Source organism: Pseudomonas sp. 4CAES_32.4 (assembly GCF_058136335.1).
Window position 1 is genome coordinate 3,711,392 of record NZ_CM176882.1, and the last position, 453,761, is coordinate 4,165,152.

The window sequence follows — 453,761 nt, forward strand, 5'->3', positions numbered from 1 at the left end:
GACGCAATGACCCAGGCCGATGCAACCACCGCCCGCATGGTGCAACTCATGGACACCCTTGCGCCAGTGGAGGGCTACAACCTCAGCGCGCTCGATGACGTGCGTTTTCTGCGTTCGAACCGGCCGCTGAATCGCACCCCGGTGCTGTATGACCCCGGCATCGTCATCCTCTGCCAAGGTCGCAAGCGCGGTTATCTGGGTGAGGACACTTACGTCTATGACGCCCAGCACTACCTTGTCGTCTCCGTGCCGATTCCCTTCACCATGGAGACAGACGCCACGGCCGTCGAGCCGATGCTCGCGATTTACATGCACTTGGATTTCCACCTGGCCAGCGAGTTGATGCTGCAAGTCGATGAGGTGCATGGCGCCAGCGATGCCCAACCCAAAGGCATGTACGCCTCGCCGATGGACGACGCGCTGCGCGCCACGACCTTGCGTTTTCTCGAGGCGATGAGCGTTGCCGGTGAAGCGCAGATTCTCGGGCCTGCGCTGGTGCGGGAGATCTATTACCGCATTCTCACGGGCGAGCAAGGTGGCTCAATGCGCGCCGCGCTGCAGCGTCAGGGGCATTTCGGCAAGGTCAGCCGGGCCATCCGCAAAATCCACAGCTGTTATCAGCAACGCCTCGACGTCGAGCAACTGGCCCACGAAGCGAGCATGAGCGTGCCGAGTTTTCACCTGCACTTTCGCAGCGTGACCGATACCTCGCCGATGCAGTACCTGAAGTCGACACGCTTGCATCAGGCTCGGTTGCTGATGCTGCGCCAAGCCATGAGCGCATCGGCCGCAGCATTCGACGTAGGCTACGAAAGTGCCTCGCAATTCAGCCGCGAGTTCAAACGCTTTTTCGGGCGAACGCCGCAGGCCGAGATTGAATGGATGAAGGCGACGTATGCGTTGCCGGCACCGACAACGCCTTCAGAATATGTTTCGTCGCATTAGATCGATCACTTCGCGGGATGAAGCGCGGCCGCGTGGTGCATCGCCAGATGCCCGGTCTTGTCACTTTTGACTTCGTATTGCGGCGCTTCCTTCGAAGCAGGACGATGGCGCCCCATGAACTCGACATCCCGGGTGTGCACTTTGACAACCTTGCCGCGAATCTCGCCGGCCTCGCTGTTCCAGTGAACCGCGTCGCCGACCTTGAATGACGTGCTCATGGGCTGCCCCTCAACCGTTGTTCAATCGAGTCATTTCGACTCGGGATGCTCACTCGACACCGAGTTGTTGGCCGCCACATCGGTCATGTCTTCATCGAGTGGCGCCTCGTCATCGGCGGGCAATGGAACCTCGGGCTGATCGCGTTTCGGATCATGACCCGTCTCATTGTCGGTGGTGCGGGTCACGTCTTGCTGTGACCGGTTGCCCGGTGCATTTTCATCGATGTCCATGCCTGGCTCTCCGTACTAATACACGGGAAATCCGTGCCTAAACGTGAGAGACAACAGCGCAGCGCAAGTGCCGGGCACTGGACGAACGGCGCGCCAACGAAAAAAGCCTGCTTTTCAGGGCAGGCTTTTCGCTGGGTGAGTTGGGACTTATTTCTGCTGCGCGGTCAGCGCCGAGTAGCTGTTCATCAGGTTGCGGTAGTTGGGAATCCGCTGCGACAGCAGATTACCCAGGCCTTCAATGTCGTTGCGCCAGTCGCGGTGCAACTCACACGCCACCGAGAACCAGTTCATCATCTGCGCGCCGGCCTGGGTCATGCGACTCCATGCTGCCTGCTGCACGGTGGTGTTGAAGGTGCCGGACGCATCGGTCACCACAAACACATCAAACCCTTCCGCCAGTGCCGACAAAGTCGGGAACGCTACGCACACATCGGTGACCACACCGGCAATGATGATCTGCTTGCGCCCAGTGGCTTTGATCGCCTTAACAAAGTCTTCGTTGTCCCAAGCGTTGATCTGGCCAGGGCGAGCAATGTACGGCGCATCCGGGAACATTTCTTTCAACTCTGGCACCAGCGGGCCATTCGGGCCTTGTTCAAAACTGGTGGTGAGGATAGTCGGCAGGTCGAAGAACTTGGCCAGATCAGCCAGAGCCAGCACGTTGTTCTTGAACTCGTTCGGCGAGAAGTCCTGCACCAGCGAAATCAGCCCGGTCTGGTGGTCGACCAGCAGCACGATTGCGTCGTCTTTGTTCAGGCGGTTGTAAGTTGGAGTGGTCATGGTGTGCGTCCCTTTTCGAAGTTGGAGTTTGTTGTTGCGTTCAAGTTGGGTACAGATTACTGACGCATCGAAAAGGGATAAATCGGCTGGAATGTGTTTCACCGTCAACCTGAACCGGACAATCGCTTAATTAGCCAGCGACCACTCGATACACCACTGCACAAATGAAGTACCTCAAGGCGCATTTATCAATTGCCGACAACTTCCTAAAGTCCTCTCCAACAGCAGCCCCTCACCCCGACGGGCCTGCGATTGGAGACAGACCATGCCTTTCATCAGCGTACGCATTACCCGCGACGGCGTTAGCCGGGAGCAGAAAGCCCAAGTGATCAAGGAAATCACCGAGACCATGCAACGAGTGCTCAACAAGGATCCGCAGCTCACGCACATCGTGATCGAGGAAGTCGACACGGATAACTGGGGCTACGCGGGCATGACCACCACCGAATACCGCCAATCGTTGTCGGGCAATTAATCTCGTATCCCTGAGGAATTCATCATGAGCACATCCAGCAAAGTTGTCGTCATCACGGGCGCCTCGCAAGGCATTGGAGCGGGCCTGGTCAACGGTTTTCGCGAGCGCGGCTATCAGGTCGTGGCGACCTCACGCTCGATCAAGGAATCCGCTGATCCGCAGGTATTGACCATCGCTGGCGACATTGCCGATCCGCAAACTGCCGAGCGGGTGATCCGTGCCGCCGTCGAACGTTTCGGTCGCGTCGATACGCTGGTCAACAATGCCGGCATCTTTGTCGCCAAGCCGTTCACCGCGTACAGCCGGGAAGATTACGCCCAGGTCGTGGCCACCAACATGAGCGGCTTCTTCCATATTTCGCAACTGGCCATCGCCGAAATGGAAAAGCATGGCAGCGGACACGTGGTCAGCGTCACTACCAGTCTGGTCGATCATGCGATTGACGGCGTGCCGTCGGTGCTGGCCTCGCTGACCAAAGGTGGCATCAATGCTGCGACCAAATCCCTGGCCATCGAATACGCCAAGCGCGGGATTCGAGTCAACGCGGTGTCGCCGGGCATCATCAAGACGCCCATGCACGCCGAAGAAACCCACGCAGCCCTGGGCAATCTGCATCCGCTTGGCCACATGGGTGAGATCGACGACATCGTGCAGGCAATCCTTTATCTGGACGGCGCGAAGTTCGTGACCGGTGAGATTCTGCATGTCGACGGTGGCCAGAGCGCGGGGCATTGATCACGACGCCACTTCAGCGCGGGTGGCGATTCATGTGGTAAACATCTGGATGAATGATCCTCGGTGCCAGCCATGATGAAACGTCACTTTGAAGATTTGCAGTTGGGCAGTATCGAACTCTTCTGTCTCGCCGCCGAGGCCGGCAGCTTCACCGCTGCCGCGCTGCTCGCGGGGGTGACACCGGCGGCGGTGAGCCGCTCGATTCTGCGTCTGGAAAAACGCCTCGGCTCGCGGCTGTTTACGCGAACCACGCGCAGCATTCGCCTGACCGACGCGGGCAGGAAATTCTTCGAACAATGCAGTCAGGCACTGACCCAACTGGTCGAAGCCCAGCAAGAAGTCATGGGCACGCAGACCACGCCGTCGGGGCGCTTGCGCATCAGCTTGCCCACCACTTACGGCCACCATCGCATCCTGCCGCTGCTGCCGAAATTCCGCGCGCTATACCCGCAGGTCACGGTCGATATCCATTTGGGCAATCGCAACATAGACTTTGTCGGCGAAGGTTACGATCTGGCAATTCGCGTGCGTGCACAACCGGACTCGACCCTGATTGCACGTTTGCTGGAAGACGCGAAACTGGTGGTGGTCGCCTCGCCGCACTACCTGCACGCGGCGGGTACGCCGCAGACACTTGAAGATCTGCTCGAGCATGAATGCATTCAGTTCGAACTGCCGAGCAGCGGCCGGCAAATTTCCTGGCTATTCCGGGACAATGGCAAGGATCGGGAAGTGCTCTCGGCCGGAGGTTATTCCTGCTCCGATGACGTGCTCGGTGGCGTCACCCTGGCCAAACACGGTGCGGGGCTGTTCCAGACCTATCGGTTCATCGTCGAGCAGGAGTTGGCCGATGGCAGTCTGATTGAGGTCCTTCAACCTTTCAGCGGTCGCTCAAGACCGTACACGTTGCTGTATCCCCACGGTCGCTATGTGCCTCAGCACGTGCGGGTCTTTGTGGATTTTCTGCTGCAATTTCGCGAGCAATGGGTGAACGGCTGAAGCACCGGGCATGCCTGCCTCAGACGCGCAACAGCTGCTTGGTCATCGCCATCGAGGTGTTCAGCGATTGCCCGGTCCGCTGCAGTTTGTTCAGCAAACTCGCACCCAGCCACAGCTGATACAACGTCTCCGCCAGATGCCGCGCGTCGCCAGCGGGCAGGCTCTTTTGCGCTTGGCCTTCTTCGATGCACACGGTGATGCGCGCCACCACGCGCTCGGCACCGTCGCGCAAGGTCAGGCGCATCGACTCGGACAAATCGGCGACCTCGGCGCTGAGCTTCACCACCAGACACTCATCGCCGTGTCCTTCGAGGGTGCAGCGATTTTGCCAGCCCTGCCAGTAGTCCATCAGCCGCTCAAACGCCGTCAGCCCCGGCAGCGTCAGGCGTCGCTCCATGTCGGCGAGGTAGCCGACGAAGTAATCCTCGAGCAAGGCCTGGCCATACAGCTCTTTGGATTTGAAGTAGTGATAGAACGAACCTTTGGGCACGCCGGCGGTTTGCAGGATTTCATTCAGACCGACACTGGTGAAGCCCTTCTCGGCCATCATTCGGTGGCCGGTGTCGAGCAAGTGTTGGCGTGTATCGTCGTAAGTCGGTTTCATGGGGCGCAAAGTCCAGACAATAGACCAGTCGTATATTTCATAGGCTGCGGAGTTTGCCACAGCCAAGCGGGAAAAACCTCCGTCGAAAAAAATTACTAGACGACTGGTCTAATAGGAAACTATGCTGCGCTCCGTCAACCTAATTCAACGGGTGTCGATGCGACACGAATGCCTCGTGCAGCGCTACCACCTGACCAACCCAGGGTGCTCTATGAAAATCTTGATGGTTCTGACTTCCCACGATCAGCTCGGCGGCACCGGCAAAAAAACCGGTTTCTGGCTGGAAGAGTTCGCCGCCCCGTACTACGCCTTCAAGGACGCGGGCGCCGACGTCACGCTGGTGTCGCCAGCCGGTGGCCAGCCTCCGCTCGATCCGAAAAGCGATGAGCCGGATGCGCAAACCGCCGAGACCGACCGCTTTCGCAAAGATCCGGCTGCCCAGCAGGCATTGGCCAACACCGGTCTGCTGGCCGATGTGAGTGCCGACGATTTCGATGCCGTGTTCTACCCAGGTGGTCACGGCCCGCTCTGGGATCTGGCTGAAGACAAACACTCGATCGCCCTGATCGAAGCGTTCGACCGCAGCAACAAACCGCACGGTTTTGTCTGCCATGCGCCCGGCGTACTGCGTCATGTACTCGCCGCTGACGGCAAACCGCTGATCCAGCATCGCGAAGTCACCGGTTTCACCAACGCCGAAGAAGCCGCCGTCGGCCTGACTGACGTGGTGCCGTTCCTCATCGAAGACGAGTTCCAGCGCCTCGGCGGCTACTATTCGAAAGTCGCTGACTGGCAGGTTCATGTGGTCGTCGATGGCAAACTGGTGACCGGTCAAAACCCCGCCAGCTCTGCCGCCGTCGCTGAAAAGCTGCTGAAGATCTTGGGCTGAGCCCAGCGTCTACATCCTCTGAACGCCGTGCGTGTTGCACGGCTTTTTTTTCACTTGCTCAATAGTTGACTGGTCTAATAAACATGAATAGCGCCTACTTCACGCCCGCCACGCTGGGCCTGCACACCCTGAAAAACCGCATCGTCCTGCCACCGCTGACACGTCAGCGCAGCACGCAACCGGGCAACGTCGCCAATGAGCTGATGGCCGAGTATTACCAGCAGCGTGCCGGCGCCGGTCTGCTGGTGACCGAGGGCACGCAGATCGAACCGCGAGGCCAGGGCTACGCCTGGACACCCGGGATTCACAGCCCTGAGCAGATCGCCGGCTGGCGCAAAGTCACCGAAGCGGTGCATGCCGTAGACGGCGTGATCTTCGCCCAGCTCTGGCACGTGGGCCGCGTCTCTCACACGGCGTTGCAGCCGGGTGGCGCCGCTCCCGTGTCCGCCTCCGCCGTGGCCACTGACCGTGTCAGCGTGTTCATCGAAACCGCGCCAGGGGCCGGCGAACTGGTGCCGCCGTCCGCACCGCGCGCGCTGAGCACCGACGAAGTCCAGGAACTGGTTCAGCTGTACATTCAAGCGGCGCGCAATGCGATGGAAGCCGGGTTCGACGGCATCGAGCTGCACTGCGCCAATGGTTATCTGGTCAACCAGTTCATCTCCGCCCACAGCAACCTGCGCACCGATCAATACGGTGGCTCGCTGCACAATCGCCTGCGCTTTCTGAAGGAAGTGGTGGCTGGCGTCGCCGAGTGCATTGGCAAGGAAAAAGTCGGCGTTCGTTTTGCGCCGCTGTTCACCACCACCGATGAAGCGCGGACCTATCTGGGCATGGTCGAGGAAGATCCTCACACCACCTACATCGAGGCGATCAAGGTGCTGGAAGACGTGGGCATTGCCTACCTGTCCATCGCCGAAGCCGACTGGGACAACGCCCCGGCGATGCCGCAGACATTTCGTCAGGCGGTGCGCGACACCTTCAGCGGCGCGATCATTTACGCCGGGCGCTACAACGCCGAATCAGGTGCGCGTCTGCTCGACTCCGGGCTGGCGGATTTTGTCGCGTTCGGTCGCCCGTTCATGGCCAACCCGGACCTGCCGGTGCGTATTGCCAATGACTGGCCGTTGAATGCGCTGAATCCCGCCACGGTGTATGGCGGGACTGGCGAAGGCTATGTCGATTACCCGGTTTATAGCGCCTAGTCAGCGCTAGTCATAAAACGCCTCGACTGACACTCGGCTGCCGACAAAAAAACTGTCGGCCACCAGACGCAGCGGCTGCAAATCCAGATCGCTGAGCTTGTCAGCGATCAACTGCTGGAAATGCCGATACACCGCCGGGTACTCACCCTCCTCCGACACCGTTTGGCGCACCCCGTCGATGCTCAACAGTGCGCCACCGTTGTCCAGACGCAGTGTGCCTTCGGCGCAGCGAATCTCGATGCTCCAGAGTTCGTCGTGGCCATGGTCAAAATCGAACTCTGCACGCACATCCAAATGGCGCGCGTCAGACATCTTGATCGACGCGGCAATCGGCGATTGGCAGTTGCTCGGCACGCGCAGTTCTGCGGATTCGACAAACAGCGGCAGTTCGAGCAAATGGGTAACGATCGACAAGGCATTGATGCCCGGATCAAAGACGCCGAGGCCACCCGGTTGCCAGATCCATGTCTGGCCGGGATGCCATTTGCGCACGTCTTCTTTCCAGTCGATCTGCACGCTTTGCAAGGTGCGCGAGGCGAGCCAGTCACGCGCGACTTCGATCCCCGGCGCGTAACGCGAATGCCAGGCAAACAAGGCACTGACGCCCTGCTCCGCAGCCAGATCAACCAGCGCCTGCGCTTCCCCCAAGGTCGCGCACGGCGGCTTTTCTACCAGCACATGTTTGCCGGCAGCCAATGCCTGCTGCACTAAAGCGAAGCGCCCTTGCGGCGGGGTGCAGAACGCAATCGCGTCTACCGCCGGGCCGTTTTCCAGCAACTCTGCCAACGACTGAAAGTTTTCCACGTCGGCGCAAGGCTTGCCCTGGGTGGCGACAGACACCAGCGTAAACGCCGGATTGGCGAGGATCGCCGGCACATGTTGATCCTGGGCAATCTTGCCGTAGCCCACCAGACCGAGACGAATCGGTTGCATCAATGACTCCGTTATTTATCTTGTTTTAGTCAGCGAGTCGGCAGATTAACGGCAAACGCGTCGGACGTCTGTCAACGCAACGTCACAACGACTCACAGGATCAGGCAAGGATTGCACAGGAATGCACTAGTGCGCTGCCCGGTAGAACCGCAAGAATGGTCCCACGACCAAACGATTGAGGATGTTCCCATGCTTGTACAAGCCTACGGCGCCCACGCTGGCGACAAACCCCTTGAGCCGATGCAGATCAACCGTCGCGAACCTGCGGCCCACGATGTGCAGATCGACATTGCCTTCTGCGGCATCTGCCATTCGGACCTGCATCAGGTCCGCGCTGAATGGGCCGGGACGCAATTTCCCTGTGTGCCGGGACACGAAATTGTCGGTCGCGTCGCGGCCGTCGGCGCCCACGTCGCGGATTACAAAGTCGGTGATCTGGTCGGCGTCGGCTGCATCGTCGACAGCTGCAAACACTGCGACGATTGCGACAGCGGCCTGGAAAACTATTGCGACGGCATGATCGGCACCTATAACTTCCCGACCCCGGACGCACCGGGCTGGACGCTGGGCGGCTATTCGCAAAACATCGTCGTGCATGAACGCTACGTGTTGCGCATTGGCCATCCCGAGGCGCAATTGGCCGCCGTTGCGCCGCTACTGTGTGCCGGCATCACCACCTACTCGCCACTGCGTCACTGGAATGCCGGGCCCGGCAAGAAAGTTGGCGTGGTCGGTATCGGTGGCCTCGGTCACATGGGCATCAAACTGGCCCACGCCATGGGCGCGCACGTTGTCGCCTTCACCACCTCGGAATCCAAGCGCGAAGCGGCAAAAGCACTGGGCGCCGATGAAGTTGTGGTCTCGCGCAACCCGGAAGAAATGGCCGCGCATGCGAAAAGTTTCGACCTGATCCTCAACACCGTTGCCGCGCCGCACGACCTCGACGCCTTCCTCGTGTTGCTCAAGCGCGACGGTGCCTTGACCCTGGTCGGTGCGCCCGCCACCTCGCACCCGTCACCGAACGTGTTCAACCTGATCATGAAGCGCCGCACCATTGCCGGCTCGATGATCGGCGGCATTGCCGAGACTCAGGAGATGCTGGATTTCTGTGCCGAGCACGGCATCGTCTCTGACATCGAATTGATCCGCGCCGATCAAATCAACGATGCCTACGAGCGCATGCTCAAGGGCGACGTGAAATATCGCTTCGTGATCGATAACGCGACGTTGGCAGGCTAAAAAGCAGCATCACCGGGCGAAGCGTCGCAGTACGTCGAACAGGTTCTGGCGAAAGGCAACGTCAGGTATTGAGCGGCGATTGCGGCGTATCGGGGTGGAGTTGCCGGCGGCGAAATTGCCCCGGCGGCTGGCCGTGAATCTGGCGAAAACGTCGGGAGAAATACGCTTCGTCCGCGAAGCCGCACAGCCGCGCCACCTCGCCCACCGAGCGCGTGCTGTTGAGCAGGAAATTGCGCGCCGCGTGCATCCTGCGTTCGAGTACCAGTTCGGTGAAGGTCTTGCCGATTTCCTTGCGCAGCCAGTGCGTCAGGTAGGTCGGTGACAGGTACGTCGCCGCCGCCACTTTGATCAGATTGAGGTCGGGGTCGGCGATGTTCTTGCGCAAATATTCGAACATTCGGCTCAGCGCATCCCGGCGGCTGACCTCGGCCGCATTCTCTTCGGCCAGACGCTTGAGTGGTTCGGCATACAGAAAGCACACGCTGCCAATCAGTTGCAGCAACAAGCCCTTGAGCATTTCACGCGTACCAAACTGACGATTCTCGTCGAGGGTGCGCATCTGTTCGATCAAGGCACAGACCTTGTGGAAATCCTGATCGCCCAAAATGAAATCCAGATGTTCCTGAAAACGGAATGGCGACAACTCGGGTGCCAGTAGGATTGACACTTCTTCCAGATCCATCGGATCGCACTGCAAATGCGGCAAGAGAAAGGTCTGGGAGAAATTGATCACCATGAAATTGCTGTCCGCCGGATGCGGGATCACATGCATCCGGTGCGGCAGGATGAATGCCAGCGTGTTACGCGGGAATGGACGCACGACGTTGCCGATGTGCTGCACGGTGTCGCCACCGAGGTTGACCTGAATCTGGAAATACTCGTGCCGATGGGGGCTGGTCTCGGCCCGACGGCCCTTTTTGTCGCGGATATAGAAGTCCGTCAGTTCGCTGCGCTGCTGCATGACATAGGTGGGAATACGGCTGGGGGACGACATCGGCGCGGAATCCTCGACAGGTATTGGCAGTGAACAAGCGACCTTCATCTTGCCGACAAGCCAGCCAGGCACGCAAGCAGTCATACGATGACATCCGTCTGGATTGTTTTTTTGCCTTCACGGTGGCTTTTTGCCTGTCCAAAAACCCCCGTAACCACGCGTAATATTTTTCTGTTAATTATCAATGTCTTGAGAAATTAATCAGATGCAAACCTCGAACATTCACCGATTTTAATTCTTGGACACGTTTAACAACGCGATTCCCATAGAGAAAAAATGATCTAACCCATCGGTTGATTTACCGATGTTGTACGACCACTGTTGAACGACGCAGCCCAACCTCCTCCAAAAATAATCAAAGGTGTGCACGTCATGATGTTGCTATTTCCCCTCGCCGCCCCTCCCGACATTCCTCCGTTCACGCCGCCCGCAAGACGTCTCTGAACGTCCGACGCCGGCAGCCAGTTCCGTTCGATTGCTATGCCCCGACCCTTCGGGGGCAACGCCTTCGGCTGCTCGAAAACATCTCGATTCTTCTAACAATAACGAGGTCTCTTCATGTCCAACTCACATGCTTCCCAAGCCAGCGTGCCGCCAGTGATCGCCGGCCCCCGAGACGCCGTGGTGCCGCAACGCCTGCCCTCTCGACGTCGCTGGTTCATGCTCTCGCTGCTGCTGATTGCGACGATCATCAATTACATCGACCGGGTAAACATTTCGATTGCCGCACCCTTCATGGCCAAGGATCTGGGTCTGGACAAGATCGAGATGGGCCTGATTTTCTCGGCATTTGCCTGGACGTATGCCTTGGCCCTGGTGCCTGCCGGGTTTATCGCCGACCGCTTCGGTTCGCGCTTCACTTACGGCGTTTCACTGATCAGTTGGTCAACGGTGACCGTGTGCCAGGGTTTTGCCACGGGCTTCGCGTCCTTGTTCGGCTTGCGTCTGGCGGTCGGCGCCATGGAGGCCCCGGCATTTCCGGCCAACAGCCGCGCGGTTACGGTGTGGTTCCCGGCGCGAGAACGCGGGCTGGCGAGCAGCATTTACGTGTGCGGCCAATACCTGGGAACGGCGCTGTTTACCGGCGCCCTGCTTTGGCTGGCGACAACCTTCGACTGGCGTCACGTGTTCTACAGCACCGGCGTGCTTGGCATCGTATTCGGCGTGTTGTGGCTGTATCTGTATCGCGACCCGTTGAACTGCAAGAAAGTCAGCAAAGCCGAATTGCAATACATCGAAGCCGGTGGCGGCTTGGTCAAAAGCAGTCAGGAGCGCACAAAATTCAACTGGCGACAGATCGCTGAACTGTTCAGCTATCGGCAAATCTGGGCGATTTGCATCGGCAAGTTCGCCAGCACCTCGGCGCTGTATTTCTTCCTGACCTGGTTCCCCACCTACCTGATCGAAGAACGCAAATTGACCATGATCAAGGCCGGGATCTTCGCGGTCCTGCCATTCGTGGGCGCCACGGTCGGCATCCTTCTCGCCGGCATTGTCTCGGACTTGCTGATCCGCCGTGGCTACTCGATGTCATTTGCGCGCAAGTTGCCGCTGGTGATCGGTTCGATGCTGGGCATGTCCATCGTGCTGGTGAATTTCACCGACTCGAACCTGATCTGCATTGCCGTGCTGACCATCGCGTTCTTCGCGCAAGGCATCGCGTCATCTTCGTGGGCAGCGGTGTCAGAAGTGGCGCCCAAGGAACTGATCGGGCTCACTGGCGGGATCACCAGCCTGGCCGCCAACATTGGCGGCATCGTCACGCCCATCGTGATTGGCGCGATTGTTCACGCCACCGGTTCATTCGCCTGGGCCTTCTGGTTTATCGGCGGCGTGGCCCTGATTGGCACCCTCTCCTATTCGCTGTTGCTTGGCCGCTTGTACCGCATCGAATTGAAAGTGCGTTGAGCCCACGAACACCGTTTTCTCCAACAAGAGGCGGCATTCGTCCAACTTCGCCAACGATTGCCGCCGTACGCTGACTCTCCAGACAAGGACAACAACAGGATGAACATGACCGAATACGCCTTCACCCCGGACCTGCCCGTGACCTTGCCCATCGTCGGCACTGAACAACGGTTTCCCGTCGGTCGAGTGTTTTGTGTCGGCCGTAATTACCCATGGCCAGATACCCAGGGTCAGTCGCGCCAGCCGCCGGTGTTTTTCATGAAACCTTCGAGCAGCGTTGTCGATGCTATCGGTGAGGTGGCGTTCCCGTCGCTGACCGAAGACTTCGCCCACGAAATCGAACTGGTGGTGGCCATCGGTGAAGGCGGCGCCGATATCCCGGAGAGCGAGGCCTTGGCTTATGTCTGGGGCTACGCCGCCGGGCTCGACCTGACCCGTCGCGATGTTCAGCGCACCGCCAAGAGCAGCGGTTTGCCGTGGGAAGGTGCCAAGGTGTTCGACGGCGCCGCGCCGATGACGGCGATTGTGCCGGTGACCCGCGCCGGCCATCCCGAAGGTGAGTTGTGGCTGAACGTCAACGGCGAGGAGCGTCAGCGCGACAGCCTCGACAGCCAGATCTGGTCGGTCGCTGAAGTCATCAGCCGGATCTCCCGATCCGTGGCGCTCAGGGCCGGCGACTTGATCATGACCGGCAGCCCGGCCGGCGTCGATGGATTGCATCCGGGCGATGTGATCAACGCCGGAATCGACGGTATCGGCCAACTCGAAATGCGCGTCGGCCCACGGGCCTGAACCGCTCGCACGCCTTTGTGATTTGAAGACAGGAGAACAACAACATGTCCATCACTCAACCTTTGAAAGTCGCGCTGGTCACCGGCGCCGGTAGCGGTATCGGCCGCAGCGTAGCGCTGGGTTTGCTGGCCGACGGTTACACCCTGGTCCTCGCCGGGCGCCGGCCAGAACCTTTGCAGGCGCTGGTCGAACTGGCGGCGAGCGAAGGCCACGAAGCCTTGGCGGTGCCCACCGATGTGCGCGACCCGGCCAGTGTCGATGCGCTGTTCGCAACCATTGCCGAGGTTTACGGACGGCTGGATGTGGTCTTCAACAATGCCGGGGTCAATGCCCCCGCCGTGCCCCTGGACGAACTGACGTTCGAACAATGGCGAAACGTGATCGACACCAATCTCAACGGGGTCTTCCTGTGTGCCCGGGGCGCGTTCGGGCTCATGCGTCGCCAGCAGCCTCAGGGCGGCCGGATTATCAATAACGGTTCGATTTCGGCACACACACCGCGTCCGTTCAGCAGTGCTTATACCGCGAGCAAACATGCGGTGCTGGGGCTGACCAAATCCCTGGCGCTGGACGGTCGCGAGTTCAACATCGCGTGCAGCCAGATCGACATCGGCAACGCCTTGACCGAAATGTCGGTGCGCATGACCAAAGGCGTACGTCAGGCCAACGGCACTATCGCCGTCGAGCCGATGGTCGACGTCAAGCATGTCGCCGATGCCGTGCGCTATATCGCTGGCCTGCCGCTGTCGGCCAACGTTCTGAACATGACCGTCATGGCCACCGCCATGCCGTTTGCCGGCCGCGGTTGAGCCGGCCTTTTTATTCGGTAAGTGAGGTTCACATGAAGCCAGAAGTCTTGCAGCTCAGCCCGATTCTGATACCTGAAATCAATGCGCGTCTCGACGAACTGTTTACCGTCAGACGCTATTTCCAGCAGGCGGATAAACAGGCCTATTTGCAGGAACACGGCGCCAACATTCGCGGCGTGATTACCGGCGGCCACACCGGCATCACCCAGGCAGTCATGGCGCAACTGCCCAAACTCGAAGTGGTGGCGGTCAACGGCGTCGGCACCGATGCCGTTGACCTGGCCTACGCCCGTGATCGCGGAATCCGCGTGACGGCGACCATCGGCGCGTTGACCGAGGACGTCGCCGACCTCGCCATCGGCTTGCTGCTGTCGGTATGTCGCGGCCTGTGCACCAGCGATCGCTACGTGCGCTCGGGTCAATGGCCGCACAGCGCGACACCGCTGGCACCGTTGCCTCTGGCGCGTCAGGTGTCCGGCATGCGTATCGGCATCGTCGGCATGGGCCGCGTTGGCCGTGCAGTCGCCACTCGCGCCGCCGCATTTGGCTGTCCGATCAGCTACACCGATCTGCAACCGATGAGCGATGTGAACCACACCTTCGTTACCGACCTCAAGCAGTTGGCCCGCGACAGCGATGCGCTGATTCTCGCGGCCGCTGCCGACAAGGCTGAAGCCATCATCAACGCCGAAGTGCTGCAGGCACTGGGCAAGGATGGTTATCTGATCAACGTGGCACGCGGCAAACTGGTCAACGAGGCTGATTTGGTGGCGGCCCTGGCCGCGGGCGAAATTGCTGGTGCCGGGCTGGACGTGTTCGTCGATGAACCGAACGTGCCAGAAGCCTTGTTCGGCAACGACCACGTGGTATTGCAGCCACACCGCGCCAGCGCGACATTGCAGACGCGAACGCGAATGGGCGAGATGGTAGTGGCCAGTCTGCTGGACAGCTTTGCCGGCAAAACACCGCAAGGATGCGTCACCGGCTAAGCCCTGATCCCAGCGGGGGCCAACAGCCCCCGCTGCGACTCACAACGTGTAGGCAATCCCGACCTGCAGCGTTCTCGGCGCACCGGGATAGGCGTAAACGTTGCCGAACGCGCCTTCTTCGTAATCACGGTCAAACAGGTTCTTCACATCGAAGTTGAGCCGCACTTTGTCGTTGACCTTGTAGAAACCGAGCAGGTCGACGACGGTGTAGCTGCCCATCGAGAACGCGGTGTTGGCCGTCTGCCCGGCGCGCTCATCGACATACTTCAACCCTGTGCCCAGACCCAGGCCTTTGAAAGTGCCGTCCTGAAACTCGTAGACGTTGAGCAGGCTGAAGCTGTTCTGCGGGATGTTCATCAGGCGTGTGCCCGAACGAATCACGTTGTCCTTGGTGACCTCGGCATCCACATAAGCGTAACCGCCGATCACACGCCACTCAGGGGTGAGATTGCCGGCGACGTTCAAGTCAAAACCACGACTGCGCACTTCCCCCGCCGCCACACTGAACGTCGAGTCCACGGGATCAGTGGTCAGCACGTTACGCTTTTCGATCTGATAGATCGCGGCATCGACGCTCAACTGTTGATCCAGCGCCTCCCACTTCACCCCCATCTCCCAGGATTTGCCTTTCTCGGGTTCAAAGCCACCGCCCTGGCGACTGGCGCCGGTGTTGGGTTTGAACGAGCGTGCGGTGTCGGCGTACAGCGCAACCGTGTCGGTCAAGTCGTAAGACACGCCCAGGCGCGGCGTGACCGCGTTGTCACTGGCCTGCCAGTTTTTGCCGCCCGGCACATAGGTTTCATAATCGTGTTCGAAACGCTCGAAACGCGCCCCGGCGAGCACTTTCAAGCGCTCGGTCAGCGCCACTTGATCCTGCACGAACGCTGCGTAGGTCTTGAGGTTTTCTTTGTCGTGAGTCGGTGTCCGGGTCAATGCCGGGCGAGGCTGACCGTAGACCGGGTTGAAAATGTCGATCGGGTAGGCGCTGATCGCACCGCTGGAGCGCTGGATAATCGACTGGTAGTCGTAATCTTCGTATTCGACGCCGGTCAGCAACGTGTGCTGCAAGCCGCCCAGGGTGAAGTGGCCGGTCAGGTTGAGTTGGATGTCCTTGTCCGTCCACTCGAGCTTGCGGTAGTTGAAGTTACGCCCCAGGGTTCGACCATCAGCGCCGATGCCATTCGCTTCGATCGCATCGCCCTTGAGCGAGCCATCGAGCCACTGGAAACCGCCGCCCAATGTCCAGTCATCATTGAGCATGTGCTCGAAACGCAACTGCGCCATGTTGTTGTCGTTATGCAACTTGCCAACGTCTTTCTCGCCGAAGAACGTGTCACGCGAAGCGGTGCCGATCTGCTTGGGGTAACGCGTGACGCCACGGTCCAGCGGCGCGTTGTTGCGCATGAAGTCGCCCTCGAAGATCACGCGGGTAGCGTCGGTTGCCTGCCAGGTCACGACCGGCGCCACACCATAGCGCTCAGTCTCGACGTGATCACGGAAGGTATCCCCGCCCTCGCCGATGACATTGAGTCGGTAAGCCAGTCGACCGTCCTCGTCGATCGGACCGGAAGCGTCCAGCGTGCCGCGTTGCATGCCTTGGTCGTTGAGTTGGCTGCCCAATGTGACCTTGCTTTCTGGCAACGGCTGCTTGGAAACCACGTTGAAAGTGCCGCCCGGATCGCCCCGTCCGTACAGCATCGTGGCCGGGCCGCGCAGCACCTCAAGACGTTCAATGGTGTTGGCGTCGGGCATGTTCGGATAGCCGCGATTGATCGGGAAGCCATTGCGGTAAAACTCGCCGGTGGTGAAGCCGCGCACGGTAAACGTGGTCAGTCCCTGCCCGCCAAAATTGTTTGCCCGACCCACGCCACCGGCGTAATCCAGGGCGTCCTGCAGACGGGTGGCGCCGAGGTCTTCGACGGCATCCCTGGACACCACACTGATCGATTGAGGCGTTTCGTGAATCGAGGTATCGGTGCGCGTGGCGCTGGCAGAGCGCGTGGCGCGATAGCCTTGCACCGGCCCGTCGGCACGTTCGTAATCTGCGGCACCGATGACGTCAGTGGCTTCCAGCTCCAAAGCTGAAGTTTTTGCATCGGTCTCTTCAGCCCACGAAGAAGGCGACAAGGCTTGCAGCACGCAGATGGAAAGCAGAGTTCGACGCATGGGGGTGAGAACCTTACGAATAAGCCAAAACGGAGGGCGGAACTGCCAGCAAAACGCGGCGCATGGTATACCAGTTTCGTGTAATTGAAACTTATTCTTATTTGCCGCAAGAGTCAGGATTACCGAGCCGCGTTAGCTTCGTGGCGAATGCCGCAGTGTTGATCGAGCTTCCAAGGGCAGATTGCTGCTTTTCTCTAGATTCACCGACAAAAACCTATACACCAACTACAATCTGTACAACTATCCACCATTAACACTCAGCGTCCGCTCTGCGCCCTGCTGCCATTCATTACGCTGAATCCGTGCACATGAACAAAACCCATCGGCTGTGCCTGGTCCTCGGTGACCAACTGTCTTTTGATCTGGCTTCACTGACAGATCTGGATCGCGAGCACGACTGTGTGCTGATGGTCGAGGTCATGGAGGAAGCCACCCACGTTGCCCATCATCCGCAAAAGATCGCGCTGATTTTCAGCGCAATGCGTCACTTCGCTCAGGCGCTGGAGCAGCAGGGTCTGCGCGTGCAATACGTGACCCTCGACGACCCGCAGAACAGCGGCTCGGTGCCCGGCGAGTTAAGGCGCTGGCAGGCGCACCTGCAGGCGAGCGAATTGCACCTGACCGAATGCGGCGACTGGCGTCTGGAGCAGTCGCTCAAGGATTGTGGCTTGCCGATCCATTGGCATGCCGACAGCCGTTTCCTCTGCGGTCGCGACGAATTCCGCGCCTGGGCTGCTGGCAAAAAGCAGTTGCGCATGGAGTTCTTCTACCGCGAGATGCGCCGCAAAAGTCGCCTGTTGCTCAACGGTGACGGCACTCCGGTAGGTGGCGCGTGGAACTTTGATGAAGACAATCGCAAAACCTTGCCTAAGCACGTAAAGGCGCCCTACCCGGTTGGTTTTGCCAACGATGCAATCACCCTCGACGTGCTCGCACTGGTCAAAGAACGGTTCGCCAGTCACTACGGCAGCCTGGATACTTTCAACTACCCGGTGACCCACGCCGACGCCCAGGCCTTGTGGGCCTGGTTTCTCGACTACGGCCTGGCTGGGTTTGGCGATTATCAGGACGCCATGGCCAGCGACGAACCGTTTCTGTTCCATGCGCGCATCAGCGCTGCGCTGAATATCGGCTTGCTCGATCTGCGGCAGCTGTGCAGCGATGTCGAGTCTGCCTATTGGTCCGGCAGCATCACACTGAACGCGGCTGAGGGTTTCATCCGTCAACTGATTGGCTGGCGCGAATACGTGCGTGGCGTTTACTGGCTGACCATGCCTGAGTACGCCGAGGGCAATGCTTTCGGTAACACCCGGCCGTTGCCCGAGTTTTACTGGACCGGCGCCACGCAGATGAACTGCATGCGCCAGGCCATCGGCCAAAGCCTGAAACACGCCTACGCCCATCACATTCAGCGCCTGATGGTGACCGGCAATTTCGCCCTGCTCGCCGGCATCGCGCCAAGTCAGATCTGTGAGTGGTATCTGGCCATTTACATGGACGCGTTCGACTGGGTCGAGCTGCCCAATACCCTCGGCATGGTCATGCACGCCGATGGCGGTTACCTCGGCTCCAAGCCTTATTGCGCCAGCGGCCAGTACATCAATCGGATGTCCAACTACTGCCGCGACTGTGCTTACTCGGTGCGCGAAACCACGGCTGACAACGCTTGTCCGTTCAATGCGTTGTACTGGCACTTTCTGATGCGCCACGGCGACCTGCTGCGCGGCAATCAGCGCATGGGCATGATGTACAAAAACCTCGATCGCATGCCGCAAGAAAAACAGCAAGCACTGTGGCAACGCGGGCAGAGCCTGCTCGACCGACTGGATCGCGGCGAATCGTTATGAAAGCGCGCAAGCCTTGGACCTCGTGCAACTTAAACCAGCGGCCTCGGGTCAATGGCTGACAAAACTTGTGAAGCTCACGGCCGTTCGCTGATTGCACGCAAGGCAAACAATACACAACGCAAGAAAGGTGGACATCCTGAAACAGCTTACTCGCGAGGAGCTTGAGTCCGAGGTCACGCGCCTGCGTCTGGCCGTTAAAGCGACCAGCGATGCCGTCTGGGACTGGGATCTGACGACAGACAAGATCCTCTGGAGCGACGCGTTGCAGGAGGCCTATGGCTACGCGTCGGCGGCCATCGAACCCACCTGTGACTGGCGGTTTGCGCAGATCCATCCCCAGGATCGCGCACGGGTCGAGACCTCGATTCGCGCGGCGATTGATGGCGCAGGCACCCTCTGGAGCGCTGAGTATCGCTTCCGCTGTGAGGACGGCTCATACGCCGAAGTGCTGGATCGCGGCCATCTGATCCGCAATGTCGATGGCCAGGCCGAGCGCATGATCGGTGCGATGCTCGACCTGACCCGCTCGCGCAGCGCCGAATCTGCACTGCGCCGCAGCGAGGAACGCTTCAGCACCATTCTGGAAACCATCGAGGCCGCGTTTGCCATCGTCAAAGTCAAATTCGACGCCGACGACCGCCCCATCGACTATTGCTTCGTCGAAGCCAACCCGGCGTTCGAACGTCAGGCCGGCGTCAATCTGCGCGGCAAATGGGTGACCGAATTCGCGCCCAACCTGGAAAGCTTCTGGTTCGAGACTTACGGCCATGTCGCCAAGACCGGCGAGCCGGCGAACTTCGAGAATTACGCCAATACCTTTGAACGCTGGTTCGACGTGCGCGCCGTGCGTGTCGGCGACCCGGCCGAACGGCAGATTGCGATTTTCTTCAGCGACGTGACCGAACGCCGCGATGCGCAAGAACGCTTGCGCATCAGCGAAGCCGTCGCTCGGGAAAACGTCGAGCGCGTGCAACTGGCCCTCTCCGCAGGCGCCATTATCGGCACCTGGCACTGGCATTTGCCTTCTGATCGCTTCAGCGTCGATGAAGCCTTCGCTCGGGTGTTCAACCTTGATCCAGCGCTGGGCCGTGACGGTCTGAGCCTGGAGCAAGTGGTGAGGACCGTGCATCCCGATGACCGCGATGGACTCACAGCCGCGATCAATGAAGTCATCGCTCGCGGAGGCCCCTACTCTCACCAGTACCGGGTCTGCGGTGCCGATGGTCATTACACCTGGATCGAGGCGAACGGGCGCGTCGAATGCGCCGAAGACGGCACGCCGCTGCGCTTTCCCGGCGTGCTCATCGATGTCGAAGACCGGCGCAATGTCGAAGCCGAGCGCGACCGCGTCACCGCCGCTCTGAAAGCGCTCAACGACACACTGGAACAACGGGTTTTGGCGCGTACCGCAGACCTTATGCAGGCCGAAGAAAAGCTGCGCCAATCGCAAAAAATGGAAGCCGTCGGGCAACTCACCGGCGGCCTGGCCCATGACTTCAACAACCTGCTGGCGGGCATCTGCGCATCGCTCGAGCTGATGGAAAAACGCATCGCCCAAGGCCGTGTGAACGACATCGACAAATACATGCTGATCGCCCAGGACGCCGCCAAACGCGCGACCGCCCTGACCCATCGCCTGCTGGCTTTCTCCAGACGGCAGACCCTCGATCCGCGACCGACCGCAATCAATGCGCTGATCGCCGGTATGAGCGAACTGATCCAGCGCACGGTCGGCCCGAGTATTCGCCTGAAGACGGTAGCCGCCGCCGATCTCTGGCCTGCCCTCGTCGATGCCAGCCAACTGGAAAACGCCCTGCTCAACCTGTGCATCAACGCCCGCGACGCGATGCCCGATGGCGGCAGCATCACCGTCGAGACCGCCAATCGCGCCCTGGATGCCGAAGCGGCGCGGGCGCTGGACATGCCTGAAGGGCAATACCTGTGCCTGTCCGTTACGGACACCGGCACGGGCATGAGCGCTGAATTGATTGCCAAAGCCTTCGACCCTTTTTTCACCACCAAGCCGCTGGGCCAAGGCACCGGGCTGGGGCTTTCGATGATTTACGGTTTTACCAAGCAATCCGGCGGACAAGTCCGGGTGCAATCGACCGTGGGTCACGGCACCACGATGTTGATTTACTTGCCGCGTTATTGCGGCGAGGCACTGAACCATCACGATGATGCGCAAAGCACCACCTCCGCTCAGGTAAAAGCGGGTGAGACCATCCTGATTGTCGACGACGAACCCACCGTGCGCCTGTTGCTCAAGGATGTGCTGTTCGACCTCGGTTACAACCTGCTGGAAGCGAGCGACAGCGTTGAAGGACTTGAAACCCTGCGCTCCAACGCGCACATCGATTTGCTCATCACCGATGTCGGTTTGCCGGGCGGCATGAACGGCCGGCAGATGGCCGATGCAGGCAGGCAAATCAGGCCCAAGCTGAAGACTTTGTTCATTACCGGGTATGCGGAAAACTCGGTGATCGGTAACGGTCAACTCGGCCCCGGCATGCAGGTGCTGACCAAACCTTTTGCCGTCGACACCTTGGTTGCCCGAGTCAGTGGCCTGCTCGCCATCGACGACAAATGAGCGTTGTGCAGGGTCGTTAAAAAACTGAAGCCCGCTTTTCAGGGCAGGCTTCAGGTTGAATCGCGTCGGCTTATTTCTGCTGCGCAGTCAGCGCCGAGTAGCTGTTCATCAGGTTGCGGTAGTTGGGAATCCGCTGCGACAGCAGATTGCCCAGGCCTTCAATGTCGTTGCGCCAGTCGCGGTGCAACTCACACGCAACCGAGAACCAGTTCATCATCTGCGCGCCGGCCTGGGTCATGCGACTCCATGCTGCCTGCTGCACGGTGGTGTTGAAGGTGCCGGACGCATCGGTCACCACAAACACATCAAACCCTTCCGCCAGTGCCGACAAAGTCGGGAACGCTACGCACACATCGGTGACCACACCGGCAATGATGATCTGCTTGCGCCCAGTGGCTTTGATCGCCTTAACAAAGTCTTCGTTGTCCCAAGCGTTGATCTGGCCAGGGCGAGCAATGTACGGCGCATCCGGGAACATTTCTTTCAACTCTGGCACCAGCGGGCCATTCGGGCCTTGTTCAAAACTGGTGGTGAGGATGGTCGGCAGGTCGAAGAACTTGGCCAGGTCAGCCAGGGCCAGCACGTTGTTCTTGAACTCGTTTGGCGAGAAGTCCTGCACCAGCGAAATCAGACCGGTCTGGTGATCGACCAGCAGCACGATAGCGTCGTCTTTGTTCAGGCGGTTGTAAGTTGGAGTGGTCATGGTGTGCGTCCCTTTTCGAAGTTGGAGTTTGTTGTTGCGTTCAAGTTGGGTAAAGATTACTGACGCATCGAAAAGGGATAAATCGGCTGGAATGTGTTTCACCGTCAACTCGAACAGGACAATAGAACGCAGGAGCAATGGCGCGGTGCGTATGCACCGGAATTCTCGGCCGTGGGTCGATGAAAGCGAGTACTCGTCACTTTTTCTTACACCTTTTGTCGCTCTATCCCACGCCGTACGGCGATCCGAAGCCGGTCGTTGCCGTCAGTTTGGTATCATGCGCCGCTTTTACGGTTAACCCCCCGCCAGTCCTGCTGACTGACGGGCTGCAAAAGGCGGTATTAGATGACGGCTTTGTTGACTCGCCGCAAGGTGCTTGCGGGAATGGGCGTACTCGGGCTCGGCCTGCTCGCCGGCTGCGACACCCGTGGCCAACTGTCGTACAAGTACGGCAAGGATCTGAGCGACAAGATCCTCGGACGCACCTTCAAGCTGAAGAACACCGACGGCGAAACCATGTCGCTGTCGAGCTTTCGCGGCATGATGCCGATGATCTTCTTCGGCTTCACCCAGTGCCCGGCGGTGTGCCCGACCACCCTCGCCCGCGCGGCGAAAATCAAGAAACTGATGGGCAAGGACGGCGACCGTTTGCAGGTGATCTTCATCACCCTCGACCCCGAACGCGACACGCCGGAAATTCTCGACGCCTACATGAAAGCCTTCGACCCGAGCTTCGTCGCGCTGTACGGCACCGTTGAGGAAACCAAGGCCACCGCCAAGGAATTCGACGTGTTCTACGAGAAAGTCCCGGCCGGCGACACCTATACCATCTCGCACACATCCACGAGCTACGTCTACGATTCCCGTGGCGGCCTGCGCATGGGCCTGTCCACCTCGCTTTCGGCAGAAGAATGCACGGAAGATTTGCTTACTGTTATGGAGGTTTGCTGATGCACCCTGTTCTGAACCACATCAAACGCGCCGCGCTGGCTCTGTCGCTGATGGGCCTGGCCTTTCAGGCATCGGCACAGACCAAAATCGACGACGCCTGGGTCCGTGCCACCGTGCCAACCCAGACCGCCAGCGGCGCGTTCATGACGGTCACTGCCGACAGCGACAGCAAGCTGCTCAGCGTGGCCACGCCCGTGGCCAAAGACGTACAGATCCACGAAATGACCATGAAAAACGACGTCATGAGCATGGGCCCGGTGAAGTTCGTCGAATTGCCGGCCGGCAAAGCCGTCAAGCTTGATCCGAATGGCTACCACGTGATGCTGATGGGTCTGACCGCTCAGTTGAAAGAAGGCGACAGCGTGCCGCTGACCCTTACCGTCGAGAACGCCAAGGGCGAGAAAGAAACCATCGAAGTCAAAGCGCCGGTTCGCGCACTGACCAACATGGAAGGTCACGATCACAGCAAGATGCATTGATCTGACTGCTACAAAAAACGGGGCGGCCTGATCGATGATCAGACCGCCCCGTTTTTTATGCGCCGATGGAAAGCGTACTTTACATACGAGATCTCTTCGGTAAATATGTAAAGGGTCTTTTACATAGGAAGTGAAGAATGAATCGCTACTACCTCGAAATGGGCGCCGCATTGCTGCTCTATGTGCTGGTGTTGATCCTTTCCCTGATCGCCAGCCAACACTTGATGGATGCCAACATTATCTTGCGATTCTTGGTGGCGCTGACCCCGATCATTCCATCTGGCCTGATGTGCTGGGCCATCGTGCGCAACATGCGGCGAATGGACGAAATGCACCTGCGTATCCAGTTCGAAGCCCTGGGTTTTGCCTTCGCCGCCTCGGCCCTGCTGACCTTCAGTTATGGTTTTCTGGAGAACGTCGGGGCGCCGCACATTCCGTGGACGTGCGTGTGGCCGGTGATGGGACTCATGTGGATTGTCGGCTTGCAAATTGCGCGACGCCGTTACCAATGAAAAACCGCCTCAAGGAATTGCGCGCCGAGCGCAAATGGTCGCAGGTTGAGCTGGCGGAACGCTTGAACGTGTCACGCCAGACCATTAACGCCATCGAAAACGAACGCTACGACCCGAGTCTGCCATTGGCTTTTCAGATTGCCCGGGCATTCGAAATGCCATTGGAAGATATCTTCGACGACAGTAAAACCTGACCTGCACCCACAGGGAAAACATTTCCAATGCAAACGCAGCGACAGACCATTAACGGGCAACGCATGCCGAGATCGGCGAAATGCTAAGCCGTCGCCGTTTCAACGCCACGTGAGATAGACCTGGCAATCATTTGCCGGGCCGCATCCACTTTCCCCAGCGTTTCTATGTGCGTGTGGAGTGCAGGAATCACCCCTCAACCGTTACGCGACAGCGCTTTGCGCACACTGCTGCTGGTCATGCCTGCAGGTTCGGCGGTTGCCTGCGGTTGCGCCTGAGCCTGCGGTTGCTCAGGCATTTGCACCTGACCGGACCGCCCTGCGTGGTACTGGCTTTCGACCTGCTGGTTCAAGCGGGCGAGAAAGGCATCCAGTTCGCTGGTCAACAGCTTCTTGCGCTTGGAGCCTTTGACGCACTCATAGATGTAATAACCCGTGCCCACCAGAAAACCCAACACACCGGCGAGCAAACCGATGCCGACCCACATGGCGAAGGCAATCAGCAAGGGCTTCCAGCGAAACGGTGACAGGCCCAGATCGGTGTTCAGCGCTTTGGCGTCACGAATCAGGTAGGTCTTGGTCGAGGAATGGTTTTGCAGATGGGTGTGGAGCAACTTCTCGCCATCGTTGCTCACCGCGCTGATCAGCGAAATGTTCTGGCCGCTGCGCAGAGGAATATCGAGCCCACGAAAACTCACATCGTGTTCAATGCCATCCGCCGTTCTGATCCAGAACTCATGGTTGATCACCATCACCGAGTTGATGTGCACCGCAATGGGCTGACCATTACTGTCGAATTGACCGTTACCACCGGTGGAGGTGATGTGGGTTTCGCTCATTTTCTCGCTGCCCACAACTTCACCGCTCAACACGGTGAAATCAACGGTTACATCGCCATGGGTGAACTTGTGCATTGAGAGTCCTTGATGCGTCGGTCGACGTGCGGGGAAAGAAATCCTTAGGCCGCGAATGCTACTAAGTGGCCATCTCTCTGTCCAGAACGCCCCGCCGCATCATTCTTTTGCGCTAATCAACTCCCTGCGCCACCGTGAGCCTCTTCGAAGAAGTAATCCTTCCAGCTCCCAGCCTTGTTTTTCAGCACGCCCAGCTCCTGCAATTTCTCGGCATAGATGAAGGTGCGCTGCGGCACCACGGTGAAGTCGATTTCCGGGTCCTTGACGATTTGCTCGACCAGCGCCAGCGGCAACTTCGACTGCTCGACGCGAATGTAAGCCTGAGCGGCAGCGGGTTTGTCGGCCTTGATGATCTTCTCGGCCTCGGCCAGTGCGTCGTAGAACGCCTTGTAGGTTTTCGGGTTTTCGTCGTGGAATTTTTCTGTGGTGTAGAGCACGTTGAACGTGGCCTGACCGCCAAGGATGTCGTACGAACTCAGCACTTTGTGCACGTTGGGGTTTTGAAGCGCCTGATATTGAAATGGCGGGCTGGAGAAGTGCGAGTTGATTTCCGAACCGCCGGCAATCAACGCGGCGGTGGCGTCCGGATGCGGCAGGCTGACGGAGATGTTGTCGAACTTCTTGAACTGGTCGTCCCCGAACTCCTTGGCGGTTTCGATCTGCAAGGTACGCGACTGAAAGCCTACGCCGGCTGCGGGCACGGCAATGCGATCCTTGTCGCTGAAATCCTTGAGGGTCTTGATGTCCGGATTATTGGTCAGCAGGTAATTGGGCATCGAGCCCAGTGCGGCAATGGCTTTGACGTTCTGTTTGCCTTTGGTGCGATCCCACACGGTCAGCATCGGCGGCACACCGGCCGATACCACGTCGAGGGAGCCGGTCAGCAGCGCTTCGTTCATCGCTGTGGCACCGGAGATGCTGTTCCAGTCGACCTTGATATCAAGGCCCTGCTCTTTACCGTGCTTCTCGATGAGCTGTTGATCACGCACGACATCGAGAATCAGATAACCGATGCCGAATTGCTGGGCGATGCTGATCTTGCCTTCGGCCTGGGCGCCAGTGCTGAACAACGCACTCGCTGCCAGGGAAGTGGCCAACAGAGTCAGCGCGGAACGTTTGAACGGGGTGGGCATAACAACCTCGCAGCATGGAAGTGGTGTGCTGAAGGGCCCGACTTTATAGCTATAAAAAATAGAAATTAAATACCTTTATCGCATATCGATAGCACGGGGGATGTCGGGGCGGCAAAAAACGTTGGGCCTTAGCCGCGAACGGTGTCAGACCGATCCCTTGCAGAAGCTGTTGCCAACGCTGCAACAGCGAAGGTACGCCGGTTAAACAGCCTGAAACAATAAATCCACCTGCGGCCATCCACCTGATTGCCGTGCAATACATCAGCCCGTCAGGGCTGCAGACAATCCACCGGCTCTTCTACCAACCCGGACAGCGGATCATCCCAGCGTTTAAAAGGGCGATCAGACCGCCCACCCTTGGTATCATCGCCCACACTTTTTTGACGTTTTGATGACTGGAAGGTCTTTCTTTGTGAGCGCTCTTTTTCACCGGTTGCGGCAGCCCAATGCCCGCCTCTTTTCACTGATCGTATTGGTACTGATCGTGCCAGTAGTCCTGCGTGCAGCATTGGGCTGGTCGACGCCGGTGGGTTATTTGTCGGACCTGGCCATCGGCAGTCTGCTGGTGCTGTTGTTGCATCGTCGGGCTTGGTGGCTGGCCTTGCCGGTGCTGCTGTTCTGGGGCCTGCTGGCAGTGGCGACGGCTGAACTGGTCAGCGCCGTTGGCAGATTGCCAACGCCTGGCGACATTCATTACCTGATCGACCCGCAGTTCGTGGAAAACTCCACCGGTGGCGGGCTTGCCCACCCAGCGGTAGGCATCAGCCTGTTACTGGCGTTGGTGTTCTGGCTGCTGACCCGATTCACCACTCGCGGGATTTCCCGTCCGGCCCTGCCCCGCGCGCTCTGGAGCGTGCCACTGGTGCTGTTCGCGGCGCATTGGGGCGTACAAAACCAATGGCCTAACGAAGACGACCCATGGCGCCAGTACAACCTGCCGCATCAGTTGCTCGCCTCCGAGGTCGCCGACCTGCAGATTCAGGCCGAGGAATGGCTCGACGGCGATGTCGAAGAAGCCGCACCGGCCATGGCCGGACTCACCGACGTCGACCTCAACGGCCATCCATTGCTGGCCGCGCCCGGTCAGGCACGCAACGTACTGATCATCGCGCTGGAAGGCATTCCCGGCGCCTACATTCGCGCCAACCGTGAGGCCATTGGCAGCCACTATCAGGAAGACCTGATGCCCAATCTCAGCCGCTGGGCCGAGCGCGGCATGAACACCCCGGATTACGTCTTGCACACCCACCAGACCATTCGCGGCCTGTACGCGATGCTCTGCGGCGATTACGACAAACTCAACAACGGCACGCCCAAGGGCGTGGAAATGCTCACCCTCAACGAGCGCAATCACGCCTGCCTGCCCGCGCAATTACGCGAGCACGGCTTCAGTACCCACTACCTGCAAGGCGCCGGCCTGCGCTTCATGGCCAAAGACAAGATCATGCCGCACATCGGTTTTGATGCGACCCATGGCCTGGAATGGTTCACCAACAGCAACTACCTGGAGTTCCCGTGGGGCAAGGATGACAAGGCGTTCTTCGAAGGCGCGCTGGATTACGTCGGCCAACTGAAAAAACAGAAACAGCCGTGGATGCTCACACTCTTGACCGTGGGCACCCATCAGCCCTACTCCGCGCCCGAGGAATACCTGGAACGCTACGACACGCCCAAGCAGGCCGCTGTCGGCTACCTCGACGATGCCTTGGATCAGTTTCTCAGCGGTCTCGAACGCCAGGGTGTTTTGAAAGACACACTGGTCGTGATCACCTCGGACGAATCCCACGGCATCGACGGCGTGCGCCTGGCTTCTTCGTGGGGTTTCAACCTGACACTGGCGCCGGAGCACGCACAACTGCCGCGTCTGAACAAAGGTGTCTATGGCCACGTCGACCTGAGCACCTCGATCCTCGACTACTTCGATCTGCCAGTGCCATCGGCATTGAGCGGTCGCTCACTGTTCCGCGACTACGATTCCGGTCGCGAGATCATGTCGTTCACCAACGGCAAGCTGCGCTACCACAACGGCCAAGGGATCTTTTCCGAGTGCGACATGCCGCGTCGTTGCCGCTATTACGAAAGCGCGGGCTTCATCGCCGAAAGCGCCATTTACAAAGGCAACTACAGCGGTCATCCCGCCCGGCAGATTGCGGCGCGCGCCAACGCGCTGGACCTGTCGTTGCTGCGCACCCCGCTCAATCATCGTTATCAGTTCGGCAGCACCAACGTCATCCCGCTGCAGGCGCAGATCAAGGATGACTGGGCCGACAACCTGATCGGCGCGCAGTATCTGGAAATGCCCAAGGGCTCGCAGACCCGCGTACGCCTCACCGTGCGCTCGGTGGATCCGCAGCAAGCAGCCTACATTCAGCTCAAGGCCAAGGAGTTTGAGCAGGACGTGCAGCTGGGGCTGCCAGCGGAGATGGTCGCCACCGCGGATCAACCACTGGAAATGGATTTCAGCTTCGACAACCCGCAACCGCGCAAGGCGTTCTCGTTCCATTTGCTGGGTTATGGCCTGGGCGCGGTCGAGGTCACGGATTTCAGTGTGATCACCGAATTGCCGGGGCAGGAAGACATTCTTGATGACGTGCCGGCGGACGATGCCGCGCAGTCGAGTTGATCGTGACGCCTTCTAATGAGCAGACTTTTACATCGCTGACAGAATCGATATAGCGATAAGCCGGGGGCGTTAAACCGCCCCCGACTACAATCGCCTTAAATTATATTGATATTAAAATCCCCGGTTATCTTCCTGCCATCTGTCAGAACAAAATCAATCGTTCCGTATGCACCTCGACGTTGCCTGACAAAAGAGATGTTGGCCTTGCTGTTTTGATCTGCGTCGAAAAATTGCCCATTGATCTGTACTTGCCACTTAACGCCTTCTTTATAGAATTTCACCTCGTGGGGACCGTCACCTTGCAAAGAACTGGGAACGGAAAAAACAACCCTGTTGTTGTTTTCACTCCCGAAGAGGTAATAATCAAAATTCAAGTCCCGCATATCAGCGGTAGTAGCCCCCATAAAGCGGACCCCATCTACCGAAGCGGAAAAAGTACCAGCTCGAAGTTCTTTTTGGTCAGCGCTCATATCAATGCTTCCTTTCTTGTCGGTGAAACGGAAGTTATTTGTAACTCAGGGCAAACTAACGCCACGCCCGAATAGCGCCAACTGTCACTTCTGACAGTCCTTTAAATGATTTGGCAATAAAGTAAATATTGGTAATAACCAGACGTGATCGAGACCTGAAAGGCTTTGCCTATCAGCGCCCAATAGTCGGGCTATTAGCTGACTTGCCAAGTCGGGTCTAGCCTTACTAGTCCGAAGTCGGCACGAGCCGGCCGTAGAAGACCTGATAAGGACCCGAACATGGCAAACGAATCGAAATGCCCGTTCAACCACGCTGCCGGTGGTGGTACGACGAACCGTGACTGGTGGCCGGATCAACTCAATCTGAAAATCCTTAGTCAGCATTCGCCCAAGTCCGACCCGCTGGGCAAGGATTTCGACTACGCCAAAGCCTTCAAAAGCCTGGATTTCCAGGCCTTGAAACAAGACCTCAACGCATTGATGACCGACTCCCAGGACTGGTGGCCGGCCGACTTCGGGCACTACGGCCCTCTCTTCGTGCGCATGGCCTGGCACAGCGCCGGCACCTATCGCACCGCCGATGGTCGCGGGGGCGCAGGCTCCGGCCAGCAGCGGTTTGCACCGCTCAATAGTTGGCCGGACAACGTCAGCCTCGACAAGGCCCGGCGTCTGCTGTGGCCGATCAAGCAGAAATATGGCCGCAACATTTCCTGGGCGGACCTGATTGTCCTCACCGGCAACGTTGCGCTGGAATCCATGGGTTTCAAAACCTTCGGTTATTCCGGCGGTCGCGCGGATGTCTGGGAACCGGACGAAGACGTGTATTGGGGTTCGGAGCACGAATGGCTGGGCGGTGATAGTCGTTACGGTAAAGACAAAGAACCCATGCAGGAACCCGGGGACGGCACACTGGTCGCCGAGCCGGACCTGCACGGCAAAGAAGAAAGCCGCACCGATCAAGGCGAACGCAATCTGGAAAACCCGCTCGCGGCGGTGCAGATGGGTCTGATCTACGTCAACCCGGAAGGCCCTGAAGGCAATCCAGACCCCGTGGCCTCGGCGCTGGACATCCGCGAAACCTTTGGCCGCATGGCCATGAACGATGAAGAAACCGTGGCGCTGATCGCTGGCGGCCACGCCTTCGGCAAAACCCACGGTGCCGGCCCTGCAGACAATGTCGGGCCTGAACCGGAAGCGGCCGGTCTTGAAGAACAGGGCTTGGGCTGGCGCAACGCCTTCGGCACTGGTAAAGGCGCCGACACCATCACCAGCGGTCTGGAAGTGACCTGGACTACCACGCCAACCCGGTGGAGCAACAACTACCTGGAAAACCTCTTCGGTTTCGAATGGGAACTGACCAAGAGCCCCGCGGGCGCGCATCAGTGGATTCCGAAAAACGGCGCCGGTGCCGGCACCGTTCCCCATGCCCATGACCCGAGCAAGAAACTCTCGCCAACCATGCTCACGTCCGACTTGGCGCTGCGTTTCGACCCGGCCTACGAGCAGATCTCGCGGCGCTTCCTCGCTAATCCGGATCAACTGGCCGACGCCTTCGCCCGCGCCTGGTACAAACTGATTCACCGCGACATGGGCCCGCTGTCCCGCTACCTCGGGCCGGAACTGCCGAGCGAAGAATTGCTCTGGCAAGATCCGATTCCTGACGTCACGCACCCGCTGATCGACGACAGCGACGCCGCCGCACTGAAAAGCAAAATCCTCGCATCGGGTCTTTCGGTGTCGCAGTTGGTGTCGACCGCTTGGGCAGCACTTTCGACGTTCCGTGGTTCAGACAAACGCGGTGGCGCCAACGGTGGACGTCTGCGTCTGGCACCGCAGAAGTTCTGGCAAGCGAATCAGCCTGAGCAATTGGACAAAGTGCTGAACACCCTTGAAGGCATTCAGACTGAGTTCAACGGTGGCGCAGCCGGCAAGCAAGTCTCGCTGGCGGATCTGATCGTACTGGCGGGGAATGCCGGGATCGAACAAGCGGCGAAAAACGCCGGCCACTCGGTGACTGTGCCGTTCAATCCGGGGCGTACCGATGCAACACAGGAGCAAACCGACGTCGAGTCGTTTGGCTTCCTCGAACCGATCGCCGATGGCTTCCGTAACTACAGCAAACGCAAGTACACCGTTTCAGCCGAAGCGCTGCTGATCGACAAAGCGCAGCTGCTCACCCTCACCGCACCGGAAATGACTGTGTTGCTCGGTGGCCTGCGGGTGCTGAACACCAACGTCGGACAAACCCGGCATGGTGTTTTCACTTCGCAAACAGAGGCGCTGAGCAACGACTTCTTCACCAATCTGCTGGACATGGGCGTGGAGTGGAAGCCGACTTCAAGGGATGCGGACGAGTTCGAAGGACGCGACCGTAAAACCGGCAGCGTGAAGTGGACGGCGACGCGGGTTGATCTGGTGTTCGGTTCCAATGCGCAACTGCGCGCGTTGGCCGAGGTGTATGCCAGTGCGGATGCGAAGGAGCAGTTCGTCAAAGACTTCGTTGCGGCCTGGACGAAAGTCACCAATCTGGATCGTTTTGACCTGAAGTAACTGACTAAACGCAAAACCATTGTGGGAGCTGGCTTGCCAGCGATGACGGCAGCAGATTCAACATCAACGTTGACTGGTACACCGAAATCGCTGGCAAGCCAGCTCCCACAGGGACTGTATTCAGACCAGGTTAAGCCAGGCTTTTGCTGACGACTTCGTACACATCACTCGACAACTGCCCCGACGCCAGAATCCGCTCCAGCTCGCCTTTCATCAGCGCCTGACGCGCATCGTCATATTTGCGCCAGCGCGTCAGCGGCGCCAGTTGGCGCGAAGCGATCTGCGGGTTGAAGCCGTTCAGCTCGATAACCAGATCCGCAAGGAAGCGATAACCGGAACCGTCCGCCGCGTGGAAGTTGATCAGGTTCTGCCCGGCAAACGCGCCAACCAGCGCACGCACCTTGTTCGGGTTCTTGATGTTGAAGGCCGGGTGCTGCATCAACACCTTCACGCGCTCCAGACCGCCCGGCAACGTGCTGCCAGCCTGCACACTGAACCACTGATCCATGACCAGCGGGTTGTCCTTGAAGTGCTCGGCAAAACTGGCCAGCGCCAGGGCCTTTTGCTCTTCGAACGGCGAGTTGACCAACACCGCCAGCGCCGTCAGACGCTCAGTCATGTTGTCAGCTGCTTCGAATTGCTCCAGCGCCGCCGCCAGTACTTCCGGCTTGCCGCTGAGCATCAGGTACGACAGCGCAATGTTCTGCAGCGCGCGACGGGCGAAATGTTCGGCTTCGGCCACGTACGGAGTTTTCTTCGACAGGTCGCGGTTGGCCTGATAACGCAGCCACAGCGCTTCGAACAAACTGTCCGCGAGTTGCTTGCGGGCAAATTCACGAGCGGCGTGGATCGCATCGACATCCGCCACTTCGCTGATTTCAGTGAGGTACGCCTCACCCGGCAGTGAGAGCATTTCCGCGACCATCGCCTGATCCAGCGATTCATCGGACAGCACGGTTTTCAGCGCTGACACCAGTCGCGGGTCGAGCTTCAGGCTTTCACCCTTCTGATGTTGGCCAATCAGTTCTTGCAGCACCTGCACCGACAATTGCTGACCGGCATCCCAACGGTTGAAGCCGTCGCTGTCGTGCTGCATCAGGAACATCAGTTGATCGCGGTTGTACGGGAAGCTCAGTTTCACTGGCGCCGAGAAACCGCGCAGCAACGATGGCAGCGGCTGTTCAGCGATATCAACGAAGGTGAACGTCTGCTCGGCTTCGGTCACCGAGATCACACGGGTGGTGCCTTGTGCTGTCGCTTCACCGCTCAGACGCAGGGCAATCTCGTTGCCTTGGCTGTCGAGCAGGCCGAGTTCGACCGGGATCACGAAAGGCAATTTTTCAACTTTGTCCGGGGTTTCCGGGCAGCTCTGGCGGAAGGTCAGGCTGTAGGTTTTCGCGGTGCAGTCATAAGACTCGCTCACCGCCAGACGCGGCGTGCCGGCCTGGCTGTACCAGCGCTTGAACTGGGTCAGGTCGACGCCGTTGGCATCTTCCATGGCTTTGATGAAGTCATCGCAAGTCACTGCCTGACCATCGTGGCGTTCGAAGTACAGATCGCTGCCCTTACGGAAGCCTTCGGCGCCGAGCAAGGTGTGGATCATGCCGACCACTTCCGAACCCTTTTCGTACACGGTCAGGGTGTAGAAGTTGGAAATCTCGATGAAGCTGTCCGGACGCACGGCGTGGGCCATCGGACCGGCGTCTTCGGCAAACTGGTGGGTGCGCAGATACGCCACGTCCTGTATGCGCTTGACCGTGGCCGAGTTCATGTCAGCGGAGAAGCCGGAATCGCGGAACACGGTGAAGCCTTCCTTCAGCGACAACTGAAACCAGTCGCGGCAGGTCACGCGGTTGCCCGACCAGTTGTGGAAGTATTCGTGAGCGACGATCGCTTCTACGCGCTGGTGCGCAGCGTCGGTCGCGGTTTCGGCGCGGGCCAGCACGGCGCTGGAGTTGAAGATGTTGAGGCCCTTGTTCTCCATCGCGCCCATGTTGAAGTCATTCACGGCAACGATCATGAAGATGTCCAGATCGTACTCGCGACCGTAAACCTCTTCGTCCCAGCGCATCGACTTTTTCAGGCTGTTCATCGCGTGCTGGCACTTGTCGATGTTTTCCGGCTCGACGTAAATGCGCAGTGCGACGTTGCGGTTGGTCATGGTGGTGAAGCTGTCTTCGACGCACCACAAGTCACCGGCCACCAGCGCAAACAGATACGCCGGTTTCATGAACGGGTCTTCCCACGTCGCCCAGTGCCGGCCGTCTTCGCCCGGGCCCGAGGCGATCGGGTTGCCGTTGGAGAGCAGCACCGGATAGCTGTGCTGTTCGGCGACCACGGTGGTAGTGAACTTGCTCATCACGTCCGGGCGGTCGAGGTAATAGGTGATCTTGCGGAAACCTTCGGCCTCGCACTGGGTGCAGAACATCGTGCCGGACTTGTACAGGCCTTCCAGTGCAGTGTTGGTTTCCGGGTGGATCTTGACGCTGGTGTCGACCGTGAAGGTTTCGCTGGCCGGCTGCAGGGTCAAGTGGTTCTCGGACAATTGATAATCAGCGGCATCAAGCTCTTTATCGGCCAGGGTCACCGAGAGCAATTCCAGTTGCTGACCATCGAGCACCAGCGGCGGCAGGCCCGGGCCACGGGCCGGGTTGCGGCGCATCACCAACTGCGCGTGCACCAGGCTGTGATCCTCGAACAACTCGAAGGTCAGGTGTGTTTCGTCGATCAGGTACTCGGGCGCCTGATAGTCCTTCAGGTAAATCATCTTCGGTTGTTCGGTGCGCATGCTGGAGTCCTTATTGATGCACGGCGAGCTGATAAGCCGTGTACTTGCGAATGTTGATCACGCCGGTATCGAAGATCAGGTACTGGCCTTTGATACCCAATAACGTGCCTTCGGCAATCGGGTTCTTGTCCAGGTTGAAGCTGACGATTTTGGCCGGGTATTGCTCGACCGGATAGCGGATTTCGAGAGGTTCTACATCGGCAATCGTCTGAATAGCTTGTAGGCCGAATCGCTCCTGCAAACCTTGCAGACCTTCGGCGCAGCTTTCAAACAGCTGATCACGCACCTGCGCCAGATCAACCGCCACCGCATCGCCCTTGAGCAACGCGCGCCAGTTGGTCTTGTCCGCCACCTGGCTGCGGAACAGGTCTTCAACGAAGCCCGATTGCTGCCGTGTCGAAACGCGCATGATCGGCAACGCCTGACACGCACCCTGATCGATCCAGCGAGTCGGCAGTTGCGTAGCACGAGTGATGCCAACCTTGATGCCCGACGAATTGGACAGGTAAACCACGTGATCGGTCATGCAAAACTGCTCGCCCCACGCCGGATCGCGGCAGGTGCCGGCGTCATAGTGACAACGCTCCGGGCTCATGATGCACAGGTCGCACTGCGCCAGTTTGGTCATGCACGGGTAGCAATAGCCCTGACTGAAACTGGTTTTGGTCTTGCGCCCGCAATGGGTGCAGTGGATTGCCCCCAGGTACTCCAGACGCACCGTAGTGCCGATCAATGGGTTGACCGGCACCTCGACGTCATCCAGACGAAACGCGTATTGCACGTTCGGCCCGTCCAGGCGTGCCGACATTTTGCTGATTGCACCGCGGCCAATCTCGATCAATGGATAGCATCCGACTTGAACAGAATGTTCGGTACTTCGATCGACTTCGATGCACATTCCTGCGGGCCCATGTAACCGGTGCGCTGGTCTTCAGGCAGGTTCTGTATTTCCCAGGCGATCATCGCCTGCAACGACAGCTCGCGCTGTTCGGCGGTGAGCTTGCCACCGTCGGACCATTTGCCGATTTCCACGGCCAGTTTCAGGCTCTCGTAGATATCCGGGGTGATGTTCTTGATCATGTCGTTAAAAGAGGACATCAGGGTCTCCGTGCTCTTTATCTACTGAAAAATTTAGGCGGCCAGTTTACGGCGGTTATACAAACCACCCAACAAACCGGTGAAGCATCCGATGAGTAACCCGCCGACGTGGGCGGCATTGGCGATTTCGCCGAAGCCGATCATCGAGATCAGCCCGGACATGCACACCAGTAACCAGATCAGCATCATTGCCAGTACACCACGCGGCAGACGGTAGGCCGGGTTCGGCGACAGCAGCTGGAAGATCCAGCAATGCCCGAGCAGGCCGTAAAGCACCCCGGACAGGCCACCGAACAAGGTCGCGCCGCTCCAGACAAACTGCGCGTAGTTGGACACCAGGCTGAACAGCAGCGTCAGGCCGATCAGGTTGATGCTGCCCTGGCGCGACTCGATGCGCCGGCCCAGCTCCCAATACCACATGCCGTTCATGGCCAGGTGGAGGATGCCGAAGTGGATCAGCATCGGCGTGACCAGACGCCACCACTGCCCCGCTGCCAGACTGTCGGCCAACGGCACGAAATGGATGTACTCGCCGACCACCCGAAAATCGAGGAAGGTCAGCCAGCGCAGGGTCTGCAGGTTTTCGCCGAGGTAGGTCAGGCCGCCGACAATCAGGCACAGCAGCAGGATGAAACCGGTGGCCTTGGCGTACTTCAATTGTTCCGCAAAACTCGGACGCTTGACGGTTTGCGCGACGGGAATGTCCAGTTGCTGATCGGGGTCCCCGGCCGGGAAGCGTTCGTACAGCGAACGCACGTCTTCGCTGATCTCCGACGGCGCCCACAGCACTTGTTCGCCGGCCTCTTCGCTGACCCGATGCGGAACCTGCATGCGTTGCAGCAGCTTGACGAAACCACTCAAGTCCACCGCCAAGGGCAGACGCAATACCGCTACCGCACTCATTGCAGCACCTCCGGCCGCTCGACATCGACCCAGACAAATTTATGCGGATCCAGACGGGTTTCCTGATCCAGACGATAGGCGACCAGTTTGCCGTAAAGCACCGCGCTGTAATCCAGACACGCGAGGTTCGGGCGAATCGGTGCCGGTTTGCCGCTGCGCCAGTAATGACCGACGAACAGCAACGGCTCGTCAACGCCGTAGCGCAGCAGGTTGTTTTTTTCGCTGGAGGTCAGCGGCTTCTGCGCCACCGGTTCCGGCAGTGCATCTGGCTGGAAGACAATGTCGCCGTAGGTTTTCGGGTCGTCTTCCCAGAACTTGGTGCGGAAGAACGAACGCACCAGACCGTCACCGCTGGTCATGGTCAGACCATCCGGCAGGCGCATGTCGGTGCCGCGCAGCAACCGGTCGAATACGGTGCAGGCGAAGCTGTCCGGGACGGCCGAGGCCTGGAGGAAATGTTCGTCGATGCAGCCGTTGGGGAACAGCGCGCGCAATGGCTCGATCAACCCGGCGTCCCAGCACGCGTGAACCACGCGGAAGCGTCCGGCGTCGACAAACAGCGGCAGCTCATAGAACCAGCGCTGGAAGTCATGCCAGTCAGCGGGATGACCTTCGAATTGAGTCAGGGTCTCGTGCAGCAGGCGCGCGTGACGCGGCGTGTGTTCGCGCACGTACTGCTTGCCGCTGCCCGGTGGCGCCGGGGTGCTCCAGCCCAGCGCGTTGAATTCGTGGTTGCCCATGATGCACAAGGCCTGACCGGCCTCGACCATGTCGTGGACGATGTGCAGCGCCTCGCGAATGCGCGGGCCACGGTCGATGATGTCGCCGACGAACACGGCCATGCGCGATGGATGCCGCCAGACCCCGCCCTGCTTGTGGTAACCGAGTCGGTCCAACAAGTGTTCGAGGGTCAGGGCGCATCCGTGCACGTCACCAATCAGGTCATAACTGCGCGCGGGATCGAGCATCAGTCGCCTCCACCGCCCAGCTTGCTGCCCCAGCCGAGCTTGGTGCGGCAGACTTCGTAGTAGTTGTGGTCAAGCGGGTGAATCAGGCGCAGCTTCTGCGCTTTTTTGCTGACGGTGATGGTGTCGCCCGGCGCGCAGGTGAAGTGGTTCTGCCCGTCGCAGGAGACTTGCGGGTAAATCTGCATGTTTTTCGACACGACGATTTTCAGCTCACTGTTGCCATCGACCACAATTGGCCGGCTCGACAACATATGGGGATACATCGGCACAATCACAATGGCATCGAGCTTGGGATGCATGATTGGTCCGCCGGCAGACAGCGCGTACGCGGTGGAACCGGTCGGCGTGGCGACGATCAGGCCGTCGGCTTTCTGGCTGCAGACGAACTGGCCGTCGATGTACAACTCGAATTCGATCATTCGCGTCGATTTGCCGGGGTGCAGCACCACGTCGTTGAGCGCATCGCCCTGACCGATGGCTTCGGCGTGACGGCGTACTTCGGCTTGCAGCAGGAAGCGGTTTTCCACCAGATAGTGGCCGTCGAGCACCTTGGCGACTTCGACTTCCAGCTCGTCCGGGCGAATGTCTGTCAGAAAACCGAGGCTGCCACGGTTGATCCCCAGTACCGGAATGTTGTGTTTGGCCAGTGCACGGGCGGCACCGAGCAGGCTGCCATCACCGCCGACGACGATGACCATGTCGCAGACTTCGCCAAGCATCTTGCGCGACGAAGTTTGCAGGCCGTGGCCCGGCAGGACTTCGGCGATGGTGTCTTCGAGGATCACATGCAGGTGACGATCGAGCAGAAACCGTTTCAGTCGGCGGACGGTATCCAGCACCTGGGAACTGCCCAGGCGACCGATGATGCCGATATTACGAAATTGCTCCATGGGACCTCTGCGGACAATCGAAAACGCGAAAAACACGATTATGGGCGAAAGCGCCGGTTAGACAAAATCCTTTCAGCCTCAAGGGTGTGCTCGTGTTTACGGCTATGCTCGCAGGATGATCCTATTTCCCGATTTGCTTAAGTTGCCTCATCAATTACGCCACCCGGAAGTGCGGGATCTGGCGTGGGTGATCCTCGCCCCGCCGATGCTCGCCAGCACGCCATGGCCGCAGCGCCATCCGTTGGCCGGCAGCGATTGGGTGCATGATCCCGAACGTCTGGAGCACTGGTTGCGTCAGCTCGATCGTGACAGTTATGGCTTGTTGCATTGGTTGTCGCAGGCACGCACCCGGCGCCTGGGCCTTTATTACGAACGCCTGTGGCAGTTTGCCGTGATACATGCGCCTGGCATTGAACTGATTGCCGCCAACCTGCCGATCCGCCGCGAAGGCCATACACTTGGCGAGCTGGACATGCTGTTGCGTGACCGTGATGGCGTGCATCACCTGGAACTGGCGATCAAGCTTTACCTCGGCCCGCAAAATGGCGACGGCCATGATCCGGCCCAATGGCTAGGGCCGGGTTGTCATGATCGACTGGACCGTAAACTGGCGCATCTGGCGCAACATCAATTACCGATTTCGGCGCGCCCGGAAAGCCGCGAAGTGCTGGCGAAGCTGGACATCGAGGTGTTCAGCGCGCAGCTGTGGTTGGGCGGCTATCTGCTATATCCGTGGCCCGGCCAATCCGAATCGCCGAGCGGCGCGCACCCGCAGCATCTGCGCGGCAGTTGGCTGCATCAGAAGGACTGGCCGGCGTTCGTCGCGCAACGCCCGACCGGGCGCTGGCAACCCCTGCCCCGCCATGCCTGGCTGGCCCCGGCGCATTATCCGGCGGATCAGACTTGGGGGGCGGAGCATTTGCAGATGTGGCTGGAAGATCTCGAACCGCTGGCCCCGGCGCAGTTGCTGGTGCGTCTGACCGAGAATGCGCGGGGCGAATGGGAAGAGGCAGAACGGTTGTTCCTGGTCTCTGACCTTTGGCCGAATGTGCCCGGCCAAACCTGACGCCTCCCTTCAGTACCGGCCCCACCGCTAGCGGGGCTGGCTCGCACAGGGAGTTTATCCGGCCAATACTTATTTATCAGACTTGATGTTGGTCCAGACACGGGTGCGTACGCGTTCGAGTTTCTGCGGCAATGGCTGGACCACGTAGAGGTTTTTCAGCGCTTCCGGGGTCGGTGTCAGGTTCGGGTTGTCGGTGATCTCTTTGTTGATCAGAGGTATCGAATCCTTGTTCGCATTCGGGTAGCCGAGGAAATCGCTGATCGGTGCGATGACTTTCGGATCGAGCAAGGTGTTGAGGAATTCGTGGGCTTCTTCAACGTTCTTCGCACTCTTCGGAATGGCGAAGGTGTCGAACCAGATCGGCGCGCCTTCCTTCGGCAAACGCCAGTCGACCACCACGCCATTGTTCGCTTCTTTGGCACGGTTGCCGAACTGATAAAAACTGCCCGAATAACCGATGGCCACGCAGATGTCGCCGTTGGCGATGTCGGTCATGTATTTGGCCGAGTTGAAGTAGGTCACGTAAGGGCGAACCTTGAGCATCAGCTCCTTGGCTTTTTCATAGTCGGCAGGGTTCTGGCTGTTCGGGTCGAGGCCCAGATAATGGAGAGCCAGCGGCAGAATTTCCGTCGGCGAATCGAGCATCGCTACACCGCAGGATTTGAGCTTTTCCATGTTCTCGGGTTTGAACACCAGATCCCAGCTGTCCACCGGCGCGTTGTCACCCAATGCTGCCTTGACCTTGGCCGGGTTGAAGCCGATCAGCACCGTGCCGACCATGTAAGGCACCCCGTACTGGTTGCCGGGGTCGTTTTTGCCCAGCAGTTTCAGCAGTTCCGGATCCTGGTGGCTCCAGTTCGGCAGTTTCGACTTGTCGAGTTTCTGGAACACGCCCGCCTTGATCTGCGTTTCGAGGAACTGGTTGGACGGCACGACGAGGTCGTACCCGGAGTTGCCGGTGAGCAGTTTGGCTTCCAGGGATTCGTTGGTGTCGAAGGTGTCCCAGGTCACTTTGATGCCGCTTTTTGCCGCGAAGTCCTTGGGTACGGAGGGCAGGATGTAATCCGCCCAGTTGTACACGCGCAGTTCGCGCTGCTCGGCCTGGACGGCGCTGGCCAGCAGCGTCAGCCCACACACGGTGGCACCCAGAATGCGTTTCATCGTGACCATGGTTGTTTCCCCAAAATGCGGCGTGAGTTCGATGGTTTTTATGTTCTGTACACGGCAGCGGATTGAAAGGTAGCCAAGGGCAAAGAAAGTCCTGCGTTTTATTGTGGCTTTGATTCTTGCTGACAGCGTAGCCGGTTCACAGTGGGTGATCGGCCAAAAGGGGATCGATATGGCCAATTTGAGTGACCTCCCGAATGCGGAAAAAACAATGCCCGGCACCTGGCCGGGCATTGTTGTTTTACGCTGAATGCGTCAGTCGGTGTAGCCCAGCTTCGCCGACCTGCTCTGCTGAACCTGGCCCCGCGTCGCCAGGCAGTAATACAGCGGAACGGTGACCACCAGGCCGACCAGCCATGACAGGTCTGCGCCATCAACCAGATTGGCGTAAGGCCCGACGTACAGCGACGTATTGGCGAACGGCAATTGCACGATGATGCCGATGAAGTAGGCAATGATGGCGTGCAGGTTGAAGCGTCCGTAAATACCGCCATCGGCGCGGAAGATCGAAGTGATGTCGTAGCACCCGCGCTTGATCAGGTAGAAGTCGATCAGGTTGATCGAGGCCCACGGCACCAGTACCAAGAGCAGCGCCAGAATCAGGCCGATGAACTCGGAAATGAAATCCGCCGAGGCCCCGAGCGCCACCACACAGCAGCCCGCCAGCACCACGCTCGACAGCACCACACGCACCTTGATGCTCGGCGTCCATTGGCTGGCGAAAGTCTGGATCGAAGTGATGATCGACAGCACCGCACCGTACAGATTCAGCGCGTTGTGGCTGATGATATTGAGCAGGAACAACACCATCAGAATCGGCCCCAGCCAACCGGTGGATTGCTTGACTGCGACCATCGCTTCAGTGCCTTCCGGCGTCGCCAGCACGGCGACCGCGCCGAACGTGAACGACAGAATCGTGCCCAGCGTCGCGCCCAGATAGGTCGCCCAAAACGGCTTGGCGATGCCGATGTCGGCTGGCAGGTAACGTGAATAGTCAGAGACGTACGGCGAGAAGCTGATCTGCCAGATGATCCCCAGCGACACCGTCGCCAGCCAGCCGGACAGGTTGAAGCTGCCGCGAGTGAAAAAGTCCGCTGGCAAATCATGGGCGAAGATGTAGATGAACCCCGCCAGCAGCGCGCTGCCCATCACCCAGGTACCGATGCGGTTCAGGGTGTGAATGAAGTTGTAGCCGATTACACCGATGGCTGTGGCCGCCAACGCGCCGATCAGGATGCTCAGCGGCGCCGGCACCGACGGCGCAATGCCGACGATGGATTTGCCGGCAAGGACGATGTTGGAAATGAAGAAACCGATGTAGATGATCGCCGCGAAAAACACGATCAACAGCGCGCCGTAGCGCCCGAACTGGCCGCGACTCTGGACCATCTGCGGAATGCCCATGCGCGGACCTTGCGCTGAGGCCAGCGCAATCACCACGCCGCCGATCATGTGCCCGAGCGCAATCGCCAGAAGGCCCCAGAGCAGATCGAGATGGAACACCTGAACCACCATGGCGCCGGTGACGATGGGCAGTGGCGCGATGTTGGTGCTGAACCAAAGGGTGAACAGGTCGCGGGCCTTCCCGTGGCGTTCCGCGAGTGGGACATAGTCGACCGTATGGTTCTCGATCAACGGATCTTGCCGGGACATCTGGGACATATGCATGAACTCGAGTTTGTCTGTTCTTATCGTTGTATGAAGCCAAACCGGGGGGACTCTTTGGTCGCCCCTCAGATGCCGACCATATTATGGTATTCCAAACTTTGCACAAGACTGATCCGCTGATTTGCACGCGATCTGTTCCGCTATCCTCGCTGATCCTGCCCTTCACTGACTAGCCGAAAGCCCCGTAAACATTGACTTTCCGACGAAAGAAGGACGTTTATCGGTTCACCTGAAAATCCCTTGCAAAGAATGTATTACGGTATACCATCAGACCTACAAACACATAAAAACCGCGTTACAACACCCGAGGACTACCCAATGATCGATGCTGCCATCTACAAACAAGTCATGGGCTCGTTCCCGTCCGGCGTCACTGTTATCACCACGCTGGATGACGACGGCCAGATCGTCGGCCTGACCGCCAGCGCGTTCAGTTCGCTGTCGATGGACCCGGCGCTGGTGCTGTTCTGCCCCAACTACAGCTCCGATTCCTATCCGGTCTTGATCAAGAACAAACGCTTCGCCATTCACGTGCTGTCCGGCGGGCAGCAAAGCGAGGCCTACGCCTTCGCCCGTAAAGGCAAGGACAAGGCGCAAGGTATCGAGTGGACTCTGAGCGAGTTGGGCAACCCGATTCTGGCCAATGCCACGGCGGTGATCGAGTGCGAGTTGTGGCGCGAATACGAAGGTGGCGACCACGCGATCATGGTCGGTGCGGTGAAGAATCTGATCGTGCCTGAGCAGGTTGCCGGGCCTTTGGTGTATTGCCATGGGAAGATGGGTGCGTTGCCTGCGGTGGCTTGATTCCCTGTTCAATACATAACCCTGTGGGAGCTGGCTTGCCAGCTCCCACAGGTTTTTATGTAACCCGGTAATGAATATCAGGTCCGGAAACGACTCACCAACTGATTCAACGTCTGCGACAACGCCGTTAGATTTTGCGCATCCTGCCGGGTCGAATCGGCCAGACTCGCCACCAACTGCGCATCCCCGTGAATCTGGCTGATATGCCGATTGATGTCCTCGGCGACCTGATGCTGTTCTTCCGCCGCCGTAGCGATCTGCGTGTTCATGTCGCGGATTACGTCCACCGACTCACGTATCAAGCCAAAACTCGCTCGCGCTTCGTTGATCGACACCACGGTGTCCTGCGACACCTCAAGGCTGGCGTGCATCTGCTTGCCCATCTGATGGGTGCGTCGTGCCAGATTGCCGAGCAAAGCGTCGATTTCGCCAGTGGAGTCCGCCGTACGCTTGGCCAGTGCACGCACTTCATCAGCGACCACGGCAAAACCGCGTCCCTGCTCCCCTGCCCGCGCCGCTTCGATTGCCGCGTTCAACGCCAGTAGATTGGTCTGTTCGGCGATGGAGCGGATGGTGCCGAGGATCGACTGAATATCGTTGCTGTCCTGCTCCAATTGCTGCATCGACTCGGCGCTGTGGCCGATCTCCTGGCTCAGGCGCCCGACGTTGTTCACCGCCGCGTCGATCTGCTGTTGCCCGGCGTGAGCCTGACGCTGGCCGTTGTCGGCAGAGTCCGCCGCCTGGCTGCACGAACGCGCGACTTCGTTGGAGGTGGCGACCATTTCATGGAACGCCGTGGACACCATGTCCACGGCCTCGCGCTGCCGTGAGGCGACTTCAGCCATTTCCGCCGAAACCTCGGTGGCGCTGCCGGAACTGCTGTGAATCTGCCCGGCCGCCTGACCGATGCGTTGGATTAACGTGCGAATCGCCTCGAGAAACTGGTTGAACCAGCCCGCCAGTTGCGCGGTTTCATCCTGCCCGCGTACATCCAGTCTCGCGGTCAGATCGCCCTCACCCTGTGCAATGCCTTCCAGACCACTGGCCACGCCACGAATCGGCTTGACCATCAACCCGGCAAACCACGCACCGGCCATGGCGAACAGCAGCGCGCAGGCAACAGCGATGGCGCCGATGATCCACGTCAGCCGCGTGGCGCCGGCCATGACTTCACTGGCCTTGACCACACCGACGAAGCGCCAGCCCAGCGACTCCGACGGCCAGACCAGCGCCATGTAGTGCTCGCCGGCCAATTCCACTTCCACCAGCCCTTTGCCCGCCTCGGCGAGTTGTTTGTAGCCATCGCCCAGATCGGTGAGTTGCTTGAAGTTGTGCGCCGGGTCGCTCGGGTCAACCAACACTGTGTTGTTGGCCTCCATCAGCATCAGATAACCGCTGTCGCCAAGGCGGATCTGCTTGACCAGATCGGTGAGTTGCTTGAGCGACACATCGATATTCACCACCCCGGCATTGCTGCCCAACTGATTGTTGAAGCTGCGCACGGTGCTCACCAGCACCACGTCATCGGCCGCCCAGTAATAGGCGTCGGTGCGCAGGGTCTTGCCGGGATTGGCCATCGCGGTTTTGTACCAGGGCCGCGTGCGCGGATCGTAACTCGCCAGTTTCGGATCACCCGGCCAGAACAGATAACCGCCCTGCTCGGTGCCCAACGAGAGATAGGTGTAAGCCGGATGGGCCTTGGCCAGCCCGGCGAACAACGCGAACACCTGCTGATCCTGCGGCCCCATCGGGATCTGCGCGGCGTCACTGCTCAGGTAGCGTTTAAGGCTGCCATCAATGCCCTGCAACTGCGGATGCTCAGCCAGATACGCAACGTTCTGGCTGATGCCCTCGAAGAACAACTGCATGGCGTTCTCGACCTGGCGCACCTCCCTCCCGGTGCTGTCGATAAAGTTGTCCCGCGCCCCGTCGCGCACATTGAGGATAATCAGCACGGCCACCAACAACACCGGCAGGCTGGCGATCACCGCGAACGCCAGAGTCAATTTTTGTTTTATGTTCATGTTTACTGCGCCTTCCTTGTTCGAAGTGTCGGTCAGAAATATTTTGCGGATATTCCGTATTATGGTATACCAATATTCAATCAACCGACCAGCCGTCCTCGAGGGCGTGCTTGAATGGTGAGAAGACTTGCGAGCGTTCATCGCTCATGCCAGTGACACAGGCCCGCAAACGACCGGCCATCAACAAAAGATCCGAGGTAGCGTCATGAAATTTTCCCTGTTCGTACACATGGAACGCTGGGACGAAAGCGTCAGCCACCGCCAACTGTTCGAAGACCTGACCGAACTGACCCTGATGGCCGAAGCCGGCGGTTTCAGCACCGTGTGGATTGGCGAACACCACGCCATGGAATACACCATCTCGCCGAGTCCGATGCCGCTGCTGGCCTACCTCGCGGCGAAAACCACGACCATCCACCTCGGCGCCGGCACCATCATCGCGCCGTTCTGGCACCCGTTGCGGGTCGCCGGTGAATGCGCCTTGCTCGACGTCATCAGCAACGGCCGCATGGAAGTCGGCCTGGCCCGTGGCGCTTATCAGGTTGAATTCGACCGCATGGCCGGCGGCATGCCTGCCTCATCCGGCGGCCAGGCGCTGCGCGAAATGGTCCCGGTGGTCCGCGCCCTGTGGCAAGGCGACTACGCCCACGACGGCGACATCTGGAAATTCCCCACTTCGACCAGCGTGCCGAAGCCGATTCAAAAACCGAATCCGCCGATGTGGATCGCCGCCCGCGACCCGGACTCGCACAACTTCGCCGTGGCCAACGGCTGCAATGTGATGGTCACGCCGCTGATGAAAGGCGACGAAGAAGTCCTCGATCTGAAGAACAAATTCCAGACAGCGCTGGACAACAACCCAGACGTACCGCGCCCACAACTGATGGTCCTGCGCCACACCCACGTGCACACCGCTGATAACCCTGACGGCTGGAAAGTCGGCGCCAAAGCGATCTCGCGTTTCTACCGCACCTTCGATGCGTGGTTCGGCAACAAGGCAACGCCGGTCAACGGTTTCCTTGACCCAAGCCCGGAAGAGAAGTTTGCCGGGCGTCCGGAGTTTGAACTGGAAAGCCTGCACAAGACCGCAATGATCGGCACGCCGGAAGAAATCATTCCGCGCATCAAGTACTACCAGGAACTGGGGGTGGATGAGTTTAGTTTCTGGTGTGACAACAGCTTGCCGCATGAGGAGAAGAAGAAATCGTTGGAATTGTTTATCAAGCATGTGGTGCCGGCGTTTCGCTGATTACTCGGCGGACAGTCTCTGACCCACTAGAAAGCCCCGGACTCGTCCGGGGCTTTAGTTTTTAGAGATCACGGAATGCGTTGATCTGGCTGGATGAAATCATAAACGTGCTGTTCGCAACCCTGCCCGACAAACTGAAACTCCACCAGGCAGACCTTGCTTCGTTCCGGCGAAAAAGTACTGTTCAGCGGCCCGCAACTATAAATATTGCCGGTACCCATGCCGGTGGGTGTTGCAGCCTGAAAGTATGAAAACCAACATAAACAACGATAGCGTTTTGGCCAATTTTTTACACTCCGCTCCAGCGTTACAACGACCAAAATTCTCAATTGAGTCCACGAAGATTCATGCGCTGCCAACGGATAATTGAACGACTCGTTAACCCACGTCACCGGAACCCGGCCAACCAAATAGTTGAATCACCTTCACCAACGCTACCGCGAGAAGGTATTCCGGCACTCACAAACCCGTCATGTTTTAGGAGCACGGTTTTAAAATCGTCCAAGCTCAACTTTTCTGATGAGATGATCATTGCCGACAATGACATAATTAAAGCCCTCCTCTGCTGGCGCCATACAAAAAGAGCTGATCCAGAGTATTTATCACCTTGACACCTATTTCTTCGTACCCTTCAGCGACTGCAGAGCGCTCGCAATGTCTTCGTGGCGAGTGTGCCAATCCTCTCCCAGCAATCGGCTCAGAATATACGAACAATCCTTTGGCATCGAAAACCGAGCTGCAAAAACCAGGGCACATTCGACACTGCCAGCGTCCTTGGCTTCGAACGCGGACTCCAGCTCACGACTCATGTAATCCTCTGGCACAGCGGAGCCCGAAAAAACACCTCGATGACCTTCTCTCTCGACACCTTTCCACACGCGAGATCGATCACCAGATCCTGTGGCAGAGCGTTCATGGTTCGATCTCCAATACCAGGATGAACAGGCGGAAGGGGGATGGTTTATTCGAGCGGGCTCAGCCCACCCTTACCTTCGAAATAAACATGAAACGCGTCAATGATTTTATCCAAAGTTTCATCGCGACCTTTAAGGCCCTGAAATTCTTTGGAGTGGATCAAGTTACGCCCTACGCCCTCAGAAAACTTCAACTTGGCACTGGCCGTACTCAGAGCCAGCACACCAAACTCTTCGTAAGCGCTTTCAAACAATAGCCAATCGAAACCCAAATTACCCATGATCATCGGATAGTCCACAGCGCCCTTGAAAAAGTCCCGAAAGCCTGAACTCAAAGCCTCGACACCCTCTTCGACGTTATTCCCATCGAAGAGGTAGCACGAGCAATCAGGCGGTGTGCTGAACAAGGTGAATACGTCTGTTGAGAACATCTCATAGCTTAAGCAAACCAACTCACTAAGAACTTCAGTAGTACTCAGCAGTGGCCTTTCAAAAAAATAATACTCAAGCCCCGAATCAAGAAAGACCATACCGGGCAGATCTTTTTCCAGATCAAGGTGCTTCGATAACGCTGCCGTTATCCGATTCACTTCTTTAAATTCCACTTTTGACAGGCTCATTTACTCAACCTTGAATCGGATTTTGACAATCGATTTTTCGATGCCTTTGATCCGCAATTCTGTTGTAGGTTCTTTGGTCGACGTAGACAGTGGGTAGAACTTGTAAGTCCTGTCTCCCTTGGTCAGTATGAAGACCGTTCCGTCCCCTGAAAACGTTCTGTTGTAACCATTGGCTTCTAGCGTTTTTATTGCGTCTGAGGGTGAGGTGTAGGCATCGATTTGGCCCGGGCTTCTTCGCGTCCATTTAGGCTTGAACTCTATACCAGTTTGGTAAGGGGCGCTTTTGCCGATCAGTAACATACCTGCTGTCATCTGCAGCTCGGTCATCAACGTCGCCCGCTGGTGCAACGTTAGCGGCTGACCGGCTTGCTGATCCAGCCAACTGGTATCTTTTGCCCACTGGTCTGCGAGAGCCATCTCGTCGGGAGTCAACCAACCCTCCGCCAGATTTTTCGCAAAAGCCATTTGTTTATCGGAGGTAAATAAAGCCCCCCAACCGGCGATGGTCAGAGATGGCGGAGGCCGAGAAGCCGAACACATTAAAGCGGTCATCCTCAACGACACCGAGACGGGCAAAGGCGTCAGTGGATTGTTCGGCTACGGCATCGCATGTCCGGTTTGCGCTATGGTTTTAAACCCTCAACGCCTTCGCTGTTCGACCCCAACAATCTCGCTGAACTGCCAAGCCAGCTGACGCAGTACACGCCTGAGTCGGTGGTTGAAGTCGCGGTCGACCACACCGGTACGGCGGCAACCAACACCGGTCGCAATGCGGTCATCCAGGCCGGCGGCAATGTTTCGATTACCGCTGCCCAGCAACTGGAGAGTAAGGCCTGCTCCCGAATTACCTGCCAAACCAGCACCTGCATACAAGTGACACCCGCCCTTTGCGTGGATAGTGAGAACAGCCATTTCGGCCTTCACTGACGCCCCCCCTGACGCAAGGAGTTTGCATGAGCACGTTCACCACCCAAGACGGCACCGAGATCTATTTCAAGGACTGGGGCAGCGGCAAGCCCGTGCTGTTCAGCCATGGCTGGCCGCTGGATGCCGACATGTGGGAATACCAGATGGAATACCTGAGCAGCCGTGGCTATCGCACGATTGCCTTCGACCGCCGTGGTTTTGGTCGCTCCGATCAGCCGTGGACCGGTTATGACTACGACACCTTCGCTGACGACATCGCGCAACTGATCAACCATCTGGACCTGCGCGATGTGACGCTGGTGGGCTTTTCCATGGGCGGTGGCGATGTCAGCCGTTACATTGCCCGCCATGGCAGCGAGCGCGTTGCCGGGCTGGTGCTGCTGGGCGCGGTCACGCCGCTATTCGGCAAGAAAGCCGACTTCCCGCAAGGCGTCGACACCTCAGTGTTCGACGGCATCAAGGCTGGTTTGCTGAAGGATCGTGCGCAATTCATCGCGGATTTCGCTGCGCCGTTCTATGGCACCAATCAGGGCCAGACAGTCTCCGACGGCGTGCTCACGCAAACCCTCAACGTCGCGCTGCTGGCGTCGCTTAAAGGCACGGTGGATTGCGTTACCGCGTTCTCGGAAACCGACTTCCGCCCGGACATGGCCAAGATTGATGTGCCGACATTGGTGATCCACGGTGACGGCGATCAGATCGTGCCGTTCGAAACCACCGGCAAGCAGGCTGCGGCACAAATCAAAGGCGCCGAGCTGAAGGTTTACGCTGGCGCGCCCCACGGTTTTGCAGTGACCCATGCGCAGGCCTTGAACGAAGATTTGCTGGCGTTCCTCAAGCGATAATCTCGATCAATCCAGGCTCTCGTTGAACCTGTGGCAAGGGAGCCTGCTTCCTTGCCACAAAATGTTCATCCATCAATCATCCTCCGCACCCGAAGACTTTCGCCAAACCACCATATTTAAAGGCTCCCAGCCCTCTGCATCAGAATTTTATCTTCACATCCCAGCTTAATAATATTTTACCGATACCCCCCCTCTCCCTAGTCTGACCTCAAGCAAAACGGACAAGCCAACAGCGGCCCGAATCCCACTGCCTTGCTAGGAAGGATGTAGAGATGACCACTGCAATAATAAAAACAGACACGCTGATCGTGGGTGCCGGCCAAGCGGGCGTGGCGATGAGTGAGCACCTGAGCAAACTCGGTGTGCCGCACCTGGTGCTGGAGCGCAATCGCATCGCCGAGCGCTGGCGCACCGGGCGTTGGGACTCGCTGGTGGCCAACGGCCCGGCGTGGCACGACCGCTTCCCGGGTCTGGAATTCGATGACGTCGACCCTGACGGTTTCGCTCCGAAAGAGCGCGTGGCCGATTATTTCGAAGCCTATGCGAAGAAATTCAATGCGCCGGTCCGCACCGGCGTTGAAGTAAAAAGCGTGGTGCGCAATGTCGGCCGTCCGGGTTTCACCGTCGAGACCTCCGAAGGCGTGATCGAAGCCAACCGTGTGGTCGCCGCCACCGGCCCGTTCCAGAAACCGGTAATCCCGGCGATTGCCCCGCAAGACGAACGTCTGCTGCAAATCCACTCCGCAGATTACCGCAACCCGCAGCAGCTGCCGGAAGGCGCGGTGCTGGTCGTGGGCGCCGGTTCTTCCGGCGTACAGATTGCCGATGAACTGCAGCGCTCGGGCAAGCGGGTTTACCTGTCGGTCGGCGCCCACGACCGCCCGCCTCGCGCTTACCGCAACCGGGATTTCTGCTGGTGGCTGGGTGTGCTCGGCGAGTGGGATCAGGCGGCGATGAAACCTGGCCGCGAGCACGTGACCATTGCAGTCAGCGGCGCCCATGGCGGGCGCACTATCGATTTCCGGGGTCTGGCCCATCGTGGCATGACCCTGGTCGGCGTCACCGAGTCGTTCAATAACGGCGTGGTGACCTTCAAGCAGGACCTGGTCGGCAATCTCAATCGCGGCGATGAAAACTATCTGGCGCTGCTCGATGCCGCCGATGCCTACATCGAGCGCAACGGCCTCGACCTGCCAGAAGAACCGGAGGCCCGCGAAACGTATCCAGAGCCTGAGTGCGTGAAAAACCCATTGACCGATCTGGATCTGGCTAAGGCTGGCATCACCTCGATCATTTGGGCCACCGGGTTTGCCGTGGATTACTCCTGGCTGCAAGTCGCCGCGTTCGACGACAAGGGCAAGCCTGTGCACCAACGCGGCGTGTCGAGTGAGCCGGGCGTGTATTTCCTGGGTTTGCCGTGGCAGTCGCGTCGCGGCTCGTCGTTCATCTGGGGCGTCTGGCACGACGCCAAGCACGTCGCCGATCACATCGCCACCCAGCGCAAGTATCTGGATTACCGCGATGCCGAGCAGCGTGAAGCCGAGCTGCACGCGCCGACACCCAACAAAGTCGCCGACACCGTCGACGCCTGATTTCCCTCTTTCGCTCCGGCGCCGATTGCGCCGGGCAACCCTGATTCTGGAGCAGCACATGAGCAAGCCAACCCACACGCGCATCCGTATGTTCAACACCAAAGACACCTACCCGAACCAGACCCTGGACAATGACCTGTGCCAGGCCGTGCGTGCCGGCAATACCGTGTATGTCCGTGGTCAGGTCGGTACTGATTTCGACGGCAACCTGGTCGGTCTGGGTGATCCGCGTGCACAGGCTGAACAAGCCATGCGCAACGTCAAGCAACTGCTCGAAGAAGCCGGCAGCGACATGAGCCACATCGTCAAGACCACCACCTACCTGATCGACCCGCGTTATCGCGAGGCGGTGTATGGCGAAGTCGGCAAGTGGCTGAAAGGTGTGTTCCCGATTTCGACCGGACTGGTGGTGTCGGCGCTGGGGCAGCCGCAGTGGTTGATGGAGATTGATGTGATTGCGGTGATTCCTGAGTAAGCAGGTTTACCGCGTTATGGCCATCACCAGTTGGGCGGCTCCCACAGGTTTTGTGAACGACAAAACTCCACTGTGGGAGCTAGCCCTGCTAGCGATGAGGCCAGCCCAGACACCCAAGGAGTTCATTAGATGACCTTTTCAATCGCAGCCCGCTGCGCCGAAACCGGCCAGTTCGGTGTCGCCATCAGTTCCTCCAGCATCGCCGTCGGCGCGCGCTGCCCATGGCTGCTGCCGGGCGTTGGCGCAGTGTCGAGCCAGAACATCACCCTGCCGTCCCTCGGCCCGGAAGTGCTCGCACTGATGGAGCAAGGTCTGGCGCCTGACGATGCGCTGGACAAAGTCCTCACCCGCAACGGCTACAGCCAGTACCGCCAGATCACCGCGATCAACCACCTCGGCCAGACCGCGCACTTCAGCGGTTCCCAGACTCTTGGCGTGCACAACGCGGTCTCCGGTGAACAATGCGTCGCCGCCGGCAATATGCTCGCCGGGCGCTCCGTGATCGAGGCGATGGTCAGCGCCTTTGAAGACGGCGAAGGGCAACTCGCCGACCGTCTGCTCAAAGCTCTGCACGCCGCCCAGGCACTTGGCGGTGAAGCCGGCCCGGTGCATTCGGCTGCTGTCGTCGTGGTCGGCGAACAGACCTGGCCGATCGTCAATTTGCGCGTGGACTGGGCCGATGAAGACCCGATCGGTCAGTTGCAAAAGCTCTGGGATGCTTATCAGCCGCAGCTCCAGGACTACATCGACCGCGCCCTCGATCCGGCTAAGGCTCCGGGTTACGGCGTTGCCGGTGATGATCGATGAACAGCGTCGAGTTGCTCAGAGCGCTGGTGGGTTTCGACACCACCAGCCGTGAATCCAACTTGCAATTGATCGAATTCGTCCGCGATTACCTCGAAGGTTTCGACGTGCCGTGCGCGCTGATCTACAACGATGAGCGCAGCAAAGCCAACCTGTTCGCCACGATCGGCCCAGTAGATCAACCGGGGGTTGTGCTGTCCGGGCACACTGACGTGGTGCCGGTCGATGGCCAACCGTGGACGCTGCCAGCGTTCGAACTGACCGAGCGCGACGGCAAACTGTTTGGGCGTGGCACGGCGGACATGAAGGGCTACATCGCCTGCGTCCTCGCCTTGGTGCCATCGCTGGTGAAGGCGCCATTGCGCATGCCGGTACATATCGCCCTGTCTTATGACGAAGAAGTCGGCTGCCTCGGGGTGCGTTCGTTGCTCAAGGTACTGGAGCAGCGTCCGGTCAAACCACTGCTGTGCATCATCGGCGAACCGACCGAACTGAAACCGGTGCTCGGTCACAAAGGCAAACTGGCGATGCGCTGCGACGTGCATGGCCATCCGTGCCATTCGGCCTACGCGCCGCTCGGGGTCAACGCCATCGAATACGCCGCTGAACTGATCGGCGAACTGGGCCGCCTCGGCCAGCAACTGAAAGCGCCGGAGCATCACGACACGCGTTTCGACCCGCCCTACAGCACCGTGCAAACAGGGGTGATCAGCGGCGGCAAAGCCTTGAACATCGTGCCGGCCGACTGCCGTTTCGATTTCGAGATTCGCGCCCTGCCCTCGCAGGATCCGGCGTTGGTCGCGCAAGCACTGCAAGCCTATGCCGAGCGCGAAGTGCTGCCGCGCATGCGTGCGGTCAGTGCGCGAAGCGAGATCTGTTTCAGTGAGTTGTCAGCCTATCCGGGGCTGGTCACCGATGCGCAGAGCCAGGCCGCCGAGTTGATTGCGGCGTTCTGCGGCTCTACGGACTTCGGCACGGTGGCATTCGGCACCGAAGGCGGACTGTTTGATGCGGTGGGCATTGCCACCGTGGTCTGCGGCCCCGGCAGCATGGATCAGGGCCACAAACCCGATGAGTTTGTCAGCCTCGATCAGTTGCAGGCTTGCGATGACATGCTCCAGCGTGTGCTGACGTTTATCCGCGCTTGAAACCCGGTTCGACTGTACTCAAGCGTACAGTCGAGCCAACTCCTCTCGGCAATGGTCGACGAACAACTGCACCGGTTTGGTCAGTTGCACGCGCCGCAGCCACGCCGCCGACAATCCCGATCCAGTCACGCTTTCCGCCAGCGGTACACACACGACTTGCTGGCCGTCGTAGGTGTAGTCGCTGAACGGCTTGGTCACCAGAATCGAAAAGCCGAAACCATTGCCGACCATCCCGCGCACCATCTCGATCGACGGTGAGCTGAAGACGATGTTCGGCGTCAGTCCGCGTTCCTCGAAGATGCTCACGAAGTAGGTTCGACTCGGCACCACGTCGAGCAAAATCATCGGCTCCAGCACCAGATCATGCAGCGAGACTTTCGCCTGTTGCGCAAAGCGATGGTTGGCCGGGAGCAAGGCGTATGGCTGCTGCGGCGGCATCAGCGGCGTGGTTTCGATGGTGCTGTCGAGGTCGTGCTCGAACATCATCGCCATGTCAATGCTGCCGGCGGTCAGGGCCTGTACCAGTTCCTGTTGCTCGCCGTCGCGAATGCGGATTTCCACGCCGGGCCAGCGCTCTTTGAAGCCGGCGATCAGCCGTGGCAGGTACAACGGCGCGACGGTTTCGAAACAGCCGATATCGATTTGCCCGGTGACGACATCGTTGTCGGCCAGCGCGTTCTGTTCAAACTCATGAGCCACCCGCAGCAGCTCCAGCGCCTTGCGATAAAAGCGCGAGCCACTGGGCGTTAACGAAACGCCTTGAGCGTGATGGCGGATAAACAACTGCACACCGAAACTTTCTTCCAAGTGCTTGATCGCCGTGGAGACCGACGGCTGCGCGATGTAGAGCTTGCGCGACGCTTCGGCGACGCTGCCGCAGTCGGCGGTGGTAACGAAGTATTTGAGCTGGCGCAGGTTGTAGGCAGCCATGGGAATCTCCAGAAGATCAAAGGATCGCAGCCATCGGCAGCTCCTACAAAAAGCCGTGTGAATCCAGATAAGAGAGAAGCCTGAACATACCGGAGCTGCGCGTAACCCGGAGCATATTTTTTTTAAGGTCTGTAGCAACAAACTTACTAATTTATCTATCCCGACGCTTTGCACATGATCACTTCAACAAGAAATGCGCCGCCCGTGCCGGCGCTTGCCGAAGTACGTCCACGTACTCATCCTTGCCTTGGAGTTCGTCATGGCTACCCCTGCAGCATCCTCCGCTCCGCTGATTGAAAAACACACGATAGGATACGTGCCCCCCGAAGATCGCCACGGAAAGGTCAGGGATCTGTTCACGCTCTGGTTCGGCGGCAACATCGCGCCGTTACCCATCGTCACCGGTGCGCTGGGCGTGCAGTTGTTTCACTTGAATCTGGTCTGGGGCATCGTCGCAATTCTCGTCGGCCATCTGGTCGGCGGCGTGCTGATGGCGCTGCATTCGGCACAAGGCCCGCAGATGGGCATCCCGCAGATGATCCAGAGCCGCGCCCAGTTCGGCTCCCTCGGTGCGCTGCTGGTGGTGTTGATTGCCGGCGTCATGTACATCGGCTTCTTCGCCTCCAACATCGTGCTCGCCGGCAAGTCGTTGCATGGCGTGGTCGACAGCGTTCCGGTGCCGGTCGGCATTGTCATCGGCGCCGTCGGTTCGGGGATCATCGGCATCATCGGCTACCGCTTCATCCACGTGCTCAACCGCATCGGTACATGGGTGCTGGGGATCGGCATCGTCGTCGGTTTCGGCTACATCTTCACCCACATTCAAACCGATGACTTCCTCACCCGAGGCAGCTTCAACCTCTCCGGCTGGCTCGCCACTGTGTCGCTGGCGGCGTTGTGGCAGATCGCGTTTGCGCCTTACGTTTCCGACTATTCGCGGTACTTGCCGGCCGACGTGAAAGTCTCGTCGACCTTTTGGACGACGTATCTGGGTTCGGCGCTGGGCTCGAGTCTGGCGTTCATTTTCGGTGCCGTTGCCGTGCTCGCCACGCCCGTCGGCATGGACACCATGGACGCGGTGAAAATGGCCACTGGCTCCATCGGCCCGCTGATGCTGGTGCTGTTCCTGCTCAGCGTCATCAGCCACAACGCCCTCAACCTGTACGGCGCGGTACTCTCGCTGATCACCCTGGTGCAGACCTTCGCCTACCGCTGGATTCCGACCGCCAAGAGCCGCGCAGTCATCTCGACCATCGTTTTGCTGGCCTGCTGCTTCGCCGCCGTCGGCGCGTCGAAAGACTTCATCGGCCACTTCGTCGACATGGTCCTAGTGCTGCTGGTGGTGCTGGTGCCGTGGACAGCGATCAACCTGATCGACTTCTACGCGATCCACAAAGGCCAGTACGACATCCAGTCGATCTTCCAGGTCGACGGCGGCATCTACGGTCGCTACAACCCGCAAGCCTTGCTGGCCTACGCGATCGGCATCGCCGTGCAGATCCCGTTCATGAACACGCCGCTGTACGTCGGCCCGGTGTCGGCACACATCAACGGCGCGGATCTGTCATGGCTGGTGGGCTTGCTGGTGACGTCGCCGCTGTACTTCTGGCTGGCCAATCGGGACACGTCTTATCGTCGGCGGATGATGGGCGGGAAGTTGGCGAGCAGCGTGTAATCGTTATCGCCTGAACGTAAAAAGGGCCGGAACGCTGTGCAGCGATCCGGCCCTTTTTCGTTACCTTCAGATAAAGCGCTGGCGATGCTCCTCGATGAATTGCGCCGGTGTCTGCAATGGCTGACCGATGATGGCCGCCCCCGTATCGTCGAGGCCTTCAAGGCGTTTTTCACGCTGGTCGATTTTCACCGCGTTGAAGTGCACGGCAAATGCTGGATCGCCATCGACGCCGAGCAACCGTACAAACTCTTCGACTTCCACCTGCTCGAAACGCACTTCCTTGCCCAGCGTGCTGCCCAACAGGGCGGCGAGTTCGCGGTGACTGTATTCGATCGGGCCGTGCAGCGCATACGCTTGACCGCCATGGCCTTCGGGTTTGAGCAGAACGTTAGCCACGACCAGCGCGATGTCACTGGCCGCCATCGGCGCAAAACGGCTCTCGGCGTCGAACGGGGTCAGGTAGCGCCCTTCGCGAATAAAGTCTGCGATATAGAGCATCCATTGGGCGAAGAACGTCACGCGCAGGTGGGTGGATGGAATGCCCGACCAAGTGAAAATCTGTTCCGACATCCAATGGTTCAACGTCGCCTGACTGCGTGCATCCGGCCGCGATTGTTTGTGCGACATGTTGACGATGTGCTTGACCCCCTGCTCCTTCGCCGCTTGCGCAAACAACGCGGCTGCTTCGACCAGACCGTCGCTCAGCGGATAGCAAAAGTAGGCGCCGTCCACGCCTTCCATGGCCGGGCGCAACGACTTGAGGTCGCGCAAGTTACCGACGTGAATCTCGGCGCCCATGTCCTTGAGCTTTTGCGAGCGCTCATCTTCGCGACGCACCAGCGCTTTGACCCGGTGACCGCGCTCGAGCAGGGCTTTGACGGTTGGCGCGCCAGTGTCGCCGGTAGAACCTGTGACCAAAAACGTACTCATCGTATATCTCCAATTCATCGTTATAAAAACAGGGATTTGTTAAGGACGCAGGCGACTGGCCGCCACCACGGTCTCGACGAGCCCCGTGGCAACGTCGTAGACCAGACCGCTGACACTGAAACCGGCAGGCAGCTGCGGGTTGGCTTTCAGCGCTGCGACATCGATGGCCACAGCCTGACGCGGGTCGGCTATCGCCAGAGATGGCAGTTGTTCCGCAGCCACGCCCATGTACTGCGCGAGCAACGAGGGCGCGTGGTGCAGGCAACCGCGAATGCCGCAATCGGTGTGCTGCAGGATGATCAGGTGCCAGCCTTCACCGATGGCCGCGCCACCCGCCTGAGAAACGCTGCCCAGAATCGCCAGGGTTTCGAACAGTGCCGGAGTGACCCGGCCACCGACGTTGCGAATCACCGCTGCCTCGCCGGGCTGCAGGCCAAGCACATCGACCGGGTCAACGCGCGGATCGACACAACCGACGATCAGCGCTCGCTGGGAAGGAATGATCTTCAGCTCCGCCGAGAAGCCGTTGGCGGCAAACGCGGCATTGCGTTCGAGCAGGGTTTGCAGGAAGTCCATGGCACACCTCGATCAAGAATGGGCAATCAGCCGCGCTGTGGCAGACGCGTCGACATCAGCGCCTGAAGCTTTTGTGGATCAGCGGTAAAGGCTTGATGGATGTTGCGCGACTGGGCGCCGGCGATGACTTCATCGTTGATACCGGCTTCGATCGCATCCAGCGCATCCGTGACCACTTCGAGCGGGCTCAGGCGCGGTTCAGGGAGCTTCGCGCCCATCGCGGTTTCAGTCTGCACCGCCAGCACGCCGACCACCTGGGTGCCCTGCGCGCCGAGTTCGGCACGTAAGCTGCGGGTCAGCGACAGGCCGGCGGCTTTCGAGGCCGAGTACGTTGCTGCCATCGGCAGACTGACCAGCGAGAGCATCGACAACATGTTCAACACCGCGCCACCCGAGGCCGCCAGCACCGGCGCAAACGCCCGAGTCAGGGCCAATGGGCCGAAGTAATTCACTTCCATTTCCAGGCGGGCGTCCTGCATGTCCGGCGCGCTGATGGCGCCGTCGAATGCGGCATAGCCGGCGTTGTTGATCAGCAGCGTGACATCGGCGGCGACGCTGGCAGCGGCAGCGACTTGATCCGGATCCGTCACGTCCAGCGGCAGTGGCACCAGACGACGATCGCCACTTTTGAGCAGGTCGGCCAGCGAAGCGGTATCACGGACGGCGACGTAAACCTTGGCCGCGCCACGCTTGAGCAGTTCTTCAGCGAATGTGCGACCGATGCCGCGGTTGGCACCGGTAACCAGGGCAATGGATTGGGCGATCTGCATGATGGGTTCCTCGAAACTCGATAAGGGCAAGTTGCGGAGTTGGCGGCCGTGCCGCGTTTCCGATGTGGCCAATATCAACGCTTCGACTCATGCTCGGTAGCCCGTGAATTGGGCTAAGATTTATCTCGATCCAGCATTAATCCTCCGCGCGCACGGGAACCGGCATGCCACTCAAAGACCTTCACAGCCTGCGGCTCTACACCCGCGTCGCACGTCTGGGCAGCTTCTCCGCCGCCGCGCGCGAAGCGGGCCTGACGCAATCACAGGTGTCGCGAATGATTGCCGAGCTGGAAGCCAGCCTCGGCGCCCGGCTGTTGTCGCGCACCACCCGTGCAGTGGTGCCGACCGAAGCGGGCCTAGAGTTTCTGGCGCGGATGGAACCGATCCTCGCGGCTGTCGACGACGCCGAAAACAGCGTGCGCGAAACCGGTGAATTGCGCGGATTGCTGCGCATCGGCATGCCCTCGACGATGGCCATTCGAGTGGTCATTCCGCGCTTGTCGGCCTTCACCGAACGTCACCCGCAACTGCACCTCGAACTGATGCTCGAAGATCAATGGCAAGACATGGTCAAGGAAGCGGTCGATGTCGGGATTCGGGTCGGCAAGTTGCCGGATCTGGCCGGCACCGCGAAGCTGATTGGCAGCATGCAGCGGATCGTCGTGGCGTCTGCCGCTTATCTCGCGCAGTACAGCACGCCGTCGAGGCCCGAGGATCTTGAACAGCACCGAATCATCGGTGGGCCTGCGGCAGCACATGCATCATCGTGGCAATTCGAACGTGATGGCGAGAGCACATCCGTCAGTCTGACCGCGCAGATTTCGGTCAACGATACTACCGGGGCATTGGCGGCGGCCGTTGGCGGACTGGGCGTCACTTCGACCACGTCATGGGCCTGCGCGCAGGAGTTGCGCGATGGCACGCTGCAGCAATTATTGCCGGCGTGGAAAATGGCCGACCTGCCAGTTCACGCCTACTTTCCCATGGGCCGCGCGACACGTCTGGCGGCACGCGCGTTCGCTGATTTTCTCGCCAGTGCACTTGAACAACCACCCACCCTTTCAGAGCAATGACATGCTGCGAATACTCGGTAAGGCCTCATCGATCAACGTGCGTAAAGTGCTGTGGACATGCGCTGAGTTGCGGATTCCTTTTGAGCGTGAAGACTGGGGCTCGGGGTTTCAGCCAACGAATACGCCGGCGTTTCTCGCGCTGAACCCGTGCGCCATGGTGCCGGTGATTCAGGACGGCGATTTCACGTTGTGGGAATCGAATACGATCATTCGTTATCTGGCCTCGCGCTATGGCGGCGCGCAGCTTTATCCGACTGAGCCGATGGCCCGGGCGCGGGTCGATCAGTGGATTGACTGGCAGGCTGCGGAGTTGAATCGCTCGTGGTCGTATCCGCTGATGTCGCTGGTACGCAAGTCACCTGATTATCAGGACGGAGCTGCGCTGGCAGCGGGTTGCCGGGATTGGTCGAAGAACATGGAGATTCTCGATCGGCAACTGGAATCAACTGGCGCGTATGTCAGCGGCAACGCGTTTTCACTGGCGGACATCCCGATCGGACTCTCGGTAAACCGCTGGTTCGAAACACCGCTCAAGCATCCGCACCTGCCTGCCGTCAGCGCCTATTACGACCGCCTGAATCAACGCGATGGCTATCGCCTGTACGGCAGAAACGGTACGCCATAACGCAAAAAACCGCTGATCCCGGAATCAGCGTTTTTTATTTTGCCGTAAGAAACTATCAGGCCGGAACACCCAGAATGATGTGCGAAGCCTTGATCACTGCCGTCGCGCTGACGCCTTTGGCCAGGCCCAGTTCAGCCACGGCATCACGGGTCACGATCGAGTAGACCTTCGAGCCGCCGGCCAGCTCGATCACCACTTCAGCATTGACCGCGCCGTCCGTCACGCTCAGCACTTTGCCTTCCAGGCAGTTGCGCGCCGAAAGACGAATGTCGCTGGATTCGGTCATCAGCATCACCCATGGCGCCTTGACCAATGCAACGGCTTCTTTGCCGACAGCAATGCCGAGGTTCTTGATGCTTTCCATGGTCACGACGGCCACTAATTGCTCACCGCCCGCCAAGGTCAGAACCACTTCGGCGTTGACGGCGCCGGCCTGAACATTGCTGACTTTGCCTTTGAATACGTTGCGTGCACTGACTTTCATGCTGGACGTCCTGTTTTTTTGACTTTGGAGTTAGGAAACGGCGTGCATCATCGAAGCTGGCGCTATATAAAAACAACTACAGCGATGCGCTCTGTTGTCACACACCAATCGTGTGAACAGAGTATCGATCATCCTTCAGCCCGCACCACGCCACGCTCTTCAAGCAACCGCACAAACATGCTCAAACTGCGCGATACCGTACCGCGCCGCCACACCAGCCACGTGGTCAGATAGCGGAAATCCGCCGCCAGCGGCCAGACACTCACCGTTGCGCTGCCCGGCATGCTTTGCAGCATCTTGCGTGGCATCAATGCCAGCCCGGCGCCGGCACTGACGCACGCCAGCATGCCGTGGTAGGACTCCATTTCGAAGATCTTGCCGGGCACGGCGGCGTCGGTGCTGAACCATTTTTCAAAGTGATGGCGATAGGAACAGTTGGAGCGGAAGGCGTAGATGTTTTCGCCATTCACATCCGCGGCACGCTGCACCGGTGCGTGATTGAGCGGCGCGATGATGACCATTTCCTCTTCGAAGGCCGGCACGCCTTCCAGCGTCGGGTGCAGCACCGGGCCGTCGACAAACGCCGCTGCGAGACGCCCGGACAGCACGCCGTCGATCATCGTCCCCGAGGGTCCGGTGGACAGGTCGAGATCGACTTTCGGGTGCAACTGGTTATACGCCGCGAGCAACTCGGGAATGCGCACTGCCGCCGTGCTTTCCAGCGAACCCAAAGGAAATGCGCCCTGCGGTTCTTCACCTGCCACAGTCGCGCGAGCCTCCTGCACCAGATCGAGAATCCGTCGCGCGTATTCGAGAAAACTCCACCCCGCCGGCGATAGGCGCAAACGGCTTTTCTCGCGAATAAACAGATCGACGCCGAGATCCTGCTCCAGCTGCTTGATCCGCGTGGTCAGGTTCGACGGCACGCGATGGATCTGCGCGGCGGCGGCGCTGATGCTGCCGTGTTCGGCAACGGCTTTGAAGATTTCCAGCTGCACCAGATCCACAGTCATTCTCCAATCGTGAAAGAAACGATCTTTATTATTCAGTTTCAAGAAAACAAACACCACCCTACTCTAGGCTCATCCGACGAACATGCAGGACACAGCCATGAGCCAGATTTCCAGCCAGACCCACGCCATCTCGATCAACCCGACCTCCGGCGAACAGATCGGCCACTACGCCTTTGAATCCTCCGCTGCGCTTGACGCCGCGCTGACCCGCGCCGCTTATGGTTTCGGCAAGTGGAAGCGCAAGCCATTGCAGGATCGCTCGCGTCTGTTGACCGCTCTTGCTGGCGCGCTGCGTGAAACCGCTGAAGCCATGGCCACCATGATCACCCAAGAAATGGGCAAGCCAATTGCCCAGGCCCGAGGTGAAATCGAAAAATGCGCGAAGCTGTGCGAGTGGTACGCCGAACACGGCCCGACCATGCTCGACGCCGAAGCGACTCAGGTTGAAGGCGGCAAGGCGCGCATCGAATACCGCCCGCTCGGTCCAATCCTCGCCGTGATGCCGTGGAACTTCCCGATCTGGCAAGTGCTGCGTGGCGCCGTTCCTGCGCTGATCGCCGGCAACACCTACGTGCTCAAACATGCGCCGAACGTGATGGGCAGCGCCTACTTGCTGCGCGACGCATTCACCCGTGCCGGTTTCGCCGATGGTGTGTTTGAAGTGATCAACGTCACTCCGGAAGGCGTTTCCACTGCTATCGCTGACCCGCGCATCGCTGCAGTGACCCTGACCGGCAGCGTCCGTGCTGGTATGGCGATTGGCGCTCAGGCCGGTGCTGCACTGAAGAAATGCGTGCTGGAACTGGGCGGTTCCGACCCGTTCATCGTGCTCAACGACGCCGATATCGACGAAGCCGTGCAAGCAGCGGTGATCGGCCGTTATCAGAACTCCGGCCAGGTTTGCGCAGCGGCCAAGCGTCTGATCATCGAAGAAGGCGTGGTTGAAGAATTCACCCGCAAATTCGTCGAAGCCACGCGCAAACTGAAAGTGGGCGATCCACTGGCCGCCGACACTTACATCGGCCCGATGGCGCGTTTCGACCTGCGCGATGAACTCGACCAGCAAGTGCGCGACACCCTCAAGGAAGGCGCGACCCTGTTGCTTGGTGGCGGCAAAGCCGAAGGCGCTGGCAACTACTACGAACCGACTGTGCTGGCTGGCGTGACCGACCGCATGACCTCGTTCAAACAGGAATTGTTCGGCCCGGTTGCGTCGATCATCACCGCCCGCGATTGCGCGCATGCCGTGGCCTTGGCCAACGACAGCGAGTTCGGCCTGACCGCGACGATCTACACCGCCAACGTGCAACTGGCCCAGCAACTGACCAGCGAACTGGAAACCGGCGGCGTGTTCATCAACGGCTACTCTGCCAGCGACCCGCGCGTGACCTTCGGTGGCGTGAAGAAAAGCGGTTTCGGTCGCGAACTGTCGCACTTCGGCGTACGCGAATTCTGCAACGCGCAAACCGTGTGGCTGGATCGCAAGTAACCCAGACACAAGACACCCCTTGTAGGAGTGAGCCTGCTCGCGAAGGCGGCGTGTCAGCCAACACATCTGTTGCTGCCCCACCGCCATCGCTGGCAAGCCAGCTCCCACAGGTGTTGTGTAATGCCAACATTCTCAGCCACACCACAAATCCCTGTAGGAGCTGCCATCAATACCGGCCACACCGCAAATCCCCTGTGGGAGCTAGCCCTGCTAGCGATTGGGCCAGCACAGCCACATCTTCATCGACTGACCCACCGCCATCGCCAGCAGAGCTGGCTCCCACAGTGTTTTGCGGACTGCCATCAATCTCCAACACACCACAAATCCCTGTGGGAGCTGCCATCAATCCCGGCAACACCGCAAATTCCCTGTGGGAGCTAGCCCTGCTAGCGATTGGGCCAGCACAGCCACATCTTCATCGACTGACCCACCGCCATCGCCAGCAGGGCTGGCTCCCAAGGTTTTGCATCACATCAAAATGTGGACGCCTACAGGTATTTCAGCCAAGCGATGTCGCGGCGGCGGGCCTTCAAGGCCGAGAACCAGCGCACGGACGGATACAGGGCAACCGCTAGAACGATTGCGGCGAGCCAGATCGCGGCGACCGACGAGAAGCCGAAATAGCTGCCCTGATTCAGGCCAAACAGCGCCACGCCGATCAGGTACAACACTTTCAACGCATACAAGTGCAGCAGATAGAAAAACATCGGTGCCGATCCGAACACCGTCAGCCAGCGAATCCAGCGTCGATCCTGCACGCGCTCAAACGCCAACAACAGCAACAACCCGGTGCTTACCGTGAGTGCGATAAACAGCAATGACGGCGGGTACTTGGTGATGTTGAAAAAACTCATCACGGTGTGCAGCATCGAGTCGCCAACCGCCCACGGCTTCTCGCCGTAACCGTTGAGCAGCCGCAGCGCGACGAACCCCAGCAGCCCCGCAACACCGCCGATCAACAGACGCCGTTGCCGTACGCCTGCTTCAACGCTGCGAGCAAACCACGGCCCCAACGCATAACCCAGACCGATCACACCGATCCACGGCAGCAACGGATAAGACGTGCGCAGTCGCAGATTCTCGCTAACTTCAATCCAGCCACGATCATGCAAAATCGCCCACGGCACATGCAGCGCAGACTCGACCGGGAAGTGCAGGCCATCGAGCAAGTTGTGTCCGGCGATGATCAACAAACTCAACGTCAGCAATAGCCAGCGCGGCAGCCAGACCAGCAGCGACAGCGCGATCATGCTCAGGCCGATCGCCCAGATAACTTGCAGATAAATCACGCTCGGTGGCAGCTGGAAGGTCCAGGCGAAGTTGACCAAAGTGAATTCCAGCGCCACCAGAAACAGTCCGCGCTTGAACAGAAACGCACTGACGTCAGCCTTGCCTGCGTACTTTTCGCCAAACAGCCATGCCGACAACCCGGTCAGCAAGACAAACACCGGTGCACACAAATGCGCCAGGGTTCGGCTGAAAAACAGTGCCGGCTCGGTGCTGGCGATGTCCATCGGGTCGCTGACCTGACGGTGCAGCAGGAAAGTTTCGCGCACGTGGTCCAGCAGCATGAACAGGATGACCAGGCCCCTGAGTGCATCGATGGACAGTAGCCGGCCAGTCACCGGGGCAGAACGGGGAAGCACAATCGTCATAAGCGTTTCGCAATCGAAGGGATAACAGTGGGTGCCAGCAACGGCGACCCTGAAAATTCGCGTTACCTTATAACACTAAAAAGCAAAAACCCAAGCTCAATCGATAGTGATTCTCAGAAAACCGAAGCGGATTACACCATGCAAGTTGCCCTCTCGCTTCAGGCTTCTATAGTGATCAAGTCCCCCTGCCCTCCGCGGCCTGTTGTCGAGCGTTGTCCATGGTCAACACCGAACACCTGATCATCTGCGAGCACTGCGATTGCGTTTACGAGAAAGTCACGCTCGCCAAACACCAGAAAACCTCGTGCGTGCGCTGCGGTGGCGTGCTCCAGCGCTTCAATGGTTTGACCGTTGAGCAGCGTCTGGCGCTGACGTTCACGGCAGCGGTGCTGTGGCTGTTCGCCAATTTCTATCCGGTGATGAGCATCAGCATGAAAGGCCTGAAAAACAGCGCGACGCTGTGGGACTCAGTGCTGGCGCTGAGCCAGGGGCCGATTACTTTCATCGCCATGGTTGCGGCCATCGCGATCATCATTGCCCCGGCGTTCCAACTGGTTTTGTTGACCTGGGTGTTGAGCTTCGCCCTCGCCGGACAGCGCGCACCGGGCTTCAAACTGTGCATGCGCTGGCTGGAAACCCTGCGCCCGTGGAGCATGCTGGAAGTGTGTTTGCTCGGGGCCATGGTGGCGGTGTTCAAACTCGCCGGATTGCTCGACGTGTTGCCCGGCATCGGCCTGTTTGCCTTGGCCGCGCTGAGTTTGATGATGATCCGAATTGCCGGCCGCGATATCCGCGACCTCTGGGACATTCTATGAAGCGACCACCGACCGCCAGCGAGCTCAATCTATGCCTGTGCCACAGTTGCGGGCTGGCCTGCGACATGAGCGACGAGCCACACCAGTGCCCGCGTTGCGACGCGCCGCTGCATCGGCGCAAGACCAATTCGCTGACCCGCACCTGGGCCTACATGCTCGCTGCGCTGGCGTTTTACGTGCCGGCCAATCTGCTGCCGGTGATGAACACCACCATGCTCGGCAGCGGCGCCGACAGCACGATCATGAGCGGTGTGCTGGAGTTCTGGGAGGCCGGCGCGTGGGACATCGCCCTGATCATTTTCATCGCCAGTATCGCCGTGCCGGGGATCAAGTTCGTCGCCCTGACCCTGCTGCTGGTGACCGTGCAGCGTGACAGCGCCTGGGCGCGAAAAGAGCGCTCGAAGCTATACCGCTTTGTCGAACTGATCGGCTATTGGTCGATGCTCGACGTGCTGGTGGTCGCACTGGTTGCGGCGCTGGTGAAGTTTCAGGCGCTGGGCGATATCGAGCCACGACCGGGCATTCTGTTTTTCGGCCTGGTCGTGGTGTTCACCATGCTCGCGGCAATGAGCTTCGATTCACGGCTGATATGGGACAAGGACAGCGACAAATCCTTCAGCGACGCTGAACCTCCAGCAGCACCTGCAACGGATGGCGCAGCGCCTGATCCGATTGGCGCTTGACCTGACTGCGGCAGGAATAGCCTGTCGCCAGCGCTTCACCCTGCTCGGCCGGCGCGTCGACCTGACGCGCCCAGGACTGTTCGTAAATCACCGCTGACGTCTCGCGATTGCGCGCTTCATGGCCGTAGGTGCCGGACATGCCGCAGCAACCGGTGGCCTGCGTGGTGAGTTTCAAACCGGCGCGTTCGAAGACCTGCTCCCATTGGCGGGTCGCGGCCGGGGCGTTGGTCTTCTCGGTGCAATGCGCGAGCAAACGGAACGACGCGGTTGCATCTTGGGGCGCCTGCTCCGGCATCACCTTGAGCAACCACTCCTGCACCAGCGCCACTTCCGGGCATTGCTCCATCCCTGGCACTTTCAGGTATTCCTGGCGATACACCAGCGTCATCGCCGGATCGAGCCCCAGCAGCGGCACACCGACCTCGGCCAATTCGCGCAACTGCCGCGCATTGCGCAATGCCGCGCGGTTGAACGCCGAGAGGAAGCCCTGCACATGCAAAGGCTTGCCGTTGGCACTGAACGGCGCCAGATAAACCTGGTAGCCGAGACGGGAAATCAGCTCGGCGAAATCGGCCAACAGCGGCGCTTCAAAGTAACGCGTAAACGCGTCCTGAACGATCACCACACTGCGTTCTCGCTGCGCTGGGGTCAGCGCAGACAACGTCGAAACCGTGGCCGGTTGCACCTGCCAGCGACGCATCGCGGCGTGGAAATCGAAGCGGCTGAGCAACGGCACATCGACCATGCCGCCGACACGCTCTAGCAATCCACGCACAATCGAAGCGCCCATCAACCCGTTGTACAACGCTGGAATGCGCGCCATGTACGGAATGCTGTATTCCAGCGAGGCGATCAGATAGTCCCGCGCCGGACGCAGATAACGGCCGTGATACAGCTCGAGAAAGCGCGAACGGAATTCCGGCACATTGACCTTCACCGGACACTGCCCCGCGCAGGATTTGCACGCCAGGCAACCAGCCATGGCGTCGTAGACTTCGTGGGAAAAGTCGGCTGAAGCCGAGCGACTGTTACGCCAGCGCTGCCACAACGAGCTGAAAAACGCCGGTTTGCGGATCGCTTCGGACAACACATCGACACCCGCCTCACCCTGCAAACGCAGCCATTCGCGGATTAACGAAGCGCGGCCCTTGGGCGATTGCGAACGTTCGCGGGTGGCTTTCCACGACGGGCACATCGCGTCATCCGGGTCGAAGTTGTAACAGGCGCCGTTGCCATTGCAGTGCATGGCCGCGCCGTAGTTCTGCCAGACTTTTTCGTCGATCTGGCGGTCCAGTTCACCGCGCAGGGTGACTTCGTCGATCTTCAGCAAAGCCGCGCCGCTGTTGGCCGGGGTGGCGATCTTGCCCGGGTTGAACTGATTAAACGGGTCGAACGCGGCTTTCAACGCTTGCAGCGCGGGATACAACTCTCCGAAAAACGCCGGTGTGTATTCCGAGCGCAGGCCCTTACCGTGTTCGCCCCACAGCAAGCCGCCGTAACGTTGGGTCAGCGCCGCGACGCCATCGGACACTGGGCGCACCAGCGCGGCTTGTTGCGGATCTTTCATGTCGAGAATCGGCCGCACGTGCAGCACACCGGCATCAACGTGACCGAACATGCCGTACTGCAAGCCGTGGCTGTCGAGCAGGTCGCGCAACTCGGCGATGTACTCGGCCAGGTGCTGCGGCGGCACCGCCGTGTCTTCGACAAACGGTTGCGGTCGCGCTTCACCGGCGACATTGCCGAGCAAGCCCACTGCACGCTTGCGCATGCCGTAGACCTTGTTCACCGCCGCGTGCCCGACCGCCAGCGTGTGGCCCAAACGCTCGACCGTGCGGTCGCTGCTCAAATGCTCGACGAACGCCTCGACCCGGCGTTGCAGCTCTTCGGGATCGTCGCCACAGAATTCGACAAGGTTGATCCCCAACGTCGGCTGCTCGGCGCTTTGCGGGAAATATTCGGCGACGCCGTGCCAGACGATGTCCTGCATCGCCAGCAGCAAGACTTTCGAGTCGACGGTTTCAATCGATAACGGCTTGAGTGCCATCAAGGCGCGGGCATCGCGCAGCGCGTCCATGAACCCGGCGTAGCGGATGTTGACCAGCATCGTGTGCTTGGGAATCGGCAGCACGTTCAGGCGCGCCTCGACGACGAAACCCAGCGAGCCTTCGGCACCGCAGAGCACGCTGTTGAGGTTGAAACGCTGGTCGGCCTCACGCAGGTGCGCCAGGTCATAACCGGTCAGGCAACGGTTGAGATCAGGGAAGCGCTCCTTGATCAGCTCGCCCTGCTCATCAATGATCTGCCGCGCACAACGATAGACCTCACCGACTCGATCTTCGCGGGCACAGAGTGCGTCCAGCTCGCGCTCTTCCAGCGGCTGACCGTGCAGACGCTCGCCGCCGCGCAGGATCATCTCGAGTTCGAGTACATGGTTGCGGGTCTTGCCGTAGGTGCAACTGCCTTGGCCGCTGGCGTCGGTGTTGATCATGCCGCCAACGGTGGCGCGGTTGGAGGTCGACAGCTCTGGCGCAAAAAACAACCCGGCAGACTTCAGTGCGGCGTTGAGCTGATCCTTGACCACCCCGGCCTGCACGCGCACCCAGCGTTCTTCGACGTTGATTTCAAGAATGCGGTTCATGTGCCGCGACAGGTCGACGACGATGCCATCGGTCAGCGATTGGCCGTTGGTGCCGGTGCCGCCGCCGCGAGGAGTGATCACCACTTGCTGGTAGGCCGGCTCGGCAATCAGCCGCGCCACCCGCGCCACGTCCTCGGCATCCAGCGGAAACACCGCCGCTTGCGGCAGGCGCTGATAGATCGAGTTGTCGGTCGCCAGCACTACGCGGCTGGCGTAATCGGCGCTGATTTCACCGCGAAAGCCGCTGTTCTTCAGGGCGTTGAGGAATTGTTGGTAATCGCTGGTCAGGGCTTTGGCGGGGGACAGCTGGGCAATCATCGGTCAGGAATCTCGGTCAAAATCGGGCCGTGTGGCGGTGAACAGTTGTACGCAACGAATGATTGCGTCAGGCTCCGCCATCTAATGCCGCCCATGTTCATTGTTGCCGGGCATTGGGACAACCGTAAAATCCACCCACTATCCATGACTTTTACGAATGAATCCGCGCACGCTCACTCCCTCCATGTCGTTATTGCTGGCATTCGAGGCCGCTGCGCGCCACGAAAGCTATACCCGCGCCGCCCATGAACTGTCGCTGACGCAAAGCGCGGTCAGCCGTCAGGTGCAGATTCTCGAGAAAATGCTCGGCATGCGCTTGTTCAGCCGCGAAGGCCGGCAAGTGGTGCTGACCGATGTCGGGAGCATGTATCAGCGCGAACTGGCGGAGGCGCTGGGGCAGATTCGCAGTGCAACCTTGCAGGCCATGGCGTTTGGTTCCGGCATCCACAGTTTGCGTCTGGCGACGCTACCGACCTTTGGCTCGAAATGGCTGTTGCCGCGCCTCAAGGATTTCTACACCGCGCACCCGGGCATGACCGTGCACTTGCATTCGCGCATCGAAGCCATCGACTTCGATACCAGCGAAATCGATGCGGCCATTTGTGTGGGCGGCGGCGAATGGCCAGGGCTGAGCGCCCTGCCCTTGCACACCGAAGAACTGGTGGTCATCGCCAGTGCGCAGTTGTCAGCCGCCGAGCGCGATGACGCCCAAGCGCACATCGCCGGGCAACTGCTGCTCAATGTCAGCAGCAATGCGCAGGCGTGGGCGGAGTGGTTCAGCCATCACGGCCTGCCCCACCGCAGCATGCGCATCGGTCCGAGCTTTGAGATGACTTCGCACTTGATTCAGGCAGTGCGGGCGAATATTGGTGTGGGGTTGGTGCCGCGGATTCTGGTCGAGGATGAGTTGTTGAGCGGTGACTTGCTGCAACTGGGCGAGCCGATTACCAGCCGGCGCAGCTATTACCTGGTGTATCCGCCGCGCAATGAGACGTTGCCGTCGTTGAAAGCATTTCGGGATTGGTTGGTTCATTCACTCTGACCGGAAGGCCTCATCGCGGGCAAGCCCGCTCCCACAGGGACATCTGTTGAATACAAAGTTTGTGAACGACACGATTACCTGTGGGAGCGGGCTTGCCCGCGATGAGGCCAGTCCCGACACCATCAAAACCTCGGTTTGACCGCCCTCCAATCCGGCTTATACCGCTGCATCTGCCGAACATCATCACGCTGTCGAATCCCGCACGTCAGGTACTGATCATGCAGCTTGCCCAACTGGTCGTGATCCAGCTCCAGCCCAAGCCCCGGCGCCCGCGTGATCTTCACGCAGCCATCGACAATCGGTAGCTTGCCGCCCTTGATCACCTCTTCATCCGGCTCTTGCCACGGGTAATGCGTGTCGCAGGCGTAATCCAGATTCGGCACTGCTGCCGCCACATGCGCCATCGCCATCAGGCTGATGCCCAGGTGAGAGTTGGAATGCATCGACACCCCGACGCCGAACACATCGCACATCTTCGCCAGCGTCTGCGTGTCGCGCAGGCCGCCCCAGTAATGGTGGTCGGCGAGGACAATCTGCACGCTGTTCTGCGCGATGCTGCGGCGGAATTCGTCGAAATCGGTGACCACCATATTGGTCGCCAGCGGCAATCCGGTGCGTTTGTGCAGTTCGGCCATGCCGTCGAGGCCTGGGGTCGGGTCTTCGTAATACTGCAGATCATCGCCGAGCAATTCGGCCATGCGAATCGAAGTTTCCAGCGACCAGTTGCCGTTCGGATCGATACGCAGCGGGTAGCCGGGAAACGCCTTCTTCAGGGCCTTGATGCACGCCACTTCATGCTCCGGCGGCAACGTGCCGGCCTTGAGCTTGATGCTCTTGAACCCATAAGCCTCGATCATCCGCGCGGCCTGGGCAACGATCTGCTGCTCGTTGAGCGCCTCGCCCCAGTTGTCCGGTTTGTACGGCGAATCGACATGCTGCGCGTACTTGAAGAACAGATAGGCGCTGAACGGCACTTCATCGCGAATCGCACCGCCAAGAAGATCCACCAACGGCACATTCAGGTAATGCGCCTGCAAGTCGAGAAAGGCCACTTCGAACGCCGAATAGGCATTGCTTACCGCCTTGCTGGCATGGGATCCGGGCGCCAGTTCGGCACCGGCAATGCTTGCCGGTTTGTTGGCCGCAACGGTGGCCTGCACGATCGCGCGCAGTTGGTTGAGGTTGAACGGATCGAGGCCGATCAACTGTGACTGCAACTGTTGCTGGATCGCCAGCGCCGGGGCATCGCCATAGCTTTCGCCGAGGCCGATGTAGCCGTTGTCGCTTTCGATCTCGATGATCGAGCGCAGGGCGAAAGGTTCGTGGATACCGCTGGCGTTGAGCAACGGCGGATCACGGAAGGCAATCGGGGTCACGGTGACACGGGTGATTTTCAAGATAATGCTCCTGACAGATCAACAATCAATTCAATGGCTCGCGGCCGGGCTGGCCGTCGCAACAACGGCGGTTTCGTCATGGGGCTTTGCCGGGGTTTTACCTTTAGTGCCCGGCGCTGTGCGGGCGAAGAAAATCACCACTGCAGCGATCAGCGACGTCGCCGCCAAGCCATACAGGCCGCCCTCGATGGAGCCGGTGCTTTGTTCAAGAAAGCCGAATGCAGTCGGCGCAACGAAGCCGCCGAGGTTGCCGATGGAGTTGATCAGCGCAATCACCGCAGCGGCGATGCGCGCATCCAGATAGCTTTGCGGAATCGGCCAGAACAGCGCCGAGGCAGCCTTGAAACCGATCGCGGCGAAGCAAATGGCGACGAAGGCGAAGATCGGCCCGCCAGTGGTCGACATGAACATGCCGATGGCCGCGATCACCAACGTCAGCGCCACCCAGGCCTGCTGGAATTTCCACTTGCCGGCCATCGCCGCGAAGCCGTACATGGCGACAATCGAAATGATCCACGGGATCGAATTGAGCAGGCCGACCTGGAAGTCGCCGAGGTTGCCCATCTTCTTGATCATGCTCGGCAGCCAGAATGTTGCGCCGTAGATGGTCAGGGCAATGGAGAAATAGATGAAGCAGAACAGCGCGATCTGCCGATCGGCCAACAGCTTGAACATCGACGGCTTGGCCACTTGCACCGCTTCACGGGCACGCTGTTCTTCAGCAATCGCCGCCACCAGCGCTTCACGTTCCTCTTCAGTCAGCCACTTGGCCTGACGCGGATGCGATTGCAGCCAGAACCAGACGAACGCGCAGAGCACCACCGACGCCGCGCCTTCAATCAGGAACATCCATTGCCAGCCGTGCAGACCCATGCCGCTGATGTGCAGCAGCGCACCGGAGACCGGGCCAGAAATCACCGAGGCAATCGCCGAACCGCTAAGGAACACCGCCATGGTCTTGCCGCGCTCGGAGGCCGGCAGCCATTGGGTGAAGTAATAGATGATCCCCGGAAAGAACCCCGCCTCGGCCGCGCCGAGGATAAAGCGCAGCACGTAAAAACTGGTTTCGCCTTTGACGAAAGCCATGGCCATGGCCGCAGCGCCCCAAGTGAACATGATCCGCGTCAGCCAGACCCGCGCGCCGTAGCGCTGCAGGAGCATGTTGGACGGCACTTCGAACAGCGCGTAGCCAATGAAGAACAAGCCAGCGCCGAGCCCGTAGGCCGCAGCACCGATGCCCAGATCGGTTTCCAAATGGCTGCGCACAAAACCGATGTTGACCCGATCGATGTAGTTGACGATGAACATCACCACGAACAGCGGCAGCACGTGGCGCTTGACCTTGGCGGCGGCACGGGCGAGAACCGTGACGTCCAGTGGACTCTGGAGGGTTTTCAAGGGCGACTCCCGATCTTGTTTTTTTAGGGATGGCGTAAAGCGATGGACCGATCATGGACGGCGATCATTGATCCCGTCTAATCTAACTTGGCATTCGATTGATACCTGGATTAGATCAATGTTCGAACTGACCCAACTGCGCTGCTTTACCACCGTCGCCACCGAGCTCAATTTCCGTCGCGCCGCCGAACGGCTGAACATGACGCAGCCGCCGCTGAGCCGACAGATTCAGCTGCTCGAACATCACCTCGGCGTCGAGTTGTTCACCCGCACCACCCGCAGCGTCGCGCTCACCGCTGCCGGCCGGGCTTTCTTCATCGAAGCACAGAACCTGCTGGAGCGCGCCCAGCAAGCAGCCGTCACCGCCCGGCGGTTCGCCGAGGGCGATATCGGTTCGGTGAACATCAGTTTTGTCGGCAGCGCGGTGTATGAGTTTTTGCCCAAGGTCATCACCGAGGCACGCTTGAAACAGCCACAGGTGAAGATCGATCTGTCGGAGATGAACACTTACCAGCAACACGAAGCCCTGCGTGCTCGGCGCATTGACCTGGGCATCGCTCGCGCACCCTTACTGGAGCCGGGGTATGCCACTGAATGTTTGGTGCGCGAGCCGTTTGTGCTGGCGGTGCCTAGCGCTCATCCATTGGCGAGCGCTGCTGAAGTATCGGTCAGCGACCTGGATAAACAGCCATTTCTGATGTACTCCCACGCGGCTTATCCGCCGTTCAACGAACTGCTGACCGGCATGCTGCGCTCGGCCCGCGTCGCGCCGGATTATGTGCAGTGGCTGGGGTCGTCGTTGACGATTCTGGCCTTGGTCAACGCTGGCATGGGCCTGGCACTGGTGCCGCGCTGCGCCACCAGTGTGGTGTTCAAGAATGTGGTTTTTCGCGATATCGATCTGGGCGAAGGGGTGCAGAGCGAGCTGCATCTGATCTGGCGGGAGAACAACGACAACCCGGCGTTTGCGATGTTGCTGGAAGCGATTCGCCGGGCGGTGGCTGAGGGTTGGGGCTGAGGAAAATTCTAGTCCTTCAGCGGCGGTGGAGCGCTGGGTGCTCGGGGCTGAGCATTGGCCACTGGCTTGCCATCTTTCGTGTAACGACGCGCCACCCATTCTGGCATTGGTTGCGGTGCTCTGGCTGTCATAACGAAACCTCCGATTTCGGGCCGAACTCGACCCACTTGACCTTCCCGGAATCTATCAGCAAAAACTCAGCGCCAAAAGGCACTTCTACCCCTTCAGCATCCAGCCAACAGGGATTTTGCATCACGAACTGACCGCTGCTGGATTCCGGCGGCCATTCCACTGGCCAGCCAAAAACGCGCCTCTCGTCGTTCAAATGCAGCGTGACGAGACGATGGTGCTGCGCAAAAACGCTGAACCATTCGCTGGGGTAGGAAGATTGTTTCGTGACATTTCTTCTGCGTAACCAACCATGCAATTTGTCATTCGTGGCCAGATAACAAGAGAACAATCCGAGTGTCACCGACATAACGAACGCCCACATGGTTTCGGCCTTGGTATCCCAGCGCCCTACAGAAAATCCTTTCGAACCCACCCACAGACAAATTGCCCCAATCCCCAAAACCGCGCCCTGAATCACAAACGTAAAAATCAGCGCCTGCACAATCTGCCCAAACGTATCGGGCCGTTTGAACGCCGTCAGCGAGTAAAAAATCCACGCTGACAAGAATCCGGGAATCAGGTACTGCAACAACGGGATAACTTCTTTGACCAGATCATCCATGATCCGAGGCTCCTTGAACGCTTACTGACCTCGATTGAGCGCCAGCACCTGAAGCCTAGTGCACACAGAAAAAACGCCTGCGCCCAACTGTCACCACTCATTACGCAATGCTCTACGCGTCCCGGGATACCCACAGGGCGATGAGCCGGCCGGACAAAAAAATCCCGCTCAGTGAGCGGGATTTGTTCATCAAGGCGTTCTTACGCGACCACTGGAATCATCGGGTCAGCCGCTGCCAATGCGCTCACGCGATCAGCCGCCGGCGGGTAGATCCACTGGGTGTTGATCTGGGTCTTCAAGGTTTTGCCGTCTTGTTTAACCAGTTTCACCTGACGATCCCAGCCCTCGGTATACACCGCGCCCCAGGCACCGAGGTCCAGGCACGTCACGTATTTTGGCTGGCTGTAAGGCGTCGGATCGACCCCGAGAAGCTGCGCCGCGACGTTATTACCGGCATGACGGCCCAGCGAAATCGCATGCTGACAGGTCATCAACGCGTAGTTGCCGATGTCGTCGGTTGCAGCGTACGCCACGTCACCAGTGGCGAAAATATCGTTCTGCCCAATGACTTTCAGATTGGCGTCCACATGCAGGCGACCCTGTTTGTCGCGCTCGGCGGGGATCTGTTCAGTTAGTGAGCTGGCCCGCACGCCAGTGGTCCAGACCACGGTTTTCGCCTCGATGTGCTGACCGTCCGAGAGCGTCACGCCGTCAGCATCGACCGACTGCACCGATACACCCAAACGCCATTCAACACCCAACTCTTCGCTGGCTGCGGCGATGGATTTACTGATCTCTTCGCCCATCGAGGCACCGATTTTTTGCCCGCGATCGACGATAAGCACTTTGATGTCGGCATGTTCGCCAAGAATCTCGCGCAAGCGTCCGGGCATTTCAGTTGCCGTTTCAATTCCGGTAAAGCCACCGCCCGCCACCACGACGGTGTTGCGCGCCGGGCTGTCGGGAAGGTTTTTCAACGCTTTCAGATGGGTTTCCAGGCGGATCGCCGCTTCGATCTGGTCAACGTCAAACGCGTACTCAGTGACGCCCAACGTGTCGGATTGCGCCAGACCGCTGCCGGTGGCCAGCACCAGCTTGTCGTAGTTGAAGACTTGCTTTGTCCCGGCGGCGTCTGTGTAACCCACGGTTTTAGCCGCCACATCGATGGTCTCGGCAGCGCCCTTGATGAAATGAACGCCGACCGCTTCGAACAGTTCACCCAGCGGCGCTGCCAGTTGATGAGCATTCGGCTCATAGAAACGCGGGCGTACACGCAACTCGGCCTGAGGCGCCAAGACGGTCACATCGACATTGTCACGCCCATGAATATCCACCAGACGCGTGGCGCTCAACGCCGTCCACATGCCACCAAAGCCTGCGCCAATTACCAAAATGTGCTGTTTCATCATTGTCCCCATGCTTGTAGCCAAGTGCTGAAATAGAGAGTGAGAGGTACGCGATGCCCGCGAGTCGAAGCCTCTAGGTGCTGTATTTTTTCGAAAAGCCCAACGCGGTGCCAATCGAATACCGCCGACTTTATTGGTCGTATATATTAGCAACAAGTCAGTTTTATTGATGTTATTTATCTAAAATATAGATACTTTACAAACGCGTAAAAACAGCAAATCGCCATTAAACAGGCATATTTCGTCACTAAATCCGTAGATATCAGCAGTTTCATCGCATTGCCGACTGATGATCAGCCTGTTAATATTTACGACAAATCAAGTCGGACTTAGTTATGTCTTTATACAGCGCAGGCGTCGAATACGGCATTCATTGCCTGGCCTTTCTGGTCACCAGCACCGGCGATACCCGCGAGGCCAGCGTGCGCGACCTCGCTGAATTGCAAGGCGTGCCACTGGAATATCTGGCAAAGATCTTCACCAAACTGGCCAAAGGCAAACTGGTGGTTGCCAGCGAGGGGGTGCGCGGCGGTTTCAGCCTGGCCCGGCCCGCGGACGAGATCACCTTGCTCGACATCGTCAAAGCCATCGATGGCCGCAAGAATATTTTCGAATGCCGGGACATTCGTGGGCGTTGCGCTCTATTCGAAGGCAACCCGCCGCAATGGGCGATCGAAGACACCTGCTCGATCCACAGCGCCATGATGACCGCGCAAAAACGCATGGAAGAAGCCCTCGCCCAACAGACCATTCTCGACATCGCGAGAAAGGTCGGGCGCAAGGCACCCAAGGAATTCGGCCAGCAAGTGGAAGACTGGATTCAGGATCGTCGGGAGAAAAAGGGCAATGTCGGGACTATCCCGCTGACCACGCTTTCAGACTGATCTGCAGCTTGCGACAGGCAAAAAAAAGCAGAAACCGTTGATCCGGTTTCTGCTTTTTTAACGCAAGAGTGGTTACAGGCAATCGCGCACCGATTTGCGCAACGATCCGGACTTGGCCCATGGTGGCCCCTGATACAACGAAACCCGGCTGCCGTCCTTGTATTTGACGATGTCGAGAATTTCATCGGCAGTGATGATGCTTGGCGCGGTAATGCGATAGCCGTTGGAAATGGACGTCTGCGTCGTCTTGGCGACGTCCTGCTGCCACAACGGTAATACACACGCGGCATAGTCTTTGGGTGTCTTGTCACTAGTCTTGCTGACATTCGGCTCACCCGGCACCAACGACGCCGGCAACGAGCAACCTGCCAGCACGGCCAACGCCAGCCCCCCGATCCAAATCCGCATCTGTATTGCCCTGTCTAAAAAAAGCGAATGTAACCCGTAACCGGGTGGACATCCATCGTAGCAATCAGCCCTTGCTGGGGTTTGGACAATTTTTTACATCCGTTCACTCTGATGACGGACGCAACCTGCCCCAGCGACGAAAAATGCGACTACTCTTTTCTACCGAGAATGTTCTGGAGGTGATCATGCGGCTCAATGAATACGAACACGAACTTCAACGCGACCTGCAAAGTGTTGCATCGGATTTGAGATGGTCGGCGGTCGACCTCAAACGTATCGCCGAACAACTGCGCAAATCCGGCAACGAAGCCGACGCGCAAACGGTACTGAGATCCTGCGAGGTTCTGCAGAGCGATGAGGAACGCCTGCAACTGTATGCCAAGGAAGTGAAGGCACGCGCTATCAGCCGAACCAAAGTCCACTGAAACCTGCCCGTCCTTTTCCCGCAAACAAAAGCCCCGACAAATGCCGGGGCTCATTTATGACCACTCATCATGTAGCGGTGTGACTTTGTCCGCGTACGGAGCGTTTTTTGTAGCCGGGAAGCGTCGCGGCATAGGCCAACGCCTCTTCCCTGCTGCCAAACGAAGCCAGTCGATCGCCCTGGGTACAAACCCGCCACGGGCCGTTGTTTACGCTGAGTACGTCGTAGCCGTTCATGTGCATTTTGTTCATCACAGGAATGCTCATGGGTACCTCCTTTTCGCTAGCGGTGGGTACAGCCTCACGCTTTTACCTTACACCCGGTGTTGAACGAGGTGCCGACCGAGCGTCGCGACATCGGCAAGACCGGCACTTTTCATTCAGGCAAACGTTCAAACTCTAACGGAACCTCTGCTTGCTGGACCGGCTCGAATATTGCAGTTTCATTTCAGTTTTATGACAGGCAACACATAGGTAACAGATGAAAGAACGCGCCACCGTTATTTGCGAACAGGATCGCCACATCCTCCTGGTACGCAAGCCCCGCAGCCAATGGACATTGCCCGGCGGCAAGGTCGAGCCAGGCGAAACCCGGTCGGACGCTGCTGTGCGCGAGTTGCAGGAAGAGACCGGGCTGAACGCCGAAGAGGTGTTGTACTTGATGGAGTTGCAGAGCGGCACCACACGGCACCACGTCTACGAAGCCTCAGTGCTGAATATCGATGAGGTCAGACCGCAAAACGAGATCATCGATTGCATCTGGCATCCCCTCGATTCGGTGCAGAACCTGAGCATCAGTGCGGCGACGCTGCGCATTGTGAAGGCATTTCAACGGCGTTTATAAACGCTCAACCGGCGAATGCTCGGCGACCGGCACTCATCTCGGTGCGTAGCTCACCAATGAAGTTGGAGATGTCACGGATCGTGACGAGATGTTCCGGAGAAACACCATTGAGGAGCAAATCCACTCGCCCGCTTTCTGGCTCATACACCTTGATTTGCAGTAGTCCCTGCGCCGAAGGGGTGCAATCACATTTAAGCGCAGGGAAGCCGGACTCGACGATGCGGCAAATGTCGGTGATGGCAAGCATGGGCGAACGCCTCACAGGCGAATCGATTTGATCGGTAGAGCATAGATGAGCAGCTGGTGTCTTGCTCGACACCAATATGCCAACCCGATCACATTTCTTCTGCGACCGCTCAATGAGCGTCGCCATCCCAAATCCAGTTCCAGATCCCCGGCAAATTCACCGGTTCCGAGCTCTTTTCAACGGAGCGCGCCAGCGCAGCCTTCTGCAACGCGGCGTGATCATCATAAAACGGCTTGTCCGCCAGTTTCAAACCCGTGGCCGCTGCACTGTCGAGCAGGATTTGCAGGTATTCGCGCGTATGTCGTGCGGTGTAGCGATTGAGGTCATGAAACGTCACCACCAGCGGAATCACCCCATCCACAGTGGGAAATTCCCCCAAAGCGATGCGCTCACGGACTTCCGATAATTGCCGCAACATATTGGCCCGACGTCGAGGGCTGGCATTGAAGCCCCAGATTTTTCCGTCATTGGCACTCAAGTCCGTCAGCAAAACATGCAAGCCGTGCTGTTGATAGGCGGCGAATGTGCGTTTGTCGTAGTTCCAGAATGGCGGACGCAACAGTGTCGGTGGCGTGCCGGTAATGCTCGCGATATCAGCGGTGCCGTTGGTCAGCGACTCTTCGAGCTCCTGAGGATCAAGCGACCGGTGATTGGTGTGCCAATGGGTCGCAGTGTGGAACGCGAGAATATGTCCTTCGGCAAACTCGCGCCGCATGATGCCGCGACCGATCTCGCTATTGCCGGCGCGAGGTGCGCGGGTCTGGACGAAAAACACCGCTTTGATGCCGGGCTGCACTGGATTGTCTTTGAGGCTATCGAGGACTGTTGCCGACGGATTCCAGAAACTGGAGGCGCTGGGGCCGTCATCGAAGGTCAGCAGAAAGCGCACTGGCGCCTGAGCCTTGAGGCGAGTTTCGGTTTGCGCCGTCATTTCGATGGGCGCCGCGATGCAGCCGGCCAGCCCGAAAGCGATGGCCACCGCACCGATGAGTTTGAATACAGATGTCATGTTTTGCCTTGAGCCCGAGCGCGCCGGTCATGTTGTCGATAGGCAAAACTCCCTCGCCTTTATCCGTCCCTGCGCTCCGATCCGCGAGCCGGGGTTGGATAAGGTACACAGTGTTTGGTTCCGACGCTCGCTCAGTTCGCCAAGGCTTGCTGGAATGACGTGTCGATGATCCCGGCGGTGCTCAGCGCTGTCGGCAATGCCTTCACTTTAAAAAGGAAATCGGCGGTGCTTTGCAGATCTGCGGCGGCCTGCTGATCCACTGGCCCGATGCTCATGTGCGCCTGACGCAACCAGTGCCGCGACACCTGCTGATCAAGATTGGCCTTCTTCGCCCACAGGTCGGCGTACTCGTCGGTGTGACTGTCCACCCAGGCCCGCGCCTGCTTCAACCGCCCGAGAAAATCGGCGATGGCTTCGCGTTTGCTGTCGATCGACGGCGTTGAGGCGGCAATCGCGCTGAGCCCCGGCATAAGATTTTTCGCGGTCAGGATCGGTCGCGCACCCGAGAATACAATCTGCTGGGAAATGTACGGTTCCCACACCGGAAACGCGTCGATGCTGCCCTGCGGCAACGCGGCGGCCGCGTCGATCGGCATCAGTTTGACGAAGTCGACGTAGTTTTCCGGCAGACCGCCCTGCTCCAACGCGCGCAAGGTCAATTGCTGGCTCCAGGCACCCGGCCAGTAGGCGACTTTCTTGTCCTTCAAATCAGCGATGGTTTTTACCGGGGAATCCTTGGGCACCAGCAGCGCAATCGTGTCTGGATTCTGCCGCGACACGCCGATGAGTTTCACCGGTGCCTGCTTTGCGGCAAGAAACAGAAACCCGGAATCGCCGAGGAAGCCCAAGTCCAGCGCACCGGTTTGCAGCGCTTCGGCGAGCGGTGCTGCAGCCTGAAAATGTTTCCAGTCGACCGTATAAGGCGCGTCCTTCAATACACCCGAGGCTTCTATTGAAGCGCGGATGTTGTAGTAATTCTGATCGCCTATATGCAGGACCACAGGCTCGGCGGCGTAGGAAAGTGGCGATATAAACAGCGCGGCGGCGAGGGCCTTGCGAACAAAACGGGAGAGCTTCATGGCGAGTCCTGCAGAAGGGATTGCATAGACCATAACGCTCTTAATATTCAGTTTTGAAATTCCAATAATGCATAAACTCATTACCGCCTACGCGCACTGTTTGCCCCGCAACAGTGATTCGCCACACTGTTGCTCACGCAACAGCAAAAATCCCCTTCAACACACTTGAAGCCCCACAAACCGGTGCTTTGATCCACATGGCACAGAGCCTGCAATATTCCATTCCTGTAGGAAGCATTCGAAAAAAACTTCTTTTTGGACATAAAAAACCTGTGCCTTTGCCGGAGCGCCCCATGACCTCATTCTTCCCGTTAATTCGCCTGAAAACCCTGTTGGCCGCTGGCGCAATGGCTCTGAGCCTGCAACCACTCGCCCACGCTGCTGAAACCGCCCCGGCGGAAGTCCATCTCGATTACGCCTATTACTCGCCAGTGAGTCTGGTGCTCAAGCATTTCGGCTTCCTCGAAAAAGCCCTGCCACAAACCAAAGTCAGCTGGGTCTTGAGTCAGGGCAGTAACCGCTCGCTGGAATACCTCAACAGTGGCGGCGTCGATTTTGCCTCCAGCGCCAGCCTTGCTGCCGTGCTCAGCCGGGCCAATGGCAGTCCGATCAAGTCGGTTTACGTTTACAGCCGCGCCGAATGGACGGCGCTGGTTGTGCGCAAAGACTCGCCGTATCAATCGGTCGCCGACCTTAAAGGCAAGAAAATCGCCGCCACCAAAGGCACCGACCCGTACCTGTTCACCTTGCGCAGCCTGCAACAGGCCGGGCTGAAAAAGGACGATGTGGAACTGGTCCACTTGCAACACCCGGATGGCCGCACCGCATTGGAAAAGGGTGACGTCGACGCCTGGGCCGGGCTCGATCCGCACATGGCCGCCAGCCAGGTGCAGGCCGGCTCGCGTCTGCTGTATCGCAACCCGGCGTTCAATAGCTACGGCGTGGTCAGCGTCACCGAGCAATACGCCAAAGAGCATCCGCAGACCATCGACACCGTGGTCAAGGCCTACGAGCAGGCACGTGAATGGTCGTTGAAAAATCCTGAAGAGTTCGCCGCTCTGCTCGCCAAGGAATCCGGCCTGCCGCTGGATGTGGCCAAGCTGCAACTGTCGCGCACCGACCTGAGCAGCCCGCAATTGACACCCAACGACGTGCTGGCTTCGAAGGCTGCAGCACCGATTCTGGTCTCCGAAGAACTGGTGCGCCGTGGTGTCAATGTCGATCAAGTCATCGACCAATTGCTCGACGGCGGTGTTCAACAAGCGGTCGCCCGCCAGTAAATAATCAGCCTCACAACACATCCGCGCCGGTCGCGGATTTGTCGTGTGCGGAGCTCAACCATGACCACACACAGTAAAGATTTACCGGCGCAACTCGCCTTCTCGCAGCGGCGCCCAGCCTTTTTCAACACGGCATGGCTACGCCGTTGCAAAGGTCTGGCGTTGCCCCTGCTGATCGTCATCGTTCTGGAAATAATCGTACGCATCGGCTGGCTACCGTCCTACCAGATGCCGGCGCCAAGCGAAATCGCTTTGACCCTCACCGACCTTGCCGAAGGCGCGTTGTGGAAACACATCGGCGCCAGTCTGATTCGCGTGCTACTGGGATTCGCCATCGGCGCCGGTCTTGCGCTGGTATTTGCTGCCTGGGTCGGATTGAGTCGCGAAGCCGAAGCCTATCTGGAACCGATGTTTGCCGCGTTGCGGTCGATTCCGAGCCTCGCCTGGGTGCCGTTATTACTTCTGTGGCTGGGCATCGACGAGACCTCGAAAATCGTCTTGATCGCCATCGGCGCGTTCTTTCCGGTGTACGTCAACGTCGTCGCGGCGATCCGCAATATTGATCGCAAACTGGTGGAAGTCGGCCGCATTTACGGCTTCAGCCGCTGGCAACTGACCCGGCGCATTCTGCTGCCCGCCGCCCTGCCCGGCCTGTTCACCGGATTGCGCAGTGGCATGAGCCTGGCATGGATGTTTCTGGTCGCCGCCGAGTTGATCGCCGCCACCAAAGGGCTCGGCTATCTGCTCAGCGACGGTCGCGAAACTTCGCGGCCCGATATCGTGCTGGCCGCGATCATCGTGCTCGCCTTGCTGGGAAAACTCAGCGACGGGGTGCTGGCGATGATCGAGCGTCGCTGGCTGGCTTGGCGCGATACGTTTACCGGTGAGGACGCCAAGGATTGAATGGTCCCCAGCGACTAAGCTGAAATTTCCTACCGGAGATTCAGCCATGTGCGGAAGACTCACGCAGTACCGAGGCATCCACGACTTTGTGGCCGTGTTGAGCATCCCCGATGCACTGATCAACCACGTCGGCGATGCGCCACTCAATCGCTACAACGCGGCGCCGACCACTACGCTGGCCGTTCTTCATCAACATGAGCAACGCGTGTATGCCGATAACCTGCGCTGGGGCTGGCGTCCGCACTGGGCCAAGGATCGTCCGCCACCGATCAACGCGCGCGTGGAGAAAGTCGCCCATGGCCCGTTCTTCCGGGCGATCTGGCGCAACCGCCTCATCGTGCCCGTCGATAATTGGTTTGAATGGGTCGATGCCGGCGACAAAAACAAGCAACCCTGGCTGATCCGTCGCGCAGATCACGAACCGGTTTTCTGCGCGGCGATCGGACAATTTCCCACACCGGGAACCGAGGCTCGCGAGGACGATGGTTTCGTCATCATCACCGCCAACAGCGTTGGCGGGATGCTCGATATTCATGACCGCCGACCAGTGGTTTTGCGCCCGGATTTGGTGCGCGAATGGCTGGATCCGGCAACGCCGGTGGAACGCGCCGAGCAGATGCTGCTCTTTGAGGGTGAGCCCAGTGAGGTGTTCGAATGGTACAAAGTCGGCAAAGCTGTCGGTAACTCACGCAATCAGGGTGCGGAACTGATTGAAAAAATCGCTTAAATAATTCGAGTGTCGGCGCGTTATCAAAATACCGCCTCACAGGCTGAATCCGGGGCGTTACATCGACTGTTTCATTTGCGAAACAGTGATATTGAAACAGTCGTTCGTATGAACTAACCGCCTGTCAGACATTTCAACCGTCATACATACATTTACATGCACTACGGCTAGCATGCGCGCCGCCTTTCCGATTGGTATACCAGTTGACCAAAGAGTCAATAAATCAGGAATTCCCTATAACTTTACAAGCCCTTGCAGAGAAATAAGTTGCGCGACGATTTTGCAATCAAACAGGTCAGCGGCCTGGAGTGTATTTATCTGTCCATGACAGAACGCTTTGAACTCGACTGTTTTATCGGCCACTACATCAAGACCCGAAACCTGCGGACCGTTCCCGACATCGAGCGCATCCTGCGCACCACCCTCGACGGGTATCCCGGCCACCCGCCGGTGATGGTCAACGAGCTCAATGCGTGGATCGATCGAACGTTGGGATATCGGGCATCACACCCTGACTTCCCGCAGATGGAAGATCTTTGAAACCACAAAAAAGCCCCGCACGTGCGGGGCTTTTACGTCGAAATCACTCAAAACTTGCGATCAGGATCTGAAAGTTCTCTGCCATCATCGTGCTTCCAGGTCTGCTCCTTGTGCTTCTCACGCTCGATTTCTTCTTCAGTCGGCTCATCGGTCTCGTCGTCCGTTTCCGGATGCTTTTGCTCTGTCGCCATGTTCACCTCCCCTCACAAGTAGACGATCCGTTTTAAAGCGTAGAACAATTTCCATCAGGCAACTTACAACCACCAGCGCAGCAAAAAGAAGAACGCCATGCTCAACAACATGCTGAGCAACGTATTGCGTGTGGCGAGTACCAGGCCTATAGCCACCAGCGAACTAAGCAGATAGGGATTGTCCCACTGCAGATTCAGTTGTTTGTCCGGCATGAATACGATCGGCCCGCAGATTGCCGTGAGCATTCCCGGCACAGCAAAACCGAGAAACTGCCGGGCATTGCTGCTCAAGCGCACCGGCAAGCGCGGCTCAAGAAATACGTAGCGGTTGAGAAAGACCAGAATTCCCATGCCGAAAATCACCGCCCAGACCATCATGCGTGCTCCCGATACAGTTTGTTGCAGATAAACCCTGCGGTCATGCCCGCCAATCCCGACAGCACCAGCGCCGAGCCCCATTGCCAATAACTGAACAGCACCGAACAGAACAGCGACACGGCCACGCAGACCACCGTCGGCACATTGCGCACCACGGGTGTGATCAGTGCGATGAAGGTCGCGGCAATCGAGAAGTCAAGACCCAGATGTTCCAGCCCCGGAATACTGCTGCCGAGGACGATACCGGCGAGGGTGAACAGATTCCAGGCGATGTAGAAGGTCAAACCGACGCCCAATGCGTACCAGCGATTGAACTGTTGCCGGTCATGCTGACTGGTCAGCGCGAACAGTTCGTCAGTGAGCAAAAAGCCCAGGCCAAGCCGCCAACGGCCCGGCAACGGCGAGATCACCGAACGCATGCTCATGCCGTACAACAAATGCTGCGACGTCAGCAGCACCGTGGTCAGCAGAATCGAAAAAATTCCCGCGCCGCCCTTGAGCATGCCAATCGCGACCAATTGTGCGGCACCCGCAAACACAATGCTCGACAGGCCCTGTCCTTGCAGCGGTGTAAGGTTGGCTTCAATCGCCATGGAGCCGGCGAGCAGCCCCCACGGCGCAGTCGCCAGAGACAGCGGCATGATCGCCGCAGCACCGCGCAGGAACGCACTGCGGGGCAAAAGTGAATCAGACATAACGCTCCTCAATCAACGAAACGGCCAAAGACTGTGCCAGTAAAATCAGTTTTGTGGCTTGAACAATCTTGCGCACTTGTGGGAAATCGGCCTGATGCAACCGTTCATCGGCCAGCCGCTTGCAACGCCACGGTGCCAGCAACATGCTGGCGCAGCATTTCCTCCTCGAGACATTCCCGTTGAGACCCTGCCTGCCATGACCGCCATCGACAATGACGTGTACAAAACCCTACTGGAATCGACCAAAGCCATCCCGTGGCGAATCGACTGGAAAAGCATGACTTTCAGCTACATCGGCCCGCAGATCGAAACCTTGCTTGGCTGGAAGCAGGACAGCTGGGTCGGGGTCAACGACTGGGTCGAGCGCATGCACCCGGATGACCGCGATTACGTCGTCGAATTCTGTGTTTCGCAATCGCGTGCCGGGGTCGATCACGAAGCCGACTATCGCGCGCTGACCAGTGCCGGCGAATACGTGTGGATCCGCGACGTCGTGCACGTGGTGCGCAAGGACGGCGAAGTCGAGGCGCTGGTGGGGTTCATGTTCGATATCAGCGAGCGCAAGAAAACCGAAGAGCATCTGATCCGCCTGCAGAAGCAACTGGAAGAATATTCGTTTCAGGACGGCCTCACCGGCATCGCCAACCGGCGCATGTTCGACACCGTACTCGAACGCGAATGGACCCAGGCTCAGCGCAGTGGATTGCCGCTGTCGCTGCTGATTCTCGACATCGACTACTTCAAGCAATACAACGACCATTACGGCCACATAAAAGGCGACGAATGTCTGCGCCAAGTGGCCAGGACACTGTCACTGGCAGCCAACCGGCCACGGGATTTCATCGCCCGAATCGGCGGTGAAGAGTTCGTTTGGCTGCTGCCGGAAACCGATGCCGAGTCGGCGCGTCTGGTGGCGCGCAAATGCTTGCATCTGATCCGTCAGCAGCAGATCGCTCATGCACACTCGCCGGTATCGCCCTGGATCAGCCTGAGCCTTGGCGTCGGCACCACCAACGCAACGGTCGGCAGCGATCCGCTGGACTTCGTCGAACAGGTCGACAAATTGCTCTATCAAGCCAAGCACAACGGACGCATGCGCGCCGAATTTGCCGATTTTCGCCCTGAGCTTTAAACCCGTGACGGGCGTAACATAGCGCCATTCACAATCGCGTCAGGGAGACGACATGCTGTACCGAATCGCAGCCGATGGGCTGGTGCTGTTTCATTTGTCTTTTATTTTGTTCGTGCTGTTCGGCGGGCTGCTAGTGCTGAAATGGCCGCGAATCATGTGCCTGCATTTGCCGGCGGCGGCGTGGGGCGTCGCGGTCGAGGTGTTCCACCTGACCTGCCCACTGACCTACTGGGAAAACCTGATGCGTCACGCCGCCGGGCAAACCGAATACGCCGGCGGTTTCATCGAGCATTACGTCTGGCCAATCATCTATCCCGCGGGGCTCACTCCGCAGATTCAACTGGCGCTTGGCAGCGTAGTGCTGGCGGTCAATCTGCTGGTTTATGGGCGGTTGATTCGTTCATGGAAACTGCGCGGCAAGCAGGCGCTCTAGCGCGGTGCCTGCTTCAAGGCATCCAGCCAGGCCGGATCGAATCGGGTCTGTTCGGTATCGAGGCCCAGCGCCTGCATCCGTTCTTTGTGCGCTTCGACTTCCCGCCACAGTTGCCCATGATCGCTGGAGTTGCCGTCCAGTTCATGCATCTGCGTCAGGCCCAAATGATAAAAGCGCAGGACTTTCATCGCTGTTGAATCGTTCTTTTCCGCGGCGGCCGTCACCTGATGCATCACATTGGTGATGCTCATCAGGTTGCGTTTGAGCCGCCAGCTGTACACCGCCGGAGCCATCCAGCTCTGATTCCAGAAGCGCCCGCGCAACAACGCCGCTGTCAGCAGGAACGCCAGAAACACACCGCCCACATTAAACCGCAGGTTATCGCCGCCAGGTTCGCCGAACAGCGCCACCGCCGCGCTGGAAAACAGCATCGCCAACACCAGGAACAGCACGGCGATGATGATCGTGCTGCGCCGGGTCTGCTGGCGAAAGGTGGCGGCGTCCATCGGTTGAATCTCGAACATTGCGAATGACTTCCTTGAGCAGCAAAAAAGGGCAACGGAAAAAACCGGCCGGGGCATTATCGCATCGGGCGGCGATTTAGCTATGCTGGGGCTCCTTTTCATCTTTTCAGCGTCCAACGGGGGACATGGCGGTACAGCGCAGATCGTGCCATCTTCATTCATGGATACACACTATTCGGATGCCATCGCCTAGTATTGAGATGACATCGTTTTAAGGATCATTGCATGACCCAACGACACGTAATCAATGCCTCGGTCAGCCCGAAAGGCAGCCTGGAAACCCTTTCTCAACGTGAAGTTCAGCAACTGAGCGAAGCCGGATCCGGCAGCACCTATACCCTCTTCCGCCAGTGCGCCCTGGCCATCCTCAACACCGGCGCCCATGTCGATAACGCCAAGACCATCCTCGAAGCCTACAAGGACTTCGAAATCCGCATTCACCAACAGGATCGCGGCGTACGCCTCGAGCTGCTGAACGCTCCGGCCGACGCTTTCGTCGACGGCGAAATGATCGCCAGCACCCGCGAAATGCTCTTCAGCGCCCTGCGCGACATCGTCTACACCGAAAACGAACTCGACAGCCAGCGCATCGACCTGACCACCTCGCAAGGCATCAGCGACTACGTCTTCCATCTGTTGCGCAACGCGCGCACCCTGCGCCCGGGCGTCGAGCCGAAGATCGTCGTCTGCTGGGGCGGTCACTCGATCAACACCGAAGAATACAAATACACCAAGAAAGTCGGCCACGAACTGGGCCTGCGCAGCCTCGACATCTGCACCGGTTGCGGCCCTGGCGTAATGAAAGGCCCGATGAAGGGGGCGACCATCGCCCACGCCAAACAGCGTATTCATGGTGGCCGCTACCTTGGTTTGACCGAGCCCGGCATCATTGCCGCCGAAGCGCCGAACCCGATCGTCAACGAGCTAGTGATCCTGCCGGACATCGAAAAACGCCTGGAAGCCTTCGTCCGCGTTGGCCACGGCATCATCATTTTCCCAGGCGGCGCCGGTACGGCTGAAGAGTTCCTCTATCTGCTCGGCATCCTCATGCACCCGGACAACGCCGGCCTGCCGTTCCCGGTCATCCTCACCGGGCCGAAACATGCTGCACCGTATCTGGAGCAACTGGACGCGTTCGTTACCGCGACCCTCGGCGAAGCGGCCAAACAGCATTACGAAATCATCATTGATGACCCGGCCGAAGTAGCACGGCAGATGACTCAAGGGCTGAAAGCGGTGAAGCAGTTCCGCCGCGAGCGCAACGACGCGTTCCACTTCAACTGGCTGTTGAAAATCGACGAGGGCTTCCAGCGTCCGTTCGATCCGACCCACGAAAACATGGCCAACCTGAAACTGCACCGCGATCAACCGCCGCACGAACTGGCGGCGAACCTGCGTCGGGCGTTTTCCGGCATCGTCGCTGGCAACGTCAAGGACAAGGGCATTCGCCTGATTGAAGAACACGGGCCGTACCAGATCCGTGGTGACGCGGCGATCATGCAACCGCTCGATGCGCTGCTCAAAGCCTTCGTCGCCCAGCACCGGATGAAGCTGCCGGGCGGCGCGGCGTATGTGCCTTGCTATCGAGTGGTGGCGTAACTTTTAAGCATCAAACAATGCCAATGTGGGAGCTGGCTTGCCAGCGATAGCGGTAGATCAGACCTATTAATGTTGTCTGATACACCGCCATCGCTAGCAGGGCTAGCTCCTACAGGGATTTTTGGTTGCACACAGATTTTGCATTCACCCAAATCCAATGTGGTAGCCAGCCCTGCTGGCGATGGCGCCTGAAAGAACAACTTCAGCCCACCAACCGCGCCGCCAGTGCCTTGGCCTGCAACGCCACATCCGTCACCGCCGTACTCTCCCACCATATCCCCCGCAGTGGCGGCCCCATCGCAAATACCCGGCCAGCCGCATGCCCCTCGGCATCCAGTACCGCGCCATCCATTCCCGCCGCAATCCCCAATGCCAACGGCCCAGGCTGCACCAGACCACGCTCCAGCAACTGCTGCGGCAACGGTCGCGCCACGCGACGCCAGTCATATTCGATACCGCTGGAATTGATCAGCGCTGCGCCGTGCATCACGCAGGTTTCAGCCTCACCGCGACGTCTTATTCGAATGCGAACACCGCCATCCGAACTTGGCTCAAGCCCTTTAAACGACGCAGCATGGATGCTGAGCCGCCCTGCCAATTGCAGGCGCTCGACCAACGCCGCACTCAACGGTGGCGAACGATGATGATGACTTTCCCACCATGGCCGCACATGCCGTACGAATTGTCGCCGCTGCACGTCAGTCGCCTGGCTCCATAACCGAGCGATGTGCACGCGAACCGTATCCAGCGGTGCCTGCCAGTCGATGCCCTGCGCAATGGCGTCTCGACACTGCCGGCGTAATTCGCACAGCAACTGCCGTGGGGTGCGAATGCCATGATCCTCGCCCAGGAAATCGACCCAGGCCGGCGGTTGTCGGCGCACATGGGGCAACAGACCGTGCCGGGAAAACACCTCGATCGGCCCGCGATGCCCGGCCTGCTCCAGCGAAACCACGGCATCGACCATGGTCAGGCCGGAGCCGATGATCATCACGGTCGATAGCGGATCGAGCTGGCGCATGACCGCGACATCCCACGGATCCAGTGCGGCAGCGTTGAGGCCGCTGGAGTGTTTCTGTGCAGTTCGCGCAGCGGGGAACATACCGGTGGCGAGTACCGCAAGAGCCCCATTCAAGACCTGGCCGTCGTTCAAACGCAACTGCACCGAATCCGCTGCCGTTTGCAGATCTACTGCCTCGGCGCACACGTGCTCGACCGTCGAGCCATATTGCGCACCGACCCGCCGCGCTTCAGCCAAACGCTGCTGCACATAGACACCAAACAATCCGCGCGGTGGAAACAGCTCACTGATTGGCACATTCTGCTCTGCAGACTCCGGCCAGCCGCCGGCCGCAATATGCTCGGTCAGCCATTGCGTCAGGTCATTTGGATTATCTGGATCAACGCTCATTCGCGCCGCATTGCCGTTGAGCGTATGGCCCAACTCAACCGCACTGTAGGCCTCGCCTCGACCGAGTTCAGCACGCGGTTCGACGATGACGATTGTTCGCCGGCCCGGCTGACGCAGCAATTGCACCGCCAGCATCGTGCCGCTGAGGCCGCCGCCGATGATCAGGATATCCGTGTCATGTGCCATTCAAATCACCACATTGCGCACAAACCGAGCCGCAACCCCCCCATCATTGCGATAGGAATGCGGCTGATTACTGGCAAACATGAAGAACTCCCCTGTGTCGATCTTTTGCGGCTGATCGCCGAGCATCAGCGTCAGGCAGCCTTCGAACACGAAAATCTGCTCACTCCAGCCCTCGGCATCCGCCTGCGAGGGGTAAACCTCGCCCGGCTGCAGACACCATTCCCATTGCTCGACTTCGCGTGTGGCGGTGGCTTTCGACAGCAGCACCGCTTTACTCCCCGGGATCGTTCCCGCCCAGGCCACTTCGTTGATGCGGCTCGGGTCCCGGGCATCCGGCGCCTGGATCAGATCGCTGAACGCGACATCCAGCGCTTCAGCGACGCGATCGAGCGTGGTCAGGCTGACATTCTTCTCGCCCGCCTCGATCGCCACCAGCATGCGTCGGCTAACGCCGGATTTTTCCGCCAGCGCGGTCTGGCTCATATCGGCGGCATGGCGCAGACGTCGGACGTTTTGGCTGACGTGCTGAAGAACGGAGGTCCTTTGCGTGGAATCTTTGTGCACTATATTGCTCACTCGGTGAGGTTGGGCAGTATACTGCGCAACGTTGGCCGCATTGTGCGGCCTCCTTTTTATAGTGCGCAAGGTCATTGATGTCGCTGAACACTTCCCCTCCCCCCGTCCGCCTCTCCCGATTCAGCAAAGCCGAGTGCGTGCTGGTGCTGATCACCATGATCTGGGGCGGCACCTTCCTGCTGGTTCAGCATGCGATGACCGTCAGCGGGCCGATGTTTTTTGTCGGTCTGCGCTTTGCCGCTGCGGCGTGCATCGTCGCGCTGTTCTCGTGGCGTCATCTGCGTGAATTGACCCTGTTCGAACTCAAGGCCGGCGCGTTTATCGGCGTGGCAATCATGCTCGGTTATGGTTTGCAGACGGTCGGTCTGCAAACAATTCCGAGCAGTCAGTCGGCGTTCATCACCGCCCTCTACGTCCCGTTCGTGCCGTTGCTGCAATGGCTGGTACTCGGTCGGCGTCCGGGATTGATGCCGAGCATCGGGATCATGTTGGCGTTCACCGGTTTGATGCTGTTGTCGGGGCCATCGGGGGCGTCGCTGAACTTCAGCCCGGGTGAAATTGCCACGCTGATCAGTGCCATCGCGATTGCCGCCGAGATCATTTTGATTAGCACCTATGCCGGACAAGTCGATGTGCGCCGGGTCACCGTAGTGCAACTGGCAACCACCTCCGTGTTGTCGTTTCTACTGGTGGTGCCGACGGGTGAGGCGATTCCGGATTTTTCCACGACGCTGCTGGTGACTGCACTGGGCCTGGGGGCCGCGAGCGCGGCGATTCAGGTGGCGATGAACTGGGCGCAGAAAAGTGTTTCGCCAACTCGGGCAACGTTGATCTATGCCGGTGAGCCGGTGTGGGCAGGGATCGTCGGGCGGATTGCCGGCGAGCGCTTGCCAGCGATTGCGCTGGTGGGCGCGGGGCTGATTGTCGCAGCGGTGATTGTCAGTGAGTTGAAAACCAAGGGTAAGGTCGCAGAAACCGATGTTGAGTTGGAGCGGGAAACGCAGGGTTGATCAGCAATATCTTCAGCGCGCGAAAGGGCCATCTGCCACTCCATCCCTGCTTTGAAACAATGCCAAACAGAAATTTTCAGACTACTTTGTAGGATTCTGAGACATCCTGGCGTTTGGTGATCGGGGAGCTGGCACGTATGATGCTTCACAAACTTCCGCAGATTAGAAGCCTATGTCCCTGATAGTTCTACTGCTTCTGCCATTCATTGGCAGCTGTCTGGCAGCGGTGCTGCCACACAACGCGCGTAATACCGAATCCCTGCTGGCGGGGCTGGTCGCTCTGATCGGCACCGTTCAAGTCGCGATGTTGTACCCGCAAATCGCCCACGGCGGCGTGATCCGTGAAGAGTTCATGTGGCTGCCCAGCCTCGGCCTGAACTTCGTTTTGCGCATGGACGGCTTCGCCTGGCTGTTCTCGATGCTGGTACTCGGCATCGGCACACTCGTTTCTTTATATGCGCGTTATTACATGTCGCCGGATGATCCGGTGCCGCGTTTCTTCGCGTTTTTCCTGGCGTTCATGGGCGCCATGCTCGGTTTGGTCATCTCCGGCAACCTGATCCAGATCGTGTTTTTCTGGGAGCTGACCAGCCTCTTCTCGTTCCTGTTGATTGGCTATTGGCACCATCGCGCCGACGCCCGTCGCGGCGCTTACATGGCGCTGATGGTCACCGGTGCAGGCGGACTGTGTCTGCTGGCGGGGGTCATGCTGCTCGGCCATGTTGTCGGCAGCTACGACCTCGACAAGGTCTTGGCCGCCGGCGATCTGATTCGCGCACACGCCCTCTACCCTATTCTGTTACCTCTCATCCTCATTGGCGCACTCAGCAAAAGCGCGCAATTCCCGTTTCACTTCTGGCTGCCCCACGCCATGGCGGCGCCGACACCCGTCTCTGCTTATCTGCACTCGGCGACCATGGTCAAGGCCGGGGTGTTTCTGCTGGCGCGGTTGTGGCCGTCGCTGTCCGGCAGTGAAGAATGGTTCTACATCGTCAGCGGTGCCGGCGCCTGTACGCTGCTGCTCGGCGCTTATTGCGCGATGTTCCAGAACGATCTCAAAGGATTGCTGGCCTACTCGACCATCAGTCACCTCGGCCTGATCACCCTGCTGCTCGGCCTCAACAGCCCGTTAGCGGCAGTGGCGGCGGTGTTCCACATTCTCAACCACGCGACGTTCAAAGCCTCGCTGTTCATGGCCGCGGGGATCATCGACCATGAAAGTGGCACCCGCGACATCCGCAAACTCAGCGGTCTGATCAAACTGATTCCGTATACCGCGACCCTCGCGATGGTCGCCAGCGCCTCGATGGCCGGCGTGCCATTGCTCAACGGCTTCCTGTCGAAAGAAATGTTCTTCGCTGAAACCGTGTTCATCAATGCCACGGCGTGGGTAGAGATGTCGTTGCCGATCGTCGCGACCATCGCTGGCATGTTCAGCGTCGCTTACTCGCTGCGCTTCACCGTTGATGTGTTCTTCGGCCCCCCGGCCACCGACCTGCCGCACACCCCGCACGAACCGCCGCGCTGGATGCGCGCTCCGGTCGAACTGCTGGTATTTACTTGCTTGCTGGTGGGAATTTTCCCGGCACAGATCGTCGGCCCGTTGCTCGCAGCGGCGGCGCTGCCCGTGGTCGGTGGTGTGCTGCCGGAATACAGCCTGGCGATCTGGCACGGTCTGAATGCGCCAATGATCATGAGCCTGATCGCCATGTCCGGCGGTATCGTTCTGTATCTGTTGCTGCGTAACCAGTTCAAGCTCGGCCGCTTCAAGTACCCGCCACTGGTGGGCCGCTTCAACGGCAAGCGTCTGTTCGAGCGCAGCCTGGTGGTGATGATGCGCATGGCCCGTCGCGTCGAGCGGCGTCTGGGCACCAAGCGTCTGCAAATGCAGTTGTTCCTGATGGTATTGGCGGCTGTGCTCGCAGGCCTGATCCCGATGCTGCACAGCACGCTGAGCTGGGGCGACCGACCGAAGATTCCCGGTTCCATCGTCTTCGTGACCCTGTGGCTGCTGGCGATTGCCTGCGCCCTCGGCGCCGCTTGGCAAGCCAAGTATCACCGTCTCGCGGCCCTGACCATGGTCAGCGTCTGTGGCCTGATGACCTGCGTAACCTTCGTCTGGTTCTCGGCGCCGGATCTTGCGTTGACACAACTGGCGGTTGAAGTGGTAACCACCGTGCTGATCCTGCTCGGCCTGCGCTGGTTGCCACGCCGGATCGAAGAAGTCTCACCGCTGCCAAGCAGCCTGCGCAAAGCACGCATTCGCCGTCTGCGCGACTTGCTGCTGTCGATTGCCGTCGGTGGCGGCATGGCACTGCTGTCCTACGCAATGCTGACGCGGCAGACGCCGAACGATATTTCCTCGTTCTACCTCAGCCGTGCCCTGCCTGAGGGCGGCGGCAGCAATGTGGTCAACGTGATGCTGGTGGACTTCCGTGGTTTCGACACCCTCGGTGAGATCACTGTGCTGGTTGCCGTGGCGCTGACCGTGTTCGCCCTGCTACGACGCTTCCGCCCACCGAAAGAAAGCCTGCAACTGCCGGCTCAGCAACGCTTGCTCGCGCCGGACGTGGTCACCGACCTGGTCAACCCGCGTTCTGCCAGCGACACCGCGCTCGGCTTCATGATGGTGCCGGCGGTACTGGTGCGCCTGCTGCTGCCAATTGCGCTGGTGGTGTCGTTCTATCTGTTCATGCGTGGGCACAACCAGCCGGGTGGCGGTTTCGTCGCCGGTCTGGTGATGTCGGTGGCGTTCATCCTGCAATACATGGTCGCCGGTACGCAGTGGGTCGAGGCGCAAATGAGCCTGCGTCCATTGCGCTGGATGGGCACCGGATTGCTGTTCGCCACCGCCACGGGCCTCGGCGCGATGGTCGTCGGCTATCCGTTCCTGACCACGCACACCTGGCATTTCAGCCTGCCGGTACTGGGTGACATCCACGTCGCCAGCGCACTGTTCTTCGACATCGGCGTGTACGGCGTAGTGGTCGGTTCGACGTTGTTGATTCTGACCGCTCTCGCCCACCAATCGGTGCGGGGCCACAAGACCGCATCACTGCCCAAGTCCGTCGCCAGCAAAGGAGCCGTCTGATGGAAGAAGTCATCGCAATCGCCATCGGCATCCTCGCCGCATCCGGTGTCTGGTTGATCCTGCGGCCTCGGACCTTTCAGGTGGTCATGGGCCTGTGCCTGCTGTCGTACGCGGTCAACCTGTTCATTTTCAGCATGGGCAGTCTGTTCATCGGTAAAGAACCGGTGATCAAGGACGGCGTGACGCAGGACTTGCTGCACTACACCGATCCGCTGCCGCAGGCGCTGGTACTCACCGCGATCGTGATCAGTTTCGCCATGACCGCATTGTTCCTCGTCGTTCTGCTCGCCTCGCGCGGCCTGACCGGCACCGACCACGTCGACGGCCGGGAGCCTAAAGAATGATGGCGATGACTCACCTGATCGCCGCACCGATTCTACTGCCGCTGCTGACCGCCGCCATCATGTTGATGCTCGGCGAACGGCACCGGCCGCTGAAGGCGAAAATCAATCTGTTCTCCAGCCTTGTCGGTCTATTCATATCGGTGCTGCTGTTGCAATGGACGCAGACCACGGGCGTCCCAGGCTCGATTGGCGTGTATTTGCCGGGCAACTGGCAGGCACCGTTCGGCATTGTGCTGGTGGTCGATCGCCTGTCGGCATTGATGCTGGTACTGACCGGGATCATCGGCGTCAGCGCCCTGCTCTTCGCGATGGCGCGTTGGGACGGCGCTGGCTCAAGCTTCCACGCGTTGTTCCAGATTCAGTTGATGGGCCTGTACGGCGCGTTCCTGACGGCGGATCTGTTCAACCTGTTCGTGTTCTTCGAAGTCTTGCTGGCCGCTTCATACGGCTTGTTGCTGCACGGTTCGGGGCGGGCACGGGTGTCGTCGGGGCTGCATTACATTTCGATCAACCTGCTTGCTTCCTCGCTGTTCCTGATCGGTGCCGCGCTGATCTACGGCGTCACCGGTACGCTGAACATGGCCGATCTGGCGCTGAAGATTCCGCTGGTGCCGGAAGCCGACCGTGGCCTGCTGCACGCCGGTGCGGGGATTCTCGCGGTGGCATTTCTGGCCAAGGCCGGTATGTGGCCGCTGAACTTCTGGCTGGTGCCGGCCTACTCCTCGGCCAGTGCGCCGGTGGCGGCGATGTTCGCCATCATGACCAAAGTCGGCATCTACACTCTGCTGCGTCTGTGGACGCTGCTGTTCTCCGGGCAGGCCGGCGCTTCCGCGTTCTTCGGTGGCGAATGGCTGATCTACGGCGGCATGGCGACCATCGCCTGCGCGGCACTGGCGATTCTTGCGGCGCAACGTCTGGAGCGCATGGCCAGCCTGAGCATTCTGGTGTCAGCCGGCATTCTGTTGTCGGCGATCGGTTTCGCCCAGCCGAACCTGATCGGCGCTGCGCTGTTCTATGTGGTCAGCTCGACCCTGGCACTGAGTGCGTTGTTCCTGCTGGCGGAGCTGATTGAGCGCTCGCGCTCGGCCAATGAGATTCCGCTGGAAGACGAAAGCGAACTGCTGCCGCGACCACAGGAATCCCTGCAACCGCCAAAAGGCATCAACCTCGACGATGAGCAGAAAGCCGTGGTCGGTCAGGTCATCCCCTGGACCATGGCGTTTCTCGGTCTGAGCTTCATTGCTTGCGCGCTGTTGATCATCGGCATGCCACCGCTTTCAGGTTTTATCGGCAAGCTCAGTCTGATCGGCGCCTTGCTCAATCCTCTTGGTCTGGGCACCGCTGCGCCGATTTCCACGCCAGCGTGGATGTTCCTGGCGTTGCTGATTCTCTCTGGGGTCGCATCGTTGATGGCGTTCTCGCGCTTGGGTATCCAGCGTTTCTGGACGCCGGAAGAGCGCCCTTCGCCGCTGCTGCGAAAACTCGAATGCGCGCCGATTTTCCTCTTGCTGGGGCTGAGCATCGCCCTGACCTTCAAGGCTGAACCGCTGCTGCGTTATACCCAAGCCACCGCAGATGCACTGAACAATCCCCAGCAATACGTGATGGCCGTGCTCGGCACCCGCGCCGTACCCAGCCCCGAAGCCAGAGCGGCGATGCTGGAGGTGCAGCCATGAAGCGTGTGTTCCCTGCACCCTGGTTATCGCTGGCCCTGTGGGCGTTGTGGTTGACGCTGAATCTATCAGTCAGTCCGGGCAACTTGCTGCTCGGCGCGGCATTGGGTTTCGCGGCCCCGTTAATGATGCGTAAGTTGCGGCCAAAACGAGCGCACATTCGGCGCCCGGGGACCATTATCAAGTTGTTCTTCCTCGTCGGTCGGGACGTAGTGATGTCCAACCTGATCGTCGCTTGGGGCGTGCTCAACGCCGGTCGCCGCCCGCCGCGCTCGCGCTTCGTCAAAGTCCCACTGGACCTGCGCGACGCCCACGGTCTGGCGACGCTGGCAATGATCTGCACAGTGGTGCCCGGCACGGTGTGGTCGGAACTGGCACTGGATCGCAGCGTTCTTTTGCTGCACGTGTGGGATCTGGCTGACGAAGCGCAGTTTATCGAGCACTTCAAAAGCACCTACGAACGGCCGTTGATGGAGATTTTCGAATGAGCCCATTACTGTCGAACGCGATTCTGTTGACGCTGTTCCTGTTCTGCCTGGCGATGGTGCTGACCCTGATTCGCTTGTTCAAAGGGCCGTCGGCACAGGATCGGGTATTGGCGCTGGACTATCTGTACATCGTTGCGATGCTGATGATGCTGACGCTGGGCATTCGTTATTCCAGCGATACCTACTTCGAGGCAGCGCTGCTGATCGCGCTGTTCGGTTTCGTCGGCTCGTTTGCTTTGGCGAAGTTCCTGCTGCGTGGCGAGGTGATCGAATGAATGCTGAATTATCGTTGTGGGTCGAAATTCCGGTGGCAATTCTACTGGTGCTCAGCGGCGTTTTTGCGTTGATCGGGGCCGCAGGCTTGCTGCGCATGAAAGATTACTTTCAGCGCATGCACCCACCCGCACTAGCCTCGACGCTGGGGGCATGGTGTGTGGCGCTGGCCTCGATCATTTGCTTCTCGGCACTGAAATCCGGGCCGATCATACATGCCTGGCTCATCCCGATTTTGCTGGCAATCACGGTGCCGGTGACTACCTTGCTGCTGGCGCGGGCGGCGTTGTTCCGCAAGCGCATGGCCGGAGATGATGTGCCGGCCGAGGTCAGTAGCCGCCAAACCGAGAGTGGTAATTGAACCGTTAAAAGATCGCAGCCTTCGGCAGCTCCTACATTGGAATGCGCGTCTCCCTGTAGGAGCTGCCGAAGGCTGCGATTTTTTGATCTTGCTTTTCTAGACCCAAGCCACCGCCAACAACCCCGCCCCCAACACCGCACATAACGGCGAATACACCCAGGTGTCCAGCCGTGCAAACCGTGAATCCTTCACTTCCTTGAAAAAACCGACCAGATTGGAATCGCCGATCGCCCGGGCAAACATCAGCAACGCAATCGCGCTGATTACCCACTGCAACGCTTTGTGACTCACCGCCGGCATTCCCCAGCCAACCCGCATACACACCAGCACAGCAATCACCAGCAACGCCACCGCCACAATCAACGTCAGCCAGCCTGACGGCTTGAACGCCGGTCGCACCGTTGCGACAAAACCGCGCACGGGCACCTGCGGCACAACCGCCGCTGCAGCCCACTGCCCACCCAACGCCCAGTACACGTGCATCAAGGCAATCAGCGCAAAAGTTGTCACCAGCCATTGAGCCAACACAAAGGTCATGGTTGAAATCCTTGGAAAGGGATTTGAACAAATCATCCTAGTCGCATTTTTTTCAAGTGCACGACCGATCAGCGGTACGGTAAAGTGCCGCCCCATGAAATTTTCCCGTTCCGATCGCTCACTACTGGCCTGGATGCTCTATTGCTGCGTCCTGTTCAACGTGTTCGCCTGCAGCATCGGTCACGGACAAATGGTCGGCCTGCAGCTGAACGGTATCGGCGGCCAGTTCTGTACAGTCGATCCGGCCACTCAAGCGCCAATCGCCAGCAATCCCACCGAAGAAAAACTACCGACCCTGTCCAAGGCATTCGGCTGCCCGTTGTGCTCCGTGGGTGGCGGCATGGGGCCGGCGTTCAATTCCAGCCTGACCCTGGCGATCCTGCCGGAACAACACAGCCCACCGCTGGCGCCCATCGTCAGCGCCGACCTCCCTGCCCGCTTCACCTGGCCTTCAGCCAACCCTCGCGCCCCGCCGCTCGCCTGAGTGTCTCTGCCTTTTTGATTTGTCAGCCCACTGCGCCAACGCGCGGCGTTTGCCTGTGCGCTGACTCCTAGACAAGCATTCAGGATTCAATGATGAAACAACTCACTTTGCTGGCGAGCCTGTGCGGCTGCCTGTCCGTCAACGTCTGGGCGCAATCCACCGTGGATCTTGCGCCGATCACCATCGATGGCGAATCCGGCGCAGAGCCTGGCCTGAGCCTCGACCAATCCAGCGGCATGGCTTCGCGTCTCGGCTTGAGCGTGCGCGATACACCCGCCTCGGTGGCCATCGCCAATCGCAACGACATCGAACGCCACGGCGCGCAGAACTTCCAGGACGCCGCTAATACCTTGCCCGGGGTCAACGCCAGCGCGCCGCCGGGTTTTGGCGGTTTCGTTTCCTATCGCGGCTTCACCAGCAGCCAGATCACCCAAATGTTCAACGGCATCAACGTCTCCGGCGGACTCGCCCGGCCGGTTGATTCGTGGATCTACAACCGCGTGGAACTGGTCGGCGGCCCGTCATCGCTAATCAATGGCGCGGGCTCCGTCGGCGGTTCGCTGAACTACGTGACCAAACTGGCCACCCGCGATGAACAAGCGGTTGAAGGCCGGGTCAGTTACGGCACCTACGACACCACCGAAACGGCCTTCGGTCTCAACCACGCGTTGACCGATCCGTGCGCCGATATCCAGCAATACGCACGCCTCGACGTCAGCCACAACACCAGTAACGGTTACATCGACCGCCAGGAGCGCGATGCATGGAGCGTGGCGTTCTCGCTGCTTAGCGATCTCACGCCCAACCTGTCACACACCCTGGCCCTGGAATATCAGGACGAACACGAAGACAGTCCGTATTGGGGCACGCCCGTGTTGAATCCCAAAGCCGGTGAGCTGAAGATCGATAAACACAATCGCTTCAACAACTACAACGTCGAAGATGGTCGCTACGAACAGCGCACGATCTGGGTACGCTCGATCATCGATTACCGCATCAACGACAGCACCACCCTGCGCAACACGCTGTATCACCTCGACAGTCAGCGCGATTACCGCAACCTCGAAACTTACCAATACAACGCCGACAACAGCGCCGTGAATCGCTCAACCGCGTATCAAGTTCGTCATCAGGGCGAACAGAACGGCAACCAGTTCGAGCTGCGTCATGACAACTCGGTCTTCGGTCTCGATACGACCTGGTCAGGCGGTTTCGAATACAAGGTCAACCAGACCACCAATTCGCCACTCAACGTCAAAGGTGCGAGCACGGTTGAACCGAACCACTACCGGCCGGGCTACTTCTACGATATACCCGGCACCAATCCCAAGCTGATCAGCGACAAGACCAACGAAGTCACGACCAAGGCATTGTTCGTGGAAAACCGTCTGGCACTGACCGACAAACTGGCGCTGCTCACGGGTCTGCGTTACGACGACATTGACCTCGACGTCACCAACCATCGCACCGTGACCGCCGCCAACCCCAAGCATCTCAAGCGCAGCTGGGAACCGGTGACCGGTCGCGTCGGCCTGACCTACCAATTCATTCCCTCGGCCAACGTTTATGCGCAATACAGCACCGCCGCCGAACAACCGAATGGCACGCAAGATTTCGACGTATCGACCGGTAAACAATGGGAGATCGGCAGTAAATTCGATTATCTCAACGGGCGCGGCTCGGCCACCGTGGCCGCCTACACCATTGAGCGCAAGGATTTTGCCGTCACCGATCCACTGGACCCGACCAGCAGCATTCCGGTCGGCCAACAGACTTCGAAAGGCATCGAGATCGCCGGCTCGCTGCGGATCACCGACAAGTTGCTGGCCGAAGGCAACTTCGCTTGGGTCGATGCGCAGTACGACGACTTCACCGAGAAAAACGCCGCCGGCGTGGTGGTTTCACGCAAAGGCAATACGCCGACCAACGTCCCGGATCGAGTGGGTAATCTGTGGCTGACCTATGACTTTTCGCCGCAATGGCAAGGAGGAGTCGATGCCCGGTATGTGGCATCGGTGTATGCCGATACGGCCAATACCATGACCGTGCCGTCGTACACATTGTTCGGCAGTTTTCTTAGTTACAAGGTTGACTCACACACTACCGTCACCGGGAGAGTGCGCAATCTGACCAATGAGGTGTATGCCCAGTTTGCGCATGTTTCGCCGGCGTATTACCTAGGCACGCCGCGAACCTTCGAATTGGCGGTAGCAACTAAATTTTAAAGGCATCGCTAGCAGGCTAGCTCCCACAATTGGAATGCAATCCTTTTGTGGGAGCTAGCCTGCTACCGATTTGGCCAATCGCCTGGGCGATTATTTAAGATCAGCTGAAACCTTATCCGCCACATCCTTCGGCAACCACGCCTGCCACACATCGGGATGCGTCTTCATGAACGCCACCGCTGCTTCCCGTGGTGCGGTGTGTTTTTCGCTCATTTCCGCCAGCGCCTTGTTCAAAGGCTCGATCGGAAAATCGACCTTGCTGAAGAATTCGGCAATCTGCGGATACTGTTTCTGAAACGGCGTAGACACGCCAATCGACAGCTTGGAGGCCAGCGACCGGGTCGGTTTCGGGTTGGGATTGTCCGCATCGGTCAGCGTCTTCCACGCCTCGGCATCAAACGGTGGCTCTTCAAGCTGCACCAGTTTGAACTTGCCGAGTAGCGGCGTCGGCGACCAGTAGTAGAACAACACCGGCTTACCGCGACGAATCGAAGAACTGATCTCGGCGTCCAGCGCCGCCCCGGAGCCACTGCGGAAATTGGTGTAATCGTCCTGCAATCCATAAGCAGTCAGCTTCTGCTTGTTGACCACTTCCGAAGTCCAGCCGATCGGGCTGTTGAGGAACCGTCCTTTACCCGGACTCTCTGGATCCTTGAACACGTCCTTGTACTTTTTCAGATCAGTGACGCTACGCAAGTCCGGCGCCAACGGTTTGATGCCCTTGGCCGGGTCACCCTTGATCACGTACTCCGGCACCCACCAACCCTCGGTGGCACCTTTGACCGTATCGCCCAAGCTAACGACTTTACCTTCCGCTTCAGCCTTGACCCACACAGGACTGCGCCCGGCCCACTCTTCGCCAATGACCTGAATGTCGTTGTTGGCCAGTGCGGTTTCCAGGGTGATGGTGGTGCCCGGCAAGGTGTCGGTCGGCAACCCGTAGCCCTTCTCGACGATGATCCGCAGGACATCGGTGATCAGGCTGCCGCTTTCCCAGTTCAGGTCGGCAAAGTGGATCGGCGTTTGGGCCGCCATCACCGTTTGCGCTGACGTCAGCAAGCCGAAGGTGGCCACACTGGCAGCCAACAACCGTCGAAATCCGTTCATGCATTGCACCTCGTGCTGTTCACAGCAATAGCAGGATGGCCTGACAGAAGACCGCAAGCCTCTGAATACTCAGTCAACTGACTGTAGCCGAGGTTCCTGCTTTTTCCGGGCTCGAACCCGGACGGGGTTACGAATCAGACTTTTCCTGCAAGCTTTGCAGCTCGCGTCTGACCATGCTCGCGTATTCCGCGGGACGCAACGTGTAGATCTGCGCGGCAACCCAGTTCAGCCACGCGCCCTGTAGTTCGGCCTTGGCACCGTACAAACGCCGGGCCTCTATTCGCGCGGTTTCGAGGTTCTGCGAATGGAAATCGGCGCGGCTCACTCGCTGGCCTTGAAGGTCACCAGTTCGCCTTTGCGCCACTTGGCGGCCTTGGCAGTGACGGCTTTCAGGGTTTTGGTCAGGCCTTCCTGCAACTGCTCATTGGCGGCGAACACGGTTACTACGCTGTGGCCTTCCTTGAACAGGATGGCGTGACCGTCTGCTGTGTCGACAAAGGCGTAGTCGCCAAGGCCATAGACCGTCAGTTTGATTTCACGAAAACGGATATCCATTTTGCCGCCTTCACGGCTGGGCAGGACCGAAGCGCTGAAATGATCGCCCACTTTAAGCTTGAGGCCTGGCTTGTCATCCACCACCAAAGCGCTTTCGGTGTCGATCTCGGCAACGTAAATGCCTTCGGCGTTTTGCTCGGTGATGTAAACAAAACGCGACTGGAACAGCTTGACCAGCTTTGCACGCAAATCACCCAGCACGAACAAAGCATGCATATCGAGGTTACTGACTGCCAAAGAAACATCCCCACATCTGAAAAACCACACACGGAAAACGCGCACGGCAAAAAATAACGGCCTGGCCGATGGAACTGCAAACTACTCAAATAAGCCCGAAGCAAGCAGAAAGCCTGTTCGCGAGGTTAGTAAGACTACTGGATTGTCACTCGCAAAACTCATCCCGATGTCGCCGCAACTTGAAGGAAAAATCCTTAACGGCGGACAGAGAAAACTGACTACGAACTTTAGGGAAATTTCTCACGAAAAAAAGCACTTTTCCGACATATCGCTCGCGAAAAATTGCTTTAGATAAGCCCTGTCGTCAACAGGTGCTGACGATTCTAGAGCAGCGATGCTGCTTACGACTACCCGAAACGGTCCGTAATTCACGGCCAATTGATGAAAAGGACTTCATATGTGCACTCTGACTCACTTTGCCAGACCCGCTGACGACCTGTTGCCTTCGCCTTTGATCCTTCATGTCAGCCATGAGAATGATCAAACCCCACGCTTTCAAGTAGTGCCGGCGGGCAATGCCTTCTTTCATATCAAGGAAAAATCGACTGGTCGTGTAAGAGGTTTCCGCGAAAACCATAACGAAGCCTGCGCCCTCGCCCGCTCACTTGAATCGCAAATCGAACTCCGGGCCCACGGACACCTCAGATAAAGAGAGTGATCGACTGCGCCACACCGGCGCCAACCCAAGGAGTACATGATGGAATTGCCAGCATACGATCTGAAAACCCTGTTCGATCAACTGGGACTGCCTTCGGAAGGCAGCGCAATCGACGATTTTATTGAGGCGCATCCACTGGCCGCCGAGACCAAACTGATCGACGCCGAATTCTGGTCGCCGCAACAGGCGCAATTGCTCAAGGAATGGTTACGTGCAGACGGCGAAGAAGCCGTTATGGTCGATGAATTGAACGTGCGCCTGCACCGCGGCAAGTAAGCCTGATCAGTGAAGGCTGTCACCTGGCTCGGCCTGCAATTGCGCGAGCCACGCAGCTTTGCATTCCTCGGCTTCGTCGCGGCTGGCGAATGCCGTGCCGCGCCGCTCACCATTGAGCAAGACCACCCAGCAAACGCTCCGCCCCATCGCCCGCAGACCGGCGGGGACACCAGTGCCGATCATCACGGCAACATCAACTCGGCATTGCATACCGACCTCCCGAAATACTTAGCTACCTAACTAAGTAGTCAGGTTAATGCTTTCTTTCAGGAGGAAACAGCAAGCGTCTTGCACAGCTTCATTGCATCAGCGGTAACAATCAATGCGGGTTTTCCGGTTTGTAGCCCAGACGCAGACCGCCCCAGTGCCGGCCTTTGATCATGATTGGCACCGATAGATCATGCATCAGCTCGCCAGTATCGCGGGTGTAGGTCTGCAACAACACCGCTTGTTGGTGACTGCCGCAGCGGCTCCCGGTGCGATCGGCGAACTTGCGTTTGGTGCGATTGTTTACCGTGTCGACCTTCGCATCCCCCGTCAGCGGCTGGCTGAACGCCTGATTGTGCGTTGGCACATAGCCTTGCTGCGTGCAGGCAATCGCAAAGACCAATCCTTCATGACGCGCCAACAATGGCTCCTGAATCGCTGGCAGCACTTGATCGGTATAGCGGTCGAAACGGGTCTGGAACTTCGCCGGCTCCGTGCCAGGAATGGCCTGATAGCTGCGATCGAAGAGATCCTCCAGGCTGACGCGCCCCTGCTCGACATCCGCCTCGAAACGCGCGGCAATCTGACCAGCGCCTTCACGCGCCAAGTCATAGATGCGCTGGTGATAGTCATCGAGACCGACTTCGGCCAGTCGCTCGCTGATGGTTTCCGCCTGCCCTTCCATTTGCACCGCTGCCTCGGCGAGGCGGCGGGTTTGTTGATCACTGATCGCCAGATCGCTGCGCATCTGTTCGATGGCTTTGAACAGACTGTCGAGTTGCTCACGATTGGTTTCCGCACCCCGGGCGATCTCGCCGACCTGCCCCTCCACTCCGGCGGCCAATCGCGCAATGTTCTCCAGATGTTGACCGGTGTGCTCGACCTGCTCGACACCGGTGTGGAGATCGCTGGACAGCTCGCGAATCTGCTCCACCACCTGCGCGGTACGCTGTTGAATGTCGGCGACCATCTCACCGACTTCACCGGTCGCCGACGCTGTGCGCGCCGCCAAACCGCGCACTTCATCAGCCACCACCGCAAAGCCGCGACCATGTTCGCCCGCCCGCGCCGCTTCAATTGCCGCGTTCAAGGCCAGCAGATTGGTCTGGCTGGCGATGGACTGAATCACCAAGGTCACGCGCTGAATGTCATCACTGCGCACACTCAACGCCTCGATCAGTTCACGGCTGGCATTGGCGCGCTGACTGAGTTGATGCATGCGTGCGATCGAATCGACCAGTTCGGTGCGCCCCGCCGCGCTGCTGTGATGCGCTTCACTGGCAGCCGCCAATGCTTCACGGCTGAGCTGCGACGTCGCATGCTCGGTGGCGATCATCACCTCGGCATTGCTGACAATCTGCGCCGCCGCATCGAGTTGCGATTCGAGTTTGCTCGCCAGCGCTTTTACTGAAAACGCCACGCCCGCCGCCGACAACGCGTTATGGCTGGTGGTGTAGGAAAGGTCGCGGGTCAGTTCGGACATTGCGCTGCCATTGTCGGCAGGCGGTACAGCGGGGACGGCTCGGGAACGCAGGCGCGGCAGCCAGACAATCAGCACCGCCAGCGGCATGCCGAGATAAAGCGACCACTCACCCAAGGTCATGCCGGCCAACAACAGCATCAGGGCGATGCTTTGCAGGGTCGGTGCGATCCAGCGGTTTTTCGGCAACAGCACTGGTGCGGGCAGAGCCCCAACCAGAGATCCATCTCTCGTCATTTCAACACCCCACGCTTGTTCTCATTGTTGTGACTGCATTAAACGCCACTACAACGCCATTATCCATGGTCCGTTAGTCGTGGGTCTGCGGCAGGTCAATGGAATCGCGGGAGAATATTGCGGACGAGAAAAAGCTTCGCGGGCAAGCCCGGCTCCCACCTGGTTCTGTTTGAACCGGTTGGGACGGACTTGCCCGCGATCACAGCGGCGGCGAAATCAGGCCTGGCGCTGGTGCTTGTCGATCTGCTCGTGACGCTCTTGAGCTTCGATGCAGTATTTGGTGGTCGGGCTGATCAGCAGGCGCTTCAGGCCAATCGCCTCGCCGCTGTCATCGCACCAGCCAAAGCTGTCTTCCTTGATGCGCTCAAGGGCTTGCTCCAGTTGCGGCAGCATGCGCTGGTCGCGATCAATCGCGTTTACCAGCCAAGTACGCTCTTCTTCAACCGAAGCCGCGTCCGCCGGGTCAGCCGGAGTGTCCAGGCTTTCGATGGCGACACGGTTTTGCTCAATGCGCTCGTGGGTTTCGACTTTCATGTTCTGCAACAGCTCAGTGAAGAAAGCGTGCTGCTCGGAATTCATGTAGTCATCTGCCGGCATGGCCAGCAACTTGTCCTTTGTCATTGATATCTCTATAAAAAAACGTGCATTAAGGCGAATTAGGGAGCGTTTCGGCGAACCGTGTGCGGTCGGCGAAAAGGCATCGTTTATTGCAAATGCCACCCGGCACTCAATTTACGAGGGGCGGCAGTCTAAGGCCCGTTTGAGGCCTCAGCAACTGTAAATACAGGGAATTTGTCCGACAAAGCCCGGAAACTGCTCTGACACAGGGTTCACACCGGCCATCGGAGTGCGTTTATAGCAAGAAATTCAGTCGAGCGGCTGTATATAGAAGACAAACGGCTAACCCCGTACAGCCAGATCGTGAATATTTCGTCAGTCAGTGCATCGTTTCAGCTCAGCAGGCCCGCCGCAAGCCAACTAATATCAGTGGCCACCGTGTGATCAACCCGCCTGAAGGATGACTTATGCCCCGCCCCGATCTGCCGGCCTCCGACGAGATGACCCTCGCCAGCCCCCCGATCAATGCCGAGCGCCTGCTGCAACTGATCACCGACGAATACGACGCCCTGCCGCGCCAGCTCAAACGCATCGCCAGTTACATGAGCCAACAGAGCGACCGGATCATGGTCGACCGCATCAGCGACATCGCCCGCGAATGCGAGGTCCACCCGTCCGCCATCGTGCGCTTCTCACAGCGCTTCGGGTTCAGCGGCTTCAGCGAAATGCAGGCCCTGTTCCGCACCGCCTACACCCACAAAGCCTCACCGGTGCAAAACTACCAACAGCGCATTCGCAACATGATCGCCAACCCATCGCAGCAAACCAGCGACGGCGACCTCGCCCGCGAATGCATCGAGGCCACGCGCTCCGGCATCGAACGCCTCGGCCGCGAACTCGACGATGGCGCGTTTGCAACAGCCGTCGATCTCATCGTCAACGCCGACAACATTTATGTCATCGGCGTGCGCCGCTCCTTCGCCGTCGCTGACTACCTCGTTTACAACTTGCAACACACTCAGAAACGAATTCACCTCGTTTCCGGCCTCGGCGGCAGTTATCGCGAGCAAATGCGCAGCGTGCGCGCCAATGATCTGGTGATCGCCATCAGCTTCACGCCGTATGCCAAGGAAACCCAACAATGCCTGCGCTTCGCCGGCGAGCAACAGACGAATACCCTGGTCATCACCGACAGCCATCTCTCGCCGCTGGCGAAGCGTGCAAACAGTCTGCTGTTGGTGAATGAAGGCAGCGCGTTGGCGTTTCGCTCGTTGAGCGCGACGTTGTGTTTGTGCCAGGCGTTGTTTGTGGCGGTGGCGTATCGGTTGGGGTTGAATGTGGATGAGATTCACGAGCAGGCCGGATTTGACGACTGACAATTGCTCCAGGCTCGGCTAGGTTATGCGTTCCCACCGGTTCGACTTGAAGGAACGCGTCATGAAACTGATCGGCATGCTGGACTCCCCGTACGTGCGCCGCGTGGCGATTTCCGCGAAACGTTTAGGGATCGACCTTGAACACGAGTCAGTCTCGGTGTTCCTCCACTTCGAGCAATTCCAGCAGATCAACCCGGTGGTCAAAGCGCCGACGCTGATTCTCGACGATGGCACCGTCCTCATGGACTCCACCCTCATTCTCGACTACCTCGAAGCCGCCTCGGGTAAAAGCCTGCTGCCGACCGACCTGAAACAACGCGCCCACGCCCTGCGCCTCATCGGTCTCAGCCTCGCCGCTTGCGAAAAAGCCGTGCAGTTGTATTACGAGCGCAACCTGCGCCCGGCCGACATTCAATATCAACCGTGGGTTGAACGTGTTGAAAGCCAACTGGCCGCCGCCTTCAGTGCCCTCGAACAAGAACTCGAACAGAACGGCCTGCCCACCGACGGCACCCTCACCCAGGCCGGCATCAGCCTCGCCGTCGCCTGGAGCTTCACCGACCTCGTCGTCCCCGACCAGATCGACACCCAACGCTATCGTCACATCGCCCAATACACTGCCTACGCCGAAACGCTCGAAGCGTTTGTCAGCACACCGATGACCTGACCATGAGCGCAACCGAAACCGCCGCCCCGGCGTTAAAGGAAATTTTCAACGCCGAGCGCCTGCGACATATTGCTGACGAAATGAGCGCCGTTTATCCCGCGTTCAAGGCCAAGGCATTTCTTAAACATGCCAATGAAGGCCTGGCGGAACTGTCAGTGATGCAACGCATGGCCCGCGTCAGTGAAAGCCTGCATGCCGTGCTGCCGCTGGACTACATGGATTCCCTCGATGTATTGCGAGAACTCGCGCCACGTTTGAACAGTGGATTCGTCAGCATGTGCCTGCCGCACTACGTCGCGAGCTACGGCGGGCACGCGTTCGATACCTCCATGGAAGCCCTGAAATACTTCACCACCTTCGGCTCCTCCGAATTCGCCATCCGTTACTTTCTGCGCAGCGACCTGGAACGCTCGCTCGAGCTGATGCACGACTGGACTCAAGACCAAAACCACCACGTCCGCCGCCTCGCCAGTGAAGGCAGCCGCCCTCGCCTGCCTTGGTCATTCAGGTTGGAAGCGGTGCAGGCCGATCCGCGCTTGGCTGCCGGGATACTGGATCGATTGAAGGCCGACGACAGTTTGTATGTGCGCAAGTCCGTGGCGAACCATTTGAATGATGTAACCAAGGTGCATCCGGAATGGGTGCTGGACACGATCGAAGGTTGGTCGCTGGAGAACAAGCACACCGCGTGGATTGCCAAGCATGCATTGCGGAGTTTGATTAAGCAGGGGGACTTGCGGGCGCTGACGGTGATAGGTGCCGGGGCGAAGGCTGAGGTTGAGTTGTTGGATGTGCGGATTGAGCCGGCGGTGGTGAGGTTGGGCGAGACGATTACGTTGTCATTTACGGTGAAGTCGACCGTGGCGCATGAGCAGCGGTTGGTGATTGATTATGCGATTGACTATGTGAAGGCGAACGGCGGGGTTTCGCGGAAGGTTTTTAAGCTGAAGACGGTGGTATTGGCGGGGTTTGCGAGTGAGGGGGTGCGGCGGAGTCAGGTGATTAAGGATTTTACTACGCGGAAGCATTTTGTTGGGCGGCATGGGGTGGTAGTGATGGTTAATGGCGAGGTATTGGCCAGCACAGCCTTCAATGTAAATATTCAGTGAAGGAGCAAGAATGAAAGTTCATAGAATGTCGTTTGACGGAAGCATTTTGGAGCGTGGTTTTTGGCTTTATGCCTGGCTCTTGAAATCGGGCTCAGATAAGGCCGTGTATGTCGGCCGAACCGGAGATAGCTCTTCAAAGTACGCCGCATCGCCTTTTTCTCGTCTCGGACAACACCTCGATGTGCGACCAAGCGCAACAGCCAACATGCTTCTGCGCCAAGTACGAAAGCTCGGTTGGAATCCACTTCAATGCCAATTCGAGCTTGTAGCTTTCGGCCCCATTTTTCCGGAGCAAAATGAACTGGACGAGCATCGCTTGAAGCGCGACATCATCGCCCCTCTGGAAACCGAACTGGCGCTTCTCTTCAAGCGGGAAGGATTCAATGTTGTAGGCTCCCATGGGAAACCGCGATACGCCGACCAAGGATTGTTGGAGCAAGTGATAAAGGCATTTGACAACGTTTTTTGCGACTCGCTTAAGGTGCCAGAGTCTTCAAGACAGTCGCCAGAGCGAGCTCACCAGCTACCGTAAGGAATGCCCCATTTTTCGATGTACCGCTTTGACTTTTCACTGACTGGATACGCGTATCGCCCCTGGGTTTTCCCCTGACTCGGTCCCAATGGCTCGATTTCGCCCTGAGCTTTGGCCACTTTAATTGGATGGTGGCAGGAGTCTCTAACCCACACTTGTACGACACCTCCGGGAGCCAATCCCAAATAGACCGAAGATATATAGGTAGCTGTCTGGTCTGGAGTTTTCGCACAGCGCTGGTTGACCGAGGTCAGCATCAATTGTCTGGCTTCTTCGGGTATGTCCACCCATGCGCGATACGTCTGAGGCTCTACGATGGACTGCCAGCGAACAAAAATTCGTTTTGGAAGATCAGCGCCAACCACCGCTTTTGCGGATGCGCCCACTCCGTCCCAACCACGGGCCGATTCGGTGCCGTCTTCTGGCTGTCCGCCCGATGCGGATCCACCACCGGTACGCAGAAATGTTTTTCCCTTTATATCTTCCACAGCAGTGTCTTCAACCCAGACCTTCATGTAGTTGGGTTCGGTGAAACCGAGTTCCCACCAAGGGGATTTAGGGTCGTTTTTTGCTGACAGCGGGTCGGCATTACAGCCAGCCACAAAGAGCGTGCACAGCAGTGCTGTAAATAACTTCATTACCAAAGCGTCCAGTCAGGTACGTGTGGGTGCTTTACTCGGATTGCATCTTCCGTGGGGGCGTTGATGTAAACAGCTCTGATGCCACTTCCATCTCTCCTGCCAAGCGGATGGTTCCAATTGGCGGATGTGTGAATGTACTTGAGTGTGAGGATTTGCTCCTCCTCTGGCGTGGTGCTGTAGTCGCCGGAGACAAAACGATCACACATGGGCTGAAGTTCTTCGGGAACGGCGAAGTCTGGCGTCTCGGGAATGTCTTCGAATCGAACGCCTTTGGCTTTGGCGAGTTGATGCATCACGCGCAGGCTCACTCTTGACAGTAACCCACTCACCGGACGCTTGAGTTGAACGGCGGCGTAGACTCGTTTGACTCGAGGACTCAGCCGATCCTGAGGACTGATAGGCATCAGTAAAGGAGGTGGTGTAACGACTTCCAGCATTTCGGAAGGCCAGCCGTTGGCTAACCACTGATTTCTCACATTGACCGCATCCTGGTAGATCGATGTGGTGGTGACATCCACGTAGTTGCCGACTTCTAGCGTTTGCATTGGGCTAATGAGCACGCATTCTTCAGCGTCCTCAAGGTAACCTCCACCCACATCGGAATGCACACCCGGCAAGACAATTTCCGAATGATCCATCGCTACTCGATTGAGAGCAAAGTTAGCTCTGCATTCATCCCGCGCAGCCAACTGCACAACGTCGGTGAAATAACGTCGGTCCAGGTAGAGCTTGATCCCCGTTGCGACTGAACTTTTGATGTTGCCTAAATTGGACCATCCTGCAATCGACGGTACGGTGTCGAACAAACCAATGAAGCCCATGTTGATGTCGCCGTGGTATTGATCGACAAACGTCGGACTGAGGACATCTGATTTGTTGCGAAGAATCTCGCCCAAAGGGCCTTGTTTGCCACGCACGATCTCATTGGCGAAATGTCTAGCGGCTGCCGCACCACGACTGAAGCCAAACGTGTCGAAGGTCAACGAAGCAATTTCACTACCGGGATTTTTATCCAATACCTCAGTGATACGCTGTTCGATCAAAGTGAAAGAAGATTGGACGCGCCCGGCAACACCGGTTTCGCCACGTCCTGTACCGGCGCCGAATGTACTGTCTTCTTCACCTGAACGGGTACCTATGCCTTCGACGTAGACCATACCGAAAGCTTTCTTTCGTGGTCCCTCTCCCTCAGCGAGTCGCGGTGCCTCATACAGTTCGCTCAGCTTTTTCACGTTGCTGACGTCGTTGGCGTAGCTGCTATCAGGATCGCTCATGTACGGCTTGCAGCTAGCAGGAATATCTTGCGGTGCGATGGGATTCTGTGCCCCACACAGCAGGCCAGCAGCCGTATTGTTGGCATTGTTGCCAGTACCATCAAAGAACACGCCGATACGCAGCGCAATCCCGACTTTCTCAGGTTCGCGCGCAGGCTCTTTCCCATACTTCTCGTACTCAGCCCAACGCTGGGCGTGAATGTCGACGGGTTTGGCTTCTTCGTAGCGATGGTTTTTCGGGGGGTTGGGGACGTAGCCGCTCAATCCTTGATTCCTTGTTCTGATCCTTGAAGAACGGCGCGAAGGGTGACAGCCGGGGCTGTGCGGCACAAGCCGTGGCCCTGTGCCAGCGCTGTTGATAGTGCGTTTAAGGACGAGGGTTTCCCCTCGTCGCGGTGGAAGGTCAGTTGGCGATTTCGACGTTATCCAGCGCTTGGTTGACGGCGATTTCGCCGAGCATCACGACTTGGGCGATGCCCAGTGCAGTTTTGCGGTGTGAGGTGTCGAGCATGGCGGCGAAGTTGATGAGCATTTCGCTGGCGGAGCCGAGGGTTTCGCTGGCGTTGGCGAGCAGGGATTCGCTGTCGTACTTGGGGTTGGCGAGGTACATGCGTTCGGGTTGGTGGGTGCTGGCCATGATTTGCGCAGGGCCGAGGTAGTGGTCGAGGGCGCGGTCGGCGGCTTCGTGGAGTTTCTTGGAATTGGGTGATTCGTAGGGGGATGTGGGGTCGGTATCTGGTGGGTTGGGTGTTGGTTTGATCATGGTGAAGCTCCTACGTCAAAAAAGGGAGACATCACTCTCGCTACCAAACGAGGGTGGCGGCCATGCGCAGGTTGGTAGACCGGGACGTAGAAAACCGGCGCGCCCGAAGACGCCCTGTGCATGACCACCATAAAGCCGTGTCGAACAGACACTGCGAATCATGATGCTTATGCAATCTACGAGACTCAGGGCTACCAAACCCGATCACTGTTTTTCAATGACTGGCAAACGATAGAACCCGCGCCCTAGACGCACAAGCCGGCGGATTCTGGCTTAGTCGTAGGCAACGACGCAAGGCGTTGTAGGCCATCAACGCTCACTTCAGCCGCCACTTAAACAACCACCCTACTGCCCGTTTATCCCTCATCAACAACCGGACATCTGCAGTAACGGTTCGCGCCGCAACATCCATCAAAGAACCGCCCTCCCCATGTCGATATCAAGCACGGTGACGCCGCGCTCAGGCTATTGATTCGCCGAACACCGCGGTTAAGGTGGCGCGTCCTTTCATCAAAATAACGACATCACGATGATGGGCTTGATAAGAACTGCGGCGTTTGAAAGGGGTTTCCTTCAGCAAGTCGAGCAGGCTCCAACGATGTTCGACGGCCCCTGCCAATTCGCTTAAATGTCGATCAGCAGAGAATAAGAAAACAATGATCAGCCCGAACTCCAAGGATTCGAGTGGCCAATTGGCGCAGGGCTTCAAGCCTCGTCACGTCACCATGTTGTCAATCGCCGGCATCATCGGCGCCGGTTTGTTTGTGGGCTCGGGGCATGCCATTGCGGCGGCGGGGCCTGCGGTGCTTCTGGCTTATCTCTTCTCGGGTTTGCTCGTCGTTCTGGTCATGCGCATGCTCGGGGAAATGGCGGTGGCCAATCCCGACACCGGTTCGTTTTCCACCTATGCCGATCAGGCCATCGGGCGCTGGGCCGGGTTTACCATTGGCTGGCTGTACTGGTGGTTCTGGGTGCTGGTGATCCCCATCGAAGCGTTGGCAGCCGGCCACGTGTTGCACCAATGGTTTCCGCAGGTCGATGCCTGGCTATTCGCCTTGGTGTCGATCATTGCGTTGGTGGTGACCAACCTGTTCAGCGTGTCGAAATACGGCGAGTTCGAGTTCTGGTTCGCCATGGCCAAAGTCGTGGCGATCATCGGATTCATCGGCGTGGGTTTCGCGGTGTTGATGGGCTGGGTGCCCGACCGCGAAGTCAGCGGCTTGAGTGGTTTGATGGCTGATCACGGCGGGTTTGCACCCAACGGCATGTCGGCGGTGGTCGGCGCGTTCATCACCATCATGTTCAGCTTTATCGGTACGGAAGCGGTGACCATCGCCGCCGCCGAATCCAGCGACCCGGCGCGCAACATCGCCAAGGCAACGCGCTCGGTCATGTGGCGCATCGGCGTGTTTTATCTGCTGTCGATTTTCGTGGTGGTCTCCGTGGTGCCGTGGAACGACCCGTTGCTGGCTTCGGTGGGTTCCTACCAGCGCGCCCTGGAAATCATGAACATCCCCCATGCCAAATTCATGGTCGACGTCGTCGTGCTGATTGCCGTGGCCAGTTGCATGAACTCCTCGATCTACATTGCCTCGCGGATGCTGTACTCGCTGGGCCGTCGCGGCGATGCGCCGAAAGCGCTGAAGGTGACCTCCTCGGAAGGCGTGCCCCGTGCCGCCGTGATCGCCAGCACCGTGCTCGGCGCGGCGATTACCGTGTGGAGTTATGTGATGCCCGCCGGGCTGTTCGAGTTTCTGCTGGCCAGCTCTGGTGCGATTGCTTTGCTGGTGTATTTGGCGATTGCGGTGTCGCAGTTGCGCATGCGTAAGGTGCTGCGTCAGCGCAACGTTGAGCTGACCTTTCGCATGTGGCTGTTCCCGTGGCTGACGTGGCTGGTGATTGTGTTCATTTGCGGTGCACTGACGGTGATGATGATCACCCCGCAGCACCGCACCGAAGTCACCACGACCATCGGCCTGGCGCTGGTGATTTCCTTTATCGGCCTTCTGACCTCGCGTCACCCTGCGCCCGCTGCGCAGGCCACTTCGGCCGGCTAAGCCGAACTGATGCCCCCACGCTTGGGCTGGGGGATCGCCATGTTTTTTTGCAGGGACATAATCTCGATGTCATCGAACGCACATGTGCCCGACGGCAAGACTCAATCCATCGGTTTTCTGCTGCTGGACAAATTCACCCTGATGTCGCTGGCCTCCGCCGTCGAGCCTTTGCGCATGGCCAATCAATTGACCGGGCAAGCGCTGTATCGCTGGCACACGTTCAGCCTCGGTGGCACGCCGGTCTGGGCCAGTGACGGCCTGCCGATCACGCCGGATGCGGATTGGAAAAATCCTTCAGTGGCAGACACGGTCTTCGTCTGCGGCGGGGTCGGCATCCAGAGCGTAATCACCCGCGAGCACATCACCTGGCTGCAAGCGTTGGCGCGGCAATCGAAACGTTTGGGGGGCATCTGCACCGGCAGTTGGGCGTTGGCCAAAGCCGGACTGCTCGATGGCTATGAATGCAGCGTGCACTGGGAATTTCTTGCGGCGATGCAGGAAGCGTTCCCGCGCGTCGGCGTCAGCACCAGTCTGTTCACCCTCGACCGCAACCGCTTCACCAGCTCAGGAGGCACCGCGCCGCTGGACATGATGCTGCACCTGATTGGTCGCGATCATGGCCGTGAACTTGCCGCGGCGATCTCCGAGATGTTCGTCTACGAGCGCATCCGCAACGAACAGGATCATCAGCGCGTACCGCTCAAGCATGTGCTCGGCACGCATCAACCCAAATTGCAGGAAATCGTCGCGTTGATGGAGGCCAATCTCGAGGAGCCGATCGATCTCGACAAACTTGCCGAGTACGTCGATCTGTCGCGGCGCCAACTGGAGCGGCTGTTTCAGAAATACGTTCAATGCACGCCGTCGCGCTACTACTTGCGACTACGGCTGATTCGCGCGCGGCAACTGCTTAAGCAGACATCGATGTCGATTGTTGAACTGGGGTATGTCTGCGGCTTCGTCTCGACACCGCACTTTTCCAAATGCTATCGCGAGTACTTTGGTGTGCCCCCGAGCGACGAGCGCTTTGGCTCTGACATGAGTCGTAAACCGACAACGCTGGCGAGTGCGCAGCCGTCATCTGAAAAACCGCTGACAACGCTGGATCAGGCACGCCATGAATCGACCTTCGCCAGCGTTCGAAGCATTGAACGGGCTGACTGCGCGTAATCGTGGGGCAGCCCTCAGGGCACTGTCGCCGGCGGTAAATCGTTGCGACGGACATCGGCTTCAACCATCGAACGCTGCACCGTCTCCGGAACCGCCACCCACAGCAGCACCAACGCCACCGCCGCAACTGCCGCCAACGTCAGGAACGCTGCACTGTAACCCGCCGCCTGTACGACGAATCCGGCCAGGCCATTGCTCAATGCGGCGCCCAGTCCGAACGCGGTCGAGAGTGCGCCGAGGCTGACATTAAAATGCCCGGTGCCCTGCGTGAGATCTTTGACCACCACGGGAAACAGCGCGCCGAAAATCCCCGCGCCCACGCCGTCGAGCAACTGCACCGCGACCAGCCAGTAAGGGTCATCGGACAAGACATACAGCACGCCACGCAGCGGCAAAATCAGGAAGCCTGCGAGCAGCAATGGCTTGCGTCCCCAGACATCGGCCTTGGCCCCGACCAGCATCGCCACCGGCACCATGACCAATTGCGCGGCGACAATGCACGCCGACGTCAGTGGCGTGGCCATCTGCAGATTGGCCTGCGCCAGTTTCTGGCTCACCAGCGGCAGCATCGCGGCGTTCGCCAGGTGAAACAACGCGCAGCACACGGCAAACATCAGCAGCGATTTGTTGGTCAGCAGCACTGATAACCCCGACGGTTGCGTGCCATGCCCTGCCCCGCCGGGATCCAGCCCTCTGGCCACATCGTGGTCGATGGCCTCTGGCGATACAAAGGAGACGGCGATGACGCTGGCCACCGCCATCGCCGCCATCAGATAGAACACCGCCACCGGGCCGAACAGATAGGCGAACAGCCCCGCCAGCAGCGCCGCGCAGGCGTTGCCGGCGTGGTTGAAGGTTTCGTTGCGACCGGTGCGTCGGGTGAAGGCTCGCGGCCCGGTAATTCCCAAGGTAATCGCCGAAATGGCCGGCGCAAAAATCGACGCGGCGACAGCGCTGAGGGCTTGAGTCAACGCGACCAGACTGAATGAGCTAACGAAAGGCAACAGCAGACAACTGCCGGTCACCAGCAGCGCAGCAATAATAATGAGGGCGCGTTTGCGTCGTGTGTTGTCGACCAAAGCACCCGCAGGCGTCTGCGTAATGAGCGCGGCGACCCCGGCGATGGTCATGACCAGACCGATGCTGGCCGGGTCCCAGTGGTGCACCGCCAGCAGGTAGATCGCCAGATAGGGGCCGAGCCCGTCGCGCACATCGGCGAGGAAGAAATTCAGGCTGTCGAGTGACAGGTTGTTGCGACGGTCGAGATGAGTGGCCACGGGCAGCGTCTGCGATGTTCGAGGTCGTGCGAAATGAATCAACCTCCGCAGATTGAGTGACCTGTGGCGCGAGAACTTAGTTGCAAGGGCCGACTGAAATCAGTCGGCCAGACGCTCTCAGATCGAACGCTGATTAACCCGAGCCATTAATTGCTCGGCACTTTCCTTGCGCTCGGAATAGCGGTCAACCAGATGCGCCTGTTGATCGCGCAGCAGCACGGTGAACTTCACCAACTCCTCCATCACATCAACCACGCGATCATAGAACGGCGATGGTTTCATCCGCCCGTTATCGTCGAATTCCATGTAGGCCTTCGGCACCGAGGATTGGTTGGGGATGGTGAACATGCGCATCCAGCGGCCCAACACGCGCAACTGGTTGACCACGTTGAACGACTGCGAACCGCCGCAGACTTGCATCACGGCAAGGGTTTTGCCTTGAGTGGGGCGCACGGCACCGAGTTCCAGCGGAACCCAGTCGATCTGCGCCTTGAACACGGCAGACATGGCGCCGTGACGCTCAGGTGAGCACCAGACCTGGCCTTCCGACCACAGCACCAGATCGCGCAGTTCCTGCACTTTGGGATGGTCGACGGGAACGTCGTCGGGCAGCGGCAGACCGGACGGGTTGAAGATGCGCGTTTCGGCGCCGAAGTGTTCGAGTAAACGGGCGGCCTCCTCTACAAGTAATCGGCTGAAGGAGCGCTCACGGGTCGAGCCGTAGAGCAGCAGGATGCGCGGTTTGTGTTGATCCCAAGAAGACGTCTGTAAGCCTTCGAACAGTGAATGATCAAGATGGGGCAGTTGTTCTGACATATGTCCTCTGGCTCAGAGCGAGCCGATACGATCCAGCTCACGCTGGAGTTCAGCGCGGTTGAGTGATTTGAATGGCAGGCCGAGAAAGGTCGCGCAGCGCCGCTCGATGATCGCCAGCGTGGCAGCGAACGCCGTGTCCACGGCGGCATCGTCGCCGATCACATCCGAGGGATCTGCCAGGCCCCAATGGGCTTTGAGCGCAGGGCCGAAGTACACCGGGCAGCTCCCACCGGCGGCCTTGTCACAGACGGTGATGACAATGTCTGGCGGATTGTCTTCGAACGCATCATTGCCCTTGCTATACAGGCCATCGATGGCAATGCCGGCCTGTTGCAGCGTCGACAGGCTGCGTGGCAACACTTGGCCTTTCGGGAAACTTCCAGAACTCACGGCCTCGAATCCGGGGCGCGCCAGATGATTGAACATGGCTTCGGACAGGATGCTGCGGCAGCTGTTGGCCGTGCACATGAACAGAATTCGCATGGTTTTTTCTTTCTCAGCAGCAGGCGGTTTCGCGAACCGGACGACCGTCCATGTTCTGCAGGCGGGCGGCATTGTCTTTGAGCCAATCAGCATTGGCTTTGGACGTCACTTGCAGGATTTCGCGCACCCACGCCGGCAGCTCCGGGTTGAGCCGGTAATAGACCCACTGGCCCTGACGGCGATCGAGCAGCAAGCCATTGCTGCGCAGTTGCGCGAGATGGCGGCTGATTTTCGGTTGGCTGTCGCCGAGTGCGCACATCAGCTCGCAGACGCAGAGTTCACCTTGATCGGCGATGAGCAGCATGGCGCGGACGCGGGTTTCGTCGGCGAGGCTCTTGAAGACTTCGGTGGGGGTGATCATGGGACGGGCTCTGCACATATGGAAATTCGAATATACGGACATCCATATATACGGTCAAACAAGATCAAAAGATCGCAGCCTTCGGCAGCTCCTACAGAAATCGATGTAGGAGCTGCCGAAGGCTGCGATCTTTTGATCTCAAAGGTTAAGCAACAACCCCTGCTCCGCCTCACACAACTCCACCACATAATCCCAAACCACCCGCAGCCGCACCGACTTGTGCAACTCGCGCCGCGTACTGATCCAGTAACTGCGCTCGATACTTTCATCCGGCAGCAACGGCACCAGATCGGGATCCGACTCGGCCATGTAGCAAGGCAGCACTGCAATGCCCAATCCCGACCGCGCCGCCTCCTGTTGAGCAATTACGCTGGTGCTATGGAACACCACGCGAGGGCTGCGGCAGAAGCTGTTGAGAAACATCAGTTCCTGGCTGAACAGCAAATCATCGACGTAACCGATCCACGCATGCCGCCCGAGGTCTTCGCGGCTGTGCAATGGCGGCGCTTTATCGAGGTAAGCCTGACTGGCGTACAGCGCCAAGCGATAGTCCGTGAGTTTGCGCGTGACCAGCATGTCCGCCGCCGGACGTTCCAGATGAATGCTGATTTCCGCCTCGCGATTGAGAATGCTGACAAACCGGGGCACGGCGACCAGTTCCACTTCCAATCCCGGATAACGCTCGAACAAACCGATCATGCGACTGGCGAGAAACTTGATGCCCAGCCCTTCCGTCACGCCAACACGAATCTTGCCCAGCGGCGCGGTCGACTGGGTGATTTCTTCCTGCGCCAACAGCGCGACGTTTTCCATCGCCTCGGCATGCTTGAGCAGCGCCTCCCCGGCCGGCGTCATCTCATAGCCTTGCGCATGCTGGACGAACAACGCGGTGCCGAGGCTTTTTTCGATGGCTTCGATATGGCGGGCGACGGTGGCATGGGTGGTGTTGAGACGGCGAGCAGCGGTGAGCAGGCGGCCGCTGCGTTGCAGTTCGAGAAAAAACCGCAGGTCGTTCCAGTCGAACATGGTGTGTCCTTGTCGGCTATCGTCTAGTGAGGCTGTTCAAAAACGCACAGCGGCTGCGCAAAAACTAACATTCTTTTGACGAAAGCTAACAACTAGAGTGTCCGACAATAAAAACAAAACGCGAGGTCAGGGAATGCAGACTTCCTTCGATGAATACGACTACATCGTGGTCGGCGCCGGCCCTGCCGGATGCCTGCTGGCCAATCGGCTGGCGGCAGATGCGCAGCAGCGCGTGTTGCTGCTCGAAGCCGGCGGGCGCGACAACTATGCGTGGATTCACATTCCTGTGGGTTACCTGTTCTGCATCGGTAATCCGCGCACCGACTGGTGCTTCAAGACTGAACAACAACCGGGCCTCAATGGCCGTGCGCTGAGTTATCCGCGCGGCAAAGTGCTGGGCGGCTGTTCTTCCATCAACGGCATGATCTACATGCGTGGTCAGGCCAACGACTATGACGGCTGGGCGGCCGAGGGCAATCCGGGCTGGGCCTGGAACGATGTGCTGCCCTTGTTCAAACAGAGCGAAAACCACTTTGCCGGCGCCGCTGAATTTCACGGTGCCCAGGGTGAATGGCGGGTGGAGCAGCAGCGGCTGTCGTGGCCGATTCTGGATGCCTTTCGCAGCGCTGCCGAGCAAAGCGGCATCGCCAGCATCGACGACTTCAATCAGGGCGACAACGAGGGTTGCGGCTACTTTCAGGTCAATCAGAAAGCCGGGGTGCGCTGGAACGCGGCCAAGGCATTTTTGAAACCGGTGCGTGCGCGGGCGAATCTGACGGTGCTGACTGGCGTTGAAGTGGATCGAGTGCTGCTGGAGGACGGTCGCGCCTCTAAAGTCAGCGCACGTCACGAAGGCCAGACCAAACAGTTCAAGGCGCGCAAGGAGATTGTCCTGTGCGCCGGCGCCGTGGGTTCTCCGACCATCCTCCAGCGTTCCGGGATAGGCCCGCGACCGTTGCTTGAACGCTTGGGTATCGGCGTGATTCATGAGCTGCCGGGAGTGGGCGGCAACCTGCAGGATCACCTGCAATTGCGCCTGATCTACAAACTGGAAAACGCCCGCACACTGAACCAGATCGCTGGCAGCGTGTGGGGAAAAATGGGCATGGGCCTGCGTTATCTATACGACCGCAGTGGGCCGCTGTCGATGGCGCCGAGTCAATTGGGCGCGTTTGCGCGTTCGGGGCCGGAGCAGACTTCGGCAAATCTGGAATATCACGTGCAGCCGCTGTCGCTGGAGCGTTTTGGCGAACCGCTGCACAGCTTTCCGGCGTTTACCGCGTCGGTGTGCGATCTGCGCCCGCAGAGCCGTGGGCGGATCGAAATCCGTTCGGCGGATCCACAGGAAGCACCGCTGATCCAGCCCAACTATTTGAGCCATCCGGAAGACCTGCGCGTTGCTGCCGACGCGATTCGCCTGACCCGCCGCATCGTCAGCGCGCCTGCCCTGCAAGGGTTCAAACCGGTGGAATATCTGCCCGGCGCCAGCCTGCAAAGTGAAAAAGAACTGCAGGCAGCGGCAGCAACCATCGGCACGACGATTTTTCACCCGGTCGGCACCTGCCGCATGGGCAACGACGGCGATGCGGTGGTCGATGCGCAGTTGCGCGTTCACGGCGTCCCCGGTTTGCGCATCGCCGACGCGTCGATCATGCCGCGCATCACCTCGGGCAACACCTGTTCGCCTACGCTGATGATTGCGGAAAAGGCTGCTCAATTGATCCTCAACCCCAATGTTGTAAACACACCCCCTGTAGGAGTGAGCCTGCTCGCGATGACGGAATAACATTCAACATCTGCGCTGGCTGATACACCGCTATCGCGAGCAGGCTCACTCCTACAAGAGACCGCGTTTAATTCAAGGCATCACCCGGACACGCAACACCAGTGGAACAACAAAAACAATCACTGTGAGGGATACCGATATGTCAGAACACGCTCAGCCGCTGGACGCCGCGAGCGGCGCCGAAACCAGCAATGCCACGCAGAAAGTCATCTTCGCCTCATCACTGGGCACAGTGTTCGAGTGGTATGACTTCTTCCTCTACGGCGCCCTTGCGGCGGTGATCAGCAAGCAGTTTTTCGCCGGAGTCAACGACACCACGGCGTTCATCTTTGCGCTGATGGCCTTCGCCGCAGGCTTTATCGTGCGGCCGTTCGGGGCGCTGGTGTTCGGTCGGTTGGGGGACATGATCGGGCGCAAATACACCTTTCTCGCGACGATCATTCTGATGGGTGTGGCGACGTTCTGCGTCGGCCTGCTGCCCACCTACGCCAGCATCGGCATCGCCGCGCCGATCATTCTGGTGGTGCTGCGCATGCTGCAAGGCTTGGCGCTAGGCGGTGAATACGGCGGCGCGGCGACTTACGTTGCCGAGCACGCGCCAATCGGCAAGCGCGGCTTTCACACCAGCTGGATTCAGTCCACCGCGACCCTCGGCCTGCTGTTGTCGCTGCTGGTCGTGCTCGGCTGCCGTTACTTCACTGGCGACCAGTTTGAAGTCTGGGGCTGGCGCATTCCGTTCCTGCTGTCGATTGTACTGCTGGGCATTTCCACCTGGATCCGCCTGAGCCTGCACGAGTCGCCGGCCTATCTGAAAATGAAAGAGGAAGGCAAAACCTCGAAGGCGCCGATTCGCGAATCCTTCGGCAAATGGGAAAACCTCAAAGTCGTGCTGATCGCTCTGTTCAGCATCAACGCCGGGCAAGCGGTGACCTTCTACGCGGCGCAGTTCTATGTGCTGTTCTTCCTCACCCAATTCCTGAAAATGGACCCGGCGGTGGCCAACACCTTGCTGATCATCAGCGTGGTGATCGGCGCGCCATTCTTCATCATCTTCGGCTGGCTGTCGGACAAGGTCGGGCGCAAACCAATACTGATGCTCGGTCTCTTGCTGGCGACGGCGCTGTACTTCCCGATCTTCAAATCCCTCGCGCACTACGCCAACCCGGCCATTGATCAGGCCAGCCGACAGGCACCGATCACCGTGCTGGCGGATCCGGCGACCTGCACCTTCCAGTTCGATCCGGTGGGTAAAGCCAAATTCGACAGCCCGTGCGACAAAGTCAAAACCTTCCTGGTCAAGCAGGGCCTGCCCTACTCCAGCGCCGCCGCGCCTGCCGGCAGCGCCGTGCAAGTGAGCGTCGGCGACGTCAAACTCGACGGCTTCGACGAAGCTGCATTGCGCGGTGCAATCACTCTCGCCGGCTACCCGCAACAAGCGGATCTGCAGCAGATCAACAAGCCAATGATCGTCGCTCTGATCGTCGCGCTGATCATCATCTCAGCCATGTGCTATGGCCCGCTGGCGGCGCTGATGGTCGAACTGTTCCCCACGCGCATCCGCTACACCTCGATGTCGCTGCCGTACCACATCGGCAATGGCTGGTTCGGTGGTTTCCTGCCGACGGTGTCGTTTGCGCTGGTGGTGTACACCGGGGACATTTTCTACGGCTTGTGGTACCCGGTGCTGATTACCGGGGTGAGTCTGGTGGTGGGGATGGTCTGTCTGCGTGAGACGAAGAATATCGATCTCGATAAGAACTAATGGCTACTGAAGTGGCGAGGACTTTGCGTTCTCGCCACTTTTTTTATGCCTCAGCCTTGATCACCTCGAACTTCACCTGATCCGGATAAAACGCCACATAGTCGCGGATCGGCGCCACTGACACTTTCGGGTTCTCGTAAGTCCACACCGCATTCGCGCCTTCATGCCCCGGCACTTGCAGGCTGAAGTAATTGGCGTCGCCCTTGTACGGGCAATAGGTCGTGTGATCGGTGCGGGCGAAATACTTTTCTTCGATGTCTTCGCGGGGGACGTAGTAGACCGGCGGGTAGTTCGCTTCGTTGAGAATCATCACATGAGAAGAAGCGGCGACCTGGATGCCGTGGAATTTCACCAGCAGGCAGCCAACGAGTTGTTCGAGGGTGATGACGCGGTTGGGGCCAGAAGTTTTCATGGGGTTCTCCTGAATACGGCGAAGAGACCGCTTCAGGTATAGCTTATGCGTTGTGGCCAGGGCGGTTTTACAGCCGAACGGCCAATAGCCCGGCGCCCGTCGATGGCGAGCGTCTTCGCGAGATTTCCCGCAATGCTTTTATCTGTATATCCATACAGATAAAAGTTGCCCCTGACGCCAAGTCCGGCCATTCTGTGCACCTGTTCAGACCTTGATCGACGATGGTGGTTATGCGGCTGTACCTCTGTGAAAAACCTTCCCAGGCCAAAGACATTGCGGCCGTGCTCGGCGCCAAGCGTCGGGGCGACGGCTGCTGGCTAGGAACGGATGTCACGGTGACCTGGTGCATCGGCCACTTGCTCGAAACCGCGCCGCCGGACGCCTACGACGCGCGATACAAGCGCTGGGTGCTGGCAGATCTGCCCATCATCCCGGACAAGTGGAAGATGACCGTCAAACCGCGTACAGCCAGCCAGTACAAAGCGGTGAAGCGCCTGCTCGGCGAGGCCAGCGAGCTGATCATCGCCACCGACGCCGACCGTGAGGGCGAGATGATCGCCCGGGAACTGGTCGAACACTGTCGCTATCGCGGGCCGATCCGCCGCTTGTGGCTGTCGGCACTGGACGAAGCCTCGATCCGCAAGGCATTGGCAGCGCTGAAACCGGGGGCCGAGACGTTCAGCCTGTACCACTCGGCGCTGGGCCGTTCGCGGGCAGACTGGTTGATCGGCATGAACATGAGCCGCCTGTTCACCTTGCTCGGGCGGCAGTCCGGTTATCAAGGCGTGTTGCCGGTCGGTCGGGTGCAGACGCCAACCTTGCGGCTTGTCGTTGATCGCGACCGCAGCATCGCCGATTTCGTGCCTGTGCCGTTTTGGGCGATTGATGTGGATCTGTTACACAACTCCACCTCGTTTACCGCGCATTGGCGCGCGCCGTCGGATGTTTGTGACGATCAGGATCGTTGCCTGAATCAGGCACTGGCCCAGCAAGCGGCGGCTGCAATCGGTAGCGCCGCCAGTGCTCGGGTGGTCAAGCTGAAAACCGAGCGCATGCGCGAAGTCGCGCCCCTGCCCTTCGATCTTGGCACCTTGCAGGAAGTCTGCTCGAAGAAGCTCGGTCTCGGCGCGCAGGAAACCCTCGATATCGCCCAAGCGCTTTACGAAACCTACAAAGTCATCACGTACCCGCGCAGCGATTGCGGTTATCTGCCGTTGAGCCAACACAGCGAGGCGCAGGGAATTCTTGCGGCGCTGCGTCAAACCGACCCTGGTCTTGAAGCGCTGCAAGGCTTTCTCGAGCCACAACGCCGCTCCCGAGCCTGGAACGACGCCAAGGTCAGCGCGCACCACGGCATCATCCCCACTGCAGCGGCGAAGAATCTCGAACGCCTGAGCGGCAAGCATCGCGCGGTGTATACGCTGATCCGCGCGCGCTATCTGGCGCAGTTTCTGCCCAACCACGAATACGATCGCACCCAGGCAGACTTCGATTGCGCCGGTGAAGCCTTGCGCGCGGTCGGCAAGCAGATCATTGAACCGGGTTGGAAGCGTGCATTGCCCGAGGCACTTGCACCGGCCAAGGGCCGCGAAGCCCCCGCCCCGCAAACGTTGCCAGCACTGAGCCAGGGCGTCGAATGCGCCATCGCCGAGGTGAAACTCAAGGACCTGTGGACGCAACCGCCGAAACCCTACACCGAGGGTGATCTGATCAAGGCGATGAAAAACGTCGCGAAACTGGTTGAAGACCCGCTGCTGAAACAGAAGCTCAAGGACACGACCGGCATCGGCACCGAAGCCACCCGTGCATCGATCATTCAGGGCTTGCTAGACCGTGGCTATCTGGTGAAAAACGGCAAGGCGCTTGCCGCCACACCTGCCGCGTTCAGCTTGATCGATGCGGTGCCGCGAGCAATTGCCGACCCCGGCACCACGGCGATCTGGGAACAGGCGCTGGATATGGTGCAAAGCGGCGAGATGAGCCTGGAAGAGTTCGTCACCAAACAGGCGGCGTGGATGAGCAAACAGGTGACACGTTGCTCCAGCCTTAGCCTGACCATCAGCGGTCCGCCTCCGGCCGGCAAAGCTGCGACACCCTGGAAGAAGAAACGCAAATCGACCCGCAGCAAAACCACGGGCGCGGCCCCACGCAAGGCGAGAACAGCGGCGAAATAAAACCCGCTACTGTTTCTGCAAGGCTCATCACTTTCAGGAACTCGGCGCATGGCCAGCATCGAACTGCACCCCGCTCAGCGAGATGAACTGCAAATCATCGAAAACCTCATGCAGTTCTACATGTACGACTTCAGCGAATGGCTGCCGCTGCAGATCGCAGAGCACGGTTTCTTTTCCATCCAGCCGAAAACCGATTACTGGCGCCGCCCAACGACGCAGCCATTCCTGATTTGCGTCGACGGCGAACTGGCAGGTTTTGTGACCGTCGATGACGAAACCCATATCGCCGGCGCTGAACTCAACATTGGCTACTTCTTCATTACTCGACGCTTTCGTGGCCAGGGTGTCGCGCAGTTTGTCGTCTCTGCCCTCTTGAAGCGCATCCCCGGTCAATGGCAGATTTTCCATATCGACGCCAACCTGCCGGCACAGCGCTTCTGGGCCGGGCTGATCCCTGAATTGACTGGCGGCGATTTCACCCGGCAGCAGCGCGACGTGGACGGTTATCCGTGCACGTTCTACCGCCTGCGCACGCCTTTCTCCGTTACTTGAACGGATCCTTTCTCATTCCAAAACAGCTTTGTCCGACAATATGTAGTGAGCAAAAATAATCACTACAAAACCGTTGACGGCGTCGTTTTGCTTTTGCATGATGAAGACGTTCCCCGATCGGGAACATCGGTAACACGCTTGAGCAAACTCGTCTGACCGCCGAGTTGTTTTTTCCGGATACACGCTGCCCACAAGGCAGATTGAAGAAGCTGACCTGGCCTGAACGTCCAGTACAAGGACGAGAAGCGCTGGCGAAAATTCTCAAGACGCTTGTGGTCGACTCTGAACAGGTCGTCAAGGAGCCTCCCGGTTTTCGCTGCTTCTCCTCGTTGTGACGCTATTGCGTAGCAGTTATTCAACACGACTACATGCAACAGATGCACGACCCCGTACTTCCCACGGGCGAGCGCTGACGTCCTGGTTTCGGTGCCAGGGATCAACTAACCGATGGGCTACCTGTATTAGCGAATCAACTTTGAAAGATCACCAGACTGGTCAAGGGGCAACATTATGAATCTGAACAATCAACCCACTATCGAAGAACTGGCGCGTATATTTGCTGCACAAAAAGACAGCCACGACAGCCATATCCTCTGGATCAGCAAGTCGGGGCAAGTGCATATCGACTGCCTGGCGCCCCATGCTGGCGAAGAAGAGTTCGACCGTAACCATCAAAACCTGCTGGCCCGCCTGAAGATGTATCGCCGTGGCCACGGTTATGTTGGCAAGAAAGCTGCGGCCGACAAGGACTTCATCGGTAATGTTCTGCAAACGCTGAAACAGGCGTGGGACTCGATGCAGAACCACAACGAAGTTCGGGTGATTGATCGGTTCTGCTGATTTAAAACTTCAATAACAAAAAAGGGCCTGCTTCCGATAAAGAAGCAGACCCTTTTTTATTGGCCAGAACAGAAACACCACAGGGACAGCGCCGTTCAATGACTCTTTGTTCCCAGCACCAACTCCATGAATGCCTGCGCCGCTGCGCTGTGGTAGTTGTTCTTGCGCCGCAACAACGCCGCTCCGCGCTGCGGCGCGTCGCTTTCGACGCGCAGTTTGCGCAACGCTCGATCCTCAGAAGCAATCGCCTGCGGCAACATCGTAGCCATCGGTGAACAACGCACAACTTCCAGCAAAGTACTCACCGAGTTCACCTCGATCCGCACCTGAGGCGTGATCCCGTGCTGACGAAAATATTCATCCACCGATAACCGTGTAATGAAGTCCGGCGCCAGCAAGGCAAAATCCAGTGCAGCAAGATCGTCCTGCGTCAGCACTGAGCGGCTGTCATACAGCGGATGCTCCCGCCCCACCACAATCCCCAGCGTCTCGGTAAACGCTGGAATGCATTCAATGTCGGCATGGCGCACGGGCGTGAAGGCAATTGCGATATCCAGCGAGTCATCCGCCAGCCCCGCCTCGATGTCGTCCATCGACAACTCGAAAACCTGCAGATGAATGCCTGGATAACGCGCCGTGAAGTCACGCACCAACGGCCCGACCAGATACGCCATGAACGTCGGCGTCATGGCCAGACGCAAACTGCCGCGAGACAGATCTTTCACGTCATGCAGTGCGCGCTTACCTGCCTCCAGTTCCACCAATACCCGCCGTGCGCATTCGATATAAGCCTGGCCAGCATCCGTCGGTTTGACCGTACGCGAGGTGCGATCAAACAGATTGACCCCCAGCGTTTCCTCCAGTTGGCGAACCTGTTGCGACAGGGTCGGCTGCGACACATGCAGCGCCTCGGCGGCGCGGGTGAAACCGCCGTGATCGGCAACGGCCAGCAGATAACGCAAATGTCGCAGGAGCATGGAAACACCAACTATAGGCAATACTTATGCAAAGCATTGTATATCGATCTTGGACGCTATGGATCATTCGACAGAAGATGGCTCCCACACAGCAAGCCAACCCTGAAAGGAGTGACACCATGCAACAGTCCCACGCCTACAACGACACCAGCCTGGCCCTGACCACCCGCATTCTCGACGCCAAGGCACGCAAAGATCTGTCGTGGCAGGACCTCGCTGACGGCACTGGCCTCAGCCTGGCCTACGTGACCGCTGCTCTGCTCGGTCAGCATCCATTGCCGGAAAACGCTGCCCAAGTGGTTGGCGACAAGCTTGAACTGCACGCTGAAGATGTCGCAGCCATGCGGATCATTCCCTTGCGTGGCAGCCTCAGCGGTGTGCCGACCGACCCGACCATCTACCGCTTCCACGAGATGATCCAGATCTACGGCACCACCCTCAAAGCGCTGGTTCACGAGCAGTTCGGCGACGGCATCATCAGTGCCATCAACTTCAAACTGGACATCAAGAAAGTCGAAGACCCGGAAGGCGGCTCCCGCGCCGTGGTCACCCTCGACGGCAAATTCCTGCCCCTGCGTCCGTTCTGATGTGCCCCGGCCCGCACCCGAGTGCGGGCCCTCCGATCTCCATCCAAGAGGACACGCACATGAAAGCCCTGATCGACGGTTTCCTGAAATTCCAGAACGAAGCGTTCCCGCAACGCACCGAACTGTTCAAACACCTGGCGACCACCCAGCAACCCGGAACCTTGTTCATCACCTGTTCCGACAGCCGCGTGGTGCCGGAACTGCTGACCCAGCAAGAACCCGGCGAACTGTTCGTCATCCGTAACGCCGGCAATATCGTGCCGTCCTACAGCCCGCATCCGGGTGGCGTTTCGGCGACGGTGGAATATGCCGTGGCGGTGCTTGGCGTGACCGACATCGTGATTTGCGGTCACTCCGACTGCGGAGCAATGACCGCTATTGCCAAGTGCAAATGCATGGATCACCTGCCCGCTGTCAGTGGCTGGCTGCAACATGCCGAGTCGGCGAAAGTGATGAATGAAGCGCGCACGCATGCCAGTGATGCAGCGAAGTTGAGTTCAATGGTGCGCGAAAACGTGATCGCGCAATTGGCGAACATCCAGACCCACCCGAGCGTGCGTCTGGCTCAGGAAAAAGGCCTGCTGAACCTGCATGGCTGGGTGTATGACATCGAGACTGGCTCGATCGATGCGCTGTCCTCGGACCGCCGCACCTTTGTGCCGCTGGCCGAACAACCGGCGACGTGTGCGGTCCATGCGCAAACTCATCACGCTGCTTGAATCACACCGGATCTGATCGTTCCCACGCTCTGCGTGGGAACGATCAGTGCCCGCCGGATCAGCGTTTTACCGTGAGATCGACCTGGGTCATCCGGCTGCGCACGGTAAACACACCGTCGCCCGATAGAATCGCACTGCGCGCAAACAGCCGCCCGCTTTCCCAGTTCGAAAGCCCCAGTTCCGGTTTATTCAGCGCGTACTGACCATCCACCCAACGGGTGATGCCATTGCCCACGAACGGCGCGTTCACCGCGTTGTAAAAACGCTCCTGAGCCGCGGCGTCCTCACTGATCAAGGACACGGTGAATTGCGGACTGTAGCGGTTGAACAGCGCAGTCGCCTGATCCAGATCATCAACAATCATCAGGCTGACTTCCGGAGTTTCTTCCCATTCCCACTCGCGGCCCAACGCGGACTCGCGCAAAGGTTCGGCCAATGCTTCGGTCCGATAACCCTCGGCGCGATAGACCTCGACCGTTGCGTTCTGCCAGTCACTCGGCAGGCAGTCTTGGCTGCCTTCGACAATGTGCAATTTGCAGCCCTGCCCCCGAGCAATGCCGGCCTGCTGCAATGCCTCAAGGAACAACGGCACCAGCTCCGCCGCACGCTCGCGCTGAATCAGGCAGACATTCAGCGTGTTGCACACCTTGCGATCCAGCGAGTTGCGCACCACGGCGGCGAAGCGCTTGGCATCGGCCTCACGATCGGCAATCAGCCACGCCCCACCGGTACCGTGCAGACTCACAGCGGTGCCGGCCTGCTGCGCGATGCTGCCCAGTTGACTGACCGCACGCCCCGAGCCGCGTGCCACCGCCAGCGATAAGCGCCGATCGGCAAACATCGCCCAACCGGCGGCATGATTGACACTTTCCACCAGCGACACCGCACCAGCCGGCAAACCGGCATCGGCCAATGCCGGGTTCAAGGCGTGGGTGACGATGGCTTGTGCCGTGCCCAACGCATCGCTGCCAATGCGCAGTACCGCGGTGTTGCCAGTACGCAAGACGCCGGCGGCATCGGCAAACACGTTGGGCCGACCTTCAAAGACAAAGGCCACGATGCCCAGTGGCGAAACCACTTGCTCGACCTTCCAGCCGTCGTGTTCGACGCTGCTGATGACTTTGCCGCGGGTCGCGGCGGCATCACGCCAGGCACGCAGGCCGGCGCTCATATCGCTGCGCATGCGCTCATCGGCGAGCAAACGGGTGGTGGACCGACCGCGCGCCTTGGCCCGTTCGATGTCGGCCCGGTTGGCGGCTTCGATCTGCGCCCAGCAATCGGGAGTCTCCAGGCGCTGCGCGAACCGATCAAAGAACTGACTGATGGCTTCATCGGACACGGCTGACAACGCCGTGAATGCAGCGGCCGCACGCTCAATCGCCACGGACGCCGCTTGTTGGTCCGCCACCGGAATCAGCAGCAGCTCGCCACTCACCTGCTCGACCAACAGATGGTCACCGGGCTGAAAGCGCGCGGCCAGTTCGGGGCTGACCACAGTGACGCGGTTTCCAGCGAAAGGGATCGGCGTGCCAGCAACCAGACGTTCGAGTGCAAGAGACATGAAGCGGATTCACCATGCAGAGAGCGGCCGGAAAATGTAGCGGATTCACCGCCGAAATACACCTGCTCAATCGACGTTTTCCAGACGAAAAAAAGCCGCTGCGCGCATCACGCACAGCGGCTTTTTTTACGGCAATTTCTGAGGTTTTGGCTTACGCCGTCAGCGAATAAATCAACGCCGAAATCGCCACCAGACCTACGGCGGTGACAAACACGTTCGACGCCTGACCACGATAACGCGCCATCGCCGGCACTTTACGGATCGCGTACATCGGCATCAGGAACAGGATCGCTGCGATGACCGGGCCACCGATGGTTTCGATCATGCCGAGAATGCTCGGGTTCAGGGTCGCGACGATCCAGCACACCACCAGCATGAACGCCGCAACAATGCGATCCAGTGCCTTGGCACTCGGACGCTTGCCGCTCTTGACGATCAAGCCTTTGAGGCCTTCGCTGGCACCGATGTAGTGGCCAAGGAACGACTTGGAGATCGCCACGAACGCAATCAACGGCGCTGCGAATGCGATGGTCGGATTGCTGAAATGGTTGGCCAGGTACGACAGGATCGACAGGTTCTGCGCTTTCGCTTCAGCCAGTTGTTCCGGCGACAGGGTCAACACGCAGCTGAAGACGAAGAACAGCACCATCAACACCATCAGCGCATGGGCGCGAGACAGGATCTGCGAGCTGCGCTCTTCGGCATGCGCGCCGTAACGACGCTTCTGGTCGACGGCGAATGCCGAGATGATCGGCGAGTGGTTGAACGAAAACACCATCACCGGGATGGCCAGCCACAGCGTGTGCAGCAAGGCCGACGGTGCCGGCACCTGCGACACGGTGGCGAGGATGCCGCCGTTCCAGTGCGGGATCAGGTACACCGCCAGAAACAGCAGCGCAACGATGAACGGATAAACCATCAGGCTCATCGCCTTGACGATCGCCTGCTCGCCGCAACGCACCACGGCCAGCAGACCAAGGATCAGCACAAACGATAACAGCGCGCGCGGTGGCGGTGTGATGTGCAGTTGGTGTTCGAGGAAACTGGCGACCGTGTTGGTCAGGCCGACGCTGTAGATCAGCAGGATCGGGAAGATCGCGAAAAAATACAGCAGCGTGATCAGCGCACCGGCCTTGATGCCGAAATGCTGTTCGACGACTTCGGTGATGTCAGCGCCTTCGCGACCGGACAGTACAAAGCGGGTCAGGCCACGGTGTGCGTAGAACGTCATCGGGAACGCCAGCAGCGCGAGGATCACCAGTGGCCAGAAACCACCCAGCCCTGCGTTGATCGGCAAAAACAGGGTGCCGGCGCCGATGGCCGTCCCAAACAGTCCCAACATCCAGGTGGTGTCCTGGCGATTCCAGCTCGACAGCTCGGCTGGTGCTGCTGCGTCAAAGCGCTGGTCGACGCTTTTGGCCTGATCATTCATCCGGTCGGATCTCCGCATTCCGGTCACTTGCCACTCGGTCAGGACGCGTCGGAAAAAACCGACAGACATGCTCCGGCCGAAACAGGGGCGCGATTCTCCGCGATAAATCAACAGAAGCAAAGACTTAGCTGAGGAATGGTTGTGCGGAGCAGATCAGCGGATTGTCGTTTTCGGGAATATTCCTGTCGCAAACGAGTACGCCCATTGTCGTTTTCTGAACGGTATCTGCGCCGCGCCTTACCAGGAAAACCAGATCAGATCGATCGACCCAACAGGAATCCAAGTGACCAGCAAAAGATTCCAAAAGCCAGCGTCGCCCAGACCGGGAACATATCGCCTTTGTTTTTAATACGCACCCTTTCAGCCCACTCATCGTGTTCCCGCTCCATTTCTTCCATTCGGGCTTTGCGATCATAGGTACTCATGTTGCTTTCCTTTTTGGGTCATGGGTCTGGAAGGAGTGAAATGCGAACAATCAAAGCTTGAAGAAAACCCCTGCTATTGCAGTGACTGCTGTCGCCACCCCCGCTAATACTGCGAGCGGATAGAAACTCGTCTCTCTATTAAGCTTTTTCTCTTCCGCCAGAAGCTTTTTTCTTTCAGCCACAAACTTCCTTGATTCGTTCTCCAGCCTTTCGAGCTCCAGATATTCACGATTGTTCTTGAGCATTCGCCTTCCTTGGCTGTGGCAATCGCTGACGGGCAGCCTTGTGCCCTTATGATTTCGCACTCATCAATTGCCCGATAGCAGACCGATCTGCCAGATTCGTAGGCAAAATCCGCGAATTTCGTAGGTAGCCTCAGACATCGAAATACTTTCATTCTGGCCGGCATGATCTAGCGTGAGAGAAGCCCCCTACCCCACGGAGCCCGCGCCATGCCCCTCGTCCGCGTCGACATCCAGCACAACCCCGATCCTACCTTCGCCAAACGCGTCGGCGAACATATCTATGCCGCGCTGCGCAGCTGTATCGATGTGCCCGAGCACGACAATTTCCAGATCCTCGCCGAGCATGCCCCTCAACACTTCGTCTACGACCCGCACTACCTCGGCATCCAGCGCAGCGACGGGGTGGTGCTCATTCAGATCACCATCAGCGAAGGCCGCTCGGTGGAAAAGAAACAACTGTTGTTCAAGACCATCGCCGAAAGCTTGCACACGCATCTGGCGGTGCGAATGGAAGACGTCTTCATCAATTTGCTGGAAGTCAAAAAAGAAAACTGGTCATTTGGTAACGGCATCGCTCAATACGTGACTTGAGACGCCGCTACACTGCTTGAAGCAGCGCCGCGGCCAGCATTGCCAAACCGCTCTGGAATCAGCACTCTGACACGACTTTCGCGACCGAACCGCCCTTGATCTCAGGAGCCGCGCAATGCCCGCCACCGTTCTGGTACTGGTTGAAACTATCAATGACTATTTACCGATTCTCGAACATCAGGGCTTTCACCTGATTCTGGCGCCGACGCCAGCCGAACGTGCCCAAGCCATCGCCACCCACGGCAGTCGCATTGATGCGGTGCTGACCCGTGGCCCGCTGGGCCTGACCGCCGCCGAAATCGCTGCGCTGCCGGCCCTGCGGATCATCACCGTGATCGGCGCCGGTTACGAGCAGGTCGATTTGCAAGCCGCCAGTGATCGCGGGATCACCGTGACCAATGGCGCCGGGGTCAACGCCTCGTCAGTGGCGGACCATGCCATGGCCATGTTGCTGGCGCTGGTGCGCGATATTCCCCGTTGCGATGCGGCGGTCCGCCGAGGTGAATGGCCGAAAATCATGCGTCCATCGCTGGCCGGCAAACGCCTGGGAGTTCTCGGTTTGGGTGCGGTGGGTCTGGCAATCGCCAAACGCGCCAACCTGGGCTTCGACATGGAGATCAGCTATCACAGCCGCCAGGTGCGCAACGAGGTGCCGTACACCTTCTGCTCAACACCGACCGAGCTGGCGCGCGCCTCGGACTTTCTGATCGTCGCCACGCCCGGCGGCATCGGCACTCAGCATCTGGTCACCCGGGCGGTGCTCGATGCGCTCGGGCCGAACGGCTTTATCGTCAACATCGCCCGCGCCAGCGTGATTGCCACGGCGGATCTGATCAGCGCGCTGGAGCAACGGCGAATTGCCGGCGCGGCGCTCGATGTGTTCGACCACGAACCGCAAGTGCCGGATGCCCTCAAGAGCCTGGGCAACGTGCTGCTGACACCCCACGTCGCCGGCCTGTCACCGGAGGCCACTCAAGGCACAGTCGAACTGGTGGGCAAAAACCTCGTCGCGTTTTTCTCCGGGCAACCGGTGCTCACCCCGATTGCCCTGCCGCCAAAACTCAGCAACCAACGCGTGCACTGATCTGACTGACCTGTAGGAGCTGCCGAAGGCTGCGATCTTTTGATCTTGCTTTTATAAGATCAAAAGATCGCAGCCTTCGGCAGCTCCTACACGGTGGGCTCTTGTGCTTATTCGGAACGCTGATTATCCGGCAACACGCTAACCTATAAGACCGCACCGCGCTTGTGAGCAATCGGGCGCGCCATTAGATTAGCCAATGATGTCTGGCCTCCAAAATAAGCAGAAGGGATAAGCATGGCGCTTACTGACCAGTCCACCCGTATTCGCTCGGGCGAAGAACTCGATGCCAGCCTGATCGATCCGTACCTCAAGGCGCACTTTCCGGGCCTCACCGGCACGCCGCAGATCAGCCAGTTCCCCGGCGGTGCGTCGAACCTGACTTATCTTCTGGAATACCCAGGCCAGGAATTCGTCCTGCGCCGCCCGCCGTTCGGCCACAAGGCCAAATCCGCCCACGACATGGGCCGCGAATTCCGCATCCTCAATCAATTGCGCGACGGTTTTCCGTATTGCCCGAAAGCCTACGTGCACTGCACCGACGAATCGGTGATCGGCGCCGAGTTCTATGTGATGGAACGGGTCAACGGCATCATCCTGCGCTCAGAACTGCCGCCGGAACTGGGCCTCGATTCGGCGAAAACCGAAGCACTGTGCAAGAGTTTTATTGACCGCTTCGTCGAACTGCACCGCGTTGACTACAACGCCTGCGGCCTCGGCGATCTGGGCAAACCGGAAGGCTACGTCGCCCGCCAGATCAAAGGCTGGAGCGAGCGCTATGAAAAAGCCCTGACACCCGATGCGCCCCATTGGCAAGCGGTAAAAGCCTGGCTCAACGACAAGATGCCCGCCGACCATCCGACCTCCAGCATCGTCCATAACGACTACCGCTTCGACAACGTCATCCTCGACCCGAACAACCCGATGCAGATCATCGGTGTGCTCGACTGGGAACTGACCACCCTCGGCGATCCGCTGATGGACCTGGGCAACACCCTCGCCTATTGGATTCAGGCCGATGATCCGGCGCCGGTGCAACTGATGCGCCGCCAGCCGAGCCACGCGCCAGGCATGCTGACGCGCCGCGAGTTCGTCGACTACTACGCCGAACGCTCGGGCATCCAGATCGACAATTTCGACTTCTACTACACCTACGGCCTGTTCCGTCTGGCCGGCATCGTGCAGCAGATCTACTACCGCTTCTACCATGGCCAGACCCAGGACAAACGCTTCGCGCAGTTCATTCACATGAACAAACTGCTGGAGCAAATGAGCCTGCAAGTCATCGCGAAATCGAGCCTCTGACGGCCCACACCAAGGAACCCCTATGTCCAAGACTCAGTTGTTCGACCTCGACGGCAAGATCGCTTTCGTTTCCGGTGCCAGCCGTGGCATCGGTGAAGCCATCGCCAAACTGCTCGCCCAGCAAGGCGCCCACGTGATCGTCTCGAGCCGCAAACTCGACGGCTGCCAGCACGTCGCCGACGCGATCATCGCCGCTGGCGGCAAAGCGACTGCCGTGGCGTGCCACATCGGTGAAATGGAGCAGATTGCCCAGGTGTTCGCCGGGATCAAGGAACAATTCGGCCGCCTCGACATTCTGGTCAACAACGCCGCGACCAACCCGCAATTCTGCAACGTGCTCGACACCGACCTCGGCGCGTTCCAGAAGACCGTCGATGTGAACATTCGCGGCTACTTCTTCATGTCCGTGGAAGCCGGCAAGCTGATGCGTGAGAACGGTGGCGGCAGCATCATCAACGTTGCGTCAATCAACGGTATTTCGCCGGGGATCTTCCAGGGCATCTACTCGGTGACCAAGGCCGCGGTGATCAACATGACCAAAGTCTTCGCCAAGGAATGCGCGCAGTTCGGCATCCGCTGCAACGCCCTGCTGCCAGGCTTGACCGACACCAAGTTCGCCTCGGCACTGGTGAAGAACGATGCAATCCTCAAGCAGGCATTGACGCAGATCCCGCTCAAGCGCGTGGCCGATCCGAGTGAAATGGCGGGTGCGGTGTTGTATTTGGCCAGTGATGCGTCGAGTTACACCACGGGTGTTGCGTTGAATGTGGATGGCGGGTTTCTGTCCTGATCCCGCTCAAATCTTGAACTGATCCCGCCCCTGCAGGAGCTGCCGAAGGCTGCTCCTACAGGGAAAGGGTTTAGCCTTGGACCTTGGGCAACTGCCAGCCAAAATGCACCGACAGCAAGCGTAACGCCAGACACGCCGCCCCCGCCAGCAACGCCGCCGCCACCGGTGAGACACCCAGCCTGCGCCCGATGATCAACACCGCCGCTCCGACAAACGCCGAACTCGCATACAAATCCGCCTGCAACACCACCGGTATCCGCGCCAGCACAATGTCGCGAATCACCCCGCCACCAACGCCGGTGATCGTGCCCATCAACATCGCCACAAACGGCGTAATGCCAAAATTCAACGCTTTCTGCGCACCGGCCACGGCAAATAGCGCAAGGCCCGCCGCGTCCAACACGATCAAGGTCGAACCGGACCAACCCAGCACCTGCTCATGAAAAACAAACGCCAGCCCGCCCATGAAGAACGCCAGCGCCGGATAGCGCCAGTCGGCCACGGCATTGGGTGGCGTAGCGCCAATAAGCAAGTCACGGGTCACCCCGCCGCCGAGCGCGACGATGAACGCAATCACCATCACCCCGAGCAAGTCGAGCTGACTGCGCATCGCCGCAATGGCACCTTCCACCGCGAACACCGCGGTGCCGACCAGATCGGCCACCAGCACAATCCGCTCAACCCGGGACTTACGCCCCGCCGACGCTATTGCGTGACGCAACGGGTGGTGGTGATGTGGCGAGTGACCTGTTCGTCGACGTACATATCACCGGAGACCTCAGTGTTTTCGAGGACCTGACAAGTGCGTTCCGGTGGTGGAGGCGGTGCGACAGGTGGAGGCGGCGGCGGACTGGCACAACCCGCCAACAGCACAACGAAAAAAGCCAACGGCAACACGCGTTTCCCAGGATTGTTCATAGGACGACCCGCGATAAATGGAAGAGCCACTCCCGCGCCCAAACCGACCACGAGAGACCTGACCACTCATTCTTTATAGCCGACAGGCCCGCATGTGCCAGTAAAGCGCCGTATTGGAGGTCAATGGCTGTCGATTTTGCGTGGGGGATCGAAAGGGTTTGCAGATTCAAATGTGCAGGGCCAGACAGGGCGCCATCGCTAGCAGGGCTAGCTCCCACAGTTGGAACGGGTGCATCCAGTTCGATATGCGTCGGTTGGGAGGGCGCCATCGCCAGCAGGGCTAGCTCCCACAATTGGATTGGGTGCATCCAGTTCGATATGCGTCGGTTGGGAGGGCACCATCGCTGGCAGGGCCAGCTCCCCCAGTGCGAAGCACGCGGCGCAGCCGCACCACTCAACAATGAGCGCAAGCTCGAGTACCGCTTTTGATCTGAAGGCCCGTCGGCAGGCTGAGTGGAGGGATTGATCCGGGGGTGGGAGCGCAGCGACCGTTTGGCGCAGCCAAACACAGCGAGAGGAGGTGCAGCGAAGCAAACCGTAGGCGCTGCGCCCGGATCGATCCCGGAGCGAAGGAACCCGAGCCACAGCGAGGGCCGAACGTCAGGGTGAAAGACCTTTGGTTCCTTTGGGCTGGGCCGGCACTCCGGCGTTTGCCAAAGGGACTCGCCGTAAGGGCGAAACCGTAATCCGCAACACCCTGAAAAACGGATATACACCCAATCCTAAACCTGAGACCTAAACCGAAGACCTAAACCAAATCCGGATCCCGAGAAGACCGCAAAGAATTACTCCCCAACTCATACCGCAACTCTTCAATCAACGCCTCGACCGACTCCGGCGTACGCAACGCATCCAGCTTCAGCCCACTGATCACCAGATCGACTTGCCCCGACACCGGGTGATAAAGCTTCACCGTCAAAGAATGATCGCCATCCACCAGACACTCACACGCCAGCGGCGAAAAACTCCGCTCAAGCTGCGCGCGCAACTGCGCAAGATTCATCATTACGGCTGTCCTTCAGTTACTTCAGAGGGGACACGATCACCAGCCCAACAGGCTCGTATCGCACCCCACCAGACTAAGAACAGTCCCCCGCCACCAATACCTCCATTTGCACCAGTTGAACTAGTGCATTTGCACCTTAGCGCTGGCCCTTGGCACCTGAGTCCCCGGCAAACAAACCACGCTCGCGTGCCCAGACAATCGCCTCGCTGCGGCTGTGCACATCGAGCTTGGAATACACCATCGCAACGTGGTTGCGCACCGTGTTCAGCGCCAGTTTCAGCCGAGCGGCGATCTCCTTGTCCGCCAGTCCTTCACAAATCAACCCGAGCACATCGCGCTCGCGCGCCGTCAGATCAGTGAACGACACGCTCGGCAGTTGCGGCGAGTTGACCTTCTTCACATTGGCCAGTTTTTCGATCAGCGTACGGCTGAACCACGAAGCATCCTTCATCACCTCTTCAATCGCCGCCACCAGCTCAAGCTCGGTGCGTTTGCGCTCGGTGATGTCCATCAGTACCAGCAGATAACACGGCATGTCCTGAATATTGACGGTGTCGGCGGACAACGCGCATTCGAGCAAGTCGCCGTCCTTCTTGCGCACTTGCACGTCAACCCGATTGACCCGCCCACTGTTTTCCAACGCCGTCAGCAACCGCGCACGGGCGCCGTTGTCGCTGATGAAGTCGAGCTGCGTGACAGTTTTACCGAACACTTCCTCACTGTCGTAAGCCAGGGTTTCGAGGAACGCCTGATTCACATCGATCACCTGCTGCGCGTCGGCGCTGCAGATCAGAATCGGCACCGGCGTCAGGCGGAAGGCCTTGGCAAAGCGTTCTTCGCTTTGGCGCAACGCCACCTCAGCCTTGTGCCGCATCTCCATGTCGACGAACGAGAACAACATGCAGTCCTCGTCGTTGAGCAGCAGCGGCTGGCCGGCGACGATCACCTGCTTGCTGCTGCCATCGGGCAAGCGCAGTTCGGCCTGCATTTGCGGAATGGTCGCCACGTCGCGCAAGCGCTGAATCGCCAGATCCCGTTGCTCGGCCCGTTCAAAGATGTCGATTTCATAGGCCGAAGTGCCGATCACCTGATCACGGGTGTACCCAGTCATGTCCAGAAACCCCGGATTGACCTTGATAAAGCGCAGATCGCTGAGGCGGCAGATCACCGCCGGTGCCGGGTTGGCGTTGAAGGTCTTTTCGAAGCGCTGCTCGGCGTTGGCCCAGTCCGTGACGTCGCTCATGATCAGCACCAGCGACTCGGGCTGACCCTCGCGATCGGTGAGGATCATGCTGCGCACGCTGTGTACCCAAGTGCGTTCCGGGTCATCGGTCGGCGACACTTCGATCAGCACGTCATTGAAACTCTCACAGCGCGCCACCCGGCTGATCGGGTAGTTTTCGGTGGGGATCGAGTGATTGTTGCGATAGCGCAGATTGAACTGTTTGGCGTACTCGGCGGCATTGTGGCCCAGGTCGGTGATCCGGCTGACACCGTGCATGGCCAGCGCGGCTTCGTTGGCCCAGAGAATGCTCTGATCCAGCTCCAGCAGGATCACCCCGTCGGACAGCCCGGCGATGATCTGCTGCAACTGGCGGCGATTGGTTTCGGTAGTCAGGACTTCCTGGCTCATTGGATCTCCACAAGTGATGCGCCATGTGAAGAGTACGACCGCACGGGTTGGTGATCGTGCCGAGCCAATATTTTCGGAACACCACCCTTTCTCGTGGGAGCTAGCCCTGCTAGCGAAAGCCATCTATCAGTCGACATCGGTGTTGATTGACCCACCTCAATCGCCAGCAGGGCTAGCTCCCACAGGGATTAGTGTGGATTCGAGGGTTCGATGAGTTCACGCAAGGTATCGAGGAAGAGTTTGAGCACTGGCGAACCATCATCCGCCCGATACGTGGCATACAACGGCACTTCCGGCAACGCCGGGGTCAGCCGCCGAAACACCAGCCCCGCCGGCGCCAGTTGCGCAATCGATGCCGGCAACAGCGCCACGCCAAACCCGGCACGCACCAGACTCAACAACGTCTGCACCTCGATCACCTGCTGACGAATCTGCGGCGTGAACCCGGCCTGAATGCAGCACTGGTAAAGAAAATGGGCGAACCGCGACTGCTTCAGTTCCAGCGCGACAAACGGCTCCTGGGCCAGATCCGCCGGGGCCAGCACCTCGCGTTGCGCCAGCGGATGATCCGCCGGCATCACCACATGAATCGGTTCGTAGATCAGCAATTCATTGCGCAACAGCGGATCGTCATAGCCGACGCGAAACACGCAGGCGTCGATGCGTTTCTCCTTCAACGCCTTGACCTGCGCTGCCGGGGTCATCTCGTGCAACCGCCAATTGACCTGCGGATAGCGCTCGCGAAACAGGTGCAACGCCTTGGGCAGCACACCGACCATCACCGAACTGATCATGCCGATTTCCAGCTCACCGAGCTGCCCGCGCCCGGTCTGCCGCGTCAGGTCCAGTGCCCGATCCAGCTGCTCGAACACCAGCGGCGCCTGCTCCTTGAGCATCTGCCCCGCCGCCGTCAGTTCAACCCGATGATGACTGCGCTCGAACAACGGCGTGCCCAGTTCCTCCTCCAGCAAACGAATCTGCTGGCTCAGCGGTGGCTGGCAGATGTGCAAGCGTTCGGCAGCGCGACCGAAGTGCAGCTCATCGGCCAACGCCATGAAGTACCGCAGCAATCGCAGGTCCATGGCGATTTATCCCAGGCTCAGTGGCGTCGAACGCTGGCGCACGCCGGTCAGCGCGAACAACGCATTGGCGATGGCCGGCACCACCGAAGGACTGCCCAGCTCGCCGACACCTCCGGGTTTGCTCGGCTCACCGTCCAGCACGAGGATGTCCGTGACCGGCATATCCGACATACGCGTAACGCGGTAATCGTGGAAATTGCTCTGCACCACCCTGCCCTGTTTGATATCGAGTCGATCGAACAAGGCGTGGCCGACCCCCCACATCAAGCCGCCGTAAATTTGCTCTTCGACGCCGCCCGGCGACACCGCCAAACCACAATCGACCACGCAGGTGAGCTTCTCGACCTTCGCCTTGCCATCGACCGTCGCCACCCGCGCAACCACCGCGATAAAACTGGTGTAACCCTGATTGGTCGCGATTCCCAGCGCCGTGCCCGGAGGCAGCGGCTGGCCCCATCCGGCGCGCTCGGCAGCCTGCTTGAGCACCGCCACATGTCGTGGCCGCTCCTGCATATTGGCCAAGCGGAACGCCAGCGGATCTGCACCGGCCGCGTGGGCCAGTTCATCCATGAAGCTTTCCACGGCAAACACGTTGGGAATGAAGCTCACCGAACGATACCAACCGCTCGGCACGTTGCTTTCGTGCTTGACCCAGTTCAGTTCCAGATGCGGCAGACGATAGGCAAAGTCCCACGCGGTGATCGCCTCGGTGGTGCTGTAATCCATCTTGTCTGGCCGCTCGAAGTAACCCGGCTCCCACTGCTCCGGCGAGGCCGGCGACACCGCATGGAGTTGCAGCGCGCTGAGTTTGCCTTGGGCATCAAGCGCACCTTTGACCCGATGCAACGTCGCCGGATGATTGAACAGCGCGTGCATTTCATCTTCGCGGCTGTTCAGCAGTTTCACCGGCACAGCGGTTTTCTGCGCCAGGTACGCGACCTCGAACAACCAGTATTTGGCCTCCCGCGCCCCGAAGCTGCCGCCAGAAACCAGCTCATGAATGGTGACGTTGGCCTTGTCGATCCCGCACACGGTTTGCGCCGCTTCCAGCGCCGAGGATGGCACCTGCACGCCGCCCCAATAGGTGATCGCTTTGTCCTTGACCTGCGCGGTGATGCAGATCGGTTCCAGCGGGTTTTGCACCTTGTAGGGCATGGTGTAATCGGCTTCGATCAGTTTGGCCGCGCCCGCCCATTGCCCGACGACATCACCTTGGGTCATGGCTTTGACGGTTTGTGCTTTCGGATCGCCAATGGCCTTGGCCTGGGCGCTGAACAACTGCTCACTATCAAACCCGGCCAGAGGCGAATCGCTCCATTTGATCTGCAGCACTTTGCGGCCCTGCTGCGCGGCCCAGAACGTGTCCGCCAGTACCGCGACGCCTTCCAGATTGCCGCCGAGCACATCCGGACGCCCCGGAATCGCCAGCACTTTGCGCACGCCCGGCACCTTTAGCGCCGCCGCCGAGTCGACGCTGACAACCTTCGCCCCGACCACTGGTGCACGCTGGATCACCGCCACCAGCATGCCCGGCAATTGCACGTCGATGCTGTACTTGAAGCGCCCGCAGACCTTGGCCGCCGCATCGCGCTTGTGGCGCAGCTTGCCGATGTATTTGAACTGCGCCGGATCTTTCAGCGTGACGTTGGTCGGGGCGGACAGATTCGCCGCGACACCGACCAGTTCGCCGTAACCGAGGCTGCGTTTGCTCGCCGTGTGCACGACCCGGCCTTCTTCGGTGGTGCAACTGTCGGGGCTGACTTTCCACTGCTTCGCCGCTGCCGAGATCAACAGCGCCCGCGCCGTCGCACCGGCCATGCGCAGGCGATCGTATTCGAGGGAAACACTGGTGCTGCCGCCCGTGGAGAAGACTTTCCAGACCGGGTGGATGTAGGTTTCGAAAAACGGATCTTCCGGGGTGATCACCTGCACGGTCATCGGGTTGACGTCCAGCTCTTCCGCCACACACGCGGCCAATGCCGTTTGCGTACCGGTGCCGGAATCGTGCTTGTGCACCACCAGTTTCACCGTGCCGTCGGGAAAGATCCGCACCCAGGCATTCGGTTCGAACTCGTTGGCCGGCGCCATGGCTTTCGGGTCAGTGGCTGCGATGCCGCCGGGCAGATACAGGGCAATCGCCAGTCCGGACGCGACGGTCGCCGCTTGCTTGAGAAAAACCCGGCGCGGCAGTTCGATGCGGGTGTCGTCGACAAGGCTCATCAGGCCTCCTTCGGCGCGTTCGCCGCACGTTTGATCGCTTTGTTGATGCGCCCGTAAGTGCCGCAGCGGCAGATATTTCCGGACATCGCATTGCGGATCGAATCGTCGGTCACTGCCGCACCGGTGTTGAGCAGCGCGGCGGCGGACATGATCTGCCCGGATTGACAGTAGCCGCATTGCGGCACATCTTCGGCGACCCAGGCCAGTTGCAGCGGATGGTTTTCCGTTGGCGACAAACCTTCGATGGTGGTGATGCTGTGGCCCGCGACGGCGGCCGCTGGCAGTTGGCAGGAACGCACCGCGACGCCGTCCAGGTGCACGGTACAGGCACCGCACAGGCCCATCCCGCAGCCGAACTTGGTGCCGGTGAGTTTCAGTTGATCACGCAGTACCCATAACAAGGGCATGGAGGAGGACGCTTCATCCAGCTCGCGTCGTTCGCCGTTAACCGTGAATGCAATCATTGTCAGGCTCCGAAAGAGCGGCCCGTCTTTGTGCGGGCCTGGTCACCGATTATTGGAACCCCGAGCAAAACCCGGCCAGCGACGATTTCTGCCAACCGCTGTAAGCAGGACTAACAACATGTACAAGCGATACCCGTCGGTGCAGTCCATGAGCGCGTTTATCCACGCCGCGCGCAGCGGCAGTTTTTCCAGTGCTGCGCGCAAACTTGATCTGACCCACAGCGCGATCAGCCAGCAGATTCGCGCACTGGAGGATTTCATCGGTCAGCCGTTGTTCGTGCGTGAAGGTGGCGGCAGCAACCTGACCGATGCCGGGCAGTTGTTTGCCAGTGTCTTGTCGGACGGTCTGGCGCAGATTGACCGGGCGATCTCCTCGGTGAAAAACCGTAGCGTCGCGCAACGGTTGACCCTCGATGTGGACAGCGAACTGGCACAGAGCTGGCTCAATCCGCGTTTGCCGCAGTTGCTCGATGGACTGCCGGATTACGAGGTGACGCTGCTGTCCATGCCGCGCAGTGATCGCAGCACGTTTGAGCGGGTGGATCTGGCGTTGCGCTACGGCTATGGCGATTGGGATGACTGCGAGATGACGCAGATTTGTGGCGATCGAGTGTTGGCCGTGGCCTCCCCGGAATTGCTGGAGCGCTATGGTTTGCAGGTGCCGTTGAGCCCGGCGCAGATTCTTGAGTTGCCGTTGTTGGGGTATACGCGGCGGTCTTGGATTCCGTGGCTGGATGCCGCCGGCATGACCCCGAGCGAACCGCCGGCGCGGGTGATTTTTGATAATGCGGCGAATTTGATTGCGGCGGCCGAGGCCGGTGTCGGCGCAGGGTTAGTGCGTGGATTGTTGGCCGCCGATGCGTTGCGCAACGGGCGGTTGGTGGCGTTGAACGAGGCGCAGATTGCCGCGCATTACAACCTTTACGCGGTGTGGCCGCATGGGCAGGCTGAGCGTGTGGCGCCGGTGGTTGAGGTGATCAAGCAGTTAGCCCTGCGTACACAATCCTGACGCCATCGCTGGCAAGTCGAATCGTCGCACCGCAGCTCCCACAGTTTTTTGTGTTGCGACACAGATCGGATTAACACCTCGATCATTGTGGGAGCTGGCTTGCCAGCGATGAGGCCGGCGCATTCACCACAAAACCAAAACCATATCGAACAAGTATCACCACCCCGCCCAATTAATATTGTACGAACCCCTCCCCCCTTTCCAATACTCGACCTCAGCAGCCACCCACCCGGGCCGGATGCGAACAGGCGAGGGAATGCGCGTGTCTTGCGCATAGAAACGGCCGATTGCCCGGGACGTGGATGCCGAGAGCCGCAAGGCTCCCTTCCCCGCTATCAGGAGATCGACTTCAATGATCATCGATATCAGCTGCTATCCCACGGATCTCGTGGACCTCGCCTGGAGGCATGACGGTGACCCGTTCACCGGCGAGCGTTTGCTGGAGATGATGGATGGCCCGTACATGGTCAACGGCAAGCCGCGCCGTATCGACAAAGCCTTCATCCAGCCGCCGCAGGGCAACACGATCTACACCTGGACCGACGGCGACCTCACCGGCCGCGAATCCATCGATGCCTACATGGCCTACACCCTGAAAATGGTCCAGACCTACCCGGATCGTTTCATCGGTTGCTTCGTCTACAACCCGCGCTGCGGCGTGGAAAACGGCGTCGAAGCGATCGAGCGTTACGTCAAGGAACACGGTTTTGGCATGGTGCAGATGCAGGCCAACATGCACGCCTACCGTCCTGACCGCGCGCTCGACTGGGTGCGCCCGTGCTTCGAGAAATGCGCCGAACTGGGCATCCCGGTCAAGCTGCACACCGGCGACGGGCCTTACAGCATCCCGTCGGAATGGGTGCCGATGATCAAGGAATTCCCAAACGTCAATTTCATCATGGCCCACTTCGGTGTGCAGACCGGCGGCGTCTACGTGTTCGAACCGATGCAATGGGCGATGGAGTTGCCCAACGTCTACTGCGAATCCGGCTGGTGCCTGCAATCGCGGATCGTCGAATTCGCCAAGGTCTTACCGACGCACAAAATCCTCTTCGGCACCGACACACCGCCGAACGAACCGGGCATGTGGCTGCGCCTGCTCGAAGTGCTGTGTCACGAGCCGCCGCAAGGCCTGAACCTCGACGAGGACACCCTCGAAGACTATTTGGGCAACAACACCGCGCGGATGATCGGCCTCGAGCCAACCCCGCCACCGCGTTCCGTTTCCGAAGCAGAGGCGCAACTCAAGCGTCCCGTCACCACTCAACTGGCCAGGAGCTGAACCGATGATTATCGACACCCATCTGCACCCCACCAACCTGGTCGACGAGGCCTGGCGCCACACCGGCGAACCGTTCACCGGCGAGCGCATGCTCAAACTGATGGACGGCCCGTACATGATCAACGGCAAACCACGCCGCATCGACATGGGTTTCATCCAGCCGCCACCGGGCAACACTGGCTATCGCGACGGCAACCGTCGGGGCCGTGAAGGCGTGCGCGACTACATGTCGTATATCGCCGAACTGTGCATGAAATACCCGGATCGCTTTATCGGCAACTTCAACTTCAACCCGCGCTGGGGACCGGAAAACGGTGCGGCGGAGCTGGAATTCCACATCAAGGAATACGGCTTCAAGATGCTCAAACTGCACGCCAACATGCACGGCTATCGCCCGGATCGCGCACTCGACTGGCTGCGTCCGGCGATGAAAGTCTGCGCCAAGTACAACATTGTTGTGCTGATCCACACCGGCGACGGCCCGTACACGATTCCGACGATGTTCTACCCCATCATCCGCGAGTTCCCGATGGTCAATTTCATCATCGGTCACTTCGGTATCCAGACCGGCGGCAACTACTCGTTCGAAGCGTTCTGGATGGCGATGGACACGCCGAACGTGTACTGCGAATCGGGCTGGTGCTTCCAGTCGCGGATCGTCGAGTTCGCCAAGGAACTGCCGCGCAACAAGATCGTGTTCGGCACCGATTCGCCGCCGAACGAACCGGGGATGTGGCTGAGGGAACTTGAGGTGTTGTGCTCGCCGGCACCGCAGGGCTTGGGGATCGATGAGGATCATCTCGAGGATTACCTGGGCAATAACATCGCCCGGTTGTGCGGGATCGAACCGACGCCACCGCCCAAGGATCTGGCCGAAGCCGACATTCGCCTGACCACCACATACCTGTAGCCACACACAAACCCCCTGTGGGAGCTAGCCCTGCTAGCGATAGCGGTGCATCAATCACCGTCATTGCTGAATGACCCACCGCTATCGCCAGCAGGGGAGCGGTGTTCAACCCAGGCACACAGCGACTTTACAGGCACGAAGATGACCCGGCGTTTCGCTCGACCGGCAGGCCAACGGCTGCTTGATCGAACGTCTCTCACCCCTGCGTGCCTGCTTTTTACGAGGTGACACCATGACCCGTTCGACGCTCGGCGATTCTCAGGACTTTCACGTGTTCATCGACGCCTATCGCCGTGAGTACCCGGACGATGTGCTGACCGTCACCCCACCGATTTCCGCCGATCAGGACGTCACCGCCCTGGTCGACGCCCTCGCCGCCCAGGGCCGCGATCCACTGCTGATCTGCGAAAACGTCGGCAACCTCGGCGTGCCGGTGGCGACCAACCTGTTCGCCTCGCGAACCCGCATCGCCCGGCTGTTTGGCGTAACGCCTGCGCAACTGCACGAAACCTTTCAGTCTCGCGCCAACCAACCCATCGCTCCGCGCTACATAGAAAGCGGCCCGATCCTCGATGAAGTGTTCGAAGGCGAAGCGCTGGATCTGGCGCTGCTGCCGATGCTCAAGCATTTCGACAGTGATCGCGGCCCATACATCACCAACGCGATCATCATCGCTGAAGACCCGCTGACCGGCGTCGCCAACATGAGCTACCACCGCTCGATGCGCCACGCGCGCCAGGCCCTCGCCACCAGTCTGCACTCACGCGGACACCTGTGGCGGATGCTGCAAACCGCGCGCGAACGGGGTGAAGAATTGCGCGTGGCAATGGTCGTCGGAGCGCATCCACTGTTCATGCTCGCCGCCGCTGCACGCTTGCCCTATGGCGCCGATGAACGCGCCGTCGCTGGCGGACTGTTTGGTGCACCGCTGGAACTGGTGAAAACCCCGCGCTACGGCATCGGTGTGCCGGCGTACGCCGAGTTCGTTCTCGAAGGCGCCATCGACCCGGCGGCCTACGCCGAGGAAGGCCCATTCGGCGAATTCAGCGGTTATTCCTCAGATCGTTCGACCAACAATGTGCTGCGCGTCGACACCCTGTTGAAGCGCAAAGACGCCTGGCTGGTCGACGTGATGGGTGGCCGCTACGCCGAACACCTGACCCTCGCCCGTCTGCCCCGCGAAGCCGAAATGAGCGAAAAACTCAGGGCACGGTTCCCCGCCGTCACCGCCGTGCACTACCCGAATTCCGGCACGCATTTTCACTGCTATGTGGCGCTGGACCAGAGCCGCGATGGCGAGGCGCGGCAGATCATGCTGGCCCTGCTCGGTTGGGATCCGTACCTGAAAACCGTGATTGCGGTGGACAGCGATATCGACATCACTGACGACAGCCAGGTGTTGTGGGCACTGGCCACGCACTTCCAGCCGCATCTGGATATTTTCATCATTGACGGTTTGCCCGGCAGTCCACTGGACCCGTCGTCCTCCGTCAATGGCACGACATCGCGGATGGGCCTGGATGCCACACGCGGTTCAGGCTTTGACGGGATCAAGGCGCAGCTCGATCAGGAAGTTCTGGAGCGCGCCCGGGCTCTGCTCAAAGGGCTTGAGTCGTGAACCGGCAACGGATGGTGGTCGGCATCAGCGGCGCGTCCGGCTTCATCTACGGCGTGCGCCTCCTGCAATTGCTCGCCGAGCTGGAGATCGAAAGCCACCTGATCATCAGTCGCGCCGCGCTGCTGACCATGGCCCACGAGACCGACTACAAACTCGCCGACGTCACCGCGCTGGCGAGTCATTACCACCGCGCCGATGACGTCGCCGCCGGGATCGCCAGCGGCTCGTTTCGCTGCCTCGGGATGGTGGTGGCGCCGTGTTCGATGAGGACGTTGGCGGAGATCGCCACCGGCACGTCGTCAGGGCTGATCGGCCGCGCCGCCGACGTCACGCTCAAGGAGCGCCGCGCCCTGGTGCTGATGGCCCGCGAAACGCCGCTGACCCTCGCGCACCTGCGCAACATGACCGCCGTCACCGAGATGGGCGGGATCATCGCCCCGCCAGTGCCCGCGTTTTACGCCCGTCCACAAAGCCTGGGGCAAATGGTCGACCACAGCCTGGGTCGCGTGCTCGACCTGTTCGGCCTCGATGCCGGCGTCGCCACTCGCTGGCGAGAACACCCCAATCCCTGTGGGAGCCATCGCTAGCAGGGCTAGCTCCCACATTTGATCGCACTTCGGCAAAAAACACAGTCAAGGAGCTTCAGATGAACACTCCCTTCAACGCCCCAACCCGCAACACCAAAATCCCCGTGACCATCCTCACCGGTTTCCTCGGTGCCGGCAAAACCACCCTGCTCAACTACATCCTCAAGGAAAACCACGGTCGCAAAATCGCCGTGATCGAAAACGAATTCGGTGAGGTCGGTATCGACGGCGATCTAGTGCTCAGCTCCGAAACCGAAGAAATCTACGAGATGGTCAACGGCTGCGTGTGCTGCACCGCCGAGGTTCGCGAGGACTTGGTGCGCATTGTTCGCGAGCTGGTCGCGCGCCCGGTGCGCCTCGATCACATCCTCATTGAAACCAGCGGCCTGGCCGATCCTTACCCGGTGGCGCAGAGCTTTTTCATCAACGATCCGATCGCCGATGAGGTCGAACTCGACGCGATCGTGACCATGGTCGACGCCAAGCACATCGCCCAGCACCTGGAGGATCTGCAACTCGACGGCGTCGACAATCAGGCGGTGGATCAGATTGTCTGCGCCGACCGGATCGTCATCAACAAGGTTGATCTGGTCAGCAGCGCCGAAGTGGAAACCCTGCGCGGCAAGATCCGCGGCTTGAACGCCACGGCAGATCTGGTGACCTCGACCCATGCGCAGATCGACCTGACGAAAATCCTCGGCATCGGCGCATTTGAATGCACGCAGAAGCTGATGGAAATCGGCGCAGAGCAGCACGATCACCACGACCATGACCATCACGCTGAGCACTCTATTGAAGAGCAGGATCACCAACACGACCCGAGCGTGTCATCGGTGGGCATCGCCGTGGACGGCGCGGTCAACCTGATGGCGTTCCACCGCTGGATCAGCGAACTGCGCTCCTCCCAGGCCGACAACCTGTACCGCATGAAAGGCGTGCTCGCGGTCGCGAACGAAGACCAGCGCTATGTGCTGCAAGGCGTGCACAGCCTGGTGGAATTCCGCGCCTCGACCGCGTGGGGCACGGAGCCCCGCTCGAGCAAGATCGTGTTCATCGGCCGCGACCTGGACCGCGCGGCGCTGAACCAGGGCTTCGCCGCCTGCCTGGCAGGCTGAAACAAGGCATCGGAGCCGGTGGATGGCGGCTTCGCAGCACGAATGACTGATGCTGATTCTTTTGAACAACACAACACCTGTGGGAGCTGGCTTGCCAGCGATAGCGGACTGTCAGTTTATAAAAATGGTGACTGCTAAATCGCCATCGCTGGCAAGCCAGCTCCCACAGGGTTCCTCTGTGTTCTTGAGCTGATCGGCATCAGACGAATACCCCTCTCTACCGCATAAAAACAGCCAGAGGTGTTTCCCCATGTCGTCAGCCACATCCCCATCAAAAACCGCATCCACCGTGCACCCCGTCGACCGCATTCTGCCGGTGCGACAGATGCTCACCCTCGGCCTGCAGCACATGGCCGTCTCGTACATCGGCGCCATCGCCGTGCCGTTGATTGTCGCCAGTGCCTTGAAAATGTCCCACGCCGACACGGTGGTGTTGATCAGCACCACGCTGTTCTGCTCAGGCATCGCTACCCTTCTGCAAACCGTCGGCTTCTGGAAATTCGGCGTGCGCCTGCCGATTCTGCAAGGCGTGGCGTTCAGCAGCGTGGGACCTGTGATCGCCATCGGCAGCAACCCGGAAGTGGGATTCGCCGGGGTCTGCGGGGCGGTCATCGGTGCGGGATTGTTCACCATGCTGATGGCGCCCTTCGTCGGTCGATTGCGGCGATTTTTCCCGCCGGTGGTGACCGGGTGCATCGTCACCGTGATCGGTTTGCAGCTGTTCCCGATTGCCTATGAATGGGTCGGCGGCGGGCGCAACGCGAGCAACTTCGGCGCGCCGGCGTTCCTCGGCGTGGCGGTGGTGGTGTTGCTGACGATTCTGTTGGTCAACCGTTATGGCAGCCCGATGCTGCGCAACATGGCGGTGCTGATCGGCATGCTGGTCGGCGCCGGTCTGGCCTACGGCCTCGGCATGGGCAGTTTTCACAGCGTCGAAGAAGCGCCGTGGCTGACCGTGCCCTACCCGTTCTATTTCGGCCTGCCGACTTTCAGCCTGATTCCCATCGCGACCATGGTTGTGGTGATGATCGTGCAGATGGTCGAGTCGATGGGGTTGTTCGTGGCCATCGGCGACATCGTGGAAAAACCGGTGGAAGACAAACAGGTCATCAACGGCCTGCGTGCCAACGGTCTGGCCAGCACCATCGCCGGGATGTTCGCCGCGTTCCCGTTTATCGCCTTCATGGAAAACGTCGGCCTGGTGATCCTCACCGGCGTGCGCAGCCGTTGGGTGGTCGCGGTCAGCGGCTTGCTGATGTGCTCGATTGCCTTGGTGCCGAAGGCCGGCGCGATCATCGCTTCGATGCCGACCGCCGCCCTCGGTGGCGCTGGCATTGCGATGTTCGGCGTAGTCGCGGCGGCGGGCATTCAAACCCTCGCCAAAGTCGATTACGAGCGCAATCGCTACAACGTGCTGATCGTCGGTTTCACCATCGCCGCCGCGCTGGTGCCGGTGCTCGCACCCACTCTGTTCAAACAACTTCCCGAGTGGTCGCAGCCGTTCCTGCACAGCAGCGTGGTCATCGCTTGCCTGGTGTCGGTGCTGCTCAACGCCGCGCTGAATGGCGTCAGCGTGGCGGAAACCACCGCCAGCAAATCCGCCTCGCACATCCTTTAGTTTGGAGCTGCCCATGACTCAACTTCAGAACATCCTGATCAAGAACCCGGTCGCGGTGATGACTGGCCTGCGCGGCAATCGCGCGCGGGCCGGCGCCGTGGACATTCGCGTGGTCAACGGCCGCATCGCCGAAATGGCCGCGAACCTTGAACCGCAACCCGGCGAACGGCTGATCGATGCGCGCAACTGTGTGGTCTATCCGGGCTGGATCAACACCCACCATCACCTGTTCCAGAACCTGCTCAAAGCCGTGCCCGAAGGGCTGAATCAGGATCTGCAAGGCTGGCTGGCGAGCGTGCCCTACCCGCGCCTCAACCGCTTTACCCCGCAACTGGCGCGCATCGCCGCGCGGCTGGGCATGGTCGAATTGCTGCTGTCCGGCGTCACCACCTGCGCCGATCACCACTACCTCTACCACGCCCAAGGCAGCACCGAGACCGGCGACTTGCTGTTCGACATGGCCGATGAATTTGGCCTGCGCTTTGTCCTGTGCCGAGGCGGCGCACTGGAATCGGCGAGCGCGCATCCGGGCTTCTCGAAAACTGCGTTGCAACCGGAAAGCCTCGAGCAAATGGTCGGTGATATCGAGAGGCTGAAATCGCTGTATCACCAAGACACTCCAGACGCGATGCGCCGCGTGGTTGTCGCGCCAACCACGCCAACGTTCTCGCTGCCGCCGACGCTGCTGCGCGAACTCGCCCACACCGCACGCGGCCTCGGTTTGCGCCTGCACACGCACCTGTCGGAAACGCAGAACTACGTGAATTTCTGCCGGGAAAAATACAACTGCCTGCCAGTGGAATTCGTCGCCGAACACGAATGGCTCGGCCCCGACGTCTGGTTCGCCCACGCCGTACACCTGCAACCGGGCGAGATCCGCATGCTCGCGCAAACCGGCACCGGCATCTCCCACTGCCCGGTGAGCAATGCGCGATTGGGTAGCGGCGTCGCGCCAGTGCCGCAGATGTATGAAGCCGGCATGCCGATCTCACTGGGGGTTGATGGCGTAGCGTCGAACGAATCCGGAAGCATGGTCGGCGAAGCCAACACCGCCTGGCTGATCCACCGCGCCGAACAAGGCGCCTCGGCGACTACCGCTGAAGATGTCATTCACTGGGGTACGGCGGGTGGCGCGCAGGTGTTGGGCCTTGGCGCCGTCGGCACACTCGAAGTCGGGCAAGCGGCGGATCTGGTGGTCTACAGCCTCGATCATCCTCGGTTCTATGGCTTCCACGACAGCGCTGTTGCGCCGGTGGTTGCGGGCGAACCGATCACGGTGAAATACAGCTTGGTGGGCGGCAGGATTGTGGTCGATAACGGCGTGATTCCGGGCCTGGACATCGAACGCATGCGCGCCGAAGCGTGGGAAGGTGTGCAGCAACTAATGAACGTTGACGACTGACATCGCAACAAATGAAATCCCTGTGGGAGCTGGCTTGCCAGCGATGGCGGACTTTCAGTCGATACAGTGTTGACTGATCCACCGCTATCGCTGGCAAGCCAGCTCCCACAAAAAAGCGGGGCATTCGCGACTTACGGGTTTGTCGTCTAACGTTACTCCCTCATCGGATTGAGCCCCTGCCAGCTATACCGGGCTCTTGATCAAGGAGAGACTGATGACGGCGCGTCGCAATATCGAACAGACCTATCGCACTTGGTCCAGCCCCATTCTGCTGGAGCTGAAAAAGCGTGAACACCAAATGGCGCCGTTCGAGCGTCAGGCATTGGAGAATGTGTTGGTGGAGAGACGGTTGCTGGATATCGGCAATCCGAAGGGCAATGACCGGCGCACAAGTGCCGCAAGTAAAAACGACCGCCCCGGCTGATCACTTCACTCACCTGAATAAATAAAACCCTGTGGGAGCTGGCTTGCCAGCTCCCACAGGTTATGCCGTGATTTCAGGCTGCACGCTGTCCGGCCGCCACCATCGCCGATGCCGCCAGCATTGCCCGCAGCAACACCGCACAGCCCGCTGCCAGATCATCCGGCGCGGCGTTCTCGATTTCGTTGTGGCTGATACCGCCCTCACAGGGCACGAAAATCATTCCCGCCGGACCAAGTTCGGCGAGGAAAATCGCGTCATGCCCCGCGCCACTGACGATGTCCATGTGCGACAACCCCAACCCTTTTGCCGCGCTGCGTACCGCTTCCACGCAACCTTTTTCGAAGTACAGCGGCGGGAAGTCGGCGGTTGGGGTCAGTTCATAAGTCAGGCCATGTTCTTCGCACGTGGCTTCGATGACTTGCTTCACTTCAGCAATCATCGAGTTCAGCCGCGCCGGTTCCAGATGCCGGAAGTCGAGGGTCATGCGCACTTCGCCGGGGATGACGTTGCGCGAGCCGGGATAGGCTTGCAGGCAGCCGACCGTGCCGCAGGCGTGAGGTTGATGGCCGAGGGCGGCACGGTTGACGGCGCCGACGATGACCGAGGCGCCGACCAGCGCATCTTTGCGCAGGTGCATCGGGGTCGGGCCGGCGTGGGCTTCGACACCGCGCAGTTTGAGGTCGAACCATTTCTGCCCCAGCGCACCGAGCACCACGCCGATGGTTTTTTGTTCGTCTTCGAGGATCGGGCCTTGCTCGATGTGCGCCTCAAAATAAGCGCCGACCTTGTGGCCGCTGACTTTGCGCGAGCCGGCGTAGCCGATGGCATTCAGCGCTTCGCCCACTGTCACGCCGTCGGCATCGACTTTGGCGAGGGTTTCTTCGAGGGTGAATTTTTCGGCGAACACGCCCGAACCCATCATGCACGGGGCGAAGCGCGAGCCTTCTTCGTTGGTCCAGACCACCACTTCCAGCGGCGCTTCGGTTTCCACTTTCAGGTCGTTGAGGGTGCGCAAAACTTCGACGCCAGCGAGTACGCCAAAGCAGCCGTCGAACTTGCCGCCGGTCGGTTGGGTATCGATGTGGCTGCCGGTCATCACTGGCGGCAGGTCGGGATTGCGCCCCGGGCGACGGGCGAAAATATTGCCGACGGCATCGACCGTGACGCTGCATCCGGCGTCCTTGCACCATTGCACAAACAGGTCGCGGGCCTGGCGATCGAGGTCGGTCAGGGCCAGGCGACAGACCCCGCCCTTGACCGTGGCGCCGAGCCTGGCCAGTTCCATGAGCGACGCCCACAGGCGATCGCGGTTGATGTGCTGATGGGTCGATTGCAGAACGTCTACGGCTGCGTTCATAGGGATCTCCTCAGGCTGCTTTTCTTATGGATGTTGCTGTGGTGTTTGTGAGGCCGCCATCGCTGGTAAGCCAGCGATGTGGCCCTCATTCACACCGCTGTTTTTACAACTGACGGCTGCGCCCGCATCACGCACAACCCGTAATAAATAATCCCGCCCAGCGCCGAACCGGTGAACCAGCCATAGCTGTAAAACCAGCTGAACGCATCACTGCCCAGCGACATCACGGTCAGCACCACCGGTACACCAAACGCAACAAAACCAGCCCAGTTCCACGCCGGATAGACGTCATCGCGGTACAACCCGGCCAGATCCAGTTGCTGTTTCTTGATCAGGAAATAGTCCACCACCATGATCCCGGCAATCGGCCCGAGCAGGCTCGAATAACCGAGCAACCAGTTGGAATAGACGCTTTCCAGGCTTACCTCGGAAACGATCCAGCCGAGCTTTTTCAGCAACTCATGCCCCATCAACACCAGCCCGACCAACCCGGTCAGCAGCACCGCTTTGGTGCGGTTGATCACCTTGGGCGCGATGTTCTGAAAGTCGTTGGTTGGCGAGACGATGTTCGCGGCGGTGTTGGTCGAGAGCGTGGCGATGATGATCAGCGCCATCGCCACCGCGACCCACACCGGGCTCTGGATATGACCGATCAGGGTCACCGGATCAGACACCGTGACACCGACCAGTTTCACCGAGGCGGCCGTCATCACCACGCCCAGCGCAGCGAACAGGAACATGGTCAGCGGCAGGCCGATGATCTGCCCGAGAATCTGGTCTTTCTGGCTTTTCGCATAGCGGCTGAAGTCAGGAATGTTCAGCGAAAGCGTGGCCCAGAAACCGACCATCGCCGTCAGTCCGGCGGCGAAGTAGCCGTAGACGCTGGCACCTTCGGGGCGCTTGGCCGGGATCGCCATCAACTCGGTCATCGACACATTGGGCATCGCCCATACCAGCAGGCCGATGCCGACCGCCACCAGCAACGGCGCGGATAACGTTTCCAGCCACTTGATCGACTCGGCGCCGCGAATCACCACCCACAGGTTGAGCGCCCAGAACACCATGAAGCCGATCACCTCCCCCGTGCCGCCGAGGGATTTCCAGCCCTCGAACACCGAGCCGAGAAACAGGTGAATCGCCAACCCGCCGAACATCGTTTGAATGCCGAACCAGCCACACGCCACCAGCGCGCGGATCAGGCACGGTACGTTGGAGCCGAGAATCCCGAACGATGAGCGCAGCAATACCGGAAACGGAATGCCGTACTTGGTGCCAGGGAATGCGTTGAGCGTCAGCGGAATCAGCACAATGATGTTGGCGAACAGAATCGCCAGCAGCGCTTCGCCAACGCTCAAACCGAAGTACGCCGTCAGCACGCCGCCGAGGGTGTAAGTCGGCACGCAGATCGACATGCCGACCCACAGCGCGGTGATGTGCCATTTGTTCCAGGTTCGTTCGTGCACCTTGGTCGGTGCCATGTCGTGGTTGTAACGGGGACTGTCGAGGACGTCGCTGCCGGCTTCGAGTTCGAACAAGCCGTCGCGCTCGGTCACTTGCGATCTGTTCTGTTGCATGGCCGCTCCACTGTTCTTCTGATTATTTTTTTGCTCATCAGGCGGCTGGCACATGAGGGTGCGAGCCGGACGATGGCCGGAGGAACTGACAACTTTCGTGCACCGGCCACGGTGTCAGCGGCGGCATCAATAAACGTGCCGGGTGCCCCGCTTGCGCATCGGGCCGAGCGTTAAACGCATTGCAACTTTCTGATATTCATCAGTTTTAATTATTCACCGGTTGAGTTCGCGGAAACTTGTCTGGGTGCTCAGGCTAAACACTTGGCAAGTTGTCCGAACAGACAGGACTCAAACTGGTGCACGCTATTTATTTTCATTGTGAGCGCGCCGCCGCAGCTCAACTTCAAGCGGCTGATTTCACATAGGAAATCTTGCTCATATTTCCATCCTGTCAAGTGCGTCAAAATGGTGAACGGCCTCACCATTTTGGTGATTTGCAATTTTTATCGTTATTTTTCATGCACTTAAAACAGTCATAAGCATATAAAAAATAATCTTGATCTATTGCAAATCTGCGACTAGTTTCTATTCCTGACAGCGCTGACAGGAATACAGCCTGCAACGTTGCCCATCAATAAAACATCTAGAACCGGCACAAGTCGGTCATGCCTGCGAGGAACTCGGAATGTCTCTGTTGATCCGTGGCGCCACCGTTGTTACCCATGATGAAAGTTATCGCGCCGACGTCTATTGCGCTGACGGCGTGATCAAAGCCATCGGTGAAAACCTTGATATTCCCGTCGGCGCCGAAGTGCTCGACGGCAGCGGCCAATACCTGATGCCTGGCGGCATCGATCCACACACCCACATGCAACTGCCGTTCATGGGCACCGTGGCCAGTGAGGACTTTTACAGTGGCACGGCCGCAGGTCTGGCCGGCGGCACGACGTCGATTATCGACTTCGTCATTCCCAATCCGCAGCAGTCACTGATGGAAGCGTTTCATCAGTGGCGCGGCTGGGCGGAAAAATCCGCATCCGACTATGGCTTCCACGTCGCAATCACCTGGTGGAGCGAGCAGGTGCGCGAAGAAATGGCCGAACTGGTCAGCCATCACGGCATCAACAGCTTCAAGCATTTCATGGCGTACAAGAACGCGATCATGGCCGCTGACGACACGTTGGTGGCGAGTTTCGAGCGCTGTCTGGAACTCGGCGCCGTGCCGACCGTGCATGCGGAAAACGGCGAGCTGGTGTATCACCTGCAACGCAAGTTGATGGCCCAAGGCATCACCGGCCCCGAGGCGCATCCGCTGTCGCGGCCATCGCAGGTTGAAGGTGAAGCGGCGAGCCGGGCGATTCGCATCGCTGAAACCATTGGCACGCCGTTGTACCTGGTACACGTCTCAACCAAGGAAGCCCTCGACGAAATCACCTATGCGCGCAGCAAGGGTCAGCCGGTGTACGGCGAAGTGCTGGCCGGGCATTTGCTGCTCGATGACAGCGTCTATCAACACCCGGACTGGCAGACCGCTGCCGGTTACGTGATGAGCCCGCCGTTCCGTCCGCGCGGTCATCAAGAAGCGCTGTGGCACGGATTGCAAAACGGCAATCTGCACACCACCGCCACTGACCATTGCTGCTTCTGCGCCGAGCAAAAAGCCGCTGGTCGTGATGACTTCAGCAAGATTCCCAACGGCACCGCTGGCATCGAAGATCGCATGGCGCTGTTGTGGGATGAGGGCGTCAATTCCGGTCGTTTTTCCATGCAGGACTTCGTCGCCCTCACCTCCACCAACACTGCGAAGATCTTCAATCTCTATCCGCGCAAAGGTGCGATTCGCGTTGGCGCCGATGCCGATCTGGTGCTGTGGGATCCGCAGGGTACGCGCACCATTTCCGCCAAGACCCACCATCAGCAGGTGGACTTCAACATCTTTGAAGGCAAAACCGTGCGCGGCGTGCCGAGCCATACCGTCAGCCAGGGCCGGGTGGTCTGGGCCGATGGCGACCTGCGCGCCGAGCGCGGGGCCGGACGGTACATCGAACGCCCGGCGTACCCGGCGGTGTTTGATTTGCTGAGCAAGCGGGCTGAGTTGCATAAGCCTGTTGCCGTGAAACGCTGATAGCGGCCTTCGGCCTATCGCTGGCAAGCCAGCTCCCACAAGGTTTTGTGAACACCATAGATCCCTGTGGGAGCTGGCTTGCCAGCGATGAGGCCATCCCGAACGACACAAAAAACCACTGCCCATCAGAGGTAGAGAACCTCAAAAACCGTGAGGCACAAAACCGTGATCGAGACCCTGAACCATCTCCCCCACCCGCACGAAAGCGCGGCCGCCCTCGCCGGGCATTTCACTGATCTGGCGCCGCCGCTCAATGACCGCCAGGCGCATCTGGAAGCCTCGCGCTGCCTGTATTGCTACGACGCGCCGTGCGTGAATGCGTGCCCGAGCGAGATCGATATTCCTTCGTTCATCCGCAACATTCATCAAGACAACATCCCCGGTGCGGCGCAGAAAATCCTCTCGGCAAACATCCTCGGCGGCAGTTGCGCACGAGTCTGTCCGACCGAAATCCTCTGCCAGCAAGCCTGCGTGCGCAACAACGCCCACGAATGTGCGCCGGTGCTGATCGGCCTGCTGCAACGTTACGCCGTCGACAACGCGCACTTCACCGAGCACCCGTTCCAGCGTGCTGCCGCCACCGGCAAACGCATCGCCGTGGTCGGTGCCGGCCCGGCCGGTTTGTCCTGCGCGCATCGCAGCGCCATGCACGGTCATGACGTGGTGATTTTCGAAGCGCGGGAGAAGGCTGGCGGCCTCAATGAATACGGAATCGCCAAGTACAAACTGGTCGACGACTACGCGCAGAAGGAGCTGGATTTCCTCCTGCAAATCGGCGGCATCGAGATCCGCCACGGGCAGAAGCTTGGCGAGAACCTGACGCTGAGCGAACTGCATCAGCAATTCGACGCGGTGTTCCTCGGCCTCGGTCTCAACGCCAGCAAACAACTCGGCCTGGCCCACGAAGATGCGCCGGGTCTGCTCGCTGCCACGGATTACATCCGTGAACTGCGTCAGGCCGATGACCTTACGCAACTGCCGCTGGCCGAGCGCTGCATCGTCCTCGGCGCCGGCAACACGGCAATCGACATGGCCGTGCAAATGGCCCGCCTCGGCGCTTGCGACGTCAATCTGGTGTATCGCCGAGGCGCCGCTGACATGGGCGCCACCGGCCACGAACAGGACATTGCCAAGGCCAATCAGGTGCGCCTGTTGACTTGGGCACAACCGGAAGAAGTGCTGCTCGACGATCAAGGCCACGTGCGCGGCATGCGTTTCGCTCGCACCGATCTGGTCGACGGGCGCCTGCAAACCACCGGAGAAACCTTCGAGCTGGCGGCGGATGCAATCTTCAAAGCCATCGGCCAGGCCTTCGACAGCAGTGCCCTCGCCGACCCGCTGGCCCGTGAACTCAAGCGTCAGGGCGAACGCATTCAGGTCGATGAAAACCTGCGCACCAGCGTTCCCGGCGTGTATGCCGGTGGCGACTGCACCAGCCTCGATCAAGACCTCACCGTGCAAGCCGTACAGCACGGCAAACGCGCCGCCGAGGCGATCAACGCTCAACTGATGCTCAACGTGGAGGCTGCGTAAATGGCCGATCTCTCGATAGTCTTCGCCGGCATCAAAGCACCGAATCCATTCTGGCTGGCCTCCGCGCCACCGACCGACAAAGCCTACAACGTCGTCCGCGCCTTCGAAGCGGGCTGGGGTGGCGTAGTGTGGAAAACCCTTGGTGAGGACCCGGCGGCGGTCAACGTCTCGTCGCGTTACTCGGCGCACTACGGCAACAACCGCGAAGTCCTCGGCATCAACAACATCGAGCTGATCACCGACCGTTCGCTGGAAATCAACCTGCGCGAAATCACTCAGGTGAAGAAGGACTGGCCGGATCGCGCAATCATCGTCTCGCTGATGGTGCCGTGCGTAGAAGAGTCGTGGAAACACATTCTGCCGCTGGTGGAAGCGACTGGCGCTGACGGCATCGAGCTGAACTTCGGTTGCCCACACGGCATGCCTGAACGCGGCATGGGCGCGGCGGTCGGTCAGGTGCCGGAGTACGTCGAGCAGGTGACGCGCTGGTGCAAGACTTATTGCTCGCTGCCGGTGATCGTCAAACTGACGCCGAACATTACCGACATTCGCGTCGCCGCTCGCGCCGCCCATCGTGGGGGCGCCGATGCGGTGTCGCTGATCAATACGATCAACTCGATCACCAGCGTCGACCTGGAACACATGGTCGCCCTGCCCACCGTCGGCAGCAAGAGCACCCACGGCGGTTACTGCGGCTCGGCGGTCAAGCCGATTGCGCTGAACATGGTTGCCGAAATAGCCCGCGATCCAGAAACCCAGGGCTTGCCAATCTGCGGGATTGGCGGCATCGGCAGTTGGCGTGACGCGGCAGAATTCATGGCGCTGGGCAGCGGCGCGGTGCAGGTGTGCACGGCGGCGATGCTGCACGGTTTCCGCATCGTCGAGGAGATGAAGGACGGGCTGTCGCGGTGGATGGACAGCCAGGGTTACGCCAGCATCAACGAGTTTTCCGGGCGTGCGGTGGGCAATACCACGGACTGGAAGTACCTCGACATCAACTATCAGGTCATTGCCAAGATTGATCAGGAGGCGTGCATCGGTTGCGGGCGTTGCCACATTGCTTGCGAGGACACGTCACACCAGGCGATCGGCAGCCTCAAGCAGGCGGACGGCACGCATAAATATGAAGTGATCGATGAGGAATGTGTGGGCTGCAATCTGTGCCAGATCACCTGCCCGGTGGCGGACTGCATCGAGATGGTGCCGATGGAAACGGGCAAGCCGTTTCTCGATTGGAATCATGATCCGCGCAATCCCTATCATGTCAGCCCTTGAGGTCAGCGGCACCTGAACCACCGCCATCGCTAGCAGGGCTAGCTCCCACAGTTGAAATGCGCTTCCCTGTGGGAGCTAGCCCTGCTAGCGATGGGGCCGGCAGCCCGACTGCCAACCTCAAGGTTCCAGGCCGATCCCGCGCAGGATCACACTCGTCACCGTCTGCACCGCTCGCTCAAACTGCATGTCCGACAACGGCTGATGTTCATTCAGGATATTCACCTGATGATCAAAGTCGGCATAGTGCTGCGTCGACGCCCAGATCATGTACAGCAGGCTCGACGGCTCCACCGGCAGAATCCGCTTGTCCTCGACCCACTGGCGAATCTTCGCTTCCTTCATTTTCGCCCAGTCATACAGGCTGAGATCCAGCGCCTCGCCCAGCGTCGGCGCGCCGTGGATGATTTCGTTGGCCCAGACTTTCGAACCATACGGGCGGCTGCGCGAGTGATTCATCTTGGCGCGGATGTAGCTGCTCAGCACTACGCGCGGGTCGTCGAACATCTCGAAGCACAGCGCGTCCTGTTTCCACACTTCCAGCAGATCGAACAGCACCGCGCTGTACAGCTCGCTCTTGGTACTGAAGTAGTAATGCAGGTTGGAACGCGGCAGCTGCACTTCGGCGGCGATATCCGCCATGGCGGTGCCGCCGAAGCCTTTTTCGGCGAAGACTTTCTCCGCCGCCAAGAGGATTTTCTCGACGTTACTGCGACGAATCTCGATCTTGTGATTGCCCATGTGGGCTCCCTGACAACAACGTTGCTCAAGACTAGCATCCGCTCTGGTGCGCGGGCGAACGCTGTAAACAAAACTTCGTACTGAGGCGGGCGGATGGCTAAACTGACGTTCTTCGATCCTGCCTCAGAGGTATCCGCGATGCTGTTCAAGAACGTCCTGACCACCACTGCCCTGCTCGCCTCGCTGTTTGCCGCATCCTCGGTATTCGCCCACGCCCACCTGAACAGCAAGACCCCGGCCGCCGACAGCACCGTCGCTGCCCCGGCAGATTTGCGCCTGACCTTTTCCGAAGGCGTTGAAGCCAGATTCACCAAAGTCACATTGACCAAGGATGGCGCTCCGGTAGCCGTCAAGGCACTGACCACCGAAGGCGACAAGAAAATCCTCATCGTTACCCCCGCCGCGCCGCTGACCGCTGGCGATTACAAGGTCGAATGGCACGCGGTGTCGGTCGATACGCACAAGAGCGAAGGCGCTTATCAGTTCAAGGTTGGCCAGTAATTCATGAGTGAAGCGCTGGTGCTGTGCCGCTTTGTGCATTTCATCGTGGTGTTGATGCTGTTCGGGGCCTGGCTGTTCAGGCCGTTGCTGCTCAAGGATGAAGCGCTGCAAGTCGACCGGCACCTGGCGCGACTGGCGCATTGGCTGAGCGCCGTGGCGCTGGTCAGCGGGGTTGCCTGGGCGTTGTTGATTACCGCGAGCATGGCCGGTTCCGCTGCCGCCGCGTTTGATCCCGACACCGTGGCGCTGGTCTTGGGCAACACATTTTTCGGTCAGGTCTGGCGCTGGCATTTGCTGATCAACGCGGCGCTGTCGGCGTTGTTGTTCAGCCCATGGCGCTCAAGCCGGCCGTTACGGCTGGGCTTGAGCGCCCTGCTGCTGGCGACGCTGGCCCCGGTTGGGCACGGGGCGATGCTCGATGGCCTGAGCGGGCACCTGCTGATTCTCAACCAGATCGTTCATCTGACCTGCGTGGCCGCATGGCTAGGTGGTTTGTTGCTGTTGGTGATGATCCTGCGCCAGCCAACGGAACCGATGCCGGTGGTGCTGCGGCGCTTCAGTGGCGTCGGTTATGCGTTGGTTGCGGGGCTGCTGATCAGCGGTTTGATCAACGTCCGCGTACTGACCGGCCAGTGGTGGCCGACTCCGCTGTTCAGCGGGTTTGCGCTGATTCTGTTGATCAAGGCAACGCTAGTTTTGGCCATGCTCGGTCTGGCGCTGTTCAACCGTTTGCGGATCGACGATTGTGAACAGCGGATGGGCGCGCTCAGGCGCAGTGTGATGCTGGAATGGCTGCTCGGCATCGGTGCGGTGGCCGCCGTCTCCCTGCTCGGCACCTTACCGCCGATGATCACTGGATGAACCCGATTAAAACTGTGGGAGCTAGCCCTGCTAGCGATAGCGGTGGGTCAGACAACAACGGTGTTGAGTGTCAGTCCGCAATCGCTAGCAGGGCTAGCTCCCACAGGGTTCGGTGTTGATCAGTGAGGTTGGGTGTTGCCCGCAGCGGTGTCGATGCTGACCACCACCGACATTCCCGGCCGCAGCCGTTCCTCTTCCTGCTGGTCCGCATCAATGGTGATCCGCACCGGCACGCGCTGGGCGATTTTGACGAAGTTGCCCGTCGCGTTATCTGCCTGCAACAAGGCGAATTCCGACCCGGTCCCCGGCGAAATATGCTGCACATGCCCGGTGAATTTGCGGTGGTTCAACGCATCGACGGTGAAGCGCACCGGTTGCCCGACCCGCACGTTGTCCATCTGGGTTTCCTTCATGTTGGCGATCACCCATTTCTGGTTTGGCACCAACGCCATCAACTGCGCCCCGGAGTTGACGTAGGCGCCCAAACGCACGCCGATTTGCCCTAACTGGCCGTCACGCGGGGCGACGATACGGGTGTTCGACAGATCGATCCGCGCCAGTTGCACCGCCGCTTCGGCGCTGGCCACTGCCGCTTCCAGCGAGCCGCGATTGACGATCACCGTTTGCAGATCCTGGCGGGCGATTTCCAGATTGGCCTTGGCCTGCGCCACGGCTGCGACGCTTTGCGCATTGGCTGCGAGTGCCACGTCCATCTCGCGTTTGGACACCGAACCGTCGCGCACCAATTCCTGATTTCGGCGCAGATCGGCCTCGCTCTTGCGCAGCTGCGCTTCACTGTCGGCCTGCACGGCCTGACGCAATTTGATCGTCGCTTCGGCGCTGTTGCGTTGCTGCACCACGTTGGCCAGAGATGCCTTTTGCACCGCCAGTTGCGCCAACGACTGATCGAGGCGCTGCTGGTAGATGCGGTCGTCCAAACGCACCAGCAAATCGCCGGCCTTCACGTACTGGAAATCCTGCACCGGCACTTCAAACACATAACCGGCCAGCTGCGGACCGATGATCGTCACCTGCCCGCGAATCAACGCGTTTTCGGTGGTCTCGACCGCGCTGCTGAACGGTGGCAACTGCCACGCATACAAGACGATCAACACGCCAACGATGGCAATCGTGGCGAAGCCCAGCGAGGAAATGATCCGCACCCGCAGCGAACGTGGCTCGGTGTTCGGCGATGACGGCGGCGCCACGCCTTCAGGCGCGGCGGCAATAGCGTGGGTGGTTGTGGTGGTCGGTTCGGTCATGAAGAAATGGCACCGTTCGAAGGTGTGGATGGCGCGGGGGCGACGGCTTTGGTAGTGCTCATCAGCCACAGCGCACGAATGGACAGCCAGATCATGGTCAGCACCGCAATCACGGCGATCAGCATGAACACGTCGTTATAGGCCAGCACGTTGGCCTCACGGGTAGCGGCATTGGCCAGGGTGCGAATACCGGCGAGGTTGCGCAGGCTCGGGTCGGCCAGCACCGAGCCGAACGCCGAGCCGCCGCTCTGTACCCGGGCGGCAACCAACGGATCGGACAGCACCAGATGCTCGACGATATGACTGGAATGGAATTTCTCACGGACGATCTGGAAGGTTCCCAGAAGCGCGGCGCCAAGCAGGCCGCCAAGGTTATTGCAGATCCCGAACAGCACGGAAAAACTCACCAGATTGCGCGGATTGGTCAGCACATTGCGCGTGCCGAGAACCATGGTCGGGCCGAGGAAAAACGTGCTGCCGAAGGCCAGCAGGAACTGGCTGAAATACAGGTTCTGCGGGCGGGTCAGGTTGTTGGAAAAACTGTCCATCACCGACCCGGTGGCCATCAGACCCAGGGAGATGATCAACGGCATCAACAGGTGCTTGGGGTCGATCGTCAGCGCGCTGGTCAACAGCCCCGCGACGCTGCCAATCAGCATGACTACGTACAGGCTGTGCAACTGCTCGTAGCCCATGTTCAGGTTCTGCATGAAACCCACCGCCCCGGTGGACTGCTCCGAGGTGACCATACGAATCAGAGTCACCGCCAGCGCCAGGCGGATCATCGTTCCGCTGCCGAGCCAACGGGTCATCAGCATCGGGTTGCTGCGGTTATGTTCGATGGCCAGGCCGGCGAGAATCAGCGCGATGGACGAGGCCAAGGCAACACCGATCCAGTCCGCCTCCAGCCACCAGTCGATCCGCCCCAGCGACAGCACCGCGCACAACAATGCCACCCCCGTGGCGAGAATCGCGAACGTCAGAAAGTCGAGTTTTTCGAAGGTTTTAAAGCGATCGCCCGGCGGCAACTTGAGCATCAACACGCAACCGAGCGACAGCAAGGCCATGCCCAATTCGAACAGATACAAGCCACGCCATTCGGCGATTTGCAGCAAGTCTTCGGAGAACAAACGCGCCAGCGGCAACGCCAACTGCGAGGTGCCAAGGCCGAGGACCAGCGCCTTCATCCGCCACTTCGCCGGGAACGCCTGCACCATGTAATACAAGCCCAGCGAACTCAGCGCCGCGCCAACCATGCCGTGCGCTGCACGCACCGCCACCGCCGAATTCAGGTCGTTGACGAACAAATGGCCGAAGGTCACCAGCGCATACAGCACCAGAAACACTTCGGTAAACGCGCGCAAACCGAACTGCTGGCGAAACTTCACCAACAGCAGGTTCATCGACACGTTGGTCATCACATACGCCGCCGGCAGCCAGGCCATTTCTGCGGTGGTTGCGCCGAGGGCGCCCTGCAGATACGTCAGGTTGGCGACCACCAGCGAATTACCCAAACCACCGGTCACCGCCACCAGCAAACCGACCAGCGCATAGGCCAGGCGCTTGGGATTGGAGTGCAACGGCGTCGAGGGAGAACCGGGCAGACTGGGCTTCTCGTGGGGTTGCCAGTTGCGCGGGGCGTATTGATCCATTGAAAAGCCTTGTGCGGAAGGTGGTTAAGTTTGCCGCAAATTCACTGGCAACACACTCATCCCCCTGTTATCCACCAAACCCCTGTGGGAGCTGGCTTGCCAGCGATGACGCCGGCACATCCAGCATCCTTGTTGAATGACACTCCGCAATCGCTGGCAAGCCAGCTCCCACAAGGTTGGGCAGAGAACTGGAAATTCAGGTTCGCCAAGTCATCGTATAACTTGTTATTGACATTCCCCGGAAACCTAGGAAATATCCGCAACCATGTTGTACGACGACGTATAACAAAAATAAAAACAATAAACGAAACAGGGAGCGTCACAGTGAGCACACTCGTCCGCAATTCCGTCCGCCCTTCCCGCTTTTCCGTTATTTGCCCGCGTTCCACCCTGAGCCTGATCGGCTGCAGCAGCCTGGCCCTCGCCCTACCGATGAGCGCCGATGCCGAAGGCTTTCTCGAAGACAGCAAAGCCACGCTGAACCTGCGCAACGCCTACTTCAACCGCAACTTCGTCAACCCGGCCAACGCCCAGGGCAAGGCCGAAGAGTGGACGCAAAACTTCATTCTCGACGCCAAATCCGGCTTCACCCAAGGCACCGTCGGTTTCGGTCTGGATGTGCTGGGGATGTATTCGCAAAAGCTTGATGGCGGCAAAGGCACCGGCGGCACGCAGCTGTTGCCGATCCACGATGACGGGCGTCCGGCGGACAACTTCGGCCGTCTCGGCGTGGCGTTGAAAGCCAAGGTGTCGAAGACAGAACTGAAGGTCGGCGAGTGGATGCCAGTCCTGCCGATCCTGCGCTCCGACGATGGTCGCTCACTGCCGCAAACCTTTCGCGGTGGCCAGATCACTTCCACCGAGATCAATGGCCTGACCGTCTACGGCGGCCAGTTCCGCGGCAACAGCCCGCGCAACGATGCGAGCATGGAAGACATGTCGATGAACGGCCGCGGCGCGTTTACTTCGGATCGCTTCAACTTCGGCGGCGGCGAATACACCTTCAACGACAAGCGCACCCTGGTCGGCGTGTGGTACGCCGAACTCAGCGACATCTACCAACAACAGTATTTCAACCTCAGCCACAGCCAGCCGCTGGGCGACTGGACGCTGGGCGCCAACCTCGGTTTCTTCACTGGCAAGGAAGACGGCAGCGCCCAGGCCGGCGACCTCGACAACAAGACCGCGTTCGCCATGCTTTCGGCCAAATACGGCGGCAACACCTTCTACGTCGGCCTGCAAAAACTGGGCGGCGACGACGCGTGGATGCGGGTCAACGGCACCAGCGGCGGCACCTTGGCCAACGACAGTTACAACGCCAGTTATGACAACGCCAAGGAGCGCTCCTGGCAGTTGCGCCACGACTACAACTTCGTCGCCCTCGGCATCCCCGGCCTGACCATGATGAACCGCTACATCAGCGGCGATAACGTGCACACCGGGACCATCACCGACGGCAAGGAATGGGGCCGCGAGTCGGAGCTGGCCTACACCGTACAGAGCGGTCCGTTGAAAAACCTCAACGTGAAATGGCGTAACGCGACGATTCGCCGGGACTTCAGCACCAACGAGTTTGACGAGAACCGGATCTTTATCAGTTATCCGATTTCGTTGTTGTAAGCAATTTCCCTTGTGGGAGCGAGCTTGCTCGCGAAGGGCGGCGTGTCAGTCGATGCAAAAATCGCCTGCACCGGCCCTATCGCTGGCAAGCCAGCTCCCACAGTTACCAAAGTTATTATCGATATCTGTACTCACGGCAGCACCCTGTGGGAGCTGGCTTGCCAGCGATGGCGGCTGCAGATTCAACATGAGTGTTGATTGACACACCGCATTCGCGAGCAAGCTCGCTCCCACAAGGGATCGCATTGCAAGTACAGGATTGGAGTATCGAACGGAAAAAGCATTGGCCCATCCGTCATCTACACCGAAAGTCGCGTTGACAAGTTCCGGAAACCCTACCGATACTTCAGCGCAGTCATACGACAACCTACAACAAACCTAATAACAATGTGTTCAGGGATTGCCATGACGTCTACCTCTACCTCCCGCGCTCCATTCAATCGCCTGCTGCTGACCGGCGCTGCCGGTGGCCTGGGCAAAGTTCTGCGCGAACGCCTGCGCCCTTATGCCAATGTATTGCGCCTCTCCGACATCGCCGCCCTCGCCCCGACGGTCGATGATCGCGAAGAAATCGTCGTCTGCGACCTCGCCGACAAACACGCCGTGCACCAACTGGTCGAAGGCGTCGACGCGATCCTGCATTTTGGCGGCGTCTCCGTTGAGCGTCCGTTCGAAGAAATCCTCGGCGCCAACATCTGCGGCGTCTTCCACATTTATGAAGCCGCGCGCCGACATGGCGTGAAGCGGGTGATCTTCGCCAGCTCCAACCATGTGATCGGCTTCTACAAACAGGACGAGCCGCTCGACGCCAGCTCCGCCCGCCGCCCCGATGGCTACTACGGATTGTCCAAGTCCTACGGCGAAGACATGGCCAGTTTCTACTTCGATCGATACGGCATCGAGACCGTCAGCATCCGCATCGGCTCCTCGTTCCCCGAGCCGCAAAACCGTCGAATGATGCACACCTGGCTGAGCTTCGACGACCTCACGCAATTGCTCGAACACTCGCTATACACGCCCAACGTCGGCCACACCATTGTCTACGGCATGTCCGACAACAAGGATGTCTGGTGGGACAACCGCTTCGCCAGCCACCTCGGTTATGAAGCGAAGGACAGCTCCGAAGTGTTCCGTGAAAAAGTCGAAGCGCAACCGATGCCGGCTGCCGATGACCCGGCACGCATCTATCAGGGCGGCGCGTTTGTCGCGGCCGGTCCGTTCGGCGACTGATCACTCTGACAACGACGCAAAGGAATGAGTATGCAAGCCGAATTGATCGTCGACGCCCGCAACGCCGTGGGCGAAAGCCCGGTCTGGGTACCGCAGGAAAATGCGCTGTACTGGGTCGATATCCCCAACGGCGGGCTGCAACGCTGGAGCGCCGACAGCGGTCACGTACATGCCTGGAAAGCCCCGGAAATGCTCGCCTGCATCGCCCGCCACAGCCGTGGCGGCTGGATCGCCGGAATGGAAAGCGGCTTCTTTCGTCTGCAGCCGCACACCGACGGCAGCCTCGACAGTGAGCTGCTGGCCAGTGTCGAGCACAGCCGCGAAGACATGCGTCTCAACGATGGTCGCTGCGACCGTCAGGGTCGATTCTGGGCGGGCAGCATGGTGCTGAACATGGGCCTGAACGCGCCCGAGGGTCGGCTCTATCGTTACGGCGCCGGGCAGTCTGGGGTGGTCGAAGCGCAGCTCGACGGCTTCATCGTGCCCAACGGCCTCGGCTTCAGCCCCGACGGCAAAACCCTGTACTTGTCCGACTCGCACCCCAACGTGCAGCTGATTTGGGCGTTCGATTACGACACCGACACCGGCACCCCGTCGAACCGCCGGGTCTTCGTCGACATGAACGATTACTGCGGCCGCCCCGACGGCGCGGCAGTAGACGCCGACGGTTGCTACTGGATCTGCGCCAACGACGCCGGTCTGGTTCATCGCTTCACGCCGGACGGACGCCTTGATTACTCGCTGCCCGTACCGGTGAAAAAACCCACCATGTGCGCCTTCGGTGGCAGCGGGATGGACACCTTGTTCGTCGCCTCGATCCGCCCCGGCGATGACCACGATCCGCAATCCCTGGCCGGCGGCGTGTTCGCCCTGAACACCGGCGTCAAAGGCCTGCCGGAGCCACTGTTCGACGCTTTGCTGTAACCCACTTGCTGCACCGCTGCGCCCTGAACACAACAATAACAAGACTGGAGACACCCCCATGGACTTCAAACGCACCTTGCTCGCCGCTGCACTTCCACTGATGTTCACCTTCGCCGGTGCCGCCCAAGCGCTGGAACTCAAATTCGCTGACATTCACCCCGCCGGTTACCCGACTGTCGTAGCCGAAGAAAGCATGGGCAAGACCCTGACCAAGGAAACCAACGGCGAGCTGACCTTCAAGTACTTCCCGGGCGGTGTGCTCGGTTCGGAAAAGGAAGTCATCGAGCAGATGCAGGTCGGCGCGGTGCAGCTGTCGCGCGTCAGCCTGGGTATCGTCGGCCCTGTGGTGCCGGACGTGAACGTGTTCAACATGCCGTTCATCTTCCGCGACCAGCAACACATGCGTGACGTCATCGACGGCCCGGTAGGCGACGAAATTCTCGGCAAAATCACCAACTCCGAATTCGGCCTGGTGGCCCTGGCCTGGATGGACGGCGGCACGCGCAACATCTACACCAAGAAACCGGTACGTAAACTCGAAGACCTCAAGGGCATGAAAATCCGTGTCCAGGGCAACCCGATGTTCATCGACATGATGAACGCCATGGGCGGTAACGGCATCGCCATGGACACTGGCGAAATCTTCAGCGCCCTGCAGACCGGCGTGATCGATGGCGCGGAAAACAACCCGCCGACCCTGCTTGAACACAACCACTTCCAGAACGCCAAGTTCTACAGCCTGACCGGGCACCTGATCCTGCCCGAGCCGATCGTGATGTCGAAAATCACTTGGGAAAAACTCACCCCGGATCAACAGGCGCTAGTCAAAACAGCTGCCAAGGCTGCCCAGGCTGAAGAACGCGTGCTGTGGGACAAGAAGTCCGCTGCCAGCGAAGAAAAACTCAAGGCTGCCGGCGTCGAGTTCATCACCGTCGACAAGAAACCCTTCTACGACGCCACCGCCTCGGTTCGGGAGAAATACGGCGCGCCGTATGCCGATCTGATCAAAAAGATCGAAGCCGTTCAGTAACACCTCCCGCTCCATACTCATGAAAAGGCCCGACGCGCCCGATGTTCGAGGCGCGCCCGGTTACGGTGGAACCCGATGAAGAATTTGCTGCTGCGTATCAACGACAAAATTTACATGACGTGCATCTGGGTCGCCGGCCTTTCCGTCCTGGCGATTTCCCTGATGATCCCTTGGGGCGTGTTTGCCCGCTATGTACTGGGCACCGGTTCGAGCTGGCCGGAACCCACAGCGATTCTGCTGATGATGGTGTTCACTTTTATCGGCGCTGCCGCCAGTTATCGCGCTGGCGCGCACATGGCCGTGGCGATGCTCACCGACCGCATGCCGCCGCAACTGAAATCCGCTGCGTCGATTCTTTCCCAACTGCTCATGGGCCTGATCTGCCTCTTCATGACCATCTGGGGCTTCAAGCTGTGCATGTCCACCTGGAACCAGTTCATGGCCGCCCTGCCCGACCTGCGGGTTGGCGTGACCTATTTGCCGATTCCACTGGGCGGCTTGCTCACACTGATTTTCGTTGTCGAAAAACTCTTGCTCGGTGACCAGAGCAAACGTCGAGTCGTGCAGTTCGACCTGGTCGAAGAAAGTGAAGGTGCCGCTTAATGGACGCTCTGATTCTGCTGGGCAGTTTTATCGTATTGATCCTGGTCGGCATGCCGGTCGCCTACGCGCTGGGTGCTGCTGCCCTGATCGGGGCATGGTGGATCGACATTCCGTTCCAGGCGGTGATGATCCAGGTTGCTTCGGGGGTGAACAAATTCTCGTTGCTGGCCATTCCGTTCTTCGTGCTGGCCGGTGCGATCATGGCCGAGGGCGGCATGTCGCGCCGGTTGGTGGCGTGTGCCGGGGTGCTGGTTGGATTCGTGCGCGGCGGCCTGTCACTGGTCAACATCGTCGCATCGACTTTCTTCGGCGCGATCTCCGGTTCGTCGGTGGCCGACACCGCGTCGGTGGGCTCGGTGCTGATTCCGGAAATGGAGCGCAAAGGTTATCCGCGCGACTTCTCCACCGCCGTGACCGTCAGCGGTTCGGTGCAGGCCTTGCTGACACCGCCGAGCCACAACTCGGTGCTCTATTCGCTGGCGGCCGGTGGCACGGTTTCGATTGCCTCGCTGTTCATGGCCGGCATCGTGCCGGGCCTGATGATGAGCGCCTGCCTGATGGTGCTGTGCCTGATTTTCGCGAAAAAGCGCAACTACCCCAAGGGTGAAGTGATCCCGATGCGCCAGGCGTTGAAAATCGTCGGCGAAGCCCTCTGGGGCATGATGGCGATGGTGATCATTCTCGGCGGGATTCTCTCGGGGATCTTCACCGCGACCGAGTCGGCAGCGATTGCCGTGCTCTGGGCGTTCTTCGTCACCATGTTCATCTACCGCGACTACAAGTGGCGTGAGCTGCCGAAACTGATGCACCGCACGGTGCGGACGATTTCGATCGTGATGATCCTGATCGGTTTCGCCGCGAGCTTCGGCTACATCATGACCCTGATGCAGATCCCGGCGAAAATCACCACGCTGTTCCTGACCCTGTCAGACAACCGCTACGTGATCCTGATGTGCATCAACGTCATGCTGCTGTTGCTCGGCACGGTGATGGACATGGCGCCACTGATCCTGATCCTCACGCCGATCCTGATGCCGGTGATTCTCGGCATCGGCGTCGACCCGGTGCAGTTCGGCATGATCATGCTGGTGAACCTGGGGATCGGATTGATAACGCCGCCGGTGGGTGCGGTACTGTTTGTCGGGTCAGCGGTGGGCAAAGTGAGTATTGAAAGCACTGTCAAAGCGTTGCTGCCGTTCTATGCGGTGCTGTTTCTGGTGCTGCTGCTGGTGACGTATGTTCCGGCGATTTCGCTGTGGTTGCCGCATTTGGTGTTGTAAGCCGATAAACAATCGCAGCCCTTAACGGGCTGCGGTTTTTGCTTCACGCCCGCAACAACATATACCCCGCCACCACCAGACAAACACTGGCAAACCCCACCTGCAACGCCCGCGCCGGCACCCGCGCGCACAGTTTGCGTCCGATGATCATGCCGACAATGCTGGCCACGATAAACGCCGAGCCCTGCCCGTCGATCCGCACACCTGCGTGAAACGAGCCGATCACGCCAATCGCCGAAATCAGACTGATCACCATCAACGACGTGGCAACGATGCCGCGCATCTGCACATCGGTCAGTTGCTTGAACGCCGGCACAATCAAGAAGCCGCCACCAACGCCGAGCAAACCGGACACCACCCCGGTAATTGCGCCCAATGCCGCCAGGGTCGCGGTGCATTTGGCGGTCCAGTCAAAGCGCCCGGTGTCTTCGTTGAGCATGCAGTTCTTCTGGCCCCAACTGGCGTGGCCGTGATCGCTCGGCCCTGCCTGCTGACGCTCGCGCCGCAACATGCGCCAGGCGACCATGACCATCAGCAGACTGAACAGCACCATAAGGATTTTTTCCGGCAACTGATGCGCGAAGTAAATCCCCAGCGGCGAAAACACCGCACCCAGCGCCGCAATCAACAGCGCCGCGCGATAACGCACCAGGCCATGACGCAAACCGTCGATAGCGCCGACCGCCGCCGCGCTGCCGACCGCAAACAATGCGACCGGCGCTGCCTGCGTCATCGTCCAGCCTAGCCCGAGCACCAGCGCCGGCACCGCAAGAATGCCGCCACCGGCCCCGGTCAAACCGAGGACCAACCCCATCACCACGCCAAACAGACTTGCCAGCAACATAGGGTTTTCTCAGTCGACCTTGGACAGACCAGTCAGCCACTCGCGGCCCTTGAGCATGCCGTTCCAGTAGAACCACGGCAGCAGCGTCGCCTTGAGGAACCACGCCGAACGTCGCGCCTGCGTCGGGTCCAGAGGGAACGTCGGGAGCAATTTACCGGCATAGCCGAACTCGGCGAGGATCACTTTGCCCTTCTCCACCGTTAGCGGGCAGGAACCGTAGCCGTCGTACTTCAGCGGCAGTGGTTGCTGCTTGCGCAGGGCCAACAGGTTTTCCGCGACCACAACTACTTGTTTGCGCACTGCTGCGGCGGTTTTGGCGTTCGTCGTGCCACAGATATCACCGAGTGCGAACACCTCGGCATAGCGCGGATGCTGCAGGCTGTGCGGGTTGACTTCGCACCAGCCGGCGGCGTCGGCCAGCGGACTCTGCGCGATGAAATCCGGCGAGACTTGTGGCGGCACCACGTGCAGCAGGTCGAAGGTTTTCGCCTCGCGGGTGACGTTGCCAGTGGCATCCTTGATCTCGAACCACGCGGTTTTCGCCGGGCCGTCGACCTTGACCAGGTTCGAGTTGAAAGCCAGTTGCGCGTTGTACTTGTCGATGTATTTCATCAACGGCGGGACGAATGTCGCCACACCGAACAGTGCAGCGCCGGCCAGATTGAACTCGACGTTGATGTTGTTCAACACGCCGCGTTTCAGCCAGTGATCGCAGGACAGATACAGCGCCTTTTGCGGTGCACCGGCGCATTTGATCGGCATCGCCGGTTGCGTGAACAAGGCTTTGCCGCCGCGCAGTTTCTGCACCTGATCCCAGGTGTATTGCGCGTGTTGATAGCTGTAGTTGGAGGTGACGCCATGTTGGCCGAGGCTTTCCTGCAAACCTTCGATTTTCTCCCAGGCCAGACGCAGGCCGGGGCAGACGATCAGGTTCTGGTAGCTGACAGTGCGCTCGTCGTTGAGGGTGAGTTGTTTTTTGTCGGGATCGATGCCCGTGACGGCGGCTTGAACCCAAGTGGCCTGACGAGGCATCACCTTGGCCATTGGCCGTGCGGTGTCTTTCACGTCGTAGGCGCCACCGCCAACCAGCGTCCACGCCGGCTGGTAGTAATGGTGAGTGCCCGGTTCAATGATTGTAATGCTGAGGGCTGGATCACGCTTGAGCAGACTGGCGACAAAACCGATACCGGCAGTGCCACCGCCGATGACCACGATGTCCGCACTGACGGATGGGCCCCAGTGTTGATCGTTCATTGCTTGTTCCTTTTGCTGCACGCAAGGATTTTTCCGAGTCAACCATTAAACCTGTGGGAGCTGGCTTGCCAGCGATGGCGGCCTGTCCTTCACCATAGATGTCGGATGTGCCGGCCTCATCGCTGGCAAGCCAGCTCCCACAGGGTACGTGGTGTTCTGGCTTGCATTTATGGTTGTTCCCAGCTTTTGAGTACCGCCCCGCAATAAAGCCCCGACAGGGTCTTCATCACCTGAATCACTTCGTGACTGGCCAGCCCGTAAAAAATGTATTTGCCTTCACGGCGGGTCGCGACCAGGCCTTCATCGCGCAAGATGCCCAATTGCTGGGACAGCGTCGGCTGACGCACGCCGGTCATGGTTTCCAGCTCACCGACATTGCGTTCACCCTGGGTCAGTTGACACAGAATCAACAAGCGATCTTCATTGGCCAGGGCCTTGAGCAATGCACAGGCCTTGGAGGCCGAGGCGCGCAGTTGGGCGACTTCACATTCGGTCAGACTGGATTGCATTTGCACGATGCCTTCAACGTCACTTAAGCTGCGAACATTATGTTTAAACATAAAGTGTTGCAACCCATGACTGTTTTTTCCTCATCCTGCACAGGTTCATGCCCATGCCCGCGCTGATTGAAGGTTTCCTCGACCCCGCCTCCTCGACCTACAGCTACGTGGTCTATGAAGCCGATGGCGGACAGTGCGCAATCGTCGACCCGGTGCTCGATTACGACGGTGCAGCCGGACGAACCTGTACCGCACAAGCAGATAAGATCATCGCCTTCGTCCGCGCGCATCAGCTGCAAGTGCAGTGGCTGCTGGAAACCCATGCCCACGCCGATCACCTGTCTGCCGCGCCGTATCTGCGCCGGGAACTGGGCGGCAAAATCGCGATTGGCGAATCGATCAGCAAAGTGCAGAACGTGTTCAAGGCGCTGTTCAATCTGGAACCGGAGTTTTGCGTCGACGGCTCGCAGTTCGATCATCTGTTTACGCCGAACGAATCGTTCAGGATCGGCAACCTCAAAGCCACTGCCCTGCATGTGCCCGGACACACGCCGGCGGACATGGCTTACCTGATCGACGGCGAACAGATTCTGGTCGGCGACACCTTGTTCATGCCCGACGTCGGCACCGCCCGCTGCGATTTCCCCGGTGGCAATGCCCAGCAATTGTTTAACTCGATCCACAAATTGTTGGCATTTCCAGCCAGCGTGAAACTCTACGTTTGCCACGACTATCCGCCGGAAGGTCGCGCCGCGCAGTGCCAGAGCACCGTCGGCGAGCAACGTAAAAGCAATATTCATGTGCATGACGGAATTGATGAGGCGGCATTCGTCGAGATGCGTACAAAACGTGACGCCGGATTGGGCATGCCGACGCTGTTGCTCCCGGCAATTCAGGTGAACGTGCGGGCAGGAAATTTCCCCGCCGCTGAAGGAAACGGTGTGACTTACCTGAAAATACCGCTCAATTCCGTGTGAGAAAAATCCCCGCAAGCCATTGATACCGATGCATTTCCCACGCCACGCGGCGATCGTGATGAACTGGAAATATGGCCCGCCGGGGCCAGACTTCATTGGGCAACCCACCAATGGAGTTTTCGCAATATGGACATTCGCCGAAACCATCGGGACATGACGCCCGAACAGAAAAAGGGCTTCGTCACGGCCCTCATGGTATTGAAGAACCTCACCCCCAGCGTGCTTCGGCCCGGCCTGCAACATCGCTACGATGATTTTGTACAGATTCACCGGAACTCCATGGGCCGGGGAAATCCGATATTTCCCAACCCGCATCGCTCGGCATTGTTCTTCCCCTGGCACCGGATGCTGATTCGCCAGTTCGAACTGGAGTTGCAAACCGCAGTCAGCGACCCTGCGCTCACCCTGCCTTACTGGAACTGGAGCACGAGCGGCACCAATGATCCATTCACCGATGATTTCATGGGCAGAGACGGTGATCCGGGCCAAAATCAGCGGGTGACCTTCGCGCCCTTTGCATTCGACAAAGGCCTGTACGCCATCAAGGTATGGGACACCGAAGAACAAGGGGATGCCGGCGTCACGCGCAACTTCGGCGCCGCAGGCTCGCTGCCGTCAGCCCGGGAGATCGAGGCTGTTTCAGGCAGAACGCCCTACTGGTCAGTGCCAAACGGCTGGGAGAACCTCACGGAGCAAATGCACAACGATGTGCATGGCTGGATCGGCGGCAACATGGGCTCGGCATCATCGCCCAACGACCCGATATTTTTTCTGCACCACTGCCACCTCGACTTCCTTTGGGATCAATGGGTAAGCCGACATCCGGACGAAGCCCGGATCGCGTTTCCCGACGATGCTCCCCACGGAATGCTCGGGGCACGTCTGATCTTCCACCCGGATAACGAGCCCGCCCCTTGGGCCAACAACTGGACAGTCGAACAGACGCTCGACACAAAGTCCCTCGGTTATGCCTACGGCTGAAGATCAACCACCAAGCGTCAGACCATTGACCGGCAACGGCAGCGCCGTTTTGTAGCGCACCTGCTTCAAGGCAAAGCTGGAGCGGATGTTCGCGACCCCAGGCACCTTGGTCAAAAAGTCCATCATGAAGCGCTCCAGCGACTGAATAGTCGGCACCAAAACCCGGATGAGGTAATCCGGGTCGCCGGCCATCAAATAGCATTCCATGACTTCGGGGCGATCGGAAATCGCCTCTTCGAAATGCTGCAGCGCCTCCTCCACCTGCTTCTCGAGGCTAACGTGGATGAACACATTGACGTGCAGGCCCAAAAGATCAGCGTCCAGCAGCGTCACCTGCTCGCGAATCAGGCCCAGTTCCTCCATCGCTTTCACCCGATTGAAGCAGGGTGTTGGCGACAGGTTTACCGAGCGTGCGAGGTCAGCGTTGGTGATGCGCGCGTTCTCCTGAAGGCTGTTGAGAATGCCGATGTCGGTACGGTCCAGTTTACGCATGAGACAAAACCACCTGTTTTTTATGTTTATGCAGAATTTCTATCTGCAAATGATCTTCAGCGCAACGAAACACAGATAAATATTCTTCTTAGCCGGGCCTATGATTGTTGTAGGACAAGATTTCTTCTACCGAAGAATGACTGCCAGCTCACTACAAGAAATTCACAAGATCGAGCGTAGAAGCCATGACCCAAGCGTATGAACCGCTGCGTCTGCACGTCCCTGAACCCTCGGGCCGCCCAGGCTGCAAAACAGACTTTTCCTACCTGCATCTGACCGATGCCGGTACGGTGCGCAAACCTCCCGTTGATGTGGAACCTGCCGACACCGCCGACCTGGCCCGTGGGCTGATTCGCGTGCTCGACGATCAGGGCAACGCCCTCGGCCCATGGGCTGAGAACGTGCCGGTCGAGATCCTGCGCAAGGGTATGCGCGCGATGCTCAAGACGCGCATCTACGACAACCGCATGGTGGTCGCCCAGCGTCAGAAAAAGATGTCGTTCTACATGCAAAGCCTCGGCGAAGAAGCCATCGGCAGCGCGCAGGCATTGGCGCTGAACATCGACGACATGTGCTTCCCGACCTACCGCCAGCAAAGCATCCTGATGGCCCGCGAAGTTCCGCTGGTCGACCTGATCTGCCAACTGCTGTCCAACGAGCGTGATCCGCTCAAGGGCCGGCAGTTGCCGATCATGTATTCGGTCAAGGACGCCGGTTTCTTCACCATTTCCGGCAACCTCGCCACGCAGTTCATTCAAGGCGTGGGCTGGGGCATGGCGTCGGCAATCAAGGGTGACACCAAAATCGCCTCGGCATGGATCGGTGACGGCGCTACCGCCGAATCGGACTTCCACACCGCCCTCACGTTCGCTCACGTTTATCGTGCGCCGGTGATCCTAAACGTGGTCAACAACCAATGGGCGATTTCGACCTTTCAGGCCATCGCCGGTGGTGAAGCCACCACCTTTGCCGGACGCGGCGTCGGTTGCGGCATCGCTTCGCTGCGCGTTGATGGCAACGACTTCTACGCGGTTTACGCGGCATCCGCCTGGGCCGCCGAACGCGCCCGCCGCAATCTCGGTCCGACCATGATCGAATGGGTCACCTACCGCGCCGGCCCGCACTCGACTTCCGACGATCCATCGAAATATCGTCCTGCCGATGACTGGAGCCACTTCCCGCTCGGCGACCCTATCGCCCGCCTCAAACAACACCTGATCAAGGTCGGCCACTGGTCGGACGAAGAGCACGCCGCCGTCAGCGCCGAACTCGAAGCCGAAGTGATTGCCGCGCAGAAACAGGCCGAACAGTACGGCACCCTCGCCGGCGGCCAGATTCCAAGCGCCGCGACCATGTTCGAAGACGTCTACAAAGAGATGCCGGAGCACTTGAAGCGCCAGCGTCAGCAGTTGGGGATCTGACATGAACGATCACAACAACAATATTCAGTTGGAAACCGCCATGACCACGACCACCATGACCATGATCCAGGCCCTGCGCTCGGCCATGGATGTGATGCTTGAGCGTGACGATAACGTGGTGGTATTCGGGCAGGACGTCGGCTACTTCGGTGGCGTGTTCCGTTGCACCGAAGGTCTGCAGACCAAGTACGGCACCTCGCGCGTGTTCGATGCACCGATTTCCGAGAGCGGCATCGTCGGTGTTGCCGTCGGCATGGGCGCCTACGGTCTGCGTCCGGTCGCCGAGATTCAGTTCGCCGACTACGTCTACCCGGCTTCCGACCAGATCATTTCCGAAGCCGCGCGTCTGCGTTATCGCTCGGCTGGCGAGTTCACCGCACCGATGACCCTGCGTATGCCATGCGGCGGCGGCATCTACGGTGGCCAGACCCACAGCCAGAGCATCGAGGCGATGTTCACTCAGGTCTGCGGCCTGCGCACGGTGATGCCGTCCAACCCGTATGACGCCAAAGGCCTGCTGATCGCCTCCATCGAAAACGATGACCCGGTGATCTTCCTTGAGCCAAAACGCCTGTACAACGGCCCGTTCGATGGCCACCACGACCGCCCGGTAACCCCGTGGTCGAAACACCCTGCCGCACAAGTCCCGGACGGTTACTACACCGTGCCGCTGGACGTTGCCGCGATCACCCGCCCGGGCAAGGACGTGACCGTGCTGACTTACGGCACCACCGTTTATGTCTCGCAGGTCGCTGCCGAAGAAAGCGGCGTTGATGCCGAAGTCATCGACCTGCGCAGCCTGTGGCCGCTGGACCTGGAAACCATCGTCAAGTCGGTAAAGAAAACCGGCCGTTGCGTGGTGGTTCACGAAGCCACCCGCACCTGCGGTTTTGGCGCCGAACTGGTGTCGCTGGTGCAAGAACATTGCTTCCATCACCTGGAAGCGCCGATCGAACGCGTCACCGGTTGGGACACCCCCTATCCGCACGCGCAGGAGTGGGCGTATTTCCCAGGGCCGTCCCGAGTGGGCGCGGCGTTGAAACGGGTCATGGAGGTCTGAATGGGCACGCACGTTATCAAGATGCCGGACATCGGCGAAGGCATCGCAGAAGTAGAGCTGTCGCAGTGGCACGTCAAAGTGGGCGATCTGGTGGTTGAGGACCAGGTGCTGGCAGACGTGATGACCGACAAGGCGATGGTCGATATTCCATCGCCAGTGCACGGCAAAGTAATTGCCCTCGGTGGTCAGCCGGGCGAAGTGATGGCGGTTGGCAGTGTGCTGATCAGCATTGAGGTTGAAGGTGCTGGCAACCTGAAAGAAGTCGCCGCACCTGCTGCGGTGAAAGAGGCGCCCGTCGCGCCGAAAGTTGAACCCGTCGTTGAAAGCAAACCGGCTCCAGCCGCCGCACCGCGCCCGGCTGCCGTTTGCCAGGGCCCGATGGTTGCGCGTGAAGCGGATGAACGCCCACTGGCCTCCCCGGCCGTGCGCAAACATGCGCTGGATCTGGGGATTCAGTTGCGTCTGGTACGCGGCTCCGGCCCTGCCGGTCGGGTGTTGCATGAAGACCTCGAAGCTTATCTGGCGCAAGGTCAGTCGAACGCCTCGGCGCCAGTCGCAGCCGCTTATGCCCAACGCACTGACGAAGAACAGATTCAAGTGATCGGCATGCGCCGCAAGATCGCCCAGCGCATGCAGGATGCTACTCAGCGTGCCGCGCACTTCAGTTACGTCGAAGAAATCGACGTCACTGCGATTGAAGAGCTGCGCGCACACCTCAACGAAAAACATGGCGCCAGCCGTGGCAAATTGACCTTGCTGCCTTTTCTTGTCCGCGCCTTGGTCGTCGCCCTTCGCGACTTCCCGCAGATGAACGCCCGTTACGACGACGAAGCCCAAGTCATCACCCGTCTCGGCGCGGTGCATGTCGGCGTCGCCACGCAAAGCGATGTCGGCCTGATGGTGCCCGTAGTGCGTCACGCCGAAGCGCGCAGCCTGTGGGACAGCGCTGCAGAAATCTCCCGTTTGGCCAACGCCGCGCGTAATGGCAAGGCCAGCCGCGATGAGTTGTCCGGTTCGACCATCACCCTGACCAGCCTCGGTGCGTTGGGCGGCATCGTCAGCACGCCAGTGCTGAACCTGCCGGAGGTGGCTATCGTCGGCGTCAACAAAATCGTCGAACGGCCGATGGTCGTCAAAGGCCAAGTGGTGATCCGCAAGATGATGAACCTCTCCAGCTCCTTCGATCACCGCGTGGTCGACGGCATGGACGCGGCGCTCTTCATCCAGGCCATTCGTGGCTTGATCGAACAACCTGCCACTTTGTTTGTGGAGTAAGGCTCGCATGCAATCTTTGAACACCACGCTGCTGATCATCGGCGGCGGCCCCGGCGGTTATGTAACGGCGATTCGTGCCGGGCAACTGGGCATTCCAACCATTCTGGTCGAAGGCCAATCGCTGGGCGGTACTTGCCTGAACATCGGCTGCATCCCGTCGAAAGCGTTGATTCATGTCGCTGAGCAATTTCACCAGACCCAGCATCACAATCAGCATTCGGCACTGGGCATCAGCGTTGCGGCGCCGACGCTCGACATAACCAAAAGCGTTGAGTGGAAGGACGGTATCGTTGATCGCCTGACCACTGGCGTTGCGGCCCTGCTGAAGAAGAACAAGGTTCAGGTCATCAATGGCTGGGCCAAAGTCATCGACGGCAAAACCGTCGACGTCGGCGACACGCGCATTCAGTGCGAACATTTGGTGCTCGCAACCGGGTCGACCTGCGTCAATCTGCCGATCCTGCCAATTGGCGGGCCGATCATTTCGTCCACCGAAGCGCTGGCACCGAAGTCTGTGCCGAAACGTCTGGTCGTGGTTGGTGGTGGTTACATTGGGCTGGAGTTGGGCATCGCGTATCGCAAGCTTGGCGCCGACGTCAGTGTGGTCGAAGCACAGGATCGCATCCTGCCGGCCTACGACGCCGAACTGACGCAACCGGTACATGACGCGCTGAAGCAACTGGGCGTGAAGCTGTATCTGAAACACAGCGTGCTGGGGTTCGACGGCACCTTGCAGGTGCGCGACCCAGAGGGCGAAACGCTGAATCTGGAAACCGATCAGGTGCTGGTCGCGGTCGGTCGAAAACCGAATACCCAAGGCTGGAATCTTGAAGCGTTGAATCTGGACATGAACGGCTCGGCGATCAAGATCGACAGCCGTTGCCAGACCAGCATGCGCAACGTTTACGCCATCGGCGACTTGAGCGGCGAGCCGATGCTGGCCCACCGCGCAATGGCTCAAGGCGAAATGGTTGCCGAGTTGATCAGCGGAAAAACCCGCGAGTTCAACCCGACCGCCATTGCCGCCGTGTGCTTTACCGACCCGGAACTGGTAGTGGTCGGCAAGACTCCCGACGAGGCTAAAGCGGCCGGTCTGGACTGCATCGTTTCCAGTTTCCCGTTCGCCGCCAATGGCCGGGCGATGACGCTGGAGTCGAAAAGCGGCTTTGTGCGGGTGGTCGCTCGTCGGGACAATCACCTGATTGTCGGCTGGCAGGCAGTGGGCGTTGGTGTGTCGGAGTTGTCGACGGCGTTTGCGCAAAGCCTGGAAATGGGCGCGCGACTGGAAGACATCGGCGGCACCATTCATGCGCATCCGACCCTGGGTGAAGCGGTGCAGGAAGCGGCGTTGCGTGCCTTGGGGCATGCGTTGCACCTGTAGCCCCCTTCGTGAGCAGGCTCGCTCCCACATTTGGAATGCATTGCCCTGTGGGAGCTAGCCCTGCTAGCGATTTCTTCAGGGCAACGCAATTTATCTGTCTGTCATCCGATAGTCCGGGCTGCGAAACCGCTCAATAATGAAGTATTGTTGTGCCCATCCAAAAAACGTCAGAAGCCTTACCGTTTCGACGGTTGTTCAGTGATAGAGGGTGTCATGGGTAACGAAAGCATCAATTGGGACAAGCTGGGTTTTGACTACATCAAGACCGACAAGCGCTATCTGTCGTACTTTCGCGATGGCGAGTGGGACAAAGGCACCCTGACCGAAGACAACGTGTTGCACATCAGCGAAGGCTCGACTGCCCTTCACTATGGCCAGCAGTGCTTCGAAGGCATGAAGGCCTATCGTTGCAAGGACGGTTCGATCAACCTGTTCCGCCCGGACCAGAACGCGCTGCGCATGCAACGCAGCTGTGCCCGCCTGCTGATGCCGACAGTCGACACCGAGCAGTTCATCGAAGCCTGTAAAGAAGTGGTTCGCGCCAACGAGCGTTTCATTCCGCCGTATGGCACCGGCGGCGCGCTGTATCTGCGCCCGTTCGTGATCGGCGTGGGTGACAACATCGGCGTGCGCACTGCGCCAGAGTTCATCTTCTCGATCTTCTGCATCCCGGTCGGCGCCTACTTCAAGGGCGGCCTGACTCCGCACAACTTCCAGATCTCCAGCTACGACCGCGCCGCCCCACAAGGCACCGGCGCCGCCAAGGTCGGTGGCAACTACGCCGCCAGCCTGATGCCAGGCTCGAAAGCGAAGAAAGCCAACTTCGCCGACGCGATCTATCTGGATCCGATGACCCACACCAAGATCGAAGAAGTCGGTTCGGCCAACTTCTTCGGGATCACCCACGACAACAAGTTCATCACCCCGAACTCGCCGTCCGTTCTGCCAGGCATCACCCGCCTGTCGCTGATCGAACTGGCGAAATCCCGTCTGGGTCTGGAAGTGATTGAAGGCGACGTGCTGATCGACAAGTTGTCGGACTTCAAGGAAGCCGGGGCCTGCGGTACTGCGGCGGTGATCACCCCGATCGGTGGCATCAGCTACAACGACCATCTGCACGTGTTCCACAGCGAAACCGAAGTCGGCCCGGTCACCCAGAAGCTCTACAAAGAGCTGACTGGCGTGCAAACCGGCGACATCGAAGCGCCAGCGGGCTGGATCGTCAAGGTTTGATCTGACGGCTGCTGATGCACAAAAGCCCCCCACCGAGTGATCGGTGGGGGGCTTTTGTGTTGTGAAGGCTGCGATCTTTGATCTTTTATTTCAAGGCAATCCTTTTTCCGCCCCGACTGGCAATCCCGCTCGCCTGCCCATCCTGCTGTTTGCCCATCCGCGCCTGGGTAATCAATCCCGGAATCAATTCGCCCTCCGGCAGATTCTTCCAGAACCGCACCGGCAAATGCCCTTGCATGACCTTCTCGTTCAGCCGCGCCGGGTTGAAGATGTGGCTGTAATAGGTCAGCCAAAGATCGCCATGAGGGTCATCAACATTCTGCGCCAGTTGCTGCCATTGCACCGGGCATTCACGCTGGTGGATCAATTGCTCGCCATCGTAATAAACCCCATCACGCGGCGTGGCGATCAACCATCGATGTCGGCCCATGCGCGCAACGAAATGTTCGCTGGCGCTGCGCAGAATGTCGTGGGCGGGTTCGTGCCATGCCACGTATTCCGGGCCGACACTGGCCTTGGGCCGCTCAATGAAGCGCACAAACGCATGCAGATGATGAGCTTCGCGGCGCACTTGTTTGATTCGCCGCTGCAACTCGCTGCCCAATTTGTCACCGGCCATCATTGCCGTGCGATCACCGTGGCTGACGCGCCACAATACTTCGTACAACAGACTCCAGCGTTGATCACCGCGGTATTGCGCCGCTTGTTCCAAGGTATCGAGTAGAACGCGGGGGATCTTCGCCATGAATGGCCCCTGCCCTTCAGGCACAGGATCATCACTGGCAAACAGATCGCCCACGCCTTCCGACGCCCAGCTCACCAGGCTCGGATCGACTTCATGGCTGAGCAGCCAGCGCGCCTGCTGGCGCCAGGTGTCGAACAAATCGTCGCAGTCGAGATTGATCATCCCCACAACCCCATTTGCTGCGGCATCGGCCGGTCGCGCAATTGCTGATAGAGCAAGTGACTGGTGACCTCGGCCTGCTGCGGGTGGTAGTCGCTGGTGATGATGAAGGGTTTGGCCTTGGCCAGGACGCAGCGCATGCGTGCGACATCTTCGTAGCGGATTTTGCGTTGCCGGCGCAGCTCGACCAGACGTTCGGTGGTGCGCAAACCGATGCCGGGGATACGCGCAATCAATGACGCTTCGGCGCGGTTGAGATCAAGCGGAAACACTTCACGATTCTGCAACGCCCACGCCAGTTTCGGATCGATGTCCAACGCCAGATTCCCCGGTCCCTTCAGCAGTTCGTCAGCGCGGTACCCGTAACTGCGCAGGAGAAAGTCAGCCTGGTACAAGCGGTGCTCGCGCATCAGTGGCGGCGCGGCCAGTGGCACGCTTTTCGGGCTGTCGGGGATCGGGCTGAAGGCCGAATAGTAAACGCGGCGCAAGCGGTAGTTGCCGTACAGCGACTGCGCACTGTGCAAAATCGTGCTGTCGTCAGTGTCATCCGCGCCGACGATCAGTTGCGTGCTCTGCCCGGCGGGGACGAACTTCGCCGAGCGCGGTTCGTTCAAAACGGTCTGCACACCGGTGTAGATGGTGCTCATCGCTTGTTTGATCGAAGCGATATCTTTCTCCGGTGCCAGGGTTTGCAAACTGGCATCGGTGGGCAGTTCGATGTTCACGCTCAGGCGATCGGCGTAGCGCCCGGCTTCTTCGATCAGTGCCGGGTCGGCGTCGGGAATGGTCTTGAGATGGATGTAGCCGCGAAACTCATGCTCTTCGCGCAACAGCTTCGCCACCCGCACCAGTTGCTCCATGGTGTAATCCGCCGAGCGGATGATTCCCGAGCTGAGGAACAGCCCGCTGACGCAGTTGCGCCGGTAGAAATCCAGGGTCAGCGTCACCACTTCTTCGGGCGTAAAGCGCGCGCGGGGTACGTCGCTGGAGCGGCGATTGACGCAGTATTGGCAATCGTAGAGGCAGAAATTGGTCAGCAGAATTTTCAACAGCGACACGCAACGCCCGTCGGGCGTGTAGCTGTGGCAAATGCCCATGCCATCGGTCGAGCCCAGCCCGGTCTTGCCCTCGGAGCTGCGCTTGGGCGCGCCGCTGCTCGCACAGGACGCGTCGTACTTGGCGGCGTCGGCGAGGATGCTCAGCTTATCGATGATTTGCATGGCGCGAGCCCTTTACTGTTTGGATATACAGTATAGGGTCGAGCTCAGGGTTACAAGGTGGTAGAAGTGCACCTCGTCGGTCAGGAGCTCCAGATCAAAAGATCGCAGCGTTCCGCCGCTCCTACATGAGATCTCGAACCCCTGTAAGAGCTGCCGAAGGCTGCGATCTTTTGCTCTGGCCGCGTTCAATCGTCAACTCAATGCCAAACCGCGCACCCATTTCCTTGCGCCCCACCACCGTCAACGCCAGCGCCCGACTGTCGAGATCCTGCGTCACCCACTTGCGCTTCAATGCGGTTTGCAACAACGCGGCCCCCAGCGACCCACCGAGATGCGGGCGGCGCATGCTCCAGTCCAGGCACGGGCAGACAAACTTGCGCCGCAACGTGCTCAAATCCTCCACTTCAATGCCCAAGCCTTCGAACAACGCCGCGCCGCTGTCGCTCAAGCGATACGCCTGCTCGTCCGACTCGACCAGCCACCCTGCCTCGAGCAAACGGTCATGCAGCATCACCGCCAGGGTTCCGGCCATGTGGTCGTAGCAGGTGCGGGCGAATTGCAGGCGATCCGGTGTGAGCGGTTTGAAGGTTGGTGTGGCGTTCTGACCGATCACCATCAAGGCTTCCAGCGCCTGGGCCACGCGCTTGTCGGCGAGGCTGTAATAACGATGACGGCCCTGCACGTGCAGGCGCACCAAGGCCAGATCCTTGAGCTTGGCCAAGTGCGCGCTGGCGGTGGACGCGCTGACCTCGGCGATGGCTGCCAACTCCGTGCTGGTGCGCGCGTGGCCGTCCATCAGCGAGCAGAGGATTTTCGTCCGCGCCGGTTCCGCAATGGCGGCGGCCACTTGCGAGACGCCGATGTCTTGATGTTCTGCGTGCATATTTCGCTCCCGGACGAATCATCGCCGCTGTGGGCTGACGATACTCGCATCACTTTCTCGACGACAAGGCTGCGAACATGGACCCGATCATCGCTGCAACTCATGCCGATCCTTATCCTTATTACGCTGAACTGCGTGTTCAGGGCGGATTCACGTTTCATCAGGGATTGAAACTGTGGGTCGCCAGCAGTGCCCGCGCGGTGTGCGCGGTGCTCGCCCATGCGAATTGCCGGGTGCGTCCGGCGCAGGAGCCGGTGCCCAAAGCGATTGCTTCGGGCATGGCCGGCAAAGTGTTCGGGCAGTTGATGCGAATGAATGATGGCGAGGGTCAGCGCTGCCCGCGTTCGGCAATCGAGCCTTCGCTTGAGTTGATTAATGCGGTGCAAGTCCGCGCCTTGGTGGCGGCACGATTGCTCACGGTGGACGCCGACGGCCTCTATAAAGCCTTGTTTCGCGGCCCGGTGTGCGTGGTTGCGGCGCTACTCGGCTTCAGCCCGGCGCAGGGTCGGGCCGTCAGTGAGCTGACTGCGGATTTTGTTGCTTGCCTGTCGCCGTTGAGCAATGACCTGCAGTTGATGGCCGCACATTCGGCGGCGGAGCAGTTGCGCGGTTATTTCATCGAGTTGCTGACGGAAGCGGACAGCGCTTTGCTGACGGCGATCAAGCAGCGATTTGAGGGCGATGAAGAAACGTTGATCGCCAATCTAATCGGGCTGTGTTCGCAGACGCATGAAGCCACTGCGGGAATGATCGGCAACGCGCTGGTGGCGTTGCGGCGGCAACCTGAGTTGCGCGGTGCGTCGGTGGACGCTCTGCTAGCCGAAGTGCAGCGCTTCGATCCGTCGGTGCAAAATACGCGGCGATTTGTGGTTGAGGGTTGTGAGATTGACGGCGTTCGCGTCGAGGCCGGGGATGTGATTTTAGTGCTGCTGGCCTCGGCCAATCGCGATCCAGCGCTCAATGAACAGCCTGACGCGTTTTTGCTGAAGCGCACGAATCGGCGCAGTTTTAGTTTTGGCAGTGGCCGGCATCAGTGTCCGGGGCAAGTTTTGGCGATGGAAATTGCGGGGGCGACTGTCAGAGAAATCCTTGATCACGGTGTGAATCTGGAGCGACTGGTCTGGCATTACCGGCCTTCGCTGAATGGGCGCATTCCAATGTTCAGTTTCGGCGGTGACTGACCTGCCGCTATCGCTAGCAGGGCTAGCTCCCACATTGAATCGGCGTCGTGCAAAATTCTGCTGTGGAAGCCAGCCCTGCTGGCGATAGCGCCCGGAAAAACGCAGCATCATTTCGGCATCATCGTGCAGGCTACAGCGCCTTGCGCCTTTGCCTACAACTACGCCAGAATCCGCCGGCTTGTGCGGTTTGGGGAGCGCCGGTAACTTGGTTCGCGTCACTGAATGTTCAGTGATCGGGTTTAGTCGCTCGGTGTTTTTCCAAGTTCGTAAGCTGTCATTCAGTCAGGTATTTATACGCCTGCGCTAAATGGTAGCTGTGCGTAGGGCGCCTTCGGGCGCGCCGGTAATGCTTGGATACTGGTCGACTAACCTGCGTACAGCTGCCACCTATTGTTTAGTCGCAAGACCGTGTCAGCCTCATTGAGGTTATCCAGGCTATGTTCAAAGTAACGCCGAATCCCCCGGAAACAGATGCCATACCCGAATCAGATCCAACCTCCCCCTACTCCACCCTCGACCCGACGAAACTGAACGACGCCGCCGAACGCGCCCTCGATCACTACCTCAAACCTCCCGCGCCACCCCAGCGAACACCCAGTTCCATGTTCGTCGTCGCCCCTCACATAGACACCGAATCTCTCCTGGCCCACGCCTGCGAATCCATGGCCTCGGCCAGCATCATGCTCAGCGACTTCGCCGGCCTGCTCGAAACGCCCTACCGCAACACCCTGCTCGGCATCCAGCAAGTGGTCATGCTCGGCGAACTCGCCGTCAACCGCGCGCTCGACAAACTCGAACCCGACCTGAGGCAATGACCATGGCCCACAAAACAGATACACAGGTTGTTGCGGCATTGATGGCCATGGGCTTCGACGAACGGGACGGACGCTGGGCGCAAAACGCCTGCCTGGTGCTGTTCGACAGTGAGCAAGAAACCATCGTCGCCTGCGCCGTCACCGCCCTCGCCCAACTCGACGAACTGGAATTCGACGCCGTGCTACCCGCCCTGCGCCGACTGACTCGACGATTCCCATCACTGCAAAGGACCGTGGCCGACACACTGGCCGAGATGGCGCACGCAGCCTGACTGACCGCGTAATCGTTCTTCGCGAGCAGGCTCGCTTTCACAATGGATTGCCGTTGCTATGGCATTTTGAACCGCAGCTTTTTCAGAACCGTAAACATTAGAAGCGAAGCCATTAATTTGGCTTCGCTTTTTATTGTTTACAGATTTTGCCTCCAAAAAAAATCGCCTTGGATGACTATCTTTTGAGTTGGCTTTGTTTGCTCCAGGGGCAGAGGAACATCCAGTTCGCAATGTTGGGCTGGAAAAACCTTGGTGAAAGTCCTGAGGGCGAGTACTTGCTGACTCCCGACCAAGTTCTAAAAATCGGCTTGGCGATTAACCAAAGGTTGCCATCGGAACTAGATCTTTTTATCGGCATCAGGGGGTAACTTCGCCAATGAGCCTCATTTATCAAGACCCATCCTTAAGCCAAGACGAGGTTCTAAGACTTCTGGCCAACGGCGCAACCGCAAACGTGGTTACTGCGCTGACTTCTATCGGCCTGAATGAAGTGGACAGAGTCTGGGCTCAGGACGTCTGCCTGAAACACCTCTTAAACGGAACCGAAGCAATCGTGGCTTCTGCCGTTATCGCTCTTGGCCACATCGCTCGCCGACATGGCGAATTGGATACCGACACGGTTCTGCCAGCGCTCGAAAGAGCCAAGGGGAAATTTCCCTCTCTGATCGGGACTATCGAGGATACGCTTGACGATATCGGCGCATTCACCGCCGAAAATCCGCCAGGATGAACGGCGTATGGACCCTGAGATAAGCTTCGACGTCATCCAGCGAAGGGAGTAAATCACTGGATTCGGTTTTGCCCTCCTCATCATCATGTATTACCTTGACGATGTAGGCGTCATTCTCCTCAAGCAACTCGCCTGAAATTTTGACCCGCTGTCCACTTTTCTCGGTAAAGGACGTCGCCTTGAGGGTTGCCACTTTCAAGATCTGTTCAGTGCTGGCCTTAAAAGCTTTGCGTTGTGCCAAGGCATTTTTCGATACGACCCATGCGAAAATGCACGCCGCCACCATCAACACAATTTCGATGTTGTGAATCGGACCTCGCCGCCCTTCATGCCCCTGACTCAGCCACGCGACTGCCTTGTAAATAATCTGATCAACATCCATTTACCCGACTCCCGATCGTTATCCTGATGATCAATCCTCCCGCGTCAAAACCTCCAGCAGCTCAATCTCGAACACCAGATTCGAATTCGGCGGGATCTTGCCCATCGTTCGCTCGCCGTAGCCCAGATGCGCCGGCACCAGCAGCTTGCGCTTGCCGCCCACCTGCATGCCCATCAGCCCTTGATCCCAGCCTTTGATGACCCGGCCGGTGCCAATCACGCACTGAAAAGGTTTGCCACGGCTGTAGGAAGAATCGAACTCGCTGCCGTCTTCCAGCCACCCGGTGTATTGCGTGGTGATCAGCGCGCCTTTGACCGCGGCTTTGCCTTCGCCCATCTGGAGATCGATTACCTGCAATTCATTATTCATAACGGTCACTCTATTGTTCAGCTGGCCGCCGTTTTCCCAGAAATGGCAGTCATTGGCAACCGGTGCGCGAACATCCGCGTGGAATCCGAACTGAGTGATGAGCATGGAACGATTGCTGCCACTGCCGATCTGGCGATGCAGGAGGTCAAGCGCAGTGGGGGCAATCAGGATCGTTTAGGCGGGGGAAGCCCTGCACGGGTGCAGGCGCAGGGCTTTTAAATCCTGGTTTTAACGCGGAACCGGTTGCATCTCGACAATGGTGCCGTTGGTGATCATTACCATGACGTAATGGTCGTTGATCTGTACCCACTGCGCTTGTTCAATCGGAGCTTTCAGACCTTTGGCTTTCCAATTCTGCAGTGCCTTGTCCTTACGCTGATACATCTCGGGGGCGCGGTCGTTGACCTTCAATTCACGGTCGCTGACCGGGGATTGTACGGAGGGATCGCTTGAGGTTTGCGCCGCTTGAACGATTGGGCTGATGCCGGCAATGCCAGCAACGAGGGCCAGACTGGCGATTAGGGTTTTGCTGTTCATCGGTGAAACTCCATAGATGTGCGATACCTGAAATCGGACTGCGCGGCGCGGAAATCATTCCTTGTTTTTTGCTTTGATGGACTGGGATTTTAGTCGTCAGTCGGATAGCCATCGCTGGCAAGCCAGCTCCCACAGTGTTTCGGAATGTTCGCAAGATTGGCAATCTCATAGGGCCACTGTCGGCGTGATGTTTTTGCGCTACCATGCCGCGCAAAATCCCGCCGAGTGAAAAGGACATCGCCTTGAACACCTATCTCGTCGCCAATCTGGTTTTGCTTGCGCTGTGCGCGCTCTACGCCGTGCGTGTGTTCAACGCGCTGGTGGCGCGCCGCAACGAGATCAAAAACGCCTTCGCCCAAGTCGAAGTGCAGCTCAAGCGTCGCTACGATCTGATCCCCAATCTGGTGGCGATCGCCAAAGGCGCGATGACTCACGAACGCGAAACCCTCGAAGCGGTGACTGCTGCGCGTAATGCGGCAGTGGCCGTGCTGGAAGCCGCCCAGGCGCGACCAGGTAACGCGCAAAACATCGAACAGTTGGGCCACGCTGACAGCGCACTCAACAGCGCTGTGGATCGGCTGACGGTAACGTTGGAGGCTTATCCCGATCTCAAAGCCTCGCAGAACATGCTGCAACTGAGCGAAGAACTAAGCAGTACCGAAAACAAAGTGAGTTTTGCCCGCCAGGCTTACAACGACGCGGTGATGGCCTATAACACGCTCAAGCAGAGCTTTCCGACCGTGCTGTTAGCCTCCAGCTTCGGCCACCGCGACGATGCCGCGCCGCTTAAATTCGCCGACACCCTAGCGATCAAGACCGCTCCCAAGGTTTCTTTTTAAACCCCGCTGCCCATGGAAGGCCCGATGAATTTCTTCGAACAACAACGCCAGGCCAAAAGCCAGACCACACGCCTGATCAACATGATGATTATCTCCATCGTCATGTTGATCGGGCTGACCAGCCTGCCGTTTGTCTTCAGTGGTTTTGAGGATTACCTGAGCGGCACCGGCACGCTGCTGGATGCTTTCATGGCGCTGGGCGTTATCGCGTCAGTGGTCGGCGGCATCATCGTGATCGGCGGCCTGCTGAAATACCACGAGCTGCGCGCGGGCGGTAAAGTGGTCGCCGAGAAGCTTGGCGGGCGTTGCCTCAACGGCGTTGCAAAAACGCAGGATGAGAAACGCCTGATGAACGTGGTCGAGGAAATGGCCATTGCTTCTGGCAGCGTCATGCCGACGGTGTATCTGTTGCCCGATCAAACAATCAATGCCTTCGCCGCCGGCTTCAAGCCTGAGGATGCGGTCATCGGTGTCACACAGGGTGCGGTCACCCAGCTGACTCGCGAGGAGTTACAGGGTGTGATTGCCCATGAGTTCAGCCACATTTTCAATGGTGACATGCGCCTCAATACCCAACTCGTTGCGGTAGTACATGGGCTTGTGGTGCTCGGAATTTCGGGCGGACTGTTGATAGCCAGTCTGTTCAAGGGTGGCAAACGCGATTTCAGCTTGATACTGCTGGGATTGTTCGCTGGATTTTTGCTGTGCCTGGCCGGCTTCATCGGCAACCTTTTCGGCAATCTGGTCAAGGCCGGAGTGAGTCGTCAACGTGAGTTTCTGGCTGATGCCAGTGCGGTGCAATTCACGCGCAACCCCCAAGCGCTGGTCAGCGCGCTGAAAAAAATCGCCGCACAAGGTTCGACGATCAGTGCCGCTCGGGCCGGTGAATACAGTCATTTGTATTTCAACACGGGAGTTTCGGGCACGCTAAGTCGGATGTTTGCCACTCATCCTGATTTGAGCGTGCGGATTCGGCGGATTGATCCGCAGTGGGATGGGAGTTTGGCTTTGCCGGCGCAAGGGTGACGTCGGGATGGTTTTACACCCGCAAAATCTTCGTTAGCGGGCAATCCGCTATCGCTGGCAAGCCAGCTCCCACAGGTTTCTCTGGTGTCTGCAGGACTGGTGGGAACTGCCATAGAGTTTCTCCTGTGTTTGCCCAGATCAAAGTGCATCTGCAGAGTCTTGTAAAAGCTGAGACTTGGCATTGATCCACTTTGCACATCAATACATGCCAATAATGCAATTAACATCCTGTTACAGCTGGGCCACCATCCGCCTCAATAAGAACCGTGCGCTGACTCTCCGTGGCGCACGTCATAAAAGCGGTGGAGTCCTTTGTTATGACAGCCTCAATCCCACACGGCGGCTCGCGGGCCGGTGCCATTTTCCGGGTGACCTCGGGTAACTTCCTCGAACAGTTCGACTTCTTTCTGTTCGGCTTCTACGCCACGCAGATCGCGGCGGTGTTCTTTCCGGCGAGCAGTGAGTTCGCTTCCCTGATGATGACCTTTGCGGTGTTCGGCGCAGGCTTTTTGATGCGTCCACTGGGGGCCATTGTGCTCGGCGCGTACATCGATGATGTCGGTCGCCGCAAAGGCTTGATCGTCACCCTGTCGATCATGGCCAGCGGCACAATATTGATTGTGCTGGTGCCCGGATACGAAAGCATCGGCCTGTTTGCGCCGGCATTGGTGCTGATCGGGCGCCTGCTGCAAGGCTTCTCCGCCGGTGCGGAATTGGGTGGGGTTTCGGTGTATCTGTCCGAGATCGCCACGCCGGGCCGCAAAGGGTTCTTCACCGCTTGGCAGTCGGCCAGTCAGCAAGTGGCGATCATCGTTGCCGCGGCGCTGGGCTACGCGCTGAACGCGTGGATGGCGCCGGACGTGATTGCCGATTGGGGCTGGCGGATTCCGTTCTTCGTTGGCTGCATGATCGTGCCGTTTATCTTTCTGCTGCGTCGTAATCTGGCAGAAACCGAAGAGTTCGCCGCACGCAAACACCGTCCAAAAATGGGCGAAGTGTTCCGCACTCTTGGCCAGAACTGGGTTGTGGTACTCGGCGGCATGCTGATGGTCGCCCTGACCACCACCGCGTTTTACCTGATCACCGTGTATGCGCCGACCTTCGGTAAAACCGTGCTGCACCTGAGCACGTCCGATGCGCTGCTGGTGACCTTGCTGGTCGGTGTGTCGAACTTCTTCTGGTTGCCGATTGGCGGCATGTTGTCCGACCGCATCGGCCGTCGTCCGGTGCTGATCGCGATGTCGCTGCTGGCGCTGGCCACCACCTATCCGGCGCTGTCGTACCTGGTGCAGGCGCCGAGCTTCAGCCACATGTTGCTGTCGCTGCTGTGGCTGTCGTTCATCTACGGCATGTACAACGGCGCGATGATTCCGGCGCTGACCGAGATCATGCCGGTGGAAGTGCGCGTCGCCGGTTTCTCCCTCGCCTATAGCTTGGCGACGGCGATTTTCGGTGGTTTCACTCCGGCAATGTCGACCTTCCTGATTCAGTACACCGGCGACAAAGCCGCGCCGGGTTACTGGATGAGCATCGGTGCGTTCTGTGCGTTGTGCGCGACGCTGTATCTCTATCGCCGCGCGGGCGGCCGTCTGCAACCGGTTGCAGCATAAGGAACCCTGATCATGAAAAAACTTGTCAACTTCACCGCCATTGCCCTCTTCGCTTTCAGCGCCCTGGCCCATGCTGAACAGCTGAACGTGATGACTTCCGGGGGCTTCACCGCTGCCTACAAAATCCTCGGCCCGAAATTCGCCGCCGCCACCGGCAACACCCTCGACACCCAACTTGGCCCGTCGATGGGCAAGGCGCCGGAGGCAATCCCCAATCGCCTCGCGCGCGGTGAGCATGCCGACGTGGTGATCATGGTCGGCTACGCCCTCGATGACTTGATCAAACAAGGCAAGGTCGACCCGGCTTCCCGCGTGGAACTGGCGGATTCGCGGATCGGCCTGGTGGTGCGCGAAGGCGCGGCGAAACCGGATATCAGCAGCGTCGACAATCTGAAGAAAACCCTGCTCGACGCGCAGTCGGTGGCTTACTCCGACAGCGCCAGCGGCGTGTACATCGAGCAGCAGTTGTTCAAAAAACTGGGTATCGAAGATCAGCTGAAACCGAAGGCGAAGATGATTCCGAAAGTCCCGGTCGGCTCAGTGGTTGCCACCGGCGACTATCAACTCGGCTTCCAGCAGGTCAGCGAATTGCTGCCGGTGCCGGGGGTGAGTTTTGTCGCGAAGATTCCGGAATCGGTGCAGTCGGTGACGCGTTTTGCCGCCGGCGTTCCAGTTGGCGCGCAGCACCCGCAAGAGGCGAAAGCCCTGCTCGCCTACCTCGCCGCACCGGCAGCGCAAGCTGACGTGCAGGCCACCGGGCTGGATTCGGTCAAGCGCTGATCGTTGGCGGCTGGACTTTCATTTCCACCACCAGCCGCTCCAGTTCCAATGCCGCCGGGGTCAACGTACGACCCCGGCGCTTGATGATGCCGACACTGCGCATCACTTGCGGATCGGTCAACGGCACCCGCGTCAGGATCGGGTGATCCGGGCCGGGCATCGCCATCAGCGGCACCGCCGCCACTCCCAAACCCGCCTCGACCAGACCGATCATGGTCGTCACATGTTTGGTTTCGCAGATGCTCTGCCGCTGCGGCACTACCGTGCTCAGGGCCTGATCGAGCAAAAAACGGTTGCCCGAAGTCTTGTCCAGCGAGATGTAATCCTGCTGATAGAACTCGTCCCACGTCACGCTGTTGCGTCCGGCCAACGGATGATCGCGGCGACAGGCGACGACGTAGCACTCCTGCACAAGCGCTTCGAAGTCGACTTTGGCATCCTGCGTGCCCAAGAAACTCAAACCGAAATCCGCCTCGCCATTGACCACCGAGCTAAGCACATCGTGGGCGCTGGAATCGAGGACTTTGACCTTGATCCGCGGGAATTGCTGGTGATAGCGGGCGACCACCCGCGGCATGAAGTAGTACGCCGCCGAAGGCACGCAGGCGACGGTGACGTGGCCCAGCCGCGTTGACGCCACCTCGCTAATCCCTAGCAGAGCGATATCGAGATCATCCAGCAACCGCTCGACACTCGGCATGAAACCGCGCCCGGCCTGGGTCAGGCTGACCTTGCGCGTGGTGCGCTCGAACAGCTTCACGCCGAGCGCGTCTTCGAGCTTTTCGATGCGCCGGCTCAGCGCCGGTTGCGACAGGCGCACGGTGTCGGCGGCCTTGCGGAAACTGCCCTGCTCGACCACGGCGCGGAAGGCTTGCAGGTCGTTGAGGTCGAAGTTGATGGCCATGGCGGAACTCGGAGTGATTGATTCGTAGAGGTTATGAATGTAACCAATTGATGCCAATTATTACAGAAACCATGAAGATCCCCTGTAGGAGCTGCCGCAGGCTGCGATCTTTTGATCTTGATTCTTTGCAATCAAAAACAAGATCAGAAGATCGCAGCCTCGTTGCACTCGTCAGCTCCTACCAGGGGATCTTCGGTGGATCTGGAATCGATTCAGCCCTTATCCTTGTCACCCCCCGCCGTACCGTTGTCAGGAGTTTCCCCATGCCCCATGAAGGCAATCTGTTGCAAGCCGCTGTCGTGTTTCTGTTCGCGGCCGTGCTCACCGTGCCTTTGGCCAAACGTCTGCAACTTGGCGCGGTGCTCGGTTACCTGTTTGCCGGGGTGATCATCGGCCCATCGGTACTGGGCCTGATCGGCAATCCGCAGAGCGTTGCGCATATCTCCGAACTGGGCGTGGTGTTGCTGCTGTTCATCATTGGTCTGGAGCTGTCGCCGCGACGCTTGTGGGTGATGCGCAAATCGGTGTTCGGCGTCGGCCTGGCGCAGGTGCTGCTGACCGCTTCGGTGATCGGCGTGCTGGCGCTGTCGGTGTTCGGCCAACCGTTGAACAGTGCGATTGTGCTTGGCCTCGGCTTGGCGCTGTCGTCCACGGCGTTCGGTCTGCAAAGCCTCGCCGAGCGCAAGGAACTGACCAGCCCGCACGGGCGGCTGGCGTTTGCGATTCTGCTGTTCCAGGACATCGCCGCGATCCCGTTGATTGCCTTGGTGCCGATGCTCGCGGGTGGCAATCACACCACCAGCACCGCCGAAGATCTGAATCACGCCTTGCAAGTGCTCGGCGGCATCGCCGTGGTCGTGGTCGGCGGGCGTTATCTGCTGCGTCCGGTGTTCCGCGTGGTGGCGAAAACCGGTCTGCCCGAAGTGTCCACGGCCACGGCGTTGCTGGTGGTCATTGGCACGGCGTGGTTGATGGATCTGGTCGGCGTGTCGATGGCATTGGGGGCGTTTCTCGCCGGTCTGCTGCTGGCGGATTCGGAGTATCGGCATGAACTGGAAGCGCAGATCGAGCCGTTCAAAGGCCTGCTGTTGGGGCTGTTTTTCATCAGCGTCGGCATGGGCGCGAACCTGAGTCTGCTGCTCAGCGCACCGATCACGGTGCTGGGCCTCACACTGCTGCTGATTGGTCTGAAATTGCCGCTGCTGTTTGTGGTCGGTCGTTTGGCCGGAGGCTTGAACAAGATCAGTGCGATCCGCCTCGGGATTGTCTTGGCAGCGGGCGGTGAGTTTGCTTTTGTGGTGTTCAAGATCGGTCGCGATCAAGGTCTGTTTGAGCCGCGTCTGTACGACCTGCTGGTGCTGACCATCACCCTGTCGATGGCGTTGACGCCGTTGCTGCTGCTGGTCTGCGCGCGTCTGGTCAGCCCGAAAGTGCAACCGGTGGAAGTGCCGGAACAATACCGTGAGATCGACACTGACACGCCGCGCGTGGTGATCGCCGGCATGGGCCGGATGGGCCAGATCGTGGCGCGTATTCTGCGTGCGCAGAACATCAAGTTCGTGGCGCTGGATACGTCGGTGGAAACCATCGAACTGTCGCGCAGTTTCGGTGGTGTGCCAGTGTTCTACGGCGACCCGATGCGCCCGGAAATCCTTAACGCGGCCAAGGTTGGCGAGGCGGAATACTTCGTGATTGCCACGGATGATCCGGAGACCAATATCAAGACCGCCGAGGTGGTGCGCAAGCTGTACCCGCACATGAAGATCATCGCCCGGGCGCGTAACCGTCAGCACGTGCACCGCTTGGTCGATGTCGGCGCGGAGGCGATTCGTGAAACCTATTATTCGAGCCTGGAAATGAGCCGTCGCACGCTGGTGGGTCTGGGTCTGACCCAAGCTCAGGCCGATGCGCGGATCAAGCGTTTCAAGCATCACGACGAACAGGTGCTGGAGGCGCAGCACGCGGTTTACGACGACGCGGCGAAAGTCCTGCAAACCGCCCAGGAAGCCCGGGCGGAATTGGCGCGGTTGTTTGAATCGGATCAGCTTGAAGAGGAATCACGCAAATCCTGACGTCTTTGCACAGATCCAGATATGAGGCTGGCCGGGCTGGCGCCATCGCTGGCAAGCCAGCTCCCACAGGGTTCGGCGTCGTATACAGAATAGGGGGACGACTCGATCACTGTGGGAGCTGGCTTGCCAGCGATGGCGCCAGCCCATTCAGCATCAATGTTTCTTGAATCACGCCGGCTCTAGCGTGCGCTCCGTCTTGACCGGCGCCACCTCAAACCGATCCGCCAAAAACGGCGTGATGTCCAGCGGCAGCGGTTCATCGTTGACCAGTTTGTCCAGCAGCACGCCGGTAATCGCCGAGGTCAGAATGCCGGTGCGGAAGTGTCCGCAGGCATTCAGATAACCCTCCACGCCGCGCATCGGCCCGAGGATCGGCAACTCATCCGGCGAACCCGGACGCAAGCCCGCCCAGGTGCGTTTCAGATTCACATCCTTGAGTTCCGGCAAGCAGCGCACCGCACCCAGCACCAGCCCGGCGATTTCCGGGTAGGTGGTGGTGACGTCGAAGCCTTTGTCTTCGGTGGTGCTGCCGATCAGGATTTCGCCGTTGTCCTTTTGCGCCACGTAGCAATCACTGGTGGTCAGGCAGCCGTTGAGGATTTTCGGCATGCGCTCGGTCAGCAGAATCTGCCCTTTGACCGGTTTGACCGGAATGCGAATGCCGCTGGCCCACTCGCTCAGATCCGCCGCCCACGCGCCCGCGGCATTGATCAGGGTCTTGCAGTGGAACACGCCCTCCTCGGCCGTCTGCACACCGGTCACGCGGGTGCCGTGGTGCAGCACGCCGGTGACGTTGGTGTTGACGAAGATGTCTACGCCGTTTTGCCGCGCACCTTCCATGTAGGCGTCGGCGAGGCGGAACGGGCTGACCTGATGGTCGCAGAGAAACTCCAGCGCGCCGCGTGCTGCATGGCTGACGCTCGGTTCGGCTTCGCGCAACTGGGCTTGATCGAGCCAGCGCACTTGATCGGCCAGATGCGGAATGCAGCCGACAATGTGCTCGGCGTAGAGCCGGTCTTCATCGTCATAAATCACGAACTTCAGCCCGGTCTTTTCGAACTTGAAATCCATGCCGTGATTGTCTTTCAGCTCACGGTGCAGCGCCGGGTACAAGGCGTTGGACTGCAAGGCGAAATCGAAGAACGACGGCGGCAGAATGTGCGGCGTACTCGCGTCCACGGCCACCGCAGCGCCCTGGGTTTCGCGCTTGCGGTTGGCCGACATCATGCGGAAGAAAATCACCCCGCAACCGAGGCCGACCGACTCGCCAATCGCCCATAAACCGCCGGCTGAAGCACGGGTCGCGTTGCCCGGACGCTTGGCATCGATCAGCGCCACTTTGAGGTTTTTGCGTTTGGACAATTGATAGGCGCAGGAGGCGCCGATCACGCCGCCGCCGGCGATAACCACGTCGTAGAACTTACTCATGGGAAGCGGCCTCCGTGCCGACGGACTGGAACGCGGAAAAAGGAATCGGATCAATCGGGAAACGCGGACGCAGCCAACCGACGTCCTTGCGTCCGGTGGCCTGGCGCAGTCGGTCACTGCAATAGCCGATGCACATGCGCCCCTGACAATCGCCCATGCTCACGCGAGTGCGCATTTTCAGGCTGGCGATGTCTTGCACACCTTGCTCCAGCGCTTTGTCGATGTCGGCGCGGGTGGCGTGCTCGCAACGGCAGATCACCGTGTCGGCGGCGGGTAAAGCGGTCTGGCCGGCGCCGCGTTCGGTGTAGCGATCCACGGCAGCGCGGAAACGCACGATGGCTTTGAGTTTGCTCAGGTAGCGGTCGCGGCGCACGCGGGCCTGCTCTTCTTCGAGTACACCGCGTTGCAGCAGGATCGAAGTCGCGGCGATCTTGCCGGCGAGCATCGCCGCTTCGCCACCGCGAATCCCGCCCATGTCGCCGGCCAAATGCACGTGCGGCTCGTTACTTTGCTGCCAGATATTCGCGTGGGCGCGCAGGTAACCGTCGTCACTGAAACCGTGATCGAGGCCCATTTGCTGACTGAGTTGGGTGCGCGGAATGAAGCCGTAACCCACCGCCAGCGTCTGTGCCTCGAAGCGTTCGACGCGAGACAGATCCGGCTCCCACGTGGCCGAGTACGGCGCGACGCTGACGCTTTTCAATTCGCCCTCGCCGTGGGCTTCGACCACGCCCCAGCCGTACTGCATCGGGATGCCATGGAGTTTCAGGTAGGCGAGCATGCTCAAGCCATCGAGGAACAGCTGCGGCTTGTTCAACAGCGCCAGACTCTCGCGGGCGATCTTGCTGAATGCGCAGGCCTCATAGACGCCGGCAACGCTGACGCCGGAGGCATGCAGTTGCGTCGCCACCAGCGGCAGCAACGGCCCGGTGCCGGCGATGATCACCGGCCCTTGCGGCTTGACCACGCCGCTTTTGATCTGCAGTTGCAGACCGCCAAGCATGATCACTCCCGGCAGCGTCCAGCCAGGGAACGGCACACTGCGCTCGTGGCAACCGGCAGCCAGCAGCAACTGTGGGTATTGGATTTCGTGCAGTTGCTCATCGCCGTCAAGCACGACCAATGCGCGGGTGCCTTCGGCGCCGACCACGCGATGGTTGAGGCGCACATCGATCAGCCCGGACTGCTCCTGAAATTCGCCGTGCAGTTTGCCCAGGGCTTCGGCGTAACGCGGCCCCAGATAATCCAGTTGCACGCCGTCACGCAGCGGCCCGCGATAGACCACGCCGCCGAGGCGCGAAGCTTCTTCCAGCAAAGTGCAGCGCACGCCGTGGCGTGCCAGTTCGATGGCCGCTGCCATCCCCGCCGGGCCACCGCCGACGATCACCGGTTGCAGGTTCATACGACCTCCTGCGCGGTAATGCGATTGACCTGGGTTTCAATCTGCATGCCGTCGCGCACCACGGTCTGGCAAGCGCGGCGCTTGTGTCGACCGTTGATTTTCACCAGACAGCACTGGCACACGCCCATGCCGCAATAGGCGCCCGTGATCTGGTTATGATCATTGCGCGCGATCTGGCGCACGCCGAGGGACTGAATAACGCTGAGGACGGTTTCGCCGATGGCGGCCGTTACGGGTTGACCGTTGATGTGCACGGTCATATCCGCCTGCGCCAACGGCTGGATATCGAAGGTTCTTTCTAGGCAGTGCATTGCGATGATCTTCCGTGAAATGTCAGTGGAGTGTTGCGCCAGCTCCTTGCTGCACTACACCGAGTCGACCCGTTTTTCTAATGCATTTTGAGGGTCTGACTGCGGTACTCCGTCAGCGCAACCGGTGCGCGTACAGGCAATGTAGTCGATACCGCAGCAAAGGCTTGGATCATTTACGGTAGGCGATATCGCCGGACGAAATATTGATCCAGGCCAGTGAATGCGGTGGGATTGTCCAACGATCAGTTGGAGAAGACGAACTGCCCTTTGATCTTCCTCGGGCCGATTAACGCAAGGTCCGGGAACAGTAGCGATTTGACCCACGCGGCGTAGAACACCATCGCCAGAATGAAAGCCACTCCGACCAGAGTCGACACCGGCTCTTCACTGAAGCCTACAAACTCGCGAGGAATCTGGCTAATCGTCAAAGTGACATAGATGGTGTAAACCACCGCGATGCCCTTGTAAAAGCCCCACGCAAACAAGAGCGGAATGACGCCAATGATCATCACCATGGCCAACGCCATAGCGATGCCGCCGTCGTTGATTTGAAGAAGCCCGGCTATGCCCCCGAAAAGTCCCATAATCCCCATCAGCGCCACCAGTATGTTGACTTTAATAGCGTGTCGCTTTCTGAGGACGGGATCCGGACGCGCCCCGATCCAGGCTGCCAATACCCGATCCTTGACCTTGCCCCCCGACAGCGCCTTAAAGGTCTCAGTTTTGGAATGACCGCCATCGAGCATTTCGAAAACTCGGCGTTTGATTTCTTGCTTGTCCAACGTATTCATCCTTAAACGTGCGTGCAGCGGCCGACCCGTTGCCGGTGCGGATTCTCGCCTTGTTGGCAGCCAGAAAGCAAAAAGCCGCTTCCACCCGAAGGTGGAAGCGGCCGAGGCACGAGCCCCAATAGAGCACTCAGTGCACGAACAGGGCGATCAGGATAATGATCGGGATCGGTATGCCGAGGAAAAACAGCAGTAGTGAGCGCATGGTGAATCTCCTTGTTTAACGGACCGGAGTGGTAGTGGTGTAGGTGTCGACTTCGACGTACTCGACCGCATCGCGACGACGACCGCCGAAGGTTGCAGCGAAGCTGGCGAAGAACGCACCGGCCAGCAGCGCGACGAACATCCACAGCGAAGTCAGGGCGGCGACTTTGGCGGCGGTGTCAGCAGCTTGCTGAGCTTTCAGTTTGGCGTCGGCCAGGGCTTTTTGAGTGCGAGCGTAGATTTCGTCGACACGACGTTCTGCATCGGCCTGCGTCAGGTTGGTACGTTGTGCAACCAACTGCGCGAGGTAGGTACGGTCTTCGGCGCTCATCTGACCATCGGCCAGGCTTTGCGCGAAAATGCGGGCCACAGCGCCATGGGCCGCGTCATCGCTGACAGAGGCTGGACGGTCATCGCGGAACAGGCTGTCGATGTAGTAGCCGTACTGGTTGCTGTCGGTGTTCGCCGCAGCAGTACCGGCCGCTTGGGTCATGGCACTGGCTGCACCGCCAGCAACGCTGGCACCAGCCTGCACACCGCCACTGATGACGCTGCTGACCGAACCTACCACCAGAACTGCAGTGACCAGAGTAGCCACGCACCAAGCGAGGAAGCCGTGAGCGGTGTCGCGGAAATACACCTCGTCACCGTGCATGTTCGCCCACTTCACGCGCAAGCGACCGGCGATGTAGCCACCCATACCGGAAGCGATGATCTGCGTCACCGCCAGCCAGACGATCGTTGAAATGCCCAGGCCTTTGGCGCTGACGCCCTCTCCGGCCCACGGTGAAACGGCAGAGAAACCCAAACCGAACCCGAGCAGGACCAAAATCATCGACAGTGCAGCGGCAGCCGCAGCACCGGCGAAGATCGCGCCCCAGGACACGCCCGAAACGCTGCTCGACTCTTCTGCGGCAGGATAAAACCCATCAGGGGATCTATTCATTGTTGTTCTGCTCCAGGCATGAAAAATGGTGTTACAACTCGTCATCAGAGGAATTGCAGCGACCGTGCCAGTCGCGTCGATTAAATAAATCCTTTTATTTCAATGATTTAGAAAAGATGAACTTCCTCAAACCATGCAAATTGCAACAAGCGCCGGATAACAGCGGGTTTTATGCATTGGCGGCGAATATCCAAAAGGTTCGAAATTTGCGTTTGTGACAGGTCAACATGAAAGTTAATTTAAAGCGTCACGGAAAATTCTTGGCAAAATGCAGCCATTCCGTTTGAACCGATCAGCAGGCCTGCCTATGACTCGTATCTTGACCATCGAAGACGACGCCGTGACCGCCCGGGAAATCGTTGCCGAATTGAGCAGCCACGGGCTGGAGGTCGACTGGGTCGACAATGGCCGCGAAGGTCTCGACCGCGCCGTGAGCGGCAACTATGACCTGATTACCCTCGACCGCATGTTGCCCGAGCTCGACGGCCTGGCCATCGTCACCACCCTGCGCACCATGGGCGTGGCCACACCGATTCTGATGATCAGCGCCCTCTCCGATGTCGATGAGCGTGTCCGCGGTTTGCGCGCCGGCGGCGATGACTACCTGACCAAACCGTTCGCCACCGATGAAATGGCGGCGCGGGTTGAAGTGTTGCTGCGTCGACAGAACAGTGGCGCCACGCAGGCAACGACGTTGCAGGTGGCCGACCTCGAACTCGACTTGATCAGCCATGAAGCGCGGCGTGCCGAGCAGGTGCTGACGCTGTTGCCGACCGAATACAAACTGCTGGAATTCCTGATGCGCAACAGCGGCCAGATTCTCTCGCGGATGATGATTTTCGAAGAGGTCTGGGGCTATCACTTCGACCCGGGCACCAATCTGATCGATGTGCACATTGGCCGTCTGCGCAAGAAAATCGACGCTGCGGGCAATGTTCCGCTGATCCGCACGGTACGGGGCTCGGGTTATGTCATTGCCGAACCCGTCTGACGGTTGGCGCTCTTCCAGCAGCCGCTTGCTGGCGCTGTACAGTTCGCTGTTCGTGGCGTGGAGCGCGATCCTCATGGGGGTCATGTACTACGAAGTCTCCGGCTACCTCGACAACCTCGCCAAACATTCGCTGATGCAACGTCAGCACCTGTTCTCGCACTTTCGCGGTGAGCAACTGGAAGAAGCGCTCGCCGCCAGCATGACCTTCGACATTCGCGGCATCGACGCCTATGGCCTGTTCGATGCCGAAGGCGTTTACCTCGGCGGCGCGCTCCAGCAGATCCCCGCAGGCCTGCCGCTGGACGGCAAGATCCACATGCTCGCCGACTGCGCCAACTCCGACGACCCAACCCTGCCCAATGACAGCTGCGACGCCGTCGCCACGCAAACCCGCGACGGGCGCTGGCTGGTGTTGTTGCGCGACAACGGCTCGCTGTTCGCGGTGACGCGGATCATTTTGCATGCATTGTTCTGGGGCGTATCGCTGACGATTCTGCCGGGGATTGCCGGTTGGCATTTGCTGCGGCGCCGACCGCTGCGGCGGATCCGGGCGATTCAGGCCAGCGCCCAGGCGATCGTCGCCGGCGACCTGACACACCGCTTGCCGTTGTCCAATCGCCGCGATGAACTGGACATGCTCGCCGCCATCGTCAATGCCATGCTTGAACGCATCGAGCGCTTGATGAATGAAGTCAAAGGCGTCTGCGACAACATCGCCCATGATCTCCGCACGCCGCTGACACGCTTGCGCGCGCAGTTGTATCGCATGCAGCAACAGGCCGGCGAAGGGTCGCAGGAAGCAGCGCAACTGGATCTGGTGCTGGCGGAAGCGGATACGCTGATGGCGCGGTTTCGCGGATTGCTGCGGATTTCCGAACTGGAGGATCGCCAGCGCCGTTCAGGTTTTGTCGAGCTCGATCCGGTGCAACTGCTGGAAGAACTGCATGAGTTTTACTTGCCGCTGGCCGAGGAAGGCGAACTGCGTTTCGACTTGAACATGCCGGAGACGTTGCCGCCGCTGAACGGTGATCGGGCATTGCTGTTCGAGGCGTTGGCGAACCTGCTAAGCAACTCGATCAAGTTCACCCCGCCGGGCGGCACGGTGATGTTGCGCGGCGTCAACGCGGGTGGGCAGACGCGGATTGAAGTGCACGACTCCGGGCCGGGGATTCCCGAGGCTGAGCGTGAAGCGGTGTTCCAGCGCTTCTATCGCGCCGAGGGTGGTCAGCCGCAGGGTGGTTTTGGTTTGGGGTTATCGATTGTCGCGGCGATTGTCAGCCTCCATGGCTTCAGTCTTGAAGTCAGCAGCAGTGATCTCGGCGGGGCGAAACTGGTGCTCGATTGCCGGCAGAGTCTGATCGAGAATTCCTGATTCCCGACATGATCGTTCCCACGCTCTGCGTGGGAATGCCTCAGGGGACGCTCCGCGTTCCAGCTTGCGAAAGGGACGCTGAGCGTCCCGGGCTGCATTCCCACGCAGAGCGTGGGAACGATCATCGTGCTGTTCTTCAGGTTGGGTAATTGGCGCGCAGTGCTTCGAGGCCACCCTGGTAGATGCCGCTGAACAACGCCACCACTTCCTCATCGCTCACGCCTTTGGCGTTGAAGCGCCCCGACCATGTCACCCGTGCGCCCTGCCCTTGGGCTTCGACCTTGATCGTCGCCAGATAATCCGTCGCCGGGAACGGTGCATGTTCAATCGAATAGCTGTAGGTCTTGGTGGCGTTGTCGAACGCTTGCAGACGCTCAACCACGACGCCGCCGTCAGCGGTTTGCAGCGTACGTACACGACCGCCGTCGCTCAGTTCACTGTTGGGAATGAACGGCAGCCAGTCCGGCAGCGTGTTGAAGCCGCCGATCAATTGCCAGACCTGATCGGCCGAAGCTGGAATATCAATGGTTGCTGATGCTGTAGGCATAAATAAACGTCTCTCTCGGGAATTCAGATCGTCAGGCTGTCGACCACACCGCCATCGACGCGCAGAGCAGCGCCGGTGGTGGCCGAGGACAGCGGCGAAGCAATGTAGGTGACCAGGTGCGCAACCTCTTCAACATCTGCGACACGCTGGATGATCGAGGTCGGGCGGGCCTTGAGTACAAAGGCGTCGGCCTCATCGCGCAAGTTGCGCCCGGACTCGGCGGCAGCCTCCTTGAGCATGTCTTGCAGGCCGTCGGTGAAGGTCGGCCCCGGCAGGATCGCATTGACCGTCACGCCGGTGCCAGCCAGACGTTTGGCTAAACCGTGGGACACCGCCAGATTGGCGCTTTTGGTCACGCCGTAATTGATCATGTCCGCCGGCGTTGCCACACCGGATTCCGAAGACAGGAAAATCACCCGGCCCCAACCCTGCTCGATCATTGCTGGCACGTAATGCCGCGCCAGGCGCACGCCGGAAATCACGTTGACCTCATAGAACCGCGTCCACTCGCTGTCTGGCGCTTCGAAGAAGTCGACAGCGTCGAAGATGCCAAGGTTGTTCACCAGAATGTCGGCGCGTGGTTCGGCGGCGAACAGTGTCTGCGCGCCCTCCGCTGTGCCCAGATCCGCAGCCAAACCGCGCAATTGCGCGCCCGGGACTTTCTCGCGGATGCTCGCCAACGCCTGCTCGACCTTGCCGGAGTCGCGGCCGATCACCACCACCGTCGCGCCGGCTTCGGCCAGCGACTGGCTGATGCCCAGACCAATGCCGGCGGTGCTGCCGCTGACGATGGCCAGTTTTCCACTCAGATCAATCTTCATGCTTTCACCTCATCGATGGGTAATGGTGCACGTTCAGAAACCAGTTTGGCGTCGCGCATGGCCTGCCAGAAACCGGCAGGAATGGTTGCCGACAACGCCGCGACATCTTCAGCGATTCGACCCGGTTTGCTCGCCCCGGGAATGACCGCCGCAACAGCAGGATTAGCCAGCGAGAACTGTAGCGCAGCGGCTTTGATATCGACGTTGTAAGCGGCGGCGATGCGTTTGATCTGCTCGACCTTGGCGATGACTTCAGGGCTGGCCTGCTGGTATTCGAAGTGCGAGCCGCCGGCGAGGATCCCCGAACTGTAAGGTCCGCCGACGACGATTTCGACGTTCTGCGCCCGCGCAGCATCCATCAGCCGTTGCAGCGGACGTTCGTGATCGAGCAGCGTGTAGCGACCGGCCAACAGGAAGCCGTCCGGCTGCGCTTCGCTGAGGTCGAGGGTCAGTTCGCACGGCTCGACTTTGTTCACGCCCAGGCCCCAGCCCTTGATCACGCCTTCCTCGCGCAAACGGGTCAGCACTTTGAACGCGCCGGTACGCGCCTGGTTGAAGTATTCCAGCCATTGATCGCCGTAGAAATCCTGAGCAATGTCATGCACCCAAACGATATCGAGACGGTCAGTCTGCAAGCGCTTGAGGCTGTCTTCGATGGAGCGCAGGGTCGCGTCGGCGCTGTAGTCGTTGACGATCTTGTTCGGGCGACCGTGCTCGAACACGCCGCTTTTCTCGCCGAGATCGCGGGCGGAAGCGTCTTCGACTTCATCGAGAATGACCCGGCCGACCTTGCTGCTGAGCACGTATTCGTCGCGCTTGTATTGCTTGAGTGCTTCGCCGAGGCGGATTTCTGACAGGCCGGAGCCATAGAACGGCGCGGTGTCGAAATAACGCACGCCGGCCTCCCACGCCGCATGCACGGTGGCTTGCGCTTCCGCTTCGGGAATGGCGCGGAACATGTTGCCGAGTGGCGCGGTGCCGAAGCCCAATTGGCCGGGCAGTTTGTCTTTCAAGCTCATTGGTTATTCCTCGATAGGTTCTGGGTCTGTGTGACCGTTGAGCAGATCCTAGATTGCGGCGCCGAGACCGTCCAAGACATAATCTGCGCAACTTGAGTCCCTATAGGTCTGACATGATCGACATACGTCAATTGCGCTATTTCGTTGTAGTCGCCGAGGAAGAACACGTCGGCCGCGCCGCCGAACGGCTGCATATTTCCCAATCGCCACTGAGCCGGCAGATCGCCCAGCTCGAAGAACGTTTGGGCCTGACCCTGTTCGAGCGCAGCCAGCAGCGCATCCGCCTGACCCGCGATGGCCTGACCTTTCTCGCCGAAACCCGCGCCCTGCTCACCCACGCCAATCGCCTGGAATCCCTCGGCAAGCGTCTGGGCCGTGGAGAAGAAGGTGGTTTGTGCATCGGCTACATCGAAAACGCCATGCACGCCGGAGTGCTGCCGAATGCCTTGCGCGTGCTGCGCGGCGATCGTCCCAACGTCCACGTTGCGCTGTACAACCTCAGTTCCGCCGAGCAACTGGAAGGCTTGCGACAGCGTAGTCTCGATATCGCCTTGGTGAGTGAGCCGCCGACCGCTGACGACCCGGATCTGCTGGGGTTTCAGGTGCTGGATGATCCAATGCTGCTGGCGTTGCCCGAGCGTCATCGGTTGGCCCAGCAGGCTTTGCTGAGCCCCGAGGATCTGGCCGATCAGGAATGGATCGGCGTGCAGCCGCGTCAGGATGCCAACGACGAATTCGTCAGCGCGTGCATCCGCGCAGGCTTCACCCCGGATGTGCGCATGCAGGCGACCGAGCCGTTTACCGCACTGGGGCTGGTGGCGTCGGGGCTGGGGATTGCGATGATCCAGAAGGGTTTGAGCCATAACGCACCGCCCGGAGTGGTGTTGCGTGAGGTGCCGTGGCTGACGTTGACCACGCCATTGTGGGCGGCGTGGCACCGGGTCAATTTGCGGCCGTTGGTGGAGACGTTCCGCAAAGTCCTGACTGACGGCGAGATTTCCGCTGACTGAAATGGCCCCTTCGCGAGCAAGCTCGCTCCCACAGGTTCAGTAGGGATTTCACACTTTCTGTACGACGCCAAACCTGTGGGAGCTGGCTTGCCAGCGATTAGGCCGGCACAGCCAAAATCGAAGGTGACTGACCCTCCGCTATCGCTGGCAAGCCAGCTCCCACAATGTTTTGTGACCATCCTGAACGCAGCGCTCAGCCACAGATTTTGTGACGGATCTACACTGAGCGAATCAGCCATCTGTCGTGAGATCGCCATGAGAATGTCTGCGCAAATGACCGTGGTCGCCGTGCTCGCCACCCTCGCCTACCTGGGCCTGGCGGTGTGGGGCATTGGCGGTGTGGCGATCTTTTTCTCCCACGGCTCGCTGGTCGTGGTGGCTTTGGCAACCGTGGCGATGGTGGTGGCGTCGCTGTTTACCGAAGTCAATCTCAGCTCCGGCGAGCGCGAAGACCGGGCCAATCGCTGGGTGCTGCCGGCGTTTGCTGTGATCGGTTTGGTCAGTGGTTTTCTGCCGGCCTACTGTGACCGGGTGAACGTCTGGACCTTCGGTGGCGACGGCGTGCGCTGGTTGGGGGCGTTGCTGTTTATCGTCGGCGGCGCGCTGCGGTTGTGGCCAGTGTTTGTACTGGGGCGACGGTTTAGCGGCTTGGTGGCGATTCAGCCGGGGCATCGGTTGGTCACCGATGGCATCTATCAGCACCTGCGCAACCCGAGTTATCTGGGGCTGGTGATCAATGCCGTGGGCTGGGCGCTGGCGTTTCGCTCAACGGTCGGACTACTGCTGGCGGCGCTGACGTTGATTCCGCTGATTGCGCGAATTCATTCTGAAGAAGCGCTGCTGCGTGCGCAGTTTGGCGCAGAGTACGAGGCCTATTGCGCACGGAGTTGGCGGCTGTTGCCGGGGGTTTACTGACTGCAGCCTCGCCACAATCCCTGTGGGAGCTAGCCCTGCTAGCGATAGGGCCGCACAGTCAACATCTCCATGACTGCCCCACCGCCATCGCCAGCAGGGCTGGCTCCCACAGGTTTTGCGTACACTCCCTGATATCCAGCAGCACAAAAAATCACTGTGGGAGCTAGCCCTGCTAGCGATATCGCCGGCACGGTCAACATCTCCATGACTGACCCACCGCCATCGCCAGCAGGGCTGGCTCCCACAGGTTTTGCGTACACTCCCTGATATCCAGCAGCACAAAAAATCCCTGTGGGAGCTAGCCCTGCTAGCGATGCGGTGTGTCAGGCAAAGTAAATGCTGACTGTGCCGGCGCTATCGCTAGCAGGGCTAGCTCCCACAAGGGATTGTGTTGTGTCAGTTGTTTTTCAGGCGCAGACCATCGCTGTCGACTTTAACGCGGATGTCCGCATAACTGGCCAACGTTGCATGCGCCGTTTCCAGCGGATGCTGATGCGTGGTGGTGATGATCATCAGCGGCGCGCCGGCCGCTTCAGCCGCCTGGATACCGACGGTGGCGTCTTCGAAAATCAGGCAATCGCGCGGTTCAAGTCCTAGACGTTTGGCGGCCAGCAGATAGCCCGCCGGATCCGGTTTGCCCGCCTGCACATCTTCAGCGGTAATCATCAGCAAAGGCTCGGGAATCCCTGCCGCCGCCATGCGTCGCAAGGCCAGATCCCGTGGCGCCGAGGTCACCATCGCCCAGCGATCTTTCGGCAAGCTGTTGAGAAACGCTGCCGCGCCGGGAATCTCGACAATGCCTTCGACGTCTTCGATTTCCGCTTGAGTGATGAACGCCGCTTGCGCCTCGGCATCGACGCCGGGCAGGTTCAGGCGATTGATCGTATCGATGGCTCGCGCGCCGTGAATGGTCGGCAGGAATGTTGCCACGTCAACGCCATGACGCACGGCCCACGCTGACCAGATGCGCTCGGCAGCGGCGATGGAATTGAGGACGGTGCCGTCCATGTCGAACAGGAACGCGCCGAACGCGCGATCGAAAACAGAATCGTGAGCAGACAAAACGTCGCATCCTCTGACAAGAAACCGGGCCGGCAATGTAGCACTTGCCGGGCCGATTCACCCAGCGTGTCAGTGCAGGCGCGGGGCCTTGGACTTGAAAGCACTGTCCACACAGTCGAGCAACTGACCGATGGCCCAAGGCTTTTTGATGAACGCCACCGAATGCTTGACCCCGGAAGTCTCCGGCGTTTCATAGCCAGACATGACCATCACCGGCTTTTCCGGCCAGCGGTCACCGACCAGGTTGGCCAAATCCGCACCATTGAGCGTACCGGGCATGGTGATATCGGTGAGCAATAACGCCACTTGCTGCGCATGCTGCTCCAGATAGAGCGAAGCCGCGTCCGCACTGGTGTGCGGTTCGACCACAAAACCTTCCTCCTGAAGAATTTCGCAGAGAAACTCCAGAATCAACGGATCATCTTCGACTACCAGAATCAACCCGCCAGGAAGGTGCGCGTCCGCCGTTGGTGTTGGGCACATGAAACTGCACTCCCTGAATAGCATTAACGATTTAGCGGCTTGAATCCGCTGCTTATCTGGTATGAGCAGCGGGCTCTGTAGAAATTCATTTTTGATACAGCTCTTTTCAAAAAGGCCGGTTTGGCCCTTCAGCGACAATCGTTCGCGGCGTCTGGTTTGTGGTTAAAATGCCGGCCCTTTTGCTTGCCGACCGTGACCGATGAACCCTGAAGCCCTCGCCACCCTCCACGCTCATTTGCTGCCCGCGCTGGCGGCGGCACCCGGCGAAACCCGCCGCCTGTTCCACGGACGCGGACGTTGCTGGCCGGGCCTGGAACAGTTGACCGTGGACTGGCTGCAAGGCGTGGTGCTGGTGGCGTTGTTCAAAGAGCCGCTGCCCGAGCAACTGGACGATCTCAAGCGTTTGCTGCTGGAGATCAGCCGTTCGCCGGAATGGCAGCAGTGCGGCGCGCACACCTTGTTGATCCAGCATCGCTATCTGCCACAAAGCACCGCTGAATGGCTGGTCGGCAGTGAGATCGAGGAAATGACCATCGTCGAGGGCGGTTTGCAATATCGCGTCGATCTGGGCCTCAAGCAAAACACCGGGTTGTTTCTCGACATGCGCTACGGCCGCAACTGGGTGCGCGAGCAGGCAAACGGCAAGCGTGTGTTGAATCTGTTCGCCTACACATGCGGATTTTCCGTGGCCGCGATCGAGGGTGGCGCCGATCATGTGGTCAATCTGGACATGTCCCGCGCAGCCCTGAGCCGTGGCCGCGACAATCACCGTTTGAACGGCCATGACCTGAGCAAGGTCAGCTTCCTCGGCCACGACCTGTTCAAATCCTGGGGCAAAGTCATCAACAGCGGCCCGTACGATCTGGTGATCATCGACCCGCCATCGTTTCAGAAAGGCAGTTTCCTGTTGACCAAGGATTACCAGCGCGTACTGCGCCGCTTGCCGGAATTGCTGACGGCGCAGGGCACCGTACTGGCCTGCATGAACGATCCGGCGTTCGGTTCGGACTTTCTGATTGATGGCGTCACGCAGGAAGCACCGGGGTTGCGTTTCGAGCAGCGGCTGGAGAATCCGCCGGAGTTTGCGGATGTCGATCCTGAAAGCGGACTCAAGGCTTTAGTCTTTCAGCGTACCTCCTGATACGCCGCCAGCCCCCGATAACTAATGCTCATTGTGGGAGCTGGCTTGCCAGCGATGAGGCCGGCACAGTCGACATCTTCGGCGACTGAAACATAGCTATCGCTGGCAAGCCAGCTCCCACAGGGTTCAGTGGGATTCAGGACGATGGTGGGCGCAACACCAGCGCAAACAACTCTCCATGCCCGCTGACATTGAGCTTCTGATAAAGATTGCGCCGATGTACTTTTACCGTCTCCGGGGAAATGCCCAGCTGCTGGGCAATCGCTTTGCTGGAGAAACCCTGCAGAATCAGCCGCGCCGTGTCGACTTCGCGGGCGGTCAGCCGGGCATCGAAGCGATCAAGCAACGTCGCCAGGTCACCGACCGCCACGTCCGCCACCGGCCCCTGCGGTGGCAGCAACTGCACGTGTCGGCGCATCGCCGCCAACACCCAGTCCCTCACGCATAGCAACCTGCCCTGCTCGGCCAAGCCGAACGCCGTCGAACGCCCCAAGGACAATCCGAGCACGCCTGCTTCGAGGTTGATCATGAACTGCAACTCGTCCTCGCCGACCACCGAACGGAAGTAGCTCTGGTAGTACTCGCTGTGCAGAAACTGGTCCGGCGCGACCGACGCCAGGCTGTGCAGACCATCGCTGATGCCCAACGACGCGGCTTGATAAAACGGATCGAGCAAATACATGCCGGCAGTGTAATCGGCCAGTTCCTCCTGTTCGGCGGCGCTGCCCTTGCTGTCGAGGTCGATCAGCAATTGCGGTGTTTGTCCGGCTTTCATCACCGCCACCAACGCGTTGTCCACTGGCACCAGCAAGCGCAGGGTGTCGACCAGCGCACGCCAGAATCCGTCCTGCCCGACACTGGCGAATACCCGCGCCAGGCTCTGATGCACCGGCAATTCCTGCAACAACGCGTCCACGTTCTACCCCTTCTGTGTAACCCATGATGGGAATGGGTCAGGCGCGATCAGCCCGATAGGCTGACCCCCATTGTGAATACCGGCCCGCCGCATCATGCGGTGTCGCATGGCCGAGTTCAACCCGGCCCGGTTACAGCACCGGGCCATTTTTATCTGCCTTTAAAGAGAGACAAGAATCGATGAAACCTCGTGCCCGTGACCTCAACATTCGCATCGGCCAGATGCAACCCGGCCCGCTCAACGCGATCACCGATGTGCCCGGTGTGCGTGTCGGCCACAGCAATGTGCGCGGTCGCAGCGAGGCCGGTCGGGACATCTGCACCGGCGTCACGCTGATCGAACCGCGTCGGGGTTCGACCAACCAGCAACCGTGTTTCGCCGGGGTGCATGTGCTCAATGGCAATGGCGATGCCACGGGCCTTGAGTGGATTCGCGAAGCCGGTTTGCTCACCAGCCCGATTGCCTTCACCAACACCCACAGCCTCGGCGTGGTGCGTGATGCGCTGATTGCGCTGGACCGTGAGCAGCAACCGGACGACGGTCGTCTCTACTGGAACATGCCGGTGGTGCTGGAGACTTATGATGGTTTGCTCAACGACATCAACGGCTTCCACGTCAAACCGTTGCATGTCGCTGAGGCCTTGAACACGGCCACTGACGGGCCTGTAGTGGAAGGCGCGGTCGGCGGTGGCAGCGGCATGATCTGCCACGAATTCAAGGGTGGCATCGGCACCGCCTCGCGTCGGTTGAGCGATGCTCAGGGCGGCTGGACCGTCGGCGCCATCGTCCAGGCCAACCACGGCATTCGCAGCGAATTGCGCGTCGACGGTTACCCGGTCGGGCGCTACATGGAACAGAAGGACTCGCCATTTCTGCGGGCCTCGCTGCCGCATCCGGGCATGGGCTCGATTGTCGTGTGCCTGGCGACCGATGCGCCGCTGTTGCCCCATCAATGCACGCGTCTGGCGCAACGGGCGAGTCTCGGCCTGGCCCGCACCGGCGGCGGTAACGAAGATCACAGCGGCGACATCTTCATAGCCTTCGCCACTGGCAACGAACACGTCCCGCCAGCAGCCTACGAAGGCAAAGGCGCGCCAACCTGCGACGGCTTGCGCATGGTCAATAACGATCACATCAGCGAGCTGTTTCTGGCGGCTACCGAGGCGGTCGAAGAAGCGATCATCAACGCCTTGCTCGCCAGCGACAGCACCGAGGGCAATGGGCATTCCGTGCCGGGCTTGGACGCGCAAACGCTGCTCGCCGCGCTCGAAAAAGCAGGTTGGCCCGGCTCGCGCTAACCCCGCAAAACCTGTAGGAGTGGGGCATGTGCTGGCCTGCGCCCCTCAGTGCAGCGTCAGGCGCTGGCGGACAAATTCTTCGGTGTGGCGAGTGGTTTGATCAAGGTGCCGGTCACGCTGTTTCTCGGCATCGAGCATCGCGCGTTTGCTGTTTTTCTGCAGCAGATAGGTGTGAATCTGCTGCACTTCCAGCGAACGGTAGATCGGCGTGGTATCGATAAATCCGCGCAAGCCGTTGCTGCGATAGTGCCGTGTGCTCATCAGCACTTGGGTCTCACGCGAGCCGATCACTTCAAAACCCATCGCTTCGAAATACGGGACTTTGCCGACCGTGCACGCCAGTTCGGCATGGGGATAGCGGCCGACCATGTCAGCAATCATCGCCCGCGCCACGCCCTGGCGCCGATGCCCTTCGCGCACCGCCATGTAGGCGACGCTGCAGGCTTCCCAATCGCCCTGCACCGGCAAGTACAGGAGGAAACCAATCACCTGCTCGGGATCATCCTCATCAGTCGCCACCAGCAACTCCACCTCGGTGCCCTTCTCGCCATTCAACGCTTCCAGATACAGATGCACCTCATAGCCGACCGCGTACTGATAGACGTTGTAGAGCAGATTGCTCGGGCCCAGGCCCACGGCGCTGATGTCCGTCAGGTAGTCGACGACCATCTGCAGAATCTGGCTGTTGACGCCTTCCGGGCAGGGGGATTTGTAGTGGGTGATGCGTGACATGGCGGGTGAACTCCGGCAGAAAACCGCGACATCATACCTTGTCACCCTAGCCAGCGGACTCACTGCTGAGGCGCCACCACCTTGAACTTGATGGCGATGTCCTTGGACACCACGCTGTCCGCCCACTCCCCCGCGCCGAGGCCGAACTCTTCGCGTTTGAGCAGCAGTTCGCCGTCAAAAATGCCGATGGCGCTGTCCGGCTTCAATTCCACTGGCACCTGCACGTCGCGGGTGATGCCTTTGAGGGTCAGTTGGCCGGCAATCAGATAGCGGTTTTCGGCGACCTCGGTGAAGTGGCTGGATTCAAACACTGCCACCGGAAATTTTGCCGTGTCGAACCACGCCGGTTTCACCAGTTCGGTGTTGGCGTCTTCGCTGCCGGCGTCGATGCTGGTGAGATCAATGTGCAAGGTGGTGTGGGCGCGGTCGAGATGCTCAGTGTCGAAATCCAGCGTCGCCTCGAACCTGGCGAAGGTGCCGTACATCCGCGAGCCCATCTGGTTGTAGGTGAAACTGATCTGACTGGCGTGGGTGTTGACCCGGGTGTACTCGACAGCCTGCGCAGCGGGGATGGCGCACAGGACAAACGCGGCTGCCAGCAGCAATCGGATCGACATGGGATTCTCCGGGCGGCGCTTGACGTCGAGGGCCTCGATTGACTTAAGCAAACATCCGCCGGTTACGCCAGTTGCAACGTCGCGTGCCTGCGCTCAGACCAGGGCTTCAGCGTAGCGAACATCAGCGGCGCCCGGCCGCACACCTGCCCGAAGCCGATGGCGCAATTTCAACGCTGGCCGCTCGATGCAGTAGTAAGTCAGACCGCTGCACAAAAAAGCGGCCAGCAACACAGCCAGGATGATTGCTGCATCGTACGTCCCCGACCAGAAACCGTGTAGCGCGTAAATCAGCACAAAGTGATTGAGAAACACGCCATAGCTGAGATTCCCGAGAAACTCGTCGAGACGGTGATATTTGAGCCGGCTCAGCCAATACACCGCCGCAATTCCCAGCGCGGTGCCCAGCGTCACCTCGGCGTTGTAAGGCTGGCGTTCAATCAGGCCCGCCATGATCGCCGCAAACAACAGCCCCGCGCCGATCGCTGTCGCGGCCACCACCGCCAGCCCTCTGCGGTTGGCTTTGTACAAATAGCTACCGCACAAAAACATGAACAGCACGCCCGGCAACAAGCGATAGCCATAGTAATCCGTGTTGATGTAACCGAAACACGCCAGCAGAAATACGCCGACAGACAAGACGAACGCAGCGCCGCGCCACTTGAAGACAAGCAGAAAAGGAATTACCAGGTAAAAACACATCTCCAGCCCCAGCGACCACGCGGGCGGCAGAATCCACACGCTCGAAACCTCGAACATAGAGAAATCCAGCGGCACGATGGCCAGGCTCGCGACAATGCGCGGCAACGTCAATTCGAGGTCAGGTGCGGAACCGGGCATCAGCTCATGCACCACGATGCACGACGCGATGAAATAGAACAAAAACTGTGGATACAGACGCAAGGCCCTGTCCAGATAGAACGCGGGGAATTTGCTCTTCGAGTCGTAGTTACGCTCGATCAGCGAGGTCATGACGAAACCGCTGATGATCAGAAAGGAAATCACCGCTACCACGCCGGGATTGAGCCCGTAAAAGGTTACGCCCATATGTGAAACAGCTACCAGCACCGCCAGCAGCAGCCGAAAAGCCCCCATTTACACCCTCGAACGACCTTATAGTTATGGCGCGTAACCTACGATGCTTTCTGCTCGGATAACAGCAAAATTTCCCCCCTCTGCGGCAGCGCCTACACCAACCGCTCGATTTTCTGATGGCGCCAGACCAGTTTGTAATACAGCGTCTGCAACACCAGCATGCTCAGGTACGCCACCGGAAACGCCATCCACACCCCCTGCAATCCATATTGCGCATCCAGCCAATACGCCGCCGGCAACTGCACGCCGACCACGCAGACAATCGCGATCACCACCGGCACCAGCACCGTGCCGCTGGCGCGCATGATGCCGCCGATGATCGCCTGAAAGCCGAACACCAGCAGGCTCCACAACATGATGTGCAGCAGATGTTCAGCCATCACCCGGGTTGGCTCTTCGGTAAGGAACAGCCCCAGCAGCCAGTGCGAAAGCAGATACCCCATCACGATCAGACCGCCGGTCAGGCACACGTTGATCAGCAGCCCGGTGCGCAGAATCGGCGCCATGCGCTCCAGTTGCCCGGCGCCAATCGCCTGTGCGCCGAGGATCGACGCGGTGATCGCGATCGACAGCGCCGGGAACTGCACGTAGTTGACGATCTGCGTCACCGCGCCATACGCCGCCGTCGCTTGCGAACCGTGCTGGTTGACCAGCGCCAGAATCACCAGCTCCGACAGCGACAGCACAATCATCTGCACGCCGGTCGGCAGGCCGATGCGCAGCACCTTGCCGAGAATCGCCCCATTGAGCCGCAGGGCGGCGAAGAACTCACGGTCGGGCGCTAGCGGATGGCCCTTGCGAATCAGTCGCCATGCCAGCCACGCCATCGCCGCCAGGTTACCGGCCAGCCCCGCATACGCCGCGCTCTGAATGCCCAGTTGCGGCAAGCCGAACCAGCCGCGAATCAACGCTGGCGTCAGTGCCAGACCGACCGACGTCGACACGATCAACGCCAACAGCGGCGATAACGTATCGCTCACCCCGCGCAGCAATTGCGTGAACAGCACAAACACCAGCAGCGACGGCAAGATCCACAGCATCACATGGGCATACGCCACCGCATCATCGAGCACATCCGCCGGCGTCCCCAGCCCGGTCAACGCCTGCCGCGCAAAAACGCTGCCGAGCACCGCCGCGACCAGACCAATCAGCACGCCGAGCAACAGCGTCGCCCCGGCAATCGCCTTGACCATGTGCGGCTCACGCGCGCCCCACGCTTGGCCGATCAGCACACCGGCACCGGCGCCTAGGCCAATCACCAGCGCGATAAAGAAGAACACGATAGGAAACATCCCCGACACCGCCGCCAACGCCTGCGTACCGAGCATCTGGCCGATGTAGATGCTGTTGACCGTGCCCGACATCGACTGCAAAAAGTTCGACAGCACCATCGGCGCCAGAAACAGCAGGTAGGTTTGCCAGAGGGGTTTGACGGCAGCGGGGGTTTGCATTGACTGGAGGTCCATCTCGACGGCGGGAGGGCTAAGACAGGATAGCTTCGGTGAGTTGCCTGCGGGGTGCAATTAACATTTCACATCGACGTTTATTGTCGGCGCCCGGCTGTGTTAAATAACCGCCCACGTCCATTTCCTTCAAAGAGGTTTTGTCCATGCCCCGCTTGCCCCACGTGCTGACCGGCACGCTCTTCGTCCTCTGCGCCGCGACCGCCCAGGCAGCCCCGACAGCCAGCCAACCGCAAGCGCTGAAACCCTTGCTGGAAACCCTCAACGAACGCCTGAACATCGGCGATCTCGTCGCGCTGACCAAATGGGACAGCGGCAAGCCGATTCAGGACAGCCCTCGAGAAGCGCAGGTGATCGCCAACGCGCGCACGCTGGCCAGCGAACGCAAGCTCGACCCGGAAGACGTGGCGCAACTGCTCGCCGCACAAATGGAAGCGAACAAACTGGTGCAATACGGTTTGCTCGCACAGTGGCAAGCCGTCGGTGCAGCGCCGGATACGCAGCGTCCGGATCTCGCCAGGCAGATTCGCCCGCAGCTGGACGAACTGCAAACCCGTCTATTGCAGCAGTACGCCGACTTCACGCCCTATCGCCAGGACCCTAATTGCCCGGCATGGCTGGCCGAGGCTCGCAGCGGTCTGACCAAGGATGCGTTGCATGAACTGGCGTTGACGCGCGCCACCGGGGAGTTGTGTGTTCGCGCGACGGCCCGGTAATCCGGGGTTTTGGTAAACATCGTTGGCGTCGATAGTCACCATCACGCCAATGAAGTTCTCATAAAAAATCCGCGGCGTAAGATCGGCTCCAGACAAACAAACAACCTTCTGGAGCACACGATCATGAAACGCCAAACCATCCTCAGCATCGCTTTCTCGGTTTTCGCAGTTAACGCTTTTGCCGCCACCCCGGCTCACACCATGATCGCCGAAGGCGGTTCGGACAAGCTGATTGAAAGCCGTGTGGCTGAGGGCGGTTCGGATCGTCTGATCGAACGCCGTGTTGCCGAAGGTGGTTCGGATCGTCTGCTCGAACGCCGTGTTGCCGAAGGCGGTTCGGATCGTCTGCTCGAACGCCGCGTTGCCGAAGGTGGCTCGGATCGTCTGCTGGAACGCCGTGTTGCCGAAGGTGGCTCGGATCGTCTGCTGGAACGCCGTGTTGCCGAAGGTGGCTCGGATCGTCTGCTCGAGCGCCGTGTTGCCGAAGGTGGCTCGGATCGTCTGCTGGAACGCCGTGTTGCCGAAGGTGGCTCGGATCGTCTGCTGGAACGCCGTGTTGCCGAAGGTGGCTCGGATCGTCTGATCGAGCGCCGCGTCGCATGATCCAATAGTTGTACCGCACGTCCACAAAAAAGCCCGGCCTGATCAGCCGGGCTTTTTTGCGTTCAACCGAGGCTTATTGCACGGTTTTGAGCTTGACCACGTCACCGGAAATCTTGGTGGTGTAACCGGTCAGAACCCAGGCCCAGAACCAGTTTTCCTGAACTTGAGTGTTGATCATGGCGTCGCCGCCCTTGGCTTTGATCGCGGCGGTCTGGGCGCGGACGAAGCGGTTGTTCTGCTGGATCGGGATTACGCCGAACAGCAGCAGACCAGTGGCGGTGGCTTCACTGTGGCCGATCACGGTGTACTGGTTGCTGTCGTAATGCTGGGTGTTCATCGGGGTGCCAGTGCAACCTGCCAGAACCGCACCGAACAGGGCGGCGGCGACTACTTTGCTGAAGTACTTCACGGTAAAACTCCATAGGAAAACGCCCGGGATCCGTCTCTCGGGCGGCGCATACCTTAGCGAAAATGATGGCGTCTTGGTATCAATCTCGACAAGTTTCATTTTGCCGCTTCGCTGGCAGCCCGTCGGCGATGTCGCATACCATGGCGCCACGCCAATCAAGACAGACAATCATCGCCCATGCTCAAAGCCAGTCTGCGTAGCCATCTCACCCTTTGGTTTACCGGTTTGTCCCTGTTGACGCTGTTGAGCGTGGGTTTCTACGTCGGCCACATCGCCACTGAACAAATGAAACAGGCCAGTGGCAACGCCTTGCTCAACACCGCACGTTCAGCCGCCTCGTTATTGGGTGAACAACTGCGCGAGCGGCAACTGGAGGTTTATCTGCTCAGCCGCGCCCCGCATCTGGAGCGCGGCGATCTGGATAACCCGGCGATTCTCAAATCGATGCAATTGCGCACCCAGGCCCGCAACGAGTATGCGTGGATGGGCGTGACCGATGCCAACGGTAACGTGCATCAAGCCGTGAACAATTTGCTGGTCGGTCAATCGGTGCAACAGCGCCCGTGGTTCCAGGCCGGGTTGCGCGGCGAATACACCGGCGATCCCCACGAAGCCGTGCTGCTGGCCAAATTGCTGCCGGGCATGCCGAATGGCGAACCGCTGCGATTCATCGATTTCGCCGCGCCGATCCGCAATGCCGAAGGCCAGGTGATCGGCGTACTCGGTGCTCATGCGCACTGGAGCTGGGTGACGCGAATTGTCGAATCGGCGGCGTTTTCCCATAAGAATTCTGCACCGGATATCGAAGCGCTGATCGTCGATCACGACGGCAAGGTGTTGTACCCCGAAGCATTGATGGGCCAGCAACTGGCGGCGAATAACTCGCCTGCGCCGGGCTGGTCGGTGGGCGATGGCTACCTGACCAGTATGGTCACCGTACCGACGCCATCGAGTACCGCGCTGTCGTGGTCGATTGCCGTGCGCCAACCTTTGGAAACCGCACTGCAACCGGCACGCCTGCTGCTGTATAAATTGCTGATTCTCGGTGTCGTCGCGGCGGTGCTTTTCGGTCTGGTCGCGTATTACGTGGCGCTGTACCTGAGCCGTCCGATCGAACAGCTCGCGCGTTCGGCCAAACAGGTTCAGCGCAACGAACCCGGTGCGCGTTTTCCCCTTGAGCATCCGGTGCAGGAAATTGCCCAGCTCGGCCAGTCACTGGATGCGATGACGCAATCGCTGCTCGGCAAGGAGCGCGAACTGCAAGAGGCCAACGCCTCGCTGGAAGCCACCGTCGCCCAACGCACCGCCGCCCTCACCCAGGCCAACGCCGAACTGCTGAGCCTGGCCGTTCACGATGGCTTGACCGGCGCTTACAACCGTCGGCGCTTCGACGAAAAACTCACCGAGTACACGTTGCTGTCACGGCGCACCGGTCGCCCGTTTGCGCTGCTGCTGATCGACGCCGACCACTTCAAACGGATCAACGATACCCACGGGCATGCCGTCGGTGATGACGTGCTCAAGCAGTTGGCGCAGTTGATTCAGAGCAGCCTGCGCACCACCGATTTCGTCGCCCGCTACGGCGGCGAAGAGTTCGCCGTGCTGCTTCCGGAAATCGCCCAACCCGACACCCCCGAGGTGGTCGCGGAAAAGATTCGTGTGGCCATCGCCGAGGCGCACTTCCCGGTCGTCGAGCATGTGACCGTGAGCATCGGCGTCGGTCTGGCCGATCCGGCGGACAACAACCACAGCGCACTGATCAAGCGCGCCGACCAGCAGTTGTATCAAGCGAAAGCGGCAGGCCGAAATCAGGTGGCGTGATCAGGCCTTCTTCACTTCGCAAATGCCGTTGGCTCTGTTCTTGCCGGTGTACGAGACCCCGGCCGAGCCATCGGGGTTGATGCTCAAGGAAATGGTCACGCCCGCGCCCTTGGCCTCAAAGTAGTTCTCGTTGAATTTCTTCAGCTTGCCTTCCTTGCCGTTGATGTAGATCGGCCCGCCCTCATCGGCGTGGACTTCGATCTTGCCTGGGCAAGTGGCGTTGAACATCGGGATGGCGGCCTGAGCCAATCCGCTGGCGAGTAACAGCGGCGCGGTCAACATCAACAATTTCATCGTGTGCTCCGAGGTAACGGCGGTGTGCCGGCCGGTTAGAAATAGCGCAAATGCTGCCGTCAGACCAGTACGCGCCGCGCCCACAGCGTTCAGGGTTGAAGAATATCGGCCGGGGCATGGCCGTCGGCATCGAAACTCTGCAGATACGCCAGCAGATTATCGACCTTCTCCTCGTCGCTCAGCCCCCAGAAAATCATCCGCGTGCCCGGCACTACGCCTTTCGGGTCTTTCAGATAAGCGATCAGCGTTTCGCGGTTCCAGGTCAATCCCGAGTTTTTCATCGCATCGGAATACACATAGTTCGCCGAGATGCCGGCGGGTCGGCCGATGATGGCATTGAGTTGCGGGCCGAAACCCGGTCGCGCCGACTCACCAACCTGGTGGCAGCCACCGCACAGGCGCGGGAAGATTTTCGCCCCGGCTTGCGGGTCGCCCGCTGCGTGGCTGAGCGGGCTGAACAGCACGGCGGTTAACAGGACGAGGGACAGGCGTGCGGTGGTTTTCATCGAGTGTTCCAGATCGGCGTAAATCGGGCGGCGCAAGGGTAGCATTTGTTTTTACAGGTAAGCGCCGATGATCTGCCTGACCGTGGTCAAGGCCTCACGCAGAACCGCCATGTCCACCGAGCCCAGCGCCAGACGAATCGCATGGGGTACATGCGCCGACACGGAAAACGGCTCGGCGGTGGTGACGGAAATCTGCTCGTGCATCAACGCCACCACGATCTGATCGGCGCGCACGTCTTCCGGCAACGGCAACCACAGAAAATACGAAGCCGGATGGCCGATGTACGGCAATCCTTTCAGCACCTTGGCCGCCAATGCTTGCCGCGCCTGGGCGTCGTTGCGTTTCTGCTCTTCCAGCACGCTGACCGTGCCGTCATCGAGCCAGCCACAGGCGATGGCCGTCATCACGCCGGGGGTGTTCCAGGTCGTGGCGCGGATGATGCGCTCCAGCGCCGGCACCGCAAGTTCAGGCGCGGCGATGAAGCCGACGCGCAAACCGGTGGCGATGTTCTTCGAAAGACCGGACACATACACGGTGCGCTCCGGCGCCAGTTGCACCAGCGCCGTCGGTGGGTTTTCCACGAGAAACGCGTAGGCCGCGTCTTCGATGATCGTCAGATCATGCTGTCGGGCAATCGCCACCAACTGTTCGCGCGCCACCAACGGCATGACCCAACCCAGCGGATTGTGCAGGGTCGGCATGCTGTACACGGCGCGCACCGAGCGGCTGCGGCAGAGCTTTTCCAGCGCCTGCAGATCCGGTCCGTGCGCGCCGACCGGGGTCGCCACGACCTCCAGATGCAGCGCCTCGGCGAGTACTTTGAAACCGGAATAGGTCAGCGCATCGGCGGCAATCACATCACCGGGTTTGAGCAACGCCATCAACGTCACCGCCAAGCCTTGCTGGGCACCATTGACGATCAGCACTTGCGCGGCATCAACCTGCACGCCGCGCGCGAGCAGATGTCGCGCCACCGACGCGCGTTCGTGGGCGCGACCGGCGTGAGGCTGATATCGCAGCAGCGCTTCCAGGTCCCCGGACAACGCCAGTTGCCGCAACGCTGTGCGCAATAATTCTGCCTGACCGGGCAACGACGGGTAGTTGAAGTTGAGGTCGATCATGCCCACCGCGACGTCTTTCTGATCGATGCCCTGCCCCGGCGCCAACAAGGTTTCGCGAACAAACGTGCCGCGTCCGGTCTCGCCGCTGACCAGCCCCATCGCCTCCAGCTCGGCGTAGACCCGCGACGCCGTGACCAACGCCAGCCCCTCTTGCGCCGCCAATTGCCGGTGCGTCGGCAAGCGCGTGCCTGGCGCCAGACGCCCGCAGCGAATGTCTGCCGCGTAGGCGTCCACGATGGTCTTGTAGCGCGAACGCGGCATGCTTGATGTATCCATGACAATTTTTTGATTGTGCTGATTCTCGACCCTAGGATGATCACAACGCAACCCCACTGCCGAGCGCGATCAGCCATGGAACGAACCTCGACCCTGAACACCCCGGCCCTGGAAAAAACCAGCGGCTGGATCAACGGTTTTATCGGCGTGGTGATTTTCAGCGGCTCACTGCCGGCCACGCGCCTGGCGGTGCTGGAATTCGACCCGGTGTTTCTCACGGTGCTGCGTGCGGCCATCGCCGGCGTGCTGGCCGTGGCCTTGCTTTGGCTGTTTCGCGAACGGCGCCCGGCGCGCAATCAGTGGTTGTCGTTGCTCATCGTGGCGCTCGGTGTGGTGCTCGGCTTTCCGCTGCTGACGGCATTGGCCCTGCAACACGTGACGTCGGCGCATTCGATTGTGTTTGTCGGATTATTGCCATTGGCCACGGCGATTTTCGGCGTGCTGCGTGGCGGCGAGCGTCCGCGACCGGTGTTCTGGATGTTTTCCGTGCTGGGCAGTGCGCTGGTAGTGGGCTACGCGATCTCTCAGGGGCTGACCGCCTCGCCGACCGGCGATTTGCTGATGCTCGCAGCGATTGTGGCCTGCGGCCTCGGCTACGCCGAAGGCGCGAAGCTGTCGCGCAGCCTCGGCGGCTGGCAGGTGATTTGCTGGGCGCTGGTGTTGGCGTTGCCGCTGATGGCGCTGCTGAGTGTGTGGCTGGCGCCCGCCTCGTTCGGCCAGATCAGCCTGTCGGCGTGGCTGTGTCTGGCGTATGTGTCGTTGTTCAGCATGCTGATCGGGTTTGTGTTCTGGTATCGCGGTCTGGCCCAGGGCGGGATCGCTGCGGTCGGTCAGTTGCAGTTGCTGCAACCGTTTTTCGGTCTGGCACTGGCGGCGACATTGCTGCACGAACACGTCAGCCTCGGCATGCTCGCGGTGACCTTGGGTGTGATCGTGTGCGTGGCCGGGGCGAAGAAATTCGCCAAGTAATCCTCAAGAACCGGCCTTCCATTCCCGCGGACTGAGGCCAGTCTTGCGCCGAAATGCCCGGGCCAGCGCCGACGGACTTTCGTAGCCGACTTCCTCGGCGATCAGCGCAATCGGCTTGCCTTCGCGCAGCCGTTTCTGCGCCAGACTGACCCGCCAGCTCAGCAGATAATCAGCGGGCGTCTGCCCGACCACGCGGCGAAACTGCTCGGCAAAACTGGCGCGAGACATGTTCGCCAGGGTCGCCAGTTCGGCCACGCTCCACGGCGTTTGCGGTTGCTCATGCATCAGGTTCAAGGCCCGCGATAAACGTGCGTCCGCCAGCCCGGCGATCATCCCCGGTTGTTGCTCACGGCTGCTGATCAGATGACGCAACAATAAAATCACCAGCAGCTCGAACAGCCGATCCATCACCGCCATCCGCCCGCAATGCCCCTCGAAAGCCTCTCTGAACAGCCATTCGACGGTGCTCGCCAGTTCAGGGATCTCACTCAGTTTCAGCACCAGATAATCCGGCAGCGCGGCGGCCAGGGCATTGCCCGAACCGCCGTCAAAGGTCAGCGTCGCGCACACCACCTGGCTGTGCATGGCTTCGTCGGCAAACATCCGATGGGCAAACGGTCGGGGAAAGAAAATCAGCGACGGTTCGGTGAGATGAATCTCGCGCTCACTGCCCGGCTTGATCCGCAACTCGCCGGCCTGTAGCAGATGCACATGGCCGACTGGCTCGTCCTCATGCATGGCGACACCGCAGAACGTGCCGCTGTGAAAGGTCCCGGCATTCACGCCGAAATGGCTGAGCAAGGTGGACAAGCGATCCATGGGTGACTCCCGTCGACAGATCTGGACGATCTGTCGCATATCCTCGACGATTTGCCGCCAAAGCGCCACCCGCGCTCCCTACCATTCAATCCATCGCCGCTGCACTTCGTAGCGGACTTTCGGAGAATCACCATGAGCCGCATCAACACCATCAGCCTCGACACCGCCACCGACGCCACCCGCACTGTGCTGGAAGGCGTGAAGAAGAAAATCGGCTTCCTGCCGAACCTGTTCGCGACCTTGGCCACCGCGCCGGTTGCCCTCGACACCTATGTGCAAGCCTCGGCCATCCTCGGCAAGACTTCGCTGAGCGCCCAGCAAAAAGAAGCGGTGTACCTCGCCACTTCGCAGGCCAACGGTTGCGACTACTGCCTGGCGGCGCACACCTTGTTTGCCGGCAAGTCGGGGCTGTCGGCGCAGGACATCGTCGCGGCGCGTCAGGGCGAACTCAATGCTTATGCCGCCCTCGCCCGTCAACTGTCAGAAAGCCGTGGTCATCTGAGCGACGCGCAGATCGCTGCCGCCCGTGCCGCCGGTATCGATGACGTGAAAATCATCGAAGTGATTGCCCTGGTGGCGGTTCAGACCTTGACCAACTACCTGAACAACACCGCGCTGACGGAGATTGATTTCCCGGCCATCGACGCTTGATAAACGGCGGGATCGAATCGGTGGCGAGGGAGCATGCCCTCTCGCCACAAATCGTTTGGCCGTGCCATGATGCTCGCAGGCTCGAATCGTCTGCGCTGCAAACGAATGTCTGGTGCTCTGAAACCAAACACCACACGCACGGGTCTTTCTTCACAGGCTGACGTCAGGAAAGACAAGGACCCTATGACAAACTGGTTGCAAGACAACGGCGAGATGGCCGAGCAGATTCGCCGTCACGACTGGGTGAACACGCCACTCGGCCCGCTGGAGCACTGGCCCGACGTGCTCAAGACCACCGTCTCGCTGAGTCTCGCTTCGCATTTTCCTCAGGCGATCGTCTGGGGCCCTGAACTGATCACCCTCTTCAACGACGCGTTCCGGCCGATCCTCGGCAACAAACCGCAGGCGCTCGGGCGTCCTTTCAGCACAGTCTGGCAAGAAGCCTGGCGCGAGATCAGCCCGATTGCCGACGCTGCTTTCGCCGGCAAAGCCACCTACATCGAAAACTTTCCACTGGTGGTGGAACGCGGTGCCGGCCCGGAACAGGCGTATTTCACGTTTTGCTACAGCCCGATTCGCGACTCCCAAGGCCACGTCGTCGGCCTGCTCGACACCGTCACCGAAACCACTCAAACGGTTTTTCTCAACCAGCGCCTCGCTGTGCTGGAGGCGATCGGCAACGCGGTGACCAACGCCAGCGACGCCCAGGCGATTCTCGCCGCGAGCACGCGCCTGATGGTCGAGCACCTTAATCTGTCCAACTGCGCCTATGCCGACATGGATGCCGACGAGGATGGCTTCACCATTCGCGGCGACTTTGCTGCGGCGGGTTCGCCAAGCATCGTCGGCCATTACAGCCTGCGCGACTTCGGCGAAAAAGCCGTGACCCTGCTGCACGCCGGCCAGCCGTTGATCATCCACGACAACCGCGCCGAACTGCCGCCTGAGGAATCGGCGACATTCCAGGCCATCGGCCTCACCGCGACCATTTGTATGCCGCTGATCAAGCAAGGCCGATTGACCGCGCTGATGGCCATTCACGACAAGCATCCACGCGCCTGGTCACGGTTCGAACAGGCGCTGTTGAGTGAAGTGACCGAACGCTGTTGGGCGCACATTGAGCGCGTGCGCGCCGACGCCGAAGTGCGTCAGGGCTTGCTGGCACTGGAGGAACTCAATGCCACGCTGGAGCAGCGGGTCGAGGAGCGCAGCGTGCGCCTGGCCCATGCCGAATCGGCGTTGCGCCAGTCGCAGAAACTCGAAGCCATCGGCCAGCTCACCGGCGGCGTGGCCCATGACTTCAACAACCTGCTGACGATCATTCGTTCCTCGGTGGACTTCCTGCGGCTGCCGAACCTCTCGGACGAGCGCCGACAGCGCTACATGCGCGCGGTGTCCGACACCGTCGAACGCGCGGCGAAACTGACCAGCCAACTGCTCGCCTTCGCCCGCCGCCAGCCGCTGAACCCGGAAGTCGTCGATGCTGGAGAACGGCTGGCGAACATTGGCGAAATGCTCGAATCAGTAACTGGCGCGCAGATTCATATCAGCGTCGAGCGCCCGGATCAGCCGTGCTACATCCGCGCCGACCTGAGCCAGTTCGAGACCGCGCTGATCAACATTGCCCTCAACGCCCGCGATGCCATGGACGGTCAGGGTCTGCTGAAACTGCGATTGGAGGGCGGCAAACCGTTGCCGGCGATTCGTGCGCATGCCGGCTCACGCAGTCCGTTCGTGGCAATTACCCTGACCGATAATGGCACCGGCATCGACGCGCGAACCCTTGAGCATATTTTCGAACCTTTCTTCACCACCAAGGATGTCGGCAAAGGCACCGGCCTGGGGCTGTCGCAGGTGTTCGGCTTTGCCAAGCAATCGGGGGGTAACGTCGACGTCTCCAGCGTGGTCGGCGAAGGCACCGTGTTTACCCTGTACCTGCCGCAAGTCAGCGCCAGTGTGGTCGCAACGCCGGCGGAGATCGACGTCGAGGAAACGCCGCTGGGGGATGTGCGCCGTCGGGTGTTGGTGGTCGAGGACAATCTCGACGTCGGTCGTTTCGCCCAGCAGATCCTTGAGGATCTGGGTTACGAAACCACTTGGGCGACCAACGCCGAAGAAGCGTTGCAACTGCTGGGCGCCGATGCCATGGCGTTCGACGCGGTGTTTTCCGACGTGGTGATGCCGGGCATCAGCGGCGTCGCGCTGGCCAAAGAGCTGCGCCAGCGACGTCCGGACCTGCCGGTGGTGCTGACCTCGGGCTACAGCGAAGAACTGGCGCGCAGCGGTTATGAAGGTTACGACTTTCTGCCCAAACCCTACTCCGCTGATCAGGTCTCGCGCATTCTCGGCAAGACCTGGCTCAAGGGCTGATCGACGCCCGACTCAGTCGTGATCGACACCGGCACGCTTGAGCAACTTCTTGCAGCGCTCCGACAAATGAAACACCTGCACATGCTTGCCAGCCTTGGCGTAGCGTTCGCGCAGGGTTTTCAACGCGGCGATGGCCGAGTAATCGACGAAGCTCAGATGACGACAGTCCAGGGTGACTTTTTCCGGATCGTTGGCCGGGTCGAACTGGTTGAGAAACGGCGTGGTCGAGGCGAAGAACAGGGTGCCGTGCAGGCGATAGAGTTTGCTGCCGTCGCTTTCCAGATGCTCATCGGCGTACAGCTCGCGGGCTTGCTGCCAGGCGAAATTGAGCGCGGCGATGATGATCCCGCACAGCACCGCCGTGGCCAGATCGGTGAACACGGTGATTGTGGTCACGGCGATGATCACCAGCACATCGTTGAGCGGGACCTTGTTCGCCACCCGCAGCGACGCCCAGGCGAAGGTCTGTTGCGAGACCACGAACATCACGCCCACCAGCGCCGCCAGCGGAATGCGCTCGATCAGCGGCGACAGAAACAGGATGAACAGCAGAATCAGCACGCCCGCGACCACGCCGGACAAGCGCCCGCGTCCGCCGGAGCTGAGGTTGATCACGGTCTGGCCGATCATCGCGCAACCGCCCATGCCGCCGAATGCACCGGACACCACGTTCGCCGCACCGAGCGCCACGCATTCGCGATCCGGGTAGCCACGGGTTTCGGTGATTTCGTCGGTGAGGTTCAGGGTCAGCAAGGTTTCCAGCAGACCGACCAGCGCCATCAGGATTGCGTACGGAGCGATGATGCGCAGGGTGTCCAGGTTCCACGGAATGTCCGGCAGCGCGAACGTCGGCAGACCACCGGCAATGTGGGCCATGTCGCCGAGAGTGCGGGTCGGCAGGCCGAACAGATAAACCAGCAAGCCGACGCCAAGGATCGCCACCAGTGCCGGCGGCACCGCTTTGGTCAGGCGCGGCAGGATGTAGACGATGGCCATGGTCAACGCCACCAGACCGGTCATCAGGTACAGCGGCGTGCCGCTGAGCCAGTCCTCACCGCTCTTGAAATGCTCCAGTTGCGCCAGGGCAATGATGATCGCCAGACCGTTGACGAAACCGAGCATCACCGGGTGCGGGACCATGCGCACCAGTTTGCCCAGACGCAGCAGCCCGAACGCCATCATGATCAGGCCACCGAGCAGCACCGTTGCCAGCAGATACTGCACGCCCTGTTGCACCACCAGCGCGACGATGACCACGGCCATCGAACCTGCGGCACCGGAGACCATCCCCGGCCGGCCGCCGAACAGCGCGGTCAGCGTGCAAATGATGAAGGCGCCGTACAGGCCCATCAGCGGATTGAGGTGAGCCACCAGCGCAAACGCAATGCATTCGGGCAACAGGGCAAATGAGGTGGTGAGTCCGGCCAGGACATCGGCGCGCAGACGTATCGGTTTCATGGCTTACCTGACAGAGTGGCCACTGAGCATGGCCACGGATGTTCGCGAGATTTGAGGGTTGCGAATGTTACGGAATTGTCCGGGCCCGGGCCAGCAATCACTGACAGGCTTTTTGCGGTGATTTATGCTGGCGCGTTCCTGCCTTTGATCGAGTCCCGCCATGTCTTCTTTCCTGACCGCCCGTGAGGTCTGCCAGCGCTTGCGTGACGCGGCGCTGGGCGTCCTGACGCTGGAACTGCGCGAGTCTTGCGACAATAGCGGACGCGTCCTCGTCGATATCGAGGGCTGGCGCCTTTTGCTCGATTTTGAGGGCGGACGCTTGCACCACTGTGAATACGCGCAAAATGCCGATGGCCATGAAGGCACCCTCGCCACGTGGCAGCGTTACGGCACGGACCCGGTGAGTTTGCTCAGTACCTGGGAACTGGCGCAGATCGAAAAGCTATTACGCGAATCCACTCAGCCCTGACGCAAATCGAGCAGGTAGGTGTAGTAACCCGTGTCGCGCACATAACCCAATGACTCGTACAAACCCTGCGCGGTGATGTTGTCGGTGGCGGTTTCCAGCAGCATGCTTTTGGCGCCGGTTTCCAGGGCAAAGTCTCGCGCCGTGTTCATCAGCAAGCGGCCAACCCCACGACCGCGCGCAGTCGCAGCGGTGAACAGGTCACTGAGCAACCAGGCACGATGGGCGTCGATGGACGAAAATGTCGGGTACAACTGCACAAATCCCAGCGCCTGCCCTTGCTCATCCTGAGCGAGAAAAATCGCTGACTCGTTGCCCGCCATGCGCTCGGCAATGAATGCTCGCGATTGCTCGATATCCGACGGTTGCTGATAAAAACCCCTGTAGGCGTCGAACAGCTGCGCTACCGCGTCCAGATGACTCGCGTTCGCCCGCACTGCCTGAATAGCCATGGCCCTGCCCTTTTTATTGAAATGATTGAAGCAGCATAGCGTTGCTCGTCGATCAGGGTGGCTTGATCGCTATATAGTTTTGTATATTGCGAAACCGAAATCGCCAGAACCCTGCCATGCCGTCCACCAAAACCGTGTTGCCATGAGCGCCATTCGAATTCGTAACGAGCAGTTGATCCTCACCGCCGCCAGCGAAGAGTTCGCCGCCAATGGCTTCGACGCCACCCAGACCCGCGACATCGCTGCCCGCGCCGGGGTGCCCAAGGCCAATCTTTATTACTACTTCCAGACCAAGGAAAACCTATACGGCAAAGTGTTGCTGGGGTTTGTCGAGCCGTTGCTCGAAGCCTCGGCGGTGTTGCGCGAAAGCGATGATCCCTTGATCGGCCTTCGCGCCTACGTCGCCGCGCGGATTCGCATCGCCCGCGAACACCCGGCGATTGCCAAAGTATTCAGCGGCGAGTTGCTGCTGGGCGGGCGGCAATTACCCGACGAGTGCCGCGACCTGCTCCACGCCGAAGCACGGCGCAACGTCGACTGCCTGCGCAGCTGGATCGAACGCGGCTTGCTCGCACCGGTGGACCCGGAGCATCTGATGCTGTTCATCTGGTCGGCCACGCGCACGTACACCAACATTGGCTGGCAGATAGGCCGGATCATGGAGCGCGAAGTGCCGCAGGATGAGGATTACGAACGGGCGGCGGAAACGATTACGCGGATGGTGCTGGAAGGCGTGGTGGTGCCGCCACGGCGGGTTGGAGAGATTCGTGGGGTTTTGTTTGCGACTTGAAGAGCAGAGAGGCCTGACTCACACGGCCCCTGTGGGAGTGAGCTTGCTTGCGAAAGGAGTGGGTCATTCGAACATCATCGTCTGACCCAGCGCCATCGCTAGCAGGGCTAGCTCCCACAGGGTTTATGCGTGTGTGTATGTGTGCGGTTAGAAGGTGATGTCGGCGGCGGGTTTTACGTCGATTCGTGCTACGGAGCCGGTCAGGTGCGCGAGGTCTTTGTTGTGTTCGGCAATGATGTCTTCGGCGCTCATGTTGCCGTTGTCGACGGTGGAATGCGCGTCGCCGGCGAGCACCACGTCGTAGCCCAGTTGATGGGCCTGGCGCACGGTGGCGTTGACGCAGTAGTCGGTCTGCAGGCCGCAGATGACCAGGCGCTCGAAGTCCTCGCTCGGCAGCAGTTTGCGCAGGTCGGTCTGGTAGAAAGAATCCCGCGTGGTCTTGCCTACGCGCAAGTCGCTGGCGGCGGTTGCCAGACCTTTGGCCAGTTGCCAGCCTTCGGCGCCGCGAGCCAGCGGACTGTCGGCTTCTTCGTGTTGAATCAGCACCACAGGCACGCCAGCCTTGCGCGCGCGGGTGCTGAGGGCATTGATTCTGTCGATGATGTTATGGATGTCGTGGCACTGATACTCGCCCGAGCAGAGGGCATGCTGGACGTCGATGATCAGTAATGCAGTGGTCATGATGAGCCTTCCTTGATCAGTCCTTGGAACAGGGGCGGACCTGAGCCCGCCCCCTTTTTACGCGTATCAGTAACCCAGTGACAAGCCGGTATTGCGCCGTGGATCGTTGGCGCCGTAGAAACGGTTTTTGCCGACCGGTTTACCGCCCAGCGAAGGCGCCCCCACCAGAATCGCCGCGATGTGGTTGGCATCCTGCGGCCCGGCGAACTTGTGGCCCCAGCTTTCGAGGATTTTCTTCGTGTCCGGGCTGGCGGCGAAGTCTTCGAGGTTGGTTTCTTCCGGCATCCATTGCTGGTGGAAACGCGGCGCGTCGACGGCTTCCTGCAAGCCCATGCCGTAGTCAATGACGTTGAGCATGGTCAGCAAGGTCGCGGTGATGATGCGGCTGCCACCCGGCGTGCCGACAACCATCACCACTTTGCCGTCCTTGGTGACGATGGTCGGACTCATCGACGACAGCGGCGCTTTGCCCGGAGCGATGGCATTGGCTTCGCCCTGGACCAGACCGTACATGTTCGGCACGCCGACCTTGGAGGTGAAGTCGTCCATTTCATCGTTGAGGATGACCCCGGTCTTGCTCGCCATGACGCCGGCGCCGAACCAGTCGTTGAGGGTATAGGTGACCGAGACCGCATTGCCCCACTTGTCGACGATCGAATAGTGGGTGGTGTTGCTGCCTTCGTGGGGCGCGACGCCGGGTTTCAACTCCGCCGACACGCCAGCCTTCTGCGGCTGGATCGCTTCACGCAGCTTGGTCGCGTAATTCTTGTCGAGCAGGTGCTCGATCGGATTTTTGACGAAATCCGGGTCGCCGAGGTAGCTGTTGCGATCCACGTAAGCGTGGCGCATGGCTTCGATCTGATAGTGCATGCCCTGGGCCGAATGGAAGCCCAGGTCCTTCATCGGATAGCCTTCAAGGATGTTCATGATCTGGCAAATCACCACCCCGCCGGAACTCGGCGGCGGCGCGGACACCACGTGGTAGCCACGGTAATCGCACTCCACCGGGGCCAGTTCGCGGGTCTTGTATTTGTCGAGGTCGGCCTGGGTGATGATGCCTTTGTTGGCCTGACTCGAAGTGACGATGGCATCAGCCACCCAGCCTTTGTAGAAGCCGTCGGCGCCCTTTTCGGAAATCGTGCGCAGGGTTTTACCGAGGTCCTTCTGCACCAGTTTTTGCCCGACCTGCATCGGCTCACCGTTGTGCAGGAAGATCGACCCGGAATCGCGCATGTCCTTCTTGAACACGTCGGTGGCATATTCGAGCAGCTCGACGTCGCCCTGCTCCAGCGCGAAACCGTCTTCCGCCAGTTTGATCGCAGGGGCAATCATCTCCTTGCGCGGTTTGGTGCCGTACTTGCTCAGCGCCAGTTCCATCCCGGACACGGTACCCGGAACGCCAACGGCCAGGTGGCCACGGGTGCTCAAGTCGGGAATGACGTTGCCTTCCTTGTCCAGGTACATGTTCGCGGTGGCAGCCAGCGGGGCTTTTTCGCGGAAATCGAGGAAGGTCTTGCGCCCGTCCGCCAGTTGAATGGTCATGAAACCGCCACCACCGAGGTTACCGGCTGCGGGATAGACCACCGCCAGCGCATAACCCACGGCAACCGCCGCGTCCACGGCGTTGCCACCACTTTTCAATACGTCGACGCCGACGTGAGTGGCCAAATGTTGCGCGGTCACGACCATGCCGTTTTCTGCGGCAACCGGTGCCACGGAAGCGGCATGGGCCATGAGGCAGCTGAGGGCCAGTGAGGTCGCTATCAGCGATTTTGCAAAAGGTTCGTACTTCATGAGTCGATCTCTTTTTTTGTTTTTCAGGGGCTGAAACTGCGGGGGAACACTTCAAGAGCACCAAGCAGTATGGTCGGCTTTGCGTATTGCGCCTCCCCGATCAGGCAGTATGCTGGGCGCTGTTGTTGCCCTGATCCGGAGTCTGTCCCCATGTCCTACACGTTCATCACCCTGCCCTCGCCCGTTGGCGAGTTGAAGCTGGTCGCGAACGGCTCAAGACTGGCCGCCATCCTCTGGGAAAACGACAAGCCGAACCGGGTACGCCTCGGCCCCATGAGCGAAGCAGCGGACAATCCGATCCTGGTGAAAACCGCTCGACAGCTGGAAGAATATTTCGCCGGCACGCGGAACAGCTTCGACCTGGACCTGGCTTTCGCCGGCACCGAGTTTCAGCAAAAAGTCTGGGCGGCGCTGCTGACCATCCCGTTTGGCGAAACACGCACCTACAGCCAGATCGCCGAGCAGATCGGCAACCCCACTGCGGTGCGGGCAGTGGGCGCGGCGAATGGGCGCAATCCGATTTCCATCGTCGCGCCGTGTCACCGGGTGATCGGCGCGTCAGGGAAACTGACCGGGTTTGCCGGAGGGCTGGAAGCGAAAGAACGCCTGTTGACGCTTGAGGGCGGCCAGTGGTCAGCGGTTGGCAAGACCGGTCAGCTGTTCTGAATCAGGCACCGAACAGGTTATTCATCGCCGCATACTGCAACAGCATGATGGTCTTGGCGTCGCAGATTTCGCCGCGCTGAAACGCCGCCAGCGCCTCATCGAAGCCCCACTCCAGCACCTCCAGCTCCTCGGTCTCTTCCTCCAGGCCGCCACCGTCGCTGACCTTCGACGCCGCATCGTATTCGGCAATGAAAAAGTGCAGTTTTTCGGTAACCGAACCGGGACTCATGTAAGCCTCGAAGACCTTTTTCACGTCGTGCACGCGATAGCCGGTTTCTTCCTCGGCCTCATCGCGAATCCGCTGTTCCGGCGCGGCACCTTCCAGCAACCCAGCCGCCACTTCGATCAGCAAGCCGTCATGACCGTTGACGAACACCGGCAAACGGAACTGGCGCGTCAGCACGACGCTGCGCTTGGCGCGATTGAACAGCAAAATCGCCGCGCCATTGCCACGGTCGTACACCTCGCGAGTCTGACGCTGCCACTCGCCGTTGTTGCGGCGGTAATCGAAGGTGATTTTTTTCAGCAGATACCAGTCTTGGGACAACACCTGAGTGTCGACGATGTTGACCCGTTCAGCTGTGTTGGGCATGACGCCTGATCCTTATTTATCTGGTAAGTGGCTATGACCGAATAATCTCAACAAAAAAAGCCCGGCAGCGCTACCGGGCTTCACCATTTGAACAAAGTGCGTCGTTATTGGAAGTCGACGTCGAAGGCCTGATAAAACGCGTTGCCGGTGTTGGCAACGATCCACATCAGCACGATGACGTGACGGCCCTTCTTGCTGGTCGGCAGTTTCACTTCATGCTCGACTTTGGCCTTTAACTCACCCGCATGGCTGTAGTACGGCACCTGCGGATAGAAATCCTCGAAGAACGGTTGCGCCTCCAGTTGCGCACGGCTGATGCGTTGTTTCGGGTCCCAGCCATCCTTGGTGATCAGCCAGCGGTAGCCGCGGGTTGTGTGCGGTGCGGTGTAAACCCAATTGATCTTGAGGATTTGGCCCGGCTCGACGTTGAGCAGCGGCCAGGCGAACGAACGACCCAGTTTCTGGCTCATTTCTTCATCGGTGTAGTTCACGCAGTCGCGAGCATCGGACTTGCCGCCACTGAGGATGTAGCCGTCGGCAGGTGGCGACACGCTCGCCGAATCGGTCTCGAACGGCGCAGGAAACGGCCCGGCGGCCAACGCCGGGAAGTTTTTGCCACCCTCCATCTCGTTGACCTGCCAACCACCGAGCAGACCGAGATCGATAGCCACGGCACCGCGGCTGGCTGGAGAGGTCACGCGACCGTGTTTCAGTTCAGTTTGTGCAATTGCCTGATTCATGATTTTTCACTCCGTTGATTTAAGAACTCTCCTTCCCGAGGAGAGGCCTTCAAGCTAACGGAGGTGGTTTTTTTGTCCATCGGCGGTTTTGTCGCAGTCATCCGGCGGACAATCAGCAAACGCAGCAAATACTGGATGAATATACAGTCTATTACGACAACGCCCACCCTACGATGAGCGAAAAGATTACACGGCAAAGCTGCAAAAACTGCCATTCGGTACTCAAGGCAACTGCGCTTTGAATTCCTTTTCGTACTCTGCGGCGAGTTGGACTTTCTGTTTTTCGTTGAGCAATTTGCCGGCCATCTGGAAAAATTTCTGCTCTTCTTCCTTGAGGTGGTGATGCACCTTGTCAGAGAGCTTTTTCGCCGTGGCCAGCCAGGCCGGACTGGACATCTCGGTCTCGTCCAGCTCTTCCATCATCTCGTCCATTTCATGGTGCTCGGATATGGCGTGGCGACTCAGGTCAACGCCGTTATCGAACGCCATCAATGGAATGTAAAAATGACGCTCTTCCGCCGTTTCATGGGCCTGCAATTCGGCCTTGAGCTGTTTATAGGCTTCAACTCTTTCCGGGGTATCGCCGCTGGTTTCGATCAGGCTTTTGGCATAGGAACGCTGGCGGTCGTGGCTTTCGCGAAGAGCTTCAAAAATATTCATGGGATGTCCTCATCAACCGCGTTCGAAATGACGCTGTAATGCCTAGACCCCGGCGCGCGAACGGCGGTTCCACTTGGGTTAAGCAAGCGCTTGGAAGATTGGCGTCGGGCACGTTAGGCTGCGGGTTCAACCACAAGGAAGTCAGGCATGAACCTGCGTATCGAGTTGTCGCAAGACCCCACCGAAGAACAACGCACCGCCATTCTGGCGCCACTGCGTGCTTATAACGTCGCCAAGGCTGGACCCTCGGCCATGGAGACGATCGCGCTGTTGGTGCGCGATGAGCACGACGCGATTCTCGGCGGCCTGTGGGGCCACACGTTTTATCGGTGGATGTTCATTGATCTGCTCGCGGTGCCGGAGCAAGGACGGGGTCAGGGCATTGGCTCGAAGCTGATGCAAATGGCCGAAACGACAGCGCGGGACAAGGAATGCGTGGGCATCTGGCTGGACACTTTCGATTTCCAGGCGCCGGAGTTCTACAAGAAGATGGGGTTCAGCCAGTGCGGGGAAATCGCCGATTATCCGCTGGGGCATAAGCGGCATTTCTTCCAGAAGCGGCTGATCGGTTGAAGCTCCTGGCGCCTTCGCGAGGCTTGGTCGCGAAAGCGCCAGGAGCTTCAACGCAGGCTCAGAGGCAAGTTGCCAACGCCGCCAAGCGGCGCTTGGCAACAAAGTCATCCTTCTGCGCGTAGTAATTCAGCGTCGTCCCCGAGGACTCGGTGATGACATCGACAAACGACTCCGCCGAACGCGTGTAAACCGTTGTACCGCCAGACTTGCGCGGTTCCAGATACGCCGCTGCATCCACACTGAATACCGCTTCGTCCTGCCAGCCGAACTGCACACACTGGGCCACGACTTTCTCGGCTTTGTCCGACGTCAGCACTTTATAAGGGGCTTTGGTGCGCGCATCGTCCATCACCGAACCCGCGCAACCGGCCAACAGCGTCGCTGCCAGCGCAACCATCAGAATTCGCATTGCCTTCGCTCATTCAGAAAAAAGCGGACTGTATCACTGCAACCAGCAGAATCGTTCTGCTTTACTGCATTTATAGCGCGACACACGTCGACCGCTGCGGCAACCTACGGTCATCAGCCTCACAAGGAAACGCTATGGCGCCCACTGACCAGCGACATGAACACGCCCTGAAACTGTTTCTTGAAGCACGTCCCGAACTGCGTGACACCCTCGATAACCTCAACCCGTTACTGGCCCAGGCCAAGGGCGAAACCCAGGCGCAATATCGCGAAGAGCGACTGCATGAGGCGTTCGAAGCCGAGGCGGAAAGTCTCGGTCTGTTTGCCTGGGAATTGACCCTGCAACTGACCGCCGAGACACCGGAGGAATACCAGGCGCAGCGTCTTGAAGTGCACCGTGAAGTCGCGGAGATGGCCGGAATGGATTGGCTGGAATATTGCGATCTGTATGGCATAGCCCCGTAACCGTCGACCAAGGATACCGCCACCGATGCTGCCCTCCGCCTCCACCCACCGTGCCAGCCCCGGCCACTTGCACACGCAAAAGTGGCGCGGGCGCGTGGGGCTGGCGCTGGTGGCCAGCCTCTCGGTCCTGGCCGGCATGACCGACGCCATCGGTTTCATGGCCAGCGGCGACTTCGTCTCGTTCATGAGCGGCAACACCACCCGACTCGCCGTGGCGATCAGCGACGGCGACATCGGGCTGACCGGGCGTTTGTTGATCCTCGTCGCGACATTTATTGCTGGTAATGCCTTGGGCGTTGTCGTCGCGCGGGTCGGCGGACGTCGGGCACTGCCGCTTCTACTGTGTATCGCCACCCTGCTGTGCGCAGCGGCTGTCTGGCCCTATGACTCGCAACTGCCGGCGCTGCTGGCGGCGATCATCGCCATGGGCATGCTGAACGCGTCAGTGGAGGAAGTGAATGGTTTGCCGGTCGGTCTGACGTATGTCACCGGTGCCTTGTCGCGATTCGGCCGTGGATTGGGCCGCTGGATGCTCGGCGAACGCCGCAGCGGCTGGCGGGTGCAACTGGTGCCGTGGAGCGGGATGTTTATCGGCGCGATCCTGGGAGCGGTGCTGGAACACCATTTTGGACTCCAGGCGATGTTCGCCAGCGGCTTGCTCGCCGCGATGATCGGGCTGCTCTCCCTGAAGATCCCGCGCCGCTGGCAACTGGGCTACATGCCGCGCTGAGTGTCGTTTGCCCAACCTGTAGGAGCTGTCGAGTGAAACGAGGCTGCGATCTTTTGATGTGGTTGTCCAGGATCAAAAGATCGCAGCGGGCCGCAGCTCCTACAGGGTCGTGTTTGCTCGGAAGAGCTGCGGCACGCCAAGATCCAATGCTTTATCATGGCCGCAGTCTTGCTGATCGAGTCCGTCATGAAGTTCGCCATCGCGCTGTTTTCCGCCGCCCACGCGCCCTCCTCGCGCCGCGCCCTGCTGTTTGCACAGGCTGCGCTGGCCGGTGGGCATGAAATTGTCCGGCTGTTTTTCTATCAGGACGGCGTCTACAACGCCTCCGATGCGGTGGTCACCCCGCAGGACGAACTGGACTTGCCCAAACAATGGCGCACTTTCATCAGCGAGCAAAAGCTGGACGGCGTGGTGTGCATCGCCGCCGCCCTGCGTCGCGGAGTGCTGAACAGCGAAGAAGCCAAGCGTTATCAGCGTGAAGCGATTTCGGTCAGCGCGCCGTGGGAATTGTCCGGCCTCGGTCAGTTGCATGACGCCGTGCAAGACGCCGACCGCCTGATCTGTTTCGGAGGTGCGTGAGATGGCCAAATCCCTGTTAATCATTAGCCGACAGTCGCCATGGTCCGGTCCCGGTGCCCGCGAAGCGCTGGACATCGTCCTGGCCGGCGGCGCCTTCGATCTGCCGATCGGCCTGCTGTTTCTCGATGACGGTGTGCTGCAACTAGGCACCGGGCAAAACGCCAAGGCTTTGCAGCAGAAAGACCTCAGCGCCAACCTGCAAGCGCTACCGATGTTTGGCGTTGAAGAGCTGTTTTATTGCGCCGAAAGCGCCAGCCTTCGCGGTTTGAGCGAGCTGTCGCTGGAAGAAGCCGCGCCGCTGGACGCCGAACACATCACCGCCCTTATTGACCGCTACGACCAGGTGATCACCCTCTGATGTCGACTTTGCATATGTTGTCTCATTCTCCCTTCGGCGACGATCGCCTGAGCAGTTGCTTGCGTTTGATCGGCAGCGCTGATGCTTTGCTGTTGTCCGGCGATGCGGTTTATGCACTGCAACCGGGCACCGCGCCGTTCACCGCATTGCACACCCGCCAGATCAAATTGTTTGTCCTCGCCGAAGATGCACAGGCTCGCGCCATGGCAGTCCCCGACTGGGCCGAAGCCATCGATTACCCGGCCTTCGTCGAGCTGACGATCCACCACGACAAGGTCAACAGTTGGCTATGAACTCCATGACCGTCGGCGCCCGCGCCATCGAACTGGACAAGGACGGCTTCCTCGTCGACCTCAGCGACTGGTCGGCTGAGGTGGCCAGCGCTCTCGCCGCTGCAGAACAGCTCGAATTGACGCCCGAACATTGGGAAGTCCTCGAACTGCTGCGCAGCTTCTACGCAGAGTTCCAGCTGTCGCCGGCCACGCGCCCGCTGATCAAGTACACCGCGCTGAAACTCGGTCCGGAAAAAGGCAACAGCCTGCACCTGAACCGCCTGTTCAAAGGCACCCCTGCCAAACTCGCCGCGAAACTGGCGGGCCTGCCCAAACCGACGAATTGCTTATGACCGACTTCCCAGCGCTGACCCTCGAAACACCTGCCGAGCACCCGTTCGCCCAGTTCGTGCGCATCCTCGGCAAAGGCAAACGCGGTGCGCGCGACCTCACTCGCGAGGAAGCCCGAGAAGCCATGGGCATGGTGCTCGACGACAAGGTCGAAGACACTCAGCTCGGCGCCTTTCTGATGTTGCTGCGGCACAAGGAAGAAAGCGCCGAGGAAATGGCCGGTTTCACCGAAGCCCTGCGCGCACGTTTGCAGGCACCTGCATTGAACGTCGATCTGGACTGGCCAACCTACGCCGGCAAGAAGCGGCATCTGCCGTGGTATCTGCTGGCAGCCAAGTGCCTGGCGCAGAACGGCGTGCGTATTTTCATGCACGGCGGCGGCGCTCACACCGCCGGGCGTCTGTACAGCGAGCAGTTGCTCGGCGAGTTGAACATTCCGTTGTGCCGCACCTGGGAACAAGTCGGCTCGGCGCTGGACAACGGTGGCCTCGCCTTCATGCCGCTGCTGGACTGGGCGCCGCAGTTGCAGAAGATGATCGACCTGCGCAACACCTTGGGCCTGCGCTCACCGATTCATTCGCTGGCGCGGATTCTCAACCCACTGGGCGCACGTTGCGGGCTGCAAAGCATCTTCCATCCGGGCTATCAGGCCGTGCACCGTGATGCCAGCGGTTTGCTCGGCGACACGGCGATTGTGGTCAAGGGTGATGGCGGCGAAATCGAGATCAACCCGGATGCCGACAGCCACTTGTACGGCACCACCGGCGGCGAGAGTTGGGACGAGGAATGGCCGCAATTGTCAGCGCAGCGCCACGTCAAACCGGCAACCCTGGACGTCGAACACCTGAAAGCCGTTTGGCGCGGCGACGTCGTCGACAGTTACCCGCAAATGGCGTTGATTGCGACCATGGCGCTGGCCTTGCGTGGTCTCGGTCAGCCCCGCGAGCAGGCGTTCGATAGCGCCCAAAAATATTGGAATAACCGAACCCGTACAATCTAAGAATATTGATGTTGCCAACCCACAAATAGGAAGAAACAGTGAGAGACGACTTTAAGGAAGAAGTAAAAAGGATACTTGCGCTGCGGGCTGGAGGGAAATGCTCAAATCCTAGCTGCCGATGCTCAACTTTCGGTCCTCGCACCGAACAGCACCAAATCGTCAACATTGGCGTAGCAGCTCATATCCATGCGGCATCGGAAGGAGGGCCGCGGTACGACAGAAACATGCTCAACGAGGATCGGGCGAGTATCAGCAATGCGATCTGGTTGTGTCAGAGCTGCGCAAAACTCATCGACAACGACGAAAAACGCTATACGCCTCAGTTGCTTCGCGAATGGAAAGCAGGCGCTGAGGATGCTGCCATTCGAGAGCTCGAACGTCGTGAGTCAGCAATCCATACGACAGCGGCGACATTTGAAACGCCTGTCCCGACCGTGCATATCAAGCTATCTCCTGTTTTTGGCGTAATAACTCCCCCAAACGATTTCAAGTTGACCATCAATCGGCTATCGGTTGCGGCCGCTAAAGAAGAGCCTCTGAAGCTGCACGTCGAACTTGTCGACTTGGAAAAATATGCAGCGGCATTTCAAGACGAAGTCCACCAAGTGAATTTTCGCGCCGATCGCCTTAAGAAGGCAGCACAAATCGCTGGCGCCATTCAATTACTTTGCTCCAAAGCGGTCCAGGACTGGCTGCCATTTGTTGTTACTGACAGCGCTGATCGCGTCAACGTCGCGCACGCGATCGTGGATTGGTATGAAAGCGGCCATGCTGCTCCCGGGACAAAGCTTGATGTCTGGCGGGACCGCCGCCCCCAGCTGAGTGCACCGGTGTATCTGTCCGAAGCCGAAGTCGCGGCGATGCTATCAAAATTCGAATTCGATTCGATGAGGGATCTGGCCATAGGCGCAGGTTGGAGGGCAGCTGACGAGTTACCGACCGAGGTCATTCTCGGTAAGGTGCTACCGCGCATCCTGATTGAAACCCAGATCAGGAACATCAATCCCGTTCAGGTAAAAGAAACGCTGGTGCTCGCTAGCTGGCACATAGGTCAAGGTTGAGACAAGGCATTGCCCTTGCCTTCTACTAGGGCAGTGCCGCTCACAAATCGATTTAACCGATCATTCGCGCCCGATCTTTGCGCTTTTTGTTCGAACTCATCGGAATAAACTCGACTCCAACGAACATTGGTTTACGGAGTCTTGATCATGGGTTTACTCGTCGATGGCCACTGGCAGGACAAGTGGTACGAAAGCAGCAAGGACGGCGCGTTCCAGCGCGAACAGGCACAACGCCGCAACTGGGTCACCGCTGACGGCCAGCCGGGTCCAAGCGGTGAAGGCGGTTTTGCCGCTGAAGCCGGGCGCTATCATCTCTACGTTTCGCTGGCCTGTCCGTGGGCGCACCGCACGCTGATCCTGCGCAAACTCAAAGGTCTGGAAAGTCTGATCGACGTTTCTGTGGTCAGCTGGCTGATGCTGGAAAACGGCTGGACCTTCGACAAGGCGCTCGGCTCGACCGGCGACAAGCTCGACAACTTCGAATTCATGCACCAGCGCTATACCGCTGACACCGCCGACTACACGGGTCGGGTCACCGTGCCGGTGCTGTGGGACAAGAAACTCAAGCGCATCGTCAGCAATGAATCGGCGGAGATCATCCGCATGTTCAACAGCGCGTTTGATGAGCTCACCGGTAACGACCTGGATTTCTACCCAGCGCCGCTGCGCAAGGAGATCGATGCGCTGAACGATCGCATCTATCCCGCCGTGAACAACGGCGTGTACCGCGCAGGTTTTGCCACCTCGCAACAGGCCTATGAAGAAGCGTTTGATGAGGTGTTTGCCGAACTCGATCACCTGGAAGGCGTTTTAGGCGCAAACCGCTATCTGAGCGGCGAATACCTGACCGAAGCGGACGTGCGCCTGTTCACCACGATGATTCGGTTTGATGCGGTGTACCACGGGCACTTCAAGTGCAACCTGCGGCGCATTGCCGATTATCCGAACCTGTCGAACTGGCTGCGGGAGATGTATCAGATGCCGGGGATTGGCGAGACGGTGGATTTCCAGCACATCAAAAATCACTACTACGGCAGCCACAAGACGATTAACCCGACCGGGATTGTGCCGAAGGGGCCGGAACAGGATTTCACCATGGCCCATGATCGGGCGCGGTTGACTGGGAAAGGGGTTTGGCGGCGGGGTTGAGATTTGTACTGTTTTTGAGCGCCCTATCGCTGGCAAGCCAGCTCCCACAGGGATTTTGGTGATGCTGAAGATTGCAGCTTCAACACAAAACCTGTGGGAGCTGGCTTGCCAGCGATTGGGGTCAACTCGGTTTTCAGACTTGCGCCTGAGCCCCTTCGAACCACGCCAGTTTCTCGCGCAGTTGCACCACTTCCCCAACGATGACCAAGGTCGGCGCATGCACTTCATGCTCCGCCACCATGCGTGGCAGATCCGCCAGCGTGCCGGTAAAGACCCGCTGATTGACCGTGGTGCCCTGCTGAATCAACGCCGCCGGGGTATCCGCCGAGCGACCGTGTTTGATCAGTTGTTCGCAGATCACCGGCAACCCGACCAGGCCCATGTAGAACACCAGCGTCTGCGCCGGCGCGACAAGGTCGGACCAAGGCAGATCGGTGGAACCGTCCTTCAAATGCCCGGTGACAAAGCGCACTGACTGCGCGTAATCACGATGGGTCAGCGGAATCCCGGCGTACGCCGCACAACCACTGGCTGCCGTGATACCTGGCACCACCTGGAACGGAATACCGTGGGCGGCCAGTTCTTCGATCTCTTCGCCACCACGGCCGAAGATGAACGGATCACCGCCCTTCAACCGCACCACACGCTTGCCAGCCTTGGCCAGATCGACCAGTTGCTGGTTGATCTGATCCTGCGGCACCGCGTGATCGGCACGACGCTTGCCGACATACACGCGCTCGGCATCGCGACGGCACAACTCCAGAATCGCTGGCGCGACCAAACGGTCGTACAACACCACGTCGGCTTGCTGCATCAAACGCAAAGCCTTGAACGTCAACAGATCAGGATCGCCCGGCCCTGCCCCGACCAGATAAACCTCGCCAGTCGTGACCATGGCTTCGCCATCGATCTTGGCTTGCAGCAGACGCTCGGCCTCGGCGCCCTGCCCGGCCAGTTGGCGGTCGGCAATCGGCCCTTGAAACACGTCTTCCCAGAAGCCACGACGCTGCTGCACATCCGGAAACAGGCTTTTCACCTGATTGCGAAAACGTGCGGCAAGTCCGGCCAATTGGCCGTAGGTCGATGGAATCCAGGTTTCGATCTTGGCGCGGATCAGCCGCGCCAGCACCGGCGCATCGCCGCCGCTGGACACCGCGATGATCAACGGCGAACGGTCGACGATCGCCGGGAAGATCACGCTGCACAGGGCAGGCGCATCGACCACGTTGACCGGCACGCAGCGCCGATGAGCGTCAGTGGAAACCTGTGCGTTCAGCGTCTCATCGTCGGTGGCGGCAATGATCAGCCCGCAACCGTCCAGATCCGTCTCGACGTAACCGCGCAACAGGCATTCACCGCCAGAAGCTGTGACCAGTTCACGCAGTTGCGTTTCGATTTCAGGTGCGACCACCCGCAGCAGCGCACCGGCATCGGCCAGCAGACGGGATTTGCGCAAGGCAATTTCCCCCCCACCGACGACCAACACACGACTGCCGCGCAGGTTGTGAAACAGCGGCAGATATTTCATTTAGCCGATGACCTCAAGGCCACCCATGTACGGCTTCAGTACGTCCGGAACACGGATCGAACCGTCGGCCTGCTGGTAGTTTTCCAGCACGGCAACCAGGGTGCGACCTACGGCAAGACCGGAACCGTTCAAGGTGTGCACCAGCTCAGGCTTGCCGGTTTCCGGGTTGCGGAAACGCGCCTGCATGCGGCGGGCCTGGAAGTCGCCGCAGTTCGAGCACGACGAAATCTCGCGGTACTTGTCCTGGCTCGGGATCCACACTTCGAGGTCGTATGTCTTGACCGCGCTGAAGCCCATGTCGCCGGTGCACAGCGCCAGGGTGCGGTAAGGCAGACCCAGCAACTGCAGGACTTTTTCAGCGTTGGCGGTCAGGCCTTCCAGCGCTTCCATCGAGGTGGACGGCTCAACGATCTGGACCATTTCAACTTTGTCGAACTGGTGCTGACGGATCATGCCACGGGTGTCACGACCCGACGCACCGGCTTCACTGCGGAAGCACGGAGTGTGCGCAACGAACTTGATCGGCAGCAGTTTCGAATCGACGATTTCACCGGCAACAATGTTGGTCAGCGACACTTCGGCGGTCGGGATCAGGTACAGATCGGCTTCGCCTTCGCGAGCGATCTTGAACAGGTCTTCTTCGAACTTCGGCAGTTGACCGGTGCCTTGCAGCGCCGGCGCCTGAACCAGATAAGGCGTGTAAGCCTCTTCGTAGCCATGCTCGTTGACGTGCAGGTTGATCATGAATTGCGCCAGGGCGCGGTGCAGACGGGCTATCGGGCCACGCAGCAGAGCAAAGCGTGCGCCGGACAGCTTGGCGGCAGTTTCAAAATCCAGCCAGCCGAACTTCTCGCCCAGGGCAACGTGGTCTTTCACTTCGAAATCGAAAGCGGTCGGCGTGCCCCAGCGGCGCACTTCGACGTTGTCGTCTTCGTCTTTGCCGACCGGAACGGATTCGTGCGGCAGGTTGGGAATGCCGAGCACGATCGAGTCCAGTTCGGTCTGGATTGCGTCCAGTTCGACTTTACCGGCGCTCAGTTCGCCCGCCATGCGCTCGACATCCGCCATCAGCGGCGCGATGTCTTCGCCGCGCTGTTTGGCCTGACCGATGGATTTGGAACGCGCGTTACGTTCAGCCTGCAGTGCTTCGGTGCGGGTCTGGACGGTCTTGCGCTGTTCTTCCAGCGCTTCGATGCGCGCGGTATCCAGGGCAAAGCCACGGGAAGCCAGGCGGTCCGCTACGTCCTGAAGGTTGCTACGTAACAGTTTGGAATCGAGCATGTCGGTTTCTCGTTATCAAAGTTTGGTCAAAGACAGGCCAGCCCACGTCGCGAGCAGCCCGCCGAATACGCTGAGTGCCGCATAGCCCAGGGCCAGCGGCACTTGCCCGCTTTCCAGCAGGCGCACCGTATCCAGTGAAAAGGATGAAAAAGTCGTCAGCCCCCCAAGGAAGCCGACCATCAACCCGGCGCGCACCTCGATCGGCACTTCCGGGCGTATCAAAAACAGGCCGTACAACAGGCCAATCAACAGACAGCCCACGATATTAACGGCCAGCGTCGCGGTATAGAAGTGCCGCGGCCAATTGGCGCTTATCCAATTACCGGTGGCGAAGCGCAACAAGGTGCCGGCCATGCCGCCGACGGAGACTGCAATAATCAGTGGAACCACTATTTTCTCCGCTGCCGAGGGCTTAAACGGTCGAGTTGGGCGAGGTGGTTGAGCTTCTCGCCGATCTTCAATTCCAGGCCGCGAGGCACCGGTTGGTAGAACGGGATCGGTTCGAGTTCTTCCGGGAAATAATCTTCGCCGGCGGCATAAGCATCCGGCTCGTCGTGGGCGTAGCGGTATTCGTCGCCGTAACCCAATTGCTTCATCAGTTTGGTCGGTGCGTTACGCAGATGCAGCGGCACTTCCAGCGAGCCGTTTTCAGCGGCGGCGCGCAGAGCGGTTTTGAAACCCATGTACACCGCGTTGCTTTTCGGCGCGCAAGCCAGATAGGTGATGGCCTGGGCCACGGCCAACTCGCCTTCCGGGCTGCCGAGGCGTTCCTGCACTTCCCACGCCGCAAGGCACAGGCTCAGGGCGCGCGGATCGGCGTTGCCGATGTCTTCGCTGGCCATACGCACCACGCGCCGGGCCAGGTAAAGCGGATCGCAACCGCCGTCGATCATCCGCGCAAACCAGTACAGCGCGCCGTCGGGGTTGGAGCCGCGCACCGATTTATGCAGCGCCGATATCTGGTCGTAGAACGCTTCGCCGCCCTTGTCGAAGCGTCGGCGCGTATCGCCGAGCAGGCTTTGCAACAGCTCGGTGCCGATTTCGCTGTCGTCTTCGGCCAGGTCGGAAGCGTTTTCCAGCAGATTGAGCAAGCGCCGGCCATCGCCATCGGCGGCGGACAGCAGCATCTGGAAGCCTTCGTCGTTCAACGTCAAATTGCGCTTGCCCAGGCCGCGCTCTTCGGTGAGCGCGCGGTGCACCAGTTTGCGCAGCGCCGCTTCGTCGAGGCTTTTCAGGACGTAGACGCGGGCCCGCGACAACAAGGCGTTGTTGAGTTCGAAGGAAGGGTTTTCGGTGGTGGCGCCGATGAAGATCAGCGTGCCGTCTTCAACGTACGGCAGAAAAGCATCCTGCTGCGACTTGTTGAAACGATGCACTTCATCGACGAACAGAATCGTGCGCTTGCCGTACTGACCGGCCTGCTGCTTGGCGATTTCAACAGCCTGACGGATCTCTTTGACCCCGGCGAGCACTGCTGAAACCGTTTCGAAATGCGCATCGGAGACTTCCGCGAGCAACCGCGCCAAGGTGGTTTTACCCACGCCCGGCGGACCCCAGAAGATCATCGAATGCAGGGCACCCTGCTCCAGCGCCTCACGCAGAGGCTTGCCGCGAGCGAGCACGTGCTCCTGACCGACGTACTCATCCAGATTGGTCGCACGCAAACGCGCGGCCAGTGGCTGGGCAATCGGTGCACTGCGAAACAGATCCATCACTACCTTTGAAACCTCACTGGGACAACAATCCCTGTGGGAGCGAGCTTGCTCCCACAGGGATTGCGTTTATTCCTGGATCACGTCGGCACCCTTGGGGATGTCGAACTTGAACTTCGTTGCTGGCACTGGCTCGTTGGCCTTGACCCCGGTAAACAGGATGTTGGTACGCTGGCCAACGCTGTCGATCAGTTGCATGTCATTGAGCAGACCGTTGCGGAACGACAGCCGCAGGTTGTCGAACAGGGTGTCCTTGGTTTTCGGCTTGAGGGTGAAGTCGATCACGCCGCCCGCCTCTTTCGCGCTGATATCAAAGCTCTGGCTGATCTTCGACACATCACCGGACAGCAGCAGCGCCGGGGTCTGGGTCAGACGCTCGTCGAGTTTCTTGATGGTCGCCTGTTCCAGATCCGGGTCCCACAGGGTGACTTTCTTGCCGTCGGAGACCATGGTCTGCTCGGCCGGGGCATTGGTGTGCCAGTAGAACAGGCCCGGACGCTGCAGGGTCATGTTGCCGGTGGTTTCCTGCAACTGGGTGCCGCTGCCGTCGAGGGTCAGCTGCGAGAAGTTCGCGCTCAGGGTCTTGGATGTTTCCAGCAATTGGGTCAGACGCGCCACGTCCTTGTCATCGGCGTGAGCCGTGAGGGTGGTCAACGCCAGTACTGGCAACAGCATGCGGATAAGACGCATGGGAGTCCTCTTGAATACGTGTGGGAGAGCGGCGGAACATCATTGTCCCGCCTCTTGCTTTGCAATCAGTCGCGTACCGGGCCCGGGGCCAGGACTTCACGCGAACCGTTGGTGTTCATTGAGGTGACGACGCCGGCCATTTCCATGGCTTCGATCATCCGCGCGGCGCGGTTGTAACCGATCTTAAGCTTGCGCTGTACCGCGGAAATCGAGGCGCGACGGCTTTCCAGGACGAACTGCACAGCTTCGTCATACAGCGCGTCGGCTTCCGGATCGTCGCCATCGCCGCCACCGCTGCTGCCTTCGAAACCGCTGCCGGCTTCTTCGACGCCGTTAAGAATGTCGTCGTTGTATTCCGGTGCGCCACGCAGCTTCCACGCTTCCACCACGCGGTGAACTTCATCGTCGGAAACGAACGCGCCGTGAACCCGGATCGGCAGGCTGGTGCCCGGTGGCATGTAGAGCATGTCACCGTGGCCAAGCAATTGCTCGGCGCCGCCCTGGTCGATGATGGTTCGCGAGTCAATCTTGCTCGACACCTGGAACGCCATACGCGTCGGGATGTTGGCCTTGATCAGACCGGTGATCACGTCCACCGATGGCCGCTGGGTCGCGAGAATCAAGTGGATACCCGCCGCACGCGCCTTCTGCGCAATACGGGCGATGAGTTCTTCAACCTTTTTACCGACGATCATCATCATGTCGGCGAATTCGTCGACCACCACGACGATGGTCGGTAGCTTCTGCAACAGTGGCGCTTCGTCGTGGATGCTTTCGCGCTTGTACAGCGGATCGCTCAACGGCTCGCCGGCGTCCTGGGCTTCCTTGACCTTGGCGTTGAAGCCGGACAGGTTTCGCACGCCCATCTTCGCCATGAGTTTGTAACGTCGTTCCATCTCCGCCACGCTCCAGCGCAGGGCGTTGGCGGCGTCCTTCATGTCCGTCACAACCGGGCAGAGCAGATGCGGAATGCCTTCGTAGATCGACAGTTCCAGCATTTTCGGGTCAATCATGATCAGCTTGGCGTCTTCCGGGCCGGACTTGAACAGGATCGACAGGATCATCGCGTTCACGCCCACCGACTTACCGGAACCGGTAGTACCGGCGACCAGCAAGTGCGGCATTTTTGCCAGGTCGGTGATGACTGGCTTACCGCCAATGTCATGACCGAGCGCCAGGGTGACCGGCGATTTGAAATTATCGTATTCAGGCGTCGACAACACTTCGGAGAAGCGCACGATCTGCCGGTCTTCGTTGGGGATCTCGATACCGACCGTGGTCTTGCCCGGAATCACCTCAACCACCCGCACACTCGTCACGGCCAGCGAACGCGCAAGGTCTTTGGCGAGGTTGGCGATGCGGCTGACTTTGACGCCAGCAGCCGGCTGAATTTCGTAACGGGTAATCACCGGGCCGGGATGGATCGAATCCACCGTGACTTCGACGCCGAATTCCTTGAGCTTGATCTCCAGCAGGTGGCCGACCGCTGCCAGGGATTCCGGCGAGTAATTGAGTTGTTTCTTTTCCGCGGGGTCGAGAATCGAGATCGGCGGCAAGGTGCCTTCCACGGCGCTGTCGACGAACAACGGCACCTGTTTCTCTTTCTGTACGCGCTTGCTTGGCTCGGGCGCTTTGACTGGCGCTGGTGCAATGACCGGCGGCACCTGCTTTTCGCGATCAGACATGTGCTTGCTCAAGGCTTGCTCACGTTCGATCAGGCGTTCTTTGACTTTGGCTTGTTCGCGTTTATCAGTCACGGTCGGCGCGACGACATCGTGGACACGATCATCGACTTCACGCAGTTGCGCGACCAGTTGCTTGCGCTCCGTACGCGCCGACCACCAGCGGTTGAGCGCGCCCTGGAACAGTTCGAACAAATCGAGGGTGATCTTGCCAGTGACGTCCATGACCTTGAACCACGACAGGTCGGTGAACACCGTCAGGCCAAACAGGAACAAGGCGATGAACAGCAGTGTGCTGCCCTGAATGTTCAGCGCGTTCTTCGCCAGATTGCCCAGGCTTTCGCCCAGCGCGCCGCCAGCACCTGCCGGCAGGCCCGAAGCCGCGTGAAAATGCAGATGCGCCAGCGCAGCGCCGGACAGCACCAGAAACACCAGACCGATCAGGCGCCAGGAAAACAGCCAGCCGCTCCACTGCCACGGCTCGTGGCGCTGACGGAAGATCTGATACGCCTTGATCGCCAGCAACAACGGGAAGATGTAGGCGAAGTAACCGAGCACCATGAACAGGATATCGGCGCTGTAGGAGCCCGCCGGGCCGCCAAAATTCTGTACGTCGTCGATCTTGCTGTTGTGGCTCCAGCCCGGATCGTCCTTGCCGTAGGTCAGCAAAGCCATCATCAGGAACAGGCACAAGGCGCCGATGGCGATCAATGCACCTTCCTTGAGCCGGTAGTGCAACTGTTGGCGCCAGAGCGGAACGACTGTTTTTGGTGCTTCGGTGGATTTCTTCAAAACGCTTCTTTTCCTGCGCACGAGGCGCGTCCATCTATTGAATGACGATAAAAAACTGCCCGATCCAGGCAGGTAAAAAAGTTGACGGGCCCAACTGAGACTACTTTTAACACTGTGCTGGCGCTTTTATAAACACAGCGCACCGCGAACATTCTGTAACAGCCCGGCATTGTACGGGTTTGTGCGTCCGATGCCATGCTTCAAACCCCAGCATTGAGCATAGTCAAGCACACAGATCCCACGATTCAATTTGAGCATGCATTACCTTTTGTGACAAAGGCTTATGAGGTGTATTTGATGAACGCAGCGAAGCATTCACGCCTGATCATTCTCGGCTCCGGCCCGGCCGGTTACAGCGCCGCGGTGTACGCCGCCCGTGCCAACCTGAAACCCGTGGTGATCACCGGGTTGCAGGCCGGTGGCCAGCTCACCACCACCGTCGAAGTCGATAACTGGCCTGGCGACGTCGAAGGCCTCACCGGCCCGGCGTTGATGGAGCGCATGCAGAAACACGCCGAACGCTTTGCCACAGAGATCGTTTACGACCACATCCACACCGCCAAGTTGCAGCAGCGCCCGTTTGAGCTGATTGGCGACAGCGGCACCTACACTTGCGATGCTTTGATTATTGCCACCGGCGCCTCGGCGCAGTATCTGGGCCTGCCTTCGGAAGAGGCTTTCGCCGGCAAGGGTGTTTCTGCCTGCGCGACCTGTGACGGCTTTTTCTACCGCAATCAGGTGGTCGCGGTGGTCGGCGGCGGCAACACGGCTGTCGAGGAAGCGCTGTATTTGTCGAACATTGCCAAAGAGGTGCACCTGATCCACCGTCGCGACAAGCTGCGCTCGGAGAAAATCCTTCAGGACAAACTGTTCGAGAAAGCCGCCAACGGCAACGTGCGCCTTCACTGGAACCAGCATCTCGACGAAGTGCTCGGCGACGCCAGTGGCGTGACCGGTGCCCGCCTGCGCAACAGCCATACCGGCGAAACCCGCGAGCTGCCGCTGGCCGGCGTGTTCATCGCTATCGGCCACAAACCCAACACCGACCTGTTCCAAGGGCAGTTGCCGATGCGCGACGGCTACTTGCTGATCAAGGGCGGCAGCGACGGCGACGCCACCTCTACCGAGATTCCCGGGGTGTTCGCCGCCGGCGATGTCGCCGACCATGTTTACCGTCAGGCTGTGACCTCAGCGGGCGCGGGCTGCATGGCCGCACTCGACGCCGAGAAGTATCTGGACGACATTCCTGTCATTTAACGGCACACTTTATCGCGGGCCGAACAGCCCGCACCGCCCTCCCCTTCTGCAAGCCTGGATGCCATGCTGACTTGGTTACAACGTAATTCCCTGACTTTTCCGCCACTGGAAAAGGCCATGCGCGACCCCAACGGACTGCTCGCCGCGGGTGGCGATTTGTCCGCTGATCGCTTGATCCAGGCTTACCGCCATGGCTGCTTTCCGTGGTTTTCCGAGGGTCAGCCGATTCTCTGGTGGTCGCCGGATCCGCGCACTGTGTTGTTTCCCGACGAACTGCATGTCTCGCGCAGCCTGGGTAAATTGCTGCGCAAAGAGCGCTATCAAGTGACCTTCGATCAGGACTTCGACGCGGTGATTCACGCCTGCGCTGCGCCCCGGGATTACGCTGACGGCACCTGGATCACCGAGGCGATGCAGGACGCCTACATTGAACTGCATCGGCGTGGCTTCGCCCATTCGGTGGAAGTTTGGGATGAGGGCGAACTGGTCGGCGGCCTCTATGGCTTGGCCATGGGCCAATTGTTCTTCGGCGAATCGATGTTCAGCCGTGCCGACAACGCTTCGAAATATGGTTTTGCCACGCTGGTGCGCCATCTGAACGATTCAGGGTTCGTGCTGATCGACTGCCAGATGCCGACCGATCATCTGCACAGCCTCGGCGCCCGGGCGATTCCTCGCCAGGAATTCGCCGGCTATCTGGCCAGACACCTGGATCAACCCAATCATGCCACTTGGGTTTGCTGAGCGACTTTTGCGCGCGTGGCTTACACTTAATTCACCAGCTTATCCCGAGGGTTGATCATGACCGAGTTGGCGCGTCTGAAGTTCTATGCCACTCAACCTCACTCTTGCAGTTATCTGCCCGAGGAGCAGGCCACGACCCTGTTTCTCGACCCTAGCCAGCCCATGGATGTGCATGTCTACGCAGATCTGTCGGAAATGGGCTTTCGTCGCAGTGGCGATCATCTGTATCGGCCCCATTGCCAGAACTGCAATGCGTGCGTGCCTGCGCGCATTCCCGTGGCGCAGTTCACCCCTAATCGTCAGCAGAAGCGCATTTTCAAGCGCAACTTCGATTTACAGGTACGACCGGTCAAACCACAGTTCAGCGAAGAATATTTCGATCTGTACCAGCGCTATATCGAACAGCGCCATGCCGATGGCGATATGTACCCGCCGAGCCGGGATCAATTCTCGACGTTTCTGGTGCGCGACCTGCCCTTCTCCCGATTTTACGAATTCCGACTCGACGGACGGTTGCTCGCCGTGGCGGTGACTGACCTGCTGCCAAACGGCTTATCGGCGGTCTATACCTTTTACGAACCCGAGGAAGAACGCCGCAGCCTTGGCCGTTTTGCCATCCTCTGGCAGATCGGCGAGAGCCAGCGCCTCGGGCTTGAGGCGGTTTATCTGGGTTACTGGATCAAGAACTGCAAAAAGATGAACTACAAGACCCAATATCGCCCCATCGAATTGCTGATTAATCAGCGCTGGGTCATCCTCAACTAAACCAAAGCCCTAAACCCCTTGGCGTAAACCCCATTTTTCGGGCACAATGCACGCCGCTTTTGCCTGGCGCAGTTGCACCGGGCCATTCATTGGATACCGAGGGCTTTACTGCATGTCGAAAGAAGACAGCTTCGAAATGGAAGGCACTGTCGTCGACACCCTGCCCAACACCATGTTTCGTGTGGAGTTGGAAAATGGGCACGTCGTAACCGCGCATATTTCCGGCAAGATGCGCAAGAACTACATTCGTATTCTTACCGGTGACAAAGTGCGCGTCGAGCTGACGCCCTATGACTTGAGCAAAGGGCGCATTACTTACCGCGCTCGCTAATCAGGTCAATACAGAACGCCCGGTTTATGCCGGGCGTTTTTGTTTGTCTGCGTTTTGGGGTTTTGGGGTTTTGGGGGCATATCCGTTTTCTCGGGTGCTGCCGCTGGCGGTTTCGCTCTTACAGCGACTCACTTTTCCAAACGCCGGAATGCCGGCCCAGCGAAAAGTAAGCAAAAGGCTTTGCCCCTGGCGTACGGCACTTCGCTGAGGCTCAGTGTTCCCTCGCTACGGTGTCCTTCCGGGGGCATCGCCTACGGTTTGCTTCGCTGCACCTCCTCTCGATGTATGCGGCTACGCCGCACGGCGCTGCGCGCCTACCCCCGGATGAACACCTACGCTCGGCCTGCCGAAGGGGCAAAAGATCAAAAGCCGAAGCAAGATCAAAAACCAGATCAAAAGCCCCTCACCCTAGCCCTCTCCCGGAGGGAGAGGGAACTCACCGCGTGGACTGGAAGAGATACGCCGACGTGCGATTCCGCGTTGAACTCAGGTTTTGAAAAGCCCGAAAATGGGCCCCCTCTCCCTCGGGAGAGGGCTGGGGTGAGGGGAAAATCCACCACAAATCCAAAGCCGAACACCCGCTCCTCACCACTCAATAGGCCGAGTGTCAGCTCGCCTGCTTTTGATCTTGATCTGTAAGGCGACGTCGGAAGGCTGAGTGGAGGGATTGATCCGGGCGTGGGAGCGCAGCGACCGTTTGGCGAAGCCAAACACAGCGAGAGGAGGTGCAGCGCAGCAAACCGTAGGCGCTGCGCCCGGATCGATCCCGGAGCGAAGGGACCCCGAGCCCCAGCGAGCGGGCCGTACGTAGCCCCCGGTGTCAGGGTAGTTGTCGTGTCTCCGGTTTTTTAAAAAGCGTTCCGGGGGCGGCAAGAGTATGGTCATGCCTTTCTATTCACCTGAACGTAAAGCTGCACTGCTTAAAATGATGCTTCCGCCCCTGAATCTCTCAGCGGCGGAGGTCGCACGTCGTGAAGGCTGCAGCGACATGTCTCTCTTTTATTGGCGCAAGCAAGCTGCTGCCAGAGGCACTCAATTGTCCGACGCCAAGCAACCAGCAGAGAGTTGGTCCGCCGAATCGAAGCTGTCGATCATCATAGAAACCTCAGCTTTATCGGAGCTGGAAATCGGAGAATATTGCCGGCGAAAAGGCATTTTTCCTGAGCAGATTACTGATTGGCGTAACGCGTTTATCGCCAACAGCTCCAAGCAATCGGCTGTTAAAAATGTAAACGCCGGTCAGTCTCGAGACGATAAAAATCGCATCCGAGAACTGGAGCGTGAGCTGCGCCGCAAGGATGCCGCTTTGGCTGAAACCGCGGCTTTGTTGGTACTGCGAAAAAAGCTCAATGCCTACTGGGGGAGCGACGACGAGGACAACTGACCTTGTTGCCAGAACGGTATTTACTCGTTGGGTGGCTCAATGAAGCCATCTTGGCGGGCGCCCGCAGGGCGCCTGCTTGTCAGGAGGTAGGCATTTCACTGAGAACGCTGCAGCGATGGAACTTGCCGGAAGAAATCCTGGCAGATGGGCGTACAACGACGCTGAGGCCGATACCAAGCAACGCGCTCAGTGAGCTTGAGCGACAAGCCATCGTTACGCTGTGCAACAGCAAAATCTATGCGCATCTGCCGCCGTGCCAGATCGTGCCGCAGTTGGCCGACGAAGGGCGTTATGTGGCCTCGGAGGCAACTTTTTACCGTGTCTTGCATGCCGCAGGTCAGCAGCATCACCGCTCCCGAGCCAAGCGGCCGCATCGCCATGAGGCGCCAACCACTTACGCAGCAACATCGGCCAATCAGGTGTGGTCATGGGACATCACCTACCTGCCATCGCCGGTTCGGGGGAAGTTTTACTACCTCTATTTGATCGAGGATATCTATAGCCGCAAGGCTGTGGGCTGGGAAGTTTATGAAGCAGAGAGCGGTGAGAAGGCAGCAGCGTTGCTGCAACGAAGCGTGACTCAGGAGAAGTGCTGGCGCCAGCCGCTGGTGCTTCACTCGGACAACGGCGCGCCGATGAAATCGGTGACTCTACTGACCAAGATGTACGACTTGGGCATCACGCCGTCTCGCGGTAGACCACGAGTCAGCAACGATAACCCGTACTCGGAATCTCTGTTCAGGACGCTGAAATACTGCCCGCAGTGGCCGCAAGATGGGTTTGCCAGTCTGGATGACGCGCGTATCTGGGTGAGGAATTTTATGACCTGGTACAACACCGTGCACCGTCATAGCCGGATCCGCTTCGTGACACCGGCTCAACGCCATGACGGAAAAGATAAGGAAATCCTGGCACGTCGAGACAGGGTTTATGGGCTTGCACGTGAAAGAAAGCCGGAGCGATGGTCGGGTCAAACACGTAACTGGAATCCGATCGGCACGGTGTATCTGAACCCTGAAAGGGAGCTAACCGTAGTGGTAAAAGTCGCGTAGCGAAACGGTAGACGCGACAACTACCTTGAAAAACGCCGGTAGGAGCAAGCCTTTTTGGTTACTTTTTTCTGGGCCGGCATTCCGGGCGTCTGGAAAAAGTGACTCGCCGTAAGGGCGGAACCCTAATCAGCAACACCCGCAGCAACGGATATACACACAAAAACACCAGACAACAAAAAAGGCGCCCGAAGGCGCCTTCCCAATCAACAACAAGCCGTCAGGCCATCTCAGCGGTAGTCTCGAAGTCAAACGTCAACTCACCATCCTTGATGTCGATGTGAACCACACCGCCATGCTCGGCCAGCTCGCCAAACAGAATCTCCTCCGCCAACGGACGCTTGATCTTGTCCTGGATCAGACGCGCCATCGGACGCGCACCCATCGCCGAGTCGTAACCACCCGCCGCGAGCCAACTGCGCGCCGCGTCGGTAACCTCCAGCAATACACGCTTGTCTTCCAGCTGCGCCTGAAGCTCGGTAAGGAACTTGTCCACCACGCTTTTGATGACCTCATGACTGAGGCGACCAAACTGGATAATGGTGTCCAGACGGTTACGGAATTCCGGCGTGAAGCTCTTCTTGATCACTTCCATAGCATCGGACGAGTGGTCCTGATGGGTGAAACCGATCGAAGCGCGAGCTGCCGTTTCGGCACCGGCGTTAGTGGTCATGATCACAATCACGTTGCGGAAATCCGCCTTCCGCCCGTTGTTGTCGGTCAGCGTGCCGTGGTCCATCACCTGCAGCAGCAGGTTGAAGACTTCCGGATGCGCCTTCTCGATTTCATCGAGCAGCAATACGCAGTGCGGCTGCTTGGTGATCGCCTCGGTCAACAGACCGCCCTGATCGAAACCGACATAGCCTGGAGGCGCACCGATCAGACGCGATACGGTGTGACGCTCCATGTACTCGGACATGTCGAAGCGAACCAGTTCGATCCCCAACGCCTTCGCCAGCTGCCGCGCAGCCTCGGTTTTACCGACACCAGTCGGGCCTGCGAACAGGAACGAACCGACAGGCTTGTCCGGCGACTTGAGGCCAGCACGGGAAAGCTTGATCGCGGTTGACAGCGAATCAATCGCCGCGTCCTGACCAAACACCGTCAGCTTCAGGTCACGCTCCAGGTTACGCAGCAGTTCCTTGTCGGAACTGGTGACGTGCTTCGGCGGAATCCGTGCGATTTTCGCCACGATGTCTTCGACCTGCGGCACTTCGATACGCTTGACGCGCATCTCGACCGGTTGCAGACGCTGATAGGCGCCCGCCTCGTCGATCACGTCGATGGCCTTGTCCGGCATGTGCCGGTCATTGATGTAGCGCGATGCCAGTTCAGCAGCGGCGCGCAACGACTCATCGCTGTATTCGATGTTGTGGTGCTGCTCGAAACGCCCTTTCAGGCCGCGCAGGATACCGATGGTGTCTTCCACCGACGGCTCGACGACATCGACCTTCTGGAAGCGACGTGCCAGGGCACGATCCTTTTCGAAGATGCCGCGAAATTCCTGGAACGTGGTCGAACCGATGCAGCGAATGTCGCCAGACGACAGCAGTGGCTTGAGCAGATTCGAAGCGTCCATGACCCCGCCCGACGCAGCGCCCGCACCGATAATGGTGTGGATCTCGTCGATAAAGAGGATCGCCTGCGGACGTTTTTTCAGTTCATTGAGCAGCGCCTTGAAGCGCTTCTCGAAATCACCGCGATACTTGGTACCCGCAAGCAGAGCGCCGAGATCGAGCGAGTAAACAACGCTGTTGGCCAACAGATCCGGCACCTGGTTGTCGACAATGCGCTTCGCCAGGCCTTCGGCAATCGCGGTTTTACCCACGCCTGCTTCACCGACCAGCAGCGGATTGTTTTTACGACGGCGCGCGAGAATCTGCGCGACACGCTCGACTTCCGATTCGCGGCCGACCAGCGGATCAATGCGACCCTGGCGCGCGAGCTCGTTGAGGTTGCTGGCATAAGCATCCAGAGGATTGCCTGAAGAAGAAGACTCACCGCCCTCGTCGTCCTGCATATCTTGCTCACCTTCAGAGTGATCGCCATGCCCCGGCACTTTGGAAATGCCGTGAGCGATGTAGTTGACGACATCGATGCGCGCAACGCTCTGCTGTTTCAGCAGAAACACGGCCTGACTCTCTTGCTCACTGAAGATTGCAACCAGCACGTTGGCGCCGGTTACTTCGCGTTTGCCCGAGCTCTGTACGTGGAAAACAGCACGTTGCAGTACACGCTGGAAGCCCAAGGTTGGCTGGGTTTCACGATCTTCGTCATGAACGGGGATCAGTGGCGTGGTGGAGTCGATGAACTCCTGCAGATCGTGCTTGAGTTTGTCGAGGTTTGCGCCGCAGGCACGCAAAACGGTGGCGGCAGCCTCATTGTCCAATAGGGCCAGCAAAAGGTGTTCGACGGTCATGAACTCATGACGTTTCGAACGAGCCTCCTTGAAGGCAAGATTGAGGGTGACTTCGAGCTCGCGGTTTAACATAGCTTCACCTCATACCCAAGTGGTCGGCGATTAACCGTCCTTCTCGATTTCACAGAGTAGCGGATGCTGGCTTTCCCTGGCGTACTGGTTGACCTGCATGGCCTTTGTCTCGGCGATGTCGCGGGTAAACACTCCACATACTGCCCGTCCTTCTGTGTGGACGGCCAGCATGACCTTGGTCGCCAGCTCGCGATTCAGGTTAAAAAACACCTCAAGCACTTCGACGACGAAATCCATCGGTGTGTAGTCATCATTAAACAAAACCACCTTGTACATCGGCGGCGCCTGTAACGCAGGCTTTGCTTCCTGAACAGCAACGCCTGCCGAATCGTCGTCGTGCTCCTGTGGAAGATCCTTTTGGAGAAGCGGGCGATCCTGATTGAATGTTAGTCGAATCTGGCTGATTGCATGCATGGGAAAGAAAGGTTCGTCAGTTGTGCAAATACAGTGGTGGGGGCGGCTGTCCACGTTTTCAACTCCGACTGCCCGGTCACCTTGACTATCGGGAAAACGGTGTTACAACCAATAGAGCCCACAGTGGGTAAAAAAGATCCGCGGAGTCAATTCTTTTAACGAATAAGATTGCGGATGAATTGGATGATACTCCAGCGATGGAGTCTGTTGCAGAGGGATTTGAGCATGGCTGTCGGCAAGGTGAAATGGTTCAACAATGCCAAGGGATTCGGTTTCATCAACACCGACGCCCGCGAAGGCCGCGACGAGGATGGCAAAGACATCGATTTCTTTGCGCATTACTCGGCCATTGACATGGACGGGTACAAAACCCTGAAAGCGGGTCAGGAAGTGAAATTCGACATCGTGCAAGGCCCCAAAGGCCTGCATGCGATAAAGATTACATCGGTTGAGACGGCGAAGGACGCTGAGAAGGCGACTGAAAAAACAGTGAAAACCGCCATCGACCTCAAGCAGAAAGAGAAAACCCTCATCAGCTGACACTTCAGAACCTTCAGCCAAAAAAAACCGCCCGGCTCATCCATCAGAGCCGGGCGGTTTTTCGCATGCCTGCCTTTATTACATGTGCGAGATCAGCGCATCGCCGAAGCCCGAAGACGAAACCAGTTTGGCGCCATCCATCAAACGTTCGAAGTCATAGGTCACAGTCTTGGCCGAGATAGCGCCGTTGGTGCCCTTGATGATCAGATCCGCGGCTTCCGTCCAGCCCATGTGGCGCAGCATCATTTCGGCCGAAAGAATCAGCGAACCCGGGTTGACCTGGTCCTTGCCGGCGTATTTGGGCGCGGTGCCGTGGGTAGCTTCGAACATCGCCACGGTGTCGGACAGGTTGGCGCCCGGCGCGATACCGATACCGCCCACTTCCGCCGCCAGGGCGTCGGACAGGTAGTCACCGTTGAGGTTGAGGGTCGCGATCACGTCGTATTCCGCCGGGCGCAGCAGGATCTGCTGGAGCATGGCGTCGGCGATGGCATCTTTGACCACAACGTTCTTGCCGGTTTTCGGGTTCTTGAATTGCATCCACGGACCGCCGTCGAGCAGGGTCGCGCCGAATTCTTCGGCAGCTACCTCGTAGGCCCACTCTTTGAAGGCACCTTCGGTGAACTTCATGATGTTGCCTTTGTGCACGATGGTCAGCGAATCGCGGTCGTTGTCGACCACATATTGCAGGGCCTTGCGCGCCAGACGCTTGGTGCCTTCCAGCGACACCGGTTTGACGCCGATGCCGCAGTTTTCGTCGAAACGGATTTTGGTGACGCCCATTTCTTCTTTAAGGAATTTGATGACCTTGGTGGCTTCCGGCGAACCAGCCTTCCACTCGATACCGGCATAGATGTCTTCGGAGTTCTCGCGGAAGATGGTCATATCGACGTCGCCAGGCTTTTTCACCGGGCTCGGCACGCCTTCGAACCAACGCACCGGGCGCAGGCAGACGTACAGGTCGAGTTGCTGACGCAGGGCCACGTTCAGCGAGCGGATGCCGCCACCGACCGGCGTGGTCAGCGGGCCTTTGATGGAAACCACGTAATCCTTGACTGCATCGAGGGTTTCCTGCGGTAGCCAGGTGTCCTGATCGTAAACCTGAGTGGCTTTTTCCCCGGCGTAGACTTCCATCCAGGAAATCTTGCGTTTACCGCCGTATGCCTTTTGAACTGCAGCATCGACAACCTTGATCATCACCGGACTGATGTCGACACCAATGCCGTCACCTTCGATGAAGGGGATGATCGGGTTATCAGGAACATTGAGAGAATGGTCTGCATTGACGGAGATTTTGTCGCCGACGGCTGGAACCTGAATCTTCTTGTAACCCATGCTGAACTCCATTGTTTGGATTGAACATCTGGCTTGGTTCGAGCGTAACCCAGTTAAATCAACACGCAAACCCTCTGTTCCCGGCAATCGCACAACTCGTTTCGTACAACCCTGAAAGCAAAGGGAAAAGCGCCAAACTCAAGCATTCCCATTGACCTTAGTCGCCATCCTGCCCTGCGACCTTTAGACCAATGGACGAGATTCGTTGCATATGAACCATCGGCAGATTGCCAGCTACCTATGTATAATGCCGCCCGCTGACCACAGGGTCACGACGGCTGGCCTCTCTAGCATGAGACTTTCCGCCTGATTGGTCGGGTTGTTACCGCAGCCTGACTGCTTGACGCTCTACTGATGCACCCAACATCACCGCGAAGAATCTCGACATTCGGTTCATGGATGACTTTGAACGAACGCGCTTACCCGGCGCCCCTCGAGTTTCTGCGCACGCTTTAGCAAAGAAGAGAGAGTTAATCCGAATATGCCCACCCGCTCGAAGATCATCTATACCTTCACCGACGAAGCTCCTGCCCTCGCCACCTATTCCCTGCTGCCGATCATCGAGGCTTACACCGCCTCGGCCGATATCGCCGTGGAAACCCGCGATATCTCTCTTGCAGCACGCATCCTGGCAAGCTTCCCCGAGCAACTGGGCGACAAAGCCGTAGCCGACCACCTCGCCGAACTGGGCGACCTGGCCGTTACGCCTGAAGCCAACATCATCAAGCTGCCGAACATCAGTGCTTCGGTTCCACAGCTGCAAGCCGCGATCAAAGAGCTGCAAGCTCAGGGTTACAACCTGCCGGACTACCCGGAAACCGTGACCAGCGACGCCGACAAAGACGCCAAGGCGCGTTACGACAAGGTCAAGGGCAGCGCCGTGAACCCGGTTCTGCGTGAAGGCAACTCCGACCGTCGTGCACCGCTGTCGGTGAAGAACTACGCACGCAAGCACCCGCACAAAATGGGCGCCTGGGCCAAAGACTCCAAGTCCCACGTCGCTCACATGAGCACCGGCGATTTCTACGGCAGCGAAAAAGCTGCCCTGATCGACGCCGCTGACGCTGTGAAGATCGAACTGATCGCCAAGGACGGCACCGCGACCGTTCTGAAAGAAAAAACCACCGTTCAGGCCGGCGAGATCCTCGACTGCGCCGTGATGAGCAAAAACGCCCTGCGTGCGTTCATCGCTGCTGAAATCGAAAGCGCCAAGGCGCAAGGCGTGCTGCTCTCGGTGCATCTGAAAGCGACCATGATGAAGGTCTCCGACCCGATCATGTTCGGCCAGATCGTTGCCGAGTTCTATAAAGACGCCCTGACCAAGCACGCTGACGTGCTGGCCGAAATCGGCTTCAACCTGAACAACGGCATTGGCGATCTGTACGCACGCATCAAGGCCCTGCCGGCTGAGCAGCAAGCACAGATCGAAGCCGACATGGCGGCCGTCTACGCCGCTCGTCCGTCGCTGGCGATGGTCAACTCCGACAAAGGCATCACCAACCTGCACGTGCCGAGCGACGTGATCGTCGACGCCTCGATGCCGGCGATGATCCGTGACTCCGGCAAAATGTGGGGCACCGACGGTCAGTTGCACGACACCAAGGCTGTGATCCCGGATCGTTGCTACGCGACCATCTACCAGGCTGTGATCGAAGATTGCAAAGCCAATGGCGCTTTCGACCCGACCACCATGGGCAGCGTGCCAAACGTTGGCCTGATGGCGAAGAAAGCCGAAGAGTACGGCTCGCACGACAAGACCTTCCAGATCAAGGCTGACGGCGTGGTTCGCGTCACCGACAGCAAAGGCACCCTGCTGATGGAACAGGCTGTTGAAGCCGGCGACATCTTCCGCATGTGCCAGACCAAAGACGCGCCGATCCAGGACTGGGTCAAACTGGCCGTCAACCGTGCTCGCGCCAGCAGCACGCCAGCGATCTTCTGGCTCGACCCAATGCGCGCTCACGACGGCGTAGTGATCGAGAAAGTTCAGGCTTACCTGAAGGATCACGACACCGCCGGTCTGGACATCCAGATCATGGCGCCGGTCGACGCGATGAAATATACCCTGCAGCGCACCCGCGAAGGCAAGGACACCATTTCGGTGACCGGCAACGTACTGCGCGACTACCTGACCGACCTGTTCCCGATCATGGAACTGGGCACCAGCGCCAAGATGCTGTCGATCGTGCCGCTGATGAACGGCGGTGGCCTGTTCGAAACCGGCGCCGGCGGTTCGGCGCCGAAGCACGTGCAGCAACTGGTTGAAGAGAACTTCCTGCGCTGGGATTCGCTGGGCGAGTTCCTCGCTTTGGCAGCGTCCCTCGAGCATCTGGGTGTGAACTACAACAACCCGAAAGCACTGGTGCTGTCGAAGACTCTGGATCAGGCGACTGGCCAGTTCCTCGACAACAACAAGTCGCCATCGCGCAAAGTCGGCAACATCGACAACCGCGGCAGCCACTTCTACCTGGCGATGTACTGGGCTCAGGCCCTGGCCGCCCAGACTGAAGACGCTGCACTGCAAGCGCAGTTCGCGACGCTGGCCAAGACGCTGACCGAGAACGAAGCAACCATCGTTGCCGAGCTCAACGCCGTTCAGGGCAAGCCAGTCGACATCGGCGGTTACTACCACGCCAATGCCGATCTGATCAGCAAGGCGATGCGCCCAAGCGCAACCCTCAACGCAGCGATTGCTGCGCTGGTTTAAGGTTGTAGCGCGGTAAACAAACCCCGGCCCTGTGCCGGGGTTTGTGTTTCCGGGTTTTATGATCACCACAAAACCCTGTGGGAGCTGGCTTGCCAGCGATAGCGGTGGATCAGTCACCTTCAATGCTGAATGATAGGCCGCCATCGCTGGCAAGCCAGCTCCCACAGGGATTGCATTTCAACCAATAGATTGAGGAAGGTTTTATGGAATGGCTCCCCCACATCACCGTCGCCACCATCGTCGAGGACAACGGCCGCTTCCTGATGGTTGAAGAACACAAGGCCGGGCGTAACGTCTTGAACCAGCCCGCCGGCCATCTCGACCCGGACGAAACCCTGATCGAAGCCGCCGTGCGCGAAACCCTCGAAGAAACCGGCTGGGACGTCGAGCCCACAGGCGTCATCGGCATTTACCTGTACACCGCCCCGAGCAACGGCGTGACCTACCAGCGCGTGTGCTTCAGCGCCAAAGCGGTGAAACATCACCCGGATTACCAATTGGACGACGGCATCGTCGGCGCCAAGTGGCTGACCCGTGACGAATTAATGGCTCAACGCGACAACTGGCGCAGCGAGCTGATCATCCGTTGCATCGACGATTATCTGGCCGGTCATCACTTCAGCCTCGAACTGATCCGCCCTTCTCTTTAGCCTTGAGGCCGCGAGCCTGCTAGAATCGCGTCCTTTTTCAAGACACTCATTGAATCCCTATGCGTGATCCAGCCCCTTCTGACACATCCAAGAAGCGCGTCATTGTCGGCATGTCCGGCGGCGTGGACTCTTCCGTTTCCGCTCTCCTGCTGATCGAGCAGGGTTATGAAGTGGAAGGCCTGTTCATGAAGAACTGGGAAGAAGACGACGGAACGGAATACTGCACCGCCATGGACGACCTGGCGGATGCCCAGGCTGTCTGCGACAAAATCGGCATCAAGCTGCACACCGCCAACTTCGCCGCCGAGTACTGGGACAACGTGTTCGAGCACTTCCTGGCCGAATACAAGGCCGGTCGCACGCCGAACCCGGACATCCTGTGTAACCGCGAGATCAAGTTCAAGGCGTTCCTCGACTACGCCATGATGCTCGGCGCCGATCTGATCGCCACCGGCCACTACGTGCGCCGCCGCGACATCAATGGCCGCACCGAACTGCTCAAAGGCCTCGATCCGAACAAGGATCAGAGCTACTTCCTGCACGCCGTTGGCGGCGAACAGATCGCCAAGACCCTGTTCCCGGTCGGCGAACTGGAAAAGCCGGAAGTCCGTGCGATTGCCGAGAAATACGAGCTGGCCACCGCCAAGAAGAAAGACTCCACCGGGATCTGCTTCATCGGCGAGCGTCGTTTCAGCGATTTCCTCAAGCAATACCTGCCAGCGCAACCGGGCGAGATCAAGACCACCGAAGGCGAGGTCATCGGCCGTCACCACGGCTTGATGTACCACACCATCGGCCAGCGTCAGGGCCTCGGTATTGGCGGCCTGAAAGATGCCGGCGATGAGCCGTGGTACGTGCTGCGCAAGGATCTCGACACCAACGAGCTGATCGTCGGCCAGGGCAACAACCATCCGTGGCTGTTCTCCGGCGCCCTGCTCGCTTCGGAAATCTATTGGGTCAACCCGATCGACCTGAGCCAGCCGCTGCGCCTGACCGCCAAGGTTCGCTATCGCCAGAGCGATCAAGCCTGCACCCTGGAAAAAACCGCCAGCGGCTACCGCGCCGTGTTCGACGAGCCGCAACGCGCGGTGACGCCGGGCCAGTCCGTGGTGTTCTATGACGGTGAAATCTGCCTCGGTGGCGGCGTGATCGAAGTCGCCGAGCCGTGGAGCGGTCAGGCATGAGCCCGACTCAGGAGCAACTGACGGCGCTGGGCGGCGTGTTTCTCGCCGCCGTGCTGGTCGACCGCATCGCCAAGAGCGGCCAGACCAGCGAAGCCGGCCTGACGTGCATGCTCGGCAGCCTGTTGGTGCGCGACCCGAAAGACACGCTGGACGTGTACGGTGGCGACGACCTCAATTTGCGCGAAGGCTATCGGGCGCTGATCGGCGCCCTCGAACGCGACCCTAGCACCCTGCAGCGCGAGCCATTGCGTTATGCCCTGTCGATGCTCGGTCTTGAACGCCAACTGGCGAAACGCGGCGACATGCTCGATGTGATCGGCAAGCGTCTGCCGCAGATTCAGTCGCAAGTCGAACACTTCGGCCCGGCCCATGAAAACGTGATTGCCGCCTGCGGTGCGCTGTATCAGGACACCCTGAGCACCCTGCGCCAACGCATTCAGGTGCACGGCGACATGCGCAACCTGCAACAACCGAGCAACGCCTCGAAAATCCGCGCCCTGCTGCTCGCCGGCATTCGTTCGGCGCGCTTGTGGCGTCAGCTCGGCGGCCATCGCTGGCAGTTGGTAATCAGCCGGCGCAAGCTGCTCAAAGAGCTGTATCCATTGATGCGCAGCGAGTAAACGCCGCGCAATAAACGCTTTGTAGTCTGTAACGCGTAATACGCCGGTCAGTTGGCAACGGACCGGCGGATTTTTTCATGTATGATACGCGCCCCATTTCGTTGCCCGACTGTCCGAGAACACCCCATGCAGCTTTCTTCGCTCACTGCGGTTTCCCCTGTTGACGGCCGCTACGCCGGCAAAACCGAGGCCCTGCGCCCGATTTTCAGCGAGTACGGCCTGATCCGTGCCCGTGTTCTGGTTGAAGTGCGCTGGCTCCAGCGCCTGGCCGCCCACGCTGGTATCCCTGAAGTGCCAGCCTTCTCCGCCGAGGCCAACGCCGTTCTCAATGAACTGGCTGAAAACTTCTCGCTGGAGCACGCCGAGCGCGTCAAAGAAATCGAGCGCACCACCAACCACGACGTCAAAGCGATCGAATACCTGCTCAAAGAGCAGGCGGCCAAGCTGCCGGAGCTGGCCAAGGTCAGCGAGTTCATCCACTTTGCCTGCACCAGTGAAGACATCAACAACCTGTCCCACGCCCTGATGCTGCGCGAAGGCCGTGACGACGTGATGCTGCCGCTGATGCGCCAGACTGCCAACGCCATCCGCGAACTGGCCATCCGTTTCGCTGACGTGCCGATGCTGTCGCGCACCCACGGTCAGCCAGCCTCCCCGACCACTCTGGGTAAAGAGCTGGCGAACGTGGTTTACCGTCTCGAGCGTCAAATTGCTCAAGTCGCTGCCGTGCCGCTGCTGGGCAAGATCAACGGCGCCGTCGGCAACTACAACGCGCACCTGTCGGCCTACCCGCAGATCGACTGGGAAGCCAACGCTCGCGCCTTCATCGAAGACGAGCTGGGCCTGGGCTTCAACCCGTACACCACGCAGATCGAACCGCACGACTACATCGCCGAGCTGTTCGACGCGATCGCGCGCTTCAACACCATCCTGATCGACTTCGACCGTGACATCTGGGGCTACATCTCCCTGGGTTACTTCAAGCAGCGCACCATCGCTGGCGAAATCGGTTCGTCGACCATGCCGCACAAGGTCAACCCGATCGACTTCGAAAACTCCGAAGGCAACCTGGGCATCGCCAACGCACTGTTCCAGCACCTGGCGAGCAAACTGCCGATCTCCCGCTGGCAGCGCGACCTGACCGACTCCACCGTACTGCGCAACCTCGGTGTCGGCTTCGCCCACAGCGTGATCGCCTACGAAGCCAGCCTCAAAGGCATCAGCAAACTGGAGCTCAACGAGCAGAAGATTGCCGCTGACCTCGACGCTTGCTGGGAAGTGTTGGCTGAGCCGATCCAGACCGTGATGCGCCGCTACAACATCGAAAACCCGTACGAAAAACTGAAAGAACTGACCCGTGGCAAGGGCATCAGCCCCGAAGCGTTGCAGACTTTCATCGATGGCCTGGACATGCCAGCCGAAGCGAAAGCCGAGCTCAAGCAACTGACCCCGGCCAACTACATCGGCAACGCTGTAGCGCAAGCCAAACGCATCTGATCGACCGTTTGACCCGTTTGAGACGCCCGGCCGCGCCGGGCGTTTTTATTCCCGTCTGAAAAGTGCTTTTTTTCAATAGGTTACATATGAATTCCGACATTCCTCTTCAACTTCTGGGCGGCATCACGGCGCGCGAATTCCTGCGCGACTACTGGCAGAAAAAGCCACTGCTGATCCGTCAGGCGATTCCTGACTTCGAAAGCCCGATCGACGCCGACGAACTGGCCGGCCTGGCCCTGGAAGAAGAAGTCGAATCCCGCCTGGTGATCGAGCACGGCGAGCGCCAGTGGGAACTGCGTCGCGGCCCGTTCGCTGAAGATGAATTCAGCAAATTGCCGGAAAAAGAGTGGACTCTGCTGGTTCAGGCAGTCGACCAGTTCGTCCCGGAAGTCAGCGAGTTGCTGGAAAACTTCCGTTTCCTGCCGAGCTGGCGCGTCGACGACGTGATGATCAGCTTCGCCGCCCCGGGTGGCAGCGTCGGCCCGCACTTTGACAACTACGACGTGTTCCTGCTGCAAGGCCACGGCAAGCGCAACTGGAAAATCGGCCAGATGTGCGATTCCGAGAGCCCGCTGCTGCAACACGCGGATCTGCGCATCCTCGCCGAATTCCACGAGACCGAAGAATGGGTTCTGGAACCGGGCGACATGCTCTACCTGCCGCCGCGTCTGGCTCACTGCGGCGTCGCGGTCGACAACTGCATGACCTACTCGGTCGGCTTCCGTGCGCCAAGCGCTTCCGAAGTGCTGACTCACTTCACCGACTTCCTCAGCCAGTTCCTGACTGACGAAGAGCGCTACACCGACGCCGACGCGCAGCCAGCCGCTGACCCGCATCAGATTCAACACGATGCGCTGGATCGCCTGAAAAGCCTGCTGGCCGAGCACATGAGCGACGAGCGTCTGCTGCTGACCTGGTTCGGCCAGTACATGACCGAGCCGCGCTATCCAGAGCTGGTGGTTGGCCCGGAAGACGTCGAAGAAGAAGATTTCCTCAGCGCTCTGCAGGATGGCGCGATCTTGATCCGCAACCCGAGCGCGCGTCTGGCCTGGTCGGAAGTCGATGACGATCTGCTGTTGTTCGCCAGCGGCCAGAGCCGTTACCTGCCGGGCAAGCTGCGCGAACTGCTGAAGCTGATCTGCGCCGCTGACGCCCTGCACACCGAGAACCTCGGTGAGTGGCTGAACGACGAAGACGGTCGCGGCCTGCTCTGCGAACTGGTCAAGCAAGGTAGCCTGGGGTTCGCTGATGAATAAAATTCGCGTTCGTGTCGCAGACTGGCAGAAGGACATCGCCGAGATCCGGCGCATTCGTGAAACGGTGTTCATTGCCGAGCAATCGGTGCCACCTGAGTTGGAGTGGGACGCGGACGACGCGACCGCCGTGCATTTCCTCGCGTTTGAAGGCGACTTTCCGATCGGCACTGCGCGCTTGCTGCCTGATGGGCACATCGGTCGGGTTTCGGTGCTGAAAGACTGGCGCGGGATGAAGGTTGGCGATGCGCTGATGCAAGCGGTTATCGCTGAAGCGGAAGCGCGCGGTTTGAAAGAGCAGATGCTCAGCGCGCAGGTGCAGGCCACGGCGTTCTATGAGCGCCTGGGTTTCAGCCTGGTCAGCGAGGAATTCCTCGAAGCCGGGATTCCGCATGTCGACATGGTTCGGCATTCGGCCTGAACCACGCCCTGATCGTTGCCACGCTCTGCGTGGAAACGGCTCTCGGGACGCTCTGCGTCCCTTGCGGCATGTGACGCAGAGCGTCACTGGCTGCATTCCCACGCAGAGCGTGGGAACGATCACGCCCCGACATCAGCCGATGCCGGGGCGTTTTGCTGTCTACGATTCAACTTGCCCCACCCAAGGCCGACAAACTGGCAATATCAAGCCTTTCGAAAGCGGAGATAACGGACATGTCCCTACGCACCCTGCTCACCACCCTGCTGCTCGGCTGCAGTTTTTCGGTGATGGCAGCCACAGAAATCGTGCCTCTCAATTACCGCACCAGCACCGACATGCTGCCGATGGCGCAAGACTTCCTCGGCAAGGACGGTCAGGTCAGCGCCTACGGCAATCAACTGATCATCAAGGCCGAACCGGACAAGATCCAGGAACTCAAGGCGCTGATCACCCAGCTCGACACCGCACCCAAGCGCCTGCTGATCACCGTCGACACCAACGAAAACAATGGCCGTGGCGATGAAGGCTATTCCATCAACGGCGCGCAGCCGAACCAGACGCGCATCATCAGCCGCAGCACCTCCAGCCGTAACGGCGGCGTGCAACAGGTACAAGCCAGCGAAGGCATGCCGGCGCTGATCCAGGTCGGGCAAAGCGTGCCGATCACCAGCAGCCAGAGCAATTCCTACGGCGATTACAGCAGCCAGACTCAATACCGCAACGTCACACAAGGGTTCTACGTCACCGCCAGCGTCACTGGCGACATCGTTCATCTGGCGATCACTACCAATAATGACCACATGAGCCAGGAACGTTCTGATGTAGTGAACGTGCAAAGTACCGACACAACCGTCAGCGGACGCCTGGGTGAGTGGATCACCCTCGCCGGCGTCAACAGCCAGACCCAGGCTGATAAACAGGGCCTGACCCGCAGCTACTCGACTCAAGGCCGGGATGACATGACCTTGCGGGTGAAAGTCGACACGTTGGACTAAAGCACCAAAAACTGACTGATTAGTCGTATTAGACGAAAGATGTAGTGCTTGAAAAAAAGCACTACAAAACGTTTGACGAGGCAAAAAAGCGAAGGCATGATGGCCTCGCTCCCGCTAATCAGAGGCCCTGGCAAGGGCCTTCGAAGCGATGTTCGCACCTACCCCGCGAACCGTTTCGTGTCTGTACCGCCCACAAGGTGTGTTTGACGAGGTTGCCGACTGGAACGAAGTTGTCCCGAGGGACGGAAGCGTAATTAGGTAACCCGGCTCCACACTGTAGACCGTATAGAGGCCCACGACGCCCGAATGCGCCCGCAGTCCGCCACTACCTGCTCACTTCCCCTCGAGCCCATCGTTCATCCCGTCGCCTACCCCGCCGAATCCGACTTGACCACCTAAGCTTCTGGTCAGCGAGCGCAGGAATTTTCCACCGCAGAACAACTTTTCATAAAAGACGCGACGAGGTTTATCTCCATGGCACTGACACGCGAACAGCAAATTGCAGCCCTCGAAAAAGACTGGGCTGAAAACCCGCGCTGGAAAGGCGTGACACGCACTTACTCCGCTGCTGACGTCGTCCGTCTGCGTGGCTCGGTTCAACCTGAGCACACCTTTGCAAAAATGGGCGCCGACAAGCTGTGGAACCTGGTCACCCAGGGCGCCAAGCCTTCCTTCCGTCCTGAGAAAGATTTCGTCAACTGCATGGGCGCCCTGACCGGCGGCCAGGCTGTTCAACAGGTTAAAGCCGGTATCCAGGCGATCTACCTGTCGGGCTGGCAAGTGGCTGCGGACAACAACTCCGCAGAATCCATGTACCCAGACCAGTCGCTGTACCCGGTGGATTCGGTTCCAACCGTGGTCAAGCGCATCAACAACTCGTTCCGTCGTGCTGACCAGATCCAGTGGAAAGCCGGCAAAAACCCGGGCGACGAAGGCTACATCGATTACTTCGCGCCAATCGTGGCTGACGCCGAAGCCGGTTTCGGCGGCGTACTGAATGCTTACGAGCTGATGAAGAGCATGATCGAAGCAGGCGCCGCCGGCGTTCACTTCGAAGACCAACTGGCTTCCGTGAAAAAATGCGGTCACATGGGCGGTAAAGTACTGGTTCCAACTCAGGAAGCCGTACAGAAGCTGACCGCTGCGCGTCTGGCGGCCGACGTTGCCGGTACCCCGACGATCATTCTGGCCCGTACCGACGCCAACGCCGCTGACCTGCTGACCTCCGATTGCGACCCGTACGACCAGCCGTTCGTAACTGGCGAGCGCACTCAGGAAGGTTTCTACAAGGTCCGTGCCGGCCTCGATCAAGCCATCGCCCGTGGCCTGGCTTACGCGCCATACGCCGACCTGATCTGGTGCGAAACCGCCAAGCCGGATCTGGACGAGGCTCGTCGCTTCGCTGAAGCGATCAAAAAGGAATACCCGGACCAACTGCTGTCGTACAACTGTTCGCCTTCCTTCAACTGGAAGAAAAACCTGGACGACGCGACCATCGCCAAGTTCCAGCGCGAACTGTCCGCCATGGGTTACAAGCACCAGTTCATCACCCTGGCCGGCATTCACAACATGTGGCACAGCATGTTCAACCTGGCGCACGACTACGCCCGCAACGACATGACCGCCTACGTGAAACTGCAGGAGCAGGAGTTCGCTGACGCCGCCAAGGGTTACACCTTCGTGGCTCACCAGCAGGAAGTGGGCACCGGCTACTTCGACGACATGACCACCGTGATTCAAGGTGGCTCGTCTTCGGTAACCGCACTGACCGGTTCGACTGAAGAAGAACAGTTCCACTGATTCTGCTTCGCTGAGCAAACGGCCCCTGCGGATCGAATAGAAAGCTAACCGTAGAGCCGCAAAACTGACGCCCCGACTGGTTCGGGGCGTTTTTTTGTCTGCGATTCGGCAATTTGCCTGAAAACAGCGAACCCTTTCATCCCCGGCCTTGGCATTCCCCCGTCAAACCTCCAGCACCTGTGACGACAGTTCACACCCTCTTTGAACCGTTTGGGGCTAATGCCCTCTTCTATTAACGCTTAGGGTACGGCCCATCGCCGTCTCGTTGCGGCGCTATGACAATAATAAAGACGTTCATTCGAGGTACAAGCCGATGCGTGATGACAAAGACAAGGCTAACAACGAGCTAGGGAATGGCTTGAAGGGACGGCAAGTCACAATGATTTCGATCGGCGGCGTGATTGGCGCCGGTCTGTTTGTGGGTTCGAGTAATGCCATCGCCACTGCTGGCCCTGCGGTGCTGGTGTCGTATGTCTGCGCCGCGATCATCGTAGTGCTGGTCATGCAGATGCTCGGCGAAATGGCCACAGCACGGCCGGACACCGGGTCGTTTTCTTCCTATGCCGATCAGGCGATCGGTCGTTGGGCCGGGTTTTCCATCGGTTGGTTGTACTGGTGGTTTTACGTGTTGGTGATTGCCATCGAAGCGATTGTCGCCGGCAATATTCTCGGTGACTGGCTGGGCATCTCCCATTGGGTGGCGGCGTTCGGCGTGACGTTTGCGCTGATCGTTTGCAACAGCCTCAGCGTCGGTTCGTTCGGTACGCTGGAATATTGGTTGTCGCTGTTCAAAGTCGTATCGATCGTGGGCTTCATCATTCTCGGCGTGCTGGCGATCTTCGGGATTTTGCCGGGTTCCTCGACCAGCGGGATTTCCAATCTCTACGCCAATGGCGGTTTCGCGCCCAACGGTAATGTGGCGATTGTCGCCGGCCTGCTGACAGCGATGTTCAGTTTCCAGGGCAGCGAAGTGGTGACCATTGCCGCCGCTGAATCCAAGGACCCGAAAGCCAATATCAAGAAAGCCATTCGTGCCGTGGTCTGGCGTCTGGGCTTGTTCTACCTCGGTTCGATGTTTGTGGTGGTGTGCCTGATTCCGTGGAACGCGCCGGATCTGGCGCAGGGTTCTTACCAGGCCGTGCTGAGTGCGATGAACATTCCGTGGGCGCCGCAGATCATGGGCATTGTTGTGCTCGTAGCGGTCACCAGTTGCTTGAATTCGGCGATCTACACCGCTTCGCGCATGGCTTACTCGCTGGCCCGTCGCGGTGATGCACCGAACGCGGTGTCGCACACCACCCGTCACGGCGTGCCGCTGCTGGCCGTCGCACTGACTTCGGTCGCCGCACTGACAGCGTTGACCGCCAACTACCTGCTGCCCAAGCAAGTGTTCCAGTTTCTGCTGGCCACCAGCGGCGCATTGGCCTTGCTGATGTATCTGGTGATCGCCGTCACGCAATTGTGCATGCGCCGCAAACTGGTCGCGCAGGGCAAGAAACTCGAAGTGCGCATGTGGATGTTTCCGTATCTGACGATTCTGACGATCGGATTCATCCTCGCAGTGTTCGCGATCATGGCGGCCTTCCCCGGCCAGCGTGCGGAACTGCTCTCGACCCTTGGCCTGACTGCGGTGCTGGTAATCATCGGCGCGTATTTGCAGAAGTCGCAGCCTGAGCTGTCGGCCCGCCGCAGCGCCATGGCGCCAGTTGAAACCGCTACCCCGCAAGTATTGGCCTGAAAGCCGGCCGCCGCTGTGACTGAGCGTCACAGCGAGTGTGCCGGCGACCTGCTTTTTCGCGGCGGATCGCCACCCTACTCTGCTTGAAACCCCGGCCAACAAACGGCCGGGGGGTTATCAAAACTTACAAGGAACGCCTCATGAGTATTGCGCCTAAACCTGACGAACTGGCCATCCCGTATCAACTGCCGCAAGTGCCATACATGGCGCCCGACATGGTGCACCCCGGCGTGCTTGGCCAATGGCTGGAAGACGATCAACTGTGGGTGCCGGTGACCGATTCGGTGTCGTTCAAACCGGTATTGCTCAGCGTTTCCGGTGGCTACTACATCAACCTGCTGCGCGTGCGCAAAAGCGGCGTGCTCTCGCGCCATCGCCATACCGGCGGCGTGCACGCGATGGTGCTTAAAGGTCGCTGGTACTATCTGGAGCATGACTGGGTCGCCGAGGAAGGTTCGTTTGCCTTCGAGCCGCCGGGCGAGACTCATACCTTGTTCGTGCCGGAAGATGTCGAAGAGATGATCACCTGGTTTCACGTGCAGGGCGGTTACACCTACGTTGATCCGCAGGGTGTAGCGGTCGGCTACGAGGACGTCTTCACCAAACTGGAAACCGCCCGCGCGCATTACAAAAAGCTCGGGCTGCCAGACGATTACATCGAACAGTTCATTCGCTGATCGACGCCGTGGCAGGCGTCGGATCGACACGGGAGGCAAGCATTGGATAACTACTCGCAGCTGTTGGCGTTTCTTTGGGCCACGGAGCACGGTAACTTTTCAGCGGCCTCTCGCGCCCATGGTCTGACGCCTTCGGCCATCAGCAAGTTGATTTCGCGCCTGGAAGATCGCTTGCAGGTGCGCCTGTTTCAACGTGGCACGCGCAGCTTGTCGTTGACCGAAGAAGGCGCCGCCTATCTGGTCAGCGCCCGCGCGGTGATCAACGCGATGGCCGAAGCCGACTCACTGGCCGAAGCGTTTCCGACGCGGGTCAGTGGCATGCTGCGGATTCACACGATGTCGACGTTTGCCAAACACCAGATCATTCCGTGGCTGCCGGAGTTTCTCGCGGCATATCCAGGCCTGACGATTGATATCCAGATCGGCGCGCAATTCTCCGATCAGTTCGATCAGGGGCTGGATCTGGCGATTCACAGCGGCGTGCTGCCGGACTCCACGCGCATCGCCCGCAAGATTGGTCAGAGCCGCTGGATCATCTGCGCCTCCCCGGACTACCTCGCCCGTCACGGAACGCCCGAGCACCCACAGCAATTGCTCGATCACACCTGTTTCAGTTTCGGCTTCAACAGTGTCTGGAATGACTGGGACTTCCTCATCGATGGCAATGCGACCAGCATTCCGGTGATTCCCAAAGCGACCTTCGCCCAAGGCGACTTGCTGCGCGATCTGGCGCTCAGCGGCGCGGGCATTGTGCGCTTGGCCGAGTTTCATATCGGCCACGACATCCGCGAGGGCCGCTTGATCCCGCTGCTGCAGCGCTACAGCCCGGACAGCTTCGAACCGATTTACATGATCTACACCAATCGCAAGCACCTCAGCCCCAGGATCCGCGTGTTCCGTGACTTTCTTGAACAGAAACTCGCGCAGAGTCCGTGGAACACCGAGCGCGGCTGAACGCTCACCTATTAATAAGTACAGAGGCTTCTATGCGTAACCTGATTGGCGATGTCTCCAGCGCCGCGCGCATCCTTCCGGAACTCAATGGCGAAACCCTGTTTATCCGTAATGGCAAGGATGCGTACGTGTATGACGACAAAGATCGTCGCTACATCGACACCGCCCTCGGTTTCGGCGCGGTGTTGTTGGGCCACGCCAATAACCGCGTCAACGAACAGGTAGCGGCAGCCCTGGCCGATTCCGCAGCGCCGTCGTGGGCGCATGTTCGTGAACACGCGGCGGCTTCTGCGCTGGCGGCGCACACCGGCGCGCTGAGCAAAGTGATTTTCACCAACTCCGGCAGCGAAGCCGTACACCTGGCCTGCCGGGCTGCGCGCGCTTATACCGGGCGCGGGCGCATTGCGAAAATGGCGGCGGGTTTCGACGGTTGGTTTGATGACGTCAGCTTCGGCAATGTGTCGTCCAGTGAGGCGAATTTCGCTGACGGTCAGCGTCCATCTACGCCGCGCACGACGTTGCTGCGCTTCAATGACTTTGACGATGTTGAACGTTTGTTCGCTGAGGATTCAGACATTGCGGCGGTGATCCTTGAGCCGATGCTCGCCAATGCTGGCTGCATCATGCCGGCGCCGGGCTATCTGCTGCATGTGCAGGACGTCGCGCATCGGCATGGGGCGCTGGTGATTTGTGATGAAGTGTTGATGGGGTTTCGTTTGTTCGCCGGGCTCGCGGGTTTGCAGGCGGGGCTGGATCCGGACATCGCCAGTGTTGGCAAGGCGATTGGTAATGGCGTGCCGGTGTCGGCGATTGTTGGCAAGCCGCATATTTTGGCGGGTTTTGAGGACGGTCGCGTATTGCGGGGCGGCACGTTCAGCGGCAACCCGATGGCGTGTGCGGCGGTGATCAGCACCTTGGCGCAACTGGATGATGCGGATTATCAGCGTTTGATTGCGCGGGGTGAGGCGCTGCGGGTTTCGGTGGAAGCCTCGTTCAAGGCGCACGGGATGACGGTGAGCACCAGCGGTTACGGCAATGTGTTCGGGATCTGGCCTTCGGCACAGGCGCCAACCAGTTATGCCAAGGCGCTGGAATGCGGCGATGCGGAGTTTAGTAAAGCGCTGCATCTGGCGTTGCGCGAGGCAGGGGTGTTGGTGATGCCTTCGCCTTATGGACGGGTTTATTTGTCGTTTGCGCATGATGATGGGGTGGTTGAGGAGATGAAGGCTGCTTTTGATGTGGCGGCTTCGAAGCTGGCTGGGCGGTTTGGCTGAGAGGATTGGAATTCAGGCCTGGCGTGCAAGGCGTCGGGGCTGGTGGTGACTGATCTGGCGCTTTCGCGAGCAGGCTCGCTCCCACAGGGTTCTTTGGTGTTCACACAATTCAGGACACACCACAAAACACTGTGGGAGCTGGCTTGCCAGCGATAGCGGTGGTTCAGTCAAATCCACAGTGGCTGACTGGCCGCCATCGCTGGCAAGCCAGCTCCCACAGGGTTCTCGGTGGTACACAAGACTTCCGGCCCACCACAGCTCGCTGCCACAGGGATTCGCAGCGCTCGGACAAAACATTGATCCAGAGCGGTATCGGTGCAGGAAAAAACGGGTAAAACGGGCACCTTCGCTACTTGCAGTAATGTGCAAGTAAGACAACTTCCCAATACCTCACCCGTTAAACAGTTACAAAACCACTCCAAACGATATTAATTATCATTTAGCCACAACTATGTTCGTTACATTTCCAACAAAACATAATTCGTTGAATTCCGGCTAATGCCCGCAACGCATGGGCCGCCGGGGGTTAGAGGGGCGCTATGTCCTTATTCCAATAAATAATTTCGCTATAGGAATTTTACTTGCCGGGTGTTTAGCCATAAAATCAGCGCGATTGATTGCTGCGACATATCGTCACTGCCTATTTCTTTATCAAGCTCAGAGACCTTTGCTCTCTGTTAAGGATTACCAGCATGCCCGAAGCGACAGGACTCATGGCCCACAACTGGGGCTTTGCCATTTTCCTTCTGGGTGTCGTCGGCCTCTGCGCCTTCATGCTTGGCGTTTCCAGCCTCCTCGGGTCAAAAGCCTGGGGCCGCAGCAAAAACGAACCGTTCGAGTCGGGCATGCTACCTACCGGTGGCGCCCGCTTGCGGCTCTCAGCCAAATTCTATCTGGTCGCGATGCTCTTCGTGATCTTCGATATCGAAGCCCTCTTTCTCTTTGCATGGTCTGTGTCCGTCCGCGAAAGCGGCTGGACCGGATTCGTCGAAGCTCTCGTTTTCATAGCAATTCTGTTGGCAGGTCTTGTCTACCTGTTCCGAGTGGGCGCCCTTGACTGGGCTCCGGAAGCTCGTCGCAAGCGGCAGGCGAAGCTGAAACAATGAGGCTTTGGCAATGCAATACAATCTCACCAGGATCGACCCCGATGCTCCTAACGAGCAGTATCCGATTGGCGAACGGGAAACCGTTTCCGATCCGTTAGAAGATCAAGTCCACAAAAACATTTTCATGGGCAAGCTGGAAGACGTGCTGAGTGGCGCGGTCAACTGGGGACGTAAGAACTCCCTGTGGCCGTACAACTTCGGCCTGTCGTGCTGCTACGTGGAAATGACCACCGCCTTCACGGCGCCCCACGACATCGCGCGCTTTGGCGCCGAAGTGATCCGGGCATCGCCGCGTCAGGCCGACTTCATGGTTATCGCCGGGACCTGTTTCATCAAGATGGCGCCGATCATTCAGCGTCTCTATGAGCAGATGCTCGAGCCGAAGTGGGTTATCTCCATGGGTTCGTGCGCCAACTCCGGTGGCATGTACGACATCTACTCCGTGGTTCAAGGGGTGGACAAGTTCCTGCCCGTGGACGTCTACGTACCTGGCTGCCCTCCTCGTCCGGAAGCATTTCTGCAAGGCTTGATGCTGCTGCAGGAATCGATCGGCAAGGAGCGTCGTCCGCTTTCCTGGGTCGTTGGCGATCAAGGCGTTTATCGCGCCGACATGCCTTCGCAAAAAGAAGAGCGCCGCGAACAGCGAATCGCAGTCACCAACCTGCGCAGCCCTGACGAAGTCTGATCCAGATCTGTTCTTAAAAAAGAAACGAGAAGCTGGCTTCATTCTTTACGTTGACCGAAAGCGAAAAAATAACCATGACTACAGGCAGTGCTCTGTACATCCCGCCTTATAAGGCAGACGACCAGGATGTGGTCGTTGAATTGAACAACCGTTTTGGCGCTGAAGCGTTCACCGCTCAGTCGACCCGCACCGGCATGCCGGTGCTGTGGGTTGCGCGCGCCAAGCTCGTTGAAGTCCTGACTTTCCTGCGCAACCTGCCCAAGCCGTACGTCATGCTTTATGACCTGCACGGCGTGGACGAGCGTCTGCGCACCAAGCGTCAGGGCCTGCCGAGCGACGCCGAGTTCACCGTGTTCTATCACCTCATGTCGCTGGAGCGTAATAGTGACGTGATGATCAAGGTCGCCTTGTCCGAGAGCGACCTCAGCTTGCCGACCGTCACCGGTATCTGGCCGAACGCCAACTGGTACGAGCGCGAAGTCTGGGACATGTTCGGTATCGACTTCAAAGGTCACCCGCACCTGTCGCGCATCATGATGCCGCCGACCTGGGAAGGTCACCCGCTGCGCAAGGACTTCCCGGCGCGCGCCACCGAATTCGATCCGTACAGCCTCAACCTCGCCAAGCAACAGCTTGAGGAAGAAGCCGCGCGCTTCCGTCCTGAAGACTGGGGCATGAAGCGTTCCGGCCCGAACGAGGACTACATGTTCCTCAACCTCGGCCCGAACCACCCGTCGGCGCACGGTGCGTTCCGCATCATCCTGCAGCTGGACGGCGAAGAGATCGTCGACTGCGTGCCGGACATCGGTTACCACCACCGTGGTGCCGAGAAGATGGCCGAGCGTCAGTCATGGCACAGTTTCATCCCGTACACCGACCGTATCGACTACCTCGGCGGCGTGATGAACAACCTGCCGTACGTGCTCTCGGTCGAGAAGCTGGCCGGCATCAAGGTGCCTGAGAAGGTCGACGTCATCCGCATCATGATGGCCGAGTTCTTCCGGATCACCAGCCATCTGCTGTTCCTGGGTACTTACATCCAGGACGTTGGCGCCATGACCCCGGTGTTCTTCACCTTCACCGACCGCCAGAAGGCGTACACGGTGATTGAAGCCATCACCGGTTTCCGTCTGCACCCGGCCTGGTACCGCATCGGTGGCGTTGCCCACGACCTGCCGCGCGGCTGGGAAAAACTGGTGAAAGACTTCGTTGAATGGCTGCCAAAACGCCTCGACGAATACACCAAGGCTGCCCTGCAGAACAGCATCCTCAAGGGTCGTACCATCGGCGTTGCCCAGTACAACACCAAAGAAGCCCTGGAATGGGGCGTCACCGGTGCTGGCCTGCGTTCGACCGGTTGCGACTTCGATCTGCGTAAAGCGCGTCCGTACTCCGGCTACGAGAACTTCGAGTTCGAAGTGCCGCTGGCTGCCAATGGCGATGCCTACGACCGCTGCATGGTTCGCGTTGAAGAGATGCGCCAGAGCATCAAGATCATCGACCAGTGCATGCGCAACATGCCGGAAGGCCCGTACAAGGCGGATCACCCGCTGACCACGCCGCCGCCGAAAGAGCGCACGCTGCAGCACATCGAAACCTTGATCACGCACTTCCTGCAAGTTTCGTGGGGCCCGGTGATGCCGGCCAACGAATCCTTTCAGATGATCGAAGCGACCAAGGGCATCAACAGTTATTACCTGACGAGCGACGGCGGCACCATGAGCTACCGTACCCGGATCCGCACTCCAAGCTTCCCGCATCTGCAACAGATCCCTTCGGTGATCAAAGGCAGCATGGTCGCGGACATGATTGCGTACCTGGGTAGTATCGATTTCGTTATGGCCGACGTGGACCGCTAAGCATGAACAGCACGCTTATCCAGACAGACCGTTTCACCCTCAGTGAAACCGAGCGCTTGGCCATCGAGCACGAGCTGCATCACTACGAAGACCCGCGCGCGGCGTCGATCGAAGCCCTGAAGATCGTTCAGAAAGAACGCGGCTGGGTGCCGGATGGCGCCTTGTACGCGATCGGCGAAATGCTCGGCATTCCGGCCAGCGATGTTGAAGGTGTGGCGACGTTCTATAGCCAGATTTTCCGTCAACCGGTTGGCCGTCACATCATTCGCGTCTGCGACAGCATGGTCTGCTACATCGGTGGCCACGAGTCGGTGGTCAGCGAAATCCAGAACAATCTGGGCATCGGCCTGGGTCAGACCACCGCCGACGGTCGTTTCACCCTGCTGCCGGTCTGCTGCCTCGGCAACTGCGACAAGGCGCCGGCGCTGATGATCGACGACGACACCTTTGGTGATGTGCAGCCTGCTGGCGTCGCCAAACTGCTCGAGGGCTACGTATGACCCTGACATCTTTCGGTCCTGCCAACCGCATTCAGCGTTCGGCCGAGACTCACCCGCTGACCTGGCGTCTGCGCGATGACGGCGAAGCCGTGTGGCTCGACGAGTACCAGGCCAAGAACGGTTACGCCGCTGCGCGCAAAGCCTTCGCCGACATGGATCAGGACGCCATCGTCCAGACCGTGAAAGACGCAGGCTTGAAAGGGCGCGGCGGTGCGGGCTTCCCCACGGGCGTGAAGTGGGGCCTGATGCCCAAAGACGAATCCATCAACATCCGCTACCTGCTGTGCAACGCGGATGAAATGGAGCCGAACACCTGGAAAGACCGCATGCTGATGGAGCAACTGCCCCATCTGCTGATCGAAGGCATGCTGATCAGCGCGCGCGCGCTGAAAACCTACCGTGGCTACATCTTCCTGCGTGGCGAATACACCACCGCCGCCAAGCACCTCAACCGTGCCGTGGAAGAAGCCAAGGCTGCGGGCCTGCTGGGTAAAAACATTCTGGGCAGCGGCTTCGATTTCGAGCTGTTCGTCCACACCGGCGCCGGGCGTTACATCTGCGGTGAAGAAACCGCACTGATCAACTCACTTGAAGGCCGTCGTGCCAACCCGCGCTCCAAGCCGCCCTTCCCTGCCGCCGTTGGCGTGTGGGGCAAGCCGACCTGCGTAAACAACGTGGAAACCCTGTGCAACGTGCCGGCGATCATTGCCGACGGCGTTGACTGGTACAAGTCGTTGGCCCGCGAAGGCAGCGAAGACATGGGCACCAAGCTCATGGGCTTCTCCGGCAAAGTCAAAAACCCGGGCCTGTGGGAACTGCCATTCGGCGTCACCGGTCGCGAGTTGTTCGAAGACTACGCCGGCGGCATGCGCGACGGTTTCAAACTCAAGGCCTGGCAGCCAGGCGGCGCCGGTACCGGTTTCCTCCTGCCAGAACACCTCGACGCACAAATGTATGCCGGCGGCATCGCCAAAGTAGGCACCCGTATGGGTACTGGCCTGGCCATGGCGGTGGACGACAGCGTCAACATGGTGTCGCTGCTGCGCAACATGGAGCAGTTCTTCGCTCGCGAGTCCTGCGGCTTCTGCACCCCGTGCCGTGATGGTTTGCCATGGAGCGTCAAGCTGCTGATGGCCATCGAAGAAGGCCGCGGTCAGCCAGGCGACATCGAGACCCTGCTGGGTCTGGTCGGTTTCCTCGGCCCAGGCAAGACCTTCTGTGCTCACGCACCGGGTGCCGTGGAGCCATTGGGCAGTGCCATCAAATACTTCCGTCCAGAGTTCGAAGCCGGTATCGCGCCTGTTAGCGCCGCCGTCCCGCCTCTGGCAAGGCCGATCGTAATCGGCGCGTAAACGCTTAAAAAGGCGAAGGGTCCGTGCCCTTCGCCTTTCGTCCGATGACGCCTTTCGGGGCTGACTGGATTCGGACGGATAACAAGATTCCATTAGCCACGCCCGCTGACACCGGGCCAACGAAGACCTTTGAACCATGGCCACTATCCACGTAGACGGCAAAGCGCTCGAAGTCGACGGGGCAGACAACCTGTTACAGGCATGTCTGTCGCTGGGCCTCGACATTCCATATTTCTGCTGGCACCCCGCGCTCGGTAGCGTCGGGGCTTGCCGCCAGTGCGCGGTCAAGCAGTACACCGACGAGAACGACACCCGTGGTCGCATCGTCATGTCCTGCATGACCCCGGCCACCGACAACACCTGGATCTCCATCGACGATGATGAATCCAAGGCGTTCCGCGCCAGTGTTGTTGAATGGCTGATGACCAACCACCCGCACGACTGCCCTGTGTGCGAAGAAGGCGGTCACTGCCACCTGCAAGACATGACGGTGATGACCGGCCACAACGAGCGCCGTTATCGCTTCACCAAACGCACCCACCAGAACCAGCAACTGGGCCCGTTCATTTCCCACGAAATGAACCGCTGCATCGCTTGCTACCGTTGCGTGCGTTTCTACAAGGATTACGCCGGAGGCACCGACCTCGGTGTGTTCGGCGCCCACGACAACGTGTACTTCGGTCGCGTTGAAGACGGCACCCTCGAAAGCGAGTTCTCCGGCAACCTTACCGAGGTCTGCCCGACCGGTGTGTTCACCGACAAGACTCACTCCGAGCGCTACAACCGTAAGTGGGACATGCAGTTCTCGCCGAGCATCTGCCATGGCTGCTCCAGCGGTTGCAACATCTCCCCGGGCGAGCGTTACGGTGAACTGCGTCGCATCGAAAACCGTTTCAACGGTTCGGTAAACCAGTACTTCCTGTGCGACCGTGGCCGTTTCGGTTATGGCTACGTCAACCGCACCGACCGTCCACGTCAGCCGCTACTGGCCGACGGCACCAAGCTCGGCCTCGACGCCGCACTGGATAAAGCCGCTGACCTGCTGCGCGGTCGCAACATCGTCGGTATCGGTTCGCCGCGTGCCAGCCTCGAAAGCAACTACGCGTTGCGCGAACTGGTTGGCGCCGAGCACTTCTACTCGGGTATCGAAGCCTCCGAACTGGAGCGTATCCGTCTGGTTCTGCAGGTGCTGAAAGACAGCCCGCTGCCAGTGCCGAACATGCGCGACATCGAAGACCACGACGCGATTTTCGTCCTCGGCGAAGACCTGACCCAGACCGCCGCCCGCGTGGCGCTGTCCCTGCGTCAGTCGGTCAAAGGCAAAGCTGAAGACATGGCCGAAGCCATGCGCGTTCAGCCTTGGCTCGACGCTGCGGTGAAGAACATCGGTCAGCACGCGCTGAACCCGCTGTTCATCGCCAGCCTCGCTGAAACCAAGCTCGACGACGTCGCTGAAGAATGCGTACACGCAGCGCCTGACGATCTGGCGCGCATCGGTTTCGCCGTTGCCCACGCATTGGATGCCAGCGCTCCGGCCGTTGAAGGTCTGGACGCTGAAGCCCTGGAACTGGCTCAGCGCATCGCCGACGCCCTGCTCGCCGCCAAACGTCCGCTGATCATCGCCGGTACTTCGCTGGGTTCCAAAGCCTTGATCGAAGCCGCCGCGAACATCGCCAAAGCCCTGAAGCTGCGCGAGAAGAACGGTTCGATCAGCCTGATCGTGCCGGAAGCCAACAGCCTCGGCCTGGCCATGCTCGGTGGCGAGTCTGTTGATGCTGCGCTGCAAGCCGTCATCGACGGTAAGGCTGACGCGATCGTTGTGCTGGAAAACGATCTGTACACCCGCACCGCCAAAGACAAGGTCGATGCTGCACTGAGCGCTGCGCAAGTAGTGATCGTTGCCGACCATCAGAAAACCGCTACCAGCGACCGCGCGCACTTGGTGCTGCCAGCCGCAAGCTTTGCTGAAGGCGACGGTACGCTGGTCAGCCAGGAAGGTCGCGCCCAGCGCTTCTTCCAGGTTTTCGATCCGCAATACCTGGACGCAAGCATTCTGGTACACGAAGGCTGGCGCTGGCTGCACGCCCTGCGGGCTACCCTGCTGAACCAGCCAATCGACTGGACGCAACTCGACCACGTCACCGCTGCCGTTGCTTCGAGCACCGAGCAACTGGCGCGTATCGTCGACGCTGCACCGTCTGCGGCATTCCGCATCAAGGGTCTGAAACTGGCGCGTGAGCCGCTGCGTTACTCCGGTCGCACCGCGATGCGCGCCGACATCAGCGTTCACGAACCGCGCACCCCGCAAGACAAAGACACCGCGTTCGCCTTCTCCATGGAAGGTTACTCGGGCTCTGCCGAACCGCGTCAGCAAGTACCGTTTGCATGGTCGCCGGGCTGGAACTCGCCACAAGCGTGGAACAAGTTCCAGGACGAAGTCGGTGGTCACCTGCGCGCTGGCGATCCGGGCACTCGCCTGATCGAAAGCACTGGCGACTCGCTGAACTGGTTCGCCGCTGCGCCACGCGCGTTCAACCCGGCGCCGGGCACCTGGCAAGCCGTACCGTTCTTCCACCTGTTCGGCAGCGAAGAAAACTCTTCGAAAGCCGCACCGGTTCAAGAGCGCATTCCGGCTGCTTACGTGGCTCTGGCCAAGTCGGAAGCGGATCGTCTGGGCGTCAACGACGGTGCTCTGCTGAGCCTGAACGTGGCCGGTCAGACCCTGCGTCTGCCGCTGCGCATCAATGAAGAACTGGGCGCAGGTCTGGTGGCATTGCCTGCGGGCATCGCCGGCATTCCACCGGCATTCGCCGGCGTATCCGTCGACGGTCTGCAGGAGGCAGCGCAATGACCTGGTTCACCCCTGAAGTGATCGATGTGATCCTCTCGGTCGTCAAAGCCATCGTGATTCTGCTGGCCGTGGTGGTTGCAGGCGCGTTGCTCAGCTTTGTCGAACGTCGCCTGCTGGGCTGGTGGCAGGACCGTTACGGTCCGAACCGCGTTGGCCCGTTTGGTATGTTCCAGATCGCCGCCGACATGCTGAAGATGTTCTTCAAGGAAGACTGGACCCCGCCGTTTGCCGATAAAGTGATTTTCACTTTGGCACCGGTGGTGGCGATGTCGGCCTTGCTGATCGCGTTTGCGATCATCCCGATCACCCCGACCTGGGGCGTCGCGGATCTGAACATCGGCCTGCTGTTCTTCTTCGCCATGGCCGGTCTGTCGGTCTACGCGGTGTTGTTTGCCGGTTGGTCGAGTAACAACAAGTTCGCCCTGCTCGGCAGCTTGCGTGCGTCGGCGCAGACCGTGTCCTATGAAGTGTTCATGGGCCTGGCCCTGATGGGCATCGTGGTGCAGGTCGGCTCGTTCAACATGCGCGACATCGTCGAGTACCAGGCGCAGAACCTGTGGTTCATCATTCCGCAGTTCTTCGGCTTCTGTACCTTCTTCATCGCTGGCGTCGCCGTGACTCACCGTCACCCGTTCGACCAGCCGGAAGCGGAACAGGAACTGGCCGACGGTTACCACATTGAATACGCCGGTATGAAATGGGGCATGTTCTTCGTCGGTGAATACATCGGCATCATCCTGATCTCGGCGCTGTTGGTCACCCTGTTCTTCGGTGGCTGGCACGGTCCGTTCGGCATCTTGCCGCAACTGGCGTTCGTCTGGTTCGCACTGAAGACCGCGTTCTTCATCATGCTGTTCATCCTGCTGCGCGCTTCCATTCCGCGTCCGCGTTATGACCAGGTGATGGATTTCAGCTGGAAATTCTGCCTGCCACTGACCCTGATCAATTTGCTGGTGACCGCTGCAGTCGTGTTGTGGAACACACCTGCGGTCGCGGTTCAGTGAGGATTTGACCCATGTTCAAATATATTGGCGACATCGTTAAGGGTACCGGTACCCAGTTGCGCAGCCTGGTCATGGTCTTCGGCCATGGCTTCCGCAAGCGCGACACGCTGCAATACCCGGAAGAAGCGGTCTACCTGCCACCCCGCTACCGTGGTCGCATCGTCCTGACCCGCGATCCCGATGGCGAAGAGCGTTGCGTAGCCTGCAACCTGTGCGCCGTGGCTTGCCCGGTGGGTTGCATCTCGCTGCAGAAAGCTGAAACCGAAGACGGTCGCTGGTACCCGGACTTCTTCCGTATCAACTTCTCGCGCTGCATTTTCTGCGGTCTCTGCGAGGAAGCCTGTCCGACCACCGCAATCCAGCTGACACCGGATTTCGAGATGGCCGAGTTCAAACGTCAGGACCTGGTGTACGAGAAAGAAGATCTGCTGATCTCCGGCCCCGGCAAAAACCCTGATTACAACTTCTATCGTGTTGCAGGTATGGCAATCGCTGGCAAGCCGAAAGGCGCCGCGCAGAACGAAGCCGAACCGATCAACGTGAAGAGCTTGCTGCCTTAAGGAAGAACGATGGAATTCGCTTTCTATTTCGCATCGGGTATTGCGGTGGTGTCCACGCTTCGTGTGGTCACCAACACCAACCCTGTGCACGCCCTGCTCTACCTGATCATCTCGTTGATCGCTGTGGCCATGACCTTCTTCGCACTCGGCGCACCGTTCGCCGGTGTGCTGGAAGTGATCGCTTACGCCGGCGCCATCATGGTGCTGTTCGTGTTCGTGGTGATGATGCTGAACCTGGGCCCGGCCTCGGTTCAGCAAGAACGCGTCTGGCTCAAGCCCGGCATCTGGGCAGGGCCGGTGATTCTCGCCGCGCTGCTGCTGGCCGAACTGCTGTATGTGCTGTTCGCTCACCAGAGCGGTCAGGCCATCGGTCACACCACCGTAGACGCGAAAGCCGTGGGCATCAGCCTGTTCGGCCCGTACCTGCTGGTGGTCGAACTCGCCTCGATGCTGCTGCTTGCTGCAGCCGTCACGGCGTTCCATTTGGGCCGTAACGAGGCGAAGGAGTAAGACATGCCTGCTATCCCTCTCGAACATGGATTGGCCGTTGCCGGCATCCTGTTCTGCCTTGGTCTGGTCGGCCTGATGGTCCGCCGCAACATTTTGTTCGTGTTGATGAGTCTGGAAGTGATGATGAACGCCTCTGCACTGGCGTTCATCGTTGCAGGCGCCCGTTGGGGCCAGCCGGATGGACAGATCATGTTCATCCTGGTGATCAGCTTGGCAGCCGCCGAGGCCAGTATTGGCCTGGCGATCCTGCTGCAACTGTATCGCCGCTTCCACACGCTCGATATCGACGCTGCCAGTGAGATGCGCGGATGAACCTGATCTTTCTGACTTTCGTATTCCCTCTGATCGGTTTCCTGCTGCTGTCGTTCTCCCGTGGACGCTGGTCGGAAAACCTCTCGGCGCTGATCGGCGTGGGTTCCATTGGCTTGTCGGCGATTGTCGCCGCTTATGTCATCTGGCAATTCAACGTCGCGCCACCCGAAGGCGGTCACTACACCCTGGTGCTGTGGAAGTGGATGGCGGTCGAAGGCTTCAAGCCTGACTTCGCCCTCTACGTCGACGGCCTGTCGATCACCATGCTCGGTGTGGTCGTTGGCGTCGGTTTCCTGATCCACCTGTTCGCGTCCTGGTACATGCGCGGCGAAGCGGGTTACTCGCGCTTTTTCTCGTACACCAACCTGTTTATCGCCAGCATGCTGTTCCTGGTGCTCGGCGATAACCTGTTGTTCTTGTACTTCGGCTGGGAAGGCGTGGGCCTGTGCTCGTACCTGTTGATCGGTTTCTACTACAGCAACCGCAACAACGGTAACGCCGCACTCAAAGCCTTCATCGTGACCCGGATCGGCGACGTGTTCATGGCCATCGGCCTGTTCATCCTGTTCCAGCAAGTAGGCACGCTGAACATCCAGGAACTGCTGGTGCTGGCACCGCAGAAATTCCAGGTCGGCGACTTCTGGATCACCCTCGCAACCCTGATGCTGCTGGGTGGCGCGGTCGGTAAATCGGCACAACTGCCGCTGCAGACCTGGCTCGCGGATGCGATGGCTGGTCCGACCCCGGTTTCGGCACTGATCCACGCCGCGACCATGGTGACTGCCGGTGTCTACCTGATCGCCCGTACCCACGGTCTGTTCACCCTGGCGCCGGAAATCCTCCACCTGGTCGGCATCGTTGGTGGTGTGACCCTGGTTCTCGCAGGCTTTGCGGCACTGGTACAAACCGACATCAAACGTATCCTCGCCTACTCGACCATGAGCCAGATCGGCTACATGTTCCTGGCGCTGGGCGTTGGTGCATGGGATGGCGCGATTTTCCACCTGATGACCCACGCCTTCTTCAAGGCCCTGCTGTTCCTTGCTTCCGGTGCGGTGATCGTTGCCTGCCACCACGAGCAGAACATCTTCAAGATGGGCGGTCTGTGGAAAAAACTGCCACTGGCCTACGCCAGCTTCATCGTCGGCGGCGCGGCACTGGCTGCCCTGCCACTGGTTACCGCAGGCTTCTACTCCAAGGACGAAATCCTTTGGGAAGCGTTCGCCAGCGGCAACCACGGTCTGCTTTACGCAGGTCTGGTCGGCGCGTTCATGACGTCGCTGTACACCTTCCGCCTGATCTTCATCACGTTCCACGGTGAAGCCAAGACTGAAGCCCACGCCGGTCACGGCATCTCGCACTGGCTGCCACTGTCGGTGCTGATCGTGCTGTCGACGTTCGTCGGCGCCATGATCGTGCCACCGCTGCACGGCGTTCTGCCGGAAAGCGTTGGCCATGCCGGTGGCGAAGCCAAGCACAGTCTGGAAATCGCCTCGGGCGCCATCGCCCTGGCCGGTATCCTGCTGGCAGCGCTGCTGTTCCTCGGCAAGCGTCGCTTCGTCACGGCGATCGCCAACAGCGGCATCGGCCGTTTCCTCTCGGCCTGGTGGTTCGCTGCCTGGGGCTTCGACTGGATCTACGACAAACTGTTCGTCAAGCCTTACCTTGCGATCAGCCACGTACTGCGCAAAGACCCGCTCGACCAGACCATCGGTCTGATCCCGCGTATGGCCAAGGGTGGTCACACTGCCCTGAGCCGCACCGAGACCGGTCAACTGCGTTGGTACGCTGCTTCGATGGCTGCTGGTGCCGTGCTGGTAATCGGCGCCATCGTGCTGGTAGCGGTCTGATATGAACCTTGCGAATTTGCGAAAGGAAACGAGCCCGTCATGATTCTGCCTTGGCTAATCCTGATCCCCTTCATCGGCGGCCTGCTGTGCTGGATGGGTGAGCGCTTCGGCGCTACCCTCCCGCGCTGGATTGCGCTGTTGACCATGACCCTGGAACTCGCCCTCGGCCTCTGGCTGTGGGCCCACAGTGACTATTCATTTGCGCCGGCGCCTGGCGCCGATCCGACCTGGGCGCTTGAGTTCAAGCATGTCTGGATCCAGCGCTTCGGCATCAACGTGCACCTGGCCCTCGACGGCCTGTCGCTGTTGATGATCCTGCTGACCGGTCTGCTGGGTATCCTCTCGGTACTCTGCTCGTGGAAAGAGATTCAACGTCACGTTGGCTTCTTCCACCTGAACCTGATGTGGATCCTGGGCGGCGTTGTCGGCGTGTTCCTCGCCCTCGACCTGTTCATGTTCTTCTTCTTCTGGGAAATGATGCTGGTGCCGATGTACTTCCTCATCGCGCTCTGGGGTCACAGTTCTTCGGACGGCAAGAAAACCCGGATCTACGCGGCGACCAAGTTCTTCATCTTCACTCAGGCGTCCGGCCTGATCATGCTGGTGGCGATCCTCGGTCTGGTGCTGGTCAACTTCAACAACACTGGCGTGATTACTTTCAACTACGCCGATCTGTTGAAAACCAAGATGTCGATGACCACCGAGTACATCCTGATGCTCGGCTTCTTCATCGCCTTCGCGGTCAAGCTGCCAGTCGTTCCGTTCCACTCCTGGTTGCCTGATGCTCACGCCCAGGCACCGACTGCTGGTTCCGTCGACCTCGCCGGTATCTTGCTGAAAACCGCTGCCTACGGTCTGCTGCGTTTCGCTCTGCCGCTGTTCCCGAATGCCTCGGCCGAGTTTGCGCCGATCGCCATGACCCTCGGTCTCATCGGGATCTTCTACGGTGCGTTCCTCGCGTTCGCGCAAACCGACATCAAGCGTCTGATCGCGTTCTCTTCCGTTTCCCACATGGGTTTCGTGTTGATCGGCATCTACTCCGGCAGCCAACTGGCCCTGCAAGGCGCAGTGATCCAGATGCTCGCGCACGGTGTCTCGGCGGCGGCACTGTTTATCCTCAGCGGTCAGTTGTACGAGCGTCTGCACACTCGGGACATGCGTGAGATGGGCGGTGTGTGGTCGCGTATCGCTTACCTGCCGGCGATCAGTCTGTTCTTCGCAGCCGCTTCGCTGGGTCTGCCGGGTACCGGTAACTTTGTCGGCGAGTTCCTGATCCTGATCGGCTCCTTCGCTAGCTGGCCGTGGATCACTGCGATTGCCACTTCCGGTCTGGTGTTCGGTTCGGTCTACTCGCTGATCATGATCCACCGCGCTTACTTCGGTCCGGCGAAATCGGATTCGATCCTGCACGGTATGGACGCTCGCGAACTGATCATGGTGCTGGGCCTTGCGGTGTTGCTGATCTACATCGGCGTCTACCCGCAACCGTTCCTCGACACTTCTGCCGCCACGATGCATGGCGTTCAGCAGTGGCTCGGCACCGCCTTCACTCAACTCGCTTCGGCCCGGTAAGAGCGCTATGGAATTCACGATTCAACACTTTATTGCGCTTGCGCCACTGTTGATCACCAGCCTCACCATTATCGTGGTGATGCTGGCAATCGCCTGGCGCCGCAACCACTCGCAGACCTTCCTGATCTCGGTCGCCGGTCTGAACCTGGCCCTGTTGTCGATCCTGCCAGCCCTGAAAGTCGCGCCTCTGGCCGTGACCCCGTTGCTGCAGATTGACTCCTTCGCCTGCCTGTACATGGCGCTGATCCTGGTCGCCACCCTCGCCTGCGTCACCCTCGCCCACGCTTATCTGGGCGATGGCGGTTCGGGTTACCCGGGCAACCGAGAAGAACTGTACCTGCTGATCCTGATGGCCGCCGCCGGTGGTCTGGTTCTGGTCAGCGCGCAGCACCTGGCCGGGTTGTTCATCGGTCTGGAACTGCTCTCGGTACCGGTTTACGGTCTGGTGGCTTACGCCTTCTTCAACAAGCGTTCGCTGGAAGCCGGCATCAAGTACATGGTGCTGTCGGCCGCCGGTTCCGCGTTCCTGTTGTTCGGTATGGCGCTGTTGTATGCCGACTCGGGTTCGCTGAGCTTCGTCGGTATCGGTCAGGCACTGGCTGCGACTGGCCTGCCTAGCTCGCTGGCACAATTGGGCCTGGGCATGATGCTGATCGGTCTGGCGTTCAAACTGTCGCTGGTGCCGTTCCATCTGTGGACGCCGGACGTTTACGAAGGTGCTCCGGCACCGGTTGCTGCGTTCCTCGCGACCGCTTCGAAAGTAGCCGTGTTTGCGGTGATGGTGCGTTTGTTCCAGATCTCCCCTGCCGCAAGCAGTGGCGTACTGAGCGACGTGCTGACCGTGATCGCCATCGCCTCGATCCTGTTCGGTAACCTGCTGGCCCTGACCCAGAGCAACCTCAAGCGTCTGCTCGGTTACTCGTCCATCGCGCACTTCGGCTACCTGCTGATCGCACTGGTGGCGAGCAAGGGTCTGGCGGTGGAAGCCATCGGCGTCTACCTGGTCACCTACGTGATCACCAGCCTCGGCGCCTTCGGCGTGATCACCCTGATGTCCTCGCCGTACAACGGCCGTGACGCGGATGCCCTGTACGAATACCGCGGCCTGTTCTGGCGCCGTCCGTACCTGACCGCCGTGCTGACCGTGATGATGCTGTCGCTGGCGGGTATCCCGCTGACCGCAGGCTTCATCGGCAAGTTCTACATCATCGCCACCGGTGTTGAATCGCACCAATGGTGGCTGGTCGGCTCCTTGGTACTGGGCAGCGCTATCGGCGTGTTCTACTACCTGCGCGTGATGGTCACCCTGTACCTGATCGAGCCAAACCTGCGTCGCCACGACGCCCAGCTGCACTGGGAACAGAAGGCAGGCGGCGTGATGCTGCTGGCCATCGCCCTGGTCGCATTCTTCCTGGGTGTGTACCCGCAGCCATTGCTGACTCTGGTTCAGCAGGCGGGCCTGGCGGGCTGATAGTTCGGCTGGCTAGAAATGAAAACGGCACCTTCGGGTGCCGTTTTTGTTTTTGTGGGATCTTTTACTGATGCCCTGCCCTTCCTGCTGAAAGCCCAGAAAGCTCCCGCTCAATTATCGGTTTCGTCCTACAGTCCGCATCCGGCTGTTGGAACTATTGTGTATGTGTGGGGCGAAGCAAAAACTCAAACGCACATTGAAAGTACTTGCCGACCAGCAGGGCACAAGGAAACCATATTGAACACTGACAACATCCACACCACATATGAAAAAATGTATGCATACGAAGAAGAGATAAAAAACAGCATCTCGATAAAAACTCAAATAATTTTTACTGCGATATTTGCGCTAGCTTCTGCAACCATCTACCTGGCTCGTTTTTTGGATTTCACCTTCAACCCCGAAATTGCATATATCATTTCTTTCCTCGTAACTTTAACCTTGGCAATCTCAACCATCTCTACATACTTCAACTTCAGAGCCTTTAGTGGATCCGAATTCAACAGAATGCCATACGCAGAAAAAATCAAGGAATATTACGATAGCCAAACACAATACAATATTGAACTTGGCAAATATAACTCACAGGTATCGCAGCACGAGCAAATACCTTTGATCGATCCTGACAAAGAAACTGCAAGCTTCATTTCAAACACCTACATCAGTTGCTCCACACACAATGCTTTAGTCAATGAAGAGCGATCACGATGGGTTTTCAAATCCATTTCAACTTTTCTGATGGCTTGCATTCCTCTCGCTATCGGTAGCTTGCTATTTGTCCTTTTTGACATGGACACCTCCTCGCCCAGGAAAAATTTTGCAATAAAAGATACGTACGTGGGCGATCAGATATCCGACTTGAGAAAGCAGTTGCTGAGTGATTCAAAAGCCGAAGGCGTAGCAGATCTGAAAAAAAGGACTATAATCCTTGAAAATATACTTCTTGATAAGGGGGCAAATAAATTGAGCGAATCCAGTAAGCCAACATCAAGTGAAACAAAACCTTTGCCCCAAGCTCCTGTGAAACCGACTGTTCCATCTTCTAGAAGAATGTACGACGATGTTAACGGCGGCGCCAATAGGGACCAGAAATGAAAGTTAATAATGATCGGCCTAAGCCACAAAATTCGACAAGACCTACACCACCAGAAAAACCTTCTGCGCCAGTTGTACGTCGTATCGTTAACGAAAAAGTTATCAATAGAAAAGAGATAGCTTTAGATAACAGATGAAAACGCAACTAAGTACTCATGCCCTCGCAGAACTTTATAAAAAGGCGGCGCCCTCAGGTGCCGCCTTCGTGTTTGTAGGATTCAATATCAGCAGACTGCGCCAGCGCGTCCAGGTGATCGCTCGCTAGGTTTTCCTGCTCTTGACACTCTTACTTTTTTAAGAATTTTCCTGCAACGCATCGGGCAATGGCTGACCTTCTGCAGAAGGTGATCGCGGATAAATTTGAGGATCACCTATCAAGTGGAGATCCACGAACCATGAAGCGGGATATTTATTCAGAATTGATGGACGGCCTTGATGCGTTAAGTAAAGAACGCCACGACAAAATCTCCTTGAAGAAGACCCGTGTAAAACGGATCGGCGCCATGAAGGGCAAACTCACACTTCCCGAAGAATTTGATGCATCTCTAACACACAGCTTGCTGGATACCTTCGAAAGGTAAAACGCCACATCCGTTCACATGTGATCTATCAGAAGCACCCGGATCTCTATGGGAGCCAGCCCTGCTGGCGATGGCGGGAGGTCAGTTGATATCGATGTTGATTGGCAGGTCGCAATCGCTGGCAATCCCGCTCCCAGAGTGATCTGCGGTGTTCGCAGAATATGGGCACACCACTGAAACCTGTGGGAGCTGGCTTGCCAGCGATGGCGGTAGATCAGGCAGCAAAAAAAACGGCACCTTGCGGTGCCGTTTGCCTTTCGCACTTTAGCGTTTATTTACGCGCATCCGCCCACGATTTCAGCAGTTCGTTGTAGCTCACGGTCTCGCCCTTCGGCTTCTCGTTGGCCAGTTTCGGTTTCGGTGCGCCCGGTTGATCAAACCAGTATTGCGCATCGCGTTCCGGGTTCATTTTCGGTGCGCACACCGCCTGAGCCTTGGAGCGTTCCAAACGCGTCATGATCGCGTCCTGATCCTTGGCCAAGCCATCCAGCGCTTGTTGCGGGGTCTTCTCGCCGCTGGCCGCTTCGGCGATGTGGCTCCACCACAATTGCGCCAGACGCGGATAGTCCGGCACGTTGGTGCCGGTCGGGGTCCATTGCACGCGGGCCGGGCTGCGGTAGAACTCGACCAGACCACCGAGTTTCGGCGCCAGATCGGTCATCGCTTGCGAGTTGATGTCCGACTCACGAATCGGCGTCAGGCCGACGATGGTTTTCTTCAGCGACACGGTTTTCGAGGTCACAAACTGCGCGTACAGCCACGCCGCCAGTTTCTGTTTCTCAGGCGTGGACTTCATGAACGTCCACGAACCTACGTCCTGATAACCGAGCTTCATGCCCTCCTCCCAATACGGCCCACGCGGCGATGGCGCCATCCGCCATTTCGGCGTGCCGTCGGCGTTGACCACCGGCAGGCCCGGTTTGGTCATGTCGGCGGTGAACGCGGTGTACCAGAAGATCTGCTGGGCGATGTTGCCCTGCGACGGCACCGGACCGGATTCAGAGAAGGTCATGCCCGCCGCTTCCGGTGGCGCATAAGCCTTCAACCAATCGACGTATTTCTGCGTGGCGAACACCGCCGCCGGACCGTTGGTGTCGCCGCCACGGGTCACGCTGGAACCGACCGGGTGGCAATCCTCGACGCGAATGCCCCACTCGTCCACCGGCAAACCGTTCGGGATGCCCTTGTCGCCGCCACCGGCCATGGAGAACCAGGCATCGGTGAAACGCCAACCGAGCGACGGGTCTTTCTTGCCGTAGTCCATGTGCCCGTACACACGTTTGCCGTCGATTTCCTTGACGTCTTCGCTGAAGAATTTGGCGATGTCTTCATAGGCCGACCAGTTCACCGGCACGCCCAATTCGTAGCCGTACTTTTCCTTGAACTTGGCTTTCAGGTCGGCGCGCTCGAACCAGTCAGCGCGGAACCAGTACAGGTTGGCGAATTGCTGGTCGGGCAACTGATAGATCTTGCCGTCCGGCGCGGTGGTGAACGAGATGCCGATGAAGTCCTTGATATCCAGGGTTGGCGAAGTGAAGTTCTTGCCTTCGTTGGCCATCAGGTCGGTGATCGATTCGGTCTTGCCGTAGCGAAAGTGCGTACCGATCAGGTCCGAGTCATTGACCCAGCCGTCATAGATGTTCTTGTCGGACTGCATCACCGTTTGCATTTTCTCGACCACGTCGCCTTCTTGCAGCAGGTCGTGGGTGAGCTTGATCCCGGTGATTTCGCTAAAGGCCTTGGCCAGCACTTTCGACTCGTATTCGTGGGTGGTCAGGGTCTCGGAAACAACCTTGATGTCCATGCCGCGAAACGGCTCGGCCGCTTTGATGAACCACTTCAGTTCTTCGAGTTGCTGCTCGGCCGTCAGGGTCGACGGTTTGAATTCACTGCCGATCCATTTTTTCGCCGCGTCTTCGTAGGCATCAGCCCAGGCGACTGCGCTCAAACCGCTGAGTGCCAGCATGGCTGCCAATGAAATGCTATGTCGCAGCTTATTGTTTTTGTCGAACATAGAGACCTCCTGTTTAAGTTGTGGAGCCGCGTTGCCGAACGACTCGACTAGCCCCAACGCATCACAGCCAACAGCCACACCAGGGACAACGCGGACGCCACCCAGATGCTCCAGTCGGTGGCGCCGATGACCAGCAAATGCAGGTAGGCGCTGCCGAGAAGACCGATAAACAAACGATCGCCACGGGTGGTGGCAATCGGCAGAAAACCTCGCCGCAGGATGCTCGGCGAGCGCAATTCCCACGTCGTCATGCCGACCAGAATCAGGCCGATGACAATGAAGAATGCTGCGGTAGGTGTAGTCCAGCTCATCCATTCCATCATCAGTTCCTCAGACCCGGCCGAGGGCAAAGCCCTTGGCCACGTGGTTGCGCACAAACCAGATCACCAGCATGCCCGGCAGAATGGTCAACACCCCCGCCGCTGCCAGCACGCCCCAGTCGATACCCGAAGCGGAAACCGTACGCGTCATCACCGCCGCAATCGGCTTGGCGTTTACCGAGGTCAACGTGCGCGCGAGCAGCAGTTCGACCCAGGAAAACATGAAGCAGAAGAACGCCGTGACGCCGATGCCGGAGCCGATCAGCGGGATGAAAATCTTCACGAAGAACTTGGGGAAACTGTAGCCGTCGATGTAGGCCGTTTCGTCGATTTCTTTCGGTACACCGGACATGAAGCCTTCGAGAATCCACACCGCCAACGGCACGTTAAACAAGCAGTGCGCCAAGGCCACGGCGATGTGCGTGTCGAACAGGCCAATCGACGAATACAACTGAAAGAACGGCAGCAAGAACACCGCCGGTGGCGCCATGCGGTTGGTCAGCAGCCAGAAGAACAAGTGCTTGTCGCCGAGAAAGCGATAACGCGAAAACGCATACGCCGCCGGTAACGCCACACTCAGCGAAATCACCGTGTTCAGGCTCACGTAATACAGCGAGTTGAGGTAACCGTTGTACCAACTCGGATCGGTGAAGATCAATTTGTAGTTCGCCAGCGTGAACGCCTGTGGGAAAAGTGTCAGGCCACCGAGGATTTCGGTGTTGCTCTTGAAGGACATGTTCAGCAGCCAGTAGATCGGCACCAGCAGGAACAGGATGTACACCAGCAACGGAATAAGCTTTCTCTTGCTCATGGCCGGGCCTCAGCGGTTGGCGTCGGAGTGCGTCATGGCGGTGTAGAACAGCCAGGACACCAACAGGATGATCAGGAAGTACACCAGCGAAAACGCCGCTGCCGGACCGAGGTCGAATTGCCCTACGGCCATCTGGGTCAGCGTCTGACTCAGGAAGGTCGTGGCATTACCCGGCCCGCCGCCGGTGAGCACGAATGGCTCGGTATAAATCATGAAACTGTCCATGAAACGCAGCATCACTGCGATCAGCAGCACGCTCTTCAGCTTGGGCAACTGAATGTGCCGGAACACCGCCCAGGCCGAAGCGCGGTCGATGCGCGCGGCTTGGTAATACACGTCGGGAATTGCGCGCAGACCAGAGAAACACAGCAGCGCCACCAGTGAAGTCCAGTGCCAGACGTCCATCACCAGCACCGTCACCCAGGCGTCCATGGTGTTGGCTGCGTAGTTGTAGCTGATGCCCATCGCGTTGAGGCTGGAACCGAGCAAACCGATGTCGGCACGGCCGAAGATCTGCCAGATTGTGCCAACCACGTTCCACGGGATCAGCAGCGGAATCGCCAGAATGATCAGCACCACCGAGGACCAGCGGCCCTTGGTCGGCATGGTCAGCGCGACGGCGATGCCCAGCGGAATTTCAATCAGCAGCACGCACGCCGAATAGATGAACTGGCGCAGCAATGAGTCGTGCAAACGCGGATCAAGCAAAACCTGCTTGTACCAGTCAGCACCGACGAAGTAGCGGCTGGACTGATCGAAGATGTCCTGCACCGAATAGTTGACCACGGTCATCATCGGGATCACCGCACTGAACGCCACCAGCAGGAACACTGGCAACACCAGCCACCAGGCTTTGTTGTTCTGCACCTTGTTCATGGCTGCACCTCGCTGCTGTCGGCTTCGAGCAGAAATTCATCGGCATAAACCATCAGCCACTGCGCCGGAAAACTGATGTACGCCGTGCCCTGCGGCACCGGTTTGTCTTCGGCCAGACGCACTTTCAACGGCGCGCCGTCGAGGTCGAGGGTCATGATCTTGTAGGTGCCGAGGTCTTCGACGTGTACGACGTTTGCCTGCATCGCGTCATCAAACGGCTCGTCCCACACGTGAATAAACTCGGGGCGGATGCCGACCTTCAGATTTTTCCACTGACCGTGTTCGATATGGCGCTGCATGGCGTCGGACAACGGCAGGTGTGTGGAGGCGAAACCGACGCCGCCGGGCTGCGGCTGCACCTCGATCAGGTTCATCCCGGGGCTGCCGATGAAATAGCCGACAAAGGTGTGGCTAGGCCGCTCGAACAATTCCCGTGGTGTGCCGAACTGGACGATCTGGCCGCCGTACATCACCGCGATCTTGTCGGCGAAAGTCGAAGCCTCCAGCTGATCGTGGGTGACGTAGACCATGGTGATGTTGAACTGCTCGTGGATCTGCTTGAGCTTGCGCCGCAGCTTCCATTTCAGGTGCGGGTCGATCACCGTCAGCGGTTCGTCGAAGAGGATCGCGGAAACGTCGTCGCGCACCAGACCACGGCCCATCGAGACTTTCTGTTTTTCGTCAGCGGTGAGGTTGCGCGCCTTCTTGCTCAGGAGGTTTTGCAGGTCGAGGACTTCAGCAATTTCCTGCACCTTGCTGTGTACTTTCGCTTCGGCCATGCCCTGATTGCGCAGAGGAAACGCGAGGTTATCGAACACGGTCATGGTGTCGTAGACCACCGGAAACTGAAAAACCTGGGCGATGTTGCGCTTCTCCGGCGTCAGGTCGTTAACCGCTTTGCCGTCGAACAACACATGGCCCTGCGAAGGGCTGAGCAGGCCGGAAATGATGTTGAGCAACGTTGATTTGCCACAACCCGACGGCCCGAGCAAAGCGTAAGCGCCGCCCTGCTCCCAGACGTGATCCATCTCGCGGATCGCGTAATCCTCGGCGCCGCTCGGGGTTTTGCTGTAGCTGTGGGCGAGGTGCTGCAAGCGGATTTCGGCCATCAGGCAACCCTCGCGACACGCCGGCCCGGTGCTTGCACCAGACGGCCCTGCGCATCGAAAACAAACAGTTTGTGGGTCGGGATGTAAATGCGGATCGGCGCATCGACGTCGTATTCGTGAACGCCGGGCAGGTGCAGCACCAGCAGGAAATGCTCGTTGCGCACGTGCAGGAAGGTTTCCGAACCGCTGATCTCGGCGACTTCGACGGTCACGGCCAGTTCGAGGTCGTCATCGTTGCTCGGCACCAGCGAGATGTGGCTGGGGCGCACGCCAAAACGGAACTCGCCCTCGCCCACTGGGCGCAAATCGACGTTCAACGGGAAGTGTACGAAGTTGGCAAAACTGACTTCGTTGCCAGCGATGCGCCCGGGCATCAGGTTGATCGGTGGCTCGGAGAACAATTCGGCAGCGAGCACGGTTTGCGGCTGGTGATACACCGAGGTCGACGGGCCGCTCTGAATCACTCGGCCTTCGTGGAGGATGGTCGTGGTGCCGCCGAGAGCCAGCGCTTCGTTGGGCTCGGTGGTGGCGTAAATCGCAATGGTGTGGCGCGCCTTGAACAGCTCGCGCATTTCCTGACGCAGTTCTTCGCGAAGTTTGTAGTCGAGGTTGACCAGCGGCTCATCGAACAGGATCAGCTCGGCGTCTTTGACCAGTGCGCGGGCCATGGCGGTGCGTTGCTGTTGGCCGCCGGACAGCTCCAGCGGATAGCGCTGCAGAAACTTCTCGATGCGCAGCATCTTCGCGGTTTCCTGCACTTTGCTGTGAATGATTTCTTTGGACACACCGGCCTGGCGCAGCGGCGAGGCGATGTTCTCGAATACGGTCATGGTCGGGTAATTGATGAACTGCTGATAGACCATCGACACGTTGCGCAGACGCACCGGGCGCTGAGTGACGTCGACGCCGTTCATCAGAATGCGCCCGCTGTCGGGCTTATCGAGCCCGGCCATTAAACGCATGAGGCTGGTTTTGCCGGACAGCGTGCGGCCAAGCAAAACGTTGAACGAACCGGGTTCGAATTTCAGGCAGGCATCGTCGATCCAGGTCTGGCCCTCGACGGTGCGGCTGACGTGCTCCAGGGTGAGTGACATGGCTCGGCCTTTTTATTATTGGAGTCAAGCGACCTGTGCAGGGGAGCGAGTTTCGTGCCAAAAATGGCAAGTGGTTGATTTGTCGTGAAAATCGTTGAAAGCGCGGCGATTGGGCGTTCATTGCTGAACACATTTGAACAGTTGGGCGATTGACAATGAACAATAGTGAACAACACTCTATGAACGCTTTTTCCCCGATTCTGTGAACGCCGAAGATCCATTGTAGGAGTGAGCCTGCTCGCGATAGCGGTGTGTCAGTCGATGCAAATATGTCTGATACACCGCTATCGCGAGCAGGCTCACTCCTACAGGGGATCTGTGTTTTTGCTCAGGATTTGGGTTCATAACAACAATAAAAATCGCTGCATCAGAGGCCCACTGCCATGGCCGCACCTGCCCCGCCGCTGTCCCATGACGCGATCGTCCAGAGTTCCTGGCAACGTTGCCGCGCATTCGGTCTCGACCACCAAAGCACGCCGGCCTTCGATCAACTGCCCGCCGCCGGCATCGCCCATCTGCTCGACCGCCATCATTCATTGGTGCAGACCACGCACCAGGAAGTCCTGCCCTATTACGAAAATATTCTCAGCAACTCCAACTGCCTGATCATGCTCGCCGACAATCAGGGCCAGGTGCTGACCTCGTGGGGCACGCAACGCTTTATCGAGCCGAATCTGGCACGCGGCTTTCAAGCTGGGGCGAGCTGGATGGAGCGCTGCAGCGGCACCAACGCGATTGGCACGGCGCTGGCCTGTGAGCAGGCGGTGCACATCGAACACGATGAACACTTTCTCAAGGCCAACCGTTTCATGACCGGTTCCGCCGCGCCGATTTTCGACGCCGAGCGCAAGGTCATTGCCGTGCTCGACGTGTCCAGCGACAGCTATCTACCGCCGTCGCACACTTTGGGCATGGTCAAGATGATGAGCCAGACCGTGGAGAACCGGCTGATCCTCAACCTGTTCCATGGCCAACATTTTCAACTGACCTTCAACACCGGGTTGAACAACCTCGACAGCCAGTGGGCCGGGTTGTTGATCTTTGATGAGAGCGGTCAGGTATTGTCGGCCAATCGCCGCGCGGACAATCTGCTGGGGGTGCGCTTGTCGCGGGTCAGCGTTGAAAGCCTGTTCAAGGTGTCGCTGCTGGAGCTGATCAATCAACCGGACGGCTTGCCATTTGCCCTGCAGACCTCCGGCCGCAACCGTTTCCAGTGCTTGTTGAAGCGGCCGAAACAGGCGCCTGTTCAGGCGCGAGTGTTCGTCGCGGAAAACAAACCTGCTGTCCCGAGCGCAATCAGCCTCAATACCTTGCACTTCGGCGACAGTCGCGTGGAAAAAGCCGTGCGTCAGGCTGAGCGGTTACTGGAGAAAGATATTCCCTTACTGATCCACGGCGAAACCGGCGTCGGTAAAGAAGTCTTCGTCAAAGCCCTGCACCAAGCCAGCTCGCGAAGCAAACAGGCGTTCATTGCCGTCAACTGCGCGGCGATCCCCGCCGAACTGGTGGAATCCGAGTTATTCGGCTACGAGAAAGGCGCATTCACCGGGGCCAATCAGAAAGGCAGCATCGGCCTGATTCGCAAGGCGGACAAAGGCACGCTGTTCCTCGATGAAATCGGCGACATGCCGCTGCCGACTCAAGCGCGATTGTTGAGGGTATTGCAGGAGCGTTGTGTGCAACCGGTGGGCAGTAGCGAGTTGTTCCCGGTGGATTTGCGGATTATCTCGGCGACTAACCGCTCGTTGCGCGAACAAGTGCAATTGGGCCGGTTTCGTGAGGATCTGTATTACCGCATTGGCGGTTTGACGCTCGAACTGCCGCCGCTGCGCGAGCGCAGCGATAAGGAAGCGTTGTTTAAACGCTTGTGGGAGCAGCATCGCGAGCCGACGCAATGGGCGGGGTTGAGCCGCGAAGTGCTGGAGCTGTTTGAACGGCATCCGTGGCCGGGGAATTTGCGTCAGGTCAGCAGCGTGATGCAGGTGGCGTTGGCGATGGCCGAGGAACAACCGGTGCGGCCGGAGCATTTGCCAGATGATTTTTTTGTCGATCTGGAGATGGAGCCGGTGGAGAGCGCGGCGCCGTTGGGGGTTGATCTGAATGATGTCGAGGCGTTGAACCGGGAGCTGAAGGCTTCCGGGGGGAATATTTCCCATTTGGCGCGGCGATTGGGCGTGAGTCGGAATACCCTTTATAAGCGGCTGCGGCAATTGGGGGGTTAGCAGCGCAGATCAAAAGATCGCAGCCTGCGGCAGCTCCTACAGGGATCGCATTTCCATGTAGGAGCTGCCGCAGGCTGCGATCTTTTGACTCTAAATGGCTGACTCAACCTGCATAGCCGAAGCCGTCGCCAATGTGCGCAAGCCCACCAGCACAACTACCACCATCATCAAACCTGCACCGATAGCCACCGCAAATCCCGCGCGCGCGCCAAAGGCGTCAATGACCATCCCCGCAAGCATGCCGCCGAGTGCAACACCTACGCTGATACCGGTAGTCATCCACGTCAGCCCCTCTGTCATCCGCGACGGAGGAATAATGATCGTGCCCATTTTCATGACCACGACCATGGTCGGCGCAAACGAGATGCCGGCGATAAACAGCGCCGCTGTCAGCACATAAACATCCGGTGCAAAAACAGGCAGCACACCGGTGAACGCCGTGACCAATATCCCGATCAGGAACTGTTTTTCGATTGGCAGGGAAACCCGTAGCGCACCGAACGTCAAACCTGCCACCAGTGAACCGAACGCATAAGCGGCGAGGCAGAAGGTCGCGGCGCCCGGCCAGCCTTGCGCATTGGCGAAGGCGACGACGGCAACATCGATTGCTCCACCAATGACACCCATCGCCAACAGCGCCAGAGCAATAGTGCGCACGCCGGGAATCAGCAGCGTTGAGCCGCTATGGCTGGCGTGGCCGACGACAACCTTGGGCTCAGTCTGCCGTTGCAAGAGAAACGCCGTCACCCCGACGGCCAGCAGCCCGACCGCAACAAGCGGCCCGGCTTCGGCGAAAAAACTCACGCTCAAACCGATCGCCAGTGGCGGGCCGATGATGTAAGCCAGTTCGGTCAGCACCGTGTCTAGCGAGAACGCCGTGTGCAGTTGCGGCTTGCCCCGGAACAACTGCGTCCATCGCGCCCGGATCATCGACGGCATGCTCGGCATCGTCCCCGCCAGTGCAGCCAGAACAAACAGCAACGCGGCGGGTGCGCGCCAGTGGACGGCAATGATCAGCGCCAACTGCATGGCAATGCTGAACGCCGTGACAACGGGCAGCACGCGACTCTGGCCATATTGATCAACCAGTCTGGAGATGCGCGGGCCCAGCAGCGCATTGACCAGAGTAAACGTCCCGGCGACTGCGCCGGCCAGCCAATAAACCCCGGTTTGCTGCACCAGCATGGTGATGATGCCGATGCCGATCATTGCCTGCGGTAATCGGGCGATAGAACTCGCGAGCACCAGCCCGGTGGCGCCGGGGGTGGTTAGCAGTTCGCGATAGTGATTGGCCATGATCTCTCCGTTGCAGAATCGTCATCGACGCAGCATCCGGCTGCGGCAGACATCAAGACCTACGCGCAGAGCAAAAGCAACCTTGGCTAAAAGCGCAGATCAAAAGATCGCAGCCTGCGGCAGCTCCTACATGGAAATGCAATCACTGTAGGAGCTGCCGCAGGCTGCGATCTTGATCGTTCCCACGCTCCGCGTGGGCATGCAGCCGGGGACGCTCTGCGTCCCTGCAAAACCGAACGCGGAGCGTCCGAAGAGGCATTCCCACGCAGAGCGTGGGAACGATCAAAACAAAACCCGCACAAGGCGGGTTTTGTTTTTCAGCAATAAAGCAATCAGTCAGCCAGACGCCAGGTAGTCCCACCCTTGCCGTCTTCCAACACCACGCCCATCGCGGTGAGCTGATCACGAATCCGATCCGACTCAGCCCAATCCTTGCCCGCTCGTGCCGCCAGACGCGCCGCGATCAGCGCATCAACCTCAGCCGCATCGACACGCCCTTCGGCGCCCGCCTGCAAAAAGTCATCGGCTTCGAGCTGCAACACACCCAGCACGCTCGCCAGTTCTTTCAGACGTGCCGCCAGACCCGCCGCTGCATCGAGATCGCTCTCACGCAGACGGTTGATCTCACGCACCATCTCGAACAGCACCGCGCAGGCTTCAGGCGTACCGAAGTCGTCGTTCATCACTGTGGTGAAGCGTTCAACAAACGCTTCGCCGCCCGCAGGCGCCACAGTCGGCAGGCCTTTCAAGGCGTGGTAGAAACGCTCGAGGGCGCCTTTGGCGTCCTTGAGGTTGTCTTCCGAGTAGTTGATCGCGCTGCGGTAGTGGCTCGACACCAGCAGGTAACGCACGACTTCCGGGTGGTACTTTTCCAGCACGTCACGGATGGTGAAGAAGTTGTTCAAGGACTTGGACATCTTCTCGCCATTGATGCGAATCATGCCGCAATGCATCCACGCGTTGGCGTAGGTCTTGCCAGTGGCCGCTTCGCTCTGGGCGATTTCGTTTTCGTGGTGCGGGAACTCAAGGTCGCTGCCGCCGCCATGAATGTCGAAGGTCTCGCCGAGGCAGCAGGTGGACATCACCGAGCATTCGATGTGCCAGCCCGGACGCCCGGCGCCCCATGGCGATTCCCAGCTCGGCTCACCCGGCTTGGTGGCTTTCCACAGGACGAAGTCCAGCGGATCCTGCTTGGCTTCGTCGACTTCAATCCGCGCGCCGATGCGCAGGTCTTCGATTTTCTTGCGCGACAGTTTGCCGTAGCCCATGAACTTGGCGACGCGGTAGTACACGTCACCGTTGCCCGGGGCGTAGGCGTAACCCTTGTCGATCAGGGTCTGGATCATGCTCAGCATGCCCGGAATGTGATCGGTGGCACGCGGCTCCATGTCCGGCTTGAGGATGTTGAGGCGCGCCTCGTCCTCGTGCATCGCGGTGATCATGCGCTCGGTCAGCGCGTCGTACGGCTCGCCGTTTTCGCGAGCACGATTGATGATCTTGTCTTCGATGTCGGTGATGTTGCGCACGTAGGTCAGGTTATAACCGCTGAACCGCAACCAGCGGGTCACCAGGTCGAACGCGACCATGCTGCGGCCGTGGCCAATGTGGCAGTAGTCGTACACGGTCATCCCGCAGACGTACATGCGCACATTATTGCCATCGAGCGGTTTGAAGACTTCTTTGCTCTTGGTGAGCGTGTTGTAAATCGTCAGCACTTTATATTTCCTTGACGCTGAATCACTGGCCCCACGAATCACGCAGGGTCACGGTACGGTTGAATACCGGCTGACCTGGTTTCGAGTCTTTCAAATCGGCCACGAAGTAGCCTTCGCGCTCGAACTGGAAACGGTCTTCCGGCTGTGCATTGCCAAGCGATGGCTCGGCACGACAACCGGTGAGTACCTGAAGCGAATCAGGGTTGATGTTGTCGAGGAAACTCGCGCTGTCTTCGGCCTTCTCTGGGTTGGCCGAACGGAACAGACGATCGTACAGACGCACTTCGCACTCGACGCTGGCGGCAGCCGGCACCCAGTGGATCACGCCTTTGACCTTGCGGCCTTCAGGATTCTTGCCCAGTGTTTCCGGATCGTACGAGCAACGCAGTTCGACGATGTTGCCGTCGGCGTCCTTGATCGCTTCGTCGGCACGGATCACGTAGCTGCCGCGCAGACGCACTTCACCGGCCGGTTCTAGGCGCTTGTAGCCCTTTGGCGGCTCTTCCATGAAGTCGTCACGGTCGATGTAGATTTCCCGGGCGAATGGCAGAGCGCGCACGCCCATGTCTTCTTTCGGGTGGCGCGGCAGTTCGAGGTTCTCGACCTGGCCTTCCGGGTAGTTGGTGATCACGACTTTCAGCGGACGCAGTACGCACATGGCGCGCGGCGCGGTGTGGTCGAGGTCGTCACGGATGCTGAATTCGAGCATGCCGAAGTCAACCACACCGTCGGAACGGTTGGTGCCGATCATTTCGCAGAAGTTGCGGATCGATTTTGGCGTGTAGCCACGGCGACGGAAGCCCGACAGCGTGGACATGCGCGGATCGTCCCAGCCATTGACGTGCTTTTCATCGACCAGTTGCTTGAGCTTGCGCTTGCTGGTGATGGTGTAGTTGAGGTTCAGACGGCTGAACTCGTACTGACGCGGGTGCGCCGGCACTGGCAACGCGTCGAGGAACCAGTCGTACAGCGGACGATGGCTTTCGAATTCCAGGGTGCAGATCGAGTGGGTGATGCCTTCGATGGCGTCCGATTGACCGTGGGTGAAGTCGTAGTTCGGGTAGATGCACCACTTGTCACCGGTCTGGTGGTGATGCGCGTGGCGGATGCGATACATGATCGGGTCGCGCAGGTTCATGTTCGGCGAGGCCATGTCGATCTTCGCGCGCAGCACGCGGGCGCCGTCCGGGAACTCACCGGCACGCATGCGGGCGAACCAGTCGAGGTTCTCTTCAACGGAACGGTCGCGGAACGGGCTGTTCTTGCCCGGCTCGGTCAGGCTGCCACGGTATTCCTTGGCTTGCTCCGGGGTCAGGTCGTCGACGTAGGCCTTGCCGGCCTTGATCAGTTCGACGGCCCAATCGTGCAACTGGTCGAAATACTGCGAGGCGTAGCGCACTTCGCCGGACCATTCGAAGCCCAGCCATTTGACGTCGCTTTCGATCGCGTCGATGTATTCCTGGTCTTCCTTGGCCGGGTTGGTGTCGTCGAAACGCAGGTGCGTGACGCCGCCGAACTCCTGGGCCAGGCCGAAGTTCACGCAGATCGACTTGGCATGGCCGATGTGCAGGTAGCCATTGGGCTCAGGCGGGAAACGGGTGACGATCTGCGTGTGCTTGCCCGAGTCCAGGTCTGCCTGGATGATCGGCCGCAGGAAATTGACCGGCACGGCAGGGCCGGACTTGGCATTCGAGGTAGGGTCGACAGTGGGCTTGCTCATAGGATCCTTGACTTACAGGTGCGCGGCCGCAGAGGGGCCAGACAAAACAAAGCCGCTATCATAGCCGATGCTGTCAAGGGGCTGACAGAGTACGGCCTATAAAGGAGCGCATTTAATCGCCGGGAATTGAAAAACAGCCTCGAAATTCGCGCCTGTCACGCTAAACTGCGCACCTTGGCCGATGCAGGCTGAACCGGTTGTGGGGCTGAATGTCCCAGAGCCACGAATTCCTTATAAAACGCTTCATTGAAAAAGAGCACTGATCATGACTCAAGTCAAACTGACCACCAATCATGGCGACATCGTCATCGAACTGAACGCTGAAAAGGCGCCGATCACCGTCGCCAACTTCATCGAATACGTCAAAGCCGGTCACTACGAAAACACCGTTTTCCACCGTGTCATCGGCAACTTCATGATCCAGGGCGGCGGTTTCGAGCCAGGCATGAAGGAAAAGAAAGACAAGCGTCCAAGCATCCAGAACGAAGCTGACAACGGTCTTTCCAACGAGAAGTACACCGTTGCCATGGCCCGCACCATGGAGCCGCATTCGGCTTCCGCGCAGTTCTTCATCAACGTTGCCGACAACACCTTCCTGAACCACAGCGGCAAGAACGTTCAAGGCTGGGGCTACGCAGTATTCGGTAAAGTGACTGCCGGCACTGACGTTGTCGACAAGATCAAAGGTGTTTCGACCACTTCCAAGGCCGGCCATCAAGACGTACCAGCAGACGACGTGATCATCGAGAAAGCCGAGATCATCGAAGCGTGATATTGCTGATTTCAGACTTGCATCTGGAAGAGGAGCGCCCGGACATTACCCGGGCGTTTCTGGATTTGCTCGCCGGACGCGCCCGCTCGGCGAGTGCGTTGTACATTCTCGGCGACTTCTTCGAGGCGTGGATTGGCGACGACGCCATGACGCCCTTCCAGCGTTCCATCTGCCAGGCCCTGCGCGATTTGAGCGACAGCGGTACGGCGATTTTTCTGATGCACGGCAATCGCGACTTCATGCTCGGCAAGGCCTTCTGCAAGCAAGCCGGCTGTACGTTGTTGAAGGACCCGAGTGTCGTGCAGTTTTACGGCGAGCCGGTGCTGTTGATGCACGGCGACAGCCTCTGCACCCGCGACGTTGGCTACATGAAGCTGCGGCGCTATCTGCGCAACCCGATCACCCTGTTTATCCTGCGTAACTTACCGCTGAGCAGCCGCCATAAACTGGCGCGCAAACTGCGCAGCGAGAGCAAGGCGCAGACGCGGATGAAGGCCAATGACATTGTCGATGTCACGCCCGAGGAGATTCCGCGGATCATGCAGGAATATGGCGTGAAAACCCTGATTCACGGGCACACCCATCGCCCGGCGATCCACAAGTTGCAGATTGGTGAACAAGCGGCGAAGCGCATTGTGCTGGGGGATTGGGATCGTCAGGGTTGGGCGTTGCAAGTGGACGAGAGCGGGTATGCCTTGGCGCCGTTCGACTTCGCCCCGCCACCAGCCCTGCCCGCCCCGACCCTCTAACGATCACTGCTACCCCTGCGGGAGCGGGCTTGCCCGCGATGAGGTCATCACATTCAACATCTCTGTTGACTGAAAATCCGCCATCGCGGGCAAGCCCGCTCCCACAGGTTATGTGTTGCCTCAATGCCCGGACGCAGCCGGCCCTGCCTTGGCAGCAAACGGTGGCTTCGCCAGCCACACAATCAGAATCAACCCCATAAAGCCCCAGCCCAGCAGCGTGAAGTAATCCACGGTGGAGAGCATGTACGCCTGGCTCGTCAGGATCTGATCCATCTGCGCATAAGCCGATTGGCTCGCCCCGCCCAAATGATTCAAGGTCTCGCGCGTCGCCGGTTCGAAGGTGCTGATGCTCTCACTCATGTACGCATGATGCTGATCGGCCCGGCGGATCCAGATCCACGTGGTCAGCGACGCCGCAAAGCTACCGCCCAACGTCCGCAGGAACGTCGCCAGGCCCGCGCCATCGGCGATCTGGCTCGGCGGCAAGTCCGACATCAGGATGCTCAGGGTCGGCATGAAGAACAGCGCCACACCAATGCCCATGAACAGCTGCACCAGTGCGATGTGCTGGAAGTCCACTTCGTTGGTGAATTCGGCGCGCATGAAGCAGCTCAGGCCAATCGCCAGGAACGCGATCCCGGCCAGTAAACGCAAGTCGAACTTGTGCGCGTACTTGCCGACAAACGGCGACAGCAGCACCGGCAGAATACCGATCGGCGCCACGGCCAGACCGGCCCAGGTCGCGGTGTAGCCCATTTGCGTCTGCAACCACTGCGGCAGGATCAGGTTGATGCCGAAGAACCCCGCATAGCCCAACACCAGCACCAGCGTACCGATGCGGAAGTTGCGGTAGGCGAACAGGCGCAGATTGACCACCGGATGGCGGTCGGTCATTTCCCAGATCACGAACACCGCCAGCGCGATCACCGAAATCGCCGCGCCAATGATGATGAAGTTCGATTCGAACCAGTCGAGGTCATTGCCCTTGTCGAGGATCACCTGCAAGGCGCCGACGCCAATGATCAGCGTGATCAGACCAACGTAATCCATCGGCTGACGGCTGGTTACCACCGGACGCTTGGCCAATTGCGAACGCACGACCATCACCGCAAAGATACCGATCGGCACGTTGATGAAGAAGATCCACGGCCAACTGTAACTGTCAGTAATCCAACCGCCGAGAATCGGTCCGGCAATCGGCGCGACCACCGTGACCATCGCCAGTAACGCGAGGGCCATGCCTCGCTTGGCGGGGGGATACACCGCAATCAACAGGGTTTGCGTCATCGGGTACAACGGCCCGGCGACCAGACCTTGCAACACGCGGAAGCCGATCAGTTCCGGCATCGACGTCGAGATACCGCAGAGAAACGAGGCCAGCACGAACAGAATCGTGGCCCACAAAAACAGCTTCACCTCGCCGAAACGGCGGCTGAGCCAACCGGTCAGCGGCAGCGCAATCGCGTTGCTCACGGCGAACGAAGTGATCACCCAGGTGCCCTGCTCCGAACTCACCCCGAGGTTGCCGGAAATCGTCGGCAGCGCCACGTTGGCGATGGTGGTGTCGAGCACTTGCATGAACGTCGCCAGCGACAGGCCGATGGTGCTGAGCAACAGGCTGGGCGGCGTGAAAGAGGCGTTATTGCTCATTGTGAATCCTATGAAACCTGATTAGCGCCGGACTCTCTGTGGGAGCGAGCCTGCTCGCGAAGGCGACCTTTCAGACAAATAAATGCTGAATGACACACCGCTTTCGCGAGCAGGCTCGCTCCCACAGGGGAAAGATTCAGCGTTGCGCGGTTTTGCTCACCGCAGCGCTGTTGTCGTGGATCAGCTGCGCAATCATCGCGTCGGCTTCGGCCAGTTGGCGGTCGTAGACGTTGGTGCTGAACGAGGCCTTTTGCGGTGGCTGCTGCGCCAATACCGGGCCGCTCTGGTCGTGCAGGTTCACTTCAACATTGGTCGACAGGCCGACACGCAGCGGATGCTTGGCCAGTTCCTCGGCGTTGATGTGAATGCGCACCGGCACACGCTGAACGATCTTGATCCAGTTACCGGTGGCGTTCTGCGCCGGCAGCAGAGCAAACGCGCTACCCGTACCGGCGCCGAGGCTGTCGACGGTGCCGCTGTATTTCACGTCGCTGCCGTAGATGTCGGACTCGATATCGACCGGCTGACCGATGCGCATGTCACGCAGTTGGGTTTCCTTGAAGTTGGCGTCGATCCACAGCTGATCCAGCGGAATCACTGCCATCAGCGCAGTGCCCGGCTGCACACGCTGACCGAGTTGCACAGTGCGCTTGGCGACATAACCAGTCACCGGCGCAATCAAAGTGCTGCGCGCATTGGTCAGATAAGCCTGACGCAGGTCGGCAGCGGCGGACATTACGTCCGGGTGCGACGACACCACGGTGTCATCAACCAGCGCGCTGGTGGTTTTCAGTTGCTGCTTGGCGTTGGCCAAGGCGTTTTGCGCCGAGGTCAGGTCGTCGCGAGCGTGGGACAGTTCTTCCTGGGAAATCGCGCCGCCCTGCGCCAGGTTTTTCCGCCGGTTGTAGTTGTCCTGGGCTTTCTGTACCTCGGCCTGTTGCGCGTTGACCTGGGCTTTCATGCCGTCAACGTTGCTGTACAAGCCGCGTACCTGACGCACGGTGCGCGCCAGTTTCGCCTGCGCACTTTGCAGACCGACTGCGGCGTCGTTCGGGTCGAAGTTGATCAGCACCTGGCCTTCGTGAACCAGATCACCGTCGTCAGCACCGATGCTGACCACGGTGCCGGTCACCAGCGGCGTAATTTCCACGACGTTACCGTTGACGTAGGCGTCGTCGGTGCTTTCGTTAAAGCGTCCGATGAATTCGTGATACGCCCAGACGCCGGCGCCGGCGAGCAGGACGACAACGGCCAGCACCAACAGCATCACTTTGCGTTTGCGCGGGTTGCCGTTGTCGGGCGTGTTGTCTTGAGCTTGAGTGTTTTCGGCAGTGGCCATGACAAATACCTGAATTAGTTGTGCGGCGTGGCTGGGGTGGCGTTGGCTGCGGTCAGGGTCTGCCCCTGAAAGCCGCCGCCCAGCGCTTGCATCAGTTGAATCGACAGGTCGATCTGCTCGGCATTGAGGTTGGCCAACTGACGCTGGGCCTGAAGCAATTGCTGCTCGATGCTGAGCACGTCCAGGTAGTTGCCGATGCCGGAACCGTAACGCTGGACGACGGTGTTGTAGGAGTCCTGAGCAATCTCGGTGGCGTGTTGCTGCGCACCGATCTGCCGGCCGATGTCACGCAACTGGTTGATCGTGTCGCTGACATCGCCCAGTGCTTTCACCAGGCTTTTGTTGTACTGCGCCACCGCCAGATCGTAGTCGGCGTCGCGGGCATCGAGGTTGGCGCGCAGGCGTCCGCCGTCGAAGATCGGCACCGAAATGGTCGGGGCAATGTTGAAGAAGCGACTGGCCGAACCGAACATCGCGTCACCCAACAAGGATTCGGCACCGGCGGAAGCCGACAGGTTCAAGTTCGGATAGAACTGGGTTTTCGCCGAATCAATGTCTTTGCTTGCAGCTTCGACGCGCCAGCGCGCAGCGACCAGATCTGGGCGCCGACCGAGCAGTTCAGCGGGCAGCACCGACGGCACGGCCACGGCGCTGGCTTGCAGGACTTTCGGACGGGCGATTTCATTGCCGCGATCCGGGCCTTTGCCAAGCAGCACGGCCAAGGCAATTTTGGCGCTGTTCAGACGTTTTTCCGCGTCGATCAGGCTGGCTTCGGAACTGGCTTCCAGGCTTTGCGTTTGCTGGAACTGGTACTGGCTGTCGATCCCGGAACTCAGGCGACGCTGGCTCAAGTCGAGCATTTGCTTGGTGCGCTTGAGGTCGTCGTTAGCCAGGTCGTAAACGATGTGCGCCTGACCGAGATCGCTGTAGGCACGGGCGACGTCGGCGGCGAGGGTCAGCTGTGCCGCCTGACGGTCGACTTCAGCGGCGCGGGCCTGACCGAGTGCAGCTTCCCACGCGTCACGCTGGCCGCCCCACAGGTCGAAGTTGTAATTGAAACCGGCACTGACGTTACGCACGGTGGCGTAGGCATCGCCCTGCCCCAGCGGGTCCTGATCCTTGGCCAGGCGCGAACGGCTGATGCCGGCGCTGGCGTCGAGGGTCGGATAGCGCGCGGCATCGGCGGCATACGCGGCGGCGCTGGCCTGATGGGCGCGGGCTTCAGCGATCTGCATGTCCGGGCTGTCGTGCAACGCTTCGCGGATCAAGCCATCGAGTTGCGGATCGCCGAGGCTGGTCCACCAATCGCTTTTCGGCCAAGCGGCCGGCGACAGGGTCACGCCATTGAGGGATTGACCGGCCTTCAGGCTTTTCGCATCGAGGCTTTGGCCCGACGTATCGAGGCCGCTGTAATTGGCGCAACCGGCCAGGATCATCGCCGACAGCACCAGTGTCAGGCTGCTGCGCAAGGTTTTAGCGTTCATTGTGCTCACCTAACCGCTGGATCGTGATCGGGTCACCGGCTGCCAGCAGAATTTTCTTGAGGATGTATTCCAGGGTCTTCAACTCGTCCGAAGTGACGGCGCCGGCCAGTTCATTCATTGCATCGGCGCCGATGTGCGGCAGGCGATCGGCCAGTTGCTGGCCTTGCTCGGTCAGTTTCAGTTGCACCTGACGGCGATCGCCTTCGCTGCGTTGGCGAGCCAGAAAACCTTTCTGTTCCAGACGATCAAGCATGCGCGTCATCGAACCGCTGTCGAGCGACAGATGCCGGCACAGTTCGGCCGGGGTATCGACGCCGTACTGGGCCATGATGATCAACACCTTGAACTGCGCGGCAGTGATGCCGTGGGGTTCCATGTGGGTGTCGATAATCCGGTCCTTGAGCAGCGCAGCACGGCCAAGCAACAGGCCGAGATGGCAATGTTTGAATTCGTCCGGGGTGAAATGCTTCATGTGCTCACCTAATAACTGCCTAGGCAGTGAATGTATGTCGAGATGTTACTGCCTAGGCAGCGAATGTCAACGGAATAGTTAGGTTGCTTGGTAATTAGTTGACCAGTGGAGTGGGTTTTTGTGGCGCACAGGCGGACGCCATCGCGAGCAGGCTCACTCCTACAAGGGAACGCATTCCAAATGTAGGAGTGAGCCTGCTCGCGATTGAAGCGACTCGGTTTAGGAGGAAGCGCGCTCTAGAAATCGCGTTTGTAGAAGATATCCAGCGAACTGGCCACACCACTGGCGGCCTCGACGTACACCTTCTTGCTCAGCTTGTAGCGCAGCGCAATGGTGCTGGCTGGTTCAAACACGCCAACGCCATAACGCAAACTGAGCTTCTCGGTAATATTGCCGCTGGCCACCACACTGGTGGCATCGCCGCTGCCTGCGGTGTCGAGCTGGAAGTCCTGAATGCCGAGATCCTTGGCCAGACCGCTGGTGACCCCGGAACTGCCCATCAAACCCAGACCCAACGCCGCTTGCGCGAGCATGTTGTTGTCTTCGCCGCTGGTACTCAGCGGACGGCCCAGCACCAGATAGGACAAGGCCTGCTCCTGGCTCATCGCCGGTTCGGAGAAGATCTGCGTGGTCGGCTGCTCGGCGCTGCCGCTCAGGCGAATACCGGCGATCACGTCGTCGGTCTGGCGAATCGCTTCGATGTCCAGATACGGCTGATCGATCGGCCCGGCAAACAGCAGACGCGCACGCCGCACTTGCAGGCGCTGGCCGTAGGCACTGTAGCGGCCATCGTTGAGCCACAGCTCGCCACGGGTGTCCATGTTGTCCCCAATGTGCACATGACCTTGCACGTTGGCAGTCAGACCGAAACCGGCGAAGGCCAGTTTGTCGTCGCCGACCACCACGTCGATGTCCATTTTCATCGCCATCGGCGGTTTGCCCTCTTCGGTCTGCGCGCCGACGATGATCGTGTCGTCAGAGACTTTCACCGTCGATGGCGGCAGTTCACGCACGGTGATCTCGCCTTTAGGCACCAGCACTTTACCGGCGACTTTCAGCTCATCGCCGGCCATGGAAATTTTCAGATCCGGCGCCACTTCGAGTTTTGCGTACGGTTCCACGGTGACCGGCAATTGCGTGCCCTTCAACGCCAGATCAACCGACAGCGCCTGACCCCAAGCGACGTTGCCGTTCAGACTGCCCTGCCCGCTCTTGCCGCTTTTCCAGCCGCCGTCGAGGCGTACCGATTCGCCGGCAATCACGGCGGTGAGTTGCAGATTCTGCAGTTCCATCGGCAACTCGGCGCCGGACACTTCGCCGTCGCTGAGTTGCACGGTGCCGTTGACCAGCGGTGCCAGTAACCCCCCGGAGATCGTGCCGCTGCCGTTCAGGCGCCCGGTGAGTTTCTCGACCATCGGCACAAACGGCCGCGCCACTGACAGGTCCAGTCCGCTGAGACGGAACGAGCCGCTCAGCGGTTTGTTTTTTGGCAGCGGATTGAGCTGCGCCTGCACCATCAATTCGCCGAGTTTGCCACCGACGAAATTGAGTTCGGTGTCGACGCGCTTCGGCGTCAGTTTGCTGGTCAGCTTGAGTGTCTGGTACGGGAAGTCCAGCCACTGATCCTTGTCCTTCATGCGCAAAGTGCCACCGCTGGCGTCGACACTGACCACGCCATTGGGGCCGCTGGCCGGCAGATCCAATTGCAGATCGGCGTTGAGCTTGCCTTTCCAGGCGAAATCTTTCGGCAGCCATTGCGCCAGGCTTTCAATCGGGAACTGCTTGAGGTGGTAGCGCAGTTTCGGCTCCGGCATCAGCCGTTGATCTTCACCGCACAGGCTGGCGCTGCCGGACATCCAGCAATGCGCGCCGAAGTTGATTTTGCCGTCCGCCAGACGTTCGAGTTTGGCCGGATTTTGCAGCTTCCAGTCTTGGCCACCGGCCTGAATATCGCCGCTGGCCAAGCGCCCGCGCCAGTTGCCCTTGTCCAGATTGCCGTCCAGACCCAGGGCGAGTTTCAACTGCGGGCCGATCAGGTCCAGGTTGAGTTTCTGGCTTTTGATATCACCCTGAGCGCTGGCGGTCAGCATGCCCAGCGAGGTGTCGCCGGCCTGAATGCCGCTGCCCTTCAGATCGATTTTCGCCCGTTGCGCACTGTCGAGCGTGGCGTCGAGATTGAGGCTCTGCAGGCGATTGTCCTGGAACGCCAGTTGCGAACCTTGCAGATCGAGCTTGCCCTGAGGCGCTTTCAACGTGCCGGCGACGTTGACCTGACCGTTGACCTGCCCGCGCAGTTGCGGCCAGAGCTGAGCCAGTCGCGACAACTTGATGTCGATCTGCCCGGTGAGTTTCTGTTGCAGACTGCCCTTGCCGCTGATGCTGTTGTCGCCGAGGCGGATTTGCAGGGCATTCAGGTTCCATTGCTCGCCAGCGCCGTCAGCCTTGGCTTGCAGGATCGCCGGTTGACCGCGCAGTTTGCCTTTGAGGTCGAGATCGGCGGTCAGGCTCAGGCGGTCGTTTTTCATTTCGCCTTGGCTTTTCAGCGGTCCGGCCAACGTGCCCGGCAATTCGGCGACCCAGTACGCCGGGTTCAGCGCCGACAGATCCAGGGCGGTGTCCCAGGCGATGCCGTCGGCGAACTGTACGTTGACGTGACCTTCAGCCTTGCCCTGCCCGGCTTGCATTTTCAGTTGCGGCAACGCGATCTGTTTAAGGCTGCCGCTGAACGGACTGCTCAGGGTAAACGCCCCGGCCGGACCATCCAGTGCGGCGTCGAAGTTACCGAGGTATTGACCGTCGGTGTAGGAGACTTCGCCAGTGAAGGTGCGCAAGGCGACCTGTGGTTCGTCGATTTCGTTATAGAGACGATGCCACGGAAAGTCCTGCCAATTGATGTTGGCTTGCGCCGTGAGGCCTTTGCTCCAGTCGACACTGCCAGTGAGTTTCAGGCTTTGTTTGTCGTTGGCGGTCAGATCGAGGCCAGCGATCTGCGCGCCGCTGGCGTCGACTTTGCCTTTGAGCAAAAGCGCCACCGGGCCTTTGTCGGCGGGCAGCGTGGCATTGCCGTTGAGCTGATAACCGTTTTTCAGATCGCCTTCACCGGTCAGCACCAGTTGATTGAGTTGCAGGGTGTCCGGCAGATCGGCGCTCGGCTTGAATGCCTCGGCAGTGATGCGCACCTTGGCCGGGAGGTTTTCCGCCAGCGGTTGCAGTTCGCCGCTCAACTGGCCGTCGAGGTAACCCCGGCTGTCGGCGTGCAGGTTGAGGGTTTTCAACAGATCACCGTCGACCTTCAACGCCAGCGTCCACGGATCGGTGCCCGGCGATGGCAACGTCAGATTACCGGCCATATTCAGCGGCCAGTTGCCGGTCGGCGCGAGGGTGCCGGACAGGTTCAGGCTGAGGTCGTCGCGCTGCAATTTCACGCTGTCGATCTGCATGCCCTGGGCGGTCCAGTGCGCCGCCAGTTGCAAGCCCTTGAGTTGCTCGCTGCCGTTTAACAACAGGCTGCCGACCTGCACGTCGCCCAATTCGATCGCCACCGGCAATTGCAGATCCGGCAGTTTGATCGGGCCACTCTCGGTGGTTTCTTCACTCGGCGGGAATTGCAGAATGACTTGATCAGCCTTGAGCTGTTCGATGCACAGGGTCATGCGCGTCAGGCACAGCGGCGACCAGGCGAAGATCGCCTTGTTCAGCTCGACGCGACTGCTGTCCTGCTGCCACAGCAGATGATCGGCGCTCCATTGCCCGCCGAGGCGCCCCTGGAGATTCTCCACTGTCAGCCCCGGCACGAGGCCCAGCACCCAACGGCTGCCAGCCGCCGTGCCGAGTACGACGCTGATGCTCAACACAATCAACAACACCAGCGCCAGCAGCGTCAGTGCCGTTATTTTCAAACCACGCTTCACAGCTCAGGCCCCATGGAAAAGTGCAGCCGGATGCCGCCATCGTCGTCGAGCGCGTGGGCCAGGTCGAGCCGGATCGGCCCGACCGGCGAGACCCAGCGCACACCAATACCGACCCCGGTCTTGAGGTTCGGCAGTTCGAGCTTGTTGAAGGAGTTACCCTGATCGACGAAAGTCGCCACGCGCCATTTCTCGGCAATCGAGTATTGATACTCGACGCTGCCGGCGACCATGTAGCGGCCTCCGATGCGGTCGCCGTCGGAGTTTTTCGGCGACAGGCTCTGGTAGTCGTAGCCACGCACGCTCTGATCGCCACCGGCGAAGAAGCGCAGCGACGGCGGCACCGAGTTGTAGCCGTTGGTGGCGCTGCCGCCGACCTGCACGCGACCGAGGAAGCGGTGCTTGTCGAACACCGTGGTCAGGCCTTTGACCAGCGCGGTGCCATATAAAAGGTTGTTGTCCGAACCGAGGCCTTCCTTCGCGACTTTGCTTTCGAAACTCAAGCGATAGCCGTTGTGCGGGTCGATGCGGTTGTCGCTTTTCAGGTACGAATAACTGATGCCGGGCATCAGCAAAGTACTCAGGCCCGAGTCGTCGCCGAGTTCGTATTCCTCGCGCTGCCATTTCAGCGAGATCACCCGCTGCCAGCCGCTCGGCAACTTGCTGTGCCATTCCGGGCCGAAGGTCAGCAGTTTGCTGAGCGTGTCGGAGCCGTCGATGTCTTCGAATTGATAACCGCCGGCCCAGCGCAGCTTGTCGGTCAGTGGCGGGTCGAGCGGGATGTCGTAGAACAGCCCGACGTTTTGCCGTGGCGCCGACAGTTCGGCTTCCCAGCCATAACTGTCGCCCTGCGGGTTGACCCAGTGGCGCGTCCAGTTGGCCTTGATCCGTGGGCCGACGTCGGTCGAGTAACCGAGGCCCAGGCCCATGGTCCGTGGCTTGCGCGTGTCGAGTTTGACGTCCACCGGGATTACGTCGTTTTTCGCGGCAGTCGGCGCCGCGTCGACACGCACGCCTTCGAAATAGCCGCTTGATTGCAGATCGCGATTGAGTTCGGCGATCAGCTCGGAGTCGTACGGCTCGCCTTCCTTGAACGGCACCATGCGTTGCAGCAGGTCTTCGTCGAACGGTGTGTCGCCTTCGAAGCTGACTTTGCCCAGCGCATAACGCGGGCCGCTGTCGTAGATCAATTCAATGTCGGCCACCCCGGCGCGGGGGTCGACCAAGAGTTTCTGGCTGGTGAAATGGCCACTGAAGAAGCCGAAGCGCGAAGCCTGATTCTGAATCAGTCGTTTGGCGTCTTCGTAACGGCCATGGTTGAGCACCGCGCCGGACTTGAGCACGTCGCTTTTCGGGACTCGAAAGGATTTGAGGGAAGCCGCCGGGCCGTCAACGCGAATGGTCACGTTGCGCAGGCGAATCGGCTCGCCGGGATCGATTTTCAACACCAGGCGCGGCTTGTCGCCGCCCTTGACGTCACTTTCGATCTGCGGCTGGTAATAACCCAAGGCCTGGGCAGCTTTGCGCGCCTGCTCTTCGGCGCCACGACTGAAGCGCAGCAAAGCTTCTTCGTCGCGATCGCCGAGGCTGCCGATATAGCCTTCTATATTGGCTTTAAGTTCATCGTTGGACGGTTTGATCCGTACGTCCAATTCACTTTGCGCCAGCGCCGCGCAGCTGGTTAACAGCAGGAGCACGCCACTGGTAAATCTTCCTGGAAACTTCATAGGCGCGGATGCTATCACGGGCTTGGGAGCGTGATAGAACAGGAAATTTCCCAAGAAGTTCGATTGTTATGCTGTTGCAGTTTGTAACACCTGCGGGTTGGCGTGGAAAAATACGTGTTCACGCACCGGCCCGACGGCAACCTCGCCGATCTCCTCGTAACCCTGCCTTTTATAGAATTCCAGATAACGCGGATTACCGGTGTCGAGTACCACGCCTTGCGAGGTTTCATCGACTGCGCACCAGTTGTGCACGGCTGTCAGCAGTTGCTCGCCGAAATGCTTGCCCTGGAACTGCGGATGAATCCCCAACAGCGGCAACATGTGCACCGAATCGCTGGGCACGCAGGCGGCGACCGCATCGTGGTATTCCAGATAGCGACGGGTGCAGCGGAAACCGGTGCTGAGCACCATGCGCAAACGCCACGCCCAACTTTCGGTGACGCCCAAACGCCGTTGCGGCGGCGCGATCAGGGCAATGCCGATCAAACGATCGTTGACCAGCAGGCCGATGGCCGGCAGATCCTGCAAAAAGTGTTGTTTGACCAGTTCCCGCACCGTCGCCCGCACGCGCTGCTCATAGCCGGGGCGCTCGGCTTCGAACAGGTAGCCAAAAGTCGGCTCATGGCGATAGGCCTGATACAGCAGCGAGCGGGCTTCGCGCGAGTAGCCGCGGTCGAGCATATGAATGTCGGCGATGGCGGTCTGGGTTTCAGGCATGACGGTGATTCTCCCCGGGGCGCGTTCAAATGGCGGCGCTCTTGTTGGTACGAACCTTTTGCGGGTGGCGTGGTTCCCCACAGGTATAGACCAACTCGGGATCTTCATCGACCAGGCGCGCCCTATCGCTGGCAAGCCAGCTCCCACAGTGTCCGTGTCGTGCACAACATTCGTGTACACCACTGAAACCTGTGGGAGCTGGCTTGCCAGCGATAGGGCCCGTCGGGGCTACACAAATCCCACAGACCAAAATGATTTCTCCCACACTGGCCCATCTCCCCCATGTCAGCTAGCATCGCCCTTTTGCCAGGACTGCCAACCATGAAGATCGTTTCCTTCAACATCAACGGACTGCGCGCCCGTCCGCATCAGCTGGCAGCGCTGATCGAAAAACACCAGCCCGACGTGATCGGCCTGCAGGAAACCAAAGTCCACGACGACCAGTTCCCGCTCGAAGAGGTCCGCGCCCTCGGCTATCACGTTTACTTCCATGGCCAGAAAGGTCATTACGGCGTGGCCATGCTCTCGCGTCAGGAACCCATCGCCATTCACAAAGGTTTCGCCACCGATGAAGAAGACGCCCAGCGGCGCTTTATCTGGGGCACCTTCGCCGACGCCAATGGCGTGCCGGTGACGATCATGAACGGCTACTTCCCTCAGGGCGAAAGCCGCGACCACCCGACCAAATTCCCGGCCAAGCAGCGTTTCTACAGCGATCTGCAAGCGTTGCTGGAAAGCCAGTTCCACAACGAACAGCCGCTGGTGGTGATGGGCGATGTGAACATTTCCCCGGAAGACTGCGACATCGGCATCGGCCCGGACAACATGAAGCGCTGGTTGAAAACCGGTAAATGCAGCTTTCTGCCGGAAGAGCGCGAGTGGATGGCACGCCTGAAGAACTGGGGCCTGACGGACAGCTATCGTCACCTGAACCCGGACGTGACCGATATGTTCAGCTGGTTCGACTACCGCAGCCGTGGCTTTGAAGATGAGCCAAAGCGTGGCCTGCGCATTGATGTGATTCTGGCGTCACATGGTTTGTTGCCACGGGTGAAGGCCGCCGGTGTGGACTATGAATTGCGCGGGATGGAGAAACCGTCCGACCATGCGCCGATCTGGCTTGAACTGGCCTGATCTCAAGCCTTAAACAATCCCTGTAGGAGTGAGCCTGCTCGCGATGGCGGTGAATCAGTCGACATAAATGTTGACCGGTACACCGCCATCGCGAGCAGGCTCACTCCTACATTGAATCGCTGTCATCTTTTGGTCATGCGTCTGACTTAATCTCCCCGGCAATCCCCTTGGCTTGATTCGGTGCCGGCATGACCCTGCGTGTTCTGTGCGTATTTCTCTTGAGTGCGTGGCTGACGGCGTCTGCCGCCGGTTTGCCGGTGCCGGACGACGGCCCGGCGTTGCGCATTCAGGGTTCCAACACCATCGGCGCCGAACTCGGCCCGGCGCTGGTGGAAGGTTTACTGCAGGAACAAGGCCTGCTGAAAATCCACCGCGAAACCCCGGACACCGCCAACGAACAGCGCATTGTCGGCCAGACCGCGCAAGGCAAACGCGTGGTCATCGAAGTCGCCGCCCACGGTTCCAGCACCGGTTTTACCGCGCTGAAAAACGCCAGCGCTGATCTTGCTGCCTCTTCCCGCGAAATAAAGGACAGCGAGTTGCTCAGCCTGCAAGCGCTGGGCGATTTGAAGAGTCCCGCCGCCGAACAGGTGATTGCCATCGATGGTCTGGCGATCATCCTGCATCCCGACAATCCGCTGCAGCAACTGGACACCGAGCAACTGGCGCGGATCTTCGCCGGCGAAGTCAAAACCTGGGAAGACCTCGGCGGGCGCGGCGGTGCGATTCATTTATATGCGCGGGATGATCAGTCCGGCACTTACGACACGTTTAAGGAACTGGTCCTCGTTCATCGTGGGAAAACTCTGAGCAGTGCTGCGAAAAGGTTTGAGTCCAGCGAGCAATTGTCCGACGCCGTCAGCAGCGATCCGCAGGGTATTGGCTTCATCGGCTTGCCGTATGTGCGTCAGGCCAAAGCCGTGGCCATTGCCGATGGGGCTTCGCTGTCCATGCTGCCGCTCACCAGCCTGATCGCCACTGAAGATTATCCATTGTCGCGGCGGCTGTTCTTTTATCTGCCGCCCGACAGCACAAACCCGTGGGCCAAGGCACTCGTGACATTTGCGCAGAGCCGTCAGGGCCAGGCGATTGTCGCGGCCAACGGGTTTGTCAGCCAGAGCGTGCACGCCATGACCGTCGCGCCGAATGCGCTGATGCCCGAGGGATATCAATCCCTCAGCCGTCACGCCCAACGTCTGACAGTGAACTTCCGTTTCGAGGAAGGCAGCGCCAATCTGGACAACAAGGCGCGTCAGGATCTGGCGCGGGTGCTCGACTATATAAAGAGGCATGACAAGCGCGAGCGCGCGGTGACACTGGTGGGTTTTGGTGACGCCAAAGACGACCCGGCACGTGCGGATCTGCTGTCGAAGCTGCGGGCGATGGCGGTGCGACGGGAGTTGGTGAAGAACGGTGTGGTGTTGCGCGAGGTTCGCGGGTTTGGCGCGTTGATGCCAGTGGCGGCGAACAATGCGGATGAGGGGCGGATCAAGAATCGCCGGGTTGAGGTTTGGGTGTATTGAGCCTGATGTTGATGTGTTGAGCCTGCTTACGTCATCGCTGGCAAGCCAGCTCCCACAGTGTCCGAGTCGTACACAAAATTCATGTGCACCCAAAAAACCTGTGGGAGCTGGCTTGCCAGCGATGAACGATAACTCGGTCTAGGATCAGCGCTCGCTACGCAGCATTTCCTTCGGCACATATTTGCCGATCTCGAACTTGCCGATCGCCGCGCGGTGCACTTCGTCCGGACCATCGGCCAGGCGCAATGTGCGTTGCATCGCATACATATAAGCCAGCGGGAAATCGTTCGACACCCCTGCCCCGCCATGCATCTGGATCGCCCGGTCGATCACGCGCAGCGCGACGTTGGGCGCAACTACCTTGATCTGTGCGATTTCGCTTTTCGCCACTTTGTTGCCGACGGTGTCCATCATGTACGCCGCTTTCAGCGTCAGCAGACGGGCCATGTCGATCTCCATCCGCGAGTCGGCGATCTTGTCGACGTTACCGCCCAGACGCGCCAGCGGTTTGCCGAATGCAGTGCGGCTCACCGAACGTTTGCACATCAATTCCAGCGCACGTTCAGCCATGCCAACCGAACGCATGCAGTGGTGAATCCGGCCTGGGCCAAGACGACCTTGCGCAATTTCAAAGCCTCGTCCTTCACCCAACAGTACGTTTTCGTACGGCACACGCACGTTGTCGAACAGCACTTCGGCGTGGCCGTGTGGCGCGTCGTCGTAACCGAACACCGGCAGCGGACGAACGATTTTCACGCCAGGGGTATCGACCGGTACGAGGATCATTGAGTGCTGGGCGTGGCGCGGTGCGTCAGGATTGCTCAGGCCCATGAAGATCAGAATCTTGCAGCGCGGATCGCAAGCGCCGGAGGTCCACCATTTTTTGCCGTTGATCACCCACTCGTCGCCATCACGCTCGGCGCGGGCAGCCATGTTGGTGGCGTCTGAGGAAGCTACATCCGGTTCGGTCATGGCGAATGCTGAGCGGATTTCGCCGCGCAACAGCGGTTCGAGCCAGCGCTGTTTTTGTTCTTCGTTGGCGTAGCGCACCAGCACTTCCATGTTGCCGGTGTCCGGCGCCGAGCAGTTGAACGGCTCAGGCCCGAGCAAGGAACGGCCCATGATTTCCGCCAATGGCGCGTATTCAAGGTTGGTCAGGCCGGCACCGAGCTCCGACTCAGGCAAGAACAGATTCCACAAACCTTCGGCTTTGGCCTTGGCTTTAAGCTCCTCCATGATCGCCGTCGGCTGCCAGCGATCGCCTTCGGCAACCTGACGCTCGAACACGGCTTCGGCCGGGTAAACGTAAGTGTCCATGAACGCGGTCACGCGCTCACGCAGTTCTTGCACCTTGGGCGAATAAGCGAAATCCACGAGCAGCTCCCGATGGTTAAGGCAGTTCTTTGGCAGAGGTTGTTTCAGTCATGCAATCGATGCTAGAACAGCGTTGATAATTTACCTAGCCTATTCTCGGCGTGTATAAACATTCATCACCGATATATGATCGGCTGATTGCCAGCCCCTAAAACACCGCCCTAAATAACAAGAGAAGCCGCGTTATGAATCTGAGTAAGGTCGACCTCAACCTTTTCATCGTCTTCGACGCGATCTACACCGAAGCCAACCTGACCCGCGCCGGGCAGATTGTCGGCATCACTCAGCCAGCGGTGTCCAACGCCCTCGCGCGGTTGCGCGAAACCTTCAACGATCCGTTGTTCGTGCGTACCGCTCAGGGCATGGTGCCGACGCCGATGGCACAAAACATCATCGGCCCGGTGCGTAACGCGCTGTCGCTGCTGCGCGTGTCGGTTCAGGAAAGCCGCATATTCAACCCGGCGCAAGCGGTGAAGACTTACCGCATCAGCATGACCGACCTCACCGAAGCGGTGATTCTGCCGCCGCTGTTCCAGCGTCTGCGCCGCTTGGCGCCGACGGTGATCATCGAAAGCTTTCTGTCAAAACGCCGCGAGACCACCAAGGAACTGGCCGCCGGGCGTCTGGATTTTGCTGTGGATGCGCCGCTCAACACCGACCCGCAGGTGCGTCACGTCAAGCTGATGGAAGACCGTTACGTCTGCGCGATGCGCAAGGGCCATCCGATGGCGGGCAAGGAAAAACTCTCGCTCGATGATTATCTGTCGCTGACCCACATCCACATTTCCAGCCGCCGCAGTGGTCTGGGCTACGTCGATTTGGCCCTGGGCAAAATGGGCATTCAGCGCAAGATCGCCCTGCGATCGCAGCACTATCTGATGGCATCGCAGGTGATGCAGCAGACCGATATGGTCATGACCGTGCCGGAGCGCTTTGCCCGTCGGCATGAGTTGCAGGCGTTTAATTTGCCGGTGAATGATGTGCCACCGGTGGAGACGCACCTGTACTGGCACGAAAGCACCGACCAGGACCCGGCGAATCGCTGGATGCGTGAGCAGATGATCGAGTTGTGCCAGCAGGTAACGGCGCAGGAGAAGAAGCTCGATAAGCAGGTGGTTTGAGGAAAGATCAATAGATCGCAGCCTGCGGCAGCTCCTACATAGATTGGTGTAGGAGCTGCCGCAGGCTGCGATCTTTTTCTTGCTTGACGTAAACGTCAACTCGCCATTAGCTTAGCGCCAAGACCTTTCTTCGAGCGCTTCCATGAGCAGCCAGACCTACAGCATTTCCGACCTCGCCCGCGAGCTGGACATCACCACCCGGGCGATCCGCTTTTATGAAGAGCAAGGCTTGCTCAGCCCTGAGCGCCGTGGCCAGGAACGTATCTATTCGCCGCGCGACAAGGTCAGCCTGAAGCTGATCCTGCGCGGCAAACGCATCGGTTTCTCCCTGGCCGAATGTCGCGAACTGATCGAACTCTACGACCCGTCCAGCGGTAACACCAAACAGCTCAACAGCATGCTGGCGAAAATCAGCGAACGCCGCGAGCAACTTGAGCAGCAGTTGCTTGATATCGAACAGATGAAGCTGGAGCTCGATACCGCCGAAGAGCGCTGCGTGCAGGCGCTGGAGCAGACGCTCAAGAGCCAGCAAGTAGCGCAGTAATTCGACACGACTCCTCCCCTGTGGGAGCGGGCTTGTCCGCGATGAGGCCGGAACATCCAGCATTGATGTTGACTGACCCGACGCCAGCGCGGGCAAGCCCGCTCCCACAAGGGCCCTTCATATCACTCAGAAAATTGAACAGGTCAGCCCATGTCCCTCCCCTCCCAAGTACGCCTGATCGAAGTCGGCCCGCGCGATGGCCTGCAGAACGAAGCCCAGCCGATCAGCGTTGCCGACAAAGTGCAACTGGTCGACGCCCTCAGCGCCGCTGGCCTTGGCTATATCGAAGTCGGCAGTTTCGTCTCGCCCAAATGGGTGCCGCAGATGGCCGGTTCCGCCGAGGTGTTCGCGCAGATCCAGCGCAAGCCCGGCGTGACCTACGGCGCACTGGCACCGAACCTGCGCGGGTTCGAAGACGCCATCGCCGCCGGGGTCAAAGAAGTCGCGGTGTTCGCCGCGGCGTCCGAAGCGTTCTCGCAGCGCAACATCAACTGTTCGATCAGCGAAAGCCTGGCGCGGTTTGCACCGATCATGGAAGCGGCGCAACAGCACGGCGTTACCGTTCGCGGTTACGTGTCCTGCGTGCTCGGTTGCCCGTACGAAGGCACGGTAGCGCCGGAGCAAGTGGCGATGGTTGCGCGTGAGCTGTACGCGATGGGCTGCTATGAAGTATCGCTGGGCGACACCATCGGCACCGGCACTGCTGGCGCGACTCGCCGCTTGTTTGAAGTAGTGTCGGCGCGGGTCCCGCGCGAAAAACTCGCCGGGCATTTCCACGACACATACGGCCAGGCCATGGCCAATATCTACGCCAGCCTGCTCGAAGGCATTTCGGTGTTCGACAGCTCTATCGCGGGCCTCGGCGGCTGCCCATACGCCAAAGGTGCGAGCGGTAACGTTGCGACCGAAGACGTGGTGTACCTGCTCAACGGCCTCGGTATCGAGACTGGAATCGACCTGGACGCCTTGATTGCCGCGGGTCAACAGATCAGCGCGGTGCTGGGTCGTCCGAGCGGTTCACGCGTGGCCAAGGCGCGCAGCGCGCAGTGAGGGGCAAAGGTGTTACCGCTGAGTCTGGAATGTGGGGCTGAAGCGAGTAACACGGAAACAAATTGTCTGGTTTCGCCTGGCAGAAAAACCCTACAAAATCATAAGTAATTGATTTATAAGCTTTTTCTAAAGTTGGCACGCGTAATGCTATATCTATGGCATAACAAGAATAAAAAGCAGCAAACCAATAAAAATAAGACGTACCGACTCTGACATAACAAAAACAACACGGCAGAGACGCAGCTAACAGATTTTTTTGGAGAAGGTGTGCTTTTCAGGGTGCTCTCAGGAGTGACCCGCAACCGGGCAGAGAACAATAAAACTACCCTCAGGTAGCTCCCGAATCGGTTGGATCGCTTAGCGAGAAAGTAGATCAGCGCTCAAAAAAATACGTTTGCTCTTGACCCCGGATGGGGGTCGCCAAAAACAGCGGTAAAGGGCCACGGTTGCCAAAAACAACAACAGACCGACCCTCAATAATAAAAAAGAGCACGCGACGACAAAATTAAAGGGGAGCCTCGGCTCCCCTTTGTGCTTTCCGGGATTCCCGAAAACCATACAAAACCCTGTGGGAGCTGGCTTGCCAGCGATTGCGGTGGATCATTCAACATAGATGCTGCCTGACCGGACGCCATCGCTGGCAAGCCAGCTCCCACAGGGTTGTGGTTACCGCTCGATTGTTTTCATTTCCTCAATACTGATCTCGCGCATCCTGAATTTCTGGATCTTGCCCGTCACCGTCATCGGAAACTCTTCCACGAACTTGAAATGCCGTGGCGTCTTGAAGTGCGCGATGCGTTCCTTGCACCAGGTTTGCAACTCCAGCTCGGAGGCGTTGTGGCCGGGGTGGAACTTGATCCAGGCGACAATTTCCTCACCGTAACGCGAGCACGGAATGCCGATCACCTGCACGTCCGCCACCGCCGGGTGGGTGAAGAAAAACTCCTCCAGCTCACGCGGATAAATGTTCTCGCCGCCGCGAATGATCATGTCCTTGTTACGCCCGGCGATATTGACGTAGCCCTCCTCGTTCATGCTCGCCAGGTCCCCGGTGTGCATCCAGCCCGCTTCATCGATGGCTTCGGCCGTGGCTTGCGGATTGTTCCAGTAGCCGAGCATCACGCTGTAACCGCGCGTGCACAGTTCGCCAATGGTGCCGCGCGACACCAGGTTGCCGGCCTCGTCGATGATCTTGCTTTCCAGCTGCGGCTGGGTGCGGCCGACGGTGGTCACGCGCAACTCCAGTTCATCGTTCGGCCCGGTCTGCAGCGACACCGGACTGGTTTCGGTCATGCCGTACGCTATCTGCACTTCGCTCATGTGCATCTCGCTGATGACCCGGCGCATCACTTCGATCGGGCATGTGGCGCCGGCCATGATCCCGGTGCGCAGACTCGACAAATCGAATTCGCCGCGTTGCGGCTGATCGAGCATGGCGATGAACATGGTGGGTACGCCGTAGAGGCCAGTGGCTTTTTCTTCGGCGACGGTTTGCAGGGTCAGTAACGGATCGAAGGCGTCGCTGGGGTAAATCATCGTGCTGCCGTGGGTGATGCAACCGAGGTTGCCCATGACCATGCCGAAGCAGTGATACAGCGGCACCGGGATCACCAGGCGATCACGCGAGGTCAGGCCGATGCTTTCGCCGACCATGTAACCGTTGTTGAGAATGTTGTAGTGACTGAGGGTCGCACCTTTGGGGAAACCGGTGGTGCCGGAGGTGTACTGGATGTTGACGGGTTGATCGAAGTGCAGGCTGTTGCTGCGCTCGCTGAGCTGTTGCGGGGAAGTCTTCGCGGCCATATCAGTCAATTGCGACCACGGCAGGAAACCTGATGGCGGCTGTGCGTCGAGGCTGATCACGCCGCGCAATTGCGGCAGGCGCTCACTGCGCAATTGGCCGATGGATTGTTCGGCCAGTTCTGGCACCAGCCCTTGCAGCATGCCGTGGTAGTCAGAAGATTTGAACGCCCCGGCACTGACCAGCCATTGGCAGCCGGATTGTTTGAGCACGTATTCGAGTTCGGAGCTGCGATAGGCCGGGTTGACGTTAACCAGGATCACGCCGATTTTCGCCGTGGCGAATTGGGTGATGCACCACTGTGCGCAGTTCGGTGCCCAGATACCGAGGCGATCACCGGCCTGCAAACCCAGGGCGAGCAGCGCTCTGGCGTGCAGATCCACCGCATCGGCCAGTTGGCGCCAGGAATAGCGCAACTGCTGATGGCGCACGACGAGCGCTTCACCGTCGGGGTATTGCGCAACAGTCTGATCGAACTGCTGCCCGATGGTCATCGCCAGCAAGGCTTTGTCCTGAGAACCACGGGTGTAGCTGCGCTGCGGGTTTGCACTGGGTTGATCCATGACGACCCCTATTGTCTTTATTTATGGGTTGCCGACGGTCACTTGTCAGAGTGAGCCTGCTCGCGATCTCGATCCATCAGTCAACATTTACCTCGACTGACAGGACGCTTTCGCGAGCAGGCTCACTCCTACAAAAACCAATCAGCTTTCAATCTTGAACTGCCCCTACTCTCGCTCAAGTTGACGTTAACGTAAAGGGTGATTGACAGTCATTCCTCACACGCTTACGTTAACGTAAAGGTGAGAGCTGAGTGGCCGCTCTCCCCACCCTACAAAAAAGCCAAAAGGTGACCCATGAGCTATCCCTCCCTGAATTTTGCCCTCGGTGAAACCATCGACATGCTGCGCGATCAGGTTCAGTCCTTCGTCGCCAAGGAGATCGCTCCGCGTGCGGCGCAGATCGACAGCGACAACCTGTTTCCCGCCGACATGTGGCGCAAATTCGGTGACATGGGCCTGCTCGGCATCACCGTTCCGGAGGAGTATGGCGGTGCTGGCTTGGGTTACCTGGCGCACGTCGTCGCGATGGAAGAAATCAGCCGTGGCTCGGCCTCGGTGGCGTTGTCCTACGGTGCGCACTCCAACCTTTGCGTCAACCAGATCAATCGCAACGGCAACCACGAACAGAAAGCCAAATACCTGCCGAAGCTGATCAGCGGCGAGCACGTCGGCGCACTGGCAATGAGCGAACCCAACGCCGGTTCCGATGTGGTTTCGATGAAACTGCGCGCCGACAAACGCGGCGACCGTTACGTCCTCAACGGCAGCAAAACCTGGATCACCAACGGCCCCGACGCCAACACCTACGTGATCTACGCCAAGACCGATCTGGAAAAAGGCCCCCACGGCATCACCGCATTCATTGTCGCGCGCGACTGGAAAGGCTTCAGCCGCAGCAACAAGTTCGACAAGCTCGGAATGCGCGGCTCCAACACCTGCGAACTGTTCTTCGATGACGTCGAAGTGCCCGAGGAAAACATCCTCGGCGTGCTCAACGGCGGCGTGAAAGTGCTGATGAGCGGTCTCGATTACGAGCGCGTCGTGCTGTCTGGTGGCCCGACCGGGATCATGCAGTCGTGCATGGACCTGATCGTGCCGTACATCCATGACCGCAAGCAGTTCGGCCAGAGCATCGGCGAATTCCAGCTGATCCAGGGCAAAGTCGCCGACATGTACACCCAACTCAACGCCAGCCGCGCTTATCTATACGCGGTTGCCCAGGCTTGTGAGCGTGGCGAAACCACCCGCAAAGACGCTGCTGGCGTAATTCTCTACACCGCCGAGCGCGCCACACAAATGGCCCTCGACGCGATCCAGATTCTCGGCGGTAACGGTTACATCAACGAGTTCCCGGCGGGCCGTCTGCTGCGTGACGCCAAGTTGTATGAAATCGGCGCCGGCACCAGTGAGATCCGTCGCATGCTGATCGGTCGCGAACTGTTCAACGAAACGAAATAAATTTCGTCAGCGGCGAGCTGCAAGTTTCAAGCTGCAAGAGAACAGCTTTGACTTGCCGCTCCAAGCTTGCAACTCGTAGCTGCTTACGGAGTAAGCCATGATTCTGCACACTCAGCTCAACCCGCGTTCAGCGGAGTTCGCCGCCAATACTGCGGCGATGCTCAAACAGGTCGACGCCCTGCATACCCTGCTCGCCCAAGTGGCGCAGGGTGGCGGCGCAAAAGCCCAGGAACGTCACACGTCTCGCGGCAAATTGCTGCCGCGTGAACGCATTAATCGCTTGCTTGATCCGGGTTCACCGTTTCTGGAAATCAGCCAACTGGCCGCCCACGCCGTGTATGGCGAAGACGTGCCAGCCGCCGGTGTGATCGCCGGGATCGGCCGGGTTGAAGGCGTTGAATGCATGATCGTCGCCAACGATGCGACGGTGAAGGGCGGTTCGTACTATCCGCTGACCGTGAAAAAACACCTGCGCGCGCAGACCATCGCTCAGCAGAATCGTCTGCCGTGCATCTATCTGGTGGATTCCGGTGGCGCCAACCTGCCGCGTCAGGACGAAGTGTTTCCGGATCGCGAGCACTTCGGACGGATCTTCTTCAATCAGGCCAACATGAGCGCGATGGGCATTCCGCAGATCGCTGTGGTCATGGGCTCGTGCACTGCCGGCGGTGCCTATGTGCCGGCGATGGCCGACGAAGCGATCATGGTGCGCAATCAGGCAACGATTTTCCTCGCCGGCCCGCCGCTGGTGAAAGCCGCGACCGGTGAAGTGGTCAGCGCCGAAGACTTGGGCGGAGCCGATGTGCACTGCAAGATTTCCGGGGTCGCCGACCATTACGCCGAGAGCGACGAACATGCCCTCGCCCTCGCCCGCCGCAGCGTCGCCAACCTCAACTGGCGCAAGCTCGGCGAAGTACAACAGCGCGCACCGATTGCGCCGTTATACGGTAGCGACGAGTTGTACGGCGTGGTCTCCGCCGACGCCAAGCAACCGTTCGATGTGCGCGAAGTGATTGCGCGACTGGTCGACGGTTCGGTATTCGATGAATTCAAGGCGCTGTTCGGCACCACACTGGTCTGCGGTTTCGCCCATCTGCACGGTTACCCGATCGCGATTCTGGCGAACAACGGCATCCTCTTCGCCGAAGCCGCGCAGAAAGGCGCGCACTTCATCGAACTGGCTTGCCAACGTGGCATTCCATTGCTGTTCCTGCAAAACATTACCGGCTTCATGGTCGGGCAGAAATACGAGGCCGGTGGCATCGCCAAACACGGCGCGAAACTGGTGACGGCGGTGGCTTGTGCGAAAGTGCCGAAATTCACCGTGATCATCGGCGGCAGCTTTGGCGCCGGTAACTACGGCATGTGCGGACGTGCTTACGACCCGCGCTTCCTGTGGATGTGGCCGAATGCGCGGATCGGCGTGATGGGTGCCGAACAGGCCGCTGGCGTGCTGGTGCAGGTCAAGCGTGAGCAGGCTGAACGCAGCGGGCAGGCGTTCAGTGCCGAGCAGGAAGCCGAGATCAAGCAACCGATCCTCGATCAGTACGAAGAACAGGGTCACCCCTACTATTCCAGCGCACGACTGTGGGACGACGGCGTCATCGACCCGGCGCAAACCCGCGATGTGTTGGCTCTGGCCTTGTCTGCGTCGCTGAACGCGCCAATCGAATCGAGCCGCTTCGGCGTGTTCCGGATGTGATCGGGAGAATCTCATGAGCGACTTCAACACCCTCGAACTGCACAGCGACCCACGGGGTTTCGCGACGCTGTGGCTCAACCGCGCGGAAAAGAACAACGCGTTCAACGCCGAGATGATCCGTGAACTGATCCTCGCACTGGACAAAGTCGCCAGCGACGCCAGCCTGCGTTTCTTGCTGGTGCGCGGCCGTGGCAAGCATTTCAGCGCCGGCGCTGATCTGGCGTGGATGCAGCAATCGGCCGAACTCGATTACCACACCAACCTCGATGACGCCCGTGAACTGGCGGAGCTGATGTACAACCTCGCCAAACTGAAAATCCCTACCGTGGCCGTGGTGCAAGGCGCGGCGTTCGGTGGCGCGCTCGGGCTGATCAGTTGCTGCGACATGGCGATCGGCGCCGATGACGCGCAGTTCTGCCTGTCGGAAGTGCGTATCGGTCTGGCGCCGGCGGTGATCAGTCCATTCGTGGTGCAAGCGATCGGCGAGCGTGCAGCACGGCGTTATGCCCTGACTGCCGAACGTTTTGGCGGTCAGCGGGCGCGAGAAATCGGTTTGTTGTCCGACAGCTATCCGCCTGCTGAACTGGATGAGCAAGTCGAACAATGGGTCAACAATCTGCTGCTCAACAGCCCCGCCGCCATGCGCGCCAGCAAGGACTTGTTGCGTGAAGTCGGCAACGGTGCACTGACCCCAGCCCTGCGCCGCTATACCGAAAACGCCATCGCACGCATCCGTGTCAGTCCTGAGGGTCAGGAAGGCTTGCGCGCCTTTCTGCAAAAACGTCCGCCGAGCTGGCAAGCCGCACCCACCACCAAGGAGTCGCGTTGATGAGCGCACCTGTTCTCACCACCCTGCTGGTGGCCAACCGTGGCGAAATCGCCTGTCGCGTGATGCGCACCGCCAAAGCGCTGGGCCTGACCACCGTCGCCGTGCACAGCGCCACCGACCGCGAGGCGCGACACAGCCGGGAAGCGGATATCCGCGTTGACCTGGGCGGCAGCAAAGCGGCTGACAGTTATCTGCAAATCGACAAGCTGATTGCGGCGGCCAAGGCCAGCGGTGCGCAGGCGATTCATCCGGGCTACGGCTTCCTGTCGGAGAACGCCGGATTTGCCCGTGCGATCGAAGCAGCCGGGCTGATCTTCCTCGGCCCGCCCGCCTCGGCAATCGACGCCATGGGCAGCAAATCCGCCGCCAAGGCGCTGATGGAAACCGCCGGTGTGCCGCTGGTGCCGGGTTATCACGGCGAAGCGCAGGATCTCGAGACGTTCCGCGCTGCCTGCGAGCGTATCGGCTATCCAGTGCTGCTCAAGGCCACCGCGGGCGGCGGTGGAAAAGGCATGAAAGTGGTCGAGGACGTCAGCCAACTGGCCGAAGCCCTCGCCTCGGCCCAGCGTGAAGCACAGTCGTCGTTCGGCGATTCGCGGATGCTGGTCGAGAAATATTTGCTCAAACCGCGTCATGTGGAAATTCAGGTATTCGCCGATCAGCATGGCAATTGTCTGTACCTCAACGAGCGTGACTGTTCGATCCAGCGTCGTCATCAAAAGGTTGTAGAAGAAGCGCCGGCACCGGGCCTGACGCCTGAACTGCGGCGGGCGATGGGCGAAGCGGCCGTGCGCTCGGCGCAGGCGATTGGTTATGTCGGTGCCGGTACTGTGGAGTTTTTGCTGGATGCGCGCGGCGAGTTTTTCTTTATGGAGATGAACACGCGACTGCAGGTTGAGCACCCGGTGACCGAGGCAATCACTGGTCTGGATCTGGTGGCCTGGCAAATCCGCGTGGCCCGTGGTGAAGCGCTGCCGATCACTCAGGCGCAAGTACCGCTCAACGGCCATGCGATTGAAGTGCGCTTGTATGCCGAAGATCCTTCGAACGATTTTCTGCCGGCAACCGGACGTCTGGACTTGTATCGCGAGTCCGCTGAGGGGCCCGGGCGTCGAGTCGATAGCGGGGTTGAAGAAGGCGATGAAATCTCACCATTCTACGACCCGATGCTCGGCAAGCTGATTGCCTGGGGTGAGGATCGTGAGCAGGCGCGCCTGCGTTTGCTGAGCATGCTGGACGAATTCGCGATTGGCGGATTGAAGACCAACATCAACTTCTTGCGGCGGATCATCGCGCACCCGGCGTTCGCGGCGGCGGAGCTGGATACCGGGTTTATTCCGCGGTATCAGGAGCAATTGCTGCCTGTAGCGGGCACATTGAGCGATGCGTTCTGGGAGGCCGCGGCTCAAGCGGTGGCGCAGAGTCTACCTCAGCTTGCGCGCCTGGATGACCCCGCTTCGCCGTGGTCAGTGAACAGCGGATTGCGCGCGGGTCTGCCGCGGGAAGTCACGCTGCATTTGCGGTGTGAGGGGCAGGATCGGGCGCTGACGCTGAGTACCGCTGGCCACGCCAAACTGGCCGGCGAGGATCTCATCGTTGAACACGAAGGCGTACGTCGCACGTTGCGTGCTATCCGCCAAGGCGATGCGCTGTACTTGCAATGGGAAGGTGAGTTGCGTCGAATCGAGACGTATGACCCGATCAGCGCCGTCGAAGCCAGTCAGAGTCATCAGGGCGGGCTGACTGCACCGATGAACGGCAGCATCGTTCGGGTATTGGTCGAGACCGGGCAATCGGTCGAAGCCGGCGCTCAGCTGGTGGTACTGGAGGCCATGAAGATGGAGCACAGCATCCGCGCGCCCCACGCTGGTGTAATCAAAGCGCTGTATTGCCAGGAAGGTGAAATGGTCGGCGAAGGCAGCGCTCTGGTTGAACTGGAAGCAGTGTGAAGGGATGGATCGATCCTGCGCCTGGCGAGGATCGATCTGACTAGTAGCGCGCCGTTGCCTGAACCACGACACCGATGATTCGACATTCTTCGGTGAACAGGGTTTTCGGCCAGGTCGGGTTGAGCGGCACCAGATAACGCTGGCCGCTCTGCTCGTCGAGTTTGCGGAAAACCGCTTCCTCACTGTTCGGCCACTGGGCAATCACCAGTTTGCCCGGCACCACTTCCGCCTCCGGGTCGACCAGTATCAGCATGCCTTCGGCAATGCTCTGGCCTGTCGGCGCGGTCATCGAATCCCCCGTCACTGTCAGCCAGAAAGCCGCGCCACGGGCGTGGTAGTCCGTCAGTTCGAAACGCTGCTTATCCGATGCCGGTGTGTAGGCAGACTGCCCGCTCTCGCGTACCTCGCAGGGCGTACGCCAGTCACTGACCGGGTAACGGAAGTACGGGTTGTACTTCTGCGCCAGCGGCATATCGTCCTCTGGCTCCAGCGGCGGTTCGCGAATGACCAGCACCACTTCGAGGAAATCCATCCCCAGTGCGTGCAGCACGCGGTTCATTTCCGTGATACCGGGTTCGCGACGTTTGTTCAGCCAATGGCCGATCCCGCCCTGGGACATGCCGACGCGCTCTCCGAGCTCTGTTTGAGTGATTTTGAGTTCACTCATCTTGGCCTTGACCAACTCAATCCATTTATCCATGTGCGGCACCTTACGCGGACGCCTTCGGCCAGCAAAACACATATTGTAGTATTTAAATTCTGGTCACAACTACGTCACGTATTATGCTGAGAGCACGGATTTTTCATCGCACAAGGAGTGACCTCTCATCATGAATATCAGCAGCAAAGACTTGCCCGACCTGCAAATGGACACCACGTTCACCTCACCACAAGGCAATGCCGCGGCGCAGCGGGCGCTGGACTATTACTTGAAACCAGCTGTGTCAGAACCCGAGGTGGATGAGCGCTTTTTCGACGTGAGACGCCATCTCAGTGGCGAGGAAGCTCTGGTGCATGCTTCCGACCTTTTGCGTTGCGCTGCCGCCACTGCTTTCAAGGCAGCAGAAAACCTGCAAGGCGCAAGTCGCGACCTGGCGTTTTCAGTGGTGCACATGGTGGATATGGCGCGAGCGATGGTCGACCATTCGCTCGATGGCGAAGAAGCGTGAGGAACGGCATTGGGACGACAGGAAAGAATTTTCCAATCGAGCAGATAAAAACATTTGACTTGCAAATGATAATGATTATTATTGCAAGCAGCTGGTCGCGAGATCAGTCGATGGACCAGAGACCTTAGGTCGGTCTTCTGGACTATCTCCTCATCAGGCTAATCACGGTTTTTGACCCGGCTTTTTGCCGGGTCTTTTTTTTGCCCGTTTTTCGGGCTTATGGCTTCAGGCTAATGAAGTCTTTAGATGCTGCAAATTCGATGGCGCGGATAATATCAAAAGAATATCGGTTGGCAAGCCGAGCCCGGCCACATTGGGGCAAACTAATGACAATTAGCACTTGAGAATCAATCGCACAATCTCTAAGCTTCTTGCGCGTCATGGAGGACGCCCCCGCCACAACCCGCAATTCCCCTCGGTTTCACCCCTTCCAGCGTGTAAAGTAACGGCCATAAAAATCCTATTCAGGAAGTGATTATGACCGTGGCCAAATCTTCGTTCGACATCAGCGCCAATTTCGACAGCGGCAACATTCAAGTCATCGATATCAGCAACCCGCTCAATCCAGTGCTGGCCATCCGCCCGGATACGCGCAGCGCCCATTTCCAGTGGTTCCACTTCAAGGCCAGCGGCCTGCATGTTCACCAGGAACACTGGTTTCGCCTGGTCAACGCCAGCCAGTCTTCCTATAACAAAGCCTGGACCGGCTATCAGGCTGTCGCTTCCTACGACCACGTCAACTGGTTCCGCATTCCAACCAGTTTTGAAGGCGACAGCCTGCGCTTTTGCCTCGAAGCCGAGCAAACCCACGCCTGGTTCGCGTATTTCGAACCGTACAGCCGTGGCCGTCACGACTGGCTGATCGAGCAGGCGCTGACCAAGGCCGGCACCGAACTGCTGGCCACCGGCAAAAGCGTCGAAGGCCGTGACATTCAACTGCTGCGCAAAGGCACAGGCGCTGAAGGGCAACGCAAAATCTGGATCATCGCCCAGCAACACCCGGGCGAACACATGGCCGAGTGGTTCATGGAAGGTGTCATCGAACGCCTGGAACGACACGACGATCCCGTGCTGAACAACCTGCTGGCCAGTGCCGATCTATACCTGGTGCCGAACATGAACCCGGACGGCGCCTTCCACGGTCATTTGCGTACCAATGCGATGGGTCAGGATTTGAACCGTGCTTGGCAGAACGCCAGTCAGGAAATCAGTCCTGAGGTACTTTTCGTACAGCAGCAAATGGAAAAGTATGGCGTGGATATGTTCCTCGACGTACACGGCGACGAAGAAATCCCCCACGTATTCACCGCCGGTTGCGAAGGCAATCCAGGTTACACGCCGCGCCTCGAAAAGCTCGAGGAACACTTCCGCAACCATCTCAAGCACACCACCAAGGATTTCCAGACCAAGTACGGCTACACCCGCGATGAACCGGGTCAGGCCAACATGACTTTGGCCTGCAACAGCGTCGGTCAGAAGTACGACTGCCTGGCACTGACCCTGGAGATGCCGTTCAAGGATCACGACGATCACCCCGACAAAGAAACCGGCTGGTCGGGCAAGCGTTCCAAACAGTTGGGCAAAGACGTACTGACCACTATCGCCGACATGGTCGACACCCTGCGCTGATCCCTCCCCGCTCTTTCAAAAGATCGCAGCCTGACTGCGATCTTTTGCTTTCTGGTGCTTCTGCTGACGTTTGCCAGCAGGGGCGCCCAACCGATTAGCTGCGATCGCGACCGCGCAACATGCTGTCGAGCACTTCGTCGCGGCGTACCCAGCCATGAAACAGTGCCGCCGCCAAGTGCAGCAGCACCGTCAGGAACAGCAGATACGCCAGATAGCCATGGGCTTTTCGCAACAAGGCAAACAACTGCGCATCAGCTGGCACAATCGAAGGCAGTTGCAGCGTGGTGCTGAGCATCACCGGTTCGCCCGAAGCGCTGATCATCGCCCAACCAAGCAATGGCAACACCAGCATCAGCGCGTACAGCAACAGATGCGAAGCCTTGGCAGCCAACACCTGCCAGTCCGGCAGATCCGCTGGCAGCGGCGGCTGCCGCGTGGCCAGGCGTACCAGCAAACGCACGATCACCAGCGCCAGAATGGCGATCCCGAGGGGCTTGTGCAGATGGATCAGCCATTCATGCCGCTCCGAGACGGAGGTAACCATCCCGGCACCAATAAACAGCATGGCGATAATCATCAACGCCATCAGCCAATGCAGCAGGCGCGCCAACAGCGCGAAATGCGTCGGTTGAGTTCTCATGGTCGAGCCTCCTGTTTGGCGGCGGGCAATTGACTGACTTCACTGGTGCGACGCAGATAGGAGTCGGCGTAACCGGCAGAACGCGCGGCGAGCAATGGATCGTCGGTGCCTTGAATGCCCGCAGGCAGGACTAGCGGATCGTAATTGATGTCGCGGCATTCGCCGCTCAGCTGTGGCTGGGTTTTCTCCAGGACCAGTGTGCCGGCGTTTAATACCTTGCGCCCGGCGGGCCAGGTTTTACTCGCATCGTTGACCGGGTCATCGGGGTTGGCCAAGGTGATGTTCAACTGAAAACGCAGCGGTGCAGCGGCCAGTCGTTGCACCAGATCTTTCTCGAGAAAATCACCGCCCTCGGGCGCTGTGGCACCGGCGGCATCTTGAGCCAATGGCGTCATGCTCCAACGCACGGCCTGCTTCTTGCCGCTGGCGTCGACCAGATAAAACGCATTGACGCTATTGTAGGTTTCAGTGGCGAAACTGGCCGAAGGCTTGGCTGTTTTTACCCAAGTCAGAAACGGAACGGCTTCCGGGTGCGAGGCAAAAAAAGCCGGCACCTTGCTTGGGTCCGGTTTACCGGTCGCGGGATCCGGCGACTGCGCCTGCTGCAACTGATAAAACGCCTCGGGCGTACCGACCGGGAACACCGGCATGCTGTTCATCCCGGTGCGCCATTGCTGACCGTTCGCCTGAGTAAATCGCAGTGCCAGACTGCGGATCGGTACGCTGCTGTCGGGTGCATAGGGATTACCCGCCGGCAAGGCAAAACGCCCCACCACCGGCGTCTGCGGCTCGTTGAACACCTGCGCGACCGAGAACGCCCGCGCCTCGCCACTGCTTTCGAAATGGCCGATCACGCACACGCCTTTGGCATGATTGCGGCGAAAGCCGGGATGCACGCCGTTGTTCTTCTCCAGCACATCAACCAAGGCTTTTGGCGTCAGACGCTGTGGGTCAAAGTTACCGTGAACGTAGGCAAACGCCCCGGCCACAGCAGCGACAACCACCGCAATGCCGCCCAGACGCACGATCAGACTCGCAGTGCTCAGCGGCGGACGTTGCGGTTGGCCGGGCGGCGCCGCATTGGGGGATGAGCGATCAACCATGAAAGACTCCAGGGCCATCGGCCACAAGTAGGAAGAATCAGCAAGACGCGCCTCATCAGGGTTTATTCCACGGCTCGGTATTTATTTTTCCGAACGTGGAATAACCTGCAGCGGCGGACGTCTCCCTAGTCCACAGCGTAGTGACTAGTAGAATTTCATGAGCGAATTCGACGAACAGTTGAGAGAAATCATTCCCAGATTGCGCCGCTTTGCCGTGTCGTTGACGCGCAACAGCAGCAGCGCTGACGATCTGGTGCAGGCGAGCCTCGAGCGGGCACTGTCGAGTTGGGGTAATAAACGCACCGACGGTGACCTGCGTGCCTGGCTGTTTGCGATCCTGTACCGGCAGTTTCTCGATGCCCATCGCCGGTCGCGACGCTATGCGCGGATGCTCGAATTCTTCACCGGACGTGACGATGCCGAACCCTCGGTGGAGCGCACGGTGATCGCTCAGTCGACCTTGCAAGCCTTCGACCGGTTGCCGACCGAGCAGCGCGCCCTGCTGTTGATGGTCTCGGTTGAGGGCCTTTCCTATAAAGAGGTCGCCGAGATCCTCGGCGCCCCGATTGGCACCGTGATGTCGCGCCTGTCCCGCGCCCGCCAGGCCTTGCGCCAACTCAGCGACGGCGAAATCAGCAGCCCTTCTTTGCGGATACTCAAATGATCAGCCTGCCTCCCAACGAGCATGACCTGCATGCTTACGTCGACCACCAACTCAGCGACGCCGACCGGCGTGTGCTGGAAACCTGGCTGGCAAGCCATCCCGACGAAGCCGCACAAGTGCGCGCCTGGCAACAGGATGCGCAGCAATTGCGTGCGGCACTCGGCGGCGCGTTGCAGCAGCCGGCCAATCCGGCGCTGGATCCGACGCAGATTCGGCAGCGCCGCCAGCGCCAGTCACGCCGCCACCTGGCCAGTGCGGCGGTGTTGCTGATCGCAGTCAGCGTCGGCGGCTTCAGTGGCTGGCAAGCCCGCGAGATGACCCTCGTGCGCCCTTCCCTGCTACCGATGACCGACGCCTTGCAGGCTTATCGCCTCATTGCCCAGCAAGGCCTGTTGCCCGCCGACTACAAGGTCGACAGTGACGGCGACATGCAGCATTGGCTCGATCGTTATTTCACTCGCGCCAGTCGTCTTCCCGATCTGACAGCGGCCGGATTTGAGCCGGTCAGCGGGCGGTTGCTCAGCACCGATGAAGGCCCGGCGGCGATGGTCATGTACGAGGATCGCAGCGGACACAAAGTGAGTTTTTACGTGCGTCCGCCAGGGCCGAAAAACACCTTTTTGCCCCGAGGCAGCCGCAGTGATGGGGATTTGCAGGCTGAGTACTGGTCGGGTGGCGGGTATAACTACGCGGTGGTCAGCCCTGTCGAACTCAAACAGACGCTGCAATTCTGAAAACACTGCATCACGCCTGTGGGAGCTTGCCCTGCAAGCGATGACGGACATTCAATCGCATCCATGGTGCCTGACACGCCGCCATCGCCAGCAGGGCTGGCTCCCACAGGTTGATGGGTAGAACACAAAATCCGAGTACAGCGCGGATCAGTGTGGGAACTTGCCCTGCAAGCGATGGCGGTCGTTCAGTCGCAGCCGTAGTGTCTGACACGCCGCCATCGCCAGCAGGGCTGGCTCCCACAGGTTTATGGGTAGGACACAAAATCCGGGTACAGCGTGGATCAGTGTGGAAGCTTGCCCTGCAAGCGATGGCGGAAATTGAGTCGCATCCGTAGTGTCTGACATGCCGCCATCGCCAGCAGGGCTGGCTCCCACAGGTTTATGTGTCGATTACAAAGTCTGAGTACAGCGCGGATCAGTGTGGGAGCTTGGCCTCCAAGCGATGAAGGACATTCAGTCGCATCCATGGTGTCTGACACGCCGCCATCGCCAGCAGGGCTGGCTCCCACAGGTTTATGTGTCGATTACAAAGTCTGAGTACAGCGCGGATCAGTGTGGGAGCTTGGCCTCCAAGCGATGAAGGACATTCAGTCGCATCCGTAGTGTCTGACATGCCGCCATCGCCAGCAGGGCTGGCTCCCACAGGTTTATATGTCGATTACAAAGTCTGAGTGCAGCGCGGATCAGTGTGGGAGCTTGCCCTGCAAGCGATGACGGACATTCAGTCGCATCCGTGGTGTCTGACATGCCGCCATCGCCAGCAGGGCTGGCTCCCACAGGTTTATGTGTCGACTACAAGATCCGAGTACTGCGCGGATCAGTGTGGGAGCTTGCCCTGCAAGCGATGGCGGTCGTTCAGTTTCATCCGTTGTGTCTGACACGCCGCCATCGCCAGCAGGGCTGGCTCCCACAGTTTTATGTGTCGATTACAAAGTCTGAGTACAGCGCGGATCAGTGTGGGAGCTTGCCCTGCAAGCGATGGCGGTCGTTCAGTCGCATCAATTGTGTCTGACGCTCCGCTATCGCCAGCAGGGCTGGCTGCCACAGGTTTATGGGTAGAACACAAAATCCGAGTACAGCGCGGATCAGTGTGGGAGCTTGCCCTGCAAGCGATGGCGAACCTGGCTCCCACAGTAGAAAGGGCGCACTTAAAAACCCACATCCAGCACCACATTGTCCAGATAAGTACCCGCCGGCGGTGTGGTCTGGTCGGTGTAGATTTTCGCGTTGTAGTTGAAAATCTGGCTGCCCGTACCGAGCCCGTTGCCGGGATTGACTTCCGCATCGCTGCTCGCCCGGCGTCCGCTGCCGACACTGCCCCAGCGCGTCGTCCCCGCACTTTTGAAGATGTCGTAAGCCAGATAATTGCTCCCGGAAATCATCCGCCGCCGGCCGCCGACGCTTACCGCGTTCTGTCCATCGCTCAAGCCCACGGTGTAAGCACTGCCCTTGGTGCAGGCCAGATTGATGGTCTGCCCGGTCACCGGTGTGAATGCGCTGACCACCGGCGCACTGCCAAAGGCAATGTTCGGCGCGGTAATCGTGCAGTCGTTGGACACCGTCAGATTCACAGTCAACGAAGTTGTACCGCTGGCGATATCGCGACCGATGCAAATGGCGCCAATGCCGATCCCCGAACAGTAATTCCAGTTCCAGAAAATGCTCAGGGTCTCTGTGTAAACCCCGGCGGCGACATTGCTGCCAATCGTGGTGCCAAGGTAAAGCGGCACGGTTTTCGGTGTCGTGCCGTTGAGCAGGCCCAAGGCATCAATGATTCCGTTGCGGGCGAAATCATAAGCGGTGCCACGGGTCAGCGGATAACTCGTGCTGTTATTGGCGTAGATCGTGTAACCGATGACATCGCCGGTGGGCCCGACCAAGCCACTCTGGGTCGATGAAACGGTGCCCCAGAAGTGATCATTACTGGTCAGCAACGACAACAGCGAACCGGTGCAGCTCAATCCGCCATTCAACGTGGAACTGGGTTGTGAAACGGTGCGCACGGCAATCGAACTGATCGTGCCGAACGCTGCCGGCGTGGTGCCGACCACCGAACACAAGGCGTGCGCCGCGCCCGGCAATACCAGCACCAGCCACAATAGAAGCCTGATCACTGACACACCAACGGGCCGATCAGCGGCACCTGATTCTGGTTCACATCAACATTGAACTGCGCCCGACAGGTTGCTCCATCGGCAAGCGTGACCAGCAGCGAGTTCTGCGCCGCGAGGTTCTCCAGATAGACCAAACCGTCCCAACCAACGACCGTATTAGTGCCGCTTTGCTCATGCAACACGCCTGCGCCCAGCGGTAACTCATGTTGTTGCGCGTCGACCAGCACAATGCTCGCGGCAATCACCCGGTTCAACGGAAACTCCAGCAGATAGCCGCTGCCGCGACGCACGGCAATGCGCTGTTCGACGTTGGGGCTGCGCACATTCGGCGGCAGGTTCAGCGGATCGATCTCATATTTGCCGCGGTAATAGGCGCTGCTCCACGGCACCAGCAAATGGCCGTTCTTATCCGTCTGACCGACCTGCTGATTCTCGTACCGTACCGGAATGTCGGCGAAACCATCGGTGCTGACCACCACAAAGGCGTCGTCGATCCGGTTGGCCGCGAACACCTGCTTATCCATCCACACTAGCGAACCACTGGCGTCAGCCCAGCGCGTTTCAGCGTCCGAAGTGCCGTACACGCCAGCCTGCAACTGCACCGACTGCAAACGCCAAGTCACATCGGCCTGACGATAATCGGCGCCGTCACCCTTCGCGTAGCCCAAGTTGAAACCTACCCCACCCTCGGTGGGCACCGCGCGGCTGTAATTGACCCGCTGCTGGGTTTGCCCGGTCTTGCTGCGCTCGCTGCTGATCGCCAGGCTGCCGCGCAGATCGAACGGAATCACCAGTTGCGCCTGCACCGCCCAGTTGCTGTCGCCGATTTCACGGTTGGCCGACAGGTAGAAACTGCTGTTACGCCACAACGGTTTGCTCCAGCTCAGGTTGAGCAAACGCGTGCGCGAATCATCCGCTGCGCGCACATCGAAATAACCCGCGCCAAGGCTGCCCCAGCGATCAAGGTTGAGACTCAACGTAGCCTGTTCACTACGGCGGCTGAGGCTAATGTACGGCGTGTCGACCACGGTCAGATCGGCATATTGATCATGGCGCTGCAAGCGCTGATAGGAAAAGCTGAAGCGCTGGTTGCTGTACTGATAACCGAGACTCAGTTGCTCACCGCCCTCGCCCTCGAAACGGCTCTGGCTGACGGCGCTATTAAGCACGCCGAAATTGCCCAGCCGCAGGTTGCCACCGAGACCACCCAAGGTCAGCGAGTCAGACGCTTCGGCATGGCTTTCCAGGGTGAAACTGTCACTGACCCCATAACGCAGACTGCCGGACGTGACACCTGGGCCATAGTTGAAATCCTTCAACCCGTAATCGCGGCGCAAGGTCCCCGCAGCTACGGAGAAATCGCTCAGACCCTTTTGCAGCAAAGTGCTGGTGACGTAAAACGGCACCGTGGTCGACACCTGTCGGCCCAATGCATCAGTCGTCACCACGACGGCTTCGCCAGCACCGTTGATGAACGGAATGTTGGTCAATGTGTACGGCCCTGGCTGCAGATCGGCGCTGCTGGACTTGTAGCCATTGATGAACAGATCGACAGAGGATGGTACTGCCGCTTCGCCGGCAAACTGTGGCAGTGGATAGGTCACCAGGTCCGGGCGCACGGCAAAGTCCCGAGAAAATTGCACGCCGCCCAAACGTACTGAACTGCTCCACGGCAACGCACCGCTGATGACATCGCCCGCCTCGTAGGTGAGCATCCGCTCGTCATCGGAGTAACGCCAAGTAGTGTCGTAGCGCAGGTAACCATTGTTCATCGAGCTGAAGGAATCAGCGCTCGACAACGTGCGCCGGTATTGCCCGGTGTTGGACAGCGTGCCCCAACTGTCGAACACCCGGACTTCGTTCCAGGCTGCCAGATAGGTGCCAGCATCGTCAGTATCGTTGAGATACAGGTCATAGTTGAACAGTGCGCCGAAACTGCTCAGCGCCGGGGTGCGCGGATAGGCCTCTCGATTGCCGATGAATTGTTCCGGCAGCCAGTCTGCCGGCACTTGCAACAGCAGACGCTGGCCGACACCGTCGTATTCACTGTGCAGCCCCGGCAGGCAGTCGAGGTCGACTTCGCTGCCCGTGCCATCGGGCAGTTTCATCCCGGTTTCGCGCAACGCTGTCGTCGGTACGAACAGGCGCCCGCCACGCTGCTCCACTGCCACCACCCGCCCGGTATTCATCTGGTTGACCACCAGTTCCAGAAACAACTGTGCATCACTCACGGCCTCCATACCGCTGGGCGGTGGCGGCAGGTCGCCGGCCCCGGATGGTTGAACGAACACCAGGCAAAACGCGCCGGTCACAAGCCATAACGGACGCTGAAGACGGCGAGCCCATAGCGGGCTCATACACGTTTGACGTCCATCAATGGACTGAATCCTCCTGAAATCGCCGGCTCGATCAGCGTGCCGGGGTAATGCTCTGCACCTGCGCAGCACCGTTGACCCGCACCTGCAGCGCCGACTCACCGGCCAGTGGTCCCGGAGCCGGCCAGCGCATCACCGCTCCCGGTAACACATAACCGAGCAAACCTTCGGCCAACGGTTTGTTCTGCCCGCCTTGTTTGATTGCCACGTCGGTCAACCGCGCATGCACCGCGCCTTGATTGCGCACTTCCACATACGGCTTGCCATCCACCACCGCCGTACGCCAGCTCAACTGCGGCAAACCCACGCCCTTGGGATCTCGTGGGCGCGTGCTGTCTTCCTTGCTCCAGAGTCCCGCGCCATAGGCAAACAACGGCACCGAATAACGCATCTGGAAACGGATCGCGGCGGCGGTTTTGCCACCTTCGGCAGTGGCCGGTTGAGCGGAGGGAATTTCATCGATGATGATCCGGTAGGCCAGTTCCTCCCCCGGCGGCACGTCCTTGGTCCGGGTCAGGCGCACCAGTTGTTTTTGCCCCGGTTCGATCCTGGCCACCGGCGGACTGCCGATCACGTCGCGCTGGTTCTGGTATTGCTCCCCGAAATCACTCTGGCTCCAGCCGAACACGCGGATCTGCAGGTTGGCGGTTTCATTACCGCGATTTTCCAGCCACAACGCACTGGCCTGTTGATCGGCTTCCAGCACCGGATCGATAGGCCAGATCAGCACCGAACTGGCGGCACAGGCATTGCCCGCCGCGAGCATGACCAGCGCCAACATCGCGCCCTGCACGAGCGAATGCCGTGACATAACTGCCCCCATAAACCTGCTCCTTGTCGGTCACTCAACCTTTGCCTCACCACGACAGTTGCACCTGCAACACATCGCTGTACGTCCCCCCGGGCTGATTGCCCGGCAACTGCACCTGACCGTAAATCGGCAGGCGGATGTTGTTCGCATCGCTGTAGGCCACCGCGACGCTCTGACCGATGCCCAGACTCTGGCTGTAGGCGGCATCGCGAAACAGCGCATACGCCACCCGCGCACTCCCGCTGCCGACCTGCATATGCCGGCCGCTGCTGTTGTACTGGCCGCCATCGACACTCATGTTCAACGTCACCCCCGGTGTGCATTGCAACTGCACCCCACCGGTCAGTGCGACCTGCACCGTGCCAGTGGCCAGGGCTGAACGAGAACCGAAATTCAACCCGCCATAGTTCGAGACCCCACCGACGACCAGACACCCCGCCGTCACCGTGGCACTGACCTGAAAGCTCTGGCTGGTCGCTGCGGTCAGCGGCAGCGGCGCACTGCCCGCGCATAGCAGGAGCAACGCGGCGCAAGCATGGCGGCGCATGGCATCAGAACGTCAGTTCAACGGCGACGGTGTCGGTGTACGTCCCGGCTGGCAAACCCGCCTTGCCCACCGCCTGACCGTAAATGTTCACTGTCTGCGCCACGCCGGTACTGGCGGCGAGGTTGATCGTGCCGTCGATGGCCAGCAGTTGCGAATGTCCGGCGTCGGTATACAAGTCGTACGGCACGTAGTTGGCGACACCGTCAAACAGCGCTCGCGTGCCTCCAGGTGATTTACCGTCATTGGCACCGGCGCGTACCTTGACCGTCGGTGTGGTGCCGCTGGAGCAAAGAATCGACAACGCGCCACCACCGCCGCCCAGCACTTGCCCGGTCGCGGTGGTAAACAGGCTGTTGGCAGTGCCGAAGTTCAACGCACCGAAGTTCAGGCCGGTGGAGCCGCCGGCGCCGTTGACCTGGCAGCTGCTGATCAGGATCAGGCTGGAGGTAATCTGGCCAGTGACGGTGGTGGCGGCATGCGCACTGGAAACCAGTGTCAGGCCGAGCAGCGACAAACCTATCCTTGAAGCAATCCTACGCATGGTGTCCGTCCTCTACAGGGTTACCAGTCGAGCGTCACCGTCAAGGTGTCGGTGTAGACACCTGCCGGAACCGCGCGGGTATTCGCCACCACCGAGCCAAATACCGGAATGGGTATCTGCGCACCGCTGGTGACAGCGAAATTGTGTTGTTGGCCGATGCTGTAGCTGCGCGCCCCAGAGGGATCGACAAACAGCTGATAGGGAATGGTCTGGCGGCCATTGCTCAGGCGCCGGGTATTGCCGTCACCGTGGGTGCCGCCGTCGATGGTGACGGTGAAGCCGGTGACCGAGGGGTTGCAGGCCACATTGAGTTTGCCGCTGCTGTCACCATCAAGACTGGCCTTGATTGGCGCATTCCAGGTCGGACCCTGCTGGCCGAAATCAAGCGTCCCGAGCTCGCTGATCGCGCTGGCGGGATTGCTGGCATTGGTGACTTCGCAGCCGGCGATCAGGATCAGTCGCGCATGGATCTGCCCACTGACCGCCGCTTGGGCATCATCTGCGAGCAGCGCCAGTGTTCCTGCCGCCACGACCATCCAGTACTTGCCTGTCATTGTGTCCGTCCCTACTCCTTCAGCGACTCCAACCCACGCGCTCATCATTGAACGCCCTTCCATGTGCAATCCGAATCCAGCGGATTGCCAATCAACACCCGGCGATCACCAGGTGACGGTGACTTTGACCAGATCCGAATAGCGACTCACCTGCGGCACTTCGGCAAGCCGTTCGATCCGCGCGTACAACGGCAACTCCACGGTGCCGCTGTCCGGCACTCGCCCGCTGACCGGTACGTCCACAACCAGAGGGACGCGCCGCGCCGCGTCCTGAAACAGCCGATAAGGAATCGGTTTGCTGCCTGCCGAACCGGCCATGTAGCGAACCTCACCTACTCCACCGTGCAAACCGCCGTCGATACGCACCTGATACGGGGTGTCCGGGTTGCATTCCAGCCGCGGTAACCGGTGCTGGGTCAGCGCCGCACTCAATGGCCCGGCCGGGTCATCAAGACGTGCGGTACTGCCAAAATCCAGCACACCGAGCTGTTCGATACCGGCGTCACGTTGCTGGCCGATCAATTGGCAGCCACGCTGCACATCGACCCGCACTTCAACTTGAAGATCCGCCGCGTATACAGGTGCAACGAGCACACCCAGCAGGCCCATGACCGCTCTTGCCTTCACTGCCGCTTTCCTTGTGAGGGACCGCTTGCGCCGTCGTAACTGTGTTTCAGGTTAGCAACGCAGGCCGATTCCGCCAGTCGATTGGATCCACAGATCTAACGGCATATGTTTCGAAAGGTTGGCAATACGTCGAAAAATCATCGTGGTTGCAATGTTGTTCAGTGATCGCCCACTCTCGCGTCATTGCAGTGGAAGGCGCACGGCGCCGCTGGTTAAACTATTGCCCCGCGCTCGCGGGAGCCGGCCTGACGAACACGGAGTAAGCCAAGAGTGCCCGCCCGATTGCCCCAACGATCTCGCCTGAGCCAACGCTGGTCGGCGTTGCGCCGCGTGTTCGGCAAGGGCATTGCCGCCAGCGCCGGGCATGACGCCAGCGCCCAGTCGATCCGCGATTACTTCCGGCACAAGGCGCACAATCTGGGCTACACCCTCAGCCACAGCCAACTGCAGGTGATCGACTGCATGGCGCAGCAGGCCAGTCTGCTGTTCGCTGCCTCCGCGCAAACCCCGCCGAGCCTGTACTTGTACGGCAACGTAGGACGCGGCAAGAGCTGGCTGCTCGACGGTTTCTTTGAGGCGCTGCCGACGACGCAAAAACAGCGTCTGCATTTCCATGAGTTCTTCGCGCAATTGCATCAGGGCATGTTCAATCATCGCGAGCAGGACGATGCCCTCGCCGCCACCCTCGATGAACTGCTGCAGGATTGCCGGGTGCTGTGTTTCGATGAATTTCATGTCCATGACATTGGCGACGCAATGCTCATCGCCCGCCTGTTCAAAGCCCTGTTCCAGCGCGGGATCATGTTGCTGGTGACGTCCAACTATCCTCCGCAGGGCTTGTTGCCCAATCCGCTCTATCACGCACGGTTCAAACCGGTGATCGAGCTGATCAATGCGCGCATGCAAGTGATGGAGGTCGGTGGTGCGCATGATTACCGCAGCCAGACCCGCCACCATGAACATCAAGTGTTTACCCACGGCCACTACGTGTGGCCGGGCACGCCGGCGCAGCGCCAAGCGCTGGATCTTCCCGCGCAGGATGCGCCACCGCTGCCGTTGGCCGTCGGTACGCGGCATATTCCGGCACGACGGAGTGAGGGCCGGCGCGTCGCGTTTACCTTTGCCGATTTGTGTGAGCAGCCGACGGCGGTGATGGATTATCTGCAGCTGTGTCGGCGTTTCGACCATTGGGTGATCGACGATTTGCCACTGCTGGGGGACTGCTCGATTGCTGCGCAACAACGCTTCATCAACCTGATCGACGTGCTTTACGACCAGGACAAGCACCTGACGCTGCTCGGCCAACGGTCACTGTGCGAAAGCCTGGGCGGCGATGCGATAGACCTGGCGCGTACTCGTAGTCGCTTGGGCCAGCTGCAGGTCATCCACGACTCCGCCTGACACCGCCAGATTTACCTGTGAGAGATCACAGCTAGCTCCCAGAAGGTTGCGCGGTCAATCCAATATCAATCCACGGCATTGCCGTTATCATGTCGGCCATTCCAGCGCCCTGCGCTTGTCCCTTTCAAAAGCGAACACTGACATGCACACCCTTGCTCAACTGCGCACCGGCGAGTTGTCTGGCAGCACCCGGCTGGATTTGTCTTGCGGACTGACCGAGTTCCCGCGCGAGATTTTCGACCTGGCCGATACACTGGAAGTGCTCAACCTCAGTGGCAATGTCTTGAGCAGCCTGCCCGAGGATCTGCACCGGTTGACCCGGTTGCGCGTGCTGTTCTGCTCCGACAACCTGTTCACCGAGCTGCCGGAATGCCTCGGCCAATGCGCGGCGCTGACGATGATCGGCTTCAAGGCCAACCGCATCGTCGATGTCCCCGGCAGCGCTTTGCCGCCGCTGCTGCGCTGGCTGATCCTCACCGACAATCACATCGAAATTCTGCCGAGCGAACTGGGCGAACGAGCGTATCTGCAAAAACTCATGCTGGCCGGTAATCGCCTGAAGGCGCTGCCGCCGTCGCTGAGCCAGTGTCATCGCCTGGAGCTGATCCGCATCGCCGCCAACCAGCTGACCGAACTGCCGCAGTGGCTGCTGACCCTGCCGACTCTGACGTGGCTGGCGTATGCCGGTAATCCGCTGGAAACCGAGGCCGACGCCGCTGCGTTGCAAGCGACGCCACTGATCGACTGGTCGGCGCTGCGTCTTGAACAGCAACTGGGCGAAGGCGCGTCCGGGGTGATCTCCCGGGCGATCTGGCATCGTGACGACGGTTCACTGCAACCGGTGGCGGTGAAGTTGTACAAAGGCGAAATGACCAGCGATGGCTCGCCGCTGCATGAGATGAACGCCTGTATCACTGCCGGGCTGCATGCCAACCTGATACAAGTGCTGGGGCGCGTTCACGGGCATCCCGACGACCAGCAAGGGTTGGTGATGCAATTGATCGACCCGAGCTTTCGCAACCTCGCGGGCCTGCCCAGCCTGGCGTCCTGCTCGCGGGATGTTTACGCCGATGACTGCCGGTTCAGTGCCGACGTGGCGCTGAACATCGCCAAAGGCATCGCCTCGGCCGCCGGGCATCTGCACCAGCACGGCATCACCCATGGCGATCTCTACGGGCACAACACTCTGTTGAACGAGCGCGGCGAATGTTTGCTCGGGGATTTTGGCGCGGCGTCGTTCCATGCCACCACCGACACTGCACAGACTCAAGCGCTGCAACGCATTGAAGTGCGGGCGTTCGGGATTTTGCTGGGGGAATTGCTGGCGCGTATCGACTCGGGGTTGAGTGATGAACGGCGTCAGGCACTGGAGATGCTCGAGCAGCGTTGCTGCCAGGCGGATGTGCTGGCGCGGCCGGGGTTCAATGAGGTGATGCGAAACCTGGAAAACCTGTGACCGCTGCGCGGTCAATCGCTAGCAGGGCTAGCTCCCACACTGGAATGCATTTCAATGTGGGAGCTGGTGAAACTGGTGCCTCCCACACTGGAATGCATTGCAATGTGGGAGCTGGTGAAACTGGTGCCTCCCACATTGGTTCTGTGGTGTGCACAACTCCTTGTGGGAGCTAGCCCTGCTAGCGATGGGGGCATCACTGACGCCGCAAATCAGCCAGCCAGACCAACGAACATGTCCTGCACGTCGTCATGGTTGTCGAGGCCTTCGAGGAAGGCTTCGACCTCAGCCATTTGCTCGTCGCTCAAACCGCTGACCGGGTTCTTCGGCTGGTAGCCCAGCTTGGCCGACAGCACGGTGAAACCTTGCTCCGGCAGGGCTTTTTGTACTGAATCGAGGTCGGTCGGGTCGGTGTAGAACAGGGTCGCGCCCTCTTCGCCCGCTTCAAAATCCTGCGCGCCAGCTTCGATGGCGGCCATCTCCGGATCGGCGTCCGGGGTGTCCGGCGATGCTTCGATCATGCCGACGTGGTTGAAGTCCCAGGCCACGGAGCCGGAGGCGCCCAGTTGGCCCTTGCGGAACGCCACGCGGATTTCCGCGACGGTACGGTTGATGTTGTCGGTAACGCACTCGACGATCAGCGGCACCTGATGCGGCGCAAAGCCTTCGTAGGTCACGCGATGGTATTGCACGGTTTCGCCCAACAGGCCTGCGCCTTTCTTGATCGCGCGATCCAGGGTTTCCTTCGGCATCGAGGCTTTCTTGGCCTGTTCGACGACCAGGCGCAGGTGTGCGTTGGTGGCAGTATCGGCACCGTTGCGCGCAGCAATGGTGATTTCTTTCACCAGTTTGCCGAAGATCTTGCCCTTGGCGTTAGATGCCGCTTCTTTGTGTTTAACCTTCCACTGTGCGCCCATTACTCACTCTCTTGATCTGTGGCGCCGAGACATCTATTGGCCGACGCGTGGCGGCAAGTTTATACGGCCTAAAGTCGGCAATCGACCAAAAAATCCAATGGGAAATCGACATCTTCGCCAGCGCTTGTAGGGCGATTCTGAAAACACCCTTTGTGATGACCATTCTGCGCTGTGGTTTCGTACCCTCTGAGCCCCGTATTGCCTGACAGAGCCTGCTCAAATGCTCAACGACAAGGAAAGTCCGTTCACCCTGACCCTGACCGACAGTGGCTTGTCCCTGCCAGTCCTGCGCTTTGACGGTGAGGAAGCGCTCAACCAGCCGTTCCGGTTCAACATCGAGTTGATCGGCCTGGCGCCGGCAGTGGCGCCAGCGATGTGGTTGAATCAACCGGCATTTCTGCGCCTGAGTGACCACCACGGGATTCACGGCATCATCCAGAGCAGTCGCTGCGAACATCGCGGAACGCACCGGATCGGCTATCGAATGGTCTTGGTGCCGCACCTGCAAACGCTGGCGCAGCCCCTTAGGCGCCGGGTTTTCATCCAGCGCAGCGTGCCGCAGATACTCCTGCAATTGCTCGACGAAAACGCCCTGCTCCCCGATGGCTATCGCATCGAGATGAGCGTCGGCCAGTACCCGCAACGGCCCTTCTGCATTCAGTACGAGGAAAGCGATTTGGCGCTGTTGCAGCGATTGTGCGAGGAAGAAGGCATTCACTATCACTTCGAACATCAGGCAGACGGCCATGTGGTGGTGTTTGCCGATGACAGCCTGAACCTGCCGCAAGTGCCGACGTTGATCCCGTTCAAGGTCGATGAGCACACGCCATCACCTTCGATCAGTACCCTTTATCAGCATCACCACGCCGCTCCCATCGCGACGCTGCCCGCAATTCGCAACCGCGGACAGCGTACGTTCCAGGAAGATGCCGCCAATCAGACTGCGCCACATCCCGCGCCGCCGGTGATCACGGCGATCGAACAACACCATGCGCTGCAACGCAGTCGCCGACAGCTGGAGCGACAACGCTGCCAGCATCGCTCGATTCAGGGTCGCAGCGACGGCAAAGGTTTGCTCAGCGGACACCTGCTGCAGGTGACCGACCACCCCATCAGCTACTTCAACGAACAGTGGCTGATCACCGAAATGCGTCATCAAGGTCAGCATCCGTCGATTCTCGATCCGGTGCCGACGGTCCATCGCTATTACAACGACTTCACCGCCCAGCCGTGGTCGACCGACTTCCGTCCACCGCTCAAACAACCCCGCCCGCGTATCGGCGGCTATCACCTGGCGCAAGTGCTCGGTTGCCCCGGACAACCTTCGTCGCTGGATGAACAGGGGCGCATCGCCGTGCGGCTGTGGCCTGGGCAACAACCGCCGACGGTTGAAACCGAGGCTATCTGGCTACCGGTAGCCATGGCCCGGGCCTCAGGGCGTATCGCTCCTGACGAATTGCCCTGTGCCGGCAGCGAGGTCTGGGTGAGTTTCCTCGACAGCGATCCGGACCGCCCGATCCTGTGCCTGGGCACCCCGCAACAACGCCAACCCCGGGACACATCGCACGCGCCCGATAACGGTTTGCTGCTCGACTGGCTGGTCAATCGCGCCGGCCATTAGTCGCTCAACCCTTGTCGGCCTTACCCGCGGCAGCGGCGAATTTCGCCAGACGCACGTCCAGATGCCGAGGGCGGTGACCATGGTCTTCGGCGCGCTCCTTGCGGCGGATGGCGTTGCGCACCATCAGCGAGCCGAGGTAACGGATCGGCTCCGGCGGAAAGTAGCCCAACGGCCCGTTGACCAGCGGCGAGCGCGTCCACGGGTTGTCCAGGCCCTGCGCCAGCGAGGCGAGAATCTGCCCGCCCATGTGACACGGGCCGACGCCGCTGCCCGAATAGCCGAAGCCGTAAAAGACATTGCCGCTGTTGCTCATCTGCCCGAAGAACGGCAACCCGGTCACCGAACGATCCGACGGGCCGTTCCAGGTGGCGTCGACTTTGACCTCGGCAAACGCCGGGAAAAAATCGGCAAGACTGCGCTGGAGCAGCCCCGCATAAGGCGACGGCTGATCGAACACCGGCAGCATCCGTCCGCCATAAGCAAAGGTGTTGCCGCCCTTGCCGAGCATGATCCGACCGTCCGGGGTGTTGTGGTAGTAGTGCACGAAAATCCGCGAATCGAGCACGGTGACGCCACTGGTCAAACCGATTTCCTGGAGCAATTCCGGGCGCGGTTCGGTGATCAGCATGTCGCTGGAAACGATCGCCACACTGCGTTCGAACTGCGGGAAAGCGCGGGCCATCCAGGCGTTCATCGCCAGCACCACACGGTCGGCGATCACATTGCCGTTCGCCGTTTGGATTCGCGCCGGACGCCCCTCTTCCAGCCCGGTCATCGCCGTGTTTTCGTGGATTTTCACGCCGAGTTGCAACGCCACCCGGCGCAAACCGCGCACCAGTTTGCCGGGTTGCACACTCGCCGCTGCCGGCGAAAACCAGCCTTCCAGATGTTTGCCGGAGCCAGCCATGCGCTGGACATCGGCCACCGGACGCTGGCTGAACGAGTTGATGCCATTGCGCTCCAGCGCGGCGATCACCGCGTCTGTCGAACCGACCTGCGCACGGTTGGTCGCGGTGTACAACGTGCCATCGAGACGGTAATCGGCATCCACGTCGTACTGCTCGCAGAACTCGCCGATGGCGTGGATGCTGCGCTCCGATTCCTTGACCAGACGCACCGCTTCTTCCACACCGAATAAACGCTCAAGGGTGAAATATTTGGCCGACCACGACAACGCGCAGCCACCGTTGCGCCCACTGGCGCCAGCACCGCAGATGTCCGCTTCGATCAGCAGCACATCGAGTTCGGGGTTCTGCTGTTTGAGCATGATCGCCGTCCACAAACCGGTGTAACCGCCTCCGACGATGCACACGTCAGTGCGCACTTCGCCTTGCAACGGCGGGCAGGTGTCGGACGTGTCAACCTGCAAGGCCTGCTCCAGCCAAAACGGTCTCATGGGTTTTCTCCAGTCAGATGGCCACGGCACAGCCTGCCGCGAACGCCGCAGCAGGCCGCGAGGCAAGGGGTTCAGGAACGCAGGGGTTTGATCGTCAACGGGCAATTGGGAACGGACGCGCGCGGTTCCATCACGCCGACCGGGCGGCTGTTCCAGTGCGGAATCAGCACCAGTGCCGAGAACAAGGCGCAACCGGCGAAAACAATGAACACGGTGACCGTATCGAAGTATCCGGGAAGCAAACCGCCAAGCACCGCGCCGACCGAGCCGCAGCCGTTGACGAAGCCTGCCGCCGTGGCGCCAGCCTTGGCTTTGCCGAAGTCGATGGCCGCCGCACCGCTGATCATCGAATCCGGGCCGTACAGGGTCAGGCCCATGACAAACAACAGCGCCACCACGATGATCACGCTACCGGACTGCAACGCCGCCATGAACAGCGCCAGCGTCACGGTGAGCAAGAGCAGACTGATCACGCACGCTGGCATGCGTCGAGCGCCGAACAGTTTGTCCGAGGCCAGACCAATCATGATCGGCCCGAGCAAACCGGCCAGTTCGAACGAGGTCGGAATGATTGCCGCGCCGACCTTGCCGACGCTGGGCATCTGTTCGAAAACGATCACCGGCCCCCACAACAGAATCGCGTAACGCGCCGGTTTCAACATGAAATACGCCAGGCCCAACACCAGCACCGTGCGGTTGCGCAGGATTTCCTTCAATGGCTCCCAAACGCTGAGTTTGCTGTTGGCTTCGGTTTCTTCAGCCGTGAGTTCGGGCTCCGGCTCGACTGCCGGCAAGCCGACGTCTTCCGGTTTATTGCGTTGGAAGATAAAGAACAACACCGCGACCACGGCGACCACGGCGGCACTGGAAATGAACGCCGCGTGCCAACTGCCAATGAGCGTGTATGCCCACCAACCGGCAAACGGTGACGCCACGAGACCACCAAACGCGTAGCAGGAACTCCACAAGCCGAGCACCCGCCCACGCTGTTGCGCCGGGAAGAAACTGCCGAGGTTTTTACACAACCCCGACCATCCTGTTGATTGCGCCAAACCTTGAATCAACATGCAGGTGGCGAAGATCGGCAGCGTGGCTAAACTGCCCATCACCAGCGCCGCAGCAGCGGAAATCAGCAAACCGCCGAACACCACAACCCGTGGGCCAAAGCGGTCGGCGAGCATGCCCCAAGTGAATTGGCCGAGGGCGTAAGCCGCCAGATAGATGGCATCGAGGTTGGCCATGGCCATTTTGTCGAGCATGAACGTGGGGTCTTCGCCGATGCCGAGTTTGGCCACCGAGAAGGCTTTGCGGGTGAAGTAGAAAGCGGCGTACGCGAGCCAGGTGATAGCGAAGATCTGCACGCGCCAACGCGCAATGGTGCCGATGTGCTTGTTCATGGTGGTTCTGACCTCAGGGTGTGAGTGTGCCGGCAGAATCGTTAAGAAAAACGCCTGTGTTTTTATTGTTGAGCACTGCGATATCACCGCTTCCCTGGGGTGAAACCGGTCAGATGAGTCCTGCTGTTGCACGCACAGGCTCATCGCCATCCCCGCTGCCCGTCCGGACAGTCAGCGTTGGCGTGAGCCGATCAAAGCAATTACTGTTTAATAAATAAAATCGATTTATCGTATTTCACACATAAGCTCAGCTTGTTACTGACCACATAGCCAGGAGCCCTCATGTCCGTTTCCCACGCCCAGCTCAAAGCCTTCCACGCCGTGGCCGTGCATGGAAGCTTCACCAAAGCCGCCGAGCGGCTTTTCCTCACGCAACCGGCGATTTCCGACCAGGTGCGCAAACTCGAAGAACGTTTTGGAGTGTTGCTGTTTCACCGCAATAAACGTTCCGTGCGCCTGACCGATCTGGGCGAACGGCTGTTGGCGATTACTCAACGGCTGTTCGTGATTGAAGCGGAGGCGCAGGAATTGTTGCAGGAATCCCAGGCCTTGCAGACCGGCAGCCTGATTCTGGCGGTGGATGCGCCGGTGCATGTGTTGCCGCAGATCGCGCGGTTCTGCGAGCGCTATCCGGGTATCAGCGTAAAGATCGAGACCGGCAACACCGATGAATCGCTGTTCCGGCTGTTCAACTATCAGGCGGATCTGGCGCTGTTGGGCCGTGATGTCAGTGATGAGCGCTTGATGTGTGTGCCGCTGCGTAACGATCCGATGGTGGCGTTCGTGTCGCGCAATCACCCGTGGGCCGAGCGCGAATCGATCTGCCTGGCGGATCTCGATGACACGCCGCTGGTGTTGCGCGAGCACGGTTCGGTGACCCGGCAGACTCTGGAAGAAGAAATGGCCCGCGCCGGGTTTCGCATTCGCCCGGCAATCCAGGTTGAAGGCCGCGAAGCCGCGCGCGAGGCGGTGGTGGTGGGGATTGGGGTCGGCGTGGTTTCAGCGGCGGAGTTTGGTGCGGACTCGCGGGTGTGTGCGCTGCCGATTATCGACTGCACGCGACGGCTGACGGAGACACTGGTGTGTTTACGGGAGCAAAGCAATCGACGGGTGGTGGCGACGTTTCTAGAGATGGTTCGCGAAAGCCTCCCCGGCTCCTGATCGTTCCCACGCTCTGCGTGGGAATGCCTCAACGGACGCTCCGCGTTCGGCTTTGGATGGGACGGCGTCCCGGGCTGCGTTCCCACGCAGAGCGTGGGAACGATCACGGTGCGGCTGGCGCCAGACCAAAAAACGCCTGAATCAAGCGCAACTCCCGACGCCGCTCCATGCAACCGATCATGTGCCGATTGACCAAGCCCTCCCCGACAATCGGAATCGCTACCACGCGCGGATCATGGCTGACTTCCACCGATGACACCACGCCAACGCCCAGCTCGGCTGCCACCGCTTCGGTTACCGCTTCACGGCTGTCCAGTTCCAGCAACACTCGTGGATGGATCGATGCCTGCGCGCATGCGTCATCAAACGTGCGCCGGGTGATCGAACTCGGCTCGCGCAGCACCATGATCACTTGATCCAGCTCCTGAAGATTCACCTCACCGGCACGCACCGCCCACGGATGCCCCGCCGGCACCAGTGCGCAAATCCGCGACTCGCTCAACGCCTGCAGATGCAGGCCCTTGCGCGGTTCGACTTCGGTCAGCACCGCGACATCCGCGTGCTCGGATAACAACGCCGCCAGGGTTTCCTGGGCATTGCCCAAACGCAAATTCACGGTGATCCCCGGATATCGCGCGCGCAGGCTGGCGAGCATCGGCATGACCATGTGCGGGCCGTCCGCCGCCACTTCGAGGCGCCCGGTGAGCAATTGCCGATTGGCTTCGAGCATCGTCTGCGCCTCTTCCGCGAGGCCAAACATGGCACGGGTGATCGCCGCCAGTTTGGTGCCCTCCTCGGTCAGTTCCACTCGTCGCGCGGTGCGTCGCAACAGAGTGATCTGGTAGTGCTCCTCCAGCGCCTTGATGTGCCCGGTGACCGCCGGCTGACTGATGAATAACCGCGCCGCAGCGCGGGTGAAGCTGCCTTCACGGGCGACGGCGTCGAAGGCGCGCAGCTGAAACAGGTTCATGAATAACTCTCGCTGATGGCTGGCATAACAACAAACAATTTGATTGATGCAACGGCGAATTGCAACGTATGCCCCGTAGCTTCATCCCACAGCGCTATCCGAGGACACACGAATGAGTATCGCCGAACCCATCCTGCTCACTCCCGGCCCGTTGACCACTTCGGCCCGCACCCGCCAGGCGATGATGGTCGACTGGGGGTCATGGGATGACCGCTTCAACCAACTGACCGCCAGCCTGTGCGAGCAATTGCTGGCGATCCTCAACGGCGCCGCGACTCACCACTGCGTGCCGTTGCAGGGCAGCGGCACTTTCGCCGTGGAAGCAGCGATCGGCACCTTGGTGCCCCGTGACGGCAAAGTGCTGGTGCTGATCAACGGCGCCTACGGCAAGCGACTGGCGAAAATCTGCGAAGTGCTTGGCCGTTCCTTCAGCACTTTCGAAACCGCTGAGGACGAACCGACCACCGCCGCCGACGTCGACCGCCTGCTGCGCGCCGACAGCAACATCACCCACGTTGCGCTGATCCACTGCGAAACCAGCACCGGGATTCTCAACCCGCTGGCGGAAATCGCCCAGGTCGTTGAACAACACGGTAAACGCCTGATTGTCGATGCCATGAGTTCCTTCGGCGCCTTGCCCGTAGATGCGCAGAAAGTGCCGTTCGACGCGCTGATTGCCGCGTCCGGCAAGTGTCTGGAAGGCGTGCCGGGGATGGGTTTTGTCTTCGCTCGCAAAGAATCGCTGGCCGCAGCCGCTGGCAACTCAAATTCGTTGGCGATGGACCTGTTCGACCAGCACGCCTACATGATGAAAACCGGTCAATGGCGTTTCACCCCGCCGACCCACGTGGTCGCGGCGCTGCACGAAGCCCTGCTGCAATACAACGAAGAAGGCGGCCTGCCCGCACGGCATGCGCGCTACGCGGCGAACTGCCAGGCACTGATGGAAGAAATGGGCAAACTCGGTTTGCGCAGCTTCCTGCCGGCGGCGATTCAGGCGCCGATCATCGCCACGTTCCATGCGCCGAGTGACCCGCGCTATCAGTTCAAGGATTTCTACGAACGCGTGAAGGCCAAGGGTTACATCCTTTATCCGGGCAAGCTCACTCAAGTCGAAACCTTCCGCGTCGGCTGCATCGGCCACGTCAGCCCGGACGAAATGCGCCTGGCCGTTGCGGCGGTGGGTGAAGTGCTGCGCGAGATGGAAGTCCTCGAAATCTGATCCGACTCGATCCCTGTGGGAGCGGGCTTGCCCGCGATAGCGGTCTGACATTCAGCACAAATGTCGACTGAAAGGGCCCCATCGCGGGCAAGCCCGCTCCCACAGGATCGCCGAAACTTTTGATTAGCCCGTTCTCATAGGAATTGTTGCCATGAACTACGTCAATCCAAGCAAGCTGCAAGCCGCGATCCTCGACTGGGCCGGCACCGTGGTCGATTTCGGTTCGTTCGCCCCCACGCAAATCTTCGTTGAAGCCTTCGCCGAATTCGACGTGCAGGTCTCCATCGAAGAAGCGCGCGGCCCGATGGGCATGGGCAAGTGGGATCACATCCGCACCCTGTGCGATCAACCACAAGTGGCCGAGCGTTATCGCAAAGCGTTTGGCCGCACACCGACCGATGACGACGTCACCGCCATCTACAACCGCTTCATGCCGCTGCAGATCGAGAAGATTGCCGAACACTCGGCGCTGATCCCTGGGGCGCTGGAAACCATCGCCAATCTGCGTCAGCAAGGCATCAAGATCGGCTCCTGCTCCGGTTATCCGAAGCAAGTGATGGACAAAGTCGTCGAACTGGCCGCGACCAATGGCTACGTCGCCGACCACGTTGTCGCCACCGACGAAGTGCCAAACGGCCGCCCGTGGCCGGCTCAGGCGCTGGCCAACGTGATCGCGCTGGGCATCGACGACGTCGGCGCCTGTGTGAAGATCGATGACACCGTGCCGGGCATCCTCGAAGGCCGTCGTGCCGGAATGTGGACCGTTGCGCTGATCTGCTCCGGTAACGCGCTGGGTCTGGATTACGCCGGTTTCCGTGCCTTGGGCAGCGATGAACTGGCCAGCGAACGCAAACGCATCCACGCGCTGTTCGAAGGTTCGCGTCCGCACTACATGATCGACACCATCACCGATCTGCCGGAAGTGATTGCGGACATCAACAAGCGTCTGGCCAACGGTGAGATGCCGCAGTCGAGCTGAACCCTGCCACTGGCTGCAAACAAAAACGCCAGCATCTGAACGATGCTGGCGTTTTTATTGGCAAAGCCCTGACTCAGCGCATTGAAAGTCCGATCAGCCTCAGGCAAATCCGCCAAAGCGGATTACAGTTAAAGCATGCCGTCGCGCAAGAACGGCCGTTTCGACCCTGATCTGTGAGGAAACACCGTATGCCGTGGACAAGTTCCGAGTCTCGCTACAGCACTGTGTCGGTGCTGTTGCACTGGCTGATGCTGGTGTTGTTGGTGCTGGTGTACGCCAGCATGGAATTGCGCGGCCTCTTTCCCAAAGGCAGCGGCGGCCGCACGCTGATCCGCGAAGTGCATTACATGCTGGGGCTGACCGTGTTCGTGCTGGTGTGGTTTCGCCTGCTGGCGCGCAACCTCGGCCCGGCGCCGAAGATCTTCCCGGCTTCACCGCAATGGCAAACCGTACTGGCGCGGCTGATGCACTGGGCGTTGTACCTGTTCATGATCAGCATGCCGATTCTGGGCTGGCTGATCACCAGCGCCGAGGGGCATCAGGTGATGTTCTATGGCTTTGATCTGCCGTTGCTGGTGGGTGAGGACAAAGCCTTCGCCAAACAGGTGGAGGGCTGGCACGTGCTGATCGCCACGATCGGTTATTGGCTGATCGGGCTGCATGCGCTGGCGGGGATCTATCACCATTATGTGGTGAGGGATAACACGCTGCTGCGGATGATGCCCAAGCGCGGTTGAGTCTTATCGATTGGCCGCCAATCCGCGCCGCCCCTGCAGGCCGCCGGTATGGATGAAGATCAGCCGTGTACCGGGGGCGAACCGACCTGTCTCGACTTGCAGTTTGAGCGCCAGAAGCGCTTTGCCGGTGTACAACGGTTCCAGCGGTACGCCGCTGGCCTGTTCAGTGTGTTCGATGAACTCCAGCAACGGCGGATCGACCTTGGCGAAACCGCCACGGCTGGCATCAATAAGTTCATAGGCCGCATCGGCCGCCCCGGCTTCACGAATGATCGCTGAGACTTGCGGCGCTACCCCATGATCATCCGGCACAGCCAACGCGCCATAGACCGGGTGCGCGCCAGCCTCGGCAAGAACCAGCCCGGCCAGCGTGGTGCCGGTACCGCAAGCCAGCCACCAGCCGTGATAATCACTCCAGCCGAGGCTGGCCAATTGCGCCTGTGCCTGCTCCTTGATGGCGGCGCAACCAAGCGCTCCCGGCAATCCGCCGCCGCCCTCCGGCACTGCATATAGATGTGGGTATTGTTCCTGCCAGGGTTGCCAGAATCCCGGCTCATGCCGCGCGCGATAACCGCCGTAACCCAGCCAATGCAACTGCATGCCGAACGCTTGCAGATCGCGCACCGTGGGAGTTTCCTGCGCATGTCCGCGCAACAGTCCCACGGTTTTGAATCCCAGCCGTTTGCCTGCCGCCGCCAGCGCATGCAGATGATTGGAATGCGCCCCACCCAGGCTGATGATGCCTTCGGCACCGGCACGGTCGGCGGCTTTGAGGTGTTCGACGAGTTTGAACCATTTGTTGCCGCTGATCAGCGGATCGATCTGGTCGAGGCGCAGGATCGCGACTTCAATGCCGGCGGTGGTGAGCCAGTCCAAATGAAGGTGTTCGAGGGGGGCTTGGGGTAGCCAATTGGCGGGAGGCAAAAGCATGGGCGGGGATTCGATCTGGACAGAGCCAGCATTCTAGTCGCTCACAAGCAGCCATCGCGAGCAGGCTCACTCCTACATTTGAAATGCGTTCCCTGTAGGAGTGAGCCTGCTCGCGATGGCCATTGGCACGCTAGACCTGCTAAATCAGAGTTCAGCCGCGAGGCGCGAGCCCTGATTGATTGCGCGCTTGGCATCCAGCTCTGCTGCAACATCGGCGCCGCCGATCAGGTGCACATTCTGCCCTGCCTCGACCAACCCATCGTGCAATTCACGCAATGGATCCTGGCCCGCGCAAATCACGATGTTGTCCACCGCCAGCAATTGCGGCTCGCCGGTTTCGCCGATGCGAATGTGCAAACCCTGATCATCGATGCTCAGGTATTCGACGCTGTTGAGCATCTGCACCTGCTTGTTCTTCAAACCGGTACGGTGAATCCAGCCAGTGGTTTTACCGAGACCGTCACCGACCTTGGTTTTCTTGCGCTGCAACAGGAACACTTCACGGGCCGGCGCATGCGGCGCTGCCTTGATCCCGGCCACGCCACCGCGAGCTTCCAGTTGCGCATCGATGCCCCACTCTTTCCAGAACGCAGCACGATCCTGACTGGTGGCCACACCTTCGTGAACCAGAAACTCCGAGACGTCGAAACCGATACCGCCCGCACCAATCACGGCGACACGCTTGCCGACCGGTTTGCGTTCAAGGATGACGTCCAGGTAACTCAGCACCTTGGCGTTGTCGACACCCGGAATCGCCGGTACACGCGGCGCAATGCCAGTGGCGAGAATGATTTCGTCGTAGCCGCCTTCAACCAGTTTTGCCACGTCGACGCGGGTGTTCAGGCACACCTCGACGTTGGTGGTCTGCAACTTGCGTTTGAAATAGCGCAAGGTTTCGAAAAACTCTTCTTTGCCCGGCACACGCTTGGCGATGTTGAACTGGCCGCCGATTTTGCTGGCCGAATCGAACAAGGTCACCTGATGACCGCGCTCGGCGGCCACGGTGGCGGCAGACAGACCCGCCGGGCCGGCACCGACCACAGCAATCTTCTTGATCTGCTTCACCGGCAAGTAGTTGAGCTCGGTCTCGTGGCAGGCACGCGGGTTGACCAGACAACTGGTGAGCTTGCCGCCGAAGGTGTGGTCGAGGCACGCCTGGTTGCAGCCGATGCAGGTGTTGATTTCGTCCGCGCGACCTTCGGCAGCCTTGTTGACGAAGTCCGGGTCAGCGAGGAAGGGCCGCGCCATCGAGACCATGTCAGCATCGCCTTCAGCCAGGATCTGCTCGGCGATTTCCGGGGTGTTGATGCGGTTGGTGGTGATCAGCGGAATGCTCACCGAGCCACGCAGTTTGGCGGTGACCTTGCTGAATGCCGCACGCGGCACCTTGGTGGCAATGGTCGGAATCCGCGCTTCGTGCCAGCCGATGCCGGTGTTGATGATGGTCGCACCGGCCTGCTCGATGGCTTTGGCCAGGGTCACGATCTCATCCCAGGTGCTGCCGCCCTCGACCAGGTCGAGCATCGACAGACGGAAGATGATAATGAAGTTCGGGCCGACCGCCTCACGTACGCGGCGGACGATTTCCACCGGCAGGCGCATGCGGTTTTCGTAGCTGCCGCCCCAACGGTCGGTGCGGTGGTTGGTGTGCGCGGCGAGGAACTGGTTAATGAAATAACCTTCCGAGCCCATGATCTCTACGCCGTCGTACTCGGCGGTTTGCGCCAGTACCGAGCAGGTAACGAAATCGCGGATCTGCTTCTCGATGCCTTCCTCGTCCAGCTCTTTGGGCTTGAACGGGTTGATCGGCGCCTGAATCGCGCTCGGTGCGACCTGTTTCGGGCTGTAGGCATAACGACCGGCGTGAAGAATCTGCATGCAGATCTTGCCGCCGGCGTCGTGTACCGCGCGGGTAACGATGCGGTGCTTGAGCGCTTCTTCCTCGGTGGTCAGTTTTGCCGCGCCGGAGTACACCCCGCCCTCGTCGTTCGGACCAATACCGCCGGTGACCATCAGGCCGACACCACCACGGGCGCGCTCGGCGAAGTACGCCGCCATGCGCTCGAAGCCACCCGGTTTTTCTTCAAGGCCCGTGTGCATCGAGCCCATCAGGGTGCGGTTGCGCAGCGTGGTGAATCCCAGGTCCAGCGGGGCCAACAGGTGCGGGTAATGAGCGGCGGTCATCGGTAACTCCACAACGAGCAATCACGGAAAAAGTGCGGGAGCTCTGCGTCCCCCGTCAGTCATGTTCGACAGACTAAGAGTCGCACTGCTGTCACTCAATGACCGTAACTGACAACTTATTGATCCAAATGCGCAGCGCCCCTTGGCAACCGCCGCCATGGGCCCTACCCTAGTCGCCACACCCTGTACCCGGCTGTTGTTGGTTTTCATGCGCAAACTTTTGTACCTGACGTTTTCCATGGCCCTTGTGGCTGCCCTCGCCTCCTACGCCATGTGGGCGGCAGACCGGCCGGCGGGGCATTACCTGTCGGACCTGCGGATCAAACTCGCAGTCGACCAAGGCACGCCCGCCGACCGTGGCAACTTGCTGGGCATTCAACCCGAGCTGTTTCCGACCGATTACCAAAGCCCCGAGCGTCTGCACCGCAAGCTCGCGGCCTATTTGCAGCAAGCCCAGGAGCAAGGCTTGTTGAACGACAAAACCGTGGTGGTGCTGCCGGAGCATGTCGGCACCTGGCTGATGATCAGCGGCGAAAAGGATGAGCTGTATCAAGCACCCACCCTCGCCGAAGCGATGAACTGGCTGGCGGCGAGCAACCCGCTGCTGTTCGCCCGCGCCTGGCTCAGTGCCAAGGGCGCCAGTCGCCTTGACGATGCGCATCTGCGGATGAAGTCCAAATCGATGGCCAAGGACTATCAAGCGCTGTTCGGTGGCCTCGCCAAAGAGTTTCACGTCACGCTGGTGGCGGGTTCGATCGTGTTGCCCGAACCGAGCATCCGCGATGGTCAGCTCAAACCCGGCAGCGGTGCGCTGTTCAACAGCAGCGTGGTGTTTGGTCGTGACGGCGTTCCGCTCGGTCAACCGCAGCGGCAGATGCACCCGATCTTCGATCAACGCGAAGTGATCGAGGGCGAAGGCAAACATGCGATCAACGTGGTCGACACCCCGGCTGGACGCCTCGGCATTCTGATCGGCAGCGACAGCTGGTATCCGGACAACTATCGCAAGCTCGATGAACAAGGCGCGCAACTGGTGGCGGTGCCGGCGTTCGTGGTCGGTCACAATGTCTGGGATAAACCGTGGGGCGGCTACAAAGGCTCGAGCACACCCGGCTCGGTCAGCCTCAAGCCCGGCGAAGTCAGCGAAGGTCAGGCCTGGCATCGCCTGACCCTGACCGCGCAACCGCCGAGCAGCAATGCCGTCGCCGGTGTCAGCGTGTTTCTGCGCGGGCAGTTCTGGGACAAGTTGAGCTCCGGGCAGAGTTTTCTCAGCGGCAATGGTCAGCAGTTCGCCGATGGCAATGCCCGTGGTGCGCGCTTGTTGAACATCTGGTTGTAAACCATGAAGCCGCTGCCGATGCGCCTCGGGGATTTGTCGGTGGGTTTCGTCCACAGTCTCGCCGATGCCGTGCGCAGTCATGACGCCGACCCACAACCGCTGCTTGAGCAATATGGCCTGGATGCCGCGCGACTGGCCGAGGCCGGCGCACGCTTGTCGATTCCTCGTTACATGCGCCTGGGGCACAGCGCGATTCAGTTGACCGGGGACCCGGCGCTGGGTTTACGCATGGGTCAGCTCAGTCGCCTGAGTCAGGCCGGACTGGCCGGGGTCACAGCATCACAGGCGCCCACCGTGCGCGAAGCCGCGCGTTGCCTGATCCGTTTTGAACCGCTTTACGGCTCCAACTACCGTGGTCAATCGAGTTTCCATGAAGATGCCCAAGGCGCGTGGCTGCGGTTCTATTCCATCAGCCCCTACAACGCTTATAACCGCTTTGTGGTGGACTCGATCATCGCTGGTTGGCTGCATCAGCTTTCGGCCGTCAGCCGCGAGCCGTTGCGCGCCGAACGCATCGACATCGAATTCGACGAGCCGGATTATCGCGTGGCTTATGCGGCATTGGGCGATTGCCCGATCCAGTTCGGCGCCGAGCGCAATCAATTGCGCCTGGGGCTGAACTGCCTAGCGCAACGCAATCCCGAGCATTGCCCAAGTACCTGGCGGCATCTGCTGCAATTGTGTGAGCGGGAACTGGAGCAATTGACCCGAACCCGCAGCCTGCGCGAGCGCATCACGCAATTGCTTGGGCCGTTGCTCAATGGTGGTCGAGAACCCGATCTGGAAGAAGTGGCGGCTCGCCTGAAACTGCCGACCTGGACATTGCGGCGCAAACTGACCGAGGAAGGCACGCAGTTTCGCGCGATCCTCAATGACACCCGCCGTGACCTGGCAATGACCTACATCCGCGACACCGAACTGGCATTCGGCGAAATCGCTTACCTGCTGGGCTTTGCCTCAGCCGAAGCCTTTCAGCGTGCGTTCAAACGCTGGAGCGGGCAGACACCCGGCGAGTTCCGCCGTAGTCACCGCAAAACGGCTTGAAAGCAGCTGCGCGCTGTGAGCGGCAAGCCGCAAGTCAAAGCTCGGTGGCGTCGTCGGCAGGCTCGGGTTGATCCAGTTCATAAGCCTGATATTCGAGCAGCTCTTCTTGATAATCATCCATCGCGTAATCCCCCTGCTGCTCTCTTGAATGGGCCTGAGCAAATACCCAGTGCCTCGAGCATAAACCGCTCGTGTGAAGGAAAAGTGAAACCCGGCCTTCATGATTAAAACGTAGCAGGTGGTCAGGAATTTATCGCGGGACTTTTGTGCGGGGAATGTAACTAAATTTTAATTCAGCCCCAAACGAAGCAGGAGTGAGCCTGCTCGCGATAGCGGAAGATCAGTCAAATCGTTAATGACTGGTCTACCGCTATCGCGAGCAGGCTCACTCCTACAGGGTATTACTGGATTATTGACCGGACGCTGGCATCGCCGGAATTGGCTCGGACGGCGGTGGGATATCAGGATTCGCCGGCGGCGTGATGGTTTCGGTTGCCGGCGCAGGCTCTGCACTTGACGCTGGCGTGATCGGCGCAGACTCCGCTGGCGGTACCACGGGTTCCGAACTCACTGGCACCGCTTCTGCGGGTGCTGGCGCTGGTTCGGCAGCAGGCGCAGGGGTTGCGGCAGGCTCAGCGGCAGGCGTCGGCGTCAACGCGGCCGGCGCAGGCTTTGGCTCTGGCATCCCCAGATCGGCCTTCGGCTTCTCTTCGATATGCGCCGCCTTCTTCGCTTCAGCTGGCATGAACTGCTCGACCAGCGTGAAGAAACGCTCGTAGAATTTTTGTGCCGTCACTGTTTCGCTGGCGACCTTGACCATCGAGTCGTCCGAAGAGCCGATCGGCATCGACACCGAGCCCAACACGCCGACACCAAGGCTGGCGGAGTTGTTGGTTTTCTTCAGCGCATAGCGATCCTGCAAGGCGTTGGCGAACATCGTGGCATGGTGCCCGGCGCTGCCGTCATCGGCGCAGACCACATTGAAGCTGATCTCCATATGGGTATCGCCGGTTTGCTGGAAGCTCTTGTGGCCGCTGACGATTTTCGGGTCGCTGCTGGTGATGATGTAACCCTGGCTGAGCAACGCGCGACGGGCTGCTTCGCAGCTGACCGCATCAGTCACCGGATAATTGCGCGAAAATGTGCCGGAGTCATCGAAGTTCTCATGCTCGTACATCGGCTTGTCCTTCGAACAGCCGGCAACAGCGGTCAACAACAGCGCCAGCCCGAAAACACGCATGGGAGTGGAAATCAACATTGAACATCCTGAGGGAAAACAGTCCGGGGCGTATTGTGCAACAGATCGCGGCCCTGCGGCGTATGGATTAGTGTCTTAAAACAGTTACAACTCTATCGACAATGAATGGCAGGTAAAAGTCGCCTGCATCATCGATCGATGAAGATCTGGTCATTAGCTGCCAGTCGACCACAAAAAAGCCCCGGCGTTGCGGCCGGGGCTGATTGTCTTGCGACTCAGTCGAGTATCAGAAACGCTTGATCTCGGCCTGAGCTTCCAACTGCTTGCGATACGCCGCGAAGTCTTGCTGACCTTCACGGGACGCGAGGAAGCGACGGTACTGAGCCTTCTCTTCATCGGTCGGGGCCGCAGCTTCGTTGACGCCATTGAGGCGCACGATCATCAGGCTGCCGTCCGGCAGGGTCACGCTGGTGAACGTCGGCTTGTCCTTGGCAGCCGGTTTCGGCATGCGGAACAGCGCTTGCAGCACCGACGGATCAACGCCTTCCTGAGCGCGGGTAGCCGCTTCGGTGGCTTTCCAGTTCTGACCTTCAATCGCCTTGTCCTGCGGCGCCTTGCCATCGCGCAGATCAGCGATCAGCTTCTCGGCCTTGGTCTTGGCAGCAGCACTGGCGTGCTCTTTGGTCAGTTGAGTGCGGATGGCCGCATTCACGCTTTCCAGAGGCAGTTGCGCAGGCTTGAGGTGTTCCTTGGAGCGCAGCACGATCACGGTGTCCGGATCCAGCTCGATGGCGGTGCTGTTGGCACCCTCATCAATCACTTCGGTGCTGAATGCAGCAGTCACCACGGCGCGATTGGCTGCAACACCTTCGCCACCTTCACGGCCAAATGGCTTGGAGGTGTGCACGGTCAGCTTCAGGTCTGCTGCTGGCTGGGCCAGATCAGAGGCTTCGAACGCCGAGTCTTCCAGTTGCTTGGTCGCCTCGACAAAACGCTGCTCGACCTGAGCGGCTTTGAGGTCGCGGGTCAGCTTGTCTTTCAGGCTGGCCAGGGTCGGCACTTCAGGAGCTTCGACGCCCAGCAGCTTGATCAGGTGGTAACCGAAGTCGGTACGCACCGGCTCGGAAACCTGATCCTTGTTCAGCGAGTACAAGGCTTTTTCGAAGGCTGGATCGTAAACGCCAGGACCTGCGAAACCGAGGTCACCGCCATTGTTGGCCGAGCCAGGGTCTTGCGAGAACTCTTTGGCCAGCGCTTCGAACTTCTCGCCCTTGGCCAGACGCGCCTGGACTTCTTCGATTTTCGCTTTGGCCTGAGCTTCAGTGGTCTTGTCGTTCACTTCGATCAGGATGTGGGCGGCACGACGCTGTTCCGACAGGTTGGCGATCTCTTTCTGATACGCCGCCTGCAGGTCTTCGTCCTTGACGGCAACCTGGTCGAAGAACGACGACTTCTTCAGCTCGAGGTAATCGATGACCACTTGATCCGGGGTCATGAATTCCTTGGCGTGTTCGTCGTAGTAAGCCTTGACCTCGTCGTCCGTCAGCTTGACGGCCGCAGGGTCAGCCTTGACGGTCAGGGTCGCAAAGTCGCGGGTCTGTTTTTCCAGACGGGCGAATGCCAGCACTTCAGCGTCAGTCACGAAACCGCTGCCCGCGACACCGGCACGCAGTTGGCCGATCAGCATTTCCTGAGCCAGCATCTGGCGGAATTGCATGCGGCTGTAACCCAGTTGACGGATTACCTGGTCGAAACGCTCGGAGCTGAACTTGCCGTCCACCTGGAATTCAGGCGTCATCAGGATCACCTGATCCAGCGCACCTTCAGAGAAAGCGAATTTGGCTTGGTCGGCGCCCTGCAGCAGCAGCTTGCGATCGATCAGACCCTTGAGGGCCGATTCACGCAGCATTTTTTCGTCAAGCAAGGAAGCATCGAAGTCCTTGCCCAGTTGTTGCATCAGCTGACGGCGTTGCATGTCAACGGCCTGGCTCAGCTCGTTCTGGCTGATTTCTTCACCATTGACCTTGGCCGCCTCATTCTTGTGAGTCGTGGCCTGGAAAATGGCATCGAAACCGGTCAGGGCCATCAGTGCAACGATGACCCCGATAATGGTCTTGGCAATCCAGCCTTGTGAATTGTCCCTGATATTCTGCAGCATGCGTCCCCCAGAAACGGTTGAACTTCAAAATTAGGCAACAGTGGAGCGTGGGTAGAATCCGGATAGAAGAAAGGCGCATCCGAGGATGCGCCTTCTCGTAACTGGCGGAGCGGACAGGGCTCGAACCCTCGATCCCGGCGTTACAGGCAACTGTTTCAGCTACCTGCTCTACCGCTCCGCTGCCAAGTCAGGCTTGACCCCGACCCGGATGGGTAAAAACCTGAAAACTTAGTTAACAGCTTCTTTCAGTGCTTTACCGGCTTTGAAACCTGGCTTCTTGGCAGCCGGGATTTCCAGAGTCTTGCCAGTCTGAGGGTTACGACCGGTACGAGCCGGGCGATCAGTCACGGAGAAAGTACCGAAACCAACCAGAACAACGGAGTCGCCAGCCTTGAGAGCGCCAGTGACGGATTCGATTACAGCGTCCAGCGCACGGCCAGCAGCAGCTTTCGGGATATCAGCGGATGCAGCGATAGCATCAATCAGTTCCGACTTGTTCACTCTAAGTCCCCTTATATCTATTTTGAGATGATTCTAAGTTTTTTGGTGAAAGCAAAAACAGTGCTGAATGGCCTACAGACACTTAAGAGCCGCTTTATAACAAGGGCTCTAAAAAGCTGTCAAGGAAGCCCCCCAGGCAAAAACGTATTAATGCGTGCTAATTCTTTCCTTAGAGTCAGACTCACGTTTTTCGTCCTTGGCAACTATCTCGGGAGCCACATCCGGCAAGGGCTCCGGCGCGTATTGCAGCGCAATTTGCAGGACCTCGTCAATCCATTTAACCGGTTTAATCTGCAGATCCTGCTTGATATTGTCAGGAATCTCCTTCAGATCGCGCACGTTCTCTTCCGGAATAATCACAATCTTGATTCCGCCGCGATGTGCCGCGAGCAGTTTTTCCTTCAGACCACCAATGGCAAGCACCTGACCACGTAGCGTGATTTCACCAGTCATGGCGACATCGGCACGCACCGGAATCCCGGTCAGTGCAGACACCAGCGCCGTGCACATGCCCACACCGGCACTAGGACCATCCTTCGGCGTTGCCCCTTCCGGCATGTGAATGTGCGTATCGCGCTTCTCGTGGAAGTCCAGAGGAATGCCCAGGCTCTTCGCACGGCTGCGCACCACGGTGAGTGCTGCAGTGATCGATTCGACCATTACATCGCCCAGCGAACCGGTCTTGATCAACTGACCTTTACCCGGCACGACGGCGGCTTCGATGGTCAGCAATTCGCCACCCACCTGAGTCCAGGCAAGGCCGGTCACCTGACCGATCTGATCCTGTTGCTCGGCCAGACCGTAGCGGAATTTGCGCACACCGAGGAAGTGTTCCAGCAAATCAGCTGTCACTTTCACCGAGAAGCGTTTTTCCAGCGCGTGCTCTTTCACCGCCTTGCGGCAGACCTTGGCGATCTGACGCTCGAGGCCACGCACACCGGCTTCACGGGTGTAGTAACGGATAATGTCGCGGATCGCTTCCTCGTCGAATTCCAGCTCGCCCTTCTTCAGACCATTGGCAGCGATCTGTTTTGGCGAGAGGTATTTGACGGCAATGTTGATCTTCTCGTCTTCGGTGTAGCCCGGCAGACGGATGACTTCCATCCGGTCCAGCAATGCCGGCGGGATGTTCATCGAGTTCGAGGTGCACAGGAACATCACATCGGAAAGGTCGTAATCGACTTCCAGATAGTGATCGTTGAAATTGTGGTTCTGCTCTGGATCGAGCACTTCCAGCAACGCCGACGCCGGATCGCCACGCATATCGCTGCCCATTTTGTCGATTTCATCGAGCAGGAACAGCGGGTTGCGAACGCCCACTTTTGTCATCTTTTGAATCAATCTTCCCGGCATCGAACCGATGTAAGTCCGGCGGTGACCACGAATTTCCGCTTCATCACGCACGCCACCGAGGGCCATACGTACGAATTTACGGTTGGTGGCATGGGCAATCGACTCCGCCAGCGAGGTTTTACCGACGCCAGGAGGACCGACCAGGCACAGTACCGGGCCACGGATTTTCTTCACGCGCTTTTGCACGGCGAGGTATTCAAGGATGCGTTCCTTGACCTCTTCGAGGCCGTAGTGATCGGCATCGAGAATGTCTTCGGCACGGGCCAGATCCAGACGCACCTTGCTCTGCGCTTTCCACGGCACCTGCACCAGCCAATCGATGTACGAGCGAACCACGGTGGCTTCGGCCGACATCGGCGACATTTGCTTGAGTTTGTTCAGCTCGGCTGTGGCTTTGGCCAGAGCGTCTTTTGGCAAACCGGCGGCATCGATGCGCTTTTTCAGCTCTTCGATTTCGTTGTGACCTTCGTCACCGTCACCCAGCTCTTTCTGAATGGCCTTCATCTGCTCATTCAGGTAGTACTCGCGCTGGCTACGCTCCATCTGCTTTTTAACGCGACCGCGAATGCGTTTTTCGACTTGCAGCAGGTCGATCTCGGCATCCAGCAACGCCAGAACGTGCTCGACACGAGCCGACAAATCGATGATTTCGAGGATTTCCTGCTTCTGCTCGATTTTCAGCGCCATGTGCGCGGCCATCGTGTCGACCAGGCGACCCGGCTCATCGATGCTGTTGAGCGATGACAGGACTTCAGCCGGGACTTTCTTGCCCAACTGTACGTATTGTTCGAATTGCGACAGCAGCGTGCGCACGAACACTTCGGACTCGCGCTCGGCAGCGTCGACTTCTTCGATCAGCGAGACTTCCGCGCGGCAGTGGCCGTCGACTTCGCTGAAGCGTTCAACGGTGCCACGCTGCTCACCCTCGACCAGAACCTTTACGGTGCCGTCAGGCAGCTTCAGAAGCTGCAGAACCGTGGCGATGGTACCTACGCGATAGAGAGCGTCTTCACCGGGATCATCATCAGCCGGGTTTCTCTGGGCCAACAGCAGAATCTGCTTGTCACCCGTCATCGCGGCCTCGAGGGCTTCGATGGATTTCTCGCGCCCCACGAACAGCGGGATAACCATGTGCGGATAAACCACAACATCACGCAATGGCAGGAGAGGCAATTCGATGGTTGTCTTCATGATTTCGCCTCTACGGCGGCCATATGGCCGTAATCAGATGGAATTGAGCTTGAAACCAAGATGGGGGCTGCCTTGAAAAAAAACAAGCGCAAAGCGGATGTAAAAAATGACATAAAAAAAAAGAGGCCCGAAGGCCCCTTCTTTGTTGCGGCGCGGTGGACGCTTACGCGTCCGGCGCTGCCTTGGCAGTCGGCTCACTGTTTTCGTAGATATACAGTGGCTTGGATTTGCCTTCGATCACGCTTTCATCGATCACGACTTTGCTCACCTCGGACTGCGAGGGGATTTCATACATCGTGTCGAGCAGTACACCTTCAAGAATCGAGCGCAGGCCACGAGCACCGGTTTTACGTTCCAGGGCACGCTTGGCGACCGATTTCAGTGCGTCGGTCCGGAACTCCAGATCCACGCCTTCCATCTCGAACAGCTTGGCATACTGTTTGGTCAGAGCATTTTTCGGCTCGGTGAGAATCTGCATCAGCGCAGCTTCGTCGAGCTCGTCCAGCGTCGCGAGGACCGGCAGACGACCAACAAATTCCGGGATCAGACCGAACTTGACCAGATCGTCAGGCTCGACTTCACGCAGGGATTCACCGACTTTCTTGCCTTCTTCCTTGCTGCGCACTTCTGCGTTGAAGCCGATGCCGCCCTTGGTGGAACGGTTTTGAATAACCTTTTCCAGACCAGAGAACGCACCACCGCAGATGAACAGGATGTTACGGGTGTCGACCTGCAGGAATTCCTGCTGCGGGTGCTTGCGGCCACCTTGCGGCGGTACGGAAGCGACCGTGCCTTCGATCAACTTCAGCAAGGCCTGCTGCACGCCTTCACCGGAAACATCGCGGGTGATCGACGGGTTGTCGGACTTGCGGGAAATCTTGTCGATTTCGTCGATGTAGACAATACCCATCTGGGCCTTTTCTACGTCGTAATCGCACTTCTGCAACAGCTTCTGAATGATGTTCTCGACATCTTCACCCACGTAACCCGCCTCGGTGAGGGTGGTTGCGTCAGCGATGGTGAACGGAACGTTCAGCAAGCGGGCCAGCGTTTCGGCCAGCAAGGTTTTACCCGAGCCGGTCGGACCGATCAGCAGGATGTTGCTCTTGCCGAGCTCGACGTCGTCAGCCTTCTTGTCACGCTGGTTCAGACGCTTGTAGTGGTTGTACACCGCTACGGCCAAAACCTTTTTTGCACGCTCCTGACCAATGACGTATTGATCAAGGATGCCGCTGATTTCTTTAGGCGAAGGCAATTTATGCGCGCTGCTTTCGGCCTGGGCTTCCTGCACCTCCTCACGGATGATGTCATTGCACAGGTCGACGCACTCGTCGCAGATAAAGACCGAGGGGCCGGCAATCAATTTGCGCACTTCATGCTGGCTTTTGCCACAGAAGGAGCAATAGAGCAGCTTGCCGTTGTCCTCGCCGTTGCGGGTGTCAGTCATTCGTTCGATCCAAATCCGATAGGCTTGCAACACAAGATGAAGGCTATTGCGGGCTTTTTCAAGCCCGCTGCTGATCAGACCAGCCGACCAGGCCTATTTTGTGCTGCTTATTTTTAAGCTGGGCGCTGGTTGATCACTTCGTCGATCAGACCGTATTCCTTCGCAGCTTCTGCACTCATGAAGTTGTCGCGGTTGGTATCGCGCTCGATTTCTTCCAGAGTGCGCCCGCTGTGCTTGGCCATCAGCATGTTCAGACGTTCGCGGATGAAGAGGATTTCCTTGGCATGGATTTCGATATCCGATGCCTGGCCCTGGAAACCGCCCAGTGGCTGGTGAATCATCACACGCGAGTTCGGCAGGCAGAAACGCTTGCCTGGAGCACCTGCGGTCAGCAGGAATGCGCCCATGCTGCAGGCCTGGCCGATGCAGGTTGTCGATACGTTGGGTTTGATGAACTGCATGGTGTCGTAGATCGACATGCCCGCTGTCACCGAACCGCCCGGGGAGTTGATATAGAGATGGATGTCCTTGTCCGGGTTTTCCGCTTCAAGGAACAGCAGTTGCGCACAGATCAGGTTGGCCATGTAGTCCTCTACCGGACCAACCAGAAAAATCACTCGCTCCTTGAGCAGGCGCGAATAGATGTCATAGGCGCGTTCGCCACGAGCAGATTGCTCGACAACCATCGGGACCAGGCCGCCTGCGGCCTGGATATCAGAGTTCTGCTGAATATACGAATTACGGAACATGCTCTGCAGTCACTCCCAAATAGTTATGTCTTGAATACGCATAAGCCAGCTCGAAAGCTGGCTTATGTGTGTACTTCTTAACGCAAAAACAATCAGTCGGCTGTTGGAGCTTCTACCGGCTTGACCGCTTCTTCGTAAGAGACCGATTTGTCGGTCACGCTAGCTTTCTGCAGAACAGTATCCACAACTTGTTCTTCCAGCACAACCGAACGCACTTCGTTCAGTTGCTGCTCGTTTTTGTAGTACCACGACACAACCTGCTCAGGCTCCTGATAAGCCGAAGCCATTTCCTGAATCATTTCGCGAACGCGAGCTTCGTCAGGCTTCAGGTCGAACTGCTTGACCACTTCAGCAACGATCAGACCCAGCACGACGCGGCGCTTGGCTTGCTCTTCGAACAGCTCGGCCGGCAGTTGATCAGGCTTGATGTTGCCACCGAATTGCTGAACAGCCTGCACGCGCAGACGGTCAACTTCGTTGGACAGCAGCGCCTTAGGCACTTCGATCGGGTTGGTGGCCAGCAGACCGTCCATTACCTGATTCTTGACCTTGGATTTGATCGCCTGACGCAGTTCACGCTCCATGTTCTTGCGAACTTCGGTGCGGAAACCGTCGATGCCGCTTTCCTTGATGCCGAATTGAGCGAAGAACTCTTCGTTCAGCTCTGGCAGCTTGGGCTCGGACACAGTGTTGACGGTCACGGTGAACTCGGCGGTTTTGCCAGCCAGGTCCAGGTTCTGATAGTCCTCTGGGAAGGTCAGGTTCAGAACGCGCTCTTCGCCAGCCTTTGCACCTACCAGACCTTCTTCGAAGCCCGGGATCATGCGGCCGGAACCCAGTACCAGCTGAGTGCCTTTGGCGGAACCGCCAGCGAATACTTCGCCGTCAACCTTGCCAACGAAATCGATGTTCAGTTGGTCTTCGTTCTGGGCAGCGCGATCGGCCACTTCAAAACGGGTGTTCTGCTTGCGCAGGATGTCGAGCATTTTGTCCAGGTCAGCGTCAGCCACGTCAGCGCTCAGGCGCTCAACGGTGATGCCTTCGAAACCGGCAACGGTGAACTCAGGGAACACCTCGAACACAGCAACGTATTCCAGATCCTTGCCAGCTTCGAGCGACTTAGGCTCGATCGAAGGCGAACCAGCCGGGTTCAGCTTCTGCTCAACCACAGCTTCGTAGAAGGAGGACTGGATCACGTCGCCTACAGCTTCCTGGCGCGCATCAGCACCGAAACGGCGCTTGATTTCGCTCATTGGCACTTTGCCTGGACGGAAGCCAGCAATCTTGGCCTTTTGGGCAGTCTGCTGCAGACGCTTGTTGACCTGAGTCTCGATGCGCTCAGCCGGCACGGTGACGCTCATGCGGCGCTCGAGAGCAGTAGTATTTTCAACAGAAACTTGCATGGATATTCCTCGTTGCACAGACGTTAGCCGGCCGTTTCCGACCCCAGAATCAAGGGCATGCATTCTAGTGGGTCAAACTCAAGAAGTCACCCTACTGAAAACGGGTAAAAAAACAGCAGGCAATTTATAGGGATCGATGCACGAATGCAGCGTATCCCCCAGGCGAATACAACCAATCACGCCAAGGCTCTGCGCCGACCTCTTCTATATATAGAAGGGACTGCATCACTCCTTGACGGCCGTTCTTGCGAGCAAGCCCGGCGGACAGTGCAGCAGCATCGAGCAACATAAATACGACGAAGCGCCCTGCCCCTGCGTCCCGAAACCGGCAATCGCCGGTTTTCAAAACCGCTAAAACAAAAAAGGCGCCAGACTGTTAAATCTGGCGCCTTTCGAAATATGGGGTGGACGATGGGGATCGAACCCACGACAACGGGAGTCACAATCCCGTGCTCTACCAACTGAGCTACGCCCACCATATTGCGTAACAAAAAAGCCAAACAACTTCTTTGTTGAAACCTCACCAGCCCAAGGGCACGAATGAAGCTTTAATTGGTGCGGATGAAGAGACTCGAACTCTTACGCCTCGCGGCGCTGGAACCTAAATCCAGTGTGTCTACCAATTCCACCACATCCGCAGATGAAGCCTTTGAAGCAAAAACGCCAGACCGTTAAATCTGGCGTTTTTCGAAATATGGGGTGGACGATGGGGATCGAACCCACGACAACGGGAGTCACAATCCCGTGCTCTACCAACTGAGCTACGCCCACCATATCGCGTTACTTGTGCCAAAGCTGCCTAATGGCGCACCCGGCAGGACTCGAACCTGCGACCATCCGCTTAGAAGGCGGATGCTCTATCCAGCTGAGCTACGGGCGCCTTATTAATCTGTACTCTTAAAGGACTACAAACTAAGTGCTTTCCAGCGTCGCAGAACATACATTCCGCTTCACCTTCTTAACCAGTGCTAGGCTGTGCCCGACAAGTGCGACGAATAGTATAGAGCGCTCCAAAGGTCGTCAAATCCTTTTTGAAAAAAATTCATTTAATTAAAGGGGTTAGGGGAATTTGCTGACCAAGCGCCTTTGCCCTCACCGCGCGACATGCGAGAATGCGTTCTCATTTTTTCCCCTCTCGATGGTTAATCACGCGCAATGACTGCACAACTAATCGACGGCAAATCGATCGCCGCCAGCCTGCGCCAGCAGATCGCCAAACGAGTTGCCGAGCGTCGCCAGCAAGGCCTGCGCACTCCCGGCCTCGCGGTGATCCTGGTCGGCAGCGATCCTGCCTCTCAGGTTTATGTCTCGCACAAGCGTAAAGACTGTGAAGAGGTCGGCTTCCTCTCTCAAGCCTACGACCTGCCCTCCGAAACCACGCAGCAAGCGCTGACCGATCTGATCGATCGCCTCAACGACGACCCTGCGATCGACGGCGTTCTGCTCCAGCTGCCGCTGCCCGAGCACCTCGATGCCTCCAAATTGCTGGAACGCATCCGCCCGGACAAAGACGTCGACGGTTTCCATCCTTATAACGTCGGTCGCCTGGCACAACGCATCCCGCTGCTGCGCCCATGCACCCCGAAAGGCATCATGACCTTGCTGGAAAGCACCGGTGCCGATCTGTATGGCATGGATGCAGTGGTTGTCGGCGCTTCCAATATCGTCGGTCGTCCGATGGCCATGGAGCTGTTGCTGGCCGGCTGCACCGTGACTGTTACTCACCGCTTCACCAAGGATCTGGCTGGCCACGTTGGCCGTGCCGATCTGGTGGTTGTGGCCGCCGGCAAACCGGGCCTGGTCAAAGGTGAGTGGATCAAGGAAGGCGCTATCGTGATCGACGTCGGCATCAACCGTCAGGACGACGGCAAACTGGTCGGTGACGTCGTCTACGAGACCGCCCTGCCCCGCGCCGGCTGGATCACGCCGGTACCGGGTGGTGTTGGCCCGATGACCCGCGCCTGCCTGCTGGAAAACACGCTGTATGCAGCAGAAACCCTGCACGCTTGAGTTGTAGTTTTCAGCGCTGAAAAAACCCGCCTCGTGCGGGTTTTTTCATGCCTGAGAAAAAACTGTAACCGTTCGCCGGAAACCCCTCTTTTTACAGGCCTTTTCACGAGATTTTCAGGTGCTTAAAACAACCATCGACAGATCTTCAGCCATACTCCTAGAATGCGACGCTTTGAAGAAATAACCCGTTACAAACTAACGGAATATCCAACCTTTATGAGTTCGCCCGCGTGAAAATTCGTCTTTCGATTCTGAGCCTGTTTTTTGCTTTTACAGGCACATTCATCACGCCAACGATCAACGCTGCGGAAACCACCGCTGCCCCGCGTGATGCTTCGACATTGAAGATCGCCTCCGGCAGCGCCCTGCTCATGGATATGCAGACCAACAAAGTCATTTATTCCAGCAACCCTGACGTGATCGTGCCGATCGCCTCAGTGAGCAAGCTGATGACTGGACTGGTGGTGGTTGAAGCCCGGCAAAACATGGACGAATGGATCAATGTCGATATCAGTAACACACCGGAAATGAAGGGTGTGTTCTCCCGAGTCAAACTCAAGAGTGAACTGCCGCGTCGCGAAATGCTGCTGATCGCCCTGATGTCCTCGGAAAACCGTGCCGCTGCCAGCCTCGCACATCACTATCCGGGTGGGTACGCAGCCTTTATCGCCGCGATGAACGCCAAGGCCAAAGCGCTGGGCATGACCAACACTCACTATGTCGAGCCAACCGGCCTCTCCGAGCGCAACGTCTCTACCGCCCGCGACTTGAGCAAGTTACTGGTGGCCGCGAGCAAATACCCGCTCCTCAGCGAACTCACCACCACCAAGGAAAAAACCGTTTCTTTCCGTAAACCCAATTACACCTTGGGTTTTCGCAACACCGATCACTTGGTCAACAAGGCCGACTGGGACATCAAGATCACCAAAACCGGCTTCACCAATCCGGCCGGCCACTGCCTGGTTCTGGTGACGAAGATGGGCAACCGCCCGGTCGCCCTGGTCATTCTCGACGCGTTCGGCAAGTACACCCATTTTGCCGATGCCAGCCGTATCCGCAGCTGGGTGGAGACCGGCAAGAGCGCCAGCGTTCCTGCCGTGGCTCAGCAATACAAGGCCGAGAAGAACCTCAAATCGCGTCAGAGCGGCGTGGTTGAAGCATCGAAGTAATTCGCCACCCAAGAAAAAGCCCCGAATCTTCGGGGCTTTTTTTCACCTGCATTTTTCATCTGCGCATCAATCGTTGGGCAGCGGCATCTTGTCGTCATCGGGAATGCCATCCCCCGCGCTCGGATCCCGTGAAGGCTCAGGCGTCAGCACGTTCGGCCGGGCCATCGGGTCGCGCATGGGGCTGTCCGGATCCAGCACCGGATCAATCTCCGGCTCTGGCGTGGTCGGAACGCTGTCCGGTGTTTTTTGGTCGTCGAAGCTTGAATCGGTACTCATACGCACCTCGCATCAAGGTTTCAGATTGGCCAGCGGGTCATAGGGTTTGGGCGGCTTCTTCGGATCCTCGCCGGGCTCGACATCAAGAGGCGCCTTGGCGGGGCCGACAGGATCGACCTGCGGATCATCAAGATCGGGCGAGTCCGGATCGAACCCCAGTTCGTCTCCCGAGGAATGCTCGGACGAATGCGGGCCTTTCGCTGCTGGGGAATCTTTCATATCGCCTCCTTATTCACCCGTAAAACACGGGATGTATAAGTAGGAGGCTTGCCGGGCGCCGTCGTGCCCGGCAGATGACGAACGGAAACTCAGTGAGCGGCCAGCGCCTTGCGCGCCTGCGCCGCTTCGTTTTCCTGACCGGCCTGGGCCAGTTCATCGGCCGCCTTGAGCCAGCGCTGGCGATCGACGGCAGCAGGAATCTGCGTCGGCTTCTGGATCAAGATTGCCCAGCCGCCGGATTTCTCCAGCGCCGACTCAAAGGAACTGAAACTCATCAGTTCACGCCGGTTCATGCCGGCGCGCAGCAGCACCTTCTGTTTATTGCGGTCGTAGCCGGAAAGAATGGCGTAACGCGGTTCAGCCCAAAATGCCGAACCCTCGCTGAAACGCACCATCACCGGGTAGCCTGCGGCGACCTGGGTCAACAGCGCCGGTAGATTGCTGTCGAGCGGATAAACGACCATGCCGTATTCCCGCGCGAGGTTTTGCAGATTCTGCTGCAACTTGTCTTCAGCACCTGGCAAATGCAGGGGTTTTTCCAGCAGCCCCGGAGTGATCACGATGCCCTGCTGCGACAACAGACTGGCCAAAACCTGCGGCCCGCTTTGATTGGCTTCGCCACGATAGAACGTCCCGCTCAGCTCGACCCGCTCCGGCAAACGCTTGACCTCCGGCGCCACCGTGCCAGCACATCCGGCCAACGCGACCACGCAACCGACCGCCACCAGCGCCGCACGAATCCGAGAAAATACCTGCACCATCGTCACTCTCTGTTCAGACGCCGGTCATCGTGTTCCGGCAACGCCAGTGATCATAGGGCTGCTTGGGCCTGCGGTATAGCCTTAAGCAGCAGACCCATCGCTTGCATAGAGCAAACTGATTAGTCATCAGCGACCTTTGGTCAATAGTTTGAAACACCCCATTGACTAGACTGTCACTGAAATAGAGCGAATTGATGAAAGCGGGCGCCCGACGCAGGGCGAAGAGGAGGCACAGATGAGCCTGACCATGACCATCGTAATGTTGATTGCCGGCTGGCTGGCCGTGGCCGCCGCCATGCTGTGGGGCGTGCTGCGGATTTCTCGGCGTCATCACCATCCGGTTCAGCCGACCCAAGTCGACAAAGCCGAGAAGCATCGCGTTCGTCACGTGACTGCGCACTGACGCGCTGAAATAAACCTGTACCCATAAAAAGGCCCCTTGAATTCAAACAATCCAAGGGGCCTTTTGGCTTATTGGCGATTACGCCTGCTCAGCCAGTTTCTTCTGCTTCGCCCGACGCGACATCATGTTCAGCACTTCAATCGCTGCCGAGAATGCCATCGCCGCGTACACATAACCTTTCGGAACGTGAGCACCGAAGCCTTCGGCGATCAGCGTCATGCCGATCATGATCAGGAAGCCCAGGGCCAGCATCACCACCGTCGGGTTGTCGTTGATGAACTTGGCCAGTGGTTCAGCTGCAAACAGCATCACCAGGACCGACACAACGACTGCAATAATCATGATCGGCAAGTGTTCGGTCATGCCGACCGCGGTAATGATGCTGTCGATCGAGAACACCATGTCGAGCATCAGGATCTGACCGATAGCGGCGGCGAAGCCCAGGGTGACGGTCGACGTCGCCGACTTCGGATCTTCCGGCGCCGGATCCATGCTGTGATGGATTTCGGTCGTCGCCTTCCACACCAGGAACAGGCCACCGGCGATCAGGATCATGTCCTTCCAGGAGAACGCCTGGCCGAGAATCTCGATGACCGGCGCGGTCAACTGCACGATGAACGCGATGGTGCTCAACAGCGCCAGACGCAGGATCAACGCCATGCCGATACCGATGCGGCGTGCTTTCTGCTGGTACTGCTTGGGCAGTTTGTTGGTCAGGATCGAGATAAAGATCAGGTTATCGATGCCAAGCACGATTTCCATCACCACCAATGTGGCCAAAGCAACCCAAGCGGTCGGGCTGGCGGCGAGCTGTAACAGATATTCCATGGGTCAGTCCTGACTCTGTGTAAGACGAATTAGATGGTCTTGGTGGAAGATTCGGATTTTTCCGCGTCTTTTCCCGGTGTTTCCTTTTTCTCGATCAATCCGCCAGTGGCATCGCTCAGCGCTTGTTCCGCGGCTTTATGGGTGTCATCGATCGCTTGCTTGGCGCTTTCGGCGGCCTTGCCCATCAATTGCTGGGCGCTTTTTTCAGCCTGATCGCAACCGGCCAGAAGCAGTAAAGACGTAAACATCAGCGCAGGGATTGTGTATTTCATGAGGCTTCCTTCGAATGAACAGACAGGGTCACAGACCGGCCGTCGATGGCTGGGCATTCTAGGGAGACAAACACTTCAGGAAAATTCGTATTTTTAGCGGATATACTTCGGTTTTCACGAAGTGAAGATCACCATGCTCAACTACCGACAACTGCATTACTTCTGGGTTGTAGCCAAGACCGGCAGCATCGTGCGTGCGTGCGAGCAACTGAACCTGACGCCACAGACCATCAGCGGGCAGATTTCCCTGCTTGAACAAACCTATGGCATCGAGCTGTTTCGACGAGTGGGCCGGCAACTTGAGCTCACCGAAGCCGGGCGCCAAGCCCTGCCCTATGCCGAGCAAATGTTTCAACTGGGCGGCGAACTGGAATTGATGCTGCGCGCGCAACCCAACGAGCAGCAGATTCTGTTCCGCGTCGGCGTGGCCGACGTGGTGCCCAAATCCATCGTCTATCGCCTGATTGCACCGACCATGGAGCTGAATGAACCGCTGCGCATCACCTGCCGCGAAGACAAACTCGAGCGTTTGCTCGCCGATCTGGCGATCCAGCGTCTGGATCTGGTGATTTCCGACAGCCCGATGCCCTCGCACCTCGACATAAAAGGCTACAGTCAGAAACTCGGTGAATGCGGGATCAGCTTCTTCGCGACTCCTGCACTGGCGGCAAGATATGGTCAGGATTTCCCACGCAGTCTGCACGGCGCGCCGCTGTTGATTCCCGGCGCGGAAACCGTAGTGCGCAGCCGCTTGCAGCGCTGGTTTGCCGAGCAGCAGATCCAGCCGCAAATCGTTGGCGAGTTCGATGACAGTGCGCTGATGCAGGCGTTCGGCCAATCCGGCAGCGGGATTTTCATCGGCCCGAGCGTGATTGCCGATGAGGTGAAGCGCCAGTACGGCGTCGAGTTGATTGGCCAGACTGATGCGGTGACCGAGTCGTTCTATGCCATTTCGGTGGAGCGCAAGGTCAAGCACCCCGGCATCGTTGCGATTACCGAAGGTGCCCGACGTGAGTTGTTTACGGCGTTATGACGCCTCCGCACAGATCTCGCGCGGTTTGAGCGTCATCAGCACCATGGCGAGGAACACCGACAGCAGGATGAACCCGGCGGCGGCGAAGCCGAGGAAGCCCAGGCCCGCGCCGTCGATGACCCGGCCGCCGACCATGGCGCCCAGACCAATCCCCAGATTGGCCCCGGCGATGTTCAGCGAGGCGGCAAAGGCCGGCGCTTCGGGCGCTGCTTTCATCAGGCGCACATGGCTGACCAGGAATAACGCGGCTTGAGTAATACCCCAGATGCCCATCGCCACCGCCAGCCCCACTGGCGAATGAATGTTCGGCACCAGCGAGACCATGCCGGCGATCATGAACGCGCAGAACAATACCGACGCGCCCAGCGGATGCTTATCGACCGCACGACCGCCCAGCGAGTTGCCGATCAGCCCGACCGCGCCGAAGGCCATCAGGCACCAACCGACCACCGTGCCGTTGAAACCGGCGAGACGCTCAAGAATATCGGCCAGATAGGTGTAAGCGGTAAACATGCCGCTGAACACCAGAATCGACAGCACGATGTGGCCGATCATCAATGGGCTGCGCAGGATCTTGAACTGCGAGCGGAAGCTGACTTGATGCTGGTGCAGGCTGGTTTTCGGTAAATAAACAAACAGCAACAAAGCTTTGGCAAAGGCAATCACCGCCAGAATGCCGAATGCACTGCGCCAGCCGAATGCGTCAGAAATCAGCGTGCCGACCGGAATGCCGAACACCGTGGCGCAAACAATGCCGAAACCAATTTTGGCAATCGCCCGACCAGCGAAATCCGGGCCGACGATGTCCACCGCTGTTTCGCTGGCCAAGGCCCAGAACACCGGCAGACCGAGCGCCGGAATCAGTCGGGCAATCGCCATCACCCAGATATTCGGCGCCAGCGCGGCAACGGTATTGGCCAGGCCAAACATGATCAGGATGCTGATGAACAGCTTGCGCCGTTCGAAGCGGGCGAAATATGCGGTCAAGAAAGGCCCGAACATCGCCACGGTAAAAGCGAATAAAGTCACCAGCAGACCGGCCTGCGGGATGGTGACCTCAAGGTCGCGGGCAATCGCCGGCAACAGGCCGACGATGACGAATTCCGTGGTCAGTACCGTAAAACCGGCGGCGGACAACAGAAGAATGGGCAACAGCATGCGCAACTCCAGCAAAACGACGACACCAGCGTTGACCCGGAGGCCCGCTGGCATGACTTGAAAATAAGGATGGGCAATCTTAACAGAGTGTGTCCGGGCTGAGTTGCCCAAACCTGTCGACTTTGTTGTCTGATCCGGTGGCAGATCGTCACAGGCCTGAAGGATAAGACCTACGCTGTGATAAAGTCCGCGCCCTGAAAAACGTACACCCTGATCAGCGATGTGTTTAAGAAGCTGATATCGATTCGACTGTCGGCTCGTGCCTGCCCACGAGACCTCGCACCCTATAAAAACAGAGATGCCGTTATGACTGCTTCGTCCCCTTCTCTACTGCAACGCTTGAGCAAACTGAGCCTGGTCACCCAGATCGTGATCGGCCTGATCGCCGGTATTGCGCTGGCCCTGATTGCGCCTGAGCTGGCCAAATCCACGGCGTTCATCGGCAAGGTCTTCGTGTCGGCGTTGAAAGCCGTGGCACCGATTCTGGTGTTCGTACTGGTGATGGCCTCGATTGCCAACCACAAGCACGGCCAGGAAACCCATATCCGCCCGATTCTGTTCCTCTATCTGCTGGGCACGTTCGCCGCAGCAGTGGTGGCCGTGGTTGCCAGCATGGCCTTCCCTTCGCATCTGGTGTTGGCGACTGAAAACGTCGCAGTGACCGCCCCGGGCGGCATCACTGAAGTGCTGCAGAGCCTGCTGCTGAGCGTGGTGGACAATCCGGTCAGCGCCCTGATGAACGCCAACTTCATCGGCATTCTGGCCTGGGCCATCGGCATGGGCATCGCGATTCGCCATGCCGGCGACACCACCCGCGAAGTGCTGGGCGATCTGTCCAACGGCGTGACCGTGATCGTGCGCGTAGTGATTCGTTTCGCACCGCTGGGTATTTTCGGCCTGGTCGCTTCGACACTGGCCACCTCCGGCTTTGGCGCACTGCTCGGTTACGCGCATCTGCTGGCCGTCCTGCTCGGCTGCATGCTGTTCGTCGCGCTGGTGATGAACCCGCTGATCGTATTCTGGAAGCTGCGTCGCAACCCGTACCCGCTGACCCTCAAGTGCCTGCGTGAAAGCGGTATCACTGCATTCTTCACCCGCAGCTCGGCGGCGAACATTCCGGTCAACCTGGAATTGAGCAAGCGTCTGGGCCTGCACGAAGACACCTATTCGGTATCGATCCCGCTGGGCGCGACCATCAACATGGCCGGTGCGGCGATCACCATTACCGTGCTGGCGCTGGCAGCCGTGCACACCCTGGGCATCGCCGTAGACATTCCGACCGCCATCCTGCTCAGCGTTGTGGCAGCGATTTGCGCCTGTGGCGCGTCGGGTGTGGCCGGTGGTTCGCTGCTGCTGATTCCGCTGGCGTGCAGCCTGTTCGGCATTCCAAGCGAAATCGCCATGCAAGTCGTGGCAGTCGGTTTCATTATTGGCGTGTTGCAGGATTCCGCTGAAACCGCGCTGAACTCGTCGACGGACGTGCTGTTCACCGCGGCGGCGTGCCTGGGCGAAGAAGCGAAAGCCCAACGCACCGCGTAGCCCATGTAGAAAAGCAATAAAAAGCCCGCCAAGGCGCAACCTTGGCGGGCTTTTGTGTATCTGGGTGTTTTAGAACGCGCCCATGTAATCGCGTTTACCCACTTCAACACCGTTATGACGCAGCAGTGCGTAAGTGGTGGTGACGTGGAAGAAGAATTGCGGCAGACCGTAAGTCAGCAGGTAAGCCTGACCACTGAAGCGCTTTTCTTTCGGAGTGCCCGGACGGGTGATGATTTCGATGCCTTCCTTGCCATCGATCTGCTCTGGCTTGATCTCGCCGATGTAGGCCAGCACCTTGGCGATCAGGGCTTGCAGCTCGGCGAAGGTGGTTTCGGTATCGTCGTACTTCGGCACTTCGACTTCAGCCAGACGCGAGGAAACGCCTTTGGCGAAGTCCACGGCTATCTGTACCTGACGGGTCAACGGGAACATGTCCGGGAACAGACGCGCTTGCAGGAAGGCGTTCGGGTCGATGTTTTTCTCGGTGGCGTGGGCTTCAGCCTTTTTCAACACATCGCTCAAAGCGTTGAGCATTTGTTGAAAAACCGGGACGGATGCGGCGTACAGGGAAATGGTCATGGCAGTCTCGTGTGGTGGCTGGGTGGAACAAGGAGGCGATTATAGCCATGCTTGATGACCACACGGCTTGCCTTTTGTTTGGCAAGGATTAGGCTAGGCGCCTTCGACTGCAGAGGGAACGCGCGATGACCACAGAACCAGAATCCACCTTCGACGAGCCTCGGCTCAATGCCACGGAAATCCGCATCCTCGGCTCGTTGATCGAAAAACAGGCGACCAGCCCGGAAACCTATCCGCTGACACTCAACGCTCTGGTCACCGCGTGCAATCAGAAAACCAGCCGCGAACCAGTGATGAACCTGACCCAAGGCCAGGTCGGCCAGAGCCTGCGCGCCCTCGAAGGTCGCGGCTTCGCCAAACTGGTCATGGGCAGTCGCGCCGACCGCTGGGAGCACAAGGTCGACAAGGCGCTGGAACTGGTGCCGGCCCAGGTGATTCTGAGTGGATTGATGTTTCTGCGCGGCCCGCAAACCGTCAACGAACTGCTGACCCGCAGCGGCCGCATGCATGATTTCGAAGATGCCGAACAGGTGGTGCATCAACTTGAGCGCCTGATTGCGCGCGGGCTGGCGGTGCTGATTCCGCGTCAGGCCGGTCAGCGTGAAGATCGCTACACCCATGCGCTGGGTGATCCGGCCGACATCGAGGCGATCATGGCGGCGCGGCAGAATCCGCAGGAGCGCTCGGGCGGCGGCGTTTCCGTCGAGCGGATCGAAGAACTGGAAGCGCGGATTGCCGCGCTGGAAGAGCGTCTGGCCCGCCTCGAATAGTCACCGCGTAACCCCTGTAGGAGCTAGCCCTGCTAGCGATGGCGTCCGCACATCCAGATAATATGTGACTGACACACCGTCATCGCTAGCAGGGCTAGCTCCCACAGGGTTGGTCATCTGGTTTCAGAACCTGGGTTACTCGCCATCCCAGTAATCAACACCATCCGCCTGCCGCGCCACCGCGACGAAACCTGAGGCGTTGCCCTCGGCATCGATCTTGAAGTTGTCCATCACCGCGTATTTGTTCGAATCCGGGTATTCACAGATATCCGGTTGCTGCTGGGTGCTCACCGCCAGATAGCGCAGTTCGACCTGACTGGTGTTGATGATCTGATGGGCCATTTCCGGCCCGCCCGGCGGACAAGCAATTACGTCACCTTCGCGGATCGGAAAACGCTCAGCGCCGAGGCGCACCTCGCCTTCACCGGCCACCACGTAGAACATTTCTTCATTGACCCGATGACTGTGAAACGGACTGCCGCGCATGCCCGGTGGCAGTGCGTAAAGCCGATAACCGAGTTTCTGCGACCCAAGTTGCTGGCCGATGCGGGCCATGCGTTGCTGATAGCGCCCGGCGGTTTCGCCTTCCGGGGCCAGCGCTTCGGGCAGGGGTTCGAGTTCGACCTGGTGCAGGTTGAGGATGGGCGGGTGCATGGGGAGCCTCGGTCACGGTTTTTAGTGGTGGGCAAGTCTGTGCTTGCTGGGGAGGCAGTATAGGCAACTCAATATCTGAAACCGAGGTGCGGCCATCGCTAGCAGGGCTAGCTCCCACATGGATTTTCAGTGACCACACAAGGTGTGACTAAGAGAAATCTACTGTGGGAGCTAGCCCTGCTAGCGATGAGGCCAGTCAATTCAACACAAACTCAGCTCCGGGCAAACGCCACCGCCGCCGCAAACTGCGCTTCATTCGGGCGCACGCCGGTGTACAGGACAAACTGCTCCAGCGCCTGGATCGCAATGACTTCCAGCCCGGTAATGACTTTCTTACCCTCAGCCCGGCCACGCACGATCAGCGGCGTCTCCGACGGAATCGCCACCACATCAAACACGGTATCCGCCGCTTTGATCACGTCCGGCTGAAACGCCAGTTGCCCCGCCTCAGGCCCGCCGTCCATGCCCACCGGCGTCACGTTGATCAGCATCTGCCGGCGCTCATCGCCCAACTCCGCCTGCCAGCGATAGCCCAGCGATTCCGCCAGCGCTCGCCCTGCCCGCTCATTGCGCGCAACGATCAAACCGTTTTTGTAGCCGCCATCGCGCAAGGCACTGGCCACTGCTTTGGCCATGCCGCCACTGCCGCGCAGGGCGAAAGTCGATTCTTTGGGCACCGCGTGAGTTTTCAGCAACTGCTCGATGGCAATGTAATCGGTGTTGTAGGCCTTGAGGTGGCCGCTGGTGTTGACGATGGTGTTGATCGACTGGATCGCCGCCGCAGACGCGTCCAGCTCATCGACCAGGGCAATGCAGGCTTCCTTGAACGGCATCGACACGCCGCAACCGCGAATCCCCAGCGCGCGAATCCCGCCCACGGCGCCGTTCAAGTCTTGGCTGCTGAACGCCTTGTAATAGAAATTCAGGCCCAACTGCTCATACAAATGGTTATGAAAACGCAGACCGAAGTTACCAGGGCGTCCTGACAGGGACATGCACAGCTGGGTGTCTTTGTTCGGGTTCATCTGCATGAAACTTCTCCTTCAAACGCACTTTCGGATAGACGGGATTAGCCAGCCCATCGGGTTCTGAACGATCATAGAGGCCTGTTCTAAACGTATCGCGCGACCCTTGCGCGGCTCGGTAAACAAACCGGTACAGACCTTACACAAAATTTACCCAGCGGCTGTGCTGAATTTCAGAATTTCGCTGTCTTAGAAGTATCCCCGCGACAACTGTGGGCCTGGTGCAGGCCCTGCCGCCGGGTAGAAGAACCGAGGAATTATCATGATTCGTAAACTCCCTATCGTGGCCCTGCTGATTGGTGCATTCGCTGTCGCAGGGCAAGCAGAAGCCCACGGCGGCAATTACTGGCAGGGCCCGGCGGTGTTTGGCGCGATCGTCGGCTCGGCCATCATCGGCTCGGCGCTGATCAATCAGGACCGCCCGGTTTATGTGCAGCAGGCGCCGGTGTATGCCGCACCGCCACCACCGGTCTATGTGCAGCAGCCACCGCCACCGGTTTATTACCAGCCAGCGCCGGTTTATGTTCAGCAACCGGTCTACGTGCAACCGGCCCCGGTGTATTACGGCCCGCCTCGCGGCTACTACGGTCGCCCGCACTACTACGGTGGCCCGCGCTGGTAACCGCAGAAACACAAAGCCCCGCTTTTACAGCGGGGCTTTTTTATGACCGTTGGTCGGCCAGCGTCTGAAAAAATCGCGCCAACGTCGCTGTGAGGACAGTTTCAGCGGCTAAAGTCGGCATGATGGATTGGCCGTTATGTACATTTCTACAAAACGGTCATTTATTTGTCATGACGGAACCGCAATCTGAATCCGTCCGTAAACAACAGGTTGATAAAAACAAGGACGACTGTATGCCAACACAAAACCCGCACCGCACCGTCGGCCTGTGCACCTCCAGCAAGGTGTACGGCGCGCTGACCGAGCTCAAACACCTGGAAGGCCATCGCTGCGCGAAATTTCTTTCGCTGCTGGCCGAACACCTTGTGCACAAAGGCCTGCTCAACGAGCGCGAAGTCATGCACATGCTCGATCAAGTGGTCGATTGAAGCCAGACCTCACTGGCATCAATGACCACTATCGAAACGGTTGATTGTCGCAAAATCCCGCGAGCCCCTAAGGTAGCTCCATAGATTGATGGAGGTACTTTTCATGGCTCAGGTTCAAATCATGTCGGTCGTCGGCAGCGCCGTTCCCGCTTCGCTCAGAGCAACGGGATTGCTCGCCTGCTGGTATCTGGTGCGCGACGGCGAGCCAATCAGCGGCCCGCTCACTTCCCTGCCTGCCGCGCAGGCCTTGTCGCAACAAATGGTCAGCGCTGCTTTTCATGCCTAAGGCAGTTGCACCTTGGGTTTGGTCTCGGCGAACAGCGCCCAGCTCGACATGAACAGCGCCGCGATCAGCGGCCCGATCACGAAACCGTTGAGACCAAACACCGCCAGGCCGCCCAAGGTCGAGATCAGAATCATGTAGTCGGGCATCTTGGTGTCCTTGCCCACCAGAATCGGGCGCAGCACGTTATCCACCAGTCCGATCACAAAGATCCCGAACAGTCCCAGCACCACGCCCTGCCAGATCATCCCGCTGAGCAGGAAGTAAGCCGCCACCGGCGCCCACACGATCCCCGCGCCGACCGCTGGCAACAGCGACAGAAACGCCATCAACACCGCCCACAGCAAGGCGCTGGGGATGTCGAGAAACCAGAAAATCGCCCCACCCAGCGCGCCCTGTGTCACCGCGACCACCAGATTGCCCTTCACGGTCGCCCGCACCACCCGGTTGAATTTCAGTTGCAGACGACGCTTGTGATGTTCTTCCAGCGGCACGGCGCTGCGCACTTTGCGCGCCAGTTCGGCGCCGTCGCGCAAAAAGAAAAACAGCAGGTACAGCATGATGAAAAAACTCACCACGAACTCGAACGTGCCCTGGCCAAAACTGAACGCCTGACTGGCTAGCACTTGGCTGCCCTGCATCGCCGATTTGACGATTTTTTCGCGTAGACCATTAAGTTCGCCCATGCCGAAGCGGTCGAGCAGGTGCTGAAAGTACGGCGGCAGGCTGTGCTTGAACTGCGCCAGATACGCAGCAATGTCCAGTTCGCCGCTTTCGATGTTCTTGTAGACCGTCGCCCCTTCCTGCACCAGCAGCACACTGAGGATGATCACCGGCAGAATCGCGATCACAAGACAGATCGACAAGGTGCACAGGGACGTCAGGTTGCGCTGCCAGCCGAATTTCGCCTGCAGCCGGCGTTGCATCGGCGCAAACAAAATCCCGAGAATCACTGCCCAGAACACCGCGCCGTAGAACGGCAAGAGGATCCAGATAAACGCCACCGTGACCAGCAACAGCAGCACGGTGAGGGATTTGAATTGAAGGCTTTTTTCGTTCATGTCCGATCCATGTCAGTCAGGCGTCCTACACGCCCCGATGCTTAGTCAACCGGGGCCTGCACGAGTGCCATCTTTATTCATGGAGCATAGATCCAGATCAACAAACCCTCGCCGCATCTGACTTACCCTGCCGCGCTTTTGCGACCGACACCGCCATGACCCCGACCCTCGCCACCCCAGAACTGCTCGCCCCCGCCGGCACCCTGAAAAACATGCGTTACGCGTTCGCCTACGGCGCCGATGCGGTCTACGCCGGCCAGCCGCGCTACAGCTTGCGGGTGCGCAACAACGAGTTCGATCATGCCAATCTGGCGCTGGGCATTCGCGAGGCGCAGGCGCAGGGCAAACGTTTCTACGTGGTGGTCAACATCGCCCCGCACAACGCCAAGTTGAAGACGTTTCTCAAGGATCTGGCGCCGGTGATCGAGATGGCGCCGGATGCGCTGATCATGTCCGACCCGGGGCTGATCATGCTGGTGCGCCGGCACTTCCCGCAGATGCCGATTCATCTTTCGGTGCAGGCCAACACGGTGAATTGGGCGAGTGTCGAGTTCTGGCAGCAACAGGGGTTGAGCCGGATCATCCTGTCGCGAGAACTGTCGCTGGAAGAGATCGGCGAAATCCGCGAACAAGTGCCCGACATGGAGCTGGAAGTGTTCGTCCACGGCGCGTTGTGCATGGCCTATTCCGGGCGCTGCCTGTTGTCGGGTTACATGAACAAGCGCGATGCCAATCAAGGCACCTGCACCAATGCCTGTCGCTGGAAATACTCGGCGCAGGAAGCCACGCAAAACCAGCTCGGCGAAATCGTCCAGACCTTCCAACCCGAGCCGACCCTGGGCCTCGGCACGCCCACCGATCAGGTGTTTCTGCTGCAGGAAGCCAATCGTCCTGACGAGTTGATGCCGGCGTTCGAAGACGAGCACGGCACCTACATCATGAACGCCAAAGACCTGCGCGCCGTGCAACATGTCGAGCGCCTGACCCGCATGGGCGTGCATTCATTGAAGATCGAGGGCCGGACCAAATCGCACTTCTACTGCGCGCGCACCACCCAGGTGTATCGCCGGGCGATTGATGACGCAGTGGCGGGTCGTGAGTTTGACCGCAGCTTGATGACCGACCTGGAGTCGTTGGCCCAGCGCGGCTACACCGAAGGTTTTCTGCGTCGCCATGTGCATGACGAATACCAGAACTACCTGAACGGCAGTTCAGTCTCGGAGCGCCAGCAATTCGTCGGCGAACTGACCGGCGAGCGGCGTGATCGCCTGGCCGAGGTCAAGGTGAAGAACCGCTTTGCCGTTGGCGATCATCTGGAACTGATGACCCCCAAAGGCAATTTTCATTTTGATCTGCATGAGTTGCAGAGCGCAAAAGGTGCAGCGATCGACGTGGCGCCTGGGGATGGGCACACGGTGTATCTGCCGATTCCGGATGCGGTGGATTTGCGGTTTGGGTTGTTGATGCGGGATCTGCGCTAGACCTGCGCGGCGGTTTGATCGGTGAGTTTTTTGTTGAAGCGGATGCCGTCATCGCTGGCAAGCCAGCTCCCACAGGATAGGCGGATGTACATGACAACCATGTTCACCATAGAACTCTGTGGGAGCTGGCTTGCCAGCGATGGGGCCGGCAAATCCGACACAACTGTCAGGGTTCAGCGCCGATCATCCGACAACGGCGTCGGTTCATCCGCTGGCGGCACGTCCTCATCATCCGGCGCCGGATCCTTCCAGTCCTCCGGCCGGTCGGCATCGCTCAGCGGATCCTGACCTGGGGGCATGCCCATCGGCGAATCATGATCAGCCAACGTCGGCTCATCGGTTCCGGGCATCGGCCGGGTCGGATCGGTGGGAAGAACGCCACCCTGAAACAGCAAGTCGTTAGCCATGACACACCTCACCAAGGAGGTCCGGAAAACCCGGGCCATATCACTTGGAAGTGTCCCCGTGATCGCCGTGCTATCGAGCAGACCAACGGCGATCAACCCTGCGCAGAGAAGCGGTCGCGGCTGTTGGTCAAGTGCAGCCACATCGCTGCCCGCGCTGCATCCGCGTCCTGACGCTTGATCGCATTCAGAATCGCCTCGTGCTCCAGATGGGCCAGTTGCCCGAGTTTGCTCAGATCCGCCGCACCGCGCTCGGCGGCGTTGAGGCGGTTGCGCGGGATCATCGCACTGCCCAGGTGCTGCATGATCTCGCTGAAGCAGACGTTGCCGGTGGCTTCGGCAATCAGCAAATGAAAGCGTCGATCCGCTTCGACGCAACTGTCGTTATTGTCCAGCAGGCGTTGATAGTCATCCAGAGCCTGTCGCATCTGCAGCAGTTGCTGCTCGCTACGCCGTTGCGCAGCCAACGCGGCGGCTTGGGTTTCCAGGCCCAGGCGCAATTCAAGAATGCTGCGTACACCGAGCGCGGTATCGACATTCAGGCGCAAGCCCTGCTCCGCTGCGCGTTCGATCACGAATGTGCCGATGCCATGCCGCGTCTCGACCAGCCCCGATGCCTGCAATTTGGAAATCGCCTCGCGCACCACGGTGCGGCTGACGCCGTGCTCCTGAACGATGGAATTCTCCGAGGGCAACTTGTCGCCGGGCGATAGCTGGCCGAGCAGGATGCTCTGGGAGAGTTTCTCCACCAGGTCATGGGCCAGGTTATGCGCGCGTTTGCGAGCGGGGGCGTCGAGGTCTTCTTGCATGGTCGGTTCCGGTGATCGGGTCTTGCGGATCGTAGCATCGTGCGCACGGCCACTGGGATTGATTTCGCGCTCCAGATTGTATGACAACACTAAAATTGAGCCAGAGAAATTCAGAGATTCCTGATAACTAAAGCTATGCCGCCGTAGCAATGCATAGAACCTCTCACACCACAAAACCCAACAAACATTGACCATAAATACAAAATTGCATAAAAAACCAGCGTTCCAGACAAAATTAATCGGCCTTCCCCACTTGTAGGACAAAAAAACGCAGTTGTATGATGTCTATCAACAACGCAGCACCCAGCCCTACCCCGCATAAAAATAATCAGTGGGAGAAAACCAAGTGAAAACCTCCGTCTCCGGGATGAACGAGGGCGTCGATTCGACACTCGCCTCGGCCATCTCGAAAGTGAAACGCCACGTCCTGCCGCTCTTCGTGATCATGTTCATCGTCAATTACATTGACCGAGTGAACATCGGTTTCGTCCGCACTCACATGGAACACGACCTCGGTATTGGTGCCGCCGCCTACGGCTTCGGCGCCGGTTTGTTCTTCATCGGTTACGCGCTGTTCGAAGTTCCGTCCAACATGCTCCTGCAGAAAGTCGGCGCACGCATCTGGCTGACGCGGATCATGTTCACCTGGGGCCTGGTCGCCGCCGGCATGGCGTTCATTCAGAACGAAACCCACTTCTATGTGCTGCGCTTTTTGCTGGGCGTCGCCGAGGCCGGGTTTTTCCCCGGCGTGATCTACTACTTCACCCGCTGGCTGCCCGGCGCTGAACGCGGCAAGGCGATTGCAATCTTCCTCAGCGGCTCCGCCGTAGCCTCGTTGATCTCCGGCCCGTTGTCCGGCCTGCTCCTGCAAATCAACGGGCTGGGCATGCACGGCTGGCAATGGATGTATTTCATCGAAGGGATGTTTTCGGTGTGCCTGTGCGTCTTCGTCTGGTTCTGGCTCGACGCCAAACCCCACGATGCGAAATGGCTGACCCGCGCCGAACAGGACGCACTGGTCAACGCCATCGACGCAGAGCAAAAGGCCCGTGAAGCTGCGACGCCGATCCGGCCATCGATGGGCAAACTGCTCAAGGATCGCCAGATCATTCTGTTCTGCCTGATCTATTTCTTCATTCAATTGACCATCTACGCGGCGACCTTCTGGCTGCCGAGCATCATCAAGAAAATGGGCGAGATGAGCGACTTCCAGGTCGGCCTGTTCAACTCGATTCCGTGGTTGCTGTCGATCATCGGCATGTACGCCTTCGCCTCGTTCTCGGCCAAGTGGAAACACCAGCAGGCGTGGGTCGCCACCGCGCTGTTGATCGCCGCTGCGGGGATGTTCATGTCCACCACCGGCGGGCCGATCTTTGCCTTTGTCGCGATCTGTTTTGCCGCGCTGGGTTTCAAATCGGCATCGTCGTTGTTCTGGCCGATTCCCCAGGCGTATCTGGATGCGCGGATCGCTGCAGCGGTGATCGCGTTGATCAACTCAGTGGGCAATCTCGGCGGCTTCGTCGCGCCGACCACGTTCGGCTTGCTCGAAGAACACACCGGTTCGATTCAGGGCGGCCTCTATGGTCTGGCCGCGACCTCGATCATCGCCGCCATCATTGTTTTCTTCGCGCGCACCGCACCGAAACCGGCGGCTGAAATTGCCGTGGTTGAAGCTGCGCCAAAGCACGCCTGAACTCTTTATTAAAAGGATAAAACCATGACCGCACACGACACCGCCAAAGCCCCGATCATCACCGACATGCAAGTCATCCCGGTGGCCGGCCACGATGGCATGTTGCTCAATCTCAGCGGCGCCCACGGGCCGTTTTTCACCCGCAACATCGTTATTCTCAAAGACAACGCCGGCCACACCGGCGTCGGTGAAGTGCCCGGTGGCGAGCGCATTCGCCAGACCCTGGAAGACGCGCGCAGCCTGGTGATCGGCAGCCCGATCGGCACGTATCAGAAGATCCTCAATCAAGTGCGCCAGACCTTCGCCGACCGAGATGCCGGTGGTCGTGGCCTGCAGACGTTTGACCTGCGCATCACCATTCACGCCGTCACCGGCCTTGAAGCCGCCCTGCTCGACTTGCTCGGCCAGCATCTTGATGTGCCGGTCGCGGCGCTGCTCGGTGAAGGGCAGCAACGCGATGAAGTGAAGATGCTCGGCTATCTCTTCTACGTCGGTGATCAGCGCGAAACCGACCTCGCCTATCGCAGCGAACCGGACGCCGACAATGACTGGTTCCGCGTCCGCCACGAGAAAGCCATGAGCGCCGAAGCGGTGGTGCGTCTCGCCGAAGCGGCACATGCGAAGTACGGTTTCAAGGACTTCAAACTCAAGGGCGGCGTGTTCAGCGGCGATGCCGAAATCGAAGCGGTGACGGCACTGGCCGAGCGCTTCCCCGACGCGCGCATCACCCTCGATCCGAACGGCGCGTGGTCACTGAAAGAAGCCATCCGTTTGTGCCGCGATCAGCATCACGTTCTGGCTTACGCCGAAGACCCGTGCGGTGCAGAAAACGGTTATTCGGGCCGTGAAGTGATGGCCGAATTTCGCCGCGCCACCGGACTGAAAACCGCCACCAACATGATCGCCACCGACTGGCGTGAGATGGGCCACGCGATTCAGCTGCAGTCGGTGGACATTCCGCTGGCCGACCCGCATTTCTGGACCATGCAGGGTTCGGTGCGCGTGGCGCAGATGTGCCATGAGTGGGGCCTGACCTGGGGCTCGCACTCCAACAATCACTTCGATATCTCGCTGGCGATGTTCACCCATGTCGCGGCTGCCGCACCGGGCGACATCACCGCCATCGACACTCACTGGATCTGGCAGGACGGTCAGCGGTTGACCAAAGCGCCGCTGCAAATTGTCGACGGTCTGGTGCAGGTGCCGAAAAAACCGGGGCTGGGTGTCGAGCTGGATATGGACCAAGTGTCCAAGGCGCACGAACTGTACAAAGGCATGGGCCTCGGCGCGCGGGATGACAGCGTGGCGATGCAGTTTCTGATTCCTGGGTGGAAGTTCGATAACAAGCGGCCGTGTCTGGTGCGTTGAACACAAGGCTGGGTTGAATCAGATTTTGTATTCTGACAAATGAACCTGTGGGAGCTGGCTTGCCAGCGATAGCGGTGGGTCAGCCGACATCGATGTTGGCCGGTCCGGCCCTATCGCTGGCAAGCCAGCTCCCACAGGGACGATGTGAATCAGACAGAGATCTGTAGCAGCCAGTTTTTAAAGGCGAGCATCGCCGCCGTTTCAGGCCGCGACTGCAACCGCGTCAACCAGTAACTCCCCGTCGTGATCTCAACCGCAAACGGCTGGCAAATCACCTCCGCCGCCAGTTGCCGGGCAAACATCAGCGGTGGCGCCAACGCCACCCCACCCCCCTGCAACGCCGCTTCCATCATCGCCAGCGATGAATCGAACACGATGCTTTGCGGCGGTGCGGCATGAGTCGCCAGTCCGGCGGCCTGAAACCATTGCGGCCATTCATCGGTGCGATAGGAACGCAGCAGGGTTTGCTGCAACAGATCCCCCGGCGCCTGCAATTGCCGAGCGATTTCCGGCACACACAACACCGACAGCGGCGCCTCCAGCAGACTCGTCGCCTCGATGCCATGCCACGCCCCGGCGCCAAAGCGGATCGCGTAATCCAGCCCTTCCGCCGCCACATCCACACGGTTGTTGTTCGTCGACAGACGCAAATCCAGCAGCGGATGTTTCGCCCGAAAGTCCGCCAGCCTCGGCAACAGCCAACCTACGGCGAAGGTGCCGACCGCGCCGACGGTCAACATTTCGCGATACTGGCCACCGGCGAGGCGCTCGAGCATCTGCGCGATGTGATCGAACGAGGTGCTCAGCACCGGCAGCAAGGTTTCGCCTTCGCTGGTGAGCATCAGCCCACGGGGCAGGCGTTTGAACAAGGTAACGTTGAGTTGTGCCTCCAGGCTTTTGACCTGATGGCTGACCGCCGCTTGCGTGACGCACAGTTCCACCGCTGCGCGGGTGAAGCTCAAGTGACGCGCCGAGGCTTCGAAGGCGCGCAGTGCATTGAGCGGCAATTGAGGTCGAATCATGCCCAGTCCCGAATTTTTCTAATGGCTCGTGCGAGATTTCATCGTTTGCCGAACCTCGCGACACTGCCTAAATTGGCGGCGCTGATCAGCCGCGCAACGAATAAATCGCCCGCAGTGTAGCGGGATAACACTATCAACACTCATGGAGAGTGGTTCATTCATGTCATCCCTTCAATCGAGCAAAGTCATTCCCTGCGCCGCTTTTGGCCTGTTGTTCGGCGCCACCTCCTGCCTGGCCGCCGTACCCAGCGACGCGCAGTTGCAAGCGCTGGTCAACGATGCGGTGACGCCGGTGATGCAACAACAGGACATTCCCGGCCTGACCGTGGCGCTCACCATCAACGGTCAGGCGCATTACTTTAACTACGGTGTGGCGGCGAAAGACACCGGGCAGAAAGTCAGCGAAAACACCCTGTTCGAAATCGGCTCGGTGAGCAAAACCTTCACCGCGACGCTCGCCGGTTACGCCCAGGCCACCGGCAAACTGGACCTGTCGGCCAAGGCCAGCCAGCTCTGGCCGGAATTGAAAGGCAGCGCCTTCGACCGCATCAGCGTGCTGCAACTGGGCACTTACAGCGCCGGCGGTTTGCCCCTGCAATTCCCGGCGCAATGGGATTCGTCCGACAAGATGCTCGGCTATTTCCAACAGTGGAAACCGCTTTTTCCGGCAGGCAGCCACCGCCAGTATTCCAATCCAAGCCTTGGACTGTTCGGCTATCTGGCCGCAAAAAGCCTCGGCCAGCCGTTTGATCAGGCGATGACGCAAACCCTGCTGCCGAAACTTGGCCTGCAACACACCTACCTCAGCGTGCCCGACGCACAAATGAACCTGTACGCGCAGGGCTACAACAAGGACGGCAAACCGGTGCGCGTCACCCCCGGCGCGCTGGATGCGCAAGCCTATGGCGTGAAAACCAGCGCCGTGGACATGCTGCGCTACGTGCAGGCCAACCTGAAACCCGAAACGCTGGAAGCGTCCCTGCAAAAAACCATCGCCAACACGCACACCGGTTACTACACGGTCGGCGACATGACTCAAGGTTTGGGTTGGGAAATGTACCGCTACCCGATCAGCCTCGACCGCTTGCTTGCCGGCAACTCGACGGAAATGGCCATGGAAGCGCACAAAGCGCAGTGGCTGAATCCGCCGCAACCGCAACCCCATGACGTGCTGATCAACAAGACGGGATCGACCGGTGGTTTCGGGACCTACGTGGCGTTTGTGCCGAGCAAGGGTGTCGGCATAGTGATCATGGCCAACAAGAATTTCCCGATTCCTGAGCGGGTGAAGATCGCTCATAAAATCCTCAGCGCTGTGGCTGACTGAAAAGCAAAAGATCGCAGCCTGCGGCAGCTCCTACGTCGACCGAGTGAAAACCCGATCCTGTAGGAACTGCCGCAGGCTGCGTTCTTTTTTGCAGACAAAAAAATGGGCGATCTTGCTGAGATCGCCCGTTTTTTCATTGCTCGCTTACGCGATCAATCATCCGGCATTTCCGGCGGTTTGCTCGGTTTCGCCGGCTTGGTCGGTTTGGCGTTCTTCGCACCTTTCGCCGGTTCCGGCTCGGCAGCGGCTGGTGCCTGAGCCGCAGCAGCAGCGGCCGCTTCCTTCTCGGCCATGGGCATGGCGTCGATGGTGTCGAAGATCTTCTTCAAATCCACCGCCTTCGCCTCTTCTCCCGACGCCGAAAGCTTGGTTTCGCCGTCCTTGCCCACCAGGAACACTTTCGGGTAGGCCCCGGCACCCAGCTTCAGCGAGCGCAGCAGCGCCATGGTGTCTTGCTGGCCCATGTCCTTGCCGTCGAGTTGGCCGGACATGTTGAGGATGGTGTAGACCTTGATGTTGCGGTCGGTGACGCCTTTTTTATTCGCGGGGTCTTCCAGCGACTTCTTGAGGGCGACCCACACGGGATCGACGGTGCTTTGTGCGATCACGATCAGCGGTCGGGCGCGGCCCAGATCTCCAGCAATGGGCGAATCGTTGTCAGCGGCGAACAAGGGGCCGGCAATCGCCAGCAAGAGTGTCAGGGTCAGTGACCTGATGAGCATGCGCATCTCCTTTTGATATCCACGCTCTAATGATTGCGCATCGTGGCGATTGTTCCGGCAGTGACCGGCAAATATGTCTCGCCTAGTCAGAAGCTTAGGACAGGCGCGACATTGCGCAACATCACAGACGTGATCGCAACCCGGATTTGATTACCTTTTATGACCGCATTAGGGTGGAGGTTGTGCCAACGAAATGGAGTTCACCCGCATGCACATCGATTACCTGTGCGATCACCCCGAATTGATCGAAGAACTGGCGACCCTCAACTTTGAGGAATGGGGCGAGTTTCGTCCCGGGCAAACCGTCGAGGACCGCATCGAACACATGCGCGCATCCTGCGGCAAAGGCACGGTGCCCAGCGTGGTGGTGGCGCTCGACGGTTCGCGTTTGCTCGGTGGGGCATTACTGATCGAGAGCGATCTGAAACTGCGGCCAAACCTGACGCCATGGCTGGCCGGGGTTTATGTGAAGGCTGAGGAACGCGGTCGCGGGATTGCTTCGCAACTGGTCAATCGAGTGGTTGCTGAAGCGGCGGCGCTGGGTGTGCGGGAGTTGTATCTGTACACCGACACGTCGCAGTCGCTCTATGCGCGACTGGGTTGGGAGGTGCTTGAGGAACTGGTATACGAGGACTTGCCGGTGACGGTGATGAAATTCACCACTCAGAACGCCAGTTTGTAACCGATCAACACCAGCATCGTCGCCAGGCACGGGCGCAGCACTTCATCGGAGATGCGCCCGGTCAGGTGGCTGCCGAGCCAGATGCCTGGCAACGAGCCGACCAACAGGAAACCCAGTACACCCCAATCCATGTTGCCCATGCTCGCGTGGCCAAGACCGGCGACCAGGGTCAGCGGCACGGCGTGGGCGATTTCGGTGCCGACCAGACGACGGGTCGGCAGCAGCGGATAGAGGATGAACAACGCGACGGTGCCGAGGGCGCCAGCACCAATCGAGGTCAGGGCGACCATGGTGCCGAGGACCAGACCGGTGATCACGGTCAACACATTCAGGCGCGAGCCGCTCGGGTTGTAGTTGCCGCCGGCGCGTTTGTGGGCGAAGTCGAGCAAGCGTTTCTTGAAGAAAATCGCCAGCGCCGTGGCGAACAATACAAAGCCCAAGGCCTGTTTGATGATGGCGTTCATCGCGTCCGGCGCGGTATGCAGGGTACTGAGGAACCACAAGGTCATGGCCACCGCCGGCACGCTGCCGAGGGTCAGCCAGCCAGTGATGGCCCAGTCGATATTCTTGTTTTTGCGATGAACGAGCACGCCGCTGGATTTGGTAATGGCGGCGTACAGCAGGTCAGTACCCACCGCGGTTGCCGGGTTGATGCCGAACCACAGCAGGATCGGTGTCATCAACGAACCACCGCCGACACCGGTCATGCCGACAATAAACCCCACCACCAGCCCGGCAATCACCAGGCCGAAATTCGCCAATTCCATTAACACGTCCAGAAAAACGACAGGAAAAATCTGGCCCGCAGCATAGCGATTTTTCTTATAACCACATATATCGATGCGGTCTATCGTTATGCCATATCGAATTCAACGCAGGAACCTGTGGGAGCGGGCTTGCCCGCGATGAGGGTTTGTCAGTTAGCTGATCCGTTGACTGACACACCGTAATCGCTGGCAAGCCAGCTCCCACAGGGAATGTGTGATGGACAAAACTCAGTGCACTCGCCGCCCCGGTTTGAAACTGTGGGTTTTGTTGCTCCACACCGTAGCCAAGGCAATCAGCGACAGAATCAACAACGCCCACGGAAATGACATCGCTCCGGCCCGATCCAGCAACAAGCCGCCGAACAAGCCGCCACCGGCAATCGCCACGTTCCACGAGGTGGTGAGCATCGCTTGCACCACGTCGACGTGATCACCCGCCGAGTCCGCCGCCGAGGTCAACAACAAGGTGGCCGAGCCGCCAAACGACAAGCCCCACACCGCCATGCACGCGTAAATAACCATCGGTGATGACGCCGCCAACGCCAGCACCCATGCAGTCAAGGCAAAAACCGCGAGGCTGATCAGCGTCAGCCAGCGCAACCAGCGATCCACCAGCAAGCCGATGATCCAGATGCCGCCCAGCGAACACAGGCCGAACACCAGCAGCACCAGATCGACGCGGTCAGCCAGCCCGGCCTGCGTCAGAAACGGCGCAATGTAGGTGTAGAGAATGTTGTGCCCGAGCATCCACGTCAGCACCACGAACAGCACCGGTCGCACGCCCGGCAGACGCAACGATTCGAGTAACGGTAGGCGTTCTTCGCTGGTTTGTCCCGGGCGATCCGGCACGGCGATGACGATCCACGCCGCCAGCACCAGGGCCAGCGCCGACATGATCCCGAACGACGCGCGCCAGCCGATCAGATTGCCCAGCCACGTGCCCGCCGGCGTGCCCAGTGACAACGCCACCGGCGTGCCGAGCATGGCAATCGCCAGCGCCCGCCCCTGCTGATGCACCGGCACGATACCGCGCGCATAACCGGCCATGATCCCCCATGACAGCCCCGCCGCCATTCCGGCGAGAAAACGCGAGGCCAGGGTCAGGCCGTAATGACTGGAGAACGTGGTGATGGTGTTGAACACCAGAAATCCGCCAACCGTCATCAACAACACTCGCCGCCGAGGCCAGCCGCGTGTGGCGACCGTCAGCGGAATCGCCGCGACAATCGAGCCCAGCGCATACAGCGTGACCAGTTGGCCGGCGAGCACTTCGCTGACGTTGAGCCCGGCGCCGATTTGCGGAAGTAGCCCGGCCGGCAAAGTTTCGGTGAGGATGGCAATGAAGCCGGTCATGGCGAAGGCCAGCAACGCGGCATAGGGCAATTTGTCCGCACGGGCGGTGCGGTCGACGCGGCTGAAATCGGCGCTTGCGGGGTCGGTCATGACAGGTGCAGCTCCATTTTGATCAATAACGGTGACGGATTGTATACAAAAATAACCTTCACTATTGGATCAATGTGCACCACAAAAACTTGTGGGAGCTGGCTTTGCCAGCGATGAGGCCGGGCCAGGCAACATATTTTTGCCTGACCCACCGCCATCGCTGGCAAGCCAGCTCCCACAGGTTTTGTGCTGCATTCATTGTCATCCGCTCCACCGGTCTCACTGCACCGGCAGGAAATTCAGAAACAACAGACTCTGCGCGTAGTTAAGGCCGATCCGCCGATAACGCTCATCAAGCATCTGCGTGATCAAATCCAGTCGCGCAACGATCTTGCCGAACTCGGTGGCGAAACTCAGGTTGGTGCCCTCCTCCGAGATCTCATTGGAAAACAACAGTGGCTGGCCGGCGGTGTTCTGCCGTTGCGACAGAATCCACGTGGCTTTTTCGATATTGCGCGCGGCGTTGTGGACGAACGTCGGGTTGATCGCGTCCGTCATATAGAACTCGGTGCGATTGCCGTGGGCGGTGACCAGCATGCTGCCGATCGCGTAGATGAACGCGCCGACACGGTCACCGCGAAACTCCGGGCTCATCGCATAGCTGAGCGCTGCCAGATCCTTGCGACCGCCCAACACCGGCAGCGGCTGTTGCTGCTCGATGGCCATGCGCACCTGTTTCACCGCGGCATGGATGTTGAGAAACCCTGACTTGCGCAGCTCGTCCGGGTTGCGCAAGTACAACTTGCCCTGCAAGCGGTAGAGGCTGTTGAGGTTGTCGCGCATTGCCAGGGTGGCCATGCGATCGACGCTGGTCTGCAAGAATTCCTGCGGCTTGCCGTCACGCATCTGGTTGAAGAAACCGTTGCCGTCCTGATGGCTGCAGCCGCTGATCAGCAGCGACGACAAACAGACGAGCAACACGCACGGACGACGAAAGAAAGGGGCAATCAGATGAAGAGCGCTCGGCATGAATTCTCGATCAGGCACGTTCCTGTGCGGCGGGGGTCACCGCATCCTGGCCATGGATAGAGCCGCCGATTGCGGAAAAGTGCAGTGTTGCACATGACCAGCCGACCTCCGGCACCTTCGCCACAACCAATTAGTCTGTCTTTATGGTTGAAATAAACGATTAATCGGCTATAAATTTCTATTCAATCAATAAATAGCCTGACTAGTTCCGTTTTTAAAACAACAACAAGAAGGAAGGTCTACCATGCTGCAACCCCGTCACCTGCTCTCCGGCCTCGGACTGTCCCTGATGATCGCCACCCTTTCCGCCAACGCGGCGGGCCTGACCGCTGAACACAAAGCTTTCGGCAAAACCAATGACGGTACGCCCGTCGAGCAATACATCCTGCGCAACAGCCACGGCATGCAAGCCACCGTCATCACCTACGGCGCGACCCTGCAATCGCTGAAAGTCGCCGACAAGCACGGCAAGTTCGACGACGTGGTGCTCGGTTTCGACGATGTGCAGGGCTATCAGAAAGGCACCGCCTACTTTGGCGCGACCATCGGCCGCTTCGGCAATCGCCTGGCGGACGGCGCGTTCGAACTCGACGGCAAGCGCTATCAAGTGCCGCAGAACGACAAGTCCAACGCACTGCACGGCGGCACTCAGGGCTTTGACAAGAAAGTCTGGAAAGCCGAGGAAACCAAGGACAAGGATTCGGTCGGCGTGACCCTGACCTATCTGTCGGCGGATGGCGAAATGGGCTTCCCCGGCAATCTCACCACTGAAGTGACTTATCGCCTCACTGACAACAACGAACTGCGCATCGACTACAAGGCCAGCACCGACAAGCCAACGGTGCTCAACCTGACCAACCACAGCTACTTCAACCTCGCTGGCGCCGGCAATGGCGACATTCTTAAACAGGTCGCGACCCTGCACGCCAGCCATTACACGCCGGTGACGGCCAAACTGATTCCAACCGGTGAACTGGCGCCCGTGGCCGGCACGCCGATGGATTTCACCAAACCAACGGCGATTGGCACGCACATCAAGGCGGATCACCCGCAGCTGAAATTCGCTGAACCGAAACAGGGCGGCTTCGATTTCAACTGGGCGCTGGATACCAAAGGCGATATCAGCAAAGTCGCCACTGAAGTCAGCGATCCGCAGTCCGGTCGCGTTCTGCAGCTGTTCACCACGGAACCGGGTGTGCAGTTCTACACCAGCAACTTCCTCGACGGCACCGTCAAGGGCAAGGGCGGCAAAGTGTATCCGCACTGGGGCGCGTTTACCCTCGAGACTCAGCACTATCCGGATTCGCCGAATCAGCCGGACTTCCCGAGCACTCGCCTCGATCCGGGGCAGACCTACAGCCACAGCGTGGTGTTGAAGTTCAGCGCGAAATAAAAGCGAAGATCAAAAGATCGCAGCGTGCCGCAGCTCCTGCAGTTAAGCCTTTCCCTGTAGGAGCTGCGGCACGCTGCGATCTTTTGATCGTTCCCACGATCCGCGTGGGAATGCAGCCCGGGACGCTCTGCGTCCATTGAGGCGTTCCCTCGCAAAGCGTGGGAACGATCTGGTCTATCCTGCTGCCCACTAAAGGTATCGACACTTTCAACTAGGAGGTTTGAATGCGTACCCTTGAATTGGCCGGCGTGCAGGTTCCGGTGATCGGTCAGGGCACCTGGCGCATGGGCGAAGACCGTTCGGCGCACAAGCGTGAAGTCGCGGCCCTGCGCACGGGGATCGAGCTGGGCATGACCCTGATCGACAGCGCCGAAATGTACGCCGAGGGCGGCGCCGAAAGCGTGGTTGGCGAAGCCATCGCCGGCATTCGCGATCAGGTGTTCCTGGTCAGCAAGGTCTACCCGCACAACGCCAGCCGCAAAGGTATCCCGCAGGCCTGCGAGCGTAGCTTGCGCCGGCTCGACACCGACTACATCGATCTCTATCTGCTGCACTGGCGCGGTCAGTACCCGCTGGAGGAAACCGTCGAAGCCTTCGAACGCCTGCGCGAGGACGGCAAGATCGGTCGTTGGGGCGTGTCGAATTTCGATGTCGACGATCTCGAAGAACTCTCCAGTTCGGTCTGCGCGACCAATCAGGTGCTCTACAACCTCGAAGAACGCGGCATCGAATTCGATCTGTTGCCGTGGTGCCAGCACCAGCGCATGCCGCTGATGGCCTACTGCCCGATCGGTCAGGGCGGCGCCATGCTTGCCGAACCGGTGCTGAAAGACATTGCCACTCGTCACGGCGTGACCCCAGCACAGGTTTCGCTGGCGTGGATTCTGCGTCAGGATGGCGTGATTGCGATTCCCAAGGCTGTGCGACCCGAGCACGTGCAACTCAATGCACAAGCGGCGCAGCTGCAACTGGAGGCCGGGGATCTGGCGGCGCTGGACCAAGCGTTTCAAGCGCCACAACGCAAGCAGCGGCTGGCCATGGTCTGAGCCGCTGCCGACTGGCGGGCTTGGTTATGAGAAGCACTGATCAGTACGACCCGTTCAACCTGCAACGCTTTGTTCAGGCCCAGGATCCGGTGTTCGAGCGCGTGCAACGCGAACTCGACGAAGGCCGCAAACGCAGCCACTGGATGTGGTTTGTCTTTCCGCAGTTCGCGGGTCTGGGCGGCAGTGAAATGTCCCGGCGCTTCGCCATCGGTTCAGCCGAGGAAGCCCGGGCTTATCTGGAGCATGAACTGCTCGGCGCGCGGCTGCGGATCTGCACGCAGTTGGTGCTGAACGTGCAGCAACGCTCGATTGCGCAGATTTTCGGCCACCCCGATGACCTGAAATTCCATTCCTCAATGACCCTGTTCGCAGAGTTTGCCGCTGAGGACAGCCTGTTCAACCAAGCGCTGGAGCGCTACTTCCACGGCATCCTCGATGAGTGGACGCTGCAGTTGCTCGACTCAAAACAGGCCCAGTTGCCCACCGATCAGGGTTGAAAAATCGTCGTCGACAAACGGCAGAATCGCGTCCGCTACCGGTTGCAGTTGCCGGGTAATGTAGTGGTCGTAGTCGATGGCGGCGCGGCGCACTTCCAGCGGTTCCGGGCCGGCCAAGGTGATGACGTAACTTATCCAGCCGCCGTTCTGATATTGCCGTGGGCGGCCGTGTTGCGCGTTGTAATCATCGGCTAGACGCGCCGCGCGCACATGCGGCGGCACGTTGCGTTCGTAGTCGTCGAGGGTGCGGCGCAGGCGCTTGCGGTAGACCAGCCGATCATCGAATTCGCCGGCGAGGGTTTTGCGCACGTAGTCACGCACGTAATCCTGATACGGCTTGCGCTGAAAGATCCGCTCGTACAGTTCCTGCTGAAACTGCCGGGCCAGCAGCGACCAGTCGGTGCGCACGGTTTCCAGGCCTTTGTAGACCATTTCATCGCTGCCATCGGCGCGGGTCACAAGGCCGGCGTAGCGCTTCTTGCTGCCCTCCTCCGCCCCGCGAATGGTCGGCATCAGGAAGCGTTTGTAGTGAATTTCGAACTGCAATTCGAGGGCGCTTTCCAGGCCGTATTCCTCGCGCACATGTTCGCGCCACCAATCGTTGACGTGCTTGACCAGCGCATGGCCGATGTTCGCCGCCTCCTCCTGCCCATGCGGACGACGCAGCCAGACGAACGTCGAGTCGGTGTCGCCGTAAATCACTGCGTGGCCTTGTTCTTCGATCAGCTTGCGCGTGCGCAGCATGATTTCGTGACCGCGCAGGGTGATTGATGAGGCCAGCCGTGTATCGAAGAAGCGGCAACCGCTGGAGCCGAGTACGCCGTAGAACGCGTTCATGATGATTTTCAGCGCTTGCGACAACGGCGCGTTGTGCTCGCGTTTGGCGGTCTCGCGGCCCTCGGCGACCCGCGAAACGATTGACGGCAGGCAATGGCGGTTGCGTGAGAAACGTGCGCCACGGAATCCCGGCACGGAATCGGCGTCGTCGGGGTGCTGCAAACCTTCGATCAACCCGACCGGGTCGATCAGGAACGTGCGAATGATCGACGGATACAGGCTCTTGTAATCCAGCACCAGCACCGATTCGTACAGGCCCGGTTGCGAGTCCATAACGAAACCACCGGGACTGGCCTGCGGCGGATTGGTGCCGAGGTTTGGCGCGACGAAACCTTGTCGGTGCATCAACGGCATATACAAATGCGTGAACGCCGCCACCGAGCCGCCGCTGCGATCCGCCGGCAAGCCGGTGACGCTGGCGCGCTCGAGCAAAAACGTCAGCAGCTCGGTCTTGGCGAAGATCCGCGTGACCAGTTCACAGTCCTTGAGGTTGTACTTGGCCAGCGCCGGTTTGTCCTCGGCGAACATGCGGTTGATCTCGTCCATGCGCTGGTACGGGTTGTCGATGGCCTTGCCTTCGCCGAGCAGGGTTTGCGCGACGTTTTCCAGGCTGAACGACGGAAAACTCCAGGTCGCCGAACGCAGGGATTCGATGCCGTCGATGATCAGCCGCCCCGCCGCCGAGGCGAAATAGTGATTACGGCTGCCGTGCTCACGCCACTGCATCTCTTCGCCGCCGCGCCCGATTTTCAGCGGCACGCCGAGGCGCCGGGCGTGTTCATGAAGGACGCGCAGATCGAACTGCACGACGTTCCAGCCGATGATCGCGTCGGGGTCGTGCTGTGCGAACCAGTCGTTGAGTTTCTTCAGAATCAACGTGCGCGAGTCGCAGTATTCGAGGTCGAAGTCGACGATGCTGGCGTCGCCGTTCGGCGCACCGAGCATGTACACCTGACGCTGACCGCAGCCTTCCAGGGCAATCGAATACAGCTCGCCGGTTTCGGTGGTTTCGATGTCCAGCGAGACCAGCCGCAGCTTGGGTCGGTAATTCGGCGCCGGTTTCAGATGGGCGTTGAGCAACACGCCTTCGGCATCGGCAGTGCCACTGAAAAACACCGGGGCGGTGATGAAACGCTCCATCAGGTAGCGTTCCGGCGGGCGCACGTCGGCCTCGTAGACGTCGACACCGTTGCGGTTGAGCGCGGTATCCAGGCGCATCAACTGACCGTGTTGCTGGCAATACAGACCCAGCACCGGGCGATGCTGGAAATCCTGCAATTGCAATGGGCGCAGTTCGACGTTCTTTTCGTCGTGCAGCAGGCGCTCGGCGACGGCGCGCTGTTCGGCGGGGATGAACGCCACCGACGGTTGATGCGGCAAGCGCACACGGCGCGGCCCGGCGTCGGTCGCCAGCCAGAACTCGACTTCGGTGCCGGCAGCGGTATCACGCCAATGCCGGGTCAGGACGAAGCCCTGCGGTAAATCCACCACTGCAACCTCGGAAATTGAAACAGGGGGCATTCTACGCGGCATTGCCTGGGATGACGTTGGCGATAAATCGCATGCAGCCGTGGAAAAACCCGGCAAATGACGTTTTTTGCGTGTTATCTGCCGCTTTGCCACCTTGCCCTGCGCGCTTGCGTCTACGATGCTTGGATAACAACGACAACACCTGAGTAACCGCCATGAAGACCGTCGCCCAACTGCTCAAGCTCAAAGATCAGAAAAATCAGGAAGTGCACCAGATCAAGCCTGATCACATGGTGCTCGAAGCGCTGATGAAGATGGCCGAGAAAAACGTCGGCGCCTTGCTGGTGGTCGAAGACGAACAAGTGGTCGGCATCATCAGCGAACGCGATTACGCACGCAAACTGGTGCTGCATGGTCGTTCATCGGTCGGCACCCCGGTGCGCGACATCATGGTGTCGAACGTGATCACCGTGGACACCCATCAAACCGTCGACACTTGCCTGGGCATCATGTCCGACAAACGCCTGCGTCACTTGCCGGTGGTGCAGGACGGCAAGTTGATCGGCTTGCTGTCGATTGGTGACCTGGTCAAGGAAGCGATTGCCGAACAGGCCGAACTGATCAAACAGCTTGAGCAGTACATTCGCGGGGAATAACTTTTCAGGATCATCCCCTATGATCGTTCCCACGCTCCGCGTGGGAATGCCTCCTGTGACGCTCTGCGTCACGCGTTGGGACGCAGAGCGTCCCGGGCTGCGTTACCACGCAGAGCGTGGGAACCATCATCTCAGTCAGGACGGCCAATGCCGGGCAAACACCGGCGCCAGCACCGGGTGTCGGTCAATCCGCTGCAACCACGCATAAAACCCTGGCCGACTCTGGCGCAAATGCTCGCGACTCCCCGCCCAACGCGTCACCACCGCCGCCAGCACATCCAGCGCGCCCGGCGTTTCGTCATCCAGATACAACTCGGCGGAAAACTGGTCGGCGAACACCTCCCAACTCCAGTGCAATCGCTCACGGGCGCCAGCCATCAGGTTCTGCCGCGACGCTTCGTCGGGCATCACCAGCCAGCGCTCGGGATAATCGATGACGCCGACCGCCGTGTAGCAATTGCTGACGATATAAACCATGCCGCGAATGGCCTGATCGCGATCAGCCGCCTCCACCGGCAGCAGCCCCGATTGCGGAAACGTCAGGCCCAGGTGAATCAGAATCGCCGCGCTCTCGGTCAGCGCACTGCCGTCTGGCAGTTGCAACGTCGGTATCTGTTTCAGCGGATTGAGTTTGGCCAACGCCTCGGCGGCCTCGGCGCTGGCTTCGATATCAATGAAGCGGTAGGCGATCTGGCACAACTCCAGCGCCGCTTCAATCGCGGCTGCGCCCGAATTTCTGTGCCCGTAGAGCTGGTACATAGCCGATCCCCCGAATTAAGCCTCTGCCAAGGGTAGATGGCGGCAGGCCCGGTGTAGAAAAATTGTGCATGTGTATCGGTTTTGGCACGTTTTTCCCATGCAATCGCGACTTGCGAATTCAAACCTCGCAAAACAGCGCTGATGGTGCCCATCCCGCACCAAGAGCAATCATCGAACGCTACCCGCGTTCTTGTAAGGTGCGATACCGAACCAAAAGTTCGTGTGTCCGAGCTGGCAACAAGGAGTTCACCGCGTGAATCTTCAAACGCTTTGCCGCATCACCCTCTCTTCGTTTATTCGTGCACAACGCCGAGTTCATCTGAACAGTCCCGGCGGCCTTTGCACTTACTTTATTACCTGACGCCACAACCGCACGCTGCATTCGGCAATGAGTCATTCGCCGATGGCGGCATGCTATTTATTTTTTAAATAGGACTCGGACCGTTACTGCCCAAACGAGGTATTGATTGAGCGGCAACAGGATTGTCGAACAATAACTTCCAGTGTCTTTGCAAGCGCACCAAAGTGTTCCATCGAATTGAATTACTCAATACTTCAAACATTGATTTCATTTAAACAAAAACAAGGAACATACCCCGTGACCCGCTAAAACATTGGCCCGCACCAATTCAGTCCGCCGCGCACCAGCAAGTGCCGTGGCCGCCAGCCAAGCAGCCGCTCTGTCCCGCCGATCAGCCGGATATCGCGTTCAGCCTGACTCGCCTGTAAAAAAGCTCCGCCAACCGGAGTTGCGGCAATCTGCGCCCCGGAGAAAAACTGTGCCAATGGTAAAACTTATATAAATGCGACATGCGTAACACTGGTGAAATAACAGTTCTACATTTCGGCAACGTTTGGCACAGCGGTTGCTATGTGTAACAGCCATGAGACACCAGAAACGGTCTCCCTTAATAAAAGAACAACCAGGGAATGGGTAATGAACACACGAAGTCGATGGCGCTAAGCCAGTAAGTTTGCATAAGCCTTGTTAAACGGATAGATCAACTATCGGCTTCTGCACACCCATAAGAAAGTTGTAATCACCCACTCGAACATGGCGCACATGTTCGGACGGCACCTTATTGCCCTTCATCAACCCGAGGGAGCTTTAATGAACGATGCGGTAAAGCACAGAACCCTGCCGGGGCCGTTGCGGGATGCACCGATCCCGCCGCCCTCGGACAGGCCGGCCTTTAAAGCCAATACCTCGCAACCCGGCGGTTTGAACAAACAGCAGATGGTGTTGCTGGTGGCTGTGTCGGCGCTGATACATGGCGGCGCCTGGTGGTTTCTTCAGCAATCGCGAACCGAGCCATTGCCGACGCCACCGCAGATCCCGGAAATGACCGTTGAGCTGACCAGCCCGACGCCACCAGCACCGCCCACACCGGAACCGCCACCCCCGCCTCCGCCGCCACCGCCTCCGGAACCGGAACAACCGGTGGAAGACGAAGACGCGGTCAAGCCTCCACCGAAACCGGTAGAGAAACCCAAGCCGATCGAAAAACCGAAACCGGTCGAGAAGCCGAAACCGGTGAAAAAGGTCGAGCCGCCGAAAGCCCCGCCCGCTCCGGCACAACCCGCTGCGCCCGCCGCACCGGCCACGCCGAGCGCGCCGCCAGCGCCTGCCGCAACCCCCGGGCCGGTGAAGGAATCGGCAGCGATTTCCGGCCTCGCCAGCCTCGGCAACCCGCCGCCGGAATACCCGTCGCTAGCCCTACGACGCAATTGGGAAGGCAGCGTGGTGCTGCGCATTCAGGTGCTGGCCAACGGTCGCGCAGGTTCGGTGACGGTGACCAAATCCAGCGGCAAACCGCAACTGGATGACGCCGCCGTCGCCGCCGTGAAGAACTGGAAGTTTATTCCGGCCAAACGCGGTGACACGCCGATCGACGGCTTCGCCACGCAGACCATCGATTTCAAATTGCCGCAATAACCGAACGCTCAATCAACGCACAACCGAATAACGCAAGCGAGGTATCACCATGAACGATTTGTCTTCGATGATTGTCCCCGGCGTGCTCTGGGGTCTGGTGCTGTTTTCCGTGGTCAGCTGGGCGATCCTGCTGGTCAAGTCGGCGCAGTACCTGCGGCAGAAAGCGCAGAACAAACAATTCACCAAGGCCTTCTGGGGCGCGCCGGATCTGCTCACCGCCGCCGAACACGCCAGCCAGTATCCGGGCTCGCTGGCGCGCATCGCCAGCAGCGGTTTCGAGGCGCTGCTGGTGGAAGACTCGCCGCGCACCACGCAACAACTGGCGCACACCATCAACCGTTCGGATCGCCTGGAGCGCAACCTGCGCCAGCAGATCCAGAAGGAACGTCGCTCCCTGGAAAACGGCCAGGCGATCCTCGCCAGTATCGGCAGCACCGCGCCGTTCATTGGTTTGTTCGGCACCGTGTGGGGAATCATGGAAGCGCTGAAAAGCATCGGCGAAACCGGTTCGGCCAGCCTTGAAGCGGTCGCCGGCCCTATCGGTCACGCACTGATCGCCACGGGCGTGGGTATCGCCGTCGCCGTTCCAGCGGTGCTGATTTACAACTTCTTCCTGCGCCGCTTGAAGCTCGCGTCGGCTGACATGGATGACTTCGCTCACGACTTCGATGCCCTCGCCTCGCGCAGTGCGTTTTCCGTCAGCCGTCAGGCCATCGCCAGCAAAACCACAGCCGCCGTGCGGGAGGCCAGCTGATGTCTTTTTCTACTCAGGACAGCGATGAAGTGCTCAGCGAAATGAACGTCACCCCGCTGGTCGACGTGATGCTCGTGCTGTTGGTGGTGTTCATCGTCACCGCGCCGCTGATGACCAACGCGATCAAAGTCAACCTGCCGAAAACCGACGCCGTGGCCCCCGCCGAGAAAAAAGATCCGGTGGTGGTCAGCGTCGATCAGGACGGCAAGTTCTACCTGGCGAAGACCGAGCTGGCCCCGGAATCCCTTGAAGCCAGCCTCAAGGAGGTCAAGGCCAAGGACGCCGAAGTACGCGTGCAGTTGCAGGCCGACTCCGCCGTCAATTACGGCCAGGTGGCCAAGGCCATGGCCTCTATCGAACGCTCGGGCATTACCAGGATTTCGGTGATGACCACCCACTGAGTGCGGTGGCGGGCGCACCTTGAAAGACGCGCCCGCCACCGCTCGCTGACTCCCGTCGCAACCAGCCGACCGAAAAAACGCCACGCGTCTTCGGAGGGGATCGGCTTGTTTGAAGAAAGTGGTTTTCCGCACGCGGTATCACCGAAAGCGGAGCAATGAGGGGCTCACAAGGCCAATTCGATAACGTCTGAAAAGTCGGAAATAACCATGCTGATGAACACTCCACGCTTCACGCTCAAACCCTTGGTGGCAACGATTTCTCGTCACCGTTTTGTTCCGTTGTATCTGGTGGCCATGGGGATGGGCGCCGGGACCGTGCAAGCCGCCGAAGAAGACAGCGCGGCCGTGCCCGCTGCGGCGGCCGTCGTGGCGCCGACCACGCAACTGCAACGGGTGGAAGTGACGGGTTCGGCGATTCGCCGGGTCGATGCGGAAACGGCGGTGCCGATCACCATTCTGAAAGCCGATGAGCTGCGCAAACAGGGCGTGACCACCACCGCCGAACTGGTGCAGCGCATCACCGGCAGCCAGTCGATCAACAACAGTGCCGGCTCGGTCGGCGCGGCGACGGGCGGTGCCTCGTTCGCTGACATGCGCGGCATCGGCGCAAACAAGACGCTGGTCTTGCTCAACGGTCGACGCCTGGCCAACAACGCCTTGTCGGGCACCAACTCGGCTGGCGGTGCGGTGGATCTGAACATGATCCCGTTTGCCGCCATCGAGCGTGTGGAAGTCCTGCGCGACGGCGCCTCGGCCCTTTACGGCACCGACGCCATCGGCGGCGTGATCAACTTCATCACCAAGAAATCCATGACCGACGGCCAACTGACCCTCGGCGGTGAAACCCCGACCCACAGCGGCGGCGGTGCAACCAAGGACATGAGCGCCAGTTGGGGCTACGGCGATCTGAACGAAGACCGCTTCAACGTCCTCGGCGTGTTCAACTACAACAAGCAGCAGAATCTCGACGCCAACGACCGCTCCTTTGCCCGCGACTACGATCCCGGTCGTGGCCTCGATCAGACTTCCGGCACGGCATTCCCCGGCAATTACAGCCAGAACGGCAACGCCACCAACCCGCTGGCCAACAGCAATTGCAACGGGCCGAACCTGGTGGCGCGCGACGGCTTGTGCCGCTTCAGCACCCGCGAGTTCATCGACTTGGTGCCGCAGACCGAGAAAACCTCGTTCTTCGGCAAGACCACCGGCAAGCTCGCCGACGACCACAACGTCAATCTCGAATACTTCTGGTCGCGCAACAACAACGCCGTCGCCGTCGGCCCGGCGCCGTTGACTGGTCTGACTCTCGACGGCTCGTCGCCCTACTACCCTGGCAACGGCATCACTCCAGCGCCGACCGATTTCGCCCTCGATCCGACCCAACCGGTCGATGTGAACTGGCGTGAAACCGCCGCTGGCCCGCGTGAATCGAAAGACCAGAACACCAGTCAGCGCTTTTTGCTCAGCTTCGATGGCTTGGTCGGCGGCTGGGATTACAACGTCGGCGCCTCGTACAACCAGAACAAAATCGTCTCCAGCGTCACCAGCGGTTATGTCAGCGATCAGGCGATGATCGACGGTCTGGCCAGCGGTCTGCTCAACCCGTTCGGCCCGCAATCGGCTGCCGGTCAGCAATACATCGATCAGGCGGCCTACCACGGTGCCTACTCCACCGCTGTTGGCCGCGTGGCCGGTTTCGACGGGCGCATCAGCCGTGAAATCGGTGACTGGTTCGGTGCCGGTCCGTCCGGTCTGGCGCTCGGCGGTGAATACCGCAAAGAGAAATTCCACCAGGATTTCGAGTCGTTCGCCGGTGACATCCAGAGCCTCGGTATCGATCCCGCCGGCAGCGTCGAGGGCGACCGTAGCGTGAAAGCCGCCTACGCCGAAATCAACGTGCCGGTGCTCGACAGCCTCGAACTGTCCGCCGCCGTGCGCCACGACAAATACAGCGACTTCGGCAGCACCACCAACCCGAAATACTCGTTCCGTTATCAGCCGTTGAAAGAGCTGGTGGTGCGCGGTGCGTACAGCGAGGGTTTCCGTGCACCGTCGCTGTATGAGTTGTATTCGCCGCGCAGCATCACCTTCACCCAAGGCTTCTACAACGATCCGGTGCTGTGCACTGGCGGCGTGGTGCAACCGGGCGGTAACGGCGGCCGCGATTGCGGTCAGCAGTTCCTCAACCAGATCGGCGGCAACGAAGACCTGGCCCCGGAGAAGGCCCGTAACGTGACGCTGGGCTTCGTTTATCAGCCGATCAACAACCTCTCAGTGGGCCTGGATTTCTGGTGGATTCACATCTCCAACCAGATCCAGCCGTTCCCGGAATCCACCGTGTTTGATCAGGCTGGTTCCTACCCGGATCGCTTCGTGCGCAACGCCGACGGCACGCTCAACTACATCGTCACCGGCAACGCCAACCTTGGCATCGTCGAAACCAACGGTGTCGACGTGTCGCTCGACTACCGCTTCCCGAACACGCCGTACGGTCAGTTCGGTCTGGGGCTGCAAGGCACTTACGTCGACGAGTACGACTTCCAGAGCACCATCAAAGGCCCGTTCACCGACAAGGTCGGCGACTTCCAGGGTGACGGCGTGATTGCGCGCTGGAAACACAACCTCACTGGCAGCTGGACCTTCGGCGCAGCGCGGGCGTCGCTGACCAACCGCTTCACCACCGGCTACAACGACTACGACCGCGATACTCACGCGACTGTCGCCTCGTATTCGGTGTGGGATCTGTCGGCCGGTTACACCTTCGACAAGGTGCTGGATGTCGATGCCGGGATGAAGAACATGTTCGACCGCAACCCACCGTTCTCCAACCAGGCCTACAACTTCCAGAGCGGCTATGACCCGCGCTACACCGACCCGCTGGGGCGTACCTTGTTTGCGCGCATGACTTACCACTTCTAAAGAACGAGCACCGCAAAACCCTGTGGGAGCTGGCTTGCCAGCGATGGCGGTTTGTCAATGAAATGGATGTTGACTGACTCACCGCTATCGCTGGCAAGCCAGATCCCACAAGGGTTCCGTGACCATTCAGGGATTTTGGGAGTGACTTCATGAGATTCATGCGCAACATGGCCGCTCTGCTAATAGGCAGTGCGCTGCTGTGCACCGGCCCCTCGGCGCTGGCCGCTGGCAGTTATGCGCTGACGGTATACGGCGAGGCGCCGAAGTATCCGGCGAACTTCCAGCATTTCGATTTCGTCGACCCGCACGCGCCGAAGGGTGGTTCGCTCAGCCGCGCATCGATGGAAATCGGCCAGTACAACTACATCAGCCCGTATGCCGATCAGGGCATTTCCGTGGTGCAGGTCAACGACTGGGTGTATGCGCCGCTGGCGTTCCGTTCGCTTGACGAGCCCTACACCGTTTACGCATTGGTCGCGCAGCAGATCGAGCGCGACCCGCAAGGCTTGTGGGTGCGTTTCACCCTCAATCCAAAGGCACGTTTCGCCGACGGCACGCCGATCACCGCCGAAGACGTGCGCTACACCTTCAACCTGCTGATGACCAAAGGCAGCCTGAGCTATCGCCAGCAATACGCCGACGTGCAGGACGTGCAAATCGAAGGCCCGCGACAAGTGCGTTTCACCTTCAAGAACAATCTCAACCGCACCCTGGCGCTGGACCTGGCGACGATGCGCATCGTCCCCGAGCACTGGTGGAAAACCCGCGACTTCGCCAATGGCGGCGGTTTCGAGCCACCGCTGGGCAGCGGCCCGTATCGGGTGAGCAAGGTCGACGCCGGGCGCAGCATCAGTTTCGAGCGTGATCCGGATTGGTGGGGCAAGGACTTGCCGGTCAGTCGCGGCCTGTACAACTTCGACACCCTGACAGTGAATTTCTACGGCGACACCGACGTCGCCCGACAGTTACTGCAGGCCGGCGCGTTCGACTACAACCGCGAGTTTTCCTCGTCCGGTTACGTGGTCGGCTACGACAGCCCGGCATTGCGCGACGGTCGCTTGCAGCAATCGATTCTGGCGCCGGAGAAACCCACCGCCGCCCAAGGTTTCGTGTTCAATCTGCAAAACCCGATCTTCCAGGATCGCCGCGTGCGTCAGGCGATCAGCCTGCTGTGGGATTTCGAGTGGACCAACAAGCAGATGATGCGCGGCTTCTACGTGCGCCAGAACAGCTTCTGGCCGAAGAGTGAAATGGCCGCCACCGCGCTACCCGATGCCGAAGAGTTGAAGATCCTTGAACCGTTGCGCGGGCAGATTCCCGACGAGGTTTTCACCACGGTGTATGAGGCTCCGAAAACCGATGGCAGCGGCTACATTCGCGACAAGCAACTGCAAGCGCTGAAGCTGCTCGCCGAAGCCGGCTGGACGCCGCAACACAATCGTTTGGTCAACGCTGCCGGCGAGCCGCTTGAGTTCACCTTCCTCGACGGTCAGGGCGGTTTCGATCGCATGCTGCTGCCGTTCAAACGCACCCTCGCGCAGATCGGCATCACCCTCAATCTGCGGCGGATCGATTCGGCGCAATACGTCAATCGTCTCAACGCCCGCGACTACGACATGATCGTCACCAGTTTCCCGCGCAGCGGCGATCCGATCGTCTCTCCCGGCCGCGAGCTGTACAGCCTGTACGCCTCGCAAAGTGCCACGCAAGTCGGCAGTTCCAACTCGATGGTGCTGGCCAATCCGGCGGTCGATCAACTGATCGACGGGCTGGTGCAGGCCAACACCCGCGAAGCCATGGTGCATTACGCCCGCGCCCTCGACCGGGTGCTGCAATGGGGTTACTACATGATTCCCAACTACTACTCCAAAGGCACGCCGACGGTGTACCAGAACCGCTTCGGCATGCCGCCCGTGCAACCGGCGTACGACGAAGGCCTCAACACCTGGTGGGAGGTTTCAGCCAAGGCGTTGACCACCCAGCAGATGCACACTCAGCTCGCGGGGGGCCAGTGACATGTTGCGTTATCTGAGCCGACGTTTGCTGCTGATCATCCCGACGCTTTTGTGCATTCTGGTGGTCAATTTCCTGATTGTGCAGGCCGCGCCGGGTGGACCGGTGGAGCAAGCCATCGCCCGTTTGCAGGGCTTCGGCGGGCACAGCATGGGCGGCGGTGGCGAGGTCGCGGCGGTTGGCGGTGCAGGCCGCAGCAGCCGTGGCCTCGACCCGGCGTTGATCGAGGAAATCAAACACCATTACGGCTTCGACAAACCGATGCACGAACGCCTGTGGCTGATGCTGAAAAACTACGCGCAGCTGGATCTGGGCAGCAGTTTCTTTCGCGGCGCCAAGGTCACCGACCTGATCGTGCAGAAGTTGCCAGTGTCGCTGTCGCTGGGCTTGTGGGCGACGTTGATCACCTACCTGATTTCGATCCCGCTGGGCATTCGCAAAGCGATCAAGAACGGCAGCGCGTTTGATGTCTGGAGCAGCACGGCAATCATCATCGGCTACGCGATGCCGGCGTTTCTCTTCGCCATTCTGCTGATCGTGGTGTTTGCCGGCGGCAGCTACGTCAACTGGTTCCCGGTGCAGGGCCTGGTCTCGGATAACTTCGACAGCCTCAGTACGTTGGGCAAGGTCGGCGATTATCTCTGGCACTTGGTTTTACCGGTGACGGCGTTGGTGATCGGTGGCTTCGCCACGCTGACGATTTTGACCAAGAACAGCTTCCTCAACGAGATCAGCCGCCAGTACGTCATCACCGCGCGGGCCAAGGGTCTGACCGAGCGCCGCGTGCTTTACGGCCATGTGTTTCGCAACGCCATGTTGTTGGTGGTGGCCGGTGTGCCGTCGGCGCTGATCGAGGTGTTTTTCGCCGGCTCCCTGCTGATCGAAACCATCTTCAACCTCGACGGCCTCGGGCGCATGAGTTACGAGGCGGCGGTGTCGCGCGACTACCCGGTGGTGTTCGGCGCGCTGTTTCTGTTCACCCTCTTTGGTTTGTTGATCAAGCTGATCGGCGACCTCTGCTACACCCTGCTCGACCCGCGCATCGACTTCTCGGCGAGGACTGCCTGATGTTCACTCTGTCTCCTCTTGGTCAGCGCCGTGTGGCGCAATTCAAAGCCAATCGGCGCGGACGCTGGTCGCTGTGGCTGTTTATCGGCCTGTGCCTGATCTGCCTTGGTGGCGAGTTGATCGCCAACGACAAGCCGCTGGTGATCCGATATCACGACGCTTTCTACTTCCCGATCCTCAGCGATTACCTGGAAACCGATTTCGGCGGCGAGCTGCCGTTTCAACCGGATTATGCCAGCGGCTACGTGCACAAACTGATCGAGGATCAGGGCGGCTGGATGCTGTTTCCGCCGATTCCGTTCAGCTACGACACGGTCAATTACGACCTTAGCGAACCGGCGCCAAGTCCGCCTTCATCGAGCAATTGGCTGGGCACCGATGACCAGGCGCGCGACGTGTTGGCGCGGGTGATTTTCGGCACGCGGATTTCGGTTCTGTTTGCACTGATCCTCACCGCTGTCAGTGCGCTGATCGGCATCGTTGCCGGGGCGTTGCAGGGGTATTACGGCGGTTGGGTCGATTTGCTCGGGCAACGGGTGCTGGAGATCTGGTCGGGGTTGCCGGTGCTGTATCTGCTGATCATTTTGTCCGGGTTTGTCTCGCCGAGTTTCTGGTGGCTGCTGGGGATCATGGCGCTGTTTTCCTGGCTGGCACTGGTCGATGTGGTGCGTGCCGAGTTCCTCCGTGGACGTAATCTCGAATACGTCAAAGCCGCGCGAGCGCTGGGCCTGACCGACAACGAACTGATGTGCCGACACATCCTGCCCAACGCGATGACCTCCACCCTCACCTACCTGCCGTTCATTCTGACCGGCGCCATCGCCACCCTGACTGCGCTGGATTTTCTCGGCTTTGGCATGCCGGCGGGCACCGCGTCGCTGGGCGAATTGATCGGTCAGGCCAAGCGCAATCTGCAAGCACCGTGGCTGGGGCTGACAGCGTTTTTTGCTTTGGCGCTGATTTTGTCTTTGTTGGTTTTTATTGGTGAGGCTTGCCGTGATGCATTTGATCCACGTTCTTGATCCCCGGAGCTGAGATGAACGACAACCTGATTGAAATTCGCGATCTGCGCGTGGCCTTCGCCGGGCAGGAAGTGGTGCACGGTTTGAACCTGGACATTCGCCGGGGCGAATGCCTGGCGCTGGTCGGTGAATCCGGCTCGGGCAAGTCGGTGACGGCGCATTCGATCCTGCGTTTGCTGCCGGGCAAAAGCGTCAGCAGCAGTGGCTCGATCCGCTACAACGGCGTGGATCTTTTGCATGCCAGCGAGCAGCAAATGCGCGGCTTGCGCGGCAACCGCATTGCGATGATTTTTCAGGAGCCGATGACCTCGCTGAACCCTTTGCACACAGTAGAAAAACAGGTCAGTGAAGTGCTGGAAATTCACAAAGGCCTCAAGGGCCGCGCTGCCCGCGAACGGACTCTGGAACTGCTGGAACTGGTCGGCATTCGCCAACCTTTGCAGCGTTTGAAAGCCTATCCGCATCAGCTCTCCGGCGGGCAGCGGCAACGGGTGATGATCGCCATGGCGCTGGCCAACGAGCCTGAGTTGTTGATCGCCGACGAGCCGACCACGGCGCTGGACGTGACGGTGCAGCAGAAGATTCTCGAGTTGCTGATCGAGTTGCAGCAGCGCCTCGGCATGTCGCTATTGTTGATCAGCCACGACCTAAATCTGGTGCGGCGTATCGCCCAGCGGGTGTGCGTGATGCGCCACGGCGAAATCGTCGAACAGGCGGATTGCGAAGCGCTGTTTCGCGCGCCGCAGCATTCTTACAGTCGTTTGTTGATCGAGGCCGAACCGAGCGGTGCGCCGGTGCCCAGTGAGTACGAGCACAACTTGCTTGAAGTCGATGATCTGAAGGTGTGGTTTCCATTACCGAAAGCGCTGTTCAGCCGCCAGCAGGATTACATCAAAGCCGTGGACGGCGTGAGTTTCACCCTGCAACGCGGCAAGACGTTGGGGATTGTCGGGGAGTCCGGTTCGGGTAAGTCGACACTGGGTCAGGCGATCCTGCGGCTGGTGGAATCCGAGGGCAATATCCGCTTCGGCAACAAGCAACTGAGCCTGCTCAATCAGCGTTTGATGCGACCGTTGCGCCGGCAGATTCAGGTGGTATTTCAGGATCCGTTTGGCAGCCTCAGCCCACGAATGTCGGTGCAGCAGATCATTGCCGAAGGCTTGCTGACCCATGGCATCGGCAGCGAGGCTGAGCGCGAGGCGGCGGTGATTCGGGTGCTGGAAGAAGTCGGCCTCGATCCGCAGAGCCGTCATCGCTATCCCCACGAGTTTTCCGGCGGCCAGCGCCAGCGCATCTCCATCGCCCGCGCGCTGGTGCTGGAACCGGCGCTGATCCTGCTCGATGAACCGACCTCGGCGCTCGATCGCACGGTGCAGAAACAAGTGGTCGAGTTGTTGCGCCAATTGCAGATCAAGCATGGGCTGACGTATCTGTTCATCAGCCATGATCTGGCGGTGGTGCATGCGTTGGCGCATGACTTGATGGTGATCAAGGACGGCAAGGTGGTGGAGCAGGGTTCCTCGCGAGAGATTTTTGCCGCACCGCAACATCCCTACACCCAGGAACTGCTGAAAGCCTCTGGCCTGAAGCCAGACAAAAATCCCTGTGGGAGCTGGCTTGCCAGCGATGGCGCCGGGTCAGTCGACATACCCTTCGCTGACCCACCGCTATCGCTGGCAAGCCAGCTCCCACAGGTATGGAGGTGATCCAGAAAAATATTTTTCAGGCACTGCATCCAAACACCTCCGCCACGGGTAGTCCTTGTAACAGCCCTCTTTCGGCTGTCAGCGGTTCACCCTTTTCGGAGAAACATACTGATGAACATCACCCAGTTGATCTGCCTCACCGGTTTGCTCACCGCCAGCGCCTCGACCTTCGCCCAAAGTAGCTACCCCGACGCGATCAAAGTGCCGGATGGCCACAAGATCGCGATGGAAACCACCGGCGTCGGCGAGATCACTTACGAATGCCGCGACAAAGCCAATATGCCGGGCCAGACCGAGTGGACCTTCGTCGGCCCGAAAGCGGTGCTCAATGACCGCAGCGGCAAGCAGGTCGGCACCTACTTCGGCCCGCCGGCCACCTGGCAGGCCAAGGACGGTTCGAAAGTCACCGGTACGCAACTGGCCGTAGCACCGTCGACGCCGGGCAACCTGCCCTATCAACTGGTCAAGGCCAATCCCGCCGAAGGCAAAGGCGCGATGACGGGCGTCAGCTACATCCAGCGCGTCGCGCTCAAGGGCGGTGTCGCGCCCGGCAGTGAATGCACGGCGGCGAACAAGGGCAAGCAGGAAGTGGTGAAGTATCAGGCCGATTATATTTTCTGGGCGGCGAACTGATCTCTGAAACTCAACATAAACCCTGTGGGAGCTGGCTTGCCAGCGATGGCGTCGCGTCAGTCAACATTCTCGTCACTGATACACCGCCATCGCGGGCAAGCCCGCTCCCACAGGGTTATGTGTTGTTTTGGAGAATCTGAGCTAGATTGCACGACATGCCTTTAGCCGAATCCGATTTCGATTACGAAGCCCGCCTCGCCGCCTGTGCCCGTGGCGAGCGCTCGGCCCTGCGCGATTTGTATGTGCAGGAAGGCCCGCGTCTGCTCGGCGTGGCCAAACGTCTGGTGCGTGACACGGCGCTGGCAGAGGACATTGTCCATGAGGCATTTATCAAGATCTGGAACGGCGCGGCGGGTTTCGATCCGGCGCGGGGTTCGGCGCGGGGCTGGATGTTCAGCGTGACCCGGCATCTGGCGCTGAACCTGCTGCGCAATCAGGGGCGCGAGACGTCGCTCGGCGATGAACACGAAATGGCCGGCGAAGCTGACGAGTTCGATGCCCAGGCGCATTCGGCACGCATTCATCGTTGCCTCGAACAACTGGAGCCGCAACGCCGCCACTGCATCCTCCACGCCTATGTCGACGGCTACAGCCACGCGCAGATTGCCGCGCGCCTCGACACGCCGCTCGGCACAGTCAAGGCGTGGATCAAACGCAGCCTCAACGCCTTGCGGGAGTGCATGGGATGACCACTGAATCGGCGCAGGAACGCGATGAACTGGCCGGCGAGTACGTGCTCGGCACCCTGCCTGCCGAGCAGCGCATCGAGGTGCAACGGCGCTTGCCGAACGATCCCGAGCTGCGTGCAGCGGTGGATGCCTGGGAACGGCGTCTGCTCGAGCTGACTGATCTGGCGCCCTCGCAACAACCGTCGGCGCTGCTATGGCCACGGATCGAACGCAGCCTCGAACGACTCACGCCAAAAGCATCGTCGACCTCATGGTGGAACCTGCTGCCACTCTGGCGCGGACTGAGTGCTGCCGGGTTGGCCGCGACCTTGCTATTGGGCTCGATCCTGCTGACCCAAACCACGCCGAAACCGAGTTATCTGGTGGTGCTGGTCGCGCCGCAGGACAAGGCGCCGGGCTGGGTGATCCAGGCCAGCAATTCGCGGGAGATTCAATTGATTCCGCTGGGCGTGGTCGAGGTGCCGGCAGACAAGGCGCTGGAGTTCTGGACCAAGGCTGACGGCTGGCAAGGCCCGGTTTCGTTGGGTCTGGTCAAGCCTGGGCAGGCGCTCTCGGTGCCGTTGGATAAACTGCCGCCACTGCAACCGAACCAGTTATTCGAGCTGACGCTGGAAGGCGCCAATGGCTCGCCGATCGGCAAACCGACCGGACCGATTCAGGCGATCGGCCGCGCGGTCAAAGTGCTGTGAGCAAGCGTCAACCGGCCTTGGCCATGCAGCGTTTGTAGCGCTCGTCCACGCGTTTGGCGAACCATGCTGTGGTGAGCTTGCGAGTGATCTTCGGGCTCTGCAAAACGATCCCCGGCAACACCGCACGCGGCAGGCTTTTGCCCTCGGCTTTCTCCGCCAATTCAAACACCCGTTGATAAAGCTTGGTCTCTTCGAACTCCAGGGTCTGGCCCTTTTCCAGTTGATCGCGAATCGTCGGGTTGCGCATGCCCAGCGACTTGCCGAGGGTACGCACTGCCAGTTCGGTGCTACCGGGCATGATCGAGTCGTAGCGAATCAGGTCGCCATCAAGCGCCAGCGGGATACCAGACGCACGGCTGACCGCATTCTGAAACGCGGCATTACGACTGGCGTACCACCCGGCGTTGAAATCAGCGAAGCGATACAGCGGTTCGCGATAGCTCACCGGGTAACCGAGCAAGTGGGCGATGCCGAAATACATGCCACCACGACGACTGAACACTTCGCGGCGGATCGTGCCGTCGACCGGGTACGGGTAATCCTTGGCGTGCTGTTCGGCGAACTCGATGCTGACCTGCATCGGCCCGCCGGTGTGCACCGGGTTGAAGCCGCCGAACAAGGTGCGGCCCATCGGCACCCGGCCGATAAAGTCATCGAAGATCGCGCTCAACTCTTTCTCGCTGCGCGCGGCGTTCAGGCGCTCGCTGTAGGTCTTGCCGTTGGTTGAGCGCACTTGCAAGGCACCACTGACCAACAGGCTGGGGATGTGCACTTTGGCGGCGCGTCGGTCGATTTCGTCGCGGGCGATTTTGCCCAGGCCGGGCACGGTGGGGTCGGCCTGAAAAGTGGATTCCTGTTCGGCGACAGCCAGCACCGAGCAGAGGTTTTGCGTGGTCGGGCTGATGTTCTGCGCGGCGAACGCCGCGTAGATATCGGTGGCCCAACCTTGGCGGTCGGCGGTTTTCGCCGGCATCAACCGGATGATTTCTGCCTTCACTTCGGCAGGCGGACGCGGTACGGGTTCATTGCTGCGCTGGCCCGCGCAACCGGCGAGCACCAGCGTGGCGATGAGGGTGATGAGTAAACGAGGGCTGTGCATGGCGCTCCTTCCAGTCTGGTAAGCCCGAACAACCATACACAATCCGTGTAGGAGCTGCCGGAGGCTCGGGCCGCGATCGGACGATCTTTTGATCTTTAAAAACAACATCAAAAGATCGTCCGATCGCGGCCCGAGCCTCCGGCAGCTCCTACAGGTGATGTGTGTTTTTGAGAGGGTGATGACAAACTGATTGCAAAACGTGACTGAGAAAACCTATCATTTGCGCCTGGAGTCGCATTTGCGCAAGGAGTTCCGCGCCGCCCTTTTTTTTCTCACTGGCCGTGCGCCTCCAGGTATAACAATGCCCGCTTCAGCTCGACTCGCCGTCCCGTTTCGCCCGACGCTTCTCGCCCTGCTGTGCTCCCTGACTGTCACCGCTCACGCCGCCGATGGCGATAACAAAGAGCTGGTGCTCGACAACGTCAATATCAACGCCCAAGCCCCTGCGCCAAACGCCCTGCCCCCAGCCTACAGCGGCGGTCAGGTTGCGCGTGGCGGTCAGCTCGGCGTGTTGGGCAATCAGGACATGATGGACGTGCCGTTCAGCGCCGCGTCCTACACCGAGCAGCTGATCCAGGATCAGCAGGCGGAAAACGTCGCCGATGTGCTGCTCAACGATTCCTCGGTGCGTCAGGCGTCCGGGTTCTCCAACCAGGCGCAGATCTTCATGATCCGTGGCCTGCCGCTGACCGGCGATGACATTTCCTATAACGGCCTCTACGGCGTGCTGCCACGGCAGATCATTTCCACCGACGCCCTCGAGCGCGTGGAAGTGTTCAAAGGCCCGAACGCCTTCATCAACGGTGTGACCCCGACCGGCTCGGGCATCGGTGGCGGCGTCAACCTGCAGCCAAAACGCGCTGGCGACGAGCCGCTGCGCCGCTTCACCACCGACATCAACAGCGAAGGCCGCGTCGGTCAGCACTTCGACATCGGCCAGCGTTTCGGTGAAGACAACCGTTTCGGCGCGCGCATCAACCTGGCGCAGCGCGAAGGCGACACCGGTATCGATCACGAAAACCAGCGTTCGAAACTGTTCGCCATCGGCCTCGACTATCGTGGTGACGCGTTGCGCCTGTCCGGCGACTTCGCCTACCAGAAAGAACGCGTCAACGGTGGTCGCAACTCGGTCAACCTCGGCACCGCCACGCACATTCCGGACGCGCCATCGGCTGATACCAACTACGCGCCGAAGTGGGGCTACACCGACATCGAAGACACCTTCGGCATGCTCCGCGCCGAGTACGACCTGAACGATAACTGGACCGCCTACGCTGCTGGCGGCGCCAAGCACACCCGTGAAGTCGGTCGCTACAACTCGACCACGCTGGTCGGAAACACTGGCGCATCGTTCACCACTGGCTCGTTCATTCCTCACGATGAGGACAACACCAGCGTCATGGCTGGCCTCAATGGCAAGTTCAATACCGGCCCGGTCAGCCACAAGCTGAACTTCGGCCTGACCGGCATCTGGGCTGAGCAGCGCAGTGCCTACGATTTTGACCTGACCAGATACGCCAACAACATCTACCACCCGGTGGAAACCCCGTCGCCGGTCGGCAACTTCGCCGGTGGCGACAACAGCGATCCGGGCATCGTCGGCAAGACCTTCAACCGCAGCGTGGCGATTTCCGACACCCTCGGCTTCTTCGATGATCGCCTGCTGATCACCGCCGGCCTGCGTCGTCAGCAATTGGTCGTGCAGGGTTACAGCTACGCCAGCTACGGCAGCGGCCCGCGTTCTTCGAGCTACGACGAATCGATCACCACGCCGGTCTACGGCATCGTGTTCAAACCGTGGGAACACGTGTCGTTCTACGCCAACCACATCGAAGGCCTGGCGCAAGGCCCAACCTCGCCGACCAGTTCCGGCGGTTTCCGCGTGACCAACGGCAACGAAGTCTACGCACCGGCCCGCTCCAAGCAGACCGAAGCCGGGGTGAAGGTCGACATGGGCACTTACGGCGCGAGCCTGGGTGTTTATCGCATCGAACAGCCAAGCGACGGTTACTGCGAAATCATCGATGCCAACAATTGCACTTACGTGCGTGAAGGCGAGCAGGTCAACAAAGGCGTAGAAATGAACGTCTTCGGCGAGCCGATCCAGGGCCTGCGCCTGATCAGCGGCCTGACGTTGATGGACACCGAACTGAAGAACACCCAGAACGGCGCCAACGACGGCAACCACGCGATTGGCGTGCCGACCTTCCAGTTCAACGCTGGCGCCGATTGGGATGTACCGGGCCTGCAAGGCGTCGCGCTGAATGCGCGGATGCTGCGCACTGGTGGCCAATACGCCGACGCGGCGAACAACCTGAGCCTGCCGACCTGGAACCGCTTCGATGCGGGTGCGCGTTACGCCTTCAAGGTCTCGGAGAAAGACGTGACCGTACGTCTGGGCGTGGAAAACCTGGCGAACAAGAAGTATTGGGAATCGGCTCAGGGCGGTTATCTGACCCAGGGTGAACCGCGTGTGGCGAAGTTGTCCGGCACGATTGATTTCTAAGCGTAATCGATAAGAAAAAGGCTCCGCGGCTTTGATGGCTGCGGGGCCTTTTTTGGTTTTGCGGCGTTTGATAAGGCCTCTTCGCGAGCAGGCTCGCTCCCACATTGGAATGCGGTCCCCTTTGTGCGAGCGAGCTTGCTCGCGATGGGGCCAGAACTGGCTACCCTCTCCTTCTGATCCATACTTGCTCCAGAGCAAACGGAGGACAGGCCCATGCACCGCAGCGATGTATTGATCATCGGCGCCGGCCCGACCGGGTTGGTGCTGGCTCTGTGGCTGAGCAAACTCGGCGTGCGGGTGCGCATTATCGATAAAACCTCCGCTCCCGGCACCACCTCGCGGGCGCTGGCGGTGCAGGCGCGCACCCTTGAGTTGTATCGGCAACTGGATCTGGCCGACACCGTGGTGCGCAACGGCCATCGGGTCGCGGCGGCGAATTTCTGGGTCAATGGCAAACCCGTCGCGCAGTTGCCGCTCAATCGCATCGGCGAAGGCCTCACGCCCTATGCATTCGTCGAAATCTTCCCGCAGGATGAGCACGAACGGCTGCTGATCGACCGTCTCGAAGACTATGGCGTGACGGTTGAACGCAACACCACACTGGAGAGCTTCGAGGAATCCGGCGACGGCCTCACCGCGCATTTGCGCCTGGCCGATGGCGAGCAGGAGATTTGTCAGGCCTGCTACCTCGCAGGGTGCGATGGCGCCCGTTCAGTGGTGCGCAAAACCCTCGACGCCGGGTTTCCCGGTGGCACCTACCAGCAGATTTTCTACGTCGCCGACGTCAAGGCCAGCGGCCCGGCGATGAACGGCGAGCTGCATCTGGATCTGGATGAAGCGGACTTTCTCGCCGTGTTTCCACTGGCCGGCGAAGGCCGTGCGCGGCTGATCGGCACGGTGCGTGACGAGCGCGCCGATCGTGCCGAAACCCTGGAATTTTCCGACGTCAGCAGCCGCGCCATCGAACACCTGAACGTGCACATCGAAGACGTGCACTGGTTCTCGACCTACCGCGTGCATCATCGCGTGGCCGAGCATTTTCGCAGTGGCCGCGCGTTTCTGCTCGGCGATGCCGCCCATGTACACAGCCCGGCGGGCGGGCAAGGCATGAACACCGGGATCGGCGATGCGATCAATCTGGCGTGGAAAATCGCGGCAGTGCTCAGCGGCGGTGCTGAATCAAACCTGCTCGACAGCTATGAAACCGAGCGCATCGCCTTCGCTCGCCGACTGGTCTCGACCACTGACAAAGTCTTCAGCTTCGTCACCGCCGAGGGACGCATGGCTGATCTGCTGCGCATGCGCGTGGCACCGTTTCTGATCCCGAAAATGGCTTCGTTCGAGGCGAGTCGCGAGTTCCTTTTTCGCACGGTCTCGCAAGTCATCCTCAACTACCGTGGCATGCCGCTCAGCCAGGGCGCAGCCGGCCACGTCCACGGCGGCGACCGCTTGCCGTGGGCCCATGATGGTGAAGGGGATAATTACGAACCGCTGCGCCAGCCGTGCTGGCAAGTGCATGTGTACGGCGACACCAGCGACGAAATGATCGCCTGGTGCCACGAACATCACTTGCCGCTGCACGTGTTCGATTGGCGCCCGGCGTTTGAAACGGCGGGGTTGGGGCGTAACGGTTTCTACCTGCTGCGCCCGGATACTTATGTGGCGATTGCCGATAACAGTGCGGATCCGAAGGTGATCGAACGTTACTTCCGCGATCACGGGATCAGACCGTTCTTCAACTGCCCCTGACTAAAGGACACCACTAAAAGCTGTGGGAGCTGGCTTGCCAGCGATGGCGTCAGCACAGTCAAAATCAATGTTGACTGATCAAACGCTATCGCTGGCAAGCCAGCTCCCACAGGGTTATGCGGTGGGGGAGTTAGATCCCCGCCAGCGCCAGATCCATCGCAAAGTAAGTGAAGATCAGATCCGCACCCGCGCGCTTGATCGCGCCGAGGCTTTCGCGGACCACACGATCTTCATCAATCGCACCAGCCTGTGCGCCGAACTTGATCATCGCGTACTCGCCGCTGACCTGATATGCCGACAGCGGCAGGTTCGAGGCTTCGCGGATGTCGCGGATGATGTCGAGATACGCGCCTGCCGGTTTGACCATCAGCGCATCGGCACCTTCCTGCTCATCCAACAACGACTCGCGCAGGGCTTCGCGACGGTTCATCGGGTTCATCTGATAGCTTTTGCGGTCGCCTTTCAGCGCACTGCCACCGGCCTCGCGGAACGGGCCGTAGAGCGCCGAAGCGAACTTGGTCGAATAGGCCATGATCGGAATCTGGGTGAACCCGGCGGCGTCCAGCGCCTGACGAATCGCCCGCACCTGGCCATCCATCGCTGCCGACGGCGCGATCACATCAGCGCCCGCGCTGGCCGCTGCCACGGCTTGTTTGCCGAGGTTGATCAGGGTCTGGTCGTTGTCGACTTCATGGTTGTGCATCACGCCGCAGTGGCCGTGATCGGTGTATTCGCAGAAGCAGGTGTCGGACATCACGATCATCTCCGGCACGGCGTCCTTGGCGATGCGCGACATGCGCGAAACCAGACCGTCTTCGCGCCAGGTGTCGCTGCCGTTGCCATCCAGATGATGCGATACGCCGAAGGTCATCACCGACTTGATGCCAGCACGGGCATAACGCTCGATTTCGCTGGCCAGTTTGCGCTCCGGAATGCGCATCACACCGGGCATGCTTTTGATCGGCACGAAATCGTCGATTTCTTCTTCGACGAAGATCGGCAGGACCAGATCGTTCAGGCTGAATTCGGTTTCCTGGAACAGGCTGCGCAGGCTCGCATTGCGGCGCAGACGGCGGGGACGTGCTTCGGGGAACTGACTGGACATGGGGTCTTTCCTGAAAAACGGCAGATGAGACGAAAGTCGTAGGGGGCGAAGCTTATGCCTTGCGGGGGCTGGGGTACAAACCTGGATCAATCAAGAGTGAATTACCGGACGGGCAACAATCTTTCAGAACACTGTAAATCCCTGTGGGAGCTGGCTTGCCAGCGATGGCGGTGGTTCAGTCAACATAGATGTCGACTGTGCCGGCGTCATCGCTGGCAAGCCAGCTCCCACAAGGTTATGTGCGTAGCCCGAGAGTCAGGAGGGAATGGTCAGTCCTCGGATAACCGCCGGGCGGGCCAGGAAGCGCTCCAGCACCCGAGTGACATTTGGAAAATCCTTGATCCCGACCAGATCGCCCGCTTCATAGAACCCGATCAAATTACGCACCCACGGAAACGTGGCGATATCGGCGATGGTGTAGCGCTCGCCCATGATCCAGTCGCGCCCTTCCAGGCGACCGTTGAGCACTCTCAGCAGACGTTTGCTCTCATCGACGTAACGGTCACGCGGACGTTTGTCTTCGTAATCCTTGCCAGCGAACTTGTTGAAGAAACCCAGCTGACCAAACATCGGGCCGATACCGCCCATCTGGAACATCAACCACTGGATGGTTTCGTAGCGCAGCGCACCTTCCTGGGCCAGCAATTGGCCGCTTTTGTCGGCCAGGTAAATCAAAATCGCGCCGGACTCGAACAACGGCAGCGGCTGGCCTTGCGGACCGTGAGGATCGAGGATCGCCGGGATCTTGTTGTTCGGGCTCAGCGACAGGAACTCGGGGGAATGCTGATCGTTGGCGTCGAACGCGACCTTGTGCGGCTCGTACGGCAGGCCAATCTCTTCGAGCATGATCGAGACTTTGACGCCGTTGGGGGTTGGCAAGGAATAGAGCTGAATCCAGTCAGGGTACTGCGCCGGCCATTTCTGGGTGATCGGGAACGCGGACAGATCGGTCATGGGAAGCATCCAGTCACAAATTGAACCCCGATCATAATGTAGGAGCCGCCGCAGGCTGCGATCTTTTGATCTTGAGCCTTTGAACAAGTGCGAGAGATCACAGCCTGCGGCGACTACTGCACGAACCGTAACATCCTGTCGCTAACCTGCGGCCAAGCCGTTGGAACTTGCCGTTAAAGTGCTGCGCACTCGCCCGGATCGAACCAAACGGGCCTCAGGGGACTCTGAGTTATGCCTTTCTCGCAGAGGAAGCCGTTCATGACAGGGAAATCACCCGGTGCTGGGAGCCCGCGGTGTAAAGGTTTGTCAGCCTTAATCGAATTTGCTGAAGAACCCTTTAATACATGACGAATCTTTTGAGCTTCGCCAAACGCTTCAAACATCGCGCCTACGTGTTCCTGCCTTCGCTGCTGGCGGTCAGTGCACTGTTTCTGTCGCTGGAATCCAGCGAAAGTCGTGCGCAACCGGTCGACGGCACCCAGACCCTGGTGTTCCTGCGCCACGCGGAAAAACCGGAGGGCGGCCTCGGCCAACTCAACTGCCAGGGCTTGAATCGCGCAATCGATCTGTCGACGCTGCTGCCGGCAAAATTCGGCAAGGCCGACTACGTGTTCGCCGCCAACCCGACGCGTAACGTCGAAGAAGGTGAGCTGGATAATTCCTACAGCTACATTCGCCCGCTGATGACCATCAGCCCGGCGGCGATCAAGCTGGGCCTGCCCGTAAACATCGAGTTTTCCGCCAATGACACCAGCGACCTGGCCCGTGAACTGCTCGACGACAAGTATCACAACTCGACCATCTACACCGCGTGGTCCCACGGTTACTTGCCGGAGCTGATCAACAAGGTCGCGGGCAAAGCGGTCGGCGGCAAACAGAACATTACCGATGACTGGTCAGGCGATGATTTCGATTCGTTGTATGTGCTGACCCTGACCTGGCACAACGGCAAGGCCAGTCTGCAGAGCCATAGCTACAAGCAGGGGCTGGATCATGGCAAGGAAACCTGCCCGACCTGAGTCATTTGTTGCCTTTGCCGGCCCCATCGCTGGCAAGCCAGCTCCCACAGTTATCGTGGATATCCATAATCTGTTTACACCCACAATACCTGTGGGAGCTGGCTTGCCAGCGATGAGGCCGGCAAAAACACTATGAATCTTTCTGGCTCACCCGCTCGCGCAAATACTCAAGCACCGCCCCACGCTCCCCGGCGAACTCGATCCGCCCGCCCTTCTTCTCGCGCTGAAACACATACATCGGGTCGTAATACTCGCGCAGCAACCCCTCGATCCAGCCACGATGCAGTTCCACCGCGCCGCTGCGTGCCTGCTCGATCAACGCGTCTTCCATTAGCAGCAACATGCGCTGATGACGCTCGCCGCCGAGGCGTTTCTGCACGTTATTCAGGCTCTCGAGCAGGCGCTCCGAGAACAGCGTAAAGCCCTCGTCCCCGTGCACCGTGGCAAATTCCGCCGACAGATCGACCACGTAATCACGCAGGATCCGCTCCACGCGATCCTCGAAACTGTCTTCCAGCCAGACCATCGGGTATTGCTGCATGCCCTGATACAGCGGCAGCGGCAAGGCACAACTGCCGACCACCCGGCTCTCGTCCTCGAGCACAAACTGCTCGATGCCGGCATCACGCTTCTTGAGGATGTCGATGGCCAGACGGTTTTCAAAATCGATGTTCGACGGCTGCCCGGTGGCGCGCTTGCCGAAACTGGAACCGCGATGATTGGCGTGGCCTTCCAGATCCAGGCCATTGCGCAACTGCACCAGTACTTCGGTCTTGCCGGTGCCGGTCATCCCGCCCAGCAGAACGAAATCACACTGCGCGATGGCCTGCTCGATGGTATCGATGAGGAAATTGCGCATGGCCTTGTAACCACCGCCGACGCGCGGATAGTCGATGCCCGCCTCGTCGCGCAGCCAGCGCTGGGTGATCTGCGACCGCAGACCGCCACGAAAACAATAGATAAAACCATCAGGATGGGCCCGGGCGAAATCGGCCCAGGCCTGGACGCGCTCGGCTTTCACCGCGCCGGCCACCAATTGATGGCCCAACTCGATGGCCGCCTGCTGACCGTGTTGCTTGTAGCAGGTGCCGATCTTCTGCCGCTCGATGTCGTTCATCAGCGGCAAATTGATCACGCCGGGGAATGCGCCTTTGTGAAACTCGACCGGCGCGCGGGCATCCATCAGCGGCCGGTCGTTGAGGAAAATGTCTCGGTAGTCAGTGCAGTCGCGGAGCATCAAATCACCTCGACTGCGTTCGTCTGTCGCTCAACCAGTTCGCCGATTGGCGCCAGGCTCAGACTCAATTCCGCGGCGACGGCGAGGAACTCGTCATTGCCTTCAGGGGTGACGGCGATCAGCAAACCACCGCTGGTTTGCGGGTCGCAGAGCACGCGTTTGTGCAGCTCTTGCACGCGGCCGACCTTGCTCGCGTAGCTGTCGAAATTGCGCAGCGTGCCGCCGGGCACGCAGCCTTGATCGAGGTAATACTCGACGCTGTCCAGACGTGGCACGCGGTCATAGGCAATGCGTGCGGTGAGCTGGCTGCCGTCCGCCATTTCCACCAGATGGCCGAGCAGACCGAAACCGGTAACGTCGGTCATCGCCGTGACGCCGGCGAGTTTGCCGAAGCGACTGCCGGGTTTGTTCAGGGTGCACATCCAGTCGCGGGCCACGCCGACATCGGCGGCGCGCAATTTGCCCTTCTTTTCGGCCGTGGTGAGGATGCCGATGCCCAGCGGTTTGGTCAGGTACAACAGGCAACCGGCGGTCGCGGTGTCATTGCGCTTCATGTGGCGCTTTTCCACCAGACCGGTGACGGCGAGGCCGAAGATCGGCTCCGGCGCATCGATCGAATGCCCGCCCGCCAACGGAATCCCCGCCGCGTCGCACACGGCGCGGCCACCACGAATCACTTCGCGAGCGACTTCCGGCGCCAGCACATTGACCGGCCAGCCAAGGATCGCAATCGCCATCAACGGATCGCCGCCCATCGCGTAGATATCGCTGATCGCGTTGGTCGCGGCAATACGGCCGAAGTCGAACGGGTCATCGACGATCGGCATGAAAAAGTCAGTGGTCGAGACCACGCCGCGTTCGGCGTCGATTTCGTACACAGCGGCATCATCGCGCGAGGCATTGCCGACCCACAGTTTCGGGTCGAGGTTCTGCGCACCGCTGCCGGCCAGAATCACCTCCAGCACCTGCGGGGAAATCTTGCAGCCGCAACCGGCGCCGTGGCTGTATTGGGTCAGACGAATCGGCTCGCTCATGGGGGAGTCTCAGGCTGTTGATGGGGGCGATTCTAGCAGAGCGCGGACAGCCGAACGGTGCAGCCAAGAAATCAAAAGATCGCAGCCTGCGGCAGCGCCTACACAAATCCCATGTAGGAGCTGCCGAACGCTGCGATCTTTTGATCTTAAAAAAAACCGCCCTCACGGGCGGCTAAAAGTACTTCGACCCTAAATCAGAAGCCAAGGCTGAAGCTGATGGTCATCGCATGGTCGTTGCTGTCGTTCGACAGTTGCCCCGAATAACCGACGCCGAGCTTGCCGGTCGGGCTGATCTGGAAGTCCACGCCCGCTTCGACAATCGCGCTGTCCTTGGCAATCGGCACGCCTTGGGTGCTGAACGAGGCACCGCCGTCGATGAAGGTCAGGTCGGCGTCAGGCTTGGTGTCGCCGAAGGCATGCCGCCAGCCGATGGCCGCGCGCGGGGTGAATTGCCCGCCGTTGGCCAGGGTGATGACTTTGCCGGCGCGCACGCCGAGGGTCGAGAAGGTGATGTCCTGATCGGCATCGGCCTCCAGGCGCCCTACTCCGCCCTTCTCCTTGGCCTTGTCGGTGTCGTAGTTGACGTAGGCCAGACCGGCGAACGGTTCCAGGGCAATGCCGCCGGCTTCAATCGTGTAGCCGACTTCACCGAACACCTGAGCGCTACGCGCATCGTAATTGGCTTCCAGACGGTCGTTGTAGCTGCCGACGCTGACGTCGCGTTTGGTTTCGATGTCGTGCCAGCTGTAAGCCGCGCCGAGGCGCACCGCCAGTGCATCGAACTGCGAGTTGAGGTAGGCCGCCAAGTGGTAGCTTTCAACGGTCGCGTCCGAACGACGGTCGTGGGCGTCGAGGTCGCTGCGGGTGTAACCGGCGGCCATGCCCACGCGCCACTGGTCATCGAGCTGCTTGTCGGTGCCGAGCATGAAGCCGCTGAGGTTGCGGTCGAGGCTGGCGCTATTGCTGTCGCCGTCCGACTCACCCCAAGCGCCGAGTGCGCGGGCCCAGCCGACCATTTCGCCGTGGCAACCGCTGCTGCTCAACTGGTTATCGCTCGGCGCCAGGGCGCGGCGTGGATCATCCGCCGCGCTGCACGATGGCTGGCGCATACGGTCGTTGACCGCGTCACGCACGTAGCGCGAATCCTCGAGGATGGCGCTGGCGGTGCTGGCGTGGATTTCTCCGGACAGGCTGTCGAAGGCATTGCGCGCACCAGCGACGCTGAGGTTGACGATTTCGTTTTGCAACGTCGCCCCTGCCGCACCATTGCGCATCAGCGCCAGTGCGGTGTTGCGCTGGTTCTTGGTGGCGGCGACATCGGCGAACGAGTTGCCATTGCGGCTGACCACCAGGTTCACCGCGTTGGCGTCATACACCAGTGCCGAATCGAGGAACGCGTATTGCGGCAGGTCCGCAGCGCTGAACGTGCCGATCACACCACCACCCGCCGTAATCACCGAGTAAGTGGTGTTGCCGGTGAACGGAGCCAGCGAATTCACCTGCAACGCGCCGCCCAGGGTCGCGGTGCCACCGACGGCCAATGGCGTGGCGGTTGGCGAACTGATGGTCAGCGCCAGTACACCGTCGGCGGCGTTGGTCAGGTTGCCGGCGACACTCAACGTGCCCGCTTCGGCGCCGGATTGCACCACACCGTGGTTGACCACCGAGCCAACGCTGCCGTTACCGCTCAGCGCAGCGCCGTTTGCCACGGTGACTTGCCCACCGAGCGAGGCCCGCGCGCTGCGGCTACCGACTTGCAACATGCCTTGATCGACCGCCACGGTGCCGCTGAACGGGTTATCGCCGGTCAACAGCAAGGTGCCGCTACCGCGTTTGAGCATCGCGCCCAGCCCGTTCAGCGATCCATTGAATTGCCCATTGAAATTCTGCAGGAACAACAGTGAGGCGTTGTTGAGGATGTTGCCCTGCAGGCTGGTGGTGTTACCGATCAGCGTACCGCCGCTGACCGTGGTGCCACCGCTGTAAGTGTTGGCGCCGCTCAATACCAATGTGCCGGAATCGAGTTTCTCGATGCCGCCAGTGCCCACCAGCGGCACAGAGATTTCCGCACTGCCGCCACTGTTGACCCGAACCGGTGCGAGGCTGCCGTCCGGCCCGTTGACCGGTGTCAGCGTGCCGCCGGCACCTGGGGTCAGGCTGTAGCCATTGGCCAGAAATTGCAGGCCGGTGAAGTTCTGATTGCCCTGCACAGTGACCGTGCCACCCTGCCCGCCAAACACCGCGAACTGACCGTTCGACGCGAGCGCCTGAGTGCCGTTCGGATCAGTCCAGTTAGTGCCTGGCCCCCACACGCCGCTGCCGCCGCCGATGCTGCCATCCGGATTGGTCTTGTCACCGTTCCAGAACTGCACTTCACCCGGCGTGCCTTGCACCAGCAGGTTGATCTGATTGGCAATCGCCGTCTGCAAGGTGAGATTGGACGCCGACACCGGCAGGCTGCCGTAGACCAGACCGTTGTCAGTCAGGCTGCCGCCATAGTTGAACAGTTGATAGACGCCGGTACCGAAGCCGCCGGCATTGCTGACGTTGAGCGTGCCGTCGAGGGTCAGGTTGCCGGCCACGTTGACCACGGTGGTCGAACTGGTCGCCGAACCGAGAGTGAAGTCCAGATTGGTCCCCGACGACAACGCCAGCGCACCCACCGACAGCGGCGTTGCTGTGCCGCCACCGACCAGCGTCGCGCCGTTGGCCAGTTGCACCGCGCCGCCGAACTGGCCGCTGCCGCCGACGCTTGCGCCGCTGGCAACGTTGACGTTGGCACTGTTGAGCGTGCCATTGACCAGCAGGCTGCCGGCTTGCACCGAGGTGTTACCGGTGAAGCCGTTGTTGCCGGTCAGGAGCAAGTCACCGCTGCCGGTTTTGTTCAGCGTGCCGGCGCCAGTGAGGTTACCGGTGTAGCTGCCATCGGCATTCTGCTCGAAGGTCAGCGTGGCATTGTTGACGATTGCACCTTGCAGGCTGCTGGTGTCGCCGAATGTGCTGCCGCCGTTCAGCGTGGTGCCGCCGCTGTAGGTGTTGGCGCCGCTGAGGGTGAGATCGCCTGCGCCATTTTTCACCAGACTGCCAGCGCCAGTGACAGCGCCGATCAGCGTAGTGTCCTGGTTGCCAGCGAGGGTCAATTGCCCGCCCAGATTGATCGTGTTGGCCAACTGCAGCGCCGAGGTGCTGTCGAGACTGCCGTTGCCGGTCACGTTCAAGGCACCGCTGCTGATCGCGCTGTTGTTGCCGAGGATCAGCGTGCCGGCGTTGAGCTGCGTGCCGCCGCTGTAACTGTTATTGCCGTTGAGGGTCAGGCTCGAAGCACCGGTCTTGATCAGGCTGCCGCTGCCGCTGACATCGCCATCCAGGGTCAGCACATTGGAACCAGCGACGGTCAAGCCACCGTTGACCACCACATCATTGGCCAAGGTCGCGGCGGTGTTGCTGTCCAGCGCAGTGCCATCGGCGGCGGTCAGGACACCGGTGCCGAGCGCGGCGTTGTTGCCGACGACAATCTTGCCGCCATTGAGCGCCGTGCCGCCGGTGTAGCCATTGGCCGCGTTGAGCACCAGCGTGCCGGTGTCGTATTTGCCCAGCGTGCCGCTGCCATTGAGCGCGACACCAATGGTTGCCGTGGCATTCGGGTCAACCCGCACCGTGGCATTGCCCATCGACCCGTTGACCAGATTCAGCGAACCCGCCGTGCCGTTCACCAGGCTGTAGCCATCGGTGACGAACTGCAGGCCGGTGATGGTTTGCGCGCCGTTGACGGTGACCGTGCCAGCCGCGCCCTGGAACACCGCGAAGTTGTTGGTCCAGGCCTGGTTGGTGGTGCCGTTGACGTCGGTCCAGTTGGTGGTGCCCGTGCCCCAGGTACCGCTGCCGCCTTCGACCGAACCATTGGCCACCAGTTGATTGCCGTCCCAGAATTGCACGGTCACGCCCGGTGCGGTCACCAGCAGATTGATCTGATTGGCCAGCGCGGTTTGCAGGGTCAGGTCGCCCGGGGTCACGCTGCCCGGCACGCTGCCGATCAGCATGCCGTTGTCGGTCAGGCCGCCGGTGTAGTTGATCAGGCGATACACGCCGCTGCCGAAACCACCGATGTCAGTGACGTTGAGGGTGCCGTCGAGGGTCAGGTTGCCGCCGACATTGACCAGCGCGTTGCCGCCGCCGGACACCGGAGTGCCGAGGCCAACATCGAAGTTGGAGTTGCCGTTGAACACCAGCGAACTCACGTTCAGCGTGCTGCCGGTGACGCCCGCCAGATGACCGCCATCGGCCACCGTCACGGCACCTGTCAAGGTGCCGCTGCCACCGAGAGTACCGCCGCTGTTGACCAGCACATTGCCGCTGGCCAGCGAGCCATCGACTTGCAAGGTGCCGGCATTGACGTTGGTGTCACCGGTCAGGTCGCTAATGCCGCTGAGGGTCAGGGTGCCGCTGCCGAGTTTGCTCAGGCCGCCGTCGCCGCTGAGGATGCCGGCGAAGGTGCTGCTGATATTGTTGCCACCGAGGCTCAGCGTGTTGCCAGTGCCGATCAGCGCAGTGCCACTGCCGGTGAGGCTGGCGAGGCTGCCCGAGGCGCCGAGATTGAGCGCCGCACCGCCGGCGAGATTGACCGTGGCATTGTTGCCCAGCGCCGCGCCACTCAGTGTGGTCAGACTGCCGGCGAGCACATCGAAAGTGCCGCTGAAGGTGTTGTTGCCGCTCAGGGTCACGTCGGCCAGACCGTTTTTGGTCAACGTGCCAGCGCCGGCAACGATGCCGCCGAGGGTCAGGTTGTTGTTACCGGCAAGCGCCAGATTCGCGTTGACGTTGAGGTTGTTGGCCAGCACCAGTGGCGCGGTGTTGTCGAGTGTCGAAGCGCCGGCCACGGTCAGCGCGCCGCTGCCCAGAGCCGCGCCCGTGCCGAGGGTCAACGTGCCCGCGTTAAGCGTGGTGCCGCCGGTGTAAGTATTGATGCCATTGAGCGTCAGATTCGACGCGCCGTTCTTGATCAATCCGCCCGCACCGCTGACGACACCGGCCAGGGTCAGGTTATTGCTGCCGGTGTTGCTCAGATTGGCGTTGAGCACCACGTTATTGCCCACACTCAGCGCACTGTTGCTGTCCAGCGCCGAGGCGCCCGCCACGGTAAGGTTGCCCAGACCCAGCGCCGAGTTGCTGCCGGCGGTCAACGTACCGGCGTTGAGGGTGGTGCCGCCGAGGAAGTTGTTGTTGCCGCTCAGCGTCAGGTTTGATGCGCCGTTTTTGCTCAGGCTACCGGCGCCGTTGACCGTCCCGGCCAGGGTCAGATCCGATGTACCAACGATGCCGAGGTTGCCGGCCAGATTGACCGCGTTGTTCACCGATACCGCCGTGCTCGCGTCCAGCGTGGTGCCGCCGGCAGCGTTCAACGTGCCGGAGCCCAGCGCCGAGTTCGACGCCAGAATCAGTCCACCGGCATTCAGCGCCACCGGGCCGAGGAAGGCGTTGTTGCCGCCGAGGGTCAGGTTGGCCGTGCCGGTTTTGATCAGGCCACCGGTCCCGCCGATCACACCATTCAGCGTCAGCGCATTGCTGCCGACGATGGTCAGGTTGCCGTTGAGCGTCGCGGCGTTGGCCAGGGTCACTGCGGCGTTGCTGTCCAGTTGCGTACCCGCGTTCGCGGTCAACGTGCCGGTGCCGAGCGCGGTGTTGCTGCCGACGATGATTTTGCCACCGTCCAGTTGCGTGCCACCGGTGTAGGCATTGGCGCCACCGAGTACCAGCGTGCCGCTGTCGAGTTTATTGAGAATGCCGCTGCCATCGATATTGGCATTGATGGTCGCGGTCACGCCCGGATCGACGCGCAACGAAGTGGTGCCGCCGGTGCCGTTGACGGCGGTGAGTTGCCCCGCTGCACCGTTGACCACGTTGTAGCCGTCGGTAAGGAACTGCATGCCAGTGAAGGCTTGCGTGCCATTCACCGTCACCGTGCCGGCGGTGCCCTGGAACACTGCGAAATCGCCGGCCCATGGTTGGTTGACCAGACCGTTGGCATCGGTCCAGTTGGTGCCGACCGCGTTCCACGTACCGCTGCCACCATCGACCACGCCGTTGGCAATGGTCTGGCTGCCGTCCCAGTAACGGATGTTGACGTTCGGTGCCGAGACTTGAATGTTGATCTGATTGGCCACGCCGGTCTGCACCAGCAGATCGCCGAGGCCGTAACCGACCGGCACACTGGCAACGTCCAGGCCGAAATTGGTCAGCGCGCCGGTGTAGTTGAACAGGCGGTACACGCCGACACCAAAACCGCCGGCATCAGTGACGTTGAGGTTGCCGTTGAGAGTGAGATTGCCGCCGACGTTCATCAGCGAGGTGGTCGACGGTGTGCCCAATGCGACATCGACGTTGCTGCCGGCCGCGAGGGTCAGCGCACTTGCCGACAGTTGGTTGCCCGACGCCAACGCCAGATGGCCGCCGCTGTTGATGTTGACGCTACCAATCGCCGAACCGGTGCCGGTCAGGGTGCCGCCGGTATTCACGTTGACCTGCGCGCTGGCCAGCGAACCGCTGAGATCGACTGTACCGCCATTGATCGCGGTGTTGCCGGTGATGCCGTTGATCCCGGTGAGGTTCAAGGTGCCGGTGCCGACTTTGACCAGGCCGCCGCTGCCGCTGAGATCGCCGTCGAAGGTGCTGGTGACGTCGCCGCTGCCGACGGTCAGCAGGTTGCTGCCGGTCAGTTGCACACTGCCGCTGCCGGTCAGCGCACCGAGGCTGGCGTTGCTGCCCAGATTGAGCCCGGCGCCGGCACTGATGTTGACGCCGGAGGTATTGCCCAAGGCGTTGTTGTTGAGCGTGGTGACGCTGCCGGAGACGATGTTCAGCGCGCCGGTAAAGGTGTTGTTGCCGGCCAGGGCCAGATCCGACAGGCCGTTTTTGGTCAGGCTGCCGGCACCGTCGATGATGCCGTTCAGGCTCAAATCGTTATTGCCAGCGACGGTCAGCCCGGCGTTCAAGGTAATGGCGTTGCCGATACCAAACGAGGCGCTGTTGTCCAAAGTCGCCGCACCGCCGACGACCAACGCGCCGCTGCCGAGGCCGTTGGCATTGCCCAAAGTCAGCGTGCCGGCATTGAGTGTGGTGCCGCCGCTGAAGCTGTTATTGCCGTTGAGGGTCAGGTTGGCCGTACCGTTCTTGATCAGTTGACCGGTGCCGCTGGTGACGCCGCCGAGGGTCAGGTTCTGCGTGCCGCCCACGGTCAGTCCGGCATTCAGGGCGACAGCGTTGTTGAGGCTGACCAGCGGCGAGTTGCTGTCCAGCGTCGCCGCGCCAGCGACGGTCAATGCGCCAGAACCCAACGCCGAACTGTTGCCGACGGTCAGTGTGCCGGCGTTCAGCGTGGTGCCGCCAAGGTAATTGTTGGCAGCGTTGAGGATCAGATTGGCCGCGCCGTTTTTCACCAGACTGCCGGCGCCGCTGACCAGACCGGTCAGGGTCATGTTCGCCGTGCCGCCGATGTTCAGCGCACCGGCCAGCGCGACAGCATTGTTCGGGCTGACTGCGGTGTTGGCGTCCAGCGTGGTGTTGGCCGCGGCGTTCAACGTTCCGGAGCCCAATGCGGTGTTGCTGCCGACGATGAGTTTGCCGGTGTTCAGCGCGGTGTTGCCAAAATAAGTATTGGCGCCGTTGAGGGTCAGGTCGGCAGCGCCGTTCTTGGTCAGTCCACCAATACCGGCGACCACGCCACCGAGGGTCAGCGCATTGGTGCCGCCTACAGATAGAGTGCCGGAGAGGTTGACGTTGTTGGCCAGCGTCGCGGCGGTGCTGGCATCGAGTGTGGTGCCGTTCGAGGCGTTCAGTGTGCCGGTGCCGAGGGCGGTATTGGAGCCGACAATCAGCGAACCGGCGTTCAGCGCGGTGGTGCCGGTGTAGGTGTTATTCCCGGTAAGCGTAAGACTCGATGCACCGGTCTTGATCAGGCCATTGCTGCCGCTGATGACACCGCCGAGGGCCAGTGCATTGGCGCCGCCCGCCGTGAGGTTGGCGTTGAGAATCACATTATTGTTCAGGGTAACGGCAGAGCTGCTGTTGAGGGTGCCTGCGCCTTCCACCGTCAAAGCGCCAGTGCCCAATGCTGCGCCATTGCCGACGGTCAGGCTGCCGGCATCGAGCACGACACCGCCGCTGTGAGTATTGACCCCATTGAGGGTGAGATTGGCAGTGCCGTTTTTCACCAATTGGCTGGTGCCACTGATGACGCCGCCGAGGGTCAGCGCGTTGCTGCCGCCAATCCTCAGCGTGTCGTTGACAATGATGTTGTTGTTCAGCGTTACCGCTGCATTGCTGTCGAGCGTCGCCACGCCGCCGACGGTGATGTTGCCACTACCCAGCGCCGCGTTGGCCCCTGCGGTGATGGTGCCCGCGTTCAGCGCGACGGCACCGAGGAAGGTGTTGGCGCCGTTGAGAATCAGGTTGGCCGCGCCGTTTTTGGTCAACCCGCCGCTGCCGCTGACAATGCCGCCAAGGGTCAGGTTGGCGCTGCCGCCGACGTTGAGATTTCCGCCGAGCGAGACCGCGTTGGTCAGCGCCACCGCCGTGCTGGCGTCGAGGGTGGTGCCTGCCGCTGTGGTCAACGCGCCAGTGCCGAGCGCGGTGTTGGAGCCGACAATCAGCGTGCCGGCATTCAGCGCAGTGCCACCGGAGAAGGTGTTGTTGCCGCTGAGGCTCAGGTTGGCGGTGCCATTTTTGATCAGGTTGCCGGCGCCGCTGACGACGCCGCTCAGGCCCAACGCCTGGGTGCCGCCAATGGTCACCCCTCCCGCCAGTGCGACGGCATTGGCCAGTGTCACTGCTGTGGTCGCATCCAGCGTGGTGCCTGCTGCCGCACTCAGCGCGCCGGTCCCCAGCGCGGTGTTGCTGCCGACGAACAATGTGCCGGCATTGAGCGCGGTGTTGCCTGAGTTAGTGTTGTTGCCGGTCAGGGTCAGGCTGGCAGCGCCGGATTTGGTGATGCCGCCGGTGCCGCTCAACACGCCGCCGAGGGTCAAGGCATTGCTGCCAAGCACGTTGAGCGCGCCGGTCATGCCGATGTTATTGGCCAGCGTCACGTTGGTGGTGCTGTCCAGGCTGGTGCCGGCGGCGGTGTTCAGCGCACCGCTGCCCAGCGAGTTGTTATTGGTCACCAGCAAGCTGCCGGCGCTGAGGGTGGTGGTGCCGGTGAACCCGGTGTTGGCACCGCTGACGGTCAGGCTGCCGGTGCCGGTTTTGGTCAGGCCGCTGCTGCCGCTGATCAGGCCGCCGAGGGTCAGTGCGCCGGTGCCGCCGGCGGTCAAGGTGCCGCCGAGACTGATGGCGTTGGCCAGGCTGATCGTGCCCGGTGCGCTCAATGTTGTCGCGCCGGTGACGTTGAGCGTGCCGGTACTGAACGCCTGATTATTGCCCAACTGCACCGTGCCGCCATTGAGCGTGGTGTTGCCCAGATAGGTGTTGGCAGCACTGAGCGTCAATTGACCTGAACCGATTTTGCTCAAGCCACCGCTGCCGGAAATCACCCCACTCAGGGTGGTCGCGTTGGTGCCTTGCACCGTGACGCCGCCGGCACCGAGGGAGATCAGGTTGGCAATGTTCAACCCGGCATTGCTGGCCTGAAGAACCCCGCCGTTGGACGTAAGCACACCGCTACCGAACGTGGCGTTGTTGTTGAAATTGGCGATACCGCCATTGAGCGTGGTCGCCCCACTGACCAACGGCCCCTGCAACGTCCACGTGCCGCTGTTGATCGTGAGGTTGTTGAAGTTGACATAAGTGGCGCTCGACGCCGTGCCAGTCCCGGTGATACCGCCGCCGACACCCGCCGGGTTTTGCAGGATCAGGCTGTTGGTGCCGCCCGCGCCGCCATCCACCGTGCCGGTCGGGGCGAACGTCAGGTTGATATTGACCAGCCCCCCAAGGCCGACACTGATCTGCACGCCGTCACCGACCTGCACCGAAGAACCGGTCACTGCCGTGAAGGTGTTGGTGCTCGCCGCCCCCATCGACACACCGCCGGTAATCGCACCGGCGTTGGTGAAGGTGTTGCCTGCCGCCGACTTTTCGAACGCGATCCGGCCGTTGATGACGCCGGTGCTGCCGTTGGTCATGTTGACCTGCGAGCCACCGTAGACGCCGATCACCGGGGTATCGGCCAGGGTGATGCCGCCAATCGACAGGCCGGTCGAGGTGATGGTGCCGTTGTTGGTGATGCTGGTGGTGCCGGTAGCGGCGTTGTTCACCGCGATGGCCAGGCCATTGACGCTGGTCAGGTTAAGCCCAAGCAACATGCCGGTACCGCGCATGATCGCGCCCGTATTGTTGAGCACATTGACCGTGCTGGTCGCGCCGTTTCCGATAAATGCACCGCCGCTCAACACCGATATCAGACCAAGGACTGCCGGATCCATGATGCCGGAGTTGTTCAGGGTAATGTTGACCCCCGTCAGGTCCATGACATGCCCGCCAAGGGTCGCGTTCATCTGCGCGCCGCTGTTGACGTTGACCGTCAGGTTGTTCGTGGCACTGGCGAAGTCGTTGGGAACCAGTGGCAGTGGCGGCACCCCCGTACACGTCACGATTGAACCTGCCGTGGAGCATGTGGCCAGCGCCGGTGCGCTGAACCCGCCGAACAACAGTCCGGCGACGCTCAGATGCACAGCAAGGGAAAGTGGGGAAAAACGCGAAATGCGGGCGACACCAAACCTTGCTTCCACGGGTTACTCCTTGTAGTGGCCTAATTCTTCCTTGAAGGCGCGTGGAGCAAGCGGCGGGCTTATTCGACACGCGAATCAAGACTGCGACGGTCATCACAAAACCGTTCTGTTCCTGACACACGCTAGTCGACGCCCTGCGATGGGGCATTGGTTAAATGGTGTTAATACTTTGGTGCTAGAGCGGTCTGGAATAGGGGTTTCAGCCAGCTAGCATTGGTCCTGAGAGCGATACAACACCTGTGGGAGCGAGCCTGCTCGCGAACGCGGTGGGTCAGCTAGCCAATATTTTTCTGCCAGGTAGCGTTCGCGAGCAGGCTCGCTCCCACAGGGACAGTAGCGATTGAAAAACCGCGTCTGACCGATCAAGCAGGAAATACAGCGAAAGGCTCGATTTTTCAGCCTATTGAAGGATTTGGTACGCCTTGTGCAAACGTTTGCGTAACGTCAATCCCGGCGTTTTCGTCACAAAACCGTACAAGCCCACGGAACACGGGCCTCGATCCGCAAAAAAGGACTTTGAATGCACGCCGCCTCGCCTTTCCGCGCACCTTTCGCGCGCACGCTTGCTGTTTCGTTGCTACTGACCGGCGTTACCGGATTTCTCAGCTGCAGCGCTTTTGCCCAACCCGCACTGCCGGAAGAATCAGCCCAGGGCGAAGCCCTCAGCCCCGAAGCCAGCCCGCCGAAACAAGGCGCGTATCTGTCGGACTGGTACAACCAGGACTTGATGCTGATCGGCAGCAAAGACATCAGCTTCGGCCCGCAACCGTCCGACGACATCTATCTGGAATACGAGTACTTCGGACGCAAAGGTCCATTCGAACTGTACGGCTACATCGACATCCCGAAGATCTTCAACATCGGCAACAGCCACGACAAAGGCGTGTGGGATCACGGCTCGCCGGTGTTCATGGAACACGAACCGCGCATCTCCATCGACTACCTCGCCGGGCGCAGCCTGGCCATTGGTCCGTTCAAGGAATGGTATGTGGCGTTCGACTGGATCTACGATCACGGCAGCCGCAAGGAAAATCGCGCCAACACCCTCTACAGCGGCTTCGGCACCGACATCGACACTTACTCGCGAGTCAACCTGTCGGCCAACCTCTACGGTCGCTATCAATGGGAAAACTACGGTGCGAGCAACGAATATTCGTGGGACGGCTACCGCGCGCAGCTGAAATACATCATCCCCATCGACAAATTCAGCAACGGTGCCTCGCTGACCTACATCGGTTTCACCAACTTCGATTTCGGCTCGGATATCCACAAGGACAACCCGGCGCGCACCGCCAACGCAACGGTGGCCACTAACGTATTGCTCTACTCCTTCACCCATTTGCGCTTCACCTTGGTGGGGCGTTACTTCCACAACGGCGGCAACTGGGAGGACGGCAGCGAGCTGAATTTTGGCGACGGTGATTTCCGCGCCCGTTCCAATGGGTGGGGTTATTACGCCGGCGTTGGTTATCAATTCTGATGTTCAGGAGGTTTCATGCAAGCAATGACGCGTTTGACCCTGGCCGGTTTGGCCCTGCTCTCTTCCACCGCTTGGGCGGTCGAAGCGCCGATCCAACCGAAAGTGGTGCTGATCACCATGTTCGCCCCCGAGGCGCAAAACTGGATTGATCGCCTGGAACTGAAACAGGAAATCCGCGTGTCGGGCCTGTCCGCCGAGTACCCGAGCATCCGCTGCAACGCGCAACAGGTGTGCCTGCTGACCACCGGCATGGGCCAGACCAACGCCGCCGCGTCGACCTTGGCGCTGGCGCTGTCACCTAAATTCGACCTGCGCAAAAGCTACTTCCTGATTGCCGGCATCGCCGGGATCAGCCCGAAACACGGGACCATCGGCACCGCCGCATGGGCGCATTATCTGGTGGAATTCGGCACGCAATGGGAGATCGATTCACGCGATGCGCCGTCAAGTTGGCCGACCGGTTATCTGGGCATCAACACAAAAGGCCCGAACGAAAAGCCGCCGCTGGACTACAAGACCGAAGTGTTTGAGCTGAACGCGAAACTGCAGGACAAAGCATTCGCCCTGAGC

423 protein-coding genes, 4 tRNA genes and 1 pseudogene (1 of these 428 cut by a window edge) are annotated in these 453,761 nt (G+C 59.5%); 231 read left to right on the forward strand and 197 right to left on the reverse strand.

Features of this window, described 5'->3' with window-relative positions:
• The first annotated feature begins 6 nt into the window (after window positions 1–6).
• Window positions 7–945, forward strand: a complete 939-nt coding sequence (locus AC3Y64_RS16535; RefSeq protein WP_489984508.1) for an AraC family transcriptional regulator — start codon at window positions 7–9, stop codon at window positions 943–945.
• A 5-nt stretch (window positions 946–950) separates the two neighbouring features.
• Here the strand turns inward: AC3Y64_RS16535 and AC3Y64_RS16540 are convergent, their stop codons facing one another.
• The 3 genes from AC3Y64_RS16540 to ycaC (AC3Y64_RS16550) form a co-directional block, all read right to left on the reverse strand.
• Entirely contained in the window at window positions 951–1,163 is a 213-nt protein-coding gene (locus tag AC3Y64_RS16540) for a hypervirulence associated TUDOR domain-containing protein (RefSeq protein ID WP_158955314.1), read from the reverse strand.
• A 30-nt stretch (window positions 1,164–1,193) separates the two neighbouring features.
• Complete coding sequence (locus AC3Y64_RS16545; protein WP_489984509.1) at window positions 1,194–1,394, reverse strand: hypothetical protein; 201 nt, start codon at window positions 1,392–1,394, stop codon at window positions 1,194–1,196.
• A gap of 147 nt (window positions 1,395–1,541) precedes the next feature.
• A complete protein-coding gene (gene ycaC / locus AC3Y64_RS16550; RefSeq protein ID WP_090284017.1) occupies window positions 1,542–2,174 on the reverse strand; it encodes an isochorismate family cysteine hydrolase YcaC in 633 nt (210 codons plus the stop codon).
• Between the two features lie 265 nt (window positions 2,175–2,439).
• On the opposite strand from ycaC (AC3Y64_RS16550), the gene AC3Y64_RS16555 reads away from it, so the two are divergent.
• The 3 genes from AC3Y64_RS16555 to AC3Y64_RS16565 all read left to right on the forward strand — a co-directional run bounded on the left by AC3Y64_RS16555 (window position 2,440) and on the right by AC3Y64_RS16565 (window position 4,383).
• Window positions 2,440–2,649, forward strand: coding sequence for a tautomerase family protein (locus tag AC3Y64_RS16555; RefSeq protein ID WP_064390432.1), 210 nt, complete (start codon window positions 2,440–2,442; stop codon window positions 2,647–2,649).
• A gap of 24 nt (window positions 2,650–2,673) precedes the next feature.
• Window positions 2,674–3,384, forward strand: coding sequence for an SDR family NAD(P)-dependent oxidoreductase (locus AC3Y64_RS16560; protein WP_489984510.1), 711 nt, complete (start codon window positions 2,674–2,676; stop codon window positions 3,382–3,384).
• Window positions 3,385–3,459: 75 nt separating this feature from the next.
• Entirely contained in the window at window positions 3,460–4,383 is a 924-nt protein-coding gene (locus tag AC3Y64_RS16565) for a LysR family transcriptional regulator (RefSeq protein WP_489987987.1), read from the forward strand.
• Window positions 4,384–4,402: 19 nt separating this feature from the next.
• Here AC3Y64_RS16565 and AC3Y64_RS16570 read toward each other — a convergent pair whose 3' ends face one another.
• Window positions 4,403–4,987, reverse strand: coding sequence for a TetR/AcrR family transcriptional regulator (locus AC3Y64_RS16570; RefSeq protein ID WP_489984511.1), 585 nt, complete (start codon window positions 4,985–4,987; stop codon window positions 4,403–4,405).
• A 211-nt stretch (window positions 4,988–5,198) separates the two neighbouring features.
• Here AC3Y64_RS16570 and AC3Y64_RS16575 point away from each other — a divergent pair, with 211 nt between their 5' ends.
• Together AC3Y64_RS16575 and AC3Y64_RS16580 are read left to right on the forward strand one after the other, a co-directional pair.
• Window positions 5,199–5,876: a type 1 glutamine amidotransferase domain-containing protein gene (locus AC3Y64_RS16575; protein WP_489984512.1), complete on the forward strand. Its 678-nt coding sequence runs from the start codon at window positions 5,199–5,201 to the stop codon at window positions 5,874–5,876.
• 83 nt (window positions 5,877–5,959) lie between these two features.
• Entirely contained in the window at window positions 5,960–7,081 is a 1,122-nt protein-coding gene (locus AC3Y64_RS16580) for an alkene reductase (protein ID WP_489984513.1), read from the forward strand.
• Between the two features lie 6 nt (window positions 7,082–7,087).
• Here AC3Y64_RS16580 and AC3Y64_RS16585 read toward each other — a convergent pair whose 3' ends face one another.
• Window positions 7,088–8,014: a Gfo/Idh/MocA family protein gene (locus AC3Y64_RS16585; RefSeq protein ID WP_489984514.1), complete on the reverse strand. Its 927-nt coding sequence runs from the start codon at window positions 8,012–8,014 to the stop codon at window positions 7,088–7,090.
• Window positions 8,015–8,203: 189 nt separating this feature from the next.
• Here AC3Y64_RS16585 and AC3Y64_RS16590 point away from each other — a divergent pair, with 189 nt between their 5' ends.
• The gene (locus AC3Y64_RS16590; protein ID WP_489984515.1) at window positions 8,204–9,253 is read left to right on the forward strand and encodes an NAD(P)-dependent alcohol dehydrogenase; all 1,050 of its coding nucleotides are present in this window, start codon (window positions 8,204–8,206) and stop codon (window positions 9,251–9,253) included.
• Between the two features lie 61 nt (window positions 9,254–9,314).
• Here AC3Y64_RS16590 and AC3Y64_RS16595 read toward each other — a convergent pair whose 3' ends face one another.
• The gene (locus AC3Y64_RS16595; RefSeq protein WP_489984516.1) at window positions 9,315–10,247 is read right to left on the reverse strand and encodes a helix-turn-helix transcriptional regulator; all 933 of its coding nucleotides are present in this window, start codon (window positions 10,245–10,247) and stop codon (window positions 9,315–9,317) included.
• A gap of 558 nt (window positions 10,248–10,805) precedes the next feature.
• Between AC3Y64_RS16595 and AC3Y64_RS16600 the strand changes: the two genes are divergently transcribed.
• From AC3Y64_RS16600 to AC3Y64_RS16615, 4 genes are all read left to right on the forward strand, one after another.
• Window positions 10,806–12,155 carry an MFS transporter gene (locus AC3Y64_RS16600; RefSeq protein ID WP_122854486.1) on the forward strand — a complete coding sequence of 450 codons (1,350 nt, stop codon included), beginning with the start codon at window positions 10,806–10,808 and terminating at the stop codon, window positions 12,153–12,155.
• 99 nt (window positions 12,156–12,254) lie between these two features.
• Window positions 12,255–12,947, forward strand: coding sequence for a fumarylacetoacetate hydrolase family protein (locus AC3Y64_RS16605; protein ID WP_489984517.1), 693 nt, complete (start codon window positions 12,255–12,257; stop codon window positions 12,945–12,947).
• 50 nt (window positions 12,948–12,997) lie between these two features.
• Window positions 12,998–13,756 (forward strand): SDR family oxidoreductase, encoded by a 759-nt coding sequence (locus AC3Y64_RS16610; protein ID WP_158955363.1) that lies wholly within the window; start codon window positions 12,998–13,000, stop codon window positions 13,754–13,756.
• A gap of 32 nt (window positions 13,757–13,788) precedes the next feature.
• Window positions 13,789–14,745 carry a 2-hydroxyacid dehydrogenase gene (locus tag AC3Y64_RS16615; RefSeq protein ID WP_489984518.1) on the forward strand — a complete coding sequence of 319 codons (957 nt, stop codon included), beginning with the start codon at window positions 13,789–13,791 and terminating at the stop codon, window positions 14,743–14,745.
• Window positions 14,746–14,784: 39 nt separating this feature from the next.
• On the opposite strand, the gene AC3Y64_RS16620 is transcribed toward AC3Y64_RS16615, so the two are convergent.
• Window positions 14,785–16,911, reverse strand: a complete 2,127-nt coding sequence (locus AC3Y64_RS16620) for a TonB-dependent siderophore receptor (protein WP_489984519.1) — start codon at window positions 16,909–16,911, stop codon at window positions 14,785–14,787.
• A 308-nt stretch (window positions 16,912–17,219) separates the two neighbouring features.
• On the opposite strand from AC3Y64_RS16620, the gene AC3Y64_RS16625 reads away from it, so the two are divergent.
• Together AC3Y64_RS16625 and AC3Y64_RS16630 are read left to right on the forward strand one after the other, a co-directional pair.
• Entirely contained in the window at window positions 17,220–18,758 is a 1,539-nt protein-coding gene (locus tag AC3Y64_RS16625) for a cryptochrome/photolyase family protein (protein ID WP_489984520.1), read from the forward strand.
• A gap of 127 nt (window positions 18,759–18,885) precedes the next feature.
• Window positions 18,886–21,348: a PAS domain-containing protein gene (locus AC3Y64_RS16630; RefSeq protein WP_489984521.1), complete on the forward strand. Its 2,463-nt coding sequence runs from the start codon at window positions 18,886–18,888 to the stop codon at window positions 21,346–21,348.
• 70 nt (window positions 21,349–21,418) lie between these two features.
• On the opposite strand, the gene ycaC (AC3Y64_RS16635) is transcribed toward AC3Y64_RS16630, so the two are convergent.
• Window positions 21,419–22,051 (reverse strand): isochorismate family cysteine hydrolase YcaC, encoded by a 633-nt coding sequence (gene ycaC, locus AC3Y64_RS16635; protein ID WP_090284017.1) that lies wholly within the window; start codon window positions 22,049–22,051, stop codon window positions 21,419–21,421.
• A gap of 345 nt (window positions 22,052–22,396) precedes the next feature.
• Here ycaC (AC3Y64_RS16635) and AC3Y64_RS16640 point away from each other — a divergent pair, with 345 nt between their 5' ends.
• The 4 genes from AC3Y64_RS16640 to AC3Y64_RS16655 all read left to right on the forward strand — a co-directional run bounded on the left by AC3Y64_RS16640 (window position 22,397) and on the right by AC3Y64_RS16655 (window position 24,187).
• Window positions 22,397–23,002 carry an SCO family protein gene (locus AC3Y64_RS16640; RefSeq protein WP_122595523.1) on the forward strand — a complete coding sequence of 202 codons (606 nt, stop codon included), beginning with the start codon at window positions 22,397–22,399 and terminating at the stop codon, window positions 23,000–23,002.
• Window positions 23,002–23,481 (forward strand): copper chaperone PCu(A)C, encoded by a 480-nt coding sequence (locus tag AC3Y64_RS16645; protein WP_158955342.1) that lies wholly within the window; start codon window positions 23,002–23,004, stop codon window positions 23,479–23,481. The genes AC3Y64_RS16640 and AC3Y64_RS16645 overlap by 1 nt, the downstream gene beginning before the upstream one ends.
• Before the next feature lie 137 nt (window positions 23,482–23,618).
• Window positions 23,619–23,993, forward strand: a complete 375-nt coding sequence (locus AC3Y64_RS16650; protein ID WP_489984522.1) for a hypothetical protein — start codon at window positions 23,619–23,621, stop codon at window positions 23,991–23,993.
• Window positions 23,990–24,187 (forward strand): helix-turn-helix transcriptional regulator, encoded by a 198-nt coding sequence (locus AC3Y64_RS16655; RefSeq protein WP_489984523.1) that lies wholly within the window; start codon window positions 23,990–23,992, stop codon window positions 24,185–24,187. The genes AC3Y64_RS16650 and AC3Y64_RS16655 overlap by 4 nt, the downstream gene beginning before the upstream one ends.
• A 194-nt stretch (window positions 24,188–24,381) precedes the next feature.
• On the opposite strand, the gene AC3Y64_RS16660 is transcribed toward AC3Y64_RS16655, so the two are convergent.
• Both AC3Y64_RS16660 and AC3Y64_RS16665 read right to left on the reverse strand, forming a co-directional pair.
• On the reverse strand, window positions 24,382–25,098 hold the full coding sequence (locus tag AC3Y64_RS16660; protein ID WP_489984524.1) for a hypothetical protein: 717 nt from the start codon (window positions 25,096–25,098) through the stop codon (window positions 24,382–24,384).
• Between the two features lie 116 nt (window positions 25,099–25,214).
• Window positions 25,215–26,231 (reverse strand): ABC transporter substrate-binding protein, encoded by a 1,017-nt coding sequence (locus AC3Y64_RS16665; RefSeq protein ID WP_489984525.1) that lies wholly within the window; start codon window positions 26,229–26,231, stop codon window positions 25,215–25,217.
• 412 nt (window positions 26,232–26,643) lie between these two features.
• On the opposite strand from AC3Y64_RS16665, the gene AC3Y64_RS16670 reads away from it, so the two are divergent.
• Window positions 26,644–28,854 carry an LTA synthase family protein gene (locus tag AC3Y64_RS16670; protein ID WP_489984526.1) on the forward strand — a complete coding sequence of 737 codons (2,211 nt, stop codon included), beginning with the start codon at window positions 26,644–26,646 and terminating at the stop codon, window positions 28,852–28,854.
• Between the two features lie 95 nt (window positions 28,855–28,949).
• Here AC3Y64_RS16670 and AC3Y64_RS16675 read toward each other — a convergent pair whose 3' ends face one another.
• The gene (locus AC3Y64_RS16675; protein WP_489984527.1) at window positions 28,950–29,324 is read right to left on the reverse strand and encodes a hypothetical protein; all 375 of its coding nucleotides are present in this window, start codon (window positions 29,322–29,324) and stop codon (window positions 28,950–28,952) included.
• 279 nt (window positions 29,325–29,603) lie between these two features.
• Here AC3Y64_RS16675 and katG point away from each other — a divergent pair, with 279 nt between their 5' ends.
• Window positions 29,604–31,874 carry a catalase/peroxidase HPI gene (katG, locus tag AC3Y64_RS16680; protein ID WP_489984528.1) on the forward strand — a complete coding sequence of 757 codons (2,271 nt, stop codon included), beginning with the start codon at window positions 29,604–29,606 and terminating at the stop codon, window positions 31,872–31,874.
• A gap of 130 nt (window positions 31,875–32,004) precedes the next feature.
• Here katG and pepN read toward each other — a convergent pair whose 3' ends face one another.
• The 6 genes from pepN to AC3Y64_RS16710 are packed head-to-tail and all read right to left on the reverse strand — an operon-like array spanning window position 32,005 to window position 38,521.
• Window positions 32,005–34,662: an aminopeptidase N gene (gene pepN / locus AC3Y64_RS16685; RefSeq protein WP_489984529.1), complete on the reverse strand. Its 2,658-nt coding sequence runs from the start codon at window positions 34,660–34,662 to the stop codon at window positions 32,005–32,007.
• A 10-nt stretch (window positions 34,663–34,672) separates the two neighbouring features.
• A complete protein-coding gene (locus AC3Y64_RS16690) occupies window positions 34,673–35,503 on the reverse strand; it encodes a DUF2797 domain-containing protein (RefSeq protein ID WP_038366003.1) in 831 nt (276 codons plus the stop codon).
• Window positions 35,500–35,760 carry a YeaC family protein gene (locus AC3Y64_RS16695; RefSeq protein WP_003224178.1) on the reverse strand — a complete coding sequence of 87 codons (261 nt, stop codon included), beginning with the start codon at window positions 35,758–35,760 and terminating at the stop codon, window positions 35,500–35,502. The genes AC3Y64_RS16690 and AC3Y64_RS16695 overlap by 4 nt, the downstream gene beginning before the upstream one ends.
• 33 nt (window positions 35,761–35,793) lie before the next feature.
• A complete protein-coding gene (locus AC3Y64_RS16700; RefSeq protein WP_489984530.1) occupies window positions 35,794–36,663 on the reverse strand; it encodes a rhomboid family intramembrane serine protease in 870 nt (289 codons plus the stop codon).
• Window positions 36,660–37,634 (reverse strand): metallophosphoesterase, encoded by a 975-nt coding sequence (locus tag AC3Y64_RS16705; protein ID WP_489987988.1) that lies wholly within the window; start codon window positions 37,632–37,634, stop codon window positions 36,660–36,662. The genes AC3Y64_RS16700 and AC3Y64_RS16705 overlap by 4 nt, the downstream gene beginning before the upstream one ends.
• On the reverse strand, window positions 37,631–38,521 hold the full coding sequence (locus AC3Y64_RS16710; protein WP_003224174.1) for an NAD(+) kinase: 891 nt from the start codon (window positions 38,519–38,521) through the stop codon (window positions 37,631–37,633). The genes AC3Y64_RS16705 and AC3Y64_RS16710 overlap by 4 nt, the downstream gene beginning before the upstream one ends.
• Window positions 38,522–38,636: 115 nt before the next feature.
• On the opposite strand from AC3Y64_RS16710, the gene AC3Y64_RS16715 reads away from it, so the two are divergent.
• Window positions 38,637–39,587, forward strand: coding sequence for a DUF1853 family protein (locus tag AC3Y64_RS16715; RefSeq protein WP_489984531.1), 951 nt, complete (start codon window positions 38,637–38,639; stop codon window positions 39,585–39,587).
• A 69-nt stretch (window positions 39,588–39,656) separates the two neighbouring features.
• Here AC3Y64_RS16715 and AC3Y64_RS16720 read toward each other — a convergent pair whose 3' ends face one another.
• Together AC3Y64_RS16720 and AC3Y64_RS16725 are read right to left on the reverse strand one after the other, a co-directional pair.
• On the reverse strand, window positions 39,657–40,757 hold the full coding sequence (locus tag AC3Y64_RS16720; RefSeq protein ID WP_158957875.1) for a polyamine ABC transporter substrate-binding protein: 1,101 nt from the start codon (window positions 40,755–40,757) through the stop codon (window positions 39,657–39,659).
• Between the two features lie 252 nt (window positions 40,758–41,009).
• Complete coding sequence (locus AC3Y64_RS16725; protein WP_489984532.1) at window positions 41,010–42,416, reverse strand: purine-cytosine permease family protein; 1,407 nt, start codon at window positions 42,414–42,416, stop codon at window positions 41,010–41,012.
• A gap of 324 nt (window positions 42,417–42,740) precedes the next feature.
• On the opposite strand from AC3Y64_RS16725, the gene AC3Y64_RS16730 reads away from it, so the two are divergent.
• Window positions 42,741–43,226 carry a flavin reductase family protein gene (locus tag AC3Y64_RS16730; RefSeq protein WP_122594237.1) on the forward strand — a complete coding sequence of 162 codons (486 nt, stop codon included), beginning with the start codon at window positions 42,741–42,743 and terminating at the stop codon, window positions 43,224–43,226.
• 77 nt (window positions 43,227–43,303) lie between these two features.
• Here the strand turns inward: AC3Y64_RS16730 and AC3Y64_RS16735 are convergent, their stop codons facing one another.
• Window positions 43,304–44,071, reverse strand: a complete 768-nt coding sequence (locus AC3Y64_RS16735) for a methyl-accepting chemotaxis protein (RefSeq protein WP_489987989.1) — start codon at window positions 44,069–44,071, stop codon at window positions 43,304–43,306.
• Between the two features lie 138 nt (window positions 44,072–44,209).
• Window positions 44,210–45,391, reverse strand: a pseudogene (locus tag AC3Y64_RS16740) (cache domain-containing protein); the annotation flags it as partial.
• Between the two features lie 64 nt (window positions 45,392–45,455).
• Here AC3Y64_RS16740 and AC3Y64_RS16745 point away from each other — a divergent pair.
• Window positions 45,456–46,499, forward strand: coding sequence for an LLM class flavin-dependent oxidoreductase (locus AC3Y64_RS16745; RefSeq protein WP_489984533.1), 1,044 nt, complete (start codon window positions 45,456–45,458; stop codon window positions 46,497–46,499).
• 961 nt (window positions 46,500–47,460) lie between these two features.
• Here the strand turns inward: AC3Y64_RS16745 and AC3Y64_RS16750 are convergent.
• Window positions 47,461–48,033 carry a hypothetical protein gene (locus tag AC3Y64_RS16750; protein WP_489984534.1) on the reverse strand — a complete coding sequence of 191 codons (573 nt, stop codon included), beginning with the start codon at window positions 48,031–48,033 and terminating at the stop codon, window positions 47,461–47,463.
• Window positions 48,034–48,585: a hypothetical protein gene (locus tag AC3Y64_RS16755; protein ID WP_489984535.1), complete on the reverse strand. Its 552-nt coding sequence runs from the start codon at window positions 48,583–48,585 to the stop codon at window positions 48,034–48,036.
• A 57-nt stretch (window positions 48,586–48,642) separates the two neighbouring features.
• Between AC3Y64_RS16755 and AC3Y64_RS16760 the strand changes: the two genes are divergently transcribed.
• The 6 genes from AC3Y64_RS16760 (at window position 48,643) to argE (ending at window position 53,824) form a co-directional block, all read left to right on the forward strand.
• Window positions 48,643–48,960, forward strand: a complete 318-nt coding sequence (locus AC3Y64_RS16760) for a hypothetical protein (RefSeq protein ID WP_489984536.1) — start codon at window positions 48,643–48,645, stop codon at window positions 48,958–48,960.
• A gap of 26 nt (window positions 48,961–48,986) precedes the next feature.
• Window positions 48,987–49,805, forward strand: coding sequence for an alpha/beta fold hydrolase (locus AC3Y64_RS16765; protein ID WP_489984537.1), 819 nt, complete (start codon window positions 48,987–48,989; stop codon window positions 49,803–49,805).
• Between the two features lie 272 nt (window positions 49,806–50,077).
• On the forward strand, window positions 50,078–51,397 hold the full coding sequence (locus AC3Y64_RS16770; RefSeq protein ID WP_489984538.1) for a flavin-containing monooxygenase: 1,320 nt from the start codon (window positions 50,078–50,080) through the stop codon (window positions 51,395–51,397).
• A 58-nt stretch (window positions 51,398–51,455) separates the two neighbouring features.
• A complete protein-coding gene (locus tag AC3Y64_RS16775; protein WP_008086115.1) occupies window positions 51,456–51,872 on the forward strand; it encodes a RidA family protein in 417 nt (138 codons plus the stop codon).
• A gap of 129 nt (window positions 51,873–52,001) precedes the next feature.
• Window positions 52,002–52,679 (forward strand): DUF1028 domain-containing protein, encoded by a 678-nt coding sequence (locus tag AC3Y64_RS16780; RefSeq protein ID WP_489984539.1) that lies wholly within the window; start codon window positions 52,002–52,004, stop codon window positions 52,677–52,679.
• A complete protein-coding gene (gene argE, locus AC3Y64_RS16785) occupies window positions 52,676–53,824 on the forward strand; it encodes an acetylornithine deacetylase (RefSeq protein WP_489984540.1) in 1,149 nt (382 codons plus the stop codon). Before AC3Y64_RS16780 ends, argE begins: the two co-directional genes overlap by 4 nt.
• A gap of 18 nt (window positions 53,825–53,842) precedes the next feature.
• Here the strand turns inward: argE and AC3Y64_RS16790 are convergent, their stop codons facing one another.
• Window positions 53,843–54,754, reverse strand: a complete 912-nt coding sequence (locus AC3Y64_RS16790; RefSeq protein WP_489984541.1) for a LysR family transcriptional regulator — start codon at window positions 54,752–54,754, stop codon at window positions 53,843–53,845.
• A gap of 259 nt (window positions 54,755–55,013) precedes the next feature.
• Here AC3Y64_RS16790 and AC3Y64_RS16795 point away from each other — a divergent pair, with 259 nt between their 5' ends.
• Window positions 55,014–56,429 (forward strand): purine-cytosine permease family protein, encoded by a 1,416-nt coding sequence (locus AC3Y64_RS16795; RefSeq protein WP_489984542.1) that lies wholly within the window; start codon window positions 55,014–55,016, stop codon window positions 56,427–56,429.
• A gap of 66 nt (window positions 56,430–56,495) precedes the next feature.
• Here the strand turns inward: AC3Y64_RS16795 and AC3Y64_RS16800 are convergent, their stop codons facing one another.
• Genes AC3Y64_RS16800 through AC3Y64_RS16810 form a run of 3 tightly spaced genes read right to left on the reverse strand, consistent with a single transcriptional unit; the run spans window position 56,496 to window position 58,705 of the window.
• Window positions 56,496–57,359, reverse strand: a complete 864-nt coding sequence (locus tag AC3Y64_RS16800; protein WP_489984543.1) for an NmrA family NAD(P)-binding protein — start codon at window positions 57,357–57,359, stop codon at window positions 56,496–56,498.
• 39 nt (window positions 57,360–57,398) lie between these two features.
• A complete protein-coding gene (locus AC3Y64_RS16805) occupies window positions 57,399–57,935 on the reverse strand; it encodes a carbonic anhydrase (RefSeq protein WP_489984544.1) in 537 nt (178 codons plus the stop codon).
• A 26-nt stretch (window positions 57,936–57,961) separates the two neighbouring features.
• Window positions 57,962–58,705: an SDR family NAD(P)-dependent oxidoreductase gene (locus AC3Y64_RS16810; RefSeq protein WP_489984545.1), complete on the reverse strand. Its 744-nt coding sequence runs from the start codon at window positions 58,703–58,705 to the stop codon at window positions 57,962–57,964.
• A 164-nt stretch (window positions 58,706–58,869) separates the two neighbouring features.
• Between AC3Y64_RS16810 and AC3Y64_RS16815 the strand changes: the two genes are divergently transcribed.
• Together AC3Y64_RS16815 and AC3Y64_RS16820 are read left to right on the forward strand one after the other, a co-directional pair.
• A complete protein-coding gene (locus AC3Y64_RS16815; protein WP_489984546.1) occupies window positions 58,870–59,778 on the forward strand; it encodes a LysR family transcriptional regulator in 909 nt (302 codons plus the stop codon).
• Between the two features lies 1 nt (window position 59,779).
• Window positions 59,780–60,403 (forward strand): glutathione S-transferase family protein, encoded by a 624-nt coding sequence (locus tag AC3Y64_RS16820; protein WP_489984547.1) that lies wholly within the window; start codon window positions 59,780–59,782, stop codon window positions 60,401–60,403.
• A 55-nt stretch (window positions 60,404–60,458) separates the two neighbouring features.
• Here the strand turns inward: AC3Y64_RS16820 and AC3Y64_RS16825 are convergent, their stop codons facing one another.
• Both AC3Y64_RS16825 and ptrR read right to left on the reverse strand, forming a co-directional pair.
• Complete coding sequence (locus AC3Y64_RS16825) at window positions 60,459–60,887, reverse strand: TOBE domain-containing protein (protein WP_077573316.1); 429 nt, start codon at window positions 60,885–60,887, stop codon at window positions 60,459–60,461.
• A 128-nt stretch (window positions 60,888–61,015) separates the two neighbouring features.
• Entirely contained in the window at window positions 61,016–61,894 is an 879-nt protein-coding gene (gene ptrR / locus AC3Y64_RS16830) for a putrescine utilization regulator PtrR (protein ID WP_489987990.1), read from the reverse strand.
• A 103-nt stretch (window positions 61,895–61,997) separates the two neighbouring features.
• On the opposite strand from ptrR, the gene AC3Y64_RS16835 reads away from it, so the two are divergent.
• Window positions 61,998–63,389 carry an aldehyde dehydrogenase family protein gene (locus AC3Y64_RS16835; RefSeq protein ID WP_489984548.1) on the forward strand — a complete coding sequence of 464 codons (1,392 nt, stop codon included), beginning with the start codon at window positions 61,998–62,000 and terminating at the stop codon, window positions 63,387–63,389.
• Between the two features lie 488 nt (window positions 63,390–63,877).
• On the opposite strand, the gene AC3Y64_RS16840 is transcribed toward AC3Y64_RS16835, so the two are convergent.
• Window positions 63,878–65,044 (reverse strand): acetyltransferase domain-containing protein, encoded by a 1,167-nt coding sequence (locus AC3Y64_RS16840; RefSeq protein ID WP_489984549.1) that lies wholly within the window; start codon window positions 65,042–65,044, stop codon window positions 63,878–63,880.
• Window positions 65,045–65,262: 218 nt separating this feature from the next.
• Between AC3Y64_RS16840 and AC3Y64_RS16845 the strand changes: the two genes are divergently transcribed.
• Window positions 65,263–65,859, forward strand: a complete 597-nt coding sequence (locus AC3Y64_RS16845) for a paraquat-inducible protein A (RefSeq protein ID WP_489984550.1) — start codon at window positions 65,263–65,265, stop codon at window positions 65,857–65,859.
• Window positions 65,856–66,542 (forward strand): paraquat-inducible protein A, encoded by a 687-nt coding sequence (locus AC3Y64_RS16850; RefSeq protein ID WP_489984551.1) that lies wholly within the window; start codon window positions 65,856–65,858, stop codon window positions 66,540–66,542. Before AC3Y64_RS16845 ends, AC3Y64_RS16850 begins: the two co-directional genes overlap by 4 nt.
• On the opposite strand, the gene ydiJ is transcribed toward AC3Y64_RS16850, so the two are convergent.
• Complete coding sequence (ydiJ, locus tag AC3Y64_RS16855; protein ID WP_489984552.1) at window positions 66,475–69,501, reverse strand: D-2-hydroxyglutarate dehydrogenase YdiJ; 3,027 nt, start codon at window positions 69,499–69,501, stop codon at window positions 66,475–66,477. The two genes, AC3Y64_RS16850 and ydiJ, sit on opposite strands and share 68 nt — an antisense overlap.
• A gap of 157 nt (window positions 69,502–69,658) precedes the next feature.
• Here ydiJ and AC3Y64_RS16860 point away from each other — a divergent pair, with 157 nt between their 5' ends.
• Window positions 69,659–70,543, forward strand: a complete 885-nt coding sequence (locus AC3Y64_RS16860; protein ID WP_489984553.1) for a LysR substrate-binding domain-containing protein — start codon at window positions 69,659–69,661, stop codon at window positions 70,541–70,543.
• A 122-nt stretch (window positions 70,544–70,665) separates the two neighbouring features.
• Here AC3Y64_RS16860 and AC3Y64_RS16865 read toward each other — a convergent pair whose 3' ends face one another.
• Window positions 70,666–71,940, reverse strand: a complete 1,275-nt coding sequence (locus AC3Y64_RS16865; protein ID WP_489984554.1) for a glucarate dehydratase family protein — start codon at window positions 71,938–71,940, stop codon at window positions 70,666–70,668.
• A gap of 30 nt (window positions 71,941–71,970) precedes the next feature.
• The gene (locus tag AC3Y64_RS16870; protein ID WP_489984555.1) at window positions 71,971–73,338 is read right to left on the reverse strand and encodes an MFS transporter; all 1,368 of its coding nucleotides are present in this window, start codon (window positions 73,336–73,338) and stop codon (window positions 71,971–71,973) included.
• Window positions 73,339–73,456: 118 nt separating this feature from the next.
• On the opposite strand from AC3Y64_RS16870, the gene AC3Y64_RS16875 reads away from it, so the two are divergent.
• Window positions 73,457–74,356, forward strand: coding sequence for a LysR family transcriptional regulator (locus tag AC3Y64_RS16875; RefSeq protein ID WP_489984556.1), 900 nt, complete (start codon window positions 73,457–73,459; stop codon window positions 74,354–74,356).
• 127 nt (window positions 74,357–74,483) lie between these two features.
• Here the strand turns inward: AC3Y64_RS16875 and AC3Y64_RS16880 are convergent, their stop codons facing one another.
• Both AC3Y64_RS16880 and AC3Y64_RS16885 read right to left on the reverse strand, forming a co-directional pair.
• Window positions 74,484–75,089 (reverse strand): DUF6338 family protein, encoded by a 606-nt coding sequence (locus AC3Y64_RS16880; RefSeq protein WP_489984557.1) that lies wholly within the window; start codon window positions 75,087–75,089, stop codon window positions 74,484–74,486.
• 200 nt (window positions 75,090–75,289) lie between these two features.
• Complete coding sequence (locus AC3Y64_RS16885) at window positions 75,290–76,495, reverse strand: NAD(P)/FAD-dependent oxidoreductase (protein ID WP_489984558.1); 1,206 nt, start codon at window positions 76,493–76,495, stop codon at window positions 75,290–75,292.
• Between the two features lie 335 nt (window positions 76,496–76,830).
• On the opposite strand from AC3Y64_RS16885, the gene AC3Y64_RS16890 reads away from it, so the two are divergent.
• Window positions 76,831–77,379 carry an RrF2 family transcriptional regulator gene (locus tag AC3Y64_RS16890; protein WP_489984559.1) on the forward strand — a complete coding sequence of 183 codons (549 nt, stop codon included), beginning with the start codon at window positions 76,831–76,833 and terminating at the stop codon, window positions 77,377–77,379.
• Window positions 77,380–77,451: 72 nt separating this feature from the next.
• On the opposite strand, the gene AC3Y64_RS16895 is transcribed toward AC3Y64_RS16890, so the two are convergent.
• Window positions 77,452–77,787 (reverse strand): hypothetical protein, encoded by a 336-nt coding sequence (locus AC3Y64_RS16895; RefSeq protein WP_489984560.1) that lies wholly within the window; start codon window positions 77,785–77,787, stop codon window positions 77,452–77,454.
• Window positions 77,788–77,972: 185 nt separating this feature from the next.
• Between AC3Y64_RS16895 and AC3Y64_RS16900 the strand changes: the two genes are divergently transcribed.
• Window positions 77,973–78,212 carry a hypothetical protein gene (locus AC3Y64_RS16900; protein WP_008085812.1) on the forward strand — a complete coding sequence of 80 codons (240 nt, stop codon included), beginning with the start codon at window positions 77,973–77,975 and terminating at the stop codon, window positions 78,210–78,212.
• A gap of 67 nt (window positions 78,213–78,279) precedes the next feature.
• Here the strand turns inward: AC3Y64_RS16900 and AC3Y64_RS16905 are convergent, their stop codons facing one another.
• Complete coding sequence (locus AC3Y64_RS16905) at window positions 78,280–78,477, reverse strand: DUF2188 domain-containing protein (protein ID WP_489984561.1); 198 nt, start codon at window positions 78,475–78,477, stop codon at window positions 78,280–78,282.
• Between the two features lie 214 nt (window positions 78,478–78,691).
• On the opposite strand from AC3Y64_RS16905, the gene AC3Y64_RS16910 reads away from it, so the two are divergent.
• Window positions 78,692–79,054: an NUDIX hydrolase gene (locus tag AC3Y64_RS16910; RefSeq protein ID WP_489984562.1), complete on the forward strand. Its 363-nt coding sequence runs from the start codon at window positions 78,692–78,694 to the stop codon at window positions 79,052–79,054.
• A gap of 4 nt (window positions 79,055–79,058) precedes the next feature.
• On the opposite strand, the gene AC3Y64_RS16915 is transcribed toward AC3Y64_RS16910, so the two are convergent.
• From AC3Y64_RS16915 to AC3Y64_RS16925, 3 genes are all read right to left on the reverse strand, one after another.
• Window positions 79,059–79,301: a DUF1652 domain-containing protein gene (locus tag AC3Y64_RS16915; RefSeq protein ID WP_064389421.1), complete on the reverse strand. Its 243-nt coding sequence runs from the start codon at window positions 79,299–79,301 to the stop codon at window positions 79,059–79,061.
• Window positions 79,302–79,410: 109 nt separating this feature from the next.
• Window positions 79,411–80,310, reverse strand: a complete 900-nt coding sequence (locus AC3Y64_RS16920; protein ID WP_489984563.1) for a polysaccharide deacetylase family protein — start codon at window positions 80,308–80,310, stop codon at window positions 79,411–79,413.
• 131 nt (window positions 80,311–80,441) lie between these two features.
• Complete coding sequence (locus AC3Y64_RS16925) at window positions 80,442–81,389, reverse strand: ABC transporter substrate-binding protein (RefSeq protein WP_489984564.1); 948 nt, start codon at window positions 81,387–81,389, stop codon at window positions 80,442–80,444.
• 293 nt (window positions 81,390–81,682) lie between these two features.
• On the opposite strand from AC3Y64_RS16925, the gene AC3Y64_RS16930 reads away from it, so the two are divergent.
• The 4 genes from AC3Y64_RS16930 to AC3Y64_RS16945 all read left to right on the forward strand — a co-directional run bounded on the left by AC3Y64_RS16930 (window position 81,683) and on the right by AC3Y64_RS16945 (window position 84,839).
• Complete coding sequence (locus tag AC3Y64_RS16930; RefSeq protein ID WP_489984565.1) at window positions 81,683–82,669, forward strand: aliphatic sulfonate ABC transporter substrate-binding protein; 987 nt, start codon at window positions 81,683–81,685, stop codon at window positions 82,667–82,669.
• A 60-nt stretch (window positions 82,670–82,729) separates the two neighbouring features.
• Window positions 82,730–83,572: an ABC transporter permease gene (locus AC3Y64_RS16935; RefSeq protein ID WP_489984566.1), complete on the forward strand. Its 843-nt coding sequence runs from the start codon at window positions 82,730–82,732 to the stop codon at window positions 83,570–83,572.
• 46 nt (window positions 83,573–83,618) lie between these two features.
• The gene (locus AC3Y64_RS16940; protein ID WP_489984567.1) at window positions 83,619–84,299 is read left to right on the forward strand and encodes an SOS response-associated peptidase; all 681 of its coding nucleotides are present in this window, start codon (window positions 83,619–83,621) and stop codon (window positions 84,297–84,299) included.
• 267 nt (window positions 84,300–84,566) lie between these two features.
• On the forward strand, window positions 84,567–84,839 hold the full coding sequence (locus tag AC3Y64_RS16945; protein ID WP_489984568.1) for a hypothetical protein: 273 nt from the start codon (window positions 84,567–84,569) through the stop codon (window positions 84,837–84,839).
• 47 nt (window positions 84,840–84,886) lie between these two features.
• Here AC3Y64_RS16945 and AC3Y64_RS16950 read toward each other — a convergent pair whose 3' ends face one another.
• The 4 genes from AC3Y64_RS16950 to AC3Y64_RS16965 all read right to left on the reverse strand — a co-directional run bounded on the left by AC3Y64_RS16950 (window position 84,887) and on the right by AC3Y64_RS16965 (window position 86,248).
• Window positions 84,887–85,030 (reverse strand): hypothetical protein, encoded by a 144-nt coding sequence (locus AC3Y64_RS16950; RefSeq protein ID WP_489984569.1) that lies wholly within the window; start codon window positions 85,028–85,030, stop codon window positions 84,887–84,889.
• A gap of 63 nt (window positions 85,031–85,093) precedes the next feature.
• The gene (locus AC3Y64_RS16955; protein WP_172680124.1) at window positions 85,094–85,405 is read right to left on the reverse strand and encodes an AzlD domain-containing protein; all 312 of its coding nucleotides are present in this window, start codon (window positions 85,403–85,405) and stop codon (window positions 85,094–85,096) included.
• A complete protein-coding gene (locus AC3Y64_RS16960) occupies window positions 85,405–86,103 on the reverse strand; it encodes an AzlC family ABC transporter permease (RefSeq protein ID WP_489984570.1) in 699 nt (232 codons plus the stop codon). The genes AC3Y64_RS16955 and AC3Y64_RS16960 overlap by 1 nt, the downstream gene beginning before the upstream one ends.
• Window positions 86,096–86,248 carry a hypothetical protein gene (locus AC3Y64_RS16965; protein ID WP_158957960.1) on the reverse strand — a complete coding sequence of 51 codons (153 nt, stop codon included), beginning with the start codon at window positions 86,246–86,248 and terminating at the stop codon, window positions 86,096–86,098. Before AC3Y64_RS16965 ends, AC3Y64_RS16960 begins: the two co-directional genes overlap by 8 nt.
• Before the next feature lie 51 nt (window positions 86,249–86,299).
• Here AC3Y64_RS16965 and AC3Y64_RS16970 point away from each other — a divergent pair, with 51 nt between their 5' ends.
• Window positions 86,300–87,235: a sensor domain-containing diguanylate cyclase gene (locus AC3Y64_RS16970; RefSeq protein ID WP_489984571.1), complete on the forward strand. Its 936-nt coding sequence runs from the start codon at window positions 86,300–86,302 to the stop codon at window positions 87,233–87,235.
• A gap of 52 nt (window positions 87,236–87,287) precedes the next feature.
• Window positions 87,288–87,668: a DUF2784 domain-containing protein gene (locus tag AC3Y64_RS16975; RefSeq protein WP_489984572.1), complete on the forward strand. Its 381-nt coding sequence runs from the start codon at window positions 87,288–87,290 to the stop codon at window positions 87,666–87,668.
• Here the strand turns inward: AC3Y64_RS16975 and AC3Y64_RS16980 are convergent.
• Window positions 87,665–88,192, reverse strand: a complete 528-nt coding sequence (locus tag AC3Y64_RS16980; protein WP_489984573.1) for a DUF3087 family protein — start codon at window positions 88,190–88,192, stop codon at window positions 87,665–87,667. The genes AC3Y64_RS16975 and AC3Y64_RS16980 overlap by 4 nt on opposite strands.
• Window positions 88,193–88,417: 225 nt before the next feature.
• On the opposite strand from AC3Y64_RS16980, the gene ppnN reads away from it, so the two are divergent.
• Complete coding sequence (ppnN, locus tag AC3Y64_RS16985) at window positions 88,418–89,791, forward strand: nucleotide 5'-monophosphate nucleosidase PpnN (RefSeq protein WP_105704980.1); 1,374 nt, start codon at window positions 88,418–88,420, stop codon at window positions 89,789–89,791.
• A gap of 202 nt (window positions 89,792–89,993) precedes the next feature.
• On the opposite strand, the gene AC3Y64_RS16990 is transcribed toward ppnN, so the two are convergent.
• Both AC3Y64_RS16990 and AC3Y64_RS16995 read right to left on the reverse strand, forming a co-directional pair.
• Window positions 89,994–91,388, reverse strand: coding sequence for an FAD/NAD(P)-binding protein (locus tag AC3Y64_RS16990; protein ID WP_489984574.1), 1,395 nt, complete (start codon window positions 91,386–91,388; stop codon window positions 89,994–89,996).
• On the reverse strand, window positions 91,389–91,952 hold the full coding sequence (locus AC3Y64_RS16995; RefSeq protein WP_489984575.1) for a helix-turn-helix domain-containing protein: 564 nt from the start codon (window positions 91,950–91,952) through the stop codon (window positions 91,389–91,391).
• 89 nt (window positions 91,953–92,041) lie between these two features.
• Between AC3Y64_RS16995 and AC3Y64_RS17000 the strand changes: the two genes are divergently transcribed.
• From AC3Y64_RS17000 to AC3Y64_RS17030, 7 genes are all read left to right on the forward strand, one after another.
• Window positions 92,042–92,974, forward strand: a complete 933-nt coding sequence (locus AC3Y64_RS17000; RefSeq protein WP_489984576.1) for a DMT family transporter — start codon at window positions 92,042–92,044, stop codon at window positions 92,972–92,974.
• A 172-nt stretch (window positions 92,975–93,146) separates the two neighbouring features.
• Window positions 93,147–96,065: a monovalent cation/H+ antiporter subunit A gene (locus tag AC3Y64_RS17005; protein WP_489984577.1), complete on the forward strand. Its 2,919-nt coding sequence runs from the start codon at window positions 93,147–93,149 to the stop codon at window positions 96,063–96,065.
• Window positions 96,065–96,409 (forward strand): Na+/H+ antiporter subunit C, encoded by a 345-nt coding sequence (locus AC3Y64_RS17010; RefSeq protein WP_016775082.1) that lies wholly within the window; start codon window positions 96,065–96,067, stop codon window positions 96,407–96,409. The genes AC3Y64_RS17005 and AC3Y64_RS17010 overlap by 1 nt, the downstream gene beginning before the upstream one ends.
• A complete protein-coding gene (locus AC3Y64_RS17015) occupies window positions 96,406–98,085 on the forward strand; it encodes a monovalent cation/H+ antiporter subunit D (RefSeq protein WP_489984578.1) in 1,680 nt (559 codons plus the stop codon). Before AC3Y64_RS17010 ends, AC3Y64_RS17015 begins: the two co-directional genes overlap by 4 nt.
• Complete coding sequence (locus tag AC3Y64_RS17020; RefSeq protein WP_489984579.1) at window positions 98,082–98,570, forward strand: Na+/H+ antiporter subunit E; 489 nt, start codon at window positions 98,082–98,084, stop codon at window positions 98,568–98,570. The genes AC3Y64_RS17015 and AC3Y64_RS17020 overlap by 4 nt, the downstream gene beginning before the upstream one ends.
• Window positions 98,567–98,845, forward strand: a complete 279-nt coding sequence (locus tag AC3Y64_RS17025; RefSeq protein ID WP_150602808.1) for a K+/H+ antiporter subunit F — start codon at window positions 98,567–98,569, stop codon at window positions 98,843–98,845. Before AC3Y64_RS17020 ends, AC3Y64_RS17025 begins: the two co-directional genes overlap by 4 nt.
• Window positions 98,842–99,204: a Na+/H+ antiporter subunit G gene (locus AC3Y64_RS17030; RefSeq protein ID WP_489984580.1), complete on the forward strand. Its 363-nt coding sequence runs from the start codon at window positions 98,842–98,844 to the stop codon at window positions 99,202–99,204. The genes AC3Y64_RS17025 and AC3Y64_RS17030 overlap by 4 nt, the downstream gene beginning before the upstream one ends.
• Before the next feature lie 96 nt (window positions 99,205–99,300).
• Here the strand turns inward: AC3Y64_RS17030 and AC3Y64_RS17035 are convergent, their stop codons facing one another.
• Complete coding sequence (locus AC3Y64_RS17035) at window positions 99,301–99,741, reverse strand: DUF3995 domain-containing protein (protein WP_489984581.1); 441 nt, start codon at window positions 99,739–99,741, stop codon at window positions 99,301–99,303.
• 94 nt (window positions 99,742–99,835) lie between these two features.
• Between AC3Y64_RS17035 and AC3Y64_RS17040 the strand changes: the two genes are divergently transcribed.
• Complete coding sequence (locus tag AC3Y64_RS17040; RefSeq protein ID WP_489984582.1) at window positions 99,836–100,225, forward strand: DUF2946 domain-containing protein; 390 nt, start codon at window positions 99,836–99,838, stop codon at window positions 100,223–100,225.
• A 92-nt stretch (window positions 100,226–100,317) separates the two neighbouring features.
• Window positions 100,318–102,450, forward strand: a complete 2,133-nt coding sequence (locus tag AC3Y64_RS17045; RefSeq protein WP_489984583.1) for a TonB-dependent receptor — start codon at window positions 100,318–100,320, stop codon at window positions 102,448–102,450.
• Between the two features lie 90 nt (window positions 102,451–102,540).
• Here the strand turns inward: AC3Y64_RS17045 and AC3Y64_RS17050 are convergent, their stop codons facing one another.
• The 3 genes from AC3Y64_RS17050 to AC3Y64_RS17060 form a co-directional block, all read right to left on the reverse strand.
• Complete coding sequence (locus AC3Y64_RS17050) at window positions 102,541–103,557, reverse strand: ABC transporter substrate-binding protein (RefSeq protein ID WP_489984584.1); 1,017 nt, start codon at window positions 103,555–103,557, stop codon at window positions 102,541–102,543.
• Window positions 103,558–103,684: 127 nt separating this feature from the next.
• A complete protein-coding gene (locus AC3Y64_RS17055) occupies window positions 103,685–103,882 on the reverse strand; it encodes a hypothetical protein (protein WP_158960269.1) in 198 nt (65 codons plus the stop codon).
• Complete coding sequence (locus AC3Y64_RS17060) at window positions 103,879–104,328, reverse strand: hypothetical protein (protein ID WP_163005233.1); 450 nt, start codon at window positions 104,326–104,328, stop codon at window positions 103,879–103,881. Before AC3Y64_RS17060 ends, AC3Y64_RS17055 begins: the two co-directional genes overlap by 4 nt.
• Window positions 104,329–104,746: 418 nt before the next feature.
• Here AC3Y64_RS17060 and AC3Y64_RS17065 point away from each other — a divergent pair, with 418 nt between their 5' ends.
• The gene (locus AC3Y64_RS17065) at window positions 104,747–104,998 is read left to right on the forward strand and encodes a hypothetical protein (protein ID WP_489984585.1); all 252 of its coding nucleotides are present in this window, start codon (window positions 104,747–104,749) and stop codon (window positions 104,996–104,998) included.
• A 48-nt stretch (window positions 104,999–105,046) separates the two neighbouring features.
• Window positions 105,047–105,283: a DUF2789 family protein gene (locus tag AC3Y64_RS17070; protein WP_158960270.1), complete on the forward strand. Its 237-nt coding sequence runs from the start codon at window positions 105,047–105,049 to the stop codon at window positions 105,281–105,283.
• Window positions 105,284–105,289: 6 nt separating this feature from the next.
• Here the strand turns inward: AC3Y64_RS17070 and AC3Y64_RS17075 are convergent, their stop codons facing one another.
• The 3 genes from AC3Y64_RS17075 to AC3Y64_RS17085 all read right to left on the reverse strand — a co-directional run bounded on the left by AC3Y64_RS17075 (window position 105,290) and on the right by AC3Y64_RS17085 (window position 107,828).
• Entirely contained in the window at window positions 105,290–105,493 is a 204-nt protein-coding gene (locus AC3Y64_RS17075; RefSeq protein WP_489984586.1) for a hypothetical protein, read from the reverse strand.
• A 109-nt stretch (window positions 105,494–105,602) separates the two neighbouring features.
• Entirely contained in the window at window positions 105,603–107,207 is a 1,605-nt protein-coding gene (locus AC3Y64_RS17080) for a methyl-accepting chemotaxis protein (RefSeq protein ID WP_489984587.1), read from the reverse strand.
• Between the two features lie 216 nt (window positions 107,208–107,423).
• A complete protein-coding gene (locus tag AC3Y64_RS17085) occupies window positions 107,424–107,828 on the reverse strand; it encodes a TraR/DksA family transcriptional regulator (protein ID WP_158960276.1) in 405 nt (134 codons plus the stop codon).
• 404 nt (window positions 107,829–108,232) lie between these two features.
• Here AC3Y64_RS17085 and AC3Y64_RS17090 point away from each other — a divergent pair, with 404 nt between their 5' ends.
• The 4 genes from AC3Y64_RS17090 (at window position 108,233) to AC3Y64_RS17105 (ending at window position 111,449) form a co-directional block, all read left to right on the forward strand.
• Window positions 108,233–109,141: a MurR/RpiR family transcriptional regulator gene (locus AC3Y64_RS17090; RefSeq protein ID WP_489984588.1), complete on the forward strand. Its 909-nt coding sequence runs from the start codon at window positions 108,233–108,235 to the stop codon at window positions 109,139–109,141.
• 61 nt (window positions 109,142–109,202) lie between these two features.
• The gene (locus tag AC3Y64_RS17095) at window positions 109,203–109,808 is read left to right on the forward strand and encodes a glutathione S-transferase (RefSeq protein WP_489984589.1); all 606 of its coding nucleotides are present in this window, start codon (window positions 109,203–109,205) and stop codon (window positions 109,806–109,808) included.
• Between the two features lie 2 nt (window positions 109,809–109,810).
• Complete coding sequence (locus tag AC3Y64_RS17100; protein WP_489984590.1) at window positions 109,811–110,917, forward strand: DNA alkylation repair protein; 1,107 nt, start codon at window positions 109,811–109,813, stop codon at window positions 110,915–110,917.
• Between the two features lie 10 nt (window positions 110,918–110,927).
• Window positions 110,928–111,449, forward strand: coding sequence for a hypothetical protein (locus AC3Y64_RS17105; protein ID WP_489984591.1), 522 nt, complete (start codon window positions 110,928–110,930; stop codon window positions 111,447–111,449).
• On the opposite strand, the gene AC3Y64_RS17110 is transcribed toward AC3Y64_RS17105, so the two are convergent.
• The 3 genes from AC3Y64_RS17110 to AC3Y64_RS17120 all read right to left on the reverse strand — a co-directional run bounded on the left by AC3Y64_RS17110 (window position 111,434) and on the right by AC3Y64_RS17120 (window position 114,127).
• The gene (locus AC3Y64_RS17110; protein ID WP_489984592.1) at window positions 111,434–112,087 is read right to left on the reverse strand and encodes a DUF2931 family protein; all 654 of its coding nucleotides are present in this window, start codon (window positions 112,085–112,087) and stop codon (window positions 111,434–111,436) included. The genes AC3Y64_RS17105 and AC3Y64_RS17110 overlap by 16 nt on opposite strands.
• The gene (locus AC3Y64_RS17115; RefSeq protein ID WP_489984593.1) at window positions 112,087–113,628 is read right to left on the reverse strand and encodes a T6SS phospholipase effector Tle1-like catalytic domain-containing protein; all 1,542 of its coding nucleotides are present in this window, start codon (window positions 113,626–113,628) and stop codon (window positions 112,087–112,089) included. The genes AC3Y64_RS17110 and AC3Y64_RS17115 overlap by 1 nt, the downstream gene beginning before the upstream one ends.
• Window positions 113,629–113,767: 139 nt before the next feature.
• Window positions 113,768–114,127, reverse strand: a complete 360-nt coding sequence (locus AC3Y64_RS17120) for a DUF6124 family protein (RefSeq protein ID WP_489984594.1) — start codon at window positions 114,125–114,127, stop codon at window positions 113,768–113,770.
• 656 nt (window positions 114,128–114,783) lie between these two features.
• On the opposite strand from AC3Y64_RS17120, the gene gabP reads away from it, so the two are divergent.
• A complete protein-coding gene (gene gabP, locus AC3Y64_RS17125) occupies window positions 114,784–116,184 on the forward strand; it encodes a GABA permease (protein WP_489984595.1) in 1,401 nt (466 codons plus the stop codon).
• Window positions 116,185–116,250: 66 nt separating this feature from the next.
• Window positions 116,251–117,354 carry a choline metabolism transcriptional regulator GbdR gene (gene gbdR, locus AC3Y64_RS17130; RefSeq protein WP_489984596.1) on the forward strand — a complete coding sequence of 368 codons (1,104 nt, stop codon included), beginning with the start codon at window positions 116,251–116,253 and terminating at the stop codon, window positions 117,352–117,354.
• A gap of 14 nt (window positions 117,355–117,368) precedes the next feature.
• Here the strand turns inward: gbdR and AC3Y64_RS17135 are convergent, their stop codons facing one another.
• From AC3Y64_RS17135 to AC3Y64_RS17155, 5 genes are all read right to left on the reverse strand, one after another.
• Window positions 117,369–118,631: an MFS transporter gene (locus AC3Y64_RS17135; protein ID WP_489984597.1), complete on the reverse strand. Its 1,263-nt coding sequence runs from the start codon at window positions 118,629–118,631 to the stop codon at window positions 117,369–117,371.
• Window positions 118,632–118,748: 117 nt separating this feature from the next.
• On the reverse strand, window positions 118,749–119,447 hold the full coding sequence (arsH, locus tag AC3Y64_RS17140) for an arsenical resistance protein ArsH (protein WP_489984598.1): 699 nt from the start codon (window positions 119,445–119,447) through the stop codon (window positions 118,749–118,751).
• 12 nt (window positions 119,448–119,459) lie between these two features.
• Window positions 119,460–119,930, reverse strand: coding sequence for an arsenate reductase ArsC (locus AC3Y64_RS17145; protein WP_489984599.1), 471 nt, complete (start codon window positions 119,928–119,930; stop codon window positions 119,460–119,462).
• Window positions 119,931–119,943: 13 nt separating this feature from the next.
• Window positions 119,944–120,291 (reverse strand): metalloregulator ArsR/SmtB family transcription factor, encoded by a 348-nt coding sequence (locus AC3Y64_RS17150; RefSeq protein ID WP_110720477.1) that lies wholly within the window; start codon window positions 120,289–120,291, stop codon window positions 119,944–119,946.
• Window positions 120,292–120,429: 138 nt separating this feature from the next.
• Window positions 120,430–121,317 (reverse strand): LysR family transcriptional regulator, encoded by an 888-nt coding sequence (locus AC3Y64_RS17155; RefSeq protein ID WP_489984600.1) that lies wholly within the window; start codon window positions 121,315–121,317, stop codon window positions 120,430–120,432.
• 133 nt (window positions 121,318–121,450) lie between these two features.
• Between AC3Y64_RS17155 and AC3Y64_RS17160 the strand changes: the two genes are divergently transcribed.
• Both AC3Y64_RS17160 and AC3Y64_RS17165 read left to right on the forward strand, forming a co-directional pair.
• Entirely contained in the window at window positions 121,451–123,103 is a 1,653-nt protein-coding gene (locus AC3Y64_RS17160; RefSeq protein ID WP_489984601.1) for a GMC family oxidoreductase, read from the forward strand.
• Between the two features lie 139 nt (window positions 123,104–123,242).
• Window positions 123,243–124,865 carry an MFS transporter gene (locus AC3Y64_RS17165; RefSeq protein WP_489984602.1) on the forward strand — a complete coding sequence of 541 codons (1,623 nt, stop codon included), beginning with the start codon at window positions 123,243–123,245 and terminating at the stop codon, window positions 124,863–124,865.
• Between the two features lie 43 nt (window positions 124,866–124,908).
• Here AC3Y64_RS17165 and AC3Y64_RS17170 read toward each other — a convergent pair whose 3' ends face one another.
• Window positions 124,909–125,277, reverse strand: coding sequence for a DUF427 domain-containing protein (locus tag AC3Y64_RS17170; protein ID WP_489984603.1), 369 nt, complete (start codon window positions 125,275–125,277; stop codon window positions 124,909–124,911).
• A 230-nt stretch (window positions 125,278–125,507) separates the two neighbouring features.
• On the opposite strand from AC3Y64_RS17170, the gene AC3Y64_RS17175 reads away from it, so the two are divergent.
• From AC3Y64_RS17175 to AC3Y64_RS17185, 3 genes are all read left to right on the forward strand, one after another.
• Window positions 125,508–127,451: a DNA topoisomerase III gene (locus AC3Y64_RS17175; protein WP_489984604.1), complete on the forward strand. Its 1,944-nt coding sequence runs from the start codon at window positions 125,508–125,510 to the stop codon at window positions 127,449–127,451.
• 48 nt (window positions 127,452–127,499) lie between these two features.
• On the forward strand, window positions 127,500–128,003 hold the full coding sequence (locus tag AC3Y64_RS17180; protein ID WP_489984605.1) for a GNAT family N-acetyltransferase: 504 nt from the start codon (window positions 127,500–127,502) through the stop codon (window positions 128,001–128,003).
• Between the two features lie 510 nt (window positions 128,004–128,513).
• Window positions 128,514–128,843, forward strand: coding sequence for a hypothetical protein (locus tag AC3Y64_RS17185; protein ID WP_489984606.1), 330 nt, complete (start codon window positions 128,514–128,516; stop codon window positions 128,841–128,843).
• Between the two features lie 95 nt (window positions 128,844–128,938).
• Here the strand turns inward: AC3Y64_RS17185 and cynR are convergent, their stop codons facing one another.
• The gene (gene cynR / locus AC3Y64_RS17190) at window positions 128,939–129,820 is read right to left on the reverse strand and encodes a transcriptional regulator CynR (RefSeq protein ID WP_489984607.1); all 882 of its coding nucleotides are present in this window, start codon (window positions 129,818–129,820) and stop codon (window positions 128,939–128,941) included.
• A gap of 119 nt (window positions 129,821–129,939) precedes the next feature.
• On the opposite strand from cynR, the gene cynS reads away from it, so the two are divergent.
• Together cynS and AC3Y64_RS17200 are read left to right on the forward strand one after the other, a co-directional pair.
• The gene (gene cynS, locus AC3Y64_RS17195; protein WP_489984608.1) at window positions 129,940–130,407 is read left to right on the forward strand and encodes a cyanase; all 468 of its coding nucleotides are present in this window, start codon (window positions 129,940–129,942) and stop codon (window positions 130,405–130,407) included.
• Between the two features lie 59 nt (window positions 130,408–130,466).
• The gene (locus AC3Y64_RS17200; RefSeq protein WP_489984609.1) at window positions 130,467–131,126 is read left to right on the forward strand and encodes a carbonic anhydrase; all 660 of its coding nucleotides are present in this window, start codon (window positions 130,467–130,469) and stop codon (window positions 131,124–131,126) included.
• Between the two features lie 58 nt (window positions 131,127–131,184).
• Here the strand turns inward: AC3Y64_RS17200 and AC3Y64_RS17205 are convergent, their stop codons facing one another.
• The 4 genes from AC3Y64_RS17205 to AC3Y64_RS17220 all read right to left on the reverse strand — a co-directional run bounded on the left by AC3Y64_RS17205 (window position 131,185) and on the right by AC3Y64_RS17220 (window position 134,789).
• On the reverse strand, window positions 131,185–132,687 hold the full coding sequence (locus AC3Y64_RS17205; protein WP_489984610.1) for an aldehyde dehydrogenase family protein: 1,503 nt from the start codon (window positions 132,685–132,687) through the stop codon (window positions 131,185–131,187).
• Window positions 132,688–132,838: 151 nt separating this feature from the next.
• Entirely contained in the window at window positions 132,839–134,119 is a 1,281-nt protein-coding gene (locus AC3Y64_RS17210; protein ID WP_489984611.1) for an HAAAP family serine/threonine permease, read from the reverse strand.
• Window positions 134,120–134,373: 254 nt separating this feature from the next.
• Window positions 134,374–134,544: a hypothetical protein gene (locus AC3Y64_RS17215; protein ID WP_163005230.1), complete on the reverse strand. Its 171-nt coding sequence runs from the start codon at window positions 134,542–134,544 to the stop codon at window positions 134,374–134,376.
• A gap of 50 nt (window positions 134,545–134,594) precedes the next feature.
• Complete coding sequence (locus AC3Y64_RS17220) at window positions 134,595–134,789, reverse strand: hypothetical protein (protein ID WP_489984612.1); 195 nt, start codon at window positions 134,787–134,789, stop codon at window positions 134,595–134,597.
• 207 nt (window positions 134,790–134,996) lie between these two features.
• Between AC3Y64_RS17220 and AC3Y64_RS17225 the strand changes: the two genes are divergently transcribed.
• From AC3Y64_RS17225 to AC3Y64_RS17240, 4 genes are all read left to right on the forward strand, one after another.
• Window positions 134,997–135,380, forward strand: coding sequence for a tautomerase family protein (locus AC3Y64_RS17225; protein ID WP_489984613.1), 384 nt, complete (start codon window positions 134,997–134,999; stop codon window positions 135,378–135,380).
• A gap of 115 nt (window positions 135,381–135,495) precedes the next feature.
• A complete protein-coding gene (locus AC3Y64_RS17230) occupies window positions 135,496–136,464 on the forward strand; it encodes a 2-hydroxyacid dehydrogenase (RefSeq protein ID WP_489984614.1) in 969 nt (322 codons plus the stop codon).
• Between the two features lie 234 nt (window positions 136,465–136,698).
• Window positions 136,699–137,766 (forward strand): phosphotransferase family protein, encoded by a 1,068-nt coding sequence (locus AC3Y64_RS17235; protein ID WP_489984615.1) that lies wholly within the window; start codon window positions 136,699–136,701, stop codon window positions 137,764–137,766.
• A 22-nt stretch (window positions 137,767–137,788) separates the two neighbouring features.
• Window positions 137,789–138,556, forward strand: coding sequence for an SDR family oxidoreductase (locus tag AC3Y64_RS17240; RefSeq protein WP_007911074.1), 768 nt, complete (start codon window positions 137,789–137,791; stop codon window positions 138,554–138,556).
• A gap of 70 nt (window positions 138,557–138,626) precedes the next feature.
• On the opposite strand, the gene AC3Y64_RS17245 is transcribed toward AC3Y64_RS17240, so the two are convergent.
• From AC3Y64_RS17245 to AC3Y64_RS17270, 6 genes are all read right to left on the reverse strand, one after another.
• Window positions 138,627–139,220 (reverse strand): trimeric intracellular cation channel family protein, encoded by a 594-nt coding sequence (locus AC3Y64_RS17245; protein ID WP_256671480.1) that lies wholly within the window; start codon window positions 139,218–139,220, stop codon window positions 138,627–138,629.
• A gap of 1,002 nt (window positions 139,221–140,222) precedes the next feature.
• Complete coding sequence (locus AC3Y64_RS17250) at window positions 140,223–140,480, reverse strand: DUF1652 domain-containing protein (protein ID WP_489984616.1); 258 nt, start codon at window positions 140,478–140,480, stop codon at window positions 140,223–140,225.
• 136 nt (window positions 140,481–140,616) lie between these two features.
• Window positions 140,617–142,113, reverse strand: coding sequence for a helix-turn-helix transcriptional regulator (locus tag AC3Y64_RS17255; RefSeq protein ID WP_489984617.1), 1,497 nt, complete (start codon window positions 142,111–142,113; stop codon window positions 140,617–140,619).
• Between the two features lie 188 nt (window positions 142,114–142,301).
• Window positions 142,302–143,195, reverse strand: coding sequence for a LysR substrate-binding domain-containing protein (locus tag AC3Y64_RS17260; RefSeq protein ID WP_489984618.1), 894 nt, complete (start codon window positions 143,193–143,195; stop codon window positions 142,302–142,304).
• A 6-nt stretch (window positions 143,196–143,201) separates the two neighbouring features.
• Entirely contained in the window at window positions 143,202–145,415 is a 2,214-nt protein-coding gene (locus AC3Y64_RS17265; protein WP_489984619.1) for a xanthine dehydrogenase family protein molybdopterin-binding subunit, read from the reverse strand.
• Window positions 145,415–145,879 carry a (2Fe-2S)-binding protein gene (locus AC3Y64_RS17270; protein WP_159815707.1) on the reverse strand — a complete coding sequence of 155 codons (465 nt, stop codon included), beginning with the start codon at window positions 145,877–145,879 and terminating at the stop codon, window positions 145,415–145,417. The genes AC3Y64_RS17265 and AC3Y64_RS17270 overlap by 1 nt, the downstream gene beginning before the upstream one ends.
• Before the next feature lie 118 nt (window positions 145,880–145,997).
• Here AC3Y64_RS17270 and AC3Y64_RS17275 point away from each other — a divergent pair, with 118 nt between their 5' ends.
• From AC3Y64_RS17275 to AC3Y64_RS17315, 9 genes are all read left to right on the forward strand, one after another.
• Window positions 145,998–146,888 carry a LysR substrate-binding domain-containing protein gene (locus AC3Y64_RS17275; RefSeq protein ID WP_489984620.1) on the forward strand — a complete coding sequence of 297 codons (891 nt, stop codon included), beginning with the start codon at window positions 145,998–146,000 and terminating at the stop codon, window positions 146,886–146,888.
• Between the two features lie 352 nt (window positions 146,889–147,240).
• Window positions 147,241–148,170, forward strand: a complete 930-nt coding sequence (locus AC3Y64_RS17280; protein WP_008081962.1) for an amidohydrolase family protein — start codon at window positions 147,241–147,243, stop codon at window positions 148,168–148,170.
• 4 nt (window positions 148,171–148,174) lie between these two features.
• Window positions 148,175–149,080 (forward strand): amidohydrolase family protein, encoded by a 906-nt coding sequence (locus tag AC3Y64_RS17285; RefSeq protein WP_008081961.1) that lies wholly within the window; start codon window positions 148,175–148,177, stop codon window positions 149,078–149,080.
• 232 nt (window positions 149,081–149,312) lie between these two features.
• Complete coding sequence (locus AC3Y64_RS17290; RefSeq protein WP_489984621.1) at window positions 149,313–150,698, forward strand: UbiD family decarboxylase; 1,386 nt, start codon at window positions 149,313–149,315, stop codon at window positions 150,696–150,698.
• Between the two features lie 11 nt (window positions 150,699–150,709).
• The gene (locus AC3Y64_RS17295) at window positions 150,710–151,285 is read left to right on the forward strand and encodes a UbiX family flavin prenyltransferase (protein ID WP_489987991.1); all 576 of its coding nucleotides are present in this window, start codon (window positions 150,710–150,712) and stop codon (window positions 151,283–151,285) included.
• 59 nt (window positions 151,286–151,344) lie between these two features.
• Window positions 151,345–152,400 carry a CobW family GTP-binding protein gene (locus AC3Y64_RS17300; protein WP_489984622.1) on the forward strand — a complete coding sequence of 352 codons (1,056 nt, stop codon included), beginning with the start codon at window positions 151,345–151,347 and terminating at the stop codon, window positions 152,398–152,400.
• Window positions 152,401–152,650: 250 nt separating this feature from the next.
• Window positions 152,651–154,018, forward strand: coding sequence for a nucleobase:cation symporter-2 family protein (locus AC3Y64_RS17305; protein WP_489984623.1), 1,368 nt, complete (start codon window positions 152,651–152,653; stop codon window positions 154,016–154,018).
• A 13-nt stretch (window positions 154,019–154,031) separates the two neighbouring features.
• A complete protein-coding gene (locus AC3Y64_RS17310; protein ID WP_489984624.1) occupies window positions 154,032–155,420 on the forward strand; it encodes an amidohydrolase family protein in 1,389 nt (462 codons plus the stop codon).
• Between the two features lie 214 nt (window positions 155,421–155,634).
• On the forward strand, window positions 155,635–155,844 hold the full coding sequence (locus AC3Y64_RS17315) for a hypothetical protein (protein ID WP_489984625.1): 210 nt from the start codon (window positions 155,635–155,637) through the stop codon (window positions 155,842–155,844).
• A 73-nt stretch (window positions 155,845–155,917) separates the two neighbouring features.
• Here AC3Y64_RS17315 and AC3Y64_RS17320 read toward each other — a convergent pair whose 3' ends face one another.
• Both AC3Y64_RS17320 and AC3Y64_RS17325 read right to left on the reverse strand, forming a co-directional pair.
• On the reverse strand, window positions 155,918–157,201 hold the full coding sequence (locus AC3Y64_RS17320) for a Zn-dependent hydrolase (RefSeq protein ID WP_489984626.1): 1,284 nt from the start codon (window positions 157,199–157,201) through the stop codon (window positions 155,918–155,920).
• Between the two features lie 89 nt (window positions 157,202–157,290).
• A complete protein-coding gene (locus tag AC3Y64_RS17325) occupies window positions 157,291–158,775 on the reverse strand; it encodes an NCS1 family nucleobase:cation symporter-1 (RefSeq protein WP_489984627.1) in 1,485 nt (494 codons plus the stop codon).
• 625 nt (window positions 158,776–159,400) lie between these two features.
• Between AC3Y64_RS17325 and hydA the strand changes: the two genes are divergently transcribed.
• From hydA to preA, 3 genes are all read left to right on the forward strand, one after another.
• Window positions 159,401–160,840: a dihydropyrimidinase gene (hydA, locus tag AC3Y64_RS17330; RefSeq protein ID WP_489984628.1), complete on the forward strand. Its 1,440-nt coding sequence runs from the start codon at window positions 159,401–159,403 to the stop codon at window positions 160,838–160,840.
• Between the two features lie 165 nt (window positions 160,841–161,005).
• The gene (locus AC3Y64_RS17335; protein ID WP_489984629.1) at window positions 161,006–162,373 is read left to right on the forward strand and encodes an NAD(P)-dependent oxidoreductase; all 1,368 of its coding nucleotides are present in this window, start codon (window positions 161,006–161,008) and stop codon (window positions 162,371–162,373) included.
• On the forward strand, window positions 162,374–163,648 hold the full coding sequence (gene preA, locus AC3Y64_RS17340) for an NAD-dependent dihydropyrimidine dehydrogenase subunit PreA (protein WP_489984630.1): 1,275 nt from the start codon (window positions 162,374–162,376) through the stop codon (window positions 163,646–163,648).
• Window positions 163,649–163,765: 117 nt separating this feature from the next.
• Here preA and AC3Y64_RS17345 read toward each other — a convergent pair whose 3' ends face one another.
• Window positions 163,766–164,386 (reverse strand): TetR/AcrR family transcriptional regulator, encoded by a 621-nt coding sequence (locus tag AC3Y64_RS17345; protein ID WP_027613201.1) that lies wholly within the window; start codon window positions 164,384–164,386, stop codon window positions 163,766–163,768.
• Between the two features lie 138 nt (window positions 164,387–164,524).
• On the opposite strand from AC3Y64_RS17345, the gene copC reads away from it, so the two are divergent.
• Together copC and copD are read left to right on the forward strand one after the other, a co-directional pair.
• Window positions 164,525–164,887 carry a copper homeostasis periplasmic binding protein CopC gene (gene copC, locus AC3Y64_RS17350; protein WP_489987992.1) on the forward strand — a complete coding sequence of 121 codons (363 nt, stop codon included), beginning with the start codon at window positions 164,525–164,527 and terminating at the stop codon, window positions 164,885–164,887.
• Window positions 164,888–164,890: 3 nt separating this feature from the next.
• The gene (copD, locus tag AC3Y64_RS17355; protein WP_489984631.1) at window positions 164,891–165,748 is read left to right on the forward strand and encodes a copper homeostasis membrane protein CopD; all 858 of its coding nucleotides are present in this window, start codon (window positions 164,891–164,893) and stop codon (window positions 165,746–165,748) included.
• 119 nt (window positions 165,749–165,867) lie between these two features.
• On the opposite strand, the gene AC3Y64_RS17360 is transcribed toward copD, so the two are convergent.
• Window positions 165,868–167,010, reverse strand: coding sequence for an HlyD family secretion protein (locus tag AC3Y64_RS17360; RefSeq protein WP_489984632.1), 1,143 nt, complete (start codon window positions 167,008–167,010; stop codon window positions 165,868–165,870).
• On the reverse strand, window positions 167,007–168,662 hold the full coding sequence (locus AC3Y64_RS17365; protein ID WP_489984633.1) for an MFS transporter: 1,656 nt from the start codon (window positions 168,660–168,662) through the stop codon (window positions 167,007–167,009). Before AC3Y64_RS17365 ends, AC3Y64_RS17360 begins: the two co-directional genes overlap by 4 nt.
• Window positions 168,663–168,986: 324 nt before the next feature.
• Between AC3Y64_RS17365 and AC3Y64_RS17370 the strand changes: the two genes are divergently transcribed.
• From AC3Y64_RS17370 to AC3Y64_RS17395, 6 genes are all read left to right on the forward strand, one after another.
• A complete protein-coding gene (locus AC3Y64_RS17370; protein WP_489984634.1) occupies window positions 168,987–170,282 on the forward strand; it encodes an OprD family porin in 1,296 nt (431 codons plus the stop codon).
• 405 nt (window positions 170,283–170,687) lie between these two features.
• A complete protein-coding gene (locus AC3Y64_RS17375) occupies window positions 170,688–171,512 on the forward strand; it encodes an NAD-dependent epimerase/dehydratase family protein (protein WP_489984635.1) in 825 nt (274 codons plus the stop codon).
• Between the two features lie 30 nt (window positions 171,513–171,542).
• Complete coding sequence (locus tag AC3Y64_RS17380; RefSeq protein WP_489984636.1) at window positions 171,543–172,436, forward strand: SMP-30/gluconolactonase/LRE family protein; 894 nt, start codon at window positions 171,543–171,545, stop codon at window positions 172,434–172,436.
• Between the two features lie 58 nt (window positions 172,437–172,494).
• Window positions 172,495–173,466 (forward strand): TRAP transporter substrate-binding protein, encoded by a 972-nt coding sequence (locus AC3Y64_RS17385; RefSeq protein WP_397481279.1) that lies wholly within the window; start codon window positions 172,495–172,497, stop codon window positions 173,464–173,466.
• Between the two features lie 75 nt (window positions 173,467–173,541).
• Window positions 173,542–174,069, forward strand: a complete 528-nt coding sequence (locus AC3Y64_RS17390) for a TRAP transporter small permease (protein WP_489984637.1) — start codon at window positions 173,542–173,544, stop codon at window positions 174,067–174,069.
• Window positions 174,069–175,349, forward strand: coding sequence for a TRAP transporter large permease (locus tag AC3Y64_RS17395; RefSeq protein ID WP_489984638.1), 1,281 nt, complete (start codon window positions 174,069–174,071; stop codon window positions 175,347–175,349). Before AC3Y64_RS17390 ends, AC3Y64_RS17395 begins: the two co-directional genes overlap by 1 nt.
• A gap of 43 nt (window positions 175,350–175,392) precedes the next feature.
• Here the strand turns inward: AC3Y64_RS17395 and AC3Y64_RS17400 are convergent, their stop codons facing one another.
• The 3 genes from AC3Y64_RS17400 to AC3Y64_RS17410 all read right to left on the reverse strand — a co-directional run bounded on the left by AC3Y64_RS17400 (window position 175,393) and on the right by AC3Y64_RS17410 (window position 177,956).
• Window positions 175,393–176,193, reverse strand: a complete 801-nt coding sequence (locus tag AC3Y64_RS17400; protein ID WP_489984639.1) for a sulfite exporter TauE/SafE family protein — start codon at window positions 176,191–176,193, stop codon at window positions 175,393–175,395.
• Window positions 176,194–176,202: 9 nt separating this feature from the next.
• Window positions 176,203–177,447: an NAD(P)/FAD-dependent oxidoreductase gene (locus AC3Y64_RS17405; RefSeq protein ID WP_489984640.1), complete on the reverse strand. Its 1,245-nt coding sequence runs from the start codon at window positions 177,445–177,447 to the stop codon at window positions 176,203–176,205.
• 167 nt (window positions 177,448–177,614) lie between these two features.
• Complete coding sequence (locus tag AC3Y64_RS17410; protein WP_008086967.1) at window positions 177,615–177,956, reverse strand: ArsR/SmtB family transcription factor; 342 nt, start codon at window positions 177,954–177,956, stop codon at window positions 177,615–177,617.
• A 104-nt stretch (window positions 177,957–178,060) separates the two neighbouring features.
• Between AC3Y64_RS17410 and AC3Y64_RS17415 the strand changes: the two genes are divergently transcribed.
• Both AC3Y64_RS17415 and AC3Y64_RS17420 read left to right on the forward strand, forming a co-directional pair.
• Window positions 178,061–178,924 (forward strand): MBL fold metallo-hydrolase, encoded by an 864-nt coding sequence (locus tag AC3Y64_RS17415; RefSeq protein ID WP_489984641.1) that lies wholly within the window; start codon window positions 178,061–178,063, stop codon window positions 178,922–178,924.
• A gap of 126 nt (window positions 178,925–179,050) precedes the next feature.
• Window positions 179,051–179,905 carry a tyrosinase family protein gene (locus AC3Y64_RS17420; RefSeq protein ID WP_489984642.1) on the forward strand — a complete coding sequence of 285 codons (855 nt, stop codon included), beginning with the start codon at window positions 179,051–179,053 and terminating at the stop codon, window positions 179,903–179,905.
• Window positions 179,906–179,908: 3 nt separating this feature from the next.
• Here the strand turns inward: AC3Y64_RS17420 and bkdR are convergent, their stop codons facing one another.
• Entirely contained in the window at window positions 179,909–180,397 is a 489-nt protein-coding gene (gene bkdR, locus AC3Y64_RS17425; RefSeq protein ID WP_489984643.1) for a Bkd operon transcriptional regulator BkdR, read from the reverse strand.
• A gap of 185 nt (window positions 180,398–180,582) precedes the next feature.
• Between bkdR and AC3Y64_RS17430 the strand changes: the two genes are divergently transcribed.
• The 5 genes from AC3Y64_RS17430 to AC3Y64_RS17450 all read left to right on the forward strand — a co-directional run bounded on the left by AC3Y64_RS17430 (window position 180,583) and on the right by AC3Y64_RS17450 (window position 186,767).
• Window positions 180,583–181,818, forward strand: a complete 1,236-nt coding sequence (locus tag AC3Y64_RS17430) for a 3-methyl-2-oxobutanoate dehydrogenase (2-methylpropanoyl-transferring) subunit alpha (RefSeq protein WP_141127167.1) — start codon at window positions 180,583–180,585, stop codon at window positions 181,816–181,818.
• A gap of 1 nt (window position 181,819) precedes the next feature.
• Entirely contained in the window at window positions 181,820–182,878 is a 1,059-nt protein-coding gene (locus AC3Y64_RS17435; protein ID WP_007952909.1) for an alpha-ketoacid dehydrogenase subunit beta, read from the forward strand.
• Complete coding sequence (locus AC3Y64_RS17440; protein WP_489984644.1) at window positions 182,879–184,153, forward strand: dihydrolipoamide acetyltransferase family protein; 1,275 nt, start codon at window positions 182,879–182,881, stop codon at window positions 184,151–184,153. It begins immediately after the preceding gene.
• A 7-nt stretch (window positions 184,154–184,160) separates the two neighbouring features.
• Window positions 184,161–185,534, forward strand: coding sequence for a dihydrolipoyl dehydrogenase (gene lpdA, locus AC3Y64_RS17445; RefSeq protein WP_489984645.1), 1,374 nt, complete (start codon window positions 184,161–184,163; stop codon window positions 185,532–185,534).
• A 213-nt stretch (window positions 185,535–185,747) separates the two neighbouring features.
• Window positions 185,748–186,767 carry a branched-chain amino acid aminotransferase gene (locus AC3Y64_RS17450; RefSeq protein ID WP_158954343.1) on the forward strand — a complete coding sequence of 340 codons (1,020 nt, stop codon included), beginning with the start codon at window positions 185,748–185,750 and terminating at the stop codon, window positions 186,765–186,767.
• Between the two features lie 85 nt (window positions 186,768–186,852).
• On the opposite strand, the gene AC3Y64_RS17455 is transcribed toward AC3Y64_RS17450, so the two are convergent.
• The 3 genes from AC3Y64_RS17455 to AC3Y64_RS17465 all read right to left on the reverse strand — a co-directional run bounded on the left by AC3Y64_RS17455 (window position 186,853) and on the right by AC3Y64_RS17465 (window position 189,774).
• Window positions 186,853–187,674 (reverse strand): TIGR03915 family putative DNA repair protein, encoded by an 822-nt coding sequence (locus AC3Y64_RS17455; protein ID WP_489984646.1) that lies wholly within the window; start codon window positions 187,672–187,674, stop codon window positions 186,853–186,855.
• Entirely contained in the window at window positions 187,671–188,891 is a 1,221-nt protein-coding gene (locus tag AC3Y64_RS17460; protein WP_489984647.1) for a putative DNA modification/repair radical SAM protein, read from the reverse strand. The genes AC3Y64_RS17455 and AC3Y64_RS17460 overlap by 4 nt, the downstream gene beginning before the upstream one ends.
• A 121-nt stretch (window positions 188,892–189,012) precedes the next feature.
• On the reverse strand, window positions 189,013–189,774 hold the full coding sequence (locus AC3Y64_RS17465) for an ArsR/SmtB family transcription factor (protein WP_489984648.1): 762 nt from the start codon (window positions 189,772–189,774) through the stop codon (window positions 189,013–189,015).
• 77 nt (window positions 189,775–189,851) lie between these two features.
• On the opposite strand from AC3Y64_RS17465, the gene AC3Y64_RS17470 reads away from it, so the two are divergent.
• From AC3Y64_RS17470 to AC3Y64_RS17490, 5 genes are all read left to right on the forward strand, one after another.
• The gene (locus AC3Y64_RS17470) at window positions 189,852–190,955 is read left to right on the forward strand and encodes a cytochrome P450 (protein ID WP_489984649.1); all 1,104 of its coding nucleotides are present in this window, start codon (window positions 189,852–189,854) and stop codon (window positions 190,953–190,955) included.
• Between the two features lie 437 nt (window positions 190,956–191,392).
• Window positions 191,393–191,770 (forward strand): DUF6124 family protein, encoded by a 378-nt coding sequence (locus tag AC3Y64_RS17475; protein WP_489984650.1) that lies wholly within the window; start codon window positions 191,393–191,395, stop codon window positions 191,768–191,770.
• A 2-nt stretch (window positions 191,771–191,772) separates the two neighbouring features.
• Window positions 191,773–192,042 (forward strand): hypothetical protein, encoded by a 270-nt coding sequence (locus AC3Y64_RS17480; protein WP_489984651.1) that lies wholly within the window; start codon window positions 191,773–191,775, stop codon window positions 192,040–192,042.
• Window positions 192,043–192,272: 230 nt separating this feature from the next.
• Window positions 192,273–192,410, forward strand: coding sequence for a pyocin S6 family toxin immunity protein (locus AC3Y64_RS17485; protein ID WP_489987993.1), 138 nt, complete (start codon window positions 192,273–192,275; stop codon window positions 192,408–192,410).
• A gap of 8 nt (window positions 192,411–192,418) precedes the next feature.
• On the forward strand, window positions 192,419–192,772 hold the full coding sequence (locus tag AC3Y64_RS17490; protein WP_489984652.1) for a hypothetical protein: 354 nt from the start codon (window positions 192,419–192,421) through the stop codon (window positions 192,770–192,772).
• On the opposite strand, the gene AC3Y64_RS17495 is transcribed toward AC3Y64_RS17490, so the two are convergent.
• Window positions 192,747–193,154, reverse strand: coding sequence for a hypothetical protein (locus tag AC3Y64_RS17495; protein WP_489984653.1), 408 nt, complete (start codon window positions 193,152–193,154; stop codon window positions 192,747–192,749). The two genes, AC3Y64_RS17490 and AC3Y64_RS17495, sit on opposite strands and share 26 nt — an antisense overlap.
• A gap of 30 nt (window positions 193,155–193,184) precedes the next feature.
• The gene (locus tag AC3Y64_RS17500; protein ID WP_489984654.1) at window positions 193,185–193,523 is read right to left on the reverse strand and encodes an FKBP-type peptidyl-prolyl cis-trans isomerase; all 339 of its coding nucleotides are present in this window, start codon (window positions 193,521–193,523) and stop codon (window positions 193,185–193,187) included.
• 78 nt (window positions 193,524–193,601) lie between these two features.
• On the opposite strand from AC3Y64_RS17500, the gene AC3Y64_RS17505 reads away from it, so the two are divergent.
• The gene (locus tag AC3Y64_RS17505) at window positions 193,602–193,742 is read left to right on the forward strand and encodes a hypothetical protein (protein ID WP_489984655.1); all 141 of its coding nucleotides are present in this window, start codon (window positions 193,602–193,604) and stop codon (window positions 193,740–193,742) included.
• A gap of 9 nt (window positions 193,743–193,751) precedes the next feature.
• On the opposite strand, the gene AC3Y64_RS17510 is transcribed toward AC3Y64_RS17505, so the two are convergent.
• On the reverse strand, window positions 193,752–194,060 hold the full coding sequence (locus tag AC3Y64_RS17510) for an RcnB family protein (protein WP_489984656.1): 309 nt from the start codon (window positions 194,058–194,060) through the stop codon (window positions 193,752–193,754).
• A 236-nt stretch (window positions 194,061–194,296) separates the two neighbouring features.
• Here AC3Y64_RS17510 and AC3Y64_RS17515 point away from each other — a divergent pair, with 236 nt between their 5' ends.
• The 4 genes from AC3Y64_RS17515 (at window position 194,297) to AC3Y64_RS17530 (ending at window position 198,315) form a co-directional block, all read left to right on the forward strand.
• Window positions 194,297–194,899: a LemA family protein gene (locus tag AC3Y64_RS17515; RefSeq protein ID WP_489987994.1), complete on the forward strand. Its 603-nt coding sequence runs from the start codon at window positions 194,297–194,299 to the stop codon at window positions 194,897–194,899.
• A 24-nt stretch (window positions 194,900–194,923) separates the two neighbouring features.
• A complete protein-coding gene (locus AC3Y64_RS17520; RefSeq protein WP_489984657.1) occupies window positions 194,924–195,925 on the forward strand; it encodes a M48 family metallopeptidase in 1,002 nt (333 codons plus the stop codon).
• A gap of 317 nt (window positions 195,926–196,242) precedes the next feature.
• Complete coding sequence (locus tag AC3Y64_RS17525; RefSeq protein WP_489984658.1) at window positions 196,243–197,535, forward strand: MFS transporter; 1,293 nt, start codon at window positions 196,243–196,245, stop codon at window positions 197,533–197,535.
• 12 nt (window positions 197,536–197,547) lie between these two features.
• Window positions 197,548–198,315, forward strand: a complete 768-nt coding sequence (locus AC3Y64_RS17530; protein WP_489984659.1) for a substrate-binding domain-containing protein — start codon at window positions 197,548–197,550, stop codon at window positions 198,313–198,315.
• Here AC3Y64_RS17530 and AC3Y64_RS17535 read toward each other — a convergent pair.
• Window positions 198,305–199,219 carry a LysR family transcriptional regulator gene (locus AC3Y64_RS17535; RefSeq protein ID WP_489984660.1) on the reverse strand — a complete coding sequence of 305 codons (915 nt, stop codon included), beginning with the start codon at window positions 199,217–199,219 and terminating at the stop codon, window positions 198,305–198,307. The two genes, AC3Y64_RS17530 and AC3Y64_RS17535, sit on opposite strands and share 11 nt — an antisense overlap.
• Before the next feature lie 263 nt (window positions 199,220–199,482).
• Here AC3Y64_RS17535 and AC3Y64_RS17540 point away from each other — a divergent pair, with 263 nt between their 5' ends.
• Window positions 199,483–201,291, forward strand: a complete 1,809-nt coding sequence (locus AC3Y64_RS17540) for a monovalent cation:proton antiporter-2 (CPA2) family protein (RefSeq protein ID WP_489984661.1) — start codon at window positions 199,483–199,485, stop codon at window positions 201,289–201,291.
• Window positions 201,292–201,459: 168 nt separating this feature from the next.
• On the opposite strand, the gene hcnC is transcribed toward AC3Y64_RS17540, so the two are convergent.
• From hcnC to AC3Y64_RS17565, 5 genes are all read right to left on the reverse strand, one after another.
• Complete coding sequence (gene hcnC / locus AC3Y64_RS17545) at window positions 201,460–202,719, reverse strand: cyanide-forming glycine dehydrogenase subunit HcnC (RefSeq protein WP_489984662.1); 1,260 nt, start codon at window positions 202,717–202,719, stop codon at window positions 201,460–201,462.
• Entirely contained in the window at window positions 202,712–204,121 is a 1,410-nt protein-coding gene (gene hcnB, locus AC3Y64_RS17550) for a cyanide-forming glycine dehydrogenase subunit HcnB (protein ID WP_489984663.1), read from the reverse strand. The genes hcnC and hcnB overlap by 8 nt, the downstream gene beginning before the upstream one ends.
• On the reverse strand, window positions 204,118–204,432 hold the full coding sequence (hcnA, locus tag AC3Y64_RS17555) for a cyanide-forming glycine dehydrogenase subunit HcnA (RefSeq protein WP_158954307.1): 315 nt from the start codon (window positions 204,430–204,432) through the stop codon (window positions 204,118–204,120). Before hcnA ends, hcnB begins: the two co-directional genes overlap by 4 nt.
• Before the next feature lie 242 nt (window positions 204,433–204,674).
• The gene (locus AC3Y64_RS17560; protein ID WP_489984664.1) at window positions 204,675–205,214 is read right to left on the reverse strand and encodes a hypothetical protein; all 540 of its coding nucleotides are present in this window, start codon (window positions 205,212–205,214) and stop codon (window positions 204,675–204,677) included.
• Window positions 205,215–205,440: 226 nt separating this feature from the next.
• Window positions 205,441–206,370 (reverse strand): hypothetical protein, encoded by a 930-nt coding sequence (locus tag AC3Y64_RS17565; protein ID WP_158954301.1) that lies wholly within the window; start codon window positions 206,368–206,370, stop codon window positions 205,441–205,443.
• A gap of 307 nt (window positions 206,371–206,677) precedes the next feature.
• Between AC3Y64_RS17565 and AC3Y64_RS17570 the strand changes: the two genes are divergently transcribed.
• Both AC3Y64_RS17570 and AC3Y64_RS17575 read left to right on the forward strand, forming a co-directional pair.
• Window positions 206,678–207,361 (forward strand): response regulator transcription factor, encoded by a 684-nt coding sequence (locus tag AC3Y64_RS17570; RefSeq protein ID WP_122590190.1) that lies wholly within the window; start codon window positions 206,678–206,680, stop codon window positions 207,359–207,361.
• Window positions 207,339–208,733: a sensor histidine kinase gene (locus AC3Y64_RS17575; protein ID WP_489984665.1), complete on the forward strand. Its 1,395-nt coding sequence runs from the start codon at window positions 207,339–207,341 to the stop codon at window positions 208,731–208,733. Before AC3Y64_RS17570 ends, AC3Y64_RS17575 begins: the two co-directional genes overlap by 23 nt.
• A gap of 136 nt (window positions 208,734–208,869) precedes the next feature.
• Here AC3Y64_RS17575 and AC3Y64_RS17580 read toward each other — a convergent pair whose 3' ends face one another.
• From AC3Y64_RS17580 to AC3Y64_RS17590, 3 genes are read right to left on the reverse strand one after another with little or no spacing between them, the layout of a single operon-like run.
• Window positions 208,870–209,280: an SRPBCC family protein gene (locus tag AC3Y64_RS17580; RefSeq protein ID WP_489984666.1), complete on the reverse strand. Its 411-nt coding sequence runs from the start codon at window positions 209,278–209,280 to the stop codon at window positions 208,870–208,872.
• Between the two features lie 23 nt (window positions 209,281–209,303).
• Window positions 209,304–210,101 (reverse strand): SDR family NAD(P)-dependent oxidoreductase, encoded by a 798-nt coding sequence (locus AC3Y64_RS17585; protein ID WP_489984667.1) that lies wholly within the window; start codon window positions 210,099–210,101, stop codon window positions 209,304–209,306.
• Window positions 210,098–211,120: an aldo/keto reductase gene (locus AC3Y64_RS17590; RefSeq protein ID WP_489984668.1), complete on the reverse strand. Its 1,023-nt coding sequence runs from the start codon at window positions 211,118–211,120 to the stop codon at window positions 210,098–210,100. Before AC3Y64_RS17590 ends, AC3Y64_RS17585 begins: the two co-directional genes overlap by 4 nt.
• A 113-nt stretch (window positions 211,121–211,233) precedes the next feature.
• Between AC3Y64_RS17590 and AC3Y64_RS17595 the strand changes: the two genes are divergently transcribed.
• Both AC3Y64_RS17595 and AC3Y64_RS17600 read left to right on the forward strand, forming a co-directional pair.
• On the forward strand, window positions 211,234–212,130 hold the full coding sequence (locus tag AC3Y64_RS17595; RefSeq protein ID WP_489984669.1) for a LysR substrate-binding domain-containing protein: 897 nt from the start codon (window positions 211,234–211,236) through the stop codon (window positions 212,128–212,130).
• 255 nt (window positions 212,131–212,385) lie between these two features.
• A complete protein-coding gene (locus AC3Y64_RS17600) occupies window positions 212,386–213,045 on the forward strand; it encodes a methyltransferase family protein (protein ID WP_489984670.1) in 660 nt (219 codons plus the stop codon).
• A gap of 396 nt (window positions 213,046–213,441) precedes the next feature.
• Here AC3Y64_RS17600 and AC3Y64_RS17605 read toward each other — a convergent pair whose 3' ends face one another.
• Both AC3Y64_RS17605 and AC3Y64_RS17610 read right to left on the reverse strand, forming a co-directional pair.
• Window positions 213,442–214,107 carry an HAD family hydrolase gene (locus AC3Y64_RS17605; RefSeq protein WP_489984671.1) on the reverse strand — a complete coding sequence of 222 codons (666 nt, stop codon included), beginning with the start codon at window positions 214,105–214,107 and terminating at the stop codon, window positions 213,442–213,444.
• A gap of 69 nt (window positions 214,108–214,176) precedes the next feature.
• The gene (locus AC3Y64_RS17610) at window positions 214,177–214,590 is read right to left on the reverse strand and encodes a response regulator (RefSeq protein ID WP_158954285.1); all 414 of its coding nucleotides are present in this window, start codon (window positions 214,588–214,590) and stop codon (window positions 214,177–214,179) included.
• Window positions 214,591–214,789: 199 nt separating this feature from the next.
• Here AC3Y64_RS17610 and AC3Y64_RS17615 point away from each other — a divergent pair, with 199 nt between their 5' ends.
• Window positions 214,790–215,731, forward strand: a complete 942-nt coding sequence (locus AC3Y64_RS17615; RefSeq protein WP_489984672.1) for a class I SAM-dependent methyltransferase — start codon at window positions 214,790–214,792, stop codon at window positions 215,729–215,731.
• A gap of 136 nt (window positions 215,732–215,867) precedes the next feature.
• On the opposite strand, the gene AC3Y64_RS17620 is transcribed toward AC3Y64_RS17615, so the two are convergent.
• Entirely contained in the window at window positions 215,868–216,647 is a 780-nt protein-coding gene (locus AC3Y64_RS17620) for a helix-turn-helix transcriptional regulator (protein WP_489984673.1), read from the reverse strand.
• Between the two features lie 179 nt (window positions 216,648–216,826).
• Here AC3Y64_RS17620 and AC3Y64_RS17625 point away from each other — a divergent pair, with 179 nt between their 5' ends.
• Window positions 216,827–217,945 carry a DmpA family aminopeptidase gene (locus AC3Y64_RS17625; protein WP_489984674.1) on the forward strand — a complete coding sequence of 373 codons (1,119 nt, stop codon included), beginning with the start codon at window positions 216,827–216,829 and terminating at the stop codon, window positions 217,943–217,945.
• Between the two features lie 45 nt (window positions 217,946–217,990).
• Here the strand turns inward: AC3Y64_RS17625 and AC3Y64_RS17630 are convergent, their stop codons facing one another.
• The 4 genes from AC3Y64_RS17630 to AC3Y64_RS17645 form a co-directional block, all read right to left on the reverse strand.
• Window positions 217,991–218,677 (reverse strand): GNAT family N-acetyltransferase, encoded by a 687-nt coding sequence (locus AC3Y64_RS17630; RefSeq protein WP_489984675.1) that lies wholly within the window; start codon window positions 218,675–218,677, stop codon window positions 217,991–217,993.
• Between the two features lie 59 nt (window positions 218,678–218,736).
• Window positions 218,737–219,294 carry a YceI family protein gene (locus AC3Y64_RS17635; protein WP_489984676.1) on the reverse strand — a complete coding sequence of 186 codons (558 nt, stop codon included), beginning with the start codon at window positions 219,292–219,294 and terminating at the stop codon, window positions 218,737–218,739.
• Window positions 219,295–219,387: 93 nt separating this feature from the next.
• Entirely contained in the window at window positions 219,388–220,386 is a 999-nt protein-coding gene (locus AC3Y64_RS17640; RefSeq protein ID WP_489984677.1) for an acyltransferase family protein, read from the reverse strand.
• 92 nt (window positions 220,387–220,478) lie between these two features.
• The gene (locus AC3Y64_RS17645) at window positions 220,479–221,837 is read right to left on the reverse strand and encodes an MATE family efflux transporter (RefSeq protein ID WP_489984678.1); all 1,359 of its coding nucleotides are present in this window, start codon (window positions 221,835–221,837) and stop codon (window positions 220,479–220,481) included.
• Between the two features lie 158 nt (window positions 221,838–221,995).
• Between AC3Y64_RS17645 and AC3Y64_RS17650 the strand changes: the two genes are divergently transcribed.
• Window positions 221,996–222,565, forward strand: coding sequence for a chorismate mutase (locus AC3Y64_RS17650; RefSeq protein WP_489984679.1), 570 nt, complete (start codon window positions 221,996–221,998; stop codon window positions 222,563–222,565).
• Window positions 222,566–222,688: 123 nt separating this feature from the next.
• On the forward strand, window positions 222,689–223,168 hold the full coding sequence (locus AC3Y64_RS17655) for a phage infection protein (RefSeq protein WP_489984680.1): 480 nt from the start codon (window positions 222,689–222,691) through the stop codon (window positions 223,166–223,168).
• 73 nt (window positions 223,169–223,241) lie between these two features.
• Here AC3Y64_RS17655 and AC3Y64_RS17660 read toward each other — a convergent pair whose 3' ends face one another.
• Complete coding sequence (locus AC3Y64_RS17660; protein WP_489984681.1) at window positions 223,242–223,577, reverse strand: hypothetical protein; 336 nt, start codon at window positions 223,575–223,577, stop codon at window positions 223,242–223,244.
• A 177-nt stretch (window positions 223,578–223,754) separates the two neighbouring features.
• On the opposite strand from AC3Y64_RS17660, the gene AC3Y64_RS17665 reads away from it, so the two are divergent.
• Window positions 223,755–225,398, forward strand: a complete 1,644-nt coding sequence (locus AC3Y64_RS17665; protein WP_489984682.1) for a sensor domain-containing diguanylate cyclase — start codon at window positions 223,755–223,757, stop codon at window positions 225,396–225,398.
• Here AC3Y64_RS17665 and AC3Y64_RS17670 read toward each other — a convergent pair whose 3' ends face one another.
• The 3 genes from AC3Y64_RS17670 to AC3Y64_RS17680 all read right to left on the reverse strand — a co-directional run bounded on the left by AC3Y64_RS17670 (window position 225,399) and on the right by AC3Y64_RS17680 (window position 227,581).
• Entirely contained in the window at window positions 225,399–225,692 is a 294-nt protein-coding gene (locus AC3Y64_RS17670; RefSeq protein ID WP_489984683.1) for a hypothetical protein, read from the reverse strand. It lies immediately after the preceding gene.
• 89 nt (window positions 225,693–225,781) lie between these two features.
• A complete protein-coding gene (locus AC3Y64_RS17675; RefSeq protein ID WP_489987995.1) occupies window positions 225,782–226,198 on the reverse strand; it encodes a c-type cytochrome in 417 nt (138 codons plus the stop codon).
• 51 nt (window positions 226,199–226,249) lie between these two features.
• Window positions 226,250–227,581, reverse strand: a complete 1,332-nt coding sequence (locus tag AC3Y64_RS17680; RefSeq protein ID WP_489984684.1) for an aminotransferase-like domain-containing protein — start codon at window positions 227,579–227,581, stop codon at window positions 226,250–226,252.
• 90 nt (window positions 227,582–227,671) lie between these two features.
• On the opposite strand from AC3Y64_RS17680, the gene AC3Y64_RS17685 reads away from it, so the two are divergent.
• On the forward strand, window positions 227,672–228,565 hold the full coding sequence (locus AC3Y64_RS17685) for a DMT family transporter (protein ID WP_489984685.1): 894 nt from the start codon (window positions 227,672–227,674) through the stop codon (window positions 228,563–228,565).
• Between the two features lie 3 nt (window positions 228,566–228,568).
• Here AC3Y64_RS17685 and AC3Y64_RS17690 read toward each other — a convergent pair whose 3' ends face one another.
• A complete protein-coding gene (locus AC3Y64_RS17690; RefSeq protein ID WP_489984686.1) occupies window positions 228,569–229,384 on the reverse strand; it encodes a helix-turn-helix domain-containing protein in 816 nt (271 codons plus the stop codon).
• A 132-nt stretch (window positions 229,385–229,516) separates the two neighbouring features.
• Here AC3Y64_RS17690 and AC3Y64_RS17695 point away from each other — a divergent pair, with 132 nt between their 5' ends.
• Both AC3Y64_RS17695 and AC3Y64_RS17700 read left to right on the forward strand, forming a co-directional pair.
• The gene (locus AC3Y64_RS17695) at window positions 229,517–230,035 is read left to right on the forward strand and encodes a carboxymuconolactone decarboxylase family protein (RefSeq protein WP_489984687.1); all 519 of its coding nucleotides are present in this window, start codon (window positions 229,517–229,519) and stop codon (window positions 230,033–230,035) included.
• A gap of 183 nt (window positions 230,036–230,218) precedes the next feature.
• Window positions 230,219–232,405 carry a GAF domain-containing hybrid sensor histidine kinase/response regulator gene (locus tag AC3Y64_RS17700; protein ID WP_489984688.1) on the forward strand — a complete coding sequence of 729 codons (2,187 nt, stop codon included), beginning with the start codon at window positions 230,219–230,221 and terminating at the stop codon, window positions 232,403–232,405.
• A gap of 12 nt (window positions 232,406–232,417) precedes the next feature.
• Here the strand turns inward: AC3Y64_RS17700 and AC3Y64_RS17705 are convergent, their stop codons facing one another.
• Window positions 232,418–233,863: a SulP family inorganic anion transporter gene (locus AC3Y64_RS17705; protein WP_489984689.1), complete on the reverse strand. Its 1,446-nt coding sequence runs from the start codon at window positions 233,861–233,863 to the stop codon at window positions 232,418–232,420.
• 160 nt (window positions 233,864–234,023) lie between these two features.
• Here AC3Y64_RS17705 and AC3Y64_RS17710 point away from each other — a divergent pair, with 160 nt between their 5' ends.
• Window positions 234,024–234,332: a DUF7693 family protein gene (locus tag AC3Y64_RS17710; protein ID WP_489984690.1), complete on the forward strand. Its 309-nt coding sequence runs from the start codon at window positions 234,024–234,026 to the stop codon at window positions 234,330–234,332.
• Here the strand turns inward: AC3Y64_RS17710 and AC3Y64_RS17715 are convergent.
• Window positions 234,323–234,781, reverse strand: coding sequence for a GNAT family N-acetyltransferase (locus tag AC3Y64_RS17715; RefSeq protein WP_489984691.1), 459 nt, complete (start codon window positions 234,779–234,781; stop codon window positions 234,323–234,325). The two genes, AC3Y64_RS17710 and AC3Y64_RS17715, sit on opposite strands and share 10 nt — an antisense overlap.
• Window positions 234,782–234,923: 142 nt before the next feature.
• Between AC3Y64_RS17715 and AC3Y64_RS17720 the strand changes: the two genes are divergently transcribed.
• Window positions 234,924–235,571, forward strand: a complete 648-nt coding sequence (locus AC3Y64_RS17720; RefSeq protein ID WP_489984692.1) for a TetR/AcrR family transcriptional regulator — start codon at window positions 234,924–234,926, stop codon at window positions 235,569–235,571.
• A gap of 147 nt (window positions 235,572–235,718) precedes the next feature.
• Here the strand turns inward: AC3Y64_RS17720 and AC3Y64_RS17725 are convergent, their stop codons facing one another.
• Together AC3Y64_RS17725 and ggt are read right to left on the reverse strand one after the other, a co-directional pair.
• Window positions 235,719–236,252 carry a cysteine hydrolase family protein gene (locus AC3Y64_RS17725; RefSeq protein WP_489984693.1) on the reverse strand — a complete coding sequence of 178 codons (534 nt, stop codon included), beginning with the start codon at window positions 236,250–236,252 and terminating at the stop codon, window positions 235,719–235,721.
• 66 nt (window positions 236,253–236,318) lie between these two features.
• The gene (ggt, locus tag AC3Y64_RS17730) at window positions 236,319–238,046 is read right to left on the reverse strand and encodes a gamma-glutamyltransferase (RefSeq protein ID WP_489984694.1); all 1,728 of its coding nucleotides are present in this window, start codon (window positions 238,044–238,046) and stop codon (window positions 236,319–236,321) included.
• 150 nt (window positions 238,047–238,196) lie between these two features.
• On the opposite strand from ggt, the gene AC3Y64_RS17735 reads away from it, so the two are divergent.
• Complete coding sequence (locus AC3Y64_RS17735) at window positions 238,197–238,712, forward strand: methylated-DNA--[protein]-cysteine S-methyltransferase (protein ID WP_489984695.1); 516 nt, start codon at window positions 238,197–238,199, stop codon at window positions 238,710–238,712.
• Between the two features lies 1 nt (window position 238,713).
• Here AC3Y64_RS17735 and AC3Y64_RS17740 read toward each other — a convergent pair whose 3' ends face one another.
• From AC3Y64_RS17740 to AC3Y64_RS17750, 3 genes are all read right to left on the reverse strand, one after another.
• Complete coding sequence (locus AC3Y64_RS17740) at window positions 238,714–239,304, reverse strand: NUDIX domain-containing protein (protein ID WP_489984696.1); 591 nt, start codon at window positions 239,302–239,304, stop codon at window positions 238,714–238,716.
• A 104-nt stretch (window positions 239,305–239,408) separates the two neighbouring features.
• Window positions 239,409–240,044: a lytic polysaccharide monooxygenase auxiliary activity family 9 protein gene (locus AC3Y64_RS17745; RefSeq protein WP_489984697.1), complete on the reverse strand. Its 636-nt coding sequence runs from the start codon at window positions 240,042–240,044 to the stop codon at window positions 239,409–239,411.
• 222 nt (window positions 240,045–240,266) lie between these two features.
• On the reverse strand, window positions 240,267–240,704 hold the full coding sequence (locus AC3Y64_RS17750) for a hemerythrin domain-containing protein (protein ID WP_489984698.1): 438 nt from the start codon (window positions 240,702–240,704) through the stop codon (window positions 240,267–240,269).
• Between the two features lie 147 nt (window positions 240,705–240,851).
• Between AC3Y64_RS17750 and AC3Y64_RS17755 the strand changes: the two genes are divergently transcribed.
• Complete coding sequence (locus tag AC3Y64_RS17755; protein ID WP_489984699.1) at window positions 240,852–241,277, forward strand: GNAT family N-acetyltransferase; 426 nt, start codon at window positions 240,852–240,854, stop codon at window positions 241,275–241,277.
• Between the two features lie 58 nt (window positions 241,278–241,335).
• Here the strand turns inward: AC3Y64_RS17755 and AC3Y64_RS17760 are convergent, their stop codons facing one another.
• The gene (locus AC3Y64_RS17760; protein WP_489984700.1) at window positions 241,336–241,686 is read right to left on the reverse strand and encodes a hypothetical protein; all 351 of its coding nucleotides are present in this window, start codon (window positions 241,684–241,686) and stop codon (window positions 241,336–241,338) included.
• A gap of 134 nt (window positions 241,687–241,820) precedes the next feature.
• Here AC3Y64_RS17760 and AC3Y64_RS17765 point away from each other — a divergent pair, with 134 nt between their 5' ends.
• The 9 genes from AC3Y64_RS17765 (at window position 241,821) to AC3Y64_RS17805 (ending at window position 247,650) form a co-directional block, all read left to right on the forward strand.
• The gene (locus tag AC3Y64_RS17765; protein ID WP_489984701.1) at window positions 241,821–242,150 is read left to right on the forward strand and encodes a DUF6388 family protein; all 330 of its coding nucleotides are present in this window, start codon (window positions 241,821–241,823) and stop codon (window positions 242,148–242,150) included.
• Between the two features lie 25 nt (window positions 242,151–242,175).
• Complete coding sequence (locus tag AC3Y64_RS17770) at window positions 242,176–242,880, forward strand: YoaK family protein (protein WP_489984702.1); 705 nt, start codon at window positions 242,176–242,178, stop codon at window positions 242,878–242,880.
• Between the two features lie 186 nt (window positions 242,881–243,066).
• Window positions 243,067–243,459 (forward strand): sulfurtransferase complex subunit TusD, encoded by a 393-nt coding sequence (gene tusD, locus AC3Y64_RS17775; RefSeq protein ID WP_489984703.1) that lies wholly within the window; start codon window positions 243,067–243,069, stop codon window positions 243,457–243,459.
• Between the two features lies 1 nt (window position 243,460).
• A complete protein-coding gene (gene tusC / locus AC3Y64_RS17780; protein WP_489984704.1) occupies window positions 243,461–243,817 on the forward strand; it encodes a sulfurtransferase complex subunit TusC in 357 nt (118 codons plus the stop codon).
• Window positions 243,817–244,110 carry a sulfurtransferase complex subunit TusB gene (tusB, locus tag AC3Y64_RS17785; RefSeq protein WP_489984705.1) on the forward strand — a complete coding sequence of 98 codons (294 nt, stop codon included), beginning with the start codon at window positions 243,817–243,819 and terminating at the stop codon, window positions 244,108–244,110. Before tusC ends, tusB begins: the two co-directional genes overlap by 1 nt.
• A complete protein-coding gene (locus AC3Y64_RS17790) occupies window positions 244,107–244,442 on the forward strand; it encodes a TusE/DsrC/DsvC family sulfur relay protein (RefSeq protein ID WP_489984706.1) in 336 nt (111 codons plus the stop codon). Before tusB ends, AC3Y64_RS17790 begins: the two co-directional genes overlap by 4 nt.
• Complete coding sequence (locus AC3Y64_RS17795; protein WP_489984707.1) at window positions 244,439–245,440, forward strand: glycosyl transferase family protein; 1,002 nt, start codon at window positions 244,439–244,441, stop codon at window positions 245,438–245,440. Before AC3Y64_RS17790 ends, AC3Y64_RS17795 begins: the two co-directional genes overlap by 4 nt.
• 224 nt (window positions 245,441–245,664) lie before the next feature.
• Complete coding sequence (locus AC3Y64_RS17800) at window positions 245,665–246,501, forward strand: hypothetical protein (protein WP_489984708.1); 837 nt, start codon at window positions 245,665–245,667, stop codon at window positions 246,499–246,501.
• Between the two features lie 147 nt (window positions 246,502–246,648).
• Window positions 246,649–247,650: a glutathione S-transferase family protein gene (locus AC3Y64_RS17805; RefSeq protein WP_489984709.1), complete on the forward strand. Its 1,002-nt coding sequence runs from the start codon at window positions 246,649–246,651 to the stop codon at window positions 247,648–247,650.
• Window positions 247,651–247,783: 133 nt separating this feature from the next.
• Here AC3Y64_RS17805 and cysG read toward each other — a convergent pair whose 3' ends face one another.
• From cysG to AC3Y64_RS17835, 6 genes are all read right to left on the reverse strand, one after another.
• Window positions 247,784–249,178 (reverse strand): siroheme synthase CysG, encoded by a 1,395-nt coding sequence (gene cysG, locus AC3Y64_RS17810; RefSeq protein ID WP_489984710.1) that lies wholly within the window; start codon window positions 249,176–249,178, stop codon window positions 247,784–247,786.
• Window positions 249,179–250,459 (reverse strand): serine--tRNA ligase, encoded by a 1,281-nt coding sequence (gene serS, locus AC3Y64_RS17815; protein ID WP_053121586.1) that lies wholly within the window; start codon window positions 250,457–250,459, stop codon window positions 249,179–249,181. It abuts the gene before it with no gap.
• A gap of 15 nt (window positions 250,460–250,474) precedes the next feature.
• Window positions 250,475–250,849, reverse strand: a complete 375-nt coding sequence (gene crcB / locus AC3Y64_RS17820; protein ID WP_463554934.1) for a fluoride efflux transporter CrcB — start codon at window positions 250,847–250,849, stop codon at window positions 250,475–250,477.
• A complete protein-coding gene (locus AC3Y64_RS17825) occupies window positions 250,849–252,171 on the reverse strand; it encodes a replication-associated recombination protein A (protein WP_110719382.1) in 1,323 nt (440 codons plus the stop codon). Before AC3Y64_RS17825 ends, crcB begins: the two co-directional genes overlap by 1 nt.
• Window positions 252,172–252,240: 69 nt before the next feature.
• Window positions 252,241–252,861 (reverse strand): outer membrane lipoprotein periplasmic chaperone LolA, encoded by a 621-nt coding sequence (lolA, locus tag AC3Y64_RS17830; RefSeq protein ID WP_122843733.1) that lies wholly within the window; start codon window positions 252,859–252,861, stop codon window positions 252,241–252,243.
• Between the two features lie 65 nt (window positions 252,862–252,926).
• A complete protein-coding gene (locus AC3Y64_RS17835) occupies window positions 252,927–255,356 on the reverse strand; it encodes a DNA translocase FtsK (protein ID WP_178113646.1) in 2,430 nt (809 codons plus the stop codon).
• 276 nt (window positions 255,357–255,632) lie between these two features.
• On the opposite strand from AC3Y64_RS17835, the gene trxB reads away from it, so the two are divergent.
• The 5 genes from trxB (at window position 255,633) to AC3Y64_RS17860 (ending at window position 260,868) form a co-directional block, all read left to right on the forward strand.
• Window positions 255,633–256,592 (forward strand): thioredoxin-disulfide reductase, encoded by a 960-nt coding sequence (gene trxB / locus AC3Y64_RS17840; protein ID WP_489984711.1) that lies wholly within the window; start codon window positions 255,633–255,635, stop codon window positions 256,590–256,592.
• A gap of 63 nt (window positions 256,593–256,655) precedes the next feature.
• Entirely contained in the window at window positions 256,656–257,336 is a 681-nt protein-coding gene (gene aat / locus AC3Y64_RS17845) for a leucyl/phenylalanyl-tRNA--protein transferase (RefSeq protein WP_489984712.1), read from the forward strand.
• Between the two features lie 57 nt (window positions 257,337–257,393).
• Window positions 257,394–258,101: an arginyltransferase gene (locus AC3Y64_RS17850; RefSeq protein WP_489984713.1), complete on the forward strand. Its 708-nt coding sequence runs from the start codon at window positions 257,394–257,396 to the stop codon at window positions 258,099–258,101.
• Between the two features lie 112 nt (window positions 258,102–258,213).
• Window positions 258,214–258,432: a translation initiation factor IF-1 gene (infA, locus tag AC3Y64_RS17855; RefSeq protein ID WP_002553999.1), complete on the forward strand. Its 219-nt coding sequence runs from the start codon at window positions 258,214–258,216 to the stop codon at window positions 258,430–258,432.
• 883 nt (window positions 258,433–259,315) lie between these two features.
• A protein-coding gene (locus AC3Y64_RS17860; RefSeq protein ID WP_489984714.1) for an IS3 family transposase occupies window positions 259,316–260,868 on the forward strand; the annotation gives its coding sequence in 2 pieces (ribosomal slippage) (window positions 259,316–259,778 and window positions 259,778–260,868; 1,554 coding nt in all).
• 217 nt (window positions 260,869–261,085) lie between these two features.
• On the opposite strand, the gene clpA is transcribed toward AC3Y64_RS17860, so the two are convergent.
• Together clpA and clpS are read right to left on the reverse strand one after the other, a co-directional pair.
• Window positions 261,086–263,356, reverse strand: coding sequence for an ATP-dependent Clp protease ATP-binding subunit ClpA (clpA, locus tag AC3Y64_RS17865; RefSeq protein WP_007964841.1), 2,271 nt, complete (start codon window positions 263,354–263,356; stop codon window positions 261,086–261,088).
• A 30-nt stretch (window positions 263,357–263,386) separates the two neighbouring features.
• Window positions 263,387–263,770, reverse strand: coding sequence for an ATP-dependent Clp protease adapter ClpS (clpS, locus tag AC3Y64_RS17870; protein ID WP_011334948.1), 384 nt, complete (start codon window positions 263,768–263,770; stop codon window positions 263,387–263,389).
• Window positions 263,771–263,995: 225 nt separating this feature from the next.
• On the opposite strand from clpS, the gene AC3Y64_RS17875 reads away from it, so the two are divergent.
• Window positions 263,996–264,310 (forward strand): cold shock domain-containing protein, encoded by a 315-nt coding sequence (locus AC3Y64_RS17875; protein ID WP_489984715.1) that lies wholly within the window; start codon window positions 263,996–263,998, stop codon window positions 264,308–264,310.
• Between the two features lie 78 nt (window positions 264,311–264,388).
• On the opposite strand, the gene icd is transcribed toward AC3Y64_RS17875, so the two are convergent.
• Window positions 264,389–265,645, reverse strand: a complete 1,257-nt coding sequence (gene icd, locus AC3Y64_RS17880; RefSeq protein ID WP_042559856.1) for an NADP-dependent isocitrate dehydrogenase — start codon at window positions 265,643–265,645, stop codon at window positions 264,389–264,391.
• A gap of 481 nt (window positions 265,646–266,126) precedes the next feature.
• On the opposite strand from icd, the gene AC3Y64_RS17885 reads away from it, so the two are divergent.
• The 29 genes from AC3Y64_RS17885 (at window position 266,127) to AC3Y64_RS18025 (ending at window position 298,723) form a co-directional block, all read left to right on the forward strand.
• Window positions 266,127–268,352 carry an NADP-dependent isocitrate dehydrogenase gene (locus tag AC3Y64_RS17885; RefSeq protein WP_489984716.1) on the forward strand — a complete coding sequence of 742 codons (2,226 nt, stop codon included), beginning with the start codon at window positions 266,127–266,129 and terminating at the stop codon, window positions 268,350–268,352.
• Between the two features lie 203 nt (window positions 268,353–268,555).
• The gene (locus AC3Y64_RS17890; protein WP_016987409.1) at window positions 268,556–269,002 is read left to right on the forward strand and encodes an NUDIX hydrolase; all 447 of its coding nucleotides are present in this window, start codon (window positions 268,556–268,558) and stop codon (window positions 269,000–269,002) included.
• 59 nt (window positions 269,003–269,061) lie between these two features.
• A complete protein-coding gene (gene mnmA / locus AC3Y64_RS17895; RefSeq protein WP_489984717.1) occupies window positions 269,062–270,186 on the forward strand; it encodes a tRNA 2-thiouridine(34) synthase MnmA in 1,125 nt (374 codons plus the stop codon).
• On the forward strand, window positions 270,183–270,806 hold the full coding sequence (hflD, locus tag AC3Y64_RS17900; protein WP_053121613.1) for a high frequency lysogenization protein HflD: 624 nt from the start codon (window positions 270,183–270,185) through the stop codon (window positions 270,804–270,806). Before mnmA ends, hflD begins: the two co-directional genes overlap by 4 nt.
• A gap of 126 nt (window positions 270,807–270,932) precedes the next feature.
• A complete protein-coding gene (gene purB / locus AC3Y64_RS17905) occupies window positions 270,933–272,303 on the forward strand; it encodes an adenylosuccinate lyase (RefSeq protein ID WP_489984718.1) in 1,371 nt (456 codons plus the stop codon).
• Between the two features lie 86 nt (window positions 272,304–272,389).
• Window positions 272,390–273,559 carry a ribosomal protein uL16 3-hydroxylase gene (locus tag AC3Y64_RS17910; RefSeq protein WP_489984719.1) on the forward strand — a complete coding sequence of 390 codons (1,170 nt, stop codon included), beginning with the start codon at window positions 272,390–272,392 and terminating at the stop codon, window positions 273,557–273,559.
• Entirely contained in the window at window positions 273,552–273,977 is a 426-nt protein-coding gene (locus AC3Y64_RS17915) for a GNAT family N-acetyltransferase (protein ID WP_016987414.1), read from the forward strand. Before AC3Y64_RS17910 ends, AC3Y64_RS17915 begins: the two co-directional genes overlap by 8 nt.
• 233 nt (window positions 273,978–274,210) lie before the next feature.
• Window positions 274,211–274,972 (forward strand): secretin N-terminal domain-containing protein, encoded by a 762-nt coding sequence (locus tag AC3Y64_RS17920; protein ID WP_489984720.1) that lies wholly within the window; start codon window positions 274,211–274,213, stop codon window positions 274,970–274,972.
• A gap of 474 nt (window positions 274,973–275,446) precedes the next feature.
• Window positions 275,447–276,772, forward strand: coding sequence for an isocitrate lyase (aceA, locus tag AC3Y64_RS17925; protein ID WP_034155130.1), 1,326 nt, complete (start codon window positions 275,447–275,449; stop codon window positions 276,770–276,772).
• 313 nt (window positions 276,773–277,085) lie between these two features.
• The gene (locus tag AC3Y64_RS17930; RefSeq protein ID WP_489984721.1) at window positions 277,086–278,510 is read left to right on the forward strand and encodes an amino acid permease; all 1,425 of its coding nucleotides are present in this window, start codon (window positions 277,086–277,088) and stop codon (window positions 278,508–278,510) included.
• 140 nt (window positions 278,511–278,650) lie between these two features.
• Window positions 278,651–279,187, forward strand: coding sequence for a 2,4'-dihydroxyacetophenone dioxygenase family protein (locus AC3Y64_RS17935; protein WP_053121625.1), 537 nt, complete (start codon window positions 278,651–278,653; stop codon window positions 279,185–279,187).
• A 42-nt stretch (window positions 279,188–279,229) separates the two neighbouring features.
• Window positions 279,230–280,141, forward strand: coding sequence for a LysR family transcriptional regulator (locus tag AC3Y64_RS17940; RefSeq protein WP_489984722.1), 912 nt, complete (start codon window positions 279,230–279,232; stop codon window positions 280,139–280,141).
• A gap of 32 nt (window positions 280,142–280,173) precedes the next feature.
• Window positions 280,174–281,415, forward strand: a complete 1,242-nt coding sequence (locus AC3Y64_RS17945) for an aspartate aminotransferase family protein (RefSeq protein ID WP_489984723.1) — start codon at window positions 280,174–280,176, stop codon at window positions 281,413–281,415.
• Between the two features lie 692 nt (window positions 281,416–282,107).
• Window positions 282,108–282,521, forward strand: coding sequence for an NADH-quinone oxidoreductase subunit A (locus AC3Y64_RS17950; protein WP_003223812.1), 414 nt, complete (start codon window positions 282,108–282,110; stop codon window positions 282,519–282,521).
• Window positions 282,522–282,531: 10 nt separating this feature from the next.
• Window positions 282,532–283,206, forward strand: coding sequence for a NuoB/complex I 20 kDa subunit family protein (locus AC3Y64_RS17955; RefSeq protein ID WP_007920192.1), 675 nt, complete (start codon window positions 282,532–282,534; stop codon window positions 283,204–283,206).
• A gap of 74 nt (window positions 283,207–283,280) precedes the next feature.
• Window positions 283,281–285,065 carry an NADH-quinone oxidoreductase subunit C/D gene (gene nuoC, locus AC3Y64_RS17960; protein ID WP_102899359.1) on the forward strand — a complete coding sequence of 595 codons (1,785 nt, stop codon included), beginning with the start codon at window positions 283,281–283,283 and terminating at the stop codon, window positions 285,063–285,065.
• A gap of 2 nt (window positions 285,066–285,067) precedes the next feature.
• Window positions 285,068–285,565 carry an NADH-quinone oxidoreductase subunit NuoE gene (gene nuoE / locus AC3Y64_RS17965; RefSeq protein ID WP_489984724.1) on the forward strand — a complete coding sequence of 166 codons (498 nt, stop codon included), beginning with the start codon at window positions 285,068–285,070 and terminating at the stop codon, window positions 285,563–285,565.
• On the forward strand, window positions 285,562–286,917 hold the full coding sequence (gene nuoF, locus AC3Y64_RS17970; protein WP_103306794.1) for an NADH-quinone oxidoreductase subunit NuoF: 1,356 nt from the start codon (window positions 285,562–285,564) through the stop codon (window positions 286,915–286,917). Before nuoE ends, nuoF begins: the two co-directional genes overlap by 4 nt.
• A gap of 136 nt (window positions 286,918–287,053) precedes the next feature.
• A complete protein-coding gene (gene nuoG, locus AC3Y64_RS17975; protein WP_489984725.1) occupies window positions 287,054–289,768 on the forward strand; it encodes an NADH-quinone oxidoreductase subunit NuoG in 2,715 nt (904 codons plus the stop codon).
• A complete protein-coding gene (gene nuoH / locus AC3Y64_RS17980; RefSeq protein WP_007920179.1) occupies window positions 289,765–290,772 on the forward strand; it encodes an NADH-quinone oxidoreductase subunit NuoH in 1,008 nt (335 codons plus the stop codon). Before nuoG ends, nuoH begins: the two co-directional genes overlap by 4 nt.
• An 11-nt stretch (window positions 290,773–290,783) precedes the next feature.
• Window positions 290,784–291,332 carry an NADH-quinone oxidoreductase subunit NuoI gene (nuoI, locus tag AC3Y64_RS17985; protein ID WP_016987418.1) on the forward strand — a complete coding sequence of 183 codons (549 nt, stop codon included), beginning with the start codon at window positions 290,784–290,786 and terminating at the stop codon, window positions 291,330–291,332.
• 9 nt (window positions 291,333–291,341) lie between these two features.
• Window positions 291,342–291,842 (forward strand): NADH-quinone oxidoreductase subunit J, encoded by a 501-nt coding sequence (nuoJ, locus tag AC3Y64_RS17990; protein ID WP_007920176.1) that lies wholly within the window; start codon window positions 291,342–291,344, stop codon window positions 291,840–291,842.
• Between the two features lie 3 nt (window positions 291,843–291,845).
• Window positions 291,846–292,154 (forward strand): NADH-quinone oxidoreductase subunit NuoK, encoded by a 309-nt coding sequence (nuoK, locus tag AC3Y64_RS17995; RefSeq protein ID WP_003223790.1) that lies wholly within the window; start codon window positions 291,846–291,848, stop codon window positions 292,152–292,154.
• Window positions 292,151–294,004, forward strand: coding sequence for an NADH-quinone oxidoreductase subunit L (gene nuoL, locus AC3Y64_RS18000; protein ID WP_007920175.1), 1,854 nt, complete (start codon window positions 292,151–292,153; stop codon window positions 294,002–294,004). Before nuoK ends, nuoL begins: the two co-directional genes overlap by 4 nt.
• Before the next feature lie 39 nt (window positions 294,005–294,043).
• Window positions 294,044–295,576, forward strand: coding sequence for an NADH-quinone oxidoreductase subunit M (nuoM, locus tag AC3Y64_RS18005; RefSeq protein ID WP_489984726.1), 1,533 nt, complete (start codon window positions 294,044–294,046; stop codon window positions 295,574–295,576).
• A gap of 7 nt (window positions 295,577–295,583) precedes the next feature.
• The gene (gene nuoN, locus AC3Y64_RS18010; RefSeq protein WP_008082842.1) at window positions 295,584–297,047 is read left to right on the forward strand and encodes an NADH-quinone oxidoreductase subunit NuoN; all 1,464 of its coding nucleotides are present in this window, start codon (window positions 295,584–295,586) and stop codon (window positions 297,045–297,047) included.
• Between the two features lie 18 nt (window positions 297,048–297,065).
• Complete coding sequence (locus AC3Y64_RS18015; protein ID WP_489984727.1) at window positions 297,066–298,142, forward strand: hypothetical protein; 1,077 nt, start codon at window positions 297,066–297,068, stop codon at window positions 298,140–298,142.
• On the forward strand, window positions 298,139–298,279 hold the full coding sequence (locus AC3Y64_RS18020; protein ID WP_158954165.1) for a hypothetical protein: 141 nt from the start codon (window positions 298,139–298,141) through the stop codon (window positions 298,277–298,279). Before AC3Y64_RS18015 ends, AC3Y64_RS18020 begins: the two co-directional genes overlap by 4 nt.
• Before the next feature lie 186 nt (window positions 298,280–298,465).
• The gene (locus AC3Y64_RS18025) at window positions 298,466–298,723 is read left to right on the forward strand and encodes a hypothetical protein (RefSeq protein WP_489984728.1); all 258 of its coding nucleotides are present in this window, start codon (window positions 298,466–298,468) and stop codon (window positions 298,721–298,723) included.
• 271 nt (window positions 298,724–298,994) lie between these two features.
• Here AC3Y64_RS18025 and AC3Y64_RS18030 read toward each other — a convergent pair whose 3' ends face one another.
• From AC3Y64_RS18030 to AC3Y64_RS18055, 6 genes are read right to left on the reverse strand one after another with little or no spacing between them, the layout of a single operon-like run.
• On the reverse strand, window positions 298,995–300,737 hold the full coding sequence (locus tag AC3Y64_RS18030) for an ABC transporter substrate-binding protein (RefSeq protein WP_158954163.1): 1,743 nt from the start codon (window positions 300,735–300,737) through the stop codon (window positions 298,995–298,997).
• A 47-nt stretch (window positions 300,738–300,784) separates the two neighbouring features.
• Complete coding sequence (locus AC3Y64_RS18035; protein ID WP_007912485.1) at window positions 300,785–301,057, reverse strand: DUF2160 domain-containing protein; 273 nt, start codon at window positions 301,055–301,057, stop codon at window positions 300,785–300,787.
• A gap of 10 nt (window positions 301,058–301,067) precedes the next feature.
• Window positions 301,068–301,868: a carbohydrate ABC transporter permease gene (locus AC3Y64_RS18040; RefSeq protein ID WP_489984729.1), complete on the reverse strand. Its 801-nt coding sequence runs from the start codon at window positions 301,866–301,868 to the stop codon at window positions 301,068–301,070.
• 9 nt (window positions 301,869–301,877) lie between these two features.
• On the reverse strand, window positions 301,878–302,744 hold the full coding sequence (locus tag AC3Y64_RS18045) for a carbohydrate ABC transporter permease (protein ID WP_007912484.1): 867 nt from the start codon (window positions 302,742–302,744) through the stop codon (window positions 301,878–301,880).
• Window positions 302,741–303,853, reverse strand: a complete 1,113-nt coding sequence (locus tag AC3Y64_RS18050; RefSeq protein WP_212551208.1) for an ABC transporter ATP-binding protein — start codon at window positions 303,851–303,853, stop codon at window positions 302,741–302,743. Before AC3Y64_RS18050 ends, AC3Y64_RS18045 begins: the two co-directional genes overlap by 4 nt.
• A complete protein-coding gene (locus AC3Y64_RS18055; RefSeq protein ID WP_007912480.1) occupies window positions 303,853–304,947 on the reverse strand; it encodes an ABC transporter ATP-binding protein in 1,095 nt (364 codons plus the stop codon). The genes AC3Y64_RS18050 and AC3Y64_RS18055 overlap by 1 nt, the downstream gene beginning before the upstream one ends.
• A 383-nt stretch (window positions 304,948–305,330) precedes the next feature.
• Here AC3Y64_RS18055 and AC3Y64_RS18060 point away from each other — a divergent pair, with 383 nt between their 5' ends.
• Entirely contained in the window at window positions 305,331–307,169 is a 1,839-nt protein-coding gene (locus tag AC3Y64_RS18060) for a sigma-54-dependent Fis family transcriptional regulator (protein WP_489984730.1), read from the forward strand.
• A 90-nt stretch (window positions 307,170–307,259) separates the two neighbouring features.
• Here the strand turns inward: AC3Y64_RS18060 and AC3Y64_RS18065 are convergent, their stop codons facing one another.
• From AC3Y64_RS18065 to AC3Y64_RS18075, 3 genes are all read right to left on the reverse strand, one after another.
• The gene (locus AC3Y64_RS18065; protein ID WP_489984731.1) at window positions 307,260–308,465 is read right to left on the reverse strand and encodes an MFS transporter; all 1,206 of its coding nucleotides are present in this window, start codon (window positions 308,463–308,465) and stop codon (window positions 307,260–307,262) included.
• A gap of 332 nt (window positions 308,466–308,797) precedes the next feature.
• Window positions 308,798–310,180 (reverse strand): cysteine--tRNA ligase, encoded by a 1,383-nt coding sequence (gene cysS, locus AC3Y64_RS18070; RefSeq protein ID WP_008082133.1) that lies wholly within the window; start codon window positions 310,178–310,180, stop codon window positions 308,798–308,800.
• 22 nt (window positions 310,181–310,202) lie between these two features.
• Window positions 310,203–311,900: a glutamine--tRNA ligase/YqeY domain fusion protein gene (locus AC3Y64_RS18075; RefSeq protein ID WP_489984732.1), complete on the reverse strand. Its 1,698-nt coding sequence runs from the start codon at window positions 311,898–311,900 to the stop codon at window positions 310,203–310,205.
• 265 nt (window positions 311,901–312,165) lie between these two features.
• Between AC3Y64_RS18075 and AC3Y64_RS18080 the strand changes: the two genes are divergently transcribed.
• A complete protein-coding gene (locus AC3Y64_RS18080) occupies window positions 312,166–312,672 on the forward strand; it encodes a peptidylprolyl isomerase (protein ID WP_150652315.1) in 507 nt (168 codons plus the stop codon).
• The gene (gene lpxH, locus AC3Y64_RS18085) at window positions 312,669–313,421 is read left to right on the forward strand and encodes a UDP-2,3-diacylglucosamine diphosphatase (protein WP_489984733.1); all 753 of its coding nucleotides are present in this window, start codon (window positions 312,669–312,671) and stop codon (window positions 313,419–313,421) included. Before AC3Y64_RS18080 ends, lpxH begins: the two co-directional genes overlap by 4 nt.
• 120 nt (window positions 313,422–313,541) lie before the next feature.
• Here the strand turns inward: lpxH and AC3Y64_RS18090 are convergent, their stop codons facing one another.
• From AC3Y64_RS18090 to AC3Y64_RS18120, 7 genes are all read right to left on the reverse strand, one after another.
• Window positions 313,542–315,071 (reverse strand): DHA2 family efflux MFS transporter permease subunit, encoded by a 1,530-nt coding sequence (locus AC3Y64_RS18090; RefSeq protein WP_489984734.1) that lies wholly within the window; start codon window positions 315,069–315,071, stop codon window positions 313,542–313,544.
• A 136-nt stretch (window positions 315,072–315,207) separates the two neighbouring features.
• Window positions 315,208–316,410, reverse strand: a complete 1,203-nt coding sequence (locus AC3Y64_RS18095) for an EmrA/EmrK family multidrug efflux transporter periplasmic adaptor subunit (RefSeq protein ID WP_489984735.1) — start codon at window positions 316,408–316,410, stop codon at window positions 315,208–315,210.
• A gap of 14 nt (window positions 316,411–316,424) precedes the next feature.
• The gene (locus AC3Y64_RS18100) at window positions 316,425–317,894 is read right to left on the reverse strand and encodes an efflux transporter outer membrane subunit (RefSeq protein ID WP_489984736.1); all 1,470 of its coding nucleotides are present in this window, start codon (window positions 317,892–317,894) and stop codon (window positions 316,425–316,427) included.
• Window positions 317,884–318,366 (reverse strand): MarR family winged helix-turn-helix transcriptional regulator, encoded by a 483-nt coding sequence (locus tag AC3Y64_RS18105; RefSeq protein ID WP_489984737.1) that lies wholly within the window; start codon window positions 318,364–318,366, stop codon window positions 317,884–317,886. Before AC3Y64_RS18105 ends, AC3Y64_RS18100 begins: the two co-directional genes overlap by 11 nt.
• Before the next feature lie 236 nt (window positions 318,367–318,602).
• Entirely contained in the window at window positions 318,603–322,277 is a 3,675-nt protein-coding gene (locus AC3Y64_RS18110; RefSeq protein ID WP_489984738.1) for a translocation/assembly module TamB domain-containing protein, read from the reverse strand.
• Window positions 322,274–324,001 (reverse strand): autotransporter assembly complex protein TamA, encoded by a 1,728-nt coding sequence (locus AC3Y64_RS18115; protein WP_489984739.1) that lies wholly within the window; start codon window positions 323,999–324,001, stop codon window positions 322,274–322,276. The genes AC3Y64_RS18110 and AC3Y64_RS18115 overlap by 4 nt, the downstream gene beginning before the upstream one ends.
• Window positions 324,002–324,067: 66 nt before the next feature.
• Window positions 324,068–324,718: a GNAT family N-acetyltransferase gene (locus AC3Y64_RS18120; RefSeq protein WP_158954137.1), complete on the reverse strand. Its 651-nt coding sequence runs from the start codon at window positions 324,716–324,718 to the stop codon at window positions 324,068–324,070.
• A 321-nt stretch (window positions 324,719–325,039) separates the two neighbouring features.
• Between AC3Y64_RS18120 and xthA the strand changes: the two genes are divergently transcribed.
• Window positions 325,040–325,852: an exodeoxyribonuclease III gene (gene xthA / locus AC3Y64_RS18125; protein WP_122607816.1), complete on the forward strand. Its 813-nt coding sequence runs from the start codon at window positions 325,040–325,042 to the stop codon at window positions 325,850–325,852.
• Window positions 325,853–326,040: 188 nt separating this feature from the next.
• Window positions 326,041–327,375 carry a substrate-binding domain-containing protein gene (locus AC3Y64_RS18130; protein WP_489984740.1) on the forward strand — a complete coding sequence of 445 codons (1,335 nt, stop codon included), beginning with the start codon at window positions 326,041–326,043 and terminating at the stop codon, window positions 327,373–327,375.
• A 144-nt stretch (window positions 327,376–327,519) separates the two neighbouring features.
• On the opposite strand, the gene AC3Y64_RS18135 is transcribed toward AC3Y64_RS18130, so the two are convergent.
• A complete protein-coding gene (locus AC3Y64_RS18135; protein ID WP_489984741.1) occupies window positions 327,520–328,749 on the reverse strand; it encodes an acyl-CoA dehydrogenase in 1,230 nt (409 codons plus the stop codon).
• A 185-nt stretch (window positions 328,750–328,934) separates the two neighbouring features.
• Between AC3Y64_RS18135 and AC3Y64_RS18140 the strand changes: the two genes are divergently transcribed.
• From AC3Y64_RS18140 to AC3Y64_RS18150, 3 genes are all read left to right on the forward strand, one after another.
• Complete coding sequence (locus tag AC3Y64_RS18140; protein WP_007917233.1) at window positions 328,935–329,870, forward strand: LysR family transcriptional regulator; 936 nt, start codon at window positions 328,935–328,937, stop codon at window positions 329,868–329,870.
• A 142-nt stretch (window positions 329,871–330,012) separates the two neighbouring features.
• Window positions 330,013–330,414 carry a MerR family transcriptional regulator gene (locus AC3Y64_RS18145; RefSeq protein ID WP_007951507.1) on the forward strand — a complete coding sequence of 134 codons (402 nt, stop codon included), beginning with the start codon at window positions 330,013–330,015 and terminating at the stop codon, window positions 330,412–330,414.
• A gap of 150 nt (window positions 330,415–330,564) precedes the next feature.
• Entirely contained in the window at window positions 330,565–331,464 is a 900-nt protein-coding gene (locus tag AC3Y64_RS18150) for a hydroxymethylglutaryl-CoA lyase (RefSeq protein WP_489984742.1), read from the forward strand.
• Between the two features lie 666 nt (window positions 331,465–332,130).
• Here AC3Y64_RS18150 and AC3Y64_RS18155 read toward each other — a convergent pair.
• A complete protein-coding gene (locus AC3Y64_RS18155) occupies window positions 332,131–333,828 on the reverse strand; it encodes an AMP-binding protein (RefSeq protein ID WP_489984743.1) in 1,698 nt (565 codons plus the stop codon).
• 294 nt (window positions 333,829–334,122) lie between these two features.
• Here AC3Y64_RS18155 and AC3Y64_RS18160 point away from each other — a divergent pair, with 294 nt between their 5' ends.
• The 4 genes from AC3Y64_RS18160 to AC3Y64_RS18175 all read left to right on the forward strand — a co-directional run bounded on the left by AC3Y64_RS18160 (window position 334,123) and on the right by AC3Y64_RS18175 (window position 339,766).
• Window positions 334,123–335,286, forward strand: a complete 1,164-nt coding sequence (locus AC3Y64_RS18160; RefSeq protein WP_489984744.1) for an isovaleryl-CoA dehydrogenase — start codon at window positions 334,123–334,125, stop codon at window positions 335,284–335,286.
• A gap of 97 nt (window positions 335,287–335,383) precedes the next feature.
• The gene (locus tag AC3Y64_RS18165) at window positions 335,384–336,988 is read left to right on the forward strand and encodes a carboxyl transferase domain-containing protein (protein ID WP_489984745.1); all 1,605 of its coding nucleotides are present in this window, start codon (window positions 335,384–335,386) and stop codon (window positions 336,986–336,988) included.
• A gap of 13 nt (window positions 336,989–337,001) precedes the next feature.
• A complete protein-coding gene (locus tag AC3Y64_RS18170) occupies window positions 337,002–337,817 on the forward strand; it encodes a gamma-carboxygeranoyl-CoA hydratase (RefSeq protein ID WP_489984746.1) in 816 nt (271 codons plus the stop codon).
• Complete coding sequence (locus tag AC3Y64_RS18175; RefSeq protein ID WP_489984747.1) at window positions 337,817–339,766, forward strand: acetyl/propionyl/methylcrotonyl-CoA carboxylase subunit alpha; 1,950 nt, start codon at window positions 337,817–337,819, stop codon at window positions 339,764–339,766. The genes AC3Y64_RS18170 and AC3Y64_RS18175 overlap by 1 nt, the downstream gene beginning before the upstream one ends.
• A gap of 40 nt (window positions 339,767–339,806) precedes the next feature.
• On the opposite strand, the gene AC3Y64_RS18180 is transcribed toward AC3Y64_RS18175, so the two are convergent.
• Window positions 339,807–340,466, reverse strand: coding sequence for a LexA family protein (locus AC3Y64_RS18180; RefSeq protein WP_489984748.1), 660 nt, complete (start codon window positions 340,464–340,466; stop codon window positions 339,807–339,809).
• A 130-nt stretch (window positions 340,467–340,596) separates the two neighbouring features.
• Here AC3Y64_RS18180 and AC3Y64_RS18185 point away from each other — a divergent pair, with 130 nt between their 5' ends.
• Together AC3Y64_RS18185 and AC3Y64_RS18190 are read left to right on the forward strand one after the other, a co-directional pair.
• Window positions 340,597–340,935 (forward strand): DUF6124 family protein, encoded by a 339-nt coding sequence (locus AC3Y64_RS18185; RefSeq protein ID WP_489984749.1) that lies wholly within the window; start codon window positions 340,597–340,599, stop codon window positions 340,933–340,935.
• Window positions 340,936–341,412: 477 nt separating this feature from the next.
• Entirely contained in the window at window positions 341,413–342,564 is a 1,152-nt protein-coding gene (locus AC3Y64_RS18190) for a M14 family metallopeptidase (protein WP_489984750.1), read from the forward strand.
• Between the two features lie 94 nt (window positions 342,565–342,658).
• On the opposite strand, the gene AC3Y64_RS18195 is transcribed toward AC3Y64_RS18190, so the two are convergent.
• Both AC3Y64_RS18195 and AC3Y64_RS18200 read right to left on the reverse strand, forming a co-directional pair.
• Window positions 342,659–343,204, reverse strand: coding sequence for a cytochrome b (locus AC3Y64_RS18195; RefSeq protein WP_489984751.1), 546 nt, complete (start codon window positions 343,202–343,204; stop codon window positions 342,659–342,661).
• Entirely contained in the window at window positions 343,201–344,307 is a 1,107-nt protein-coding gene (locus tag AC3Y64_RS18200) for a catalase family peroxidase (RefSeq protein ID WP_489984752.1), read from the reverse strand. Before AC3Y64_RS18200 ends, AC3Y64_RS18195 begins: the two co-directional genes overlap by 4 nt.
• A gap of 157 nt (window positions 344,308–344,464) precedes the next feature.
• Between AC3Y64_RS18200 and AC3Y64_RS18205 the strand changes: the two genes are divergently transcribed.
• Window positions 344,465–344,971: a sigma-70 family RNA polymerase sigma factor gene (locus tag AC3Y64_RS18205; RefSeq protein WP_489984753.1), complete on the forward strand. Its 507-nt coding sequence runs from the start codon at window positions 344,465–344,467 to the stop codon at window positions 344,969–344,971.
• Window positions 344,968–345,705: an anti-sigma factor family protein gene (locus AC3Y64_RS18210; protein ID WP_489984754.1), complete on the forward strand. Its 738-nt coding sequence runs from the start codon at window positions 344,968–344,970 to the stop codon at window positions 345,703–345,705. The genes AC3Y64_RS18205 and AC3Y64_RS18210 overlap by 4 nt, the downstream gene beginning before the upstream one ends.
• Before the next feature lie 1,148 nt (window positions 345,706–346,853).
• Here the strand turns inward: AC3Y64_RS18210 and AC3Y64_RS18215 are convergent.
• From AC3Y64_RS18215 to AC3Y64_RS18245, 7 genes are all read right to left on the reverse strand, one after another.
• Window positions 346,854–347,819 (reverse strand): Csu type fimbrial protein, encoded by a 966-nt coding sequence (locus tag AC3Y64_RS18215; RefSeq protein WP_489984755.1) that lies wholly within the window; start codon window positions 347,817–347,819, stop codon window positions 346,854–346,856.
• Window positions 347,816–350,176, reverse strand: a complete 2,361-nt coding sequence (locus tag AC3Y64_RS18220) for a fimbria/pilus outer membrane usher protein (RefSeq protein ID WP_489984756.1) — start codon at window positions 350,174–350,176, stop codon at window positions 347,816–347,818. The genes AC3Y64_RS18215 and AC3Y64_RS18220 overlap by 4 nt, the downstream gene beginning before the upstream one ends.
• A 52-nt stretch (window positions 350,177–350,228) precedes the next feature.
• Window positions 350,229–351,017, reverse strand: a complete 789-nt coding sequence (locus AC3Y64_RS18225) for a fimbrial biogenesis chaperone (protein WP_489984757.1) — start codon at window positions 351,015–351,017, stop codon at window positions 350,229–350,231.
• Between the two features lie 34 nt (window positions 351,018–351,051).
• On the reverse strand, window positions 351,052–351,552 hold the full coding sequence (locus tag AC3Y64_RS18230) for a Csu type fimbrial protein (protein WP_158954777.1): 501 nt from the start codon (window positions 351,550–351,552) through the stop codon (window positions 351,052–351,054).
• 4 nt (window positions 351,553–351,556) lie between these two features.
• A complete protein-coding gene (locus tag AC3Y64_RS18235) occupies window positions 351,557–352,093 on the reverse strand; it encodes a Csu type fimbrial protein (protein WP_489984758.1) in 537 nt (178 codons plus the stop codon).
• A gap of 20 nt (window positions 352,094–352,113) precedes the next feature.
• Window positions 352,114–352,647, reverse strand: a complete 534-nt coding sequence (locus tag AC3Y64_RS18240) for a Csu type fimbrial protein (protein ID WP_489984759.1) — start codon at window positions 352,645–352,647, stop codon at window positions 352,114–352,116.
• Between the two features lie 105 nt (window positions 352,648–352,752).
• Window positions 352,753–353,256, reverse strand: a complete 504-nt coding sequence (locus tag AC3Y64_RS18245) for a Csu type fimbrial protein (RefSeq protein WP_158954806.1) — start codon at window positions 353,254–353,256, stop codon at window positions 352,753–352,755.
• A gap of 288 nt (window positions 353,257–353,544) precedes the next feature.
• Here AC3Y64_RS18245 and zapE point away from each other — a divergent pair, with 288 nt between their 5' ends.
• A complete protein-coding gene (zapE, locus tag AC3Y64_RS18250) occupies window positions 353,545–354,675 on the forward strand; it encodes a cell division protein ZapE (RefSeq protein ID WP_489984760.1) in 1,131 nt (376 codons plus the stop codon).
• A 142-nt stretch (window positions 354,676–354,817) separates the two neighbouring features.
• Window positions 354,818–356,131 (forward strand): leucine-rich repeat-containing protein kinase family protein, encoded by a 1,314-nt coding sequence (locus AC3Y64_RS18255; protein ID WP_489984761.1) that lies wholly within the window; start codon window positions 354,818–354,820, stop codon window positions 356,129–356,131.
• A gap of 209 nt (window positions 356,132–356,340) precedes the next feature.
• On the opposite strand, the gene AC3Y64_RS18260 is transcribed toward AC3Y64_RS18255, so the two are convergent.
• A complete protein-coding gene (locus tag AC3Y64_RS18260) occupies window positions 356,341–357,045 on the reverse strand; it encodes a YebC/PmpR family DNA-binding transcriptional regulator (RefSeq protein WP_158954787.1) in 705 nt (234 codons plus the stop codon).
• Between the two features lie 220 nt (window positions 357,046–357,265).
• Between AC3Y64_RS18260 and AC3Y64_RS18265 the strand changes: the two genes are divergently transcribed.
• Window positions 357,266–358,666: a type VI secretion system Vgr family protein gene (locus tag AC3Y64_RS18265; RefSeq protein WP_489984762.1), complete on the forward strand. Its 1,401-nt coding sequence runs from the start codon at window positions 357,266–357,268 to the stop codon at window positions 358,664–358,666.
• A gap of 4 nt (window positions 358,667–358,670) precedes the next feature.
• Here AC3Y64_RS18265 and AC3Y64_RS18270 read toward each other — a convergent pair whose 3' ends face one another.
• Both AC3Y64_RS18270 and AC3Y64_RS18275 read right to left on the reverse strand, forming a co-directional pair.
• Window positions 358,671–360,062 carry an FAD-dependent oxidoreductase gene (locus AC3Y64_RS18270; protein WP_489984763.1) on the reverse strand — a complete coding sequence of 464 codons (1,392 nt, stop codon included), beginning with the start codon at window positions 360,060–360,062 and terminating at the stop codon, window positions 358,671–358,673.
• 71 nt (window positions 360,063–360,133) lie between these two features.
• Entirely contained in the window at window positions 360,134–361,459 is a 1,326-nt protein-coding gene (locus tag AC3Y64_RS18275) for an MFS transporter (RefSeq protein WP_489984764.1), read from the reverse strand.
• Window positions 361,460–361,741: 282 nt separating this feature from the next.
• Here AC3Y64_RS18275 and AC3Y64_RS18280 point away from each other — a divergent pair, with 282 nt between their 5' ends.
• Window positions 361,742–362,620: a LysR family transcriptional regulator gene (locus AC3Y64_RS18280; protein ID WP_489984765.1), complete on the forward strand. Its 879-nt coding sequence runs from the start codon at window positions 361,742–361,744 to the stop codon at window positions 362,618–362,620.
• Between the two features lie 103 nt (window positions 362,621–362,723).
• On the opposite strand, the gene AC3Y64_RS18285 is transcribed toward AC3Y64_RS18280, so the two are convergent.
• Window positions 362,724–363,590, reverse strand: a complete 867-nt coding sequence (locus tag AC3Y64_RS18285; RefSeq protein WP_489984766.1) for a LysR substrate-binding domain-containing protein — start codon at window positions 363,588–363,590, stop codon at window positions 362,724–362,726.
• Window positions 363,591–363,702: 112 nt separating this feature from the next.
• Between AC3Y64_RS18285 and AC3Y64_RS18290 the strand changes: the two genes are divergently transcribed.
• From AC3Y64_RS18290 to AC3Y64_RS18300, 3 genes are all read left to right on the forward strand, one after another.
• The gene (locus AC3Y64_RS18290; protein WP_489984767.1) at window positions 363,703–364,812 is read left to right on the forward strand and encodes a 2-aminoethylphosphonate--pyruvate transaminase; all 1,110 of its coding nucleotides are present in this window, start codon (window positions 363,703–363,705) and stop codon (window positions 364,810–364,812) included.
• Between the two features lie 151 nt (window positions 364,813–364,963).
• Complete coding sequence (gene phnX, locus AC3Y64_RS18295; RefSeq protein ID WP_489984768.1) at window positions 364,964–365,791, forward strand: phosphonoacetaldehyde hydrolase; 828 nt, start codon at window positions 364,964–364,966, stop codon at window positions 365,789–365,791.
• 188 nt (window positions 365,792–365,979) lie between these two features.
• A complete protein-coding gene (locus AC3Y64_RS18300; RefSeq protein WP_489984769.1) occupies window positions 365,980–366,528 on the forward strand; it encodes a cytochrome b in 549 nt (182 codons plus the stop codon).
• Between the two features lie 3 nt (window positions 366,529–366,531).
• Here AC3Y64_RS18300 and AC3Y64_RS18305 read toward each other — a convergent pair whose 3' ends face one another.
• Both AC3Y64_RS18305 and AC3Y64_RS18310 read right to left on the reverse strand, forming a co-directional pair.
• On the reverse strand, window positions 366,532–367,458 hold the full coding sequence (locus AC3Y64_RS18305) for a 1-aminocyclopropane-1-carboxylate deaminase/D-cysteine desulfhydrase (protein ID WP_489984770.1): 927 nt from the start codon (window positions 367,456–367,458) through the stop codon (window positions 366,532–366,534).
• A 144-nt stretch (window positions 367,459–367,602) separates the two neighbouring features.
• Complete coding sequence (locus AC3Y64_RS18310) at window positions 367,603–369,642, reverse strand: 2,4-dienoyl-CoA reductase FMN-binding domain-containing protein (RefSeq protein WP_489984771.1); 2,040 nt, start codon at window positions 369,640–369,642, stop codon at window positions 367,603–367,605.
• A gap of 208 nt (window positions 369,643–369,850) precedes the next feature.
• On the opposite strand from AC3Y64_RS18310, the gene AC3Y64_RS18315 reads away from it, so the two are divergent.
• Together AC3Y64_RS18315 and AC3Y64_RS18320 are read left to right on the forward strand one after the other, a co-directional pair.
• Entirely contained in the window at window positions 369,851–370,981 is a 1,131-nt protein-coding gene (locus AC3Y64_RS18315) for a nitrilase-related carbon-nitrogen hydrolase (protein WP_489984772.1), read from the forward strand.
• A gap of 3 nt (window positions 370,982–370,984) precedes the next feature.
• The gene (locus AC3Y64_RS18320) at window positions 370,985–372,025 is read left to right on the forward strand and encodes an AraC family transcriptional regulator (protein ID WP_489984773.1); all 1,041 of its coding nucleotides are present in this window, start codon (window positions 370,985–370,987) and stop codon (window positions 372,023–372,025) included.
• Between the two features lie 409 nt (window positions 372,026–372,434).
• Here AC3Y64_RS18320 and AC3Y64_RS18325 read toward each other — a convergent pair whose 3' ends face one another.
• From AC3Y64_RS18325 to AC3Y64_RS18375, 11 genes are all read right to left on the reverse strand, one after another.
• Entirely contained in the window at window positions 372,435–373,283 is an 849-nt protein-coding gene (locus AC3Y64_RS18325; RefSeq protein ID WP_489984774.1) for a DUF2242 domain-containing protein, read from the reverse strand.
• Window positions 373,284–373,509: 226 nt separating this feature from the next.
• Window positions 373,510–375,381 (reverse strand): SurA N-terminal domain-containing protein, encoded by a 1,872-nt coding sequence (locus AC3Y64_RS18330; RefSeq protein ID WP_489984775.1) that lies wholly within the window; start codon window positions 375,379–375,381, stop codon window positions 373,510–373,512.
• A gap of 228 nt (window positions 375,382–375,609) precedes the next feature.
• A complete protein-coding gene (locus AC3Y64_RS18335; protein ID WP_003183171.1) occupies window positions 375,610–375,882 on the reverse strand; it encodes an HU family DNA-binding protein in 273 nt (90 codons plus the stop codon).
• Between the two features lie 147 nt (window positions 375,883–376,029).
• A complete protein-coding gene (gene lon / locus AC3Y64_RS18340) occupies window positions 376,030–378,426 on the reverse strand; it encodes an endopeptidase La (RefSeq protein ID WP_095189940.1) in 2,397 nt (798 codons plus the stop codon).
• 163 nt (window positions 378,427–378,589) lie between these two features.
• Complete coding sequence (gene clpX, locus AC3Y64_RS18345; protein ID WP_003223632.1) at window positions 378,590–379,873, reverse strand: ATP-dependent Clp protease ATP-binding subunit ClpX; 1,284 nt, start codon at window positions 379,871–379,873, stop codon at window positions 378,590–378,592.
• Between the two features lie 113 nt (window positions 379,874–379,986).
• On the reverse strand, window positions 379,987–380,622 hold the full coding sequence (gene clpP, locus AC3Y64_RS18350; protein WP_016775336.1) for an ATP-dependent Clp endopeptidase proteolytic subunit ClpP: 636 nt from the start codon (window positions 380,620–380,622) through the stop codon (window positions 379,987–379,989).
• 92 nt (window positions 380,623–380,714) lie between these two features.
• Window positions 380,715–382,025, reverse strand: a complete 1,311-nt coding sequence (gene tig / locus AC3Y64_RS18355; protein WP_158959874.1) for a trigger factor — start codon at window positions 382,023–382,025, stop codon at window positions 380,715–380,717.
• Between the two features lie 400 nt (window positions 382,026–382,425).
• Window positions 382,426–382,501 (reverse strand) — tRNA-His (locus AC3Y64_RS18360).
• A 77-nt stretch (window positions 382,502–382,578) separates the two neighbouring features.
• Window positions 382,579–382,663: transfer RNA gene (locus AC3Y64_RS18365), tRNA-Leu, on the reverse strand.
• Window positions 382,664–382,720: 57 nt separating this feature from the next.
• Window positions 382,721–382,796 (reverse strand) — tRNA-His (locus tag AC3Y64_RS18370).
• Window positions 382,797–382,828: 32 nt separating this feature from the next.
• Window positions 382,829–382,905, reverse strand: a tRNA-Arg gene (locus AC3Y64_RS18375).
• 275 nt (window positions 382,906–383,180) lie between these two features.
• Between AC3Y64_RS18375 and folD the strand changes: the two genes are divergently transcribed.
• Window positions 383,181–384,035 (forward strand): bifunctional methylenetetrahydrofolate dehydrogenase/methenyltetrahydrofolate cyclohydrolase FolD, encoded by an 855-nt coding sequence (folD, locus tag AC3Y64_RS18380; RefSeq protein WP_489984776.1) that lies wholly within the window; start codon window positions 383,181–383,183, stop codon window positions 384,033–384,035.
• Between the two features lie 230 nt (window positions 384,036–384,265).
• Window positions 384,266–385,204 (forward strand): D-alanyl-D-alanine endopeptidase, encoded by a 939-nt coding sequence (gene pbpG / locus AC3Y64_RS18385; RefSeq protein WP_489984777.1) that lies wholly within the window; start codon window positions 384,266–384,268, stop codon window positions 385,202–385,204.
• Between the two features lie 66 nt (window positions 385,205–385,270).
• On the opposite strand, the gene AC3Y64_RS18390 is transcribed toward pbpG, so the two are convergent.
• From AC3Y64_RS18390 to AC3Y64_RS18400, 3 genes are all read right to left on the reverse strand, one after another.
• Window positions 385,271–385,480, reverse strand: coding sequence for a hypothetical protein (locus tag AC3Y64_RS18390; RefSeq protein ID WP_122590410.1), 210 nt, complete (start codon window positions 385,478–385,480; stop codon window positions 385,271–385,273).
• 12 nt (window positions 385,481–385,492) lie between these two features.
• Window positions 385,493–385,699: a DUF6021 family protein gene (locus AC3Y64_RS18395; RefSeq protein ID WP_489984778.1), complete on the reverse strand. Its 207-nt coding sequence runs from the start codon at window positions 385,697–385,699 to the stop codon at window positions 385,493–385,495.
• An 89-nt stretch (window positions 385,700–385,788) separates the two neighbouring features.
• A complete protein-coding gene (locus AC3Y64_RS18400) occupies window positions 385,789–386,460 on the reverse strand; it encodes a C39 family peptidase (protein ID WP_489984779.1) in 672 nt (223 codons plus the stop codon).
• A gap of 235 nt (window positions 386,461–386,695) precedes the next feature.
• Here AC3Y64_RS18400 and AC3Y64_RS18405 point away from each other — a divergent pair, with 235 nt between their 5' ends.
• Window positions 386,696–386,863 carry a hypothetical protein gene (locus AC3Y64_RS18405; protein ID WP_489984780.1) on the forward strand — a complete coding sequence of 56 codons (168 nt, stop codon included), beginning with the start codon at window positions 386,696–386,698 and terminating at the stop codon, window positions 386,861–386,863.
• Between the two features lie 78 nt (window positions 386,864–386,941).
• On the opposite strand, the gene AC3Y64_RS18410 is transcribed toward AC3Y64_RS18405, so the two are convergent.
• Complete coding sequence (locus AC3Y64_RS18410) at window positions 386,942–387,691, reverse strand: TerC family protein (RefSeq protein ID WP_277758498.1); 750 nt, start codon at window positions 387,689–387,691, stop codon at window positions 386,942–386,944.
• Between the two features lie 29 nt (window positions 387,692–387,720).
• A complete protein-coding gene (locus AC3Y64_RS18415; protein WP_489984781.1) occupies window positions 387,721–387,963 on the reverse strand; it encodes a hypothetical protein in 243 nt (80 codons plus the stop codon).
• A 133-nt stretch (window positions 387,964–388,096) separates the two neighbouring features.
• Here AC3Y64_RS18415 and nhaR point away from each other — a divergent pair, with 133 nt between their 5' ends.
• Window positions 388,097–388,996: a transcriptional activator NhaR gene (gene nhaR / locus AC3Y64_RS18420; protein WP_489984782.1), complete on the forward strand. Its 900-nt coding sequence runs from the start codon at window positions 388,097–388,099 to the stop codon at window positions 388,994–388,996.
• Here nhaR and AC3Y64_RS18425 read toward each other — a convergent pair.
• Window positions 388,991–390,154, reverse strand: coding sequence for an MFS transporter (locus AC3Y64_RS18425; protein WP_158959888.1), 1,164 nt, complete (start codon window positions 390,152–390,154; stop codon window positions 388,991–388,993). The genes nhaR and AC3Y64_RS18425 overlap by 6 nt on opposite strands.
• A 306-nt stretch (window positions 390,155–390,460) precedes the next feature.
• Here AC3Y64_RS18425 and sstT point away from each other — a divergent pair, with 306 nt between their 5' ends.
• Window positions 390,461–391,693 (forward strand): serine/threonine transporter SstT, encoded by a 1,233-nt coding sequence (sstT, locus tag AC3Y64_RS18430; protein WP_489984783.1) that lies wholly within the window; start codon window positions 390,461–390,463, stop codon window positions 391,691–391,693.
• Between the two features lie 69 nt (window positions 391,694–391,762).
• Here sstT and AC3Y64_RS18435 read toward each other — a convergent pair whose 3' ends face one another.
• The gene (locus AC3Y64_RS18435; RefSeq protein ID WP_158959892.1) at window positions 391,763–392,272 is read right to left on the reverse strand and encodes a DUF1993 domain-containing protein; all 510 of its coding nucleotides are present in this window, start codon (window positions 392,270–392,272) and stop codon (window positions 391,763–391,765) included.
• A 125-nt stretch (window positions 392,273–392,397) separates the two neighbouring features.
• Here AC3Y64_RS18435 and AC3Y64_RS18440 point away from each other — a divergent pair, with 125 nt between their 5' ends.
• Complete coding sequence (locus AC3Y64_RS18440) at window positions 392,398–393,042, forward strand: YceH family protein (RefSeq protein ID WP_489984784.1); 645 nt, start codon at window positions 392,398–392,400, stop codon at window positions 393,040–393,042.
• Between the two features lie 135 nt (window positions 393,043–393,177).
• Here the strand turns inward: AC3Y64_RS18440 and AC3Y64_RS18445 are convergent, their stop codons facing one another.
• Both AC3Y64_RS18445 and AC3Y64_RS18450 read right to left on the reverse strand, forming a co-directional pair.
• Window positions 393,178–393,696 carry a cupin domain-containing protein gene (locus tag AC3Y64_RS18445; RefSeq protein ID WP_489984785.1) on the reverse strand — a complete coding sequence of 173 codons (519 nt, stop codon included), beginning with the start codon at window positions 393,694–393,696 and terminating at the stop codon, window positions 393,178–393,180.
• 212 nt (window positions 393,697–393,908) lie between these two features.
• Window positions 393,909–394,727, reverse strand: coding sequence for a shikimate 5-dehydrogenase (locus AC3Y64_RS18450; RefSeq protein WP_489984786.1), 819 nt, complete (start codon window positions 394,725–394,727; stop codon window positions 393,909–393,911).
• 256 nt (window positions 394,728–394,983) lie between these two features.
• Here AC3Y64_RS18450 and AC3Y64_RS18455 point away from each other — a divergent pair, with 256 nt between their 5' ends.
• The 3 genes from AC3Y64_RS18455 (at window position 394,984) to AC3Y64_RS18465 (ending at window position 396,057) form a co-directional block, all read left to right on the forward strand.
• On the forward strand, window positions 394,984–395,343 hold the full coding sequence (locus AC3Y64_RS18455) for a hypothetical protein (protein WP_034154666.1): 360 nt from the start codon (window positions 394,984–394,986) through the stop codon (window positions 395,341–395,343).
• Window positions 395,344–395,576: 233 nt separating this feature from the next.
• Window positions 395,577–395,771: a hypothetical protein gene (locus tag AC3Y64_RS18460; protein ID WP_489984787.1), complete on the forward strand. Its 195-nt coding sequence runs from the start codon at window positions 395,577–395,579 to the stop codon at window positions 395,769–395,771.
• A gap of 103 nt (window positions 395,772–395,874) precedes the next feature.
• Window positions 395,875–396,057, forward strand: a complete 183-nt coding sequence (locus AC3Y64_RS18465; protein ID WP_489984788.1) for a hypothetical protein — start codon at window positions 395,875–395,877, stop codon at window positions 396,055–396,057.
• Here the strand turns inward: AC3Y64_RS18465 and AC3Y64_RS18470 are convergent.
• Window positions 396,054–397,115, reverse strand: a complete 1,062-nt coding sequence (locus AC3Y64_RS18470) for an AI-2E family transporter (RefSeq protein ID WP_489984789.1) — start codon at window positions 397,113–397,115, stop codon at window positions 396,054–396,056. The genes AC3Y64_RS18465 and AC3Y64_RS18470 overlap by 4 nt on opposite strands.
• A gap of 155 nt (window positions 397,116–397,270) precedes the next feature.
• On the opposite strand from AC3Y64_RS18470, the gene trhP reads away from it, so the two are divergent.
• Window positions 397,271–398,596 carry a prephenate-dependent tRNA uridine(34) hydroxylase TrhP gene (gene trhP / locus AC3Y64_RS18475; RefSeq protein WP_489984790.1) on the forward strand — a complete coding sequence of 442 codons (1,326 nt, stop codon included), beginning with the start codon at window positions 397,271–397,273 and terminating at the stop codon, window positions 398,594–398,596.
• Window positions 398,597–398,769: 173 nt separating this feature from the next.
• On the opposite strand, the gene AC3Y64_RS18480 is transcribed toward trhP, so the two are convergent.
• On the reverse strand, window positions 398,770–399,003 hold the full coding sequence (locus AC3Y64_RS18480) for a hypothetical protein (RefSeq protein ID WP_489984791.1): 234 nt from the start codon (window positions 399,001–399,003) through the stop codon (window positions 398,770–398,772).
• 92 nt (window positions 399,004–399,095) lie between these two features.
• A complete protein-coding gene (locus AC3Y64_RS18485; protein WP_489984792.1) occupies window positions 399,096–399,809 on the reverse strand; it encodes a FadR/GntR family transcriptional regulator in 714 nt (237 codons plus the stop codon).
• 346 nt (window positions 399,810–400,155) lie between these two features.
• On the opposite strand from AC3Y64_RS18485, the gene AC3Y64_RS18490 reads away from it, so the two are divergent.
• Window positions 400,156–401,502 carry an MFS transporter gene (locus AC3Y64_RS18490; RefSeq protein WP_489984793.1) on the forward strand — a complete coding sequence of 449 codons (1,347 nt, stop codon included), beginning with the start codon at window positions 400,156–400,158 and terminating at the stop codon, window positions 401,500–401,502.
• Between the two features lie 24 nt (window positions 401,503–401,526).
• A complete protein-coding gene (gene gudD / locus AC3Y64_RS18495) occupies window positions 401,527–402,870 on the forward strand; it encodes a glucarate dehydratase (RefSeq protein WP_489984794.1) in 1,344 nt (447 codons plus the stop codon).
• A gap of 149 nt (window positions 402,871–403,019) precedes the next feature.
• On the opposite strand, the gene AC3Y64_RS18500 is transcribed toward gudD, so the two are convergent.
• Window positions 403,020–403,892: a LysR family transcriptional regulator gene (locus AC3Y64_RS18500; RefSeq protein WP_489984795.1), complete on the reverse strand. Its 873-nt coding sequence runs from the start codon at window positions 403,890–403,892 to the stop codon at window positions 403,020–403,022.
• A 160-nt stretch (window positions 403,893–404,052) separates the two neighbouring features.
• Here AC3Y64_RS18500 and ampC point away from each other — a divergent pair, with 160 nt between their 5' ends.
• Window positions 404,053–405,219: a class C beta-lactamase gene (gene ampC, locus AC3Y64_RS18505; protein WP_489984796.1), complete on the forward strand. Its 1,167-nt coding sequence runs from the start codon at window positions 404,053–404,055 to the stop codon at window positions 405,217–405,219.
• A gap of 152 nt (window positions 405,220–405,371) precedes the next feature.
• Here ampC and AC3Y64_RS18510 read toward each other — a convergent pair whose 3' ends face one another.
• On the reverse strand, window positions 405,372–405,941 hold the full coding sequence (locus tag AC3Y64_RS18510; protein WP_489984797.1) for a DUF4174 domain-containing protein: 570 nt from the start codon (window positions 405,939–405,941) through the stop codon (window positions 405,372–405,374).
• A gap of 208 nt (window positions 405,942–406,149) precedes the next feature.
• Here AC3Y64_RS18510 and AC3Y64_RS18515 point away from each other — a divergent pair, with 208 nt between their 5' ends.
• On the forward strand, window positions 406,150–406,623 hold the full coding sequence (locus tag AC3Y64_RS18515) for a GNAT family N-acetyltransferase (protein ID WP_489984798.1): 474 nt from the start codon (window positions 406,150–406,152) through the stop codon (window positions 406,621–406,623).
• Here the strand turns inward: AC3Y64_RS18515 and AC3Y64_RS18520 are convergent.
• The 3 genes from AC3Y64_RS18520 to AC3Y64_RS18530 form a co-directional block, all read right to left on the reverse strand.
• Window positions 406,605–407,390 (reverse strand): sulfite exporter TauE/SafE family protein, encoded by a 786-nt coding sequence (locus AC3Y64_RS18520; protein ID WP_158959919.1) that lies wholly within the window; start codon window positions 407,388–407,390, stop codon window positions 406,605–406,607. The two genes, AC3Y64_RS18515 and AC3Y64_RS18520, sit on opposite strands and share 19 nt — an antisense overlap.
• Before the next feature lie 228 nt (window positions 407,391–407,618).
• Window positions 407,619–408,833 carry an MFS transporter gene (locus AC3Y64_RS18525; protein WP_489984799.1) on the reverse strand — a complete coding sequence of 405 codons (1,215 nt, stop codon included), beginning with the start codon at window positions 408,831–408,833 and terminating at the stop codon, window positions 407,619–407,621.
• A 219-nt stretch (window positions 408,834–409,052) separates the two neighbouring features.
• Entirely contained in the window at window positions 409,053–409,802 is a 750-nt protein-coding gene (locus AC3Y64_RS18530; RefSeq protein WP_489984800.1) for a hypothetical protein, read from the reverse strand.
• A 244-nt stretch (window positions 409,803–410,046) separates the two neighbouring features.
• On the opposite strand from AC3Y64_RS18530, the gene AC3Y64_RS18535 reads away from it, so the two are divergent.
• The 3 genes from AC3Y64_RS18535 to AC3Y64_RS18545 all read left to right on the forward strand — a co-directional run bounded on the left by AC3Y64_RS18535 (window position 410,047) and on the right by AC3Y64_RS18545 (window position 412,738).
• A complete protein-coding gene (locus tag AC3Y64_RS18535; protein ID WP_489984801.1) occupies window positions 410,047–411,195 on the forward strand; it encodes an aldose epimerase family protein in 1,149 nt (382 codons plus the stop codon).
• A gap of 224 nt (window positions 411,196–411,419) precedes the next feature.
• Entirely contained in the window at window positions 411,420–412,241 is an 822-nt protein-coding gene (locus AC3Y64_RS18540; RefSeq protein ID WP_489984802.1) for an aldo/keto reductase, read from the forward strand.
• 26 nt (window positions 412,242–412,267) lie between these two features.
• The gene (locus tag AC3Y64_RS18545) at window positions 412,268–412,738 is read left to right on the forward strand and encodes a DUF1810 domain-containing protein (protein ID WP_489984803.1); all 471 of its coding nucleotides are present in this window, start codon (window positions 412,268–412,270) and stop codon (window positions 412,736–412,738) included.
• On the opposite strand, the gene AC3Y64_RS18550 is transcribed toward AC3Y64_RS18545, so the two are convergent.
• Window positions 412,703–415,063, reverse strand: coding sequence for a DNA polymerase II (locus AC3Y64_RS18550; protein WP_489987996.1), 2,361 nt, complete (start codon window positions 415,061–415,063; stop codon window positions 412,703–412,705). The two genes, AC3Y64_RS18545 and AC3Y64_RS18550, sit on opposite strands and share 36 nt — an antisense overlap.
• 197 nt (window positions 415,064–415,260) lie before the next feature.
• On the opposite strand from AC3Y64_RS18550, the gene AC3Y64_RS18555 reads away from it, so the two are divergent.
• The gene (locus AC3Y64_RS18555) at window positions 415,261–415,701 is read left to right on the forward strand and encodes a CBS domain-containing protein (protein WP_236431572.1); all 441 of its coding nucleotides are present in this window, start codon (window positions 415,261–415,263) and stop codon (window positions 415,699–415,701) included.
• Window positions 415,702–415,836: 135 nt separating this feature from the next.
• Here AC3Y64_RS18555 and AC3Y64_RS18560 read toward each other — a convergent pair whose 3' ends face one another.
• Window positions 415,837–416,460 (reverse strand): glutathione S-transferase N-terminal domain-containing protein, encoded by a 624-nt coding sequence (locus tag AC3Y64_RS18560; RefSeq protein ID WP_489984804.1) that lies wholly within the window; start codon window positions 416,458–416,460, stop codon window positions 415,837–415,839.
• Between the two features lie 1,111 nt (window positions 416,461–417,571).
• Here AC3Y64_RS18560 and AC3Y64_RS18565 point away from each other — a divergent pair.
• The 11 genes from AC3Y64_RS18565 to AC3Y64_RS18615 all read left to right on the forward strand — a co-directional run bounded on the left by AC3Y64_RS18565 (window position 417,572) and on the right by AC3Y64_RS18615 (window position 430,290).
• Complete coding sequence (locus tag AC3Y64_RS18565) at window positions 417,572–418,396, forward strand: energy transducer TonB (RefSeq protein ID WP_489984805.1); 825 nt, start codon at window positions 417,572–417,574, stop codon at window positions 418,394–418,396.
• Between the two features lie 67 nt (window positions 418,397–418,463).
• A complete protein-coding gene (locus AC3Y64_RS18570) occupies window positions 418,464–419,150 on the forward strand; it encodes a MotA/TolQ/ExbB proton channel family protein (RefSeq protein WP_489987997.1) in 687 nt (228 codons plus the stop codon).
• The gene (locus AC3Y64_RS18575) at window positions 419,150–419,551 is read left to right on the forward strand and encodes an ExbD/TolR family protein (RefSeq protein ID WP_158959203.1); all 402 of its coding nucleotides are present in this window, start codon (window positions 419,150–419,152) and stop codon (window positions 419,549–419,551) included. Before AC3Y64_RS18570 ends, AC3Y64_RS18575 begins: the two co-directional genes overlap by 1 nt.
• A gap of 207 nt (window positions 419,552–419,758) precedes the next feature.
• Window positions 419,759–422,470, forward strand: coding sequence for a TonB-dependent receptor (locus AC3Y64_RS18580; RefSeq protein ID WP_489984806.1), 2,712 nt, complete (start codon window positions 419,759–419,761; stop codon window positions 422,468–422,470).
• 149 nt (window positions 422,471–422,619) lie between these two features.
• The gene (locus AC3Y64_RS18585) at window positions 422,620–424,485 is read left to right on the forward strand and encodes an extracellular solute-binding protein (RefSeq protein WP_489984807.1); all 1,866 of its coding nucleotides are present in this window, start codon (window positions 422,620–422,622) and stop codon (window positions 424,483–424,485) included.
• A gap of 1 nt (window position 424,486) precedes the next feature.
• Window positions 424,487–425,551 (forward strand): microcin C ABC transporter permease YejB, encoded by a 1,065-nt coding sequence (locus AC3Y64_RS18590; RefSeq protein WP_093433925.1) that lies wholly within the window; start codon window positions 424,487–424,489, stop codon window positions 425,549–425,551.
• On the forward strand, window positions 425,551–426,573 hold the full coding sequence (locus AC3Y64_RS18595; protein WP_489984808.1) for an ABC transporter permease: 1,023 nt from the start codon (window positions 425,551–425,553) through the stop codon (window positions 426,571–426,573). Before AC3Y64_RS18590 ends, AC3Y64_RS18595 begins: the two co-directional genes overlap by 1 nt.
• Window positions 426,574–426,587: 14 nt before the next feature.
• The gene (locus AC3Y64_RS18600) at window positions 426,588–428,279 is read left to right on the forward strand and encodes an ABC transporter ATP-binding protein (RefSeq protein WP_489984809.1); all 1,692 of its coding nucleotides are present in this window, start codon (window positions 426,588–426,590) and stop codon (window positions 428,277–428,279) included.
• Between the two features lie 111 nt (window positions 428,280–428,390).
• Window positions 428,391–428,912: a DUF3455 domain-containing protein gene (locus tag AC3Y64_RS18605; protein WP_158953310.1), complete on the forward strand. Its 522-nt coding sequence runs from the start codon at window positions 428,391–428,393 to the stop codon at window positions 428,910–428,912.
• A gap of 155 nt (window positions 428,913–429,067) precedes the next feature.
• A complete protein-coding gene (locus AC3Y64_RS18610; protein ID WP_489984810.1) occupies window positions 429,068–429,601 on the forward strand; it encodes a sigma-70 family RNA polymerase sigma factor in 534 nt (177 codons plus the stop codon).
• Complete coding sequence (locus AC3Y64_RS18615; protein ID WP_489984811.1) at window positions 429,598–430,290, forward strand: anti-sigma factor; 693 nt, start codon at window positions 429,598–429,600, stop codon at window positions 430,288–430,290. Before AC3Y64_RS18610 ends, AC3Y64_RS18615 begins: the two co-directional genes overlap by 4 nt.
• Before the next feature lie 7 nt (window positions 430,291–430,297).
• Here AC3Y64_RS18615 and AC3Y64_RS18620 read toward each other — a convergent pair whose 3' ends face one another.
• A complete protein-coding gene (locus tag AC3Y64_RS18620) occupies window positions 430,298–431,389 on the reverse strand; it encodes a DUF1615 domain-containing protein (RefSeq protein ID WP_489984812.1) in 1,092 nt (363 codons plus the stop codon).
• A gap of 301 nt (window positions 431,390–431,690) precedes the next feature.
• Between AC3Y64_RS18620 and AC3Y64_RS18625 the strand changes: the two genes are divergently transcribed.
• Both AC3Y64_RS18625 and AC3Y64_RS18630 read left to right on the forward strand, forming a co-directional pair.
• Entirely contained in the window at window positions 431,691–433,895 is a 2,205-nt protein-coding gene (locus tag AC3Y64_RS18625) for a TonB-dependent receptor (RefSeq protein WP_489984813.1), read from the forward strand.
• A 213-nt stretch (window positions 433,896–434,108) separates the two neighbouring features.
• Window positions 434,109–435,644 (forward strand): FAD-dependent oxidoreductase, encoded by a 1,536-nt coding sequence (locus tag AC3Y64_RS18630; protein WP_489984814.1) that lies wholly within the window; start codon window positions 434,109–434,111, stop codon window positions 435,642–435,644.
• A gap of 130 nt (window positions 435,645–435,774) precedes the next feature.
• Here the strand turns inward: AC3Y64_RS18630 and hemB are convergent, their stop codons facing one another.
• On the reverse strand, window positions 435,775–436,749 hold the full coding sequence (gene hemB / locus AC3Y64_RS18635; protein WP_064388265.1) for a porphobilinogen synthase: 975 nt from the start codon (window positions 436,747–436,749) through the stop codon (window positions 435,775–435,777).
• 255 nt (window positions 436,750–437,004) lie between these two features.
• Window positions 437,005–437,703, reverse strand: a complete 699-nt coding sequence (locus AC3Y64_RS18640; protein ID WP_489984815.1) for a glutathione S-transferase family protein — start codon at window positions 437,701–437,703, stop codon at window positions 437,005–437,007.
• Window positions 437,704–438,047: 344 nt separating this feature from the next.
• Between AC3Y64_RS18640 and AC3Y64_RS18645 the strand changes: the two genes are divergently transcribed.
• Entirely contained in the window at window positions 438,048–438,722 is a 675-nt protein-coding gene (locus AC3Y64_RS18645; protein ID WP_489984816.1) for a histidine phosphatase family protein, read from the forward strand.
• 130 nt (window positions 438,723–438,852) lie between these two features.
• Here the strand turns inward: AC3Y64_RS18645 and mnmH are convergent, their stop codons facing one another.
• From mnmH to AC3Y64_RS18660, 3 genes are all read right to left on the reverse strand, one after another.
• Window positions 438,853–439,959, reverse strand: a complete 1,107-nt coding sequence (mnmH, locus tag AC3Y64_RS18650; protein ID WP_489984817.1) for a tRNA 2-selenouridine(34) synthase MnmH — start codon at window positions 439,957–439,959, stop codon at window positions 438,853–438,855.
• Window positions 439,959–440,993 carry a selenide, water dikinase SelD gene (selD, locus tag AC3Y64_RS18655; RefSeq protein ID WP_489984818.1) on the reverse strand — a complete coding sequence of 345 codons (1,035 nt, stop codon included), beginning with the start codon at window positions 440,991–440,993 and terminating at the stop codon, window positions 439,959–439,961. The genes mnmH and selD overlap by 1 nt, the downstream gene beginning before the upstream one ends.
• A gap of 194 nt (window positions 440,994–441,187) precedes the next feature.
• A complete protein-coding gene (locus AC3Y64_RS18660; protein WP_489984819.1) occupies window positions 441,188–451,711 on the reverse strand; it encodes an autotransporter-associated beta strand repeat-containing protein in 10,524 nt (3,507 codons plus the stop codon).
• A 520-nt stretch (window positions 451,712–452,231) separates the two neighbouring features.
• Here AC3Y64_RS18660 and AC3Y64_RS18665 point away from each other — a divergent pair.
• Together AC3Y64_RS18665 and AC3Y64_RS18670 are read left to right on the forward strand one after the other, a co-directional pair.
• A complete protein-coding gene (locus AC3Y64_RS18665) occupies window positions 452,232–453,191 on the forward strand; it encodes a nucleoside-specific channel-forming protein Tsx (RefSeq protein ID WP_489984820.1) in 960 nt (319 codons plus the stop codon).
• A 15-nt stretch (window positions 453,192–453,206) separates the two neighbouring features.
• Window positions 453,207–453,761 carry the 5' portion of a purine-nucleoside phosphorylase gene (locus AC3Y64_RS18670; RefSeq protein ID WP_489984821.1) on the forward strand. The gene runs 468 nt beyond the window's last position, so 555 of the gene's 1,023 nt are visible here — the first part of the coding sequence; it begins with the start codon at window positions 453,207–453,209; its stop codon lies off the right edge, out of view.

Excerpts from the sequence above, each read along its gene's own strand:
- AC3Y64_RS18200 (WP_489984752.1), bottom strand. The coding sequence starts at position 344,307 with ATGGTTGATCGCTCATCCCCCAATGCGGCGCCGCCCGGCCAACCGCAA.
- AC3Y64_RS17915 (WP_016987414.1), top strand. The coding sequence starts at position 273,552 with ATGAATAAAATTCGCGTTCGTGTCGCAGACTGGCAGAAGGACATCGCC.
- AC3Y64_RS16650 (WP_489984522.1), top strand. The coding sequence starts at position 23,619 with ATGAATCGCTACTACCTCGAAATGGGCGCCGCATTGCTGCTCTATGTG.
- AC3Y64_RS16590 (WP_489984515.1), top strand. The coding sequence starts at position 8,204 with ATGCTTGTACAAGCCTACGGCGCCCACGCTGGCGACAAACCCCTTGAG.
- AC3Y64_RS16980 (WP_489984573.1), bottom strand. The coding sequence starts at position 88,192 with ATGTTCGAGATTCAACCGATGGACGCCGCCACCTTTCGCCAGCAGACC.
- AC3Y64_RS18415 (WP_489984781.1), bottom strand. The coding sequence starts at position 387,963 with ATGAAATACACAATCCCTGCGCTGATGTTTACGTCTTTACTGCTTCTG.
- AC3Y64_RS16965 (WP_158957960.1), bottom strand. The coding sequence starts at position 86,248 with ATGTTGCTGGCACCGTGGCGTTGCAAGCGGCTGGCCGATGAACGGTTG.
- AC3Y64_RS18290 (WP_489984767.1), top strand. The coding sequence starts at position 363,703 with ATGAGTATCGCCGAACCCATCCTGCTCACTCCCGGCCCGTTGACCACT.
- AC3Y64_RS17410 (WP_008086967.1), bottom strand. The coding sequence starts at position 177,956 with ATGCAATCCAGTCTGACCGAATGTGAAGTCGCCCAACTGCGCGCCTCG.
- nuoJ (WP_007920176.1), top strand. The coding sequence starts at position 291,342 with ATGGAATTCGCTTTCTATTTCGCATCGGGTATTGCGGTGGTGTCCACG.
- AC3Y64_RS16950 (WP_489984569.1), bottom strand. The coding sequence starts at position 85,030 with ATGGCGACAGAGCAAAAGCATCCGGAAACGGACGACGAGACCGATGAG.
- AC3Y64_RS18240 (WP_489984759.1), bottom strand. The coding sequence starts at position 352,647 with ATGACAGGCAAGTACTGGATGGTCGTGGCGGCAGGAACACTGGCGCTG.
- copC (WP_489987992.1), top strand. The coding sequence starts at position 164,525 with ATGCTGTTCAAGAACGTCCTGACCACCACTGCCCTGCTCGCCTCGCTG.
- AC3Y64_RS17345 (WP_027613201.1), bottom strand. The coding sequence starts at position 164,386 with ATGGGCAATCACAAGATCGAGATTCGTCGCAGTAACGTCGAGAAAATC.
- AC3Y64_RS17450 (WP_158954343.1), top strand. The coding sequence starts at position 185,748 with ATGGGTAACGAAAGCATCAATTGGGACAAGCTGGGTTTTGACTACATC.
- AC3Y64_RS18015 (WP_489984727.1), top strand. The coding sequence starts at position 297,066 with ATGAAAACGGCACCTTCGGGTGCCGTTTTTGTTTTTGTGGGATCTTTT.
- AC3Y64_RS17415 (WP_489984641.1), top strand. The coding sequence starts at position 178,061 with ATGCCCGCGCTGATTGAAGGTTTCCTCGACCCCGCCTCCTCGACCTAC.
- AC3Y64_RS17760 (WP_489984700.1), bottom strand. The coding sequence starts at position 241,686 with ATGCGAATTCTGATGGTTGCGCTGGCAGCGACGCTGTTGGCCGGTTGC.
- AC3Y64_RS18305 (WP_489984770.1), bottom strand. The coding sequence starts at position 367,458 with ATGCTTTTGCCTCCCGCCAATTGGCTACCCCAAGCCCCCCTCGAACAC.
- hemB (WP_064388265.1), bottom strand. The coding sequence starts at position 436,749 with ATGTCCAGTCAGTTCCCCGAAGCACGTCCCCGCCGTCTGCGCCGCAAT.
- phnX (WP_489984768.1), top strand. The coding sequence starts at position 364,964 with ATGAACTACGTCAATCCAAGCAAGCTGCAAGCCGCGATCCTCGACTGG.
- AC3Y64_RS18020 (WP_158954165.1), top strand. The coding sequence starts at position 298,139 with ATGAAAGTTAATAATGATCGGCCTAAGCCACAAAATTCGACAAGACCT.
- AC3Y64_RS17630 (WP_489984675.1), bottom strand. The coding sequence starts at position 218,677 with ATGTCACGCATCACCCACTACAAATCCCCCTGCCCGGAAGGCGTCAAC.
- AC3Y64_RS16790 (WP_489984541.1), bottom strand. The coding sequence starts at position 54,754 with ATGGCTGCCTACAACCTGCGCCAGCTCAAATACTTCGTTACCACCGCC.
- AC3Y64_RS18185 (WP_489984749.1), top strand. The coding sequence starts at position 340,597 with ATGAATATCAGCAGCAAAGACTTGCCCGACCTGCAAATGGACACCACG.
- AC3Y64_RS18575 (WP_158959203.1), top strand. The coding sequence starts at position 419,150 with ATGTCTTTTTCTACTCAGGACAGCGATGAAGTGCTCAGCGAAATGAAC.
- AC3Y64_RS17375 (WP_489984635.1), top strand. The coding sequence starts at position 170,688 with ATGACGTCTACCTCTACCTCCCGCGCTCCATTCAATCGCCTGCTGCTG.
- AC3Y64_RS16660 (WP_489984524.1), bottom strand. The coding sequence starts at position 25,098 with ATGCACAAGTTCACCCATGGCGATGTAACCGTTGATTTCACCGTGTTG.
- AC3Y64_RS18100 (WP_489984736.1), bottom strand. The coding sequence starts at position 317,894 with ATGAACGCTAAAACCTTGCGCAGCAGCCTGACACTGGTGCTGTCGGCG.
- AC3Y64_RS17675 (WP_489987995.1), bottom strand. The coding sequence starts at position 226,198 with ATGAAAACCACCGCACGCCTGTCCCTCGTCCTGTTAACCGCCGTGCTG.
- nuoC (WP_102899359.1), top strand. The coding sequence starts at position 283,281 with ATGACTACAGGCAGTGCTCTGTACATCCCGCCTTATAAGGCAGACGAC.
- nuoI (WP_016987418.1), top strand. The coding sequence starts at position 290,784 with ATGTTCAAATATATTGGCGACATCGTTAAGGGTACCGGTACCCAGTTG.
- AC3Y64_RS17325 (WP_489984627.1), bottom strand. The coding sequence starts at position 158,775 with ATGCAACAGAACAGATCGCAAGTGACCGAGCGCGACGGCTTGTTCGAA.
- AC3Y64_RS18230 (WP_158954777.1), bottom strand. The coding sequence starts at position 351,552 with ATGCGCCGCCATGCTTGCGCCGCGTTGCTCCTGCTATGCGCGGGCAGT.
- AC3Y64_RS17175 (WP_489984604.1), top strand. The coding sequence starts at position 125,508 with ATGCGGCTGTACCTCTGTGAAAAACCTTCCCAGGCCAAAGACATTGCG.
- copD (WP_489984631.1), top strand. The coding sequence starts at position 164,891 with ATGAGTGAAGCGCTGGTGCTGTGCCGCTTTGTGCATTTCATCGTGGTG.
- AC3Y64_RS18320 (WP_489984773.1), top strand. The coding sequence starts at position 370,985 with ATGAAGCCGCTGCCGATGCGCCTCGGGGATTTGTCGGTGGGTTTCGTC.
- AC3Y64_RS17695 (WP_489984687.1), top strand. The coding sequence starts at position 229,517 with ATGAGCCGCATCAACACCATCAGCCTCGACACCGCCACCGACGCCACC.
- AC3Y64_RS18625 (WP_489984813.1), top strand. The coding sequence starts at position 431,691 with ATGCCCGCTTCAGCTCGACTCGCCGTCCCGTTTCGCCCGACGCTTCTC.
- AC3Y64_RS16755 (WP_489984535.1), bottom strand. The coding sequence starts at position 48,585 with ATGACCGCTTTAATGTGTTCGGCTTCTCGGCCTCCGCCATCTCTGACC.
- nhaR (WP_489984782.1), top strand. The coding sequence starts at position 388,097 with ATGCTCAACTACCGACAACTGCATTACTTCTGGGTTGTAGCCAAGACC.
- AC3Y64_RS17260 (WP_489984618.1), bottom strand. The coding sequence starts at position 143,195 with ATGGACCTGCGATTGCTGCGGTACTTCATGGCGTTGGCCGATGAGCTG.
- ampC (WP_489984796.1), top strand. The coding sequence starts at position 404,053 with ATGTCATCCCTTCAATCGAGCAAAGTCATTCCCTGCGCCGCTTTTGGC.
- argE (WP_489984540.1), top strand. The coding sequence starts at position 52,676 with ATGAACAGCGTCGAGTTGCTCAGAGCGCTGGTGGGTTTCGACACCACC.
- AC3Y64_RS17280 (WP_008081962.1), top strand. The coding sequence starts at position 147,241 with ATGATCATCGATATCAGCTGCTATCCCACGGATCTCGTGGACCTCGCC.
- AC3Y64_RS17040 (WP_489984582.1), top strand. The coding sequence starts at position 99,836 with ATGAAATTTTCCCGTTCCGATCGCTCACTACTGGCCTGGATGCTCTAT.
- AC3Y64_RS16615 (WP_489984518.1), top strand. The coding sequence starts at position 13,789 with ATGAAGCCAGAAGTCTTGCAGCTCAGCCCGATTCTGATACCTGAAATC.
- AC3Y64_RS16645 (WP_158955342.1), top strand. The coding sequence starts at position 23,002 with ATGCACCCTGTTCTGAACCACATCAAACGCGCCGCGCTGGCTCTGTCG.
- AC3Y64_RS17290 (WP_489984621.1), top strand. The coding sequence starts at position 149,313 with ATGACCCGTTCGACGCTCGGCGATTCTCAGGACTTTCACGTGTTCATC.
- AC3Y64_RS16655 (WP_489984523.1), top strand. The coding sequence starts at position 23,990 with ATGAAAAACCGCCTCAAGGAATTGCGCGCCGAGCGCAAATGGTCGCAG.
- AC3Y64_RS17240 (WP_007911074.1), top strand. The coding sequence starts at position 137,789 with ATGTCCAAGACTCAGTTGTTCGACCTCGACGGCAAGATCGCTTTCGTT.
- AC3Y64_RS17850 (WP_489984713.1), top strand. The coding sequence starts at position 257,394 with ATGACCGAGTTGGCGCGTCTGAAGTTCTATGCCACTCAACCTCACTCT.
- AC3Y64_RS17885 (WP_489984716.1), top strand. The coding sequence starts at position 266,127 with ATGCCCACCCGCTCGAAGATCATCTATACCTTCACCGACGAAGCTCCT.
- AC3Y64_RS16600 (WP_122854486.1), top strand. The coding sequence starts at position 10,806 with ATGTCCAACTCACATGCTTCCCAAGCCAGCGTGCCGCCAGTGATCGCC.
- AC3Y64_RS17045 (WP_489984583.1), top strand. The coding sequence starts at position 100,318 with ATGAAACAACTCACTTTGCTGGCGAGCCTGTGCGGCTGCCTGTCCGTC.
- serS (WP_053121586.1), bottom strand. The coding sequence starts at position 250,459 with ATGCTCGATTCCAAACTGTTACGTAGCAACCTTCAGGACGTAGCGGAC.
- AC3Y64_RS18395 (WP_489984778.1), bottom strand. The coding sequence starts at position 385,699 with ATGAAAGATTCCCCAGCAGCGAAAGGCCCGCATTCGTCCGAGCATTCC.
- AC3Y64_RS18245 (WP_158954806.1), bottom strand. The coding sequence starts at position 353,256 with ATGGGCCTGCTGGGTGTGCTCGTTGCACCTGTATACGCGGCGGATCTT.
- AC3Y64_RS17725 (WP_489984693.1), bottom strand. The coding sequence starts at position 236,252 with ATGACCACTGCATTACTGATCATCGACGTCCAGCATGCCCTCTGCTCG.
- AC3Y64_RS16895 (WP_489984560.1), bottom strand. The coding sequence starts at position 77,787 with ATGCGGATTTGGATCGGGGGGCTGGCGTTGGCCGTGCTGGCAGGTTGC.
- AC3Y64_RS17420 (WP_489984642.1), top strand. The coding sequence starts at position 179,051 with ATGGACATTCGCCGAAACCATCGGGACATGACGCCCGAACAGAAAAAG.
- cynR (WP_489984607.1), bottom strand. The coding sequence starts at position 129,820 with ATGCTCCTGCGACATTTGCGTTATCTGCTGGCCGTTGCCGATCACGGC.
- AC3Y64_RS17910 (WP_489984719.1), top strand. The coding sequence starts at position 272,390 with ATGAATTCCGACATTCCTCTTCAACTTCTGGGCGGCATCACGGCGCGC.
- gbdR (WP_489984596.1), top strand. The coding sequence starts at position 116,251 with ATGTCATCGAACGCACATGTGCCCGACGGCAAGACTCAATCCATCGGT.
- ycaC (WP_090284017.1), bottom strand. The coding sequence starts at position 2,174 with ATGACCACTCCAACTTACAACCGCCTGAACAAAGACGACGCAATCGTG.
- AC3Y64_RS16725 (WP_489984532.1), bottom strand. The coding sequence starts at position 42,416 with ATGTCCCAGATGTCCCGGCAAGATCCGTTGATCGAGAACCATACGGTC.
- AC3Y64_RS17275 (WP_489984620.1), top strand. The coding sequence starts at position 145,998 with ATGTACAAGCGATACCCGTCGGTGCAGTCCATGAGCGCGTTTATCCAC.
- arsH (WP_489984598.1), bottom strand. The coding sequence starts at position 119,447 with ATGTCAGAACAACTGCCCCATCTTGATCATTCACTGTTCGAAGGCTTA.
- AC3Y64_RS16940 (WP_489984567.1), top strand. The coding sequence starts at position 83,619 with ATGTGCGGAAGACTCACGCAGTACCGAGGCATCCACGACTTTGTGGCC.
- AC3Y64_RS16880 (WP_489984557.1), bottom strand. The coding sequence starts at position 75,089 with ATGGATGATCTGGTCAAAGAAGTTATCCCGTTGTTGCAGTACCTGATT.
- AC3Y64_RS18275 (WP_489984764.1), bottom strand. The coding sequence starts at position 361,459 with ATGAACAAGCACATCGGCACCATTGCGCGTTGGCGCGTGCAGATCTTC.
- AC3Y64_RS18515 (WP_489984798.1), top strand. The coding sequence starts at position 406,150 with ATGCACATCGATTACCTGTGCGATCACCCCGAATTGATCGAAGAACTG.
- AC3Y64_RS18605 (WP_158953310.1), top strand. The coding sequence starts at position 428,391 with ATGAACATCACCCAGTTGATCTGCCTCACCGGTTTGCTCACCGCCAGC.
- AC3Y64_RS16970 (WP_489984571.1), top strand. The coding sequence starts at position 86,300 with ATGACCGCCATCGACAATGACGTGTACAAAACCCTACTGGAATCGACC.
- AC3Y64_RS18030 (WP_158954163.1), bottom strand. The coding sequence starts at position 300,737 with ATGTTCGACAAAAACAATAAGCTGCGACATAGCATTTCATTGGCAGCC.
- AC3Y64_RS16575 (WP_489984512.1), top strand. The coding sequence starts at position 5,199 with ATGAAAATCTTGATGGTTCTGACTTCCCACGATCAGCTCGGCGGCACC.
- AC3Y64_RS17320 (WP_489984626.1), bottom strand. The coding sequence starts at position 157,201 with ATGAACGCAGCCGTAGACGTTCTGCAATCGACCCATCAGCACATCAAC.
- AC3Y64_RS17185 (WP_489984606.1), top strand. The coding sequence starts at position 128,514 with ATGAATCTGAACAATCAACCCACTATCGAAGAACTGGCGCGTATATTT.
- AC3Y64_RS16930 (WP_489984565.1), top strand. The coding sequence starts at position 81,683 with ATGACCTCATTCTTCCCGTTAATTCGCCTGAAAACCCTGTTGGCCGCT.
- AC3Y64_RS17460 (WP_489984647.1), bottom strand. The coding sequence starts at position 188,891 with ATGCAAATCATCGATAAGCTGAGCATCCTCGCCGACGCCGCCAAGTAC.
- AC3Y64_RS16535 (WP_489984508.1), top strand. The coding sequence starts at position 7 with ATGACCCAGGCCGATGCAACCACCGCCCGCATGGTGCAACTCATGGAC.
- infA (WP_002553999.1), top strand. The coding sequence starts at position 258,214 with ATGTCGAAAGAAGACAGCTTCGAAATGGAAGGCACTGTCGTCGACACC.
- AC3Y64_RS17955 (WP_007920192.1), top strand. The coding sequence starts at position 282,532 with ATGCAATACAATCTCACCAGGATCGACCCCGATGCTCCTAACGAGCAG.
- AC3Y64_RS18590 (WP_093433925.1), top strand. The coding sequence starts at position 424,487 with ATGTTGCGTTATCTGAGCCGACGTTTGCTGCTGATCATCCCGACGCTT.
- AC3Y64_RS17390 (WP_489984637.1), top strand. The coding sequence starts at position 173,542 with ATGAAGAATTTGCTGCTGCGTATCAACGACAAAATTTACATGACGTGC.
- AC3Y64_RS17625 (WP_489984674.1), top strand. The coding sequence starts at position 216,827 with ATGAAACCTCGTGCCCGTGACCTCAACATTCGCATCGGCCAGATGCAA.
- AC3Y64_RS18665 (WP_489984820.1), top strand. The coding sequence starts at position 452,232 with ATGCACGCCGCCTCGCCTTTCCGCGCACCTTTCGCGCGCACGCTTGCT.
- AC3Y64_RS17360 (WP_489984632.1), bottom strand. The coding sequence starts at position 167,010 with ATGACCGAACCGACCACCACAACCACCCACGCTATTGCCGCCGCGCCT.
- AC3Y64_RS17300 (WP_489984622.1), top strand. The coding sequence starts at position 151,345 with ATGAACACTCCCTTCAACGCCCCAACCCGCAACACCAAAATCCCCGTG.
- AC3Y64_RS16955 (WP_172680124.1), bottom strand. The coding sequence starts at position 85,405 with ATGGTCTGGGCGGTGATTTTCGGCATGGGAATTCTGGTCTTTCTCAAC.
- AC3Y64_RS17100 (WP_489984590.1), top strand. The coding sequence starts at position 109,811 with ATGAGCGCAACCGAAACCGCCGCCCCGGCGTTAAAGGAAATTTTCAAC.
- AC3Y64_RS17110 (WP_489984592.1), bottom strand. The coding sequence starts at position 112,087 with ATGAAGTTATTTACAGCACTGCTGTGCACGCTCTTTGTGGCTGGCTGT.
- hydA (WP_489984628.1), top strand. The coding sequence starts at position 159,401 with ATGTCTCTGTTGATCCGTGGCGCCACCGTTGTTACCCATGATGAAAGT.
- AC3Y64_RS17050 (WP_489984584.1), bottom strand. The coding sequence starts at position 103,557 with ATGAACGGATTTCGACGGTTGTTGGCTGCCAGTGTGGCCACCTTCGGC.
- AC3Y64_RS16580 (WP_489984513.1), top strand. The coding sequence starts at position 5,960 with ATGAATAGCGCCTACTTCACGCCCGCCACGCTGGGCCTGCACACCCTG.
- AC3Y64_RS17740 (WP_489984696.1), bottom strand. The coding sequence starts at position 239,304 with ATGCCCAACACAGCTGAACGGGTCAACATCGTCGACACTCAGGTGTTG.
- AC3Y64_RS17750 (WP_489984698.1), bottom strand. The coding sequence starts at position 240,704 with ATGAATATTTTTGAAGCTCTTCGCGAAAGCCACGACCGCCAGCGTTCC.
- AC3Y64_RS17680 (WP_489984684.1), bottom strand. The coding sequence starts at position 227,581 with ATGCCGCGTTCGCGCTACAAGACCATCGTGGACGCCTACGCGGCAGAC.
- AC3Y64_RS17070 (WP_158960270.1), top strand. The coding sequence starts at position 105,047 with ATGGAATTGCCAGCATACGATCTGAAAACCCTGTTCGATCAACTGGGA.
- AC3Y64_RS18560 (WP_489984804.1), bottom strand. The coding sequence starts at position 416,460 with ATGTACCAGCTCTACGGGCACAGAAATTCGGGCGCAGCCGCGATTGAA.
- AC3Y64_RS16990 (WP_489984574.1), bottom strand. The coding sequence starts at position 91,388 with ATGGCACATGACACGGATATCCTGATCATCGGCGGCGGCCTCAGCGGC.
- AC3Y64_RS18500 (WP_489984795.1), bottom strand. The coding sequence starts at position 403,892 with ATGATTCGACCTCAATTGCCGCTCAATGCACTGCGCGCCTTCGAAGCC.
- AC3Y64_RS17595 (WP_489984669.1), top strand. The coding sequence starts at position 211,234 with ATGATCGACATACGTCAATTGCGCTATTTCGTTGTAGTCGCCGAGGAA.
- AC3Y64_RS17670 (WP_489984683.1), bottom strand. The coding sequence starts at position 225,692 with ATGAAATTGTTGATGTTGACCGCGCCGCTGTTACTCGCCAGCGGATTG.
- AC3Y64_RS16710 (WP_003224174.1), bottom strand. The coding sequence starts at position 38,521 with ATGGAGCAATTTCGTAATATCGGCATCATCGGTCGCCTGGGCAGTTCC.
- AC3Y64_RS17400 (WP_489984639.1), bottom strand. The coding sequence starts at position 176,193 with ATGTTGCTGGCAAGTCTGTTTGGCGTGGTGATGGGGTTGGTCCTCGGT.
- AC3Y64_RS17075 (WP_489984586.1), bottom strand. The coding sequence starts at position 105,493 with ATGCAATGCCGAGTTGATGTTGCCGTGATGATCGGCACTGGTGTCCCC.
- AC3Y64_RS16905 (WP_489984561.1), bottom strand. The coding sequence starts at position 78,477 with ATGAGCATTCCTGTGATGAACAAAATGCACATGAACGGCTACGACGTA.
- AC3Y64_RS17000 (WP_489984576.1), top strand. The coding sequence starts at position 92,042 with ATGTCGCTGAACACTTCCCCTCCCCCCGTCCGCCTCTCCCGATTCAGC.
- AC3Y64_RS18195 (WP_489984751.1), bottom strand. The coding sequence starts at position 343,204 with ATGAGAACTCAACCGACGCATTTCGCGCTGTTGGCGCGCCTGCTGCAT.
- AC3Y64_RS18220 (WP_489984756.1), bottom strand. The coding sequence starts at position 350,176 with ATGAGCCCGCTATGGGCTCGCCGTCTTCAGCGTCCGTTATGGCTTGTG.
- AC3Y64_RS17715 (WP_489984691.1), bottom strand. The coding sequence starts at position 234,781 with ATGGCTATTCAGGCAGTGCGGGCGAACGCGAGTCATCTGGACGCGGTA.
- AC3Y64_RS18570 (WP_489987997.1), top strand. The coding sequence starts at position 418,464 with ATGATTGTCCCCGGCGTGCTCTGGGGTCTGGTGCTGTTTTCCGTGGTC.
- AC3Y64_RS17470 (WP_489984649.1), top strand. The coding sequence starts at position 189,852 with ATGGACCCGATCATCGCTGCAACTCATGCCGATCCTTATCCTTATTAC.
- AC3Y64_RS17520 (WP_489984657.1), top strand. The coding sequence starts at position 194,924 with ATGAATTTCTTCGAACAACAACGCCAGGCCAAAAGCCAGACCACACGC.
- AC3Y64_RS16840 (WP_489984549.1), bottom strand. The coding sequence starts at position 65,044 with ATGACGATTGTGCTTCCCCGTTCTGCCCCGGTGACTGGCCGGCTACTG.
- lolA (WP_122843733.1), bottom strand. The coding sequence starts at position 252,861 with ATGCGTCTTATCCGCATGCTGTTGCCAGTACTGGCGTTGACCACCCTC.
- AC3Y64_RS18170 (WP_489984746.1), top strand. The coding sequence starts at position 337,002 with ATGAGCGACTTCAACACCCTCGAACTGCACAGCGACCCACGGGGTTTC.
- AC3Y64_RS18640 (WP_489984815.1), bottom strand. The coding sequence starts at position 437,703 with ATGACCGATCTGTCCGCGTTCCCGATCACCCAGAAATGGCCGGCGCAG.
- AC3Y64_RS18585 (WP_489984807.1), top strand. The coding sequence starts at position 422,620 with ATGAGATTCATGCGCAACATGGCCGCTCTGCTAATAGGCAGTGCGCTG.
- AC3Y64_RS17600 (WP_489984670.1), top strand. The coding sequence starts at position 212,386 with ATGAGAATGTCTGCGCAAATGACCGTGGTCGCCGTGCTCGCCACCCTC.
- AC3Y64_RS17485 (WP_489987993.1), top strand. The coding sequence starts at position 192,273 with ATGTTGGGCTGGAAAAACCTTGGTGAAAGTCCTGAGGGCGAGTACTTG.
- AC3Y64_RS18210 (WP_489984754.1), top strand. The coding sequence starts at position 344,968 with ATGATCAGCCTGCCTCCCAACGAGCATGACCTGCATGCTTACGTCGAC.
- AC3Y64_RS18565 (WP_489984805.1), top strand. The coding sequence starts at position 417,572 with ATGAACGATGCGGTAAAGCACAGAACCCTGCCGGGGCCGTTGCGGGAT.
- AC3Y64_RS18090 (WP_489984734.1), bottom strand. The coding sequence starts at position 315,071 with ATGAGCAATAACGCCTCTTTCACGCCGCCCAGCCTGTTGCTCAGCACC.
- AC3Y64_RS18035 (WP_007912485.1), bottom strand. The coding sequence starts at position 301,057 with ATGGAATGGATGAGCTGGACTACACCTACCGCAGCATTCTTCATTGTC.
- AC3Y64_RS18440 (WP_489984784.1), top strand. The coding sequence starts at position 392,398 with ATGACCACAGAACCAGAATCCACCTTCGACGAGCCTCGGCTCAATGCC.
- AC3Y64_RS18390 (WP_122590410.1), bottom strand. The coding sequence starts at position 385,480 with ATGAGTACCGATTCAAGCTTCGACGACCAAAAAACACCGGACAGCGTT.
- AC3Y64_RS16565 (WP_489987987.1), top strand. The coding sequence starts at position 3,460 with ATGAAACGTCACTTTGAAGATTTGCAGTTGGGCAGTATCGAACTCTTC.
- aat (WP_489984712.1), top strand. The coding sequence starts at position 256,656 with ATGCTGACTTGGTTACAACGTAATTCCCTGACTTTTCCGCCACTGGAA.
- AC3Y64_RS16545 (WP_489984509.1), bottom strand. The coding sequence starts at position 1,394 with ATGGACATCGATGAAAATGCACCGGGCAACCGGTCACAGCAAGACGTG.
- gabP (WP_489984595.1), top strand. The coding sequence starts at position 114,784 with ATGATCAGCCCGAACTCCAAGGATTCGAGTGGCCAATTGGCGCAGGGC.
- AC3Y64_RS18165 (WP_489984745.1), top strand. The coding sequence starts at position 335,384 with ATGATTCTGCACACTCAGCTCAACCCGCGTTCAGCGGAGTTCGCCGCC.
- AC3Y64_RS17435 (WP_007952909.1), top strand. The coding sequence starts at position 181,820 with ATGAACGATCACAACAACAATATTCAGTTGGAAACCGCCATGACCACG.
- xthA (WP_122607816.1), top strand. The coding sequence starts at position 325,040 with ATGAAGATCGTTTCCTTCAACATCAACGGACTGCGCGCCCGTCCGCAT.
- AC3Y64_RS17005 (WP_489984577.1), top strand. The coding sequence starts at position 93,147 with ATGTCCCTGATAGTTCTACTGCTTCTGCCATTCATTGGCAGCTGTCTG.
- AC3Y64_RS17295 (WP_489987991.1), top strand. The coding sequence starts at position 150,710 with ATGGTGGTCGGCATCAGCGGCGCGTCCGGCTTCATCTACGGCGTGCGC.
- lpdA (WP_489984645.1), top strand. The coding sequence starts at position 184,161 with ATGCAATCTTTGAACACCACGCTGCTGATCATCGGCGGCGGCCCCGGC.
- AC3Y64_RS17150 (WP_110720477.1), bottom strand. The coding sequence starts at position 120,291 with ATGATCACCCCCACCGAAGTCTTCAAGAGCCTCGCCGACGAAACCCGC.
- mnmH (WP_489984817.1), bottom strand. The coding sequence starts at position 439,959 with ATGCTCCGCGACTGCACTGACTACCGAGACATTTTCCTCAACGACCGG.
- AC3Y64_RS17735 (WP_489984695.1), top strand. The coding sequence starts at position 238,197 with ATGTCCTACACGTTCATCACCCTGCCCTCGCCCGTTGGCGAGTTGAAG.
- nuoH (WP_007920179.1), top strand. The coding sequence starts at position 289,765 with ATGACCTGGTTCACCCCTGAAGTGATCGATGTGATCCTCTCGGTCGTC.
- AC3Y64_RS17665 (WP_489984682.1), top strand. The coding sequence starts at position 223,755 with ATGCTCAAAGCCAGTCTGCGTAGCCATCTCACCCTTTGGTTTACCGGT.
- AC3Y64_RS17635 (WP_489984676.1), bottom strand. The coding sequence starts at position 219,294 with ATGTCGATCCGATTGCTGCTGGCAGCCGCGTTTGTCCTGTGCGCCATC.
- AC3Y64_RS18460 (WP_489984787.1), top strand. The coding sequence starts at position 395,577 with ATGCCAACACAAAACCCGCACCGCACCGTCGGCCTGTGCACCTCCAGC.
- AC3Y64_RS16730 (WP_122594237.1), top strand. The coding sequence starts at position 42,741 with ATGATCGATGCTGCCATCTACAAACAAGTCATGGGCTCGTTCCCGTCC.
- AC3Y64_RS18205 (WP_489984753.1), top strand. The coding sequence starts at position 344,465 with ATGAGCGAATTCGACGAACAGTTGAGAGAAATCATTCCCAGATTGCGC.
- AC3Y64_RS17380 (WP_489984636.1), top strand. The coding sequence starts at position 171,543 with ATGCAAGCCGAATTGATCGTCGACGCCCGCAACGCCGTGGGCGAAAGC.
- AC3Y64_RS16960 (WP_489984570.1), bottom strand. The coding sequence starts at position 86,103 with ATGTCTGATTCACTTTTGCCCCGCAGTGCGTTCCTGCGCGGTGCTGCG.
- ycaC (WP_090284017.1), bottom strand. The coding sequence starts at position 22,051 with ATGACCACTCCAACTTACAACCGCCTGAACAAAGACGACGCTATCGTG.
- AC3Y64_RS18120 (WP_158954137.1), bottom strand. The coding sequence starts at position 324,718 with ATGCCTGAAACCCAGACCGCCATCGCCGACATTCATATGCTCGACCGC.
- AC3Y64_RS18555 (WP_236431572.1), top strand. The coding sequence starts at position 415,261 with ATGAAGACCGTCGCCCAACTGCTCAAGCTCAAAGATCAGAAAAATCAG.
- AC3Y64_RS18510 (WP_489984797.1), bottom strand. The coding sequence starts at position 405,941 with ATGCTCATCAGGTCACTGACCCTGACACTCTTGCTGGCGATTGCCGGC.
- ggt (WP_489984694.1), bottom strand. The coding sequence starts at position 238,046 with ATGAAGTACGAACCTTTTGCAAAATCGCTGATAGCGACCTCACTGGCC.
- AC3Y64_RS16900 (WP_008085812.1), top strand. The coding sequence starts at position 77,973 with ATGCGGCTCAATGAATACGAACACGAACTTCAACGCGACCTGCAAAGT.
- AC3Y64_RS18325 (WP_489984774.1), bottom strand. The coding sequence starts at position 373,283 with ATGTTGATTTCCACTCCCATGCGTGTTTTCGGGCTGGCGCTGTTGTTG.
- AC3Y64_RS18065 (WP_489984731.1), bottom strand. The coding sequence starts at position 308,465 with ATGGCCAATCACTATCGCGAACTGCTAACCACCCCCGGCGCCACCGGG.
- nuoE (WP_489984724.1), top strand. The coding sequence starts at position 285,068 with ATGAACAGCACGCTTATCCAGACAGACCGTTTCACCCTCAGTGAAACC.
- AC3Y64_RS18530 (WP_489984800.1), bottom strand. The coding sequence starts at position 409,802 with ATGCCGAGCGCTCTTCATCTGATTGCCCCTTTCTTTCGTCGTCCGTGC.
- AC3Y64_RS17770 (WP_489984702.1), top strand. The coding sequence starts at position 242,176 with ATGCTGCCCTCCGCCTCCACCCACCGTGCCAGCCCCGGCCACTTGCAC.
- AC3Y64_RS18470 (WP_489984789.1), bottom strand. The coding sequence starts at position 397,115 with ATGAACGAAAAAAGCCTTCAATTCAAATCCCTCACCGTGCTGCTGTTG.
- AC3Y64_RS18330 (WP_489984775.1), bottom strand. The coding sequence starts at position 375,381 with ATGCTGCAGAATATCAGGGACAATTCACAAGGCTGGATTGCCAAGACC.
- tusB (WP_489984705.1), top strand. The coding sequence starts at position 243,817 with ATGTCGACTTTGCATATGTTGTCTCATTCTCCCTTCGGCGACGATCGC.
- AC3Y64_RS17535 (WP_489984660.1), bottom strand. The coding sequence starts at position 199,219 with ATGGCCATCAACTTCGACCTCAACGACCTGCAAGCCTTCCGCGCCGTG.
- AC3Y64_RS16560 (WP_489984510.1), top strand. The coding sequence starts at position 2,674 with ATGAGCACATCCAGCAAAGTTGTCGTCATCACGGGCGCCTCGCAAGGC.
- AC3Y64_RS18095 (WP_489984735.1), bottom strand. The coding sequence starts at position 316,410 with ATGGCCACTGCCGAAAACACTCAAGCTCAAGACAACACGCCCGACAAC.
- AC3Y64_RS18410 (WP_277758498.1), bottom strand. The coding sequence starts at position 387,691 with ATGGAATATCTGTTACAGCTCGCCGCCAGCCCGACCGCTTGGGTTGCT.
- AC3Y64_RS18405 (WP_489984780.1), top strand. The coding sequence starts at position 386,696 with ATGAGCCTGACCATGACCATCGTAATGTTGATTGCCGGCTGGCTGGCC.
- AC3Y64_RS18445 (WP_489984785.1), bottom strand. The coding sequence starts at position 393,696 with ATGCACCCGCCCATCCTCAACCTGCACCAGGTCGAACTCGAACCCCTG.
- AC3Y64_RS17795 (WP_489984707.1), top strand. The coding sequence starts at position 244,439 with ATGACCGACTTCCCAGCGCTGACCCTCGAAACACCTGCCGAGCACCCG.
- AC3Y64_RS17525 (WP_489984658.1), top strand. The coding sequence starts at position 196,243 with ATGACAGCCTCAATCCCACACGGCGGCTCGCGGGCCGGTGCCATTTTC.
- AC3Y64_RS17495 (WP_489984653.1), bottom strand. The coding sequence starts at position 193,154 with ATGGATGTTGATCAGATTATTTACAAGGCAGTCGCGTGGCTGAGTCAG.
- AC3Y64_RS16775 (WP_008086115.1), top strand. The coding sequence starts at position 51,456 with ATGAGCAAGCCAACCCACACGCGCATCCGTATGTTCAACACCAAAGAC.
- AC3Y64_RS18450 (WP_489984786.1), bottom strand. The coding sequence starts at position 394,727 with ATGCAGATGAACCCGAACAAAGACACCCAGCTGTGCATGTCCCTGTCA.
- AC3Y64_RS17315 (WP_489984625.1), top strand. The coding sequence starts at position 155,635 with ATGACGGCGCGTCGCAATATCGAACAGACCTATCGCACTTGGTCCAGC.
- AC3Y64_RS18080 (WP_150652315.1), top strand. The coding sequence starts at position 312,166 with ATGACTCAAGTCAAACTGACCACCAATCATGGCGACATCGTCATCGAA.
- AC3Y64_RS18600 (WP_489984809.1), top strand. The coding sequence starts at position 426,588 with ATGAACGACAACCTGATTGAAATTCGCGATCTGCGCGTGGCCTTCGCC.
- aceA (WP_034155130.1), top strand. The coding sequence starts at position 275,447 with ATGGCACTGACACGCGAACAGCAAATTGCAGCCCTCGAAAAAGACTGG.
- AC3Y64_RS18485 (WP_489984792.1), bottom strand. The coding sequence starts at position 399,809 with ATGCAAGAAGACCTCGACGCCCCCGCTCGCAAACGCGCGCATAACCTG.
- katG (WP_489984528.1), top strand. The coding sequence starts at position 29,604 with ATGGCAAACGAATCGAAATGCCCGTTCAACCACGCTGCCGGTGGTGGT.
- AC3Y64_RS17580 (WP_489984666.1), bottom strand. The coding sequence starts at position 209,280 with ATGCCTACAGCATCAGCAACCATTGATATTCCAGCTTCGGCCGATCAG.
- AC3Y64_RS17465 (WP_489984648.1), bottom strand. The coding sequence starts at position 189,774 with ATGCACGCAGAACATCAAGACATCGGCGTCTCGCAAGTGGCCGCCGCC.
- AC3Y64_RS17285 (WP_008081961.1), top strand. The coding sequence starts at position 148,175 with ATGATTATCGACACCCATCTGCACCCCACCAACCTGGTCGACGAGGCC.
- AC3Y64_RS16915 (WP_064389421.1), bottom strand. The coding sequence starts at position 79,301 with ATGCTTGCCATCACCGACATTTGCCGCATCGTCGAGTCCGGCTTCCCT.
- selD (WP_489984818.1), bottom strand. The coding sequence starts at position 440,993 with ATGAGCGAGCCGATTCGTCTGACCCAATACAGCCACGGCGCCGGTTGC.
- AC3Y64_RS17655 (WP_489984680.1), top strand. The coding sequence starts at position 222,689 with ATGAAACGCCAAACCATCCTCAGCATCGCTTTCTCGGTTTTCGCAGTT.
- bkdR (WP_489984643.1), bottom strand. The coding sequence starts at position 180,397 with ATGCGTAAACTGGACCGTACCGACATCGGCATTCTCAACAGCCTTCAG.
- AC3Y64_RS17690 (WP_489984686.1), bottom strand. The coding sequence starts at position 229,384 with ATGGATCGCTTGTCCACCTTGCTCAGCCATTTCGGCGTGAATGCCGGG.
- AC3Y64_RS16750 (WP_489984534.1), bottom strand. The coding sequence starts at position 48,033 with ATGAGCCTGTCAAAAGTGGAATTTAAAGAAGTGAATCGGATAACGGCA.
- AC3Y64_RS16715 (WP_489984531.1), top strand. The coding sequence starts at position 38,637 with ATGATCCTATTTCCCGATTTGCTTAAGTTGCCTCATCAATTACGCCAC.
- AC3Y64_RS17365 (WP_489984633.1), bottom strand. The coding sequence starts at position 168,662 with ATGGATCAATACGCCCCGCGCAACTGGCAACCCCACGAGAAGCCCAGT.
- AC3Y64_RS17565 (WP_158954301.1), bottom strand. The coding sequence starts at position 206,370 with ATGAATAGATCCCCTGATGGGTTTTATCCTGCCGCAGAAGAGTCGAGC.
- AC3Y64_RS17250 (WP_489984616.1), bottom strand. The coding sequence starts at position 140,480 with ATGATGAATCTTGCGCAGTTGCGCGCGCAGCTTGAGCGGAGTTTTTCG.
- AC3Y64_RS17395 (WP_489984638.1), top strand. The coding sequence starts at position 174,069 with ATGGACGCTCTGATTCTGCTGGGCAGTTTTATCGTATTGATCCTGGTC.
- AC3Y64_RS18265 (WP_489984762.1), top strand. The coding sequence starts at position 357,266 with ATGCTCAACGACAAGGAAAGTCCGTTCACCCTGACCCTGACCGACAGT.
- AC3Y64_RS17215 (WP_163005230.1), bottom strand. The coding sequence starts at position 134,544 with ATGAGTACCTATGATCGCAAAGCCCGAATGGAAGAAATGGAGCGGGAA.
- AC3Y64_RS18145 (WP_007951507.1), top strand. The coding sequence starts at position 330,013 with ATGAGCAGCCAGACCTACAGCATTTCCGACCTCGCCCGCGAGCTGGAC.
- AC3Y64_RS18280 (WP_489984765.1), top strand. The coding sequence starts at position 361,742 with ATGTCCGTTTCCCACGCCCAGCTCAAAGCCTTCCACGCCGTGGCCGTG.
- AC3Y64_RS18525 (WP_489984799.1), bottom strand. The coding sequence starts at position 408,833 with ATGACCGACCCCGCAAGCGCCGATTTCAGCCGCGTCGACCGCACCGCC.
- AC3Y64_RS17210 (WP_489984611.1), bottom strand. The coding sequence starts at position 134,119 with ATGAATGATCAGGCCAAAAGCGTCGACCAGCGCTTTGACGCAGCAGCA.
- AC3Y64_RS17790 (WP_489984706.1), top strand. The coding sequence starts at position 244,107 with ATGAACTCCATGACCGTCGGCGCCCGCGCCATCGAACTGGACAAGGAC.
- AC3Y64_RS16925 (WP_489984564.1), bottom strand. The coding sequence starts at position 81,389 with ATGAAGCTCTCCCGTTTTGTTCGCAAGGCCCTCGCCGCCGCGCTGTTT.
- AC3Y64_RS18075 (WP_489984732.1), bottom strand. The coding sequence starts at position 311,900 with ATGAGCAAGCCCACTGTCGACCCTACCTCGAATGCCAAGTCCGGCCCT.
- AC3Y64_RS17875 (WP_489984715.1), top strand. The coding sequence starts at position 263,996 with ATGGCTGTCGGCAAGGTGAAATGGTTCAACAATGCCAAGGGATTCGGT.
- trhP (WP_489984790.1), top strand. The coding sequence starts at position 397,271 with ATGACCCCGACCCTCGCCACCCCAGAACTGCTCGCCCCCGCCGGCACC.
- AC3Y64_RS18540 (WP_489984802.1), top strand. The coding sequence starts at position 411,420 with ATGCGTACCCTTGAATTGGCCGGCGTGCAGGTTCCGGTGATCGGTCAG.
- AC3Y64_RS17230 (WP_489984614.1), top strand. The coding sequence starts at position 135,496 with ATGCCCGCCACCGTTCTGGTACTGGTTGAAACTATCAATGACTATTTA.
- AC3Y64_RS16845 (WP_489984550.1), top strand. The coding sequence starts at position 65,263 with ATGGTCAACACCGAACACCTGATCATCTGCGAGCACTGCGATTGCGTT.
- AC3Y64_RS18225 (WP_489984757.1), bottom strand. The coding sequence starts at position 351,017 with ATGGGGGCAGTTATGTCACGGCATTCGCTCGTGCAGGGCGCGATGTTG.
- AC3Y64_RS16570 (WP_489984511.1), bottom strand. The coding sequence starts at position 4,987 with ATGAAACCGACTTACGACGATACACGCCAACACTTGCTCGACACCGGC.
- AC3Y64_RS16765 (WP_489984537.1), top strand. The coding sequence starts at position 48,987 with ATGAGCACGTTCACCACCCAAGACGGCACCGAGATCTATTTCAAGGAC.
- AC3Y64_RS16825 (WP_077573316.1), bottom strand. The coding sequence starts at position 60,887 with ATGAAAGTCAGTGCACGCAACGTATTCAAAGGCAAAGTCAGCAATGTT.
- AC3Y64_RS17945 (WP_489984723.1), top strand. The coding sequence starts at position 280,174 with ATGCGTAACCTGATTGGCGATGTCTCCAGCGCCGCGCGCATCCTTCCG.
- AC3Y64_RS18545 (WP_489984803.1), top strand. The coding sequence starts at position 412,268 with ATGAGAAGCACTGATCAGTACGACCCGTTCAACCTGCAACGCTTTGTT.
- cysG (WP_489984710.1), bottom strand. The coding sequence starts at position 249,178 with ATGAAATATCTGCCGCTGTTTCACAACCTGCGCGGCAGTCGTGTGTTG.
- AC3Y64_RS16605 (WP_489984517.1), top strand. The coding sequence starts at position 12,255 with ATGAACATGACCGAATACGCCTTCACCCCGGACCTGCCCGTGACCTTG.
- AC3Y64_RS16850 (WP_489984551.1), top strand. The coding sequence starts at position 65,856 with ATGAAGCGACCACCGACCGCCAGCGAGCTCAATCTATGCCTGTGCCAC.
- clpA (WP_007964841.1), bottom strand. The coding sequence starts at position 263,356 with ATGTTAAACCGCGAGCTCGAAGTCACCCTCAATCTTGCCTTCAAGGAG.
- AC3Y64_RS17650 (WP_489984679.1), top strand. The coding sequence starts at position 221,996 with ATGCCCCGCTTGCCCCACGTGCTGACCGGCACGCTCTTCGTCCTCTGC.
- AC3Y64_RS16795 (WP_489984542.1), top strand. The coding sequence starts at position 55,014 with ATGGCTACCCCTGCAGCATCCTCCGCTCCGCTGATTGAAAAACACACG.
- AC3Y64_RS16910 (WP_489984562.1), top strand. The coding sequence starts at position 78,692 with ATGAAAGAACGCGCCACCGTTATTTGCGAACAGGATCGCCACATCCTC.
- AC3Y64_RS17430 (WP_141127167.1), top strand. The coding sequence starts at position 180,583 with ATGACCCAAGCGTATGAACCGCTGCGTCTGCACGTCCCTGAACCCTCG.
- AC3Y64_RS17220 (WP_489984612.1), bottom strand. The coding sequence starts at position 134,789 with ATGCTCAAGAACAATCGTGAATATCTGGAGCTCGAAAGGCTGGAGAAC.
- AC3Y64_RS17060 (WP_163005233.1), bottom strand. The coding sequence starts at position 104,328 with ATGCATGCTTTGTTCGTGCTGGGTGATTTGCGTGCAAAGCTGGTCAAG.
- AC3Y64_RS17645 (WP_489984678.1), bottom strand. The coding sequence starts at position 221,837 with ATGCAAACCCCCGCTGCCGTCAAACCCCTCTGGCAAACCTACCTGCTG.
- AC3Y64_RS17235 (WP_489984615.1), top strand. The coding sequence starts at position 136,699 with ATGGCGCTTACTGACCAGTCCACCCGTATTCGCTCGGGCGAAGAACTC.
- AC3Y64_RS17615 (WP_489984672.1), top strand. The coding sequence starts at position 214,790 with ATGAACCCTGAAGCCCTCGCCACCCTCCACGCTCATTTGCTGCCCGCG.
- AC3Y64_RS18150 (WP_489984742.1), top strand. The coding sequence starts at position 330,565 with ATGTCCCTCCCCTCCCAAGTACGCCTGATCGAAGTCGGCCCGCGCGAT.
- icd (WP_042559856.1), bottom strand. The coding sequence starts at position 265,645 with ATGGGTTACAAGAAGATTCAGGTTCCAGCCGTCGGCGACAAAATCTCC.
- AC3Y64_RS16640 (WP_122595523.1), top strand. The coding sequence starts at position 22,397 with ATGACGGCTTTGTTGACTCGCCGCAAGGTGCTTGCGGGAATGGGCGTA.
- AC3Y64_RS18620 (WP_489984812.1), bottom strand. The coding sequence starts at position 431,389 with ATGCACAGCCCTCGTTTACTCATCACCCTCATCGCCACGCTGGTGCTC.
- AC3Y64_RS16585 (WP_489984514.1), bottom strand. The coding sequence starts at position 8,014 with ATGCAACCGATTCGTCTCGGTCTGGTGGGCTACGGCAAGATTGCCCAG.
- AC3Y64_RS18300 (WP_489984769.1), top strand. The coding sequence starts at position 365,980 with ATGCCGTGGACAAGTTCCGAGTCTCGCTACAGCACTGTGTCGGTGCTG.
- tig (WP_158959874.1), bottom strand. The coding sequence starts at position 382,025 with ATGCAAGTTTCTGTTGAAAATACTACTGCTCTCGAGCGCCGCATGAGC.
- AC3Y64_RS17805 (WP_489984709.1), top strand. The coding sequence starts at position 246,649 with ATGGGTTTACTCGTCGATGGCCACTGGCAGGACAAGTGGTACGAAAGC.
- AC3Y64_RS18615 (WP_489984811.1), top strand. The coding sequence starts at position 429,598 with ATGACCACTGAATCGGCGCAGGAACGCGATGAACTGGCCGGCGAGTAC.
- AC3Y64_RS17095 (WP_489984589.1), top strand. The coding sequence starts at position 109,203 with ATGAAACTGATCGGCATGCTGGACTCCCCGTACGTGCGCCGCGTGGCG.
- nuoM (WP_489984726.1), top strand. The coding sequence starts at position 294,044 with ATGATTCTGCCTTGGCTAATCCTGATCCCCTTCATCGGCGGCCTGCTG.
- AC3Y64_RS18160 (WP_489984744.1), top strand. The coding sequence starts at position 334,123 with ATGAGCTATCCCTCCCTGAATTTTGCCCTCGGTGAAACCATCGACATG.
- AC3Y64_RS17530 (WP_489984659.1), top strand. The coding sequence starts at position 197,548 with ATGAAAAAACTTGTCAACTTCACCGCCATTGCCCTCTTCGCTTTCAGC.
- AC3Y64_RS16835 (WP_489984548.1), top strand. The coding sequence starts at position 61,998 with ATGAGCCAGATTTCCAGCCAGACCCACGCCATCTCGATCAACCCGACC.
- AC3Y64_RS17570 (WP_122590190.1), top strand. The coding sequence starts at position 206,678 with ATGACTCGTATCTTGACCATCGAAGACGACGCCGTGACCGCCCGGGAA.
- ppnN (WP_105704980.1), top strand. The coding sequence starts at position 88,418 with ATGACCCAACGACACGTAATCAATGCCTCGGTCAGCCCGAAAGGCAGC.
- AC3Y64_RS16920 (WP_489984563.1), bottom strand. The coding sequence starts at position 80,310 with ATGACATCTGTATTCAAACTCATCGGTGCGGTGGCCATCGCTTTCGGG.
- folD (WP_489984776.1), top strand. The coding sequence starts at position 383,181 with ATGACTGCACAACTAATCGACGGCAAATCGATCGCCGCCAGCCTGCGC.
- AC3Y64_RS18190 (WP_489984750.1), top strand. The coding sequence starts at position 341,413 with ATGACCGTGGCCAAATCTTCGTTCGACATCAGCGCCAATTTCGACAGC.
- preA (WP_489984630.1), top strand. The coding sequence starts at position 162,374 with ATGGCCGATCTCTCGATAGTCTTCGCCGGCATCAAAGCACCGAATCCA.
- AC3Y64_RS18285 (WP_489984766.1), bottom strand. The coding sequence starts at position 363,590 with ATGAACCTGTTTCAGCTGCGCGCCTTCGACGCCGTCGCCCGTGAAGGC.
- AC3Y64_RS17065 (WP_489984585.1), top strand. The coding sequence starts at position 104,747 with ATGTGCACTCTGACTCACTTTGCCAGACCCGCTGACGACCTGTTGCCT.
- AC3Y64_RS17585 (WP_489984667.1), bottom strand. The coding sequence starts at position 210,101 with ATGAAGATTGATCTGAGTGGAAAACTGGCCATCGTCAGCGGCAGCACC.
- AC3Y64_RS17755 (WP_489984699.1), top strand. The coding sequence starts at position 240,852 with ATGAACCTGCGTATCGAGTTGTCGCAAGACCCCACCGAAGAACAACGC.
- AC3Y64_RS17160 (WP_489984601.1), top strand. The coding sequence starts at position 121,451 with ATGCAGACTTCCTTCGATGAATACGACTACATCGTGGTCGGCGCCGGC.
- AC3Y64_RS17405 (WP_489984640.1), bottom strand. The coding sequence starts at position 177,447 with ATGAACGATCAACACTGGGGCCCATCCGTCAGTGCGGACATCGTGGTC.
- AC3Y64_RS17255 (WP_489984617.1), bottom strand. The coding sequence starts at position 142,113 with ATGAGCCAGGAAGTCCTGACTACCGAAACCAATCGCCGCCAGTTGCAG.
- AC3Y64_RS18595 (WP_489984808.1), top strand. The coding sequence starts at position 425,551 with ATGTTCACTCTGTCTCCTCTTGGTCAGCGCCGTGTGGCGCAATTCAAA.
- clpS (WP_011334948.1), bottom strand. The coding sequence starts at position 263,770 with ATGCATGCAATCAGCCAGATTCGACTAACATTCAATCAGGATCGCCCG.
- AC3Y64_RS17705 (WP_489984689.1), bottom strand. The coding sequence starts at position 233,863 with ATGAAACCGATACGTCTGCGCGCCGATGTCCTGGCCGGACTCACCACC.
- AC3Y64_RS18480 (WP_489984791.1), bottom strand. The coding sequence starts at position 399,003 with ATGGCTAACGACTTGCTGTTTCAGGGTGGCGTTCTTCCCACCGATCCG.
- AC3Y64_RS17265 (WP_489984619.1), bottom strand. The coding sequence starts at position 145,415 with ATGAGCCTTGTCGACGACACCCGCATCGAACTGCCGCGCCGGGTTTTT.
- AC3Y64_RS18310 (WP_489984771.1), bottom strand. The coding sequence starts at position 369,642 with ATGACCGCCGCTCATTACCCGCACCTGTTGGCCCCGCTGGACCTGGGA.
- AC3Y64_RS17090 (WP_489984588.1), top strand. The coding sequence starts at position 108,233 with ATGCCCCGCCCCGATCTGCCGGCCTCCGACGAGATGACCCTCGCCAGC.
- AC3Y64_RS18630 (WP_489984814.1), top strand. The coding sequence starts at position 434,109 with ATGCACCGCAGCGATGTATTGATCATCGGCGCCGGCCCGACCGGGTTG.
- mnmA (WP_489984717.1), top strand. The coding sequence starts at position 269,062 with ATGCGTGATCCAGCCCCTTCTGACACATCCAAGAAGCGCGTCATTGTC.
- AC3Y64_RS17170 (WP_489984603.1), bottom strand. The coding sequence starts at position 125,277 with ATGAAAACTTCTGGCCCCAACCGCGTCATCACCCTCGAACAACTCGTT.
- AC3Y64_RS17480 (WP_489984651.1), top strand. The coding sequence starts at position 191,773 with ATGGCCCACAAAACAGATACACAGGTTGTTGCGGCATTGATGGCCATG.
- AC3Y64_RS16770 (WP_489984538.1), top strand. The coding sequence starts at position 50,078 with ATGACCACTGCAATAATAAAAACAGACACGCTGATCGTGGGTGCCGGC.
- AC3Y64_RS17475 (WP_489984650.1), top strand. The coding sequence starts at position 191,393 with ATGTTCAAAGTAACGCCGAATCCCCCGGAAACAGATGCCATACCCGAA.
- AC3Y64_RS17590 (WP_489984668.1), bottom strand. The coding sequence starts at position 211,120 with ATGAGCTTGAAAGACAAACTGCCCGGCCAATTGGGCTTCGGCACCGCG.
- AC3Y64_RS17800 (WP_489984708.1), top strand. The coding sequence starts at position 245,665 with ATGCTCAACGAGGATCGGGCGAGTATCAGCAATGCGATCTGGTTGTGT.
- tusD (WP_489984703.1), top strand. The coding sequence starts at position 243,067 with ATGAAGTTCGCCATCGCGCTGTTTTCCGCCGCCCACGCGCCCTCCTCG.
- AC3Y64_RS18025 (WP_489984728.1), top strand. The coding sequence starts at position 298,466 with ATGGCTGACCTTCTGCAGAAGGTGATCGCGGATAAATTTGAGGATCAC.
- AC3Y64_RS16540 (WP_158955314.1), bottom strand. The coding sequence starts at position 1,163 with ATGAGCACGTCATTCAAGGTCGGCGACGCGGTTCACTGGAACAGCGAG.
- AC3Y64_RS17105 (WP_489984591.1), top strand. The coding sequence starts at position 110,928 with ATGAAAGTTCATAGAATGTCGTTTGACGGAAGCATTTTGGAGCGTGGT.
- AC3Y64_RS17035 (WP_489984581.1), bottom strand. The coding sequence starts at position 99,741 with ATGACCTTTGTGTTGGCTCAATGGCTGGTGACAACTTTTGCGCTGATT.
- nuoK (WP_003223790.1), top strand. The coding sequence starts at position 291,846 with ATGCCTGCTATCCCTCTCGAACATGGATTGGCCGTTGCCGGCATCCTG.
- AC3Y64_RS16620 (WP_489984519.1), bottom strand. The coding sequence starts at position 16,911 with ATGCGTCGAACTCTGCTTTCCATCTGCGTGCTGCAAGCCTTGTCGCCT.
- AC3Y64_RS18465 (WP_489984788.1), top strand. The coding sequence starts at position 395,875 with ATGGCTCAGGTTCAAATCATGTCGGTCGTCGGCAGCGCCGTTCCCGCT.
- AC3Y64_RS18315 (WP_489984772.1), top strand. The coding sequence starts at position 369,851 with ATGCGCAAACTTTTGTACCTGACGTTTTCCATGGCCCTTGTGGCTGCC.
- AC3Y64_RS17440 (WP_489984644.1), top strand. The coding sequence starts at position 182,879 with ATGGGCACGCACGTTATCAAGATGCCGGACATCGGCGAAGGCATCGCA.
- AC3Y64_RS17080 (WP_489984587.1), bottom strand. The coding sequence starts at position 107,207 with ATGACGAGAGATGGATCTCTGGTTGGGGCTCTGCCCGCACCAGTGCTG.
- AC3Y64_RS16745 (WP_489984533.1), top strand. The coding sequence starts at position 45,456 with ATGAAATTTTCCCTGTTCGTACACATGGAACGCTGGGACGAAAGCGTC.
- AC3Y64_RS17030 (WP_489984580.1), top strand. The coding sequence starts at position 98,842 with ATGAATGCTGAATTATCGTTGTGGGTCGAAATTCCGGTGGCAATTCTA.
- AC3Y64_RS17310 (WP_489984624.1), top strand. The coding sequence starts at position 154,032 with ATGACTCAACTTCAGAACATCCTGATCAAGAACCCGGTCGCGGTGATG.
- AC3Y64_RS17085 (WP_158960276.1), bottom strand. The coding sequence starts at position 107,828 with ATGACAAAGGACAAGTTGCTGGCCATGCCGGCAGATGACTACATGAAT.
- ydiJ (WP_489984552.1), bottom strand. The coding sequence starts at position 69,501 with ATGATTGCCCAGCTGTCCCCCGCCAAAGCCCTGACCAGCGATTACCAA.
- hcnC (WP_489984662.1), bottom strand. The coding sequence starts at position 202,719 with ATGAGTAAGTTCTACGACGTGGTTATCGCCGGCGGCGGCGTGATCGGC.
- AC3Y64_RS18260 (WP_158954787.1), bottom strand. The coding sequence starts at position 357,045 with ATGGGCGCACAGTGGAAGGTTAAACACAAAGAAGCGGCATCTAACGCC.
- AC3Y64_RS18055 (WP_007912480.1), bottom strand. The coding sequence starts at position 304,947 with ATGTCACTCACCCTGGAGCACGTCAGCCGCACCGTCGAGGGCCAGACC.
- pepN (WP_489984529.1), bottom strand. The coding sequence starts at position 34,662 with ATGCGCACCGAACAACCGAAGATGATTTACCTGAAGGACTATCAGGCG.
- AC3Y64_RS17930 (WP_489984721.1), top strand. The coding sequence starts at position 277,086 with ATGCGTGATGACAAAGACAAGGCTAACAACGAGCTAGGGAATGGCTTG.
- AC3Y64_RS17015 (WP_489984578.1), top strand. The coding sequence starts at position 96,406 with ATGATGGCGATGACTCACCTGATCGCCGCACCGATTCTACTGCCGCTG.
- AC3Y64_RS17720 (WP_489984692.1), top strand. The coding sequence starts at position 234,924 with ATGAGCGCCATTCGAATTCGTAACGAGCAGTTGATCCTCACCGCCGCC.
- AC3Y64_RS16820 (WP_489984547.1), top strand. The coding sequence starts at position 59,780 with ATGCTGCGAATACTCGGTAAGGCCTCATCGATCAACGTGCGTAAAGTG.
- AC3Y64_RS16625 (WP_489984520.1), top strand. The coding sequence starts at position 17,220 with ATGAACAAAACCCATCGGCTGTGCCTGGTCCTCGGTGACCAACTGTCT.
- AC3Y64_RS16700 (WP_489984530.1), bottom strand. The coding sequence starts at position 36,663 with ATGAGTGCGGTAGCGGTATTGCGTCTGCCCTTGGCGGTGGACTTGAGT.
- AC3Y64_RS17455 (WP_489984646.1), bottom strand. The coding sequence starts at position 187,674 with ATGATCAATCTCGACTGCGACGATTTGTTCGACACCTGGCGCCAGCAG.
- AC3Y64_RS18255 (WP_489984761.1), top strand. The coding sequence starts at position 354,818 with ATGCACACCCTTGCTCAACTGCGCACCGGCGAGTTGTCTGGCAGCACC.
- nuoL (WP_007920175.1), top strand. The coding sequence starts at position 292,151 with ATGAACCTGATCTTTCTGACTTTCGTATTCCCTCTGATCGGTTTCCTG.
- clpP (WP_016775336.1), bottom strand. The coding sequence starts at position 380,622 with ATGTTCCGTAATTCGTATATTCAGCAGAACTCTGATATCCAGGCCGCA.
- AC3Y64_RS18045 (WP_007912484.1), bottom strand. The coding sequence starts at position 302,744 with ATGAACAAGGTGCAGAACAACAAAGCCTGGTGGCTGGTGTTGCCAGTG.
- AC3Y64_RS18435 (WP_158959892.1), bottom strand. The coding sequence starts at position 392,272 with ATGACCATTTCCCTGTACGCCGCATCCGTCCCGGTTTTTCAACAAATG.
- AC3Y64_RS16890 (WP_489984559.1), top strand. The coding sequence starts at position 76,831 with ATGTCTTTATACAGCGCAGGCGTCGAATACGGCATTCATTGCCTGGCC.
- AC3Y64_RS16805 (WP_489984544.1), bottom strand. The coding sequence starts at position 57,935 with ATGGACTTCCTGCAAACCCTGCTCGAACGCAATGCCGCGTTTGCCGCC.
- AC3Y64_RS18155 (WP_489984743.1), bottom strand. The coding sequence starts at position 333,828 with ATGGATCAACCCAGTGCAAACCCGCAGCGCAGCTACACCCGTGGTTCT.
- AC3Y64_RS16875 (WP_489984556.1), top strand. The coding sequence starts at position 73,457 with ATGTTCGAACTGACCCAACTGCGCTGCTTTACCACCGTCGCCACCGAG.
- AC3Y64_RS17155 (WP_489984600.1), bottom strand. The coding sequence starts at position 121,317 with ATGTTCGACTGGAACGACCTGCGGTTTTTTCTCGAACTGCAACGCAGC.
- AC3Y64_RS17500 (WP_489984654.1), bottom strand. The coding sequence starts at position 193,523 with ATGAATAATGAATTGCAGGTAATCGATCTCCAGATGGGCGAAGGCAAA.
- AC3Y64_RS18535 (WP_489984801.1), top strand. The coding sequence starts at position 410,047 with ATGCTGCAACCCCGTCACCTGCTCTCCGGCCTCGGACTGTCCCTGATG.
- AC3Y64_RS17145 (WP_489984599.1), bottom strand. The coding sequence starts at position 119,930 with ATGCGAATTCTGTTCATGTGCACGGCCAACAGCTGCCGCAGCATCCTG.
- AC3Y64_RS18425 (WP_158959888.1), bottom strand. The coding sequence starts at position 390,154 with ATGCTGTTGCCCATTCTTCTGTTGTCCGCCGCCGGTTTTACGGTACTG.
- AC3Y64_RS17510 (WP_489984656.1), bottom strand. The coding sequence starts at position 194,060 with ATGAACAGCAAAACCCTAATCGCCAGTCTGGCCCTCGTTGCTGGCATT.
- AC3Y64_RS17935 (WP_053121625.1), top strand. The coding sequence starts at position 278,651 with ATGAGTATTGCGCCTAAACCTGACGAACTGGCCATCCCGTATCAACTG.
- cynS (WP_489984608.1), top strand. The coding sequence starts at position 129,940 with ATGCAACAGTCCCACGCCTACAACGACACCAGCCTGGCCCTGACCACC.
- AC3Y64_RS17745 (WP_489984697.1), bottom strand. The coding sequence starts at position 240,044 with ATGAATCAGGCAATTGCACAAACTGAACTGAAACACGGTCGCGTGACC.
- AC3Y64_RS17200 (WP_489984609.1), top strand. The coding sequence starts at position 130,467 with ATGAAAGCCCTGATCGACGGTTTCCTGAAATTCCAGAACGAAGCGTTC.
- AC3Y64_RS17920 (WP_489984720.1), top strand. The coding sequence starts at position 274,211 with ATGTCCCTACGCACCCTGCTCACCACCCTGCTGCTCGGCTGCAGTTTT.
- AC3Y64_RS16885 (WP_489984558.1), bottom strand. The coding sequence starts at position 76,495 with ATGAAACAGCACATTTTGGTAATTGGCGCAGGCTTTGGTGGCATGTGG.
- AC3Y64_RS17010 (WP_016775082.1), top strand. The coding sequence starts at position 96,065 with ATGGAAGAAGTCATCGCAATCGCCATCGGCATCCTCGCCGCATCCGGT.
- AC3Y64_RS16720 (WP_158957875.1), bottom strand. The coding sequence starts at position 40,757 with ATGGTCACGATGAAACGCATTCTGGGTGCCACCGTGTGTGGGCTGACG.
- AC3Y64_RS17540 (WP_489984661.1), top strand. The coding sequence starts at position 199,483 with ATGCCCCATGAAGGCAATCTGTTGCAAGCCGCTGTCGTGTTTCTGTTC.
- AC3Y64_RS17305 (WP_489984623.1), top strand. The coding sequence starts at position 152,651 with ATGTCGTCAGCCACATCCCCATCAAAAACCGCATCCACCGTGCACCCC.
- AC3Y64_RS16860 (WP_489984553.1), top strand. The coding sequence starts at position 69,659 with ATGAATCCGCGCACGCTCACTCCCTCCATGTCGTTATTGCTGGCATTC.
- AC3Y64_RS17020 (WP_489984579.1), top strand. The coding sequence starts at position 98,082 with ATGAAGCGTGTGTTCCCTGCACCCTGGTTATCGCTGGCCCTGTGGGCG.
- AC3Y64_RS18040 (WP_489984729.1), bottom strand. The coding sequence starts at position 301,868 with ATGAGCAAGAGAAAGCTTATTCCGTTGCTGGTGTACATCCTGTTCCTG.
- gudD (WP_489984794.1), top strand. The coding sequence starts at position 401,527 with ATGACCGCACACGACACCGCCAAAGCCCCGATCATCACCGACATGCAA.
- sstT (WP_489984783.1), top strand. The coding sequence starts at position 390,461 with ATGACTGCTTCGTCCCCTTCTCTACTGCAACGCTTGAGCAAACTGAGC.
- hcnA (WP_158954307.1), bottom strand. The coding sequence starts at position 204,432 with ATGCACTGCCTAGAAAGAACCTTCGATATCCAGCCGTTGGCGCAGGCG.
- AC3Y64_RS16735 (WP_489987989.1), bottom strand. The coding sequence starts at position 44,071 with ATGGCTGAAGTCGCCTCACGGCAGCGCGAGGCCGTGGACATGGTGTCC.
- tusC (WP_489984704.1), top strand. The coding sequence starts at position 243,461 with ATGGCCAAATCCCTGTTAATCATTAGCCGACAGTCGCCATGGTCCGGT.
- AC3Y64_RS18060 (WP_489984730.1), top strand. The coding sequence starts at position 305,331 with ATGGCCGCACCTGCCCCGCCGCTGTCCCATGACGCGATCGTCCAGAGT.
- AC3Y64_RS17825 (WP_110719382.1), bottom strand. The coding sequence starts at position 252,171 with ATGGATCTGTTTCGCAGTGCACCGATTGCCCAGCCACTGGCCGCGCGT.
- AC3Y64_RS16935 (WP_489984566.1), top strand. The coding sequence starts at position 82,730 with ATGACCACACACAGTAAAGATTTACCGGCGCAACTCGCCTTCTCGCAG.
- AC3Y64_RS17700 (WP_489984688.1), top strand. The coding sequence starts at position 230,219 with ATGACAAACTGGTTGCAAGACAACGGCGAGATGGCCGAGCAGATTCGC.
- purB (WP_489984718.1), top strand. The coding sequence starts at position 270,933 with ATGCAGCTTTCTTCGCTCACTGCGGTTTCCCCTGTTGACGGCCGCTAC.
- AC3Y64_RS17225 (WP_489984613.1), top strand. The coding sequence starts at position 134,997 with ATGCCCCTCGTCCGCGTCGACATCCAGCACAACCCCGATCCTACCTTC.
- AC3Y64_RS18270 (WP_489984763.1), bottom strand. The coding sequence starts at position 360,062 with ATGAGACCGTTTTGGCTGGAGCAGGCCTTGCAGGTTGACACGTCCGAC.
- AC3Y64_RS18580 (WP_489984806.1), top strand. The coding sequence starts at position 419,759 with ATGCTGATGAACACTCCACGCTTCACGCTCAAACCCTTGGTGGCAACG.
- AC3Y64_RS18645 (WP_489984816.1), top strand. The coding sequence starts at position 438,048 with ATGACGAATCTTTTGAGCTTCGCCAAACGCTTCAAACATCGCGCCTAC.
- AC3Y64_RS18610 (WP_489984810.1), top strand. The coding sequence starts at position 429,068 with ATGCCTTTAGCCGAATCCGATTTCGATTACGAAGCCCGCCTCGCCGCC.
- AC3Y64_RS17640 (WP_489984677.1), bottom strand. The coding sequence starts at position 220,386 with ATGGGGGCTTTTCGGCTGCTGCTGGCGGTGCTGGTAGCTGTTTCACAT.
- AC3Y64_RS16555 (WP_064390432.1), top strand. The coding sequence starts at position 2,440 with ATGCCTTTCATCAGCGTACGCATTACCCGCGACGGCGTTAGCCGGGAG.
- nuoF (WP_103306794.1), top strand. The coding sequence starts at position 285,562 with ATGACCCTGACATCTTTCGGTCCTGCCAACCGCATTCAGCGTTCGGCC.
- AC3Y64_RS18050 (WP_212551208.1), bottom strand. The coding sequence starts at position 303,853 with ATGGCCGAAATCCGCTTGCAGCACCTCGCCCACAGCTACAGCAAAACC.
- AC3Y64_RS18115 (WP_489984739.1), bottom strand. The coding sequence starts at position 324,001 with ATGAAGTTTCCAGGAAGATTTACCAGTGGCGTGCTCCTGCTGTTAACC.
- AC3Y64_RS18130 (WP_489984740.1), top strand. The coding sequence starts at position 326,041 with ATGACCCTGCGTGTTCTGTGCGTATTTCTCTTGAGTGCGTGGCTGACG.
- hcnB (WP_489984663.1), bottom strand. The coding sequence starts at position 204,121 with ATGAACCTGCAACCGGTGATCGTCGGCGGTGGCCCGGCGGGGATGGCA.
- trxB (WP_489984711.1), top strand. The coding sequence starts at position 255,633 with ATGAACGCAGCGAAGCATTCACGCCTGATCATTCTCGGCTCCGGCCCG.
- AC3Y64_RS18520 (WP_158959919.1), bottom strand. The coding sequence starts at position 407,390 with ATGGAATTGGCGAATTTCGGCCTGGTGATTGCCGGGCTGGTGGTGGGG.
- AC3Y64_RS17890 (WP_016987409.1), top strand. The coding sequence starts at position 268,556 with ATGGAATGGCTCCCCCACATCACCGTCGCCACCATCGTCGAGGACAAC.
- AC3Y64_RS17610 (WP_158954285.1), bottom strand. The coding sequence starts at position 214,590 with ATGTGCCCAACACCAACGGCGGACGCGCACCTTCCTGGCGGGTTGATT.
- AC3Y64_RS17120 (WP_489984594.1), bottom strand. The coding sequence starts at position 114,127 with ATGATCAAACCAACACCCAACCCACCAGATACCGACCCCACATCCCCC.
- AC3Y64_RS17685 (WP_489984685.1), top strand. The coding sequence starts at position 227,672 with ATGGAACGAACCTCGACCCTGAACACCCCGGCCCTGGAAAAAACCAGC.
- AC3Y64_RS17270 (WP_159815707.1), bottom strand. The coding sequence starts at position 145,879 with ATGATTGCATTCACGGTTAACGGCGAACGACGCGAGCTGGATGAAGCG.
- AC3Y64_RS18400 (WP_489984779.1), bottom strand. The coding sequence starts at position 386,460 with ATGGTGCAGGTATTTTCTCGGATTCGTGCGGCGCTGGTGGCGGTCGGT.
- AC3Y64_RS16780 (WP_489984539.1), top strand. The coding sequence starts at position 52,002 with ATGACCTTTTCAATCGCAGCCCGCTGCGCCGAAACCGGCCAGTTCGGT.
- AC3Y64_RS16815 (WP_489984546.1), top strand. The coding sequence starts at position 58,870 with ATGCCACTCAAAGACCTTCACAGCCTGCGGCTCTACACCCGCGTCGCA.
- lon (WP_095189940.1), bottom strand. The coding sequence starts at position 378,426 with ATGAAGACAACCATCGAATTGCCTCTCCTGCCATTGCGTGATGTTGTG.
- AC3Y64_RS16800 (WP_489984543.1), bottom strand. The coding sequence starts at position 57,359 with ATGAGTACGTTTTTGGTCACAGGTTCTACCGGCGACACTGGCGCGCCA.
- AC3Y64_RS18105 (WP_489984737.1), bottom strand. The coding sequence starts at position 318,366 with ATGAAGCATTTCACCCCGGACGAATTCAAACATTGCCATCTCGGCCTG.
- AC3Y64_RS17385 (WP_397481279.1), top strand. The coding sequence starts at position 172,495 with ATGGACTTCAAACGCACCTTGCTCGCCGCTGCACTTCCACTGATGTTC.
- hflD (WP_053121613.1), top strand. The coding sequence starts at position 270,183 with ATGAGCCCGACTCAGGAGCAACTGACGGCGCTGGGCGGCGTGTTTCTC.
- AC3Y64_RS18180 (WP_489984748.1), bottom strand. The coding sequence starts at position 340,466 with ATGGATAAATGGATTGAGTTGGTCAAGGCCAAGATGAGTGAACTCAAA.
- AC3Y64_RS16695 (WP_003224178.1), bottom strand. The coding sequence starts at position 35,760 with ATGTCCTCTTTTAACGACATGATCAAGAACATCACCCCGGATATCTAC.
- AC3Y64_RS16595 (WP_489984516.1), bottom strand. The coding sequence starts at position 10,247 with ATGTCGTCCCCCAGCCGTATTCCCACCTATGTCATGCAGCAGCGCAGC.
- AC3Y64_RS17765 (WP_489984701.1), top strand. The coding sequence starts at position 241,821 with ATGGCGCCCACTGACCAGCGACATGAACACGCCCTGAAACTGTTTCTT.
- AC3Y64_RS17205 (WP_489984610.1), bottom strand. The coding sequence starts at position 132,687 with ATGTCTCTTGCACTCGAACGTCTGGTTGCTGGCACGCCGATCCCTTTC.
- AC3Y64_RS18175 (WP_489984747.1), top strand. The coding sequence starts at position 337,817 with ATGAGCGCACCTGTTCTCACCACCCTGCTGGTGGCCAACCGTGGCGAA.
- AC3Y64_RS17490 (WP_489984652.1), top strand. The coding sequence starts at position 192,419 with ATGAGCCTCATTTATCAAGACCCATCCTTAAGCCAAGACGAGGTTCTA.
- nuoN (WP_008082842.1), top strand. The coding sequence starts at position 295,584 with ATGGAATTCACGATTCAACACTTTATTGCGCTTGCGCCACTGTTGATC.
- AC3Y64_RS17180 (WP_489984605.1), top strand. The coding sequence starts at position 127,500 with ATGGCCAGCATCGAACTGCACCCCGCTCAGCGAGATGAACTGCAAATC.
- AC3Y64_RS17025 (WP_150602808.1), top strand. The coding sequence starts at position 98,567 with ATGAGCCCATTACTGTCGAACGCGATTCTGTTGACGCTGTTCCTGTTC.
- AC3Y64_RS18235 (WP_489984758.1), bottom strand. The coding sequence starts at position 352,093 with ATGCGTAGGATTGCTTCAAGGATAGGTTTGTCGCTGCTCGGCCTGACA.
- AC3Y64_RS17710 (WP_489984690.1), top strand. The coding sequence starts at position 234,024 with ATGTCTTCTTTCCTGACCGCCCGTGAGGTCTGCCAGCGCTTGCGTGAC.
- AC3Y64_RS17165 (WP_489984602.1), top strand. The coding sequence starts at position 123,243 with ATGTCAGAACACGCTCAGCCGCTGGACGCCGCGAGCGGCGCCGAAACC.
- AC3Y64_RS18140 (WP_007917233.1), top strand. The coding sequence starts at position 328,935 with ATGAATCTGAGTAAGGTCGACCTCAACCTTTTCATCGTCTTCGACGCG.
- nuoG (WP_489984725.1), top strand. The coding sequence starts at position 287,054 with ATGGCCACTATCCACGTAGACGGCAAAGCGCTCGAAGTCGACGGGGCA.
- AC3Y64_RS16675 (WP_489984527.1), bottom strand. The coding sequence starts at position 29,324 with ATGAGCGCTGACCAAAAAGAACTTCGAGCTGGTACTTTTTCCGCTTCG.
- clpX (WP_003223632.1), bottom strand. The coding sequence starts at position 379,873 with ATGACTGACACCCGCAACGGCGAGGACAACGGCAAGCTGCTCTATTGC.
- AC3Y64_RS17575 (WP_489984665.1), top strand. The coding sequence starts at position 207,339 with ATGTCATTGCCGAACCCGTCTGACGGTTGGCGCTCTTCCAGCAGCCGC.
- AC3Y64_RS16760 (WP_489984536.1), top strand. The coding sequence starts at position 48,643 with ATGTCCGGTTTGCGCTATGGTTTTAAACCCTCAACGCCTTCGCTGTTC.
- AC3Y64_RS16810 (WP_489984545.1), bottom strand. The coding sequence starts at position 58,705 with ATGCAGATCGCCCAATCCATTGCCCTGGTTACCGGTGCCAACCGCGGC.
- AC3Y64_RS18455 (WP_034154666.1), top strand. The coding sequence starts at position 394,984 with ATGATTCGTAAACTCCCTATCGTGGCCCTGCTGATTGGTGCATTCGCT.
- AC3Y64_RS17950 (WP_003223812.1), top strand. The coding sequence starts at position 282,108 with ATGCCCGAAGCGACAGGACTCATGGCCCACAACTGGGGCTTTGCCATT.
- AC3Y64_RS16665 (WP_489984525.1), bottom strand. The coding sequence starts at position 26,231 with ATGCCCACCCCGTTCAAACGTTCCGCGCTGACTCTGTTGGCCACTTCC.
- AC3Y64_RS16975 (WP_489984572.1), top strand. The coding sequence starts at position 87,288 with ATGCTGTACCGAATCGCAGCCGATGGGCTGGTGCTGTTTCATTTGTCT.